The following is a 396,672-nucleotide window of genomic DNA, read 5'->3' on the forward strand; positions in this document are numbered from 1 at the left end:
TTCTGCCAGAAACAACTCGGCGGTCGCGCGACCAATGCCCGAACTTGCGCCAGTTACGATGATTGTCTTCATGTCACTTCCGACTCCAATATCAGCGACGGCGCTGCGACGGCCCGCAGGTCATCTACCCTTAAGGGATGCGTTGGCTTTGACAATCTGTTCCGCACCACCCAGATTAATCGCTCCTGCGCACGGGTGATCGCCACATAGGCAAGACGCTTCCAAAGCGGCTGCCCCGCCTCGGTCCGTCCCATACGCGCGGCGGCATAAATATCCGGCGCAAACACCTGCACGGTGTCCCATTGAGAGCCCTGCGCCTTGTGAATTGTCACCGCAGCACCGTGCAGAAACGTCGCCCCCATCCGCGCGGCAAAGGGAATGAACGGCTCTTCCTCATCAGGCTTTTCGATTTGCACAATTGATGCAGCCGAGACCTGCGGGTCCTCAGCTCCCATAACATGTAAACGCGAAAACCCGGGTTTGCGACCAGGGCCAAGGTAGATAACCTGTGCCCCTTTGATTAGCCCGCGCGCTTCAAGATCCAGCCGTTTCTTACGGTGCTTCAATGGCAATTCAATGCCGTCACAGATCAGCGGTTCACCTTCCAGCAGTTCAGTTTCCGGAGCACCATGCACGCTGCGGAACGCCTGTATCAAACGGATGCGGGTCGCGTTGCGCCAAACCAGAACAGGGCTGCGCGCCATCAGATCAACTTCGACCCGTTGACCCCAGACAACGCGATCATCCTCGCGGGCGGTGTCCTCAATCAGACGCTCAAAACCCTCAAAGCCCATGGCGGGATCGGATAGAGCGTGGGCTAGATCAAGTATTGGGTTATCAGCCGTCTGCCTATGTACACGATGCAAGATCTGCTTACGCGGCTCTGGCAACCCGTCAAAAACCATCGAACCCGATTGATTGACTGGTGCCAACTGCGCCGGATCACCAAACAGCAACAGCGTCGGGAAGATTTCTTTCAGATCTTCAAATTGCCGGTCATCCAGCATCGAGGCTTCGTCCACAAAGCCAATATCGAGGGGTTCATCGCGGCGTTTCCAGCCAGTAATAAAGTCAGATCCACGCAGACCAGCAGCGGCCAGAGCGCCTGGAATGGATTTGTTATTGGCATAAAACGCCGCCGCCCGGTCCAGCGCTTCGTCGGTCAACCCTTCAATCTCGGGTCGTTCGTCATTGCCCGCCAGCCATTCGGCAATCCGCTCATATTCCGGGTCATAAACGGGTGTATAAAGGATACGGTGGATTGTCGTTGCAGGCACTCCACGCAATCTTAAAACACTGGCTGCCTTGTTCGTCGGAGCAAGGATCGCAAGGCTGCGTTTGTCGCGGGACTTGCGGCTTTCAAAATCGCCCGAGATCAGGTTGACTCCAGTTTCGGCCAGAGCCTTGTAAAGTTCCGCCAGCAAAAGGGTTTTACCAGATCCCGCCTTGCCAACCACGGCCATGACACCCGATTTCCCGTTTCCGGGAAGTTTCAACAGAGCGTCATCCTCAAGATCAACTCCGGCCGAGCGCAACATCTCGGCAATGTTGTCGAAAGCGGTGGCTTGATCATCGGAAAAGGTGACTTGAGGCAGAGACATGGCGCGACCCTACAAGGACGCGCCGTGCGCCACCAGAGGCGGAATACGATTTCCGCGCTGTCAGGCAGAGAGAGCGAACCGATGCTGCTTCCCCTTCCCAAATGCGGTATTGAACCACAAGCGCGATAACTCTCTCGGGATGCCAGCACGGGCAGCGACTCGGTTGCAATCCTCTGCGGAATAAGGCCATAGGCCTACCGAAATCTGATCACGACCTTTGCCTCCTGATCCCAGAACCACGGGTGATGACCCAATCATTCGGTAAATCCGGATCATACGGGCATCAAAAACGCCAGCGATATGGGTTAGTCCAAATCCCTCCATAACCTCGCCCCCACTTAGCATGATAGCCCCGGCGGTATGGGCGCTGGCAGTTCGAGAAAGGCAAAAGCGCGTGACCTCCCAAATAAGCGGGCTACTGATCGGGTTGCCCCCGGTGAGATGGCCAAAAACGTCGTTCACCATAACCGGACCGGTCGTCGGCAATATCCGCATTGACCCTCCGTGACTGCCATCCGCTTCTTCCCAGATCACATAGAGCGGATTGAGGTCATCGTATTGATCTCGCTCTTCCCCCCTTTCGTTAACCTTTACATCCCAACCAAGCCGGGTTTTGAATTGATCGGCGCGATCTCTGAACATTCCTTCGGCCAATGCCGGAAATTTATGCAGCTCATCAGCATAAAGATAACGCAACATGATGTATTCCCCTTGTCGTCCATATCTGGAACAAAAGGGGTACAAACACGTGGTTAATTTTAAATGAGGTCACCGTACGGTGGTTAAACCACTATTAATCCTCTGCTGAGCGCGGTGGCGATTGCATGAGTCGTGTTCTGCGCTCCGAGTTTCGAACGCGCACTTTCGATATAGGCCCTGAGCGTATGCTCCGAGATCGAAAGCGAATGTGCCACTTGCGCCCTACTGTAACCCAGCGCCAGCAGTGTCATCGCATCTATCTCGCGAGGTGAAAGCCCGCGCGTCGTTTCCGGTTGTCGATTTTTGGCAAATTCCAGTGCTTTTCGGTTAAGAAAATGCGCCACTAAAATCAGATCGCGACCATGGGCGTCTTTGAACGTCTGCCAGGCCGCATCGTCGCACGTGTTATTCACGGTGAACAATGCGAATTGCCCGCTGGGTCCGCGCAATGGGATCGAGTATCCCTGATTTCCAACACCATGATCCTGCGCGTCTTCCAAGAAAGCTCTGACGGCTTTGCCCGACCAATTCAGTTGTTTCCAATCCACTGCATGGAAGCGCTGAAAACAACCCAGGATAACCGGATCAATCCGGTGGTAGTTTTTATCGCGATACTGCTTGTCCCAGGCATCCGAATATGTCGTAAACCCATATTGGTCACCGGCACCATCGACCCAGTGATAGGTTACATGGTCGATGCGCAGCGTGTCACGCAGCTGGATGAGTATAGTCGCAAGCTCTTCAAGCGTGCTGGTGCTTTCCAAATCCTCGAGGATCTGACTCAAATCGAACTTTGTTCCCATTCGCGGGCGCGCAAGCCTCATCCTTTGAGGACGCAATCTCGGCCGCTGCGATTAGCCTTGTATCATCAAGCTGCTCGGCAAGTGCGCTCAACCCATTTGCCACCGCAAAGGCGTTGAGATCCGACAATACGTCCAATATCCACTCATTCTGCGCCATTAGGGTGTCTCCGAAATAGTTAACGAAGGGTTAACACAACCATAACATGTGTAGTCTATTAGGGCCTATTCACTGCTTTCTACTCCCCAGAAATAGTGGGGACTAGATTTCTAACGTATTGAAAAAATTGATAACCGGGAATCGAAAATCACCCGCAAGGACGTAGCTATGCCTTGCGGGTGATGAAGCTGTTCAAAAAACTGAGACCGTTAGTCGCGGGCGGCTAATACTTCCTCAAGGGTGCGCATACCCGTATACGGAGCCTGAACTAACACCGACATATTGCCCGGCTTGTGTTCATTTCGCATCATCTTCATATGCGCCTCGGGCAGCTCCTTCCAGGTAAACACCTCGGACATGCAAGGATCCAATCGGCGTTCTACCATCAGCTTATTCGCTGCGGCGGCTTGCTTGAGATGAGCGAAGTGCGAGCCCTGCAAACGTTTCTGATGCATCCACATATAGCGCACGTCGAAGGTCAGATTATAGCCAGTGGTCCCGGCACAAATCACGACCATGCCGCCTTTTTTCACCACAAAGGTCGATACCGGGAATGTGCTTTCACCCGGATGCTCGAACACCATGTCGACGTTCACACCTTTGCCGGTGATATCCCAGATGGCCTTGCCGAACTTGCGGGCCTCTTTGAACCATTCGGCATATTCAGGCGTATTGACCGTGGGCAACTGGCCCCAGCAGTTGAAGTCCTTGCGGTTCAGAACGCCTTTGGCACCCAGCCCCATAACAAAGTCACGTTTGCTTTCGTCCGAGATCACGCCGATCGCGTTAGCTCCCGCCGTATTGATCAGCTGGATTGCGTAAGAGCCCAGACCGCCCGACGCGCCCCAGACCAGTACGTTCTGGCCAGGTTTCAGGTCATGCGGTTCGTGACCGAACAGCATCCGATAAGCCGTTGCCAGGGTCAAAGTGTAGCAGGCGCTTTCTTCCCAAGTCAGGTGCTTGGGGCGCGGCATCAGCTGCTGTGCCTGTACATTTGTAAACTGCGCGAATGACCCATCTGGTGTCTCATATCCCCAGATACGCTGGCTGTCCGAGTACATCGGATCGCCGCCGTTACAGTGCTCATCATCACCATCATCCTGGTTGCAATGAATGACCACTTCGTCGCCGACCTTCCAGCGTGTGACCTTCTCACCCACGGCCCAGACGATGCCCGAAGCATCCGAGCCCGCAATATGGTAAGGGGCTTTGTGTCCGTCAAACGGGCTGATGGGCTTGCCAAGCGAGGCCCAGACACCGTTATAGTTCACACCAGCTGCCATCACGAGAACCAGAACTTCGTGGCTGTCCAGCTTGGGGACATCAACCACCTCGAGCTGCATTGCCGTGTCTGGCTCGCCATGACGCTCTTTCCGGATGGCCCAAGCATACATTTGCTTGGGTACAAATCCCATTGGAGGGATTTCACCCATTTCATAGAGGTCCTTTTCCGGTGCCTCATACGACGCGATACCGCTATCGACATCCAAAGCCATGTTGGCCTCCTTTGTTCTTATCTATTGCCGCGCCGCAGAATCGCGGCTTTCCTCAGATGGAATATTGATCCCTGAGTAATATTGCAACCGTTTTTGATGGAATTTTGTAATTTTATGACCCAGCAGTCGCAGAATTATTTTCTGCAACTGCATCATGCCCTGCGCGATCAACAGGTTCGGACGCAGCCGCATAATATGCAAGCAACTCGCCCCGCTCGCCTGAAGGGCGCAGCACTCCATTTTCTCGCCGCAATATCCGGCGCTCAACTAACTGGTTGATCGCATCATCAATTGCCTCACCTTCGCCGTTGGCGACAGCTTTACCACCCATTTCCAGCAATCGAGATTTCAGGCCCTCTTCTGACATCTGCCCTTCGTCCTGCAGCAGCCGACATGCTGCGGGGACCGGCACAAAGGGTATCGCAGCGCCGATTCTACGCATGAGCTCGCGCGCCAAATCAGTCGTCAAATCCCGCTCATGCGAAGCGCGAAATTCCTTTAAGGATATCGGCGTTGCATATTGGACTGATGCAATCCCAAACTTTTTGTAACGCCCAACAAGACGCCGCCAGATTTGCTTTAGTGTCCAGCGCGTGATGACCCCAATACGTGCACGAAACCGGCGTTCACTGTCCTGCGCCGCAGCCGTCAGGACTGTATCTTCCAAAACGCGATCGTAATTCAGGGCGACAGGTACGAATACAACATCCCGCCCCTTCGGATCCACGCCATCGATGATGTATTTGAGCAAACCCAGCTTAGGGCGGCCCAGTTTACCTGTCAGGCTCAACCCGCCCTCTGGGAACATGGCCTGTGTAACACCCGCTTCTGTCGCGTGACGCACATAGCTTGCCAGCACCTGACGATACAAATCGCTGCCCGATTTACGTCGAATGAAGTAGGCCCCCATTGCACGTATCAAACGACTCAGCGGCCAAACACGGGCCCATTCGCCCACAGCATAGGAAAGTGTCGAATGATCCGCCGCCAGATAGGTAACAAGCACATAGTCCATATTGCTGCGGTGGTTCATGACGTAAACGACTGTCGCTTCGGGATCGATATTGTCTAGGGCCGACTTGTCCTCATACCCCAACTGGACCTTGTAGAACGCGTTGCTGAGCATTCGCGCAAATCGAATGGCTATGCTGAAATACGCAACTGTCGAAAAAGACGGGGCGATCTCTCGTGCATAGCGTTGGGCCTGTTCCGAGGCGACGGCATCGGGCACACCCTCCTCTTTGGCATGCTTCTGTACGGCCTTGCTGACTTGAGGGTCATAGATAAGCCTCTGAATCATATCGTGGCGCCCGGCCAGTTTGAACGGCTGGATCGGACGCTGCAGGCGTTTGTTCAGCCGCGCAACAGCACGTTCAAGGCGGCGGCGGAAAAACCACCGCACTGAAGGAAATAAGAAATGCGAGGCAAAGGTGACCGTGGCAAACAGCACAATCAGTACAAACAACCAAATCGGTATTTCCACAGTCTGCATCATTTGGGCACAGTGCCATCAATCGCAAACACCCACAATCTGAAGAAACTTGCGATGCCGCAACGCAGCGAATTGACATATACTGAAAATTACGATTTATGCCTATAGAACGTAATTTTGTTACCCACCGATCCGCGAGGCCCGACCCATGACGCAGTTGCAGAAAGACCGCCCCTGGCTCATCCGTACCTATGCCGGTCACTCGACGGCCAAAGCGTCAAACGCGCTTTATCGTGCAAACCTGGCTAAAGGCCAGACCGGACTATCTGTGGCTTTCGATCTGCCAACCCAAACCGGATATGACAGCGACCATACGTTGGCGCGTGGAGAGGTTGGTAAGGTCGGTGTGCCGATCTGCCATCTGGGGGATATGCGGAATCTGTTCGATCAAATCCCGCTGGAACAGATGAACACCTCGATGACGATCAATGCCACAGCCCCATGGCTTTTGGCGCTTTATATCGCAGTAGCCGAGGAACAGGGTGCTGATGTCTCTAAGCTGCAGGGCACAGTCCAGAACGATCTGATCAAGGAATATCTGAGCCGCGGCACCTATGTATGCCCGCCCAAGCCATCCCTGAAGATGATCGCGGACGTGGCCGAGTATTGCTACAAAAACGTGCCCAAATGGAACCCGATGAACGTGTGTTCCTACCATTTGCAAGAGGCAGGCGCGACACCCGAGCAAGAGCTGGCCTATGCGCTGGCCACCGCCATCGCGGTTCTGGACGAACTGCGCCCGCGCGTTCCAGCGGAAGACTTCCCCGCACTCTGCGGACGGATTTCGTTTTTTGTGAATGCGGGTATCCGGTTTGTCACTGAAATGTGCAAAATGCGCGCATTTGTGGATCTTTGGGATGACATTCTGCAGCGACGCTATGGTGTCGAAGACCCCAAGTTCCGCCGCTTTCGCTACGGCGTTCAGGTGAACTCGCTGGGGTTGACTGAACAGCAGCCGGAAAACAACGTCTATCGCATTCTGATCGAAATGCTGGCGGTCACCCTGTCAAAACGCGCCCGCGCCCGTGCGGTTCAATTGCCCGCCTGGAATGAAGCGCTGGGTCTGCCGCGCCCTTGGGATCAGCAATGGTCAATGCGGATGCAACAGATTCTCGCCTATGAGACCGACCTGCTGGACTATGGCGATCTGTTTGATGGCAACCCGGTAGTCGATGCCAAAGTCGAAGAACTCAAGAATGGTGCGCGGGCCGAATTGGCCAACCTCGAGTCGATGGGTGGCGCTGTTGCGTCGATCGAATACATGAAATCCCGCCTGGTCGAATCCAACGCCGAACGCCTGAACCGGATTGAACGCAACGAGACCGTTGTTGTTGGGGTCAATAAATGGATCGAGGGTGAAGCCTCACCCCTGCAAACTGAAGATGGCGGCATCATGGTTGTCGACCCGGCGGTTGAACAGGAACAGATCGGGCGGCTCAATGACTGGCGGACAGTGCGGGATAACGCTGCGGTTGGCGCCGCGCTGCAGGCCTTACGCGAAGCGGCGCAATCAGGTGCTAATGTGATGGAACCTTCAATCGCCGCGGCCAAGGCCGGGGTTACAACCGGTGAATGGGCGGAAGAGATGCGCAAAGCATACGGCACCTATCGTGGGCCGACAGGTGTTTCCGGTTCGGTTTCGAACAAAACCGAAGGGTTGGAGGATTTGCGCGCCGCCGTTGATGCAGTCAGCGACCGTCTTGGACGCCGCCTGAAGTTCCTTGTCGGCAAGCCCGGTTTGGACGGCCACTCGAACGGAGCTGAACAGATTGCTTTCCGCGCACGCGATTGTGGAATGGATATCAGTTATGAAGGTATTCGCCTGACACCCGAAGAAATTGTGTCAGCCGCCCAGGAAAACGGTGCTCATGTGATCGGATTATCCATCCTCTCGGGCAGCCATCTACCACTGGTCAAGGATGTGATGAACCGCCTGAGCGAGGCGGGCCTCGGCAACATCCCCGTCGTCGTGGGTGGCATCATCCCCGATGAAGATGCCGAGCAATTGCGCTCCATGGGCGTGGCGAATATCTATACACCAAAGAACTTTGAACTGAACACAATCATGGGCGATATCGTGACATTGGTTGACCCAAAGGAAATTGCGGCTGAATAGAAATTTACTTTCAACAATATCTCCATTTCTAATTCCTCTGAAAAAGGAATAGAAAAGCTCAGGTTATTCAATGTCCGCAGCAAATGCGACGGGCGAAACTGGAACTGAGAAGGCAATGGCAACCAGTCTCGAAAGCTTGTCGCGCGAGAAGCTTCTGGAACTACGTGCGAGAATCGTCGCGCCAAAGGCCTGCGCAACGAAATCTGGCCTCAAAATCTAAGCGGAGATATAAGTCCAAATGACGATTCATATTGGCGCTGAAAAAGGCGAAATTGCCGAAACCGTACTTCTACCCGGTGACCCCTATCGCGCCAAATGGGCGGCTGAGACATTTCTGGACGATGTTAAACTGGTCAACGAAGTACGCGGCATGCTGGGATTTACCGGCACCTGGAAGGGAAACCGTGTTACGATTCAAGGCAGCGGCATGGGGATGCCTTCCCTGTCGATCTATGTGAACGAACTAATCCGCGACTATGGTGCAAAAACACTGATCCGGATCGGTTCTTGTGGTGGCATGCAGGAAAGCGTGAATGTGCGTGATGTCATTCTGGCGATGACCTCGACCACGCTCAGCACGCCGTCGCGCGGCATCATGAAAGAGATGAACTTCGCCCCTTGCGCCGATTGGGGATTGCTGCAGGCCGCGGCGCAAGCGGCACAAGCCAAAGGTACACCGACGCATGTGGGCGGTATTTATTCATCCGATGTTTTCTATGACGAGCGTCCAGACCTGAACGAGCAAATGGTTCGCCACGGCATTTTAGGGGTCGAGATGGAAGCGGCTGAGCTTTATATCCTCGCTGCACGTCACAAATGCCGGGCGTTGGCGGTGCTCACAGTTTCAGACCACTTGCTGACCGGCGAAGCCCTGCCCTCCTCGGATCGGGAGAGCAGCTTTGGCGAGATGGTTGAGATTGCGCTTCAAGCAGCGTTTCCAGACGGTTGAACAATACCGGAGCTTAGCGCCCATGCGTGCCATCATATCCGTTGCGCGCAGGGCTGCTCCATCCTTCCAGGGCACCCTCGGTCGGAGCGAATATCTCCACCAACAAGGGATAACACGCCGCCGTATCCGATGAGTGCTCCGACGAGCAATCGCCGCCGGGGCACGCGCTGAGATTTCCAAGCAAGTCGATCTCGGCAAAAAACTCAAGATGATCACCAGGTCGCACGGGTGACGCCTTCATGAAGTATTGACCCGTGTCCCGCGTGAACCCGGTGCACATGAACACATTCAACACATCATGCACGGCGGGCTCAGCTTCGGCCAACGAGATGCCTAAATGATCCGCCAACGCGCGTGTAAGGTTTGAATGACAACAGTGATGGTACTGCGTTCCGGATAGAAGATTGCCGGTGTAGGGGTCGCAACGCGTCCCGATCACATCATGGACCGATCCGCCAAATTCATCGATTCCATACCAGTCCAGCGTATCGGCAATGATGGTCGCCATGGGCCGCATATGTGGAAAGCTCGACCACATTCGCTCACCCGTTGTGAGGTGCGTACCGTGCAGCGCGCGCGTCTTGCCAGAGTAAAACCGTTCCGACAGATCAGTGAGGCTCCACATGTTGAGATCACCTACCTGAGACCCCTCGACAGACGTGATCCGAAAGAAATGTCCGGCAGGCACCTCAAAGCATCGTGCGTCGCGCGGTGGAACCAGAACCTCACCTGTTTTCTGAGCACCTGCGCGGGCATTTTGATAAAGCTCAAGACTAGGTTGGGGCAGCCCTTCATTCGGGTAGCAAATCACTGGTGCAATCGCGCGGCGGGCATCTGCATCAGCGGGAGGTCGGGGAGTGGTCTGGGATTCTGTCATAGGCCGAGACTGGCTCAGTTCATCCAGGCGGGAAACCCCAAACTTTTATCATTGCCCTTTCTGGCATTGTTTCGGTTCGGCATCAGATTGCGAAACCGCGCCGCAAAAGGCACAACGCCAATTGCCCTCGCTTCGGTGCAGCCGCCATCTGCAGTCTCGCGACAGTGAAGACGTGCGGGACCGCCAAAGGAAATAGGCGAACACCCCAGCGGCAAGCAGAAGCAGGAGAATAGGCATGTCTCTGCTTTGCCGATTGCACCAAAGTTTTCAAGCCCGTGTAAGACGGTCAGGCCGCGTTTGCGTACTCAAACAGTTCGGGAGTTTCGTTTTTGATCGGAACGACCGGTTCGGGCGAATAATAGGCCCAAGCCTGTTCCAATAACCTGAGCGCTTCGGCTGCATCGCATTTTTGGGTTTGTTTGCTCATTGGAGTGACCTCTATTCGATTTATCACTCCTCCCTATGCGAAACTTAAATCCGCTCAGCGGCAAACGCATCGCATAGTTTTGCAGAGGCGTCATGCACTTGCCGCAAACCGGCAAGTGCTCTGGTTTGGTGCGCGATCAGACCGCGCGATCGATCATCATCTTCTTGATTTCAGCAATCGCCTTAGCTGGGTTCAAACCCTTCGGGCAGGTCTTGGCACAGTTCATGATGGTGTGGCAGCGATACAGCTTGAAAGGATCTTCCAACTCATCCAGACGCTCACCCGTTGCTTCATCGCGGCTGTCAATGATCCAGCGATAGGCGTGTAGCAGCGCTGCAGGGCCGAGATAGCGGTCACCGTTCCACCAGTAGCTGGGGCACGAGGTCGAGCAGCTGGCGCACATCACACATTCGTAGAGACCATCCAGCTTTTTGCGATCCTCAATCGACTGCTTCCATTCCTTCGCAGGACGGTTGGTTTTGGTTTCCAACCACGGCATGATCGAGGCATGCTGGGCATAGAAATGCGTGAGATCCGGGATCAGATCCTTAACTACCGGCATATGCGGCAGTGGATAGATTTTCACGTCGCCCTTGATCTCATCCATGCCATAGATACAGGCCAGCGTGTTGATACCATCGATATTCATCGCGCAGGAGCCACAGATGCCCTCGCGGCAGGACCGGCGGAAAGTCAGGGTCGGGTCGATCTCGTTCTTGATCTTGATCAGCGCATCCAGAACCATCGGACCGCAAGTGTCCATGTCGACGAAATAGGTATCGACACGCGGGTTCTGGCCATCATCCGGGTTCCAGCGATAAATCTGGAACTTGCGGACATTGGTCGCGCCATCGGGCTTGGGCCATGTCTTGCCGGTGGTGATCCGGGAATTCTTGGGGAGGGTCAATTGTACCATGGGTTCCTCTCCTTAGAACGTCCGCGCTTTGGGCGCGATTTTCTTCAGGCTGATGCCGCCTTCGGCCTCGGTGCTCAGCGGGTCGACGATCACTGGGCGATAACTGAGATCGACCTGCGTTCCGTCGACGCGAGACACCGTGTGAACGCGCCAGTTTTCATCGTCACGCTCTGAAAAGTCTTCGTGTGCGTGGGCTCCACGGCTTTCCTTGCGCGCCTCAGCGCCAACGATAGTGGCCAGAGCGTTGGGCATAAGGTTTGCCAGTTCCAGCGTTTCCATCAGGTCGCTGTTCCAAACCAGCGAACGGTCGGTGACTTGCAGATCATCCATCTTGGCAGCGATCGCAGTCATCTTTTCAACGCCTTCGGCCATCGTCTTCGCGGTGCGGAAAACAGCCGCGTCCGCCTGCATGGTTTTTTGCATCTCAAGCCGCAAATCAGCAGTTGGGATCGCACCGCTGGCGTTACGCGCCGCATCGAAGCGGTCAAACGCCTTGTCGACCGATGCTTGGTTCAGCACCGGGTTCGGAGCCTCTGCATCCACGACCTTACCCGCGCGGATAGCTGCCGCACGACCAAAGACAACGAGGTCGATCAGAGAGTTTGAGCCCAACCGGTTTGCGCCGTGCACCGAGGCACAACCGGCCTCACCCACAGCCATCAGACCCGGCACAACGGCGGTCGGATCATCAGCAGTTGGGTTCAGAACCTCGCCCCAATAGTTCGTCGGGATACCGCCCATGTTGTAGTGCACGGTGGGCAGAACCGGGATCGGCTCTTTGGTGACGTCCACGCCTGCGAAAATCTTGGCCGATTCCGAAATGCCCGGCAGTCGTTCCGCCAAAGCTTCTGCGGGCAAGTGGCTCAGGTTCAGGTGGATGTGATCCCCTTCGCCACCAACGCCGCGCCCTTCGCGGATTTCCATGGTCATCGAACGGCTGACATAGTCGCGCGGTGCAAGGTCTTTGTACTGGGGCGCATAGCGCTCCATGAACCGCTCGCCTTCCGAGTTGGTCAGATAACCGCCCTCGCCGCGCGCACCTTCGGTGATCAGGCAACCCGAACCATAAATACCGGTCGGGTGAAACTGCACAAACTCCATATCCTGAAGCGCCAGCCCTGCGCGGGCCACCATGCCCCCGCCGTCGCCAGTGCAGGTGTGTGCCGAGGTCGCGCTGAAATATGCTCGACCATAACCACCGGTCGCCAGCACCACCATCTTGGCGTTGAACACGTGCATGGTGCCATCGTCCAGCTTCCAGCAGACGACGCCCTGACATTGACCGTCTTCGGACATGATCAAGTCGATTGCGAAATACTCGATGTAGAACTCGGCATTGTTCTTTAGCGACTGACCATAAAGCGTATGCAGGATCGCATGGCCTGTCCGGTCGGCGGCAGCACAAGTCCGTTGCACGGCGGGGCCTTCGCCAAATTCGGTGGTGTGGCCACCAAATGGGCGCTGATAGATCTTGCCTTCTTCGGTCCGGCTGAATGGCACACCATAATGTTCCAGCTCATAGACGGCCTTTGGAGCCTCGCGCGCGAGATATTCCATCGCATCCGTATCGCCCAGCCAATCCGAGCCTTTGACGGTGTCATACATATGCCACTGCCAATGGTCTGGCCCCATATTCGACAAGGACGCCGCGATGCCGCCCTGCGCCGCCACGGTGTGTGAACGGGTCGGGAATACCTTCGTCACACAAGCGGTGCGCAGACCCTGTTCCGCCATGCCCAAAGTCGCGCGCAAACCCGCGCCGCCGGCACCAACAACAACCACGTCATATTCGTGGGTTTCGTATTCATATGCTGCTGTCATTGTTCTTGTTCCTTACTGCGCATAACCGAGGGCAAGCCGTGCGAGAGCAAAAAGACCCGCAGCAATCAGTGTGTAGGCAAACGCCCGTGCGGCCATCAGCGCCAGCTTTTCTGCAACGCCGTGCACGTAGTCCTCAATCGCCTCCTGCGCTTCGCGCAGCAGATGCGGGACGACAACAACCAATGTCAGACCCATGACAATCGCCGGGAATGGTCGGCTGTAATACGCCAGAGCTTCTTCGTAGGTGCCACCCAACGCGCGCCCGAAGGTGAATACAAACAGCGGAACAAGAATGACCAGCGCCGCTGAGCTGAGCATCATCTGCCAATGATGATGTGTACCTGCGCGTCCGGCTCCCATGCCCTGTGCGCGTTTACGGTCTGTTAGAAACTGCATACCAGCCTCCCTCTAAAGCGCCACGGCTGTGATCAAGGCGAGAACCGTCGCCAGAACAAACATGCCAATGCCCATCTTCTCGGACACTTCGACATTCACGCAATATCCGAGATCCCAGATGACATGCCGCAAACGGCCCAGCATGTGATAGAAAATTGCCCACGCTGCGCCGAACATGACCAGATCACCCAGGAAACTGGTCATCAGACCATTGATCAGGTCATAGGCGCCTGCCGATGTGGCTGCCGCCAGCAACCACCAAACGACCAACAAAGCCAAACCAAAGGACGCTAGACCCGTGATGCGCACCATAATCGAAGAAATGGACGTCATCTGCGGACGATAGATCGTCAAATGCGGAGAGAGCGGGCGGTTGCCCCGATTTACATCGGCCATGTTGGCTCCTTTTCGGTTGGCTACCGAACGTTTTACTGTTTTTTACGACTCTGTCACGCGCTGCAGGTGCAAAATCCAGTAAATTTGACGCAAAATCGCTTATAAGCAGTATTTGTGATCACACAAAATAATCTCGTGATCACAAAATACATTCGATACCACCAATGTTAGCGTTTTCAACAGAAAAGCAATGTGATCACGAATCTATGGCTGAGTTTGAGACAGCCCTGCAGTCTGCTGTGTCACCTCGCGCAAAAGCTTTTTGCGAATACGCTCAGGGTAATCAGCAAAGCCCGCGGCAGAGACGACAAAGGCCCCTTCACCCACGATAACATTCTCGAAGAAATAGGCTGTCAGGTCCGGTTCGCTTTCTTCTATAGCAATCGCGTTCACTGTGATTCCACTCTCACGCATTTTGGCGTGGATCGTCGAAGGTTCGATACCTTCATTCGAAATTCCGTCACCTGAAAGATCGATCAGATGTCTTTTGCAATCACGCACTTCGTCGAAGCTTTTCACGGTCATCTCAAGCGCCTCACCGATTGCTGTAGAGAAATTGCGCCAGACACGCGGATCAGCAGCAACCTGTTCGGCAAAATCGTCCAAAGTGGCAAAGCTGTCGATCCGTGTCCATGGGATCGTGATCCTTTGGCGCGAACTGCCAGTCCATTGCACCAGCATCAGCCTGGCCTGCCCACGTACCAACGCCTCGGAAACGATGGGATCACGCAGCCCTGCGGCAAGACCGTCCATCTGGATGCGATATTCCTCGGAATCCACCGAGCCTGACACATCGACGGCCAGAGCAAGAGCAAGATCACAGGCAAATGCTTGCGGTGCCAGAAACAAACTGACCATGAGTGCGCGTAACATCGTCATACGCCGAGCCTAGCACGGAATTCATCGACTGCGATCACTTCAATGTCAGCAAACGGGCAGCCCGACTTACATGGGCATCAAGGCCCAGTAATCCAGATCCAACAGCACGTTGGGCAAATACTTCCCATCCTCATTGCGCAGCTCAAATGGCTCTCCACCCTTGGTCGCCACAAGCCGTAACCGTAATGCACCGATTCCCGGTGTTCCGGTCTCGGCCTTGTCCAGAACCTCTGACCAGACCTTGATCGTGTCGCCCGCAAAACAGGGGTTGGCGTGGGCTCCGCCGTTCAGACCGACGATCATCTGCGCATTCGCCAAACCATTGAACGACAACGCGCGCGCCATCGAGATCACGTGGCCGCCATAGATCAGTCGGCCCTCGGGGCGGAAGGTGAGATCGAAATGCACTTTGGCCGTGTTCTGCCAAAGGCGCGTGGCAAGCATATGCTCGGCCTCTTCGATGGTCACGCCATCGACATGATCTATCGTTTCTCCCGTGTTGTACGCATCCCAGCGGTGGTTTTCGCCGGATTGTACAAAATCGTATTTCGAGAAATCGAGGCCCTGCGGCACGACCAGATCGCCAACATCCAGCACCTTCTTCAGGTCGGGCACAACGGTCTCAGGCGCGGGCGCATCTAGGTTAGATTTGCGCACCATCACCCAGCGCACATATTCGATCACCACTTCGCCGCGCTGGTTCAAACCGCGCGTACGCACCCAAACCACTCCGGTCTTGCCGTTTGAGTTCTGCTTAAGGCCAATCACCTCAGATTCAGCGCGCAGCGTATCGCCGGGATATGCCGGTCGCAGCCAGCGACCCTCGGCATAGCCCAGATTGGCCACGGCGTTCAGCGAGATATCGGGAACCGTCTTGCCGAACACCACATGAAAGGCCGCCAGATCATCAATCGGGCTTTGGGGCAGGCCGCAATTTCGGGCAAACTCATCCGAGGAATAAAGCGCATGGCGAGCTGGATAAAGCGCGTGATAGAGCGCCCGCTCGCCATCCGTCACGGTGCGGGGTACTGCGTGATGCAGCACCTGCCCGATGGAATAATCCTCGAAAAAGTTACCCGGATTGGTTTTTGCCATTATTGCTGTCCCAGTTTCATGTCGGGGGAATAGTCGGCGTCGACTTCTTTCGTCACGGCCTGCGCGCAGCGCATCACGTTGTTGGCTGCGTCAAAGGCGTAAGAGGGATCGCCATACAGCTCCCACCCTTTCGCCAGCGCGTCCGAGACCTTGTGGCAGAAGGCTGACGTGTCTTCCTCGGTCAACAAACGATAAAGTTTCGCCATTGATTTGGTCCCTTAGCCACCGAACGGAGATGGGCCAACCAGCCCGTGAATATAGCCAACAATGCCCAACAGCACGATGGATCCCACAAAAAACATCACGTCTTTGCCATAGGTGCCGGGTTCACCCGGGGTCCAGTCTGGCTCGGAATTGTTGATCACGATGACTTCGACGATCGCCCAGGCCAGCAGGCCACCAAACAGCACGATCGAGGCCAGATCGCCATTTACCAGCAAATGCGCAAAGGCCCAAAGCTTGAAGCCGCCCAGCATCGGGTGGCGCACTCTATTCAGAAGACGGCCTTTCTGTCCTGCCGGGCTCATCAAGTAGAACGCAATCAACACCAGCAGGTTGTTAATGTGGATCAGGAAGGTCGGCGGCGCCCAGACATAGATGAAATCGGTCATGCGATAGCCGAAAATCATCAGAAGGATCGCACCCGCCAAAGCCAGCGCCACGACGCCCTTGCCCGCATCGCCCATGGCGGCACGGCGTTCCGGCATCACGCGCTTGAAGAGATGTGCGGCCCACCACAACGCCACACCAAGAATCAGAAGAACAAAGCCCATGCTGGCTTACCCCGCTTGCAAAGCTAATATCGCCTCTGCTTTTGCCAGAGTTTCGCGGGCAGTTACAACGTGTAGGTTTTCGACAATCTTGCCATCGACAACGGCGACCCCCTGACCTTGTGCCTCGGTCTCTTCAAAGGCTGCGATCTGGCGGCGGGCCAATTCTATCTCGGTGTCCGAAGGCGCAAAGGCAGTATTCGCAATCTCGACCTGCGCGGGGTGGATCAGAGTCTTGCCATCGAAGCCCATATCGCGGCCCTGGGCACATTCGGCTGCCAGACCGTCAGTGTCCTTGAACGCATTATAGACGCCATCCACGATGATCAGCCCTTCGGCCTTTGCGGCCAGCAGGCACAGGCCCAGCGAGGTCATCATCGGCAGCCGGTCGGGGCGGAAACGCGTCTGCAGCTCTTTCGCCAGATCGTTGGTCCCCATGACGAAGCCCGCCATCAGCGGATGTGCGGCAATTTCGGCCGCGTTCAACATGCCGCGCGGGGTTTCCATCATGGCCCAGATCGGCAGATCACCGGTGATCACCGCCAGCGCATCCACATCCGCGGCCGAGTTTACCTTGGGCAGAAGAACGGCGTCCGCATCCATCTCACGCACAGCTTGGGCATCGGCGCGACCCCATTCGGTATCCAAACTGTTGATCCGCACGATCTTGACCCGCGCGCCGTACCCGCCGGCGGCCAACGCTTCCTTGAGCGTTTCGCGCGCGTTCTCTTTCTCATCAGCTGCAACCGCGTCTTCAAGATCAAAGATGATGGCATCCACCGGCAGCATGCGCGCTTTATCCAGCGCCCGATCACGCGAGCCGGGGATATAAAGAACGGAACGATAAGGGCGTTGGCGCGGATCCACGGGACTCTCCCATTGAAATAATGTTGCGCGGAATGGGGCATTTTTTGACGGAAAGTTCAAGCACAAAATCGCCGCAGCGCAGCATTCTGGCATCGTGACGCAACGCTCGTTGCCTTAACGCAATTTCTTTCAGCCTGCAGCACGCTGTTTTCAAGAAGGAATCGAAAGGGGTGACCGATGAAGTCGATATTGCTGAAATTGACGATCGGGTTGGGCATCATGGTGTTGGCTGCGCAACAGGTCAGCGCTCAGAACTGCGCGCCGCGCGAGGATGTGATCAAGCGTTTGGCAAAGACCTATGGCGAAACCCGGCGCGGCATCGGGATTGCGCGTCAAGGGGCGGTAATGGAAGTTTTTGCCTCGGATCGAACCGGCAGTTGGACCATTGTTGTGACCTTGCCCGAGGGAGTGACCTGCCTGATCGCCTCGGGCCAATCCTTTGAGGTGCTAGCTGAGGCATTGCCGCCCAACGCTTAGACCAATGCGTCCCAGATCAATTTACTGCCAGTCAGTGTTAGCAGGACATAGGCGATGCCAAAGAACAGGCGTTCGGACAGCATGAAATGTGCCCGGACGCCGAGCCAGGCCCCGAGGATCGCAAACGGGGTTAGCAACAGATCGGCTAGTGCCGTGTGCCATGTGAATAGACCCAGATAGGCGAACGGTACGAATTTCACGGCATTGATCACCCAGAAGACCAGCACGGTGGAGGCCTGGAATTCGGTTTTTGTCAGACGTTGGGACAGCAGATAGACGGCGGCGGGCGGACCGCCTGCATGGCTGACAAAGCTGGTGAACCCGGCAACCAGCCCGGCAAACAATCCTGCCGAAGGCGGCAGGCGGTTGGCAAAGCCGCGTACCCAGCCCCTTGTCTGGGCAACATGCCAGATCACAAAGCCGACCGATATCCCACCAATCAGCAGGCGCAGCAAATCGTCATCGGTGACACGATAGAGCCACGCGCCCAACGCAATGCCGGGCACTGCACCCAGAATCAGCAGACGCGAATCCGGCCAGCTCCAGCGTTTCCAGTAGGGCTTTAACGTGGCGACATCGATCACCATGAGGATCGGAAGCATCAACGCCAACGCCTGCCCAGGCGTCAGGATCAGCGCCAGAATCGACGAGGACGCAAAGGCCACGCCCGAGCCGAACCCACCTTTCGAGATACCCGCGAAGATCACCGCCGGGATCGCCACGGCAAAAAACATCAGGTTCATCTCGAACATCTGGCGCCCCGGAAATATGCATGAGTCACAGGCGGTTTAGCGCAATCAGCACATGACATGCAAACGGTATGCGGTGGCATGCCGCGCCGCAGGAGACTTGCGCGACGCCGCATTTACGACTAGCAAAACCGCGATTTCAAAACCCATCGGAGATATTCCAAATGGCCAGACCCAAGATCGCGCTGATCGGCGCAGGTCAGATCGGCGGCACGCTCGCCCACCTCGCTGCAATGAAGGAACTCGGTGACGTTGTCCTGTTCGACATCGCCGAAGGCACCCCGGAAGGCAAGGCGCTGGATATCGCCGAATCCGGCCCTTCCGAAGGGTTCGACGCCAAGCTGAAAGGCACCCAATCCTACGAGGATATCGCGGGCGCCGACGTCTGCATCGTCACCGCTGGCGTGCCGCGCAAGCCGGGCATGAGCCGCGATGATCTGCTGGGCATCAACCTGAAAGTCATGAAATCGGTTGGCGAAGGCATCGCCGCCAATGCGCCTGAAGCGTTCGTCATCTGCATCACCAACCCGCTGGACGCGATGGTCTGGGCCTTACGTGAATTCTCGGGCCTGCCGCATAACAAGGTTTGCGGCATGGCGGGCGTTCTGGATTCGGGCCGTTTTGCACACTTCCTGTCGGAAGAGTTTAACGTCTCGATGCGCGACGTCACAGCGTTTGTTCTGGGTGGCCACGGCGACACCATGGTGCCGTCGGTTCGTTACTCGACCGTCGCCGGTATCCCGCTGCCTGATCTGGTTGAGATGGGCTGGACCACACAAGAAAAACTGGACGCCATCGTTCAGCGCACCCGTGACGGCGGTGCTGAAATCGTTGGCCTGTTGAAAACCGGGTCGGCCTTCTACGCGCCCGCCACTTCGGCGATTGAAATGGCCGAGGCCTATCTGAAAGACCAGAAACGTGTTCTGCCTTGCGCCGCTTATTGCGATGGCGAGCTTGGAGTAGAAGGCATGTATGTCGGCGTTCCTACCGTGATCGGCGCCGGTGGCGTCGAACGGGTCGTCAACATCAAGCTGAACGAAGAAGAGCAGGCCGGTTTCGACAACTCGGTGAATGCTGTGAAGGGTCTGATCGAAGCTTGCAAAGGCATCGATAGCTCGCTGGTCTAATCGTCAGCAGTGAAGAATTTGAAACCGGCCCTTGGTGGGCCGGTTTTCTTTTATGCCATACATCATGAGTCAGAGATGTTGGCGCAAACGCCGAAAGTCACGTGTATGAATGTGTTTTCTTCGCGCGAACCTGCATCATCGAATCAAGCTCACGCTTTGCTCAAACTTTGTGATCACACCCCAAAAACCTGTGATCACAAATCCTGAAAATCTTCGACAATTTCCCGTGACACGTCAAAAAACTCTTTAATTTTGGCGCTTAGACACGCCTATAACAGGGTAATCGTAGTCAGACGGGACAATTTCGATGAACATTCACGAATATCAGGCCAAAGCTCTTTTGCGCAGCTATGGCGCTCCGGTCTCCGACGGTCGCGCGGTTTTGCGCGCCGAGGAAGCCAAAACCGCAGCCGGTGAACTGGATGGCCCTTTATGGGTTGTAAAAGCACAAATCCACGCAGGTGGGCGCGGTAAAGGCAGCTTCAAAGAAGCCGACGCCGGTGAAAAGGGCGGTGTCCGTCTGACCAAGTCGGTGGAAGAGGCCGCCGAAGAAGCCAAGAAGATGCTAGGCCGCACGCTGGTCACACATCAGACCGGCCCCGCAGGCAAACAAGTCAACCGCATCTATATCGAAGCCGGGTCCGGCATCGAACGCGAGCTGTATCTGGCCCTGCTGGTGGATCGCCAGACTAGCCGCATCTCGTTTGTCTGCTCGACCGAAGGCGGCATGGACATCGAAGAAGTGGCCGCTGCCACGCCAGAGAAAATCCTGTCCTTCTCGGTGGATCCTGCGACCGGCTATCAGGCTTATCACGGCCGCCGCATCGCCTTTTCGCTGGGTCTGCAAGGGGTGCAGGTCAAGCAATGCGTCAAGCTGATGAACCAGCTCTATAACGCCTTCGTCGAGAAGGACATGGAGATGTTGGAGATCAACCCACTGATCGTTTCCGACAGTGGCGACCTGAAAGTGCTGGACGCGAAAGTCGGCTTTGATGGCAACGCGGTCTACCGCCACCCGGATATCGCCGAACTGCGTGACACGACCGAGGAAGACCCCAAGGAACTGGAAGCGTCGAAATACGACCTGAACTACATCGCCCTGGATGGTGAGATCGGCTGCATGGTTAACGGTGCTGGTCTGGCGATGGCGACGATGGATATCATCAAGCTTTATGGGGCCGAGCCTGCCAACTTCCTTGATGTGGGCGGCGGTGCCACCAAAGAGAAAGTTACCGAGGCGTTCAAGATCATCACCAGCGACCCGCAGGTCAAAGGCATCCTGGTCAACATCTTCGGCGGCATCATGCGCTGTGACGTCATCGCCGAAGGCGTAGTCGCAGCGGTGAAAGAGGTCGGCCTGCAGGTGCCGCTAGTCGTGCGTCTGGAAGGCACAAACGTTGAGAAAGGCAAAGAGATCATCAACACCTCTGGCCTGGACGTGATCGCGGCGGACAACCTGAAAGACGGTGCCGAGAAGATCGTGAAGGCCGTCAAAGGCTGAGTGTCATCCCGTAGGGTGGGCATCAGCCCACCTTTCCCAAGATTTTGGCGGGCTGAAGACCGCCCTACAAAGGAGAACGCCAGATGGCAGTCCTCATCGACGAAAATACCAAAGTGATCTGTCAGGGCTTTACCGGCTCGCAGGGCACATTCCACTCTGAACAAGCCATTGCTTATGGCACCAAGATGGTAGGCGGCGTGACGCCCGGCAAAGGCGGGATGACACATCTTGACCTGCCCGTGTTCAACTCGGTCCACGAGGCCAAGCATGTGACCGAAGCCAACGCCTCAGTGATCTATGTTCCGCCGCCGTTTGCGGCTGACTCGATCCTTGAGGCGATTGATGCCGAGATGGAGGTGATCGTCTGCATCACCGAAGGCATCCCGGTTCTGGACATGATGAAGGTAAAGCGCGCGCTGGAAGGCTCGAACTCGCGCCTGATCGGCCCGAACTGCCCCGGTGTAATCACGCCGGATGCCTGCAAGATCGGTATTATGCCCGGCCACATTCACAAGCGCGGCTCGGTCGGAGTTGTGTCGCGTTCGGGCACCCTGACCTATGAGGCCGTCAAGCAAACCACCGATGTGGGTCTGGGCCAGTCCACCTGCGTGGGCATCGGCGGCGACCCGATCAAAGGGACCGAGCATATCGACGTGCTGGAGTGGTTCTTGGCCGATGACGAAACCCACTCGATCATTATGATCGGTGAGATCGGTGGCTCGGCTGAGGAAGAAGCCGCGCAGTTCCTGGCGGATGAGGCCAAGAAGGGCCGCAAAAAACCGACCGCCGGGTTCATCGCAGGCCGCACAGCCCCTCCGGGCCGCCGCATGGGCCACGCGGGCGCGATTGTCGCCGGCGGCAAAGGTGGCGCCGAAGACAAGATCGAAGCCATGCGCTCGGCCGGTATTGTCGTGGCCGAAAGCCCGGCGCAGCTGGGTGAGGCTGTGCTGGAAGCCATCGGTTGACCAGAATTTGACTGCTTTGGGAGGAGCGGTAAACATGACTTTCGGCGAAGCCATTAAAACCTGTTTCTCCAAGTTTTTCAGCTTTTCGGGCCGTGCCTCGCGGCCCGAATACTGGTTTTTTTTCCTGTTCATTGTGATCTGGAGCATTATTGCCGGGATCATTGACTGGCAGTTCTTCACTCAGGTCGCAGTGACCGAAACGGAGACTACCAAATCCGTCACGGCCACTTCGACAGGCCCGGTCCAAAGCATCGTCAGCCTTATTGTCTTCTTCCCGCATCTGGCTGTCGCGTGGCGGCGGATGCATGATACTGGACGCAGCGGGCTTTATGCCTTGTTGCCGATCTTGCTGATCCTCGGTGCGCTGGCTGTTCTGATCTTTGGCATCGGCCTTGCCAGCCAATTCCATGGCGGCACGTTGGATATCCTGTTCACCCGCGCAACTCTTCTTATCGTCATACCGACACTTCTTGTCCTATTTGTGTCGCCCCTCCTGGTTCTGTGGTGGCTGACCCGCCCCAGCGAACCAGGCACCAACCAATACGGTCCCAACCCATATGAGGTAGCCCAATGACCGAACACTCGCCCAACTCAGCCTTTCATGCCTCCAGCTTCATGCAGGGGCATAATGCCGAATATCTGGAGCAGCTTTATGCCCAGTACACCAAGAACCCCGGCGCGGTAGACGCCGCCTGGGTCGAATTTTTCAAGGCCATGGGCGATGACGCGCCGGATGTGCAGCGCGAGGCCGAGGGGCCAACGTGGGCGCGCAGTGATTGGCCTCCGATGCCAGCGGATGATCTGACGGGTGCGTTGACTGGGGAATGGGCCGAGATCGATGCCAAGGCGGCGGGCAAGAAGATCAAGGACAAGGCCGCGGCCAAGGGCGTTGAGGTCAGCGAAGACCAGATCAAGCGCGCGGTGCTGGACAGTTTGCGGGCGCTGATGCTGATCCGGGCCTATCGCATCCGGGGCCACCTGGCTGCGGATCTGGATCCGCTGGGGATGCGCGCCGCAAGTACCCATCCTGAACTGGATCCAAAGACCTACGGCTTCACCGATGCGGATATGGACCGCCCGATCTTTATCGACAACGTCCTGGGCCTGCAGATGGCCAGCATGCGCCAGATCGTTGAGATTGTGAAACGGACTTACTGTGGCACCTTCGCGCTGCAATATATGCACATCTCGAACCCGGAAGAGGCCGCTTGGCTGAAGGAAAGGATCGAAGGGTACGGCAAGGAAATCGCCTTCACCAAAGAGGGCCGCAAGGCGATCCTGAATAAGATGGTCCAGGCCGAGGGCTTCGAGAAATTTCTGCATGTCAAGTACATGGGCACCAAGCGGTTCGGTTTAGACGGTGGCGAAAGCCTGATCCCTGCAATGGAACAGATTATCAAGCGCGGCGGTGCGTTGGGATTGCAGGACATCGTCATCGGGATGCCGCACCGGGGGCGTCTGAATATTTTGGCCAATGTGATGGGCAAGCCCTATCGCGCCATATTCAACGAATTCCAGGGCGGCAGCTTCAAGCCTGAGGATGTGGATGGATCGGGTGACGTGAAGTATCACCTCGGTGCATCCAGTGACCGGGAGTTTGACGGCAACTCAGTGCACTTATCGCTGACCGCCAACCCCTCGCACCTTGAGGCGGTGAACCCGGTGGTTCTGGGCAAGGTTCGCGCCAAGCAGGATCAGTTGAACGACGAAGACCGCACCAAGGTTATGGGCATTCTGCTGCACGGCGATGCGGCCTTTGCCGGACAAGGTGTGGTGGCTGAAGGGTTCGGCCTGTCGGGTCTGAAAGGGCACAAGACCGGCGGCACCATGCATATCGTGGTGAACAACCAGATCGGCTTTACCACCGCACCGCATTTCTCGCGCTCCAGCCCTTATCCGACGGATATCGCGCTGATGGTTGAAGCGCCGATCTTCCATGTGAACGGTGACGACCCCGAGGCGGTGGTGCATGCCGCCAAGGTGGCGACCGAATTCCGTCAGAAGTTCCACAAAGACGTGGTGCTTGATATCTTCTGCTACCGCCGGTTTGGTCATAACGAGGGCGATGAGCCCATGTTCACCAACCCGATCATGTACAAGAAAATCAAGACGCATAAGACTACGCTGTCGCTATACACGGAACGTCTGGTCAAAGACGGCCTGATCCCCGAAGGCGAAATCGAGGATATGAAGGCCGCCTTTCAGGCCCATCTGAACGAAGAGTTCGACGCCGGGAGAGACTATAAGCCCAACAAAGCCGATTGGCTGGATGGGCGCTGGTCGCATCTGGACAAGAACAAAGAAGAATACATGCGCGGCGAAACCGCGATCTCAGCGGATACGCTGGCCGAGATCGGGACCGCCCTGACCACAGCACCCGAAGGTTTTGCGATGCATAAAACCGTCGGACGATTGCTGGAACACAAGAAACAGATGTTCGAAAACGGGACCGGCTTTGACTGGGCAACTGGCGAGGCTCTGGCGTTTGGCTCGCTGCTGACCGAGGGCTACCCAGTGCGACTGGCCGGACAGGACGCGACGCGAGGTACATTCAGCCAACGCCATTCCGGATTTGTCCATCAGGAAACCGAAGAGCGCTACTACCCGCTGAACAACATCCGCAAGGGCCAATCTCATTATGACGTGATTGACTCGATGCTCAGCGAATATGCGGTCTTGGGATTCGAATACGGATATTCTCTGGCCGAGCCTAACGCTCTGGTCCTTTGGGAAGCACAGTTCGGTGATTTCGCCAACGGCGCGCAGATCATGTTCGACCAGTTCATCAGCTCGGGTGAAAGCAAGTGGCTGCGGATGTCCGGTCTGGTCACGTTGCTGCCGCACGGGTTCGAAGGGCAAGGCCCGGAACACTCATCCGCGCGCCTGGAAAGGTTCCTGCAGATGTGCGGTCAGGACAACTGGATCGTGGCGAACTGTACGACGCCCGCGAACTATTTCCACATCCTGCGCCGTCAGTTGCACCGGACTTTCCGCAAACCTCTGATCCTGGTGACGCCAAAGTCGCTGCTGCGTCATAAACTGGCGGTTAGCACGGCGGATGACTTCACCACAGGCTCCAGCTTCCACCGGGTGCTGTGGGATGACGCGCAGAAGGGCAACTCTGACACCAAGCTGGTGGCAGATGACAAGATCAAGCGCGTGGTGATGTGTTCGGGCAAGGTTTACTTTGACTTGCTGGAAGAACGCGATGCGCGCGGCATCGATGACATCTACCTGATGCGAATCGAGCAATACTATCCCTTCCCTGCGCATTCGCTGATCAACGAACTTGAGCGTTTCAAAGGTGCCGAGATGGTCTGGTGTCAGGAAGAGCCCAAGAACCAGGGGGCCTGGACCTTTATCGAACCCAATATCGAATGGGTTCTGACCCGCATTGGCGCAAAACACACCCGTCCGGTCTATGCCGGTCGCGCAACCTCGGCCTCGCCTGCAACGGGTCTGGCCAGCCAACACAAAGCCCAACAAGAAGCGCTGGTGAACGAAGCGCTGAGCATTGAAGGAAAGTAAACGATGACGATTGAAGTTCGTGTTCCCACGCTGGGCGAGTCTGTCACCGAAGCCACCGTTGCGACATGGTTCAAGAAACCCGGCGACGCCGTGGCAGTTGATGAAATGCTGTGTGAGCTGGAAACTGACAAGGTGACGGTCGAAGTGCCCTCGCCTACCGCAGGTGTGATGGGCGAGATTGTCGCTGCCGAAGGTGAGACAGTGGGTGTCGATGCATTGCTGGCCACCATCACCGCTGGCGAAGGGGCAGCGCCTGCTCCGGCAGCGGCGGCCCCGGCCCCAGCTGCAGCAGCGCCGGCTGCGGCAGGTGGCAGCGTGGACGTCATGGTGCCGACGCTGGGCGAATCCGTGACCGAGGCAACCGTTTCGACATGGTTCAAACAGGTTGGTGACAACGTCGCACAGGATGAGATGCTGTGCGAATTGGAAACCGACAAGGTCTCGGTCGAAGTTCCGGCCCCGGCGGCAGGCGTTCTGGCAGAGATCGTTGCCCCCGAAGGCAGCACGGTCGATGCGTCTGCCAAGCTGGCGGTGATCTCGGGCTCGGCCGCAGGTGTGGCAAGCGCTCCGGTTGCGGCCGCTGTCGCTCCGACTGCTGCCAGCACAGGTAAAGACGTGTCCAACGCACCATCAGCTGAGAAAGCGATGGCCGAAGCCGGTCTGACCGCCGATCAGGTCACCGGCACCGGTCGCGATGGGCGTATCATGAAAGAAGACGTGGCAAAGGCAGTTGCTGCAGCAGCTACAGCCCCAGCGCCTGCGGCGGCTGCCCCCGCTCCCGCGGCGCAAGCTCCACGCGCTCCTGTGGCTGCCGAGGATGAGAGCCGCGAAGAGCGCGTGCGCATGACCCGTCTGCGCCAGACCATCGCCAAGCGCCTGAAGGATGCGCAAAATACAGCGGCCATCCTGACCACCTATAACGAGGTGGACATGACCGAGGTGATGGCCCTGCGTAATCAATACAAAGACCAGTTCGAGAAAAAGCACGGCGTGCGTCTGGGCTTTATGTCCTTCTTCACCAAGGCCTGCTGTCATGCGCTGAAAGAAGTGCCCGAAGTGAATGCCGAGATCGACGGCAATGACATCGTCTACAAGAACTTTGTGCATATGGGCGTCGCCGCTGGTACGCCTCAGGGACTGGTGGTTCCGGTGATCCGCGACGCCGACAGCATGTCCTTCGCAGCGATCGAGAAAGCCATTGCTGAAAAGGGCAAGCGCGCACGCGACGGCAAGCTTTCGATGGCTGAAATGCAGGGCGGTACATTCACGATCTCGAACGGTGGCGTCTATGGCTCGTTGATGTCTTCACCGATCCTGAACCCGCCGCAATCAGGTATTCTGGGAATGCACAAGATTCAGGACCGCCCGATGGTCATCAATGGCGAGATCAAGATCCGCCCGATGATGTATCTGGCTCTGTCCTATGACCACCGTATTGTTGACGGCAAGGGTGCGGTGACCTTCCTGGTTCGCGTGAAAGAAGCGCTTGAAGACCCACGCCGCCTGTTGATGGATCTATAAGATGGCAACACATGTACTCTGGCAGGCCGATGTGGCCGATTTCGACGCCTGGCTAAAAGTGTTCCGCGAGGATATGCCGATGCGTAAGGCCGCGGGTATCCGCGACCTGCATGTCTGGCGTGATCCCGATCAGAAGGACCATGCGATTGCAATGTTCGAGGTCGTGAACCTAGACAAGGCCCGTGCCTTTTTCGGGTCCGAGGAACTGGCGATGCATCACGAGCGTGGTGGGATTGCGCATATCTCGATCAAGCTGCTGGAACCCGTTTGACAAAAGATATTTCTGACCCACGAAATCGGGTCGGGGAAGTGCCGGGCGACCGGTCGATTTAGGAGAATGTAATGGCAAATTATGACGTCATCGTAATCGGCGCCGGGCCCGGCGGCTATGTCTGCGCAATTCGCTGCGCTCAACTGGGTCTAAAGACCGCTGTGGTCGAAGGACGCGAGACGCTGGGCGGGACATGCCTTAACGTGGGCTGCATCCCCTCGAAAGCTTTGCTGCATGCCAGTCACCAGTTGCACGAAGCTGAACATAACTTTGCCAAGATGGGTCTGAAGGGGAAATCGCCTTCGGTCGATTGGAAGCAGATGCAGGCCTATAAGGATGAAGTCATCGATGGCAACACCAAGGGCATCGAGTTCTTGTTCAAGAAGAACAAGATCGATTGGCTGAAAGGTTGGGGCTCGATCCCCGCTGCGGGCAAGGTCAAGGTTGGCGATGAGGTGCATGAGGCCAAGAACATCATCATCGCGTCGGGCTCTGAGCCGTCGGCGCTGCCCGGCGTCGAGGTTGACGAAAAGGTCGTAGTGACTTCGACCGGAGCGCTGTCTCTGGGCAAAGTTCCCAAGAAAATGATTGTGATCGGTGCCGGTGTGATCGGGCTTGAGCTGGGTTCGGTCTACAGCCGTTTGGGCGCCGAGGTGACGGTGATCGAATTCCTCAAGGAAATCACGCCGGGCATGGACCCGGAGGTGCAGAAGACCTTCCAGCGCATCCTGAAGAAACAGGGCTTGAAATTCGTCATGGGCGCTGCCGTGCAAAAGACCGAGGCGACCAAGACCAAGGCCAAGGTGACCTACAAGCTGCTCAAAGACGACAGTGAGCATGTGATCGACGCCGATACCGTGCTGGTGGCAACCGGGCGCAAGCCGTACTCGGATGGTCTGGGGCTGGACGCTCTGGGCATCGAGATCACCCCGCGCGGCCAGATCAAGGTTGGGGCCGATTGGCAGACCAATGTGCCGGGCATCTACGCCATCGGCGACGTGACCGAAGGCCCGATGCTGGCGCACAAGGCTGAAGACGAGGGCATGGCTGCAGCCGAACAGGTCGCTGGCAAACACGGTCACGTAAACTATGGCGTCATTCCGGGGGTCATCTACACCTGGCCCGAGGTGGCCAATGTGGGTGAGACCGAAGCGACACTCAAGGAACAGGGTCGCGCCTACAAGGTCGGCAAGTTCATGTTCATGGGCAATGGCCGAGCCAAGGCGAATTTTGCGGCCGACGGATTCGTCAAGATTCTGGCAGACAAAGATACTGATCGCATTCTGGGCGCACATATCATCGGCCCCGCGGCCGGAGACCTAATCCACGAGGTCTGCGTCGCCATGGAATTCGGCGCCTCAGCCGAAGATCTGGCCCTGACCTGCCATGCGCACCCGACCTATTCCGAAGCCGTGCGTGAGGCGGCGCTCGCCTGTGGTGACGGGCCGATTCATAGCTGAATGACCGACCCTGGCGATTATCTCGCCGGGGTCAACCACGCCTCAAGATAAACCTTAAGCCTTTCGCTGAAGCTTTTTGAGGCATGCAGCGCACAGAACTTTAGCGACATGGCCTGAATTGCAAATGCCTGCACTCCTTCGGCCAAAAGCTCTGAAGGAACGTCGTGGCGAACATCCGCATCTTCGAGCCACATCATCACAACGCGGAAGTATCGTTCAAAGAAATAGGCGATTGGGCCGATTTCGGCGATTGCGGTAGCGCCAGAATACCTTATGAGCAGGTCGAATACATAGCGCTCAACCGTCATGAAACTGTGTACGGGTTCTAGGGCCGCGATGATTTGTGGCACTGATTTTGGGGGCTTTCCGGCCTCTGCCTGATCAAGGCAGGCATTCAGTTTTTCAACCAGCAGGATTTCTATTAGCGCGTCTTTGTCGCGAAAATGCGCAAAGAATGTCCCCTTGGCCACGCCTGCAGCCTGAACCACCTCTTCCACGCGCAGAGCTTCGTACCCGCCCTTCTGAATCACGTCCTTGGCGGCTGAGATCAGGCGTGCTCTGGTTTTAAGAGTTCGTTTTTGAATTGGTCTTTGCATAGTGCTTGCTTGCACATTTTTTGACCATGGTCAAATTTATTATTGACCGCGGTCATTTTCCGCGCTTACAAAGTGACCATGGTCAATTTTTGGAGATTCGCAATGCCAGCTAAGAAGATACTCGTCCTCAATGGGCACCCTGCCGAAAGCAGCCTGTCGCGCACCTTTGCACAAACCTATGCAGACGCAGCCATTGCCAAAGGTCACAAGGTTCGCATGGTGCATCTGAGCGATCTGCAGTTCGATCACGACTTTGGCCAGGGAAGTTATGAGGATTTCAAACCGCTTGAGCCCGTGCTTGAACAGGTATTGCAGGACATCGAGTGGAGCGAGCACCTGGTCCTGACGACACCGATGTGGTGGGGCGGTCTGCCAGCCAAGCTGAAGGGCCTGATCGACCGGACATTCATCCCAGGACGGACGTTCGATACGCGGAACACAACAAAGATCGGTTTGCCAGCACCGATGCTGAGCGGACGCACCGCAAGGGTGATCCTGACGTCAGATACGCCAGGCTGGTTCATGCGTTTAATCTATCGGCAGGCGCTGCTGCGGCAGCTTCGCGATCAGGTTCTGGGCTTTGTTGGGTTCAAGCCTACCCGCTTTACCTATTTTGCCAGCGCAAGCTATCCGAAACCCGGAAGCGTTGAACGTTGGATCGGCAAAGTGGCCAGAATGGGAGCCGCCGCGCTTTGAAGTTACTATGCGGCAAAGCTGCTACCACATAGTCTTTGCGGCGCGGGCACCCCATTCCTGATCATATTGTGCGCCGCCCTCTTCACCCGATGTCATTTCAGACAGAATCTCGCCAACACTCGGAAGGCCATCGGTTTCATCGCGACCGCTCCAGGTTCCGGCTCGGATCAGGGCGCGGGCGCATTGGGTGTAGACCTCGGATAACTCAATCAAAATCACGGTCGCAGGGCGCTTTCCGTTTTTCTCGAAACGGGCGCGCAGGTCGTCGTCATCGGTCAACTGAGCATTCCCATTTACCCGAACCACGTTGTTCGAGCCGGGCACCAAAAACATCAGCGACACTCGGGGATCCTGAACGATGTTTCGCAGTGAATCCAGACGGTTGTTTCCTCGCCAATCCGGCAGGGCCAAAGTGCCCGGATTCAGTTCCAATACGACTGATCCGTCGTCTCCGCGCGGGCTGCCATCGACACCTTCGGGGCCGACGGTGCTAAGAATGCACAGGCGCGAGGCCATGATCCACTTGCGATAGAGCGGGGTAAGTTGCCGCGCCACCTTGCGTATAGATGGCGCACCGGGCGTCCCGTAGAGCGCCTCGAGCGTAGCGATGTCCTTAATGAACTCCATCCGGATCAAATCCCACTTCCTGCATCAATTCGTTCGACCGAGTCTCGATCACGTTTTCCAGCCGCTCAAGAAAGTCATTTCGTGCGACGCCGGGCTCGATTGGATTAAGGAAATCGACAATCGCGTTGCCCGGCTTGCGCATGACACCGGTTCTGGGCCAGAAGACACCCGCATTGGTGGCAACGGGCACGCACGGGAACCCGAGGCCTTCATACAGAACCGCCGTTCCGACCTTGTAGGGCTTGTGCACACCCGGCGCGACGCGCGTTCCCTGCGGGTAGATCACCAACTGTCCGGGTTCGCTGAACTCGCGCGCAACATCTTTGACCATCTTGGCCACCGCCGCCCCTCGTTTGCCGCGATTGACCGGGATACAGCCCAGACGGCGCGCATACATGCCAATGACCGGCGTCCACAAAAGCTCGCGCTTCATGATGAATTTGCCGTGCGGGATGGCGTCGAAGATTATGATGATGTCCAGAAACGACTGGTGCTTGGCGCCGATCACAACCTCACCATGAGGCACCTCTCCGCGCACTTCACAACGAATGCCAACCATCCAGCGGGCCAACCATTTGGTCGTCCGCGCATAGGTCTTACAGGCGCGCAAAGCGCCACTTTTGGCAAACAGCGCATAGGGGGCAAAGATGATCCCGAGGACCAGCATCCAGGCGTAGATAGTGATCATGAAGATCAGCGACCGGACCCATTGAATGGCCATGAACATCACGAAAGCTCCTTTAACTTGCGCTGTGCTGCCGACCATGTGGCCAGAAATGCAACGGCGGCACCCAACACTGGTATCAGCACCGGCAGTAGCCATCCAATCCCTTGAAACCCAAGCCCTGTAAGAAATCCACCAGTATCCGAGGCCTCGGGTAGCAGTAAAACACCAGACATACCTAACAGGGTTCCAACCGCCGCCCCGAAAAGCGCGCGGAAGGTAAAGCGCCGCACAAAAGCTCTGGCGATGAACCGATCCCGCGCGCCGACCTGACGCAGTACCTCGATAATCTGCGCATTGGCGGCAAGTGAGGCGTTGGCGGCTAGGGTGATCATAGCGGCAGTAGCGCCACCAATCAGCAGGATCGAAATCCAGCCCAGACGCCGCAGTGAATTGGCCGCATCAACCAATGGCTCGCGCCAGCGGGTGTGATCATCCAGCACCGCGCCCGGCACTTCTGCCCCCAATCTCAGGCGCAGACCAGCCGCATCCAGGCCGGGCTCCCCTTCGATAATCTCGATCAGCTGCGGGATTGGCAATGTGTCCAGAGGCAAGTCCGGTCCGAACCAGGGCGACAGCAGTGTGGCCTGTTCTTCGCTCGTCAACGCGCGGGCCGAAGCGACCCCCGGCGTCTGTTGGAGAACGTTCAAAGCTGCCTCGGTTTGCGCCGCACGTTGATCCGCAGGGGCATTGATCCGCAATGTCGCAGCCCCTGCCAGTTCCGAGGCCCAGCGATCCGCCACACGGCCCGAGGCCAACGACAGGGCCAGTGCAAATACTGCGAGAAATGCCATCGCGCCCGAGACAAACAGGGTCAGCTGAGCAGTGAAACCAGTGGGCGGCACAACGCGATCAGCACGGGTGTCACGGCGCAGCAGATTGCGGATCGTGCCCTTGCTCATAGATCCGCCCCCGCAAGTTGCACCCGGCGCTGCGCGATGCGCAGAACACGGGCCTGAACTTGGCTTTTCGCGGCGCGGATCAGGCTTAGGTCATGGGTGGCGATCAGCACGGTTTTACCCATCCGGTTCAGTTCGATCAGCAGGCGCAGCAGACGTTGAGACATCTCCCAATCCACGTTGCCGGTAGGCTCATCCGCAAGCACCACGTCAGGCGACAAAATGACCGCGCGGGCCAAGGCGGCACGCTGGCGTTCCCCACCCGACAATTCGGGCGGGTGTGCTTCGAGTCTGCTTCCAAGTCCGACCCAGCTCAGCAGCTCGGTCAGGTCGTCTTGCTGCCCATTCTCAGAGCGCCCAGAGACCATCAGCGGCAGCGCAACATTTTCGGCCAGCGTCATGTGATCCAGAAAGCGGCAATCCTGATGCACCACGCCGATCCGACGGCGCAGCAGCGCCATCTGATCACGATCCATGCTGGCGATATCTTCACCAAAGGCCATCAACCTTCCCGAGGTTGGCAGCAACGCGCCATAGCAGAGTTTCAGCAATGTGGTTTTGCCCGCACCAGATGGGCCGGTCAGAAAGTGGAACGAACCCGGCTGCAACTGCAGCGAAACATCGCTCAGCAATTCGCCGCCGCCGTAGGTATAGCTGATATTGTCCAGCTCGATCACGCCTGCCCCCATTGTTCTGCTCACCTCTTGCCCGAGCGCAGCGCTGGATTCAATGCCTCGGGCGGGGCCAATTGGCGACACTTGGCCCGCGAAACCGAAAACACGCTTTGCTGTTGGGTCTTAACGGAATATCATCCCTGAAAAAACTATTATCAGGCCAGCCTTGAAGGCCAGGAGGCAGAATGCGTTTAACGTGTCCGAATTGCAGCGCCCAGTACGAAGTCCCGGACGAGGTGATCCCAGAAGACGGGCGCGAAGTGCAATGCTCCAATTGCGAAAAGACCTGGTTTCAGGAAAAACACCCTGCCACCGGCGAAACAGAGGTCGAGGCAACGCAGGAAATAGACTCGCCGGATCCTGTGGAGGTCAAAACAGTCGCCGAAGCATCTCATGATGAGAGTGCCAGCAACATAGATCCCGCAGTTTCTAACATCCTAAAAGAAGAAGCCGCGCGCGAGGCTGATCTGCGAGAGCGTGAAGGCAGTAGTCTAGAAAGCCAGCCTGATCTGGCCCTTGACCCACCCGAAGAGCCAAAGGTCAAACCCAATAGACCTTCCGCCACTGAATCAGCAGCCGATGCAGGTCAGCGCGATGAGCTACCTGATGTTGAGGCAATCAATTCGGGCCTGCGCAGCGACCTCAGTTCGGACGAGGCTGAAACAGATGCACCAACTCGCAAATCCGGTGGATTTTTACGTGGCTTCGCGCTGATACTGATCATCGGCGTTATTCTGTTTCTGATCTATGGCAATGCTAGCCAGATCAGCGAAGCGGTACCGCAAGCTGATCCGGTGCTGAAATCTTATGTATCAATGGTCGATCAGGCGCGTTTGTGGTTAGAATCACAGACCGGTGGTGCAGGGCAGAACTAAAACCTTTCGAGCAAGCGCTTGAGGTACTCCAACTCAATCTGAGGCCGATCCTGTTCGCCAGTGCGGCGACGGATTTCGTCCAATAGCTCGCGCGCCCGGCGATAGACATCTTCGCCTTGCAACAGATTATCATCGGTCGAGATCGACCCTGCCGATCCCGGCGCGCGGCCCAGCGGGTCGCGGTTGTTGGCTTGCATATCACCCGCTTCCGTACCCTGCCCCGGCTGGTTTTGCTGGTTCTGCGCCATGGCCTCACCCAGTGATCGCATCCCCTCGCGCAGCGCTTCCATCGCTTCGGACTGCCGGTCGATCGCCTCGGCCAGATCATCGCTGCGCAAGGCGTCTTCGGCCTCGTCCATCGCTCGCCCTGCACGGCCCAGCGCCTCACGTGCGGCATCACCTTCAGGTGTGCCGCCACCCGGCAGGCTTTGTTCCTGCCGTCCCAGTTCATCTCGCAGCGCTTGCTGACGATCCGCCAGAGATCCCTGACCTTGCTGCCCCTCACCTGCCTGATCCTGACCCTGGCCCTGTCCGCCCTGACCTTCGTGGCTTTGTCCACGCCCGAGCCCGCCGCTGCTGCCTTCATTGCCCTGACTTTCGCCGGATTGGGCTCCCGGATTGAACTGTTCCTGAAGATCTCGGAAGGCCTGATCGCTCAACCCTTGCTGTTCCCGCAGAGTTTCCGCCAGCCCCTCCATGGCCTGCTGACCTTCAGATTGGCCACCCTGACCTTGCCCTTGCGTGACGCGCATGTTTTCCATCATCTGCTGGAACTCTTCCAGCGCCTGCTGCGCTTCGGCCATGCGGCCCTGTTCCATCAGCTCCTGAATGCGATCCATCATCCGCTGCAGGTCATCTTGCGTCATCTGCAGTGTTTCGCCGTTCTGGCCTTGTTGGTTCTGACCATCTTCGCCGTTTTCTTGGGCGAGACGCTGAAGCTGTCGCATATAATCCTGCGTTGCTTCGCGCAGCTCTTGCATCAACTCAGCGATTTCCTCATCGCTGGCACCGTTCTGCATTGCTTCGGTCAAACGCTCTTGCGCGCGGCGCATCCGCTCCAAAGCGTCAGCCAGTGTTCCGTCCTCGATCAGAACAGCGAGATCCCATAGCGCCTGCGCGATCTCTTCCTGCTGTTTGAGGTTTAGCGCACCGTGCCGATCAAAGGTTTCCAACCGACGCAAGATCACCCTCAGGCGCAAGTAGGCGGTGTCCGAGCGGAACAAATCTTCGGGCAGATGCGAGACGGCACGCAACAATTGTGCAACGCGCAGTGCATTGTCGCGCGACCAGAGTAAATCGCGCCGTTGTTCAGCGACCGCAGCAGCCAGTGGATCGAAGAAACGCCGGGCAGGCAGATCGGCAAAATAAGGTTCGGCCACCGATTCCTGATCTGCCGCATCAACGGCCAAGAGGGTAATTTTCACCGGCAAATGCGCCCAGGGGTGCTGCGAGAAATCTTCGATCAGGTCTTCGGTAAAATCCGTCCTGTCGCCGGTGATCGGCATCGGAAGCTCAACCGTGATGATCTCGCGCGGCTCCGGTTCAGTTACCAGGCCAAATTCGCGATTCACAGCAGGCAGATTCAACTCGATCCGAGCCGTGCCTGAAATGATGCCATAGTCGTCGGACGCCGCGAACGGTAGTTTCATCTGTCCGCCAGCTTCGGCCTCAGCAGCGCCCGCCACCTCGATCTGTGGTTTTGTGTCCGCGAGTATGTCCAGCGCCCAATCGCGTCCAGCCGGACCTTCGATCCGCAACTGGCCCGAGCGATCGGCGACAAAATCCTGCTCTGGCTCGGTTGCGGCCTCGGTTCCAAGCGGCGTCGTCGTCTCGGTAAGGCTGTGTGCACCAATCTCCCCGTAGAACCGCAGCGTGATGCGGCTGCCTTTGGGCACTGTAAGTGTTGGATCAGTTTGATCAGCAAGGTAAAGCGTCGGCAAGCCCGTGTAACGTGGCGGTTCAACCCAGCCTTCCCAGGTCGGGCCCTGCCCGGCCTGCGCGGTCCCCGGCGTCATATCCGCCACCGAGCCAATCCGCCAGAACGAACCAAACAGAGCTGCAACGACGAGCGCCAACAATGCAGCATAGCGAAGCGCATAGGGATCGCGAGAGGCCAGCCGCAAGTCGGGTTTCACCGGATCGGCATTTGAAGCACGGTCTGCCATGCGCGCCTGGTGTGCTTGCCACAGCCCCACCGAATCCGCATCCATCGCACCGATTGCCTGATCATCCATTAATGCCTGAATCGGGCGACCGGGCAGGGTCTCATCCAGCCGAGCCAACGCCTCAGACCGGGTTGGCAGGTGAAACCGCCTGATCCCCAAGATCGCGGTCGCAATCAACGCTATCAATCCAAAAGCCGCAGAAATCCAAACGGTCTCAATACGCACAAGATCCTGCAGCCCCAGCATCAGGGCGGCCAGCAGCGCCATGAGAATAGAAAAGAGCGGCCAGAAGGCGCGCATCACCTGCTCGGCCAGCATGCCCCCATGCGTCAGCCACAGGGACAGTCTTGGAATCGGCAGGGTATGGTTCTCGCGCAAGGCGGGCCTCCTGATCCGGCCCGCGCGCCTATCGCGTCAGAGCCACTCTGGTATGGTATCGCGGTTTATGATTTCGTCAAAGCTTGGGCGTTCACGAATTACGGCAAATTGATCCCCGTTCACCAGAACTTCAGGGATCAGGGGGCGCGTATTGTACTCGCTGGACATGACCGCGCCATAGGCCCCCGCGCTGCGGAAAGCGATCAGATCACCTGATTTCAGCGGCGGCATGTTGCGCTGCTTGGCAAATGTATCGCCGGATTCGCAAACAGGACCGACAATGTCATAGGGCCTTTGTTCGACCCCTGCAGCAGGTTCGTCGACGGCGACTATATCATGATGCGCTTCATACATAGCGGGGCGGATCAGGTCGTTCATCGCCCCGTCAAGGATCAGGAAATCGCGGTCCTCACCGGATTTGACGTAGATGACCTTGGACACCATCAGACCCGCATTACCCGCAATCAGTCGGCCGGGCTCGATCTCGATCTCACAGCCCAGATGGCCCAGCGTTTTCTTGATCATCGCGCCATATTCAACTGGCAAGGGCGGCGCGTCATTGGAACGCGTATAGGGAATGCCCAATCCACCCCCAAGATCAAGGCGCCGAATATTGTGCCCTTCGAAGCGCAAACGCTCAGTGAGTTCCGCGACCTTGTTATATGCCAACTCGAACGGCTCCAATTCGGTCAGTTGCGAGCCGATATGGACGTCGATCCCGATCACTTCGAGGCCCGGCAGGCTTGCAGCCAACGCATAAACCTCGGAGGCGCGCGAGATCGGGATGCCAAACTTATTCTCGGACTTTCCAGTAGCAATCTTAGCATGGGTCTTGGCGTCCACATCCGGGTTCACCCGAACGGTGATCGGCGCATTCACGCCCAATTCTAGCGCGACTGCATTGATCACCTGCATTTCAGGCTCGGATTCGACGTTGAATTGCCGAATTCCGCCAGTCAATGCCGTGCGAATCTCATCTGCAGTTTTGCCAACGCCCGAGAAGACAATCTTGTCGCCGGGCACGCCTGCAGCCTTGGCACGCAGGTACTCTCCACCAGAAACCACATCCATCCCCGCACCTGCCTGAGCCAGCGTCTTCAGGATGGCCTGATTGCTGGCCGCTTTCATCGCGTAGCAGACAAGGTGGTCGGTGCCCTCAAGCGCGTCATCGAACAGCTTGAAATGCCGCAGCAGAGTAGCCGTCGAATACACATAAAACGGGGTCCCGACCGCTGCAGCGATTTCGGAGATTGGCACATCCTCGGCGAAAAGCGCGCCGTCGCGGTAGAGAAAATGATCCATACCGCGCGCTTAGACCAAAAGAGGCATGTGGATCAAATGATTCCAGCCATCTGCAGAAATCCCATCGCTATCTAGAAGGTCTTCGATGCACCGATCCGCGCATATCCAGATACCGAAATTCCTGTCGAGCGGGCTTCGGGCTCAGGTTTGGGTTGTGGTTTGTATGCCGGGTCGCAAGCTGCAAGAACAACAAGTGCCAAGATCAGGCCAAAGAATTTCATGTCGCCACCTTACGTCCAGATGAGCGGCGTGCAGCCGGTTGTTCTGCTCACACGGGGATGACAAATACGAATGGCAATGCCTCAGAGCCCCAGAAATACGCCCAGACCACCGCGACGCACACCAACCCCGACACCGCCATACGTGCCGCTGCTGCCAACGCCAACACTTGCGCTCATGGTGGGTTGGATAGGTTCGCCGTCAGCGCCGCAGCCAGCCAGAGCCCCTGCAACCGCAATCAACAGCACCACGCGTCGTATATGCATTACACCAGCGCCTTCCATCGCTTGATCTGGGCTCGCACCTGATCCGGTGCGGTGCCTCCATAGGACTGGCGCGAGTTTACCGAATTTTCGACCGTAAGAACAGAATAGACATCATCAGTGATGTCAGCATGAACCGACTGCATGTCCTCAAGCGTCAAGTCAGGCAGGTCGCGGCCTTTACTCTCGGCCAGGGCAACCAGCGAACCGGTTACATGGTGCGCATCGCGGAACGGCAGGCCAAGCACACGGACAAGCCAGTCGGCCAGATCGGTTGCAGTTGAGAAACCGGACCCTGCAGCAACTGCAAGGCTGTCGCGGTTGGCGGTCATGTCCATGACCATCCCTTCCATTGCGGCAAGCGCCAGCATCCAGTTGTCGGCGGCATCAAAGACCTGTTCCTTGTCTTCCTGCATGTCCTTGGAATAGGCCAGCGGCAAGCCCTTCATCACCATCATCAACGCTGTATTGGCGCCGTAAATGCGACCCACTTTGGCGCGGATCAATTCCGCGGCATCGGGGTTCTTTTTCTGCGGCATGATTGACGAGCCGGTCGAGAACCGATCGGACAAAGTGACAAAACGGAATTGGGCCGAAGACCAGATCACCAGTTCCTCGGCGAAGCGCGACAGGTGGACCGCACAGATCGAAGCTGTCGACAGGAACTCCAGCGCGAAATCGCGGTCGCTGACGGCATCCAGCGAGTTGGCTGCGGGGCGATCAAAGCCCAGCGCTTCGGCGGTCATGTGTCGATCAATTGGGAAAGAGGTCCCTGCTAGCGCAGCAGCGCCCAAGGGGGATTCGTTCATCCGTGCACGCGCATCGCGGACGCGGGACAGGTCGCGGCCAAACATCTCGACATAGGCCATCATATGGTGGCCCCAGGTCACTGGCTGCGCGGTTTGAAGATGGGTAAAGCCCGGCATGACCCAATCGGCACCAGCTTCGGCCTGCGCCAAAAGCGCGCGGATCAGGGCCAGCAGGCCAGTTTCCGCTGCGTCCAGTTGGTCACGGACCCACAGTTTGAAATCGGTCGCGACCTGATCATTCCGGCTACGACCCGTGTGTAAACGACCTGCTGGCTCTCCGATCACCTCTTTCAACCGCGCCTCGACATTCATATGAATGTCTTCCAGCGCGGTCGAAAACTGAAACGTACCGTTCTGGATTTCTGACAAAACGGTGAGCAGCCCTTCCCGAATTGCCTGCGCATCACTATCAGTAATAACGCCTGTGGCAGCCAGCATGGCGGCATGGGCGCGCGAGCCTGCGATGTCCTGGGCTGCCATCCGCTGATCGAACCCGATCGAGGCATTGATTGCCTCCATGATCGCGTCTGGACCGGCGGCAAAGCGGCCGCCCCACATCTGGTTCGAGGATTGATCGGTCATGTAAGAAAACCCGGAGTTGATATGCGCCTATTTCGTCTGATCCCCCTTTATATGGCCCTTGCGCTGGGTGCAAACGCCGCTTTGGCAACGGATGCCGAGACTCTGGGCGCGCTGCGCGATGGCACGTTGAAACGGCTGATCCTGCATAAGGAACCAAAACCCGCCAAGACCATCGAGTTTCAGTTGGAAGACGATGGCGGTGTCGGCACGCTAGAAGACTATGCTGGCAAATACGTGTTGGTGAACTTCTGGGCCACATGGTGCGCCCCCTGCCGCAAGGAAATGCCGCAGATTGCCGAGCTTCAGGAAGAATTTGGCGGCGACAAGTTCCAGGTGCTGACCTTGGCCACTGGCCGTAACACGCCTGCCGGGATCAAGAAGTTCTTTGACGAGAACGGCATCGACAACCTGCCACGCCATCAGGACCCCAACTCTGCCGCCGCACGCGAATTCGGTGTCATCGCTCTGCCGATTACCGTCATTCTGAACCCCGAAGGGCAGGAAATTGCGCGCCTGATCGGCGATGCGGAATGGAACTCGGAAAGCGCGAAGTCAATCATATCGACTCTGGTTGAGGCCAATAGCTAAAGCCGCCCGCTTCATTTTGTGTTAGAGTGAAACCGGCCCCGTTGGGCCGGTTTTCGTTTGTGATCAGCGAAATGGAGGCCATATGAAGCCAGTAGTATTACTGATCGGCCGTTTGCCGAATGTAATCGGTGACGTTGCACGGCAGTTGGATCATTTGCCTATCCAATGGCTGGGCGCACATGATCAGAATGAGGTCCGGCGACAACTGGACACCGAACCCCGCATCGCCTGCGCCATCATGGGTGCCGGTCTGGACGACAACATACGCGGTGAAATGGTCGGCATCATTGCCGCGCGCCGCCCCGATATCTGCATCCATCTAAAAGATCGCACATCGGGCCCCGAGGGTTTGGTGCCCTTTGTCGAACGGGTGGTGCAACACGAAGTTCTGGACGGCCTGGAGCACGGCTGACGCCACGCCACCTTTGACAGGCAATTCGACCTCTTGCAGTTTGTCAGCAGGAGGATCGAATGCCGCTGGAAATTCTGTTGGGACTTGTTGTCGGCGGCATTGCCGGGATCGCGCTATTGTTGCATCTGACGGGTAGATCTCGTTTGCGCCTACTGACGCCTGAAACCGCACAAATCCAATGGCTTCGACACTTCCCTGATGACACAGTCATTGATGTCACGGTCGCCCATGACGGTCATGCCGCCCTTGTACGAACCGAGACAGGCGCCGGGTTGCTGTGGTCCTTCGGGGCTGACACCGTAGCCCGGCATCTGCTGGATTTCGACAGGATCGACCATCCCGATGGGTTTGAGGTTCAATTTCACGATTTCAGCACTCCGCGCGTACTCATCCATCTCGACGAAACCGAGTGCCGCCACTGGCGACATCTGATGGAACCCGCATGACTGATCACGTAAGCTTTCCCGACGCGGTGCAATGGGCCGTACCGTTTTTCATCGCCGCCATTCTGGCGGAATTTCTATGGATCGCCGTCAAAGGTCAGGGCGGTCGGTATGAGACGCGCGATGCCGTGACTTCGTTGATCATGGGGGCGGGCAACATTGCCTCAGGCTTTTTGCTGGGCTTCATCGCGTATGCGTTTTTCATGTGGCTGTGGCAAATCACGCCGCTGAACCTGGGCACTTCGATCCCGGTCATCATCCTCTGCTTTGTGCTGGATGATCTGCGCTATTATTGGGTCCACCGGTTCGGGCACCGTATCCGCTGGGTCTGGGCCAGCCACGTGAACCACCACAGCTCGCAACATTACAACCTTACAACAGCGCTGCGGCAAACCTGGACCTATACGTTCACCTTCATGATGGTGGTGCGTGCGCCGTTGATCCTGCTGGGCTTTCATCCCGCAATGGTGCTGTTTGTCGGCGGCTTGAACCTGATCTATCAGTTCTGGATTCACACCGAAGCCATTGGCAAAATGCCCCGCTGGTTCGAGGCCTTGATGAACACCCCCAGCCACCACCGTGCCCATCACGGACGCAATGCACGCTATCTGGATTGCAATTATGCCGGTGTGTTCATCATCTGGGACAGGCTGTTTGGCACATTTGTTCCCGAGCAAGCAGATGACAAGGTCGACTATGGCCTCGTACACAATATCGGCACCTTCAATCCACTGCGCGTGGCGTTTCATGAATGGGTCGGAATTTGGAAGGATGCCACCCAGCCTGGGCTGACATTGCGCCAGCGATTAGCGTATTGTTTTGCTCCTCCGGGCTACAGCCATGATGGTAGCCGAGACAATTCCGAGCAGATCAAGGCCAAACATCTTGTCCGCCATCCGGAAGATAGCGGAACACCGGGGTTTGAGCAATTCGACCCGCAGGCGTCCGCCACCGCGCCAAAGCGGGCCTAAGTCTCAAAAAGACCTTTTCTCTGCTTGATTTTTGGCACAGCTGCTCCATATCCGAGAGGTGATTTAAGTAAGCATTCTCCGGAGACCCGCATGTCAAAATTGCTGAGAATTTCTACCGTTACTGGTTTGCTGGGTCTTGTCATCACCATGGCCGCCGCGCTCAACGGAACTGTCCCGACTATTTTGGGTCTCGGATTTGTTATGGCCGCGCTTGGACTGTTCGGAGCACTGGTTGGCGCGGCGGCTTCGCTGCGGCATGCCCGGCAGTCCACACACTGATCACCGGCCCAACACCTGCAGATAAATACACGCTCATTAACTCCGGTTTTACCTGTCTTGCCTGAAACTGTTGTCCGGACCGTAATCGTCGGGATCAGAGGAATGGTAGAAAATGGGAAACAGGAAGCGCGCGGACCTGCCTGAAGGGTCGGACAACCCGTTGAGCGCCGCCGTCACCTCTCGGGACCAATCCGTCGTTCAGATGGCCACTGAAGCGGTAAAGCACAAGCAATGCAGGCTGGCGTTTCAACCCGTTATTCAGGCTCACCCCCCGCAAGGGATCGCCTTTTACGAAGGGTTCATCCGCGTATTGGATGAAACCGGTCGCGTCATACCCGCACGCGAGTTCATGCCACAGGTAGAAAACACGCCTATCGGTCGTGATCTGGATTGCATAGCGCTCGACATGGGATTGCGCACCCTGATCCGAAATCCCGGCATTCGCTTGTCCATCAACATGTCCGCCCGATCCATCGGTTATTCCAACTGGTCGCGTGTACTGGATAGGTTCCTGAAAAAAGACGCAAGCCTGGGCGAGAGGTTGATTCTGGAAATCTCCGAAGCGTCAGCCATGCAGGTGCCCGAGCTGGTGGTTGACTTCATGGATCAGCAACAAGCCCGCGGGATCGCCTTCGCGCTGGATGACTTCGGAGCCAGCAACTTCAGCTTTCGCCATTTTCGCGAGTTTCTGTTCGACGCCGCCAAGATCGACGGGCAGTTCATACGTGGCGTCAGTAAGAACTCTGACAATCAGGCGCTGGTGCGCGCGCTGATCGCCGTGGCACGTGAATTTGAAATTCTCGTGACCGCCGAATCGGTCGAGATCGCTGAAGATGCTGCTTTTCTGATCGAAAATGGGGTCGATTGCCTGCAGGGCTTCTTGTACGGCGCACCTTCGGTCTCCTCACCTTGGGTCAAAGAAAAATCCTCAAAAACAGGCAGTTGATAGAAAGAAGCCGCGCAAAGATACACCGCAGTCAACTCTGAGACAAGCTGCCCGTTGCTGCAGATGCAGCATTGCGGTATTGCAGAAGGTGCTGGAGCGGGGAACCCGAGGCGCTCTTGTATCCGGAGAAAGCCTCTCCACGACCTGCGCCGTCAGATTTCCCAAAAGACCATGACGGTAAAGGATTGACTGTATGACCAACGTAGTAATCGCATCCGCCGCTCGTACGGGCGTCGGTAGCTTTAGCGGTTCGTTTGCGAACACCCCCGCACATGATCTGGGCGCTGCCGTCCTCGAGGCCGTTGTCGAACGCGCCGGGATCGACAAGGGCGAGGTGAGCGAAACCATCATGGGTCAAGTTCTGACCGCCGCTCAGGGCCAGAACCCCGCCCGTCAGGCGCATATCAACGCGGGTCTGCCGCAGGAAAGCGCCGCCTGGGGCATCAATCAGGTTTGTGGCTCGGGTCTGCGCGCTGTCGCTCTGGGCGCTCAGCACATCCAGTTGGGCGACGCCGAGATCGTGGCTGCAGGTGGACAAGAAAACATGACCCTATCACCCCACGCCGCCGCCCTACGCGCCGGTCACAAGATGGGTGACATGAAATACATCGACACTATGATCCGCGATGGTCTGTGGGATGCCTTCAACGGCTATCACATGGGTCAGACTGCCGAAAACGTGGCCGAGAAATGGCAGATCAGCCGCGACATGCAGGACGAATTCGCTGTTGCTTCGCAGAACAAGGCTGAAGCGGCCCAAAACGCTGGAAAATTCGCCGACGAGATCGTGCCCTTTACCATCAAGACCCGCAAGGGCGAAATCGTGATGGATAAGGACGAATACATCCGTCATGGCGCGACCATGGAGGCGATGGCCAAACTGCGCCCGGCTTTCACCAAGGATGGCTCGGTCACGGCGGCAAATGCTTCGGGCCTGAACGATGGTGCCGCAGCCACCCTGCTGATGTCGGCCGAGAATGCCGAAAAGCGCGGAATTGAGCCTCTGGCCCGTATCGCCTCATACGCGACCGCCGGCCTGGACCCGTCAATCATGGGTGTCGGCCCGATCTACGCTTCGCGCAAAGCGCTGGAAAAAGCGGGCTGGTCGGTTGACGATCTGGATCTGGTCGAGGCCAACGAAGCATTTGCTGCACAGGCCTGCGCCGTGAACAAAGACATGGGCTGGGATCCGTCGATTGTGAACGTCAACGGCGGTGCAATTGCTATCGGTCACCCGATTGGTGCATCCGGCTGTCGGGTTCTGAACACCCTGCTGTTCGAAATGAAGCGCCGCGACGCGAAGAAGGGTCTTGCGACCCTTTGCATTGGTGGTGGCATGGGCGTCGCATTGTGCGTGGAGCGCGACTAATTGCGCTGAAAACTAATTACAAAAGGGCGTCCACAGGGCGCCCTTTTTTGTTACAATCGGATCATATCCCTAAACTGCGACAATATCGCCGGACAGAAAGATTAATTCGATCGCGAAACGATATTGCGCAACCTTAACTCTCAGAGTAACAGAATTACCAAGACGACTAAATTTGGAGGAGTCCTAAATGGCACGTACAGCACTCGTAACCGGCGGTTCCCGCGGCATCGGCGCAGCAATTTCCAAGGCGTTGAAGGCCGAAGGATATAATGTTGCCGCCACTTATGCAGGCAATGACGAAGCCGCCGCAAAGTTCACCGAAGAAACCGGTATCAACACCTATAAATGGAATGTTGCGGATTACGACGAATCCAAAGCGGGCATCGAAAAAGTCGAGGCCGAGGTCGGCCCGATCGACATTGTGGTCGCCAACGCAGGTATCACCCGCGATGCGCCGTTCCACAAGATGACGCCTGAGCAATGGCATCAGGTGATCGACACGAACTTGACGGGTGTCTTCAACACCGTTCACCCGGTATGGCCGGGCATGCGCGAGCGTAAGTTCGGCCGGATCATCGTGATCAGCTCAATCAACGGCCAGAAAGGTCAGTTCGCCCAGGTGAATTATGCCGCAACAAAAGCAGGCGATCTGGGTATTGTAAAATCGCTGGCACAGGAAGGTGCGCGGGCCGGTATCACCGCCAATGCAATCTGCCCCGGCTATATCGCGACCGAAATGGTCATGGCAGTGCCGGAAAAAGTGCGCGAATCGATCATTGGCCAGATTCCCGCAGGTCGCCTGGGTGAGCCGGAAGAGATTGCGCGTTGCGTCGCCTTTCTTGCCTCGGACGATTCGCAGTTCATCAACGGCTCGACCATTTCGGCCAACGGTGCACAGTTCTTCGTCTGAACCAACGGCATTGGAACGAAAACGGGCCGGTCCATCAAGGACCGGCCCTTCTTTTATCCCGTAAGTCCGCGCGCGCTGCGGTCAGCGGGAACCAAAAATCATTCGCCAGATGCTCCTGACCGCTTTACCGCGCTCGCAATGCGCCTTTTGAAAGGCACGCTGAACCGAAGGATGGGTTGTCATCTCAATCATGTTTGCCTCTTTCTCAGATCAGTTTCATTTGACTTGCTCCGATGATGAGGCTTATTTATCGGGCTTACAAACGAGCTTTTTCGTATAGTCAGTTAAGGAAATTTTAACTGGATGAGCGACCGCCTGCCACCATTGACCGCATTGCGTGCCTTTGATGCCGCCGCGCGGCACATGTCTTTTGCCAAGGCCGCGGAAGAGCTACACGTCACCCCCGCTGCACTGTCCTTTCAGATCAAATCGCTTGAGGAGCACCTCGGGCAACCGCTGTTTCGCCGCCTGAACCGCGCCGTTGAACTAACCGAGGCCGGTCGCACATTAGCACCCGGCGCAGCAGAGGGATTTACGACTCTACAGACAGCATGGGCTGCAACACGAAGGTTGCAAAGCAGCGGGACGCTGACTCTCACTGCCGGACCAGCCTTGACCGCGAAGTGGTTGGCCCCCCGCTTGTTCGAGTTTGCACGATTACATCCGGACATCGAACTGCGGCTATCCGCATCACTAAAGGTTGTCGATTTGCGGCGGGATGATGTGGATGCGGCGATCCGATTTGGAATATCTGACGACGCTGACCTAGCTTCCTACGCCGCCAGACCAGATTGGGTGACGCCTATTATGACACCTGAATTGCATGAGAGGTTCCAGACACCGGAATCGCTGCGTGACGCACCGCTGATATTTGATGATTCCCTCTTCAAGGTCGCCCCTGGTTGCGATTGGCCGTCCTGGTTTCGCGCCGTTGGTATGTCGTATTCACCTGCAACGGGCACCCATTTTTCTCAACCTGATCACGCGATAGATGCAGCCTGCGCCGGGTTGGGAGTTGCACTGGGGCGGCGGCCTTTAATCATCAAGGATGTGAGCGAGGGCCGACTTGTCGCCCCGTTCAAAGTGGCGGTGCAGACCGAAGCGCGGTTCCGATTCATTTGCCTGTCCGAAGCCAAAGACCGCCCACAAATAGCAGCTTTCCGAGAATGGTTCTTTGCAGAGATCGAAAAAACCGCGCATATGTGGGACGACTTCGAGATCATCCCAGAAAAGGAACTTGGACGCCCATGACTCGTTCCCGTGCGACCGCAATCGGCTTTGTCGCCGTCTTGCTGTGGTCTCTGCTGGCATTGTTTACCGTGGGCTCAGCCCCCACACCACCTCTGTTGCTGAACGCAATTTGTTTTACGATCGGTGGAACTTTGGGCCTGATCTGGACTATAGCAAATGGAGGCCTGAGGCAGTTGGGCCAGATCGCATGGACCACGTATCTGTTCGGTGCAATTGGGCTTTTCGGATATCACGCTCTGTATTTCTCAGCCCTGCGCATGGCACCCGCCGCTGAGGCGGGGCTGATCGCTTATCTCTGGCCTTTGCTCATTGTTTTGCTGTCCGGCTTGCTCCCCGGCGAACACCTGAAGCCTGGCCACCTGATCGGTGCTAGCCTTGGCTTTGCCGGGGCTGCAGTGATCATTACTGGTGGCAGCAGTGCAGGGTTTCAGGCGCAACATCTGCCCGGTTATGGGCTGGCCCTTTTGTGTGCGCTGACTTGGTCAGGCTATTCGGTTCTGTCGCGAAGGTTGGGCGATGTACCAACAAGTTCGGTTGCGGTGTTCTGCATCATCACAGCAATAGCCTCTTGGGCGCTGCATTTTGCAATTGAAGAAACAGTCTGGCCGAAGGGCGCAATAGGCTGGGCCTCAACGCTCGCCTTGGGTTTGGGCCCGGTCGGGCTGGCGTTCTATGTTTGGGATATCGGAGTTAAACGCGGGGACATTCAAATCCTCGGCACCGCCTCATATGCGGCACCTTTGCTATCGACGCTTGTATTGGTTCTGGCCGGGATCGCCGCCCTGTCGTGGGGATTGGCGATCGCGGCCTTGCTTGTCACCGGTGGCGCTGCAATCGCTGCCCGCGCCAGCCTGAAGGCTTAGGCCGACAGGCGCTCGATCTCTTCTTTCAGCTTCAGTTTCTGCTTCTTGAGCTGTGCAATATGGAGATCGTCAATACCAGGTGAGCGTTGAGCTTCTTCTACTTCAAGACCGAGAATTTCGTGTTTTTTCTTCAACTCCGTCAGATGCGCGCTCACGCTCATGGCGGTCCTCCTTCTCTGGTTTGGTAAGTATGACGTAAGAAGTTGATCACATCATTTCCAGCCTGTCACGCTGCAGACGCACAGAATCTGTAATAAATCCGACAAATTCGGCTGGTCATTGCCGATCTGAAGCGAATCCGGCCAATGCGGCGCCATCGCGCAGCACCGCCGAAACCTCGGGAGTATAGCTTTCACCATCTTTGAGGTGCCGATCCCCCTGATGCATTATCAGCGGAGATTGTAACCGAAAGCTGGCGCGACCTCCCTTACGAGCTCGTAGAATCACCAACTCGGCCGGGCGGCCCAAGCGTGCAGAAAGAGGCAACACTTCGGCCGACCCCAAGCGGCCACTGCATGCAGCCAGTATGTCTGGCAAGCGATCCGCTTTCTGGATCATGTGCAAGTATCCTCGTGGTGCTAACCGCCGGGCCGCGACATCTATCCACGCTGTTAGTGGGGTGTTTTCACCTAAAGCAATCTGCCGTCCCGGATCGGTCGATGGGCTATGTGCACCCGGCCTGTAATAAGGCGGATTAGCGATGACATGATCAAACTGTGCTTTTTTCAGGTCTCTGGGTAGCGCGCTCAGATCAGCCTCGACCACCGACAGGTCCATAGCGTTCTGAGTGGCATTTCGACGCGCCAGTTCCGCATAAGCGGGTTGCAGTTCGATCCCTGTCGCCTGCAATTGTGGAACACGCGCCAACAAACACAAAATAGCGGCTCCCGCGCCACATCCGAGCTCTAACACTGACTGACCCTTGAGGGCAGGAACCGAAGCCGCCAGCAAGACAGGATCAACGCCCGCGCGATACCCAGTCTTTGGTTGCCATAATCGCACACGACCACCCAGAAATTCATTCAGCGTCAACTCATTGTCGGAAAACAAGCTCATCGCCCCAGCGGTATCTCGTTATCACGCATAACGCGCTCGGCGCGGGTCAGATCATCAGCGCGCACCATCAAGCGACGAGGGAAAATTCCTATGCCCCCTTCGAGGATGCTCATATTTACGTCCATCTGAAAGCAGTCTATATCCTCGCCCTCAAGGAGAGCCGTTGCAAAAGCCAGGATTGTCGGATCGGTGCTGCGCAATAGTTCTTTCATGGGGATGGATGTAAGGGCAAGGTGACTGGGATGTCGAGCCTTGTATCAGGAGTGTGATGAGCGTCAGCACGATCTCGAAACCGCATGAGCGTCTGGCTGAGATGTTGGCGGGTGAAATGGCAGCGGTAAATACGCTGATTCGGACCCGAATGGCGTCGGAACATGCCCCACGTATCCCCGAAGTGACTGCACATCTGGTTGAGGCAGGTGGCAAACGCCTGCGCCCAATGCTGACGCTGGCTGCTGCACAGTTATTTGGCTATTCCGGCGACCATCACGTTAAGCTGGCCGCGACTGTCGAATTCATCCACACCGCGACCCTTTTGCACGACGACGTCGTGGACGAAAGCGGACAGCGACGTGGGCGGCCCACCGCAAACTTGCTATGGGACAATAAATCCAGCGTTCTGGTTGGCGACTATCTGTTTTCCCGCAGTTTCCAGCTGATGGTTGAAACAGGCTCGCTACGGGTTCTGGATATTCTGGCTAACGCGTCGGCCACGATCGCGGAAGGTGAAGTGCTGCAGATGACAGCGGCCACCGATCTGGGCACGGATGAGGGTGTCTATCTGCAAGTTGTACGCGGGAAGACTGCTGCGCTTTTCTCGGCTGCAACCGAAGTTGGTGGTGTCATTGCCGGCGCAAACGATGCTCAAGTCAAAGCGCTTTATGATTATGGTGATGCGCTTGGGGTTGCCTTCCAGATCGCTGATGATCTTTTGGATTATCAAGGTGATAGCGCGGTCACCGGCAAGAATGTCGGTGATGACTTCCGCGAGCGAAAGCTAACACTGCCCGTCATCAAAGCTGTGGCGCAAGCCACAGCGGATGAACATGCTTTCTGGGAACGCACGATAGGGCGCGGACGTCAGGAAGAAGGCGATCTGGACTACGCCCTATCGCTGATGGCCAAATACCGCACGCTGGAAGTTACCCGCGCAGATGCGTTCGGCTGGGCAGCCAAGGCGAAGGCGTCATTGGAAGCCGTTCCTGACCACGAAATCCGCACATTGCTAGGCGATCTGGCGGACTATGTTGTTTCGCGCCTCAACTAAGCATTGTCGCGCGGCACCACCAGTTGGGTTGCGCGGCTCCGATCTCGTAGGCGGCGAAATGGGCCGCTTTCAGGGTTGGATAGAGCGCGATACAGGTAGAGCCTGAACCTGACATGCGGGTCAGTAACACGCCGCGTGTATCGCTCAGTGCATCAAGGACAGCTGCAATTCCCGGCGCTACCGTCATCGCTGGCGCTTCAAGGTCATTGCGCTGATCCCGTAGCCACGCCGCGCAATCTTCTGGTGTTTTGAACGTAGGAATTCTCGCTGGCATAGGCGCGTTCTCTCGACTTTGAAGCGCAGAGAACACCGGCCCGGTTGGAACTGCGATCCCCGGATTAACAAGAAGAGCTGGCAATGGCGGCAAATTAATCGGTTCGATCTGCTCACCAATACCTCGCATTCGCGCCGCGGCAGCGTATAGGCATGCCGGGACATCTGCCCCCAGCGACAACGCAATATCATTGGCGTTTTTGAACCCCTGAGCGGTCGCCGTGCGCAGGACCGCGGCTGCGTCCGAAGACCCGCCTCCGATACCGCCGCCATGGGGCAGTTGCTTGTCTAGAACAATGCTGCCGGTCCAGCCAGCCGCCTCCGCAGCCTGCCAGACCAGATTGCTATGGTTGATTGGCACACCGTTCGAGAACTCGCCTTCTACCGACAACGCCAGCTTGGGTCCCGAAGAAAAGCTAAGTCGATCCCCGACATCTGCGAAGGCAACCAATGAATCCAGCATATGATAGCCATCGTCTCGCTGGCCGGTTACATGTAGGGTCAGGTTGATTTTGGCGGGGGCGAATGCCTCAGCCTTCATTGGCGACTTTCAATGGCTCAGCGCCCTCTTCGTGCAAGACAGTATCCAGCCCTACCTCAATCTTACGACGAATACGCTCAGGATCGGCCTCTCCATCGGTGTCTTCGGGGTCGATGAAGGACAGGGCACGTTTCCACTGAAACTCCGCCTCGCGAGCACGACCTACAGCCCAATAAACATCGCCCAGATGATCATTCACCACCGGATCGACAGGCATCAGCTCAACGGCTCGCTCCATGTGATCAACCGCCTCGTCATACCGGCCCAGGCGGAACAACACCCACCCAAGACTGTCGACAATATAGCCGCTGTCCGGCCGCGCAGCGACCGCGCGTTCTATCATCTCCAGCGCTTCATCCAGCTTCTCTTTTCGTTCAACCAACGAATACCCCAAGTAATTCAGCACCTGCGGTTGATCCGGGTTTAACTCAAGCGCGCGTCGGAAATCGGCCTCGGCCATCTCCCAGTTCCTGAGACGTTCATGGGATATCCCGCGTGCATAGTGCAGGAACCAGTTGCTGCCTGCACCTTCCTCAGTCAAAGCAATGGCCTTGTCATATGACGTAACCGCCGCCGCATAATCTTCCTGCTGACGCCGAAGGTCTGCCAAAGCCACATGTACACCCGGCAAATCGGGGCTCTGCGCTGCGAGGTTTTGCAACACTTCAGCGGCCGCATCTTTGCGATCGGAACGGCTGAGCACTTCGGCGCGCCCCAACTCGGCAGCGTGATAGTCGCTGCTTGTCGGCGGCACCTGCCGATAGACATCGACGGCGAGATCATATTGCTCCAGCCCGTCCAGCAGCTCTGCGCTCAACAGGATGGCGTCGATGTGGTCCGAGCGCAGGAACGTCGCGGCCCTAATATAGAGGAGTACATAGTCGGGCGCGGCCTCGGCGCTCAGTGCCGCACCCACTGAATAGAACACTTCGGCCATGCCGTCCTGTGCAGATCGCACATGTGTAAACGGCAACGTTTCGCCGTTAGCCAGGCGACTTACATACCCTTCAATGGTCGGGTCACTTCCTGCAGCGAACACATCATCAAGGAATTGAAGCGCATCTTCGTTGCGGTCGAGTTGCGACAAAACTTCGGTTCGCGACAACGCCGCGCGGCGCGAGAAGCGGGCAACAGCACCATTATCGGCCTCAAAAATCGCTTCGGACCCTTCGAAATCCCCGACCGATGCCAAGGCCATAGCCTTATGGTAGAGCGCAAATTCTTTAAGCCCTTCCTGCGTGGAAACCGCATCAAATTCTTCCATCGCCTTGGACATGGCACCCTGCGCCATGTGTGTCCAGGCGATCAACAGACCATCGACCAAAGGACCAACCCCCTGTGTCTCAGGGTCACGGGCCAGAAATTCATCCAGCTCTCCGCTTGCAAGCAAATTCGCCGAGATCACCATCCGGGCAGCCTGGCTGGGTAAATCTTGTTCTTCGATGGCATTCGCAACCGGCAAGGCACGCTCGATTTCACCCAGAGCCAACCGCGCTACAACAACGTTTTCTAACAGTTTTGCGTTTTTAGGATCTGCTTGAAGCGCCTGCGAATAATAGCGCTCGGCGGCTGGATAGTCGCTTTGATAAATCGCCTGCCGCCCCGCCAGATACGACCCCGACCCGGTATCGGCTGCCGCCGGGAGCGTTATTGCTGAGATGAGAATGACGGCCAATGCCGTACGTCTTACCAGGGAAACCACCGATTGCCTGCCTTACTGTCGTTGACTGAAGGATAAGCTAGGGCTTTGGTGGGCGAAGGGCAATGGCAGAGCCTTCACGACCCTGCCAACGCCCATGTTCTTGCCTACATATTGGGGTAGTTCGGTCCGTCGCCGCCTTGCGGCGTTGTCCAAGTGATGTTCTGGCTGGGATCCTTGATGTCGCAGGTCTTACAGTGAACACAGTTCTGGAAATTGATGACGAATCGCGGACCGTTTTCATCCTCGACCATTTCATAGACGCCTGCGGGGCAATAACGTTGCGCCGGTTCATCAAATTTAGGCAGGTTGACCTTCACCGGTATTTCCGGGTCGGCCAGTTTCAGATGGCAAGGCTGGCTTTCCTCGTGATTGGTGGCCGCAAACGATACATTCGTCAGGCGATCAAAGGAAAGTGTACCGTCTGGTTTCGGATAATCGATCGGTTGATGCTTGCTGGCATCTTCCGTCGATTCCGCGTCGTTCTTACCGTGGCCCAGCGTGCCCAGCAGCGAAAAGCCCAGCGTGTTGGTCCACATGTCCATGCCACCCAGCACCAGGCTGGCAGTCAGGCCATATTTCGACCACAGCGGCTTGACATTCCGCACCTTCTTCAGGTCGGCGCCAATTGCGCCTTCACGAACGTCAGCCTCATAGGCGGTCAACTCATCGCCCGAACGCTCGGCCTTGATGGCGTCATAAGCGGCCTCAGCCGCTGCTTTACCCGACAGCATGGCGTTGTGGTTGCCCTTGATGCGAGGCACGTTGACCATGCCCGCCGAACAGCCCAGCAGCGCCACACCCGGCGCGACCAGCTTCGGCATCGACTGATAACCGCCCTCGGTGATCGCACGTGCGCCATAAGCCACGCGCTTGCCGCCTTTCAGCAGCTCGGCCACCATCGGGTGATGCTTGAAGCGCTGGAATTCCATGTAGGGGTACAGGTGTGGGTTCTTGTAGTTCAGGTGAACCACGAAACCGACATAGACCTGATTGTTTTCAAGGTGATAGATGAACGACCCGCCACCCGCGTTGCTGCCCAGTGGCCAGCCCATGGTGTGCGTGACGCTGCCTTCTTTGTGCTTGGCCGGGTCGATCTCCCAGATCTCTTTCATGCCGACGCCGTATTTCTGCGGCTCTTTACCGGCAGACAGGTCGTATTTGGCGATGACTTCCTTGGACAGTGAACCGCGCACGCCTTCCGACAGGAAGACGTATTTACCGTGCAGCTCCATACCCGGCTCAGTGTTAGGACCGTAAGAACCGTCGGCCTCTAGGCCAAAAACACCGGCCACGACGCCTTTGACTTCACCGTTTTCACCGTAGACCAGCTCGGAACAGGCCATGCCGGGGAATATTTCGACGCCCAGTTCCTCGGCCTGTTCGGCCATCCAGCGGCAGACATTGCCCATCGAGACGATGTAGTTGCCGTGGTTGTTCATCAGCGGCGGCATCGGGAAGTTGGGGATACGGATCTGACCCGCCTCACCCAGCATGTAGAAGTTGTCTTCATGCACAGGCACGTTCAACGGCGCGCCTTTTTCTTTCCAGTCCGGGATCAGCGCATCCAGACCACAAGGGTCCAGCACAGCACCCGAAAGGATATGTGCACCCACTTCCGAGCCCTTCTCCAGAACCACGACATTCAGGTCGGCATCCAGCTGTTTCAGACGGATGGCCGCTGACAGGCCCGCGGGGCCTGCACCCACGATCACCACGTCGTATTCCATCGCTTCGCGTTCAATCTCGGCCATCGCGGGCTCCTTAGCTAACTTTCCGAATTGGCGCTTTCACCGCTTGGTCGGCGCAATATTGTTTCACGGCTGATTACATGGTCGGAAAGACTTTGGTCAATCGAAACACGGCGTAACAATGACGCTATTCGACACATCAAGCCTCTGGCGCATCGCCCATCAGGTATCTGGGACCGCTACCGTGGGATTTTGCCCTGTCATCGGGGTTGTAAAGCTTACATTTAGGCAAGCTGAGACAGCCGCAGCCGATACAGCCGTCCAGATTGTCGCGCAACCGCATCAGTGTATCGATTCGCTGATCCAGCCGGGTGCACAGCCCTTCGCTGATGTTTTTCCAGTCCTGCGGCGTCGGCGTTCGATTACCGGGCAGTTCCAAAAGCACTTCTCGTATTTCTGGCAGGGTCAGGCCGAACTGCTGTGCGATCATCACAAAACTTAGCCGTCGAATATCGGCACGCTGATACCGTCGCTGCCCACCCGCGTTTCGCCACGGAGATATCAAACCCTGCGCCTCATAGTACCGGATAGCCGACACAGCTAACCCCGTCCGTCGAGCCAAAGCACCAATCGCCAATCCTTCGGAAACAGCCATAACATTCTCCAAAAAAAAAATCCCTTGACCTAAAGTTAGGTTTAGAAATTACGGTGAGTCGGGACAACCTTTAAATCAGGAAGGAGATCCTATGATGGCGACTCTGGAACATACCAACTTCACGGTCCGCGACCCAAAGGCATCTGCGGCGTGGATGCAGAAAGTCTTTGACTGGAAAACACGCTGGGAAGGCCCGGCCATTGCCGGTGGCTACACAGTGCATGTGGGCAGCGCTCACACCTATCTGGCACTCTACGCCCCCGATGATCCTAAGCCATTAAGTGAAAGCAGCTATGATATCGTGGGTGGATTGAACCATGTGGGCGTGCTGGTCGAAGATATCGAAGCCACCGAAGAAAAGGTTCGCAAAGCAGGGTTCAAACCTCACAACCACGCTGATTATGAGCCCGGGCGGCGCTTCTATTTCCGCGACGACAACGGCATCGAATTCGAGGTGGTTCAGTATGATTGAGATGTTGTGGCTTGGGCACGATGCCAGCCGTTGGCGACGCGGGGAGCTGTTGGGGCAGCGCCACCGGCGCAATCAACCTCCTAAACGGCGGCGCTAAGTTGCGAGTTTACTGACAACCCGCGCCTCCCCTCTTGCAATTCACGCTCCATTTGGGTCAGGTAATTGCCAACCCATCCTTCGCCCCGACGCTTTTGTGCGGCGGGGCGTAACATTTATGCGTGGACGACAAGACTATGGAAAAGATCCCCATGACGCCTTCGGGCAATGCCGCGCTCGAGGCAGAGCTGAAAAACCTGAAATCCGTCGAGCGCCCGGCGATCATCGAGGCGATTGCCTCAGCCCGCGAACTCGGTGACCTGAAAGAGAACGCGGAATACCATTCCGCTCGTGAAAAGCAGGGCTTTATCGAGGGCCGCATCAAAGAGCTTGAGGGCATCCTGTCGCTTGCCGACGTCATCGATCCCGCCAAGCTGTCGGGTGCGATCAAGTTTGGCGCCAAGGTGACATTGGTTGATGAAGATACCGACGAAGAAAAGACCTGGCAGATCGTCGGTGAGTATGAAGCCAATATTGAAAATGGCCTCCTGAATATCAAATCCCCGATCGCCCGCGCCCTGATCGGCAAAGAAGAAGGCGACAGTGTCGAGGTTCGCACCCCCGGCGGTGTACGCTCTTACGAAGTTCTGAGTATCAAATACGCCTGACCGGAGCATTTATCATGTCAGGGTCTGAGCCCGAGCAAGAACCCGAGAAACCGACCTCGCTGGGAATCTACGATCGGCCCGCGCATCCCTCGATTACCGAGATCGAGATCGCGGCTGTTGTGCTCAGCCTAATCTGGCTGGTGGTGTCAGTAGTATTTCTAGTGCTACCCGGGGCACAGGAAGGCGGATTTATCGTCACATTTCTGGCGGTGTTTATGCCAGTGGCGATGATCTGGGTTGCAGCGTTGGCGATGCGCGCCAGTCGCGTTATGCGCGAAGAAAGCGCGCGTCTGCAAACCGCTATCGACGCAATCCGCAACAGCTATGTGGTGCAACAACAGCGCGCGACCAGCACCTATGAACCGACGGTCGGCAAGAAACTGGATGAAATCGCCGAAAGTGCCAAAAAGACCGAGAGCGCATTAGCCACATTCTCAACCAATCGCAGCGAACCTGCACGCGCCAGCAAGCCTGCATCCGAACCTGCAAATCAAACCACCTTGGAACTTGGCACGCCTGCGGAAGAGATTGCGGCCCCGTTGCCAACCAACATCTTCATCCGCGCCCTGAACTTCCCCGAAACGCAGAGCGACGAGGCGGGTTTCGACGCGCTGCGTCTTGCGTTGAAGGATCGCAAGGCATCGCAACTTGTTCAGGCCTCACAGGATGTTCTGACCCTGCTTAGTCAGGAAGGCATCTATATGGATGACCTGCGCCCCGATATGGCCCGGCCCGAGATCTGGCGGCAGTTTGCGCAAGGCGCCCGCGGGCGTTCGGTGGCTGCGTTGGGCGGTATCCGGGACCGGTCTTCGCTGGCGCTGACGGCGGCGCGGATGAAACAGGATCCGATCTTTCGCGATGCGGCACACCATTTCCTGCGGCGCTTCGATCACATGATCGTTGAGTTCGAACCCGACGCCAGCGACGCCGAACTGAACGCATTGGGTGAGACGCGTACCGCGCGCGCTTTTATGCTGCTGGGACGGGTTGCAGGGACGTTCGACTGACTAGAGCCCAAAGCTTCCGTAGGGGATAAATCGTACTGGATCACCCGGCTGAATATCACGCGCACCGTCCTCGATTTCAACCAGCCCTTCGGCCCAGCTCAGCCCGCTTATCCGGCCGGACCCTTCTGAATGAAACACCTCGGCCCGTCCTTCACGGATGCGGGCGCGCAGATATTCGCGGCGACCCGGTTTCTTGCGCTTTTCAAATGCGGCAGGCACGTCGAACCCTTGCGGTTCCTGCCAACCTGCTCCGGCCATCAAGCTCAGCGCGGGGCGGGCGAATACCAACGTGCAGACCATTGCGGCCACCGGATTGCCGGGCAGGCCGAACACCGGCGTTTGATCCCACATGCCCAACGCCAAAGGCCGACCGGGTTTCAGCGCGATGCGCCATTCCTGCATCGCCCCGGCCTCTTGCAACAGGGCTGAGACGTGATCTTCATCCCCGGCAGAGGCCCCACCGCTGGTCAGGATCACATCCACCCGCCGAGCGGCTTGATCCAGATGATCCTCCAACGCCTCCCGGCTGTCCTCGGCGCTGCCAAGATCAACCGGTTCAAACCCCATTCGTTCGACCAGCGATAACAGCATCGGACGGTTGGCGTCGTAGATTTGCCCTGGTGCGGCAATGTCACCGGGCTCGACCAATTCGTCCCCGGTCGACAGCACCCCGACGCGCAGCACTTTGTACACCGGCACTTCGGCCAACCCTATTGCCGACAAAAGTGCCAAATCAGCGGGTGTCAGCCGTCGCCCTGCAGGCAAGGCCAGCGCACCTTCGACCACGTCTTCGCCAGCCTTTCGTGCGTTTGCACCTTTTTTCAATGGACCTCGGAACGCAATGTGACCCTGATCGAGGGTCACATCCTCTTCCAGAATAACCGTATCAACACCCTCCGGAAGCGCAGCCCCGGTCAACACGCGTACGGCATGGCCCGAGGGAACCTTACCGCCAAACGGAACACCGGCCGCTGCGCGACCTTCAACCAAAGGCAAGACACAAGGGCCATCCGCCACTGGTCCGGCAAATCCGTATCCATCAACAGCGGTGTTGGGCTGTGGTGGGTTTGACCGTTTGGCCTGCACATCTTCTGCCAGAATGCGACCGGCGGCCTGCATCAGCGGTGCGCTTTCGACCCCGGTTACGACGGTCAATCTGTCCCGTAGCAATGCCAGTGCGTCGTCGACCGGCGTCCAATTCACCCCGGCGGGCAAGGCAAAGCAATCATTGCGCAGGGGTGGAGGCGATATGTCCGGCTTGCTCAAAGTCCGACCTCCCCAAGAATGAAATCAGCAATTGCCGCCGTATCGTTCAAATCAAAAACAGGGCGATCCAGCTTCAATGGCGTATCACTGGCAACCGCACGGATCGAGTCATCTTCCGTCGCGATCAGCGGGGTTCCAGGCGCTGTACGAAATGCCTCCACTTTGGGGTGGTGTTCACGCTTGAACCCTTCAATCAGCACCAGATCAACCGGAGACAAGCGTGCCAACAAGATATCCAGTTTTGGCTCTGGTGCTCCGCGCAATTCCTGCATCAGAGCAACACGCTGACCCGATGCCAAAAGCACTTCGGACGCCCCAGCCACGCGATGCCGGTAACTGTCTGTTCCCGGCTGGTCGACATCGACACTGTGGTGGGCATGTTTAATGGTAGAGACGGTAAACCCACGTCCAGTGATTTCGGCCACCAGTCGCTCCACAAGCCCGGTTTTGCCCGCGTTTTTCCAACCGATGACGCCGTAGAGTCTCATGCCAGCTCCAACAGGGTTTCAGCGCGTACCAGATCATCGGGTGTGTTGACGTTGAAGAAGGGATCAAACGGCTGGGCCGAAAACAGCGCTTCTCGCCCGTCATGCTGGTCAGTCCAAAGGACAACCTTGCGCAAACCACCCTCAAGTGCCGCCCGCAGATCATCGCGCAATGCAACAGGCCAGAGACCAAATGTCGGGTGCCTGTTCACTCGCCTGGACCCGCCCGATTTCAAGGCCTCTTCGCCAGTTCGCGGAGTGGTTGCCAGAACAAGAGGGTGCTTTTGCCCTTCGGAAGCCCGCACCAGTTGCGCCACCAGATCTCGCGGAAAGAACGGCGTATCAGCGGCGACTGTCACAATGGACTGGGCACCCTGGTCTGCAGCCCAATCAAGTCCAGCGAGAACACCGGCAAGTGGTCCCGCAAAGCCATCGATCGAATCCGCAATCACAGGCAATCCCAGTTCATTGAATCGCAATGCATCCCCGTTGGCATTCAGAGCCAGAGCCTCGACCTGAGGCGAGAACCTATTGATCACACGATCCAGCAGGCTAACCCCACCGATCTGCAACAACCCCTTGTCGCCTCCCCCCATGCGGGTCGCCAGGCCACCTGCCAGAATAACGCCCAATAGTTTTGGTGTCCGTTCAGCCATTGGCACTTTTCCTACGATGTTTCTTGTCCTCGACAGCCACGGATGTCGGATCAACGTCACGTACCAAACGGTCTTCGCCAGACAAACATACAAACCGCTGCCCGCGCATGCGACCGATCAGCGTCAGGCCGACCTCGCGCGCGATTTCAACGCCCCAGGCGGTGAAACCCGACCGCGAAGCGAGAACCGGGATCCCCATCATTGCCGTTTTGATCACCATCTCCGAGGTCAGGCGACCGGTTGTGTAGAGGATCTTGTCTGCGGCGCCCTCTCCCTCGGACAACATCCAACCCGCGATCTTGTCGACGGCGTTGTGGCGGCCCACATCCTCCATATAGACTAGCGGGCGGCTCTCACGGCACAGCACGGTGCCATGGATCGCCCCGGCCTCAAGATACAGCGACGGCGTGCGATTGATCTTGGCGGCCAGCTCATAGAGCCACGAGGTGCGCACCGAGACCTGCGGCAAAAGCACGTTCTCCAACCCCTCCATCATGTCGCCAAAAACGGTACCTACTGCGCAGCCACTTGTCCGCGTCTTCTTCTTTAGTTTGTCCTCATACGAAGTCTCACGCGCTGTGCGCACGACAACGGTTTCCAGATCATCGTCGTAATCGACCCGCGTGATCTGATCATCGGCCAGCAGCATGCCCTGATTACGCAGAAACCCCAGTGCGAGATATTCGGGGTAGTCTCCGATGGTCATCGCGGTCACGATTTCCTGCGAATTCAGAAAGATCGTCAACGGGCGCTCCTCGACTACCGAGATCTGGCTGACCTCTCCATTCTGATCTACGCCTGCCACCGCGCGGGTCAGTCGCGCCGCACCCGGATCAGGGGCAATAAGGTAGTCTGACAGGTCGAATTCCTTGGCCAATTGCAACCCCTTCCCAAGACGGCTACTGCTGCTCGCAACACCATAGGATTTAGCCATGGCCTCTGCCACAACCAAGTCATACTTCTGGAAAGGTTTTCGCGACGGGGCACCATTCGTCTTCGTCGCCATGCCGTTCGGCCTGCTGTTCGGGGTCTTTGCTACCGAGGCGGGGTTGAACATCATTCAGACCATGGCCTTTTCCGCCACCGTGTTTGCGGGCGCTGCGCAATTCACCGCATTGCAATTGCTGCAGGACAATACACCCACCGTGATCGTCCTGATTTCTGCACTGGCGGTGAATTTGAGGGTTGCAATGTATTCGGCCTCGCTAACGCCCTATCTGGGCGCAGCGCCACTGTGGCAGCGCGCCTGCGCGGCCTATCTGATCGTCGATCAATCCTATGCCTGCTCGATGATCCGATTTGAAAAAGAACCCGATATGACCGTGCCACAGCGCATGATCTATTTCTTTGGCTCGGTCACACCGATTACGCCGCTTTGGGTCTTGGGAACGTATCTGGGCGCGGTTCTGGGAACGCAGATACCAGATAGTTGGGCCTTGGATTTCGCTTTGCCAATCACCTTTCTGGCCATGATCGGACCAATGATGCGCACGTTGGCCCATGTGGTTGCGGCATTGGTTGCGATCGTGGTGGCCTTGCTGACGGTTGCGGTGCCCTTCAATCTAGGCCTTCTAATCGCAGGTGCCGCAGGAATGGTCGCAGGTGCACAGGTCGAACTAATCCTGGAACGGAATAAGTCATGACGCAGATCGATAGCACCACCATCTGGATCATAATCATCGGCCTTGCGATTGGCAGCTACCTTCTAAGATTCACATTTATCGGTCTGGTTGGGGATCGCCCGATGCCGCCCTGGCTGCTGCGCCACCTGCGCTATACGGCAGTGGCGATTATTCCTGCCCTGATTGCGCCACTTGTGGTCTGGCCATCCGCCACCAACGGCCAGCCTGATTTGCCGCGCATGTCAGCTGCTGCTGTTGCGTTAACAGTTGGGTACGTCACAAAGAACGTTCTGGCGGCGATTTTTACGGGCGCCGCCACGCTTTATGGTTTGCTCTACCTAGTTGCTTGAGGCTGCTTCAATCTGGTTCAGGCGCGCGTTATTTTCGGCTAGACCCTGCTGCAGATCGGCCGAGTCATTTTCGCGATACTCCGTCGTGACAACACCCGGTATCTGGCCAAACTGGTCGGACAGTTTCACCGGGTAGAATGTGGTGCTTATCTGCTCGAACCCTGGAACCTGCTGCAAAAGCTGTGCCGTTGAATTCGCGCAGAATGCCCCGGCAACTGGGCCCATCTGTTTGGCCAGTTGAAGCGCAATTTCCGCCTGTTGTGGCGTCACTTGGATAGTTTGGATACGGGCATAATGCGTCTCGCGCGCGTGACTGCTGCGATAGGCACGCTCGACATTTGGCGTAATGCCGTAAAGCACATCATTCTTAATCGGTACTACGTCGGCACGGAAGGATCCCGCAGGATCAAAAATCACCCTCTCGCTACCACTGATCATCAGCGACGTATGCGCCCCCGACCCGGTGCGCGTGCTGATCATTGTATAGAGCGTCAGTGTCGATGGCCCCGGATCACGATAAGACCGGGATACGATTTCAAAGGACTCTGCCTGCGGGCGCTGTGAACCAGCGCACCCAGCAACTGTCACCGCAAGCAGACAGGCTATCAAAATCCTGAACATGGGTGGTACGCCGCAGAAAATGATCAGGCCGCAAATACCGCCAGGAAAATACAAAGGAAGATACATGCCACCACAAACCAGGTGGTGAATTTGATGAACCCGTCGAAGGTTTTGGTTTGAACGGTGATGTCCATCTCGCCGTGCTTATGTTCAGCCATGTTTCAAAGAATCCCAATTCGCGTGTTTGGAATGCTGAATAATGCAAAAATCGGGGCCTGTCACGACGTCATTCGCGCGCAGTTGGACCAAAGATCGTGCAGCCGGGATAACCAAATCCCCAGCGCCAGGGCAGACCGCTGCACGGACCACCACCAAAGCGTACTGCAAGGAACATTGCCTCGGACGTAATCGAATGGACCGAGCGAATCTGATCCGGCGTCATATCATAGCGCTCAGCATAGTCCGCGGCATGGGTATCACCGTGGGCTTCGACGCAAAGGCGCAGTCCTTCATCAGCAGCAAGACGCGCATCAAAACTGACTTCGGCCTGTGATGCACCACCCGCGTTGTGATAGGCGCGATCATGTGTGACGCAGCAATACTCCCACGGAGGATGCTCTTCGTACAGCAAGCTGAACTTGGGGAAGGTCTCAGCGACTAGTCGCCAACTTGATGATAATCCACCCGAGCAGCCATCGGTTTCAAACGGGGTCAACTCAGCGCCTTCCATCGACTCGACTAACGCCCTGTGCGCGGGCATTTCAACGCTGCGCATCAAGTCCTGCGCATTGGCGGGAAGTACGCAGCAGGCCAAAAGGGCGGCGAGTCTATGGGTTTGCATCGCGCATCTCAGAGGTTTCGATCGAAAGGCCAAAGGCCGTTGCCAGCCACAACATCAACCGCTCCCCCGGCCCCATTTCAGCGCGGACGCGCAACACTTCGCGGGCCATCGCGGGACGGTCGGTAATCAGCCCGTCGACCCCCATCGAGGCCATGGCCGACATTTGCAATGGGTCGTTCACCGTCCAGACATAGATATCCTTGCCCGCATCGTGGACCGATCGGATCAGACCCGGCGAAACCGTTGCCGCGTTCACAGCTACAAAATCGCCCTCAAGCCCCGACAAATTGCCAATCGCGGTGGCGGCCAATACTCCTGCGCGCCAATCCGGGCGCAGCGCTTTCATTTTCTGCACCGCAGGATACTTCAGGGACATGGTGGCGATATCGTCCTGCATCTCAAGTTCTTCGACAATCGCAGCGACGCGGTTTTCCAGATCGACGTCATGGCCGTAGTATTTCAGCTCGATAATGACTTTGGACTTACCTTTGGCAGCTTCAAGCACATCATACAGCGTCGGCGTCCGTTCCGAGGCGTATTCCGGGCCGAACCAACTGCCGATATCGATCTCGGCCACATCCTCCATCGTCGCATCCCAGACCTTGAGCGGCACACCGGCCAATTTCATAAAATCACTGTCATGCGCGATGATAACCACACCGTCTGCTGTTTCCTGAACATCAATCTCGACCCAGTCGGCGCCATCTTCGATCGCCTTCAACACCGCAGCCATGGTGTTTTCCGGCCGTATCGCCGCCGCGCCCCGATGCCCGATGACATCGGCATGGTCGGGCGCTTGAATACGCTCGAGCAATTCCTGCCCGGACCATAGGCCGATCAGCAAAGCAATAGTTGCGCCACCCACAACCGCATAGAGCGGCGCGCGTAGGTTGCTCGGCTCCGGGTGGGGAAGCTCGTTGGCTTGCGTTTCGAAGAACCCATCCAACAATACCGCCAGTGCACCCAGCGCAATTGCAGCGAGCACAAGCCCTGCTAATGACCACAAGCCCGCGACAATGAAGCTGAAAATCAGCGCAAAACGCAGGTTCGCGCTTTCTTGCAACGGCACGAGATCAAACAGCACCCCGGCGGCACCCGCGATGAGCGCCGCAATGACCAGACGGATCGCAAGCCAAAGGGCCAGTTCGATCTTAAGGCGGCCGCGTTTGCCCTCCATCCGATCGGTACTAGTCGCGAAGGCTTCGGCAGGTTTGCAATCTTCAAACAACACCAGATGCAGAGCCAGCGCCCAAGCAGAAAGCCTGCGGATCAGAACCCAGGCTAGGCAGAGCACCACAAAGCCGATCAGCACCACTGCAACCCAGAATGAGGGCGGATGGAAGGTGAGGTAATAGTTGATGTCGTATTCCGTCAGCGTCCACCACGCGATCACGCCTGCCACAGCGACGAAAGGCAGCGCCAGAACCAGCACACGCAGAATGAACCGCGCAGCAAATCCGAAAAGCGCAGGTACACGCGTCAAAATCAGGCGAATCGAAGCGCTGCCCGCGCGCCACGGGTCGTTCTCACCCATTCGCAGCGATCCTGCCATGACAGAGAAAACAAAGACTTCAGCAAGCAGGAACAGGCTGAGCACCGCAACCGCCGCGATGAACCCTGCAGGCGACAGCAAAAACATAGCAATGTCCTGGTCTGTCAATGCGGATTGATCCGACAGTGAAACGGCCAGATTGACGGCAATGGCAACGCCGGGGGCGATCAATGCAACCAGCAACAACCGCACAGCAACATAGACAGGCACAAAAACACGCCGCTGGGCCCAAGCGCCGCGATAGGCGGTTGTTACGGCTGAGAAATTGGTCACGCGGCGCCCTCCTGAATGGTGAACTCATTCAAGGCTGCGAAAGCGTGAATTGCAAGGGTGCGCGTTAGCTGTCTTCCAGATCAGCCGCCAGCCGGAATCCGATGCGATTGGCCGGTTTGTCCTCGACCGTCTTGGGCAATGCGCGCAGCATCACATTCAACTGGCTGACATGCTGAACCAGCTGGGTTTTGGCCCCGCCGCCGTCCGAGCCATAAAAGGTGATGATATCGGGATCAAAGTAGCCCATGCCCTCGATCCGCATGACACCCGCGTCGCCCCCGGTAAAGCCCATGGCAACCTCGTGATCGCCATCCAACGTCTTTTCGAAATTCTGGATATACATGATCAGCCGCTCATAGGCCCATTGAGCAGGGCTCTTGGTTTCGACCGGCTTTTGCAACGGCTTAGGCAAATCTTTGTTACCCGATGCCGCATCGGGGTTGGCGTGTACCTCATAGCAACGGGGTAATGCTGCGGATTCGGCGGCTTCCGCCGATGTTTCGATCTTGTCCATTGCGTTACCCTTTGCGCTGATATTCCCACGCCCCGTCCGCGCGGCGCGTCCGGGTGACCGCTCCAATGTGGTAGAGATGGTTCATATGTGCAACCGCCTCGACCAGCGCGAGGCCGTATTCGCCGCCTTTGATCTGACGTTTGAACAGAGGGGCAAAGCACTCGGCTGCGGTCTTGGGCTGATCTAGATCGCTTAGCAAACGTTCGAGCGCGCCGTGATGGTTGTCGATAAGTTGACGCATCCGGATCGGCAACCCGGTGAAGGGTAGCTTGTGCCCGCCCAGAACCAGATGATCGGGTCGGGCCAGAGGCTTCAGGCGTTCGCAGGCTTCCAGCCAATCAGCAACCGGGTCTGCCATCGGCTCAGTCGCATAGACACCCAGATTCGAGCTAATCGAACTGAGAATCTGATCTCCGGTCAACACCAGATTGTCGTCGCGGCTCCAAAAGGTACAGTGTTCAGGTGCGTGGCCGTTGCCCATGTGGACGTCCCAGTCGCGCCCGCCCATGCGGATCACGTCGCCTTGTTTGACACGGGTAAAGCCCAGCGGCATGGGGTAGACGGTGTCGGCAAAGTTGAAGGGACGTTCAGCCATCCGGCCCGCCAGCACATCCGCATCCATCCCGGCGCTGCGGTAGTAATCGAGCGTTTCCTTCGGCCAGTTCTCCTGCACATCCAGCGTCAGCATGCGGGCGAACAACCAAGCGGTGCGGCTGGTCACAAGCTCGGCCCCGTGTTCGGTCTGGAACCAGCCTGCATTGCCGACGTGGTCGGGGTGATGATGGGTGACCACAACCCGGTGTACTGGCTTTCCGGCCAGAGGCCCTTCCATCAGGGTCTGCCAGATGGCACGTGTTTTCTTCGACGAAAGCCCGGTGTCGACTATCGTCCAGCCATCGCCATCATCCAGCGCATATACATTCACATGATCCAGCGCCATGGGCAAAGGCAGCCTGATCCACAGAACACCTTCTGCAACCTCGACCCATTCGCCGGGTGCAGGCGGTTCAGCCCTCGGATAACGCATCACCTGAGGCCCCTCGCCATCCATCAAACCGCCAACTCCTCAGCGCTGAGCGCATAAAGGTCATCAGCCCCGTTCTGCGCCTGCGCCAGCAAGCCTGTATGCTCGGGCAACAGCGCGTTGATGTAGTAGCGCGCCAGTTTTGCGCGCGGTCCATCGGGATCGGCCAGAGCCGCCGACAGGTGGTAATGCCCCCCCAGCACCCGCGCAAAGGCCTTGAGATAGGCTGACGCCCCGGCAAAGCGGTTATTCATGTCTGATTGCGCAACGATCCACTCTGTGGCTTCACGCAGTGACTCAGATGCCTCCCACACTGGGCCGGCAAGCTCGGGCATTGTGGCGCGGGCTTTTTCGGCCTGATCCTCGATCTCATCCAGCAGGTTCGAAGCCGCCTCACCCCCATCCATCATCTTGCGCGCCACAAGATCCATTGCCTGAATGCCGTTGGTGCCCTCATAAATCGCAGTCACACGGACATCGCGGTAATATTGCGCAGCGCCGGTTTCTTCGATGAAGCCCATGCCGCCATGCACCTGCACCCCGGTCTCAGACACGCGCATCCCGGTTTCCGTCCCGAAGGCCTTGCAGATTGGCGTCAGCAAAGCGGCCCGTGCAGCCCAATCGGCCTCACCCGTGGCCTGCGCCATGTCGATCGCAGCTGCATTGGCCAGCATGATTGCTCGCGCGGTAAATACATCCGCACGCATCGACATCAGCATCCGCCGTACATCCGCGTGGTCGATGATCGTGCCCGAGGGCGTCCTGCCTTGCTTGCGTTCCAACGCATAGGCAAGCGCGTGCTGATAGGCCCCTTCGGCCACACCGACGCCCTCACCACCAACGCCCAGACGTGCGTTGTTCATCATGGTGAACATCGCGGCCATCCCGCCATTTTCTTTGCCGACCAGCCAGCCTCTGGCACCGTCATACTGCATCACGCAGGTTGGGGACCCGTGCAGGCCCATCTTGTGTTCCAGCGAGACGACTTTCAAATCGTTGGCAACGCCAGGATTGCCATTTTCATCGGGGATGTATTTCGGCACCAGAAACAGCGAAATCCCCTTGGTCCCCGGCACACCATCTGGCAGACGGGCCAGAACCAGATGGCAGACATTCTCGGCAAAGTCGTTATCGCCCCATGAGATATAGATCTTCTGGCCCGTCACCGAATATGTGCCATCGCCATTATCTTCGGCCTTCGAAGTCAGCGCTCCGACATCCGAGCCAGCCTGTGGCTCGGTCAGGTTCATGGTGCCCGACCATTCACCCGCCATCATCTTCGGCAGATAGAGCGCCTTCAACGCATCGCTTGCGTGATGCTCCAGCGCCTCGATCTGGCCTTGGGTCATCAGCGGGGCCAGTTGCAGCGACAGGCAGGCGGCGCTCATCATCTCATTCACGGCGGTGGTCATGGTCATGGGCAGGCCCATGCCACCATATTCGGGATCGCCGCTCATCCCGATCCATCCGCCTTCGGCAATCGCTTTCCACCCTTCTGCGTAACCCGGAGGCGTACGCAATACGCCGTTCTCCAACCGCGCGGGTTCCAAATCGCCCGGACGTTGAAGCGGGGCCATGATCTCTTCGCACATTCTCCCGGCTTCGGTCAGAATTGCGCTGACAACGTCATCGCTGGCCTCCGAGAATTTCTCGGTCGCGGCGATCTGGTCAAAACCGATCACGTTGCGAAACAGGAATTCATAGTCTGAGATCGGGGCACGATAGGGCATGGTTTCCCTCTGAGTCTGGCAGTTTGTCAACGTGGGGTTGGAATCCTGGCCCCACGCCGGTATTCATCTGGGCTGGCACGATTACCTACCGTGACCTGAACTGCAAGCAACCAAAACGCGGCGTCACGACCTATGACCATTCTCGGCACTCAAGACTTATCAGCAGATGCCGACAGCATCGCTAAGGCCGCCGACCTGTTGCGGCAAGGGCTGCTGGTCGCCTTCCCGACCGAGACTGTCTATGGTCTGGGCGGCGATGCGCGGAATGGCGAGGCTGTGGCTGCGATCTATGAGGCCAAGGGGCGGCCCAGCTTCAACCCGCTGATCGCCCATGTAGCCTCAACCGAAACAGCAAAAAGGTTTGTTGAATGGACCGATCAGGCCGAGCAATTGGCACAAGCCTTCTGGCCCGGTCCACTTACAATGGTTCTCCCCTTGCAGGATGATCACGGGATTTCATCACTCGTCACGGCGGGGCTGGATACTTTGGCTGTTCGGGTGCCTGCCCATCCCACCGCACGCGCCTTGTTGGCCTCATTTGATGGCCCAGTGGCGGCCCCCTCGGCTAACCCGTCTGGGCAGATCAGCCCAACCACAGCGGCCCATGTCCGAACCGGGCTGGAGGGGCGCATCGCTGCCATTCTGGACGATGGGCCCTGCGGGGTTGGGCTTGAATCCACCATTGTCGGTCTGGCCGGAGCCCCTGCTCTGCTGCGGCCAGGTGGTGTGGCGCTGGAACGAATCGAAGAGGTTTTGCAAACGGAGTTGCATCATCACCAGCCGGGTGATCTGCTGACTGCGCCGGGGCAATTGCAATCCCACTACGCGCCGGATGCGCCCGTTCGCCTGAACGCACAAGCCACACAAGGCGCCGAAGTTTTGCTGGGATTCGGAGATGTCACCTGTGATCTGAACCTTTCAGATAGCAGCGATCTTGCTGAAGCCGCCGCCAACCTGTTCGCGGCGCTACACAAGCTGAATGCAACAGGCCGACCGATTGCTGTTTCACCGATCCCAGATCATGGGTTGGGTGCAGCCATCAACGACCGCCTTCGCCGCGCGGCGGCCCCCCGCGATTAGGCGCGGCCTGCGCTGGCAGAGAGCGTCAGAGGATCAACCCCCAGCGTGGCCAAAGCGGCCTCCCATTTCTCGTCATCCGGAACATCGAAAACAAGTTTCGAGGACGCTTCGGTCGTCAACCAGCCATTCATGGCGATCTCATCCTCAAGCTGATCCGGCCCCCAACCAGAATAGCCCAGAGTCAGCATCGAATTCAGCGGCCCCTTGCCTGATGCCAGATCTTCAAGCACATCGAGCGTTGCGGTCATGCTGAAATCTTCCGCAATTTGCATTGAATGCAGATTCGCATCGTAGTCCGCGCTGTGCAGCACAAAGCCACGCGACATCTCGACCGGGCCGCCGAATTGAACCAGACGCTCCCCAATAACCGGAATGCGGCACGGGATGTTGAGCTGTTCCAGCAAGGTCTTGATCCGCAAATCTGAAGGCTTGTTGACAATCAAACCCATCGCGCCATCTTCGCCATGGCTGCAGATATAGACGACCGAATGTTCGAATCGTGGGTCGCCCATGCCGGGCATAGCAATCAACAGTTTTCCCGTAAGGTCCATCAGCAAACTTCTCTTGCGCCATAGGATGACACCAGAATGAACCCGCATGCCGGGGAATGGCAAGGGACCAGCTGGGATTTCTGGGCATTTCACCTAAGTGACCGGAACGTGACTTGGCATTTACGCTCAGAATGCGCATGTTCTGCACATGAAACTGCTTTCGAAATCCGCCGCAGCCGGTCTGACGGCCACTCTTTGCTTTGGCTTGCCTGCGATTGCTCAAGGGGTTGGTAACCTGGTGCAGCTTGAGGTTCTGGACGGTGGCCGGACCGCCAAGGGCACCTATCAAGGCGCTTTGCATCTGACGCTGAAGGAAGGCTGGAAAACCTATTGGCGTGCGCCGGGTGATGCGGGCATTCCGCCGCAGTTCAATTGGACAGGCTCTGGCAACATAGCGGATATCGCGATCACGTGGCCCGCACCGCATGTGTTCGATCAAAATGGGCTGCGCTCGGTCGGGTATGAGGATCAACTGGTACTTCCCGTTGAGATCACACCTAAGAACCCTGCAAAACCCGTTCGTTTGCGCGGTGAGATGGATTTGGGTGTTTGCAAAGATGTCTGTGTACCGGGTAAGCTGGATTTTGACCACACACTGGATGCAAAGGCCGGTCGCCATCCGGCTATCGCAGCAGCCCTTGCCCAGCGCCCGTTTTCCGAGCGTGAGGCTGGTGTAGCGAACGCGACCTGCCACCTGACACCCACTTCGGATGGAATGAGGATCGAAGCGCATATCACCATGCCCTCTGCAGGCGGGTCCGAATTCGCCATAATCGAACCGGGAAACCCGATGCTCTGGGCTTCGCAACCCGAAACACATCGTCAGGGCAAAACCTTAATCACCAGTTCCGAGGTCATCAGCGCCTCGGGTGGGCCGTTTGCGCTGGATCGGTCTGAAGTGCGAATCACTGTGCTCGGGGCGAACCACGCTGTAGACATACAGGGATGCAGCGCAGGCTGATCGGATGAGTCAAACTCCTAAGATTGGCGCGTTGGCCGTAGTTGTTCATGAAAATCAGGTGCTGTTGGTTCAGCGCAACAAGCAACCCGACGCAGGGTTGTGGGGTTTTCCCGGTGGCCATGTGGAATGGGGTGAAACCGTTTTGGCCGCCGCCGCCCGTGAGCTGCGGGAAGAGACGAGTGTGATTGCCGAACCGATGGAGTATCTCGATAATCTGGATTTGCTTCTGCACGACGGCGAAGGGCTGATCCGGGCGCATTATCTGTTGGTTGGTGTCGCGTGTCGATACACGTCGGGTACGCCGGTTGCTGCAGATGACGCGCGGGACGCGCAGTGGTTCCCCGTCGATCAGATCAAAGCCTGTGACCTTCCCATGAGTAGCCGCGTACCCGACCTGCTGCAGCTTGCGGTCTTGCGATCAAGCCTCGGCGCGACCTGACAATCGGGCGTATAACAAGCTCGACAGCAGCACTCCCAACAACAGGATCACCGTCGCTCCGGCGGCAAAGACGCCAAAGCCCAATTGCAACACAATTGGCCCATCCGGGGCTGGGTAGAAGTCTGAAAGCAGCACCATCGGTTCACCCGTAACGGCGGGCCAGATCATTGATAGCCCTAACCAAACCGCCAGCGCTGCGCCTGTTGCGCGAACGGCTGTGCGCACCACTCGATCCGGCGCTCGTAAGGCACGCCGCATCGCAGTCATCGGACGTGAGACATCGTTCAGGATCGCCAGCAGAGCGGGTACCAGCAACAGGATCAGCACCATCCCGAAGCCCAGCCCGTAGACCAGTGTGATCACCGTTGGCTTCAAAAACTGCGCCTGTTGTGAGCTTTCGTACATCAAAGGCGTCAGGCCCAGCACAGTGGTCAAGGTGGTCAGCATCACCGGTCGCAGCCGGTCAGCGGTGCCTTCAACAATCGACGGTACCAGCCCACGTTCCTGTTGATACCCATCGATCGTGGTCACCAACACAATCGAGTCGTTGATGATGATCCCGGTCATACCCAGCAGACCGACAACGGTGAACATGCTCAGCGGCACATCCCAAAGGTAATGCCCCCAAATCGCGCCCACGAGGCCAAAGGGTATGATCGCCATGACCACCAAGGGCCGCGTCCAGCTGGCAAAGACCCATGCCAGAACCAGAAAAATCCCGGTCAGACACAGGATCAGCCCGGTGCGCGCCTCTGAGAGGAACTCATCCTCCTGTTCGCTCAGACCTGCCATGCGCCATTCAACCTGACGTTCGGAGGCAATGTTGGGCAGGATTTCCTCCTGCATCGCACGAGCAATCTCGGCGGCTTGCGCCGGATCATCCTCGGAAATGTCGCCGTTCACCGAGATCACGCGCAGGCCATTTTCGCGCCGGACCGTCGAGAATCCCGACTTTCGCTCGACCGAGACAATATCGGCCAGCGGAACGTAGACACCATCAGGCGTCCGCATCAGCGTGCGTTCCAAAAAATCAGCTGTCAGTTCGCCCTCGGGCAGTTCGATCCGAATCTCGGTGCTGCGCGGTCCATCCGGGAAAGTAGCGGCCTCGATCCCGTTCAGTCGGTTTCGCAATACGCGGCCAAGTGTTTCGATGCGGAAACCCAGCGCCTGGCCCTGTGCCGTCAGATCCAGAATGAACTCTTCCTTGTCATACGCCAGATTATCCTCAAGCGCCGAAACTTCAGTGTATTTCGACAGCTCGGCCTGCAAATCTTCGGACGCGGATTTCAACGTGTTCACATCGGCGCCGTAGAATTGCACGTCAATTGCATCGCCACCGGGGCCCGAGCGCCAGCCGCGGAAACTGAGCAATTCGACCTTCGGATGGCGGGGGACAAAGTCCTGTAGCTCACCCACAAACTCAAAACTGGAATAGGGGCGCAGGTCGGCATCAATCAACTCGATCGAGATACCGCCCAGCAGATCGCTGTCCTTCCCATCCGCCGCACGCAACCCCCATCCGGCCGATCCACCTACTTCTGCCAGAACATAATCGATGGGATTGCGGCCATGACGCTCTTCGTAGATCTGGCCCAGTTCTTCGGTGGCCCGCTGGACCATGTGCATCATTTCAAGCGTCTCCGCACGTGTGGCACCTTCAACCATGATGAAATTGCCAGTGACCGAGCCGCGTTCTGGCGCATTGAAGAAACGCCAGTTCACATCCCCCCGTATGAACAGAGCGATCTGGCTGGCCAGAACGACAACCATCAACGCAACCACCACGTAGCGCGCCCAGATCACCCACGCGACCAGCGGGCGGAACAAATGATCCCGCACCCAGCGGAATCCCCTGTTTACGACCCGGTTTGGCCAGTCATACCAATGTTCCTTGGCCGAATGTGCGATGGCATGGGCCATGTGGTTCGGCAGAATCAGAAAACACTCGATCAATGAGGCAATCAGGACTGCAATGACGGTGAACGGAATGTCGCGGATCAACTCTCCGAACCGGCCACCAATCGCGGTTAGCCCAAAGAATGCGATGACGGTTGTGACGGTTGCGGCAAACACCGGCATCGCCATCCGCCGGGCAGCGCGTTCGGCAGCAACCATCGGTGCTTCGCCCAGCCGGCGAGCACGAAAATCGGCATGTTCGCCCACCACAATGGCGTCATCGACCACGATGCCCAGCGTGATGATGAGACCAAACAGAGACACCATGTTCAGTGACAGCCCGCCCAGATACATCAGAGCAATAGCCGCTGACATCGCAACCGGAATGCCGGCGGCCACCCAAAATGCGATCCTCGCGTTGAGGAACAGGAAGAGCAGGCACACCACCAGTCCCAGACCCAAAAGACCGTTGTCCACCAGAATATCCAGACGGTCGGTGATGGCTTGCGCCCGTGTGCGGATCAGCTCAATCGTGATGCCTTCGGGCAGGCTCGCCTGCATCTGGGCCACTACATCCTCAACATCGCGCTGGATGCCAATGGCGTCGCCAAGATTGGAACGATCTACGCGGATCGACATTGCAGGATTTTCACCCACGAAATAGCTGCGATTGCGCGTAACGCCCTCGACCCTGATTTCAGCCACATCCCCTACAACAAGCTTCGAGCCGTCTGCAAAATTGCGCAGGGCGATGCCCTCAATTTCTTCCGGGGTGCGTTTTTCTACCCCCGTTCGGATGCGCGCATTGGCGCCCGAGACATCGCCTGCAGGGTTAGCCGTGACCTCGGCAGCGATGGCCGCCGCGATATCCGAGAGTGAAATGTCATTGGCGATCAGCTGTACTGTGGGCACCTCGACCACCACGCGCGGTGCGGCCAAGCCGCGGATCGTCGTGCGCGTGACCCCGGCGGCAAAGAGACGGCTGATCAGTTCATCGGTGAACTTAGCTAATTGCTCGGCCTCGATGGGGCCAGTGATGACCACATCTGTGACACGATCACGCCAGGCCCCGCGCCGAATTGTCGGCTCCTCGGCGTCTTCGGGCAGGTTGGTGACACTGTCAACGGCCGTCCGAACCTCTTCGACTGCGCGGGACATATCCCAGTTTGGTTCAAATTCCAGCCGGACCTGTGCCGATCCTTCGCGCGAAGTTGATTCGGTACTGGCCACACCCTCGACAGCCAAAAGCGCAGGTTCGAGCAGTTGGATTATGCCATTGTCGACATCCTCGGGGCCGGCGCCCTCCCATTCGACATTCACATCGACGCGTTCAAGGATCACATCAGGAAAGAACTGCGCCCGCATGTTGGGGATCGCCGCGATGCCCAACACCAACATGACCAGCAGCAACAGATTGGCCGCTGTCCGATGCCTGGTAAAATAACTCAGGATACCGCCTGCCGCGCTGGGAATTTCGCGGATCATGGCGCCTAACCCCCGGCCCGATTGTCATCAAGACGGCGTACAAGAGCGGCAGGTACTTTTACCTCGCTCAGTTGACCCAATACCTGGTCCTTATCCGCCTGTGACATCCCATCGCTGGCCTCGACCTGTGCGACAAGTTGAGCCCGCTTTTCGTCGGAGAGTTCGACCATGCCGGGATCAACTTCGGTGCTGGCTTCAACCCGCAGAGGCCGGACGCGAACGCCCGAACCCAACAGAGGCGTCCGTCCGATCACTACTTCTCGACCCTCCAGACCTTCACCGCGCAGCAATACTTCATCTCCTTGACGACGGATCAGTTGTACCGCCAAAGGCTCCAACCGATCGTCCGGACCAAGCACCAGCACGTTGCCCGCTGCATCCAGAACAGAGGACGGCAGACGCACAACATTCTCCAGCGGTTGTTCCTCAACCGAAACGGTGACGAAATCCCCTGGTTTGAAACCTGGCGCATCATCGAGGCGGGCATAGATCAGACGCCCGGTCTGCCCTTCACCCGCAGCACCGCTGTCGCGGCTGATTTGGCCCTTGGCGATCAGATCGGTCCCAGTGACCTCTAGCGACACGGTAACTGGTGCGGAAATCAAGCCGCCTTGCGCGTCCAACAATCGCACATATTGCGCGGTCGAGACCCGGAACGCGACCTCAAGCGCGTTGGGGTCCACAAGTTCAGCCAGCTTTTCATTGGCCGCGACCAACCGGCCTTCAACCAAAGTGACCTCAGTCAACGTCCCGTCAAAGCCGGCGTGGAGCGTCATGTCTTCCAAATCACGCTCGGCCCCTTCCAGCGCGATGCGGGCGCGGGCAAACAGTGTGGTGGCCTGATCAACCCGAGACTCAGCCTGCGCCAACGCAATCCTGCGCGCCAGAACTGCCTGATGAGCAGATGTTGCAGCCAGTTCCGCCTCTTCAACACTGGCAGCCGCGCCAACGCCTCGTGTCTGTAGGTCTTGTTGACGCTGAAGAGCCCGGTCGCGTAGCTCGGCCTGCGCTTCGGCTGATTTCAATTCATCCTGCGCCAGCAGCAGCGAGCGTTCTGCGTCTCGTTCTTCAAATTGGGCATCCAGAAGATCGGATTTGGCGCGGTCCAAGGCTGACTGCATATCAGCTGGATCCAACTCAACCAGCAACTCACCAGCCGTCACGGTGCCACCGTCTTCAAAGTCATCCGCCAGCGACACAACGCGCCCGCCCAAGGCTGCGCGCAGCTCTAGCCGACGGCGACTTTGGATCTGACCAAATGCCTCCAGATAGGGCGTAACGGTTTCTGGTTCGGCGGCGCGGACACTGACGGCGAAAATGCGTTCCCGCGCCTCGGGGGTCTGATTGTCCCGCGTCAGCACATCCTGCACCGCACCCGAGATCATCTGTACAGCCACGATCAACAGGCCCAGCGTCAGAAACGCCAGGAACACACCTACAAGGCTTTGCCGCAGAAATCGCATCGGTCACTCACCTTTGGTCGCACATGCTGTCTTCCGCAAAGGTAGCCGGGTCGCAAAAAATGCCAAGCCACAAAGCGGTTATGATGCGTTAAACGCAGGACCAGTCTACTTCCGTCGCAGATGTTCGTCCAATCTGGGCATTATTTCCACGAAATTGCAGGGGCGGTGGCGATAATCGAACTGTTTCTCCAAAATCGCATCCCACGCGTCTTTACACGCGCCCGGGCTGCCCGGCAGCGCAAACAGATAGGTTCCGCCCGCCACACCGCCTGTGGCGCGGGACTGCACGGCAGAAGTACCTATCTTTTCCATAGACACGATGGTGAACACGGTGCCAAACGCCTCGATCTCTTTTTCATAAACATCCCGATGTGCCTCGACTGTAACATCGCGACCCGTCAGACCTGTGCCGCCGGTCGAGATCACAACGTCGATCTCAGGATCAGCGATCCAAGCACGCAATTGTTTTGCTATCTCAGCGCGCTCATCTTGTATAATCCTGCGATCCGCCACTGAGTGGCCCGCTTTTTCGATCCGATCCACCAACGTCTGGCCCGAGCGATCCTCGTCCAGAGACCGCGTGTCAGAAACAGTCAGGACAGCGATCCGGACGGGAATGAACTTCTTGCTTTCGTCAATGCGTGACATGCGGTGTCAGGCCCTTTCCATAATAGCAAGCCGGAGGGCCAAAGCGGTGAAGATCCCCCCTGACACCCAACCTAGAATACGCGAGGCACGCGGATTGCCGATTAGAATCCGACCTGCGCCGCCAGCAAAAATGCCGACCAGCCCATTCACTACAAACCCGCCGACACCAAGAATTGCGCCATAGATCAGGAACTGCGCCAATACCGAACCCTTCCCTGGATCGATAAATTGCGGGATGAAAGCGAGCACGAACAGAATGACTTTGGGGTTGGTCAGGTTGACTAGCATCCCGTCCCGAAACGCGTAACGGGTGGGTCTGTTCGGTGCGTCGGCGGCGACTGCACCATTCCTGATCGCACCCCATGCGAGATAAAGCAGATAACCCACCCCGACCCAGCGGATCACGTCGAACAGCCACGGCAGGGTAGCGACCGCTGCGCCAAGGCCGAGACCGGCAATCAGAACGTGCACCATACCGCCTGCAGAGACCCCGGCACTTGCGGCAATCGCAGGGCGCGGACCTGCGCGCAAGCCTTGACCAAAACAGAACATCATATCCGCGCCGGGTGTGAAATTCAGCGCCAGCGCTGCCGGGATAAAAGCCAGCAGCGTTACCGTGTCGATCATAAACTCACCTCGAACCAATGCACTTTGGGCCCCAGATTGGCTATCTGTGTACGGCCGATGGTGCCTCGGTAACCCCAGCTGTCATGGATATGCCCGCAAAAGACGAATTTGGGCTGAAGCCGTTCGACTGCGTCTCGAACGGCGACTGAGCCAACCGATTGGCCTTGCGAGGTAGTATCGCCATGCCCTTTAGGTGGAGAATGCACGATCAGGATATCTGTGGCCTCGCACCGATCCAGCAGTTCTGCGGCCTCAGGCTCGGTCAGGTCGCAGGACCAATCGCCAAAAGGCGTGACCGGCACGCCATAGCCCAGCCCAAACAGGCGCAGACCATCAAGTGTCATGCCTGTCCCGTGCAGAACATGCACACCATCAGGCGCGGCTTCTGTCAGTTCCTCGGCGCTTTCCGCATTGCCCGGCACCAGAACCAGCGGAGCCGCAATGCCCGAAAGCATCTGCATCGCTTCATTCAATCCCCGTCGCGCATTGCAAAAGTCTCCGGCCCCAATGACCAGATCAGCCTCGGCACTGGCGGCCACCAAGTCGGAGGCGCGGTTGCGCGCCATGTGCAGGTCAGAGAACGCCAACACCCTCATGCCCCGCCCCTCAGCCGCGCTTGCAGGTCCAGTAAATCGGCCCAGGCCTGTCGCTTCATCTGCGGTTGACGCAGCAGGTAGGCCGGGTGAAACATCGGGATGACCGGCAGGTTCAGCGCCTGATCCCATTTCCCGCGCAGCCGCGTGATACCGCGTTTGCCCAGCACGGCCTGACAGCTGATATTGCCCATCACCACCAGCACCTCGGGTTTGGCCAAGGCCACATGCCGTTCCAGAAACGGCTTCATCATGCCAATCTCTTCCGGCTTGGGATCACGGTTTTGCGGAGGGCGCCACGGCAGCACGTTGGTAATGTAGACATTCTCGCGACGATCCAGATCAATCGCGGCCAGCATCCGGTCCAGCAATTGCCCAGCGCGTCCGACAAAAGGCTTACCTTCGCGATCCTCATCACGGCCGGGCGCTTCGCCGATGATCATTACCCGTGCGCCGGGGGTGCCGTCGGCAAACACTAACTGCCGCGCGCCGCGTTTGAGGTCGCAAAGATCAAACGCCTCCATCGCCGCACGCAATTCGACGAGCGATCCGGCGGTCTTTGCCGCCTGTTTTGCAACTGCTGCGGCGTCGACGGGTTCTGGTTTTTTTGCAGGTTCGACCGCAGCGGGTTTCTTCGCCTTGGACACCTTGTCCGGCAACGCATAGCGATCCACCGGCGCATCGCCGATCGCCTCAGTTGCGCCCAGCTCGATCTGCCATTCCAGCAGCGCCCGCGCGGTATGATGGTCCAAGCCCGATTCCATAACCCTCAATCTAACCAGCTTTTGACCGAGGGAAAGCGAATAGACCTTGCCATGGCACAGGGTCGCACCGACCATGGCGGGGTCATGCTGTCATTTCTGCGATTCCTTCTGATTGCTCTATTGCTGGCATCCTCTGGCGGTTCGGCGAGCGCACAGCTGTTTGACCGGAATACTCAATGCCGCCCCGGACAGTTGCAATGCGGGCGCGGTTGCTGCCCCGCAGGCCAGCGCTGCAGCTTTGATGGCCGCTGTATCCCGCCCGGGCACACCTACTGTGGAGGCGGGCGCACCTGCGGCCCGTTCGAGCGCTGCGTGGCAGGAGGAACGCGTTGCGCCCCTGCGGGGGTGAACAAGTGCACCTCGCGTCTGGATTGCCCAGGTGGCAGCTTCTGCAACGGGCGCGGGGAATGCGAGCGCAGCAGACCAGATTTGGTCCCAGCTCCATCGACAACCTGCGCGGATGGCCGGTCCTGCGGAGCGGGCTCTTCCTGCTTGCCGGGCGGCGGATGCTCACGCCCCGGCTGGTTTCTGTGTGGGGAAACCGGTTCGCAATGCCGGCCCGGCTTTAAATGCTCGGCTCATCAGGGCTGCGTGCCGATCAAGGCTATCGATTGCGGCTATGGCAAGTGGTGCAAACCTGGCGAACAATGCCTGCCCGAAGGTGGATGCGAGAAACTGCCCGAAGGGTCGGAACCTTAGGTTGCCTTGGCCTGCATGGCTTCCTATAAGCGGTCCGATTGTCAGACAGGAGCCCGCCCATGCGTTTCGCCCATCGTCACCTTCTTGGCATCGAGCATCTGTCGCAATCCGATATCACTGCTATCCTTGATCTGGCCGAAACCTATGTCGATCTGAACCGGCAATCGACTAAGCACTCGGACGTGCTGTCGGGCCTGACTCAGATCAACATGTTCTTTGAAAACTCGACCCGCACGCAGGCCAGTTTTGAACTGGCGGGCAAGCGGTTGGGGGCCGATGTGATGAACATGGCGATGCAGGCCAGTTCGATCAAAAAGGGCGAGACACTGATCGATACGGCAATGACGTTGAACGCGATGCATCCCGATCTGCTGGTGGTACGGCATCCTCATTCCGGCGCGGTGGACCTGCTGGCGCAGAAAGTAAACTGCGCCGTGCTGAATGCGGGTGACGGGCGGCATGAGCACCCGACGCAAGCCCTTCTGGACGCGCTAACCATCCGCCGGGCCAAAGGCCGACTGCACCGGCTGAACATCGCGATCTGCGGAGACGTGGCGCATTCGCGCGTCGCGCGCTCGAACCTGATCCTGCTGGGCAAGATGGAGAACCGCATCCGCCTGATCGGCCCGCCGACGCTGGTACCGTCTCAGTTCGCCGAATTCGGGGCCGAAATCTATGACGACATGAACGAAGGCCTGAAAGACGTCGACGTAGTCATGATGCTGCGCCTTCAGAAAGAACGCATGGACGGCGGTTTCATCCCCTCAGAACGCGAATACTACCACCGCTATGGGCTGGATGCCGCGAAACTCGCGCTGGCAAAGTCCGACGCCATCGTCATGCACCCCGGCCCCATGAACCGAGGGGTCGAGATCGACGGCACTCTGGCCGATGACATCAACCGGTCCGTCATTCAGGAACAGGTCGAGATGGGCGTTGCCGTCCGCATGGCCGCCATGGACCTGCTGGCGCGCAACGTGCGAGAAGCCGCATGAACGATCTGATCATCGCCCCCCATGAGTGCGGCGTGATCCGCCTGTTCTCGCTGGATATGCGCCCGGAAGAGGTGAAATTCCTGCGCGAACCGGGGGCTGTTGAACAGGTACTTGGTGTCGAAGGACTGAACCCCGAACAGATCGACATTTTTCCGGTATCCGACCTCGAAGACCTTGGGCTTTTTGGCTATCTCAGCGAAGGCTGCGGTGTCTCGGTAGACCAGTTAGACCGCACCAAATTGGAGGCCATCGAAGGCTGGGTGATGGTCCTGCGCAGCGCGGCTTTCGGCGATCGATCAGTAACCCTTTCACCCGATCCACGCCTGCATCTGATTGGCCTGTTCACAGAAGAGGCCACGAACTGGACCGGCGACGTGATCGAGACGGAAAGCGCAAAGCCATACTCGGCCCCGCAAAGCCCGCCAGCGGATACCAAACCAAGCCGCATCGGATCAGCAGTCATTGCCTTGCTAATTCTGATCGCCATCGGAGGTGCCTTGTGGCTGATCCTGTGACATTCTCCTCGGACAAGGGCGCTTATGTCCGCACCAATGCATGGCTCGCCGCCTTTGCAATGGCAGCCGCGATGGTTGTGCTATGGTTGATCGGCAATCCCTACGTCTGGACCGGCGCGCCTGCCGGGTTGGCTGCCATCGGGATCCGCGCGTGGTATTTGGCCTCGGAAGAACTGGTCGCCACGTGGGAAATGACAGACATCACCCTCACCGGTCCCGGTTCGCGCAAGGTGGCGCTGAACCAGATTCAGGCGGTCAACACGATTGGCAGCTTTGTCCAGATCGTCACCAAAGGCGGCGACAAACACCTTATCAAATACCAGGCGGACCCCGCCGCCACCAAAGCCGCAATCGAAAGGGCCATGGCATGAGCAATCTGATTTTCACCAATGCCCGCCTGATCAACCCCGAAGCGGACACAGATAGCATCGGCTGGCTGAAGGTTGCCGACGGTCGGATCGCGGCGCTTGGTGAAGGCGCGGCCCCAGACGCTGACGCGCAGGTGGTCGATTGCGGTGGGCAATGCCTTGCCCCCGGCATTGTCGACATTGGCGTCAAGGTGTGCGAGCCCGGTGAACGGCACAAGGAAAGCTATAAATCTGCAGGTCTTGCAGCAGCCGCAGGGGGTGTGACAACCATCGTCACGCGCCCTGATACCCTACCTGCCGTCGACACACCCGAGACGCTGGAGTTTGCCACCCGCCGCGCGCAAGCGGACGCTCCGGTCAACGTCCTGCCGATGGCCGCCCTGACCAAAGGACGCGAAGGGCGTGAGATGACCGAGATCGGGTTCCTGCAGGACGCAGGCGCCGTGGCGTTTACCGATTGCGATCATATCGTGACCAACACCAAGGTGTTTTCTCGTGCTCTGACTTACACTAAATCCTGCGGCGCACTGGTCCTTGCGCATCCGCAGGAGCCGGGGCTCAGCGCTGGGGCTGCAGCCACCAGCGGCAAGTTCGCCGCTCTGCGAGGCTTGCCCGCCGTATCGCCTATGGCTGAGCGGATGGGACTGGATCGTGACATCGCCTTGCTTGAAATGACCGGAGCCGCCTATCACGCCGATCAGATCACCACGGCCCGCGCCCTGCCCGCACTGGAACGCGCCAAGCGCAACGGGCTGGACATCACGGCAGGCACTTCGATCCACCATTTGACACTGAACGAATTGGACGTGTCCGATTATCGCACCTTCTTCAAAATCAAGCCCCCACTGCGATCCGAAGATGACCGGCAAGCCGTGATCGAAGCAGTGCGAACCGGTCTGATAGACACGATCAGCTCCATGCACACCCCGCAGGATGAGGAAAGCAAGCGCCTGCCGTTTGAAGAGGCGGCCTCGGGCGCAGTGGCGCTGGAAACGCTGCTGCCTGCTGCGCTGCGCCTATACCATTCCGAACAGCTGGACTTGCCGACCCTGTTCCGCGCCATGGCCCTGAACCCGGCCAAACGGCTGAGCTTGGAGAGTGGTCGCCTGTCCCAAGGCGCGCCCGCTGATCTGGTCCTGTTCGACCCGGATGTTCCCTTTGTTCTGGACCGCTTTACGCTGAAATCGAAATCGCAGAACACACCGTTTGACGGCCAGCGGATGCAGGGTAAGGTCACCGCAACCTATGTCGCTGGACAAGAAGTGTACCGGAGAGCCTGATGCCCTTGATCGATAGCACAATAACTCAGCTCATCCTGTGGGCCGCGTTAGGATACCTGCTTGGGTCAATCCCGTTTGGCATGATCGTCGCGCGCGTGATGGGTCTGGGAAACCTGCGGCAAATCGGGTCGGGCAATATCGGGGCAACCAACGTCCTGCGCACCGGGAACAAGGCGGCGGCGGCGCTGACGTTGCTGTTTGATGCGGCCAAAGGCGCCGCTGCCGTTTTGTTGGCGCGCGCATTGGCCGGTGAAGACGCTGCGCAAATCGCAGCGCTTGCCGCATTTCTTGGTCATTGCTTCCCGGTCTGGCTGGGCTTCAAAGGCGGCAAAGGCGTAGCAACCTTTCTGGGCCTTTGGCTCGCGCTTGATTGGCGCGTGGGTGTCGCCTGTTGTTTGACATGGCTGGTTGCAGTGCTGATCTGGCGTATTTCATCTGTTGGGGCGCTGGCCGCCGCCGCTCTGTCCACAACTTGGATTATGGTTTTGACAGGTGGCAGTACGTTTTTCCTCGGGATTGCTTTGACCTTACTGGTCTACTGGCGGCACAGCGCCAACCTCGCGCGTATCAAGGCAGGAACCGAGCCAAAAATCGGAAAATCGTGACGGCGTCCAGCGCTTTCCTGAAGGCGATCGATGATCTGCCCATCGGCACATTCACGGGGGCCGCTGGCCCGCGCAGATATTTGGTTTCGCATCAGATCATGGCAGGTGGGAAATCACACAAGCTCGTGGCCTATCAACTGGGCGGACCGGACTATATCAGCTTAAACCTTTATCTCACCCGCAAGAGCGGTGCGCTGCTGCGCCCCTGTGAGATGCCCGCTGAGAAAGTGGTTGCCTTTGTTCTGGCGCTCGTGCCTGACGTGCAGGAATGAACAACAGGTCTTTGTGACCGCACAATCACAATTGATTGCTTTGAACGTGAACAGGCCATTCCCCAACTGGGATTTTGTGACGGCCAATTACCGGCGTCGCGACAATCAAATCCGGTTCGCCCGGGCAAAATTACCGTGCTCTTAAGCGAGCCTATTCACGAAAGGTGAAGTCATGAACAAGTTCAAATCCATAATCAGCGGAGTCGCGCTGTCTGTTGCCATTGCAAGCTCGGCCATGGCCGCAGGTGTTGAAATCAACGCAAGCTCAACCGGCTTGGCAATGCAGGGCTATGACCCGGTTGCCTATTTTACCGTTGGTGAAGCCACCAAAGGCGACTACCGCATTTCCACCCTGCACAACGACGCGCTGTACCGTTTCGCATCGGAAGAGAACAAAGCCGCTTTTGAGGCGAACCCCGAGGCCTACCTGCCTGCTTATGGCGGCTACTGTGCATTTGGCACCGCAATGGGCTTCAAATTCGATGGTGACCCGAACTACTGGAAAATCGTCGACAACAAGCTGTACCTGAACCTGTCGCAGGACATTCAGGAGCGTTGGGAAGGCGACATTCCGGGCTTTGTTGAGCAAGCCAGCGCAAACTGGGAAGACATCGCCGACAAAGACCCGGCTGAACTGCAGCAATAATTCGCTGACAAGACCTTTGTATATCGGCGGCAGATCGTATCTGCCGCCGATCTTCGTTTGAAGGCGCCGTGCCGCGACCTATTTAGAATCAAAGACAAGCGCCCAGATCAAATGGGCCCGCGCCGGGGACACCGGCCAGGCACGAAGATAGTTCGGAATAGACCAAGCATCACTGATCCGGCCCTGCGGTCGGGCCGCAGATTCAAGCACAGTGCTGCGGGCAAACAGGCATCGCAGCAGATTTCGAGCGAAAGGAAACAAACGATGACAGGAAAACTGGCACTGCTTACCTCTGTCGTGGTACTGACGGCAGGATCAGCGATGGCACAATCCTCGGGCAGCTGGACCGGCTTCTACGGCGGGGCACAGATCGGCTATGCGGATATCGACACCAACATCTCAGGCGTAGACGGCGATGGTGCGATTGGCGGTATCATCCTTGGATATGACTATGATCTGGGCGACTGGGTTGTTGGCGGTGGTTTTGATTATGATTGGAGCGACATCGACCTGGGTAGCGCCGCCACGGTCGAGAAGGTCTGGCGCATCAAAGCACGCGCTGGCTACAAGGTGAACCCACAGGGTCTGCTGTACGGAACTGCAGGTTATGCCGATGCGGACACAAACAATCTAGGCAGCGACAATGGCTGGTTTATTGGTGCTGGCTATGAACAGATCGTCGCCCCCAACATCAGCGTAGGCGGCGAACTTTTGTATCATGAGTTTGATGATTTCAATTCATCGGGCGTCGATGTTGATGCCACGACGCTCCAGTTTCGTGTCGCGTACCGGTTCTAAGCAGATACAACAGGCCCGGTAGTCATTACCGGGCCTCTCCTTCTAGGGCTCCAAGATTGTACTGCCAGTGGTCTGACGTGCTTCCAATGCGCGATGTGCATCGGCAACCTGATCCAGTGGAAACTCCTGATCGACGTGGATCTTAACCTCGCGCCCGTCCACTTTGCCAAACAGACGCCGCGCCATTGCCTGACAAGTAGCGTGATCCGAGATATGGGTGAACAGGGTTGGGCGGGTGATCTTCAAAGATCCCCGCTGCGCCAACATTCCCAGATCGACAGGTGGCACTGGCCCCGACGCGTTTCCGAATGAAATCATCATGCCCAAGGGTTTCAGGCAATCCAGCGATCCCTCAAACGTGTCCGCGCCGATGGAGTCCATCACCACATCGACCCCTTTGCCGCCGGTGATCTCAGCGACACGTTCGACAAAGTTCTCGGTTCGGTAGTTGATGCAATGCGACGCGCCGTTGAACTGCGCCAGGCTGCATTTTTCATCCGTTCCCGCTGTTCCGATCAGTTTGATGCCTTCGGATTTGGCCCATTGGCAGGCGATCAGACCAACCCCGCCTGCAGCGGCGTGAAACAAAACGGTGTCCCCGCGCCGCAAAGGCGTTGTGCGGTGAAACAGGTATTCGACCGTCATGCCCTTCAGCATCATCGCCGCTGCGGTGCGGAATGAGATACTCTCGGGCAGCGGACATACCTGCGCGGCAGGCATCACGCGCGCTTCGCAATAAGCCCCGGACGGGCCAGCGGCATAGGCCGCGCGTTGGCCATTGGAAAGGTGCGTGACACCTTCGCCCACAGCCTCAATCACACCCGCTGCCTCCATCCCTAATGCGTGAGGCAATTCAAGCGGATAGAGACCGGTGCGCTGATAAACATCAATGAAATTCAATCCGCAGGCATGGTGGCGAATGCGTACTTCTCCCGGCCCCGGATCCCCAAGCGGACGATCCTCAATCCGCAGGGCTTCCGGCCCGCCGTGTTCGTGAATGACGACAGTGCGCGCTGTTTGCTGCATGATACCCTCCGTTGCCTGTTGAAACAAAGCTAACATGCCTGTTCGACAGGGCAATCTTTGTTATCCCTCAAGCATGTTCGGGCAAGATTTTGCAATATGTGCTATAATGCGGGTGGACGTTGTAAATGGGCAGACGTTGCCGGCTGATCCGGTCACACGAATTTGCCGTACCGGATGCATCCCGCGGCGCACCCACGCCAGAGAAGGGGATGAACATGGACAAGACAATCGGTAACCCAATTACCTGGGTCGCCCGTAATCTGCGGGCGACCAGCGATCATGTGTCGGAATCAGTATCCGAAATCGGCAGCGCGGATGTCCGCACCCTGCCAACAGTGCATACGCTGACCTTTCAAGATCTACGCGAATGCCTGAAAGCCGGATATAACGATTTTCTCGAAACTCGGGCCGATGCGATCTTTATCGTTCTGATCTATCCGATCGCTGGCCTTCTGATGTTCGGTATTGGGCTCAACAAAGACATGGTGCCTTTGCTGGCCCCGCTCGTAATGGGCTTTGCCCTGATTGGGCCTGTTGCCGCCGTTGGGCTTTATGAGATCAGTCGCAAGCGGGAACAAGGCGGAGACGTCCATTGGCTGGATGCGTTTGGCGTGTTCCGTTCGCCTTCCTTCGGAGCCATCCTGGCACTGGGCTTTTATCTGGTCATGCTGTTGCTGATCTGGCTGATGGTCGCACAGGGCATCTATGCGCAGACACTTGGGCCAGAGGCCCCAGCCTCGGCAACAGCCTTTATCACCGAGGTATTCACCACCGGAGCTGGCTGGAGCATGATCATCATCGGCACCGCCATCGGCTTCCTGTTCGCACTGGTCGCGTTGGCGCTGAGCGTGGTCAGCTTTCCATTATTGCTTGATCGCAAAGTGGGCGTTCCAGTGGCCGTGGTGACCTCCGTTCGGGTCTTGCGTCAAAACCCGGGCGTGATCCTGACTTGGGGTGCGATAGTGGCGACGCTTCTGATATTGGGCGCCATACCGATTCTGCTGGGCTTGATCGTAGTGATGCCCATTCTGGGTCACGCCACCTGGCATCTGTATCGCCGGGCGGTCGCCTGACCGTACTGTGCAGCTTAACCAGCGACCTTGAGTACGATCTTGCCGATGTGGCCCGATCCTTCCATCCGCGCATGCGCAGCGGCGGCATCAGCCAAATCGAACTCGGAATCCATCACAGGCGCAACCTTCCCGGCCTCAAGCAAAGGCCAGACGGCTTCACGCAAGTCTTGCGCAATGCGTGCCTTCGCCAGATCGCTTTGCGGACGCAGAGTACTGCCGGTCAGGGTCAGACGCTTGACCATCATCAGCGCAAAGTTCAGTTCGACCACCGGACCTTGCAGGAATGCGATTTGAACCAAACGACCATCTTCGGCCAGCGCTTTGACGTTGCGTGGGATGTAATCGCCGCCCACCATATCGAGGATTAGGTTTGCGCCACCCTCCGCACGCATCGCAGCCACGAAGTCTTCATCGCGATAATTGATCGCCTTCTCAGCACCCAATTCGACACAAGCCGCACATTTCTCAGCCGAGCCGGCGGTTGCAAAGACCCGGGCACCAAACGCATTGGCCAACTGAATTGCCGTCGTGCCGATTCCGCTGGAGCCGCCATGGACCAAAAACCGCTCCCCCGGTTTCAAGCCTCCACGGGTGAAGACATTGGACCAGACGGTAAAGAAAGTCTCAGGCAAGCAGGCGGCTTCTTTCAGTCCCATGCCCGCAGGCACAGGCAGGCAATGAGCGGCGGGTGTGGCGACATATTCGGCATAACCGCCGCCTGGCAACAGGGCGCAAACCTGATCGCCTACGGCCAGACTTTCGACACCTGAACCGATGGCGACGACCTCGCCCGAGGCTTCCAGCCCTGGCAGATCGCTCGCACCCGGAGGCGGATCATAGGCCCCCGCCCGTTGCAGCGCATCAGGACGGTTCACCCCGGCATAGGCTACTTTCAGAACCACCTGACCCTCCGCCGGTTCCGGCATCGGGCGTTCGGTCAATTGCAGAACGTCCGGGCCACCCGCTTCGGTAATCTCAACAGCGCGCATCGTCTGGGTCATGGGCATATCTCCTTTGCCTCTTGCCTAGCAGTCAGTAGCGCAGAGGCCCAGCAACAAGTGGAAACGTTGCGACTATTTCCCCGATGACAGCGAACCGGGCAAGTTGTCTGGCACCTTCACCGGAGCCTTCACCTGACCCGCAAGCCAGTTGGGCACAGCCAGAAACGGCTTCAGCAGCGGATTGTCATTCACCTGCGCCTTGAGCTTTTCGAACTGCATCACGCCCTCGATTCGGCGATCGAGGAATTCCCATGTCGCCTGATAATCTGGGCTGTCATCGCCAAGCCAATACAACAGTGTTGAAGAATAGACGCCCGACAGAGTAGCACGTTTGGTGTACCAGTTCACGTCATCCGAAGTATCGCCAAGCGCTGTCCAGATCTGGTCACAGGTGCCCCAGACCGCCTTGGCCCCATCTGCGGCATAGATCGGCAACGCGAACAGAGTCACACCCCGGCGCACAGCCTCTTTGTCTTCGACTGCCTGCAAACGAAAGCGGACAGCGGCGGTGATCTTGTCACGAAACTTCAGCCCGCTTAGATCCTCAGTCTTGATACGATCCAGCATTGCCGCATCACCGCGCGCATGGAAGGCCAGTGCCAGATCGACAGCGCCGCGCGGGCAGATGGCGCGGGCCAGTCCGGCATCCAGACCGCAATCGGAAATCGCTGCGCGAAAGCTTGTTTCCGACCAACCGTCAAAAGGCACATGGTCGAGAATCGCGTTCAGAAGTTGTTCTTTGGTATCTTCATAGGTAGCGGTCATTTCGGCTCTCCGAGGCTGCGGGTCCAGTACTAGACAAGTTAGGCGCGCTTTGCTATACGGCCACCTCCTGCAATTTCCTTGCAACTCTATCTAGAAAGGTGGTGACAACCACATGCAGGTTAGTGTTCGCGACAATAACGTCGATCAGGCGCTTCGTGCCCTGAAGAAAAAGCTGCAGCGCGAAGGCGTGTTCCGTGAAATGAAGCTGAAGCAACATTTCGAGAAACCGTCCGAGAAAAAAGCGCGCGAGAAAGCTGAAGCGATCCGCCGTGCCCGTAAACTGGCACGTAAGAAAGCACAGCGCGAAGGTTTGCTCTAAGAGCCTACCGCGACTCGTCCAGCTTTGGATGACACTATTTGACGACCCCCGAGGCCCCGCCCGGGGGTTTGTCGTTTTTTAGGGCGGATATTCTCGCCCATTCCCGGCTTTACCCTCGCGGCAACCTGCCGATTTTGATGCAATCGCCTATGTCGGCATTTTACAGCGCAGCGAATCGCCGCTCGGTTGCATTCTGCCGCCGAAAATCGCCCGCCCCCGTACCTACCCTGTTCAGCGTTCTTTGATCGTCTGTAAGTGAGGCCGTCCACTCAGACATAACCAAAAACGGAGGCACTGATGTCGACAGCAAGTACGGTTGAGCGCGAAATGCTGGCGCTGATCAACCAAGAGCGCACATCCCGCGGTCTTGATCCCCTGGAACTTGAACGCAACCTGAATGAATCATCCGAGGACCACAGCACCTGGATGCTGGACACCGACCGGTTCAGCCACACCGGGCAGGGCGGCTCATCTGCAACTCAACGGATGCAAGCCGCAGGATTTGACCTGTCCGGCAGCTGGCGCACCGGAGAAAACATCGCCTGGCAATCCGAGCGCGGCGCACCAGGCATCAGCGATGATGTCGCGCAATTGCACCAGAACCTGATGAACAGCCCCGGCCACCGAGCCAACATTCTGAACCCCGATTTTAAGTATATCGGCATCGGGATCGAAGAAGGCGACATGCAGGGGTTCGATGCAGTCATGGTGACGCAGAACTTTGCCGCGACACAAGGCGAGGTCGATCTTGATAACGGCGGCACCACCCCGCCAGTGGCCCCACCGGCCGAAGAGGTTGTTGAGCCGGAGGAAGAAGAGGTCACCACTCCTACCGAACCTGAAGCGCCGGATACCGACGTCACCGAGACTGAGGAACCAGTTGACGAAACACCGGTGGCGGAAGTTCCTGAAACCGAAGAACCAACGGACGAAACTCCGGACACCGATGTGACAGAGACCGAGGGACCTGCGGACGAAACGCCGGAAACTGACGTCACTGAGACCGACGACCCAGTCGAGGAGACACCGGAAACTGATGTCACCGAAACTGAAGAGCCGGAAACGCCTGATACCGATGTGACTGAAGTTGAAGACCCGGAACCTGAAGTGCCGGATACCGACATCACCGAGGTCGAAGAGCCAGAATTACCTGAGGTTGTCGTTGACAATGGTGCATCGGGTGCGGACTGCTTTGACGTTCAGGCCTTCCTTGCCGGGATCGAAGCGTTTGTTAACGCACTGCAGGCCCATTTTGACCAGTTCGATTGGTCTCCGGTGCAGCAGGCCGATACGACCCCGGAAATGGATGATTTCGATCTTGTGTTCGACACCGACGTCGCTGACGACATGATTGAATCCGTTGAAACCACAGTCGAAGACACGAATGGCGATATGTGCGGCATGTTTGTATTTGAAATGAACTGCGGATTTGATTGGGGCTAATCAAACCGTTCAGGTGCGGGGGATCACTCTCCCGCACCACATGCCTGCCAAATCAGTAAATCTTTGGCACGTGCAGTTCGTCCGGCAGGATGCGCCGTTCGTATTCGGGGTTGTAGCGCCGATCCGGGAGATTGACCTTTTCCTGAGGCACATCCTCGTAGGGGATCTTGGTTAGCAGATGCTCGATACAATTGAGCCGTTCGCGCTTTTTGTCATTACCTTCAACGATATACCACGGCGCCTCAGAAATGTTGGTGCGAAAGAACATATCCTCTTTGGCCTTGGTGTATGCCTCCCAGCGGATGCGAGACTCCAGATCCATGGGTGACAGTTTCCACTGCTTCATCGGATCGTGAATGCGCATCAGGAATCGCAATTGCTGTTCTTCGTCTGTGATCGAAAACCAGTACTTAAGCAGAATAATCCCCGACCGCACCAGCATCCGCTCGAATTCGGGAACGTCCTGAAAAAACTGTTCAACCTGATCTTCGTTGGCAAACCCCATCACGCGTTCCACACCCGCTCGGTTGTACCAGGACCGGTCAAAGAACACGATTTCGCCCGCTGCGGGCAGATGCGGCACATAACGCTGAAAATACCACTGGCTTTGCTCGCGGCGGCTGGGTGCTGGCAGCGCCACCACGCGCGCGACCCGCGGGTTCAAGCGCTGTGTTATGCGTTTGATCACCCCACCCTTGCCAGCACTGTCGCGGCCTTCGAACAGGATGCAAACCTTGGCCCCGGTGTGAACCACCCAATCCTGTACCCTGATAAGTTCGGCCTGCAGACGCAAAAGGTTACGAAAATAGACCTTGCGATCCAGCATATCAGGATGCTGATCCTTGTAGATCTTACGCACCTCGACCGAAAGCATTGGTTCGCTGAATTCGATCTCGAAATCTTCATCCAGCGAATCTTCCAGTTCGGCTTCCAGCCAATCTTTAGGGGTGCTGTCATGTTCGTAAACCAAAGTCTGCTCCTTATCGTCTTCGGGTTCGGACCATACAGGGCCAGTGTAACCATCGGATGTCAGCGCGCATTGCCAATGTTTCACTTATGGTCGGAACTATAGATTTTGAACCGGTCTGAAGGCAGATACAAGCGGTCAGGATGAAACGCGGCCATCGGGTGCGGAAGAGTTCAAACTGGCAGGGCCGTCGTTTTGAAAACAGTGCGCAAAGCAAAAGAGCTTTGCATCTGCGCCACGCCGGGCAAGCGAGACAGGTACTGCCGATGTATGCGCGCGAAATCTTCGGTATTTTCAGCAACCACCTTCAAAATATAATCCGCTGTTCCGGCCATCAGATGACATTCTAGTACATCGGGAATTCGGGCTACTGCCTTTTCGAAGGATTCAAGCACCTCTTCCGCTTGTCCCTGCAAAGTAATCTCGACAAACACAGTTGTCGGAACATTCATCTTCCGCGCATCCAGCAGCGCGACGTAATCCTTGATATAGCCCTCGGCCTCAAGACGCTGAACGCGTCGGTGGCAAGCCGAAGGTGATAAATTTGCCTGCTCGGACAGTTCCGAATTGGACATCCGCCCCTTGCGCTGAAGGGCGGCCAGAATCTTACGATCTGTTGCATCAATCGTCATTGGCGCACACCTATTGCGTCAGTAGCCACGATAATCGAATATTTTCCCGCTTTCTCTGTGTTTGGCAAGTGGGGTTTCACAAAAATTGCGCTGGTTTATGCCCATAATTTAGGCAGTTTATGAATGGAGTCTCACATGAAAATCGGCTGCCCCAAGGAAATCAAACCCCAGGAATTTCGCGTCGGGATGACCCCTAACGCTGCTGGCGAAGCTGTGGCTCGTGGCCACGAAGTCATCATCGAAACCGGTGCCGGGATGGGCTCGGGCTTTGACAATGATGCCTATGTCGCGGCAGGAGCTCGCATCGTCGACACCGCAGAAGAAGTGTTCGCCACTGCCGACATGATCGTCAAGGTCAAAGAGCCCCAGGCGGTCGAGCGTAAAATGCTGCGCGAAGGCCAGTTGCTGTTCACCTATCTGCACCTGGCACCCGACCCAGACCAGACCCATGACCTGCTGGAATCCGGCTGTACCGCGATTGCGTATGAAACTGTCACCGACGCGAACGGCGGCCTGCCTCTGCTGGCCCCGATGTCGGAAGTTGCCGGTCGTTTGGCACCGCAAGTCGGGTCCTGGACTTTGCAGAAGGCCAACGGTGGCCGCGGCGTTCTGATGGGCGGCGTTCCGGGTGTTGGCCCTGCCAAAGTGATCGTCATTGGTGGCGGTGTGGTTGGTACCCATGCTGCCAAGATCGCAGCGGGCATGGGCGCAGATGTCACCGTGCTGGACCGCTCGTTGCCGCGTCTTCGGTATCTGGACGATGTATTCGGCGGAACGTTCAAGAACCAATATTCGACAGCTGGTGCCACCGCTGAACTGATCCAGGATGCCGATCTGGTCATCGGTGCGGTTCTGATCCCGGGTGCAGCAGCTCCGAAGCTGATCTCGCGCGCACAACTGTCGACCATGAAGCCCGGAGCGGCTCTGGTAGACGTTGCGATCGATCAGGGCGGCTGTTTTGAGACCTCGAAAGCCACCACCCACGCCGATCCGGTTTACGAAGTTGACGGCATCATGCACTACTGCGTCGCCAACATGCCCGGCGCGGTTGCCCGGACCTCTACCATCGCACTGGGCAACGCGACCATGCCGTTCATGCTTTCGCTGGCAAGCAAGGGCTGGAAGCAGGCCTGTAGGGACGACGCACACCTGCTGGCAGGTCTGAACGTCCACGCCGGCAAGCTGACTTACGAAGCGGTAGGTACTGCCCTCAACATCGACTCTGTCGATCCGGCAACTCTGCTGAACTAAGAGTACTCCCGCCTCTGAAAGCGTCCCTTTACAAAGGACGCTTTACGGACTTGGGCCTAGCGCCGCGCCAAAAGCGCGGCGCTGTTGTTTTCTGGACCAACGGTCGCGCAAAAAAGGCACCGCGCTTTGGCGCGGTGCCCGGCCCAATCGGAGGAGGGCAATTCAATGCGCGAGCGACGGGCGGGAGGCTTACGCCTCTTTGTGAATCTCCACTGAATGCGGATACGGGATGGATACACCCTTGGCGTCAAACGCTTCCTTGATCGTTTTGGTAAGTTCGAACTTCACATCCCAATAGTCAGCCGCCGCACACCACAGGCGCGCTGTCAGATCAACCGAGCTGTCTCCAAGGTTTGTCACGCGCACCCAAGGCTCAGGATCGCCCAAAATACGGCTGTCAGCTTTGGCCACATCCAGGATGATACCCATCGCCTCATCCGCACTATCGCCGTAGTCGATGCCAAACACTAGATCGACCCGGCGCGTGTCATGGGCGGAATAGTTGGTGATCACCGAACCCCAAGCCTGACCGTTTGGCACGATGATTTGTACGTTATCCGGCGTCACCAGCTCAGTCGTGAACAGATTCAAGTCTTTCACAGTACCTGCTGTGCCACCAATATCGACATACTGGCCCAGCTTATAGGGCCGGAACACGACCAGCATCACGCCTGCGGCTAAATCACTGAGTGTTCCCTGCAGCGCCAAACCGATGGCCAAGGACGCGGCACCCAGAATGGCCACGATGCTGGTTGCCTCGATACCGAAGATGCCCAGAACGGCGACAAAGACTATCGCCAGCAGCACCCATTTCACCAGGCTCGCAACAAAATTCCCCAAAGTCGGGTCGATATGCGGTGTCGCGTTGATCCGCCGCCGCACCAGACCACTTATGGCTCCGGCGACGATCCAACCCAATACCAGAACGATCAGCGCTTTGATCGCGCTCATGATCAGCGGACCAAATGCGCCCACCTGTGTTACGACATCTTCCACACGTTTCTCCTTTGCGCCAACAACAAACCCGCGCCTTTGGCGCGGGAATGCGAAAAAGTCTGGGCTAATTTTGCGCTCAGGTCTAGGTGCGGGATTTCCGAGTTTTCCCCCTGCTGTTCCCCAGCAAACAGTCACTGTCCGGTCCTGCACACTCAAACACCTGACAATCTGCGCTCATGCCACCACATTGAGACCTATAACTCGCAGGAGCATATCATGCTGGACACCACCTCATTCCCGATCATGGCCAAATGGCCACCGCAATTTCCTGATCGCATCCAACTTTATTCCTTTGCAACGCCCAACGGGGTCAAAGCGTCGATCATGCTGGAGGAAACCGGACTACCCTACGAGGCACATCTGGTTACGCTGGCAGATGCGGATGTCAAAAGTCCCGAATTTCTGTCGCTAAATCCCAATAACAAGATCCCGGCTCTCATTGATCCGAACGGGCCCGATGGGGTCCCGATGGGGCTTTTCGAAAGCGGAGCGATCCTGCTGTATTTGGCCGAGAAAAGCGGCATGCTGCTGGGGCAGAGCAAGGCGGACAAACATTTAGTCACCCAATGGCTGATGTTCCAGATGGGCGGCGTTGGGCCGATGTTCGGTCAGTTGGGGTATTTCCACAAGTTCGCTGGCAGCGAGATCGAAGACCCCCGTCCCCGCGAACGCTATGTGAACGAGGGCAAACGCTTGTTGAATGTTTTGGAAACACAGCTGAACGGCCGGGATTGGATCGCCGGAGACTATTCGATCGCGGACATAGCCATCGCACCCTGGCTACGTGGTCTCGACTATTATGGCGTCAAAGAAGTTCTCGGTTGGGACAACTACAGCAATGTAGCGGCCTATCTCGACCGTTTTCTGGAAAGGCCTGCAGTTCAGAAGGGCCTGACCATCCCGCCTCGGGATTAACTTGAACCACAGGGCGGCGGCGCCAAAGTGCCGCACGCCCTTGGGCCATTCAGCCTGGCAATCGGCCTGTCTCGACGTAACGCAGAATCTCGACAACCTGCGCGGGCTCTTCCGCCACCGCAAGCGCGGCCGCGTCCACCTCTTTCAAAGCGTGTTGATGATCGGCTCCATGTAACACGATGATCGATTTGCCCAAGGCCGCCGCGTAGCCGGCATCAAAGGCTGCATTCCATTGCTTGTATTTGTCCCCGAAGCGTACAACGACCACATCAGCGTCTGAAATCCCCTTGCGGGTTCGGATCGCGTTCACCATCGCACCCTTGTGGTCATGCCAATACTTGTTTGGCTCTGCCCCCAAAATCGCGACGCCACAATCATCCGACGCATCATGATCTGTCACTGGGCTGCTAAACTCTATGTCCAGCCCCTCGGCACCTGCGATAATCTGTTCCCGCCAATCCGTGTGAATCTCACCCGAAAGATAAACTTTTAACATGACCTATTCCTCCCGCAAAAAAGGGGCGCGCCCGCCCCTTCGTGATATCATATATGTCCCACCCTGGGTGGAAACATCCTCAGCCGCGCAGCACGCCACCAGTCGCTTTCGCCACTTTCTCGACGATCTTTGCACTGACCTCTTCGATGTCCTTTTCCTTGAGGGTCGAGTCAGATGGCTGCAGCCGAACGGCAATGGCCAGGGATTTCTTCCCTTCACCAAGGCTACCCCCGATGAACTCGTCAAACACCCGAACGTCTTCAATCAGTGCCTTGTCGGCCCCTGCAGCTGCATTCACCAGCGTTAACGCCTCGATATTGGCATCAACGACAAACGCAAAGTCTCGCTCAACCGCCTGCAGGTCACGCAGTTCCAAGGCGGAACGGGTTGCTCCGGATTTACGCGGCATCGGAACTTGATCTGGCCAAATGGTGAACGCCATTGCCGGACCCTTGATGTCCATGGCCTGCAAGACGCGAGGGTGCAACTCACCAAAGACACCCAGAACCTTTTTCGGGCCAAGGCAAATCTTGCCGTGACGACCCGGGTGCCACCAGGCATCGCCATCACGCAGAATTTGTACCTTAGCTGGCGCGCCAATTGCGGCCAGCACCGCCTCGGCGTCAGCCTTCGCATCAAACAGGTCAACCGGGCGGGACGCACCGTGCACATCCTTGGGGCCGCTGCGCCCAACCAACAGGCCGGTGATTTGCGTCTGCTGATCCCCCGGCTCGCCATCGTGGAACACCGGACCGACCTCGAACAGAGCCAGATCTGCGTAACCCCGCGCCTGATTACGCGCCGCCGCCTGCAGCAGACCAGGCAGCAGATCAGGGCGCATATGGCTCATCTCGGACGAGATTGGGTTTTCCAGCATGGTTGCCGCGTCGCCACCGCCAAACAGCGCAGCCGAGGCCTGATCTATGAAGGTGTAGGATACACATTCATTATACCCCAGTGCGGCACAGGTCCGTCGCGCCATCGACTGGCGGCGCTGCGTCGGCGTCATGACCGGTTTGGGGATACCCGCCGTGGTGCGTGGCAGAGGAATACCCTGCAGCTTGGTCAGTGAAGCAATCCGCGCAACCTCTTCCACCAGATCAGCTTCCCCCATGATGTCTGGTCGCCAGCTGGGCACGTGCGCCATCTCTCCATCCAGACGGAAGCCCAAACGGGTCAGGGTTTGCCGCTGCTCGCTTTCCGGGATTTCCATCCCGACCAGAGACTGCACTCGCGCCGCATCCAGCTTGTAGGCCCGCGCGTGGTTCGGCGCTTTGCCCGCCTCAACCACGTTCGAGGCTTCACCGCCGCAGATATCCAGGATCATCTGCGTCGCGTGCTCTAACCCTTCGCGGGTGTATTCCGGGTCGACCCCACGTTCGAAGCGATACCGCGCGTCCGAGTTTATCTTAAGCGCCCGACCCGTCAGGGCGATCTGCACATGATCCCAGAACGCGCTTTCAAGGAAGACGTTCACCGTCTCCTCGGTGCAGCCGGTTTCCTCACCGCCCATGATACCGGCGATTGATTCCGGGCCTTTGTCGTCCGAAATCACCATCATGCCGGGCTGTAGTGTGTATTCCTTCTCATCCAGAGCAACCAACTTCTCGCCACCGTTCGCACGGTGAACGCGTAGGTTACCCTGCACCTTGTCGGCATCGAATACGTGCAGCGGGCGGTTGTGATCGAAGGTCATATAGTTGGTGATATCCACCAGAGCCGAGATCGGACGCAGACCAATCGCCTTCAGCTGATCCTGCAGCCATTGCGGGCTAGGACCGTTCTTAACACCCTTGATAAGCCGACCGGTGAAATGCGGTGCGCCGTCCAGCGTATCCTCGTCGATCGACACCTTGATCGGGCTTTCGAAATCACCTGGCACCGGCACATAGTCGCGCACCTTCAGCGTGCCCAAACCACGAGCAGCCAGATCGCGCGCAATCCCCTCAACACCCAGCGCATCCGGGCGGTTTGGCGTGATCGCAATCTCGATCATCGGGTCAACCTTCGACGGCTCGTTCTCGGCCAGCCAGTCGATAAACTTGTCACCGACCTCGCCCGAAGGCAGCTCGATAATTCCGTCATGCTCGTCCGACAGCTCCAGCTCGCGTTCGGACGCCATCATGCCAAAGCTTTCGACACCTCGAATCTTGCCAACGCTGATGGTGATATCCAGACCGGGGATATACGTGCCCGGCTTACACACGACGACAGTGATGCCTTCGCGCGCGTTGGGTGCGCCACAGATGATCTGCAGGTCGCCCTCGTCGGTCTCAACCGTACAAACTCGAAGCTTGTCGGCGTCGGGGTGTTTCTCGGCATGTTTCACATGGCCCAGCGTAAAGCCCGCCAGCCGGTCCGCCGGATTGAGGATATCTTCGACCTCAAGTCCGAGGTCGGTCAGCGCCTCGGCAATCTCATCCACCGAAGCATCAGTATCGAGGTGGTCTTTCAGCCAGGAAAGAGTGAATTTCATCGGTCGTCATCCGCCAGTAAATCTCGGGTCAGACCGCATGTAGCGGATATTGTACACAGGGGAAAGAGGCCGTTGGCCTAGTCTTCGGCAACCGTGTTCGAAACAGCGTCCGACCCGGCAAATACAGCCAGAATACGCGCGATCCCGCTACCCGTATTCACCCCGGCATGGGTCGAGCGGAAGGCTTCGACAAAGGCATCCCCGGTTCTGTAGACACGCGTACCAGCGTCGCCATAGTCAACGGTGATCTCGCCCTCAAGAACATAGGCCGCCAACGGTGCATCATGACGGTGGTCGCCTGTCTGCTGTCCCGGTTGCATGGTGACGATCGCCATAGTGATTTCAGCCTGCCCTGTCGGATATTCCAGTGGCTCGCCGATGATCGAGGTATCGGTCTGCAACAGCAATTCAACCGGCGGGTATGTATCCTTTGCCTGGGCATTAGTGGCGGCAAGGATCAGTGCACCCAGCAGAAGCGGTTTCACGGGTCATCTCCTGTTTAGTTGTGCGGGCAAGTGATCGCGCTGCGGCAGCGAAGTCAACGGTTATGGATAAGTTGGCGTTCGGCCCAAAAGCTCGTCCAACTGCCAGCCGATCCAGCCGTGAGGAATGAAATGCCCGCCCGGATGCGTATCCAGCGTGACCTGCCCCTGCGCGCAATCGGTCCACTCTATCCGGCTGAGCGTCAGAAACGGCTTCACGCTCCAATCCCCGCGCGGAGTGGCACCGTTGCAGTCGAACTTGGCCTTCCACAGCGCCACCGGATAGGTCGTGTCGCCATCCGGCGCAAAGGGAAAATCCATCACCGTATCGTCCAGCCCATGTACATGGCGCACCTCTCGCGGGGCTTCCGGGCAGTCCTCGGTTTGGCGGATTGATCCCGCAACAGCCAGCAGAGCGGCGATGTCATTGCCCGACTGGCACACAAAGCGCCATGCCATCGCGCCGCCATAGGAATAACCCGAGACATAGATGCGTTCAGGATCAATGGGATAGTGCTTGGCAACATCCTCTAACACCCGATCAGCAAACGGCACGTCTGCGGTATCAGCGGTCCAGAAATTCCAGCTTTTGCCCAACCCGTTCGGAGCCACCAGCAACACATCGCGCAGCTTGGTCGCCCCGGCGATGCGTTCATGGTTCACCACCACATCGCCCTGCCGCGCCCAGCCATGAAAATGCAACAGCACCGGCAGAGGCGTTTCGCCATCCCAGCCACCAGGTTCCAGCACATGGTATGAGCGGTCGCCGATCTCACAGGCGGTATCGCCGTGGCAGTCAGATTTCCACGGGCCCATAGCAAAGGCCGGAGTCGCGGTCAGCAGAAGAAAAAGCAGTCGATAGATCATAAGCCGGAGCCTAGCGACGTCTGCCGCACTGTCACATAACATATTGGTGTAGGGTAGGGTTTCACCCCGCCAACCGCCCCACGGTGGGGTGAAACCCCACCCTACAACGGATCAAATCACAATGCCGCGCTATCGCCAGACCGCGGGATGGCGATCAGAGGTTTGTGTCGAGCACATTAAGTCAGCCAAATCCGCGAAACGTTCAAACGGAGCGCTCACGGAGGCAAATCGCCAGCCCGTGCGGGCGGTCTGGCGATAGCGCGGCGGCCTATCGGCCTTTGCTCCGCGCGAATTATATCGAACTTAAGGGTCAACGCCTTTTTTGAGGATCAGGTCTCTTATACGCTCTCCAACTTCGTCAGAAGAATATTCAGAAGTTAACTCAGTGCCCAAGTGCATATCCTGCCTCATTCTATCAATGCACTGGAGAAACAAGCGTTCCGTTTCTGCGTCGGCTCTGGTGATGCGTTCCTGCTCGTCGGAAGCGTATGCTTCCATAAAATCTATTAGGGATGCCCTGGCATTTGTCGTGACTTCAATTACTTCATCAATGCCCGAAACTAAAATTTTAGCGTAGCTGAGTTCGAACTGCTTAAACGACAATCCGATTTCCAATACTTCTGAATTGAACCGAATTGCTGTTGTCACATCCCTGAACGTAGCAATAGCTTCTTGGTAAACTTCGAGGCGGCGAGCTTTCAGCGCTTCAGACCGGTCAGCCTTGCGCTGCAAGAAAAATAACCAAATCGCGCCGAGAAATGTAATCGCAGGGCCAAAACTGCTTACCCACTCTCCCAACTGGCTAAAGAAGGGAAAATCACGGCACACGTTTTCACACGCCGTGATTACTTCGGCTTCACTCACCGAGACAAACCACCATGCAGGTTCGGCATATCCAGCGCCGCAAACCCGTAGTGACGCAGCCAGCGCAGGTCGGAATCAAAGAACGCCCGCAAATCAGGGATACCGTATTTCAGCATCGCCAGACGGTCGATGCCGATGCCGAAGGCAAAGCCCTGATAGACCTCAGGATCAATCCCACCGGCGGCGATCACCTTGGGGTGGACCATGCCTGAGCCCAGAATCTCCATCCAGTCGTCACCCTCGCCGATCTTCAACTGGCCGTTGTCCCACGAACAGCGGATATCGACCTCGGCCGACGGCTCGGTGAAGGGAAAGTGCGAGGCGCGGAAGCGCAGTTCGACATCGTCGACCTCGAAGAACGCTTTCACGAACTCTTCCAGAACCCATTTCAGGTTCGCCATCGAGATGTCCTTGTCAATGGCCAGCCCCTCGACCTGATGGAACATCGGTGTGTGGGTCTGGTCATAGTCGGCGCGGTAGACGCCGCCCGGGCAGATCACGCGGATCGGCGCGCCCTGCAGTTCCATCGAGCGGATCTGGACCGGCGAAGTATGCGTGCGCAGCACGTGCGGCGGGCGATTATCCCCCTCGGCGCGGTGCATGTAGAACGTGTCCATCTCGGCCCGCGCGGGGTGGTGGCCGGGGATGTTCAGGGCGTCGAAGTTATGCCAGTCGGTCTCGATCCGCGGCCCTTCGGCCACCGAGAAACCCAGTTCGGCAAAGATCGCGGTCAATTCCTCGGTCGCCTGGCTGACCGGGTGGATCGAACCATGGCGGCGCGCGCGAGCCGGCAGGGTGACGTCCAGCCACTCAGTGCGCAGACGCTCATCCAGCGCAGCATCGGCAAGCGCAGCCTTCTTGGCGGAAAGCGCCGAGTTGATTTCATCCTTCAGGGCGTTCAGTGCTGGGCCTGCAACCTGACGCTCTTCGGGGGTCATCTTGCCCAACTCGCGCATCTTCAGCGCGACTTCGCCTTTTTTGCCCACGGCAGCGACTCGGATCGCCTCAAGTGCGTTTTCATCGCCCGCATCGGCGATTTGGCCCAGATATTTTGCCTTAAGATCGTCCATGACGCCCTCTGAATTTGGTCGCCAACCTGCTATCGGCCCCGCCCCGCGAATGCAAGCGGGACGGTGGGGATCAATAGCTGTATTCGGGATAAATCCGGGTCAGATCGCCATTCCAGTCGCCATTGTAGTGATCCAGCAACTCATCTGCGGGCACCTTGCCCGTATCGATGCTGTCCTTGAGCGCGTTGAGGAAATGCGTCTCGTCCTGAACCAGACCACCCGCACCGGGGCGCGCGCGGGACGCAAGTCCTGCCTCTGCGATCGAGACCACTTCGCGCGCCAGATCATGCATATTGATGTTGCCAACCTGCGCTTGCAGACCATCCTTGGCGGCCTCAACCCGCAGCGCTTCGCGCGTCTCGGTATCCCAGCCTTTGACCAGATCCCAAGCGGCATCCAGCGCGGTTTGATCATAGGTCAGACCGACCCAGAAGGCCGGCAGCGCACAGAGCCTGCGCCATGGGCCACCATCGGCGCCGCGCATCTCCATGAATTTCTTGATCCGCGCCTCAGGAAAGGCTGTGGTAAGGTGATCGGCCCAATCGGACAAAGTCGGCGTCTCGCCGGGTAATGCAGGCAGTTTGCCCTGCAGGAAGTCGCGGAAGGACATGCCCAGCGCGTTGACATATTGCCCGTCGCGATAGACGAAATACATTGGCACATCGAGCGCGTATTGAACGTAGCGCTCGAACCCGAATCCTTCTTCGAACACAAATGGCAGCATGCCCGTCCGTGCATCGTCCAGATGCCGCCAGATATAGCTGCGCCAACTTTTCTGGCCGTTCACCTTGCCCTCAAAAAACGGAGAGTTCGCGAACAGCGCAGTGGCTACCGGCTGCAATGCCAGCGCGACACGCAGTTTCTGCACCATGTCTGCCTCGGATCCAAAGTCGATATTGACCTGAACCGTGCAAGTGCGCCGCATCATCGCGCGGCCCATGGTGCCGACTTTTTCCATGTAGTCGTTCATCAGCCGGTAACGGCCCTTGGGCATCAACGGCATTTCGTCATGGGTCCAGATCGGGGCGGCGCCCAGACCGATGAAACCCACTCCGATCTCGTCCGCGATATCCTTCACCTCACGCAGGTGGACGTTCACCTCATCGCAAGTCTCATGGATCGTCTCGAGCGGGGCACCCGACAGCTCCAAAGCGCCACCCGGTTCCAAGCTAACGTTGGCACCGTCCTTTTCAAGCCCGATTAGATGCCCGGCTTCGCGTACCTCGGCCCAACCATGACGGTCGCGCAGGCCTTCCAGCACAGCCACGATGGACCGTTTGCCTTCAAACGGCAGCGGTTTCAGCGTGTCTTTACAATATCCGAACTTCTCATGCTCGGTGCCAATACGCCAATCATCCTTGGGCTTGCAGCCCGATTCCAGATATTCGGCCAGTTGCTCATGGCGTTCGATCGGTCCGCCGCCGGACTGGGGGATGGACATGTTACCCGTGCTCCGATCCTGATATGTCTGTCTTGAAGGTCAGTCCTGAGCGCAAACCGCGCCAGTGTCAATGCAGCCTGAGATGAGCCGGGCGCGAGGGCGTGCGTTCCCAAATCACGACAGGATGCGCTGATCCACCGTTGAGTTCCGACAGCATTTGTTCAGTTTTCAACCCTGGCAGGTTCGAAAACACATCAAACAGAGCCTCAGCCCCTTCGGCGTTCACCGGAATGTGAAGAGTCGGTTGCCCCGGCTGATCCAGAACCCAAAGAGCTGGGCGCGCGGTTGGGTCCAGCGCAAGTCGTTCGATTTCGCGCGCAGCAACGATCCCGCCATCTAAAGGGCCAAGATAAGTGATCTGGCCTTCATCGATGGTCACAACGCCCGGACCACCTGCACCGGTGCGAAAGCGCGCACGCTGTAATCCGATTACGGCAAGAGCAATCGAAACGACCACCAGAATCCAACCCAACCAGCCCAGCAATCCACCCGGTCCGTTGATCCAACTCAGGCCCAGCAGCAGGACAAATCCAGCAACCAGCACTTCGCGCCAGCGCCACATGGCCAGTTTGGCTTCTGGTCGGATGAAACTCATGCTGTGTCCTCCGGGTTTGTGAACAAGATCAGCGAGAAATAGCCCGCTGGTTGGAACCCAATAGCCATATAAGCACGCGCGGCGGAATCGGAAGCGGCAAACAGAACTGAACGTGAAACCCCTGCGCTCCGTGCCTCGGTCAGATGCAAGGCAACAGCGAGACGCGCATAACCTCGGCCACGCAATTCAGGGGGTGTGTAGACCCCTCCGATCTGTACGATCTCGGGCAGGCGCGCATTGAAGCCTGTCATGGCGACGGGCCGATCGTTGATCAGAAGAACCCGGTGGGAATCGCGCGTGCAATAAGCTTCGAAATCTTCGCCTGCCTGTGTTTTTGCCCTGTCGGGAGCAAAATCCATGGCCTCGATCAGATAGTCGCGCCGCCAGTTCTCGGTGATTGCCCTGTCGACTTCATCCAGAGGAACCAGACGGGCGCCTGAAACGTCTGGCATGCGAAGCTGATCCAGCTCCAGCGAAAACCCCGGCTCATCACTGTTAAGCGTCGCGGGTCGGTCTTCCCAGCCGCCAAGTTTCATGAGCCGCCGCGCCTGCGTGGCTTCCGAGGCTATGCCAAACAGAGCGTGCCCTCGGATCAGGCTTATGGCCTCAGAAAGCTCATCATCCGAACAGTTCGGGCATTGTGACAGGATCATACCTTCGTTTGTGATGGCAAAGACAGCGCGAAACGGATCGCCAAGCACCCACGCTTTCAACGACCGGGGATGCGCTTTACGCAGACCGAAATCTCGTAGATTAGCCAAGGGAAACATGGATGTCTGGATGTGCTGGGATAGAAATGCGTCAATATCCGGCAGGTCCGTTTCCTGTGCCGGCCGCCACATCAAGACCAATCCCCCAGTGCCTGCTGCCACATGGTCATCGCAGCAACAGCGGCCGTATCGGCACGCAGGATACGGGGGCCGAGACTGACCACATGAGCATAGGACAACGCCTTCAGTCGCTTGCGTTCTTGGTCGGAAAAACCACCCTCCGGGCCAATGAGGATGGCCCATGGCTGACCTGGTTCGTTTTCGGCCAATCGCAGGGCCGAGCCAACCTCGGCCTCGTCACAGAACATCAACTGACGACCTTCAGGCCATGCATCAAGCACGCGATCCAGTCGCTGCAATTCAGTGACGTCTGGCACGAAGGTCCCGCCACATTGTTCCGCTGCTTCCACCGCATGCGCTTGCAGCCGATCCTGCCGAATTCGCTCGGAATTGGTGAACCCTGTCTGCACCGGCATAATCCGCGCAGCGCCCATTTCAGCTGCTTTTTCAACGATAAAATCGGTCCGCGCCTTTTTAATCGGCGCAAAGAGCAGCCACAGATCGGGCGGCAGTTGCAGCGGCTTCGTTTGCTCTGCACAGGACAGTAGGCCGCCACGTTTGCTCGCCTCGGCGACATCGGCCAGCCACTCGCCATCCTGCCCGTTGAACAGGGCGACCTGCCCGCCAACCGACAAGCGCATGACACCGAACAGGTAATGTGCGTGTTCGCGCGTCAAAGGAACCGATTGCCCCGGACCTAAAGGGTGCTCTACATACAGTCTGATCTTCGCAGTCATGAGACCCTACATATGCAAGGCAATGCCCCAACACCAGACGGTCAGGTCGCTGATGCCGCGACCGGCAACTGGGTCGACACGTACGCACCCACCTTTGCGCGCCCTTACCTGCGGCTCAGCCGGGCTGATCGGCCTATTGGCACATGGTTGTTGCTGATTCCCTGCTGGTGGGGTCTGGCACTGGCCATCCTCAGCGACGGGCAACCACGATGGGAGGATCTTTGGATCGCCCTCGGTTGCGCCATTGGAGCTTTCCTGATGCGCGGCGCGGGCTGTACGTGGAATGACATCACCGATCGGGAGTTCGACGGGAAGGTCGAGCGCACCCGCTCGCGCCCAATACCATCGGGTCAGGTCAGTGTGCGTCAGGCGGTGTTCTGGATGGTGTTGCAATGCTTGTTGGCACTGGCGATTCTTCTGACTTTCAACCAGGCCGCCATAGCAATGGGTGTATTATCGTTGCTTCCCGTCACGATCTATCCATTTGCGAAACGGTTTACTTGGTGGCCACAGATTTTTCTGGGGCTGGCCTTTAACTGGGGCGCATTGCTGGCATGGGCAGCGCATACTGGCACCGTGGGCTGGCCCGCCATCATGCTCTATCTGTCAGGCATTGCCTGGACCCTGTTTTATGACACGATCTATGCCCATCAGGATGCCGAGGACGACGAACTGATCGGAATTAAATCCACTGCGCGGCTGTTCGGAACCGATACCACGCGTTGGCTCAAATATTTTCTGATAGGAACGGTCAGTCTGATGGGACTTGCGATTATCGATGCGGCATTGCCGGTGGCGTCGGTCCTTGCATTGGTCGTTGCGCTTGGCGGGCCTTGGGCGATGGGATGGCACCTTGCCTGGCAATTGAGGGGGTTGGACACGGAAGACAACGCCAAATTGCTGCAACTGTTTCGGGCCAATCGCGACACCGGCTTGATTCCGCTGATCTTCCTCTGCGTCGCCCTTTTGCTCTGATTGCACCTCCGTGATGGGCTCTGTATGAGTCCGGAACCAACCGCCCGAGGAGTTTCGATCCCACCTATGCGCATGCCTTACGCTCTTGCCGTTGCGTTGATCTTTGCGGTGACCGCCGTGCTGTCTCTGGTGGCGGCGAGCTATGCAGTGACAAAGATAGAAGATGCATCGGAGTTTGCAGTACGTCGGGCTTTGAATCTCAAGGGCCATGACTGGGCCGAGGTCCAGTCCGATGGGTTGCGTGTTGTATTGACTGGTACTGCCCCGGATGAAGCTACCCGGTTCAACGCACTGACCGCCGCCGGAACCGAAGTTGATACCTCGCGTGTAATCGATGAGATGGAGGTCGCGCCCACCGCCGACCTGACCCCGCCCCGTTTTTCGGCCGAGATATTGCGCAATGACAGCGGCATAACAATCATCGGCCTCGTGCCCGCGAGCTTGGATCGCGACGACCTGATCGACAGGTTGCAGCGACTTGATCAGAACTCATCCGTTTCTGATCTGATGGAAAGCGCGGACTACGCCGAACCCAAGGGATGGGATCAAGCCATAGATTATGCGATCGAGGCACTTTCTGGCCTGCCCCGTGCCAAGATTTCCGCCAGCCCTGGATTGGTACGTATCACCGCCATCGCCGATAGCCAGCAGGAGAAAAACAGGCTGGAACAAGACCTGAGCCGTGCCGCACCGCCCGGACTGCGAATCGGCCTTTCCATCTCGGCGCCCCGCCCCGTTATCACGCCGTTTACGCTCCGCTACCTGATAGATGAAAACGGCGGACAGTTTGATGCCTGCTCTGCTCAGAGTGAAGACGCGCGGGAGCTGATCGTCGCCACCGCGCGCGAGGCTGGTTTGACCGGGCCATATTCCTGTACAATCGGGCTGGGGGTTCCTTCGCCTCGCTGGTCTAATGCTGCACAGCTAAGCATCTTGGCACTGGCCGAGATTGGACAGGGGTCGGTCACCATGTCGGATGCCGACATCACGTTGGTAGCGGCCCAAGATACCAGCCCCATCTTGTTTGATCGTGTTGTGGGGGAATTGGAAAACGCGCTTCCCGACGTATTCGCCCTTCATGCAGTACTGCCCGAACCCGAGCCCGACGATCCCGCTGGACCGATTGAATTCAACGCCACCCTCAGCCCTGAAGGTCTGGTGCAGTTGCGTGGCCGTGTCAGTGACGAGACCTTACGCGACATGACCGACAGTTTCGCCCGCGCCGCCTTTGGATCAACGCAGGTTTACACCGCCACCCGTGTGGTTCAGGACCTGCCAACCGATTGGCCCGTTCGGGTTCTGGCCGGGCTCGATGCCTTGTCGCATCTACACAACGGAGCATTGACTGTAACGCCAGACGACGTTTCGCTGACAGGGGTCAGCCACGATCCCGATGCAAAGGCGCGGATCGCTGGATTGCTATCGGACAAGCTGGGCGATGCTCAGGATTTCAACCTGTCGATCACCTATGTTGAACCGCCGGCGCCTCAAGATGCGCTGCCAGATCCGGAGGTTTGCGAAGAACAGATCGCCGAAGTTCAAAGCAATAGTAAAATCGCCTTCGAACCAGGGTCGGCGACAGTCGCCTCCGACTCGCGCGATGCGTTGAATCAGATCGCGGACATCCTGCGCGAATGCGGCCCGATACGATTGGAAATACAGGGCCATACCGACAGTCAGGGTCGCGAGGAAATGAACCAGCAACTCAGCCAGGCGCGTGCGCAATCTATCCTGAACGAACTACGTGATCGGCGTGTCCCGACCTCAAGCTTTTCAGCGGTCGGATATGGCGAGACGCAGCCAATTGCGGACAATGACACCGAAGAAGGCCGTGAAATAAACCGCCGCATCAAGTTTCATCTGATCCGGCCTGAACCTGTGCCAGATACTGAGACCGGGCTTGAAGCCGTAGAAGCAGAAACACCGGACGCCGAAGCCCAGGATGCAGGCTCAGAGGACCAATAAAGTGAACAGAATCGAATTCGTTATCGCCACCGCTATCATCCTGTTTGCTGCCTTCTGCATGGGCTGGTTTGCGAACTGGCTGGCACATCGACTGTCGCGCGTCCGTCAAAGCGACGTGGCTGATCTGGACCGCATGAGCCAGGAGTTGCACGAGGCCGAGGAAACGCGCGATCAGGCGATCACATACCTGCAACAGCGCGAGGCCGAATTGACCAACCAACTGACCCAGGCCGAGGCCGAACTGGCCGCCGCCATGGACGGATTGCGCGCCGCAAGGCAAGAGGCTGAAGAGCTGCGTGGTAGGATCAACAACGCAGACTGATCTTGGCAACCTAGAAAGCTAATCCTGTTTCTACGCTTAGATCGGCGTATTTTGGCCGATAGGCGAGCACTGTCTTCATTTCCACAACTTATTCAATAATATGAATTGGTGTGTTTTTGCCTGCGCACTGAACTGTTCACGATCCAAGAAACTGGAGTGTACTATGTTTTTCAATCCAACTTTTAAGACCGCCGCAATCCTTGGGATGTTTGTGACGACCGCTGCAGTCGCCTCAAGCGATGTGATCCCGTCAGAGAATGACACCTTTACAAAATGGGGCGAAGAGTCCGGTTGGACCATCTATGTGGATGAAACCCGTGGGTCCTGCCTGATCGAGCGTGTCGACGGTAACAGCAACGTCGTTCAGATGGGACTGACAAAAGATCAGGAGATGGGTTATCTCGGCGTCTTCACACAAAACGACATCGGCTTGAAAGGCAAAAAGGAGGAAATCATCCTATCGCTGGACGGCAACGTTTACTCGGCCGAAGCGCGCAAGAAGACAAAGCACCTCGCTGAAGGATACACAGGGGGCTACATTCTGGCCAACAATCCGCAATTTGTCGAAGACGTCATGAAGAAATATGAGATGACGGTTTTCCCGGAAAAAGAAACCGGATTCACCGTAAGCCTTGATGGCACTCTGAAGGCGATCGAAGCTGCTCGGACCTGCAACACGGAACAAAGCAGTTAAGTCGATCAACCCAATCTCGGCATCCGGCAACGGGTGCCGGACCCAGTCTTTACCACCGAGTCAGCGCGTCCTCGTCCTCATCCTTGGCCGCGACCCATTCGGCCCCGCCCGAGGTGATTTCTTTTTTCCAGAATGGAGCGCGGGATTTCAGGTAGTCCATCAGGTATTCCGCCGCCTCGAACGCATCCTTGCGGTGCCGTGCAGCGGTGGCCACCATCATGATCCGGTCGCCCGGCGCAAGCCGCCCATGGCGGTGGATCACCAGCACATCCCCCAAAGACCAGCGTTTCTGAGCCTCTTCGGCGATCTTGGTCAAGGCGCGCTCGGTCATTCCGGGGTAGTGCTCGATCTCCATCACGTCCAGATCGCCCGAAGCAAGATCACGGACGACGCCTGTGAAGGTCACGATGGCCCCATTGGCGTCATCTCCGGCGGCAAAAGCACTGGCCTCGGCACCCAGATCGAACTCTTCTTCCTGAACCGAGATGCGCAATTTAACCACCGGTCATGGGTGGGAAAAACGCGACCTCGCGCACTCCCGCCAGTGACGCGTCAAAATCTGACAATTCCTGATCCAGAGCCACCCGCAGCGCGGACAGATCGGCAAAGGCCGCCGCATAGCGATCCTCTCGCGCGCTAAGCTCGGCGACCAGATCAGACACCGTTGCGGCCTGCGTCTCAACCTTTTCTTTCGGCAGACCGATGCGTTCACGCACCCAGGCGAAATACAGCACGTCCATTGCTTAGCTCTCCTTCAGATGGGGCATGGCTTTACGTAGGTAGTCATAGCCGGTGATCAATGTCAGCGTCGCAGCGATCCACAGCAGCCACAGACCAATACGGCCAGACCAGAACATGCCTTCAAGATGCCAGCGCACGTGGCCCAGATCCTCCACCTGCCCGGTCAACACCTGATCGATGGTCGTGGCGTCCATTCCGAACGTGGCCATCACGAAGTGGTGTTCGAATATGCCCTGCGAAAACAGGATCGCGATTGCCACCATCTGTGCCGTCGTTTTCCACTTGGCCAGTTTCGTGACCTTCAACGTCCCAGCCACGTCACCCAGATACTCCCGCAGACCTGAAACAAAGACTTCACGAAACAGGATGACCGTTGCGGGCAGCACCAGCCATGGCGTCCAGTGCTCGGTCGAGTAGCCCACCAGGATCATCAACGCGATCACAACCATAGCCTTATCAGCGATTGGGTCCAGCATGGCCCCGATTTTGGTTTCCTGTTTCCAAGCCCGCGCAAGATAGCCGTCGAACCAATCAGTGATGGCCGCAGTCAGGAACAGGATCAGCGCAAACCAATCCGCATAGGGGCGCGTGAAATACAGAAACATCACGGCAAGACCTGGCGCGGCCACGAGGCGCAGGACGGTCAGAATATTCGGCAGGTTCCATTTCATGGCTTGGACCCTACATCGCCGGCCCGGGACATAAAAGATGAGGTCGCGAAAAACTCACAGTACACAAGCGTTTGGCACATGGCACGTCACAGAGTCGCAACAGTAGAGAAGTCTTCAGATTCATCTTGGCATCGCAAGACATTGAAGTCAGATTGGCGGATGGCCCGACCTGAAAGCACCTGAACCCCACATGACACCGCATATCCAAACCGACCCCCGGTCGAACCTGATCGGTAGCGCCTGGATGATCGCCGCCATGGCTTTGTTCGCGATCGAAGACGCGCTGCTAAAAGGCGCATCGGCTGACTTGCCGATCTGGCAGGTTTTGCTTCTGTTTGGCATGGGCGGATCAATGATTTTTGCCTGCGTCACAACCTTACGCGGCGGGCGGATATTCCATCCCGATGTCTTGTCTCGGCCCATGAAAATTCGCGTCTTTTTCGAGATCCTCGGACGGATGTTCTATTTGCTGGCAATCGCTCTGACGCCACTCTCATCTGCGACAGTGATTTTGCAGGCCACGCCGCTGGTCGTGGTTGCTGGTGCGGCGCTGTTCTTTGGGGAAACCGTCGGCTGGCGACGCTGGAGCGCGATTGCAATTGGTCTGGTCGGTGTCGTCATCATCATCCGACCAACAGGCGATAGTTTTACGATGCTGTCACTTCTGGCGGTGTTCGGGATGTTGGGATTTGCGGGTCGCGATCTGGCGAGCCGCGCCGCGCCCGCGACACTGGGTGCAGACGTGCTGGGGTTCTACGGGTTCCTCTCTGTCGTGGTTGCTGGGATCGCCTATAGATTCTACGAGGGCGCGCCGATGGTAGCCTTGACGGGCAGTACTGGTGCCTACATTGCGACCGCAGTGGTGATTGGGACGATGGCCTATGCGTCACTCATGAAAGCGATGCGGACGGGCGAAGTTTCAGCTGTGACGCCCTTTCGGTACTCCCGACTACTGTTCGGGATCGGGCTGGGTGTATTCTTGTTCAAAGAGCAATTGGATCAAACAATGTGGATTGGCAGCGCCCTGATCGTGGCCTCCGGTCTTTATATTCTCTGGCGCGGGCGAAAAGCCTAACCCTTGTCGTGGAAGAAATCATAGACCTTCTGCGCCAGCCCGGCTGAGATACCTTCGACAGCTTTTAGGTCTGCCAAATTGGCTCGGCTTACAGCTTTGGCGCTGCCAAAATGAGCCAACAGAGCACGTTTGCGTGCGGCTCCGACGCCGGGAATTTCATCCAAGGGCGTAGCACCAACCGCTTTGGCCCGTTTCGCACGGTGCGTCCCGATGGCAAAGCGGTGGGCCTCGTCCCTCAGGCGCTGGATGAAGTACAATACGGGGTCATTGCGTTTCAAGGCAAAGGGGCGTTGGCCGATGCGATGAAACTCTTCTTTGCCATGGTCGCGATCCACGCCTTTGGCGACACCGATCATTGGAATATCTTCGACCCCATGTACCTGCATGATCTCGTGCACAGCACTCACCTGTCCAGCTCCGCCATCTATCAACAGCAGGTCAGGCCATAGTCCCTTATCGCGATCCGGGTCTTCTTTTTGCAGGCGAGTGAAACGGCGGGTCAGGACCTCTTTCATCATGCCGAAATCATCACCCGGGGTCAGATCGTCGCCACGAATGTTGAACTTGCGGTAAGCGTTCTTCATGAACCCTTCAGGACCTGCGACGATCATGCCCCCTACTGCGTTAGTTCCTTGTATGTGAGAGTTATCGTAAACCTCGATCCGGTTCGGCGGTGCGTCCAGATCAAATGCCTCGGCCACACCCCGCAGCAATTTGGCCTGCGTGGCACTTTCTGACATCCGTCGGGCCAGTGATTCACGCGCATTGCGTAAGGCACCAGCCACCAATTCCTGTTTCTCGCCACGCTGGGGCACATTGATTTCAACCTTACGGCCGGCTTTTTCGGTTAGCGCCTGTTGCATCAGATCGGCGTTTTCGATTGCATCAGACAGGATCAACTGACGCGGCGGTTCCTTACTGTCGTAGAATTGCCCCAGGAACGCCTCCATCACCTCTGCCGGAGACACGTCCGCACCAACGCGCGGATAGAAGTCCTTATTGCCCCAGTTTTGATTGGCGCGGATAAAGAACACCTGTACGCAGGCATGCCCGCCGTCCATATACAGGCCGATCACATCCGCCTCAGCCACACCGCGCGGGTTGATGCCCTGGCTGGTCTGCACCTGCGTCAATGCCCGGATTCGGTCGCGCAGACCAGCGGCGCGCTCGAATTCCATCGCCTCGGACGCGGCCATCATCTGATCGGCCAAATCTTCCTGCACCTTGGTGGATCTGCCAGATAGAAACCGTTCGGCGTCCTTTACGCTTTCACGATAGTCCGCATCGGAAATCAGCCCAACACATGGCCCAGAACAACGCTTGATCTGGTAGAGCAAGCAAGGCCGCGTGCGGCTATCAAACATTGAGTCAGAGCAATTCCGCAGCAGGAATGCTTTCTGCAACTGGTTCAGCGTCCGGTTTACGGCTCCAGCACTGGCGAATGGCCCGAAATAGGCGCCTTTTTCCTTCTTGGCCCCGCGATGTTTCTTGATCTGCGGAAAGGCATGATCCTTGGCGACCAAAATATTGGGAAAGCTTTTGTCGTCCCGCAGCAGCACATTGTATTTTGGCTTGAGCTGCTTGATCAGGTTTTGTTCCAGCAGCAGTGCCTCGGTCTCTGTCCGCGTAGTCAGGAACATCATCGAAGCGGTCGCTGCGATCATCTTCTCGATCCGGCCCGAATGCCCGGGTCGCGTATAGTTCGACACCCGTGCCTTCAGGTTGCGCGCTTTGCCCACGTACAGAACACGGCTGTCCGCATCCAGCATCCGGTAAACACCCGGCGAGCTGTCCAGCGTTTTCACATAGCGCTGTATGCAGGCATAGCCGGTGGCTTGTGTTGATGAATCGGGGTCGGTGCTGGCTGTCATGGCTCTGAGATATGATTCTCTGACCATGGCTGCAATCTTGAGCCCATTAGATCAAGAGAAAACAAATCCACGACTTCTGTGGATAAGTATGCAGATAACTTTTGGGGCATCGTGATTTTCCCTTGAATCATTGCCTATTCGTTGATCTGCACAAAAAATAGGCAGTATTTTAACTATTTGTTTTCAAACGATACTTTTTCTGATGTGAGACAAGTGTATGAAAATTAAGACATTTTTGTAACGTGCATGTAACGTAAATGAGAGCGGTGCAAAACTTACCGCAGTTTTACCTATTCTACGCCCAATACATCCGGTGTCTGCCAGCCCAGATGCTGCCCGCCATCCACGCACAAAAGCTGACCGGTGACCGAATGCGCATCCAGAAAATAGCCAAGCGCGGCAGTGATATCTGACGGATTCGCGCCGCGCTTAAGAATCGTGTTCCGGCGTTGAGCGTTAAAGTGCTTTTCGCTTTGTCGATGACCCTGCATCGTCGGTCCCGGGCCGATTGCGTTTACGCGGATCGCAGGTGTCAATGCCTGAGCTGCGGTTTGGGTTAGGGTCCATAGACCCATCTTGGCGATCGTATACGACATGAACTCGGGCGTCAGTTTGCGTACGCGCATGTCCACCATGTTCACGATCAGACCCACTGCCTGGGGCTCACCCTGTTCATCCAATGTCGGCTGCAATCCCTGTGCGGCCATGGCCTGCGTCAGAACAAATGGCGCGCGCAGGTTGCTGTCGAGGTGGCGATCCCAGCTGTTGCGCGTAGCGGTATGAATATTGTCATATTCAAAGATCGAGGCATTGTTGACGAGGCAAGTTATCGGCCCGCCAAGCGCCTCGACCGAGCGGGGCAGCAACGAGCTGACCTGTGCTTCGTCAAGCAGGTCTGCCCGCAAAGCGACTGACTTTCGCCCCAGCGCTTGCACTTCATTCACTGTTTCAAGCGCTTCCCGTTCCGAGCTTGCGTAATGCACAGCCACATCCATCCCGCGCCGCGCCAGGTATAGTGCCATTGAGCGGCCAAGACGTTTTCCCGCTCCGGTCACCAGTGCTTGGGTCATGGGCTCTCTCCCCAGGTCTGATCAGGCCAGAAGGCTAACCACATAGATCACATAAAGTAGCGTCAGGACCAAACCCCAGACCCGCGTGATGTCCTTTTTGAAGAAAACAAACGGGACCAGCAAAAGCGATGCACCCAGCATCACCCAGAGATCAAAGCGTAGAAACTCAGGATCAACCGGGATACGCCCAAACAGAGTTGCGATACCGACAATGGCCAGCAGATTAAACATGTTCGATCCGATAACATTGCCCAGCGCCACATCTGCCTGCCGACGCAATGCCGCCATGACCGTAGTCGCCAGTTCCGGCAAGGATGTGCCAACCGCGATCAAGGTCAGGCCGATCACAGTTTCGCTCACTCCATAGCTCTGGGCGATGATGGTTGCATTGTCGACCAGCAAATGGGCACCCATTGGCAGACCGATCAGGCCCAGGATCAAATAAACTGCTACCTTCCAATAAGGCATGTCGGGGTCTGCTTCCTCCAGACCGTCCAGTTCGTCGTCATCAGCACAGGCTTCACCACAGGCTTTGCGGTGGGCATGCGCCTCGCGAAAGGCATTGGCGAGAACCAGAGCCAAAGCTGCCAGCAAGATCGCCCCACTGAGCAGATTAAAGACCCCGCAAAATGCCAACCCGATAAACAGAACCGAAGCGAGCAGCATGAAGATATAGTTTTTTCTGCTGTCACATTCGCTTGTGTGCAACGTCGCCAAAAGCGCCGGAAGCCCTAGGACCAACAGAATATTCGCCGTGTTCGACCCCACCACATTGCCCAGCGCTATCCCCGGAGCATTTTCTTTGATCGCACTGATCGCGATCAACAATTCAGGTGCCGAGGTGCCAAAGGCAACAATCGTAAGGCTGACTATCAGCGCAGGCACACCCAATCGCAGGCTGAGGTTCACGGCCCCGCGGACCAGCGCATCACCTGCCAACAGCAGGATTAGCAATCCAAGGCCAGAGAACAGCCACGCGCTCATCCACGGCCTCCTGTTTCACAAGGACAGGGGCCTTTACTGATCCGAAACCGCCCACAACGTGGACATTTTGCAGAACTCAACCGTTTCTGACCCGGAAAGCGGAGCTTTCCGAACATCGCCAGAACACCCATGGCAACCAGAAACAGTGTGACTATTTTGATGATCACGTCACAACCCGAAACGCGCGTAGGCAGCACGCTCCTCAAGCCCGGCAAAGGCATCCTGCGCAATCGTCGCCCCAAAACGGGACCAGATCGGTTTGCGCAGGCCGTAACGGCGGAATTTGACCTTATCTCCAAACTTCTCCTGCATTTTGGGCTTCAGATGTGCAATCCCGTCGATCAATCCCAACTCTTGCGCACGCCGCGCCAGCCAAACCTCGCCATTGAACAGATCAGCACTGGTATCCAGCTTGCCGTCTCGGCGAGACTTTACGTGATCAATGAAATTCTCGTGGATATCGCCCAGCAGCACTTTGAGCCGTGCAACGTCGTCTTTCTTTTCGGGGGCAAACGGATCGAGCATCGATTTCGACTGACCCGCTGTGTGCACACGTCTTTCAAAGCCCTGGCGTGCCAGAAAAACGTGCGCGCCGAAGCCAGAAGAGATCACGCCTATCGATCCCAGAACCGAACTGTCATCGGCCCAAATCTCATCTGCCGACGCCGCCAGCCAGTATCCGCCTGAGGCGGCCACATCTTCGACGAAGGCATAGACCGGAATATCAAGCTCTTCCGCCAGCCGCCGGATACGCGCACCAATTAATGAGCTTTGAACAGGCGACCCGCCCGGCGAATTGACCTCAAGCGCGACGGCGGCAGGCTTTCCTTTGCGAAAAGCTTTTTCCAGTACCGGCGCTAGGGAGGTGGCATTCATCGACCCGCGCCCAGCCATTCCGATGGCACCGGACAGGCGAACAACGGCCACCATGGGCTGCTTTTTCAGGAAGGGCAGGCTGAGTTTCATGGAAGCCGATGTAGAGGGCGCCGAGGCTGTAAACAAGAGACCCGAAGCGCCATAAACGCGACGTGAACCAATTTCACACACTTGATGGGCAAAAATGCAACGCCCTAGCTACGGATGCGCCAGCCGGTTTTGAAGATCCAACCAATGATTGCAAGGCAGATTCCGGTGAACGCAAGGATAGCCAGAAGGCTCCAAAAAATGGGTACATCGGCGATTCCGTAGAATGACCAGCGAAAGCCTGAAATCAGATAGACCACAGGGTTGAACAGTGTGATCGTTTGCCAGAGGGGCGGCAGCATCGAGATCGAGTAGAACGTTCCGCCCAGAAAGATCAGGGGCGTTACGACAAGTTGAGGGACCAACGACATCTGCTCAAAATTCCCGGCCCAGATACCCACGATAAAGCCCAGCAACGAAAAGCTGAGACAGGACAGGACTAGGAATGCCGCCATGGCAATGGGGTGTTCTATGCGAATATCGACAAAGAACGTCGCGGTGGCCAGAATGACAAGGCCGACGAAAAGCGCCTTTGTTGCCGCCGCACCCACATATCCAATCACAATCTCAATGAAATTGATCGGCGCCGATAACAGCTCGTAAATCGTGCCCAGAAACTTCGGAAAATATATTCCGAAAGATGCGTTCGAGATCGACAGCATCACCACAGACAACATGATGAGACCCGGCACGATAAAGGCGCCATAGGACACGCCCTCAATCTCTTGAATGCGACTACCGATCGCGGTGCCGAACACCACGAAGTAAAGCGAGGTCGACAGCACTGGCGACAGAAAGCTCTGTGCGAGCGTACGGAAGAACCGGGCCATTTCGAACCGGTAGATGGCGGCGATTGCGGACCAGTTCATGCGGGCTCTCCGGATACAAGATTAACGAATATCTCTTCAAGGCTCGACTGACGGGTCTGAACGTCGCGCAATACCAGACCAGCCTGCGCCACATCATTGAGAAGAGTGGTGATCCCGGTACGATCCGCATGGGTGTCGTAAGTGTAGATCAGCGAGTCTCCGGCCCCATTCAAAATCAGGTTATGCTCGGACAAGCTTTCGGGAATGGTCGATACAGGCTCGGTCAGCATGACCTCGATCTGTTTTTTACCCATCTGCGCCATCAATGTGTCCTTATCCTGGACCAGCAAAAGCTCACCCTTATCGATGACGCCGACACGGTCGGCGATTGCCTCGGCTTCTTCGATATAGTGGGTGGTCAGGATGATGGTGACACCGGCCTGTTTCAACTCGGCCACGATCTCCCACATGTCCTTACGCAGTTCGACATCGACGCCAGCGGTGGGTTCATCCAGAAACAGCACCCGTGGCTCATGCGCCAGAGCCTTGGCAATCAATACGCGGCGCTTCATGCCGCCAGATAACTCCTTGATTGAATTGCGGCGCTTGTCCCAAAGGGACAGCTTGCGCAAAATCTCTTCGATCCGGGCATTGTCAGACCCGTGGCCGAACAGCCCTCGTGAGAAGCGAACAGTATTCCAAACCTTCTCGAACGGCTCCAGCGCGATCTCCTGCGGCACCAGTCCTATCATCTTTCGCGCCGCGCGAAACTCGGTCTGGATGTCATGCCCCCCCACGGTAACCGATCCTGATGTCGGAGTAGTAATGCCGCAAACGGTGGAAATCAGCGTTGTTTTACCAGCACCATTCGGACCCAACAGCGCAAGAATCTCACCTTCTTCAATGTCCAGAGACACGCCTTTCAGCGCCTCAAAACCATCGGCATAGGATTTCCGCAAATCGCGGATGGACAAAATGGTGGTCATGCGTTCCCTCGTTCTGGCCGTGCAACCTATCGCGGAGGACCATCATGGAACAGTCCAATTCCGCACAGGCTCATGCGCATGTATGCAGGGGGCTTAATCTCGCCCTGTCAAACGGCCTAGCCAACCCTTTTTGTTTTCTTCCTCGGCGTCATCGTCTTCCGGCGGTGGCCCTTCAAAGTGCTCTTGCAGATTGGCAAAAAACTGATCCGCCATCTTCTTGGCAAATCCATCAATCAGGCGGCTTCCCAACTGCGCTAGCTTGCCCCCCACTTTGGCCTCGACTTCGTACGTCAAAAGGGTGCCACCAGACTCACTTGGCTCGAAACTTACATTCGCACTGCCCTTAGCAAAGCCTGCGGCCCCACCCTTGCCCTCACCCGCGATGGTCAGACGTTCCGGTTCAACCATGTCAGACATGGTAACGGTGCCTTTGAAGGTCGCCTTCACGGGGCCGACCTTTTGCACCACGGTCGCATGGTATCCTTCAGTCGGATCGCCCGTGATCTCTTGTGCACCGCTGATGCAAGCTTTCAACACTTCAGGATCCAGCAGGGCAGAATAAACTTCGGCGGGTGACGCCTGAATTTCGCGTGTATCGCTTAGCTGCATCTGAGAACCTCTTTCATACCTACGGCAGACCGACATAGACCTAGCCCTGAATTGTCGATGCAAGCAACCCAATTGCAGGTGCAAAACAAACTCTTCGCTTGCATTCGCTGCGCCACGCAGAAACCCTGCGTCGCAGGAGGGACCATGCTGAACGGAATTCGTATCATCGAAGTCGAAGGGCTTGGCCCGGGCCCTTTCGCCGCCATGCTGCTGGCGGATATGGGTGCGGACGTCATCACTATTCACCGCAAGGGATCTGCGATCACACCTGGAATGCCTGAGCGTTCCCTTCTGGACCGAGGCAAGCGATCCATTGCGCTGGACCTCAAGGACCCACAGGAATTAGAGATAGCGAAACGTCTGATCGCAACCGCTGATGCGCTGATCGAAGGCTTTCGCCCTGGCGTGATGGAAAAGCTTGGGCTGGGCCCTGAGGATTGTCATCAGATCAACCCGAAACTGGTCTATGGCCGAATGACTGGTTGGGGCCAGCAAAGCCCTTTGTCCAACACCGCAGGCCATGATCTTAACTATATTGCGCTTTCGGGGGCGTTGTCTTACGCGTCCCCACCTGGCCAACCACCGTTAACGCCTGCAACGCTCGTCGGAGATATCGGCGGTGGCGCACTGTATCTGTCCGCAGGTCTGCTAGCCGGGCTTCTGAATGCCCAATGCACAGGAAAAGGCACGGTGGTGGATGCCGCCATCTACGATGGTTCAGCCCATATGATGAATCTGCTGATGAGCCTGCGCCAGACCGGTAACCTGTCCGACACTCGGGGTGAAAGCCTGCTGGACGGCCCGCATTGGAGCCGCACTTACACGTGCGCAGACGGTGGCTTCATCTCAGTTCAATGTCTGGAGCCAAAGTTTTACGGCTGCTTTCTGGATATCCTCGGGCTTGGCGATGATGCTGAATTCGCTCGGCAATATGACCAAGCTGCGTGGCCGGGCCTGACGGAACGCCTGAGCAAAATATTTGCCGAGAAACCTCGCGATGAATGGGCGGCGCTGTTCCAAGATACAGACGCCTGCGTTGCCCCGGTCCTAAGCCCGCAAGAAGCGCTAGATCACCGCATGAACACGGCTCGCCAAACATGGATCGACCACGACGAAACACGTCAAGCCGCAGCCGCACCAAGATTCTCAACCTACGATTGGCACCCTCGATCCAGCCCAAAACGCGGAGAGCACACAGATGAAATTCTGAACGATCTCCCGCCCGCTTCATCTGGCTAAAAATATCTCGGGGGTGAATTGGCCGAAGGCCAAGAGGGGGCTGGCCCCTTAGCCCGGCTTACCGCCCGCGCACCGTATCGATCATCAGTTGAACATTCTCCGGGTCCGCATCCGGTGTGATCCCATGTCCCAGATTAAAAATATGCGGCCCCTTCGAGAAGGCCTTAACAATTCGACGTGTCTCATCAACCAGCGCCTGACCACCCGTGACCATATGCAATGAGGCCAGATTGCCCTGCACACACCCATCGACTTGTACATTCGCAGCAGCCCATTCGGGCGACACAGAATTGTCCAGTGCGACGCAATCCACTCCGGTGGCTTTGGCGAACCCGATGTAGCCCTGATCCGCTTCGCGCGGGAACCCGATGACGGGTATGCCCGGGTGACGGGCCTTTATGGCTGCGGTAATCACGCGGCAGGGTTCAACAGCGTATTTCTGAAACGCTTCGCCCTTCAATGATCCTGCCCAACTATCAAAGATTTTGACAACCTCGGCCCCGGCCTCGATCTGAGCTGACAGGTATTCAATCGTCGCGGCAGTGATCCGATGCAAAAGCGACTCGAACAGCGCAGTGTTTTCTTCGCGCAGCGTATGGGCTGGCCCCTGATCCGGGGTGCCCCGTCCGGCGATCATATAGGTCGCCACTGTCCAGGGCGCGCCTGCAAATCCGATCAATGTAGTTTCAGAAGGAAGCTCACGCGAAAGAATACGCACGGTCTCATAAACCGGAGACAGAGTTTCATGGATCGCATCAATCGGCTTCAGCGCATCGAATTCCGATTGCTGCGTGATCGTGGACAGACGCGGCCCCTCACCAGTGACAAACCATAAATCCGCGCCCAGCGCCTGTGGCACCAGCAAGATATCGGCAAACAGGATCGCAGCATCAAATCCGTAACGGCGGATGGGTTGAAGGGTAACCTCGGCGGCCAGCTCGGGATTATAGCACAAGGACAGGAAATCACCGGCCTGCGCACGCGTGGCGCGATATTCGGGCAGATACCGCCCGGCCTGCCGCATCATCCAGATCGGTGGAACGTCCTGAACTTCACCCGCCAGCGCCCGCAGTATTTTCTTTGTCTCGGCCATTCGTGCCCCCAGTGTTCCGGTTTGGTGCAACGGGTCGGCCCTCAGTGGCAATTTGTCAAGCTCTGCCCCCATTGTCAGGGCAATGTGACGCGACTAAAGCTGTGCACATGAGTCTGATATTGCCTACCCCCGCATCGCCTCTGAAAATCGGCACCCGTGGATCCCCGCTGGCGCTGGCGCAGGCCTATGAAACCCGTCAGAGGCTTGGTGCCGCTTTCGACCTGCCTGAGGACGCGTTCGAGATCGTGGTGATCAAGACCACCGGCGACAACCGCGCGATGATCGATGCGGACCGACCGCTGAAAGAGATTGGCAACAAGGGTCTGTTCACCAAGGAAATCGAAGAGGCGATGCTAAAAGGCGAGATCGACATCGCCGTGCATTCGACCAAGGACATGCCGGTGGAACAGCCTGACGGGCTGGTGCTGGATACATTCCTGCCACGCGAGGATGTGCGCGATGCGTTTATCTCGCCGTCATTGAGCTCGATTCACGATCTGCCCGAAGGCGCTGTTGTCGGGACGTCTTCGCTGCGCCGCCGGGCGCAATTGCTGAACCGTCGGCCCGATCTGAACGTGGTTGAGTTTCGCGGCAATGTTCAAACCCGGTTGAAGAAACTGGCCGATGGCGTGGCCGATTGTACGTTTCTGGCCATGGCCGGTTTGCGCCGGTTGGACATGAAAGACGTCCCAGCGACCGCCATTTCCACGGTCGACATGCTACCCGCGATTGCTCAGGGCACGATCGGCATTGAAAGACGCAGCGATGACACGCGCGCTGCAGAAATGCTGGCCGCAATTCATCACGTTGAAACCAGCCAGCGGCTCGCCGCCGAGCGCAGCTTGCTGGCCGGGCTGGACGGTTCATGTGAAACTCCGATAGCTGGATTGGCTGAAATCCGAGATGGCCAGTTACATCTGCGCGGCGAAGTTCTGCGCCCGGACGGGTCCGAGGCCATCAACGATGAGGTAACCGCATCGGTCGATGACGGGATCGAACTGGGCCAGTCCATGGCAGCATCTCTTCTGAAACAAGCTGGTCCAGGTTTCTTCGATTGGCGATAAGAAAAAAATTTATACAACTTCAAGGTAATGTGAACTTCTTCACTGTATCTTCTGTTGGATTGTCTAAATATGAGTTTATTCCAATGAGGATGGAAGGTCGGTCTCGAATATATCGAAAGTTTTAGCCCGTTTTTGTTTTAGATAGTATTCGAGGGGGCGAGATTGATCTTTCTGGCGGGGCGCAGTTGAAAATCAGCTGCGCCTCGTTCTTTCTCCAAAGTAATCGGGTGATGATACTATGTCGCGTTTTCGCGCAGGCCATTATGATGACTGAATACCGGTTGGGCATGCACCATCTCTGACCGAAAATCCGCAGCACGGCCGGGTAATGTGCCATAGAATGATGCCAGACCCGGCTCGACTGTCGCAGCGAGCGCTGCGCATTCTTTGCTTAGGTTCGCAACGTCAAACTGTGACGCCCGCGATCGAACGGCTTCCAATAGCCTAAAATGCGCAGCCTCCAATGCTTTAAACTCTGCGCTGCCCATCAGATTCCTGTCACCGACAAGAAGGTAAACTGGTTCTGGTTCACTCTTGCCCTTCAGATCAACAAATCCCGCCTCGAGCAGTGCCAGATCAGATTTTGTGGCCTGCTGTATCGAGTGTGAGACAAGTATGTCGTAATCCACATGTCGGCAATTCTGCTCGATCCGCGCCGCCACATTCACCACATCCCCGATAACCGTATAGTTGAACCGACGCCGCGAACCGATATTGCCGACACAGGCGGCTCCGGTCGCGCACCCGGTGGCGAGGGCAATCGGAGGACGATCGCGCATAATGGAGGAAGAGTTAAAATTCTCTAACGCCACCCGCATTTTCAATGCGGCCAATGCAGCGCGACACGGATGATCATCGACCGGCAGTGGCGCATTCCAGAAGGCCATGACCGCATCGCCGATAAACTTATCGATGGTTCCGCGTTCGACAAGAATCTGGTCCCCGATTTCAGAAAAAAGCGCGTTTAGCAAAGCCACCAAATCTGTGGCGGATACCGACTCGGACAAGGGGGTAAATCCTCGAATATCCGAGAACATCACTGTGATCTCCTGAGATTCTCCACCCAATTGCAGTTGATGCCCATTGGCCTCCATCTCATCAAGAATCTCGGGCGCTACGTAATGCGAAAAGGTTTGACGGATCACCCGCTTTTCCCGTTCGGTTGAGATAAACAGGTAGCCTGCCAACAACCCGAAATTTGCCATTCCTCCGGCCAAAGGGAAGGTCGCATCAAACAAAACCGATTGATTCTGAAATGAAAGCCAGCTGATAAGGATCACCACCATTGCCGCTACGCCGCCTGTGACAAATGATGCAACCGCTCCAAAGTTGGACATCACCACGGTGACAACAATGCCAAGAATCACAAATGCCACCAGTTCCAGCGCGGCGGTCACATCAGATCTGCTGAGCAAATCACCAACTAAAATCTGTTCGATAATCTGCGCGTGAATCGAAACGCCTGGTACGGACTCACCCAACGCTGTCTGGTGCATATCGAACAAACCGGCCGCAGACGTGCCCACCAGTATGATATGGCCCTCGATTTCTGATCGAAGCGCCGGATCATCAGGGTTTTGCATGATTGCATCTGCCGACAGATATAAATCTGGCTGATCTTTTCGATACCTGACCCAAACCTCGCCATCTTCAGTTGTTGGCAGTCGAAAATCTCCGATTTCGACCGCAAGTACGATCCCTTCTTCCTCAGAAGAGCCCTCGACCAGAATGTAAGGCGCATCCAAAGCAACTCTCAAAGCTTCGATGCCCAACCCCGGCAGCGCCCCGTCTGGTCCACCCCACAAGGCTGGAACACGTCGTACGACGCCCATCCCCCCAATCGGTGAGACATTAACGCCGCCAATTCCCGCGGCGCTGCGGTCAAGAGGTGGTGCAATTGGTGTCCAGTAAGGCACCGAGACCAACCCCGCGGTCGGGTTTTCTCCGATCTCGACGATGCCGGCCTTGGAGCTGATCTGACTTCCTTCCTGGGATGTTCGGGCGGCGGTGCCCAGTACGACTGGCCAACGAGCAGCCTCTAGCCCAAACACGACATCGTAGTCGGTTTTTTGCGCATTACTCTCAACGGTCAGAACCCCTGCAAGCGACGGGTCTTTGAGCAATCGCGCGGGGGAATATCTGTCAGGCTCGGCAAACAGCATATCAAATGCTATGGCCGCCGCGCCGTATTCACCTAGATTTTGAACCATCTGCGCCAATAGTGTGCGCGGCCAGGGCCATTGACCCCAGTTAGCCAATGACTGCTCGTCTATATCCAGAACCTTAACCGGTAATTCGGGGTTGTATTCCCTTGGCGAGATGCGCTGAAGCACGTCGAAGTAGATCAGGCGAGACATACGTACGGGGTAGGGGTCTAGAATTCTTATGAAGCAACCCAACAAGATCAGCGCCAAACCAGCCAGGCGAAAACCCAGTCGTCGACTAATTCTGGCTTTGATCTTACCCGCCACATTCGCCTCCTTGGCGCTGGGGGAAAAATAGGCTTGCGATGTCTTCACCTACCTGTTTGCGGCTGCGGACGCGTTGCCTCTATCACCCGGGCTACCACTATTCCCCTTGCCATGCCCGGGACCTTTACCTTTGCCAGGGTTCCCTGTTCCGCCTGAAGGTCCGGTTCGACCAGCAGGATTTGAACCGTCCCCTTGGCCAGAACGATTTGAGCTGACATCTGGTTCAGGTTCTGGCGCTGGGGGTTCCGGTGTCGGAGGTTCAGGCTCAGGTTCCGGTTCAGAAGTTTCAGCTCTGGACACCCTCACAACTTGGGTCTGAATGACCCTTTGAGGTGCCGCGCTTCGTTGAACCGGAATGTCTGATTGCCGAACCGCAAGAGGAACAGATTCCCTAGCGCATCCGCCAAAATCGACCTGAAGCGGACTCAGCAGATCCCTTTGCGACTGAACGAAGGGAAAGCCATTCTTAAGGGCCAACTCATATTGTTCCTGGTCGACGGGGCGACCAACATTCCCACCCAGTGAAGTCGCGAACAGGCTGCACTGGCGCCCGGTCGAGCGGCACCTACCCGATCGACTGCACATGCGGACCTTACCTTCCAATACCAGCATGGCACTTTGCTTACCCGGTACAACCCACATGTCGAAGGTTGTGCCACGTACAGCCATGGTCGCTGTGGGGGTTTGTATGGAATAGGCTCTTTTCTTACTTTTACCCGAAATGAATCGAAAACTGCCACCCAAGGCCTGAACCGCGAAAGATTTTGCTTTCTTTTTTCCGCGCAACATTGAGACATCCAGCACCATTTGTGCATTTGGGCCGATTGCGATCTTGGTATCATCTACGAACAACAACTGTACGACGCCGGATCGGTCGGTAGAAATGGTATCTCCGGAAACAACTTCCATCCCTTCACGCAGACGTATCTTTTTGCCAGCGCGAACTACATCGGCGCCCTGCTTGGCACTCAATACTTTTCCGATAGAGGCCGTGACCGATGCCGGTAATGCAGCCAGAACCATGAAAACAAAAAACAATCTTAACCAGGCCAAACCCAAGTCCCCTTCCCCCAAAAGGTACCCACTGGGATGTTAAATCACCCCTCGCCCGATATCTGTCGCCTCAGAGAGCTAAATCTGATTAGTTATTCAACCCATTAAATCTAGACAAATATGCGCTCAAACCGGTGCATTTGGCAAGCATCGGGGTATTTGCCTGCGTTTCCCGCGTTTTGAAATCTCTTATCCAAGGCTTGGTACAGCCACATCATTGGATTTGATCAACAGTTCTCAGAACAACTTTTCAGGCGCAAATTGTACGGGGTCACGTCTGCGCAGCGGCAAGACATCCCCAAATCGCACAATGCTTGGACCAGACATCCTCGCCCTCGTCATAGAACCGCTGGGCGCGCTTGTTTACGACGATGAAAATCGGCACGCAGTCCAGGCGGTGACGATGCCTCCGGCGAACTTTGGCGCGCGCCAGTCGATGGCAAAGGCGTGTCATTGGCCGGATCTCCTACACTTTCCACGCCTTGACCCAGAAGGTCGGCAATACCACGCCGCAGTTATAAGGCGTTCCCTTGATCAGTAAGCTCTTTGCAGGCTCACCCCATACGCGGATCAACCAGTAGGTATACGCCTGAAAACCGCCCAAAACAGCGATCACTGCTTTTGGCGAAATCCGGCAGGATTCACCTACTTAGGTGTAATCCACCCGTTGGACTTTATCGTCAGTCAGCTCCAAATGCGTGACAGCGGCTTTACACAGAATATCTACCGCCAGACCAACCGCGGTCCGGTAATCTGCATTCTCCAGAGACTTTCCGCCCCCCATGAAGAGCGTGTTGCTCCGGGACAATGATAAGGCTCCAGAGAGCGAAGGTAGGAACCGGACAACCCGCTCCTCCACCTACGACAGGCATTCCTCGGACGCGCGGATCGCCGGGCGGGCCAGATGTTCGTTATTTTTCCCGTCAGCGAACTTGAAAAGATCAAACAGAAATTCGTGCTGTTGTATCCCTCGGTCAGAGGCCTCAGCGGTCCGGAGTGCATGCCGAGAAATTAGAATGTGTAGCGCGTATTGCCACCACGATAGCGTTTCGCTGCTGTCTCGAGGATCAAATTCCCGCCCTTGCCTCGGCGACAGTCATCGCATCGCAGAGAGCTACGTTCCCGCTCTCGACCAAAGCGAAACCGCAAGCTTCGTTTTGAGCGGCCATATCGAGATTACCTACTGGGTTTCGTCTCTCCTGCGGTCGCGTTCCTGCAATGCACGGATGCGCATCCGTTGTGCGGCCTGAATATGCGCACGCATCTCCGTCTCAGCAGCTGCACCGTCGCGAGCATTCAAAGCCGCCATAATGCGCCGATGCTCGGCCACCGCAGCCTCGGCCCTGTCACCCTCCAACAGTTGAGATGGCCCAAGGACCAGCAGAGCCTTTTGCAAGGATAACATCGACTTTGCCAGAAACCGGTTCTTGGCTGCATCCAGCAGTGTCGCATGAAAAATCCGGTTGATCCGCACAGCGTCCGGGCCCGTGCCTGCCTCCGCTAGTCGATCATTCAGAACCTCAAGCTCATCCAGTTCGACACCTGACGCAGCGCGGGCGGCCAAACGGGCAGCTGTCCCCTCAAGCACCGCGCGCATTTCATAGAGCTCCATCACCTCTGCATAATCCAGACTGCGCACGGTTGCGCCCTGCCGTGGAACATGGGTCACCAATCCATCAGCCTCCAATTGACGGATCGCCTCGCGCACCGGGGTGCGGCTAACTCCCAATCGTTCAGACAACTCTATTTCTCGCAGGCGTTCACCGGGCAGAAGATTGCCTTCGCGAATATCGTCCAAAAGACGTTGGTACGCGGAATAGCCTTGCGGGCCGGGCTGTAAGGGGTCGTCCTGTATGGTCACATTAGGCTCACTTGTCATATTGCATCCTGTTGTATACAGTTGAATACACAACGAGTCAATGACGCTGGAAAACGTTCCTTGCCCACGCTGATCAACACAATGCCTCTTCTGACAAAGCGGGCCGTAACACTCGGCCTTGCACTTCTTGGCACCGGAGCTTTCTGGACGTTGAATCTGCCGCTGCCCTTTCTGTTTGGTCCGATGAGCGCCTGTCTGATTGCGGCCCTCGCGCATGCGCCGATGGAAGGGTTCGGGCAGGTGTCAGTGGCAGCGCGCACCATTCTGGGTGTGGCGGTGGGCGCATCAATTACACCTGCCCTATTTGCGGAATTGCCTAAAATGGCCGCGTCGATTGCACTGGTCCCATTTTTCATCCTGTTGATCGCGCTGATCGGCGTACCATTCTTCCGCCGGGTCTGGGGTTTCGATACGACAACCGCATTCTATGCCGCCATGCCCGGCGGCTTGCAGGACATGATCATTTTTGGGACCGAAGCTGGAGCCAACCCGCGCACTTTGTCGCTGATCCATGGCACGCGCGTGCTGATCATCGTGACGCTGGCCCCGCTGTTTCTGACCATGATTTACGGCGCCGAGCTGACAAACCCGATCGGAGAACCCGCACGCGAACTGCCGCTGCACGAGCTGGCCCTGATGGTGCTTGCTGCCTTTATCGGCTGGAAGGGTGGCGAGCGTATTGGCCTGTTCGGCGCATCGATCCTGGGGCCGATGATCCTGACGGCTGCTTTGTCTCTCGAAGACTTCATCCATACACGACCACCGCGCGAGGCCATCCTGGCTGCACAATTCTTCATTGGGTGCGGAATTGGCGTGAAGTTTGTCGGTGTTACCTGGGTGGAGTTGCGCAAGGTCGTGGCCGCGGGCTGCGCTTACGTGGTTGTGCTGGCCGTGCTGGCAGCGGCCTTCACAGCTGTTGTCACCACGTTGGGGTTTGGCAAACCGGTCGAAGCGTTTCTGGCCTTCGCACCCGGCGGGCAAGCCGAAATGACGGTTCTGGCCATCGTCTCAGGCGCGGATCTGGGCTTTGTGATCACTCACCATCTGACAAGGATCGTGTTGGTGATCATCGGTGCGCCCATCGCCGCAAATCTCATTCTGCGCTGGTCCGAACCTCGGGGTTGATCATATGGATCGGCGCACCTTCAGTATAAGCGTTTACCTGATCGAAGATGTCAGCAAACTGCAGGTCAAACTCATCTTCGGTCACAAAACCGATATGCGGCGTCGCGATCAGCTTGGGATGTACCAGCAACGGATCGTTCGGGTCGGTTAGTGGTTCGGTATCGAACACATCAATTGCGGCTCAGCCAGGGCGACCGGCGTTGAGCGCTCCAAGCAAGGCACCTGGAGCGATCAACCCGGCCCGCGACGTGTTAACAAACAGCGCGCCCGGGTGCATCCGTGCTAAATCCGCTGCGGTAATGATCCCTTACGTGTCCGGTTTCAGGCGCACATGGACCGAGAAGATATCGCTGTCGGCAAAAAACGCATTGCGGCTGGGCGCAACCTGCACGCCATCCGCCCGGGCGCACGCCCGGCCGTCCGGAACGATCCCGATCTTCTCTTCCGCAGAATACTGTTTGCGCATCGCGCGGCGGATGTCTCTTACGACCTTCTCACCCTGGCTCTGCTTGGTTCCGGGTTTCTTTCTCATCTCCACTCCTTGGCGGCTACGATGAGCCAAAAACCCTCTCTTATCAAATCAACCTAATCTGTCCCATGGGCGCTGACGTCAGACACGGCGATGCCGAACGGGGATTCGATGTGTTGTGGAGTTTCGAACCTGATGGATGAGTGGTGTGTCGCTGGGAATGGGTTCAGAAAACAAATCCAATTCTTGCCCATAATCCACGTAAGTCGGTGTGTTTTACCGTGATTTCAACGGGTTCACCAATTTTGTCGGAGTAACGCACAAAAAGGAAATTTCGCCTTGTATTCCCGGCGCTTGCAAGGATATACCCGTCGGCGGAGACGTGGCCGAGTGGTCGAAGGCGCTCCCCTGCTAAGGGAGTAGGCGGGAAACCGTCTCGAGGGTTCGAATCCCTTCGTCTCCGCCATATATCATTGAAATTAAATGATATTTTTCGAAAATAATCGCGATACCCGCCAAAGAACCCGCCATCCTAGATACGCTTGGTTGCCACCGCATGCGACGGATGAATCAGTTATGCTCAACTTCATTCCATTGGCCGCTTCATGCATCGTATCTAAATTGCGTATTCCAATGTGACTGCCGCACCTTTCCCCATACCACTGCCGCCCAATCCCAAAAGGATTGTGCAGCCATCACTGCTCGCATGAAGCGAACCTTAGCCGCACGGTTCGTCAAGTTCTGCTGCGCGGACAAACCAACCGATCGGCAGCAAACTCCGAATCTTTGGATTTGCGCATCATTCATAGCGCACTTAACAACTCCAGGTCCCTTGCGGGCATGAGGCAATCTGAGTCATTCACTGCTCACCACAAGAACCGCCGAACTCAAACTTTCTTCATGCCAAGGCGGTAGATTCCGAACAATGTTCACAGATCTGCGCACCTCAATTTGGTGACATGATCATCGTGGTCAACTAAGCTGAGTGGGTCGGGTTAGTGACATGTCTACCGTTTTGTGATCCGCGTTCCGTCGACCAATCCTGCAGATGGGTAGAGCACAACTAAGTCATCCGCGTTCAAACCACTGGAGACGCTGGCTTGCACGCCATTGGTCGCGGCGACTTCGATCGGTTGTTCGAAGATTTTTCCATCCTCGACCAGAAACACAAACCAGCCCTGCTGCGCCCGGAACATTGCACTGGCAGGAATAATCAACGCTGCCGGATCTTCCTGAATGACAATCCGTACTTCTACCCGGTACCCGTGGCCCAATCGGCCGGTGGATACACCGGGTGTTTCCATTGAAATCACAACGTTTACACGCTGTTCCTCGACCCCCAAGGCCGAGAACTTCGTAAATCCAAGCGGATCTATGCGCTCTACCGCTCCGTCAATCGGCATCCCCCCGCCCCATTCGTCAATAATGACACGATCGCCCACGGACACCTGAACAGCATCAGAAGACAAAAGTTCTGCAACGACCTCAAGGTCTCCGTCGATGTCGCCAATTTCCAGGATGGGGGCCCCCGCAGGCAGCGTAATTTCGTTTTGCTGTATCACTTGCAGAACCCGCCCAGTTGCAGGAGCCAGCAGCGGGATCACTTCGTCCGAGTGTGATATAAGTGCCGATGCAATGCCGCGGTCATCAAATCCGATCAGCTGAGCACGCGCATTCGCCAGTTCCGCTGTTCGAACCGAAATGGCAGCCTCGGCACTGTCGACTACGGCCTGTGCGACTCGGCCTTCGCGCTCAGCGCGGGCCAACGCCGCCTCACTGATGCGGCCGTTTTTCATCAGCGACTCCGCGCGTTCCAAATCTTCTTCCGCCAGCGCCAGATCTGCGACCGCTTTGTTTAGATCGGCGCGGGCCACGCGGAGAGCAGCTTCTGCAGCAGTGACCGCCGCGCGGGCCTGTTCGCGCGTCCGTACATCCAGCATGGAGGGATTGGTGGGCAACATGCGTGCGATGACCGTTTGATCCGCAACAACTGGGTCACCCGGTTCCACACCAACGCGGAGCAGTCGTCCGGCAACTGGTGTCGCCACAACATATGAATCGTGCACACGCGTGCGCCCCTCTTCATCAACCGTGACGATTAGGTCCCCAACTTCAACCTGAGCCAGATCCACCGCCACCGCTCGAGGCCAGAACGCTACAAGCAACACGATCGCAATTATCACAATGGTGACAATCGAAAGCACCCACCGTGATTTTTTTTGCGCCATCAGGACTACTCCTTAATTTTCAACGCTTCAACCAGGTCAACCCGGTCCACATCTCGCTTTACAATCCACCCAGAAACTATTGAAGCGGCCAGAACCACCAGCACCGCAGTGCCATACCCGCTGGGATTAAACACGCTTGGGACCTGATAAATGTCGGTGCTAAAACCCGCCGATATCGCAAACGACAAAAAGTAGCCCATGAGTGCTCCGAGAGGCAAAGCAACGAGTACGACAACCGCCAACTCCCCCAAAAGCACATAAGATGCTTCGCCCTTCGTGAACCCGATGACGCGCAGGCTTGCCAGATCACGCATGCTTTCAGCAAATGAAATGCGCGCGGTGTTATAGATGATCCCAAAGGTGATCACAGCCGCGATGAGCGCCATCAGATAACGGGTGGCCCCTGCGCCTTCGTTCATGATCTTTTGCATCGCCTGCTCCGCATCACGCTTGACCGAGATCCCGGCCACCCGCGGCAGTTCTGCAAAGTAAAGCTGCAAGGCCTCAAGCCGATCGGATTCCGCCGACAAATAGACTGCCGAGACACGCCCCGGTTCTTTGAGTATGCGGTTAAGCCCTTCGAGGGACATATACGCAGGAGATCCAAGCAAAGTTTCCGCCACACCCGTAACTTGTACAGTCAAGTTCGGGCGCCGCCCCTCCAGCACGTCAATTTCGATGTTATCACCGATTTCCGCATTCAGGACTTTCGCCAAAGCAGTCGAAAGCACAATACCATTCGTGTGAAGTTCTACCGGTTCCAAGTCTGACTTCAAAGCTCGGTTTAAACGCGCGCCTTCTTGCAACCCGTTTACGGCACCACGATACTGGCGCAATCCATGCCGAAACTCCACAGGCACCACACGAACGGGCTCAACGGCATGAACGCCGTCAAGCGATGCAAGCTCATACTGAACCGTATCGGACAGCGGATGTGTAAAGTTGACCATGGCATCACTGCGGTCAATAACGGAAAACGTCATATCAATAGTCTTGTCGAAGCCGGCCAGAATGCTAACCATGCCAACAGACAGCGCCATTCCGCAGGCAATTCCGACGATCGCGCCAAGGATACGGCCGGGTTGCCTCACAATGCGACGCATCACCATTCGGGTTGGCTGGTCCAATAGTCTTTTCATGCGCGGACCGAAGGCCCCAGTCTTGCTGTAATCCACAGGCGCGGGAGGTCGCATAGCGATCGCGGGTGTCAGACTGAATACCGATCTAAGAACGAGAGTTGCGCCTACGGATGCCGCCAAGACACTGACTGACACTCCAAGAGCATAGGCACCCGCACTGATCTGGAAAACGAGGAACGGAAACTTGTAGTACGTCTGGTAAACACCCGATAAGAGGCGCCCCGACAGGATCCCAAGCGCCCCGCCGAAAACGGCACCACACATTGCGATCACCAAGACAAGCTTGAAATAGTGAACGCCTATTTCAAGGCTGGTGTACCCGAAGGCTTTTAGTATTCCTATTTGTTCTCGATCGGATTGGATCATTCGGGCAATCACGATATTGAGCAGGAACGCCGCGATAGCCAGAAAGATCGACGGCACCACCCCAACTGTTGCGCGAAGACCAGCGATTTCTTCTGTCACGAACCTGTTGGACGCTTGATCTTCCAATCCGTAAGCGCCCAAACCTCCATATTTGTCAAGTAGGCGGTTTGCCCCGGCGATCACCTCCTGCGTATTGGCATATCTTGAGAGCAAGAGCAGCGCCTCGTTGAAAGCCCCCTTCATGTCGAAGGCTGCTGCCATGGCATCCTCCAACATCCACAAGACGGCAAAGCGTGTGTCGTCCGGCACAATTTCTCCCGGAGCGGCGATGTAGATGAACTCCGGGCTTTGCGCCAATCCGACAACAACAAAGGTTCTGCGAGCGCCGTTCATCGTCGCAGACAGACTATCACCAGGTGCCAGACCAACGGCGTCGGCAAAGCTCTGCAACAGCAAGACTTCGTCATTGCGCCCGACACGAGGCGCGCGACCGCTTGTAAGCATGTAGTTGTTGAGGAGCGGACGAGCATCCCGCGGTATTGAAAGTGCCGTGGCGCGCACGGGTCTGCCAGCCTCTTCCAACGTAATCAGAGCCCCGCCAATCACCCGCCCTTCAACCGCTGTAACGCCGGGCAGATTGGCCAAATGCTGCAGCACCGTTTGCGGCGCGCGCGCGGCTGGAGCAAAGACATCCGCAAGGCGGTAGCGTTCGTAATACGTGTTGCGTGTCTCGGAAAGCGTACCAACCAAACCGGTCATCATAACGAGGGTCATTACACCCAATGCGATAATACTGGCTATCGCGACGGCTTGCCCTTTCAAGCGGCGCAAAGTCCGAACTACTTTCTTGTCAATCGGGCTCACCAGTTGATCTCGTCAGGTGTAAGCTTTTCGGAATTGACCTGAACATCTTGGATCATGCCGTCTGCAAACTTTATTACTCGGTCTGCCATATCTGCTGTTGCAGCCGCATGTGTTACAATGAGAACAGTAGTATTCAGTCGTTCATTGACGTCTTTCAGCACCCGAAGCACGGCCCGACCTGTCTGGCTGTCGAGCGCTCCGGTCGGCTCGTCGCAGAACAAAACAGTGGGTGTTTTCGCGATGGCACGCGCGATGGCTACGCGTTGCTGCTCACCCCCTGAAAGCTGCGCTGGAAAGTGATCCTTCCTTGCGTCCAGCCCGACAAGGCCCAGTGCATCCGCGGGTAGCATCGGGTTCTGTGCAATTTCGGTGACCAATTCCACATTCTCTTCGGCTGTAAGGCTGGGCATGAGATTGTAGAACTGAAACACGAATCCGACATGATGGCGCCGGTATCGCGTCAAGTCCCGATCCGAAAGGCTCGTCAGCTCTGTACCTTCAAACCACGCGTGCCCGCCCGATGCACGATCGAGGCCTCCGAGTATATTGAGCAAAGTGGACTTCCCGCTGCCGGATGCACCGAGCAGGACGATCATCTCACCTTTCGGGATTTCAAGGTCGACGCCCCGCAGAGCGTGAACGGCGGCTTGCCCTTCCCCGTACACCTTGGATAGAGCTTCCGTACGAAAGGTATAACCAGGCAGGTGTTTCATAACGATACACTGTAATAGCGGCGGCGACGGGTCAACACGTTCGCAAATATGGCAACATGCCCTTTGGTCCATGCTTTCTATTTATGCCGAACGCTAAATGCCGGGCCTTATCCAAGCTGTTCCAATATTGCCGCGACAACGTCCGGTTACAGAGTTCAGACTTCAGTGGTTGAAAATGGGGTTGTTGCGCCGTGTAGCTTGGATACGAGCCTGTGACGTCGTAAGACCAACCAAAGCTCCCGCGCCGTCGGAAGCTTGCACACTCGCAGCGCGGGAACGCCCGAATTGCAAAGAGGGCTTTGCTCGCCGGGTATTGAGGATACGGACCAACTCATAACCCAGACCAAAAAAAGGCCCGCGTTACTACTTCATGGGACGGTGAGCGCGGGCGGCAGTAGGGGATGAAAGAGATACGTGGCGTGGCGCTGATCGGATTAACGAACCCGCGCTGCTGACAAGGGGAACCTGCTGGAGGTGCAGCGCGGGCCGTCCCAACAGAGGGATAATTAAGAATTAGCGCCAATACCGTGGCCGGGTCTTTGCCAGATGGCCGCAACGGATGCGGACAGCACCGGACATAGAGTGGAACGATAGCCTGCTCCGGGTCGGCCTGTTCAGCAGCAAGAGGTGTTGCAAAAAGGCAGACGAAAGTAATTGGTCGAAACATGTATGGCCGCAAAACTATCAGAACTAGCTATGGACGCTCAGGGTAAATCAAAGCTGTCAAAGGAAACCCAAGAGAACCTTCAACGCACGGAATGTGGAAGAGAGACTGGATCGTATTGACAATGTTATCAAAACCATGGCCAACGGTGAGGAATACGACGGAAGGCCCACAGATGTGTTGCTCTGCTGGCCGTAGGGAATCTGAGAGACGATCTCGGATTGCCACGTCAGGAGAACTGAAATCTACCTTGACCCAAGAGAGAACGGGAATAGAAAATCTGGTCATGAAGAATTGGCCCCGCACCATCCACTACGACCTCAAGCGCAAACTGGAAAGCCTGCGGGAATACCGCAGCGCGCCGTCATTGCAGGACGACTGGGGTGCGGTATTTGAGTAGCTGAACAAGCACGGCATCGAGCCGCCAGACCACATGCTGCCGGTCGAGCCGGAACTTGATGGCCCAGTCGGGCACAGTTGACGGTCGCGCCAGCACCAGATGTTAACTAGTTGGCATTCGTCGCTTCCGACTTTCTGAATACCAGCAGTGTTACAAACAGGCCGCCTATTAGCAGCATATGCGCGGCTGCAGTCACGCCGAATACGAAGTAGCTACCGACCATAAGCGAGAAAATCGCACTCCACATCCAAGCCAACATCTGCATCAGCAAATGGGCCGTGGGTAAAGACTGGTTTTTAAGTGGGTTCTTGGTTTCGTCCATTACCGAAGCCCACGTTGTTTTCGCGTCGAAACTATTGGTCATGATTTTCCTCCCAAATCCAATCACACGCGCGATCTCGGGTCCACTGAGCATAAATGGTCTGTTCGCTGCCAGCGGAGCTACGGGATCAAGAGACAAAGCAATCTGTCTGTGGTTTGTGATACTCCTGATACGTGCAATTCAGACAGCTGGACCGAAAAAACCGCGCGCACGAGGGATGGGTTGTACGCATAGCCACACCTTCAGGGCGCATTCTCATGCTTGCGCAATGGCTCGGTCGACCGGCCAAATGGGCAAGCTGGTCATTAGGGTCAGGACCTGTAATCAGGCACAGACATCAACGGCGGCTCTTGTACGCAGCGGACGTTAAACAAAATCAAGGCAGCGACCGAGTTGCGGGACAAAGCTGACCTTAAATCTTTCAGGGCCCTACTTCTCCTAGCAACTCAAAATGCTCGATGCTGGCCGAGGCAATCAAATCTCGCTCCTCGGGCTCGACCCGCGCTTCGAGCCAGTTGTCGCCTGCGAAAGCTTTTATCGAAGCCAAGTCGCGCCAGAGCATGGTCATGCAGAACGCATTCGGGTCGCCTCTCCAAGGTTTTCCAGCCGCCACCCAGATCAAGCCGTCCTGACTTTTCACCAGAGGCAGTATCTGATCGCGAAAAATCGTCTCAAATTCTTCGGCCTTGCTTTCGTGCACGGTTAATCGGAACTGGCGGAGCAGCATTTCGGTTTCTCCGGATTCTTTGGCCTCAACAATAATAACATATAGAGACGACCGTCTTGGGCTCAAAGCGGGCGTTGGCGGCGGCGTGTCAGAATGGCGATCTTGGACCGTCCGTGCAAGGGAGCGTGGTGCGGGGGAATGGACTTTTACCGCGGGTCTGAACGTATTAGGCAACGTAAAGAGCGCGACAATGGATCGAAGACAAATGTTCTGATAGCGCGACATGCTTCACGACTGTCCTAAGCGGCGCTAGTCTCCCGTCATAGCAACGCTGAAAGGAGCCGCCCAATGTCCCTCTTCTCTAAACTCTTCGGTGGTGGTGAAAAGTCGGAGCTGGAGCCGGTCTCTTACAGAGGGTTCGAAATCTTTCCGGACCTGATGCCCGAAGGTGGCAAATACCGCCTTTTAGCCCGTATCGAAAAGACCATCGACGGAGATCGCAAGACCCATACAGTGATCCGGGCGGATGTATTTGAAACCCGGGATCAGGGCGAAAGCTTCAGCATCGCAAAGGCGAAACAGGTGATTGACGAGCAGGGCGAACGCATTTTCGATTAAGCAAACAGACAGCCTAATGTATTCGATGCAATCGACGGATGTCCCGCAAAGTAGACATCTCCTCGATTTGGCGAACGAACGCTAAGCAGGCCAAGCAGTCATTGGAAGTCTTAGATACCCGATACATGCAGCTGCAATCTGGGTCCCAATTTCGTCTATTTTACAGCCTGTGCTACCCTGTTGCTTTTATAGTATGCAATTGGAGGCTGAAGATATGTGGAACATGGAACAGTTTGTAGCGGACTGCCGGACCGCAGTGGATCAGGACGTGTCTCACAAATCGGTGGCTGAAGTGGTGGACCGGGCGTTGCGCGATCCCGCGGGCGTGACGCAAGCCTTGGGAGAACCGACCGAAAGCGGTATCTTTCCCATTTACAAGTCAAGTGATCTGACAATTGTTAACGTCGTCTGGAAGCCGGGAATGACCATAATGCCCCACAATCACGAAATGTGGGCCGTGATTGGTATTTATGGTGGCCGAGAAGATAACATTTTTTGGCGGCGCGTAGCAGATGACCCTAACGGACGCATTGAAGCGGTGGGGGCTCGAGCATTGTCGACGGGTGAATATGCTCCGCTTGGTAAGGACCTCATTCACTCGGTTACAAACCCTATCCCCAAGTTGACTGGAGCAATCCACGTATACGGCGGGGATTTTTTTGAAGCTGAGCGAAGCGAATGGGATCCTGAAAACCTGACGGAACATGCCTATGACATGTCGAAGGTTCGCGCGTTATTCGAGGACTAGTTTGCAGTTTGACAATCTGCGCTGGCAATGCCTGAGGCATGTTCCGTCTATACGGCAGGCTTCGCCGATTGCCGATTTCTATCTCGTTGAATTGACACGGGGTGATGATCTCGGATTATGGAAAGATGAGCAAATTACAACGCCCCCCAAAGCCTCGGCTGCGCCCATTTCTTCCTAATCCGGACCGCTACGAGCAAATGGTCTATCGCCGTTGTGGACAGTCTGGCATAAAGCTACCCGCGATAAGCCTTGGGCTATGGCACAACTTTGGTGGGGATACCCCGCACCAGACAAAGCGCGATCTCTGCCGCACTGCTTTTGACTTGGGTATAACGCACTTTGATTTAGCAAATAACTATGGCCCACCACCGGGATCGGCGGAAGAAGCATTCGGTGAAATTTTAAAAACTGATTTCGCAGGCTATCGGGACGAACTCATCATATCTACCAAGGCAGGGTACGATATGTGGCCGGGCCCCTATGGGGAGTGGGGATCACGAAAGTATCTTGTGGCCTCTTGTGATCAGTCGCTCAAGCGGATGGGGTTAGAATACGCAGATATCTTTTATTCCCACCGCTATGATCCAGATACCCCTCTGGAAGAAACTATGGGAGCCTTGGACTATATAGTGCGCTCTGGGCGCGCACTTTACGTCGGAATTTCAAGCTACAACTCGCAACGAACGCGCGAAGCGCTGGCCATCTTGAAAGACCTTGGCACGCCGTGCCTGATTCATCAGCCGTCGTATAACCTACTCAACCGTTGGGTTGAGCGGGACGGGCTGTTGGATACGCTTAACGAATTGAACGTGGGATCGATTGCGTTCACGCCACTTGCCCAGGGTATTTTGACATCGAAGTATCTGAACGGCATTCCCGAAGACAGTCGTGCGACCCAAGGCAAGTCTCTATTGGACGGCATGATCAACGAACGTTCATTGAAGAGTGTCAGGGCTCTAAACGACATAGCCGCGTCACGCGGTCAATCATTAGCTCAGATGGCGCTTGCTTGGGTGCTGAGAGGTGACCGGATTACGACAGCCCTAATTGGCGCTTCGCGACCTGAGCAGATCGTGGATTGCGTAGGTGCGGTCCGGAATTTGGAATTTACCGAAGCGGAACTCGCTAAGATTGACGAGGTCAGCTCGGAAGAGGAAATCAATCTCTGGGCGCGATCCTCGGAAATTGAGTAAGATTGTTGACCACTGATTTTTGGTGCGAGCAGGTTTTTCTACGTAATCGCATGGCGTTTCTGCTTTGGGCTCAGGGCAGACGTTCACGAATTTGTCGCGATTGACCGCTTGGCGGGACTAAGCTGCCCTTAACTGCGCGGCGGCACGTTTGCTTTGCTTGAACGACTGCTCAGCGGATAACACGGACACGCCGCGTAAGAAAATATTCGATCGAACAGAGCGCATCGCCGCTCAGATGACAGTTCGGACATATCACGCAATTTTGTGTATGATGCCGCCGAGCCATACGCTCAAACAATTTCGGACAATATTTAATGTGGAGATGATAGATGCAGCATTTGCATACCAAAGCCCGCAATACTTTTGTCGCCTGTATTAGCTCGTTTTTTGTTTTCGTGCCCGCAGTCTCAGCGGAGGCTATTTTCCAGACGACATGCAACCCAAAAGCGGACCAGGCTTTCAACGAAGGTCTGAATCTCATTCACAACATGATGTATATTCAAGCCGAAGAAGCGTTCAATATGGCAGCGGCGGCAGATCCAGCATGTGCTATGGCGCAATGGGGTATCGCGATGTCGAACTTTCATCCTCTTTGGTAAGCACTCAAGTGAAGCCGAAACAGAGAGGGTCTGCTGCAGCCGAAAACTCGCGTCAATGTCCACCGAAAGCGCCCTTGAACAAGCGATGATGGATGCTGCTGCTGCTTTCTACGCCCCGAACCAAGAAGGCTACCGCGCTCAGCTTACTTCTTGGGCAGAGACACAAATCGCTGCTGCGGACCAACATTCGGACGACGTAGACGCTGCGGCTTTCGCATCGCTGGCGCGCCTTGCAACCGCGCCGCGGGGCTCCGACGGAATCAAAGTAAAGTCGCAGGTGGGAGATACGCTCGACGCGCTTCATCAAAGGCACCAGAACATCCCGGTGTCATACACTACGCGATCCACGCCTATGACAATCCGCCACTCAAGGAGCGAGGCAGGCCGTACGCCGAGATATACGATAAAACGGCTCCAAGCGCTCCACATGCGCTGCATATGCCCGCTCATATCTTTACACGAACAGGAGAGTGGGAAAAATCAATTGATCTGAATAGCCGGTCCGCTGAAGCCGCTCTTGAGCAATCAAAAGACGTGGTACAAAGCCACTATGCGCACGCGATCGACTACATGGTTTACGGCCACCTACAACTTGGGAATGCAGACGAAGCTGCAGGGCTGGTCGGCGAAATGCTCGCAATTCAAAATCATCAGGTCAGTTTCGGCAGCGCTTATGCACTGGCGGCTGCGCCTGTTCGGCTGCCTCTTGAGCAGGGACAATGGGACGTCGCGGCGGCACTGTCGCCTGAGATGCATCCGGTCATTCCATGGGAGAAATTTCCACAAACTGTTGCCATGCGGTGGTTCGCGATCGGTATCGGCGCGGCCCGTAGCGGTGATGTCGATACAGCGCAGAGCGCGCTTGCCGAGCTCAAGTCTTTGCACGCTGTGATGAAGGAGCGTGGGCAGGGCTATTGGGCGCAGTTGACCGAAGCACAGATCATGTCGGTGGAAGCCTGGATTGAACTGGCCGGTGGGGGCTCTGAGATCGCAGTTGCTAAGCAGGCAGCCGCGGCTGATCTCGAGGATAAGATTGGCAAAAGCCCGGTTACACCCGGCCACGTCCTTCCGGCACGAGAACTTCTCGGGGACATGCTGATGGAGCTTGGAAAACCCAATGAAGCTGCGGTCGCTTATCAGGCGACGCTGGATCTTTCTCCAAACAGAGCAAGAAGCCTCGTGGCACTTCAATAAGTGGCAACAACACACTTGGTCGGTGCTTTGTAGTTTTTGCAGCAGCATCGATCGCTTTGGGCAAAAGCAACCGCATAGCGATCATGGCTCTAACGACTGCCATGCGGACAAAGCGGCCTTTGGTTCTCCGAACAAATCGGACATTTTTGTTTTTAGACTAGGCGGTTGTGTAGAGTGACAGGATTACTGGTCTTATCTTCCGTAAGCGCAATATCTCAATTTGCACCCTCATTGGATGCTGAGGAGGCCGCTACCAATCGAATTTTCATCATATCTTTAGGTCCAGGCGCGGCTTCCAAAAAGGGCGGAAGAGTTCAATCTTGGGGCATCGGTTCATCACGACTTTAAGGCCCGCCGCTTCGGCGAGTTGCGCTGCTTGGTCGTCGTACACACCGATTTGACCCCAAAGAACTTTTGCCCCGATTGCGATAGCCTTCTCGGCAAAGGCATAAAACTCTTCCTTCGGGCGAAAAACGTCTACCATATCAACATGTTTTTCGATCTCTTCCAGCGAGTGGTAGACCTTGAGCCCTCTAATTTCCGAAATATTCGGGTTAGGATTCACCGGTAGAATATCATAGCCGATTTCACTCAGCTGTCGCAGAACGCCATAGCTGAATTTCGTTTTGTCCGCGCTAGCCCCCACAATTGCAATGGTTTTAACCGACTGCAGGATTTCGGCGAGGTATTTGGGGTCGTAATCGTAGATGCGGTCGATATCTGCTTCGGGCATCGGTTAACCTTCCTTCGGCGTCGCAATGTCAGCCTTGAGTTCGTGGGGTTTGAGAGGGTCGAGAAACGGATTGCGGTACAGCTTGTCATGGCTCTCGACCCCGATCTCAAGCGTGATGTCGGATGTCGGGCGTGCCACGCAAAGGATCACATAGCCGTTCGCGATTTGCCGATTATTCAGCGCAACCTGTCGGCGTTGATCGATCGCGCCGGTCTGTAGTTTTGCCGCGCAGGTAATGCAGCCGCCATACTTGCACCCAAAAGGCAAGTCGACGCCCTGTTCTCTCAGCGTTTCCAGAAGTGGACGCCGCGCATCCACACAGTATTGCGCGCCATCTCTGTTCGCGATCGTCACGGTGTACATAGTCATAGCCAGATGTCGCTTGTGCAATCACCGCCCGGATACCGGCTCTCGTGACAGCGCGATGGACCATTCGGTTCTTTGCCAAAGTCCACAATGAAATCCTCGTTGATCTTCATACCACCGTTTTCAGGGTCACAATCGATCATCACCATAACCCCGCCCTTTTCGCGGATCTCGGGATAGAACTGGTTATCCCAAGTCGAGAACAGCGAGTTCGTGACATAAAGCCTTCGTCCGTCGAGAGAGAGCTGGAACATCTGCGGTCCACCCGCGACCTCGACATCGTTAACGATCGGAGCTTTACCCAAAAGGCCCCCCATAAACACTTGGCCGGTCAGCTTGGGATTATGCGGGTCGGTGATGTCATACTGGCGCATATCTCCATGCAGCCAATTGTTCAGGTACAAGTATTTGTCGTCCATCGAGATCAGGATCGCCGACATAACCCCCGGCAACGGGATCGGCCATTCGGGGTGCATCTCGTTTTCCACGTCGATGATCTTTTCCCACCGCCACTTTTTAGCATCGTCTTGCCACCAATGGATCACATTGGTCGAAAGAGCTGCGCCACAGAACCCATGCGTGCTGTCGGGGTCATGGTGGAACTTGACTTCCAGTGGCAACAGCCCGTCTTCACCCAAATAGAAGCTTTCGACCGGTTCGCGCTTTTCGAAATCCCAAAAATGCAGTTCCCGCCCATATTTCAGATGGCCCACTTCTTCCAGATCGAAGCCCGGCATGAAGGTATTGGGCGCAGCCCATTCGGAACTGACCATCACGTTGTGGCGCGGTTGGTACCAGAAATCGTAGCCAAACTTGATATCGCCCATCGAGGTTTCCCAGCGACCGACGATGTTGAACTCTTTGTCGAGATGCAGATAGCCTCCAGGAGCCTCACCCTTGGCATTTCCAAGGAAGGAAATGATGATTTCCGAGCCCAAACAATGCACCGTATGCGGACCCGACAAATCTGCCTTGGCCTTGATCTCGGCCCCGTTGATGATCTTATGCAACCGCGGCGCACGCGGGTCAGTGGCTGTATCAACGATGTGAAGGTTGTTAGAGCGTACGCCCGGCAGGATCAGGTATTTGCGTGACATCGAGCCGTCGTCGTGACAGGACGAACAGGCGTTCCACCCCATGTGGTGAAGCTCGTCCCCAATCCCCGGCATTTCCAGCCTATGGATTACCTGAGAATAGGTCGGGCTGTCAGGGTCGACATCCACTGTAGCAAGGTAATCAGGTTTCTGGATCCCTGTCCCGGTGTAGATAGCGATCGTGTAGAGTAGCTTTTCTCGGGGGGCTTTAATGGCTTCTTGCGGACTCTTGAAGCCCGGTCCACAGCATTGTCCATCCATCGAGTGCTCCTCCCTTGATTCTCTAAATTGTATCGTATATCGAAAACTTAGTTATCATAAAGTGAGAAAAATGCATCTCGAACGATTAGCGCTGATTTTGGAAATCGTGGGTCAAAAAGGACGTGCGTCCGTAGCGGATATCTGCGCCCAGTCCGATATACCTAAACCGACGGCCTACAGGCTGGTTCAAGACCTTGTTTCATCCGGCCTCCTTGAATCACCAACCCGAGGTGAGTTCGCGATTGGGACCAGGCTAAAGCGTATCACGTTGAGCGATCACTCTGATCCCGCTCTTTTGCAAGTGATTGCGCCTGTCCTATCTGGCGCCGCGAATGACTATGGCGCTGCGTTTTTTTTGTCTCGGCTACGGGGCCATTGGGTTGAGATTATTCATGTGGAGACACCGCAGACGGGCGTGTCTTTTCTTCATCCAGGTATGGGCAAACGACCAATGCATGCGTGCTCTTGCGCCAAGGCAATCGCCGCCGTGTCGCCTGAGCTGCTGTCTCAAGACCGATTGGATGGACAGCTTAAGCGGTACACAGATCGCACGATTACAGACCCTAAGGAACTGGCCGCGGAACTCGATGTCATTCGAGCCAAAGGGTATGCTATGTGTGTTGAAGAGCTCGAGCGCGGGATCAGTTCTGTCGCAACAACACTGACTAAGACAGGTGTTGGTGCGACGCTTTCAATCGGCGCTACGGCGTCTCTTCGGGTGTTTACACCTTCGAAGCGAGAAAAGATTGGCCATACACTTACCACAATGTCACACGAACTTGCACGCGCGCTAGGATGGGGTGAAGCAGATAAAGAAAGGATACCCGCTTAGGTTCATGGGTATCGCAGTGCTGTAGGTTAACGCCTTCCAGCAGGACAGGTGTGTTTTGCGACCTTCGCCGCTTTTAGGTCAATGAAGGAGACAAATATGGACGATGCAATGTTTGGTGGGTTCTTCGTGATCAACGTAAAACCTGAGTATCGGCAGCCCTTTTTGGACGCCAGCATCTTCCAAGCGCAAAATGTTGTCAGTGAAGAACCCGAAGTTTTCCAGTTTCATATTATGGTGGATGAAACAAACCCAAATCGTTTCTATTTCTACGAAGTGTTCAGGAACGAAGCCGCGGTCCAAGATCATTGGGAATCTGAAACCTTCAATAACTGGTTAACCACTGTCCGAAAGATGCTGGATGGTGAGATCGAACTTGTTGCCAGGATGCGCTCGCTTTTTCCGACGCCAAAAGGTTTCGAGGCGCAAAAAGCAAGCCTGCTACTATGGTAAAATTGACCAGCGTTTGAAATTTTCGTCCGTGCGAGAACATTCGGGTTTTGGTGCTGGTCCGCTTTGGACTCGATGCGGTCATTCGCGGATTTCATCTGAATGCCTGCTGTGCGGACAAACCAGACTTTTGCGATTGTACAAGGCATGTCCGCTCAACGCCTGTCTTCGACATTGGCGTCAGGATGTCTGACAGCGCGCTAAACTTAGTTTGAGCTCATGTTTCCCAAGGAGGCTTTGCGCCAATTTCTGCGACTAGAAAGTCCATAAACACCCGCACTTTTGGGGATAGGACGTTGGACTTGGGATAGATCAGCCACAAGACATTGTCTTCGCTGGCCTCAAAGTTTGGAAGAACCCGTACCAAACGGCCTGACTTCAGTTGTTCATGCACGCTCCATCTAGCATTCAAGGAAATACCGGCCCCGGCCAGTGTGGCGCGGACCTGGCTTTGACCGTCATCGATAATCAATTGGCCTTTGGCGGACGTAGGATCGAAAACAGAGTTTTCGCCTGCCGGTCCTATCAGTGACCGTGGTTGGAGGTTTTGGAATGCGATCAGACGGTGGTTTGTCAAATCGGCTGGTGTATCGGGAACGCCGTGCGTATCAAGGTAGTGTGGCGCAGCACAAAGAATACGCTGATCATCAGCCAGTTTGCGGCCCTTCAAGCTGGTGTCGACAAGTGGCGCGTTCCTGAGTGCTAAATCATAGCTTCCTTCGATCAGGTCGAACTGTACATCAGAAAGGCGCAGATCGAGCGTGAGATCTGGGTGCCGTTCAAGGAACCTTGGCAGGATTGGCGCGATGTAGAGCTGTGCAAAACTGCTTGGCGCCGCAAAACGTAATGTCCCCTTGATCGTTGTCGTTTGCTTACCCAATGCAGCAAATGCCGCCTCTTCCTGCGCAATGATCTCACGGGCGAACGGCAGGAAATCCGCACCTTCCACCGACAATGACACTTTGCGTGTCGTGCGGTGCAAAAGCTCAAAACCGAGGTTCTGCTCCAACTTGGCAAGCCTTGCGCTGGAGACCGCTGGGGCCATGCCCAGGTCACGCCCCGCCGCGCTGATGTTCAGCATTTCTGCCGCCCTTATAAACAAGCGAAGCGCGTCTGTATCTAAGCCCATTATATTTATTTTCCGAATTATCAATACATGAATGGGCAGTTTATCTGCAATTTGATCGGCGTTAAATCCCTTTCACAGAGACAGCAACGTTTAGGCAGGAGGCACACATGACACGGACAGCCATAGTCAACTACCATGCTCACAAATCCTACCGGCAAGCCTTTGAGCTTGATGCTGGCGGGGTCGCTGGCAACCTGATTTCTCCTGAACTGGTCGCGACATCCGTTGTGCTAGCGGACATTCGCACAACGACGTCGTCGATTTCATTTGCGCGTGATGCCGTTGAAATCGTGCCCTTTGAAACGCAGGTCCGAGACTTTGCAGGCGGCAGCTGGAAACCGATTTACGATGCGGAGCTCAAGGCCATGCTGCAGGGCAAGCTGGGTGCGAGAGAGGTCGTGGTTTTTGATCACACTGTTCGGGTGGACGATCCCGAAGCAATACGCAAACCGGCGCGCAATGTTCATAGCGACTACAGCAAGGACGGAGCCGAACAACGGCTTATCGACTTGCTGGGCGCCGAGGCCGCGGTGGAATGGGCGCAAGGTCACTACGCTTTTGTCAATGTTTGGCGCCCAGTGGATTATCCAATCAATTCGGCACCTCTGGGCTTTGTTCGCCCGTCGTCGGTTGATTCATCTGACTGGATTCTTTTGGACCTGATTTACCCCGACCGAACAGGGCAAATCATGGGGCTGGTGGGAAACCCCAAACATGAGTGGATCTATCAATCCAAGATGACGCCGGATGAGGTCGCGATCTTCAACATCTATGACAATCAAGGCTTGGCTTCGATTGCTCATAGCGCTCTCGATATGGTCGAGGATCCAAACATCACTACCATTCGCAAAAGCATCGAAAGCCGCACTTTGGTGCGCTATTGAAGGAGGGTCAGGCATGTTGGATAAAACGCAGCCGGCTAAGTTTGAGCAGATCAATTTGGCCTACAACCAGGTGTTCCATCCCGGACGACTGAGCGTTGGCCTTGTGTTGCCTCTTGAAGCCTATCCCATCGGCGCAGAGCCGACTCTGCGGGGGCACTTGGAAGCGGCTCAAAAAGCCGAGGACCTTGGGTTTGCGGCACTTTGGCTGCGGGACGTACCCTTCAATGTTCCAAGCTTCGGTGATCCCGGGCAAGTTTTCGATCCATTTGCTTATCTGGGGGCGTTGGCAACGGCGACGGATCGGATTGCGCTTGGAACGTCGAGCGTGATCCTGCCATTGCGTCACCCCGCTCATGTGGCCAAGGCGGCGGCAACGGCAGATGTGCTCTCGGGCGGGCGGTTGTTGTTGGGTGTCGCGTCCGGTGACCGGCCCGAGGAGTACCCGGCGATGAACCAGAGCTTTGATGACCGGGGGGCACGTTTCCGCGATAGTGTTAACTACATCCGTGCGGTTGGATCGGCTTACCCCAAGCATGAAAATGCACAGGGCAAACTGCGTGGCGGTATTGATCTATTGCCAAAGCCGCATGGAACGCGCCTGCCGATGCTCATTACCGGTGGTAGCCAACAAACACCTGATTGGGTAGCGCAGAACGGAGATGGTTGGATGACATATCCGCGCAATGCGGGGGCTCAGGGTCAAGTCATTGCGGAATATCGAAGACGTGTGACGGCGGCGGGCCAACCGGACAAGCCTGTTATGCAATCGCTATATGTCGATGTTGTTGCCGACCCTGCCGCACCTCCGCGCCCGATCCATCTTGGGTTTCAGTCTGGCACCGACTACCTTCGCAATTATCTGCGCGAGATTGAAACGCTTGGGGTCAATCACGTCGCGCTGAACCTAAGGCTCAATCAAGCGCCTATCGATACGACCCTCGAACATCTGGCGGATACTGTGCTGCCTGACTTTTCCTGAAGGATCAGACTGATGACCAAGACTATTCTCATTACAGGTTCAACCGACGGCATTGGCCTGCTGACAGCACAGAAGCTGGCAGCCAATGGGCACAAGGTGCTCCTCCATGGACGCAGCGCATCCAAATTGGAGAGCGCGGCTGCCGCCGTCGGAGGCGATGTCGAAACCTATGCCGCTGATCTCAGCGATCTATCCGCAGTTCGAAAACTCGCCGAAAGCATAAGGACCAGACATGACAAAGTGGATGTGTTGATCAACAATGCAGGTGTGTTGAAAGCCCCGCAAGCCGTGCTTGAAAATGGTCAGGACATCCGCTTTGTGGTGAACACACTTGCACCGTATCTGCTGACCAAATTGCTGTTGCCGATCATTCCTGCCGACGGACGTGTCGTGAACCTGTCATCGGCGGCACAGGCCCCGGTGAACCTCAAGGCCATGCAGGGCAATGTGCCAATGGCGGATATGGAAGCCTACGCCCAGAGCAAGTTGGCGATCACTATCTGGACCCGCGAATGGGCCAAATCGCTGTCCAATGCGCCCGTGATGGTTGCCGTAAATCCCGGATCTCTTTTGGCATCAAAGATGGTGAAAGAAGGCTTTGGCCTCGCCGGAAACGATATGAACATCGGCGCTGATATCTTGATTGACGCGGCCTTGGGCGCGCGGTTTGCTGACGCGTCAGGAGCCTATTTCGACAATGATAGCGGGGCTTTCGCTGATCCCCATCCCGCAGCGCTTGACGAAAACCACGCTGCCGATGTCATGAACGCCATCAAAGACTTGATCAGCCAGACAGGCTGACCAATCCGGCGCGAAAACGCCGAGCACTTCCACCTTCAACTCGTCTCTACCCCTCACGCATGCCGCGTTGAGGCCCAAGAAAGGACCGCCTGATGAAGTATGAGAACTTCCAAACCTTTGACGTAGCCGTCGAAAACGGCATCGCCACGGTCACCTTCAACTTTGGCTCCGTGAACGTGCAGGGCCAGGAAATGCTGGCCGACCTCAACAGTCTGGCCATGCGGCTAGAGCGGGACCGCGACACCAAGGTCGTTATCTTTCAATCCGCCAATCCGGAAATCTGGGTCTGCCACTACGACACCGACCTGCTCAAGGACATGTCGACTGAGGCCATATCCCGCGAGGACGCACAGCTTTTGGATCTGCAGGCGGTCTGCGAGCGGATCAGCAAGGTGCCACAGGCCACCATCGCAAAGCTGGAAGGGTTTGCACGCGGCGGCGGTCACGAATTGGCGTTGGCGCTCGACATGCGCTTTGCGGCGCGAGGAAAATACAAGTTCATGCAAATGGAGGTTGGCATGGGCATCCTGCCCTGTGGCGGCGGCGCCTCGCGCATGGCGCGCCAGACCGGCCTTGGCAAAGCGCTTGAGATCATCCTGAGTGCGCAAGACTACGATGCGGATGATGCCGAGCGTCTGGGCACAATCAACAAGGCGTTGGAGCCGGATGAAATTGGCCCCTATGTGACCGCTCTGGCTGAACGGATTGCGAAATTCCCGGCAGAGTCGATCAATGCCTGCAAGCAGATGGTCCATGAATCCATCGACAAACCGATTGATGAGGCGCTGAAGGCAGAAGCTTATTGGCTGTATCAGGCCACCAGCAAAACCCCGGCGGTCAAACGGTTCACCATCGCAGATGAGCAAGGCTTGGAACACGAAATCGAAAACCAGCGCAAATGGGGCGATCTGGTGATGCAGGTGCAGGACATCAACTGACCACCCCCAAGACAAAAATCTCGTCAGGCGTGCGCGGTTTCCACGTAGGTCTGACACCATTTCACAAAAGGAAAACCTCAATGAAGGCAATGGTTCTCAACTCTTACGGACCCGATGCGCTATTCGAGCTTGCTGAAATACCCGACCCGGTCGCGACTTTTGGACATGTGGTTGTCAAAGTGGCCGCGACCAGCGTCAACACCGTCGACACAATGATCCGAAGCATGGGCACGGACCTGCCTTTGTCCCCCCAATTGCCCGCCGTGCTTGGCATGGATTTCGCTGGCACGGTCGTTGCAATTGGCAAAGGCGTGACAGGCTTCGCGATAGGTGATGATGTATATGGCTGCGCGGGTGGGTTGATGGATATCCCGGGCGCTATAGCAGAGTACATTAATGCCGATGCCCGCCTGATTGCCCACAAACCCAGGACGCTGAGCATGCGGGAAGCCGCAGCGCTACCTCTCGTCGGCATCACCGCCTACGAAGGGCTGACCCGCGCTGGTGTTCGCGAGGGGCAGACCGTGCTGGTACAAGGCGGCGCCGGTGGCGTTGGTCATATTGCCATCCAAATCGCCCGCCACCTTGGTGCCAAAGTGTCCGCAACGGGTCGCGGCGAGGATCAGTTGGCCCTGATCGAAGAGCTGGGCGCGCACGCGATAGATTTCACAACGCAAAGGGTCCAGGACTACGTGGCTGAGCACACCGACGGTGTGGGCTTCGATATGGTGTTTGATAGCGTTGGCGGTCCGAACATGACGAACTCGTTCGAAGCCGCCAGGCTCAATGGCCATGTCGCCTCAACGGTCGCGATGGTCCAGATTGATTTGACGCCTGTGCATTTCAAAGGTCTGTCTCTGCATGTCGTTTTCATGCTGATCCCGATGATGCACGATGTCGGGCGGCAAACACATGGCGACATCCTGAGGACACTGGCGGAACTGGCGGATGATGGAGCGCTCAAACCGATTGTCGACGAACAGAAGTTTGAGTGGTTTGATGTCGGCTTAGCCTATGCGCACCTGACGAATGGGTCTAAGGTCGGAAAAGTCGTAGTGGAGCTGTGATTAAGTTTCAGCTGAGATTGGTGCCCGCAAAACGACCTTGCGCACCAACTCAGTTTGAGCTGCAATTTATGTCAACTATCAGTGCTTAGCTGACCTCCGTGCAAATTGCAGCATATGCAACTTTGGGCTCAAAGCAGACCTTAAGTTGAGTCAGTCGAAAGGCTGCTTTGCGGACAGAACCGCCGTCTGTCTTTGCCCCCTAAACTTGGGCCACTACTTTGGCCGAGAAGGGGGAACAAGGGATGGCTCGGAAGCGATACTCGGACGAAGATATTCTGAAGCTGCTGCGTGAGATTGAACTGAAGCTGGCAGATGGCGACGATGTTCGGACAGCCTGTCGTGGTGTCGGTGTCAGCGATGCGACCTACTACAATTGGCGGCGTCGGTTCGGTGGCATGGGCAAGTCGCAACTGTCGGAGTTGCGCAGCCTGGAGAAAGAAAATACCCGGCTGAAGAAGATCGTGGCCGAACTGGAACTGGACAAGCTGATCCTCAAAGAAAGTCTGAACTACCTAAAACCGAGGGCCTGACGACGAGCCAACTTCGTCAGGCCGTCATTCATGCTCGCCAGAAGCTCGGCACATCAGAGCGTCGCACCTGCAAGGTGGTCGGCCTTGCACGCAGCTCCATGCAATACCAGGCCGTAGAGAAGAACGATGATGCTCTTCGACTGGCCATGATCCGTCTGGCCAAGAGCTATGGCCGGTATGGCTACCGTAAGGTGGCGCAGCTACTTCGGGTCGAGGGCTGGCGTGTCAATCACAAGAAGGTAGAACGGCTGTGGCGGGAGGAAGGTCTGCAACTCCCGCAGCGGCACAAGAAGAAGCGTCGCCTGTACCACAAGGACAGCTCGATCATTCGACTCCGACCGACGCATCCTAACCATGTCTGGAGCGTCGATTTCGTTCACGACAAGCTGAGCAATGGGCGGAGCTACAAGATGCTCACGGTTTTGGATGAATACACCCGCCAGGCGCTCGCAGTGGAAGTTCGGACCCGCATGGGTTCTGAAGATGTGCTGGAGGTTCTCTACGGGCTGTTCCTGCGCCACAGAAAGCCTGATTTCGTTCGAAGCGATAACGGCCCAGAGTTCTCTTCACGGGCAACCCAGAGTTGGCTCGAGAAGGTCGGTGTGAACCCGATCCGGATCTACCCGGGCTCTCCCTGGGAGAACGGATACAACGAGAGGCTCAATGGAACGCTCCGCCGCGAGGTTCTCAATTCCGAATGGTTCACAACGACCAAGCAGGCACAGATCGTGATCAATTGCTGGCTCAGGCAATACAACCACACCCGACCGCATCAGGCCCTCAACATGCGCCCACCAGTCCCCGAAACTCTAGTCCGAGATGGCCCAGAACACGGGGGCTAGACAGCCCCTGGAGAGGTTCCCAGACCAGCGTTGTAAGCGTGCTTCGCCGCTGCCGAAACAGAGTGGCCTTTTTCAATGCTCGCCTGCATGTGCGCCAGGATCTTTTCCCTCTCCGGTTTTCCTTCGCGGTTTTTTGACTTCCCTCCCGCCGAGGCGCCCTTTGCAATTTTTTGCCCCCGAAGTGCGTGTACTTCAATCTCCTTTCCTGCGGCGGCGAATGCGTGAACGCCGGCAGAAAACGCATTGTGCGCAGCATGTGCGATTACTTCCAAAAGCCACTCACGTTCATCAGGGTCAACTTCGTGGCTCATCCACTCATAATCGAGTTCGATCTGCTTTAAGAAATTTAGAGCTTTGTCAGCGTGAGAGCGGCGCGATAATTCTGGGTCGCCATCCGTAACTTCTTCCAAAGAAGTGAATTTTTCGAGCTGCCCGACCACCTTATCGCGTTCTCTTTGCCACTCCGCACTGGCCGGTTCAGGTTCACCTTCGACCAATGCCTCCAGCTCGCCCAGGTACAGGATCTTTGCCGCACCCTTCCACTCTTCTGGAGCTTCGTCGGGACGTGCGTAATCTGGTTTTTCTTCTATACCGTTTTGACGGATAACTTCTGGTACGTCGCGCTTCAGCCATTCCAACAGCTCTTTTGACTGAGCGGTATCGTCTGAACTGCGCCACCAATTCTCAATGGCAATCCAATCGCGTCGTTGGTAGAGATCGCGCCAATCAATCATTGGATCACCAATCTGGAGACATTGCCATCCACGGCCGTTTCTCCATTTAGGAAATTTGACCACTCAGTCATTAGCTTGCGCCGTTTCTCAACCATGTCGCCGCGGCGATATGAAGCCTCCACAGCGTTCCCTATCTTGTGAGCCAGCGCAATTTCAGCCATGTCGCTGGGAAAATGCGTGCGTTCGGCGACCCAATCACGGAACGTGCTGCGCAGACCATGCGGTACTGCTGGTCGTTTACTGTTCCTATCTATGAAACCGACCCTGCCATTGGCGACCTCGTTTGTGTGTATTCGTTTCATTGTTGCACTCAACGTCATATCTGACATTTCACCTCCACGCGGGGCTGGAAAAACCAAAGAGTTGCCCTCAAACCGGGGCAATGCCTCCAAAAGTGCGGTGGCTTCGTCTGACAGGGGTACACGATGTTCCCGATCCATTTTCATCCGCTCCGCTGGAATGACCCAGAGCTTCGTTTCAAAACTGATTTCTTCCCAGCGTGCGCCACGAACCTCTTGCGAGCGGGCCGCGGTCAATGCCGCAAACTCAAGTGCGCGAGCACCCATTCCATCTCTTTCACGAAGAGCTGCAAACCAATTGGGTGCGTCGTCTATTTTGACAGCGGGTTGGTTGCTCTGTTTTGCAATCTTGGACTTGGCGGGTAGAAGTTCTTTCAGGTTTCCCGCCCAGCGCGCAGGGTTGTCACCAGTACGGTGCCCGGCCACGGTGGCCCAAGATAGAACCGTTTCAATGCGCCCGCGCAGCCGAGAGGCAGTTTCAGTTTTTGTTTGCCAAATTGGCTGGAGAACTCGAAGAACATCCTGCACGGTGATTTCGTCAACGAGTAACTTTCCAAGTTCCGGAATCGCATAGGTGTTGATGGTGTTGCGCCATTGATCGCGGTGTTTTTCGTTTTTGAATGCATCCAGTTTTGCAGAAAGGCATCTCTCGGTTGCTTCAGCAAAAGACAACCCGCGCCTTTGGGCCATGACCAACGCTTTTTTTGCAGACTTTCGTTCTTCCACAGGATCAATCCCTCGTCGGATTTGATCCTTCGCTTCCCGTGCCCGTTCTCTTGCGTGGGCTAGCGAAGCATCAGGATACCCGCCCAAGCCTATTTCTCGCCGTCTACCCGCTACAGAAACCCGTAAAAGCCACGTACGCCCACCATTGGGGGTGATTTGCATCAAGAGCCCTGACACTCCACCCACCGCGAAAGTCGAGTTTCCAGCGCACCCCGGATGCTTCAATCTCTTCACATCAAGGGCTGTTAGTTCTTTCGCTACTTTCGGCATTCCTACCCCGCTATTTACCCGCCAAAACTACTGACAGCAGTTGCGACGAGGTGCAATGGGTTACAGCGCAGTTTTCAGTAAATTTGTTTATTATTAATTGGTTGTGATAGTATTTGACATCCGATGCGTCGGTAAAATGGCTGCCTTCGTCTCCGCCATAATCTACACGACAATCAAGACCCTTTAGGTTTCCGAGAAGTCGTGTGAAATCAGCCGCAAATACACTCAAAGCACTTCGCCAGATAGATGTACGCCAACCAGCGTTCGTATCTCGTCAAACGGCGACCGAGGCCTGCAGCAATTCTTGCGAGTACGGGTGTTCGGGTGTGCCTACACGCAGCGTTTCGGAGGACATGACCTCAACGATCTCACCATTTCGCATAACTGCCAGTTGATCGCACATATGCGCGATAACCGGAAGATCATGGGATACCATCAAATATGTCAGCCCGCGTTGTCTTCGCAAATCCGTCAACAAGTTCAATACTTCTGCCTGAACGCTGACATCCAGAGCTGATGTGGGTTCATCCAGCAGCAGGATGTCCGGCTCGCCTGCCAACGCTCTGGCGATAGCGACCCTCTGACGCTGCCCTCCGGATAACTGATGTGGATACCGAAACCGGAAGCGCTGCCCGAGCCCAACATCGTTCAGCAGACCTTTGACCCTTTGATCGATATTATCTAGTCCGTGCAGATGCAGAGTTTCACTGAGCACCTGATCGACGGTGTGCCGCGGGTGAAGCGAGGCGTATGGATCCTGAAAAACCATCTGCACGGCTCTAAAAAACCTGCGGTCTCGCCTGGCCCCGGACAACGCTTCACCTTCGACTCGGATAGCACCAGACCATTGAGGTGCCAGACCGGTTATCGCGCGGAGGATGGTAGATTTACCCGAGCCACTTTCACCCACGAGACCAAAGCTCTCACCCTGGTTAACACTAAGACAAGCACCCTTGACCGCATCTACGCGGTCATGCGCGTGACCAAACCAGACGTTCAGATCGTTGATTTCCAATGCGGTCATATCAACCCCTCACGCTGGGCGCATCTGACCAGGCGGGATCGCGGGTCAGAACACTCAAATGCGTACATTTCTCGTCAAGACGCGGAAGCGAGTTCAGCAGCCCCTGAGTGTATGGGTGTTTCGCTTGGTGCAGCTTATCTGCTTCGCAGACTTCGACAATCCGTCCCGCGTACATGATGAGGACACGGTCGCAAAACTCGGACACCAGGTTGAGATCATGACTGATGAAGATCAGGCCCATGCCCCGTTCTTTGACCAATCCATCCATGATGTTCAGCACCTGCCGCTGAACGCTGACATCCAACGCCGAGGTCGGCTCATCCGCAATCAGGATCTTAGGGTTCGGGATCAGCATCATCGCAATCATGATGCGTTGCCCCATACCTCCTGACACTTCATGCGGGTATGCCCGCATTACCCGTTCGGGATTGCGGATCGAAACATTCTCCAACATTTCGATCGCCATTTTTTTGGCGCGCGATTTGGAGCCGGAATTGTGCTGAAGATACGCTTCCATCAACTGTTCGCCTACCGTGACCACCGGGTTCAGAGAGAACTTGGGGTCCTGCATCACCATGGAAATCTGCTTTCCGCGTACCTCGCGCATCTCGCGCTCTGTAAGCTTCAGCAAGTCACGTCCTTCAAGATTGATGTGGTTGGCCTCAACGATACCGGGCTTTCGGATCAGGCGCAGGATGGCGCGCCCCGTCATCGACTTGCCGGATCCACTTTCACCCACAATCCCCAATCGTTCGCGCCCCAACGAGAACGAGACACCGCGTACCGCATCAAATACGCCCTGACGGGTTGGGAAGCGAACCCACAGGTCTTCGATGTCGAGTAAGTTCATTGCCCACCGTCCTTTGGATCAAGCGCGTCCCTTAGCCCGTCACCCAACAGGTTGAAGGCCAGCGAAACCGTGAAAATTGCAAGCCCCGGCACCGTGGCAACCCACCAATGATCAAGGATGAACCTACGCCCCTCGGAAATCATGGCACCCCATTCTGGACTTGGAGGTTGTGCCCCCAGGCCCAAGAAACCCAGGCCCGCGGCAGCCAGAATGATCCCGGCCATGTCCAGAGTGACCCGCACAATCAGTGACGAGATACAAAGCGGCCAGATATGCCGGGTGATGATCCGCAGTGGCCCGGCGCCTTGAAGCCGGATCGCATTGATATAGTCGGTTGACCGGATCGTCAGCGTTTCTGCCCGCGCCATGCGCGCGTACGGTGGCCAGGCTGTCAGCGAGATCGCCAGAACCGCGTTTTCAATCCCTGCCCCGAGCGCTGCTACAAAAGCCAATGCCAGAACAAGGCGCGGAAAGGCGAGGAAGATATCGGTGATGCGCATGAGGATCACATCTGCCCATCCCCCGGCATATCCCGCGACGGTTCCTACCAAAAGGCCCGCGACCGGAGCGATAAGCGCCACCAACGCCACAATGTACAGCGTTATCCGCGCGCCATAAATCAAACGTGACAGAATATCCCGCCCCAGACTATCGGTCCCCAGCAAGTGTCCTTCGGCTCCGATCGGGAGCAGTCGGCTGGACAGATCCTGAACAAAAGGATCTTGCGGTGCGATAATAGGGGCAAAAACCGCAGTCAGTACGAGGATTACTAGGATCGCCAACCCAACCATTGCCATCGAGTTTGATCGCAGTGTCAGCCAACCTTTGTACAGGCTGGCCAGTCTGGCGTGGCGTCGGGATGTGGGTTCGTCGGTCAGCAGCCACTGACGCAAAGTCATGTCGCTCATTTCGACCTCGGATCAAAGAAACGGTAGAGAAGGTCGGAGAATATGTTCAGGCAGATAAAGATCAGCCCGACCACGACTGTTCCTCCGAGGACGGCATTCATGTCGGCACTCAGCAAAGCGGTCGTGATGTAGCTGCCGATCCCCGGCCAGCTAAAGATGATCTCGGTCAGAACCGAGCCTTCAAGCAAATTGGCGTAGCTCAGTGCGATGACTGTAATGAGTTGTACGCGAATATTCTTGAAGGCGTGACGCCAGATCACCTGCCGTTCTGACAGGCCTTTGACGCGGGCGGTAATGACATATTCCGCTGACAACTGTTCCAGCATGAAGGATCGCGTCATTCGGCTGATGTAAGCCAGTGAGTAATACCCCAGCAAAGCAGCGGGCAGGATGATGTGAGACAGCGCGTTGCGGAAGACGTCCCAATCCTGGGCGATGGCACTATCCACCAGGATCAAACCGGTACGCGTGGGCACAATATCTTCGTAGAAGATATCCAGCCGGCCCGGCCCACCGACCCAGCCAAGAATTCCATAAAAGACCAGCAACCCCATGAGCCCCAGCCAGAAGATTGGCATAGAGTAGCCAACAAGCGCGACCACACGGGCGATCTGATCGATCCAGGAACCCCGCTTCACGGCGGCAATCACACCCAGCGGAACACCTAAGAAGATGCCGATCAGCACGCCCAAAGTCGCCAATTCCAGCGTGGCAGGGAAAACACGTGCGATGTCTTCGGATACAGGGCGCGCATTCAGCAGCGAGTTGCCAAAGTCTCCGTGCAGGACATCCCAAAGATAGTAACCGAACTGCACCAGCAGCGGCTTATCGAGGCCAAGCTGTTGATAAACTGCATCATAAGTCGATTGCGAGGCGCGCTCACCGACGATCGCCAGCACCGGATCGATCGGCATGACGCGACCAATGATAAAGGTCACAAACAGCAGACCCAGCATCGTGATTGCTATGGTGCCAAGAGTTTTCAGGATACTCTTGATCCAATGGATAAGAGGCGCCGAGCGGCGCCCCTCAGATGGTCTTTCGGCTAGTGCCATTTACTTGGTCACCTGCCAATACGACGCCGATGTGATCGCCTGACCCGTCGAGAAATCCGTTACGTTTTCACGCAATGCCGATTGCTCAATTTGCTGGAACATCACGACAAATGGTGATGTTTCACGGAACTCAGCCTGTATCTCTTTGTACATATCGGCACGTTTCACGGTATCATTCTCAACCACAGCCGCGTCTGTTTTCTCGGTCAAACCACCAGTATCCCATGAATTCCGCCATGCCAGCAGCCCAGTTGCATTGGCCGCATCCGAGTTGTCCGGATTATAGGCAAATGTCCCCGCGTTGGTTTGCGGGTCAGGATAGTCCGGACCCCATGCGCCAAGATAGACGTCGAGCTCCCGTGCACGATACCGCGCCAGAATTTGTTTGGCAGTACCGACAGTAATGTTCATCGTGATACCAACCTGACCCAGTGCATTTTGAAGTGACTGAGCGATCTCAATACGTTCCTGCGCTTCGCGTACACCAACTTCGATCTCCAGCCCACTTACACCGGCTTCATCCAGCAGCGCTTTGGCTTTTTCAACATCGAAGCTGAACGGATTCTCATCCGATGCGCCAAGATAGGTTTGCGGCAAGAAATTCTGGTGAATTGTGTACTGACCTTTCAGGAAGCTGTCGCGCATCCCTTCATAGTCGATCAAGTATTTGAAGGCCTGTCGCACCTGAGGTTTGCTGAGCTCAGGGTGCTTCTGGTTCAGCGAAACATACATCAGACGGCCCTTGAGCTCATCTGCAATCTTGACGCCAGCGACCGATGACACACCTGCAACGTCTTCGGGGTTCAGGTTGCGGGCAACGTCGATATCCCCACGCTCGAGCAATAGGCGCTGGCTGGCGCTTTCCTGAACGTGACGGACAACAACACGCTCCATCGCCGGGGCACCCAGATAGAAATCAGGGTTGGACTTCAGAGTTACGCTTTCATTGGGCTTCCAGCTCACCAAGCTATAGGCACCGGAGCCCGCCGTGTTGGTCTTGAGCCACTCGTTGCCCAGATCACCATCTTTGTCGTGTTCCATCACCGTCTTCTTGTCGACGATGCCACCGATGGTCGCGGTCAGACAGTTCAGAACAAAGGATGTCGCGTAGGGCTTGTCGGTCGTGATCGTCAGAGTGTTGCCATCTGCAACAATCGTTTGTTCGACATTTTCCGGCGTGAACCCGAACTGCGTCAGGATGAAAGCCGGAGTCTTATTCAGAATGATTGCACGGCGCAGCGAAAACTGAACGTCTTCGGCGGTCACCGGATTACCGGAATGAAAGGTCAACCCCTCCCTGATTTTGAAGGTAATCGACTTGCCGTCCTCTGAAACATCCCAGCTTTCCGCGACGTCCGGCTGATATCCTGCATCCAGATCCAGAGGGTCAAAATTGACAAGCTTTTGGTAAACATTGCGGCTGACATCGGACCCGGCGAATTCAAAGCTTTCCGCAGGGTCCAGTGTTGTGATGTCGTCAATACGGTTCGCGATCACCAACATGTTTGGCGGCGTTTCCGCGATTGCCGAAGTCGAGGTCACAGCCAGCGCCAATCCCAGCGCCGCACCGGTAAGCAATCTATTAAATGCGTTCATTTTGTCCTCTCTGTCATCAAGTTATTCACTATCGGTTACGATCCCCAAGTCTTCTCAAGTACACGCAACCAGTTTTCATGGCAGAGCTTCTTAATGAGCTCTTCGCCGTATCCATGGGTTTCCATGGCATCTCTCAATCGGGGCAGCATCGATACGTCGGTCACATCGTCTGGAACCACGGCCCCGTCATAGTCCGACCCAAGCCCGACCCGATCCTCACCCAAGATCCCGATCAGGTGATCTAGGTGCTTCAGAACCTGTGTCAGCGGCACGTCAGAAAGCATTCGCCCATCCTCGCGCAGAAACGCGGCGGCAAAATTCAGTCCGACCATCCCGTCGCTTTCTGCAATTGTGCGAAGCTGATCGTCGGTGAGATTTCGAGCGTGCGGGCAAATGGCGTGCGCATTCGAATGCGTTGCTACCAAAGGCGCATCTGAATATCGCGCAACGTCCCAAAAACCTTTCTCATTGAGATGAGACAAGTCCAGCATGATACCAAGCGCGTTGCAGCGTTGGACAAGTCGCAGACCATAATCGGTCAACCCCGGGCCGGTGTCTGGTCCTGATGGATATCTGAACGGCACACCGTGCCCGAAAATGTTTGGCCTGCTCCAGACCGGACCAAGCGAGCGCAGCCCCGCAGCATGAAAAACGTCGAGCGAATGCAGATCGGCATCAATCGCTTCGGCACCTTCGATATGAAATATCGCTGCCATCCGACCCTGCGCCAGACAATCCCGGATATCTGCGACTGAGCGTGCAACACTCAACGCGCCCAGCCTTTCCAGTTCCAACAATATGGCAATCTGGCTCAGTGCTGCCGGAAAGGCGTCTTCAGCATCTATCTGATCGGGAAGCGGCAGGTCATATCTGGGCTGGACCATCTCTTCCATCTTGGCGTCGACATCCATTGGCGACGGCACCCACACGGCAAAGAACCCGCCGCCAAACCCACCCTCTTTGGATTTGAGCAGATCGATTGCGCCTTCCAGGCCGCTCAGAAATTGACCCGCTTCTGAAACACCACCGGTCGAAGCCAACTTGGACAACACATCATTGTGCCCATCGAAAATGAGGGGGAAGGTGTTCAAAGCCGTATCACCCGAATTAAGTATCAATCCGATACACGCTAACAGACGTTATCGTCATGATTGTAAAAAAATTCAATGAGTTTTACTCATAGAGCTAGTCGGATTCATGAGGGTGCAAGTCGATGAAGAAAACACGCAACTGGCACTCACTACCGGAGTATCAAGCCTTGCGGGCCCTCATGCAGGCAGGAACCACTGCCGCCGCTGCACGACAACTGGGCCTGTCTCAATCAGCCGTCAGCCGATCTGTTGGCAGTCTTGAATCCCGACTTGGGAAAATACTGTTTGAAAGGGACGCGGGCAGACTACGCCCGACGCAAGAGGCCGTGCGATTGAACATGCGTCTCGACCCCTTGTTCGAAGCTCTCGACCGGATCGATGGACCGGGTGAAACCGTCCAGGAAACGTTACGCCTTGTCGCTCCTCCAAGTTATGCCCACCGCTATATCGTCACGCTCATCGCCAGTTTCATACGTGGAAATCCGGGTTTTTTTGTGAACCTGGAGGTGACGACCTCAGACATGGTGACATTGGGCGTATTGGAAAACCGCTTCGACTTGGCGGTAACCGGGATTGAGCAAAGCCGCGCGGGGATCAAACTGATACCGTTCAGGGAATCGCCAGCAGTTTGCGTAATGCGACCCGAACATCCACTTGCCCAACGCAGTGCGCTCGCCCCCGCAGATCTGCATGAACAAGATCTGATTGCATTGACATATCGCCACGGCAGACGCGGGCAGCTTGATCGATTACTGCATCAGGCACGAGCGGAACCCAGAATTGTCGCCGAGGTTTCGACCTCGTTCGCAGCAGCCGATATGGCTCGGGAGGGCCTTGGGTTGGCTGTGATCAATCCCTTTCCGGTGTACATGTATCGATCACCGGACCTGACTTTTGTCCCGTTTGAAGCGCCCATGCGATATCGTGGTCACTTCGTCATTTCGGATCAAAGACCGGTTCCTAGAATCGCCCGCGCATTCATGCGACATCTTCGGCTAAACACGCCATCGGACCCATTCTCCGATAAAAATTTATGAGGCGGTTGGGCTTACGACCCGGTTTGTTAAAACAAAAAAGCCGCTCCCTGTAGGAGCGGCTCTGATTTCACTGTCTCTGAGACGAGGATCAGGCGGCCAGGGCTGCCTGAGCTTTGGCGACGATCGCGCCGAACGCTTCCGGTTCGTGCACGGCCAGGTCAGCCAGAACTTTGCGGTCCACTTCGATACCGGCCAGGTTCAGGCCATTGATGAAGCGGGAATATGTCAGTGCTTCGTCATGCGAACGCACAGCAGCATTGATACGCTGGATCCACAGCGCGCGGAAGTTGCGCTTGCGATTCTTGCGGTCGCGGGTTGCATACTGGTTGGCTTTGTCAACGGCCTGGGACGCAACTTTGAATGTGCTCTTGCGACGACCATAATAACCTTTTGCGGCTTTGATGATCTTCTTGTGACGGGCGTGGGTTACGGTTCCACCTTTAACGCGGGACATCTCTCAAATCTCCTCTTAGCGGTCGTAGGGCATGTAGCCCTTGACGATCTTGGCGTCGGGGGCGGACAGGGTGGTGTTGCCACGGGCATCGCGGATGAACTTCTTGGTCCGCTTGATCATGCCGTGACGTTTGCCGGCCTGGCCAGCAAGGACCTTACCGGTCGCAGTCACCTTAAAGCGCTTTTTGGCGCTCGACTTGGTCTTCATCTTAGGCATTTCCGTCTCCTTTTCCGGGTTCGGTTTCAGACGCGACTCGGCATGCCATCTCGGCCGGTCACGCGATCAGAAGCGCCGTTTACGCAAGTTCGGTCATACTGGCAAGGGGGTTTGGGTCAGAATCTGCGATTTTCACGGGCAGACTGAGTACCGGGGCGACGCGCGCCGCCCCGGTGGTATGGTTTAATGTTCGAATTTGCGGATTTCGCCGCTTTTCAACCGTTCTGCGTAGGACGCCAGCTCCTGACGCACCACTTTCATCAGGAAGTAGAGCGCGAAGACGTTCACAACCGCCATCGCAAAGATCGCCGCATCCGAGAAGTCGATGACCGGACCAAGGTTGGCCGCAGCGCCAATGACAACGAAGATGCAGAAGATGACCTTGAACACCAGTTCCTTCGTGTGGCCCTCACCGAACAGGTAAGTCCAGGCCTTGAGGCCATAGTAGGACCAGCTGATCATGGTGGAGAAAGCAAACAGCACCACGGCAATGGCCAGAATGAACGGGAACCAGCTGAACGCGCTGCCGAAGGCCGCCGAGGTTAGGCTGACACCGGTGTTACCATCAACAGTTGCAATCGCGTTACCCGCTTCGTTCAGCATGTAATTGCCGGTTTCCGGATCAACGATCAATTGCTGGGTGATGATGATCACCAGCGCGGTCATGGTACAGATCACGACCGTATCGATGAACGGCTCAAGCAGAGATACAAAGCCCTCGGTAATCGGCTCTTTGGTCCGAACAGCAGAGTGTGCAATCGCTGCAGACCCGACGCCTGCCTCGTTCGAAAACGCCGCACGACGGAAGCCCTGGATCAGCGCACCCACCATACCGCCTGCCACGCCGAGACCAGTGAAGGCACCCGCGAAGATCTGGCCAAAGGCCCAACCGATCTGATCCGCGTTCATCAGGATGATTACCAGCGCAGCAGCCACATACATCACGCCCATAAAGGGCACGACTTTCTCGGTCACGCGTGCGATAGATTTCAGGCCACCCACGATCACTGCAAACACGATGCCCGCGAACACCAGACCGGTGATCCAACCGGGATAGTCTCCAACGATGCCTGCGATCTGCTGGTGCGCCTGGTTGGCCTGGAACATGTTGCCCCCGCCCAAGGCACCGAGGATACAGAAGATCGAGAAAAGAACCGCAAGGATCTTACCACCCGGCAGGCCCAGTTCGTTGAACCCTTTGGACATGTAATACATCGGACCACCGGAAACGGTGCCATCCTCGTATTCGTTGCGATACTTCACGCCCAGCGTACATTCGGTGAATTTCGACGCCATACCCAACAGACCCGCGACGATCATCCAGAAAGTCGCACCCGGCCCGCCGATGCCAACGGCAACCGCAACACCGGCGATGTTGCCAAGCCCAACCGTACCGGACAAGGCTGTAGCGAGCGCTTGAAAATGGCTGACCTCACCCGCATCGTTCGGGTCAGAGTAGTCGCCTTTCACCAGGCTGATCGCATGGCTGAAAAAGCGCAACTGCACGAAGGCAAAATACAGCGTAAACACAGTCGCAGCTACAACCAGCCATCCCACGATCCAGGGGAAACCTGTCCCGGGGAAAGGTGCAAAAATAAAACTTACAAATGGCCCGGTGAAGTCTGCAAACGCCTGATTGATCTTGTCGTCCAGCCCAACCGCTTCCTGAGCGGCGGCAGGACTCGCAGCCAGAGCGGTGAGCGCAGCCAAACCAAGTTTGTTTTGAATACTCATCATCTACTCTCCCCTCAATTCACGACCGTGACGGGAACGTCGGCATGCATGACAAGGTTCTGCGTGGAGCTGCCAAACAGGCGCTTCTTGAACCCGTCAGCCGAAGCCCGACCAACAACGATCTGTGATCCACCGTTTTCGACCGTGATCGTGTTCAGTGTTTCGGCGACATCTCCGTGACGCACGATACCTTGGGCTTCGAATCCTGCTGCCTTTAGCGCTTCGACCGCTGGCGCGATGATCCGCGATGTAGCCAGCTCTACCTCTTCCTCGCGCCTCTTGTGGCGCATAGCATTTTCTTCCGGTGTCTGGAATGTGAAAGGCGACCATTCGATGACATAAACAACCAGCAGCTCGCATTCTCCGATACGTCCGGCCAAGTCTTTGGCGAAGGCGATCGCGCGTTCTCCGGTTTCTGTCCCGTCCAGTCCAATGACAATTTTCGTTGTCATGTCGTTCCTCCGTTGTGGTTTGTTTGACCGGGGCCCGTGCCCCCGGCAGAGCAGCCGGAACCTGGAACTTGTTTGAGTAGACTGCCCTAGAGGCAAGTATCCCCAAAAACACGGAAAAACAGAGAAGTAATTTTGAAATGCAACCAACAATCGCTCATCTAGTTGAAATTGCTAATTTATTTCCGCCTAAAATTTAGGCAGATTGTAAGGTATCAATATAAATTGTTGATATTGGGTCGCAACTTAACCCGGATCGGTGTTGTAAATCAGCCGTTCATCACACGGAGCGATACGCAAGATGTTGGTCGTTCCAGGGACATTAAACGGCACGCCAGCGGTGACCACGATCTGATCAGTCTCGGCCGCAAAGCCGCCCGAACGAGCCGCGCGAGCCGCACTGACCACCGCGCCCTTAAACCGTTCCTGCTCGGGGGTCAGAACACAATGGCAGCCCCAGCTCAAGCAAAGCCTGCGTGCGGTGCCAGTGGCCGGAGTCATCGCAATTATCGGCACACCGGGACGCTCGCGTGCAGTAAGCAACGCGGTTGTACCACTTTGAGTGAAACAGCAGATGGCCTTGATGTCCGTCTTTTCCGCAATTTCGCGCGCGGCCGCCACGATTCCGTCCGCGATGGTCGTGCCCTTGGCAGTTCGTGAGGCCGCAATGATCTGGTGGTAGGTCGGATCCGCTTCAACCTCGATGGCGACCTTATTCATGGTCTGGACCGCTTCGATCGGATAGGATCCAGCTGCGGATTCAGCGCTAAGCATTATCGCATCGGTGCCTTCATAGATGGCGGTTGCCACGTCCGAAACCTCGGCCCGCGTTGGCATCGGACTTTCGATCATGCTTTCCAACATCTGTGTTGCAACAATCACGGGCTTCGCTGCAGTACGACACTTGCGCACCAGCCGCTTCTGAATCGGCGGCACAGCAGAAACGGGCAACTCAACACCCAGATCACCACGTGCAACCATGATCCCGTCCGAGGCATCAAGGATGTCATCAAAGGCTTCCACTGCGGCAGGCTTTTCGATCTTGGACAGGATCGATGCGCGACCATCTGCCAGCGCACGTGCTTCGAAAACATCCTTGGCGCGCTGCACAAAACTCAGCGCCAGCCAGTCCACGCCCAATTGGCAAACAAATTCCAGATCGTCGCGATCCTTGTCAGACAGCGCCGCCAGCGGCAGAACCACGTCCGGAACATTCACACCTTTTCGGTTTGAGATCGTGCCACCTACTTCAACTGTGCAGTGGGCAAAATCCTGACCGCAATCCTGCACGATCAGACGAATCTTGCCATCATTGACCAGCAGGCGCGCACCCGGCTCCAAAGCAGCAAAAATCTCGGGGTGCGGTAGACAGACCCGGGTGACATCCCCCGCTGCCGGATCAAGGTCCAGACGAAACGCTGCGCCCTCTTCCAGCTCTTCTGCGTCATTGGCAAACACTCCAACGCGCAGCTTCGGTCCTTGAAGATCGGCCAAAATTGCAATCGGGCTGTCCAGATCCTTTTCGATCTGCCGGATGATCCGATGCCGTTCGCGGATTTCATCATGACTGCCATGGCTCATGTTCAGGCGAAACACATCGGCCCCTGCCTCGTGCAGAGCGCGGATGGTGTCATAGTCGTTAGACGCCGGTCCCAGCGTCGCCACGATTTTCACATTTCTCAGGCGTCGCATTGATCAGGCTCTCCTTAAACGCACGAATGTTACCGCAAACATTGCTTGGGCCGCTTATTGCGCAATTCCCTTTCCAACGCAACTGTCCTACACCTGCGACAAACAAGATGACAGGCTCATGACTTATTCTCCGTTTTTTGTTCACGGCGCGGATCGGCCGTCGCGTTGGCTAATTACTTGCGACCATGCAACCAACATGGTCCCACCCGATATCAATGACGGGGACCTGGGACTGCCGCGCGAAGACATGGAACGGCACATCGCTTACGATGTGGGCGCCTACGAGGTGTCGAAGCATCTGGGCGAGATTCTGAACGCCCCAGTTATCGCAGCCAATTTTTCGCGCTTGGTGATCGACCCCAATCGCGGTGAGGATGATCCGACGCTTCTGATGAAGCTCTATGATGGTTCGATCATCCCCGGCAATCGCCACGCCGATACAGTTGAGAAGGAGCGGCGCCTGAACATGTGCTACCGTCCTTATCATGATGCGTTGGCACAGCTTGCAGGCCTGCCTCATGCGGTTATCGTCTCAATGCACTCCTTTACGCGCCAGCTACGCGGTCGCGATCCCCGACCCTGGCATATCGGCGTCCTGCACACTCCGGATGAGCGGTTCTCACGTCCGTTAATCAACCGACTGAATGCCGAGTGTGATCTGTGCGTCGGTGTAAATGAACCCTATACCGGCGTTCTACCCGGTGATGCGATTGACAAACATTGCACAGCATTTGGTCGACCCAATGCACTGATCGAGCTGCGCAACGATCTGATTGCGGATCACGAGGGGCAGCGCCATTGGGCCAACCGTCTGGCCGTTGCACTACAAGACGCGCTCGTCGAAAGCAGACTGTGACACAGTGACGTCGCAAATTGTTTTTTGTTCCTCCTAATGTTGGGAGCGCATTGGCCAATACCCATATATCAGGCGAAAGGAGACGACTATGACGCAGGAATTCCTGACGACTGTCTTCGGTTGGATGACGGTTCTGAACATCGGTGTTTTGATCTTCAGCACCATGATGGTCTTGGCTTTGCAAAACTGGATTGCAGATGTACATGGCAGAATGTTCCAGATGGAACGTGGCGACATAAAACGCGCTTACTTCCGATATCTTGCGAACTACAAGATCCTGACCTTGGTGTTTTGCCTGGTGCCATGGTTGGCACTGAAACTCTCCTAAATACCGGATCGGCCAATTCAAAGGCCTTTGTATTCATTGTATCGAAGCCTGCGGATTGCTAGTTCAGCCTCAGAATGTAAAAACATCTACTCGGAGCCAGAATATGGACAAGCAAACCGAAATCGAACTGCAAGCCGCTGCGTTCCGTCGTTTGCAGAAGCACCTGATGAAAGACCGCACAGACGTCCAGAACATCGACATGATGAATCTGACCGGGTTTTGCCGCAATTGCCTGTCGCGCTGGTATCAGGAAGCCGCCAATGCAAAAGGCATTGAAATGGGCAAGGACGAAGCGCGCGAGATTTTCTATGGCATGTCCATGGATGAATGGAAGGCCAACTATCAGACCGATGCCAGCGCCGAAAAACAGGCCGCATTCAAGGTTGCGTTTGAAGAGAATGTGACGAAGAAGAGCTGACGCTCGACGCCGGAAGAAACCGCCTTCTCTGTGTAAACCTTCCACCGGGGATTTTGCTGATCATTCGAATACGGGTTCATAATCAGTGACACCTCAGTGATCCGTAAAAACCCAACATGACGGTTTGTTCACGGCACCAACATCCTGTGAAACGACAACACCCTCGCAATATTTTGCGAGGGTGCAGGAATAGCGGCAAATTGCGCCGCGCGTCGCATTTGAGTTCATACCATTGCTGGCAACGAGACTAGATATAGCTGCCTCTTCTAGATCGCCGCCTTGCGGCTTTCGTCCAGATAGATCTCGCGCAGACGTTTGGCGATCGGACCCGGTGTGCCATCGCCCAGCGCAACGCCATCGATCTCAACCACGGGCATCACGAACGCGCTGGCCGAAGTGGTGAAGGCCTCATCGGCTTCTTTTGCTTCGTCGATGGTGAACAGGCGCTCTTCGATCTCCATCTGCGCCTCGGCCGCCATGCGCAATACCGCCTTGCGCGTGATGCCGTGCAGAATGTCGTTAGACAGCGGACGGGTGACGATCTTACCGCTCTTGACGAAATAGGCGTTGTTGCTGGTGCCTTCGGTCACATAGCCATCTTCAACCAGCCACGCATCATCGCAACCTGCCTTTTTGGCCATCATCTTGCCCATGGAAGGGTAAAGCAGCTGCACGGTCTTGATGTCACGACGGCCCCAGCGGATATCATCAATCGAGATGATCTTGGCACCCTTCTGCGCTGCCGGACTGTCGGCAAGACCCGGTTTATTCTGGGTAAAGAGAACAAGGCTTGGCTTTGTATCAGCGGCTGGGAAAACAAAATCCCGATCCCCGTCCGAGCCACGAGTGACCTGCAGATAAACCAACCCCTCATCGATTCCGTTCAATTCAACCAATTTGCGGTGGATTTCCAACAATTCGTCCATACTGCAAGGCTGAACGATATCAAGTTCATCCAATGAGCGCTTCAGACGTACGGCGTGGCCTTCAAAGTCGATCAGCTTGCCGTCCAGCACGCTGGTCACCTCGTACACGGCATCCGCAAACAGGAAACCCCGGTCAAAGATCGAAATACTTGCTTCGGATTCAGGCAGGTATTCGCCATTCACATAGACGGTACGGGTCATGTCATTTCCTTTTGTTTCCGGGCTTCGCCCGTTCCTTACCCCCAGAGCGCCGCTTTGGGCGGGTGTACTCCGGCATCGTCAAAAATCAGCGGTGTATCGCGGTCTTCGGCCAACAGAAGCGGCCCGTCAAGGTCTGTGACCATCGCCCCCTGCGCCACCAGTGTTGCCGGGGCCATCGCAAGCGAGCTTCCGACCATGCAGCCAACCATAACATCATAGCCCTCAGCCAATGCGGCCTTGCGCAATTCTAGCGCCTCGGTAAGACCGCCGGTCTTGTCCAGTTTGATGTTCACCACATCATATTTGCCCTTGAGTGCGGGTAGGCTTGCCCGATCGTGACAGGATTCGTCAGCACAAACTGGCACGGGGCGATCCATCCCGATCAGGGCATCATCCTCACCAGCTGGTAAAGGCTGTTCGACCAGAGCCACGCCCAGGCGCACGAGATGCGGGGCAAGATCTGCATAGACTTCGGCAGACCAGCCTTCATTAGCGTCGATGATGATTTTCGACTTTGGCGCCCCAGCCCGGACAGCCTCGAGCCTCGGCATATCATCGGGTGTTCCCAGCTTAATCTTCAGCAAGGGGCGGAAAGCGTTCTCGGCCGCTTGAGCCCGCATCGCTTCGGGCGTGTCCAATGACAGCGTATAGGCTGTTATTTCAGGCCCTGGCGCAGCGATTTCAGCAAGCTCCCATGCCCGTTTACCTGCGCGTTTCGCTTCCAGATCCCACAGTGCACAATCCACCGCATTCCGCGCCGCGCCAGCAGGCAACAGGTCCCTCAGGGAATAGCGCGAAAACACATCGGGTAGCCCGGCTATCTCGGCCTCGACCGACTCCAGTGTTTCGTCATAGCGGGCATAAGGTACACATTCGCCCCAACCATGGTGCACACCGTCCGAGATACGGACAGTCAAAACTTTTGCCTCGGTACGTGAGCCGCGCGAGATGGTGAATACCTGCGCCAATCGAAACACATCGCGAGAAACTTCAATTTGCACGCGCCTGCTCCTCTATTTTTTGATAAATACGCCCGCCGGCGGCGGATTGCTCCGCCTCCAGCGAGAGTGCTTAGATCACAGTGTCGCCAGCGCATCCACTAGTTTACCGGCTCCAAAGCGGTAGGGATCGGTCGCCGGGATGCCCATCTCGGTCTCAACCTTAGTGATATAGGCAAGCGCATCTTCTTCGCTCAGGTGCTGGGTGTTGATCGACACGCCTGCAACCTGACACTCTGGGTTTGCCACGCGCGCCAGCGGCAATGCTGTGTCACGCAACTGCTCCAGCGTCGGCAGTGAATACTCAGGCAGTCCGCGCATATGGGTCCGGGTTGGTTCGTGGCACAGGATCAGCGCATCGGGCTGCCCGCCATGGATCAGCGCCATGGTCACACCCGAATAAGACACGTGGAACAGTGAACCCTGCCCTTCGATGTGATCCCAGTGATCCGGATCATTGTCCGGTGTCAGATACTCGACCGAACCTGCCATGAAATCCGCGATAACGGCATCCAGCGGTACACCCTGCCCCGTGACCAGAATGCCCGTCTGACCTGTAGCACGGAACGTGGATTTCATACCGCGCTTGCGCATTTCGGCATCCATCGACATCGCCGTATACATCTTACCGGCAGAGCAATCGGTTCCAACGGCCAGGCACCGTTTGCCGGTACGCTTGCGGCCGTTTGCAATCGGGTAACCAACAGTCGGCACACGGACGTCGTGCAATGTGCATCCATGGGTCTGCGCAGCCGCAACCAAATCACCTTCGTCACGCAGCAGGTTGTGCAGGCCAGATGCCAGATCATAACCCATTTCCAACGCTTCAATCAGAACTTCTTTCCAAGCTTCGCTGATGATCCCGCCCCGGTTTGCAACACCAATGACGAGTGTCTTGGCACCAGCCGCTTTACCTTCGGCCAGAGTCATTTCCGTCAGACCCAGGTCGGCCTTACAACCTTCCAGCTTGATTTGACCAACAGCATTCTCAGGACGCCAGTCCCGGATGCCAATAGCCACTTTGGCCGCCAACAAGTCGGGCGCATCGCCCAAAAACAATAGGTACGGTGTCTCGATCATCGCGCTGCACTCCTTTGATTCTGGCCTAAGCTAGAGAACCGATTTGACGAGGATTTCTCAAACTCTCCTTACAATCCGCCTTTTGACAGGATAAACTTGCACAATAATTTTAAAACTCGCAAAACTATTCGAAGTTTTCAAACTGATCAATCTTTAAGCATTCTTTTGTCGGTTTAAAATTCGAACATTCTGCACACGCATTGCCGCAGCTGCACAATCAAGCTTGCACAGCGCCACGCAATTTAATATCTCAGGCTCAAGAAAGAACGCAATTTCATTACTCAGACGAGGTTCAGATGAGTTTCCGCATCCAACCCGCCGCTCCGGCGCGCCCCAATCGTTGTCAACTGTTTGGCCCGGGCTCGAATACTAAGCTATTTCCCAAGATGGCCGCGTCGGCAGCGGATGTCATTAACCTGGATCTGGAAGACTCGGTGGCCCCGTCCGACAAGGATACCGCCCGCGCCAATGTCATCGAAGCGCTCAATACGGTCGATTGGGGCAACAAATATATGTCGGTCCGGATCAACGGACTGGATACACCGTATTGGTACCGCGACGTGGTCGATGTGCTGGAACAGGCAGGCGATCGGCTGGATCAGATCATGATCCCCAAGGTCGGGTGTGCGGCGGATGTTTATGCGGTAGACGCGCTGGTTACTGCCATCGAGCGGGCCAAGCGCCGAACCAAACCCATCTCTTTCGAGGTGATCATCGAATCCGCCGCTGGCTTGGCGCATGTCGAAGAGATCGCAGCATCATCTCCGCGTATGCAGGCCATGAGCCTTGGCGCTGCGGATTTTGCAGCCTCGATGGGCATGCAAACAACCGGCATCGGCGGCACACAGGAAAACTATTACATGCTGCGCGAAGGCGAAAAGCACTGGTCCGACCCCTGGCACTGGGCGCAAGCCGCCATCGTCGCCGCCTGCCGAACCCATGGCGTGCTGCCGGTCGATGGCCCGTTCGGCGATTTTTCGGATGATGAGGGATATATCGCGCAAGCCAAACGCTCGGCCACACTGGGCATGGTTGGCAAATGGGCCATCCACCCCAAGCAGATTGCATTGGCTAATCTGGTTTTCACTCCGTCAGATGAGGCGGTGTCTGAAGCGCGCGAAATTCTAGCCGCAATGGAACAGGCAAAGGCCAACGGTGAAGGCGCAACCGTCTACAAAGGACGTTTGGTGGATATCGCTTCGATCAAGCAGGCCGAAGTCATCGTAGCGCAGTCCGAGCTGATCGCGGCAGGTGGCTAACCTACAATGAAGAAAGGCGCTCCATCGAGCGCCTTTTTATTTTATATGATCAGCGGCCGAAGACGTCGTTGGGTGTCCAGGTTATCCTCTCACCCTGTTTACCCCATTTCATCATCAAGCAGGACGTACCGTATTTCTGAAAGTACTTGATGTTGAGAGGATACCAACCAGCTTTCGGTACTTCGACTTCGGTCCGTTGGTTGGCCTCACAGCCTTGGCGACCATTAACATATCCAATTTGCTGGCCACCGACCCACGCATCGATCCCGTCATTTGACCAGGTTTCAAGCTCGTATATCCCGGGTGAATCAAAACGAATATAACCCGTGATTTCCGCGGCAACATTGAAGGCTTCGTTGAAAGTCAGGACAGGATCGCCCTCATTCGTATCACGGTAGTCCAGCCCTCTAAGTGGCGCGCCGGGCTTGGCCTTCCTCAATAGTTGTTTAACTTTGGCGAGGTTTTGGATTTTACGAGGCGGATTACCTTCCCAGCTATACTTTGCATTCAACCCCGCTTTTGGACTGGGTTGAGGATTTGCAGGCGTTAACTTCAAAGGTGCAGCCGTCGCCGCACCCGCAAAAACTGCTAAGACGGCAACAAGCGCTCCGGTCCGGAAAAATTTCATGGTCTTCTCCCTGAATTCGCGCCCGCTTGGGGATCAATCCCTGCCGACGACACTGTTGCAAAGACCTTAGGCTGTGAATTTTTGACCTGCAAGATGGTTAGAATTCACTTTTTTGGCCTTTACGCGCGCATATCCTTAGGCGACCCCATTACCACGTATGAGGTAATCGAGGTTACATGCGGAAGCGTTCCCAAAACCTCAGTATGGAAGGTCTTGTAGGATGCGAGGTCTGCACATTCGACCCGCAAAAGGTACTCGATCGTGCCTGTGATATTGTGACATTCGACCACCTCGGGCGCTTGCTGCAGCGCTTCTTCAAATCCTTCTTGGGCGGCCTTGGTATGCTCACCCAGCCCGACGCCGATATAGGCAACAAAGCCTATGCCCAAGGCTGTCGGGTTTAGAACTGCGCGATAGCCCGATATAACACCCGCGCGCTCCAACTCTTGCACCCGACGCAGACAGGCAGACGGCGACAGGCCAACGCGGTCGGCAAGATCAAGGTTGCTGATGCGACCATCTTGCGACACTTCTCGCAATATATGTTGATTTATTCGATCAATCTTCGCCATTTGTTGTGAATAATATTCTATTGCCGCAAAAAAAAGCAATTTCATTCGCCGAGATCGGCGAGAAAATGCGGTCATGACATACGAGATTCTGATGGCCCTGATCGTGTTCGCCTTTGTGTCCTCGATAACTCCGGGGCCAAACAACCTCATGCTCATGGCGTCAGGCGCGAATTTTGGCTTCCGGCGAACGATACCACATATGTTGGGTATCGGGTTGGGCTTTACCTTCATGGTATTGCTGGTGGGCGCAGGGCTGGTTCAGGTTTTCGACCGTTTCCCGGTTAGTTATACGGTGCTTAAGATCGCATCCGTCATTTACCTGCTGTATCTGGCATGGAAGATCGCGCATGCAGCGCCTGTAAAGGGACAAGCAGCAAGCGGTACGCCGATGACGTTCCTTCAGGCTGCCAGCTTTCAGTGGGTCAATCCAAAGGCCTGGGCCATGGCGCTTACGGCAACTGCAGCATATGCGCCGGGACAAACGCTTGAAGCCATCATACTGGTTGCGCTGGTGTTCGGAGCGATCAATCTGCCATCGGTCAGCGTGTGGACGGTTCTGGGCCAACAAATGGCGCGGGTCCTGACCAACCCGCACCGCTTGCTGATATTTAACTGGACAATGGCCGTACTTCTTGTTGCCTCGCTCTACCCTGTTCTTTGGCCGCACTAAGTCATTTGAGCGGTAGGCAGATTTCGGTCAGCAGGTCCTCGGGCGCAGTTTCGCGCGGATCATTCAGATAGATTTCATAGCAAGGCTGATCCGCAGGCTCTTCGCCAGAATCGGGCAACCAATTTCCGAACAGTGTCTGATAGGCGGCGTGTATGCCGGAATACGGGCCTTTGTAGGTCAGAACCGCCGTCTTGCCGCCAGGGATGCTGAGGTCTTCCATCCCCTCCGGAATATCTTTGCCGCAGAATTGAGCCCCGGCAAAGCTGCGCAATTCATCTTCCTGCACGTCTTCGGGGCTGTCGAGATAGAGCCCGATCATCGGGCCGACCTGTGGCCACAGTTTTCGGGATTCGCATAGGGCACCAAAGGCCTCAAAACTGCGGCCAATCTCGGCATAAGCCCCTTTATGCGGGAGTGCTACGACGCGGCGGGACGGTTCGGTGCGGGTTGTCACAGGATGCATGGGGTATTCTCCGGTTTTGAATTTTGGATGAGCCGGCAGAATCTGCCCCGCCTTGCGAAACACGGTGGGGCTGCTGCCGTAGGCCTCGGAAAAGGCTCGCGCAAAAGATTTCAGGTTCGGATAACCAATATCGGTCGCTATTTGCGCAACAGGCCTTTCCGACTGCACCAACCAACAGGCGGCGCGGTGCAGACGTATCCGGCGGGCAGCCTGCGCGCAGGTCTCGCCGGTGATTGCGCGAAACACGCGATGCCAATGAAATCGTGACATCGCCGCGACGTCGGCCAAGGCATCCAGCGACAAATCCCCGGCGGGATGATCGTGGATATAAGCCAACACGCGCAACACGCGATCTTCATAGCTGACAGCCATCGGTATCCTTCCTAAATCTTCGCCCGCCTGTCGTCGCATATTGTGAAACCACAAATCTTGCTGAGTTGCATCCGGGACAAGCATTAGTCATATAGCAGGGAACTTCCGCGTTGAGAGGCGTCATGACCCAGTATCTGGATTTCGAAAAACCGCTGGCCGAGATCGAAGGCAAAGCTGAAGAGCTGCGCGCGCTGGCCCGCGCAAATGAAGAAATGGATGTGACCGAAGAGGCCGCCGCGCTAGATGCCAAGGCCGCCAAGCTGCTGGACGAGCTTTATGGAGACCTCACGCCGTGGCGGAAATGCCAGGTCGCGCGGCACCCTGAGCGGCCTCATTGCAACGATTACGTGGATGCGTTGTTCACCGAATTCACGCCTCTGGCCGGCGACCGGAACTTTGCCGACGATCTGGCAGTCATTGGCGGTCTGGCGCGGTTCAACGATCAACCGGTGATGGTGATTGGCCATGAAAAAGGCAGCGACACCAAATCGCGGATCGAGCGCAATTTCGGCATGGCCCGCCCCGAAGGCTATCGCAAAGCCGTTCGATTGATGGAGATGGCGGGACGCTTTGGCCTGCCAGTGATCACCCTGATCGATACAGCAGGCGCCTATCCCGGCAAAGGCGCGGAAGAGCGCGGCCAGTCCGAGGCCATCGCGCGTTCAACCGAGATGTGCCTGAAGATTGGAGTACCACTGGTTTCTGTCATCATCGGCGAAGGCGGATCGGGCGGCGCGGTTGCATTTGCGACAGCGAACCGCGTGGCGATGCTGGAGCATTCGGTCTACTCGGTGATTTCGCCCGAGGGCTGCGCCTCGATCCTGTGGAAGGATGCCGAGAAGATGCGTGAAGCCGCCGAAGCGCTCCGTCTGACGGCTCAGGACCTGCACAAACTGGGTATCTGTGACCACATCATTCCAGAACCCAAAGGCGGGGCGCATCGCGACCGCCCTGCAGCGGTTGAATCCGTGCGGACTGCAATTGCTTCGATGCTGAAAGAGCTTGACGGAAAAGATGCGGCAGCCCTGATCAAGGACCGCCGTCAGAAATTCCTGGATATCGGCTCAAAAGGGCTGGCGGCTTAAGCCGTCAGCCTCCCAAACTCTGCAACAACGCCACTGAAGGCTGACCGGTTACGGACAGCCCGTTGGCGCGTTGATATGCGCTGATTGCGGCCTCGGTGTTTTTCCCGATCACTCCATCTGCACCCTGCGTGTCATAGCCCGCAGATGTCAGGCGGCGCTGTAGCTCTTTGCGATCGTCAAGCGTCAACCCGGTTGCGTCCGGCCCGAATGAGGCCTGGAACGGTGCCCCGCCCGCGATCCGATCCGCAAGATGGCCAACACCAATCGCGTAGCTGTCCGAGTTGTTATAGCGCTTGATCACTTGAAAATTGCGGAACACCGCTATGCGTGGACCGGGCGTCTGCGGTTGTAACACAGCCACCGGAGAGCCCGAGACTGTACCGACTTCCCCACCCCAAGGCTGACCCCGCACCCAACCGGCGCGCGACAGATACGCGGCGGTTGAGGCCAACGAATCTGCCGGATCTTCGGACCAAATATCGCGACGTCCATCACCGGTGAAATCAACGGCATAGGCTAGATAAGAGGTAGGGATAAACTGGGTGTGTCCCATCGCTCCGGCCCAGCTGCCGGTCATGTTGGCCGGGGTTGTATCGCCCTCTTGAATGATCTTCAGCGCCGCCACCAGTTGCTTTTCAAAGAACGCCCCGCGCCGCCCATCATAGGCCAGCGTCGAGGTCGCCGAGATCACCGGCACATCACCGCGCCGCGCGCCATAGCGGCTTTCTAGCCCCCACACTGCGACAACGATTTCCTTGTCGACGCCATATTGCGCTTCGATCTGCGACAGAGTCCCTGCGTGCCGCACAAGCATCTGTTTGCCGGTGCTGATCCGTTCGTCCGACGCGGCGATGGCCAGATAATCCTCAAGCGAGCGCTTGAACTCGACCTGATTGCGGTCGCGCTCGATCACGTCGGGCAAATATCCCGCCCCCTGAAAGGCGCGATTCAGGGTAGATTGAGAGATGCCCTGCGACGCTGCCCGGCCTTTGAAACCAGCAACCCACGCATCCCATCCAGCGTTCGGGACAGCACGCATTCGCGACGCTGGAGCACTGGTTGGTGCGCTGCCAGTTGAACAGGCTGCCAACAGCGTCGCCCCAAGCCCGATAGAAAAAGTTCTTCGATTGATCATGATTGAAATCTGCTCTTGTTGTGATTTGCTTTCAGGATAACGCAGCCCGCCCGTTCAGACCAGCAGAGCAGCATCTGAAACCAACCTGTCAATGAGATGGGCAACAAGCCGCTCAGGTTACGAGCAGGCGCAATCCCTGCGTCACGTCCGAGCGCACCGCCAATCTAAGACCTGGCTCATCCCCAGCCTTGAGCGCTGCGATGATCAAACGGTGGTAATGCGGCGGCTCAGTTCGTCGCAGTCGGCCATAAAGTGCCCGCATCGTGGGACCAAGCTGCAGCCAAACGGTCTCGGCCATTGCAAGCATCGCGGGGGCCTGTGCGCGCAGGTAAAGCGTCCGGTGGAATTCCAGATTGGAACGGATATAGCCAACCGCGTCGCGTTTAGTGACCATCTCGGCGACTGCCATGTTGATGCTTTGCAGCCGGTCAATCAGTGCCATGTGCGCGCGCGGCAGGGCGCGACTGGCCAATTCAACCTCAAGCAGCGCACGCAATGCCGCCAACTCCTCGATCCGATCCCTTGTCAGTTCAGGGGTCGACACGCGACCCGAGGTGGACAGTGACAGCGCGCCTTCCGCCGCCAGCCTCCGCACTGCTTCGCGCGCAGGCGTCATCGACACACCGAATTCCTTGCCTATACCGCGCAATGTCAGCGCCTGCCCCGGAGCCATCTCACCATGCATGATCCGAGATCTGAGCGTTCGATATACTCGATCATGGGTGGCGGTGTGGGACTCGGCGGGGCGTGTGGTCAGCATGAGCTTATGTGATCACAAACATTCCCGGCGTCAAGCGGCGGGTTCAAAGCGATAGCGGTGAAGTTCAGCCCCATTGTCGCGCAACCAGCGGCGGGCCTCTTTGTACGGGCCGAATATCCGCTCGACCTGCGCCCAGAAGGCGGGAGAATGGTTCATTTCGATCAGATGCGCCACCTCATGAGCGGCCACGTAGTGCAGCACCTCAGGCGGCGCGAGGATCAGTCGCCATGAAAACATCAACGCACCAGCTGAACTGCAGGATCCCCAACGCGAACGCGTATCACGCAGCGTAATGCTACTATACGGACGACCCAACATTGCGGCATAGTCATCACACGCTCCGGTCAAACGATCGCGGGCAAGTTCTTTGAGAAACCGGACGAGTCTCCGCGCCTCCGCCCCAGCAGGAACACCGATCTCGTCCCCCTTCAGCAGCACCCGCCGACCTGAGATTTGAACGATTCGCCGTGCTTTTCCCTCTATTGATATGGATTGACCGAACTCAACGGTTTCCTGGTCTGGCCTGTCCTGAAGATGACCGCGAATCCAATCCTCTTTCTGATGCGCGAAATTCAAAGCCTCGGCTTCGGCGACACCTTTCGGGTAGGTCAGCGTAACCCGCCCATCCAATTGGGAAATCCGCAAACTGATCCGTCTTGCCTGCGCAGATTTGCGCAATGTCAGCGGCACCGGAGGGGTTCCAGGCAATGCGTGTCGCCCCATGGGCCGATCTCCTTCGCGCAAAGGCTTTGACAGTGCCTGCCGCTTATGGCAGGTGACCTGAATCATTGATGAGATTCACCTGATATCAAGGGGATTTGATATGCCCAAGGAAGAATGGGGCGTAAAGCGTGTTTGCCCGACCACTGGTAAACGCTTTTACGACCTTAACAAGGACCCGATCGTCAGCCCCTATACCGGCGAGATCGTTGAACTGGAAACCGGCAAAAGCCGGATGATCGCGGCAGACGCCGAAGATGCGGCTTCGGTTAAAGCACGTGAAGCTTCGTCGGACGAAGATATCGTGTTGGATGATGACGACAACGTCGATGTCGAACTGGATGACGATCTGCTGGACGATGATGACGACAGCGACAACGTTTCGCTGGACGATATCAAGGACATGTCGTCAGAAGACGAAAACTGATGGGTTTCGAGGCAGCCCCGGCTGCCTCATCCCAGTCCACCGGATTGGTTCGCACTTTTTCACCGAATCCGATTTTTGGACTTGCACTCTACGGCGACGTCTCATAAACGTCCGTCCACCGCTTTGGCGGTACCTGCATGGGGCCTTAGCTCAGTTGGGAGAGCGCTTGCATGGCATGCAAGAGGTCAGGGGTTCGACTCCCCTAGGCTCCACCATTTTTCTCCTCATGATCCAACACCCATAGTTCTTCCTTTTTGGCAAAAGAAATTTCCTTTGGGTTCGCAGCGGACGCTCATTTTTCTTACACATCAGAGTCGCCTAAGCGATGTCGCCAACAACCTGAAAACCGCAAAAATGAATTTTCCTCACAGTTCATAAAGCGATGTGGTGCTCAACACACCACCCCAGATCATGTTTGGCCGGTTGAAAGACTGGAGACGCGTTACCACCTGCTACGACAGATACCTATAGGCCTTCCTTTTTGCTATAGCACTCCAGCAACCGTTATATATTGGCTATGAGGCCTAAGACTACCCTGGAAGTACTACCCCAAACCCATCGCAACCAAGGGCAATAATACACCCGACATGGCTATCGATACACCCATCGGATAGCTGGCTTTTGGTCGCAATGCGAGCCAGCGACATTCCGGAAATCCAATTATCGAGCGGCTTGTGATCACAAACAGCATGCCCACGACCATGGACAGGGTGAAAGTGTAAAAGAACAGCAAAAGAAAGTAGCTGGGCACAAACAATGTCAGCGCGGCGATTGCCTTTACGTCGCCTCCACCCCACAGGCGCAGCGTGAAACCAAGAAAACCAACGACAAATACGCCGACGCCGAAGACCGCGCGGTATACCGTCTCGTGGAAGGATAGAAACACGGGCGCGGAGAGAACAAAAGCTGCGAGCATTATCAGCACCAGCTTATTGGATATCCTGAGGTTCTTCAGGTCATTCCATGCCATTGCAGCCAAAAGCGGAGTAATGACGATCAAAGGGACGAACTGCGCGACTTCAGGCGACATTTTCGCTACCCGCATTCAGCGATTGGCGCTTGACCATCGGGGTCAGCAAATCATGGATCAATTCGGGTTGAGATGACGTTTCTGTTTTGACGTAGATATTGCGAAGATGCGTACGCAGTGTCGAAATTGAAATCGACAGCTCGGACAACAAGGCGTTGTTGTTCAATCCCCGCGCCAATAAGAGGCAAACCCGATATTCCGAGCGACTCAGCCGACAAGGGTTGTCCATAGACAAAATGCTTTTTGGTTCTTTCTTGATAAGCTTTCGGCGCGTGTTTTTCAGCTTCGCTTCGGAAAACCGACCAAGAGATCTTTTCTTCCAGCAATCCGACAGAACAGGGCCCAGAACGCTCAGAATATCTACCACGGCCGAAGAGATGGGGTGGCTGAAATGCAATTCCAGAAAGTCGGCGACACCATTTTGTCGTTCCAGCAGAATGGAAACTGACTCGGAAAACCTGCGGAACGCATAGAACTCTGACAGATGTTCGTATTCGGACAGGTCATCCTGTCCACCGAACCAAGCCGACCCGAGTTTGGCCCGGCTCATGTTGTTTCCGCAAATGGCAGGCGCGATGCAGAAATCGAAACCGCTGAAACTGTCCAGCGTCTTGTGATTGGCGTCGTAGCTCAGCACTTTTGCCGAATTCTGATTGCCGTGCAGGTCCACCCGGCTGATTGAAACGACTTCCGCATCAATTGCGCGAGCTGTTTCGCGCAGTGCATTTAGCAGTGGGACTTTCCCCTGAGTCGCCTGGCAAAGGACAGCTACGACTTTTAGAAGTTCTGACGTTGGTGCCCCTGCACCGGGCGCGAAACGATGCGCCGAAAACAAACTATTCATACCGTTTAACATTGACCGAAACCCGATCAACCCTTTCGACAGACACCCCCACCCGTCGATTGCGTCGCGATTTTTTGTGTGGCCGGACTCCACTTAACTACCTAAAAGCTTACTCTTTTCTCTCTAAACTGGGCAAAATCTGCCGAAACTAGACGCCCGTTTGTCCTCGTTTTGGAAACATGACCCGCCCGAACACGCAATTACGGCGGATACGGGCGGGAATTCTACGCCCCAAAGCCCCGGAAGTATCGAATCATCGAAGGTGCGGCGGTAATGATGATCAGCGTCGGCAGCATCAGCGCGGCCAGAACAGCGGACATCTTTACCGGTAGCTGGTTTGCCAGTTCCTGTGCCCGTGTTTCGCGTGAGTCCCGCATTTCAGACGCATAGGTAGTCAGAGCTTCGGACATACTGGTCCCGTAGCGTATGGATTGCTGGACAACCGTGGCAAAGGACTGGATTTCATCAACCCCTGTACGCCGCGCCATGTCAGACAGCGCAGTTGCGCGGGGTCGTCCGGCCTGAATCTCGTGCTGAGTGTTCAGAAACTCAAACGCTAGGTCAGGGGAGGCCAGCGCCAGTTCGTTCCCGACCCGTGTCATAGCGGCATCAAAGCCCAGCCCAGCATGAAGCGAGATCTGCAGCAGGTCGAGAGCATTTGGGAATGCATCGCGGATACGCTGCTGACGTTCTTTGCGGCGATGCTTCAGCCAGGCCGCGGGAACAAAATATCCGACGGCCGTCAGCAAACCGATAAGCTGAATAGCGTTGGCTTTGCTGATGGATTCAAAAATGCCCGTAATCGCGCTGGGAACGGGGATGCCAGGCGTTCTTGAGGCAACGATGAGCAGACCCACAATCATCGGCACGAAAATCCCAAGCCAAACCCGAGTCAGCGTGTAGATCCGCAGGGCATTTCGACCGGTCAGCCCGGCTTGAATCAGCTGATCCTCGATCTTGCGCCGCTCAGCTTCCCTACTGGGCAGTGCGGCCTTAAAAAGACCTTTAGGGGTGACCAGAGTTTCGCGCAACAGTCCACGGTCATTGCGGGCCTCATACCTTTGGGCGCGCAGATTGGCGATACGGACAGCCGCTGGATGGCGGCGGCTTAACGCCGAGGTTACGGCGACGAACACCAGCAAAACGCCAAGACCAAAGACGGTCAGCAGAATTGTTTCGGCTGGCAGCCCGAAACGAAGCGACATAATTTCCAGAATATTTTCCATGAAATTGCCCTCAGATACGGAAATTGACAAGTTTGTGCAGGATGATGACGTTCGAGACCATCAGAACGACAACCAACACTGCAAGTTTGATGAATGCGGGATCGTCACTGACGTCGGTGTAATATCCAGGCGCGTTGATCGTCATTAACCCCATGATCACCAGCGGAATGATCGACAGAAGAAACCCGGACAGGCGCCCTTCTGCGGAAATGGCCTTGATCCGCGCACGCAATGCAATGCGCCGTCTGACCACGGTGGCCAGAACGGACACGATCCGCTCCAGATCGCCACCAGTGCCGTGTTGGATTGCCATGCTTGCCGCCAGGTACTGTGCATCTTCCGAACCGACCCGGTCAGCAAAGTCCTGAACCGCGTCGGGCAATTCGTCGCCAAAACTGATCTGGTCGAAAATGATGCCGAACTCGGACCCGATAGGGTCTTGCATCTCGTCCGCAACGGCTTTGATCGAGGTGTTGACCGGGTGGCCAATTTTCAGGCCACGCGCCATCAGCTCTAGCGCATCGGGCAACTGACTGGTCAAAGCTTTTTGGCGTTCAGCCTGCCGCGATTTCACCACCAATGCAGGCATAAGCACACCCAGGATGAGTGCGATCGGGGCCGCCTGCCAGGGCGGTAGAAACATCATACCGGCGATTGCGATCGCCAAGGTGCCAAACAGGCAAAGCAGCACAAAATTTTTCGCTGAAACATGCAGCCCCGCCTGAACTAGCGTATCCGGCAAGTTCCCAAAAAACGGGATCTTTGCAAAAAACCCTGTCTGGGTCTCGGGAAGCAGCAAGGCCAGCCGTTCTTCATCGGTAACGCCTTGCCGGACCATGCGCATTCGGCGGTTGCGAGCCTCGGCGTGGTTTTCACCGCGACGGGCAAAGTGGAACACACCGGTAATCAGCATGAAAATTCCGACGAAGACGCAAGCCAGCGTCAGATAGTTAAGAAGTTCGGCTGTGTTAATACTGGTCATGCCTCAGCCTCCTGATACTCGGAAAGTCTCGGGTTCGAGATCGACGCCAGCAGCTGTGAGCAAGTCATAGCATTTCGGACGAATCCCAGTGGGAACAAACTGACCAAGCACTTCGCCGTTTTCCGCGCGTCCCTTTTTCTGGAACACGAAGATGTCCTGCATGGTGATAATCTCACCTTCCATCCCGGTTATTTCCGAAATGCTGGTGACGCGGCGTGATCCATCCGCCAACCGCGACAGATGCACAATAAAGTGCAGCCCCGACGCGATCTGGGATCGAATGGCTGCGGCGGGAAATTCGATACCCGTCATCGTGACCATCTGCTCCAGGCGGCCCAATGAATCGCGCGCCGAGTTCGCATGTACAGTCGTCATCGAACCATCATGGCCCGTGTTCATGGCCTGAAGCATGTCGAAAGTCTCCGCTCCGCGAACCTCACCGACAATGATCCTGTCGGGGCGCATACGCAGCGCGTTGCGCACCAGATCACGCTGAATGACCTGGCCGTCGCCGGACGGAGATGGCGGGCGTGTTTCCAAGCGCACAACATGCTCCTGCTGGAGTTGCAGTTCTGCTGCGTCTTCAATGGTGACGACACGCTCGCCATGGTCGATATACGAAGACAAGGCGTTCAACATCGTTGTCTTACCCGATCCCGTCCCGCCGGCGATCAGAACGTTCAGGCGCGCGTATACCAGCGATTGCAGGAACCGCGCGGCGGCATCGTTCAGAGCGCCATTTGCGACCAGCTTTTCCATCGTCAGCTTCGACTGGGCGAATTTTCGAATTGAAACACTGGGACCATCAATCGAACAGGGGCGGATGATTGCGTTGACACGGCTGCCATCTTCCAGCCGGGCATCCACCCAAGGCTGCCGTTCATCGACACGACGCCCGATCTTGCTGACGATCTTGTCGATAACCCGCAGCAGGTGCTTTTCATCGCGGAACCGCACCGGCACGCGCTCCAGCAGGCCAGAGCGTTCGACATAGACCGTCTGATAACCGTTAACCAGAATGTCGTTGATCGTTGGATCGGCCAGCAATGGCTCCAATGGGCCAAAACCCAGAATTTCGTCCAGAAGTTCTTCGACGATGCGGTTGAAGTCTTCGGTATTCAGCGGCCTGCCGGTTTGGGACAACGCACCGCCAACAACCCCGGCGACTTCGCGCCGCAGCACGTCTTTCTCAACCTTTTCGATCACCGAAAGGTTCAACCGTTCCAGCAAAGCCTCGTGCAAAGTGCTTTTGAGCTCAAGCCAGTCGGCCAGTTCGGTATCTTCTGCTGTGGTCTCAGGCTGAATTTCTTGGGCCAGTTGCTCTGCATGCTGGTTAAGCTGGATTACTTCGGCCTCATTGGTTCGCCCGGCGCGTGTAAACTTTTCAAACATCCCTTAGACTCCAATTAGGCTGCGTTGTTTCTCAGGCCGGTTTTGCCGACCATTGTTTCATTCATGATTTTCCGACCCATCGTGCGGATCGCCTTGGACAAGGCACAGCTGCCTGAGGCTTGCGATAGCAATTGACCCCGATCCAGCGCCTGTTTTGCGCGGCGCGCGTCGCTGGGCAGCCAGAAGCGTAATTCGCGTTCCAGCGCCTTTTGAGCTTCGACATGTTGGCTTGACCGGAATGTCGGTTTCGTTTCCTGGCTGATGACGATCTCAACCGGAGGTTCGAGCCGCTCTTTTGTGAAGAATTCGATCAAACGGCAGGCTTGGCGCACCGAAGAGACCGAGCTGTCACCCACCATCAGCATCCGGTCTGACGCAGCAACAACTGCGCCCAGCCAATCGACCAGCACACGTGGCAGATCGATAACAACAAAGTCGAATTCCAGACGCAAAGTCTCGATCAGCGCGCTGACCTGTTCGCGTGTCAGAACATCCAGAGGAATGAATTCTTCGGGCGCGCTCAGGACTTCCAAACCGGATGCATGTTGCACCAAAGATTGCTGAAGGAAAGTCCGGTCCGGCATTACCCCATCCTGGGCCATTCTCAAAAGCCCCGAGGAAGGCTGCAAATCTAAGGACGTCGCGACCGTGCCAAATTGCAAATCCAGATCTACGACAGCGACCTTGTTTCGCGTCCTTTTCCGGAAGATGCCGGAATAACCCTGCAATTGGTCCGCCAGGTTGATGGACATTGTCGACGCGCCGATGCCTCCACGGGCCGGGCATACGCTGATAATCTGCCCCAGTCGCTGCGGTTGCGGCGCATAAATTGTCGGCAGCAAGGATTTGTCGACCGTCAGACGCTGAATCTGTTCGGCCAGTTCGTCCTGCCCGATGGGATAGGGCAGAATCTCATCTACTCCCGATTTGTTCAGCGCACGCGCTTCGGTCAATGAGATGTCACGGTCGCTAAGTGCCAGCAAGGTGCCGCGCGAACCGGTGCTACGACGAAGATCGCTGACAGTTTCCAGATCCAATTCGCCTGAAAAGCTGAACACCAGCAGGTCATTTTCACCCATCAGATCGCAGGCGCGACCGTTTACCGAAGATAAGGTCCCGAAATGTGTCTCTAGCGAAAGATCGTCGAACCGGTCGACGGCCTGGGCGACTGAATCCTTAATCGCCTCATTATCAGAGATTAGGGCTAATGATTTTTGAGTCATTTTTCAGCTCCCATGATTAGAAATTCAACCGTTGACTCCACTGGCGAGGTCTTCGCCAGGAAGGGTTGCGCTAAAGTCGGAAAATATTTTGAAGCCCGTTGTCGCGGTGGTCAGCGCATCGGTTTCTGGCGTTGAGCCGCCCAGAACCAGCGCTGCTATCGAACCCAACGGAGAGACGAACCGGAACGGAAGTTCTTCGATTGTCACTGTGACCATCGGTACATAAGGGCCACCCAGGAAATTCATTTCCGGGTCGAAGTCGTAAGTGAACGTGATGTTGCTTTCGTCAAAAGTTGCGGTGGGATCGTTGGGAACGGCAAACTGAAGCATGTTCCAGATGTCGGTCACGGTGGTCTGGGCAGCTGCATTCGCGGGGGCCGCACCGGTGCATATGGTGGTGGCCGGTTCGACACAAACGCCGGATGCGAAACTGCAATTGGTTCCGAACCGCGGGCCGGTGATATCGGTATAGGTGCCTCGGCTGTTGGTTGTCGGAACGCCGCCACATGCGGGTGGCATCACTGCAGCCATCCGAGCGGCGACCTGTGCTGTTTTTTCAGCAGCAACATAGTGGAAGGCCAATCTGCCGAAATCTATCAGGCCCAGGAAAATCAAAAGGAACAACGGCAGGACAAAGGCAAGCTCAGTGACCGTCGACCCATCTTCGTGACGGCCAAGTCGCGACATTTCGCGGGTTATCTTGTGAATGCGGCGGGTCATGGTCCAAACACCCGGCTGCGATCTGTGATCGTGGTTTGGATCTGCGCCGTCGCCGAACCTCCGACCAGTTGGAACAGGGGCGTGAACGGCAGATTTGAAATCGTCAGTGACGCGGTCAGGACGGCAACCGGTGTGGGCGAAACGCGGTATTCACCTGCGTTGCCAACGCATTCGAGGGACAGCGAGTCTAGACCAACAGCAATGTCAGTGGTCGAAAGCGATGTCAGAGTGTTTGAGACAGCAGCTTGGAAATCGCCGATTGCAGCGCTTGGCGAGGTGGTGCACAGGTCCGACGGAGCGATCCGGCCAACATAACGAGCAGTGTCCCGAACCCCCGTGATCGCATTTTGATAGGACCAGAAAATCCGCCCCCCTTCGACGATCAGGGCAAATGTCACTAACAGGATTGGCAAAAGGATCGCAAACTCGACCAACGCCGCGCCGGACTGGTCGTTGCGGAACCGGCTAAGGGTATTGCTGATATGATGGGAGGCACCAAACATGATCATTACTCGTAAAGCTGAACTAGATCGTGAACGATGCCGCCGACTCCGGCGCCGCCGATGCCATCCGATACGGTCTGAATGACCTCACCATAGATGACCGCGTTGGCACCGGTGCTTCCGGATTCCGAGGGGCGGATCAGGAACATCTCGATGAAACTGGTGACCGGAATGGCGCCTGACCCGCCGTTCAGCTCATCCTGAAAAGTCGCGCAATCGATACCGGCGACGGTGATGACACGACGCGTGGGATCGGCACGACCGGCAGAGGGGGGTTGGCACGAAGGCATGCTGCTTTCAGCTTTACCACCGGCGGTCAGGATAGCTTCCAGAGCGGCCTGGTTGGTGACCTCTGCATTGTAGATGTCGTACCGGGTGCCACCAGTCGGGAACCAAGGCGGAATGCCGGTTGGGAGAGGGCCGCTGAAATCTGCGCCATAGTTGATGGTAAGATACTCAGTAAGCCCGGTAGTAAAGACGCCATTGCCTATGCGAGGTGTCGGGCAAGTGCCGCTGGCAAAACAATCGTCAAGTGGCAGCCCAACGGTCGCAGCCGGATCAAGGATCCCGTTCGCATCATAAGTGGGCGACAGCTGGCTGGTGCAGTTGTTTCCGTTACCTGCAGTGATCCAACCGTCCAGGACATGCGGGGAAGAGGCGAAATTGTCGACGTCGTAGCGCGAGCCGTTGCTGAACTGCATGGCGCTGGATTCAAATCGGTCGAAACGTGTGTTAAAGCCAGCCACCATGTTGCCCACGCTCAGACCCGGTCTGGTTTCAACGGCTCTTTGGCTGAAGCACATGGATACAGCGCGCGATGCGGCCAGAGCACATGAATCTTCCTGACCGTTTGGTGCAGGTTCGCAGGCGCCGGACGTGTCGATGGCCAAATTCTGATTAGAAGACAAAAAACCAAAGTTTCCAGGACCCCAATGGCCATTGCCGCCCTGACTTACCATCCTAATCAACTGGCCTTCGGTCAGATCAAGGCTAGGTTGCGGCAGGCAGATGAACATGGGGGTGATGTCGCAGGCCATCAGGGTGAAGCCTGCTACGGCATCGGCGTTGACGCTGGAGAAAGGCTGCGCATTGCCCAAAAGAGCCGCCGCTGCCGCCGCCAGCGGAGTGCCGACCTCATGCGTGTCGACGGTCACCCGAACATATGCCGCAATCGGCCCGCTGGCAGGATCGGTCGAATCCAGCAACTGCGCGGGTTGAGCGGGATCGGTTGCAGTGGTCGGCGGGTTTTCGTAAAACCGCAGCTGGTAATCCGTTGCACCGGACAACAGCTGATCCTTGTTGCGAATGCCAAAGCTTTGACGGTCGCGGATCATGTTTGCAGCCGCATTTGTGGCGCGGGTGATTGAATCCGGGCGACCATCAAGTTCCCCCGCAGCCGCAAGGGCAACATTGTCCGCAAAGCTCTGCAATTCCGACTGAGTGGTGGTCACCCGACCAATGTCGAATGCAAGGGCGGCCATTCCGACCATCACCGACAAGGCCACCGCAACAAAGACCAGGATCGCGCCGTCTTCGGAGCTACGGAATTGACGTATGAATTGAGCGAGGGACACGGTCGAAACCTTCGTTGGTCGATTCAGTTGATGATGGATTCTGTCACTTCGGTGCCGCGGCGGACCCGGACTATGGTTTTACGCACCGGTTCTTTGATGTCCTGCGCAACAACCGGCTCATCAATCAGAAGATCGTTAAGTCGCGTCATGGTCAGCGTCTTGTCCTCGGTGTCATCAATGGACCGCAAGGTGAGGCTCAGCCGACCGGCACGTTGCGCCAGAGCAAGGCGCTGGACCTGATCCGGGGTAACGGCAACAGTAACCGTACGTGCAACAACGGGTTGGTCGGTCTGTTCGTCAGATTCCTGATCAACACCAATGACCCTGATGTTTTGCAAAATTGTGACGGCGTGCATGTCTCTTTTTTCGCCAGTGGTCATTACTACATCGACCCGATCACCTGGGGTGACAAAGCCCCCTACGGCGGTTTCGGCATCAACCTCAATGGCCATGGCGCGATGATCTGCGCCCAGCGTCTGAACGATGGTGACCTTTTCACCAAAGTCGGAAACCTTGCTGTTCAGGATCAGTTCACCCTGAGCAATTGCGCGACGAGCGCGACGGGTCGGCATGCTGGCCGCCGCAATCAGGTCGTCGTAGTCTGTAAAGACGCCCACGGGTACAGCACCACGGGGCCAGTCAATGGTTGTCAGCGCGCCGGGCTCGATTTCTTCACCAAACGAAATATCGCGCGATGCAACGACCACGCTCACCATCTCGCTCTGGGCCTCGACATTTGCGGACTGAGCGTCAAATTGAATGTAATCCCGAGCGACGTAAACCGACCCTCCGGCTACGACCAGGCCCGTCAATGCAGTGAAAATGGCAGAGAGTCTCATCTGGTGCTCCTTCAGCTATTTCCTGGCGTTTTTCGAATGAACCGATCTGAACGGTTGCACTTTGCCAGCGGATCAAAAAATTTATCCTGGGCGATAAGCACGCGGAGCTGGGTGCACCGCGTGCTTTGTCTTAATTAAGGAATCAGGGTTTCCGCGTTGGTGAACTGACCGTTAACGTCGGCGCCCAAAGCGGTCAGAGTGGCCACTGCAATCGCCGTGACAATGGTCAGGGCGACGCCGTATTCCACGATGGTCGCGCCGCTTTCGTCGCGTGCCATGGTCTTCATCTTTACATAAAGCTTCAACATTTTACTCTCCTAGTTAACTCACTAGTTACTCATGGATGCCGCCCAAATTCGCGGCGTTCTAACCCCCCCATATGGACGGAGCCTTCCACAAGGTTAGGTCCCGCCATCGGGGCACCGCATCCTCCAAACCACGGAGAAATACACGTCAAGATTGTAAGATTTGGCAGTTTGGCCGGTTCTTTGCCGCAAATTGGCCCGTTTCCTTAACGGAATCTGAATGGCCAGATCTGTGATTCTTTCCCAACTGACGGGCCGCTAATTGCGGTGCCAGGCGGCTTTGCTGCACAAATGGACTGAAGGATTCACCTCATGAATCCAGCATGGTAACCGAGAGACACGACCCGTTGGACCCGGACGAAGTACAAGACCGGGAACTGGCCTTCGTACAATACCGCATTGAAAGAACGAGGATCGCTTTCGATCTGGTTTGATCCTGAGATGGATTGGACACCGCCACCTTCAGCCAGGCGCGGCCGTCACCAGAGTTTCAGCAACGCCGTGATCCAAGCGTGTCTGACCCTGTTCTGTTCGGGATGCGGCTTAGGCAAACCGCAGGCTTCGTGGGCAGTCTCTTGCGGCTGACTGGCTTGTGGACTGAGCCGTGCCTGATTTCAGTGCCCTGTGCCGCCGTAAAAGAACGTTGAACGTGAGCCTTCCGTATCGTGGCGGATGCGGCCCGCTGCATCTGCTGATCGACAGCACCGGCATCAAATCTGAGGGCGAAGGAGAATGAAAGTCCCGCAAGCATGGTAGCCCCAAGCGGCACATTTGGCGTAAAATACACGTAGGCATCTACGAGGAAACACTGGAAGTGCACGCCGTTGAAGTTACCACAAGCAACGCCGGACACGCGCCATTACTTCCCGAGTTGCTTGATCAAAACTACTAGATCAGAACATCGGGTCAGTGACCGCAGACGAGGCATACGACGCGCGCAAATGCTACGGCGCGATTGTCGCCCGCAATGCCCACGCCATCATCCCGCCACGCAAGAACTCCAAGCCATGGAACCCCACATCCGCCTGTGCCATTGCCCGAAATGAGGCGGTCACTGCATCTCGATACCCGGGCCGCGCTATCTGGCAACAGTGGAGCGGGTAGCACCACTTGCAGAACGGCACTGCTGACGCATTCGAGTGGCGTTGCTATTCGCCATCTGCAATTGGTGGCAGCAAGTCCGCACCATTTCTTAGCGGGTCAACTGGAACCCTCGGTGGAGTGTGCCGCGCGCAGCCTATTTATGTAGCGACGTGAGAAACGTCTTTGTCCGGCGAATAAATATCCAAGATGTTCCAATGTCCGGTTGTTGGCGTCGGGTTGTTGATCATCGGGATATCCAAAACCGTTGGCTTGCCACTGGCGATTGCCGCCTCCAATGCGGGCAACAATTCGTCAGCAGCGCTGAGCCTGTGTCCTTCTGCACCATAGGCCCGCGCTATGTCGGCATAGCCCGGCCCGTTTGCGGGCGCCTCGGCTGATCCGGGGAAGGTCGTTCCATAGGTCAGGCCGTAATGCGCTTTTTGCAGTCCTGCGATGGTCCCGAACGCGTTGTTGTTCATCACAAGCCAGATGATGCCCAGATCAAGTTCGACAGCTGTTGCTAGCATTGACGGGTTTTGACCAAACCCACCATCGCCGACCAGGCTAAGCACCACCCGATCAGGTGCCGCCAGTTTCGCACCGATTGCACCCGGAGGTCCAAAACCCATCGTAGCGAAGCCGCCCGGTGTTAGGATCGAGCCGGGAGTCAGGATATCGAACTGTTGCCCTACTCCGTTCTTGTTCCATCCAACGTCAGTGGTGATGATCGCATCTTCAGGCAGTGCCTTGCGGGTATCCGCCAGAATACGCTCAGGCATCATCGGAAAGGCAGATGAGGTCGCCATTTCCAAGTTACGCGCTTTGAAGTCCGTCCGGAAATTCTTGATCTGCTGTTCCAGTGCGGGGCGGTTGAAACCGTCCGGATACATCTCGCGGGCAACGCGGGTCAGAACTCGCAGCGCGGCCCTGGCATCCGCAACAACGCCGATCTCGGTGGGATAGTTCCGGCCGATCTCTTGCGGTTCGATGTCGATGTGAATGACTTTGGATCCGGGAATGTTGAACGTGTAGCCGGGATACCAGCTGGAGCAATCGGCCTCTTTGAACCGGGTACCCACGGCAAAGATATAGTCCGCGTTCAGGCAGGACTGGTTGACCAATTCGGTGCCCCAAAACCCGGTCATGCCTAACACTAGCGGATGGTCGTCCCGCAACGCGCCTTTACCCATCAGTGAATGCGCAACGGGCAGCCCCATATGTTCAACGAACTCGCGCAATTCCTCACTGGCTTGTGCCAGAAGAATACCACCGCCGACATAAGCGACCGGGTTTTCGGCCTGCGCCAGTGCTTCAATGATTTCACGCGCGGTTTCATCGTCAATTGACGGTTTCTTGAGCGCGCGCGTGTTGTCGCGGATACGGTCGAAGCTGTCTGAGGGGATCACTTCCGAGAAGATATCCATGGGCACGTTGACCAGTACCGGTCCAGGCTGGCCGCTTTCGGCAAGATGGAATGCTTTCTCCAGGATTTCGGCCATCAGGTCTGCGCGATCCACCCGCCAGGCGCGTTTGACAAAGGGTCGATAGATCTCCCACTGGGCGGCGTCCGCGTGCAGGTTCACCTCCTGATGCGGATGCTTGCCGTAGTAATGCGTGGGAATGTCACCTGCGATCACGACCATGGGGATACAGTCCAGCGCCGCGTTGGCGACCCCGGTGGCGCAGTTTGTCAAACCTGGGGAGAGGTGAGACAAGACCACCGAGGCCTTGCCCGTCACGCGGGCATAGGAATCCGCCGCGTGGCTAGCGATTTGTTCGTGTCGTACTGTGACGAAATCGATGGGGCTTTCGGCAAGCGCAGCCAGAACCGCGATGTTCGTGTGGCCGCATAGACCGAACACATGCTTGACCTTACGGCGTTCGAGAAAGTCAACGATATGTTCGGCAACGGTTTTGCCTTCCAGTTTCGCTCCGTCCATTACGCGACCTCCTGTCCGTAGAACTCACCGAACAGGTCCGGCTCCGAGGGACGGTCCTCGGGGATCGGACGACTGACCCAGGTGTAGTTCATCATGTGTTTCATGGTGACGTTTTCATTTGTGATGTTGCCGCCCCAGATGCCACAGCCCAGGCTGCTGGTCATGGGCATGCCATTTGTCCAGGCACCTGCGTTGGCTTTGGACTGAGGCTGTCGAACCATCATGCGGCTGACCGGAGCCAGACGCGCCAACCGGTCGATGTGATCGTCATTGTGGCTGTAGATACCGCAGGAATGGCCCTTGCCCCCGGTGTTGTAGATCTGGCTGACCGTTTCCAGCGCGTCATCGAACGTGTCGAAGTGATAAAGCGCCATCAGCGTAGTCAGTTTTTCCTTGGAGAACTTGTGCTGCGGTCCGATTTGCCCATGATTTTCAACCATCAGAAACTTGCGATCTTCGGGGATGCTAAAACCGGCGACCTTGGCCGTTTGCTGCGGCGGGCAGGCGATGGTCGGGAAAGTACGGTTGCCCTTCTCATCCCACATGGCCGCTTCGAGCATCGACTTCTCTGCGTCCGAACACAGGTACCCGCCTTCGGCCTGCAGCGCCTTGACCATTTCGTCGTAGACCGAGCGCTGGATGATGATGTTGCCGTCAGCGGAGCATCCCGACCCGAAGTCCGACGTCTTTGAAATCCGCGTGTTCTGGGCGGCGATATCCAGATCGGCTGTCTCATCGATGACAATGGACGAATTGCCCGCGCCGACGCCATAGGCCGGACGCCCTGAACTATAGGCCGCTTTGACCATCGGCTTGCCGCCCGTCGCCAGCGTCAGGTCACAAATCTCCATCAGATGCTGCGTCAACGGGATCGATGGTTTTCGGATCGACTGGAACAGGTCTTCGGGGGCACCGGCGGCGCGGCATGCTGCGCGCATGACCTCGACCATCTCAAAGGTGGTATGGGCGGTTCGCGGGTGCGGGCTAAAGATGACGGCATTCCTGGCGTTCGCGGCGGACACGCCGGTCACCGGTGGTGTCATCGCAGGATTGGTCATCGGGATCAGGGATGCGATGACGCCAGCAGGCTTGGCATATTTCACCAGTCCTTTTTCCTCATCCACCTCGACGATACCGGTCGATGGCGTGCGCAGGACATCGCGCAGCACCATGTGAATCTTGAACCGCTTTGCTGGACGTCCCGCACGATCTCCGATACCGCTTTCGTCCACGCCTTGCTGGGCCAGGCGGGTGAAGGTTTTCTCGTTTCCTGCGTACCACGCAATGGCCTGAGACAGGCGGTCCAGCCTGTCCTGATCCCAATCCTCGATCTCGGCCATGGCAGCGCGGGCGCGTGCCAGCATATCGGCCGCCATATTGCGGTCGTTTTCAGTGAGCTCTTTGCCCATGATAATCCTCTTGGTGTTTTGGAATTGCTGCATCGGGCATACGGCGCTGTGACCGCGCCTCGCCGAATGTTCGCTTGGCGTGGCTGAGACAGCGACGCGCGTGTTCTTCATACCCCAACTCGGCAACGCGACTTTGGTTGGGCAGTTCAATAGAATAATCGACGGGTGGCATCCGTTCGATGATGCCGGTGAAGTCAATCCAGCCTTCGCCAGGATAGAGCCGCGCATCGCGGGCAAGTTGGATCATGCCCTCGCGCGTATCAGCGATGCCGGGCAGGCAATCAGAGATGTGCAGGAAGTGAAACAGGTCCGAAGGGACGTGCAAAAGCTCTCCGAGATCTACTCGGCTTAGGTGCAGATAAAGCGTATCGACCAGAATACCGCCATTCGGCTGATCAGAGGCGCGGACAATATCCAGTGCTTCATCCAGAGTGCGCAAGCGGGAGAAGCTAGGGAACTCAAGGTCCACAGATATCCCGTAAGCTGCGGCCAGTTCGCAGGTCTCAGAATAGACGTCGATCAGAAAGTCACGATCATCGCGGGTGTTGGTCCACGCACTCATGATCATACGCTTGGCGCCGAGTTCCCCGCCAATTTCCAACGAGGGCTCAAAGCTGCGCGGATCGACATCTTCGGTGATGCGCGCAAGTTCGACATCAAGGACCTTCAAACCGGTAGTAGTCAGAGCCGTTTTGGTTGCCTGCACCAGGGTCCTGTCGATCGGGGATTGGGTGAATTCGCCGGGCACATGCATCGGAATGAACCGAGGGCTGACGGCATCGTAACCGGCCCGCGCGGCGATATAGACCAGCTCGGGCGGCGTACAGCCAATCAGCGTCAGATGCGCCAAGGAATAGAGAGAGGGGCTTGTGCCAGCCTCTTCGGGTTTCACCATGAACGACAGCTCCACGTGTCTGCGAATCTAAAATTCATCACACGTAGTGAAAAATATCTGATATTTTTTAAAATATCAACTTTTAATACTGAGCAGGAAATGAAAATGCCCGGGCAATAGCCCGGGCGTGCTTAACCTTCGTATTGGCAATGCTTTAGATAGTGACCCAGTCGCCTCCTGACTGGTGAGAGCGCACAGAGGCATCAATGAATCGAACACCGTCTGCGCCTTGATCGACACTGGGATAAGAGAGCCAATCGGCCGGAACGGCAACGCCATCCCGACGCGCGGCGACGGCCATCGCAAATTCCGTATAGAGATTGGCCCAGGCTTCAATAATCCCTTCGGGGAAGCCGCGCGCGGTCCGGATCAGGCGTTCCGCGTAGGGGCCGACGCCGTGCCCGTGACCTCGGCTGATGATACGATCCGGCTCACCGAACTGATTGAACTTCAGCTGTTCCGAATTCTCCAAGTCCCACTCGAGGCCTCCTTCGCTACCGAATATCCGCAACCGCAACCCACCCCGATTTCCGGGGGCAAGGCGCGTCGCCATCAGGGTTCCCGGAACTTCATTTTGGTAACGGGTGAACATGAAAACTGTGTCTTCCAAAGGCTTTGGCGCTCCGCAAACATGGAATTCAGCCCGCAGATCGGTCATCGGCAGACCCGAGACAAAACTGGCGAGATGCGCGGCATGGGTGCCGATATCGCCGACACAACTAGTCGGGCCTGAAATCTCTGGGTCCAGCCGCCACTTTACATGAGGCGCATCAGCCACATCGTCGGGCGTCATCCAGTCTTGCATGAACTCAACATGGATTTGGTTGATCTTGCCGATGCCGCCTTCTGCAACGATCTGCCTGGCCTGACGGATCACAGGAAAACACGACATCGCATAGCCGACAGCAAAGACCTGCCCCGTACGCGCAGTGATCTCCTCAAGCCCATCGGCCTCGGCGACTTCGTTGGTCAGGGGTTTGTCGCACAGTACGTCAATGCCCGCCTCCAGAAACGCTTTGGCCGCGCCGAAATGAACGTGGTTTGGGGTCGTGATCATGACGGCATCCACGCCATCAGGGCGCGCCGCCTCGGCCTGTGCCATCTCCTCGAACGACGCATAGCACCGGTCGGCCGGCAAGAACCATTCAGCCCCGCGCACCTTGCTGCGCGCAGCGTCAGAACTGAGCGCGCCTGCTGCGACCTCCCACCGGTCGGTCATCCGCGCAGCCGTCGCTTGCGTGACCGAGATCCGTCCACCGCCAACAACGCCCAACCGCAAACGGCGAGACAAGCGAGGAAAGGGGCCGTCAAAGTTCAGGTCTTGGGGTAAAAGTCTCTCAGCCATTCTGAACCTCCATTCCGGGAACCCACGTGCCTTCGGGCAGAATTTCAACCGCCATGAAGATGCTGGGGGTAATCGTCTCGTATTGATGCCAGGGATAGTTGCCTTCTGCGTCATACATCGGCTTGTGGGTCGTGCCCGGGGCCATGAATTCTTCTAGATAAAGCGTCTCAACGTCCCGTTCTCGGCATTGCTGCATTTTACCGAAGCCAACGATTTGCGTGTGCACTTCGCGGAACCCCGGAACCGGGCAGAACGGATGATCCTTGTGCAATCCAACATTCAGTGGGACCGAGCCGGAATGGTACATGGTCAGGCCGACGTTACCCACGAAGACCTTTGGTGACATGTAGTGGCTAACGCCACGCAGACGCTCCTCTTGGCGGATATCAAAAGCAGATGGCCACGTATCTTTCACCCATGCGAACAGCTCGTTGTCATCGGCATGGGCGTCGAAACCGTAGACAATTACCGCGCGTTCTACGCTGTTAAGCGTGCTGTCTTGCACGATGACAGACGAAAGCGGTGCAACGGTCTGATCCACGACCGAAAGGTCTCGTCCCCCAAGGTTCAAAACAATTGCACGACCCTCGACAGACATTCTGTCTTCATCGGTGATGTGCTGGACGCGAAAAAATGGCTGGGCGAAGTCGAGTGTCTCAATTGGCATGCGCCAACTCCTTCCTCTCATCGTTCAGGAAATCGACCGCCAGAGGTTCCGGTGCTGCGCAACTGCTTTCTATTGTCTGGTAAGCACCAAATTTCGGTGCCCGTTCAATTGCGTCCATGACCTCGAACACATGGTAGGCAAGCGCTCCACTTGCGCGGGGTTGGCGCCCTTCTTGTGCCGCAAGGGCCAGGTCCAAAAGACCGAGGCCACGGCTGTCTTCGTTAAACCCGTGTTTGTTTTCGACCACCTGCCAGTCTTCGCGACCGGCTGGGCGAGGCTGATGAGACCAGCGCGAGGTCTCCCGCGTTTTCAGCCAGGCATCGCCCTGAAAGATATTGGCCCCATGAACCGGGTCAGGGTCAGGGATGCTGATGGTCCCATCTTCACCATAGATCTCGAACCGAGGCGTTTCGCTGTCCCAGACATCAAAACTCATTGTCATTGTCCCGATAGCGCCGGAGGAAAACTGCAGCAGGCTTAGGGAATGCGTGTTGACCTCGACATCCATCCATTCGCCGTTGCGCGGGCCGTTTTCGATCATCCTTTTGTCGAACGTGCGCCGTGCCATTCCGGCGACACGGTCAATTGGTCCAAGACAGCAGATCATCGCGGTCAGATAATATGGCCCAAGGTCCAGCAAAGGCCCACCTCCGGCCATGTAGTAGAAATCCGGGTTGGGATGATGGCGTTCCGTCCCGTGCGTTCCGACATGGGCAAAAACCCCAGTTGGTTTCCCGATAGCACCTTCATCGATCAAGCGCCGAACAGTCTGCCAGCGACCGCCTAGAAACGTGTCGGGCGCGCAACCGACCAGTAGCCCCTTTTCAGTGGCCATATGCAGGATCGCTTTTCCATCCGATCGGTTCATGACCAATGGCTTTTCCGAATAGACGTGCTTGCCCGCCTCCAAAGCGCGCAGGCTGATGTCGGCATGAGCTGCCGGAATAGTCAGGTTCAGAACACAGTCAATTGTCGGATCGTCGAACACCTCATCCGGTGAGCAGGCCTTGACGATGCCATATTGATCCGCCTTGGCGCGGCTTTCTGATGGATCGAGGCTCGCGCAGGCCGCGACCTCGACGTTTGAGAATTTGGATAGTGTTTTTAGATAGATATCACTGATACGACCACAGCCGATAAGGCCGACCCGGAAGGATTTCGATGTCTCACGTATCATCATTCCTGTCTTCGTAGAGGGGTAAGTAAATCGGGGGCATGGGTCCTTTGTTGCGGCCACCCTGGTTCATCTGCTCCCAAGCGTGGGCCAGAATACCAACCGAGCGGGACAGGCAGAACAGGCCCCGCGACAAGGGCGCGGGAAAGCCAAGTTCACAGAAGATCACGGCTGTCGCGCCATCGATATTCATGGCGATGGGTCGACCGCCACGTTGACGGCCGAGTTCGGCCTGAACCTCTTCTCCGATATCGGCAAACCGGCCAGAAACTGTGCCTTCTGTCGCCGCATCACGAACAAGTTGCATCAATCGTGGTGCGCGTGGGTCGACGGGCTTGTGAAAACGGTGGCCAAAGCCCGAGACGATCTTGCCGTACTTCTCGCGCCAGCTGTCCAAGCCGACCCGAACAGCGTCATTCAGCGAAGCTCCCGCATCCATGCGGACCGCGATATCATAGTACAGCTCGGCGCATTGTTCGCCTGCTCCGCCATGCACATCGCCCAGCATGTTCACCGCAGTCGCCATCGCATTATTTAGACCTACCCCACAAGTGGCCGCCATACGCGCAGCCGCGATTGAGGGGGCCTGTGGACCGTGATCCACGCCTGCGACCAGGGCAGCCTCGAACAGGCGTGCCTGCGCATCGCTGGGCAGATCGCCCCGCACCATCAGCCAGATCATCTGAGGGAAGGAAACGTTCCCGATCAGGTCCTCGATGGGATGGCCACGAAACGCGATCTGGCCGGGCTTCATGTCGATGATGGAGGTGCGCCACCATTGGCGCACAGCTTTTTCATCGCTCGTCATTATGTTTGCACCTCTTTCATCGTCTGGGTTTTGCTTTGCGCGGCAAGGCGAATGGGCGCATTGCGCGCGCCATAACCAGCATAGCCCATACGGCGTTCGACGATTTCGAAGAAGAAGCCGTTAAAGATCGGGCGGCTGTAGATCTGAAAATACTCAGCACCCGCTGCCCGGTCGTAGAGAATGTTGCCCTCACGCAGTCGGGCGATCAGATCATCATCCAATCCGAAGGTCGCTTGCAGATCGGCGTAGTAGTTCTCTGGGATCGTCAAACTGGGAAAGCCGGATTTACGCAGCTGATCCGACGTTTCAAAAATATCGTCCGACTGGAAGGCGATGTGCTGAACACCGGCCCCAAACCCATCTTCAAGGAATGACGCTGCCAGAGTTCTGCGCCCAACGGCCCCGTTCAGGTTCAGGCGCACTTCGCCTTCGGGACTTTCGATAGCCTGGCTTTGCACGACACCCGACGGGTCGGCGACGTTCACGATAGGAGACTTTGCCATCTCAAAAGTTGAAATGTAGTAAAGCAGCCAGCTTTGCATCTCATCATGGCGCATTGTCTGTGCCAGATGGTCGATACGGCGCAGACCAGCAGGCTGGGTCGCCTTGGTTTTCGCAACCGGCTCAAACTCGATGTCCCATACCCGATGCAGATCGGATTTCTCGTCGATGAAATGAACGACATTGCCACCGACACCTCGGATGGCTGGGATATCCAACTCTCCGGTCCCCACCGGCTGAGAGAAATCAGGAGCGCCCAGCGCGGTCGCGCGCTGAACCGTCTGATCCGCGTCTTTGACGCGCAATCCCATGTCACAAACCGAGGGACCATGGCCCAGGAACGCCGAATGGGCAAAACCTTCCTTTTCGGTATTCACAACGATGTTTATCGCGCCCTGCCGCCACAGCTCGACGGACTTGGTGACGTGTTTTCGCTCCATTCGAAAACACATTGCTGACAGCATGTCTGCCAGCTGCGCGCCGCTTGTTTCATCCGCTGTAAATTCGACGAACTCAAAGCCTGACGCATAGACGCGTTCCGGTAGATCCGGGATGCCGAAATCGGTTCCCGGCTCGGTCCGGGATACCTCATCCAGAAGGTTCAACAGCGATCTGTAACAGTCACGCGCAAGCGTTTGACCACCGGGTTGCGGCGCTGCTTCGTTGACACGTGCAATGGACCAAGGCCCCGTGTATCCGGCGCGGGACAGCACCCGTACGAAGCCCGCTAGGTTCAGCGATCCAAGCCCCGGCAAGAGCCCGAAATGCCGCTTGAGCCTGCGGATATCCATTTCAAGCCGGGGTGCATCGGACAGTTGCACATGGAACAGGCGCTCTCCGGGAATGTCTCGAAGGCGCGCGGGCTTGGACCCGTCAGCCAGCGAGAAAAAGGAGTTTAAGGCCAACCCGAAATGCGGGCTGTCAATCGCCTCGACAATGCGCAGCGCCTGTGCGTCCGAGTGGATGAGGTCGGACCAGGGCAAGCCCATATAGGCCAGACGTACCCCCATCGCCTTTGCAATCTCGGTCGCTTCCCCGAGGTCCGTGATCACCTGATCTTCGGTGGCGTCGGCGTCCATCTCAAAGGCAGACCCAATGAGCAGCAGTTCTGTGCCCAACTCACCCATCAGATCGAGTTTGTGTTTCAACCGATCAAAAGCGCGCTGTCTACCTCCGCCAGATTGACCTTCAAGGTTATGGAACGGCTGCAGCAGGCAGATTTTCAACCCGAGGTCTGAGGCAATGTCCCGGATTTGCGATGGTGACCTGTCAAAGGCAATCAAATCCGGTTCATGCAGTTCAACCCCGTCAAATCCGGCCCCGGCGATGGCATGCAGTTTCTCTGCCAAATCGCCGGGGATGGATGTTGTCGAAACCGACAGGCACATTACCCCTGGTACCCAAACATGCGCGGCAACCACAGAACCAGATCAGGCATCAGCATCATGATTATCAAGGCGAAGATAAGCACCGCCAGGAAGGCCCAGATTTCCGAGATGATCTCACGCAGCGGAATGTCCGTCACGGCGTTGATCACAAAGAGTAGAATTCCGTAGGGCGGTGTGATCAGGCCAATCATCGAGTTTACGACGACCAATACTCCGAAATGCACCAGATCAATCCCAAGCGCTTCGCAGGTTGGAATGAACAGGGGCACGATCACAAGAATGATCGTCGTCGCATCCAAGACGCAACCCAGCGCGAGGATCAGCAGGTTGACAAGGATCAGGAAGACAATTGGGCTAACATCCGAACCCTCCAGCAAGGCCGAGATCGACTGTGGAATCTGCTCTTGAATGACGATGAAGTTCAGAATGAACGCGCCACCGATGACTACCCCAACGGCTGCCGACGAACGGGCACTGTCAACGAATACCTGATAGAGACCACGGAACGACAGGGCGCGATAGAAGAACGCTGCCAGCAGCAGGGCGTAGAATGCAGCCACGGCGGCGGCCTCGGTCGGTGTGGTGACACCCCCGTAGATACCGTAGAGCAGGATCGCGGGCATCAACAGCGCCGGAAATGCGTTCGCGGTTTTTGCGGGCAATTCGCGCAGAGGAATGGGTTCTTCCAAAGCAAAGTTCCGCTTACCGGCCAGATAGTAGTTCATCGCCATGAGGACAACGCCCATGATCAGGCCCGGCAAAATACCGGCCAAGAACAGCGACCCGATAGAGGCCTTGGAAACGAGCGCATACAAGACCATGGGGATCGAGGGCGGAATGATCGGGCCGATCGTCGCCGACGCCGCAGTGATTGCGGCTGCATAGCCCCGGCTGTAGCGGCCATCCTTGGTCATCATCTCAATAATGATCTTGCCGATCCCGGCGGCATCCGCGACAGCCGAGCCAGACATGCCTGAGAAAATCAACGACGCAACTACGTTGACGTGTCCGAGGCCGCCCTTGAACCGCCCGACCGCAGCGACGCAGAAGTTCAGCAAGCGGTCGGTGATCGACCCCGCGTTCATGATATTGGCGGCGACTATGAACAAAGGCACGGCAAGCAGGATCGTGCTTTTGTAGAAACCTTGCAGGATTTTTTCACCCGCCAGCGCGACGTCAAGACCAGCGACACCCAGATACATCAGTGACGCCAAAAGGATGGAATAGCCGATAGGGGTCCCGATGCCTGCCAGAACAAAAAGGGTTAGCAGGCAGGAAAGAAGTTCAAAACTCATTTGCTTGCGTCCTCGTCGTCTTCCACGTCAACGCGAGGGTGATCGTCGACCACGTTGTATCCCACAACCATTTCAAGTTCGGTTTTTGGTGGGCCGTTGCGCATGATGTCAAAGAACAGCCAAGCATACCGCGCAGCAACGACCAGCATGAACACGGCATAGATCGAAAAAACGGTGCGCAGAGGTATCTTCTCACCCGAGAAGGGATTGCGAACGGTCGCGGTCTTGCGGATTTTCATCCAGTCGATGTAGTCCCAAGTTGGCAGAAAGCTGTAGAGCATCCCGACCACGATTGCCGCGGCTGCCAGCATCGCAAAGACCTGACGGACGCGTCGGGGCACAGACAGATAGATAATGTCGAATTTTACGTGATCCCGCTCGCGCACGATGAAAGCGCAGCTGAAAAAGATTACCCAAACCCAGAGGATGCCGATCAGTTCCAGCGTCCATCCTGCAGGGGTAAAGAAGTACCGCAGCAGGATTTGCAGCAGAAATATCAGGAAGATTGCCGCCAGCATCCCGCCGGCAATCGCTTCGGTCAGTCGGGAGAACCCCTTTATGAAGTCTTTCATTGCGGTTCTCCCTCCCTTGCAATGCAGGCTTAGTTGCCCAGAGCGTTGATCTTATCCAAAACGCCTTCGGGCCACGAACCGGCGAATTCGCTGTCCAGATACATGGATTGTACCTGATCGCGGAACGCTGCGAGATCGGGTTCGTAGATCTCCATGCCCTGCTCTTTCAGGAAGCTTACAAGATCCTCTTCTTTCTGAAGCTGCTTTTGGCGACCCGATTCAGCAGCTGCATCTGCAGCTTCTTGAACTTTAGCTTGCTGTTCCGGGGTCAGGCTGTCCCAAACCTCTTTGCCGATGGCAATATAGTTCAGGTCCACCAGATGCGACGTCAGAACGATCTGGTTGGTCACTTCGTAGAACTTTGCGTCCACAACGGTCGGTAGCGGGTTGTCCTGACCGTCAACAGCACCGGTCGACAACGCAGTGTAGACCTCCGAAAACGCCATTGGTGTCGGAGCCGCACCCAGAGCCTTACCCAGGAACTGCCATGCGTCGGTGCCCGGCATCCGCAGGTTCACACCTTCCAAGTCGGCCGGTGTCGAAACCGTCAATTCATCTTTGGGCTGGCGCAGGTTTACCTGGCGACGACCCAGATACATCACCGACAGCAATTTGACGCCCAGCTCTTCTTCAGCCTTCTGCTTGAAGGCATCCATCAAGGGATCGTTGAAGACAGCAACCTGATGCGCGGCGTCCTGATGGACATAGCCTGCGGTGAAGATCGAAAACTCGGGGAAGAACTGTGCCAGTTCCTGCGCCGACGTGATCGACATTTCCAAGTTACCGCGGCTGATCGCGTCCAACTCGGTACCTTGTGCGAAGATGGTGCCGTTATAGCTGGGCTCATAACTCGCGAAATCGGCGACCATCGGTGCGAAAACTTCGGCCATGGCGACCGAACGCTGATCGGTTTCCGACCCCGAGGTTGCCAGGCGAAGTTGCACTTTATCCTGCGCTAGCGCACCGCTTGTTGCGCTGAACAGAACACCGGTGGCGACCAAGGCTGACACAGCAGCCCGGCGTGTAAGTTTGAAAGTCACTTTTTTCCTCCCTAAGACATCATTGATGCTTCTTTTTTGACGATTCCAAGTTTTGACCTATTTTGGACATTTTGCAAGATTTTTTACAAAATATCTGATATTTTATACAGCCGATACATTTGCGATCGGTGCTTTCTGAAACCTGTCTATCCTGATCGTTTCGCCTGTTCTGCAAGAATTCTGAATGGCCTCAATGACTTGAAGCGTTCTGAAACCTTCCCATCCCGACACAATAGGCTCGGCTTCGTGCCGGGCCACTTCAACAAAATGCCTAAGTTGATTAACCAAAGGGTCTGAGGCGCCCTTCTTGAGCGCTGTGGACGAAATGGGGGTCCACCAGTCTCTTTGCTCACCCCGATAGCTCCAGAGCCGGAGGTCTGGGACTGATAGCGACCCATGAGAGCCTCCGATCATGTAGCTACTTTCAGTGGTTGATGGATAGATTGGATATTCCTGAGACGTCATCTCCCAACTCCATGGCGCGACGATGCTGTCAGACACGCTTATGGTGCCAATGGCTCCGCCTTCGAACGTCAGCAACGCGCCAGCAACATCCTCGTTGTCGTAGCCGCGCTGCGATGCAGCCGATTGCGCCTGAACGGTTACAACCTCTCCGGCCAGATACCGCAGAAGATCAACGTCATGGACAAGATTAACCGAGATGGGTCCCGCGCCAGGTTTCTTTCGCCAGGGCGCAGTGTCAAAATACTCGTCGGGCTTATAGAACCAACAATTCGCATGGATTGCACGAACATCACCGATCTGCCCATCCGAGATCGCCTCCTTGGCCGATTTGATCAGTGGATTGTACCGGCGATGGTGTCCAACCATTAGCGGTACGTCTGCCTTCTCCGCCTCTTGAACAAGCTCTAGTGCCGCAGCAGCTTCTACGGCGATCGGCTTTTCCACGAGTATGGGGCAACCGTGCCGTATGCACGTGAGGCCCTGCTCGACATGAAGTGTCGTTGGGGTCGCCAGCACAGCGCCGTCCGGGGTCTGATTGGCGAACATTTCTTCAAGAGTCTCGTAACACGCGACCCCATGTTCATCAGCATACGCCCGGCCTTCGTCGCTGGGATCGACAAATGCAACAAGATCGACATGACGCAACGCACGTATTGCATCTGCGTGGCGACGCCCAACAAGGCCAATGCCGACGATGGCAATGCGAAAGTTCTGAGGCACTTTGGTTCCTTTCGGAGGATCCAAAAATCTCTGGATCCTAAGTTTGCGACTAGGTTGCAACGCCCAATTTGAACACGACCGTATTGGGGTTTTTCCGATTCCGCAATAATGTATGATATTTTTATTTTTACCATACATCAGTTTGGATTGCTGATGACCTTCAATAATGATAGATGAACGAGGAAACCAAGAATATCGGGTGAAATGTATGGCGAAGCAGCCGTCTACGATAGGTGCAAGCACGTATCAGCGCATCAAACGGGATATCATTTTCGGAGAGTTGCAGCCCGGCTCGAAACTTAAGCTGGACGCTTTGAAAGAGCGGTACTCAGCAAGCCTTTCGACGCTTCGTGAAACGCTGAACAGGCTTGCCAGCGACGGGTTTGTCGAAGCTCCCGAGCAACGGGGTTTCCTGGTTACGCCAGTTTCCCGTGAAGACCTGACCGAGATCGCAGAGCTGCGCGCCCTGTTGGAATGCCACGCATTGGAATTGTCGATTGCAAACGGCGACACGGATTGGGAAGGCAACCTTGTCGCCGCGCACCATAAGCTGCACCTGATGGAACAGCAGCTGCTAAAGGGAGATGACTCTGAGAAAGAAACCTGGAAACGGTATGATTGGGAGTTTCACCAAGCCATGATCGCGGCGTGCAACTCCAGGAACCTTCTGACGCTGCACTCGATCATCTACGATAAATACCTTCGTTATCAAATGCTTGTACTAACCTATCGCGGCGAAGAAGCCGTCGAGGAACATAAAGGCATGTTCAATGCCGCCTTGGCCAGAGACGCAGATACCGCCAAGAAGCTGCTAGTGGATCATATCCGGAACGGCCTCGCACACACGTTAGAGGCCATGTAGCCTGCCATAACTAATTGAATTGCTGTAGATCCACCCGCGAACGACTACGGACGCGTCTAAGAAGCAATGTAGGTGCGTGCTTAACGTTGCATTCCTATCATTGATTTTATTCAGAAAATTTGGGTGTCTTCGCCCATAATTTGCACAGCACTTGCGCATAAGTCTGCACGGTTCACCATACGCGCTCAATTGTCGATTATCGTAACGTGGCTCGGTCGGCCTTCTCGCAGGCAGCCAACTAGTACTTTGGCGACATACAAGTTTTTCAGCAACTCTGCAAAACGCGCAAATACATGGCTCCGTAGTGCGAGCCCACTCTGTTTGGAGGAGCTTGTTTACGGTTAATTTGAAACTGTATCTAGCTCCTGTGGAAAGGGCTTCAGCCGCAGTACTTTCGTACCTCAGTATCCCTAAGCCCGGTGGCCACAAGCATGCATCTGTTTCGCGCCTCATAATAGTACCCACGTGCATACCACATGACCGCTTCGGGCTCGTTTCCATCTGAAACCATCCAAGCTCCGCGCAAGTATTTCACGGCGTATGTCAGGTTGGTCTGAGCGTCCAAGAGGTCGGAAGGCTGTCCGCGAAATCCCATCTGGCGCGCTGTCGCAGGCAGAATCTGCATCAGGCCGAAGTACGGGCCATTTCGAGCATTGGGACGATAATCGCTTTCTCGTTGGATCACACGGTGTACTAGGCTCCTCGGCACACCGTTTGCGTCCGCAGTTTCGTCGATCATCAGACGCAGCTCAGGGGTCTCACCGGGATAAAGTCGGGTAATTGGCTCTGCGGGTTCCTTGCCGCAAGCGGTAATAAATAGCGCAGCAAGAATGACTGTGTATCGCATCAAAATTCTCATCTCATTAACTACAAGATTCATCAGCGCTCAATTACGATTGATATTCAATATCCCAAGGTATTGTTGGGCGGGATTTGGCCTGATTTGATTTGGCACCTAATACCGACGGTGCACTCTCTTTTCAGTAACGACATGCCTCTTTTTTTGACGCTCACGCAAAAAGACAAACAATCCTGACCCCAAGATCAGTGCGATACCGATAGCGACAGGCAGGTTTGGGAGCTCGCCCCAGATGACCCATCCCCAGAAAATGGCCATGGGAAGACCGACATATTCAAACGGTGCCACTGTAGCCGCGTCTGCCATGCGGTAAGCCTGGCCAAGGCAATACCCGATGATTGCAGAATTGAATCCTAAGCCGATAAACAACCAGCGATCAGACCCTTCGGGCCAAACCCAAGCCCGCAGCAAAAAGATCAAGCTTTCGTTCTCGAACTCGTTCGCAAAGCGCCCATCCCCTGCCACTGACCAGAACAACAGGCTGACAACGATAAAGCACGCCTGAATGTAAACAGCCATTGCTGAGGCCTTGGACTTTGCGCCAAGAAAACGGGTTAGCACGTTGTTGAGGGCATAAGTGAAAGCAGCAAGAACCGGCAGGGCATACATCAACAGACCAACTTCACGCTCTCCACCGGCCTCCCATGGGCGAGTCATGATCACTACGCCCAAAAATCCGACAAGCACGGCGCCAATCCGCATCGGCCCAACTTTTTCGCCAAGCAATGGGATACTCAGCAATGTGATCATCAAGGGGGCTACGAAGAAAACAGCGGTGGCTTCTGCCAGCGGCATTACCGCCAGAGCCGTAAAGAATGTCAGATTGGCAATGACAATCAGCAGCCCCCGCAGAAGGTGAAGTCCCGGCTGATCGGTTTTCAGGATGCGCCAACCGCCCTCCATCTGGACAAGGGCAAAGCTGAACCCGATCCCGATCAACGATCTTGTAAACACCATCTGGTGCAAGGGGTAACCGCCAGACAGGAATTTGATCAGCATATCATTGATAGAAATCGCCAATATTCCGATCAGTACGAACGCAATACCAGCTGTCGGGTTATGTAGTTTTTGTTCCGCTGTCATGAAGTGCCCTTTCATTGGGCCACTACCATGGGTCAATGAATAGGTCACGTCGCTTTGCGACACGGCGGTTCGCTCAAATATCCGCGACGCGTATCCGGAGCCGCTTCCATTCTCGCTTTCGAAGCCTCTGTGCCGACGGCCGTGGTCAGCAACCTCCCTCTCCCCACTATCGTCGCGTCGCTTGGAGACAAGATCATCACCGATAATGAGGTAAGTTCATAAGTGCAGCAATGGAGCCTCCGAATGCCGACAAGAAAACGACCGAATGTGATACTGATCCTGGCCGATGATCTGGGTTTTGCAGATTTGGGTGCCACCGGATCGGAAATTCGCACCCCAAATATCGATGGCCTTGCAAGAGATGGTGTGCTGCTTACAGCAATGTATAACTGCGCTCGCTGTTGTCCGACGCGGGCATCTCTTTTGACCGGGTTGTATCCGCACAACGCCGGCGTGGGTCACATGGGGGCCGACCTGGGTACGCCCGCATACCAGGGGTTCTTACGTAATGACAGCGCCACCATAGCGGAACACCTACGTGCAGGTGGCTATCGGACATTGATGTCCGGCAAATGGCATGTCGCCGGTGACTTCATGGCGCGCGAAGTCGACAGCTGGCGGGTCGGAGATGTTGAGCATCCGACGCCGAGACAGCGCGGGTTTGATCGCTTCTACGGGATCGTCGATGGCGTCACCCACTTCTTCTCGCCGCATTACATGCTCGAAGATGACAGCCGTGTCATGACATTCCCGGATGACTTCTATTTCACAGATGCAATCACGGACAAAGCAATTGAAATGATCGAGGAAACACCCGACGGCCAGCCTTTTTTTCTTTATCTCGCGCATACTGCACCACATTGGCCCCTGCATGCCCATCCCGAGGACATCGCTCGCTATGACGGGGTGTATTCAGGCGGCTGGGACACAATCCGTACCGCACGGCACGAAACCATGAACAGCATGAACCTGTTTCATAGAAACTGGGAAATTTCTCCACGTGATGTTGCCGTTCACCCCTGGGAGGCCGAACAGAATACCGATTGGGAGGCACGAAAAATGGCCACCTATGCTGCGATGGTAGACCGGATGGATCAATCTATCGGTAGACTTATCGCTGCGTTAAAGCGTTTGGGGCAGTTTGAAGACACCTTGATTTTGTTTCTGTCCGACAATGGTGGCTGCGCTGAATTCATGGCGGAAGACGGATGGGCAAAATTTTTCCCAGATACCACTAACGACGGCCGATCAATTGAAATGGGAAACCGCCCTGACGTGATGCCGGGCGGTGCCCAGACATACCAGAGCTACGACAAGCCGTGGGCGAATGTCTCGAATGCGCCGTTTCGGTTGTTTAAGCACTACGTTCATGAAGGCGGGATTTCGACACCGCTCATCGCGCATTGGCCCAATGGGTTTGCCTCAGAAGCAAACGCGCACGCCGCCTGTCATGTCGTAGATGTTTTACCCACTATTTTAGAGGCAACAGGATGCCAGTACCAAAGTGAGGTTGGTGGTCACGAAATTCAGCCTCTGCAAGGGCAGTCATTGATGGACCTGTTCCGCGGTAAGGACTGGGCGCGAGAAGAGCCTATCTTTTTCGAACATGAAGGAAATTCCGCGGTGAGGCTGGGTCAGTTCAAACTTGTCAGGCAGCACAGGCAAGACTGGGAACTCTATGACATCGAAGCGGATCGCACGGAGTTAACGGATTTGCGAGGGAGCAACACCGAATTGGAGGCAGACTTGATTGGTCAATACAATAACTGGGCCAAACGGACAGGTGTTATGGATTGGGATATTGCGCTTCCGAGGCTGCTAGCGGCTTGGAAAATTGAAACAGCAGAGGGATAGTTGGCTTAACGCAGGGATCATGACCGTCCATCTCTGTACTCCAAGTAAATGACTGCCCCCAGCCCAAACCGTTCATTCGTCACAAGGCTTTGCAGTTCCGGCTTCGGACTATAAGCCATCAGAGATTGATGGGAGGTGTCGCCACACTGGTTAGCGTCGCCGTTGCAAACAGGATCAGGACAACAGCCAACATCTCCATTGAAATCGACCGCCGGAGAGCAATTTCCGCGCCGCGCTTCTCAGCCCTGAGAGCCGGAACAAATCTCAGCTTGTTCAGCGCCGCGAGGCCAAGAAGGGCAGAAACGATCACGACCTTGATCAAAAGCCCCAATCCATATGCCGTCCCAAACAAGGCGGCTACGGAGCCCGAAAGCAACCACGTGAGCGCTGCGCCCGCAACAATCAGGACGGCGACTCCATAACCAGCGACACTGCCAAAGTGGTGCAGTAGATCGGCCCCTGTGGGAGTGAGAGCTGCTTTGCGCAAGGGCAGGAGAGCACCGACCCAAAACGCGGCAGCCAGCAGATGAAGAACCAGCAAGACCGCGAGAGCCGCTCTAGGCTCTCCGAGCGAGTGCCCCACCTGGGCAAATGAAATCGCAATGGCGAGGCAACCCGCCAAAGCGACCCACTGACCTACACGGGGGAGCAGGATTGCCAATATTGCGAGTTCACCCACCCCTCGCCAAATCGCGGCGGTGCCAAGCGGACTATCCCAAACAAAACCAAGCATCATTGGGTCCGTCGCGCCCTCAAAGCCCATCCCAGATATCCGCGCTGCTCTGATGCCAAAACGTAGAGCAAGTACGGCCAAACCGACAATCGCAGCTCCGACCGCGAGGTGCCGCGCAAGGCGTAAAACAGACTCTTCCGCGCGCTTGGCAAAGAGGGCCGTGAACAGGACGCTACCCATCGCTAGCAACACCGCACCGTAGCCAAGTGCTTTCGCCAGAATGGCCAAGACGACAACACCGTCAATGGGGGCCAGTCCAGTCATTTAGCGACTGTGAAAGAGAAGCTGCCCTGCATCGGGTGACCGTCGGAAGCCATACCGCGCCAGTCGAAGCGGTAGCTTCCGGGTGCAAGCTCTTCCAACGGCACAGCCCGGAATTCTGTAGCGGGGTCCATACCCGTTTCGCGGTCAATTTCGACGTCGCCATCAGGTGAGGTCAGCGTGACCGAGATGATGCGCATCGGATCATCGAACCGCATGGTAAGCTCCGGCACGTCCGTGACAGTCGCGCCGTCAGCCGGCGTCGTTTCTTCGGACTTGGAATGCGCGGCCGCAAGTATTGGAGCCATTGCTACGACCAAGCCGATAAGAGTTGTTTGATCATCTGAGTTTTCCTCTATTCGGAATGGGCATTCAGCTCGTCGTGGTACTCACGAAGGTCATTGGGCCATGTTGACTTGATATAAGAAAGGACCGCTATGATTTCGTCATCGCTGAGCACACCTTCATAGACCGGCATACCGGTTGAGGGCGCATTTTCCATCAGTCCGGCCAGGCCAAATTTGGTCAAGGTGAAGAGCGTTTCATCATCGTGGTGCCACGTATGCCCTGTGGCGTCATGCGGCGGTGCTGGTAGCAAACCATCCTCGCCGCGTTTCCGCCAGTTTGGCTGTCCTTCAAGGTTCTCACCGTGGCAGGCAGCACATTGGTCCGCGTAAATATCTTGGCCAATGGCGACAACTTCCCCGTCATCAGGTGTCAAGAGACCGACCGCTTAAGAGGCTTGGGCCAGAACGAACGCTACGGTGAAACCGGCGAGCGCAAGCCCACCGGTAACCAAGAGTGTTGTGCGCCCTACCATCAGGTGTCGAACGGCTGAGCTGTGCCCGCGCGGTAGTACACCGTTCCGGTCCCGGCCTCTCCCCCAAATGCGATGACGTCGTAGCGGGCGGAAGGATCGTCGCCCATACCAGGAGAGCCCATTGGCATGCCAGGAACAGCTAGCCCTGTGATGTCAGGCCGATCCTTCAACACGGTTTCCAGTGCTTCGAACGGCACATGGCCTTCAAAGACATAACCATCGGCTTCAATAGTGTGACAGGATGCGAGGTTCAGCGGGATACCCCGCGCTGACTTCTGTGCCTCGGGGTCTGTCAGTTCCTCAACGGTTACGGCGTAGCCACGTGCGCGAGCCAAGTCGGCCCATGCGTGACAACATCCGCAACCTGGTGAGCTGAGCACGTGCATTGGAGCGCCTGCACGGACGGGAAGAGCGGTCGCGATGAGAGCAGTTGCGGACAGTGTGGTGAAGTGACGACGTGTGATCATGTCTGTCGGTCCTTTGATGTGAAATTTGAACGGATTGCGGGCGGGCGCCCGTTGCCGTTCAGGCTTTTGGAGGACCGGTGGGGACGCCCATTGCGAGGCCCGAAAAATCGGAATCAGCGTGCATCACACCACCCTCTGAGATCACCAATAGAGCAATCGGCGAAATCCCCGCCGTGGCGACAAGATCACTAAAACAGGATGCTGAACCCATGCCGCTGGTGGTGTCGCAACAATCCGCAACAGCTTTCTCGGCATTAGCCAACGGATCGTCGTCCGCCATTTGAGCATGATGACCAGAATGATCCGATCCATGGATCAAGCCATGCTTCACGGACGCTGCGGATGCGCCAGAGAATGCAACAACAAGAAGTATCGACAGGATCAAGCGAAACATACCAAATATCTACTGGGGGTATGTAGTTTTGACAAGTTACGAGGATGTGTCGAAGCAAACGATCCTAGTTGCATCCATTGAAGTTGCCCCACAACTCTGGATCCGGCCCGTCTAGAGCGGTGGTACATGAATCATCTGAAATTCCGGTAAAACTGAATTTTGACTGACCTGCGCATTAGTCAGCAACGGAAAGGTCAGCAGGTTGGTGTTTAGCCCAGAGTGATGCCGGTGATGAAGGTGTACGAGCTTTCAACCAGATCGATGACGACATCCAGCTCTTCGGGTGTGGTTGGAGTATAGATCATGACAAAGCCGCTCCACCCAGGACGTTGCTTGGCCCAAGGGTGAGCTACGGCCCAGCCAGCCTCAATTGCCCTTCGAGCCATTTCTGGGTCGAGCGAGGCGTGCAAGCTGCCATCAGGATGCATGTGCGCAAACTCAAACCCACCGACGATAGAGTTCGGTTGGGACAACAACATGTCGGGTTCAAGCTGAAAGCCAATCGCGCCAGGAAGCGATATGCGTGTCGGGCCAAGCGTGACCCCTGGTAATTGCGCAACACGCTCCAGCAATAGCTTGGCCAAATCGGCATCAATTTCGACACCAATCTGAGTATGCGGTACTCCGCTTGTCGTTTCAGGGCGGGGTGAGGTGCGCTCCGGCAAGGAGTGCTTTTGTGCGAATGCCAACGGGCACGTCAACGCCACCGCTATCGCAGCAACCGCCAGTAGTCTAAGGAACACATTCATTTTGTTGCCAGCCCGTCAATAGTTGAGAATGAGCGCTCAGCGCAGTATCAGCGCCCTTGCACACATTACTCAGCCTTTAATGCTTCGATATTGATCAAGAGCTCTATTTCGTCGCTCACCGCTGGCGCAAATGCCCCAAGTCCGAATTCAGACCGCACGATAGTCGCCGTGGCAGCCAGCCCCAAGGTCGGCGTGCCCTCTTTCGGACCAAACGGGTATGGCGCTGACTTGTTAAGCGTTGTTTCCAGAACAACAGGTTTGGTGACGCCATTCATGGTCAGGTCGCCAGAAATATCCGCGGTGTTTTCCCCGGTCACTTCAATGCTGGTTGAGGCGAATGTAACCACGTCACCGTCACTCGCGCTAAAAAAGTCATCGGACATGAAGTGTTGCAAACGGGCATCCCAGCCCGTGATCATGGATTTTACAGGCATAGACACTGTGACAGATGACGCAGACGGATCATCTTCGTTGAACTCTATCTCGCCGCTAAAACCTGAGAACATTCCAAACGTTTCTGAGAAACCGATGTGGTCGTAGCTGAACAATACCTGGCTGTGTCCAGGATCCAGCTCGTAGGTACCACTCTCGGACAATGCGGTTGTCGCGCCCATCGTTAAGAGTACCGCCAGCGGGGTTGCTGCCACTTTGAACATTGATACGCTCCTATTTTGACAAGACTGTTCGCGAAATCGAGTATTGAGCTTTAGTTCTTAGCTGGCCATACTTATAGAACAAAATGTTCTGCTGCGCAACAATATGTTCTATAGGAGAGGCGATTGAAAGAAGATCCTAGGCTGATCGCCACACGGCAGGCCGCACTTGATGCGGCGCAAAGGATACTGAGGGATGAGGGCGTACTGCACGTAACTCATGGTGCAGTTTCGAAGGCAACTGGCATTTCGCGCAGCACACTTTACAGGCACTGGCCAGATGCGCGTTGTCTGCGTGATGCAGCGTTCAGGCGCATCGCAACACCGCCGAACATACCGCCCAAAACCGATGGGCCGCTGCGATCTGACCTGCGCTGGTTACTCGGCGTACTGATGGGAGCCTTGAATGACACACCATGGGGCCAAATCGCGCCTCAGGTGGTCGCTGCTGCGTCCACCGACGAAGAAGCGCGGTTGGTGATCACTGAATTCATGAAAGACAGGTTCACAAGTGTTGAAGCAGTATTTGCAGCCGCAATAGACCGCGGTGAGATCGCCGCGGATGTTCCGGTCGAACAGCTTATAGAACTAGCAGTCGCGGCACCTTATTTCCGCAAACTCATACGTCACGAAGCACTGGACGAGGATTGGTTGGATCGACATGTTGATCTGCTTTGCAGTATCGCGAAAACCAGTTCGGGACAGTGACCATCGCCTGACTTTGCAATCAAAGCGACCTGCAACAGGCGCGAGATTTCGGTAGAGCAGCAAATTAGATCAAAAGCATATCCAGTTAGTTCCCAATAGCGGTTGCTCCAAAAGGTCTCGGCAAAGATTCGCAATGATCGTTCTTCAAAGTTTGCAAAGTCCGCTTTCTGCGCATCTCAGACCTTCGCGTGAACCCCAGGTTCCTCCGGGAGGCCCTTTGCGGGATTGAGTAATGCAAAGGGCCATAAACGCGACGACTAGATTGAATTCGTTGCTAATGCAGACAAACGCGTAGCGCAAAACTATGGGCGAACTACGCAAACTTATGATGCGCGCGAAGTGTTATGCGCAATCCTACGCTAGATGTAGGTGCGCGCATAACACTGCATCTCCATCATTGATTTTGTTCAGAAAATCCGGGTGTCTTTGCGCATAATATCGCACAGCATTTGCGCGTAATTTTGCACGTTTTGCCCATAAGTTTGCACCGTTCGCTATACGCCCTCAATTGTCGATTGTCGTAGCATGGCTTGATCAACTTGAACGCACCAAAACTCAATCAAAAGTGCATTCCAATTGGCAAAACTCAACCCACACGGCGCCTAGGCAGCGGAAGTTCCGCAGTGAAGTGGACAAGAGCGGCATCGCAGACCCTGTCATTCCGATAAGCGTACAAGCGGAAAAGACAACCGAGGTGCTATTCACCGCCTACGGTATGGAAGGTATGATGAAGCTGAAGACTAACGTTGCCGACGCTGCCTAATATCAACAGGCCGTTCTGGATTTTCCGGACCTTTCGATCCAACACAGGCTTAGGAGGAGCTTAGCCGATGACACACCCCGCATTCACCTCGGACTCTGTGGCCGTGATTACCGGGGGTGCTTCCGGCATTGGCCTCGCCGCAGCAGTGAAGTTCGCTCAGATGGGCATGCGCATTGTTATTGTTGATCGAGACACCGAGAAACTGGCTACCGCGGCAAACTTGGCGTTAGCCGCTGGCGCGGCCGACATGATGACTTCTGAGACAGATGTCAGTGATCGCGCGCAGTTAGAGACGTTGGAACGGATGGTAGCAGACCGCCACGGCGGGGCAGACATCTTAATGAACAACGCTGGTGTCGGCGGCAAATCATCGACCATTGGGGACGCCACGGCTTGGGATAAGATGCTGGGCGTGAACCTTTGGGGTCCGATCCATGGCACCCAGGTCTTCGCGCCAAACATGATCGCCCGTGGCAGACCAGGCGCAATTATCAATACAGGGTCCAAACAAGGCATAACTACCCCGCCAGGTAACCCGGCTTACAATGTCTCAAAGGCGGCTCTCAAAGCCTTTACCGAGGCACTGTCCCACGAGCTCAGAACGGGTCCAGGTCATCAGATTACCGCGCATCTTCTGGTCCCTGGATTCGTCTATACCGGCATGATCTCCGCGCCCGAGAAGCCTGCCTCTGCCTGGACCGCTGAGCAGACTGTCGACTTCTTTGTTGAAAGCGTGAACCGCGGGGATTTCTACATCCTCTGCCCCGACAATGACGTTTCACGCGATACTGATGAGAAACGCATTGCTTGGAGCTTGGGAGACATCATTGAAAATCGCCCACCTCTCAGCCGATGGCATCCAGACTATAAGGAAGCGTTCGCGGATTTCATGGCGAAGCCTGGCTGATCATCGCCATAGACAATAAATCATGAAAAGTTGACGATTGAAGACTAACGGCAGCTTTACTGGTTGCCGGAACACCGGTTTGGGTGTTGCAGGCTATTTCGCGATAGGTCGTAAGAAGTAGACGTGAAGCGTTTTTGCTATAAGTTTGGTATTGAAGAGGGTTGTTCTAGCACGCAATTGCGGTCGCGACAGACCTGCTGCGCAATACAGCGAAAGGAAGCATTATGACCAAATCACTGAGAGCTTGTTTTTCTTTGTGGTTGGCTGCAATCGCTCCTGCGTATGCGCAAGAACCTCCTCGTCTTGTTTTGCAGCTGACCGTTGACGCGTTGCGGGGCGATCTGCCGACACGTTACTTTGAGAATCTTGGGGAGGGTGGCCTTAAGAATTTACTTGAAAACGGTGTACACTATGTGGACGCCCATCATTGCCATGCCAATACAGAGACTGTTGTCGGGCACGCCACATTGGCGACCGGGGCAACACCGGCAGTGCACGGGATGATCGGAAACATATGGTTCGACAGAACCTTGGACCGCGTTGTTTACAACGTTGAAGACAGCACCGCTCCGCTTCTTGGAGATGGCGCTGGCGTCAATGACGATATTGAAATTGACCCAACACAGGCGGCAGCTGGCACAGATGGGCGGTCACCACGCGCTATGCTTGTTACGACGCTTTCGGACGAATTAAACGCTTCCACTGCTGGAGCGGCCAAGGTCTTTGGAGTTTCAATCAAAGACCGTGGGGCTATTACAATGGCGGGACAAAGCGGCAAAGCCTTCTGGTTCTCGAAAGCCGCAAATCGTTTCGTCACAAGCTCGTATTATTACGACAAATACCCTGATTGGGTTTCTGTCTGGAATGACGCATCGCCGAGTGCCTCCTTTGAAGGAACCTCTTGGGAATTGATGCACCCAAAGGAAGCCTATCTCTTTGGCGACCGTGACAACCAGCCATGGGAGACGGATGTCGCCGGGTTCGGCATAACCTTTCCTCATCGCTATTCTTCGATGCAAAATGGGTTTGACCCGCTAGAAAATCCCTACTTTACGACCTTTTTAACGCTTAGTCCCGCTGGCGACGATCTGACGGCGCAATTTGCCAAACGATTGATTGATGCCGAGGATATCGGGCAAGACGCGGTAACGGATTATCTGGCGATTAGCTTCTCGTCCGTGGATTACGTCAACCATGTGTTTGGCCCCTCCAGTCTTGAAGCCGAGGACACGATATACCGCCTCGATCAGACTCTCATGAATCTCTTCGTGTTTATCGACGAACGGATTGGGCTGGAAAACGTTTTGATCGTTCTATCGGCGGACCACGGCACCACCGATGCGCCGGGCTATTTGGAGAGTGTTGGCATCCAAACTGGCCTTGTTGCTCCGGACACATGGGACCCGACGGAACAGATAGCCAGCCTTAGGGAGCGGTTTGGGATCACCGGGAAATTGCTTGAGGGTTATAATCACCCCTATCTCAATATCGCCCCCGAAGTATTGGCTCGCCGTGATATTGATTTACCCACGCTGGAGTCAGCTATTGCAGAAGAGCTTCTATCCTTTCCCGATGTGGCATTCGCCGTCCCCAGTACGGCTATCGAAGCAAACCTCCTGCCCGATACCGACATCATGCGCCTGATCCGCAACAACTATCATCCGACCCGATCCGGGAACATATACGTAGTCTTCAAACCCGGCTGGTTCATCGCAGACTTCGATGGTCTGTCCGTCACATCCACCCACGGGTCACCGTGGCGCGGTGACACACATGTGCCGATTATCTTCGCTGGACCGAACTTAAAACCGCAACGGGTCGCACGCCGTGTTTGTACGACTGCTCTCGCATCCACACTGTCTGCATTATTGAGCACGGCGCGTCCCAATGGTGCGAGCGGTGAAGTGTTACAAGAAGTCTTGGATTAGACCGCTGTGAAGCGCGAGTCCTGATATTGAAGCAAGCTAGGCCAGACCGCGACGGCATCGTCCACAACGCGATCCTCATATTCGTTGCTTCTTGGCGACTACGGAAACCGCCCAACGCAGCACTCTTTAGCGTACACAAATGCGGAGCAGAACTTCACGGAACATATCGTTCCGGCTTCGGAGACTGAATACTCTCCAAATACTCAGCAATTTCGATAAGTCTGGAAGGAATTTGCGTAACCAAACCGTTGCCCGTATCGAATTCGACAGCAGGGCCGTCATTCAATTCGGTGATTATCGGCATGTCATCGCGAGGTTCTTGTACTTTCAAGTAACCGTCTAAGATCGACATGACCTCCAACATGGGCCACACACCCCCTCTGCGTTCGGAAATCCTTGTTAAATCAGCAGGCACTGTTTTCAAGTCAGCTGCGTCAGGTCCTTTCCCGGATGCATCGTTTCCGTGACATCTGGCGCAATGCTCAACAAAGAGGTCTTTACCAAGGTCCGAAAACTCCTCGGCCGCAGATATCGTTGCAACCGAAGAAATGCCCATGCTTGCAACAATCATGAAGTACCTCATAAGCCGGAGGTCCTTTGCTAAACGAGAGTTCACTACAACAAAAATGGACCGACATCTTCCCCCCGGTCAACGTCGGTCCTTTACCATATAACATCTGCTATCCTGTGGCCCAAAACCGATTGATGGGGACAGGCAGCAACGAGCTCAGAACAGCTTTACCATTTAACATTCGAAATTTAGCATGTGAAAGCGCTCAGCTCTTTGACATAAATCATATGTCGCGTCGCAGTCTGCCAGTGTTGGGTTCGACACCCCAATTCGGTCAAAGGAATTCGAGAGACTGCTTACGCGCTGCAGAACACTGCGCTTCACAGTGTTAGGTCTGCAATAGTCACCGGATCAAAAAAAGGTGTAAGTCCAGAAAACCGGCAAACGGTCAATTGCTGACCTAGCGCCAAGAACACTAATCTACTGTTGGATGCTTTCTAAGAAAAACAATAACCCTGCTAACTCGCGCGGGGTGGGCGTCAAGACACCCTCGATTTCAACCGGAACCAGGTCTTCCGCCATTTCCCCGCCAAATTCCGGCATAACCCGAGCAAGATGGCTGTTTCCCGGGTCGCCATAGATGTAGCTTAGGGCCCGTGCTTGAGGGAAAGTGCCTGCGTTCTTCGCGCTCAATGTTGTCAAATCTGTTGGCTCAACGGAAAGACCGCTGCTTGCCGGGCCACCGCCTCTACCATCCACACCATGACAAGAAGTACAGTTTTCTGAGAAAAAGGCTGCCCCATCAGCGCGAGTGGGCATGACATCGGCGTCAGGATACAAATCTGTACACGACGCTGTGGCTAGAGCGATAGATCCAGCCGATAAAATAACCCACCTTGTAGCGTGCATGCTCTACCCCGTTTTTTATTCAGCCTACGATCCAATTTAGAACATGGCAATGACAGCAACTGGGGTTAAAAATCAGGAAGGGTCAACTTTACAGACTCTTACAAGAACTTGGACATTGCCGCTCACCAAGGGGGGGGTGAAAGTTATTTCTAGACCTTTTATGTCTGCGGGCATTTCACTTTTGAGAATCTAAGCAGAGTATTCAACAATCAGGATTGGGAGATCCAAACATGCTGAAAGCTTCGTCCCGAATTGTTTGGCTCGAAGCGATAGGGGCGATCCTAATGATCCTACTTGGGTCCGGGCTGCACTTTGCATTTGTTTTGCTTGGAAGTTGGACGCCAATGGCGCTTGTGGCAGCTGTCAACGAGTCAATTTGGGAACACTTAAAGCTGGCTTTTTGGCCAGGATTGTTTTGGGCCTGCCTAATGCCGCTTCCACCCCGACTTACAAGAAGGGACGTATTTAGCGCTAAGGGATTTAGCCTTGCAATTACTGCTATTTTGATTGTGACAGTATTCACAGCGTACACAGCGATACTTGAGCGCAACTTTTTGGTTTTTGATATTGGAATATTTGTTGCTGCAATTTGCATCGGCCAGATCGTGTCAATTCTCATGCTTGTTTATGAAGATCGAATGCGTGAACTCATCCAGGTATTCGGCCTGGTTCTCCTTGGGGTTCAAGTCGTCGCCTATAGTACCTTAACATTTTTCCCTCTTAATCATTGGCTGTTCATTGAAACACGTTCTGGCACGATAGGCATTCCTGCCCATTAGATGGACAGTTTGATCAATTGGTGGCGCATGCTTGCATCCCCATGAATTGCAAAGACGATTTTCCCAAGCTTGACGGGCCCTAAACAGGGCGTTTGAGTAGAGGCATGGACCGTTGGATTTCGGATTCGATTGCCAAGATCAATGCAGATGCTCACCGCTCTGCCGATACGCACCTTTTCAAGCTTCCCGTCCGGGGGCTGAAGGGCGTAGACATCTATCTCAAGGATGAAAGTACACATCCCACTGGCAGCCTCAAGCACAGGCTGGCACGCTCGCTTTTCCTTTATGCGCTTGTAAACGGGAAAATAAGGGAAGAGACACGTGTAATAGAAGCCTCGTCTGGCAGCACCGCCGTTTCAGAAGCTTACTTCGCCCGTATGATCGGAGTGCCTTTTACCGCGGTTCTCCCAAAATCTACCGCCAAGAGCAAAATCGACCTAATCCGGTTCCAAGGTGGGGAAATCCACTTCGTCGATGCGGCGCCGGACATGCACCAGGCCTCGGTTGAACTGGCAGCTGAAGTCGGCGGCTACTTCATGGATCAGTTCACTTACGCCGAGCGGGCGACGGATTGGAGAGGCAACAACAACATTGCAGAAAGCCTTTTTCGTCAGATGGAACGAGAGCCACATCCAATTCCATCGGTTATTGTGATGAGCGCGGGCACTGGCGGAACTTCAGCAACTTTGGGGCGGTACATTCGCTACAAGGGCTATAACAGTGAATTGGTTGTCGTGGACCCCGAAAACTCAGTGTTTTTTGATAGCTTTCGAACTGGAGACAGGACCCTGACCCGCCCCTGTTCAAGTCGTATTGAAGGTATCGGACGTCCCAAGGTGGAGAAGTCATTTTTGGCAGATGTAATCGACCGTATGATCCAAGTGCCCGATGCGGCAAGCATTGCGACAATGCTCTGGCTTGAAGATCGGATCAGGCGGCGGGCAGGCCCATCAACAGGCACAAACCTTTGGGGCGCTTTGCAAGTTGCGCAAGAGATGGAGGCTGCCGGACGATCTGGCTCCATTGTCACTATTCTGTGTGACGACGGAAACCGTTATCTCGACACCTACTACGATCCGGAATGGGTGATGGAAAACTTCGGCGAAACCGCCTCTTACGAAGCTACTTTGGCAGGATATCACTGAATTCAAACGATGAGGAAAGCATGAAAAGAGTGAAATCTTTATTTGCAGCGCTTCTGGCATCGATGGTCGCCGCAATGTTTTGCGCCACAACAGTTTTCGCCGCCTCCCAGGAAGCACAACAGATCATCGAAAGAGCAGCCGCTGATTGCAAAGACTTCGAGAATGGAGAGTTCGATCAGGGTGACGCTGTGACCGAGATCGAGCTGCGCTCCCAGTTTGGCACGGTTAAGGCTGAACTCGTAGATGAAAGCCAGTATTCCTGTTCTTCTGCTGCCTCTATGTACTGCGGAACAGGGGGGTGCATGCTCAATCTTATCGTCGACGGTGAGATCATGTCGTGGCAGGCAACGGGTTGGCGTTTTATTGACTGGGGGCCTGACCGTATACTGCTTATTGGACGAGACGGTGGTTGGTGCGGAGGCGCAGGAGCCGAGGTTTGTTATGAGGCTCTGGTTTGGAGCAATGGGAAGATTTTAACCGTTGGTTCGGCGCCAGAGTAAGCCCGCGCAGCGCTAGCGGGTGTTTTACGCGCCTTGCCTAATCGGCCAGAACTTTTGGATCGAGCTTTGTCTAGTCTATCGTGAACAGCTCCTGTCTTTCAGCAACACCGCGCAATCTGTATTGCCCCAGGGAAACAAGACTTGGAATGGAGCCCACCAAGTCGCCCGCCACCTTATCGGAAACCACAATGTTCTGATCAAGCGCGCTGCACATGCCTAAAATGCGCGAAGTTGTATTTACCGCTGGGCCGACCACTGTGAAATCCAAGCGAGACCTACCGCCAATATTACCGTAAAGAACATCGCCTGCGTGCAACGAAAGAGTGAAGCCGGTCGTTGGCAAACCATCAGCTTGCCGTCGTTGGTTGAGCTCCTCAAAGGTATTTCGCAACACCGCGGCCGCGTGAATTGCGACGCGGCGAGCGTCCGGAACTTGATTGATATCGAAGATGGCAAGCATTCCATCTCCCATGAATTTCAGAACGTTACCGCCATTGCGTTCGACTACGTCAACAGCTTCGGCGAAGTAGTCGTTCAGCAATTCTATGATTGAGTCCCCCGGAAGCGCCTCTGACAATTTGGTAAATCCTTGCAGGTCAAAATACCAAATCACCGCTGAAATAGTTTCCGATGAACCTCGGGTGATGTCCCCGGAAAGAACGCGCCTACTGGCGTCTTTGCCCAGATATGCGGCTGTAATATCTTCAGCCATCAATCGGTTCGCCCCACATTTCAGCGTCAGGCAAAGTGGAGATATCAGTTGACGCAAACCATCAAGTTGCTCGCTTGTGAAGCCCCCGCTCGCGTCGGTTGTCAACGAGATTATAGCACCTTCATAGGCCTGCATTGGATCGACTGGCGTAGTATTGTCCTGAATAAGGAAAAACCGTTTAACAGCGAAGTAGTCAGTTGCACCGCGCTCGCGAAATTCGTCGAAGATCGGAAAGTTGAGCGCGGGTTCTTCGACTGTCAGATCTTGTCTGATCTCTTCAACGTTGTTTGCCAAAAGATAGTAAATTGGGCTTAGAACGTATTCCTCAGGTGCATCCGTTCTTCGGACAAAGTTCTCTCGCTCATGACCGCCATCCCTGTGCCAGCGAAAAGCGACAGTCCCAATCTCGGGATGATGAGCGCGAACAGTGATGTTTGCTCTTTGAAGCGGAATTCCTGCCGAAACAAGACGGTTGCAGAATGCTTCAAGCCAGAGCTCCACAGGCGCATTCTCTAAGCCCTGTTGAACCAGCCAATCTGCTATGTCCTGGATGGCGGCGGTCAGTTCCCAGTTTTGGACTAAAGGAGCTGCCATGATGTCCTCTTAATGAGCTATCTGAACAGTTGGATCTTAGTCTAATTCACTTCAAGGACACATCAAATTCAATTCTCCCACAGCTCACATCGCCAGCAATTCCCGATGAATTGCGACCATCGCCCAGGTGTCGCGCGTGCAATACGCCACAAGATCAGAATAGACCTTCTCGCGCGCTGGATCATCCTGTTCCGTCAGTGTTACGTCCTTCCAAAGGCGAGACGCGCTTGCCCCCTCTGTGATGTCCAGATCATCGTATGAAAGTTCTGGCAAAAACGCAGGAAGAACGGCCTTGATAGAGGCGCTTCCCTTGAACGCGGGATCGTTAATCACTTCATCCGCAAACGGCTTCATAAGATCTACAACCCGTGCATTTAGACCTTCCAGAAACTCTGCGTGCTCTGGATAAGTCTCCGCCATCTCCGTATTGCGCGATTTCTCGAACGGCGCATACCAAACCATTACAGAACCGACGTCTCCCATGTCCTCACGAAGTCTTTTAAGCAAGGCTGGCATCGGATTACTGGAGTCACGGTGGAGATACTCCCTGTGCTCGTTTTCTCCGCCAGGCTCATGCTGGATATGCAAGGAGTACTGGAAAGCGACTTGCTGATAGGGACGCGTTCCGTCCCAGGGTGGCAGCAAACTCTGAGACGTCTCGTAGTCAAAATAATAAACCGGATAGACAATCTCGCTCAGAAACCTGCTTAACTCCTGATGATCGATAGTGCGTGCACCGTTTGCCACTGCTCTCAAGTAGCGTTGCGTCGACTTGCCCAACACAGATGGATCACTGATCTCGTCAATCTTTGTGATCCCGTGTGCGATTAGTTCGGAGGCTTTTTCCGCGTTCATGAACGGAAGGCGGTGGATGCTGTCTTGCACGATTGGAGGGTCAAGTTTTTCGCGAATGTCCAACCATTCAGCGTAGGATTTTAATCGCGCACGTACGGGGGACGGATCAGGCATCGTACCACTGGCAACGACGCTCAATGCCTGATCGATACGCGTGCGTGTTTTTTCGAGCTGCTCAGTCACCGCACCAGTGATGTCGGTGATGCTGACAAGCTCTCGCGGATTGATTTCGCCGTTTCTGACGTAATCACGGTTCACATGTGCCACTTCGCAGCGCACAATGGGGAACCCGGCTGCCTCAAGCACGACACGCTGGAATGCGAGATCAAAAGTATGTTCGGGCTTTGCAGATGTCCCGCTCTTGATCTCTGTCAGAACGTACCCATCGCCATTGCGGCTCACGATGTCGGAGATGCAAGTTATGGTTCCATCTTCATAGCGCCCCTGTGCCACGGCGTTCGCACCATCTCTCCAAGCATCCAGAGTGCGCGCGGGCAGAGCTTGGTATTCTGAAAAATCTGAAAAACCGAGGCGAACGAGATCACTAAATAGCTCCTCAGCATAAGGCTCAAACGCGTGCCCCTCGTCAAAACGCGCTTGCAATGAAGGGTCAATCGGCGGCAACAGATGCCTGGCGTGTTTCTTGATCCATAGCCAGGCGGGGTGCCTGAGAAACATCATGTAATCTGATTTGGATAGCATGGTGTAACTTGCATCCCAGAATTGATGAAACCAGTGGAAGACCATCATGGTCAGCTATTGAGAGTAACTTTTCTTTGGTGCAGTCGGCGTCACCACTCTACCAAAGCCTCATGTAAATCGTACTGATAGCTCGGTGTCCATCACGCCACCAAAACCAGCTGACCATTCTTCACCCGGAGACACTGGCCATGCGTCTGTCAAAGTACCGGTTGTAACCAGCTCGCCTCCCTGAAGCTGGTCGGCTTCGGAGAGCAGAGACACAAGATGAGCCAGGACTTCAATTGGGCCTCCAAGCGCGTTTTCCCCCTTGCCGGACTCGATAGCCTCGGTGCCCTTGAACAATGCTAGTGGCACTTCGGCCAAGCCGATCAAAACATCATGCGTCGCCGCGATTTTGTCGCCAAGAACAAGGCAGCCGTGCAGTCCTTGTGCTGCGATTGAGTCTTCGACCGAGAATTTCCATTTGGGATAAATCGATTGAACAATTTCAAATCCCGGAGCGACCCACTCCACGCAACCTGCCAACTGCTCATTGTTCATTTCAGCCGTCGGGACATAGCCAAGGCCTAGTACGATTTCTGGTTCGATTCTCGGTTCTGAATACCTTGCCAAGTTTACCGGCTGATCAGTCGAAAACAGCCCATCTGCGTGGACCTCTCCCCAAATGGGTTGATCCACACCATAAACAGGCCAAATCGTGCGGTTCGTGAAGCCGACTTTTCGGCCGACTCTCTTTTTGCCCTGAAGCTCTCGGACGCGACTTGCAATCGAATATGCGTCATCCAGCGTTAGCCGTTCTGCCTCTGAAGACAGTTTAGATATCTGCTGGGCAGAGCTCAGGGCATCAGCGATTTTCTGAGCGTTAGATTCAATATCTCTTGTCATATTCGCATTATACGCGCCGAACGCCGGATTGCGATGCAAGCGAGGTTTTGAAGAACCGGGATGGTGATCTCCGCCTAAGTCTAGGTTCAGGACCTATGAAGTGTCTCGAACTTAAACGGCAGTTTCTACTATCAGCGGATGTTCGACATAATCGGGGCAACGACTGAGTTGCGGACTTTGCCGCCATTGGCCCGCTTTCACCGAAGGACCGCAGACAGCCTAAACCGGACATTCGCAACAAGACTTTGCAATTTCCGAGATGCGGGACATTGCCGACAAAAAGACAAAACTAAAACTCTGGTTTACGATAGGATAAACCGTTGCTTAGACGGCCAGTTTTTGATTTCAACCTCGTTCAAGCGCTCTTGGTTTTTTGCGCAACCAACTTATTCTTCAGGGATACTTGAACCGAAGAACTCGAACTTTCGAGTGCTACCCACTGTGATCGGTTTCTCGTTGGCAAAAAGACTGCTATCAAATGAGAACGAATTATCGGTTCCGATCATCTGAATGTGAGAATAAATGCGCTTAGCTCTTTTCATTCTCTTTCCGATTATGTTTATCGGGTTGCTTGTTTTTCTGATCTTTGGCTTGAAACCGCCCAACAGTATTAAGCTGGCCGCTGGCATAAGCGGCGGCGGATATTGGCAAGTTGGACAACTCTACAAAGCAGAACTTGCACGTGACGGCATTCAGGTAATTTTAGTTGAAACTGAGGGGTCCGTCGAGAACATTCAGAAACTTGTTTCTGGCGAAGTGGACGCCGCATTTGTTCAGGGTGGCCTGGAATTACCTCAGGACGAAAACTTACAGTCTTTGGGCGCCATTTTTCTTGAACCCATGGTGGTGTTCCGCGGAAAGTCTAGTCCAGTCGGGACCAATGCAGGAGAATGGGGAGACATTCGCTTAGCTGCAGGAACCAAGGCGTCCGGTACTCGCGCCGCCGCTTTAGCGCTAATTGAGGCCGCCGAGTTGCAAAATGTCGGCATAAACCTCGTCGATGTCGGGGGCAATGATGCGATAAAGGCGTTATATGCCAACGAAGCGGATGCGGCGTTGTTTGTCGCTCCACTCGATGCACCTTACCTTATGGATGCAATTTTTGATCCAGAAATCATTTTCGTCCCTATGGCTTTGGTCGATGCCCTTGCATTGAAACTTTCCGGAGCGAATTCGGTAACTGTACCGGCAGGATCAATCACACTTGACCCTCCGAGACCACCAGAGGACGTCAAGATCTTAGCATTGCGAGCTTCACTTATCGCCGCATCCGATCTGCACCCTGCAGTAACCGATAGGTTAGTGAATGCAGCAAAGAACATTCATAGCGAACCTAATATTTTGCAAAGTGCGCGCGAGTATCCGAACACGGCTTCACCGCCTGTACCACTGAACAAAATTGCCACAGAACTCATAAACTCTGGGCCAAACTTTTTGCATGGCGTCTTGCCATATTGGATCGCAGCGCAGTTTGGCAGCGTACTGTTATTGTTGTTGCCTTTGTTGTTCTTAGTACCGTTTTTGCGGATAGTCCCGTCCAGTTACGTGTGGTTTCAAAAGCGCCGGGTCTGGCGTTTTTATCAGCGTATCATGGCGCTTGAGCAGGAACTCAGCAAGGCACAGACTTCAACTGAGGTTGAAGAAGTCGCCAAAAATATCGAAAACGTGGACACCGCCCTTGCAAATCTGAATCTGCCGCTCGCATACCGCCGGGGAGCATATGATGCACGTTTGCACATAGACCTAATTCGACAGGAGATTGCGCGTCGTCAAACTGCAAAAAGTTGATGAAACCTCAACGTTCGCAAGCAAACCACGCTAAAATACCTTTTTAATTTGAGACTTCGATACAGGTGTGTGCTTTAGTTATTACGTGTACGCCGCTTTGGGGTCGCAGCCATCGTTCGCAGAGATTTATTGAGCGGCGGCTGTGCTGAACGAATAGAGTTCAGATTATGCGTCATAGTTACTTGTATTGAGCGTTGTTAGGTTTGAACAAAACATGAGGTTAGGAAATGATCCGTTTAGCATCTATTCTGACTATCGCACTTGCGGCTGGTGCGCACGCTGAGGACGTCCCAAGCACTCAACCTGGCGACAGAGAGTATTCTCCTTACCCACAGCAAGACTTCCCTAATCAGGTCTTTTTCGGTGACACCCATTTGCACACATCGTACTCTGCTGATGCCGGCATGATCGGGAATGTACTTGGCCCTGATGAAGCGTACAGGTTTGCCAAAGGCGAAGTCGTTACATCCAGCACCGGTGTCGAAGCGAGGTTGCGCCGACCATTGGATTTTCTGGTTATTGCCGATCACGCCGAGAACCTTGGTCTTGCGCCGCTGCTCTCAGCCAAAGATGCCACGCTGCTCTCCACGGCGTTTGGCCAGCAACTGAACGCAGCTGTCGAGGCCGGTGATCCCGTTGGCGCATGGTCGATTTGGAGCCAAGCCAAGTCCACTGGCACAGACCCATTGGCGGATTATCAGGAGATTTACCAAACGGCGTGGAGCAACATTACCTCTGCCGCTGAGGCACACAATCAACCGGGTTTGTTTACTGCGCTTATCGGGTTCGAGTGGACCTCAAACCCACAGCGGAACAATCTGCACAGGAATGTCATATTCAACGGTGACAAAGAGGGCGCTGACAAGATCATCCCGTTCTCGAACTTTGATAGCTTCGACCCCGAAGACCTTTGGGCATGGATGGAACAAGCCGAAGAGACAACAGGCCAAAAGCTGCTCGCGATCCCGCACAATGGCAATTTGTCCAACGGGTTGATGTTCGACGAAGTGCGCTTGTCCGGCGAAGCGTTCGATGTTGAGTATTTCAAACAGCGTGCCAAGTGGGAACCGATCTACGAAATCACGCAAATGAAAGGTGACGGCGAAGCACATCCCATGCTGTCACCAGACGATGAATTTGCTGACTTCGAAACGTGGGACAAAGGACAACTTGGACCAGAGCCCAAGACACCGGAGATGCTTCCACGCGAGTATGCGCGGGCAGCATTGCGGCGGGGGCTTGGATACGAGGCGGAAACAGGGACAAACCCTTTCAAATTTGGCGTGATCGGTTCAACCGATGCTCATACATCGATGTCCACGGTCGGCGAGGACAATTTCTTCGGGAAAGTCGCGGCTGTTGAACCTACTGCTGACCCGATCCGATTTGAAGAAGTCGTCGGCGGCATTGGTGGTGACGAGAGTGTTGCCCAATATGCATGGCAGACTTCGGCGTCGGGTTTGGCGGCCGTTTGGGCAAGGGAAAACACCCGCGAGGCCATTTGGGATGCTTTTGCTCGGAAGGAGGTCTATGCGACCACGGGACCGCACATGCGTATTCGCGTTTTTGCCGGATTTGAATTCGACGAAACAGACCTGCCACGTGCGGATTTTGCCGCGTATGGATATGAAAATGGCGTCCCGATGGGGGCGGATTTGCCAGCGGATAGTGACGGTCGGTCTCCGCGCCTTCTCATCCGTGCGCTCCGTGACCCCGATGGGGCCAACCTCGACCGTATTCAGATTGTCAAAGGCTGGCTGAACAGTGACGGCACAACTTCGGAACGTGTTTATGATGTTGCTTGTGGCGGGCGTGAACTTGTAAACGCGGCGTGTGACGGCCCGGTTGGCAATACGGTGGATGTAGAAAACGCGTATTGGACAAATGACATCGGCCAGGCAATTCTCGCCGGATATTGGAAAGACCCGAACTTCGACCCGACGCAAAGCGCGTTTTACTATGTCAGAGTGCTGGCAATACCAACGCCGCGTTGGACGACATACGATGCAAAGGTGTTCGGAACGGAGATCCCAGACGAAGCGCCGCGCTCGATACAGGAGCGGGCCTACACATCACCAATTTGGTACACACCTCAGGGATGAGTGATATTAGGTTAAGACTAAGTATCACTTAGTCTGCTCTGGGCTCAAAGCGGACCTTAGCTGCTCCAGGCCTAAATGACGGCACTGCGGGACAAAACTGACCTTGGAGCCTACACCTTCGCTGACGCAGGATCCACCGCACTGGCAGCAACAGCTTTTTCCTTCAACAGGGAAAATCGCCAAAGCGGCCGTTGCACAGAGGGCTTGGGAGCTCCTTGATCGCTCTTTGACTAGATGGCGCTCTGGCATGGAAACAAAGGGGCCTGGCTCAGCGCATAACCAGAGCTAGCAAATAGGCGTCAGGATCATGAAATTGGGCTTCTTCGCGCAAGGAAAGCGAAGACAGGCAACATTGTTACGATCCAGACCACGCTATATATTGCGGATGGGATGGCATATTCGCTTAACCCATTGGTGTTAGGCAACAGCAAAGTGGCAATTGCGATTCCCAAAGCTCCGTTTTGAACGCCGGTCTCAATTGAAATCGTCTTCGCCTCGATGTCTGTGCATCCGAGCATCCCTGAGCTCATGATGCCAATAAACGTGAGTGACGCACCTACAACAAAAAGTGCGGGTCCAAGCCTAAGGTAGTTATCCGCGACCACCACCCAGTTTGAAATGATCGCGCCTCCGATGACCATCGCAAAAAGTAGCATAGAGACCTTGCTAAAGATTGGTTCGACAGCGGCTACAATTCGCGGCGCCAAGGATCGCGCGATCACCCCGACTAGGATCGGTGAAGCTGTTAAAAAAAACATCGCTATAGCCGTCGACGAAATGTCGATAGCGGGCGCAGTTGCCCCCATGAACATCTGCATCGAAAACCCCAGGATGAGCGGTACGGTAACGACACAAGTCAGACTGAAGACTGCTGTAAGAGTAACGGACAAAGCGACATCCCAATTCGAAAGCTTGGTCACGATGTTACTGATCGCCCCGCCCGGACAGGCCGCTAAAATCATGATGCCAACGGCTGTCTCAGCGGAAATCCCAAAGATAAAAGTCACCATCAAAGCAATGCAAGGCAGCAAAATTATCTGGTTGAGAGCGCCGACGCAAAAGGCCCGTGGACGTCGTCCGATGCGTTGAAAGTCAGCCGCTGTGAGTCCGAGGCCAAGGCAGAACATCATGACAACAACTGCGAGCGGCAGCAGCACAGATATGAAAATTTCGCCCATCTATCATTACCTCGATGACTGCATGCTTCGCGCACGTTCTCGGACGATACCGTTCAGAAAATCTGATGACGAGGTTTATCAGTTTGGCGCATTTATCCTCAAGCGCCCGAAGATCGAGGCTGTCTTTATTTATTATACCTATCACAGGGTTGGACGATCTGGCGTGAAAGAGCTTTCCAGTGCTAATCTCACTGTATGGCAAGTGTAACTTACGCATTCGCCCGCGCGATGGCCAACGCCGCCGGGATGACGCTGAACGACGATGGCGCCCTGATTTTGAATGGCGCTGTCGTGCTGCGTTTACCAGAAGCTCAAGACGGCCAATTGGCGGATGATGCGTATTTCGATCTGATCGATTGGATTCGTGCGCAACAAGCGGACGAGGCCGCGTTGGTTGAGGCCTATGCGAACGCGATTGCGACCGATGATCTCGGCGTACTTGGCTTGGCCGTAAAGACAGCTCCGACCTTGAGGCAATCTTTGCAACGGATCGAGCGTTATTTTCGCCTCGTGACGGACACCGCAGTTTACAGACTTGATGAAACTGGCGATCCGGTCCTTTGGGTTTTTGAAGGACAAACACCACATCGCGCCGCCTTGGAACTGCGCAACGAATGCGCGCTTGCTGCCTTTGCAAGGAACATGCATCGGTTTGTGGGTGATGGGTTGTCGCTCGCATATGTCACATTTCAGCATGCATGCAGACAAGAGCCAGAACGTTACGCCGAATATTTCGGGTGCCCGGTTCGATTTGTGAGCGACCACAACGCCATTGCGATGCGCCCTGCTATGCTCGAATGCGTAAATCGTCTTGGCGATCCGGGCTTGTCAGATTTCATGACGAAACATCTGGATGAGGAATTCAATTCTCTGGATGATGATATTTCACTGAGCAACGTACTTGTTCATCGACTTACGCCAGCCCTGAGTAACGGCGCACCGCAGGCGGCGCATGTCGCCCAAGAGATGGGAATGAGCGAGCGCACTCTTTACCGCAGGTTGGCCGAAGAAGGGCTGACCTATCGCGACGTTCTTGGTCAGGCACAAGTTGCACTCGCTCGTGACCTGCTCCGTGACGGTAAGGCTTCCATAGCCGAGATCGCCTTTATGACCGGGTTTTCGGAACAGAGCACGTTCAGCCGCGCCTTCAAGCGTTGGGTCGGACAGGCTCCCGCTCGTTTCCGACAGCAAGCGACCTCCGACTAGGCGCACACCTCAAGACCACATGGCAGGTTCGGTCAAAACCTTGGCAGGGCCTGCCAATACCTCGGCCAATGTTGTGCCTAACTTCTTCCTTGTCAGATCCACTTGGGGCGCTGCCGAGTAAGGCAAACCGCTTTGCCCCACTCAGACAAAGGAAATTTGCAATGAGCAATCATGACCACAAACATGGAAACGGCTGCGGCTGCGACGTCACGCCGGAACGCGTTGATATGGCGCGCCGCCGCCTCCTGACGCAAGCCGCCGGTGCGGCCGCAGCTGGGACAACAATCGCGGCTGGCGGGCAGGCCCTTGCGGCGACCGATGAGGCCCGCGCCTACTACGCTGACCCGGAAAATCCAGGCCTTCCCCAAATCGACATGACCATCGAACCGGGGCGTACCGCGCTTGTGGTGACCGATCCCCAAATTGATTTTCTGTCAGAGGACGGTGTGACGTGGGGCGTCGTTGGCGAAAGCGTGACCGAACAGGGCACCGTCGACAATATCGAACGGCTTTTCATCGCCGCTAAGGCAGTCGGGATGCCGGTCTTCATCTCGCCCCACTATTACTACCCGCATGATCACAAGTGGGAGTTCGAGGGCACTCTGGAAGCCACGATGCACAGCATCGGTATGTTTGACCGCCTGGGACCGCTCAACCTGGACAATTTCGAGGGCTCAGGTGCCGACTGGATGCCGCAGTACAAAAAGTACATTGAGGATGGCGAAACCATCATTTGTTCGCCCCACAAGGTTTATAGCCCTGCTCAGAACGACCTGAACCTGCAGTTGCGCAAGCGCAAGATCGACAAGGTGATCCTTGCGGGGATGTCGGCGAACCTGTGTACGCAAGCGCATCTCTACGAACTGCTGGAGCTGGGCTACGAAGTTGCTGTCGTTCGCGATGCCACGGCCGGAGCCAAGGTGCCTGAAGGTGACGGGTATCTCGCAGCCATCATCAACTTCCGCATGGTCGCCAACGGCGTCTGGTGGACTGACGACGCGGTTGAGCGCATTGGCCAATCGGCCTGACCCAAACCGATCTTCCAATTTGATCCTAAAATCCTGAAAGGACATATCATGACACGCATCTTTACATTTCCCACACTTACAACAGCGTTGACTCTCGCCTTGGCGGCGGCGGCATTGGCCGACGATGAATACAACGTTTCGAACAGTCTTACCCTGACTGGACACCCCCTCGGCATGCACGGCGTCGATCCTGTGTCGATGTTTGAAGCCGAGAATCCTGAGATGGGCAACGCCACTTACACGTCGCCCCATGATGGTGTGGACTACTATTTTGCGTCGCAAGCGGCGCAAGCTACATTCGAAGCGGATCCGACGGCACATCTGCCTCAATTCGGCGGGTTCTGCGCCTTTGGCGTCTATGTAGGCAAGAAGCTTGATGGCGATGTTCGGTATGCCGATATCGTGGACAACAAGCTCTATCTCTTTGTGAATGAGGACATCTTCAAGAAGTACCTTGAGGACAAAGAGACCGTGATTCAAGGCGCCCATGCCAAGTGGGCAGACATCCACCACACGCCTGTCGGCAGCCTTTGATCGAGGAATTTGGTGGCTTTTGCCGGTCGGAGCCACCGCTGCCTCGCGCCTCCCCAAAAGACCGGTATTTCTCCAAAACGCCACGCTCGCACACAATTCGCGTGCGTCGAAAGCTCAGACCAAAGGAAACCAGACATGACTGATTTTGAGACCTATACAATCGCCTCTGCCCCTGAAGCCGCGAAACCAATCCTGGAAGCATCGCTGAAAGGGTATGGCTTTGTACCCAACCTTTATGCTGCCATGGCCGAAGCTCCCGCAATTCTGGAAGGCTACACGACACTTTCCAGCATCTTCGGAAAGACCAGCCTGTCAGAGACCGAGCGCCAGATAATCCTGATGACCAACAACCGGTTGAACGGGTGCAAGTACTGCATGGCCGCCCATACCACTCTTTCACAGATGGCCGGTGTCCCCGAAGACGTGATCGCGGCATTGCGCGATGGCAGGCCCATTGCCAACCCCAAATTGGAAGCACTGCGCAAATTCGCCATCGTGATCAACGAAAGCCGAGGCTGGCCCAGCGACGCGCAAGTCGAGGCGTTTCTGACGGCTGGTTACACACGCCAATCTATGCTGGAAGTCATCCTTGGCACAGCGTTGAAAACCCTGTCGAACTATACGAACCATGTGGCGGACACCGCGTTGGATGATGCCTTTGTGCCAAATGCATGGATCGCCCCGGTCGCGGTGGTGGCTGAATAGCGCGACGCCCGCCCATATGTTAATCTTGCTTTTGGACCTGTGTTTGGTTCCCGACAAGAAGGGGATCTGATTTGAGACGTCCGACAGCAAAGTCAACAAAAGTGCGCACCTTCGCAGACACGGTTCGTCCCTCTTGATGCACAAGATGGATGGGGACTTCGGGTGGTTCATACGACTTTAGAACAGTCTTGAGCCGCCCATCTGCAATGTAGGGTGCGATTTGATAGGACAGAAGCCGCCCGACACCATGACCTTGCAAGGCCAACTCGATCACAGCGTCATTTGTGTTCATGCTGATGCGTGGGCTCATGCGTTTGGTGACAGTCTTTCTGCCCCGTTGAAAATGCCATTGGGCCGATGCATTCAAGGCAGTTGAATTAATGATTGCATGGCAGGATAAATCGTTGGGCGTATCTGGTTCGCCATATCGGTCAAGATATTTACGGGAAGCAAACACGACCTGCCTCACCGTACCACACCTGACAGCCATCAAACTGGAATCAGCGAGGTTGCCAATTCTGATCCCGACGTCGAGACCCTCATCAATCAGATTGACCACGCGGTCCACATAGAGCGTGCGCGCCGAGAGCTTTGGATACAGATCCAGAAAATCGCCCAAAATTGGAGTGACGAACATACGGCCAAACAGGACTGATGCAGTAACACTAATTTCCCCGGTCGGTTCGGCATAGGAACCGACAGCGGCGCGCTCGGCCTCTTCAAGGTCAGCCAGAATACGTCTGGCATCCTCAAAAAACCTTTGCCCGCTATCAGTCAGCATCACTGAGCGCGTTGTGCGTACAAAAAGACGTAGCCCGAGGCTGTCCTCAAGCATAGAAACCATTCGGGTCACTGTCGGTGGTGACATGTTGAGGTCGCGGGCCGCAGCAGCGAAACCTTTTAGTTCGGCGACCTTCACAAAGACTTTTAACGCGTGAAATCTGTCCAAGACATTATTCCATATTTTTGAATAATATATTGCCAAGTATCCAAATTCCGCAACTTGAAAGCTCCAATTAACTTCACCTCAGTCCCAGGGCATCGCCCAGGCCGAGATGGAGAATTCAATGGCACGACCCTTTGCAGAGATCAGCTTCACGCCCTCCGTTCGCGAAACGCAGGCCAAAAACGGGTCAGCTAACGGCTACGCGAAGTTTCTGGACGGCACGTGTCAGGAGGACTGTATCAGCCCGGTCGAGGCCAGGTTCATCGAGCAAAGAGACGGCTTCTATCAGGCAACAGTCTCGGAAACCGGCTGGCCCTATGTACAATTTCGCGGTGGACCTGCGGGTTTTCTGAAAGTGTTGGATGAACGGACACTTGCCTACGCCGATTTCCGCGGCAACCGGCAATATCTCAGCACCGGGAATCTGCTGGGCAATGACCGAATCTCGCTGATCCTGATGGATTATCCCAATCAGCGACGCCTCAAGATCTGGGGTCGGGCGAAACTCATTGATGCCGATGCCGATCCGGCGCTGATGCAACGCCTGAGTGAGCCGGGCTATCGCGCTCATCCTGAGCGGGCGATTGTGATCAAGCTTGACGCAATGGACTGGAACTGCCCGCAGCACATCCCCCAACGCCTGACCCTTGAAGAATTTGAAGATTACCTCGTCCCGCTTCGCACTGAGCTGGAAGCACTGAAAGCTCGAAACGCAAGGCTCGAAGAGGCACTGGTCAGCAAATCTGACCGATATCAAGCCCCGCGCGTACAAGCACGCACGCCGTAACCTGAAGAAAGGAAACATCCATGTCGCGCAATCTGAAATCCGTCCTGAGCGCCAGCATTCTCGCACTTTCCATTGCTGGGCCATGGGCACCAGTCCCTGCCATTGCCGCAGAGACTGGAATTGAAGCTACGCAAGCCGTCAGCTTCCGCACGGAAGAAATCGGCGACATAGCTATCGCCTATCGTGAAGCCGGAGACTCAAACAGACCTACTGTCCTGCTGCTTCATGGCTTTCCGACCTCATCACATATGTTCCGCAACCTTATCCCTGAACTGGCCAAGCACTACCACGTGATCGCACCCGATTTTCCCGGATTTGGAGCGTCGGACATGCCAAAAGCCGAGAATTTCGAGTATTCCTTTGCGAACATTGCCGAAATTATGACGTCTCTGCTCGACCGGAAGGGTGTCGATCAATATGCGGTCTATCTGATGGATTACGGTGCCCCGGTTGGTTTCCGTATGTTTGCGGAACAGCCCGAGCGGGTAACCGGCTTCATCATTCAAAACGGGAATGCTTACGAGGAAGGGCTGCGCGAGTTCTGGGATCCAATCAAAGCTTATTGGGCCGACCCATCGCAAGAGAACGGCGACCAGCTTCGTGGATTCCTCACTCTGGATGCAACCAAATGGCAGTTCACCCACGGCGTTAAAAAACCGGAACTGATCAGTCCCGACAATTATTGGCATGTCCAATACCTGCTCGACCGCGAAGGTAATCAAGAGGTGCAACTTGAACTCTTCCTAGACTACGGCACCAATGTTGCCGAGTACCCAAAATGGCAAGCGCTGTTTCGGAAGCATCAACCCCCGGCGCTACTGATGTGGGGTAAGAATGATCACATCTTTCCGGTCGAAGGCGCCTATCCCTATGAAAGCGATCTGAATGATCTCGATTTTCATCTGCTCGATACGGGTCACTTCGCGCTGGAAGAATATGGGCCCGAGATTGCGGCGCAAATGACCGCCTTTCTGAATCGCATCACCGCCGCCAGCAACTGACGTAAAACTGGCCGCACCATGCTCAAAGGTGCGGCCGACGCATGGAGAAAACCAATGAATACGCAAGCAAATACTGTCAGAAAGGTAACGGTTGAAATCGTACACGGCTTTGTCGACGGTGGCGCCGGTGGAAATCCCGCAGGCGTCGTCCTGGATGCTGATGAATTGGGCGAACAGGATATGCAAACCGTCGCGGCAAGGGTTGGATTGTCCGAAACGGCCTTTGTGTCGCAGTCCAAGACAGAGGGCTTCAAACTGGATTTCTTCACACCGAACAGGCGCATCGCTCATTGCGGTCATGCAACAATTGCCGCCTTCTCTCACCTTGACGCGCTGGGCCGGATTCCCAATCCCAACACCTCGAAGGAGACAGTTGATGGGCCAAGGCGCATACTAATGAAAGAGGGCGCCGCCTATATGGAACAGCTAGCCCCAAAATACGCGATACCAGAGGAATGGGTGGAAAAAGGTGTAAGCATCGACGATGTACTGAACTCCCTTGGGATCAGCAGCCATCACCTTGATCAGGAAATACCACCGATTTTAGTCAATACGGGTAACAGTTTCATTGTCATCGGCCTCGCTGATGCCGATGGTCTTGCCAATGTGAAACCAGATTTTGCCAAAATCACGCAAATCAGCGAACGACTGGATTTGATCGGCTACTACGTCTTCACAAGAGACCCATCGGCGACCGACCGAGACGCTACAACCCGCATGTTTGCGCCCCGATACGCGATTGAGGAAGAAGCCGCGACGGGGATGGCTGCGGGGCCCTTAGCATGTGTATTGCACGACTTTGTCGGATCATCTCAACGATCATTTCAAATCGAACAAGGGGTTTTTATGAACCCGGCGAGCCCGAGCCTAATAAAAATCGATCTGGAAATCGATAATGGAACAATCTCTGGCCTCTTGGCAGGTGGTTTCGGCAAGGTCATGTGCTCGCGTCGAATTGGTTTCTAGCGTTGCGCTTGCGGCGAATGGCTGGCTTTGCGGGCTGCACCGCAGCAACGACGCCCATTGGGCAACGTCCGAATTGGGCCGTCCGCTGAATTTTGAAAAGTCCGGATTCCTGCGCATCGCTGACCTTACAGTACGGAGAAGCACTTTGTGTTCTCTGCTCAACGCTACACTAGTGTAGGTCTGCGCATAACGCTGCGTTCCAGTAATTGATTTCATTCATGAAATTCAAGTGTGCTCGCCCATAACTTTGCGCGGCGTTTGCGCATAATTTTGCACGATTTTCCCAAAAGTTTGCACACTCCCCCAAGGTGACCGATTACATCCTTCCGAAAGTCTCTTTGAGTTCTGTGACTTGTGCTGCATCCAACATCCGGGTTGGCATGCCCCGCAAGGCCACGAGCAGCTTGGCGGTTTCTTCCAACTCTTCTGCTGCACAGACCGCCGAGAAGAGGTCCTTTCCTGAAACGACGGGGCCGTGATTAGCCAACAGAACCGCACTATACTTACCGTCTAGTTCACTGATCAAATCACCAGATTTCGGGTCACCCGGCTTGACGTATGGAACCAGTTTGACCGTTCCAACGCGCATGACCACGTATGGTGTCAGTGGCGGAATACAGTCATTGGGATCGGTGTCTTCCAAACACGACAGTGCGGTGGCCCAGGTCGAATGTAGATGCACCACTGCACCAGCTTCTGGCCGCGTTTCATAAAAGGCTTGGTGCAGAAAAACCTCCTTGGTCGGCTTGTCGCCGGAGACGTGGTGCCCATCCAAACTAATCTTGGCGATGCGCTCGGGGTCGATATCGCCCAAGGTGGAATTGGTTGGTGTCATGAGGATCCCGTCATGTAAACGCGCGGAGACATTGCCCGCCGTGCCGACGGAAAAACCACGTGCAAACAGCGAGGCGCACAGCTCTGACATCTGCCGTCGCAGTGTCTGTTCTTCAGAACTCATTTACCGGACTCCATCATTCTGAGAGCCTTGGCGAAAAAGTCCGGAGCGCCGAAGTTCCCAGACTTCAAAGCCAGCGCAATCGGTTCAGATTTCCCAACGCTCAGGACTGGCACGCCCGGGTCGATCTCTGGCCCAATTGACATGGCTGGTGACCCCAGTGCCTCAGAGACAGCATTGGCGACAGCTCCCGACGTCTCTCCTCCCGCCACCACCAATCGCTTGTAGCTCTTCTGAACAAGCTCGCGCGCGGTATCTGCAAAGAGATTGTCCAGCCTGTCCGCAACCGCTTCCTGACCATATTTGTTTTGGATCGCTCGCACCTGATCCGGGCTTCCTGATGAGTAAGCGAGAGGGGCCTCACCCAAATGCGTTTCAAAGAATTCCAGAAGCGTCTGCGTGGTCACATCCCCGGACATAACACCTGGCACATCAATGGCGAAGGACGGATGGGATTGCGAATGAACATCAATCTGCCCACGGGTCGCACCCGAGCAAGACCCGGCAAGGATCGCGGCAGGCCCAGCGATACCGGGGAACACTCTGCCAGCACTTTTGGATGAAGTCTCTCTCAGGAAGTTTCTTGGTAGACCCAGCGCTATACCCGATCCCCCAGTAATGAGCTTGGCATCCCTTAGAGCTTCGCCCCAGGCCAGCAAATCTTCATCCGAAATCGCATCACCGATCACAAAGCGTTCGTTTGCGTTCTGCAACGCATCAGCAATCGCCTCTGGTCCTTGCTTCACGGTGTCAACTGACACCAACCCGACCGTTTCTTCGGTCTGATGCTGCAACCATCGCCGGATGTTGGCATCCGTCATCGGAGTGAGAGGGTGGTTTTCCATCCCGGATTCATGCAACAGCTTACCGAGTACAAAGAGATGACCGTAATAGACAGTGCGCCCCGTTGTCGGAAAGGCCGGACAGAAAACCACCTTTTGCGCACCCAGGTCGTTGGCCAGTGATTCCGCAACGGGGCCGATATTTCCTTCCGTCAGGGAATCGAAGGTGGAGCAATACTTGAAGATGAACTGCTTGCATCCTTGATCCTTAAGCCACCGCAGAGCGCGCAAGCTGTCCGCTACCGCTTCCTCAGTCGGTGCGGTGCGGCTCTTGAGTGAGATCACACCCGCTTCGATCTCCTCGTCGGCTGGGGTCGTCGGAATACCTGGAAATTGAGCCGTTCGTAACCCACCTTCCGGCTCAACGCCCTTTGCTAAGGTGTTCGCAATATCACTCGCACCAGTAAAGTCGTCCGCTATGACACCGATTAGCATAGTTCAATGTCCCGGGCCGGCCCTGGATCCAACCTATGGATATGCGGTGCCACGCCCACGGGAAATACCTCACGCACAAGTGGATCATGGCCGGGCACGATAAGCCTAGGATGCGAAGCCAACCTCTCAAGTGTCTCGAAACCATCCATCATGTCTTGCAGGTCGACGACGATGGGAAAGGCTTTGCGCGCCATGAAATTCTCGTAATAGTGCGAGGCATCAGAGGCGAGTACCATCCACCCGGCTGCCGTTCTTACGCGAACGCATTGCAACCCGCGCGAATGCCCTCCGATGCAGTGCACCGTTACCCCATCTGCAATCTCGGCTTCTCCATCGTAGAACACCACCTTGCCTGAATAGAGACGCTTTACGACCTCGCAGACATGGCCAGCCGTGAAAGGCGCACGCAGGTGGTCATGGCACATGCATGGACCTGTGGCGAAGGCCATTTCCGCCGACTGCATGTGCAATTTCGCGTTAGGGAACATATGCAGCCCCCCTGCGTGGTCATAATGAAGGTGGGTCACGATGACCTCAGTCACCGCTTCTGGCGCAATGCCCAGGGGCCGCAGAGCTTCGCGAGGGTCCATCGCGATGGGACGACCACGAGCGGCGGCCTCATCGGAGTCGTAGCCAGTATCGACCAGAATGACTTTGTTGCCGCGTTTGAGCACCCAAACAAAATAGTCCATTGCATGAGGCGCGTCGTGATTGTCATCCAAGATGAAGCTATCGCGTCGAGTGCGGGCATTGCGATCCGCGTATTTGACAGCGTGGATTTCCCAATCGTTCATCGTATGACCTCGGAATATTGGTGAACTGTCTTGGTTGCAATCATATCAACCACTGCCTTATCGAAGGACTGAAAATGCGCGCTTTCTAGGTGGGCAGAGAACGCCACGCTGTCATCATAAACCTCATAGAGAAAAACTGTCTCGGGATCGTCGCCAAGGCAAACGTCAAACTGATGGCATCCGGATTCTTCACGCAAAGAAGTTGAAGCGTTTTCGACCATCAGCGGCAAGAAAGCGTCTCTCTTACCGGGTTTGAGAGTGAAAGTGACAGTGACTACAATCATCAGACAGAAAGTCCTTTCAAACGTGAGAATGCGCGCTTTGCGACGGGCAGTTGGCTGAGGATCAGACCAATGTTGAGCACCAGCAGAATGGCCGCACCGGGTCGTGAAAAGAAGACCGAAAGATCCCCGTCCGACAAGAACAGCGACCGGCGGAAGGTTTCGTCAAACAGGCTGCCCAGAATAACCCCGATCACCAACGGCGCGATTGGGTACTTCATCAGGTTCATGAAATAGGCAACGGCGCCGACGCCGAGCATCAGGTAGAGATCATTGATGCCCCCGCCAACGCTGAAAGACCCAATTGTTGTCAGAACCATAACGACGGGCAAAAAGATGGTCTGCGGGATGGCAAGGATTTTGATAAATACCCGAGCGGTGAAAAGCCCCATCAGGAACATCGTGAGGGAGGCCAGCACCAGGATTGCAACCACGCGCAGAATGATCTCTGGATCTATCGTCGGGCCGGGAATCACGTTGTTGATCTTGAAAGCCCCCATCAAAGCGGCGGCTGGTGGTGAGCCAGGAATGCCCAGCACCAAAAGTGGGATTAGCGCGCCGCCAATACAGGCGTTATTTGCGGTCTCAGAACACAGCAGACCTTCCAATGACCCTTTGCCGAACTTGTTGCCCTCAGTAGATACGGTCTTGCCAACACCGTAGCTGACCCAACCGGCGACATCTTCGCCAACTCCGGGAAGTGCTCCTACCCCTGTCCCGATCACGCCTGACCGGCCAATGGTGGGCAGGTAGCGCCGAATAGAGCGAAGGTTCGGAAGAATGCGGCCTTTCAGGGCCAGAACTTTCCCGGCCTCAACGTGCCTCAAACCGTCAATGATTTGGGGAATGGCAAAGGCCCCCATCAAAACTGGCACGACCTGAAACCCGCTCATCAGGTAAGACCAGCCGAAGGTATAGCGCGGCTCAGACAACAGAGGGTCGAGGCCCACCATGGACATCGCAAGCCCGATCAAACCGGCGATCCATCCCTTAATCACCAGGTCTTCGCTCATCAAAGTACCAGAAAGCAGAATGCCGAACAGGGCCAGCAATGCTTTCTCCGGGCTTGCGATGTTCTTTGAAACCAAAAGCAGCGCCCAGACAAAAATCAAAAGCGTGATGGTTCCGATAACTGTGCCAATGAAACTGGCCGTCGTGGTCAGCCCTAGTGCTTCGCCCCCTCGACCCGCTTTGGCCAAAGGGTAGCCATCCATGGCCGTCGCCGCGCTGGCTGCCGTGCCCGGAATGTTCAGCAAAATAGACGGGTAAGAGCCGCCGTAAATCGCGCCGACATAGGCCCCGAGCAAAGCGATGAGCGAATAGTCGAGCGGGATTTTGTTGCCGAAGAAGCCCGTCAGGATCGTCACGGCCAGGGTTGCCGTAAGGCCGGGCAATGCGCCGAACGTGATGCCCAGGAACACGGATGCAATCAAATACAGATAGGTCAGCGGGTCCACTGCCAGGCCCACGAATGCAGTCCCAAATCCAGCCAGTTGCGAAAGAATAAAGTCCATCCGGTCAGTCTTTCCATAGCGGACGAAGCGTCACGTAGTAGTGGTATTCGATTTGCTTGAAGATCAGCCCGCCGCGCGCGGGCACGTTCTGCCGGAAAACAAAGGCCATCGCACAAACGAGGATGAGCGGGGCAAGTATTGCCACCAATGGAACGAACCGCAAAACGCGTTCGGAAGCCGCTTTGGTCAACACCACTAGTGTTAACGCGACCCACAAGGCCAGTGTGAACCAATCATCACCGTGTGCATTCCAATCCGCCTGAGCAGGGAACACGGCGAACGCAAACAAACCGGTGACGACAACTGCGACACAGGCCACCAAAGCACGCCGCGCGTGACCGCCGTAGTAGCCGTAAGTCAAAGCTGTGATTAGCAAGCCAGAACACAGAATGAAGTCCACTCTTGGAACCAACCCAACGACATATGCAAGAAGGATCAGTCCTATGGTTGAAGCTCGATAGGCTTCAGACTTATCCCACCCGATGCCCAAAGCACTGAGCGCGTGTTGGGCTGCACCGGCACGAATCGAAATAGCCAACAAAACGAAAGACAAAACAAGTAGTCCACCGAAGATGAACAACGGCACAATTGCAGCCGAGTTGTACCAATCCGATCCACTTACACCTGCGCGGTTTTCGCCCCAAAGAGGGATGTCCAACGTCTTCCAAAGGAAAAAGGTGGAAATTGCTATCAGACCAATCGATGCCCAGAAATCGCGCGTCCGCATGATCAGTGTATCGTCAGGTTTGTCCATTGCCTGCCTCTTGTCGGAAAGGGCGCGATCAGGCGCGCCCTTTCAAAAGTGATCGGATTATGGCTTCTCGATACCCAGCGACGCCGGATCGACGGTCGCTGCGCCCAGATCTTGCAAGGTGTAGGCAAATGTCGCCTCAAGGTTCGCAAACAGCTCTTGAGCTTCTTCGCCGTGTTGACCACCGACATCGTAATTGTTTGCCACGGCCCATTCAGCGACGGTGTCGGAGGCAATCGCTTGCTCGAAGGCATCACCAAGTGCGGCCTTTACGTCGTCCCCGGCTGAACTGTGAACTGCAAACCCGATGGCCTGTTTGAGCGGTAAATACTGATCGAGACCGTCATAAATCCCAAAGGCGGAAGGCACCGTTGCCCCTGCAATCTGCGCTTCTTCGGGCGTCAGCATCGCGAGAGGCTTCAATTGACCGCCTTCGATCAACGGGGCCTGTTCAGCTAGAGAAGTCACAACCAACGCAACTTCACCCGCTATCGCTGCTTCCTGCCCTGGCGCGGAGCCTTTGTATGGAACAAACTTGAACTCTGCACCGGACCCTTTTTCGATGGCCAGAAGGTTCAAGTGGTGGATCGAACCTGCGCCGGAAGCCGCCGCTGGAATAGTGCCAGGAGCAGCTTTCGCAGCGTCGACCAGTTCTTCCAGAGTATTGTAAGGGCTACCCGCTGGGACCGAGATCAGATCGGGTGAGCCGCCAACAATAAACGGATACCAAAAGTCGAATTTCTTATCCCAACCACCCTGCACAGCAGCGGTGACGTTCGATTCAGACAGACCAACCAATGTGTAGCCATCGTCTGGTTGGTTCATGACGTAGACCATGCCGTTAGAGCCTGCGACCCCACCTGTTTGATTGATCACATTGATCGAAACCGGAAGGTGTTTTTCCATCTCGGCCATGATCATTCGGTTGATCGTGTCCGTGCCACCACCGGCCCCCCAGACCACAGCTGTGGTGATATCACGATAGGGATAATCCTGCGCAGCAGCAGCCCCAGCAATCCCCGTCGCCATAGCAACCGCGGCCGCCAACCGCCCTAGCTTCAGTTTCATTTCCAAGTCCTCCCAAACATCTTTGCGTTTATTATTGCATTTATTTGCGTATACATTAAAGAATGCGTTGTCAACGGACTGTAGTGAAAGTTGCTATCGCGCTATGAATGCGAAACGGGAAGGAAGCGGGCTAAGATGAAGAAAAGTTATGATGTGGCAGTGTTCCATGGGGACGGAATCGGCCCTGAAATTATGGCCCCTACGCTTGAAATCCTGCGTCAGCTCTCGCACGGCAGTCCTTCCTACAAACTGGTGTTTACAGACGCTCCGGCGGGCGCAGGCCACTACGCCAAAACTGGAGAATCGTTTCCGGCTGGGTCACTCGAAACTGCACGCAACGCTGACGCGATTCTGCTATCTGCAATGGGTTTGCCGGATGTTCGCTACCCTGATGGAACCGAGATTTCACCGCAGATCGATCTGCGAAAGCAACTGGGACTTTTCGCTGGGGTGCGGCCAGTAAAGGTAAGCAACGGGCAAACGACCCCTTTGTCGCTCCCCAGTGGAAAAGAGATCGACTTTGTCTTGATCCGTGAAAGCACCGAAGGATTGTTTTTCACGCAAGGAACGGGAGAAGTCTTAGAAGATGAGGCGCGCGAAACTCTTCTGATCACCCGCGATGTTTCCGAAAAACTATTTCGGTTTGCGTTTGATTTGGCCAAAAACCGGAAAGCATCCGGACGCGGGCCAGGACGGGTTACTTGCGTCGATAAAGCCAATGTATTCAGGGCCTTTGCGTTCTTCAGATCAATGTTTGACGCCGAAGCTGCCAACCATCCGGATTTGCAGGCAGACCATGCATACGTCGATGCTACCGCCCTCTGGATGGTTCAAAAGCCTTGGGAATTTGATGTCTTGGTGACCGAGAACATGTTCGGAGACATTCTCTCCGACCTTGGCGCGGGTCTCATGGGTGGTCTAGGACTGGCGCCATCAGCGGATATCGGGTTGAATCACGCTGTATTCCAACCCTGCCATGGTTCCGCTCCTGACATTGCGGGACAGGGTATTGCCAACCCTTTTGCGATGATCCTGTCCGCAGCAATGATGCTTGAATGGTTGGGGCTGACCCATGATCACCCAGACCTGTCCAACGACAGCGAACGATTGCGCGAAGCCGTGGAAAAGGTGACGACAAGCGGCAACAACCTGACGCGTGACCTTGGTGGCACCGCTGGAACGCAGGCCGCAGCCTCTTCAGTAATGGAAGCATTGCAGGCATGAATACACAACAAGCCATCAGGGTCGCGTGTGTGGGAGCGGGGTATTTCAGTAGGTTCCACTACGAAAGCTGGTCCCGAATGCCCGGAGCGGTTCCGATTGCATCTTGCAACCGTGATATCAACAAGGCGAAGGAAACAGGACTGGCCGCTTACGATGATCTGTCAAAAATGCTGGAGGTGGAAAAACCAGATCTCTTGGACATCATCCTTCCACCTGTGGCGCAGGCCGATGCCATCCGAACGGCACTGCGCTCTGGAATAAAGTGGCTGATCTGCCAAAAACCTTTCTGCATGTCATTAGAAGAAGCTAAGAAGATCGTCTCCGAGGCTGAAGCAGTAGGCGCAACCATTGTCGTGCATGAGAATTTTCGCTTCCAGCCCTGGTATCGTGCGATCAAGGTAGCGATGACCGAGGGTCGAATTGGAACACCTCTACAAGCGACTTTCCGGCTTCGGCCTGGCGACGGACAGGGACCGCACGCCTACCTTGACCGGCAGCCGTACTTTCAGGACATGCCACGTTTTCTGGTGCATGAAACAGCGGTTCACTGGGTAGACACATTCCGATTTTTGTTCGATGCGCCCAGTGCAGTTTATGCGGACTTGCGCCAAGTTAACCCCGTTATCTCGGGCGAGGATGCAGGTTACATCCTGTTTGACCACCCCAACGGTTTGAAAGCTCTGTTCGATGGCAACAGATGCCTTGACCACAGTGCCGAAAACCTGCGCCAAACCATGGGCGAAGCTCTCATCGAAGGAACAGAAGGATCACTGGTTCTTTACGGCGACGGCTCAGTAGAACTCCGCGGTTTTGGAAAACAGGAGCGACAGCAGATTCTACCTCCAAGCGATCATGATGGATTTGGAGGAGACTGCGTCCACGCCTTGCAAAGTCACGTCATTTCGGGCCTTCTACGAGGCACGCCGTTAGAAAACACGGCCCGAGATTATTTGGATGTGATCCGCATCGAAGAGAATATCTATCTCTCGGCTGCGGAAGGACGAAAAATCAACCTGGAGACGCCGTGAAGGATCAGGACGCAAAAACTCTTTCCAATACACAACGCGCTGTAAGAGATTTGCGGCGGATGATCCTGTCCGGCGAACTTGCGGCCGGAACTGACCATCTGGAATCGGAACTCGCCGAAACCCTTGGTATGTCCCGCACCCCGATACGGGAAGCCGCGCTGATGTTGGAAAGTAAGGGGTTGCTGGAAATGCGACCCCGGAAGGGCGTTCGGATACTGCCTGTTTCATCAGATGATATGCGTGAAATCTACGACATATTGACGGAACTCGAGAGCCTCGCAGCACAGCGCGCTGCCGAAGCGGGTTATTCAGAAGATGAACTGGCGGACCTTGCTGGATCAATTGCAAAGATGGACCAAGCCATCGAAGCCGAAGACCTAGAAGCCTGGGCCGAGGCCGACGAGTGGTTTCATCAGGAACTCGTTCGGTTGGGCGGCAACAAACGAGTCGAAGCGATTGTCGCCATGATGAGCGACCAGGTGCGCCGCGCTCGCGCAACGACGTTGTTCATCAGGCCCGTGCCCGTCAAATCCAATGAAGATCATCGGGTTGTTTTCCAAGCGATTAGTGAAGGTCGACCGGATGTTGCCCGTGAACGTCATCGAGAACACAGGCTGCAAGCACAGGCTATGCTTTGCGGGATACTCGAAAAGCATCGGCTCAACAGCCTCTGATCTTCTCGTATCCGGTCGTTAGTCAACTAGAGTAACTGCCTGTTTTCGGCATTGAAGGCGCTCCGAGTTCTTGTCTACCACGGCAACCCGCAGTTGCCTCCGGCTGCGCTGATTTTCTTTTTTTAGTCGCTCAAACAATCACTACATCGATTGGGGTTGAAATGGTACGACTTCGTATTAATTTAGTACGATATCGTACTACTGGAGACTCAAGATGCCAAATCGAAGACGTTTTCTCAAGATTCTAGGCGGAGGCACAATTCTGGCGGCAACGGGCGCGGTTGCGTTCCTCGCTACACGCACGCCGCATGACGCGCTGGCTCCGTGGACGCCAAAACCGTATGACGACCCACGCAAAGCTGCTTTGTCCTACGCAATTCTCGCCCCCAATCCACACAACTTGCAACCTTGGCTCGTTGAGTTGGTTGGGCAAGACAAGGTGCGCATCCATCGTGATCCTGATCGCGAGCTTCCAGAAACCGATCCTTACCACCGCCAGCTTTTTATTGGCCTCGGCGCATTTGTTGAGACTATGATCCTGGCGGCAGGTGCACAGGGATTTGATACCGAGGTCAAACTACTGCCAAATGGAGATGACGGACCTATCGCAGAAGCAGTGTTTGTTCCTGGCGGAGCGCCCGATCCACTCTCAGATCAAATCCTCAACCGACATTCCAACAAGGAACCGTACACTGAACAGCGCCTCTCAGCCGACCAAGTGTCTACGCTTGCCAACTATGCATCTTTGATTGCTGATGAGGATCTAGTGGGCCGTGTTCGAGACCTCACAAAACGCGCTTTCGAAATCGAAATGCGAACACCCCAGACCCTAAAAGAATCCGTCGACCTCATGCGGATCGGGAAAGCAGAAATCAACGCCAACCCGGATGGGATTGAGTTACGCGATCCCATACTGGAAACGCTGCGACTTACCGGCTTATTGGACAATGAGACCCTTATGAATGTTGACCACCCAGGCACTCAGTCTCACATGCGAGGCTACTTCGCTATGCTAGACGCGACGCCTCAATACGCAGTCCTCACGACAGCTACAAATACGCGAAGTGATCAACTCGAAGCCGGACGTCAATTGATGCGTTTCTATCTGAAGACAACCGAAATGGGGCTAGGCGTGCATCCGGTCAGTCAGGCCCTTCAGGAATATCCCGAGATGGCCGATGAATACGCTATTGCGCATGAGCTTCTTGCGTCACCGGGCCACACGGTGCAAATGTTGCTGCGTTTGGGGTATGGACCTGAGCCAATTGCCACACCCCGCTGGCCGCTGGAGACACGAATTCTGAATGAAGCCTGAAGATGAGACCAACGAAGTTTACCGGTTCTTCACCGAGGTCGGGATCATAAATCAACTGATCTCGACCAAGCTGGAAACGTTCTTACCTGGTCGAATGACGGCAACTCAATTTGGAATTTTAGGCCACCTGGTCCGGCGCCCCGAGGGAGAAACGCCACTACAGCTATCGAACGCATTTCAAGTGCCCAAGACGTCGATGACGCACATGCTCGCGAGCCTTGAAAATCTTACCCTGATTACCCTTGAAGCCAACCCCAATGACAAGCGTTCGAAAATCGCCAGGTCCACTCCGCAAGGCGCGGAGTTTTTGAAAGCTTGTACGAAGCGGATGTCGGAAGCCCTGGCTCCAGTATTGTCCGAACTCGGGTCAGGTCCGTTTCATGAGTCTTTGCCTAATCTGGCGCTCATTCGCGAAACTTTGGACAGTGAGCGCGACTAGCGGAAGCCAGCGTCGACCCAAGCAAATAGAAAAGCTCTCAGAACATCACGCAATCCGCGCCCGGCGGCAGCGGCGGCGATCCTTCTGGCAAGGTGGGCGTGTAGTCAAATGTCACAATCTTCGCGCCGCCATCGAATGCCACGAACAGTTGGTTGGATCCCGGCCTAATTGCGATGCCTTCTGGGTCGGTTCCGAACTCCAACAAGCTTTGCTGGGCGAGAAACTGGCCATCTGCCGTGAACTCATACAGGCTGTTTGACCCTTCCCAGTCGTCAACTATTAGCATGTGGCCGGTACGCGGATCAATCGCGATGCCCTGCGCCTCGCTCAAGGGCGGAGAGAGCTTCATGGTATCCAATCTCGCCGCCAGAGTGCCCTCGGTGGTGAACCAGGACAACCGTTCAGGGTCATCCTCGACAGTCACGATCTGTCCCGCGGCGTTGATTGCAATTCCTTCCGTATCCGCGAACCCACCTTCCAATTCGAAAGGCGCTCCCAGGGGTGATCCATCCTTGGTGACACGCTGAAGACTGCCGAGACCATCCCCCAGCAACAAGTGATCCCCTTCAACAGCAATTGCTTTGATCCGAAAGAGATCGCTGGATATTCGGCGCAACTCATCCCCTTGCAATGTAACGAGAATTGCTTCGGGCCCTTCGTTGGCAATCCACAAGCCACAAAACGTTGGATCGTAGTCAAGGCTTGCGGGTTGGTTGAGCTCGTAGCGCCCAGTTTCGCGAAGCTCCAATGCCGTGGCCGGAGAAGCCCCAGCGCAGATCAGTAAGGCTATGGTTCTTGCAAACACTCCGGATGCTCCCGGAAAGGTATGTTGTTTTAGAAAACTATACCTAGATTATTGCGCCCCTTCAGTGAGAAAGAACAGCTCAATGGGTTGAGCAAGGCCACGTATTTCGTGATCCCCACAGCTAAAGAACATGTTCGGTGCAGCACTTGCAACGGCTGACGTCGCCAACACTCTCTGACCAATTGATTTTGTTAAGCTTTCAACTCGGCTTGCGACGTTCACCGCACCGCCCAGAACTGTAAAATCAAGCCTGCCGGGGCTGCCGATGTTACCGTAGCTGACCTGCCCAACGTTGATCCCAATTCCAATATCCAAGGGCGGTTTTTGGAACTCGTCTCGTCTAGTGTTGAGAGCTTTCAAACCACTCAGCACACTCTGCGCTGCAAGAGCCGCCATTCTGCAACGGTCGGCATGGTTTTTTTGAGCTTCAATAGTGAAGATCGACAGAATGCCATCACCCATGAACTTGAGGACGTCTCCACCGTTGTCTTCCACGGCGTTGACCAACAGATCAAAATAGTCGCTGAGCGTGTCGAAGACTTCTTCTTCCGTAGAGGTTTCGGAAAGTGCCGTAAAGCCTCGCAGATCAGAGAACATAACCACGGCATCCAGAGTTGTTCGCTCACCGCGCTTGATGTTGCCGCTCCAGACTGCCTCAGAAGGGCCATCTCCTAAATAGGTTCGAAGTAGACCTTTAGACGATTTTCGCATCGTCACAGGTTCCAAAGCGGAAGAAAGGGCCGGTAAGACCGCTTCAATCAGCCTTAAATGTTCCGGCGAGAATCCATCCGGCGCCTGTGTAACGAACGTACAACCATGCAGCGATCCATCACCGTAATAAAGCAAAGTAGCGTAGTAGTCGGTGCCGCCTTGCTCTGCAAACTCCAAATAGGATGAATGCTCTGTTTCTGAGTCCAGTTGCTGGAGACTTTTGTGAAGCGGCTTTCTATTCGCCAGAATATACTCAAATGAGCTCCCAACATAACCATCGGTCAATGTCGTCTCATGGGTGACATCGTAGCTGTCGGTGCCGTTGGGAGTCCAAACCACACCCCAAGCAATAAGCAATGGATTGGCAAAGCGTTGGCCAATGTTTACTCGCCAAAGCGGAACTCCGGCTTCGACCAAGGAGGAACAAAACTGTGACACCACTTTTACAGGATCGCCAGAGCGACGACCTTCTGTGATCATCCATTCGGTTAGTCGAGTGACTTCTTCCATGGACCCAAGTTAGTCGCATGGAAACGATGAGCAAAGACTATTGGATTGGCAACGTCGCTTGCTTCTTTTGAGTCGCCTGATCTGGCTGGTTCAAAGAAGATTGGAGCGCTGCGCCCAGGCGACCTTCAGTAGAAACCAATCTCGCTGACATCTACGCTGGCCTCATGATCGCGCCCGAAGGCTACAACTCCAACTGAGGTAATTTCGTCAGCAACGGGAATAGCGCGCAATATGGCACCAGAAGCCTTGAAACCTGACAAAGGCAAGTGAACTTCGGTCCATTCGTCAGAAGTTGCGAAAGCGGCCTGATAGTATTGCCACGGAAGCACCGTGCCGCGTGTTCTGAGGTGAACGAAATATTGCTCACCGTTCCCCCGTACCAATAGCCTGACGCCTGATACACCCTCATCTGGTCGATCAGACAACTTGCGCCGGAACTGGATGAAGCCGCCGTTGTTTTCCGTACTGACGGTTCCGGTCAGCCGCGCGAATGCAACATCACCTTCCGAACGAAACTGCACTTGTCCTGAGGAAACTCCTCCCATGACGGTGTCGGCAACGTAGTCCCAACGCGTCTCTGGAGACTTGGAGAAGTCTTCGGTTAATTTTTCATCAGCCTGAGCCATTGTGCATCCGATGATAACAAGACCAGAAACAAGCCCAATGAAGTTGGCACCCATATTGTTCCTTCTCAGTTCAGTATCGCAATGGAAAGGTTCAGCGCCGTGGCAAATGCAACCCATACAAAGTACAGCAGGAAAGAAAGTGCGGAGACGGGGTCTGAATTCCTAACCTGAGTGATGAACATCACGATGACAGCCAACAACGCGACAATGACCAAAAGGGCAACCCACGGCAGTTGCAGTACGAAAAAGGTCGGGGACCACAAAAGGTTCAGCCCCATCTGTGCCCACCACAGCTTCATGGCGGTCGCACTTCGGTCTGTTTCTAACTGGCGCCAACCCGCCATAGCGATCAAGACATAAAGCACCGACCAAACCGGCCCAAAAATCCAATTTGGTGGATTGAAAGCAGGTTTAGAAAGCTGCGCATACCAATCCCCGGGCGCGGTCAATATTCCAATCAGGATGCCGCCTCCCAACACGAGCGCAAGAAATGCTATGCGGACCATCCAATTCGACATTGTGGGATAGCTTTCAGCAATCCTTGGTCGTCACGTTGACAAGCGCTTCGGAAGAGAAGGTCGCAGTACTGATCTCATCGGCATCGGTATATGACACCGTGGCACCTTCGATCTCCGACCCCGTTACAGTGATTTCGCGTTGCCCAATGGTGTCGTCTACATCGATGGTAAAAGCTAACCTGTCCCCGGCTGCGAGGGAGGCGATTTCAAGTTCAATTGTATCTTGCCCATCCACGACCGCTGGAATTTGACGCAGAGCATCCGCACCCTCAACAAATTCGAGAGGTTGGAAGACCTCTACACCCGCGCCTTTTTCGGTAACGTCGAAAATCAGACGCCCGGCAGATTGCGACAAGTCAATTTTGAGAGTCGAGGCTTGTACTTCGCAAGCTCCGACATTTGTCAAAACAAAACGGTCCTTGGGTGCGCCTTCTATAAAGCGAATTTGTACACCAGCTTGAAGCGAAGTAGCTGCAAATAATCCAAGGGTTGCCGCAAGAATACTCTTCGAGAACATATTTATCTCCTAACTAAACGGTTCTTGATAAATACGCGTCGGCGGGTTTCTTGGATCAGACTAATACACTTTGACTATAGTGGTTTAGCAGACAGGAGCTTTCGAAGTTCAATGACTCCGCAGTCAGAACGGCGAAGTCAAAACATGCCATTGCCATTCTCGCTGTTTGCTGGAACTTCCTGAAGAACGTCCCAGTGTTCGACAACCTTCCCGTCGACATCTAGGCGAAAAATATCGATCCCTGCGTACTCTAGACCATCGGGCCAGATTTGATGGCAATGCAGAATAACGTGATCGTCTTCAGCAAAGGCACGTTTGATGTCCACACGCTTTCCCGGGTATTCGGCGGCCATGCGCTCGAAGTACTCGACAAAGGCTTGCTTGCCGTCGCCAACATGCGGGTTGTGCTGCGTATAGGTATCACCAACAAAGGTTGCTATGGCCTCGGCAGGTCGACACTCGTTGAACATCATTTCGTAGAAAGCTATGACGTTTTTCTTGTTTGTTCCGAGGTCCGGCATGCTGATCTCCTAATCGACGTTTGTGCCGCCCAAAAACGTTGGTCCGCGTAATTCTTGGAAGCAACCTGGCAAAGATCTCAATCACTAATCGGCAAGAGGTTACGCGCGTGATTTTGCGTTCAGACTATTTCGAGGGTTTGTCCCTTACTCGACTTCTTCGAAGTCTATATGAATATGATTTCCATCAGGATCGGCAACATGGATTTGGACCATTCGAGCGCCCGGGACGTCAGTTTTGCGGTACTTGATCTGACTCGAGCTTGAGCTTCACTTCGGAGCCGACATTTGGCGTTCCCTCATGACCCACAAGGTGGACCACGGCGTCATCACCCGCGTATAACCAAGCTCCGGGGAACGGAAAATCAGGGCGGGGCCCAGGTATCAAACCCAGGACCTCTTCATACCAAGCAACCATCTCAGGCAACCTGGTCGTCACGATGTTCACATGATCCAGCCGCTCAATTCTCATCTAAAACCCCTCAAGCACGAGCTTTCCTTTGGCCTTGCCGCTTTCGAGGATAGCATGCGCTTTCATTAAGTTTGCAGCATTGATTGTACCAAGTGTATCGGTTGCTGTGGATCTGATCTTTCCGTCATCTATCAACCCGGCGACCTGATTCAGGATTTCGCTTTGACGGTTCATATCTCCAGTCCCAAAAAGCGACCGAGTGTACATGAACTCCCAATGCAATGAGATCGATTTGGGTTTGAACGGCGCGATGTCGAAGGTCTCAGGGTCATCGATCAACCCAAAGCGACCTTGAGGTGTCATCACCTCTCCAGCTTGGGAAGCATAAAGCTGGGAATGGTTTGTCGAATAAATGAAATCCACGCTGTCGATACCGAGAGCCTCGAGTTGTGAGCCAAAAGGTTCCGCATGGTTGATGACATGGTGTGCGCCAAGCTCTCGAACCCAGTCTTGTGTCTCGGGTCGGGACGCAGTGGCAATCACCGTCAAGTCAGTAAGAGCCCGCGCCAATTGAATGGTGATTGACCCGACACCGCCTGCGCCACCAATAACCAGCAACGTATTGGTCCCGCCGGAAACGGCATCTTGAACTCGCAAGCGGTCGAACAGCATCTCAAAGGCAGTAAGTGTCGTTAGCGGCATCGCCGCGGCTGCTTTTGCAGGTATGGATTTTGGCGCTGACCCGACGATACGTTCATCTACCAGATGAAACTCGGCATTGGTTCCCGGTCGGTTTATTGCCCCGGCATACCAAACTGTATCTCCCGGACTGAAAGTCTCAACCGTTTCGCCAACTGCTTCGACGATCCCTACTGCGTCCCACCCCAGAATATCAGGTGCTGGACCTACAGGAGCACGTTTTTGACGAATTTTCGTATCGACTGGGTTCACTGACACGGCCTGCACCTTCACCAACAAGTCGTGCCCTTTCGGCGTAGGTTTGTCGGCCTCGAAGTCGATTAAGGCGTCCGCCCGATCAATCGACCCTGTCTCAGGGTATCCCACGGCTTTCATAACGTGCTCCTTTGTCCGGTTCTCTATCAACCGATGACTGTCATCTCATTCAACGTGAATTCTGCAACGGCGCCCTCTGTTGCTTCCAGATAAGCCGCAAGGTGCTGAGCACCCATGTGGGTTTGCCAAAGCTCTCGGCTTTCCCAGTTTTCGTAGAACACGAAATGAGCCGGGTTGTCGTTGTCCTGGTGCAGGTCGTAGTTAATGCAACCCTCTTCGGATCGGGTTATGTCGATGAGCTTGGTCAGCTCGGCCTTTACGAGGTCAATCTTGTCGGGGTTGGCTTTGATGTTGGCGACGATTGTCAGCTTGGCCATTGGAATAGGTCCCTTGTGTTCTAGAGCGATGTGCCAAGTTTACGCCGCAGTCCTTTCGGGATAAACAGGGCGAGATCGAACATATAATCCGGAAATTCCGTTTAATGTTTTTAGACAATCTTCGCTTGTTTCTCACTATAGCCGAGAAAGGAAGCCTTGTGGCCGCGGCGCGGGAGACAGGGATGTCGAGCACGACAGTGTCCGAGCGGCTCGCGTCTCTCGAGGCACATTACGGAGTGGTTTTATTCAACCGAACCACCCGTTCCATCAGCCTGACTGAAGAAGGCCGGGTACTAGCCGACGGTGCAAAAAGTGTACTCGGTGAGGTTGCGGACTTGGACACACTTGTTCGGCATGGTGCCGAAACTCTATCTGGTCCAATTCGCATAAGCGCGCCTATCGATTTGGGGCGGAGCTTTGTCTCCGAAGTTATTGCCGAATTCACCGAAGAGAACCCAGCCGTCTCAATCGAACTGTCCCTCTCAGACGGCTACGTCGACCTCGTAGGCCAGGGTTTTGACCTCGCAGTTCGCTTCGGCAACATCACGGACAGCTCGCTCAGGTTGCGAAATCTAGGAAGCTACCTACGCTTCGTATGTGCGTCCCCAAGTTACCTGGCCTCATTCGGAACGCCCGAAAAACCAGAAGATCTGTTAAACCACAACTGCTTGGTCATGAGGTTTGGCGACATGATCGACAACGTTTGGGAGTTTGGATCAGGACCAAATGCCCAGCGGGTATCGGTAAAAGGAAACCGAATAGTCAATGATGGTTCACTCATCCGCGATTGGGCGATTGCAGGCCATGGGGTCGTACTGAAGTCCGAGCTGGATGTCGGCGACGATGTTCGATCTGGCAGACTTATTTCTGTCTTGCGCGATTTCCTTCCACCGCCGAAACCTTTGCAAATGATGTTTCCGCCGAGCCGAGCCCAACCACGTCGCATAACGGCCTTAGCTGAGCATTTGCGTCGCAAATTTGGTGTGAGTTAAAGCCGCAGGGGAAGTCACTAATCTGACAGCAGCTGTGTTTGCTCAATGAATTTCAAAGTCGCCTGTGCCAGCTCTGTGCCAGTATCTTCTTGAATGAAATGCCCCGCTTTAGGCACAACGGCATGGTTTTGACCAACTGCCCCAGGGATCGACTTTTGGAACAGTTTGTCTTCCCCCGCCATGACCCTGTCATCTTCTCCAAAAACAGTCAGAAACGGGGTGTTTAGGGTCTTGAGGGTTTCCCATGCGGCTCGGTTGGCTTCAGAAGCTGGATTATCAGCTGTATCGGGCACCAACATTGGAAACTCTCGAGCGCCTGTCAGATAGCGCGCATCCGGAAACGGTGCGTTATAGGCTGCGACCTCTTCATCGGAAATCTTCGATGTTGTACCGCCGAATACAATACGGCCCGAATTAAATTCAGGCACGGATTGTGAATATTCCCGCCATGAAAGAAATGCTTCCCCCAAAGGCACGTCACCGGTGGGCAAGGCCGTGTTCGCCACAACTACACGAGAGAAACGCTCGGGCATACTCGCAACCAGCCGCAAGCCTATTAGACCGCCCCAGTCCTGACAAACCAATGTGATGCCCGTTAGGTCAACTTTCCGCAACCACTCGGACATCCAGTCTACATGGCGTTGGTAGGTGTAATCGAACCGCTCGGTTGGCTTGTCCGACCGTCCAAACCCAATCAAATCAGGAGCCAGAACTCGATGGCCCGCATCTTTGAATAACGGAATCATGTGCCGATACAGGAAGCACCAGGTTGGCTCTCCATGCATCAACAATACGGGCGGTGCCTGTTCCGGTCCCTCGTCCAAATAGTGCATTCGGAGACGACCGCCTTCGGTATCATCCACATCAAGATAATTCGGGCCGAATGCGAAATCTGGCAACCCGTCAAACCGATGGTCAGGTGTTCGAAGGAACTTCATTGTGAACTCTCCAATATGCCGAAGGTATTGGCCAAGCAACAGTGATCGATAAAACAAAGACGGTCCAGTACCAGCGTATGTCGACGTCAGGTTTGCATTTGTTCGCCGCCCTTCTTCTGTTGCTCGCAGCGAAGGTCCATTTGTATAGATCTCGGATCTTCTGCTCCAACAAAAGGATTGGTCTCAAAGACCTCATCTTGCCAGTTCTCCTGAGCTGAAGCAGAGTTCATCAATGCGGATCGCCAAGAAGCGCATCAGAAGAAGAGCGCAAGTCCGCTCATTGAGACAACCAAGAAAAGGAGAGTCATGATTCCACCTGAGCGAACGAAATCGACCACCCGGTAGCCTGCCGGGCCCATGATCAACGCGTTCACTTGGTGTGTTGGGATCAAAAATGAGTTGGACGTTGATATTGCCACCGTGAGAGCAAACACAGCCGGATTGCCACCCGCGGATACGGCAATAGAAACTGCTAGTGGCACCAGCAGGACAGTTGCGCCTACATTGGACATGACCAGCGTGAACGCCGTTGCCAAAACGGCGATCCCTGCTTGCAAAGACCAGATCGGCCACCCCTTCAGAAGGGCCAACACATGCGCTGCAATCCAATCCGCAGTGCCGGTGTTCTGAACCGCCTGACCTAGCGGGATCAGTGAAGCGAGTAGAAAAACAGTACTCCAACTTATCGACTCGTAGGCTTCGTCAATCGAGAGCACACGGCTCAACACCATCCCAATAGCGCCGATCAACAGGCACAATGACAAGCGCAGATCAGAGAATAGAATTAAGCTCAACGCTATTAGGAAGAAGGCGAGCGCCCATCCGACCTTGTGTGGCCGTAACTCTTCCTGGGGAAAATCTGAAGTTACGACGACAAAATCCCTGTCCGACTTCAGTCGTGTCAGACGGTTCCACTGCACATGAACCACACACGTATCACCGGCCTGCAAAGGGACTTGCCCGATATGCGTGGCTGAATGATCCTCGGTCTCAACGTGGCTTAGTGTTTCTTCGCCACGCTGAATGGCCAACAAAGACAAACCATGCGTTTGACGAAGACGCAAATCAATCGGAGTCTGGCCGATCACTGAAGAACCGGGAGGAATAACAACCTCGGCCACTCCCGATTGCGTCGCAGCGAAATCATCCGCAAAGACATCTAGTTGGGGCAGGATCTCCAAGCCGTAGGGCTCAGCGAATTGATGCTCAACCACCCGACGCAGGCCAAGCACTGCGAGCCGCGCCGGGGCTTCGATCTTGGTATCAGCCATCGGCGCGATGACCTTGTGGCCGCGATAGGATGTGCCAAGAATGTACATGTTATGGGCGACCATTAGATCTGCAAGCGTTTGCCCTATGATGATCGAGCCTTCAGGAACACGTATCTCGAACATATCGGCCCTAAGTCCGTATGTGTTTTCGACATAGGCCTGCATGGACCGAGCCGAGCTTGCGTCTTCTCCACGCTCCCGCTGCGCCGGAAGGACCCAACGACCAAAGAGCACAAAGTAAAGCACCCCTGTCAGCACGAGCATCACACCGATAGGCGTGACTGAAAACAACCCAAATGTCTCCATTTGTTGGTCAGCCGGAAGGGATGAGTTTGCTGAAACAATCAGGTCATTCAACAGGATCAGGGGCGATGACCCGACCAATGTAATCGTACCACCCAGTATCGCGCAAAACCCCATAGGCATCAGCAATCTACTCATCGGGATTTCTGTACGTGCTGAGATGCGGCTGACAACAGGCAGAAAAAGCGCAGCAGCTCCGACGTTCTGCATGAAGGAGCTGATGACGCCAACCGTTGTTGAAATGATTGGGATAATCCGGGCCTCAGTCGTGCCTCCATTCTTGAGGATCAAGGCCGCAACCTTTGACATAAGTCCGGTCTTATCAAGCCCAGCCCCAATTACCATAACTGCGATGATGGACATCACAGCGTTCGAGGAAAAACCTTCAAAGAGCCTGGAGACATCGGCAAGATTACCTAGCCCCGGTAGATAGCTCAGTGCGCCAAGCAGCACCATTACAAGAATTGCTGCGACATCGATCCGTATAATCTCGGTAACAAAAAGTAAGACCGTAAAAGACAATAGACTCAATACGGCTATCATTTCGTACGTCAGTGCTGGTAATTCCATATCGCGCTCCCAACCTGACGTTACCTGACAACCTGCAAATACGAAGGACCAACTCTGCGCGGCAGATAAGGCCAAAATCCATCAGACCGCCTCAAGCGGCTCGGTTTCTTGTATATGGTATCTGCTGAATTCTGGAATCAGCCAACTAAAAGAGACGCTGATGACAAACCCATAGGCTTCACTTAGACACCGCAATCCGAAACGAACTTTCAGTATTGCAAGATTATAAACATATTAGTTTGCCGTGTCGTCTTCATTCATATTCAGTCAGTTTTGCTTGCCGAGTCGGGAAGGTTTTATGAAATCCGCAACTAACTGATTGTAGGTGCGCGCATAACGCTGCATACCTAACACTGATTTTATTCAGAAAATCTGGGGGCCTTCGCCCATAATTTTGCGCAGCATTTGCCCATAAGTTTGCACGGTTCACTATACTCGCTCAAACTTCGATTGTCGTAGCGTAATTCGATCAACTTTAACGCATCAAAACTCAATCAAACGTGCATTCTGAATGGTATAATTCAACCCAAAACCGAACAACACAACTCAATTGCGAGGTCGCGGCAGATCCCGTTCAATGTAGCGTGGCTCGGTCGGCCTTGCATGTACACTCACCGTGGCTCAACCAAACAACGGTTCAAAGTTGCATAGACATTTCGTGCCAGGTCATTCCTCCATGATCAGAGGTTGATGGACGAAGATAGTTGTACCCAAATCTCTGATAAAGCGGGACGTGATGCTCTTTGCACATAAGGTAGATCGCGGATTTACCCATTTTCCTCATGCGGCCGACGAATTCAGTCATCAATGCCCGCGATAGGCCTTTTCCTTGATGCTCCGGATCCACGACGACAGACATAATAACGACATTTGGCGCGTCGGGGTCATGCCCAGCAAGTTCTTTGAATTCCTCGTCAGACATTTCGACGTTGTATGCACATCCGCAATTCACAAAGCCGACGATCTCGCCTTCGACCTCAAAAACAAGGAAACCATCGGAATAGACCTCGATTCTCTTTGCTATCTTTTCGAGGGTAGCCGCTTCGTCGCCTTCATAGGCATCAGTCTCGATCTCAAAGCATCGAATTGCATCAGAGGGTTGGGCGTTTCGAATTCGGCTCATGCATTTACACTATGAACGATAGGTCAAGTTGTATAGCCGCCGTCGGTTTTGCTCGCACCATTGTTCAATCTGCGCTCGGCGCAGACTTTCTCTGCACATACCCCTCGCGGCAGCATTGCGGACAATGTTGCCCTAGGCGCGAACACATGCTTTTCATTACACAACGACGCCGCGCACCCTTGACCGTACTCACTAGCACATCTAGTAAAACTGATCTGCCCGCTGGGACGACCCGGCCAAGCAAGGGCGTTTTTTTCAGGACGACCTGGCAAATTAGAGGTCGAACATGACAACTAAAACCAAACAAGCCAGGAAACTGATCGAGGGTAGACCTGCCCTAATCATAATCGACATTCAAAAGAGCACGTTTATTGATGACAGCGAAGTACGCTCCATCGACAACATGCCGGGCTACAAAGAACGCATGATCGCTGCGCGTGATTTGGTTGATGCCGCACATGATTACAATGTTCCAGTCATTTTCATCCAAGAAGTCCATCGTCCCGATAGGATAGACTTCGGCCGTGAACTGGATGGTGACGAAGACATACACTGTCTCGAAGGTGATCCAAGAACGGAAGTTGCAAAAGATGAGATGGGATATCGCGAAGGTGACTACATCGTACCGAAGCGACGGTATTCTGCATTTTTTGGCACCGATTTCGAAATCCTGCTGCGCGGTTTAAAAGTAGACACACTCTTATTGTGCGGCGGTTTGACGGATGTTTGTGTGCACTACACATTTGTCGATGGCCACCAATCAGACTACTTCTGCCGCGTTGTAGAGGACTGCGTTGGCGGGTCATCTGTCCAAGCCCATGAAGCTGCTCTCAAAGCAATGGAATATCTACAAACTGGCGCTGTTCAGAGCCGAGAAGTAGTAATCAGTGCGATTACGTCGCTCTAAGTTGCAATCGAAACGTTTGTGCCCGTTGGGGTGCACAGTTTTTTGGGTGCGGAAACGGGCAGAGGTTTTTGTCGCTTGAACGCCTTGGACTTGCCCATTTGATGCAGAAGGTATCGACACTTTCAATACAAACCTTTGAGTTTGCGACTAAAGCCCTTGAAAACCTCTATTGCATCGCAATCCAGCCGTCAGCGCGAATAATGCGAACAGGACTAGAGATATTGAAGCTAACGCTCAGACAGACGCTGATGCCCTGACTTCTGCCCAGCAGATTTCCAAACTGACTTCAGAGGCAGATCAGCTATCGCTCCAATCTGTTACTGCCAACGGATTAAAGAGCTAGCTGATCTGCGCAAGAGAACGCCGAAAAAGCCGTAGGCTCATTAGTAAGAAAGCGACTCCTAACAACGTCATCCAAACGAATTCCGGCCAGACAGTCTCAATACCAGCGCCTTTGAAAACAATAGCCTGACTTGCTGACATGTAATGGCGTGACGGCAAAACCAAAGTACCTGCCTGCAACCACGCCGGCTGACCTTCAATTGGGGTCTCTCCACCTGACAGCATTAGCATTGGCAGCACAATCAACATGACCAGAAGCGCGAACTGCGCCATAGAGCGTGCAATGGTTGCCAGAAACACCCCAAGCGCCGTCGCAGTAAAAAGAAACAACGCCGTGCCAACCAAAAACAACATCTTGGATCCAGCGATACTGATGCCCAAAGAACCCTGCATCACAAAGGTTAGTGAAAGACCAGCGGCAACCAAAACCACTGCTGCATTCGCCCAAATTTTGGCAATGGCAATGTCAAAAGGAGCAAGCGGCATGGCAAGGAGATGTTCAATAGTCCCGTGCTCTCGTTCTCTGATCATCGCAGCTCCGGTCAAAATAGTTGTGAGCCACATGATCTGGCCAATCAAGGCAACGATACCAGCAAAACGTACGGTGTCTCTGTTTGGGTTGAAGGCGCTTCTTAGAATGACACTGATTGAGGGAGCATCTACTAGATCGATACCAATTGCATAGCGATGTATTTCAGCGCTCAAGATACTGGTGATGTAGTTTGCACCAATACCGGCCTGTTCCATGGCGGTTGCGTCAATAAGAACTTGAATCTCCGGACGGCGCCCTGCGCGCAGATCCTTTTCGAATCCGGGGGGCACAGCCACAACGAAAATAAAGCGCCCAGCATCCATGTACGCAGGTCCTTTTCCGGGTTCGATTTGGACGACCGGTTGGAACTCTGGTGGGAAAAACGCTGTGGCAAGTGCTCGAGAAAGTGGCGAGTCGTCTTCATCCGCAAACGCTATCGAGGCGTTGTTTACAGAGCTTGCCACTCCCGTTGCTTCCATGATCGGGGCCAGCGTAAAAGACCAAACCAACAATGCCATCATCACCCAATCACGGCGCAGGCTCATCACTTCCTTCAAGCCTAGCCAGAATATGCAGTAGAAGCGCTGCATTCACTTCTCCTGCGCCCGAAGACATAGGGCTGCGATCAGTGTCAGAACTGGTCCGAAGCAGGCGAGGGCCAGAATGTCTGGCGCAAGGGCCTCCCAACCCAAACCTTTAGTGAAGGCACCAACGTTCAGGTGTAGGAAATATGAGGAAGGCCAAAGAGAGCCCACCACTTGTGCGCCTCCTTCGAGCGTTGAAACAGGTTGCAACAGACCTGAGAACTGGATTGTTGGGACAACTGAGGCGATGGCAGTTGCAAATGTGGCGGCCACCTGACTGGATGTCATTGTAGCGATCAACAACCCGTAGGAGGTTGTTGCCCAAACGTAAAGAAGGGCACCAACAGCCAAAGGGAAAGGATTTCCTTTTAACGGCACCCCGAAAAGAAAAACGGTCATTCCGGCCAAAAGCAGAAAATTTGCGTAGGCGATCAAAATGTACGGAATTTGTTTGCCAATTAGAAATTCAAGCCGCGTGGTTGGTGTCACGTAGAAATTGACAACTGACCCCAGCTCTCGTTCCCTTGCTACGCTTACGGCAGTCAAAACAGCTGGCAGCATAATCAATAGGATAGCAGGCATTGCCGGAGCCATCGCGGCGATGCTTTCAAAGCTCTGATTATAGCGAAACCGGGGTTCGATCCTGGCGATATCTATCTGGCTTTTGCCGTTGTTAAGGGCATATTCCGCGAGAAATGATTGGTGCAGTCCGGAAACATAGCCTTCAACCGTCTCACCCTTAAATGGGATAGCACCGTCCACAGTCGCAAGTATCTGGGTCGGTTCACCCGTACTCATCTTTCGGTCAAAGTCAGGTGGCAACTCAACAACCAGAGAGACCTCACCTGCTACTAGACGGTCGCGCCCTTCGCTGGCGCTTTGCAGCGGCGATGTGGCTTTAAAATAAGACGATCCGGCGAATTCAGCCGCATAAGCACGACTCTCCGGCCCCTGAGAAAGGTCAAGTACCGCGAATTCAAGTTCATCTATATCCAGCGTTATGCCGAAGCAAAATACTAACATTAGAATAGCGGAACCCAGAAACGCGAAAGCCAAACGCACCGGGTCGCGAGCTACTTCAACGGTTTCGCGCCGCGCATATGCCAATACACGAGAAAACGCTCCTCCCCCGGCGTGGGATTTGGTCCTAAAACCCACCTCTGGCGCGACAACAGAGACTGGTTTTTCTGCTGCTTCCAATATCGAAATGAAGGCGTCTTCAAGGTTTTCCGCCCCTTCAACAGCGATCAGTTCAGCCGGAGTACCTTCCGCTAGAACTCTACCAGCATGCATAAAAGAAACGCGATCACAGCGTTCCGCCTCACCCATGAAATGAGTGGACACAAAGATCGTAACCGACTCATTTCGAGAGAGCTCAATCAGCAAGTCCCAGAAGGAATCGCGCGCCTCTGGATCCACACCGGATGTTGGTTCGTCGAGTATTAGCACTCGCGGACGGTGGATCACGGCTACGGCTAGCGACAGTCGCTGTTTGATCCCCAGGGGCAGTGCCGTCGCCAACGTATGACGGTGCTCCTCGAGCCCAAAGCGCTCAGTGAGTTCCGAAACACGTTGTTCTCGGTCGGCAATTGCAAATATCCGCGCATGCAATTGTAGGTTCTGATGGACCGACAACTCGCCATACAAGGAAAAGGCCTGGCTCATGTAGCCTATTTCACGCCTCATTTTTCGGTCATATGCATCGACAGGGTTGCCAAACAGCAGAGCTTCACCTGAGCTGGAAGGTAACAAGCCAGTCAACATCTTCATTGTCGTGGACTTGCCGCAACCGTTTGATCCTAGAAACCCGAATATCTCTCCGCGATTGATTGTGAAGTCGACGTTGTCTACGGCCGTGAAATCACCAAAGCGTCGTGTAAGTCCACGCGCAACTATCACTGGGCTAGCTTCTATCTGTTCATTCTTCTCTTTTTTCCGCGCCGGTTCGACGGGCAACTCCCGTGCTCTCAGACGCCGATATGCAATTTCGAGGTCGACATCACGCCCTTTCAATTCAGCGGGCTTCCCCTGAAAGATGACTTGACCCGCGTCCATCGCGACAATCCGGTCAAAACCGTCGGCTTCTTCCATGTACGCCGTTGAAACCAATACCGACAATTCAGGGTTTTTTTCTCGGATTGCATCAATCAAAGCCCAGAACTGCCGACGCGACAACGGGTCGACCCCGGTCGTTGGCTCGTCCAAAACCAAAAGTTTGGGGTCATGGATTAACGCACAGCAAAGACCTAGTTTTTGCTTCATCCCACCCGAGAGCTTGCCCATCAGACGGTCTTCAAACTGCGCAAGCCCTGTCGCAGCCAATAGCGCTGCGATACGTTCGTCCCGCTCTGAATGCCCTTGAGCAAAGAGACCTGAGAAGAACTCGAGGTTCTCGCGTACAGACAGCTCCGGATACAGGTTTCGACCCAACCCTTGCGGCATGAAAGCGATGGCTGGGCAAATGCTGTGTCGATGGCCAGAATTGCCAATCGGGCCGCCTAAAACGTCGATATTGCCGGATTGCAGTTTCTTTGCGCCGGTGATCAAACCAAGCAGTGTAGACTTTCCCACCCCATCCGGCCCGATAAAGCCAACAAGCTGGCCGCCTGGTAGTTCCAACGAAACAGAATCCAATGCAACATGCTTGCGATAACGGTGCGTAACACCTGAAATGTGAATATCGCAGGCGTCATCCTCTACTCTCATTCGAACAGCTCTTCTGGGATGCGTTGTTCAAGCGCCTCAGGCCAAGCAGCGGCTGGGTTCAGCCGGATCACCGCGACACCGCGCAGACCGGTTTTGACGTGCTCAATCCGACTTTCGACCAAGTCTATTGGGATACGGACGCGAACGCGAAAAACCAGTTGCTCTCGCTCATCCAAGGTCTCGACCTGTTTAGGGGTGAATTGTGCCTCGGGAGAAACAAAGCTCACGTATGCAGGTATCGCATATTCCGGCAAAGCGTCGAGCACGATGCGAGCCTCAGCTCCAATGGGCAAAAGTCCGGCTTCACGCGCCGGAAGAAAAACTTCCATGTAAACATTCTCAAGGCCAAGAATAGTCAGGATTGGTTCGCCTGCGCCAACGACCTCTCCGGGTTCTGCAAGCCGGTAAAGCACGCGGCCGGGCAAAGGTGCCACTAAAGCGCTGTCTTCAATCTGTGCTTCGATCCTGCGTACTTCCGCCTCAGCGGCAGCAATACGGCTTTCTGCGGTTGCAACTCGGGCTTTGGCGGCGCCCAATACTGCTGTAGCAACCTTATGAGTGGTATCGCGATCTTCAAAAATAGTTTTGGAGATATTTTGACCTGCCAGCAACGCCGTGGCACGATCAAGCTCTTGCTCGGCCCTGCGCTGTTCGCTTTCGCGTTGCACAACGAGCGCTTCTGCTTCGGCCCTTGTCTGATTTGCCAAGGCTACTTCGGCTTTAGCCCGGTCCAGGGCCGCAGATAGCTCGTCTATGTCCATTTCGGCCAGGATTTGACCAGCTGCAACCATACTGCCCTCTGTTGCCGTTACCGTCGCAACCCGACCTGCATTAGTTGGTGCTATTTCGACTTGTTCCGCTTCAACCCGCCCGTTTCCTTTCACAAATCCAACCGGTAATTCATTGCCATCCTCGGCAACAACGACATACAGCAACGCACCAGCAATTACTAAACCAGCCAAAATAAGAAAAACCGATAGGTTTTTGGTCATAGCGTTTCACCTGAAACAGGGTTTCTGGCGCAGAGTTTAGTGTCTCAAAAGACTCAAAGCCTTGTTTTGGATCAAAACCGATCCGGGCACCTCTGTTCCAAGCAATTGTTTGGATGAACACCGGTTTGGGTGTTGCAGGCTATTTCGCGATAGGTCGTAAGAAGTAGACGTGAAGCGTTTTTGCTATAAGTTTGGTATTGAAGAGGGTTGTTCTAGCACGCAATTGCGGTCGCGACAGACCTGCTGCGCAATACAGCGAAAGGAAGCATTATGACCAAATCACTGAGAGCTTGTTTTTCTTTGTGGTTGGCTGCAATCGCTCCTGCGTATGCGCAAGAACCTCCTCGTCTTGTTTTGCAGCTGACCGTTGACGCGTTGCGGGGCGATCTGCCGACACGTTACTTTGAGAATCTTGGGGAGGGTGGCCTTAAGAATTTACTTGAAAACGGTGTACACTATGTGGACGCCCATCATTGCCATGCCAATACAGAGACTGTTGTCGGGCACGCCACATTGGCGACCGGGGCAACACCGGCAGTGCACGGGATGATCGGAAACATATGGTTCGACAGAACCTTGGACCGCGTTGTTTACAACGTTGAAGACAGCACCGCTCCGCTTCTTGGAGATGGCGCTGGCGTCAATGACGATATTGAAATTGACCCAACACAGGCGGCAGCTGGCACAGATGGGCGGTCACCACGCGCTATGCTTGTTACGACGCTTTCGGACGAATTAAACGCTTCCACTGCTGGAGCGGCCAAGGTCTTTGGAGTTTCAATCAAAGACCGTGGGGCTATTACAATGGCGGGACAAAGCGGCAAAGCCTTCTGGTTCTCGAAAGCCGCAAATCGTTTCGTCACAAGCTCGTATTATTACGACAAATACCCTGATTGGGTTTCTGTCTGGAATGACGCATCGCCGAGTGCCTCCTTTGAAGGAACCTCTTGGGAATTGATGCACCCAAAGGAAGCCTATCTCTTTGGCGACCGTGACAACCAGCCATGGGAGACGGATGTCGCCGGGTTCGGCATAACCTTTCCTCATCGCTATTCTTCGATGCAAAATGGGTTTGACCCGCTAGAAAATCCCTACTTTACGACCTTTTTAACGCTTAGTCCCGCTGGCGACGATCTGACGGCGCAATTTGCCAAACGATTGATTGATGCCGAGGATATCGGGCAAGACGCGGTAACGGATTATCTGGCGATTAGCTTCTCGTCCGTGGATTACGTCAACCATGTGTTTGGCCCCTCCAGTCTTGAAGCCGAGGACACGATATACCGCCTCGATCAGACTCTCATGAATCTCTTCGTGTTTATCGACGAACGGATTGGGCTGGAAAACGTTTTGATCGTTCTATCGGCGGACCACGGCACCACCGATGCGCCGGGCTATTTGGAGAGTGTTGGCATCCAAACTGGCCTTGTTGCTCCGGACACATGGGACCCGACGGAACAGATAGCCAGCCTTAGGGAGCGGTTTGGGATCACCGGGAAATTGCTTGAGGTTATAATCACCCCTATCTCAATATCGCCCCCGAAGTATTGGCTCGCCGTGATATTGATTTACCCACGCTGGAGTCAGCTATTGCAGAAGAGCTTCTATCCTTTCCCGATGTGGCATTCGCCGTCCCCAGTACGGCTATCGAAGCAAACCTCCTGCCCGATACCGACATCATGCGCCTGATCCGCAACAACTATCATCCGACCCGATCCGGGAACATATACGTAGTCTTCAAACCCGGCTGGTTCATCGCAGACTTCGATGGTCTGTCCGTCACATCCACCCACGGGTCACCGTGGCGCGGTGACACACATGTGCCGATTATCTTCGCTGGACCGAACTTAAAACCGCAACGGGTCGCACGCCGTGTTTGTACGACTGCTCTCGCATCCACACTGTCTGCATTATTGAGCACGGCGCGTCCCAATGGTGCGAGCGGTGAAGTGTTACAAGAAGTCTTGGATTAGACCGCTGTGAAGCGCGAGTCCTGATATTGAAGCAAGCTAGGCCAGACCACGACGGCATAGGGTTTCTATTGCGTTTTCCTAACAGCGGCTACTCAATTGCTTTTTGAAATGTTGCGGTAAGCCGTTTGTTCAAACCGTGGTGAGGTTCGGCTGAAGAACCGTAGTGCAACTCCGCCAAGGCAGCGATGTCATTGAAAATGACTACGGAGCCGCCCTCTTCATTCGCATAAACCAGTAGTTTTTGGCAAAAGGCATCCAAACCAATTGCTGGAAAGCCCGCCATTGCCACGCCACCGGGTGCTGGTCCGCCGAACAGCAAGAGAACCGTATCCGGTAGCGCCACCCCCAGTTGGGAAGCTTCGGTCGCAAAATCGATTTCTCCAAACCAGACAGTATCGTCCTGCCCCATCACGGCTGTCCTGAGACGTTCGACTGCCTCTGGTACGCTGAGCTGAGATCGCAGCTCGATGATCCCGTAGTCGGTAAACAACCCGTTGGTCGGCGCTGGTGTTGCATCCAAGTCGTTTAGAACTTCGAGCATCTTGCTCTGAAACGCACTCAACGAAGAAGCGTCCGTGAGCCCATGCCGGACTTTGAGAAATTGAGAGTCTGTGTAAGCGATCTGTGGGCTACCATCCTGATCGAAGGAAAGTACGCGAAAAGGAAGGTCCAGACCTGCTCGCACGGTCTCTTCCAGAATTGGCGTGTTTATCTCAGGATCAGAAAAAATGAGTACACGAGACGCTGGCATTTCTACGCCTTCGGCTTTGGCCAGTCGCGAGTGATCTATCGATGCGATTGGAGTAACTCCCGCTTCGGCAACGACAGTCTCAAGCGCTAAGAAGTTTTCGTCCACCGCAGTCTGGACGGATGACGATTGTGCCTGAGCGGATGTTGACACAGATGAAGTCGCAACCAACGAGAGAACGAAGAAAAACCTCAGCATTTTACCACTTCCTGTTTCATCGTACGTTTTTAAGAGAAACCGCCGCCAGAGCTGCAAAAGCTATCTCGGCTGCAAGAAAAAAGAGAAGTATCCCGTTCGGAACTCCATCGATAAGAATGCTTAGTATGCGTCCAACGGCCAGTCCCGACATAAACAAAAATAGAACCCACAGCGCGGGGCGTTGTAATTCTGGTTTCGAAGCGGCCGCCAACCAAAACAACGCGTTTGCCAGGTAAAGACCCATAATCGCTCGGAACACGTGGGTTTGGTTCGTCCCTTCCACCGGAAATGCCAGCAAAACTGGGATCGAACTGCCTGGCATCAGACCGTATGATAACGCAATTGGCACGAGCCCGACGGCAGCAAGCAAAAGGACTAATCTAGCACTCATGGAGGACTCCTTCTGGTAGAGGTTTTGCTTTTTTGCATAATTACCAATCGGTTTTTGGGGCATCCGATGATCCGAGCCGGATGCCCACGCCACTGTCAGAAAAGCATATTGAATGCCTCGCTTCTTCTACTGAGAGATGCCGCCTTCGGTTGATGTTTGTTCCTCAACATGGTCTTGATTGGCGACCGGCTTCCCGCGCGGAGGGAACTCCTCGAAGGTAGCGAGATGTGCCTGCACTAGACGGGCGGCTGGACCGAATGCCCACATTTTCTCGCCCATCCAGCGGACGTACATCCCGCTTTCATCCGCAGCTTTCTCATAAGGATCGCGGCGAAGGTTGAAAAGCAAGGGGGCGACCAACTCTTCCTTCGGGCCTGACCAGCCATGGTTTTGAACGACAAAATGCGCTTTCCAATCGTTGTAGCGTACTGCTTGGAGGTCCGTACCCTGATAGTAAATCAGCTCGCGGCGATTGCTCTCTTTATCCTCACCTGTCAGGTAAGATAGTTGGTTGTAGCCATCGAGATGCACTTTATAGCCTTCATATCCCTCTAGGAGCTTTTCTCTTAGATCTGTCGGACCTCCAGCCGCAGCTACAAATGTTGGCATCCAGTCCATTCCGCTGAAGATGCCGTTCAAGACTTGACCTTCAGGAATTTTGCCCGGCCAGCGAATAATCGCAGGAACTCTAAAGCCACCTTCCCAGGTAGTACCCTTTTCCCCATGAAACGGTGTCGTACCACCATCAGGCCACGTCAGTGTTTCCGGGCCATTGTCGGCGGTGAACATCACTATGGTATTATCGGCAACTCCCAGATCCTCAAGGTGGCTGAGAACGTTACCAACGTTGTTGTCCAACTCCTTCATGACAACATCCTGAAGTCCGCGCCCATTGCCCAACATAGCTTCGTATTCGGGGCTGAGATGGGTCCAGACGTGTGCACGGGCAGGAGCCATCCAGACAAAAAACGGAGTGTCCGACTCTACTGCACGGGAAATGAAGTCCTTCGTGTAAGATGTCACTTCGTCATCCAAAGTCTTTTGGCGCTCCGGAGGCGCAGGCCCGTCATCAATGATGCGCTGCTTCCCGACTTTTCCAAATCGCGGGTCGACCGTTTCGTCTTCTTCTTCTGTTGCAAAAGAATGAATGATGTTGCGAGGCGCAAATTGCGCATTGAACTCTGGGTCGTCTGGCCAATCCGGATCAGACGTATATTCCATAGCATTCAAGTGATACAGCCAGCCCCAATACTCGTCGAAACCTTTTGTAGTCGGTAGGAACTCATTGAGGTCGCCTAGGTGGTTTTTTCCGAACTGCCCCGTCGTATACCCCAACTTTTTCAGGAACATCGGAAGCGTTGGGTCATCTGGGTTTAAACCTATTGGATCGCCCGGAAGCCCTACAGTGTGCATCCCCGTCCTAATGGGCAATTGTCCAGTCATGAAAGCTGATCGACCAGCAGTACAACTTGGCTCGGCATAATAATCTGTGAGACGAGCGCCCTCAGATGAGAGGCGATCCAAGTTCGGCGTCTCGATGCTTTTGACACCTCCGTGGTAAACGCCGACGCTCGCCCAGCCCACGTCGTCTGCCATGATGACAAGAATGTTGGGCGGGGCATGCTCGTCGGCCCAAGCTCCAGTGAAAGCAAAGCAGACCGCACCCGCTACTGAGATAAGCTTGTTCATTAAGACCTCCCGACACGCAATTTCTCACCAACGATAGGAAAAACATCGGCTTGGAGGAACAGTCTAATTTGTTAACTTTTTGGGCACAGCACCTTGGTGCAAGAAATGTCTTCGGCCGCAAAGTCTGCAGTGCGGTCATTAGGGTCAGGACCCATTGATTTCCGCTTGGCTGCGTGATTCACGGTTCGAAAATCGAGCGGTGACCATGTCTGGTCTTTTCTGGCTGACGGATGCGCAGATGGCGCGTCTTGAGCCTTTCTTCCCCAAGTCCCACGGCAAACCACGCATTGATGATCGACGTGTTTTGAGCGGCATTATCTTCATTAATCGCAATGGGTTGAGATGCGCGATGCCCCTTCGGCTTATGGCCCACACAAGACGCTCTATAACCGTTGGAAGCGGTGGAGCGACAAAGGCATCTTCGCCCGGATGATGGCCGGTCTGGCTGCCGAACACGGTGAAGAGAAGACTGTGATGATCGATGCCATCTACCTGAAGGCCCACCGTACCGCAACCAGTTTGGGCGTCAAAAAAGGGGGCGTGGACGCCTGATCGGTCGCACCAAGGGCGGCATGAACACCAAGTTGCATGCCATCTGCGACAGTCGGGGACGTCCGCTCAACCTGTTCATCACCGCCGGTCAGGTCAGCGATTACATTGGTGCGCGGGCACTGCTGAGCAGCCTGCCGGATGTCGATTGGCTGCTCGGGGATCGTGGCTATGACGCCGATTGGTTCTGGGAAACGTTGAAAGACAAAGGGATACGCGCCTGCATCCCTGGCCGGAAGCAGCGGAAGAAACCGGTTAAGTACGACAAGCGTCGTTACAAACGGCGCAACCGGATCGAGATCATGTTCGGCAGGTTGAAGGATTGGCGGCGCGTGGCAACCCGCTACGACAGGTGCCCGAAGGTTTTCCTGTCAGCAATCGCCCTCGCAGCACTCGTTATCTATTGGCTATGAGTCCTGACCCTAAGTCTCACCGTGGCAAAACCAAATTTCATTGGAATTGATGGTGTGTCAGTTTTCCAGACTTTCAAACCAATCAAGCGCTATGGAGCTCCATCCTTTTGGGTAACCGTGCCCTCCGTCGTGCAGAATGATTTCGAGACTACCGTATTCACAGTTCCAGCGTTTGCGCCACAGACCTTCGGTCATTTCGTGGTGTGCAGCATTGGGTGGGCATTTGTTTTCTTGCCGCCACATCGACAGGCCTTGCCAGATATCTGCTTGCGTGATGGTAACGTCAAACTCCTCGCTGTGTATTGCGCGACCTTCAAGCGGAACAACTTTGTCGGCAAACCCGTGGGTATGGAGCAAGTGTACCGGCTTTAGACAATCTTCGGTCGCCGGGAGCCAGAAACCACCGGACGCCGGCGCGTAACCAAGAGCCAAATCCGGTGCATGACAAGCAACTTCCCAGGCCATTGATCCGCCTCTGGAAAACCCTGTCAGCAACACCCGGCCCACATTCACGTTTGCATGAAGGGCAGCGTCAGCCAAAACTTCACGGAGAAACCTTACGTCTGAGCGGGGGTAGGTGTTCCAACCGTCTCGAACAGACCAGTCGGTGGGTTTACCATCCAACCAAGGGAGCGCGGTCGGCGCGATAAATGCGTATCCTCGCTTGGTAAATTCTTCAACAAACGCCGTGTTCCCGACAATATTCTCACCTGTACCCCCATAACCGTGCAGGTGCATCACAGCAGGTCCACCCTGCCAATCGTCCGGAAGGACGATATGATATTCTCCAGTTTCAATTTTGCACGACTTTGTTTTGTCACCACAATCAAGGGCGATTGCCTGCCCTGAACTCACGAGTAAAACAAAAACGGCCATTACTTTGTTGTGCATCATGTCCCCCTCGGGGATTGATGTTAGCACACTTCAACACAGAAATTCCCGAGAGAGCTTACTCGGGCAGTCCCACCAAACGAAGCCCATTCAGGATTGCGTCCCAACGTGTGGGGTCCTGAAAATGGAACCTGCGCACACCACTAACCCGGAAGTCCGGATCTGATGCCAAAAGGGCCTCCCGTGCCCTCGCTCCTTGATCATGTAGACCAGCCTGACCCGCAGCGCTGGCAAGATACAATTGAGCGACCGGCAACCCTGGCGAGTTTTGTAGAGCCCGGTTGGCGTTGGCGATGGCATTCTCAAAATCACCCATAACCAGATAGGTTTGTGCCAAAGCTTGTGGAACACGGTGATATATCCGGTTCTTGGCCAAAGAAAACGAGCCCTTCTTAATGGACTTTAGCGCTAGCTCTGGTTGGCCCATCAGGTTCTGAATCCAGCCCAGTACCATATGTCCCTGGGCAAACTGCGGACTGATTTCGAACCCACGTTCAACACACCGCACCGCCGCATCCAGATCGCCAGTAATACCGTAGTGAAAAATCCCCCGGATCAGGTGCAAGTAGTCGCTTTGATCATTCAACGATACCGCCTTGCTCAACCCGGCGTCGGCCGCTTCGATATCCTCCGGGTGTATCGGACGGTAACCCCATACCAATTCGCCGATCAACGTGTTCGCCTTCATCCCAACGGCCATAAAATTGCGTGGCTGGAGTGTCAGGATCCTGTCCAACAGACGGCCCGCAGCCTCCCATTCTTCAGGCTGCGATCCCATCATGAAGTGCCCCGCAAGATTCAGCATTGCCTCGGAGTCGTTTGTCTCTGTCTCAGCTGCGTGCTCAGCAATTCGTTGCAGAATTCCATATCGGATCGTTGTTGCGATTTCCCCTGACAACAGATCTTCTGCCGCGAAAGGATCGGAAAGATCACCGTTCATCCGTTGGGTCAGGTAGGTTGCCGATGTACTCGTCTCACGCAGCTTGAGTGTGGCGCGGACCTGGTTTCCAGAGGCCTGAAACACCGCCGTAGCGATATGGTCCGGGTCCGCGTTGAGAGCGATCAGATCCAATCCCGTCAGATTGGCAAGCGCCGCCTCAACGGTGTGATTGCAGGCTTCTGCCAGCATCTTGGCATCATCATTGCTGCCAAGGGCTTCGAATGCCGCGAGGGCTATGGTCGGTTTCCTGGATGTACCACCGATGGGTGGTGTGCTGACACTGTCCTGCGCTCCATCTTGGTCCGGGGGCCAAACAAAGGCGCGGATCGGGCGCGAGATGTTTTTTAATGTCAATTCACCGACATCAGCGAACAGCTCGTCCATTACGCCAACGATCTGGTCACGGACGGCAGCGGAGATGCAAATCCCGCCCGTTGGGGCGGCACCTTCTAAGCGAGCGGCAAGATTCACACCGTCGCCATAGATATCACCGTCATCCACAACCACATCGCCTATGTGAAGGCCCATGCGGTAACTGATCTGCCGATCTTGAGGCACGGATTCTTCCTCTGCGCGAACCGCTTCTTGCGCCGCTATCGCGAACCGAACCGCTTCCACAACGCTTGAAAATTCGGCCAGAAATCCGTCGCCTGTCGACTTGATGATCTTACCCCCAGCCTGCTTGATGCCGGGGTCGAACACGGACAGGCGCAGTTCTTTCTGACGCGCCAGTGTGGCTTCCTCGGCAGCTTCCACAAGCCGCGAGAAGCCGACAATGTCGGCAGCCAAGATCGAGGTAAGTTTGCGCTTCACCCTTGGGCTCGCGTGTTCAAGGAAATCCAACCGGTTTTGTCTGGTTCGGGCATAGCGACACCATCCCCTCCGAACGATGTCGGAACCGTCTTCCACTTCGGCAGGCCGTCGGCCATGTCGAAAACACGCTCGCCATAGAAGATGTGAAAGGTTGGCTCAAAGCTCAACGCGGATTCGGCCAGCGACATCGCGTAAACCGCGACGATGTCCTTACCGGGTTTGATATTCATCAATGCACCCCCGCATTTACCACAGGAAACACGATGGCTTTCATCATTCTTGTCCGATTGAACCGTCGGTCCTGACAAAGAGACATTGTCTGCCGACCAAAGACACCATGCATTAACCGGCGCCGAATGCCATTTTCTGCAAGAGTGGCAATGACAATATGCCATGACCATCGGCTTACCGGCAGCAGAAACACTACATGCGCCGCAATAGCAGATTCCTTGGTAGGTTTCAGAATCGCCGCTCATTTTCCCTCTACCCCCCATCGAGCAATGGCTGTTAACGTAAGTTTTCCGCTACGCCTTTTTCTCCAATGCCCTGTCAGTTATACATTCCAATCGCCGGGTCCCAAAGTAGCTTGTTCCCCTCTGAAATTGCATTTTCGAAGGTGCCGATTGTCCTTCCAACTTCGCGCACCCATTCGCGTTGCGGATGTCTAAAGATGCAACGTAATCGCGAGATCGTAGAGTAAAATTTTCAAAATGTTGAGGCCCGGCTCGCCATCTCGACCATTCGCTGTGTAAGTGCATTCAAAAGACGGCGCTGGTTGGAAAGTCAAAGGATAACTGCATCCAAGGACTTTGGATGTTCTGTTATTGCTTCCCAGCCATCTTCGGTGATTATGAAACTGTCGCCGACCTGCGCACGAAATGTATCGACTGATACTGAACCATCAACAGCGAAAACCATCCCTGGCTGCAATACTGTCGTGTCGCCGGTGACCAACTGCGGCTTTTCCAAAAAGCTATAGCCAGTCGCACGGCCACACCGGAACGGGTATTCAAACCCCGCCCCCTGAATAACCTCGGCATAGGCCGCATGGACACTTTCGGCGGTCACACCTGGGCGCAGCTCAGCCAGTGCGGCGGCCTGACTTGCTACAGCAACCTCATAGATATGCTCTTGTTGTTTATCCGCCATCTCACCGATCCAAAAGGTGCGGTCAAAGCCAAGTTTGAAGCGGTGAAAATTGGTCATACCGCAAAAGCACAAAAACACCGGTTCGCCCCGTTTCATAATCCGGGTTGAGGCGCGATGATGGGTTTTGGTGATGGTATCGCCCGACGCCATTATTTGCAAAAAATGAGTGTTGGGCGACATATCCGCGTCATCGTAATGCGCCACTAAAAGCTCCGCGGCCTTTCGTGTTCCGGCCCGGGACGTGGCAAGCGCAACTTCGAACTCCGGCACTCCGTCTGCAATGGCGTTGCGTCCGGCGTCCATCATAGCGCTTGCAACTTGCCCGGCATGCCGGGCCAATTGAAGTTCCTGGGCGGATTTTATCATTCGCATTTCAGCCAATATCGGTGTGGCGCTGACCAGATTTTCCCCCGAGACCAACGTATCCAGATATGTCCGCACAACAGGCGGTATATGATCAGGCTCAATCCCGACGCGCTTTGCAGTCTTGACTGCTTTGGGTAACTCCAGCCGCCACTCTTCACCCATACCGTCATTCCAGGCCGCGATACGATCAACGTGTGCCGCTGAAAGTGCCGTATTCAGGTCTATTGTCGGCGTGATCAGCAGGCTTTCGCCAGACCTGTGCACAACCAGAATGGTTGGGCGTCCGAACTCCATATGGAGGTAGTCATAATAGCCTGTCAGATAATAAACGTTGTCGTCATCGGTGATGAGAGCAACGTCGATTCCGGCTTCTTGCATATGAGTGCGAAAGCTTTTCATCCTCGAGGCAAACATCGTCAGTCTCCATCCTGAAGGTATCAGTTGAGCTTCTCAAATTGAGTTGCGTGATCGAGACCGTAGAACGCGTTTGGTCCACGGTCTATCAAAGCAAAATCAAGCACCTGTCTTGACGCTTCGCCTGCATTTTATCGGAATTACTTCTCTGATCACTGATTTTCCCGTTAAAGCCTATCATCAAGCTTCACGCATACGGTGATACGCCGCCGTAAGTAAAATAGCAGCGCTATCTGCGACCTACCTCCAAAGCCATTTCCCTCAGGTGTCGCATATCAGTACCGCAGCAACCGCCAAACACCCTGATAGACGGGTTTTCCCGCAGGACATCCGCAATTTCTTGGCCGAGCTGCGCGGGATCTCCTTCATCCAAGGTATCGGCCTCATCCAATTCTGCGTGCGAACAACTTGATGCATTGGCAACAACACCTTTGAGCCTTGGATGCGCGTTGAGCGCGTCGGCAAAGTGCGTCGGGTGTGCGCAGTTGACCATGTGGAACAGAGCTGCGCCGTCTGTTTCTGCTTCGATCTGGTCTATGGCATCAACAAGTTTTGTGCCGTCAGCCAAACAGCCATCGGTTTCGACGACCAATGACAAAATGATGGGTAAACCAATATCTCTTGCAGCCAGAACACAGCCAGCAGCCTCGCTTAGGCGGTTGAACGTGTACGCGGTCACCAGATCAACACTGGTTTCTTTCAGAACAGCGAGTTGCACACTGTGGTAGCTGCGCGCCTGTTCAACTGTCATGGGTGGGATGTCAGCGTAAGGATCGTATCTTGGGCCAACGCAGGCGGAAACCAAAACGTCTTCCCGCCCAGAAGCATTGCGCACCTCCTCCATCAGTGCGACACCATCCTTGTTTACCTCACGAAGACGTTCAGCATCGTAGCCCAAAGGTGCAGCACGGTCGGCATTGGCCATCCATGTCGGTGCGTCGAGAATGCACCCAACACCCATATCGCCGGCCAATTGCACGAGCGCTTGCATTTGTCCGGCCAGAACAGCCCGGGTGTCAGGCTTCTCCAGCAAGGGAAACGACGCAAAACCCGGAAGCTCGATACCGTGATTAAAAATCAGGTCCGTACCTGTACCTGCATAAACCAAAAATTTCTTGTCACCCTCGCCTGGAAGTCTCCGCGCCATTTTGCCCCCCTCGAACACCGGCATTACTCCGCATCCACAATAACAATGATCAGATCTTCTGCAAAACTGAGGTGTTTACTTGTCCGTTCGGACGCTTTCTGCATTTGCGGTATCGGCTGGGCATATCTAGGCGCGAACCACCGGAGATTCTGAACAAGCGTGGCTGTACCGTTCTAACCTTGAACATCGAGTATCGAATCGTCTCACTATGTGAGACCTACAGCATGCTGACCAACCCTCCAAATAAGTTGCTTCAGTCATTTGGGCACACGTTAAGCTAGAAGGTTCCCAGAACTACGCGGTGAATCTCGGGCTGCCGCGCGCTCCGACTTGACACAGTGGCCCTAACTGGTTCAGCTTCCGGTCATGACGTATACACGCATCCACTGCCATCGAATATCGGCCTGAGGTCGATAACCCACGCGAAATCCGTGGGAGGCAGTATTGGTATGCGGGCGAGGCTTATATCCTTGTAATTGCTCCAGATTAGAGTGCACGAGTCGGTTCGATTCCGACGCCTCCTACCATCCTCAGGAGGTGTCCGACATGGCGGACGAAGTTACGAACGCGATTGATTTCGACGACATCAAGCAATCGGTCGAGGAGAGCCTCGGACGCACACCCGAAGGCTGGTCCGGCTTGACCACAAAGCTCTTCACAGAGGTTAAGGAATACTGCGAACTGAAGGGTGCCACCTACCCCTTTGTCCTCCAGATCAAGGAGAGGCTGGGAGAGCTCCGCATCTACCACAGGTGTAATGATCGACACATCCAGTCGATGATCTCTGAGACGATTGCGCGTGCAAATCACAGCTGTGAACGATGCGGGAATAGTGCCGAGACCCAACTTCTGGACGGCTGGTACACGACCCTGTGCTGTTGGTGCGCACATGATGTCGCGAGCAAGCGCCATCCGGAACGGCACCGGCTGTTTGGCGTTCGAAAGAAGCCCATTCGAGATCAAATGACGTGCTCGGTCTGTGGCTTTTTCGGTCAGATCGACCGAACGGATGACCGTAATCGGTGCCCCGCGTGCGTGAAGAAGAACTGGTGATGACCGCCGAACAACAAGTGAACTTCGATAAGATTATGGAAGACTATGACGATGAGGACTACGCCCGGAAGCTCATGAATACGGGCTCACTGGCCACCGGTCATGTCCCGCCGATTGCCCTTTGCCATATCCCGGGAGGGGTCTTCCATCTCAACAAGACCAAGTTCTGGAGAATGTGAATGATGGATGATGTCGAAAAGAGCTGGAAGGAATTTCGGGAAAAGGTCCGAGGTGTGATCGAGAACCATGGAGCGCCAGATGATCTCCGCTCATTTGACGCCTGGTACGCCGAAGAGATGCGTTTGGTGATGGCGCACAACTACCCAGCTCCGCACGTCTCTGACGTCACATGGTCGACCGAGGTTCTGCATGTCGAGTGTGATGACCGCGAAGTGGTCGACCGTATGATGACTGCTATGGCGGAGGTTTCACATGATCTAAAAGAGGCGCGGGCCGGGAGGTCAGTGATGAGCAGTGTTGTCGACTGGAACGATATTCATGGAAGCGTCTTCAAGCAGCTTGGTGAGTATCGTGCCGGGTGGGTGGAGCAGCTTACGCTTGCACTTGAGAAAGTGAAAAGGTTGATCGACGAGCAGCCCGACCTGTTTGGTGATGAACACCCGTCCATCGTTCAGATCAAACAGAAATGGGGAGGCTTGCGCGTCTATGAGGGCCCGGACTGCAACCAGGCTGCGAGTGAAGAGATTCAATGGCGTGTCGATCAGATTGAGCAAACCTGTGAAGGTTGTTCTAATTCTGCCCAACGCCAGAACTTCCTTGGGTTTGTGACGACGCTTTGCAGCTGGTGCTACAATGATGCTCTGCGGCGGCGATTTGAGGGCGCTGAAGAATCCTGGCCCGACAGCCTGAGGCTGGACATTGTAGAAAACTATCCAGACCTCGTTTCTCCGGATTGCGCATCTCTTGTTCCTGCTGTCGGAAAGGGCTGGCTCGTCATGATTTCGCAAGCACTCCACAAGCTTTCCTTCAGTCAGGATTTCAGGGCACTGGACCTTGGAACTATTCAGATCTCGGAAATTAGGAAAGGCCGGGATGGCAAGATTTCCATCGATTTCAGTCGATACCACGATCTCATTCAGGAGTACGCTGACTGGATGGAATTTCGATGCGGTGTGACGTGTGAAGAGTGTGGCCACGTTGGTGACATCGTTCGGACAGCCGACGGGTCTCAAGTGCTCTGTTCTCACTGTTACTGTACTCGGGAGAAGTCTGATGGGTGATGACGACGACGTTGAGCTGGATAAACAAACCTTGCGTTTGCTTAGGCTTCGGGAGGCTGAAATTGCGGCCGGTCGAGCGAAACTAACCAAGCCGATCTCAGCGGATGAGATCCGGGCGCGAAAGGTTACTGAGCCGAAAGACAAGACAGATGAGTGACGAACTTTCTAGCGATGACCTGATTACCGAGGTTCGCGCGCGTTTGAAAGCGGATGAAGATTTTTGGCCAGCATTGCTGGAGGTTGTGCAAGAGCACGTGGTGGAAGTCGTGCCAAAGCCTGACGAGGTTCCCGAGTGGACAGACGAGTGGATCGCTGAGAACAAAAGAGGCGAAGTTTGTTCAGTAAAAGAAATCTTCGGACGCCCGTTACAGGATGTTCCTCTGGATGACTTGATCGCAGAGTTGCAAGCTCGTCGCAAAGAGGGTCCGGAGGTCTGGCTTGCATTGCGCAAAATGATTTTCGAGCAAATCGCCGATTTTGCACAGCGTCCGACCGATGCGCCCAAATGGCGGGATGAATGGGTCAAAGAGAACACCTGGGATCTAGTGACGGACACCGATGATGTCGAGATCACTGATGGCAGCGGCAACGTGTTCGACGACCTCGGGATCGAAGACCCAAGGAAGAAGACTTAGTGATGGGGCCTGAGCATTTCAGCTTGATCTTATCCGCAGTGATCATTGTCGCGTTGGCGGTCTACGTCAGACACATCGTCCGCACCGCTGGAAAAGATCGCGAAGTCGATCCAGAGCAAGTGCAAAGGATCATACGAGATCTGGACTACAGCCACCTGGACCGAGTGATGAACTGGCGAAGGAAGAGGTAGCGGGATGTTGAAGGTGGTTGTCTATGTTGGTGATCAAGAGGTCGCCCGAGCTGTGGCTGAGAACGATTCAGAACTAGCGGACGTGTCCGATTACAATATCCGAATGAACGAACGGGCCGCTAAACAGCTGGGCATTCAAGAAAGAGGTCTCGGCGGCCGGATTAAAGGCCACCCTCGAAATCTGACGGTTTGGGCGCTCGTCCGCAAGATCGCAGACCTTTGGCTTGCGGGGATCGGCGCGGGCGAAGAAGGTGTTGAGGCAGAGCTGCTGCCGATGATCCGCAAGTCAATCCGCGAACTAGATGAGAGGGTCGAAAAGGAAACGAACCAAAGCGAAGATTGGAATGCTGTGATCAAGCAGATTTCTGATGACGAGCCGTATTCCCTGGGCTTCTACGCTGACAAATTTGAGTCGTGGACAGCGGACGAGATTGAAACTCTTCGATGTGATTTGGTTGAGACAGCCACAGAGGAAGAACTAATGGCCGAGGTCGAACGCCGGCGAAGAGCCGGTCTACTGCCCAAGGAGGTCTCGAATGATGGCTTCTCAGATCTGGTTGATGATCTCTGGGGCAAACTCGATACAGACCCAGACCGCTAGTAAAGCTTACCTGCCGCCATTACCCAATATTTAACATACGAAGTATTATATGGCGACTGTCGTTGTAGTAGTGCGCGCTTCTTCTAAGCGCCTCTCCTGCTAGGAACCAAAGCGCCCCGGATAAGCACATCCCCAACACTGCTCTGCGGAACCATGTACTATCAGTCTCTGTGATGAGCATGGTTGACCGCAACCAGACCAAACCGGACATTCGCAACAAGACTGTGCAACTGCCGAGATGCGGACGAAGCGGACCCTGATGGTAACAGACTGAACGTCAGCTTCTGGCATTGTTGCGTGAGCTGTTTCTACGGGGCAATTAAAAACTAGCTGTCCGCTTCGAGCAAACTTACAATGCCGCGCAACTTTCTTGTTCTATGTTCTACTTTCCGACAAGAATTGCATGTTCCCGCTCTACAACCTTTTCCCAATCGCCTCGCGCTTTCAGACCTGTCGAAGAGTCTCCCATTAGCGAAGTCACCATCAATCTTCCACGCGATTTCGCATCTTCTTTCGAAAACCCGGCCTGTTCAAACATCCAGGCGGCGAACTGGAATCGTTTGCCAATGGTTCTTTGATAAGCTTCTCTTACCTTCTCATCGGTATTCGCCCACACTGAGACAGCGTGATCTGGCAACGCGGCGTCCTCTTCAATGACCTTTTTCATGAGAAGAAGAATGCGGTCTTCCGGGGGGCCGCCAAATGTCTTTGCATGTGTGATCACTTTGTCAGTCAGTTCCTGCTCCCAATATCTGAGAACCTCATCCAAAAGCTCACGGACATTCTTGAAATGCCAATAAAAGCTACCGCTTGTCAGGTTCATTCGCTTTGCCATTGGCACGACCTTTATCGCGGAAACGCCGCCCTCGTTGAGAACTTTGTAGGCCAGCAATATCCAGTCTTCCTTGGTCGCGGCGTTTTTTGGTGAGTTTCGAGTGATGGATTCTGACATTCAGATTATAGCATTCTTTATTTGACATAGAGCAGTCTATGGCTCTACCGTAGATAAGTCTATGGTGAACGAGAGGTTCACGGTTTCGTGTTCTCTTACGAGGCTTCGCTTTGAAGGGGGGATCAATGAATAACTTAATGAAAACCGCAGCCGGTACATTGATGGCATTAGGCGTGACACTGGCTGGCACTGCCACGGCCCAAAACGCCTTGCCGACGGGTCGGAGTGCCACTGAAATCGAAAACGGTGTATATCCCGCGTCTTACTTTCCCAACACTGAAATCCTCGGCGAGGATGAGATGCGTATCACGGCATTGGGTACGGGGATGCCAAACCAAACCAAGGCAGCCGTTTCGATTTCGTTTTATGTGGAACTTGGGAATGGGGACGTCTTTCTGTTTGACGTAGGAACTGGCGCAACGGGAAACCTGTTTTCGCTGCGACCGGACTTCGCAAAGATCGACAAGGTCTTCTTCAGCCATTTGCATGTTGATCACGTTGGAGACTTCATGGGCCTCCACGTCGGAGGTTGGCTTTCGGGCAGATATACCCCGCTCCGCATCTTCGGCCCGTCCGGATCAGAAGATGAACTGGGCACCAAAGCCTATGTTGAGGGCATGTCCAAAGCTTACGCCTGGGACTTGGCCACGCGAACGGGCGCGCTGCCGGATGATGGCGCCAAGCTTGAAGTCACTGAATTCGATTACATGCAGGAAAACGAGATTGTTTATCAGGAGAACGACGTAACTATCCGTTCCTGGCCTGCGATCCACAGTCTGGATGGCTCGGTAAGCTACTCTCTAGAATGGAATGGGCTGAAATACGTCTTTGGTGGCGATACATACCCGAACAAATGGTATGTAGAATATGCCAAAGGGGCGGACATCGCGTCTCACGAGGCCTTCCTGCCTCCGGATGCGCTAGCCCCTTATTTTGGCTGGGACATGAAACAGGCGACTTATGTAGCTACGCGCGTTCATACGGAACCTGCGGCTTTCGGCAAAGTTATGTCCGCTGTCGAGCCACGCATGGCCCTAGGGTATCACTCTGTTCTTTCACCCGAAAACTATCAGGCAATCCTGGAAGGTGTCCGTTCGACATACGATGGACCGCTCACGCTGGCGCGCGATCTACAGGTGATAAACGTAACTAAGGATCAGATCGTTGTTCGGGAAGCGAGTGTTGACGAATACGCTCTGCCACCAGCTGTGAGCGACGAATACATCAATGCACCGCGCTCAAAAGAAAAAGAGCCTTCTGAAAAAGTTCAAGCCGGCAAATGGGATGGTTACACGCCACCGCCAATGCCGGAAAATTAACGTTCAGGGGTGAACAAAATTCTAATTTGGCGGTATCTCTGCCGACTATTCCTGATGCTGAGTGTGATGGCCTCGAGTGCACTGGCCGTTTCGGCGGATGTCGTTCTGACAAACGGTTCAGAAGTTGCCCCCAATATTGCTGTCCTTCATGTCAAAGAGGATGGGGTCTACGTCGACCTTGAGATCTATGTCGAAGATATTCCGTTCTTTGCGGATATGTTGCCAATAGGATGGTCATCAGATTTCGTCGGGGGTGAGCCGGAGGCTGAACAAGATACCAATCAAGGTTATGCGCAAGCCGAAAGCCGGGCGCTTTCGATTGTTGCAGGCGACGAACGGGCCCTAAACGCTGATATCAGAAAGGTGGAATACCGAACGCGCATAGACCGGGCCTCGCCGCTTGCAGGTCAGCGCGATCCATTCTCGGGGCAAGCTGTTCCCAGCCCGCCAAAAGATCCGCGCGTTTTATTCGCGGAAGTGTTCTTTCCGTTTCAAAACTCAGTTCCCAAGGAGCTGACTTTAGTGCCGCCATCGCGGGATGGTGAACCACTGGCGACTATCGGGATGCAGGTTTTTGACCGCGAGGTTCCGGTCACGGATTTCAGCTTCTTGTCAAAGCCGGCAGAGCTAAAGATTCACTGGCCTGATCCGTGGGATAGCCGCTTTTCTGCTCAAAGCCTGAATCGAAAAGCTCAGGACGGGACATCCACGTTTCTTTACATCGAACCTCGTGAAGTTCGGCATGAAACACTGATCCGCTTGCGTGAACTGGCGCCTTGGATTGGTGAAGCTTTCGAAGTGGGGCAAACGCTTTCGCCACAGCATAGCGCCTTGATCGTAAACCAGGCGGCGTCCTTTTTGACTTCTCGTAACCCCGTGTCAATTGATGGCAAATTAGTGCAACCGTCAAACACTACAGCAAAACTCCTGGAGCTGACATCGCAGGGTTTTCAGGTTGTCGAGCCCGGAAAGCAAGTGTCCGTGAACAATGCATTTATCGGAGCTATCCTGTCTTTCTCATCGGCAGATCTTCCCGATCAGGTGACGGTCACATGGGATATGTTTGACGAGGAAATTTCCCGCGTTGCGACCATTTCAAACGATATCGCCGGGCCATTCTTTGGAGCTGTCACTCCAGCAGACCCTCAGTTTCATTGGCAGAACCACCTGCTCAAATACGAAAGAGCATCTGTTACTCAGATTCCAGTTGAGCAGCAGACACGACAGAACCCGGCAATGACTTTGATCTCCGGGATGATCAGTGCCGCCTCACTTGTTTTTTTCCTGCTGTGCGAGGGCAAAGTTGCAAAGCGTGTCAGTTGCGTAGCCATGATTGCCGCTGCTTCTGCAACTCTGGCATTTTCGGGATATTTGCAGGAATCACCGTGGAGCAAGCCCGAGCCCCCTGAGCTGCAGGTTGCGGAAGATATACTGCGCTCAATGGTCGAGAACTTGAGCACGGTGACTCTGGAAGTTTCGCCGGCCACAAGAAAGTCAGAGCTGGCACAGATTGTAACGGCAGCATCTCTGGGTGACATCGCAACAGAGGTCGAACGTGGTCTCGTAATCCGAACGCCGGGAGGCAGTCTTGCTACAGTTACAGGTATTAGTGCCCTGAAAGTAGAGCGCGTTGACCCGACCCTTAAACCGGGTGGATTTAGCACTCTGGCAAAATGGACAGTGAAAGCCCAAGGCGGTCATTGGGGACACGCCCATATACGCGCGGTCACGTTCCGGGTGCTAGCCGAGGTTGTACCTGATTCAGGGCAATGGAAGCTGGATGGATTAACTGTAATCGAGGCCCGAGATCCAAATGTATGAGCGTTTAAGACCAAAGGTTTTTGCTTTCGGCGCTCTGTTTGTCGGAGTGCTTTTGTCACTGACGCTGTCAGCCTCGGCGCATTTTTTGCTAAACCTTAACGTTCGAATTTCGCATGTCGAGCATTCCGAAGGCGGTCTGCGTGTCTACATCCGTACGCCCATGCCTTATCTGGTTGCAGACAAGGTCGGTGATCAGGATGGTGACGCCTTGCCGAATGCTGCACCATTCACGACTAATGCCTTGAGCGACGGTCAGTTGGCGCACTTTGTCGACTTGCAGGCTGTCATGAGCGATCCCAATGGGCTGGGGCAATTCGCCGAAGGTGGGTTGCATCTGTTGGTCGACAATCAGCGCTTAAGAGGAACAGTTAAGTCCGTTCGCTTGCATCGAGTTGGAAATGAGCCCGGATTTGCAACTTTGGCCGAAGCTCAACAGGCCGTGGACACCGAAACGGCCTTAACGCCACCGCTTTTTGTTGGTGACACAATTGTCGATCTCGTCCTGCATTATGACACTGACGGCCCAGTCCAATCTTACAGCATTACCAACGTGCTGGACCCCGGCTTGCCCGATCAGGACCAAACGGCCAACCTCATTCTCGACTACGCGTCGGACACACCACAGATATTCCGATCTCGGGGCCTGATGACTGAACCATTGGTGGTTCAGCAAGAGGGGTATGGAGGATTCCTGAGTTTTGTCTTGGAAGGTATACGACATATCCTCGAAGGATTGGATCATGTTCTTTTTGTTGTGTGTTTGGTCATTGGAGCGCAGACCCTCAGGGCGCTATTGCTGCGTGCAACCGGTTTTACCGTTGGGCATAGCGTGACGCTGTCTCTGGGGTTTTTCGGGTTTGTACCATCGGGCGCGTGGTTTGTTCCTGCCGTCGAAACCGGAATCGCGCTTTCTATCATATTTGCAGCTGTCGCAGCGTTTATGAGTTTTAAGGACAGCGCGCGCTCTGAGGTCACGATGGTGCTTCTGACGACGCTGATTGGCCTCTTGCACGGGCTTGGGTTTAGCTTTGTGTTGCACAAGATTTTGCAGGTTACATCCCCAAACATCTGGCAAAGCCTGCTTGCATTCAATCTTGGCGTCGAGCTCGGCCAGGTCGCCATTATTCTTGTGCTCTGGCCTGCCTTAATAATGTGTCGGCGCGTGAACTCCAGTTTGTGGATGTCCCTACGAGTGGGCTTAGCCGGTGGATGTGCGGCTATCGCCTGCTATTGGACCTTTCAGCGAGTTGCCGAGGTTTATTCCACGTTGGCTTAAGGTCATTGCGATGGCGCGTGCCGTGATGAATGCGTGTGAAAGAAAGCGAACTTTCTGCTGTTCCGCAACATTAGGCAGAATGGGCTCAAACCGGACAACCGAAGTTCACAATAAGGAGCCAAGGTAGGCTGAACGGGACAAAGCAACCATAGGGCCAGTTCTTTTGGATGTCCGCTTATCTATTTGCATTTTCGAGACATAACTCGACCAACAATCACCAAGTGCGCACGCACGCAACGGGGCTCAATCCATTACACAACGAGTGCTTTCTGTCGGTCTGGCCCAAACAAGTTCCGTCGCGAACCAGCCACCGTTCACTCCTTGGGCAACGGAGGCGGCTGGAAGCCTTCCCAAACGCCGTCCATGATGAAATCGGACATATTCCCATCTACTGCATCGCTTCGCGGGGCTTCCTTGTAGGCCTTTGTGGTTGTTGGAGGCGTAACCCTGTCAGCAAAGACCGCCATTCTGACGGTGATCGAGTCCTTGGTTACGTTCCAAACCATTCGATCCGTTGCCACGGTCAAGGGCCCGTCATATGTCGCACGTATCCCGTCGACCATGCCCTGCTGTATATCCGGGGTCAAAACAGTGTGATACGCGACAGCCATCCGCGGTTCGATTTCCGACATTACCTTTCCAAAGGCTTCCGGCGGGGTGTGAATGTAGGACGAAACGTAAGTCGCCTCTTTGAGTTCCCAATCGTTAAACTTCGCTAGGCCAGCCGGGGTTGGAAAGCATTCGTGGATCGCAAAATCGACCCCTTTGGCGTATTTATTGAACCACTTGTTTGGCCGCGTGTCACCGCCAAAAACAAAGCTCAAGCCGTTCCAATCCAACCGATAGCTTACCGGCCCATCCAAAGTATGGATTGCAGGCCAAGAGCGGATTGTCACGTCGTTATTCTCATAGATGATCTCATTTTCCTTATGGTAATCAAATTCGTGCACCTCGACCCTTCCACCTGCATCAGGGAGCAACCCCGTACGTCCCGATATATCCCAAGCAAGCGCCGCCATGATGCCATCGACCGCGGCTTTTGTTCCAAGTTCTGGGCTTGTGCCGTTTGGTCCGTAGACGTGAAGCGGCGTAAATCTGCCGCTGAGCCAGCTTCCGACGATGAAGGCGTCAAGATCACCAAAATGATCTGTGTGGAGGTGGCTAAGGAAGATCTTGTCGATCCGGGAAAAATCGGGCCGTAAACCGAAAAGGTTCGTCATAGAACCAGTTCCGAGATCGAAAAGAAACACATCTCCATTTCCAAGCTCCACCATCCAGGCGGACGACTTCTGAGCAACGGTGAGCGGTGTAGGCAATCCGGTGCCTAGAGCCGTTATCCGCATTTCCTCGACGCCCAGCATTTCGGTGTTCGGAAGAAACTGGGATGCTGGCCTTTCCTCGGCCAACGCGCCGAGTGGGGCAATTGACATCGCCAGGGCAACAATAAGAACAGCGGCGCTGCGCCCTTTGCTTTTATCAGCAACGCTTTTCATATCACGCTCCTTTCGTCATAGATTGCGGCAGAACCACTTAAACAAAAAACCATCGATCAGTCGACGAATCAGTAATCTGATTGGCAACCGCACTTGATATCCCGTTTGCTCTACTTCGCCATTTAGACGAACAGTAGTGCTCAAAAGCAGACAAGCTTCACGGGGGCCACGACCATAGCATTGGGCCAACCAAAATTTGCACTGTGCGAAATTAGCTTTGAATTCGAAAATCAGTGGGTGGCTATTGCGCCCAAGGCTTTGGGCCAAAGATGCAAATCTTTAGGCGAAATGCAAAACTATGGGCGCCCCTACACTAGATGTAGGGGCGCTCATAACGCTGCATCCCCGCCATTGATTTTACTCACAAAAATTGAAGACATTCGCCCAAAATATTGCGCGCCATTTGCGCATAAGTTTGCACGATTTGCCCATAACAATGCGCTGTTCGAGAATCGCGTTCAATTGATGGTAGTCACCGCACATCTTCTTCAACTAAAACCGGGCGCCTCTCAATCAAAAGTGCATTCTGATTGGAAATATTCAACCCTGATCATAGGGAAGCAGTCCATTCGTAGACTTGTGACAGAACCCCGCTTCAAGAAAGGATATTGCCGTACCCGCGAAGTGAGCGCGTCCAAATCGGCGCGCTCACTCTATTTGTATTGCCTGTCACTACGGAGGCTAGAGCGATGTATTACTCTGCGGCAACCGCTTCCTCTACTAGTGCCGGGTAATCGGTGTACCCTTTTTCATTGCCGCCGTAGAGGGTAGTTGGATCGAGCTCATTCAGAGCGGCGCCTTTCTCCAACCGGTTGACAAGATCAGGGTTGGAAATAAACGGCCGGCCAAAGGCCACCAGATCGACGGCTCCGGTTTCAACCGCTTCAACCGCCATTTCCCGGTCATAAGCGTTGTTGCCCATTTTCGCACCGTCAAACAATTCATAGAGCGCCTTCAGATCGCCACCTTCCGGAATATCGCGCGGGCCGCCGGTCTGTCCCTCCACGAGATGGAGATAGGCCAACCCATAGCCATTCAGCAATTTGACCGCATGGGTGAATGTCGCCTGCGGGTCACTGTCGGAGATGTTGTTGGCGTCCGAGAATGGGCTGAGGCGCACACCAACGCGGTCGGCGCCCCAGACATCGACAACCACGTCCATAACCTCTTTCAGGAACCGTGCTCTATTCTCGACAGGACCGCCGTATTCGTCTTCACGCTTGTTGGATTCGTCTCGCAGGAATTGATCGATAAGGTATCCGTTGGCTGCGTGGACCTCGACACCGTCGAAACCGGCCTCTTTGGCGTTTTCCGCGGCCCTCCGGTAGTCCGCAACGATGCCAGCAATTTCTTCGATGGCCAGAGCCCGCGGTTCAGATGTTTCAACAAACTGCTCACCATCAAACGTCTTGGCCTTAGCTCCAATTGCGGATGGTGCAACAGGGGCGCCACCATCCTGCTGCAAGCTGTAATGCGAAATCCGGCCTACATGCCAAAGCTGGATTACAATCTTCCCGTCCTTGGCATGGACGGCCTCAGTCACTTTTTTCCAGCCGTCGATCTGCGCTTCGGAATAAATGCCGGGCGTCCAGGCATAGCCCTTGCCTTGGGGCGAGATTTGCGAAGCCTCCGTGATGATCAGACCTGCACCCGCCCGCTGGGCGTAGTACTTGGCCTGCAATTCTTGGACACTGTCATCCTCGGCTCTTGCCCGGTTGCGGGTCAATGGCGCCATGACAACGCGGTTTTTCAGCTCGATTGCACCAGCTTTGATGCCGGAGAACAGTTTTTCATCAGCCATTGCTGCTTCCTTCTTTGGTAAACTTCGTTCAGATATTATTGGACCAATCAGTCCAATATTAGGGTCACTGTCTCATGATTGAGTTTGTTTTAGGTTTCATTTCCTTATGGTGGCGGGAGGCCTTATGGCGAAATCACCAACCGGGCTTGTTTCAGGGTTTGCGATATCTGCTCAGCGGGAACGCCCGCCTTGCGCAAGGCTAGTGTTCCGATTGCAAGGGACGCAAAGGCGCGTGCCTTGTCGAGGGCCTGTCCCGGATCCGAAGGCTCAAGCGCTCTCGCAATAATCTCGTCAATATTCTCCAAATGCTGCCGCCCGAGAGCCGCCACTTCATCATCATGAGGAGCAAGTTCCGTCAGGCAGTTGATAAGCATGCAGCCATCACGGCCGCCTTGCGGGTTCGCCAAAGCTTCCATTATCGCACCAACAGGGTCATCTTCGCCTGCATCAGCAACGTCACGCAGCTCTTTCAAACCACGCCTTGAATAGTGGCTGAGGGCTTTGTGAAACAAAGCCTGCTTGTTGCCGAACGCTCCATAGAAGCTGGACCGACTCAAACCCATGGCCTTGGTCAGATCATCCACGGACGCGGTCTCGTAGCCCTTGTGCCAGAATACGCACAAGGCTTTTTCCAATGCCTCAGCTTCGTCAAAGGCACGAGGTCTACCTGGACCTGCGGATGATTTGATGTCGCCATTTGGGAGAGTTTTTTTGCTCATGCGCATGATTTGGAATGATTGGTCCAGAAATTCAAGGTGGCGGTAGGAAATTTTTGGAATGGTCAGTCCGTATTGTGACCAGAGAAAGGAATTTAGGTCGGTAGAAATACAAATCCTCCCCATCCCGCTTGGTGTCACGCTAATCTTAGGATCAGGACTGTTTGTCTTTTTGCGAGAGTGTCAGACGAGGAGGATCGTGATCGTAGAAAAGAGAGCCCGCGCTCGGTACTAGTTTCCAACACTGGACAGAGTGACTGGCGGCTTTGTCCAACGCGCTGATGTTGATCACTCACAAACCAGAGATTGGTTCGGTAGATTCATGGCCAATGCCCTCAGCTTGTGAGGATTACTACTACAATGAGTAACAAAGCCAGGAATTCAGAACTGGTTTTACGAGCATCAGAACGGCGGGTCATCGTAAGCAAACCAACAATAATTTCAGCGCGCTAGGTAAAAAAGCGAGGTTAGCTGAAGTTTAATTTGCCCAATGTGAACTTCATAACTTTGGTTAGAACGGTTTTTTGGCAGTATCGTTTCATGAGTTGTTAGTGAGTTCAGTGAGTAAGTAGATGTATTTGCATAAATTCGAGGGGCATTGTTGCGCGGTCAATGACATCTGGATGGATGATTTTGCGCGTGAGTATCCGTTGCTGGACGATGTAGGCGTGCACGCACGATGGCAGAAGGGCTCCTGGCAGATCACGCGGATAGCCGACATCTGGACACGAACCGGGAAGGTACTTTCTTTGCCTTACAAAGGAGCCAACGCCTATCCATCTTTCCAGTTTGCTCAGGATGGAACCCCGCTTCCTTTGATGGAAAAAGTGTTGAAAGCCCTGCCACGTGAAATGACCCCGTGGCAATGCGCGTTCTGGTTAACCTCACCCAAACTGGAACTCGGAGGGGAAAGCCCGGCAAATCGCATTCAGACCGGCGATGATTGCATAGTCGGTATCGCAGGCGATGCTGGTGGTCTGATGGCAGCTTAGTGTTAGCTTTTGGTCAGTCATACGTCGTACAGCATCTGGCAAATTCATGTCTCCCCTGCTTTTTCTGCCTCCGGCAAGAATAGCGAGATCAGGGCACTTAAATGTCCATTCTCTTCTGAGAATTCAGAGACAATACCAAGCAGCCCATCCATAAATACGAATGGCCAAGAGCGTACTGAAATACGGGTACTAGCTAGGTCTTCGAATATCGATACCCGTTGGAGAAAATCCCACCAACAAGTGCAACTGCTCTGCAAATCTGTTATCTGCCGCTACGCGTAGCGGAAACTCAACAAGCTCGGTTTCTGCAAATTTCTGTCAAACAGACTTCACCGCTCAAATACAGCCATCATCTGCCTGCGCAATCGCGCCAGATCCTCATCCACACTAGCGGTAGGATCGCACGTAAATGTTGGCAAAGCCTCCACACGGATCGTCCCGCTGCGCGGTAAATGTTTGCCGCGTGGAAGTAGACTATCGCTGTCGTGGATGACAATAGGGGTGATCGTGCGGCCGGTTTCTCGGGCTACTAATACAGCACCCGCTTTAAAATCCCCGAGCGATTCTGTTTTGGACCGGGTGCCTTCTGGGAATAGCACAATGGAACAACGGGCAGGCATTTCCCTGACAGCCTTTGTCAGCGTATCCATGGCCGTTGAACCGGAATCCCGGTTGATAGGGACGAGACCCGCTCCATCAAAACCAGTACGCAGGAGTTTGCTGTTCCAGAACTCTGATTTCGCCGCGAAAGTGAACCATTTGGTGTCGGGCACCACATGCATGAGACTGAAGCCATCGAGATGGCTACGGTGGTTAACCACGATGATGCTGTTGGTGTCGGCGGCGAGGGCATTCTTTTCCTCAGGACGCATCTCGACGCGGATGCTGAGGAGCCACAGCAGGCGGGAACATGACCGTTTCACCAGGCGCCAATACCAACCCCGAAACCCTCTGCGCCGAACGCAAAGAAGAGGGGCAAAGGCCACGAAGAGGAAATAAAACAGGCCGACAAGAACCAGTATAGCGCGCTTGATAAGGCGTATTGGCAATGGGTCAATGGCGCGAGTAGCGCGGTCTTGACCGTCAGGTGAAAAGGGCATGACGTCCTCTGATAGGGCCTGTGGCTGGTGCGTGAGCCATGAATAAAGGCCACCGGAGGTCCTCCGGCAGCGCTTTGACATGCGCCACTTGCGAAGGAAGACAGCCACCGCACACCTCTCTATCTGTCGAAGTCAGTACCAGATCAATGAGAAAAGACGACGTAGCGGAATGTATCTTGGTGCTTCAGTCTGACTTGAGTAACAACTGACCGGCCTTGGCATAGAATATCGGTAAGAGCCCAAAGTTACATCATCGGTCGAGAGCATCCGCAATTAGTTTGGCAAAGGTTCGGAGCTCGTTGTTCCCCGGATTCGGGATTGGTTTGAAGGTGATTACTTCTTGCTCGATGTAGCGTCGCGAGGTGACATCGTACTTGTCGAGAAGCGGTATCAGATGCGCATGAGCATGGGCGACATCACCACCCGAGAATTGAAATGCCACACGCTTCCTAGACCCGAAACCAGCACCATACCGGAAGCCAAACATTTCATCTGACGCACTACTTTGGCAGCTGGTTGGAAGGAGATATCAATTGCACTGATCATACCTGTAGTCCCCATATTCCAACCAGTTTGCCGAGCCGTCGCTAAAAATCAGAAACTCGGACCTGTCTTCCCCAAGCAGGGCGACGACAAATCCAGCGGGCGGCTCAGAGTTCCCGAAGTAACTGTAGGCCGTCATGGCTCTGATCGACTCACCGTTGACCGTTACTCTCGCGTCCCACTCCTCCTCTGGATTGTCCAAAATTACGGGTTCGATCACGCGCTCCATCGCCCCGCCACCACAATAGACGATGCCTTCGGGCACTTCGTAGGAGGTCTCTTGGCTAAATTCTGAAACGCACGCAGAACGAAGGGACCGAATTGCCGCGCTGGAACCTTTCAAGTCAAAGATTCCGTAGCTGACATCTTGATCAATCATCGACAAATTAACCGATGCATTGGCCGCAAGCTGGTCCAGCACAAAACCATAGTCCTGCTGGCTATTGAAACTAACCTCGACAGGATAATTGTCGACGATCTGCACGGCAGCGTTTTCTGCGCCAACCTGAAATGCCCCAACTTCGGTGGTGCTATTCTTCAAAAACCGAATGGAAAGCCCTTGCTTCTCTACAATGTCCTGACTGTCCTCGTACCCAGCCGGAGCAAAGCGAATACGGTCACACTGAAGTTCCAGCGTCATGTTTCCTGTCTGAATAAACGCATTGGGGTTGGGCCCGGAGCTGAACGACCACTCCGCTGATGCTGTGGTCGCCACTGCCATCAGTAGCATTCCAATGGAAATGGTTTTGCAGCTCATTTTTTTCTCTCCATTGAGTTACGGTTCGCACTGTGGTTCAGCAGAAGTTCCAGCCAATTGCCCGGACAGCCAGATCAGGAAACAGGTTCGCCGTATTCGTTTGCGCCTTCTTGGGAAGGTCGTGTCAGCCACCAGATCATCAGGATAGACAGAACCAATTGAAGAATTGAGACAACAACAATACCGGTCACGCCCAGTACTGCCGCGGGTCCTCGTAATGCATCGGGGTTTTCGGTCCCTTGCTCCAATACCGAGAAGAACGCCACCCCACCCAGCATAACAAATAGCGTTGTAATGCTGAGCGCCATCGGCAGCAGCAAATACCAGTAAGGTCGTCCTGTATCATGCAGCCTTCGCCAACCGGCGGCCAGCATAGGTATAAGAACAGCCAGCTGGAAAACAGAGGACAGGACCCGAGATCCCTGGCCTGTTTCGGGGTTGGTCCCGAATATGATCGTATCCAGCACAGCTAAGGCAGCACTCACGAGAACCACAAACAAGAAGAACCACCAGTATTCTGAGCGTATAGCCCGACCGGAGAACTGGAAGTATTTCGAGAAACACGTTTTAACTGCTTCGCCAAATCCCATATTTCACTCCATTCTTACTTTCTTTGCGGCCTCAAACGCTTCGCCGCTCTGGAGAACGCACTCGCCCCTAAGGATGCTCCCTCTTACCTTTTTGTTTGAAAGCAGAAGCCTATCGCAGGAGAGCGTAAAGAACTTTACGCGCGGAAAAAATATTGATTTATTAAAAATTAGATTCAAACATGCGAATTTGACGCAACTTTATTTTACCTCCGTTGTTGTCGCTGTCGCCCGATTTGTCGGGCCCTTCCGGCCGCTGGAGTGAGTGTTAGCGGTCGGAAGTCCTCTTACAAGGATCAAGCATTGGGAGGACGCGATGCTGAAACTTATCGTACTCCCCCTCTTTCCAGAGTTTGCTCTAGCTTCTGCCAGTGTCGTCATTCGGCCTTCACACGTTGTTGGCGGCCCCGATAGTCAACGAAATGTTGTTCCGCCGACCAAGCCCCACGCGGCAAGTTTTGGGAAAGGTAGTCACAGGATCGAGGTAAGTTCTATTGGCTGCGCAGACGCGAGAGCTTCAAATAAACGCATCCAATTTCACTAATTTCAACGGACCCAGAGGAGAAGAAAATGACCAACAAGATGGTGATGATTTCAGGCGCAACTTGTTTCGCAATGCTTGCGGCCTGTGACGACACGAGTACATCCAGTGCGTCCGCCGAACTCACACCCGCTCAGCAGGCGTGTTTGCGAGATGTAGCCAACACGACGAACAATTCACAAGTCGTGGTGCTCTCATCGGCATTTAGCGAGGCGGGAACACAGGTCACAGTCGGCGTTGGCGAGGATCGTGCTCCTTGGAATTGCATTGCTTACAGTGATGGCGCGACAGCTGGTATCGAGTTCCTGGGCGACGAAGGCGCATTGTGACCTGTCTGCTGCGTAGCTGAAATCGGCTGCGCAGCACAGGCTTGGTCTTCTGAGGCTCGACTTGGTTTGTAGAACCACCATCATCGTATTCTCGGTCCTCTACCTGTTGGCGTTGGTTGCATTCTTGACGGGCACATTTGGCTGGTTGGGACAGGAACGAGACCCTTTGTCCGGAGCGTTCCTACTGCCGTTGGGACTACCTTGGATACTTGTAGCGGACTTAGTTTCGGAGTCCGCCATGCCATGGTTCGCGGCGATTGCACCGGTGCTCAACATTTTGGCGCTGGTTTTCATTTGCAGGTGGGCTCGCAGTTTACACCAGAAATGAAGGCGGAACTCTGTCTCACCAAAAGGGAGGAAAACATGGGAAAAGTGATCTTGGGAATTGTGATCGGGCTCATCCTTGGCGTGGTTGGGGCTATGACCTTGGGTGGCGGGGCCGCGGTGGGTGTCGGTGTTGCGACAGGCTTGTCCGCCGGTGTCTGCACCACATTGAAAGGAGCACAAGCCGAGAACCTTATCACCGCCGAGCAAGCGGATCAGATCCTCAATCGCGTAAATTCCGAGATGGCATCTCTGCAAGGAATTGAAACGACAGGCGAGATCGTCGGCAGCGCACAGGCATGCGATGAGTTTCTGTCAAAGTTACGAGAAGCTAAATGAGGTTCCGCTTTGTACGGAACAAAACAGTAAGGACAAGCCAACAGGGAACCATCTGATGAAACTCGTTTTACTCAAGCTCCTCACACCCATGTTCGCAATCGCGAGCACAGCTGCTTTTGCAATGTCAGAAGCCGACGACGCTTGTATCGACCATTTGCGGCAGGTTGGTGGACCAGACGGTCAATCCGGAACGATTGAAAGCTCTCAGTTCTCGGAAGCTGGTACGCTCGTCATGCTGCGTGATGCAGGTGGAACACTTTGGCGCTGCATTGCGTACAAGGATGGAAGCATTGGAGAGATGTCGGTTGTCGAGGCGATGGATGATGGCGGTGGAGCCATGGCAGGCGCCGCCGGGTCTACTGGTAGCCAACGTGTCAAATTCGATGCTGGTTCCACCGGCGCCGAACTCGTTGGTGAACTCGCGCCCGGAGCGTCACAGCAATATGTTCTCGGGGCAAAAAACGAACAGTTTCTTTACGTCCGCGTTGCTCCGCGAAATGGCTCCTTAGACTACGTTATTCGTAACCCCGATGGTTCTGAACTGTTGGGATTAATGTCGGCGGACAAGGAGTATCGAGGGCAGCTTTGGCAATCTGGTGATCATGTTGTGGAGGTTATCAATCGCAGCAACTCTTCCGTCGGCTACAACGTAATTTTCGGAATTGAATAGGTGATCGACCAGAAGCCCTTGAACACGTTCCCAAAACAGCCAGGAAAAACACATGAGAACCAATGTCCTAATGGTGATCGGCGCGGTATGTATTTCTGCACTTGCAGCATGCGAAGAGAGTGGCGGATCGGTGGATGCAAGTGCACCAACTGTGGGCAGCTCTAGCGATCTTTCGCCATTTGAAGGGGCAAGAGCGGGCCAAGCTGAAATGGGCATCCAAAGTCTCGGATTTGAACTCATCCGAAGCGAAGGGCTGACCTCGTACTGGTTTAACAAGGATACAGGTGCATGTGCTCAGATCACGACGTCTGAGGGAAGGTACTCAGATGTAGCTATGCTGCCATCTGGTGACTGCTGACAAATTTCCATCAATCCCAAATCCAAGAGAAGGAGCCCAAACTTGCAATTCGACCTGGCACACGCGGCGGTCATCGTTGTCGCCTTAATCATCACTAACCTGGCATTGAAATCGGCTGGCGTGATCAACGAAGAAAACAAGCACCAATGGAACTGGAAAGTTGTTCTAGCCTACTTCGTAGTCGTCGTTATCATCAATCTCGTGTGGCCCATCTAAAGTTTCACAGCGGAAAGCTATTTGCCCACTTGATATGGTTGTCATGAACTAGCCTTTCCGAGAGACTATCAGGTCGCAAGAGTTTGAGCATTAAAGGTTCAAGAATAGAAAGGATTTGGCATGCGGTTTTTGGCGTCCCTCATATTCATTGGTGTTCTCGCAACCGCTGCGAATTCTGACGTGACCAGTCGAAATGGCGGTCCAAGCAACAGTCAAATGCTTTCAAAGGGTGGTGACGGAGGCATTGATGGTGTCGCTTTCTTTCGCCCAGTCTTAAGCGGAGTGTTGTATCGATCCGGTTTCAAGGGCGGCGACAAGGATCGAACTGGCCTAAGTGAAGGTCAACGCGAAACTCTGTGCGGCGAAGGGTTTTCAACCGGGTTTTATGCCGACTTCGGCAAAAACACTGAATACGGTCGCACCAGCTGCGGAAACGGATCCTTTGACTATCAGAGCGCCAGATCCTCTCGACCCGATGCTGTCATGGCGTCCATACACGAGGTGATTAAAAACCCTGGAAAGGGCCCTGTTCTGGTGCACTGCATGTGGGGCGTTCATTCCTCAGGTGCATTGTCGGCGATGGCGCTCGTTCAGTTTTGCGGTTGGACAGAAGAAAGGGCCAAGGAATATTGGAATGATGCCCGAAACGGAGCCCCTTGTTCAGGCGGGTGCGACCAGTGGATTGACTCAAAATTTTCCAACTTCAGTGTCGACCCAAAATTGAAGATCTCCAACGAGCAACAGGCAGCGATTTGCCCCAAATGATATTGGGAGGACTATCCAAATGAAGTTCAATCTTCTGGGGTCATTTGCTTTAATTGCACCCACTGTCTTGTGGGCGAACGACGATGTTCTCGGTGAAGCCACGACATTTGATAGTCCCAACGGCGTTACTGAACGCTGTATTCGGATCGAAAAAGTTCCAGCGGGCGAGTATAAGAAAAGCGATCTTGAGGAAGAAACGGCCTATTGCGAGATCGATTTCTATGCCTCCGAAATTGCTATTTGCCCAAAAACCTGGAGCACCAGCCCAGGAATGGCAGTCTACGATATTTCGGAAGGACCCTACACGGGGAACCGTTCTGAATTCGAGAGAAACGCTTGCAAAGAGGGGAAGGCGGCGAAAGATCTGGCCAAGGACAGGGTCGCTAAATTCAAGTCCACGATGAACCAAAAGGGCACCAGTGGAACGTTTTCCACTTCGTCGCTGCTTTACTATCATTTCTCCAGATATTTCGACGCGACTGTAAAAGTTCCAGTCGCCGTTTGGCGTAGCATGGACGCCCAGGCGCATTTTTCCGAGGTTGCAGAGCCTGGCCTTGCGATTTCTGGTGGCTCTCATGGCGGGCGCATGAACCATGAAGGCTGGCGGGTCTTTGCAGCTGCGGACGCCGATCCGAACTCATACCAACCGACCGATGATCTATTCACCGCAGATCGAACGCAAATATACGGTGTATTGCTTGATAGTCCTGGGCATCGATACGGTTCGGAAATCAACGGCACCCGCAAATCTGGTTGGGGGAAAGGCCAAAACCTCGATTTTCAGGAAACGCCAGCTTTTTTGGCTTTGCGGTCTTCAAAACCAATCTCAGAGGCCATTGCAGAGGGCGTCAAAGAAGGCCGAAAAGACCGGATCATCAACAAGGATCTCGGCCCCGATGTCAGTGACCAACAGATGGCATTTTGGATGCAAGAACTTACCGAAATTGTTCTACTCGACTTCATCTTCAGCCAGCAGGACCGTGTAGGAAACATAGACTTCACACCCTATTGGTATTGGGTCGAAGACGGAAAGCTGAAGCATAAGAAAGCCAAGCACCATGAGCCAAACGATGGAGACGTTCCCGACGACGCATTATTGATCCGTCGCAGCAATCTAAACGACAACGATGCTGGCGGGCGTGTCCAATACGCCAACTTCGCGAAATCTACTCAAATGCTGGAGAAAATTCGCCACTTCTCTCCAAGCACGTATCGGCGCTTGATTGCATTGAATAGTGACCTCCAATCCCAAGGCCCAGTCTATGACTGGCTATCGCAAAGCTTTGGGTTGTCAGACAGTCAGATTGCACAAGTTGTCAAAAATACTGCGCTGGCAACGTCCATTCTCCAGAGCAATTGTTCAAATGGCGATTTGATGTTCGACTTGGATCCTGTCGCATTCTTTTTGAGAAACGGCACCGAGGTAGAGGCTGTGGACTGTAATGACCCATAGGTGTTCCGTCATTGTTACGGTGTTCATTTGGACCGTTCTGCTCGCCTGCAAAGCGGCGGCATTGGATGTGATCGTCACATCGGATCTGAACGGCAGCTACGGCTCGGTAAAGTACGATGCCCGCGTCGACAAAGCGATTGAGCGGATAATCGAGATTGATCCAGATCTGGTTATTTCGACCGGAGATATGGTTGCGGGACAGCGCATTCCCAACTTGTCCGACAAACAGGTCAGGGAGATGTGGAAGGCGTTTCACGAGGCGGTATCAGATCCCTTAGAGGCTGCCGGCATTCCATTTGCGGTCACGCCTGGAAACCATGATGCCTCTGCTTACCGTGGGTTCGAGCGCGAAAGAAAAATATACGCAGAGGAATGGGCTCCGAGAAAACCAGACGTTGATTTCCTAGTTTCAGATGACTACCCGTTCTTCTACGCGTTTGAGATGCAGGGCATTGTGTTTGCGTCTCTGGATGCAACGACCCTGGGTCCGCTATCCGGTGACCAGCAGGACCGGCTACAGGAACTGGGTGCAGACGGGGACCCGATTGTCACTTTCAGTCACCTCCCACTTTGGCCGTTCGCGATCCAGCGCGAACGCGAAATCATCGGTGACCCAACGCTTGAAAAAATTTATCTGGAAAGCGGTGTCGTTCTGCATCTGTCGGGCCACCATCATGCCTTCTATCCTGGTTGGAAAGACGGTGTAGCTTACGTCTCCCAAGCTTGTTTGGGCGGTGGCCCCCGACGGCTTATCGGCTCAAAAGCCAGATCACCTCACAGCTTCACTCATGTTACGTTCCAGCCGAACGGAGAGTTTGGGATAGCAGTATATCGAGGCCCTGACTTCGAAAGGTCGGTAAACTTCAAGTCGCTCCCGAAAGAGATCAGATCCCCGAATGCGGTGTTGAAACGCTTAGACCTTGTGAAATGACTAGAGGTTGAGTTTCAGCTCAACTTTATCAGGGACCAGATCGTTTATCATCTCTTCTATCCGGGCTTCTGTAAGTCCACCCGAGGTGATGAAAAGCAATGAAACCCGAGATTTTCCGGGGACGTGGTGTTTTCTGACCAGCTTCCAGCCAGCTTCTGTGGCCATGGCTTCAATGGCTCCGGTGACTTTCAATGAGTGCTCTTCGTCCGAAGCTTTGAGCGAAATTTCCACACCCTTGTTTCGCCCTCCGAGCCAAATGAAACACCAACAAACAACCGCCACTAGTGTGGCCATCAGCGGCAAACCCAAACCGACCGCAAGACCAAGAACAGTCACGATTATCATTTCGACAGTGTCCACCGGATCATCGAGATTGGAGCGGAACCTGAGCAACGCTCCGATACCAAATATGACAAAACCGATCATTGACCCGTGCTGAACCACCAGGAAACCAACCGCCATGCCGATAAGCGCATACAGGAAGAAAAGCCTTGGCATAACTATGTCGCGGACGCTTCTACGGGCTTTACGTCTCACCGGATGATAGACGATCAAGCCAGCCAGAATGATCGTGACGATCACATCGAGAGTAAAGAAATACAGTTCCTGTTTGCCACGAAACTGCGTCCACCGGCGTTCGATAACTATTTCCGACCCCGAAGCCCCGGCCAGCATCGTCGCAGGGTCGACTTGTGACACCGCAGCACCTGGCAACAGCAGCATCAACAACACGGTCACAAATGTGAGGGTCGTATTCAACTTGTCTTCCTTCCTGCTCACGCCAAAGGCTTACGCTTAACCAAAGGCACATCGTGCCCTATTCAATTCAATCGCAACAGGCGGGATCAGGTAAAGAGATTACAGTGCATTCCTCGGACATCGTATCCGGACTGTGATACGAACGCTGATACAGGAATGTGGTCCAAGCGCGAGAGAATCCAATGACAGAAAACAGAGTGTTTTCGTCAAAAGCTGAAATTTCACGGTGTTTCTGCAAACTTAGACGACTCGCTTTTGCGGCCAGCTTGGTTGCGGCAGCCTTCTTGCCTTGGACCAATTTTGCCTACGCTGAAAGTGCTGGTTTGGTTCTGGTCGATAAATTCAAGGTGGCAGACAAATCAGAGGGATTTTCAGAGCCTTCCGGTTTGGCAATGTCTAACGCTGAAGGCTTTTTGTGGTCTGTAAGTGATGCCGAACCTAAACTGCACCTACTGGGAGTCGACGGGGTATTAGGAAACTCTTTCAAGTTACCAGCATTGGCAGGATCAGATTTGGAGGGTGTTGCACCTCGAAAAGATGGGTCTGTTTTGGTGCTTCAAGAAACTGACCGATCAATCCTAGTCGTTCACCCAACTGACCCCATTCAACTGACGACAATACCTCTCGCATCTCTTAAAGGTTACCAGACCGCCGCTGCATTACTCGTCGGCAACCCTTTGAACAAGGGACCCGAAGGCATCGCCGTTGACCCGGAATCCGGGCGGGTCTTCGTTGGCATTGAGGGACAACCAAGGTTGTTAATGGTGTTATCGCCAGAGCTAGACGAAATTATTGAGATCATTCCTTTAGCCCGCGATGCAGGTTTTATCTCCGAGCGTGTAGATGATGATGAACTGGATTTGAGCGGCCTGGCATGGTCCGGGTCCTCGCGTTCTCTTTGGATTGTGAGTGACAAAAGCCGTCAGATCTTCGTCTACAATCCAGAGTCCAAGTCCGTAAAGTCTATCAGTTTGACGTTCACAGAAGATGGAAAACAAAAAGAAGTTAAACATCCCGAAGGGATCGCGCTCGATGAGACCAGAGGGCTTCTCTATATCCTGACAGACGATGCCAAGAAATCGCGGCTTTATGTTTTTGAGCAACCGGAATTGTGAGGACTGTCCTACTAGTTCTCTACGGCGCGAACACATGCTTTTCATTCCACAACAACGCAGCGCGCTCTTGACCGTACTCACTAGCACATCTAGTAAAACTGATCTGCCCGCTGGGACGACCCGGCCAAGCAAGGGCGTTTTTTTCAGGACGACCTGGCAAATTAGAGGTCGAACATGACAACTAAAACCAAACAAGCCAGGAAACTGATCGAGGGTAGACCTGCCCTAATCGTAATCGACATTCAAAAGAGCACTTTTATTGATGACAGCGAAGTACGCTCCATCGACAACATGCCGGGTTACAAAGAGCGCATGATCGCTGCGCGTGATTTGGTTGATGCCGCACATGATTACAATGTGCCAGTCATTTTCATCCAAGAAGTCCATCGTCCCGATAGGATAGACTTCGGCCGTGAACTGGATGGTGACGAAGACATACACTGTCTCGAAGGTGATCCAAGAACGGAAGTTGCAAAAGATGAGATGGGATATCGCAAAGGTGACTACATCGTACCGAAGCGACGGTACTCTGCGTTTTTTGGCACCGATTTCGAAATCCTGCTGCGCGGTTTAAAGGTAGACACACTTTTGTTATGCGGCGGTTTGACGGATGTTTGTGTGCACTACACATTCGTCGATGGCCACCAATCAGACTACTTCTGCCGCGTTGTAGAGGACTGCGTTGGCGGGTCATCTGTCCAAGCCCATGAAGCTGCTCTCAAAGCAATGGAATATCTACAAACTGGCGCTGTTCAGAGCCGAGAAGTAGTAATCAGTGCGATTACGTCGCTCTAAGTTGCAATCGAAACGTTTGTGCCCGTTGGGGTGCACAGTTTTTTGGGTGCGGAAACGGGCAGAGGTTTTTGTCGCTTGAACGCCTTGGACTTGCCCATTTGATGCAGAAGGTATCGACACTTTCAATACAAACCTTTGAGTTTGCGACTAAAGCCCTTGAAAACCTCTATTGCATCGCAATCCAGCCGTCAGCGCGAATAATGCGAACAGGACTAGAGATATTGAAGCTAACGCTCAGACAGACGCTGATGCCCTTGTCTTTGCCCCCTAAACTTGGGCCACTACTTTGGCCGAGAAGGGGGAACAAGGGATGGCTCGGAAGCGATACTCGGACGAAGATATTCTGAAGCTGCTGCGTGAGATTGAACTGAAGCTGGCAGATGGCGACGATGTTCGGACAGCCTGTCGTGGTGTCGGTGTCAGCGATGCGACCTACTACAATTGGCGGCGTCGGTTCGGTGGCATGGGCAAGTCGCAACTGTCGGAGTTGCGCAGCCTGGAGAAAAAATACCCGGCTGAAGAAGATCGTGGCCGAACTGGAACTGGACAAGCTGATCCTCAAAGAAAGTCTGAACTACCTAAAACCGAGGGCCTGACGACGAGCCAACTTCGTCAGGCCGTCATTCATGCTCGCCAGAAGCTTGGCACATCAGAGCGTCGCACCTGCAAGGTGGTCGGCCTTGCACGCAGCTCCATGCAATACCAGGCCGTAGAGAAGAACGATGATGCTCTTCGACTGGCCATGATCCGTCTGGCCAAGAGCTATGGCCGGTATGGCTACCGTAAGGTGGCGCAGCTACTTCGGGTCGAGGGCTGGCGTGTCAATCACAAGAAGGTAGAACGGCTGTGGCGGGAGGAAGGTCTGCAACTCCCGCAGCGGCACAAGAAGAAGCGTCGCCTGTACCACAAGGACAGCTCGATCATTCGACTCCGACCGACGCATCCTAACCATGTCTGGAGCGTCGATTTCGTTCACGACAAGCTGAGCAATGGGCGGAGCTACAAGATGCTCACGGTTTGGATGAATACACCCGGGCGCTCGCAGTGGAAGTTCGGACCCGCATGGGTTCTGAAGATGTGCTGGAGGTTCTCTACGGGCTGTTCCTGCGCCACAGAAAGCCTGATTTCGTTCGAAGCGATAACGGCCCAGAGTTCTCTTCACGGGCAACCCAGAGTTGGCTCGAGAAGGTCGGTGTGAACCCGATCCGGATCTACCCGGGCTCTCCCTGGGAGAACGGATACAACGAGAGGTTCAATGGAACGCTCCGCCGCGAGGTTCTCAATTCCGAATGGTTCACAACGACCAAGCAGGCACAGATCGTGATCAATTGCTGGCTCAGGCAATACAACCACACCCGACCGCATCAGGCCCTCAACATGCGCCCACCAGTCCCCGAAACTCTAGTCCGAGATGGCCCAGAACACGGGGGCTAGACAGTGAATGTAAGCGCTTGGTTAAAGCAAAATTACCCGGATATCTTTGCCGCGAGACCTCCATGGCTCGGCATGACCCTGGTGATGTTCCTGATGAAAATGAATGAATTGGACCCTTCGGAAGCCAAAAAATCGGCCGCCGAAGTCTTTGCGGGCCATTCCAGTCAGGTTGCGCTCAAGAAAAAGTATGACGAACTACGAAAAAAGAGAAAGCAGGCGCCTAATTCAGTCACCAGCGCTGCGATTTCTGCACCGGAAAGAGCTCAGCAGTTCGAAACCATCGTGACCGACTACTTCGAACGCTTTGGGGCGAAGTTGTTCAACACCAGTCATGTCACCATTCTCTCAGGCAAAGTCATCGAACCGGTCAAACCCGATCTTGTCGTGGACTGTGCAGACGGACGCCGGTTTGCAATCGAAACAAAGTCATATCGTAGTCAAGTCAACCGCCGCGATATTATCGGTATACTGGGGCAATTGGCGTTAATTCAAAAACTTGTGCCCGAAATTCTCATGATTGTGCCCGAAGGAAGCGCATATGACTTGCATAGGATGAACGACCTGCGCGACAAGCTCTCCTTAAAGGGTATTCGCTTTGCGACACTGCCCGAAAAGAGAGCTGAACGAGCTACAGACCTTAGGGTATCCGAATAAAGCTATTTGCTGTCAGCATCATGGGATACAGCATTTGACAAGGGTCTGGTGACTTTCAAGGACGACGGGACACCTAGGTTTTCTAGTAAATTGTCCGCACCGGCAATGAGCTCGTTTTCTGGACATTCCAAGCAGGTCTCTGGTCAAACTGCTGGGCACAAGGGGAACCTGATCTGGTATCGCGATCAGGTGTTCAATCCTTGAGCAACTGAAACCTATCCTTCGACACCCGCATAAGGCGATTTACTTGCTCTCCTCTGCACTATTATCGTGAAACAGTGCAAACTTATGGGCAAATCGTGCAAACTTATGAGGTGCGTGAAGGTTTGTGCGCGTCCCTACACTAGATCAGAAATCCAGATTCTCGACGCTTAGCGCATTCTTCTGAATGAATTCTCGGCGTGGTTCCACAACGTCGCCCATAAGCTTGGTGAACAAGTCATCGGCCTCAACCATATCGTCAACTCGAACCTGCAATAGTGTCCGGGCATCTGGATCGAGTGTGGTTTCCCACAATTGGTCCGGATTCATCTCACCCAGACCCTTGTAGCGTTGCAGCGACAGGCCCTTTTCGCCCTCTTCCAGAATCGCGCGCAGCAAATCCAGCGGGCCGTGGATGATTTGGGACCGATCGCGGCGGATCAAGGTCGCCGGAGTGTTATAAACCTCTTGCAGGCTTTGGGTGAAGCTGCCGGTCTTGCGCGCCTCGCCCGAGCGGAGCATGGGGCCGTCCAGGGTGCGAACCTCTTCCACGCCGCGCAGGATACGGGCCAGGCGGATGCCGTGATCTTGTGTGATCCTGCCTTGCCAGCCGCGTTCATATTCCAGTGCGATCAAATCCAAACGGGCCGCAACCTTGTCGGCCACGCCTTGCAGGTCAGCATCCACCGCACCTGGCACAAAAGCACCGGCGACGGCGGCTTGCTCAAGGATATGACGCGGGTAATGGGTTGGGAACGCATCCAGCACACGTTTCAGTTGACGCGCTTCATCGACGACGCGGGTCAGGTCCTGGCCAACTAATTCTTCACCGGAACCAAGCTTTAGAACCGCACCTTCGACGCCTTGATTAACCAGATATTCATCAAGCGCAGCCTGGTCCTTCAGGTAAACCTCGGATTTACCTCGAGAAACTTTATAGAGTGGCGGTTGCGCGATGTAGAGATACCCCCCTTCGATCAATTCCGGCATCTGCCGATAGAAGAACGTCAGCAGCAGGGTCCGGATGTGCGCACCATCGACATCCGCATCGGTCATAATGACAATTTTGTGGTAGCGCAGCTTTTCGATGTTGAACTCATCGCGACCAATGCCGGTGCCTAGCGCCATCACAAGGTTACCGATCTCCTGTGACGACAGCATTCGGTCAAACCGAGCGCGTTCGACGTTCAGGATTTTCCCGCGCAAAGGAAGAACGGCTTGAGTCAGTCGATCTCGGCCCGTTTGGGCGGAGCCGCCCGCCGAGTCCCCCTCGACCAGAAAAACTTCGGTCTTGGATGGGTCTTTCTCGGAACAGTCTTTCAACTTTCCGGCCAGATAATTCACATCCATCGCCGTCTTGCGGCGGGTCAGTTCGCGCGCCTTACGGGCGGCCTCACGGGCCAAAGCGGCCTCGATGATCTTGCCGACGATGCCCTTTGCCTCGTTCGGGTTTTCTTCGAACCACTCGGACAGCTTTTCGTTCATCAGACCCTCGACCGCTGGGCGCACTTCGGACGACACCAGCTTATCTTTGGTCTGGGATGAGAATTTGGGGTCAGGTACTTTCACCGACAGCACACAGGTCAGGCCTTCACGCGCATCATCGCCGGTAAAGCTGACCTTTTCCTTTTTCGCGATCCCGCTGGACTGAGCGTAGTTGTTGATCGTCCGAGTCAGCGCGCCACGGAAGCCCGCGACATGGGTGCCGCCATCCCGCTGCGGGATGTTGTTGGTGAAGGGCAGAACCGTCTCGTGATAGCTATCATTCCACCACATGGCGATTTCGACGCCGATATCGTCGCGCTCACCCTTGATGTAGATCGGTTCGGGCATCGCAGGGGTCTTGGAGCGGTCCAGGTATTTGACGAACTCTTTGACTCCACCTTCGTAGAACAGCTCGGTTTCCAGTCGCTCTGCCGGGCGTTCGTCGATCAGGATGATCCGCACGCCTGAGTTCAGGAAGGCCAGCTCGCGCAGGCGCTTTTCCAGCGTTTCAAACGAGTATTCGAGGTTCGAGAACGTGTTGGTCGAGGCAAGGAAGCGCACCTCGGTCCCGGTGCGATCCCCACATTCGCCCACGACTTTCAGATGTTCCGCCGTCTCTCCACCTTCAAACCGCGCTACATGTTCCTTGCCAGCGCGCCAGATGCGCAGTTCCAGCCAATCGGACAGCGCGTTGACGACCGAAACACCCACACCGTGCAGACCGCCCGACACCTTATACGAGTTGCTGTCGAATTTGCCGCCTGCGTGCAGCTGAGTCATGATGACCTCGGCAGCCGAGACCCCCTCTTCGGGGTGAATATCCACCGGAATCCCGCGGCCGTTGTCGCTGACCGAAACGCTGGAATCGGCGTGGATTTTCACGGTCACATGGTCGGCATGACCGGCCAACGCCTCGTCAATTCCGTTGTCCACGACCTCGTATACCATGTGGTGCAGACCCGAGCCATCATCCGTGTCCCCGATATACATGCCAGGGCGCTTGCGAACCGCCTCTAAGCCTTTGAGAACTTTAATGGAATCAGCGCCGTATTCCTGGGGTGCCTGTGCGTCTTCGGACATGCCGTTAGTACCTATATTATTTTGGTAACTTATACGTTTTCTGGTGGGGAATGTCACGCGATCCCCCAACATTTTGTGGTTCTGATCCGCTTTATTTGCAGATCAAAGCCGATCGAGGTCTGCTGCAATATCTTCGGCGATCTCTGCTGCATTCACATCGTCGCGTTCGGCCGATAATCGCAGCCCTAAAAGGTCAGATTGATAGCGCGAGGCAAGGCGGTTCGGGTCATGATCAGGGGCGATTTCTCCGGCATCCTGCGCGCGGCGAAACAGGTCTGCAAAACAAGTCTTCATCGAAACCATATGAGTACGTGCCTGAGCGGCCAGATCGTGATCCTTGGCCTGCAACTCGGCAAAAGTTTTCGCCAACATGCAGGCTTTGGTCGGCAGCTCTGATGCCTCGATTACACGACGTGGCTGCGCCTTGAGCGCGCCGAGCGGACCCAGTTCCTCGGCCAAGGTCCTCATGCTGGCAACCCCATCCTGCGCATACCGCTCTAACGCCAGGGCGTAGAGCGCATCTTTCGACCCGAACGCCGCGTAGAAGCTGCCCGGTTTCAGCTTCAGCTCGCGCTCAAGGTCTTTCAGCGACGTTCCAGCCCAGCCGTGACGCCAAAAAATATCACGAGCCTGCGCGATTAGTGCGTCTCGGTCGTATGAGGGCTTGCGGGGCATGGTCTCACCAATACTTGAACGTTCGCTCAAATATATACTTGAGTGATCACTCAAGAAACCCTAAATACGACCCATCTCGCCAGAAACAGGAGTTTGACATGGCCAATTTCCCGTCCCACGACCTCGAAACTGCCCCAGAAGGATCCAAGCCGCTGCTTGAAAAATCACAGGCTGCATTCGGGCGCCTGCCCGGTCTGCACAAAGTAATGGCCGAAAGCCCACAACACCTGGAAGGCTATCAGGTTCTACACGGCCTTTTCCTGCAGACCGACTTCGACAATGACGAAAAGACCGTTGTCTGGCAGACAATCAACGTAGAAAACGAATGCCATTACTGCGTGCCCGCCCACACTGGAATCGCTAAGATGATGAAGGTCTCGGACGAGATCACAGAGGCACTGCGCAACGAAACTCCGCTTCCCTCGGAAAAGCTTGAGGCACTGCGCACTTTCACCCTGCAGGTGATGGAAACCCGTGGCAACCCGACCGAAGAACAACTGCAGGCGTTCTTCGAAGCAGGTTATTCCCACCGCGCGGTTTTGGACGTGGTTCTGGGACTGGCGCAGAAAACCATGTCGAACTACGTGAATCACATGGCAAAAACACCGGTCGACCAGGTTATGCGCGGCTTCCTGTGGGAGCGTAAAGTCAGCGAGCCTGCCTAAGCAGTTACAACCGAGCCTTCGTCGCCCTCGGTTACAACCAATGTTTGGGCCCGGTCGCCCAATTCCGCAAATAGCTCAGGCCCGGTGCCCGTCATCCAGGCCTGAGCGCCCAGCGCACAAATCTCATCGTAAAGCGCGGCGCGACGGTCCGCGTCCAGATGAGCAGCGACCTCATCCAACAGCACAATCGGTGGCGCCCCGACCATGCCCGCCAACGCCCGCGCGTTCGACAGGATCAGCGAAACCAACAGCGCTTTTTGCTCTCCGGTGGAACAGTCTTTGGCGGGCACACCCTTGGCCGCAAACACTCCATAAAGATCTGAACGATGCGGCCCAACCAACGTACGTCCCGCAGCCAAATCCCGAAACCGGCTTTCATTCAACGCTTCGCGCAAATCTTCCGTAGCTTCAGGCATCGCTCCTTCGGTCTGAACAAGTTCCAACTCCGCCGAAGGAAACGCCGTTTCCGCTTGATCCTGAGCCGCGCGCAAATGCTCCAGAGCCGCCCTTCGTGCCGCGTGGATACGGTGCCCCATCTCTGCCATCTGTCCTTCCAGCGCCGCATACCAATGGGCGTCTCGAACCTGCTCTTTCAGCAATCGGTTCCGCTCGCGCATCGCCTTTTCATAGATCAGTGAGGCTTCGGCATGAGACGGATCAAAACTCAGCGCAATCCGGTCCAAAAACCGCCGCCGACCCTCGGCACCCTCAATCCACAAGCGATCCATCGAGGGGATCAACCAAACAACGCGCGCCAACTTGCCCAGATCAATCTGACTGGCCGTCTTGTTATCAATCCGAACCTGCCGTGCTGCGCCACCTTCGGACCACGTTTCAATTTCATACCGCTGGCCCTGAGCTTCAAGCAAACCAGAAAGTTTCCACCCCAACGCCTCAGGTCGCCGCGTCATCTCGGCGGCACTTGCACGCCGCATCCCGCGCCCGGGTGAAAATAACGAGACTGCTTCCAGAATGTTGGTCTTGCCGGCCCCGTTCGGCCCGTGGATTGCCACTGGACGGCCATCCAAAGACAAGCGCGCCAACTTATGAGACCGAAAATGTGAGACCGTAAGCTCGGTCAGGGCCAATCCCATGACCCCTCCCTTTCGTTAGAGATCACCCAGTCGGGGCAATCAGACGCGCATCGGCATTACGACGTAAACAGCGCTTTGGTCGTTGCCTTCGCGCATCAGCGTCGGATCACCAGCGGAATTGAACATGAAGACAGCGTTCTCGCGGTCCACTTGGGAAGCGATCTCGAGCAGGTATTTCGCGTTAAAACCAATTTCGAGACGCTCATCCCCATAGGCGACAGCCAACTCTTCCTCAGCCGCACCACTGTCGGGTGCATTCACTGAAAGAACCAGCTTGTCCGCATCCAATTGCAGTTTCACGGCACGCGAGCGCTCCGAAGACACCGTCGCTACACGATCAACGGCCTGCGCGAATTCGGCAGCGTCAACCTCTAGCTTGCGCGTGTTGCCCTGAGGGATGACGCGCGTGTAGTCCGGGAAGGTCCCATCAATCACTTTCGAGGTGAGCGTGATGTCTGGCGTTGCAAACCGCACCTTGGTTTCGCTGACCGAGACGGCGATGTCCATTTCATCATCATCCAACAGCTTGCGCAGTTCACCCACGGTCTTTCGGGGAACAATTACACCCGGCATATCCGTCGCACCGTCCGGCAAATCCGCATCAATGCGCGCCAGACGGTGGCCATCGGTCGCCACGCAGCGCAGCACCTTGCCGCCCTCGGAGCCATCCGCTACGTGCATGTAAACGCCGTTCAGATAATATCGCGTCTCTTCGGTCGAGATCGCAAATTTCGATTTGTCGAACAACCGCCGCAACAGCGCCGCCGACGCGGTGAAGTTCGATTGGTATTCCGAGGACGCCATGACCGGGAAATCTTCTTTCGGCAGCGTCGCCAGCGAGAAATTCGATCGGCCCGCTTCTACCGTCAGTCGCCCAGCCGCACTGTCGGCAGTCAAGGTCACCAGCGCTCCATCGGGCAGCTTGCGCACAATCTCATGCAGCGTTGTGGCGGCGACTGTTGTCGCTCCAGCTTTCTCGACCTGCGCAGGTGCCTTGTCGACAACCTCAATATCCAGATCAGTTGCTCGGAATAGCGCCTGATCGCCCTCGGCTTCGATCAGCACATTGGCCAGGATCGGGATGGTGTTGCGGCGCTCCACAACGGATTGGGCCTGCGAAACGGCCTTGAGAAGGGTGCCGCGTTCGATGCTGATCTTCATACCCTCAGTTCCTCTGGCTTGAGTGCGCACATGGGCGGGACTGGCAAGTTACCGGTTCCGCCCTGAGGCACAAGGATTTTTTGTGAATTTCTGGGTTGGAATGATTAAACCGTCAAGGCCAACCGGCCATCCCACCGCCAGTTCGCGCGCGATCGTGGATTATTGCGCACATGAAAATGCCCCGGCCGGGTGGCACGGGGCGTTTTTAAAACAGACGTAATTCAGGCTTCCAGTGCCCGACGCAACATCTCGACATCTTCGGCAATCTGGCCATCGGTCAGCTTCAACTCTTCGATGCGCTTGACGCCATGCATGACCGTGGTGTGGTCACGCCCGCCAAACCGGCGACCGATCTCTGGCAACGAGCGACTGGTCAGCTGCTTGCACAGATACATCGCTACCTGACGCGGTCGCGCATAAGACCGCAGCCGTTTGGGGCCAATGATGTCGCTGAGGCGGATATTGTAATAGTCCGAGACTTTGCGCTGGATCTCTTCGACGGTGATCTTGCGCTCGGATGCGCGCAGCACATCGGCCAGACAATCCTGCGTCAACTCCATATCGATCTCACGCCCAACCAGCGAGGCAAAGGCGAAGAGCCGGGTCAGCGCCCCTTCCAGCACGCGCACATTTGTCGAAATGCGGTGTGCAAGGAATTCCAATACACCATCAGCAATGGTCAGATCGGGATAAGTGCTGCTGTATTGCTGCACTTTGTTCTGCAGGATTCCCAGACGCAATTCGTAGTCTGTGGGATGAAGATCGACGACAAGGCCGCATTGCAGGCGCGACTTTACCCGGTCTTCAAGATCCTTGATCTCACCCGGCGCGCGATCGGCCGAAATGATGATCTGCTTGTTCTGGTCCACTAGCGCGTTGAAGGTATGAAAGAATTCTTCCTGCGTCGAATCCTTACCCGCGATGAACTGCACGTCATCAACCATAAGCACGTCAACCGAGCGGAACAGATGCTTGAAATCCATCATCCGGCGCTCACGCAGGGCCTGCACAAAACGGTACATGAACTGTTCTGCCGACAGGTACAGAACGTTTAGTTCGGGATGCTTGGTTTTCAGCTCCCAAGCAATGGCGTGCATCAGGTGCGTCTTACCAAGACCGACACCCCCGTAGAGCACCAGCGGATTGAATGTTACGGGCCCGCCTTCGGAAACGCGGCGCGCGGCGGCGTGAGCCAGCTCATTCGGCTTACCAACAACAAAACTGTCAAAGGTAAAGCGCGCGTCCAGCGGTGCCGCCTGTAACGCCTCAAGCGCATCATGCGAGGCCTCAACAACTGCGGGCTGCGGAACGGCTTGGGGTTTTGGGGTCTCGGCCTGCGCCGGACGGGTCGGAGAATTGGCGGCGGTGCGGAAGGCAAGGCGCTGAACAGGCTCGCCCGCCGTGTTCAGTTCATAGAGAATTAGATCAGCAAAATTTTGACTTACGTAGTTTCCCATGAAGTTGGTCGGCACAGAAAATACTGCGACGCCATCTTGCAATCCCTGAAACTCTAAAGGTTCGATCCAGGTCGTGAAGTTGTTCTTACCAACAGCCTTCATCAACTTGTTCCGCAACTGTCCCCATTTCTCTTGTGTCATTCGGCGCCTCACGCATCCCATTCTTTATTGGCCTGTCAGCCTTATCAAAATAGTCCGGTATACCGGTTTATTGCGTCCACCCACAAGGATACCCATGCGCCAGGCCACAAGGTCTGGCGGGTCATTTTGACGTTCAGCGCAATCCGATACCGCATTGTCCAACGGTCGGCACAACCCCGAAAACGGGGTGGCGCGTCACAATCCAATTTTTCGACAGGGCCAAGATCATCGGAAAACCCGAGACCCAGAGCAGATCGTCCAATCGACCGAAGCCGATTTTCGAACATTCGTTCCGGATTCCTACTGATGCCCGTCAGTCAGATACCCAGAACAGCCTGTCCCCCCAAGCGAGTGAATCGCTGACTCAGTCGTAGCAAGAGCCCATGGGTCCGGGCAACGAAACTCTGATATTGACTCGGGGTTCAGGGCGAAAGAATCTCTCCGCTTCGTGAAGACGCGGCTTTCCGGCAACAATGAAAAAGGCGCCGCTATGCGCGACGCCTTTTTCGCAAATCAACGCTTGACGCGTTTTCCCAAAGAATCAGCCCAGCGCTTTGACGCGAGCCGACAGGCGCGACATTTTGCGAGCTGCGGTGTTCTTGTGGAAGACGCCTTTGGTGACGCCGCGCATCAGCTCGGGCTGAGCGGCGCGCAGGGCAGCGGTAGCCGCGTCCTTGTCACCGGATGCGATTGCTTCTTCAACTTTGCGCAGATGTGTGCGGATGCGCGAACGGCGCGCTTTGTTTACAGCAAAACGCTTTTCGTTCTGACGAGCGCGTTTCTTTGCCTGGGGCGAATTTGCCATGTGTCTCTGACCTTTTGTTCGGTACGGTTATCTAGGGTTGCGCGCCACGGACATATCCGCACCGGATCAGAAATCACGAGTGTGAGTCGGGCCAAGCGGGCCGCACGCGCATGTATGACGGCGGTCTCTACCCAAGTTTAAAGGTTTTGCCAAGCTGATTCTTCGCAAGAGCTTCAGTAGAAAAAAGGCAGGACCAAGCCCGCCTGAATTCACTGAATGTCCGTTATCGTTACTTGTCGCGGAACTGAGCCGCACGTTTTTCCAGAAACGCGGCCATGCCCTCTTTCTGATCTTCAGTTGCAAACATCGAATGGAACACACGGCGCTCAAACAGCATGCCCTCGCTCAGTGGCAGTTCATAGCTGCGGTTCACGGCTTCCTTGGCCGCGATTGCCGTGATCTGCGACTTCTCAGCGATCTTCTGCGCCGCACCGGTTGCTTCTTCGATCAGCTTCTTGGCAGGCACGACGCGGCTGACCAGCCCCGCACGCTCGGCCTCTTCCGCGTCCATGAACCGACCGGTCAAGTTCATATCCATTGATTTGGACTTGCCGACAAATCGTGTCAAACGCTGGCTGCCGCCGAGTCCTGCGATGACGCCCAGATTAATCTCGGGTTGGCCGAACTTGGCCGTATCCGCCGCGATGATGAAATCACACAGCATTGCCAGCTCACAACCTCCGCCCAGCGCATAACCCGCAACAGCGGCAATGATCGGTTTGCGGATCGCCGAAACCCGGTCATTCGCGTCGGCAAAAAGGTTGATGTTGAAGACATCGACATAGCTCATCTCGGACATCTCTTTGATGTCCGCACCAGCCGCAAAGGCTTTGTCCGAACCGGTGATGACGATGCAGCGCACCTTGTCGTTGCTGTCTGCTTCTTCCAGCGCATCACACAACTCACCCAGTAACTGGGTGTTCAGCGCATTCATCGCATCTGGTCTGTTGAGCTTGATTAGGGTGACGTGGTCTTCGATTTCGACGATGATCGTCTCAAAAGCCATGAGGTGTAAGCTTCCGGTTGTTCCGTTCAAGTACGATTCCTTACCACGCGAATTCGCTGGATCAAGTTATCTTTGGCATTGCGCACAGTAGAAGGATGAGCGACCGGACTGGGTGATTCTCTTGATTTCACCACTACATCCATCGGTTCTGCAGGGCCTTCCCTCACGCCCATAAACATCAAAACTATGCTGAAAATATCCAAGTTCTCCATCGGCTTGGCGGAAATCACGTAAGGATGAACCACCCGCTTCAATCGCGTCCTGCAACACCTGGCGGATGATCGGAACCAGTGCTCCAACACGCGACGCAGAAATTTGTCCGGCTTTGCGACGTGGCGACACCTTGCCGCGATAAAGCGCTTCGCAGACGTAGATATTTCCCAATCCGGCAACGATTCCCTGATCCAGCAACGCGGATTTGACCGGGCTATTCTTACCTTTGAACGCCTCAATGAGGTGCTGTTCGTGGAAATCGTTACCCAATGGTTCAGGTCCCAGAACTGACAGCAGCTTGTGATCCTCTGCCGTGACCGTCGGCAGCAGGTCCATGGCTCCGAACCGGCGCGGATCGTTAAAAGTGATACGGGCGCCGTTGGCCATATGAAAGACTACGTGATCATGCTTTTCCGGCATCGGGTGTTTGTGGGCAAATTGCCCTAGAGGATCACCAGATACGGTCATACGCCCGGACATGCCAAGATGGATCAGCAGTGTTTCTCCACTGTTCAGATCGGCCAGAATGTATTTCGATCGTCTACGCAATCGGTCGACGCGCTGCCCAGTCAGTCGTTCAGCCATCCGCTCGGGGAAAGGCCAGCGCAAATCGGGGCGGTTTACGTCCGCCCTTTGGATTACGACGCCTTCCATCGCCGGGGATAGACCGCGTCTTACTGTCTCGACCTCGGGCAATTCAGGCATTAGATGGCTCCTATTCCAAAGGGCCGCATTGTGCCCGCCTCTTATGGCCCTATAACAGAGGCGAAATTCGACGAACGGCAAGGCAAATGTCCAACAACAGCGACAAGACCACTCATTTCGGGTTTGAAACCGTGCGCGAGGCCGACAAGGCCGGGCGCGTACAGGGCGTGTTCAACTCGGTCGCCTCGAAATACGATGTGATGAACGATGTCATGTCGATGGGCATTCACCGGGTCTGGAAAGATGCAATGATGGATTGGCTTGCCCCACGCCCCGGTCAACGATTGCTGGACGTTGCAGGTGGGACCGGAGATATCTCTTTTCGCTTCCTGAGACGCGCGGGCCACGGCCATGCCACGGTTCTGGACCTGACAGAGCCTATGCTGGTCGAAGGCCGCCAGCGCGCCGAGGCCGACCAGATGTCCGACTGCCTGAACTGGGTGGTGGGCGATGCGATGTCCCTGCCGTTCGAGGACAATACGTTCGACGTCTACACAATTTCCTTCGGCATCCGGAATGTCACCCGCCCGCAAGAGGCATTGAACGAGGCCTATCGCGTGCTGAAACCCGGTGGTCGCCTGATGGTGCTTGAATTCAGCCAACTGCCCAATGACGGACTGCAAAAGCTCTATGACCTCTACAGCTTCAACGTCATTCCACGCATGGGCAAACTAATCGCCAATGACTACGACAGCTATCAATACCTGGTGGAATCGATCCGCAAGTTCCCGGATCAGGAGACATTCCTGACCATGGTCCGCGCCGCCGGGTTCGAAAACGCCAAGTACCGCAATCTCAGCATGGGTATCGCGGCACTGCATTCCGGCTGGAAGATCTAGATGCGCGGCCCACACAACATTATCCGCCTGATCCGCACAGGCGCAACGCTCGAGCGCACGGGTGCCATGAACGTGGTATTGGACGCGTTCGAAGCTCCTCGGGCTATCCGCATCCTCGCACATGTTCTGGGCAAACCATTTCAGTGGCTGGGGTACAAAGGGGATCCCCAGATGCCGCCCGCAACTCGCGCCCTAACTGCTCTTGGGCCCGCCTATATCAAGTTCGGACAAGTCCTTTCGACCCGCCCCGACGTGGTCGGAAATGAACTGGCTGAACAACTGCGTGTCTTGCAGGATAAGCTTCCGCCATTCTCCAAGGCCGAAGCCATGGCCGAGGTCGAGAAAGAGCTGGGCCAACCCCTTACAGAAATGTTCAGCGATTTCAGCGAGCCTATCGCCGCAGCCTCGATCGCTCAGGTCCACAAAGCTAAGCTGGCCAGCACGGGTGAAGATGTTGCCGTCAAAGTCCTGCGCCCCGGAATTGAACGCGCCTTCCGTAAAGATGTAGACGCCTTTTATTTCGCCGCCCGAATTGTCGACCTGTTTGCCCCCGGTGCTCGTCGCTTGCGCCCTATGGAGGTGATCGAGCATTTTGACGGAGTTGTCCGCGGCGAGTTGGACCTGCGCCTGGAAAGCGCTGCTGCTTCGGAATACGCCGCCAACACCAAGGATGATTCCGGGTTCTGGCTGCCTCCGGTCGTCTGGTCCTTGTCCGCACGCCGGGTGATGACACTCAGCTGGGCCGATGGAATCCCGCTGGGCGACAATGACGCGCTGGACGCTGCAGGCCACAACCGCAGCGATCTGGCAGAACGTGTGTTGCGCCTTTTCCTGCTGCACGCCCTTCGCGATGGCTATTTCCATGCGGATATGCACCAAGGGAACCTGAAGGTCGCCGCGAATGGAGATATTATTGCCTATGACTACGGCATCATGGGGCATATCGACGAATACACCCGTCGGGTCTATGCCGAAATCCTCTTCGGCTTCATCCGCCGCGACTACAAACGCGTAGCCGAGGTCCATTTCGAGGCCGGCTATGTCCCTGCCAACCAGGATGTCGACGAATTCGCCCGCGCCCTGCGCGCAGTCGGAGAACCCATCTTCGGCATGGACGCGACCCATATCTCAATGGGCCGACTGCTCAGCTATTTGTTTGAGGTCACCGAGCGCTTCGGCATGGAAACACGAACTGAACTGATTCTTCTGCAGCGCACCATGGTCGTGGTCGAAGGCGTTGCCCGATCACTCGACGATCATATGAATATCTGGGAAGTCGCGCGCCCGGTCGTCGAGGATTATATCAAAAGCTCCATCGGCCCCCGGGCCGCCCTGAGAGATTTTGGAAAGACCGCAATGGTGCTGGCCCGATTCGGCCCACGCTTGCCTGCGCTGGTTGAAAACGCCCTGATTGCGCAAACCACGAAAGATGACCAGCAAACTTCCGGCAAGACAACGTTGCTTCTACCTGCCGCCATTGGCGCAGCCGTTGGAATCGCAGCCACACTTGTCGTGATGACATTCGGCTAACAACAACCCGCCTGCTTCATCTGGCCACAAATATCTTCGGGGGGAATCGCGCCACCGGCGCGATGGGGGGCAGACAGCCCCCTCCGCTCGACCTCAATCAGAGCCGCTCGATGGCAATGGCAATCCCCTGCCCACCGCCAATACACATGGTGATAAGCGCCTTGGAACCACCAACACGCTCCAATTCATACAGCGCTTTTAGGGTGATAATCGCGCCAGTTGCCCCCACAGGGTGCCCCAACGCAATCGCACCGCCATTCGGATTGACCTTATCGGCATCCAACCCAAGCTCTTGATTGACGGCCAGGGCCTGTGCGGCAAAAGCTTCGTTACTCTCGATCACATCGAAATCACCCGCCGACAGCCCTGTCTTCTTGAACAAGTTCTGCACTGCAGGAACCGGCCCAATTCCCATTACTTCGGGCCGCACTCCGGCATGCGCATATCCCAATATCCGTGCCTTTGGTTTCAATCCGGCCTTTTCAGCAGCATCTGCCGTCGCCAGAATCATTGCTGCAGCCCCATCGTTGATACCCGATGCATTCCCCGCCGTGACGCGTCCTTCTTTCCTAAATACCGGACGAAGGCCCGCCAGTGCCTCAGCTGTGGTGGCCTTGGGATGCTCATCCACCTTAAAGTCAACTATCTCGCGTTTGACTTTCACCTGCACAGGCGTGATCTGGCTTTCGAAATATCCAGCGTCGATCGCTGTTGCCGCTCGGCTCTGGCTGGTTAAGGCAAACGCATCCATCTGTTCACGACTGATCTGATGTTCGTCGGCCACATTCTCAGCCGTCACACCCATATGACCGGTTCCGAAAGGACAGTTCAGCGCGCCCAACATCATGTCCAGTGAGGTGACGTCGCCCATCTTGGCGCCCCATCTGGCCTGAGGCACGATGTAGGGGCTGCGTGACATGCTCTCCGCTCCACCAGCCACAGCGAAATCGGCATCGCCCAGTATCAGAGACTGTACCGCTGACACAATCGCCTGCGCGCCGGAGCCACACAAACGATTTACGTTCATCGCCGGAGTCCCATTCGGAATGCCCGCCTGCATCGCTGCTACGCGCGACAGGTACATATCGCGGGGTTCAGTGTTGATCACGTGACCGAAAACCACATGCCCGATTTGCCCACCTTCGACACCCGACCGTTCAAGCGCGGCTTCGGTCGCCACGGTCGCCAGATCAATCGGCGCGGTCGAAGCCAACGCACCGCCAAAAGTGCCGATGGCAGTACGTGCGCCATCCAGAATAACAATATCGGTCATGGATCACTCCTCCTGAGTTTGGCCGTAGTATGCACCCGCAGAAACCCTCTGTCGCCTGAGACGTCCCGTCACAGACGGAATTGACATCTATCGATTCAAGGCGCATGAAATTCCGTCATGACGGACAAGACAGACGATATCCTGACACGCCTTCCGACACGCCTGAAGGAGGCGCGCCGGGCCCAGGGCCTTTCCCTCGAAGCGGTCGCGAATCTCAGCGGCGTATCGCGATCCATGGTCAGCCAGATCGAGAGGGGAGAAAGCAGCCCCACAATTTCGACCTTGTGGAACCTGACCCGAGCTCTGCAGGTGGATTTTGCCGGGTTGTTGGAAGACACGAAGACAACCGACCAGATCGAGATTCTCAAAAACTCCGAAGTGCCCAGCATCGATAACATGGGAGAGAACTGCCGCATCCGGATCCTCTCACCGCCAGAAGAGGCCGGCGGTCACGAGGTCTATGACATTCAGCTCGACAAAAACGGCGCCCTGAACAGCCAACCCCATGCGCGCGGTGCACGGGAACAATTGACCGTGTTGGAAGGGTCAGTTCGAGTTACTTCAGGCGCGGCAGTGAGCGAACTCAAGCAGGGTGATACAGCCCGATATGCCGCTGACGTTGCGCATTCCATTTCTGCCGACAGCCCTGCGCGTGTTTTCCTAATCGTAAAGAACGCCTAATTCAGCAATAATCCGCCTTCACGGATATTTTTCCGTAATTTCGTAAATCCCCTATTTGGGATATTCGTCCGTTATGTTAGAAGCGCGACTCAGAGCTAAGGAGATCGCCATGGCAGATGCATTCCTGTCCCACATCACGGACACCCTTAAGCAGATCGAATCCGAAGGTCTGTACAAGCGTGAACGAATGATCACCTCGCCTCAGGGCGGTGAGATTACTGTGGGCGGAAAGCAGGTCATCAACCTGTGCGCCAACAACTATCTGGGCCTGGCCGATCACCCCGCCCTGATCGACGCCGCCAAGCACGCCATGGAACCAAAAGGGTTCGGCATGGCCTCGGTCCGCTTTATCTGCGGCACGCAGGATATTCACCGCGAGCTTGAGCAACGGCTGGCCAAGTTCCTGAACAAAGATGATTCAATTCTGTTCGCTGCCTGTTTCGATGCCAATGGCGGGCTGTTTGAGCCTTTGTTAGGACCTGAAGACGCAATCATCTCGGATAGTCTGAACCATGCGTCAATCATCGATGGCGTAAGGCTCTGCAAGGCCAAACGCTATCGCTATCTAAACAATGACATGAACGACCTCGAAGCCTGGTTGAAACAGGCACGCGAGGACGGGGCGCGGCATATCATGATCGCCACCGACGGCGTTTTTTCGATGGATGGCTATCTGGCCAATCTGCCGAAAATACGCGAGCTGGCCGACAAATACGACGCTATCGTCATGGTCGATGATTGCCACGCCACGGGCTTCATGGGGCCAAACGGTGCGGGCACGCCGGATCACTTCGGCGTTGACGTGGACATTCTGACGGGAACTCTGGGCAAAGCACTTGGGGGGGCAATCGGCGGCTACATCGCCGGGCCGCAGCCAGTGATCGACCTGCTGCGGCAGCGGGCGCGGCCCTATCTGTTCTCAAACTCGCTGCCGCCGTCCATCGTCGCTGCCGGTCTGGAAGCAATCCGTCTGGTTGAAGAGGGTGACATGCTGCGCGCGCAGCTGTTCGGCAACGCCAAATACTGGCGCGCCGGTTTGGAGAAGCTGGGCTTTGATCTGTTGCCCGGTGAGCACCCGATCATCCCGGTGATGTTGGGGGAAGCAACGCTTGCGCAAGACATGGCGTCGCGGTTGTTTGATGAGGGCGTCTATGTCTCGGGCTTCTTCTTCCCCGTCGTTCCGCGCGGTCAGGCCCGGATCAGAACGCAGATGAATGCGGCTCTAACAAAGGATGAATTGGATCGCGCGCTCGCGGCCTTTGGCAAGGCCGGCAAGGAATTGGGGGTGATCTGATGCGACCCAACACGATGAAAGCACTGGAAAAATCCAAGCCTGAGGAAGGTCTTTGGATGGTTCAGGCCCCAGTGCCCGAGATTGGACCGGACGAGGTACTGATCCGCATAAACAAAACCGGCATCTGCGGCACAGATATCCATATCTGGAATTGGGATGACTGGGCCGCAGCCACAGTACCAGTGCCGATGATCACCGGCCACGAATTCGCAGGCGAAATCGTCGAGATTGGTCGCAACGTTACCGGGCTTGAGATCGGCCAGCGCTGCTCGGGCGAAGGGCATCTGATCGGTACCGAAAGTCGCCAAAGCCGTGCAGGCAAGTTTCATCTGGACCCTGGAACTCGAGGCATCGGCGTAAACGAACAAGGTGCCTTTTCCCAGTTTTTGAAACTGCCCGCCTTCAACGTGATTCCTTTGCCAGATGATGTGCCGGATGAGATTGGCGCCATCCTCGACCCGCTGGGCAATGCGGTTCATACCGCGCTGAGCTTCGATCTGCTGGGTGAGGATGTTCTAATAACAGGCGCAGGCCCGATCGGCATAATGGCAGCAGCTGTCGCACGCCATGCAGGTGCGCGAAACGTTGTAATCACCGATATCAATGCAGATCGGCTGAAACTGGCGGAACATGTGGTGCCGTCGATACGTACGGTCGATGTAACCAAAGAAGAGTTGTCCGATGTCATCACCGAACTGGGGATGAAAGAAGGCTTTGACGTGGGTTTGGAGATGTCGGGCTCGCAGGCAGCTTTGGATCAGATGGTCGAAGCGCTGGTCATGGGCGGTAAGATCGCCCTGCTGGGCATCCCGCCGGGCCAATCCCCGGTCGACTGGAGCCGCATTGTCTTTAAAGCCATCACCATCAAGGGCGTCTACGGCCGTGAGATGTTTGAGACATGGTACAAGATGATTGCTATGCTGCAGAACGGTTTGGACGTAAGCCGCGTGATCACCCATCAGTTTGGTGTTGACGATTTTGCCGAAGGTTTCGCAGCAATGAAGTCGGGCCTGTCCGGCAAAGTTGTTCTGGACTGGACCTGACCCTCTGGATAGTTGCAAAACTGGCCCATACACAGGGATCGCGCAACCAACCGGAGGAGCAAGATGGGCAGCACGAAAGATGACCGACTGCTGGAACGAGGAATCGAGGATTCTCTGGTCACCGATTTCGCTGAGACGCATCGCAAAAGCTATGGCGACTTTCTGCAACTCAAAACCCTGTTGAATCTGCAAAAGACCTTTCAGGATCCTGCTCAGCCCGATGAGATGTTATTCATCATCATCCATCAGGTCAGCGAGCTGTGGCTGAAGCTGATGCATCACCAGTTGGTCGAAGTGCGGCGCTTCCTGCAGCAAGATGATTTCGGCCCGGCGATGAAGAATCTCGACCGGATCAAGGCCATCCAGCGGCAGTTGATCACCGCTTGGGAAACGCTGCTGACCATGACGCCCGCCGACTACATGACGTTTCGCGAAGCGTTAGGCAGTTCATCAGGCTTTCAGAGTTACGGTTACCGCCAGATCGAGTTCATATTGGGCAACAAGGATGCTTCGACCCTCAAGGTTCATGAACACGATCCGGAGGTCATGGAGATGCTGAGCGCAGCGCTAACCAAACCGTCCCTTTATGACGAAGTGCTGCACATGCTGGCACGGCAAGGGTTTGACGTACCGCAAGACCTGATCGAACGTGACTATTCACAATCCTATTCCGGCGACCCGCGCGTCGTGAAAATCTGGTGCAAGATTTTCCAGGATACCGGCAAGTATTGGGACCTCTATGCTCTGGCTGAGAAGTTGATGGACGTCGAATCGCTGTTCCAGCGCTGGCGATTCGACCACGCTACGGCAGTCGAACGGGTCATCGGGATGCAACCAGGAACAGGTGGCTCGAGCGGCGTGGCCTTTCTGCGCAAGGCACTGGAATTGCGCTTCTTCCACGACCTCTACGATATGCGCACCGAGCTGATGTATGCGGGAGACTGAGGCATGCTTTATCGCGGGTTCACCCAAGATCAACTTGAACAGGAATACTCCCCCAGCTCGATGATTGGTGGCGATCTGACGCCATATCTGGACAGTTATGTTGCGCTCAGCGCGCAGGCCCGGGCACGGATGGATGTGCGCGAAAACCTTGCTTATGGCGACAGTCCGGCGCAGGTTCTGGATTTCTTCCCCTCCTCAGACGCAAACGCACCTTTGCATGTGTTCATTCACGGAGGGTATTGGCAGGCGCTCAGCCAGCGCGAATCCGCCCCGATGGCACCGGTGCTACACGAAAACGGGCAGGCCTTTGCGACCCTGAATTACACACTCGCCCCTGAAGCTAGGTTAGGGCAGATGGTCGAAGAATGTCGCGATGCCTTGCTGTGGCTTGCATCACAGGCCGAGTTATTGGGCTTCGATCCATCAAATATCACCCTGTCAGGTCATAGCGCAGGTGCGCATCTGGTAGCGATGGTCATGGCGACCTCATCCAGCGCGTTGGCGCAGGCGGGTCTAAGAGTGCGTAACGTAATTCTGATCAGTGGCGTTTACGATTTGGAGCCGATTAGCCTGACTTCGGTAAATGATCCCTTGCAACTGACTAAGGTCGAGATTCACGATCTTTCCCCTTGCCTCAATCTGCCCGCGCCGGGGCCGCGCTACAGGGTAACGGTTGCTGAAAGAGATACACCAGAATTTGTTCGACAAAGCCGTGACTATGCGGACTTGCTACGAAAAGCAGGACATTCGGTCAGTTTCGACCTTCAACAGGGTAAACATCACTTCGACATCATCATGCCCTCGGGCTCGTTTTTGTCGTCGCGCAGCGAATAACCCCAAAAAGAAAACAGCGGCCCAATTGAGCCGCTGTCTTAAATCTCTCGAGGTAAGCCAGATCAGTCGAGCGTCCGGGTCACTTCTTCGCGTTCGAAGATCTCGATCACGTCGCCTGCGCGGATGTCGTCGTAGTTTTCGAACGCCATACCGCATTCCTGACCCGACTGAACTTCGGTCACTTCGTCCTTGAAACGCTTCAGCGTCTTCAGCGTGCCTTCGTGAATCACCACGTTGTCGCGCAGCAGACGAACACCTGCGGAACGACGCGCCACGCCTTCGGTGACCAGACAGCCGGCAACTTTGCCAACGCCGGTGACCTTGAAGACTTCGCGGATCTCGGCGTAACCGATGAACTTCTCGCGGATCTCGGCGCTCAGCAGGCCTGATGCGGCTGCTTTCACGTCATCCACGAGGTCATAGATCACCGAATAATACCGGATCTCGACGCCTTTCTGGTTCGCAGTGTTTCGCGCTGACGCATTTGCACGAACGTTGAAGCCAAAGATCGGAGCGCCCGAGGCTTCGGCCAGGCCGACATCCGTTTCGGTAATCGCGCCAACACCCGAGTGCAGAACGCGTACGCGCACTTCCTCATTGCCGATCTTCTCCATCGCCTGAACGATGGCTTCGGCAGAACCCTGCACGTCAGCTTTCATCAAGATCGGCAGCTCGGTGACGTTCTCGTCTTCTTTGGCCTTCTGCATCAGCTGCTCAAGGGTGGTCGCGGCACCAGCTGCGGCGCGCTTGTCCTTGGCTGCTTGCTCACGATAGGCAGCAATCTCACGGGCCTGCGCTTCGGTCTCGGTCACGTTCAGAACGTCGCCCGCTTCAGGCGTACCGTTCAGACCAAGAACCTCAACGGGAACCGACGGGCCGGCTTCTTTGACGCGGTCGCCTTTGTCGTTGATCAACGCACGGACCTTACCATACTGCTCACCCACGACGAAGATATCACCCTGACGCAGAGTGCCGTTCTGAACCAGAACGGTGGCAACGGGACCACGGCCCACATCAAGCTGCGCCTCGATCACGGCACCTTGGGCGGCGCGGTCGGGGTTGGCTTTCAGTTCCAGAATCTCGGCCTGCAGCGCGATGGCTTCCAGCAGTTCATCGAGACCTTGACCGGTGATGGCGGACACTTCGACGTCCTGAACCTCACCTGACATCTTTTCGACGATGACTTCGTGCTGCAGCAGATCGGTCCGCACCTTGTCCGGGTTCGCATCCGGCTTATCGACCTTGTTGATCGCCACGATCATCGGCACTTCGGCCGCCTTGGCGTGGTTGATCGCCTCGATCGTCTGCGGCATCACCGCATCATCGGCAGCCACAACCAGAACCACGATATCAGTGACCTGAGCACCGCGCGACCGCATTGAAGTAAAGGCCGCGTGGCCCGGCGTATCAAGGAAGGTCAGCGTGGTGCCACCATCGGTTTTCACCTGATAGGCGCCGATATGCTGGGTAATGCCACCGGCTTCGCCCGCCACAACGCGCGCGTCACGAATCGCATCCAGCAATGATGTCTTACCATGGTCAACGTGGCCCATGATGGTGATGACCGGCGGACGCGGCTGCAGATCGTCATCGCTGTCTTCGACTTCTTTGATGACGTCTTCAACATCCGAATCAGAGACGCGGGTCACCTTGTGCCCAAACTCTTCGATGATCAGCTCAGCGGTATCAGCGTCGATGGTCTGGTTCTGCGTGACCATCATGCCCATCTGCATCAGCGATTTGACAACGTCAGCCACGCGCTCGGCCATACGGTTGGCCAGTTCCGAGACCATGATCGCCTCGGGCAACTGAACGTCGCGGATCACCTTTTCCCGCTCGACCGGGCCGCCCATGGCTTTCTGGCGCGCACGCTCCTGCTTGCGCTTCATCGCAGCCATTGAACGCTGACGATTACCTTCACCACCGGTGGCCTGACCCAGTGTCAGCTTGCCCGAACGGCGGTTGTCGTCACGGCCTTTGCCGCGGCCACGCTGCTCGCGCTCGCGGTCTTGCTTGCGGGGTGTAGCCGCTGGCGCCGGTTTGTTGGCCGGACCGCGTGCCGTACGCGGTTGTTCTTCGGGCGCGGGCGCCGCAGCAGCACGCTTGGCGGCTTCTTCCGCCTCTTTGCGCTTACGTTCTTCTTCCTCGGCCTTGGCACGAGCACGCTCTTCAGCCTCACGCTGTTCGCGTTCCTTGGCTTCCTGTTCGGCCCGGCGGCGCGCACGTTCTTCTTCACGCGCCTTCTCTTGTGCCTCGCGGGCAGCGGCCTCTTCAGCCTCACGCGCTTTGGCAGCTTGCAACGCCTTCATTCGGCGCGCCATTTCCGCATCGGAAATACCCGCCGGACGACGCGAAGGATCACCCGAAGGTGCCGCACCACCACTTGGTTTGGTCGCGCCCGGCTTGGGTACGACCACGCGTTTGCGTTTGGTCTCCACCACGACATTCTTGGTACGTCCGTGGCTGAAACTCTGTTTCACATTTCCGGGGCGTGCCCCGCCACGAAGACCCAATGTCTTTTTGCCGTCACTATCGCTCATTAAGCTTCTTACCCTTCCGAGCGGCCCTTGCCGCCGTCATCCTTTTCGCGCAAGCCACGCAGGCGCTGCGCTTCCTCTACAACACGTTTGGCGAGTCCGCCAGAGGCCATGGCCGCATGAATCACGGTTTGGCGCCCAAATGCCGCCCCAAGCTCATCCGCATTCAGCCAGCCGATGTATTTTCCAAAGTGCGGCGTGCTGAGTTTCGACTTACCGCGCCCCGATCCGTCCGAGGCTTGAATCAACACCTGGGCCTCTTCCCGGTCCAGCCACGACTTGACCTTTTCATACCCGGCGACCGCATCTCCGGACTTGCGCGCCAAACTGATCAGCTCGATCACCCGGCGCGCCACCTGTTTTTCGACCTCATCGGTTAGATCCTTGGCCGCACTCACCTGAGCCTTGAACCCACGCGAGAACAGTTTCTTACTCACCGCTTTGTCCAGCGCGGCGCGATCCGCCGCCACATAGACCCCGCGCCCCGGCAATTTAGCCGCAACATCGGGAAAGACCTGACCGTCCGGCCCTACCACAAAGCGGATCAAGCCATATTTAGGCTGAATCTCGCCCGTGGCGATGCACTTGCGTTCAGGGCCTTCCGACCGATCCTTTTGGACGCCACCGCGACCCATGTCAGCCACCCGAGGCCTGAGATCAGGCCTCGACCTCCTCATCGGTTGCTTCGCCGTCTTCTTCGGCCTGCTCCAGCTCGGCCGGATCAACCCAGCCCAGCATGATGCGCGCCGTCATGACCAAGTCCTGAGCCTCTTCCAGCGTCACGCCGAAAGGTTCCAGAACGCCATCATCCTTGATGCGCTCACCATCAACTGTGGTCCAGCCACCGGCCAGTTCCCAGTCGGCACAGGTTGCGAAGTCTTCCAGCGTCTTCACATCGTCCTTGGCCAGCGCCTCTACCATCTGGGGTGTCAGGCCTTCGAATTCAATGAGGCTGTCCTCGGCGCCCAGCGCACGGGCCGCATCCAACGCCGCCTTGGCTTGTGCTTCTAGGAATTCGCGCGCACGGGTCTGCAGTTCTTGCGCGGTGCCTTCGTCAACACCGTCGATGACCAGCAGTTCCTCAATTTCGACATAGGCCACTTCTTCGAGGTTGGTAAATCCTTCCGAAACCAGAAGTTGCGCGAAGAACTCGTCCAAATCCAACGTTTCCATGAACAGCTGTGTACGGGCTTCGAACTCTTTCTGACGGCGGGCCGATTCTTCGGCTTCGGTCATGATGTCGATGTCCAGGTTGGTCAGCTGGCTGGCCAGACGCACGTTCTGACCGCGGCGACCGATGGCCAGCGAAAGCTGCTCTTCGGGTACAACCACTTCGATCTTACCGGCTTCTTCGTCCAGAACCACCTTGGAAACCTCTGCAGGCTGCAGTGCGTTCACCAAGAAGGTCGGCTGATCTTCGTTCCACGGGATGATGTCGATCTTTTCACCCTGCAGCTCGTTCACAACGGCCTGCACGCGGCTGCCGCGCATACCAACGCAGGCACCCACGGGATCAATCGAGCCGTCATACGAGATCACAGCGATCTTGGCGCGCGAGCCGGGGTCACGGGCCACGGCCTTGACCTCAATGATGCCATCATAGATTTCCGGCACTTCCATCTTGAACAGCTCAGCCATGAATTCCGGCGCGGTGCGCGACAGGAAGATCTGGTGACCACGCACCTCGCGGCGGACTTCCTTGATATACGCGCGCACACGGTCATTCGGGCGATAGCTTTCGCGGCCGATCTTGTCATTGCGGCGCAGAACGGCTTCGGCACCGCCCAGATCGACGATGACGTTGCCGAATTCCTCGCGCTTGACCGCACCGTTGATGATGGTGCCCGCGCGATCCTTGAATTCTTCGTACTGACGGTCGCGCTCTGCTTCGCGGACCTTCTGCAAGATCACCTGCTTGGCGGATTGTGCCGCGATACGGCCCATCTCAACCGGCGGAACCTCTTCAACGAAGACATCACCGACCTCAGGGTTTTCCATATATTGTTTGGCCTGCTCAACGGTGAACTCAGCCTGATAGTTCTCAAGTTCTTCATCTTCAACCACGGTACGGACGCGGGTAAAGGTCGCCTTGCCGGTTTTGCGGTCGATCGACACGCGGATATCCATTTCCGCGCCGTAGCGGCTCTTGGCGGCACGGGCGAGCGATTCCTCCATCGCTTCGACAACCAGACCGGGGTCGATCATCTTTTCGCGGGCCACGGCCTCGGCGGTCTGCAGCAGCTCCAGCTGGTTGGCTGAGGTGATTGCCATCAGTTCGTCTCCTCTTCGGACCCTTCGGTCTCTATCTCGTCGAAAGCGTTTTCGTTCAAGGCGCCGGCGTCTTTGCGCTGGCGCAGCATTTCCTTGATCAGTTCATCAGTCAGGACCAGCTTGGCGTCGCTCAGCCAGTCGAATTGCAGACCGATGGTGATTGTCTCATCCCCCTCGGGGATGTTGATCAGAACCTCATCCCCTTCGATCCCGGCCAGTTCACCCTTAAAGCGTCGGCGGCCGTCGATCAGTTCAGCGGTCTCGATCTTGGCCTCGTATCCTTCGAAAGTCTCGAAATCCTTGAGACGGGTCAGAGGGCGGTCGATGCCGGGGCTGGACACTTCAAGCGTATAGGCATCAAGAATCGGGTCCTCGACGTCAAGCGTGGCACTCACTGCGTTCGAAATCTCGGCGCAGTCATCTACTTCGATGCCGCCATCGGGCTTGTCGGCCATAATCTGCATCGTGGTGGTCTTGCCGCTCATCAGGCGGATGCGCACCAGCTCATACCCCAGATCCTCGATCACGGGTGTGATGATCTCGGCCAGTCGCCGGTCAATGGCTGCTTTGGCTATCAGGTCGTTTGTCATTCAGGTTCTCTACCCTGTCATCGGGCACAAAAAAACGGGCGCGCGGCCCGTCGAAATTTCCGGTGGAGCCCCGGACCAGAAGTCCAACGCGCCGCTGTTGCAACTGCATATACGCAGGCTTTTCCGAGTCTGCAACCCCCGGCGAAAATCGTGATCGGATTTAGGCTAGCCACCACCGCTCGGCGATGCGCCCATCGTCCAACGACCCCTTGCCAATCTGACGCGGCATGCCGACATGCGCGGCCACCGCCAGCGCCATGTCGGTCTTACCTGGATGGTACCTTAGGCCGCGTTGATCCTTTAGCTCATCACCTTCGGGCAGGGCAGCAATGTCCACATAGCCATCCCGCAAAGCCTCGGCCCGCACACGCGCATCAGGGATCACAATGATTTCCAACGCATCAGCCCAACCCGCACGGCCATTTTTGTAGTGGCCCGCCACCTTGCGCCCAAGGAAATGGCGAGAATCCTCGGCCCGTTCTACACGATAGCACCCCGTGCCCGTTGCCGTGTTCAATGGGGTAACTCCCTGCCCGTCACGTGTCACGACAAACCGACTGTCGGCAAGCAAGAAGGGCAAACCAGGATTGGGCGCGGCCAGTTCCAACCTAACGCGATCAGGGGCTAGGGCCTCCGCGCGTCCGATGTCTGAAAATACCGCCGCTACATCGCCTGCATGCATGGCGGATCCATCATGGAACATCGCGTCGTCGCGTAGATCAAAGCTCCATACACGCGCGTGTTCTTCAGCCTGCCAAGCTTTTGCCAGTTCGCCGCGCAAGGTCCCATCTGATGCGACTTCGGTCAGGGTGTCGAACACGGCCCCGCGCGCTAATATTTCCAAACTCTCATCGCGCGGAACCGCAAGCCGCAGCTTGCCACCTATCTTTGGTGTATCCGCCAGCGACCCGCCCGTCGCCGCCAGCAAGGCGGCGGCAGCACCCGAGGCAAACAATGCACGACGGTCGATCCTGGTCATGCCGTACCCTCCGCCACGCGGTCCATGATCCGGACCAGCTCAACACTTATACCCGGTTCTGACAAGGCGTGCCCTGCCTGGCGCACCATTTTCAAGTCAACGCCAGGCCATCGTTGCGCCAGATTCCAGGCCGCTTGCGGTGGACAGATCATATCATACCTTCCCTGCACGATATGGCCGGGAATATGTGCGATACGGTCCATCTGGTCTAGGATCTGGCCATCATACTCGAGAAACGCGCCGTTCCTGAAATAATGATTTTCCAGCCGTGCAAAGGTACGGGCGTATTCCCCGGGGCTTTCCCCAACCGATCCGTTGGTGTGGATTGAGGCCAGAGCGTTCTCCCAATGAGACCAAGCGCGCGCAAAGAGGATCTCGGTCGCACGATCGCCCGAAAAGAGGCGCTTGTGATAGGCATTGATCGCGTCAGATTGTTCGGCCTCGGGCAACAGGGATGCAAACTTGGCCCACTGTTCCGGCCAAAACTTGCCCGCACCGCCACCATAAAACCAATCGAGCTCGGCCTGTGTCGCCAGAAACACGCCGCGCAACACCAAACGGTTGACCCGATCCGGGTGTGTCTGCGCGTAAATCAAAGCCAGTGTTGCACCCCAGCTGCCGCCAAAGACAATCCAGTCCTCGATACCAAACAGCGTTCGCAACCGTTCGACATCCGCGACCAGATGCCAGGTCGTATTGTCTTCGACCGAGGCCGTGGGCCTTGAACGGCCACAACCGCGCTGATCAAAGAGAATCACCCGGTAGACCTCTGGATCGAAATAGCGCCGCATCGCGGGGCTGCAACCGCCACCCGGCCCACCATGCAGCACCACGACCGGTATCCCATTGGGATTACCGCATTGTTCCACATAAATACGGTGCCCATCACCCATATCAACGACGCGCTGATCGAACGGATCGATCGGCGGGTAAAGATATTGAACTGCGCGCTTTTGGTCCGGGTACTTATCCATTACGGCCCTATATAGTCCTTAAGCGTAAAAGAGCACACGGAGACAGGAATGCAAGCGCATCCGAACACGGTCGACCCGTCAGAGATCGCAAAATTCGAGGCGATGGCCGCGGAATGGTGGGACCCGCATGGGAAATTCAAACCTTTGCACATGCTGAATCCGTGCCGTCTGGATTATATCACACAGCAGATCGCGGGTGAGTTCGACCGCGATCTCAAGACCTCACATCCCTTTGAGGGGCTGCGCCTGCTGGATATCGGCTGCGGCGGCGGGCTGCTGAGCGAACCGATGGCGCGATTGGGCGCGACGGTCGTGGGCGCCGACGCCGCTGAAGGCAACCTCCCCGTCGCCCGCATCCATGCCGAGCAATCGGGGCTGGATATCGACTATCGCCACACCACCGCCGAGGACATGGCCGCCGCAGGCGAACAGTTCGACGTGGTGCTGAACATGGAAGTGGTCGAACATGTGGCCGATCCGCTTGGTTTCCTGACCGCCTCGCAGCAGTTGTTGAAATCGGGCGGGCTGCTGATCTGCTCGACCATCAACCGCAACCCGAAATCCTATGCCATGGCGATTTTCGGGGCCGAGGTCGTCATGCGCTGGCTGCCACGCGGCACGCATGAGTGGAACAAATTCATCACCCCCGACGAGCTGTTCGACCAGCTGCGCCAGGCCGGGCTGGAGCCGGTGGATCGCAAGGGGTTCGTGTTCAATCCGATCCTGTGGAGCTGGTCGATCTCGGACCGGGATTTGAGCGTGAATTATGTGACGGCGAGTGTGAAGGCGGGATAGGATGGGTGTAAACACCATCCAAATGCTGACAAAAATTAACTCTTCAAAAGCTATTTAGATGGAACTTGAGCGCGGCATCGCTCTTTATCAATCGGGGCGCGATTTACAGGCGAGAGCAGCTTTCAAACGTGCCCTTCAATATTCACACGCAGCCCCACAGAGTTGGGTACAAGGCTCATTGATCGTATGAACACCTTTGAAGATATGGGCGCTGTAGATCTTTGAGAGTCGATTGTCTCGAAAACCAAATAGTTGCGCTCTTCACTCCCCTTCCAACTGCAACCGCAAATCCCGCAGTACCGGCAACGTACTCCGCACCCGCTCCAGCCCCAGCTCTCCGACCACGCGGTTGATCAGCGGGGCAATCGAGGAAATCGCCTGATCGCGCGCGCGGCGGCCGGCGGGGCTGATCGCGACCATTTTGCGGCGGGCGTCGTCCCAGTCGGGGCGTATGTGAATGTATCCAGCCCATTCCAGCTTGGCCAAGGTGTTGGTCATCGCTCCGCGCGTGACGTGGAACGTGTTGGCCAGCTGCGCCGGGCTGCGTTCATCTCCGACAAAGACCAGATGGTTCAGAACTGAGAAATGTGAGATTTCCATGCCCTTGGGCAGCACCCGGCTCAGCCGGTTGCGCAATAGCTGGTCTGCGGTCAGTATTTCGCTGAAAAGCGTGACCGCCAGGGCATTTTTCTCGTCCGTCATAAGCCCGGTTCTGGATCAGGGACCTGTGAAAGGCCGTACATGGGTCAATGAGGGCACGCGTCGGCGCGCCTCGGACACAGAACTATCATGCAATTCGAAAAAGTGAATGCCCGGATCGATGCCTGCGTCGATGACGACCTCTCCCCAAGGGGCCACGACGATGCTGTGGCCATGGGTATATCGGGTCTTGCCGCGCGTCTTTGGATGCGCGCCAGTCTGCGCCGGGGCAAGCACCCAGCAACCTGTTTCAATCGCCCGCGCGCGCAGCAGGGATTCCCAATGTGCAGCACCTGTGACCGGCGAAAACGCTGCCGGGACGGTTAGAATCTGTGCTCCAGCCTGCGCCAGCGCTGCATAAAGATGCGGAAAGCGGATATCATAGCAGATCGTCATACCAACTTTACCGAAATCAGTATCAGCAATCACAGCTATCTCACCGGGGCGATAGTTCTTCGATTCGCGGAACGTCTCGGTCTCACTGACCTGCACATCAAACATGTGGATCTTGTCGTATCGCGCCACGATCTGCCCCTTCGGGTTGATCATGAAGCTACGGTTGGCAAAGCGGCCATCGGCATCGTGAGTCTTGATCCCCAAAGAGCCGATCAGCAGCCAAACACCTAAATCAGCGGCCTGCTTGCTCAGGCCAGCCAGGGTGATGTCAACCTCTTCATGCTGCAGAACTTCGCGCTGCCGCGTAGTGCTGGTCGAGACGCAGTTCGTCACTTCGGGCGTCAGGATAAAGCCAGCGCCTTGCTCTGCCGCCTCGGCCATCATGACGCGCACCATGTCCAGATTCTGGACCGGGTCGTCCGACGAGGTGATTTGCAGCAGAGCGGTCTGCATCAGGCCGCGAGCAGGCGATCCAGCTTGCCCTGACGTTCAAGCTCATAGAGGTCATCGCAACCGCCAACATGAGTTTGGCCGATGAAAATCTGCGGGACAGTGCGTTTCCCACCCGCCCGCTGGATCATCTCGGGTTTGCGTTTGGGATGCATCAGCACGTCGACTTCTGAGAACTTAACGCCTTTCTGCTTCAACAGCCGTTTGGCAGCGTGGCAAAAGCCGCACAGCGGCGAGGTGTAGATTTCTACCGGCTTCATATTCCGTCCCTTTGGGTTTCGCACATTCTTGGGCGAATTAGGCATCCTTGGCAACGCGCGCCAGTACCAACACGAAAATATGATTTGCTCCTGAAGCACGACAGACACGCGCGCAGGCCTCCAGTGTCGCACCCGAGGTCATAACGTCATCGACCAGAAGAATATCGCGGCCCTGTGACATACTTTCTCGTTTCGGATGTACAGCTATGGCGTCGGCGAGTGCTGCGGCACGTTCAACGGCTGTCTTGCCATCCAGGACAGGCGTGCGTCTGGTTCGAACCAAAAGATCAGGGCATACGGCCAGACCCGTTTCCTGACCCAGATGATGCGCAAGCAGTGCGGATTGGTTATATCGCCTGCGGATCATTCGGGACCAATGCAGCGGGACTGGCGTGATCAACATGTTGGGGCGAAGCACCTCGGATCCGGCTCGTGCCATCCAGCGCGCAGCCGGGCGCGCCAATTCCGTACGATCCCCATGTTTCAACGCCAGTATCAGCGATTTGGCACCCCCTTGATACATCAGAGCTGCCCGACCGTCCTGCCAAGCGCGTGGTTTTGTGAGGCAGTCGTCGCATTCGATTCTATGCCCATCCCGTGCGCCGGGGACCGGCACGCCGCAACTTTCGCAAACTGCGCCGCCGATAAATGGTGTGTCTCGCCAGCATGGACCGCAGAGGCCAAAGTCGGATTCAGTCAGCGCACCGCATGAAAGGCAACGCGGGGGATAGATCATCTCGACAACGGTTTGAATCCCCCGACGAATGCGATACTTGCGGCTTATGAAACTGCCGTCCGACACTGCACCCTCTCTGTTTGACCGCGCTGCCCTCGCGCTCCACCGCAGCCGCGCGCAGGATGAGGCGCTGTTTCTGCACCGCGCCGCTGTTGACGAGGTGCAGGATCGTCTATCGATGGTTAATAAAACCTTTAAGGCGCCTGTCGTCGTGACCCCGTTCCCACACATCTGGGAAGGATTATGGACCGAGGCCCGGTTCATCCCGGATGATGAGGTTCTGGACCTGACGCCAAGCGCGCATGACCTGGTTATACACGCGATGGCGCTGCATTGGGCAAACGACCCGGTAGGTCAATTAATCCAATGCCATCGTGCTCTGAAACCTGATGGTTTGCTCTTGGTCATGTGCTTGGGCGGCGAAACCCTACAGGAGTTGCGTTCAGCACTGGGTCAGGCGGAGATTGAGGTTACGGGCGGTCTAAGCCCGCGTATTGTACCGATGGCAGAATTACGTGATCTGGGCGCGTTGCTGCAACGGGCTGGTTTGGCTTTGCCCGTTGCAGACAAGGCAACGTTATCTGCCGAATATCGCGACCTTAACCATCTGATGCATGATTTGCGCGCTATGGGAGAAACCAATGCGCTGCAAGATCGTCTGAAGCAACCGACCCGGCGGGCTGTTTTCGAGAAAGCGCAGGAAATCTATGCCGCTCATTTCGCAACCTCCCAAGGCCGTTTGAGGGGAACTTACGAACTGGTCTGCCTGACAGGCTGGTCCCCTGATGACAGTCAGCCCAAACCTTTGCGTCCGGGATCGGCCCAAATGCGCCTTGCTGATGCGTTGGGCACGGATGAGGGCAAACTGCCCGATTGACGACCGGCCTTTTCCCGTTATCTCAGACCAGACACATAAATTCAGGAAGCTTCACATGTTTGATGCCACTCGTCCTACCCACGCGCCCGCTGAGCATCCCAAGGTTAAAACGGGACGTGTCGGTGTCCTGCTGGCCAACTTGGGCACACCTGATGATTATAGCTATTGGCCCATGCGGCGTTATCTGAACGAATTTTTGTCAGACAAGCGCGTGATCGACTACCCGGCCTGGAAATGGCAGCCCATTCTGCAAAGCATCATCCTGACCAAACGCCCTTTCAGTTCGGGCGAAGCGTACAAGTCGATCTGGAATCACGACAAGGGTGAAAGCCCTTTGATGACGATCACCAAGGACCAGACCGCCAAGATACGCGAGGCGATGCACGAACAGTATGGCGATCAGGTCATGGTCGAATTCTGCATGCGCTACGGGAATCCTTCGACCCCTTCAAAGGTGCGCCAGATGGTGGAAGAAGGCTGTGATCGCATCCTTTTCTTCCCGCTCTACCCGCAATATGCAGGGGCTACGACCGCCACAGCGAACGATCAATTCTTCCGTGCATTGATGAAAGAAACCTGGCAGCCGGCCAGCCGAACTGTGCCGGCCTATTTCGATGAACCCTCTTATATCGACGCACTGGCAAGTTCGGTCGAGCGTGCCTATGCAGTGATGGAGACCAAACCGGATGTCCTCGTCTGCTCGTATCACGGTATGCCGGAACGCTATCTGCAGCAAGGTGATCCCTACCATTGCCAGTGCGTCAAAACCTCAAGACTTCTGAAAGAGCGTTTGGGTTGGTCAGATGACCAGCTTGTCTCAACCTTCCAATCGCGATTTGGGCCGGAAGAGTGGCTGAAACCCTACACCGTCGATCATGTGGCCGATCTTGCTCGGGCAGGTAAGAAAAATATCGCCGTTATCGCGCCTGCGTTCTCTGCCGACTGCATCGAAACGCTGGAAGAGATCAACGAAGAGATCAAGGAAAGCTTCGAACACGCGGGCGGCGAATCGTTCACCTATATCCCGTGCCTCAACGATGATGATTCGCATATCGCGGCACTGAGCAAGGTTATCCAAGACAATTTGCGCGGCTGGTTGGAATGACGGCCCGCTTAACCAAACACACAAAAAAAGGCGGTGGCTTGCACCACCGCCTTCTTAAATTGATAAAGTCTCGTCGACTTAGCTTGCTGCAACAGCTGCGGCAACTACAACCAGCAGGATCAGCGGCAGGATGATGCCCTGCGACGAACCTTGGGTTTCTTCGACAACAACAGGTGCTTCAACAACCGGCTCTTCCAGGTTGCCAGCATATGCGGTCGAAGCAGCAGCAGTCAGAGCAGCAGCGAGAACGAGTTTCTTCATATTAACCTCCAGAATTTGCGCGATTCCCAATAGCGAAACCGCACATCTAAGACTTACCTCGTGAGTTTTTCTAATCAGCTATCCCCATGGATTGCAATTGCAACTTACGTAAATGGCAGGTTCGTGCGCGAAAATGTCGTCAAATTAGCAACACTTGCGTACCGACCTTGGCCATTGAGAACAACTCAGCGATATCTTCGTTGAACAAACCAATGCATCCGTTCGAAGACCGACGGCCGATTTTGCGTGTATCATGGGTGCCGTGAATGCGATAATATTTCCAACTCAGATATAAAGCGTGCGTTCCCAATGGGTTATCAGGTCCCGGCGGGATATAATCAGGCCATTCGGGGTTGCGTTTTTTCATCGATGGCGTCGGTGACCAACTTGGACCCTCGACTTTGCGGATGACACTGGTGCGCCCACGACGGGTCAATTCTTCGGTCAATGGCACTGACGAGGGGTACAGTTTGTATACGGATTGATCATCTGACCAATAATGCAGCGCTCGGGATACCGTATCGACCAGAATGGCGCCGTTTCTGGTATTGGAAAAGTAAGGCTGCCAATCCAGCGCCCTGAATCCGGATACATTGCGTCGTACCTGAGGCTCAGGTTCGGGCGCAGGGCGCAACGGATCACCCGGAATGTATTGGGCTAGCGCAGGCGAAGCCAAACTGGCAGTGGCAGCCGCCAGAAAGCCGCGACGCGTCGGAGACAAAAGAGTTTTCTTGACCATGTTGAGCGGTCCTTTGTTATGAGCAAATGCAATTTCTGTGATATTTTATGGCCAGAATGCTTCAGTCGCAAATCAAACCGGCAGAATCACGCAAGGTTGGGCCTTTGTGCGTTTGCTCTGGGCGCTCAGGCAGGCTATTTCCGTGGTTGACACTAAATTCAGGCCGATCATGACACGTATTCTTTCTCTTCTAGCGATTTGTTTAGTCGCACTTGCCGCATGTACCGATTCGGGTACGACAACTCTTGGTGCTGATGGCAGGCCATTGCCGAGCGTCTATAAAATCCGCGGCAACCCAGAAAAGTTGCAGTTCCGGATGCTGGATTCAGTAAACGCACTACGGCAAGCCTCAGGTCTGCAGCAAGTTCAGTTGAACGCACAGCTGAACGCTGCCGCCGAGACTCACTCTAAGGACATGGCCCGCCAAAATCGGCCCTGGCATTTTGGTTCGGATGGGTCTTCCCCCCTGGATCGGGCTTCGCGGGTCGGATATTATGGCACCTTCCTGGGCGAAGCGATCTCGGAGACCTATGAGACCGAGACGGAAACGCTGGCTGCTTGGATGCAGGAACCCGGACCGCGTGCGGTAATAATGGACCCCAAAGCCACACAGATGGGCTTTGCCTGGCACCAGGAAAAAGGCGGTAAAATCTGGTGGACATTGGAGATGGGCACCGGCGGCTGAGTAATCCGGTCACAGGATCGAACGAACCTTTGACTGTCTATCACCCATGCGAAACGAGCACCCTCGCAGACACTTGCGAGGGTGCTGTCATTTCAGAGAGGCCAATTTGGTAAAAAGTGAGCTCAAACGGCCTACTGCAGCGAACTAATATGTGTGGTGGTGTTGGATAGCAACTTGCATTGGGTTTTAACGCTGCTTACGCGGCATCTGCTAAAGCGTGACATTGTTCACGGTGATATCCATCGTGTTCCTCTAAGCAATCCCAATGCGAATTAAGATACCCAGACAAAACAGAAAATGGATATCGCTGATTTTGTTCGGCGGAATCGCGACATTCCTGATGCTCGGCGGCGAGTTTACAGGTTCGCACGACGCATGTCGCCTAAAGTGCTTTACATTAACAATGCAGGAATGGGTGGATGAAGGACACAAAATCTATGTGATCGCCGGCCTCTACCTAGCCGCCATATTCAGTTTTCTTTGGGATCATCTTTAGTTGGACTGATCAGCCGTGTATTGCCAGCAAAAGGCGGCGCCAAAGATGATTACCTTGCCGTCGTTCAACGGATTCTTCGTTTCTTAGCACCTTACGCCGCTTGCATCGACTGAGCTTCGGTCAGAATAGCATACAGCTTTACCGGATCAGGATTTGCCCGCAACTTCGCGCAGACTGATTGCTCACGCAATGTGCGCGAGACCAGCGCCAGCGCCTTCAGATGCTCAACCCCGGCTTCTTCGGGGGCAAACAGCGAAAACGCCAGATCAACGGGCTGACGGTCGACCGAGCCAAAGTCGATGGGTTTCTCGAGCATGACAAACACACCCGAGACCGATTCCAGTTCCGACAACCGAGCGTGTGGAAGCGCAACACCATGGCCAACGCCAGTCGGGCCAAGGCTCTCCCGCTCAAGCAAGCTTTCAACGATGGCCTGCGCATCCAGCCCAAGCGTCGCAGCGCCTACGTCGCCAATTTCCTGAAACAATCGCTTCTTACTGGACGCAGCGGACAATACACGCACCGCTTCGGGCTTTAGAATACTCGAAAGCTCCATCAATCTGCTCCTAAGCCGTGCCCCCTCTGCGAGGGGGCGTTCCGACTATTCTTGCCTGTTACGGATCAATCCAGCCAATATTGCCGTCCTCACGACGATATACGACATTCAATCCGTCCTTGTTCTCATTCCGGAACACCAGCACCGGGGCACCGGCAAGTTCCATTTGCATAACAGCTTCCCCAACACTGAGCGATGGGATCTTGGTCTCCATCTCAGCCACAATCATTGGCTGCAGCGATTCGGGTTCATCCGCCGTGTTCGATTCGTCAGAGGCGAGGATATAAGAGGACGCGCCAAAGAGTTCAACCGGCTCGGATCGATCCTTATGGTGGTCTTTGAGGCGCCGTTTGTAACGCCGTAGTTGTGTCTCCATCTTGTCACAGCAGCCTTCAAACGCCGCATAAATCTCGGTCGCATGAGCCTTGGCCTGAGCGGTCAGGCCAGTCGACAGATGCACAGTGGTTTCGCATACATATTCATGCGCCGAACGGGAAAAGACGACGTTGGCGTCAGTCGGTCGCTGGGCGTACTTGCCCACGACCTCGCCCAGTTCGGTCTGCACGTGGGTCTGCAGCGCCGCACCGATGTCGATCTGTTTTCCGCTGATTTGGTAACGCATGTGATCTCCTTCACAATTCACACCCATTCTGACGCCGCGTAACGCGACTGACTTGTTTTTATCGGGTGGGGGGTATCGGCATTTTCTGCGGTTGCCGCTGATCCTGCCCTTCCAAGAAGGGACATCGAGATCCTGACTGGAACCGAAGCAATGCCATGTCCCAATTGATGCAAGGGACGACGGGAGAGTCAATCAAAACAGATGTGTTTATGCGAGATTTCCGCCATGCGCCCGGCGCATTTCCGCGTAAACTTATGAAATACGGAAGTTTTCGCCCAGATAGACCCGACGCACATTTTCGTTTTCCACCACCTCGTCTGGGGTGCCGGACATCAGAACCTGACCGTCATGCAGAATGTAGGCGCGATCCACAATTTCCAGCGTTTCCCGGACGTTGTGATCCGTGATCAAAACCCCGATACCCCGTTTCTTCAGATCAGCGACCAAATGTCGAATATCGCCGACACTGATCGGGTCGACCCCTGCAAAGGGCTCGTCCAACAGCAAATAATTCGGATCGGCGGCCAAACAGCGCGCGATCTCAACCCGGCGCCGCTCTCCACCAGAGAGAGCAAGCGCTGGCGCGCGGCGCAGATGTTCGATCGAGAAATCCGATAACAGCTCTTCAAGCCGCTCTTTCCGGCGATGAGCGTGTTTGACCGTGATATCCAGAACCGAGGCAATATTGTCCTCGACACTCATACCGCGGAAAATTGACATTTCCTGTGGCAGATAACCGATACCCAACCGCGCACGGCGATACATTGGCAGAGTCGTGACGTTCTGCCCGTCAATGGTCACGGTACCTGCCTCGGGAAAAACCAGACCTGCGACCGAATAGAACGTGGTGGTCTTGCCCGATCCATTCGGCCCCAGCAGCGCCACGACCTCAGATCGGTTCAGCTCCATAGACACGTCACGGATGACGGTCTTCTTGCGATAAGACTTCCGCAGCTTCTCGATTTTCAGACCGGAAGAGCCTTCAGCGATGGACAATTCGGGACGGTTCATCAGTTGCCACCTTGCTGCAGGATCGTCTTGACGCGCCCCGACATCGTTGCGGTTCCGGACGTCAGATTTGCGATCATCTGATCACCGCTGATAATGCTGGGCCCCTGAGTCAGCAGCACATTGCCCTTCATTTCGATCACACCGGAATCGATGGTGTATTCCGCCCAATCACCTTCGGCAGCGTCAGGTGGACTGACCAGAACGACATTTTCCGTCGCCTCCATCCGATCAATGGCCGAACGTTCTTCGTTATAGATGACAAGAACGCGATCTGCGGTCAGGCGCATTTCACCCTGTATGACGATCACGTTGCCGATAAACTCGGCAGAGCCGTCTTCCTGATTTACGTTCAGAGTCTCGGACGTGACTTCAACCGGCAGGGTCGGGTCCGCGTTCACCGATCCAAATGCAACCTGAGCCTCCTGCGCAAATGCAGGCGCGGCCCCAACTGCTATGGCACAACACAAAACGGCGACACGTAAATCGAACACAAGTTATCTTTCTGCTTTTTGCGGCTCGTATATCAGCTTCACGCCGCCTGTAAAAAGAATATGGACCGGACCGTCCTTTTTTACAGTCCCAAAAATCATTCGCCCTGCGGTAAAGTCGCCAATCGGACCCGTTCCGTCAATCTGACCTGGGCTGTCGCCGCGGATTTCATCCAAAGATGTATTCAAAAGGTCAGTCGTTACCTGAATACCATCCGCCGTCGTGATGACTACGTCACCCACAAATGTCGCGGTGCCCTTGTCCGGCCGGATCATGCCCGTATTCGATTCAAGTGTAATCTCGCCACCGCTGCTCAACTCAAATCGCCCCTGAACCTCAGACGCCGTTGGGGTTTCTAGTTCTCCGCTTTGGCTGGCACGGCGAGCCTCGACCCGAATCCCTTCGCCCTTGCGGGTTACACCTTTGTAGTCAGGGCGGGTAACGACCTGATCTGTCAGTCGCTCTCCAATATCCTGATCACTGAAGGGCACCGACACATTGGTGTCGATGCTGCGGGACAGCAAAAACACAGAGGATAATATAAGAATCGCCGCCAGTGGTAGCAGAACTTTCAGAAACTGCACCCAACGGGAATGGCGATCCACCTCGGCCATTTCCCTAACCCAGCCCTACACGTAGACAATCGTGGATATGCAAAAGCCCCGATGTCGGACCATTTGTCTCGGGATCCACCACAAAAAGAGAAGTGATCTTGCGATCATTCATGATCGAAACCGCCTCTTCTGCCATTGCGTTTGGCGCGATGGTCAGAGGATTTTCGGTCATTACCTCGGTGGTGTTTTTGTTCAGTAGCCCGTCCATGTTCCGACGCAGGTCACCATCCGTGATAATGCCCAGCAAACAGCCGGCCTCATCAGTAACGCCAACGACCCCAAAGCTCTTCTGGCTCATAACCAGCAGTGCCTCGCTCATCGGAGTACCGGCAGTTACCAGAGGCATATCTTTGTGCATCAAATCGCGCACGGTAGATAATTGCGCCCCCAGTTTACCTCCTGGGTGGTAGGCACGAAAATCCTCGGGCCTGAAATCTCGGTATTTCATCAACGCGATTGCCAAAGCGTCACCCATCGCCAACGTCAGAGTGGTCGAGATCGAGGGAACCATACCAAAGCCGCAGGCCTCTCCCATCGATGGAATAAGCAGGTGCACGTCAGCCTGCTTCATCAGCGTGCTTTCGGGTTTGCTGGACAGACCAATCAGCGGAATTCCGAAGCGCCGCGTAAAGGCCAGCAGATTGGCAAGTTCCGGCGCTTCACCTGAGTTCGAGATAGCCAGAACCACATCCCCTTTCGAGACCATGCCCAAATCACCATGGCTGGCCTCGGCCGGGTGGACAAAATAGGCTGGCGTACCGGTACTAGCCAAGGTCGCCGCGATCTTGTGGCCGATATGCCCGGATTTGCCGATACCGCTGATGATGATGCGGCCTGTGGCCTGCAGGATCAGCTGCACAGCTTCGGCAAAATGCTCGTCCAAGCCTTCGGCAAGGACGTCCAAGGCACGGGCCTCATCGGTGATGACCTGGCGTGCAGTTTTCAAAAAGGACTCAGTATCTGTCATGAGTGCGCAAAAATATCGGTTTCGGGCCAGCCTGCGAGGTCAAGCTTCGCACGTGTGGGGAGGAAATCAAAACAGGCCTGTGCCACCTCGGTACGGTCTTCACGGGCAAGCCGACCGTCCAGCGCGTCGCGCAGACGGTGCAGATACAATACATCCGATGCAGCATAGTCCAGCTGAGCATCCGTCAGGGTTTCCGCACCCCAATCGCTCATTTGCTGCTGTTTCGAAATATCGACACCCAGCAGTTCCTGACACAGGTTCTTCAGGCCATGGCGGTCGGTGTAGGTACGCACCAACCGGCTGGCGATCTTGGTGCAATAGACCGGCGCTGCAAGCACACCGAACGCGTGATACATGGCTGCAATATCGAAGCGGCCAAAATGGAACAGCTTCAACACATTTGGGTCCTCAAGCATTGCACAGAGGTTCGGAGCTGATGATTGACCCTTTTCGACCTGAACGATGTGACAATTTCCATCCCCACCCGACATCTGGATGACACACAGCCGGTCCCGATGCGGGTTCAGCCCCATGGTTTCGCAATCGATGGCCACGACCGGGCCCATATCCAACCCTTCGGGCAGATCGTTTTTATAGAGGTAATTCGCCACGCCGACTTCCTTTGTGCGGTCTCGACCCCGAGATAGGAGGTTTCGCAGCCAAACTCAACGTCCTCGGTGCGCGCGTAGTTATAGCATCGCGACTAACTTGACAATAACCCCATGGGGGGGATAAGGATACGTCATGACATCCCATACCCATAATTCTCACCCGCAGATCACCGCGCGCCTGAAACGCGCGCACGGGCATTTGGCCAAGGTGATCACCATGCTCGAAGATGAAGCCCCCTGCGCTGACATCGCTCAGCAGCTTTTTGCGGTGGAGAAAGCTATCACCAACGCCAAGCGCGTGCTGATCCATGATCATGTTGATCACTGCCTGTCTGGTGAAGCGGATCAGACTGCCATCGAAGACTTCAAAACAATAACCAAGTACCTCTGACCAATGCTCAGCGTCCTGACAAATCGTACCTATCGGCATCTGCTGGCTGCCCAGATTGTGGCCCTGACAGGCACCGGTCTGGCGACAGTGGCGCTGGGGCTTTTAGCATTTGATCTGGCCGGAGATTCAGCAGGGTTGGTTCTAGGCACCGCGCTAACCATAAAGATGGTAGCCTATGTCACTGTGGCTCCTCTTGCCGCAGCCTTTGCCGAACGTTTGGACCGGCGTAGAATGCTTGTGGCATTGGACATTGTGCGTGCAATCGTCGCTCTGTGTTTGCCATTCGTCACTGAAATTTGGCAGGTCTATGTGCTGATCTTTGTCCTGCAATCGGCTTCTGCCGGGTTCACTCCGGCCTTTCAGGCGACGATTCCTGACGTTCTGACAGACGAACAGGACTATACCAAAGCCCTGTCTCTGTCGCGTCTGGCATACGATCTGGAAAGTCTTCTAAGCCCGATACTGGCCGCCGCACTCTTATTGATCGTCAGTTTCGACAGTCTGTTCCTGGGCACCAGTATTGGCTTTGTCGCTTCCGCCCTGCTTGTGGTGTCTGCAACACTGCCTTCCCCAAAACCGAAAGAACCACGCGGCATCTATGACCGAACCACCCGTGGTATCAGAATATACCTCAAGACCCCGCGCCTACGTGGCCTGTTGGCTCTGAGCTGGAGCGCAGCGGCCCTTAGTTCGATGGTGATCGTTAATACCGTCGTGATCGTGCGTGGTGATCTCGACCTGTCTGAAAGCGCTGTTGCCATTGCACTGGCCGGTTTTGGTGGTGGTTCGATGTTGGCTGCGTTCGCGCTGCCACGCCTGCTGGATCGGATCCCTGATCGTCGTGTCATGCTGAGTGGTGCCACAATGGCAACCGGAACAATGGCGGTGGCCGCTATTCTGGCCGCAACCATACCGATGACGCTAAGCGTGCTGACTGCGATCTGGATACTGGTTGGCTTTGGATATTCCAGCACACTGACACCATCGGGCCGCCTGCTGACCCGATCTGCACATCCCGAAGATCGCCCGGCAGTCTTCGCCGCTCAATTCACACTGTCTCATGCCTGCTGGTTGGTGCTGTATCCGTTAGCCGGATCGCTGATGACCTGGTTTGGTTCGACGGTCGCCATGGCCGGAATGGCCACCGCTGCCGTTTTGGGCCTTATCTTCGTGATAAGGGTTTGGCCTCGCACCGACGCAAAATCTGTGGTCCACAACCATCCGGAACTGCCGCCGGATCACCCGCATCTCGCTGGACCCAAACCGCATGCCCATCCGATCATCATTGACGAGTTGCACCCTCGCATTCCTCATGAACCTTGAGCTTTGCCCGGCATCTACCTTAAACCCGGACACACCTGCCTCATCCCGGAGACCGCATGGACCAGCTTGACCGACGCATCATCGCCGCTCTCCAACACAACGCGCGCGACTCGACTACGCGCATCGCGGCAATGCTGGGTGTTGCCCGGACAACTGTGCATGAACGCATTAATCGCATGGAAGAGCGGGGTGTTATTGCTGGTTACTCCGTCGTACTGCGAGAAAACGAAGACACTCCGAAGGTACAGATCGTTGTGCTGCTAGAAGTACAGCAAAAGGAAACCACGCGCATCATCAAACGGCTTAAAGCCTATCCCGAGGTGAAGCTGTGCTTGTCGATCAATGGTGAGTTTGACCTGTTGCTGTCGGCCGAAGCCCCACGAATCGAGGACCTTGATATTCTGGTTGACGAGCTCGCGCGCATCCCCGGTGTTTTGCGCACTAACACCAGCGTTGTTTTCGGCCGCAAGATTGATCGAAACTGAGATGCGCTAACCCTCTGTAAACAGATAATTGGCTAGCTTGAGAGGGACTGACCAGAATCCCGGACCGGCAGAATGCCAATTCATAAACTTCTCATTGCTGCGCTTTTGGCGCATGTCTTTCTGGCCCACACCGGACATGCAACATCGACAGCCGCGCTGTGCGATCACGCCGCGCGCCGTGCAGCTCAGGCCGAGGGCGTTCCTCTTGACGTCCTCAGGGCAATTGCTCGGGTCGAAACAGGCCGTACGCTGGACGGTAGACTGGAACCTTGGCCCTGAACCGTCAATCGCGAGGGGCAAGGCTATTGGTTCGCCTCTGAGGTCGAAGCAAAATCTTACGTGTTCGACATCTTCAAATCCGGCACTCGCAATTTTGATGTGGGATGCTTCCAGATTAATTACCGCTGGCACGGCAAGGCCTTTCGCTCGATCGATGCAATGTTCGATCCGGACGAAAACGCCGCTTACGCAGCTCGATTTCTGTCCCAGCTCTATGCGGAGCTTGGATCATGGCCTGCCGCTGCCGGGGCCTACCATTCGCGGACCCGTCGGCACGCAGCGGCGTATTCAGACCGCTTTCAAACTGTATTGGCGCAATTGAACGGATCGCCCCTAGTCAGTCGACGCGATCCATTCACAGCTGCGGCAGCTCCGCTCATACCCGTGAGCGCACATCCGGCCGAACAGAAAGCGCTGGGGTCTCTGGTGCCCGATACCACCACCGCCACCGCCTTCATTACGTTCAACTAGGAGCAGACCGTGCCCCGTATCGATCCCCGCACCTTGTTCTCTCCGACCATTCTGCTGGCACTAGCGTTGATGGCGGCCAACCCAATCCTTTTGCGCGTGGCGAAACAGTCGTCGTTCCGCGAACTTTTGCCGGAATCGAGGAAGAAGAAGGAACTGGACTGGCGGAAATTCCCGAAGCAACCACTCTTTCCGAAGTGGTTGCCGGGTTGAATGCCTTGGGCGTATCGCCACGCGACATGATCGATATTTTGAAAACCATAAAAGCTGCCGGTGCGCTTCATGCTGAGTTCATCGTCAGATGAGCAGTATCGCAAATGCTATCAACAAAGAACCTCTCTGAATTCGACTTAATTGGATTTCCAACTATCCAGCCAGCGGCGTAAACCTTTGCGTTTTTCATCAATCGCATCACTGGCGGCGTAAAGACCATCTTCCATGTTTTCAAAAACCGGGTCGATCTTCTTTTGCCGGAAACGGCGCCACCGGACCCAGATAGCCCATACCAATGCCGCGAATATCGTCAGGAAGATGATATTGAACCAGGGTATGATGCGCACATCAGGTCCATCGACATGGCGAATGAAGATCGCGTTAGGAAAGATCGACATGAACTCATTGCGCCAGCCGTAATGCGTTACGACCACCCAATCGGGGTTTTCCTTGGTCGATTTCGCGTCGTTGGCCTCGGTATAGAGGTTCGCCGTGTCGAACTTGAAATAGGGCGGCCAGCCCCAGCCGGTGTCTTCGTTGCGATAGACAATGGGCTTTCCGTTGGCGCGCACCGCCTGAATGAACTGCACATCGCGGTTTGACAGGCTGGTGGATTGATCCTCGGGTTCAGACCAGAAAATCCGGGTCCAATCCGTCAGGTCCTGACGTTCCTCATAGGTGTTGACGATCCGCACAACGTCGTGCTGCGGCAGGGAATACTGCAGGATCACGGCAATCGTGCCCCAGAAGATGATAATGAACGCCCATTTTACATAGGCCATGCCTTAACCCTCACATGTAATTCACGATGTAGATCAGCGCGCCAATCGCCACCCAAGGCACAATATAGACACCCAAAATCAATTTGCGCCGGAACGAATTGTCGTAGACGTGCAAACCACGCGCGACAAACGCTTCTTTGTTGCCGGTTTTGCCTTTCGCGTCCCACCAGGTTTCCAGCTTCTGCCGCCTGACGCTGCGCGAATAAAAAGAAAGCGCGAAATAGGCGATCGTCTGAACAACCAGCAGGATCAGGAACAGGCGCATTGCTCCGAACATCTCAATCCCTCCCGACTGCGCCCCAGGGGCCAACCCGCGCAATCACCGCTTCGCTGACCCGGTCGCTACCGCTCATGTCCGGCTCATGGCCAAACAAGGCCGCACGGGCACCAGCCTTGTCCACCTGATACTCGCGCGCAAGGAAATCGGCAACATAGGCTTTCTTGGCCTCGGGCCAGTTCGAGTAGGTCTTATAGAACAGCTCCTTGTGGCAGATGAACAGCTGGCGCGGGTCCAGCGGTGCAAGCTCTGCCAGCAGCATGTTCACCAGATCGCGGTTCGGCGTATCGGCTGCGCGCAAGGTATAGAAATAGGCCGGATGGTCCGAAGTGATGCGCGGCCAACGCCCGCCATCCGTCGCCCAGCGCAGCAGTTGCGCAAGGCCGTGATACGCTTCGGGTAGGCGATCCGCGTGATTGCGGGCGAGGCGGCGCATGTCGCTGCGGTCCAGTCCGGTCAGATCGACATCCGCGTCGGCGGCGGCAGCAATGGTCAGAAAATCCATTTTCTGCTGCAGTATCGCAGCAGCATCCACGCCGCGTGCTTTGACAATCGGTTCAACCAGATCGTTGTAGTCCAAAAACTTTGCAATCTGGTTTCGCTGCGATGGGCCAAAGGTGTATTTGATCGGCAGATCGTCAGGCTTGTCACCCATACAGATCGCCGCCGGGTGATCCATATCCGGGAACAGGTAGAGCCCGCCAAAGTGTGCCGTCCAGAAATTACGTTGTTCGAACGCCGTATGGCGCAGGCGGACGGGGTTGCGGGTAACGTCGCCGGTTTCTTTGGCCGTTTCGATCATCTTGGCGATCAGCACGTCGTCGAACCAGGCGTCCTCTTCGGCTTTAAAGCGTTCGACCATGCCCGCTAGCTGCTGGGCCTTGCGTAGGGTGCCGCCTGCGGTATCAGCCTCAATCTCGATCTTGCTTAAGTTCAACAGGTCGCGCGGGGTAGTGAGTTTGATGACCGAATTCACCAGCTCTCCGGCCACCGCATCGGTGGCTGTCAGGGCAAACAACTGTGCCTCGTTCATCTCGATGAATTCGCGCAGAATATCGCGCGAGTTCGAGAATTTGACGTTCAGCAAAGGCGCACGTTTCTGCTCGGTCGTCAGCAGGATGAACTGCCGGTTGACCCCGTTGGGGTTGAGGTAGAGTTCGTCCTCCAGCTCAATCCCCACCTCAGGCGAATAGCCCGAGATATCGACATGGAAATCCGTCAGTTCCGTGGTCTTGCCCGCCAGATGCTGCAACGCGCGATTATACCGCTCGACCAGAGCCGGGCTGGAGATGTGGACGAGGTTGCCAAACATCAGGCCTTTTTCGATGAGGCGGATCACTAAGCGGACCTTCCTTCCTTTGATTTAATACTAAACGCTGGCAAAGAACTTCTCATCTATTGTGACCGACTCAATCATTTCTGTCGCAACCCCAAGGTCATTTTCTTTGAGCAAATCACACAGGCGATCCCCATCAATTAGGTCAATCGCGGTAGCCCCATCCCTTGTAGCTTCGTCCGAAGCTTGCGCGGTGAAATTTCCAGTCGTTATGAACAATCCTTTGTCTGCTCGCCCCATCATCGCCCCCCTAAAGTCGCGAATTTCCGATGACCCAACACTTCCTTTGTAGCGTTTGCACTGAAAGAACACCTGGAACGAAACGAGGTTCACCCGAAGAACGCCGACACCGTCGATTCCACCGTCACCGGATTTTCCACGGACTTCGACTTTGGTAAACCCCGCTTCCCGAAGCAAGCGCTGTGCTAAACGTTCGAAGGCGTATGGGTCCATTTGTTTTAGAGTGGTAAGTAACCTTGATTTCCACGTCTCTGTATCAGGCGTCTCTTCGATATTGCCACTCTGATCAGAAGGTGAAAACAACTCGGGCTCATCCCCGTTTTGTTGTTTCTTCTTCCGGTGCTCGCGAGCTCTAGCTTTTTCTTCTTCGTTAACCTGGTCGATTATTCGCTGAGTATCGTCAATTGTATCTATGGTGCTTCCGAACTCAGTTAACGCCCAAATACCACGAGCGGAATTCTCGAGCGCACCACCCTTCTTCAAAAAGGTTCGAGCCCAAGCCAGATAGTAGTTCAATCGTGGTTGGCCCTGGTTAGTTCCGGTCATCATGAAGGATTGTTCTTCCTCAGAAACGCCTTCAAGTTCCGCAACCTTCTCGTCAAGTTCGTAAATACTTGCAGAGCCCCCTACCTGTTTCATAGCCTCGACGGTTACCAGCATCATGCCAGGCATTTCCGGGTAGCCTTCTGCTTCAATAACAAATCTTCTAGTCAAAGTTCTTTCCTTTTAAATACCGCCGCTTGGCCTCTTCCATCCGGCCCATCTCGCGGACGGCGTTTTCGATGGCGACCTCGTCGCTCTTGTCGGCATAACGGAACTCGCTGTCGGCGTAGCGGTTGATTTCTTGCATCACCATCTCGACCGTGATTGGCTGGCGCAGGTCCGCGATCATGGCCTTCTTGGTGTCGTAATCGCGGAACAGGAACAGGTCGGGGTTCTCCATCCACTCGTCCGGCAGTTCGAAATCCATCGCGCGGACCTTGACCGCGTCGGTAATGTTCTTGATCGCGCGACCGGTAAAGCGCTCATCGGCCTGTTGGATCGCCTTGAGATAGGTGCCCAGTTTGGCAATCGTGCCCATCTGGCCGATCTCGCCGGAGACGCGGTCATAGACCTGCAGCAGAGCATCCTCATGCGGGCGGGAGTGGCTTTCGAAACTGGCGGCGACGGCTTTTTTGATCTCCTGCGCGGCATAGGCTTCGTGCTCGCCCAGCGGAATGTCGTGGTTGCGGCCCATCAGCAGGTGCAGGATGTCGATGTAATCCTCACGCGTCTGCGGCCCGTCCACCAGGAAGCGTGCGCCCGCCCGCTGGCGCAGGGCGTCGTCCACGTTCTCGGGGTAGTTCGAGAACATACCAAAGGTGCAGTTGCCGCGCACGACGGTGTTGGCGCCTGCAAAGCTCTCCATCAGCACGGCGGTGATTTCCAACTGCCCGGCTGACGACTGCCGGTCACCGCGTTTGCCCGCCAACTGGTCGATATCGTCGATAGTGCCGAAGCCGATAACCGAGGGGTCGATGATCGTGTTGATAAAGGCCTTGGCATTCTGACCGGATTTGCCTTGATAGCTGTCGATATTGTCGGTGCTCAGGTTCTGATAGCGGAACGGATAGCCCGCGTTCTGGCAATAGTCGTTGATCAGCCCGGCCATCATCTGGATCAGGGTGGTCTTGCCGGTACCCGGTTTGCCGTCGCCCATGAAGGTGAAGATGAACCCGCCAAGTTCGGCAAACGGGTTCAGGCGGCGGTCGAAGTCATAGGCCATCACCATCTTGGCCAGCTTCATCGCCTGATATTTGGCGATATGGTTGCCAACCACTTCGTTCGGTTTCTTGAACGTCATGGTCAGGGTGGTGGATTTGGCTTTGGATGCGGGTTCAAAGCCCCGGATCGTCAGGTCGTCAGCTTCGATATGCCAGGCGGCGTTTTGGAATGGCGCCAGATGGCCTGCGGACTGGGCGCGCAGGGCGGCTTTCTCCATCAGTTGTTCGGCATAGGCGCTGGTCGCAGCGATCAGATGAGCATCGTCGGGCGCGTGTTTAGCGAGGGTCTGGTCCAACTCCCAAAGCGCGCCGTGCAGAGCGAGTTGGCCGTTGTCTGTCAGAACCTCTTCGATCTCAATGATGTCGACGGTGGTCTCGCCCAGATGAGAGGACATCAGATAGGCCAGCGCGTTGCCGAACGTATGGGAAGTGATCAAAGCCTCTGCCGTCAGTAGCTCCGAGAATTCCGTCTTACGGGCGGCTGGCAAATCCCCGGCAAGGTTCGCGCGTTTCAGATCGGCCAACGGGGTCTGTTCTGCATAGGCCTCGGCCACGGCCAAAGCGATTGCAATCGCGCGCCGGATCGCCTGCTGCGCAGTCGCCTGTGGAGGCGAGACCAGCGTATCGCCGTCATCAGACGCCTCAATCCGCTCGACCAGATGCACCCCGTCAGCGCGCACTGTGCGTCGGGTCACCAGCCCCGGTGTCGTAGACCGGAATCGACGCCCCGTCGAAACACCTGGAGACCGTACTACGGCAGCCTCAGCAGGTTTGGCGATACGCGGCGCATGCTCGAACCCGTTCAACAATGCGGTCGCTGCTGCGTAATGCTTGCGAATATCATCTTCTCGCAATTCCATCTGATCTGACGTCAAACTCATCTTTTTCCTCGCAATGCCGGGCTGAAGCCCGGCCTACTCAAATTCTGTAGGGCGGGCTTCAACCCGCCACTTGTCTCAATACCTCAACACCTGCCCGGCCTTGCTGACCACGAACTTGCGCACATCGGCGAATCCGGGCGGGTTGCGTTCGGCCAGCACCTGAAAGGGGCGCTGGGGTAGAATGATCGAGCGTTGGGTGCGTGTGGCGCCGGTCTCAGCCCCCTGCCCGCCGAACGGGTCCAGCGCAAAAACCTCGCGCTCAACGGTCGAGAACCAGCCGGCACGTTCCTCGATCACCTCTTCGCTTTCCAGCTCTTCAGTGGTCCAGGCCAGCGCCCAGTCCTGACCTTGCGGAGACTGCGCGTCCTCAAGCACCTGCCGCAGCGGGCCGGATTGTTCGGTATAGGCCGAGGAATACATCGGCCCCACATGAACACGGCGCAGATGCTTGGGATGCAGGTCGTCGAAATCCTGATCGAACCCCTTGGCGATGGTCACCAGTTTTAGCCCGCCTAAGGATTGCGCCATCAGATGCGCCTGCACCTCAGGCCAGCGGCGTTGATCTTTGGGTAGGGCAGTTTTGCCACTATCCTCCAACTGCATCAGGTAGATGACCGGCAGGTTGATCTGGCTGTCATAGACCGCCCAATGGATCAGGAAATTGCGCCGGTCGCCCTCATTCCCGATCCAGTGACACTCGGGATCGTTGCGGGCCCAAAACAGCTGACCTTTCAGCAATTCCTCGTAATAGAGTCTTTGGGACAGCGCGAATTGCAGCTTAGTGGGGATTTCCTGATCGCCAATGATCGTCCGCACCATGTCGGTTTTCAGATCATCTTCCGAGGGCATGTTCGCCAGATGCACCTGCGCCTGTTGCGCGTCATTGGCCATGGTCAGCAGCTCGGCCGCCACCGGAAACCCGCTGTCGCGCTTGTCCATGGCGAGGCTGCCAAAAAACCGCCCCGTATCGCGCCCGACCAGCAGGTATTTCATGGACAGTGCGCGGAAGGTGTAGAGCAACCCCGAGAGATACCGCGACACGATCCGCACCTCCTGCTTGCTGATCGCGCCGTCCGCCTCCATCGTCGCGGCCACGCGCAGGAGGTGGACGGTGATCACCTCGAATTTGCGGAAATAGCGACGCGAGGCGAAGGTGTCGGTCAGGCCGACATGGTCTTGGGTGGGGTTAGTCATTTTTTCTTTTTCTAAGGCTTGTGAAACCCACAACGTATAGGTGGGTTTGAGAAAAAGCCGATCCGAGTTTCCCAAAGCCTTTCACGCAAAGCGCCAACAGCCAGATGTTTGCCACCCAATACCGTACGCACAGGTAGGCGAACCCAACAGTCCATAGAGCAGCCAAGAAAAACCAAAGAACGAGGATTGGTCCTTCAGATGAGAATACAGAATTCTCAATGGCCAAGTATGCCAAATATAGTGACACAGCCATTGCCAGCGAAACGCACACAAATCTGACGAGAGGGCTTTTGAGCATTACCCACCATACAAATTCTTATCATGTTTCTCGACAATCGAGGCAAACCGGCGGGCAAAGCGTTCATCCGCCTTGGCCTTTTTCTCCAGCACGTCGCGGGCAAAGACCATGTGATCCTCATGCGCCTCAAGCATGTCGGCCATCTTCTGGTTGGTCGCGGTGCCGATGGCGGCCATGGCGGTTTGCGCCTCCTGGTCGGTCTGCACGCCGATCTCGTTGATGCGGTGGGCGACGTCCTGCTGCTGTGCGGTTTTCAGCGATTTGGTCAGAGCGTCATACAGCACCACGCGCTGCTGCGTGTCTGTCTGCAGCTTGTTGATCAGCACCATCTGCGTCGCCGCCTGGTTCTGCAGGGAATCGACCCAAGTCTTGCCCTTTTCGATATAGCGCTCCAGCGTTTGGCTTTTGGCCAGCTTGACTTGCTCTTCCTGAACCTTGGCGTTGTATTGCTTGTTCAACTCGGCCAGCTCGGTTTCCAGCTGGGTCCGCGCGGCGGCGTCCTGTTCGACGCTGATCTTGTTTTCCAACGTGATGATCGTCGGATCCATACCTTGGATCTCGGCCCGCAAGGCTTCCAGTTCGGCCACCGTCGCCTCGCGGTCATCCAAAGTGACGGTCAGGTTGTCCTCAACCTTCACACGTTGCTCTTCCAGCACCGACAATTGCCCTTCCAGCAGCTTCACGATCACGTCGGATTTGGCGATCAGGTCTTGCAGCTTGTCGTCGATATTGGCGGTGCGCATTCGCTCCTGGCGCATCGACTCGGATTTGGCCTTGGCGAATATGCCAACAAACGACTCCCATCCGGTTTTCGAGCGCATCTCATCGAAATCCTTGGAGAACGCGTTGGTGACATCATCCAAACCCATGATCAGCTCGGCAATATTGGCGTTCATGACCTCGGTATGGGCGTGCACATCCTCGAGCGTGGCATTTTCGATGTCGATATCCGCCTCGGCGGTGCCAATCTTGGCCCGAGCCGCTTCGATCCGCGAAGTCAACCTTTCGATCTGCGACTGACTTTCGCGCACTTTGGCCTGAGTTTCCTGAATCAACGCTTCAAACTGCTGGTTCGACATCTGTCCTATTCCTTTTTTTCTTATCTACCCAATAAGATAGGGGATGTTACACAGATTTACATCCCCACAAGCGGTAAAATCCCGCAGAGTTTCGCAAACTCGGACATTAAAAGATAGGTGGGACAACCCTAAGACGAACGGAAAGCCTAAGGCGCGCTTCTGGTGCAACGCATCAGGGTTGAGACGGGAACAAAAGCAACAATTGTACCCCAGAACGACAACGCCCCGCGTCTGGAGGAACGCGGGGCGTGTATTGCGATAACCCAGAGAGGAGAAGATTATCGCGACGTGATCAAAGGCGTCAGTTCACGGCTTTTGCGTCAACCACATCCTTTTCGATCGCACTAGCTGAAGAGATCTCGATCCGGCGCGGCTTAAGTGCTTCGGGCACTTCGCGCTTCAGGTCGATGTTCAGCATGCCGTTTTCATGGCTCGCACCGGTGACGCGAACGTGGTCGGCCAGGGCGAAGCGGCGCTCGAATGCGCGGGTCGCGATGCCACGATGCAGGTAGCTGCGATCCTTGTCTTCGGCGGATTTTTTGCCAGAGACAACCAACGAGTTTTCTTTTATTTCAACTGACAGATCAGCCTCAGAGAATCCGGCAACAGCGACCGAGATGCGATAGGTGTCGGCATCGGTCTTTTCAATGTTGTAAGGGGGATAGCTGGGCTGAGCCACATCGTTGGTCAGAACCCGGTCCATCATGTCTGCGATCTGATCGAAACCGATAGTGGCGCGGTGAAGCGGTGCAAAGTCAAATGTACGCATGTCGTATCCTCATCATTGAGCGATTTACGAATTTGCCCTCCGGTATGGACGGGCGGTGAGTTTCCCGGACCCCAATCGTGGCGATCCGGTAAAATTCAGATGGGAAGCGGTTGGTTCGGGTTCAAGACCCGCCGGCGCTGATGAATTTGGCACCCGAGCTGGATTTGTCTGATCCGGGCTGCAATCTGCGGATCGTGGCCGTTGGCCGGGGTGCATCACGGCGCAGGATCGCCTTCAATTCTGAAACGATTCCCGACAACTCCATTCCGTAACCGACTTTCTGACCTCCATTCGTTGAAATTGCCGAGGCAACCGACAATATCTGCCAGCGCGGCCCCTTCTTTGCCAGAATGGCCGAGCCAGACGATCCAAATGTGACGTCGCAGTTAAAGACGATCAGGCCCTGTCCACGCTGAAGAATGTGACAGGATCGCTGCCGCAGGATCGCGTCTTCCCTGCCGCGCCCATAAGATGCGACGCTGATTTCATTGTCGGTTACGCGGCCACTGTGAAGGGCAAACGGATCAGCAATAGAGTAGGGAATCGGATCTTCCAGCCGCATTAGAGCCACATCAACCCGAACCCGAGGGGCCGAGACAGGGGCGTTCGCGACAAAATCCGGGTGCGCGGCGATCTGGATAACCTTCCGCTCGGCCAGCGCTTCGCCATCGCTTAGCCCGGCGCGAAATGTCACTTCGCCAGGGGCGTATGGTTTACCAGTCGCCTTGTCCAGCGCGCAGTGGGCGGCCGTCAATACGATATCCTGAGCAATCAAGGTGCCCGTGCAAAAACCCTTATCGCCAAAATCCAGTCGGCCAACCGCTTCCCATCCGTACAGATCATCCCGGTCCGTCAGACGGCGCTTGTTTCCTGTTTGGGCCTGCGATGTGGTTGTAAGAACAGAAAAACATAAAATAATTTTGAATAATAACCGGATCATGGCTTAACGAATTTTGCTCCAAGATGTTTGGTGTTGTTGCCCAGAGACGCGTTCATGCCTCGCCCTTGGGAAAGTTCGGCCTGCAACAATTCCAGAGATTCGTTCATGTCGGTGCCCAGCGCAACGCGTTGACCCTGCATTTCAGCTTTGGCGGCGACGACTGAAACGATGCGAGGGCGTTCACCCTCAAACGAAAAAATCGGCGCACCGGACGCTCCGAAATCCACGTCACAAGACATGATCAGGATGCCCGCCTGACGGCCGATGACTGAACACACCTCTTGAAGAGACGGTGCTTCGGCCCGGTCATGGGCGTAAGAGACAACACCGACCTCTTCACCGCGCGTTGGGCGGTGTCCGGTTTCAAAAGGTATGACCGATGTGTTTCGGATCGGCTGCCAGAGCTCGATCAATGCGATATCGTGACGTACGCGTGTCGCCGATAAATCACCGACATATTTATATTCCGGATGCACCACCGTGCGCCGTGCCGGTCGATAGGCCGACGCATGCCCAAGACGCCAACCCGCCAGAAACTCGATCCGCGCAGGATCAATTCGCTGTTTCGTCACTTTATCGAACAGGCAATGCGCTGCGGTCAGAACCAGCGTTGGAGATATGAGCGATCCGGTGCAGAACCCGGTTCCATCAATATCCAGCCGGCCAACCGCCATCCATTCTCGCCCAGCGTCAGTGGTATCAAGGCTTTTAAGCCCTGAATCCTGCGCCTGCCCGGCCAAAGGCAGCAAGCTAAGCGTAATAGCCGTGATCCAGTTGCGCACACAGGTCTCCGGTCAAGTGGTCCGATCAACAGTCGTATGCTGTGGGTACGGCGAAAATAGGGCAAATGCGGTCCGTCCTGGATTCGCTCTGATCTGATGCCCGCTTGCAGCAATTGGCTAACGTAATTGCGGTATGCCGCTGGTATCACAGTGCAGCGCGCGCGGTTTGGGCCCTCCTGTGGCCCAATCCAGCAGTTCGACGGTATGGACAACGGGCGTGTCGGTTCCGGACCCGATCTGCATCATGCACCCTATGTTTCCTGCTGCGATCACATCGGGATTTCTGGCCTCAAGCGAGTTAACTTTGCGCTGTTTTAGCTGACTGGAAATTTCAGGCTGCATAAGGTTATAGGTTCCGGCGCTGCCGCAGCATAAATGACTATTAGTAGGCTCTAACACAGTGAATCCAGCGGATTTCAACAGATTTTTGGGGTGAGTAGTAACCTTTTGGCCATGCTGCAGTGAACATGCTGCATGGTAGGCAACGACCAGTTCTTTTTTGTCACTGAGTGGCAGCTCCAACTGAACCAACAGTTCGCTGATATCCATCGCCAACGCCGACACCCGCGCGGCATCTGCAGCAAGTGGGTCGTTGCGGAACATGTGACCATAGTCCTTCACCGTAGTCCCACAGCCCGATGTATTGATGACAATCGCATCTAAGCCATCGCCATCCATTTCGTGCGACCAGGCCCGGATGTTGGTGGCGGCAGAAGCGTGGCTTTCGCCCGTTTTGCCCATGTGATGAGTTAACGCTCCACAACACCCTGCCCCTTCGGCAACCACAACTTCACATCCCAAGCGTGTCAGCAGACGAATCGTGGCGTCGTTGATGTCTGTATTCAGCGCTTTTTGCGCGCACCCTGTCATCAACGCCACACGTTTGGTTCTTGAACCTTTTGGTGCAAAACTCTGGGGGTCATCATTGCGACTAACCGGTGGAATATGCTTGGGTGCCATATCCAGCATCGCTTTCAGGCGCGCATCCGGCATCAAAAACCGGAACGGGCGGCCCAGCTTTGCACCAATCAGCGCCCATCGAAAGCGCATAGGATAAGGTAAGATTTTGGCCAGTATCCAACGCAGTGCCTGATCCGAGAATGGACGTTTGTAATTGTCTTCGATGTATTCCCGCGCGTGATCGACCAGATGCATATAGTGCACACCCGAGGGACATGTGGTCATACAGGCGAGGCAGGATAAGCAGCGGTCGATGTGCTTGACGGTCTTTTCGTCCGGGACACGTTCATTCTCCAACATATCCTTGATCAGATAGATGCGTCCGCGAGGACTGTCCAACTCATCACCAAGAACCTGATAAGTGGGGCAAGTTGCAGTACAGAAACCACAATGAACGCAGTTCCGCAGAATTTCATTGGACCGCTCAATCGCGGGGTCCTGCAGCTGCTTTTCGGTAAATGTCGTCTGCATCGCCTACCCCATAAGACCCGGATTGAACACGCTACGCGGATCGAATTTCAGCCGAATTGCCTTTGTTAGAGCCTTTACCTGATGGTTCTCTGGTTGAAACCGACCAAATTCGTCCATCGTATGGGCATCTGCACGTACAAGGCTCGCATGGCCCTCGAAGGCCCCCAAGCGCGCACGCAAATCCGTGCCCTTTGGCACCAGCGCCCATATCAAACCACCACCCCAATCAAGCAAGGTTCTTCCTGGTTCGATCCGGTCCGCAATGACCGGGGCATCGCCGGGTTTCACCGACAAGCGCCAGACATCGCCTTCTAGATCATGGAACGCACGCACATCGCGCAGATCAGCCCACCGCTTGCGCGACTCCTCCAACTCGTCGCATTCGTTGCCAAGGGTTTCGCTCAATCGACTAGCCCGATAAGCGACCGAGTCGGCAAATCCCTCGATCCTCAAAAACGCCTGTCTATTCTGCGGGTCATACGCCGCGCCGCTCACTTCGTATGGGGATCTCAGGGCAGTCGACATAAGATCAACTGCGTTTCCTACATCATTGGCACTGACAGCCAAGGTGGCCTGAGTCTCTGGCTTGGGCAAAACCTTCAGCGAGACTTCTGACAAAACCCCTAATGTGCCCCATGACCCGGCCATCAGTTTCACCAAATCGTAGCCGGTAACATTTTTCATCACCCGTCCACCATTTTTGATGACTTGCCCAAGGCCATCGACATAACGGACGCCGAGCAGGAAATCCCGGCAGGCCCCGGCCTGAATTCTGCGAGACCCCGAGATGTTGGCTGCAACAACGCCACCAATCGTCGGTTCACCAGTCGTGCCCAACAAACCGCGGTGATCCATTGGCTCGAATGCCAATTGCTGACCCTCGCCATCCAGAGCCGCCTCAATTTCAGCAATAGGAGTTCCCGCACGTGCGACCAGAGTCAGCGCTCCGGGTTCATAGAGAGTAATCCCGCTCAGTCCAGCGGTGCTCAGCTCCGGTTCCGCACCGACAACGCCGCGTGTGCCACCGCCCGCAATACATACGGGTCCGTTAAGCCCAGCAACGGTTTCTGCAAGTTCAGCCTCGGTTTCAGGTCTCATTGCGTTCATCTTTTCACAAATTTCTTGAGGGTGAGGGCAAAGCCCCTATTCCGCCGCCATCCTGCGCCCTGCTGACGCCGCCAACGGGAACACTTTGGCTGGATTCAGCAGCCAGTTGGGATCAAACACATCTTTCACAGCCATCTGTGCCTCAAGATCCTGAGCCGCATATTGATGAGTCATCAGATCTCGCTTTTCGATGCCAACCCCATGCTCCCCCGTCAGGCAGCCGCCGGCATCGACGCAAAGCTTCAGGATGTCCGCCCCGAACGCCTCGCATTTCTCAAGATCACCCGGTTTGTTGGCGTCGAAAAGGATCAAAGGGTGCATGTTCCCGTCACCGGCATGAAACACGTTGCCAACAGGTAGGCCGTAGTCCTTGCTCAACTCTCCGATGCGGCGAAGCACAAAGGGCAGCGATGAGACCGGGATCGTCCCATCAAGACACATATAATCGTTGATCTGCCCCATCGCACCAAAGGCCGATTTCCGCCCCAGCCAGATACGCGCGCTTTCATCAGCGGATTTGCTTTCGCGCAGCTCAACGGGATTGTGGCGTTTGGCAATCTCGATGATCTTCGAAAGCTGGCTGTCGATCTCAGCCTCTGACCCTTCAACCTCGACGATCAGCAACGCCTCACAATCGGGATAGCCAGCATGGGCGAAATTCTCGCAGGCTCTGATACACAGGCGGTCCATAAACTCGATTGCGACGGGTAGAATGCCCGATTTGATAATGTCAGAGACACACTGGCCCGCAACTTCATTGTCATCGAACCCCATCAGAACGGGTCGTGCCCCTTCGGGTTTGCGCAAGATCCGCAGCGTTGCTTCAGTCACCACGCCCAGCTGCCCTTCGGATCCGCAAATCACACCCAGCAGGTCCAACCCACCAGCATCCAGATACGCGCCTCCAATTTCGACCACACTGCCATCCATCATCACCATGGTGACGCCCATCAGGTTGTTGGTCGTCACGCCATATTTCAGACAATGTGCTCCGCCCGAATTCATCGCGATATTCCCGGCGATGGCGCAGGCAAGTTGGGACGAAGGATCAGGGGCGTAGAAGAAATCCTCTTCTTCAACGGCTCCGGTCACACTCAAATTGGTTCGGCCGGTCTGCACCTTGATAAACCGATTGTCGTAGTCGACCTCCAACACTTCATTCATCCGAGCAACGCCTAGGATCACGCAATCCGCTGTCGGCAAAGCACCGCCGGCCAACGAGGTCCCCGCACCGCGCGGCACCACGGGCACACTCAGTTCGTGGCAAATGCGCAAAACATCGGAAACCTGCTGTGTTGTCGACGGCAGTACCGCCAACAAGGGCGGACATTTGTAAGCGGTCAACGCATCACACTCATATGCACGTGTTTCGGCCACATCGTGGATGACGGCATCCCCCGGCAGGACCTGCTGCAAACGCGCAACCAAAGCTTGCTTACGCGCCATGACATCCGGATTTGGCTTGGGCATTTCCATCGCTGACCCTCCATTTGGTAAAATTATATTACCAATTTTAGCGGCTGGCAAGTTTCTGAATCCAGCAATAGTGTCGCGGCATGACCTGGATCGACCGCGCATTGCTGTTCTCTCCGTTAGACTACGTTGCCGTACTGCTTCTGTTTGCAGCTTGGCTGGGAATTGGGTGGAGGATCGAGAATCCATCCTCTCAGAAACCGTCGGTATCGTTGATGATGGATGATTTCCGCAAGGTCTGGATGCGAGAGATGGTGACGCGCCAGCCACGTGTGTTCGATGCACAGGTGATCTCGGCCATGCGTCAGGGCAGTACGTTCTTTGCGTCAACGATCATGATTGCAATTGGCGGTGGCTTGGCGCTGCTTGGTAATACCGAGCGCTTGGCCGGAGTTGCCGAAGACCTTGCCATTGGCCGTGCGCCCGCAATGGTGTGGGAAGTCAAAATACTGATTATTCTTCTTTTTCTGTCGAACGCATTTCTGAAATTTGTCTGGTCGCATCGTTTGTTTGGATATTGCGCCATCCTGATGGCCGCGGTTCCAAACGACCCTGATCATCCGCAGGCCTATGCCCGTGCCGCTCAGGCGGGCGATATCTGCATCACGGCGGCGCGCAGTTTCAATCGCGCGTTGCGGGCAACCTACTTTGCGTTGGCATCCATTGCCTGGATTTTGGGACCAATGGCATTAATACTGAGCTCAGCCGTTACATTTGGCGTCCTCTATCGTCGCGAGTTCGCCTCGCATTCGCGAACCGTCATGATGAAAGCGCCACCAAACACAGAGTCGTGATCGCAATGCCGCGCCCGAGCGCATAGTTTGACCCTATGCGATATCTGATTCTCAGCGCCTTACTGGCCAGCCCCGCCTTCGCTGACTCTCCGACGATCGAACAGGTCTCGGCCCGTTCGAACGGTGATACCTGGCGATTCGATGTCACGATCCGTCATCCCGATACCGGATGGGATGATTATGCCGACGGCTGGCGAGTTCTGGATATGCAGGGAAACGAACTGGGGATGCGCGTGCTGCACCACCCTCATGTTGACGAGCAACCCTTTACCCGGTCTTTGGGCGGGGTGATGATCCCGGACGGGACCACGCAGGTGCAAATTCAGGCGCGCGACAATGTCGGTGGTTGGAGCGAAAACACGACAGTGGTCGATCTGAACTGACCTTCAGAACACCCCGAGGCTGAGACCTGCCGCCAGGGCCGCACCAATTTCGCGACAGTTATTCAGTTGGTCTTGAGGAATGATCTTCTCAGCCAGGATTGCCTCGGGCGTTTGCGCATGAGTGCAGATGATCAGAGGCGGTTGCACCTCTTTCAACCGCCACCCCGTTGCGATCCGTGCCATCTGTCGCGCGGCATTTTCACCATCTGATCCGGCGCAGACCATCTGCGCATAGGGTCGACCTTCGATCCTCCCCAGCACCGGATAGTAACAGCGGTCGAAAAACTCTTTCATCAGACCCGAAATCGCAGCCAGGTTCTCGGGCGCGCAGAAGATGTATCCATCAGAGGCCAGCAGGTCGTCTGGCCCGGCCTGATCGGCGGATTTCAGGATGGTGTTCGCCTCGCCTCGCGCTGCATCGGCAGCGGCTTCGGCCATCTGCCGGGCACCGCCGGTGCGCGAATGGTGGACGATCAAAAGCTGCGCCATATCAGACCCTGTGATAAGGACCGCCCGACAGGATGGTTGCGGCCCGGTAGAGTTGCTCAGCCAGCATCACACGGACCAGCATATGGGGCCAGACCATTGACCCAAAGGACAGGGAAAAATCGGCCTCGGCCCGCAGATTAGGGTCTATTCCGTCCGCTCCGCCGATGATCAGCGCCAGATCCTGTCGGCCCGCATCGCGCCATCCACCCAGTTTTTTTGCGAAATCAGGTGAGGATATCACCCGTCCGCGCTCATCCAGCGTACAGATCACCGCGCCCTTGGGCAGAGCTTTCCGCAGCAGCGCGGCCTCGGCCCCCATGCCCGCGTTTTTCTTGTCTTCGACCTCGATCACCCGCACGGGACCAAAACCCAGCGCACGGCCGGTTCGGTCGAAACGAATCAGGTAATCATCAAGCAGGGATTTCTCCGGTCCGGCGCGCAATCGCCCGACCGCAACGATGCTGATACGCATGTCTCTCTCGCCTCCGACCCCTCAATACGGGCCGGGATGGCGCCTCAATTCGCCGAGGCGCTGCCGCCCTGAGGCAGCCACATCTTTTCCAGCTGGTAGAATTCACGCACTTCGGGGCGGAAGATATGAACGACCACGTCGCCCGTATCGATCAGCACCCAGTCGCCGGCATCCTTGCCTTCGACCTTCGAGGTGAAACCGAATTCCTGCTTGATGCGATCCGTCAGCTTTTCCGCCATGGCAGAGACCTGACGGGTGGACCGACCCGAGGCAATCACCATGTGATCCGCGACAGAAGACTTACCTTGCAGGTTGATCTGCACGACGTCTTCGGCCTTGTCATCGGAAAGTGAGGAAAGGATACGTTCAAGCAGCTTATCGCTGATTGACTGAGAGTGGGCCATTACTTTGGCCCCATCATCGGCGGGCAAACCCGCCTGTGTATGTAGAGACAGGACATAGTCCTCCTTTGCAACGCGCCGCCAAATCCCCGGCGCTGGGGTACTAATAAGGTAACAAGGGGATTGCAACATTTCAATGAACGGGCTGCTTCACGCAGTGACATCGGCTCACTCTTTGGCGAGTTGTTGCGCCTCTGCGTCGTCCGGCAGCAGACGAACTTCACGTTGTGGGAAGGGTAGCGAGATGTCTTCAGCCTGGAACGCATCCCACAACGCCAGATAAACATTGCCCCGGATGTTCGTCAGCCCTTTGGTCGGATCACTAATCCAGAACCGCAGCACGTAATCCACGCTGCTGTCGCCAAATCCGGTGATGTGGCAGACGGGTTCATGGGATCCTCCACTCAGCACTCGGCCAACCGATTTGACGGCCCGTATGGCTGTTGCCCTCACCTTGTGAGGGTCGTCGCCATAGCTGGTTCCGAATTCCAGATCCAGCCGAACAAACTTGTCCGAATGCGACCAGTTCACCACCTGATTGGTAATCAAATCCTCGTTTGGGATCAGGTATTCCCGCCCATCGCGCGTGACAACCGAGACATAGCGCGCGCCCAGCGCATTGATCCAACCGAACGTATCGCCCAGCGAGATCACATCGCCCGGCTTGATCGATCGGTCCATTAGAATGATGATGCCCGAAATCAGGTTCGAGACCACTTTTTGCAGCCCGAACCCGATCCCTACACCAATCGCGCCCGACAACAGCGCAATCCCGGTCAGATCAAAGCCAAGCGTGCGGATCGCAGCCATGAACACCGCACCATAGAGCAGCACCTGAATTCCCTTGGCGAGTAACACCTGCATCGATGGCGTGATGTCATCATTGCTCTTAAGCCCGCGTTCAGCCGCGCGGGTCCCGATCCTTGCGAGCGTTAGTAGAATGCCGATCAGCAGGACGGCTTTGATGATCCCCAGCGCCGAGATATGGAGATCACCTATCGAGAGCGCCACACCGTCCAGAAAACCGGCGACATCATCCGTCAGATTCAGCGCGATTAGCGTTGCATAGACCCACATGGACCATTTGAAAATCTGCCGCAGTGTCCGGTTGCGCACCAAGCGCGATACCAACGCAATGGCCAACCAAGCCGCTGCCAGGGTCGCAAATACACCTATGATATAGCTACGCGAAGGCCACGTTGTTTGCTGCATGACCCAGTAGAGCCCCCAAGTCAGCAGTACGAAATAGACCAGCGTCAAACGCCGCATCAGTTGGATCAGAATGCGCAGCCGCCATTTCGGCCAGCCGGTACGCGCGCGCGCCCATATATCCCATCTTTTTTGCGTCAGAAGTTTCAGAAGAAACGCCAACGCCCATAGGAACAGGATGATAACCAATTGATACTGCCGCCAACCGGGCGTGACCATCAGCTCGATCAAATTTTCAATCTGTTCTGAAAAGGCCGCCGTCATATTGCCGTAAAGCTCGGACAGCGTTTCTGGTAACAGATCCTGGTTCATGCCTGTCAGCTTGGCCATCCATTTGAGGGGATGCAAGCCCCTACCCGGATTGAACCTTGATTGACGGCAAACCCCGTTATATCTGGAGCGCATGAGACTCAATGTGGCCCAAGAACAGAATCTGGAAGATCGCGCGCGGTTGCGTGAACGGTTCTTTGGGGCTGCCCGCACGGTCTTGGCCCGCCTATCGGCGGCCTAAGCCAACTCGCCAGCTATTTCTCATTACATACGGGAGAGGACCGATGTCCCCCAAAACACTCTATGACAAGATCTGGGATGCCCATGTCGCGCATGAAGCCGATGATGGCACCTGCCTGCTGTATATCGACCGCCATCTGGTTCACGAAGTGACCAGCCCACAGGCGTTCGAAGGTCTGCGCATGGCGGGCCGCAAAGTGCGCGCCCCGGAAAAAACCATCGCCGTGCCGGACCACAACGTTCCGACCACTCCGGACCGCGTGAACGGGATCGAAAACCCGGAATCACGCATTCAGGTCGAGGCACTGGACAAGAACGCCAAGGATTTTGGTATTCACTACTACCCGGTGAATGATGTTCGTCAGGGCATCGTGCACATCGTTGGCCCGGAACAGGGTTGGACCCTACCCGGTATGACCGTTGTCTGCGGCGACAGTCACACGGCGACTCATGGCGCATTCGGCGCTCTGGCCCACGGTATCGGTACGTCTGAGGTTGAGCACGTTCTGGCCACGCAGACCCTGATCCAGAAGAAATCCAAAAACATGAAGGTCGAGATCACCGGCAAATTGCAGCCGGGCGTGACCGCCAAAGACATCACTCTCGCCGTAATTGGCAAGACTGGTACTGCTGGCGGCACCGGATATGTCATCGAATATTGCGGCGAAGCGATCCGCGATCTGTCGATGGAAGGGCGTATGACCGTCTGCAACATGGCGATCGAAGGCGGCGCGCGCGCTGGCCTGATCGCACCGGATGAAACCACCTTTGAATATGTCAAAGGCCGCCCGCATGCCCCCAAAGGTGCACAGTGGGAAGCCGCGATGGACTGGTGGAAAACGCTTTATACCGACGAGGGCGCGCATTTCGACAAAGTCATCACGCTGCGTGGTGAAGATATCGCACCAGTCGTCACTTGGGGCACCAGCCCCGAGGATGTGCTGCCGATCACTGCATCCGTACCGCATCCCGAAGATTTCGAAGGCGGTAAAGTCGACGCGGCCCGCCGTTCGATCGAGTACATGGGTCTGGAAGCCGGACAAAAGCTGAGCGACGTTGAAATCGACACTGTTTTCATCGGCTCTTGCACCAACGGTCGGATCGAAGACCTGCGCGCTGCGGCGGAAATCCTGAAAGGCAAGAAGATCAAGGACGGCATGCGCGCCATGGTCGTACCAGGCTCGGGTTTAGTGCGTGCACAGGCCGAAGAAGAAGGTTTGGCCGAAATCTTCAAAGATGCCGGGTTCGAATGGCGTCTGGCGGGATGCTCAATGTGTCTGGCGATGAACCCCGACCAGCTGCAGCCGGGTGAGCGTTGTGCAGCGACCTCGAACCGCAACTTTGAAGGCCGTCAGGGCCGTGGTGGACGCACCCATCTGCTGAGCCCGGCAATGGCTGCCGCAGCGGCAATCACTGGACGGCTGACAGACGTCCGTGAAATGATGTAAGACTCTCTCATATCTAGATATTTGATGGAGAGACTAACATGAGTGATTGGGTCAAATGGCTACTGCTGGGACTTTTGTCCATAGCATTCGGTGTGTTCGTATTGGGCGCGCCGGTCGTGGCGTCCGTTGCCGTAACAGTAGTAACCGGTGTGTTGCTGCTGATCGCAGGCGGATTGCAGATCGTTGGTGGCTTCACGGTTGAAGGCACTGGCAACAAGATTCTGTCACTCATCATGGGTGCGGTCATGCTGTTCCTGGGCTGGTCCTTTCTGGATCATCCACTACAGGGCACGCTGACGCTCGCGACTGTGGTGCTGATCCTGTTCATGGCAGGCGGCATCGCGCGGATCATCCTGTCGTTCCAAATGAAGGGAACACAGTTTTTCTGGCCCACGATGATCTCGGGCATCTTGTCGATCATCCTCGCAGGCATCATCTGGAGCTATGTGGGGCAAGAGCCGCAGGCGTTGCTGAGCATACTGGGGATCTTCCTAGGCATTGAGATGCTGTTCAACGGGTTCGGATTGGTCTTCATGGCGTTCTTCGTCAAGAACGCACCCAAGGGCGAAACAACAGAAGCGAAAGAAGCTTAAACGCGGGGCATGGGCGCGGCCCTCTCCCGCAGGAGTGTAGAAATGGAAAAGTTCGAAAAAGTCCACGGGGTGGCCGCCCCAATGCCGTTGATCAATATCGACACCGATATGATCATTCCCAAAGTGCACTTGAAAACCATCAAGCGGTCCGGCCTTGGCGTCGTGCTGTTTGACGAGATGCGTTATCACGACCACGGCGGCGAGAACGAAGAATTCGTGCTGAACAAACCCGCCTATCGCCAAACCGAGATTCTGGTGGCGGGCGATAATTTTGGCTGCGGCTCATCCCGTGAACATGCACCTTGGGCGATCAAGGATTTCGGCATCAAGGTCGTGATCTCGACCAGTTTCGCCGACATCTTCTTCAACAACTGCTTCAAGAACGGCATCCTGCCCATCGTGGTGGAAGAGGAACATCACGCGATTCTGATGGATGACGCGCATAAGGGCGAGAATGCTCGTATGACCGTGCATCTGGAAGATCAGCAGATCACCACATCGGATGGTGTGGTCATCGAATTCGACATCGACCCACACCGCAAACACTGCCTGCTGAACGGTCTGGACGATATTGGTCTGACGATGGAAAAGGACCATCACATCGACAAGTTCGAGGATCACGCAAGCCAAGCCCGTCCCTGGGTATGATTCCGGGGACGAATCTGTTGATACTCAACCTAATGGGGTCGCAAGCGCGGCCCCGTTCGCATTCTTGGGGTTAAATCGCCCCAATCCACTACATCTAGGTATCATTTTGAGATACACGTCGGATTTGCGTCAAAATTGATGCAATCCCGCACCAGTTGCGCCATCATTTTGCCCGAAACTCAGTGTTTTCTGCTCTCTGACTTGAGCGAATTACCGCTTATCAGCCAAGGTGGCACCTAACAGGTTGCCGCCAGTGAACGAGTGGCGCGCGCAAGTTGGACGACAAGTCGACTTAGAATCGACGGCTCCGGTTTGGAAAGGGTTCGGATTGTGATTGCACGCACGACGGGCGCGGCGATACGTGGATTATTGGTGGCACTAATGGTGCTAACCCCCGCGTTATACCTGCCCACATCGACGTCTAACGGGACTGAGATTATCGTCTTTCTGGCGATCCTTGCGTTTATTCTAACATTCTCTGAATATAATTCGGCCTTCCCCAGCTTTATCGAATTCCGTGACGCCCCGCCGGTAAACAGGTTGCGTTTTGTTGGCCTGATGTCGATGGTCACCTTTTTAACGCTGATCTGTAAGAATGCTTATGCCCCCACGGATCTTACGGGCGTATTCTATTCTATTGGCTTGATGGTCGCGAATGTGGTGGACTTTCCCTATTCGCCTGTTCGGCTCGTGGTTCTTGTGCTTCCCGGAAACGCCAGCGCACCACTTATTGAGCTTGTCAGTATATCAGCCAGCATCGCCTATGTCGCGGCTTTGGTCACCATCGCGAGCTTTGCCTACGCCGTAAAACTCAGAGGATGGCCAACAGGAAATGGCGCGTTCAACGTTTGGACCAATCTGCCTTTGTTTGACCCGACCAAGGGTGGAGATGTTGTTGCCCGATTGCAGCGCGATGGGCGGCTGAACATCGCAATTGGGGCGTTGCTGCCCTTCCTCATCCCTGCCCTGATCAAGCTGATGGCTGCATTCATTACTCCGATAGCGCTTGGCAATCCGCAGACGTTGATCTGGACCCTTTGCGCATGGGCCTTCCTACCGGCCAGCATGATCATGCGAGGCATGGCGACCCTGCGCATTGCTGGCCTGATCGTTGAAAAACGCCGCGCATACTCAACTTCCGAGTCTACTCAAATCGCATGATCCGCCTACTGGTTCTGTTGCTGCTGCCGTTTGCGGCACATGCAGAGACGTTGCGCATCGCAAGTTACAATACTGAACTTAGTCGCAAGGGACCTGGCCTGTTACTGCGCGACATCCGGCGGGAAGATCCACAGGTTACGGCGGTTATTGAGGTGTTGGTAACAACCCGCCCAGACATCGTTGCACTGCAAGGGCTCGATTGGGATCTGGACGGGCTTGCGCTCGACGCTCTGGTTGATGCACTGGAAGGCCACGGCTTGAATTATCCCAACAGCTATTTCGAACAACCCAATTCGGGGCTCGAAACCGTTGAAGATCTAGATGGGGACGGAAAAACTGGTGGTCCTGGCGACGCACAGGGATGGGGGCGCTTCACGGGCCAAAGCGGCCTAGCAGTCTTATCCCGCTATCCCATCGCAGCCAGAGAGGTCCAGTCCTATACCGAGATGCTTTGGAACGAACTTCCCGGTGCCCGGTTACCAAAAATAAACGGAAATCCATTTCCCTCGCCTCAGGCACAAGCGATTCAGAGGCTGTCATCCACATCACATTGGGTCGTCCCGATCGACACCCCTGTTGGTCGTATCAATTTGATGACATTTCACGCCAGCCCCCCTGTCTTTGATGGTCCCGAAGATCGCAACGGGTTACGCAACCGGGATGAAGTTCGATTCTGGTCGCTACTGCTGGACGGTAAATTGGGGCCTACTCCTTCAGATCGGTTCGTCATCGCAGGCGATGCCAATCTGGACCCGCACAACGGCGAAGGGCACAAGGCTGCAATCAACGATCTTCTTGCCGACCCTCTGATCCAAGACCCTGTGCCATTGGACCCTGCCGGATCGGCCGCAACAGTTCAGTGGACAGGGGTAGGCGAAATGAGAGTGGATTACGTATTGCCCTCATCCGATTGGCACGTGCACGATGCAGGTATTTACTGGCCTGAGACCGAAGCCCGAGCTTCGGCAGAAGCAGCAAGCCGTCACCGGCTTGTCTGGGTCGATCTCATCAACCAATAGGCGCCTGCGGTCATGATCGCAAAGCTGCACCGGTTCGTTGCGCCGCATCAGAGACTTTAGGTTTTGGGATCGCATTTCTAAGCGCCTCGTTCGGTTCAGTCAGCGAAAATCCCGGCAGCAATTCGTTAAAGAAACTTCCATCCAGACGATGCGGTGTATCCCATAGGTAGCGCATTTCAAGCAGATGTGGGGCTAGACGCCAGAAGGGGCGGGCCAACTGCAACGGCCACCACGCCATCTGCTTAAGCGCAATGTCTTGCCCAGTCATCTGTGACAACATCTGTGCCATTTCATTGCCGGTCAGAGTGTAACCTGCAAAGGGAACATCACAGAATCGCGGCAGCTCGCCGCGTATGTCTGCCAGGGCCACGGCGGATCGGGTCAGATCGGGCAAGTAGGCCCAAGAATGCTGGATGTCGGGATTGCCCGGGTACACAAAGCGACCGCGCTGCAAGTGTTTGATCATGATCTGATCGAACCAGTTGCCCGAGGCCGTGGTGTCGATGAAGTCACCTGCGCGCAACATAATTGTCCGCACGGATGAAGCGCGATATGCCTCTTCCATTTCGATGCGGATGCGCCCCAGCGGATTGCGTGCAAGATGGGGTGTTTCACTGGACCAAGGTCCAGGCGTATCCGCGCCGAAGACATAAACGTTGCCGGGCACAATCACTGTCAAATCATGTTCAGATGCCACATCTATTACCTGTCGATGCAATTCAGGGACTTGCTTCGCCCAATCGGGATACAGCGGGTTCCATGCGTTCACGATAACGTCTGCCCCGCGTGCCGCCGAGTGTAGATTGTCGCTGCGTCGATCAAACCGGCGCACGCCCCAACCCGCGTTGGAAAAAGCCTGTGCAGCATTGCGACCAAAGCGGCCACTGGCCCCGAGAATAAGTGCTGTTTGTGACATCGGTCCCTCCATTCAACACCAATCTATTCATTCATCAGTATTTGGAAATTGCCAAAAACCGCAGATTATGTATTCGTTTTTGAATGGCAAATTCTCTTCAACTTTCTGACTGGTCCTTGATCCAAAGTTTTCTCGCTGTTGCGGAAACGGGCTCATTATCCGCGGCCGCGAAGCGACTTGGGCGCAGCCAGCCAACGCTGGGGCGTCAGGTGCATGCGCTGGAAGAAGAACTGGGCGTGTCGCTGTTTGACCGCCACGCGCGTGGGTTGACGCTCAGCGAGGTGGGGCAGCAGGTGCTGCCGATGGCACAGCAAATGTACAGCGCGGTCAATGCGCTTGGTTTGACGGCGGCCGGGCAGGCGCAGCAGCTGGAGGGCTCGGTCAGGATTACCGCCTCGGTCTTTGTCTCGCACCATTTACTGCCACCGATAATCGCCGCGATTCGTCAAGCTGAACCGGCTATTCAGCTTGATCTGGTCGCCTCGGATGCCAGCGAGAATCTATTGTTTCGCGAAGCCGACATCGCCGTGCGCATGTACCGCCCCAAACAAGTCGACATCGTGGCAAAACATATCGGCGAGGTGCCGTTATGTTTCTGCGCCTCACGGTCCTATCTGGACCGCGCAGGACGGCCAGCAACACCGACAGAGTTGATGCAGCACGACCTTGTGGGGTTTGACACCAACGAAGACATCATCACCGCCATGCGGAACAAGGGCTGGCCCGCCAGCCGGGACAGCTTTGCGACGCGCTGCGATAACCAGACGGCATATTGGGAACTGATCCGCGCAGGATGTGGGATCGGGTTCAGCCAGCTCAGCATCGTGCTGGCTGATCCAGAGGTCGAGGTGTGGGACATTGATGTCGAGATACCGGTGCTGCCGGTCTGGCTGGCCGCCCCTCAGGCGATGCGACAGACCCCGCGCATCCGCAGGGTCTGGGATCTGTTGGCCGAAGGGTTGAAGGCGCGGCTGTAAAGCCGCCTACAGCGCGCCAGTATAGGTGCCGCGCGCAGGATAGTTATTGGCCAAGGTAAATTTCAAACCGCCGACGATGTCGGACATAGTCGGTCGCGCAAAGGGCGTTGTCTGCTGCCAGACGTAATAGAGAGTCTGATCAGGCTTGATATAGAAGTGCCCCGGTTCGGCGAATAACGCTGGCTCGGCACTACCTTCACGAGCCACGGAGATGTTCAGACCCCAGACATCCCGTGCATCCGCCATGGACAGGCCGTACCCAACACGCAGCTTCGAGACCCCGGCTTTCTCAACCGTCTCAACTGCACGTTCACCTGTATCCGTAGTGATCATGATCACCTCGACCCCCAGTTCGGCGAAATCACCCAGCGCAGCTTCGACCTCGCCCATCTGGCGAATGCAGATCGGACAGTGCAGGCCGCGATACTGAATCACCAGCGTTCCATTTTCGCCCGCGTCACGCTCAAGATCAAAGGTGCCATGGCCTACAGTTTCGATTTTTAGCGATGGGGCCGGATTTCCGGGTGTCAGCATGTGGTTTCCTCGTGATTTGACGGGTTCGTCTCATTGACCCGATGCGCCGCAAACGCTAGGGCCTGTGCGACAAAACGCAAGGAGACTGTCGATGTCCAACCCCTCGCTCCTCATCCTGCCCGGAGACGGAATTGGCCCGGAAGTTATGGCCGAAGTGCGCAAAATCATCGATTGGTTCGGTGCCAATCGCGGTCTTCAATTTGACGTGAGCGAGGATCTGGTTGGCGGCGCTGCCTATGACGCACACGGGAAGCCCCTGTCGGATGAGACTATGGCCAAGGCGCAAGAGGTCGATGCCGTTCTGCTGGGTGCTGTTGGTGGCCCTAAGTATGACGATCTGGACTTCAGCCTGAAGCCCGAACGCGGCCTGCTGCGTTTGCGCAAAGAAATGGACTTGTATTCCAACCTGCGCCCCGCTCAATGCTTTGACGCGCTGGCGGATTTCTCGTCGCTGAAGAAAGATGTGGTAGCAGGCCTCGACATCATGATCGTGCGCGAGCTGACCTCGGGCGTTTATTTCGGCGAGCCGCGCGGCATTTTCGAGGAAGGCAATGAACGCGTTGGCATCAACACCCAGCGTTACACCGAATCCGAGATCGAGCGCGCTGCTCGCTCGGCATTCGAGCTGGCGATGCGCCGGAACAAGAAACTGTGCTCGATGGAAAAAGCCAATGTAATGGAGTCGGGCATCCTTTGGCGCGAAGTCGTAACCCGCGTGGGCCAAGAATACCCCGAGGTCGAGCTGTCGCATATGTATGCCGACAACGGCGCGATGCAGCTGGTGCGCGCGCCCAAGCAGTTTGACGTGATCGTCACCGACAACCTGTTCGGCGATGTGCTGTCCGATTGCGCCGCGATGCTGACCGGGTCTTTGGGCATGCTGCCGTCCGCCTCACTTGGCGCACCGATGGCCAATGGTCGCCCCAAGGCGATGTACGAACCGGTACATGGATCCGCCCCCGATATCACGGGTCAGGGCAAAGCCAATCCGATCGCGTGTATCCTCAGCTTCGCCATGGCGCTGCGCTACAGCTTCGATCAGGGCGACGAAGCAGGTCGCCTGGAAGCCGCGATTGAAAAGGTTCTGGCCGATGGAGTTCGCACGGCAGATCTGCTGGCAGAAGAAGGTGTTCAGCCGGTATCGACCAGCGAAATGGGTGATGCAATTTTGGCGGCACTCGACGAAAGCGTCTGATCTTACGATCATTCAGACATCAAAGGCGGTGCCCAGCGCACCGCCTTTTTTGTATTTCAATTTCCGAAAATGTTGTTCAGCAGATTGTTGATCGCCTTATCCAAGCCGGTCTGTTTCTTACGGCGCTGCTGCTGAGGCTGAGCGGTTCTGACCGGTGGGTCCGGCTCCAGCATCGGCAATGGCGTTGGCGTCATTCCTTCCGTGACGCGCAACATCGTCTCTTTCCAAATTTCCGCCGGTAGACCGCCGCCCGTCACACCCGACAAAGGCGTATTGTCATCATACCCCATCCAAACACCCGCAACGTAATCGGCTGTGAACCCGATGAACCACGCATCCCGCGCGGCCTGAGTCGTTCCGGTTTTGCCCGCCACCTGCCAGCCCGGCAGTTTTGCGCGCCCACCAGTGCCTTCCGAGACCACGCGCTCCATCATCCAAGTCAGTTGCTTGGCAGCTTTGTCGTTGATGACGCGTTCACCGATGCCGGTTGTCGTGACCATGACGGGATCGGACTCACCCAGCAGCTTCAGCTCGGTCAGACCATAGGGTTCGACCGCTGAGCCGCCGTTCAGGATACCGGCATAAGCGCCTGTCATCTCGATCAGCGTGCTTTCCGATGCGCCCAGCGCCAGCGCGAGCCCTTCGGCCAGATCACTTGAAAGCCCGAAACCGCTGGCAACGGTGCGGACATTATCAAGCCCAGAAATATCTGCCACCTTGACCGCCGGGATGTTCAATGAGTTCTTCAGCGCATCCGCTAGAGTCACCCGACCATAGAACTTGTGGGTGTAGTTCTTCGGGCACCACTGGCCCGACCCTGCGATATCCCAGCAGGTCGGTTCGTCCATAACCGTATCCAACGGTGAGTACCGCAGCTCCAACGCTGTCGCATAGACAAATGGCTTGAAAGACGACCCCGTCTGACGCAGAGCCTGCGTGGCTCGGTTGAACGCGCCTGATACTCGGGTCTTGCGTCCACCGACCATACCTCGGACCGCACCATCGGCAGACATCACTACTATGGCGGCCTGTGCCTTGGACCCTTCGCGCACTTTTTCTTGGAAGATGAACTTCAGTGCCTCTTCCGCCGAGGTTTGAATGCGCTGATCCAGCGTGGTCCGGATCACCACGTCCTCTGTTGTGTTACGTGTGAAAAACTCAGGCCCACTGGCCATGACCCAATCCGCAAAATAACCACCTGCTCGGGCGGCGGCGGCTTCAGACAACTGCGCCGGGCGACTGCGTGCTTCGCTTGCCTGCGCACTGCTCAGATAGCCTTGAGCCTCCATTAGCCCAACCACCAACCGTGCCCGGTCCTGCGATCGTTGCAGGTTATTCGTGGGCGCATAGCGAGAAGGTGCCACCAGAAGCCCCGCCAACATTGCGGCCTCGGCGGGAGATACTTCGGCTGCCGAAATGCCGAAATAGCGTTGGCTGGCGGCTTCGAAACCGCGCGCTCCTGCACCGAGGAAGGCCCGGTTCAGATAGATCGTCAGAATTTCATCCTTGGAGTATTTGACCTCCATCGCGATTGCATAAACTGCCTCTTTCGCTTTGCGCCAAAGCGAACCCTGACGGCAATCAGCTTCGTATGCGGCCTCTGTTTCCCACGCGCTGGGATCATATGGGACACCGAGGCAAAGCAGCTTCGCTGTCTGCTGTGTGATGGTCGAGCCACCATGGCCAGACAACGGTCCGCGCCCTTCGCTCAGGTTGATGCGCACCGCGCTCGCGACACCGCGCGGGCTGACACCGAAATGGCGGTAGAACCGCTTATCCTCGGTCGCGATCACGGCATTCTTGAGATGCGGCGAAACTGTATCCGCGGTGATCACGCCACCAAACTGATCGCCGCGCCAGGCAAAGACCTTGCCATCACGGTCCAGCAAGGTCACCGAGCCCTTCGCCCGCCCATCTAACAAGGCATCCACATCCGGTAGCGATGTGTAAACGACACCGACGGCCAGCGCCAACAGCAAGCCAGCCACCGCACCAATCCGCCATGTGACGCCCCAGAACAGACGCCAGAGCCAGCGGAACAGGCGGCGGAAAATGCCACCGCCCTTCCCACCAGAACTGCGCCGCGTTTTCTTCCGGGCCGTCTTGCGCGGGGCGGTTTTTCGGGCAGTCGACTTCTTACCAGCAGGTTTTGCAGCCCGCTTGGTCGCCGCAGGTTTTCGACCTTTGGACGGGTACCTTTTATCTGCGACCAGTCGCGGTTTTCGGCGGTTGGACTCAGTCATGCTCAAACTCTGCTCGGTTATACTTTTGGGGCACCATACCCCGCCGGAACGGCCATGTAGAGGTGTGAATTTCTGGTATTTCCGCTCACTTGTTTGCCCATTTTTTCATCATATAACGCTATTCGTGCAAAAAATGTGCAAATTTGCTGATTATTCCCCCTCATTTCCCCTGTGAGAGCGTTCCTTCAGAGCCTCGAATGCGCATTTTTCTGCAGGTGCAAAATACCCGGCCACCCGGGGTAATAGAGGGGAAAGACGTGAAACTGATCATTGCGACAATCAAACCGTTCAAGCTTGAGGAGGTGCGCGAGGCGCTGACCAATGCAGGCGTGCGCGGCATGATGGTAACTGAGATCAAAGGGTTCGGCTCGCAATCGGGTCACACCGAGATTTATCGCGGCGCAGAATACGCCGTGAATTTCGTACCCAAGATCAAGCTTGAGATCGTGGTGCCCGCCACGATGGCCGACCAGATCATTGAAACCATCACCACCACCGCCAAGACCGGCAAGATCGGCGATGGCAAGATTTTCGTCCTCGATGTCGAGCAAGCCCTGCGCGTGCGGACCGGGGAAACCAACGAAGAGGCGCTTTAAGCGCGCACACTCACAATCATTCGAGGACTGACAATGAACCTGATGAAATCTCTCATCCCTGCCGCCGCGATTGTCGCGTTGCCGCAGATGGGTCTTGCGCAAGAGGCCGCTACCGGCGAGCCCGCGCAACACACCCAATACATCTTCACCACGCTGCTGTTCCTGATGGGCGGCTTTCTGGTGTTCTTTATGGCCGCAGGCTTTGCCATGCTCGAAGGTGGGCTGGTGCGGTCCAAGAACGTTGCTATGCAGATGACCAAGAACATCGCCCTGTTTTCCATTGCTGCGATCATGTACTGGCTGATCGGTTTCAACCTGATGTACCCCGGTGATGGCTGGACCATTTCAGGCTGGCTGGGTCCGTTCTTCTCAACAACCGTGCTTGATCCAGTGGGCGTCGGTGCAGATGCTGCAGCACTCGATTATGCCTCGATCGGGTCGGATTTTTTCTTCCAACTGGTCTTTGTCGCCGCAACCGCCTCGATCGTGTCCGGAGCAGTCGCTGAACGGATCAAGCTTTGGCCTTTCCTTGCCTTCGTTGTTGTTCTGACCGGCATCATGTACCCGATATCGGGCTCGTGGCAGTGGGGCGGTGGCTGGTTGTCCGAAGCTGGCTTCTCGGACTTCGCTGGTTCGACCATCGTGCACTCGGTCGGTGGCTGGGCAGCTCTGGCAGGTGCCCTCATCCTTGGGCCGCGCATTGGCAAGTACAAGGACGGCAAAGTGCACCCGATGCCCGGTTCGAACCTGGCGCTTGCTACCTTGGGTACCTTCATCCTTTGGCTGGGTTGGTTCGGCTTCAACGGTGGCTCGCAGCTGGCTATGGGCACCGTAGGAGATGTCTCGGACGTATCGCGCATCTTTGCCAACACCAACATGGCTGCTGCATCCGGCGCGGTTGCTGCCTTGATCCTGACGCAGCTGCTGTACAAAAAGCCTGACCTTACCATGGTGCTGAACGGCGCGCTGGCCGGTTTGGTTTCGATCACCGCTGAACCCCTGGCCCCAACCCTGTTCGGCGCCCTATGGATCGGTGCCGTTGGTGGTATCATCGTAGTCTTCGCGGTTCCGATGCTGGACAAGTTCAAGATCGACGATGTTGTGGGCGCTATCCCGGTTCATCTGTTCGCTGGCATCTGGGGCACGATCGCCGTGATCTTCTATGGCGAGGCCAGCCTGATCACGCAGCTGATTGGTATCATCGCCTACGGTGTATTCACCTTTGTCGCCGCTCTGATCCTGTGGACCTTACTGAAAGCCACTGTCGGTATCCGCGTCAGCGAAGAAGATGAGATCAACGGTCTCGACATGGCTGAGCTTGGTATGGAGGCCTATCCGGAGTTCTCCAAAGGTTAATAGCCAACCCCATACAAACAAAAAACCCGGGCGTTCGCGCCCGGGTTTTCCATTTTCAAAGACGCGGTTCAGACGCCAACATCAATAATCGCCTGAGCCAGAATCGGCACGGTCGTCGCATTCAATCCCGCGATATTCAGACGGCTGTCACCGACCATGTAGATTCCATGATCCGCGCGCAGTTTCTCAACCAGTTCGGGCGCGGCACCCAGCCGCGAAAACATACCCCGGTGTTGCGCGATAAACCCGAACCGATCCGATCCGCTGAGGCGCTGCAACTCGTCCGCCAGTTGTTGACGCAGGCCCAGCATCGACAAGCGAACTTCTTCCAACTCGGCGGCCCAATCGGCGCGCAGAGCTTCATCATTCAGGATCGTGGTCACAACGCGCGCGCCATGATCGGGTGGGAAAGAGTAGTTTTGGCGATTCAGAAACGCCAGAGAGGATTGGTTCAACGCAGTCTGAGCCGGATCATCACTGATCGCCATCAGCAGACCAGTACGTTCGCGATAGACGCCAAAGTTCTTCGAGCAGGACGCCGCGATGAGGCAGCGTTTCACGGAAGAAGCCACCAGACGCGTCGCCTGCGCATCCTCCTCAAGACCATCGCCAAAGCCTTGATAGGCGATGTCGATCATCGCCACGAGGCTGCGTTCGTTGATCAGGTTCACGACTTCCTGCCACTGCACCATGTTCAGGTTGGCGCCCGTTGGGTTGTGGCAACAGCCATGCAACAGAACCACGTCGCCCGCATTGGCGGTTTTCAGATCTTCGATCATGCCATCGAAATCAACACCACGGGTTTCGCTGTCAAAATAGCGGTATTCGGCGGTTTCAATCCCCAGATAACGCAGGATCGACGGATGGTTCGGCCATGTGGGGTTCGACAGGAAGACACGGGCCGACGGATTAGCCATGCGGATCAGTTCAAACGCCTGACGACAAGCCCCGGTTCCGCCGGGGGTCGCCACGGCAGCAATATTGCCACGTGGCACGGCGTCCCCAAGGATCAGCCCGATCATCGCGTCTGCGTAAGCCGGATCGCCCGCCAACCCGGTATAAGCCTTGCTTTCTTGCTCTTCGAGAATTCGCTTTTCGGCAGCCTTCACTGCACGCATCACCGGTGTGACACCTTCGGCGTTCTTGTACACACCGACACCCAGATCGATCTTTTGATCACGTGGGTCTTCGCGGTACATCTGCATCAGCGCCAGAATCTTGTCAGAGGGTTGCGGTTTGAGGTTCTCGAACATCAGTTCTCTCCGGTTGCGACGGGCAGGGTCGGGAAGGCACCCCATTCAGCCCAGGAGCCGTCATAAAGCGAGTGGTCTTTCTTGCCCATGCGCTCGAGCGCAAGGCTGAGGATCGCTGCGGTCACGCCCGACCCACAGGACGTGATCGCGGGTTTCGACAGGTCCACACCTGCAGCTTCGAATATTGCACGACAGTCTTCGGGTGACTTCATCGTGCCGTTTTTGTTCAGCAGCATTCCAAATGGCACATTGCGAGAACCGGGGATATGGCCCGAACGCAACCCTTCGCGTGGCTCAGCCTCGGCACCAGCGAAACGAGATGCCGAACGGGCATCGATTATCTCGTGATCATGCAGTTTGGCAGCCGCAGAAACCTGCGTGACATCGCGGATCAGATGGTTCTGCACCCGCACGGTCATGTGACGGTCGCGAATAACCGGAGGCAGGTCCTCAATCTCTCGACCTTCGGCCTGCCATTTGGGCAACCCACCATCCAGAACGGCGATGTTTTCCTGCCCCATCAGACGGAACAGCCACCAGACCCGTGCTGCCGACATCAGACCAGCGCCATCATAAACCACTACCTGATGGCCATCGCCCACTCCCATTGCCCGCAAGCGCGACATGAATTTCTCGACCGGAGGTGCCATGTGCGGCAGATCCGAACGATGATCGGAAATCTCATCAATATCGAAAAAACGTGCACCGGGAATGTGGCCCGCGTCATACTCTGCCTTGGCGTCGCGGGCTTGCTGCGGCAGGTACCACGACCCATCCAGTATCCGTAGATCCGGATCTTTGATATGAGCGGCAAGCCATTCGGTAGAAACGAGTGTTTTTGGATCGTCCTGCATCAAAGCCTCCCCTAAGCGAGCTTGGGTTTTCCCTATACTCGGCGCGATGCGGGTTCAAGGCTGGATAGCGCTAGCGCTTCGGTAGCATTGGATTTAACCCGCCCGACGCAGGCGAAAGTACTGAATGATCCCGATCACACTGATGATGATCCAGAAGCCTTCGATCAGCATCGATGCCAGATTGAAGTTCTGCATCAGCGAAAACACGATCAGAACCGAACCGATCAGGTTCACCACCGGAAAGGCCAGATCGTCCGAATTCATCATGCGCATCTGGGTGGCAAAATAAGCTACAACCACGATCAATGCCCCGAAGGAGCCGATCGCATCGACGAATGTCAGGCTGTCAAAGAACGCAGTCACGGTGGTTCGATCCTACTCTAGATTTTCGACCAATTGGGAATAGTGGTGCATGTTCAGGAACGCCGCCCCCTGATCACCAGCGCGGTATCCATGCGGCAAATCAGCAGCGAAGCGCAATCCCTGCCCAGCTTGCAGCGGAATCCACTTGTCCGCGCGCAGAATTTCCAAAACTCCGCTGAGCACAAAGACCTCTTCGGTCACCCCCGCCGCATGGGCTGGCGACTCATGGCTTTGGTTCGGGGACAGCTCAACATGAAATGTCTCGGCTCCCAATGCCGGATCAAAGGGAAAGACAATCTTGACCTCGATACTTCCCGGGAATGTCACGGTACTGAACACATCGGTATCTGCCGTGTCGCGCATTGCGGCGGTGCCAATCAAAGCGCTCAGCGGCAATTGGAAGCCTTTCGCGATTTTCCACAAGGTCGCGATGGTCGGGCTTGATTCGCCGCGCTCGATCTGACCCAACATGGCTTTACTAACCCCGGTCAGTTCGGCCACTTTAGACAGGCTTAACCCCGATGCAGCGCGAACATCCCTTAGTTTCAGCGTTAACTCATCTGATTCCATACCCAAGCCTTGCGATTTGCCTTGTGCGTTATAACGTACATATGATACGTGCGCTATAACGTACACACCCAATATCGCAGCTTGGGCAATAGGGAAACAGCATCATGCCAATGTACCGATCCAGAACCTCCACCCATGGCCGCAACATGGCCGGCGCCCGTGGCCTATGGCGCGCCACCGGGATGGGCGACGACGATTTTGGCAAGCCAATCATAGCGATCGTCAACTCGTTCACTCAATTTGTACCTGGCCACGTGCACCTGAAGGATCTGGGCCAGATGGTTGCTCGCGAGGTTGAGGCCGCAGGCGGCGTCGCTAAAGAGTTCAACACCATCGCGGTGGATGACGGGATCGCCATGGGCCATGACGGGATGCTGTATTCCCTGCCCTCGCGCGAGGTGATCGCGGATTCGGTCGAATACATGGTTAACGCCCATTGCGCGGATGCGATGGTCTGCATCTCGAACTGCGACAAGATCACACCCGGAATGCTGATGGCTGCCATGCGTCTGAACATCCCGGCAATCTTCGTCTCTGGTGGTCCGATGGAAGCCGGCAAAATCGACATCGCCGACCTAGACGCCAAGAAGATCGACCTTGTGGATGCGATGGTCGCTGCTGCTGACGACAAGTTCACTGACGAACAGGTCCAGCATATCGAAGAGAACGCCTGCCCGACCTGCGGTTCGTGCTCGGGTATGTTCACCGCAAACTCGATGAACTGTCTGGCCGAAGCGCTGGGGCTGGCCCTGCCGGGCAACGGCTCGACGCTTGCTACGCACGCGGACCGCAAAGAGCTGTTTCTCGAGGCTGGTCGCCGGATCGTCGAGATCACCAAACGACACTATGATTTGGACGAAAAAGGCTTCTTGCCGCGCGAGATTGCGACGTTTGATGCCTTTGAAAATGCCATGAGCCTCGACATCGCAATGGGTGGCTCGACCAATACCGTGCTGCACCTGCTGGCCATCGCGCATGAGGGTGAAGTTCACTTCACCATGTCCGACATGGATCGGCTCAGCCGCCAAGTGCCCTGTCTGTGCAAGGTCGCGCCAAATATCGAAAATGTGCATATGGAAGACGTCCACCGTGCCGGTGGTATCTTCTCTATCCTCGGCGAACTCAGCCGCGCGGGTCTGTTGCACGAGCACTGCCATACAGTGCATTCGGGTACGATGGGTGAAGCGATTGCCAACTGGGATATCAAGATCGCCAACAACCCGAAGGCGCAGGAACTGTTCAAGGCCGCGCCCGGAGGCGTGCGCACCACGCAGGCCTTCAGCCAATCAAACCGGTTCAAAGAGCTTGATACCGATCGTGAAGGCGGCGTTGTCCGCTCGAAAGAACACGCGTTCAGTCAGGATGGCGGTCTGGCTGTGTTGTTTGGGAATATCGCGCGCGACGGCTGCATCGTTAAGACGGCAGGTGTTGATGAGAATATCCTGAAATTCACCGGCTCTGCTTATGTTTGCGAAAGCCAGGATCAGGCAGTGAACGATATTCTGACCGGTAAGGTCAATGAGGGGGACGTGGTGGTTATCCGTTACGAAGGTCCACGCGGAGGTCCGGGCATGCAAGAAATGCTGTATCCGACTTCGTACCTGAAATCCAAAGGTCTGGGTAAAGCCTGTGCCTTGCTTACCGATGGGCGTTTCTCGGGTGGAACATCGGGGCTGTCGATCGGCCATGTCTCGCCAGAAGCCGCTGAAGGTGGCGAAATCGGTCTGGTACATACCGGCGACAAGATCGAAATAGACATCCCCAACCGCACAATTCATTTGGCAGTCTCTGACGAGGAGCTTGCGGCCCGGCGCGAGGTACAGGACGAAAAAGGCTGGCACCCCGCCAACCCACGCAAACGCAAGGTCTCAACCGCCCTCAAAGCCTATGCAAAACTGGCAACCAGTGCCGCAAAAGGCGCAGTGCGCCAGGTTTGACCTATTTCAAACGTAAGTGCTTCCGCGCCCGCAGCGGAGCATCGGCTGCACCGATAGCCCTTGCGGACTTGGGCCCGGCGCCGCGCCATGCGCGGCGCCGGGCTCAACCAGAGGAAACGTCTCGTGAGAGACGTTGACGATGGGCGGTAGCCTTCTGATTTAGCTCAGTCACCCAGTTTTGCGTGAATCTCGTCCAGATCGATCTCAGCGATCGGCATCTTGTTCGCGGGATTCTCGAAATCGTATTTGAACAGCTCGAAATCCTGCTTGTAGATTTCATAGACCAAGTGCATGGACAGGTCGTCAAAATAGTCTTCGACCGGATGCGCACGCTTTGGCCCATGGCCTTCAGATTCATTGAAGCGTGGAATTTCGGACAGAGTCACCCTATGCGCTGTGTCCAGGTGATCCAGAACATCCTGCATTCCATCATTGAACTTCTCGGTCCAGAAAATGCGATCATATCGGCCACCATTAGCGATCAACGTTGAGACATGACCGGACATGGCGGACCAATGAATGTCTGGATCCATCGGGCGTCGCCAGCGGATCGTATCGCGCGCAAACAGCAGAAACCTGCGGAAACTGGCGATTTGGTCAAACTCACCTTTGCCGTCCTCACCGCCAACCTCAATCCCGTAGTTGTAAATCAACGTCGGCACCAGATTTCCGCGATAGCGTTTACCGTTCCGCTGTATACCGCAGATCTTGTCGAAGAACGAACTTAGGATGCGCGTATATGGATTGCGCACACAGGTAAAAGTGTATGACCCATGCGACTGAACATTCCGCGCAATTGGGTCCTGACTGGCATTAAAAGCCCACTTATGCATCCCATCATTGGCGTCGTGAATATCGCCATCAAAAAACCGGCCATGATCCGAGAAATACATTATCTGCCCAATGGTCGAGCAAGCACATTTTGGCACGACACGATAGACCATGCTCTGACTTTCGGTCATCCATGTACCGGGAAAACCCATCCGCTGTGCCTCCTTAGCCAGTTATCGTATTGATACTCCGGCATATTGGCTCAAAGAACCAAAAATATTCTGTTTATTCAATCGCTCATCCTCAGTATCACGGTTGCAAACGGCAGAAACGGGGAAATACGAATATAGAATGGCAAAGATTGCCTTTATCTTGCTGTGTCACAAAGATCCGGACGCGATCATCGCGCAGGCCGGTCAGCTGACGGCTGCCGGTGATTGCATGGCGATCCATTTTGATGCCCGTGCCAGCGACACAGATTATGCGCGAATCCGCGAGGCCCTAAGCGACAACCCTAATGTCACCTTTTCGAAGAAGCGCATTAAATGCGGATGGGGTGAATGGTCCCTGGTACAGGCTACGCTGCATGCGCTTCAGTCGGCTGTAGAGCAGTTCCCCAGGGCCACCCATTTCTACATGCTGTCTGGCGATTGCATGGCCATCAAGACCGCTGAATATGTGCACGGTTTCCTTGATGATCGCGATGTGGATTTCATCGAGAGCCACGATTTTTTCGCAAGCAACTGGATCAAGACCGGGATGAAAGAAGACCGGCTGATCTATCGCCATTACTTTAACGAACGTAATCAACCGCGCCTCTTCTACACCGCTTACGAGATGCAAAAACGGTTTGGCCTCACTCGCGACATACCGTCAGACCTTCAGATCATGATTGGCAGTCAATGGTGGTGTCTTCGCCGTCGTACTGTCGAGATGATTCTCGAATTCCTGCAACAACGCCTGGACGTGCTTCGGTTCTTCAAGACAACGTGGATTCCGGATGAGACGTTCTTTCAAACTCTCGTTCGCCATCTGATATCAAAGCTCGAGATCGAGAACCGAACGCTGACATTTCTAATGTTCTCCGACTACGGCATGCCCGTTAGTTTCTACAACGATCACTATGACATGCTGCTGGGTCAGGATTACCTCTTCGCACGCAAGATCAGCCCAGAAGCCCATGAGCTGAAGGAACGGTTGGGGCAGTTATATGCCAGCGAAGGGGTCGCGTTTGGTATTTCTGGGGAAGGGCGCAAACTGTATCAATTTTTGACCAGCCGTGGGCGCGTCGGACGACGGTACACACAACGGTTCTGGGAAGCGGGAAACACCCTGGGAACCGATCGCGAAATATACTTGATTGTCTGCAAAAAATGGCACGTTGCCAAACGATTGGTTGATCAGATTGCCTCGGAAACCAGCATTCCCTGCATTGAATACATATACGATGAGCAAGACACTCCGCTTCCCGATCTAGGTGGCATCGAGACGACATTGACCAAACGCTCCCGACATCGTCGCGCAGTCGCGAAATTGCTGTTCGAACATTTCGACGGCGACAAACTGATCTTATGCGTTGATCCTGCGAACTTAGACGTCATTCAGGACTTTGGTGGGGATCAAGTCCAGACGCGTGTTCTGGAAATCGAATGCGATTATTCCGACGAATACCTTGCTGGTCACGCCTTGCGTGTCGGGTTGGCTGGTCAGAACAGCTCGGCCGAGTCAATGGCGCGATTGCTTCCGACGTTGCGGAACGCACTTGCCTATGAATCTGAGCAGATCCGCTACTCCAAAAACGATGGTTTGTTTCATTTGCGCGAAACTGCTGATCGCTTGGTCAACGAAGAGGCAATAGCCGAGTTTCTGAACCTAACGGAGGCCCAGGCCAAATCGATTATGCATTTGGATTACCTTTTCGCGGATTGATTTCCGGCGGCGTATATTAACACCGCCGGAAATACTTAAGATCAAGACCCGCCAATCAGATGTCGAATTTGACACCCTGCGCCAACGGCAACTCGGCTGAATAGTTCACCGTGTTGGTCTGACGGCGCATATAGGCTTTCCAGGCATCCGAACCGCTTTCGCGCCCACCACCAGTTTCCTTTTCACCGCCAAACGCGCCTCCGATCTCGGCACCGGACGGGCCGATATTGACGTTTGCAATGCCACAATCCGAGCCAGCTGCGGTCAGGAACTGTTCTGCCTCACGCATGTTTAACGTGAAGACACAGGATGACAGGCCTTGGGGCACATCGTTTTGGATCTCGATCGCCTCGGCGAAATCATCATAACCCATGACATACAGGATCGGAGCGAAGGTTTCTGTCTTTACAGTTGCTGTCTGGCTGGGCATTTCAACAATGGCGGGTTCCATGTAGACGCCACTGGGCATTCCCTCGGTTACTCGCTTGCCACCAAAGACCGTTCCACCCTCGGCTTCCGCCCTCCTAAGCGCTCCGGTCATTGCGTCGCCGGAGGCTTCATCGACAAGCGGACCTATCAATATACCTTCCGCCAGCGGGTCGCCAATTGGCAGGCCCGAGTAAGCTTTCTTGAGGCGCGCAACAAGCTCTTCACGGATCGAGTTGTGCACGATCAGACGGCGTAGCGTGGTGCAGCGTTGACCCGCCGTCCCGACGGCTGAAAACACGATCGCCCGGACCGCCATTTCCAGATCGGCCGAGGGACCGACGATCATCGCATTGTTGCCACCGAGCTCCAGAATGCATTTACCAAAGCGCTGCGCCACGATCGGAGCAACCGCACGGCCCATTCGGGTGGAGCCGGTGGCCGAGATTACCGGCACATCCTCGCTCGCGACCAGAGCTTCACCCAGCGCGGCACCTCCGATCAAGGTTTGCAGCAGGCCGTCAGGCGCATCCCCGAAGCGGGCCAATGCGCGCTCGAAGATTTTCTGACAGGCCATCGCGGTCAGAGGCGTTTTCTCCGAGGGCTTCCAGATCACGGGATCGCCACACACCAGCGCCAACGCCGCATTCCATGACCAGACCGCAACCGGGAAGTTGAAGGCCGAGATCACACCCACTGGTCCTGCAGGATGCCAAGTTTCCATCATCCGATGGCCTGATCGTTCCGATGCAATCGTAAGACCGTAGAGCTGTCGGGACAGACCAACGGCAAAGTCGCAGATATCGATCATCTCCTGCACTTCGCCCAATCCTTCCGAGGTGATCTTACCGGCCTCCCAGCTAACCAGCGCGCCCAGATCATCTTTGGCCGCACGCAACTCTTCGCCCAGAAGGCGGATCAGTTCTCCGCGGCGCGGGGCAGGCACAACCCGCCATGCTTTGAACGCTTCCTTCGAGCGCGCAAATACGGAGTTCATCTCGGACAGAGGCGTTTCGTGCACTTCAGCCAGCACACTTCCATCTATTGGAGAAGTCACGCGCAGCGATCCACCAGTCAGCTCTGCCGCCGTCAGGTCCAGTTTCGCAAGAGTAGCTTCAGCAGTCATTACAACATCTTTCATATCTCAGGCCGCCTTGTTCTGTTCGGTGACATCGCCGGCGCGATAGAGCCGACCAAATTCTGTGTTCAGGAAATCGGCAAGCTTTACCTGCTCCTGCCGGACAAAACCCTTGGACGGCAAAGCACCCGTCCGCATCAGATCGACGACACCCAGCACACCTGCTGCGGTGGTGATCTGAATCGCACTCCAGATTTGCCCATTAATGGTGCGGGCAAAGGATTTGTTGATCAGGGACTTCTCGCGCAGGGAACCATCAATCATTCCCTTGGCAGTGCAATAGACCAGCACTACATCCTGATCGGTGCGCGGCAGAGCGGTTTCAAAGATCTCTTTCAACAGATCGCGCCGACGCTCTAATCCCAAATCACTTAGCAACAATCGAAGAATATCCCGATGTCCCGGATATCGGATCGACCGATAGGACACAGCCCGCGCTTTACCTTCAAGCGTTTCGGGCAGCGTGCCCAGCCCACCGGACGTGTTGAAGCATTCATACTCCACACCATCATGGCCGATCAGTTCATAATCTTCGAGTGGCGCTGTCTTAACCCGCTCGCCGTTCACAATGGCATCGCAAGGGTTACAATACTCATTTATCAATCCGTCAGTGGACCACGTCAGGTTATATTTCAATGCATTGGTCGGAAACAGCGGCAGTGCCCCAACCCGCATATGTAAGCTTTCCAACTCATCGAATTCCGAAGCCAGCGCGGCGCCAGCGATACCGACAAATCCGGGTGCCAATCCGCATTGCGGCATGAATGCTGTGTCACTGTTCTGCGAAAGTTGGCGTACCGCATTGGTCGCTTCAACATCTTCTGTCAGATCAAAGTAATGGGCTCCGACTGCTTTTGCTGCACCGGCAATTGCTGGCGTCAGGAAAAACGGAGCTGCCGAAATAATAGCATCAAACCCCCTGAGCCCCCGCTCTAGGCTTGCACTGTCACGGGCATCGATCTGCCGCGTTAATATCCCGCGCTTGTTGAATACAGACAATGCCGAGAGATCATGATCGGCAACAGTTACCGAGTAATGCGCCGAGGATTTCAACAAGGTCGCGATCATCTGACCGATCTTCCCCGCCCCGACTACGCAAATATTCCAGCTCAAAACGCGCCTCCATACTGTATTTCTTTCGATTATGAGGGGCGAATTGTTCGGAATGCAGATCATGTCTTGACGAAATGAGGCAGATACCCGTCATATCGTCATATGTTATGTCAATTTGCTGGGCTACATCTTCAAATTCGCACTCAAATATTGTCGAATTCACAATCGTTTCAGCGATCCTTTGAAGTGAGAGTGCTATCAGGTATGAGAGGACCATTGTCGGCTACACAACGCAGACAAACGCGGTTCGCCCAAGCATATAGGTGCCCTTCAATGAGATCTCTCCGTGTCCTGCTTACCTGTTTCGCATGCCTGCTCTCATGCGGAGCTCTGGCGCAATCCGCTGAGGCACCTGCCGCTGAGATTTCTCTGGAGCTCAATGCCTTGGGAGACGTTAGTGGTGCCTGTAGATTAACTTTCCTGGTGACCAACCAATCCGGAACCAGCATTGATGAGGCAATATTTGAGACGGTGATATTCGACAATGAAGGGAGTGTTGTAACCCTTTCACTTTTTGATTTTCGAGACTTACCCTTGGATCGCCCGCGTGTCCGTCAGTTTGACCTGCCAGGGATGTCTTGCACGTCTGTTGGGCGAGCATTGATCAATGGCGCGAGTTCATGCGTGATAAACGGATCTCAGAGCGACGTCTGTCAATCGACCCTAACGCTCAGCAGCCGAGTTGAAGTGGAGTTACTTGGATGAATATTCTCTCTTCTCTTCGGGAAATCCTAGCCCTTGGCGGGCCCGTAGTGGCTATCCTTATTGTCATGTCGATCCTGACCGTCGCGGTCAGTATATACAAGCTGTGGCAGTTTGCAGCCTGTGGCGTGGGACGGCACAAGGTGCTGTCCCAAGCACTGCAAGCCTGGGATGCTGGGGATCGGGCCACTGCACGCACACGCCTCGCACAAAGCAGCAGCTATCTTGCACCGCTTGTCGAAGCCGCAATGGACGCGCCGGACACTCCCGATCTGGACGCCCGGTTGGATGCCGAAGCCGGGTTGGCACTTGCCGGGCTTGAGCGGGGGTTTCGACTTTTAGACACGGTTGCCCAGCTTGCCCCGCTGCTTGGGTTGTTCGGGACAGTTTTGGGAATGATCAATGCGTTCCAAAGCCTTCAGTCGGCCGGGTCTTCTGTCGATCCCTCATTGCTGGCAGGCGGCATCTGGGTTGCCCTGGTAACCACAGCTGTTGGCCTTGCGGTGGCGATGCCAACCTCGATGGTCTTGTCCTGGTTTGAAAGCCGAACTGCCCGGGAACGGGTGTTTGCGGACAAAGCACTGCGCACGGTTCTGGTCCCAAACCATTCGAACCGGCCCGCCACTAGGGCGACCGAGACTCTGAACGCTGAACATGCGTAACACGGCACCCTTTGTCAGACGACCGATGTCGATGACGCCGCTCATCGATGTCATCTTCTTGCTGTTGCTGTTCTTCATGTTGTCTTCAACTTTCTCAAAGTTCGCGGAAATCGAAATCAGCAGCGCAACCTCAGGAGCATCGGCCTCGGCTGAGCCAGTGGAGAGAATTTTCATCCAGATCGGTGCAGAGCGCGTGACTTTGAACGGCGAAACGCTGACGCTGGATGACCTGTCTGCAAGGATCGGGACAGGTCAGGCTCTGGTAAGCCTTGATGCCGATACGTCCGCGCAACGACTTGTGGATTTGCTGGTTATTTTGCGTGGCCGCGATGGCTTGACCGTCACGGTGTTGGAGTAGACCGATGATCCGCTTTGGTCGCCCAAGCAGCAAACGAGACTCGACCATCCCTCTGATCAACGTCGTCTTTCTGATGCTGATCTTCTTTCTGATTGCAGGCACCCTGGCACCACCGCTTGATCCCGAACTTCAGCTTGTCGACACATCGGAACTCGAAGGCCGCGATCCTCCCGATGCGCTTGTCTTAAACGCTGATGGCATCCTCAGCTTTCGCGGAGTGCAAACCGACCCTGAGGCTTTCATGGCCAGCCATGATGACGGACCGGTCAGGATTGTCCCCGACCGCAATGTTTCAGGCCAACGGTTGATGGAGTTAACCGGTGCCCTTCGACGGTATGGCGCGCCGTCTGTGTTCCTCGTGACCCAGCAGGCGTTAAAATGATCCGGAAGTCAGCAGCCGTCGCTGCGTTGGCGGGTGCGCTTTCGCTTGTCCTGCACATCCTCGGTATCAGTTTCTACGGACCCAGTTTGCCACAACTGCGATCCAAGGAGGAATCGGTCAGCTTGATCGAGCTTGGCAACACATTCGAAGAATTCACCGAAGACACAACGGACCCGGTGCAACCGGAATCTGCTGAACCACCCGAGCCTCCGGTTGAAGATACTATTAGGCCCGATACTGCCGACATCCCGATCAGCGAAACACTCGTCGCCTCCCCCGATCCTCAGCAGGTATCTTCACCCGATGTCGGAGCGCCCGTCGCCCCACAATCAGAATTGCAGGAAGGGGTGCCGACCGAACCGGTCGCCCCGTCCAGCGCCGAACCAGCCGCAGACGCGGTGACTACCGCAACACCCCCGGCGCCCGAGCGCTTGGCAGCGCTACCACCCACAGACGCCCCAACTGCTCCGGTCCCTCCACTGGAGAGTGCGGCAGTCGAACCGGAAATCCCAAGTTCCGTCGATGAGCCAACAACAGAGCTGCCGGAAGAACAAACCGGGGCTTCCGATCAGGCTGTATCTGTCTCCAAGCGTCCCCGCCTTCCGGACAGAAGGCCCGCAACGGATACTCCAAGATCGCTCGATGGATTCAGTAACTTCGACAATTTGCGCAACCCTTCGCGGACAGTAGAGTCGCCCTTAAGCCTGTATCAAAAAGAAGGGGCTGACCCGTTCCGAACCAGCAGTGGCAGAAATCAATCCTCAGGCCGCGGCGCAGGAAACTCCGACACTACGAACTATGCCGGACAGATTTTGGTCCATCTAAATCAGACACCCGTCGTCTATGTCCCAGTCCGAGGATTTGCGCAGGTATTCTTCGAAATTAATCCTGATGGATCACTGGCTTGGGTCGACATCGTCGACAGCTCAGGCTCACCCGAGATCGAACGCGCCGCCAGAGATCAAGTCATCCGCGCCGCCCCATTTCCTCGCCCACCAAGCGGTTCAAGCCGCAGGCTATCATTCTATTACCAGAATAGTTGAGATCAGAGACAGCGGCTCAGTTGCATAGCTATTCGTTAACTCCAAGAGACTTATAGCTTGGAGTGCTTTAAACTATTGAACCGTGTGATGAAAAATAGTCTGAGCGGGTTGTTTGGAATTTGGTTTCGGGAGTAGGATTTGAACCTCTGACCTTCAGGTTATGAGATAGCTTACGCCCACCTGCACCAGCTACGCTTGAAAACGCTGCTTTACCCTATCTTATTGGAATCGTTTCTTTATCATTGACGACCGGCACGCTCCATTCCTACCTCTTACGCCATGAACCGCTTCCAGTTGCTTCCACAATGCTTCCATGGCAACTTCGTCCCATTTGCTTCCACAGTGCTTCCAGTTGTGATGGCATAAATGCAAGAAGCCTCGCGAGTTGCGAGGCTAAGTGCTTGATATCTGACGCTTTAGTTTGGTTGCGGGAGTAGGATTTGAACCTACGACCTTCAGGTTATGAGCCTGACGAGCTACCGGGCTGCTCCATCCCGCGTCAGAGTCAGATTTGTATCATCGTGTTAGAGAGAAGGGGGATTTTACTAGGTTTGGCGGTGACCTACTCTCCCGGGGCTTAAGCCCAAGTACCATTGGCGCGGCAGTGCTTAACTTCCGGGTTCGGGATGGGACCGGGTGTTTCACTTGCGCTATGACCACCAAACCGAGGAAAATCCCCATCGCTCTTTTTGCAGTGCAAAAAGGCGACGCGCGGCAGGCAGCGTATTCGCGAAGCGAATGCGCGTTGCCGCACGGTTGTTATGTCACCCCTTACGGGGTTTCACATCAATCAACGTTGTCCAACTCAAGGTCGGTGTATGCTTCTGGTTTGATTTTGTCTTTCCATTACTGGATCAAATCAAGCCTATCGGGCGATTAGTACCGGTCAACTGAACGCATTACTGCGCTTACATCTCCGGCCTATTGACGTGGTGGTCTTCCACGGCCCTCAGGGAGACCTTGTTTTGAGGGGGGCTTCCCGCTTAGATGCCTTCAGCGGTTATCCTGTCCGATCATAGCTACCCAGCACTGCCGTTGGCACGACAACTGGTCCACCAGTGGATCGTTCACCCCGGTCCTCTCGTACTAGGGGCAACTCCTCTCAAGTCTCCTACACCCACGGCAGATAGGGACCGAACTGTCTCACGACGTTCTAAACCCAGCTCACGTACCTCTTTAAACGGCGAACAGCCGTACCCTTGGGACCTGCTCCAGCCCCAGGATGAGATGAGCCGACATCGAGGTGCCAAACACTGCCGTCGATATGGACTCTTGGGCAGTATCAGCCTGTTATCCCCGGCGTACCTTTTATCCGTTGAGCGATGGCCCTTCCACTCGGGACCACCGGATCACTATGGCCGTCTTTCGACTCTGCTCGACTTGTCAGTCTTGCAGTCAGGCTGGCTTCTGCCATTGCACTCAACGAGCGATTTCCGACCGCTCTGAGCCAACCTTCGCGCGCCTCCGTTACGCTTTAGGAGGCGACCGCCCCAGTCAAACTACCCGCCACGCAGGGTCCCGGATCCGGATAACGGACCGCGGTTAGACATCAAGAGTGCGAAGGGTGGTATCTCAAGGGAGGCTCCACGGATACTTGCGTTTCCGCTTCAAAGCCTACCACCTATCCTGCACATCACAATCCTGATGCCAGTGCGAAGCTGTAGTAAAGGTGCACGGGGTCTTTCCGTCTAACCGCGGGAAGCCTGCATCTTGACAGGCAATTCAATTTCGCTGAGTCGATGTTGGAGACAGCGGGGAAGTCGTTACGCCATTCGTGCAGGTCGGAACTTACCCGACAAGGAATTTCGCTACCTTAGGACCGTTATAGTTACGGCCGCCGTTTACCCGGCTTCAATTCAAGGCTCTCACCTCTCCTTTTAACCTTCAGGCACCGGGCAGGCGTCAGACCCTATACGTCGTCTTGCGACTTCGCAGAGCCCTGTGTTTTTAATAAACAGTCGCCACCCCCTGGTTTGTGCCCCCAGCCCCTAGTTGCCTAGGAACCGGGCCTCCTTCTCGCGAACTTACGGAGGTATTTTGCCGAGTTCCTTCAACATCGTTCTCTCAAGCGCCTTGGTATGCTCTACCAGTCCACCTGTGTCGGTTTAGGGTACGGTCTGATGGAGGGCTATTTCCGGGAACCACTCAGCAGCCCAATCAATCCGATAAGATTGAACTACACCTGTGATCCGTCACATCCTCCTGGCCTAGGAATATTAACCTAGTTCCCATCGCCTACGCCTTTCGGCCTCGGCTTAGGGGCCGGCTTACCCTGCTCAGATTAGCTTTAAGCAGGAACCCTTGGACTTTCGGCGAGTGTCTCTCACACTCTTTGTCGCTACTCATGTCATCATTCTCACTAGTGATCTCTCCACCGGATGGCTCACGCCCCGGCTTCATCGAAAGAACCTATGTCTGCGCTACCGCCTATTCGGCTACTTGAGCGCGATTACTCGCGCCGCATAACCGGCGGCAATATAGACAAGGTTCTATGTCACACTACGCTCTGCTACCGATGCTTACGCATCCCTAGACTTCGGCTCATGGCTTGAGCCCCGTTACATCTTCGCCGCAGGACAACTTATTTAGACCAGTGAGCTGTTACGCTATCTTTAAAGGATGGCTGCTTCTAAGCCAACCTCCTGGTTGTTTTGGTCGTCCCACCTGCTTTCCCACTTAGCCATGAATTGGGGGCCTTAGTCGTAGGTCAGGGTTGTTTCCCTCTCCACTACGGACGTTAGCATCCGCAGTGTGTCTGCCATCTAGTACTCCCGGGTATTCGGAGTTTGGTTAGGATCAGTAAGCCTGTGGGGCCCCATTACCCATCCAGTGCTCTACCCCGGGGTATTCGGATGACGCTCTACCTAAATAGATTTCGCAGAGAACCAGCTATCTCCGAGTTTGATTGGCCTTTCACCCCTAGGCACAGCTCATCCCGATCCTTTTCAACGGATGTGGGTTCGGTCCTCCAGTAAGTGTTACCTTACCTTCAACCTGGCCATGCCTAGATCACTCGGTTTCGGGTCTGATCCCACGAACTCATTCGCCCTATTAAGACTCGCTTTCGCTACGCCTACACCTAACGGCTTAAGCTTGCTCGTGAGACCAAGTCGATGACCCATTATACAAAAGGTACGCCGTCAGCTCGCAAGGAGCCTCCGACTGATTGTAGGCGTTCGGTTTCAGGTACTGTTTCACTCCCCTCGTCGGGGTGCTTTTCACCTTTCCCTCACGGTACTGGTTCGCTATCGGTCAGCAAGGAGTACTTAGCCTTCGAAGGTGGTCCTCCGATCTTCAGACAGAATTTCACGTGTTCCGCCCTACTTAATACGTCCATCAAAGCTTCCTATACGGGGCTGTCACCCGCTATGGCCACGCTTCCCAACGTGTTCTAGTCACTTATCTGGCTCGGCTGGTCCCCGTTCGCTCGCCGCTACTAGGGAGTATCAATTGATTTCCTTTCCTCCGGGTACTTAGATGTTTCAGTTCCCCGGGTTTGCTCTTAAAACCCTATGTATTCAGGTCTTAAGTACCTGTTTAAACCCCATATTGAGTATCAAAGATAACAATATGAAGCTTTCAGGTGGGTTGCCCCATTCAGAGATCCATGGATCAAAGCTTATTCTCAGCTCCCCATGGCTTATCGCAGAGTATCACGTCTTTCATCGCCTCTTGCTGCCAAGGCATTCACCAAACGCCCTTCTCGCGCTTGATTTGATCCAGAAGAGAAAGACTTAATCTTTGCGCTACCGCCTATTCGGCTACTTGAGCGCATGAACTCTTTCGGCCTTCGGCCTTCACAGTTCGATTAGATCGATCGTGATCACCCAGCTGGTAACTAAAGGTGATCGTTCTTCTGAACCAAAACATACATTTCCC

General features: G+C 55.5%; 407 protein-coding genes, 4 tRNA genes, 2 rRNA genes and 5 pseudogenes (1 of these 418 running past the window's edge). 164 read left to right on the forward strand and 254 right to left on the reverse strand.

Annotated features, from left to right (window positions below; translation table 11 throughout):
• The 6 genes from ACR3EJ_RS01350 to ACR3EJ_RS01375 all read right to left on the reverse strand — a co-directional run.
• On the reverse strand, window positions 1–72 hold the 5' end (the start) of the coding sequence (locus tag ACR3EJ_RS01350) for an SDR family oxidoreductase (protein WP_170544564.1). 657 nt of this gene lie to the left of the window's left edge; the window shows 72 of its 729 coding nt (coding positions 1–72); it begins with the start codon at window positions 70–72; the stop codon falls past the left edge of the window.
• On the reverse strand, window positions 69–1,601 hold the full coding sequence (locus tag ACR3EJ_RS01355) for an ATP-dependent DNA helicase (RefSeq protein WP_170544567.1): 1,533 nt from the start codon (window positions 1,599–1,601) through the stop codon (window positions 69–71). The genes ACR3EJ_RS01350 and ACR3EJ_RS01355 overlap by 4 nt, the downstream gene beginning before the upstream one ends.
• A 60-nt stretch (window positions 1,602–1,661) precedes the next feature.
• On the reverse strand, window positions 1,662–2,300 hold the full coding sequence (locus ACR3EJ_RS01360; RefSeq protein ID WP_170544570.1) for an acyl-homoserine-lactone synthase: 639 nt from the start codon (window positions 2,298–2,300) through the stop codon (window positions 1,662–1,664).
• An 83-nt stretch (window positions 2,301–2,383) separates the two neighbouring features.
• Window positions 2,384–3,103 carry a helix-turn-helix transcriptional regulator gene (locus tag ACR3EJ_RS01365; RefSeq protein WP_170544573.1) on the reverse strand — a complete coding sequence of 240 codons (720 nt, stop codon included), beginning with the start codon at window positions 3,101–3,103 and terminating at the stop codon, window positions 2,384–2,386.
• Window positions 3,104–3,469: 366 nt separating this feature from the next.
• Complete coding sequence (gene ccrA / locus ACR3EJ_RS01370) at window positions 3,470–4,756, reverse strand: crotonyl-CoA carboxylase/reductase (protein ID WP_170474288.1); 1,287 nt, start codon at window positions 4,754–4,756, stop codon at window positions 3,470–3,472.
• Between the two features lie 112 nt (window positions 4,757–4,868).
• Complete coding sequence (locus tag ACR3EJ_RS01375) at window positions 4,869–6,251, reverse strand: 1-acyl-sn-glycerol-3-phosphate acyltransferase (protein WP_170544576.1); 1,383 nt, start codon at window positions 6,249–6,251, stop codon at window positions 4,869–4,871.
• A gap of 145 nt (window positions 6,252–6,396) precedes the next feature.
• Between ACR3EJ_RS01375 and ACR3EJ_RS01380 the strand changes: the two genes are divergently transcribed.
• Window positions 6,397–8,364 carry a protein meaA gene (locus ACR3EJ_RS01380; RefSeq protein WP_170544580.1) on the forward strand — a complete coding sequence of 656 codons (1,968 nt, stop codon included), beginning with the start codon at window positions 6,397–6,399 and terminating at the stop codon, window positions 8,362–8,364.
• A 238-nt stretch (window positions 8,365–8,602) separates the two neighbouring features.
• A complete protein-coding gene (deoD, locus tag ACR3EJ_RS01385) occupies window positions 8,603–9,313 on the forward strand; it encodes a purine-nucleoside phosphorylase (RefSeq protein ID WP_170544583.1) in 711 nt (236 codons plus the stop codon).
• A gap of 13 nt (window positions 9,314–9,326) precedes the next feature.
• Here deoD and ACR3EJ_RS01390 read toward each other — a convergent pair whose 3' ends face one another.
• The 11 genes from ACR3EJ_RS01390 to ACR3EJ_RS01440 all read right to left on the reverse strand — a co-directional run bounded on the left by ACR3EJ_RS01390 (window position 9,327) and on the right by ACR3EJ_RS01440 (window position 17,757).
• Window positions 9,327–10,190 (reverse strand): urea carboxylase-associated family protein, encoded by an 864-nt coding sequence (locus ACR3EJ_RS01390; RefSeq protein WP_170544586.1) that lies wholly within the window; start codon window positions 10,188–10,190, stop codon window positions 9,327–9,329.
• A gap of 286 nt (window positions 10,191–10,476) precedes the next feature.
• Window positions 10,477–10,617, reverse strand: coding sequence for a hypothetical protein (locus tag ACR3EJ_RS01395; protein ID WP_010442839.1), 141 nt, complete (start codon window positions 10,615–10,617; stop codon window positions 10,477–10,479).
• Between the two features lie 136 nt (window positions 10,618–10,753).
• Entirely contained in the window at window positions 10,754–11,533 is a 780-nt protein-coding gene (locus ACR3EJ_RS01400) for a succinate dehydrogenase iron-sulfur subunit (protein ID WP_010442838.1), read from the reverse strand.
• 12 nt (window positions 11,534–11,545) lie between these two features.
• Window positions 11,546–13,354, reverse strand: a complete 1,809-nt coding sequence (gene sdhA, locus ACR3EJ_RS01405) for a succinate dehydrogenase flavoprotein subunit (RefSeq protein WP_170544589.1) — start codon at window positions 13,352–13,354, stop codon at window positions 11,546–11,548.
• Between the two features lie 12 nt (window positions 13,355–13,366).
• Window positions 13,367–13,750, reverse strand: coding sequence for a succinate dehydrogenase, hydrophobic membrane anchor protein (locus ACR3EJ_RS01410; protein ID WP_170474256.1), 384 nt, complete (start codon window positions 13,748–13,750; stop codon window positions 13,367–13,369).
• A gap of 12 nt (window positions 13,751–13,762) precedes the next feature.
• Window positions 13,763–14,146, reverse strand: a complete 384-nt coding sequence (sdhC, locus tag ACR3EJ_RS01415) for a succinate dehydrogenase, cytochrome b556 subunit (protein ID WP_010442835.1) — start codon at window positions 14,144–14,146, stop codon at window positions 13,763–13,765.
• Between the two features lie 204 nt (window positions 14,147–14,350).
• Complete coding sequence (locus ACR3EJ_RS01420) at window positions 14,351–15,025, reverse strand: DUF1194 domain-containing protein (protein WP_170544592.1); 675 nt, start codon at window positions 15,023–15,025, stop codon at window positions 14,351–14,353.
• Between the two features lie 66 nt (window positions 15,026–15,091).
• The gene (locus tag ACR3EJ_RS01425; protein ID WP_170544595.1) at window positions 15,092–16,120 is read right to left on the reverse strand and encodes a MaoC family dehydratase; all 1,029 of its coding nucleotides are present in this window, start codon (window positions 16,118–16,120) and stop codon (window positions 15,092–15,094) included.
• Window positions 16,120–16,326: a DUF1737 domain-containing protein gene (locus tag ACR3EJ_RS01430; RefSeq protein ID WP_010442832.1), complete on the reverse strand. Its 207-nt coding sequence runs from the start codon at window positions 16,324–16,326 to the stop codon at window positions 16,120–16,122. Before ACR3EJ_RS01430 ends, ACR3EJ_RS01425 begins: the two co-directional genes overlap by 1 nt.
• Before the next feature lie 12 nt (window positions 16,327–16,338).
• Entirely contained in the window at window positions 16,339–16,893 is a 555-nt protein-coding gene (locus tag ACR3EJ_RS01435; protein WP_170544598.1) for an NnrU family protein, read from the reverse strand.
• Between the two features lie 6 nt (window positions 16,894–16,899).
• Complete coding sequence (locus tag ACR3EJ_RS01440) at window positions 16,900–17,757, reverse strand: HpcH/HpaI aldolase/citrate lyase family protein (protein WP_170544601.1); 858 nt, start codon at window positions 17,755–17,757, stop codon at window positions 16,900–16,902.
• A 177-nt stretch (window positions 17,758–17,934) separates the two neighbouring features.
• Between ACR3EJ_RS01440 and ACR3EJ_RS01445 the strand changes: the two genes are divergently transcribed.
• Window positions 17,935–18,234, forward strand: coding sequence for a hypothetical protein (locus tag ACR3EJ_RS01445; RefSeq protein WP_170544604.1), 300 nt, complete (start codon window positions 17,935–17,937; stop codon window positions 18,232–18,234).
• Here the strand turns inward: ACR3EJ_RS01445 and ACR3EJ_RS01450 are convergent.
• The gene (locus tag ACR3EJ_RS01450; protein ID WP_170544607.1) at window positions 18,231–18,986 is read right to left on the reverse strand and encodes a sulfite exporter TauE/SafE family protein; all 756 of its coding nucleotides are present in this window, start codon (window positions 18,984–18,986) and stop codon (window positions 18,231–18,233) included. The genes ACR3EJ_RS01445 and ACR3EJ_RS01450 overlap by 4 nt on opposite strands.
• 161 nt (window positions 18,987–19,147) lie before the next feature.
• Here ACR3EJ_RS01450 and mdh point away from each other — a divergent pair, with 161 nt between their 5' ends.
• The 8 genes from mdh (at window position 19,148) to lpdA (ending at window position 29,356) form a co-directional block, all read left to right on the forward strand.
• On the forward strand, window positions 19,148–20,110 hold the full coding sequence (gene mdh, locus ACR3EJ_RS01455) for a malate dehydrogenase (RefSeq protein WP_170544610.1): 963 nt from the start codon (window positions 19,148–19,150) through the stop codon (window positions 20,108–20,110).
• A 307-nt stretch (window positions 20,111–20,417) separates the two neighbouring features.
• Window positions 20,418–21,611, forward strand: coding sequence for an ADP-forming succinate--CoA ligase subunit beta (sucC, locus tag ACR3EJ_RS01460; RefSeq protein ID WP_170544613.1), 1,194 nt, complete (start codon window positions 20,418–20,420; stop codon window positions 21,609–21,611).
• Window positions 21,612–21,694: 83 nt separating this feature from the next.
• Complete coding sequence (gene sucD / locus ACR3EJ_RS01465; RefSeq protein WP_170544616.1) at window positions 21,695–22,576, forward strand: succinate--CoA ligase subunit alpha; 882 nt, start codon at window positions 21,695–21,697, stop codon at window positions 22,574–22,576.
• A 34-nt stretch (window positions 22,577–22,610) separates the two neighbouring features.
• On the forward strand, window positions 22,611–23,150 hold the full coding sequence (locus ACR3EJ_RS01470; protein ID WP_170544619.1) for a DUF805 domain-containing protein: 540 nt from the start codon (window positions 22,611–22,613) through the stop codon (window positions 23,148–23,150).
• Window positions 23,147–26,104, forward strand: coding sequence for a 2-oxoglutarate dehydrogenase E1 component (locus tag ACR3EJ_RS01475; RefSeq protein ID WP_170544622.1), 2,958 nt, complete (start codon window positions 23,147–23,149; stop codon window positions 26,102–26,104). Before ACR3EJ_RS01470 ends, ACR3EJ_RS01475 begins: the two co-directional genes overlap by 4 nt.
• A 3-nt stretch (window positions 26,105–26,107) precedes the next feature.
• Window positions 26,108–27,625, forward strand: a complete 1,518-nt coding sequence (gene odhB / locus ACR3EJ_RS01480) for a 2-oxoglutarate dehydrogenase complex dihydrolipoyllysine-residue succinyltransferase (protein WP_170544624.1) — start codon at window positions 26,108–26,110, stop codon at window positions 27,623–27,625.
• 1 nt (window position 27,626) lies between these two features.
• Complete coding sequence (locus ACR3EJ_RS01485; RefSeq protein ID WP_010443693.1) at window positions 27,627–27,896, forward strand: hypothetical protein; 270 nt, start codon at window positions 27,627–27,629, stop codon at window positions 27,894–27,896.
• A 71-nt stretch (window positions 27,897–27,967) separates the two neighbouring features.
• Complete coding sequence (gene lpdA, locus ACR3EJ_RS01490) at window positions 27,968–29,356, forward strand: dihydrolipoyl dehydrogenase (protein ID WP_170544627.1); 1,389 nt, start codon at window positions 27,968–27,970, stop codon at window positions 29,354–29,356.
• Between the two features lie 17 nt (window positions 29,357–29,373).
• On the opposite strand, the gene ACR3EJ_RS01495 is transcribed toward lpdA, so the two are convergent.
• Complete coding sequence (locus ACR3EJ_RS01495) at window positions 29,374–29,952, reverse strand: TetR/AcrR family transcriptional regulator (protein ID WP_170544630.1); 579 nt, start codon at window positions 29,950–29,952, stop codon at window positions 29,374–29,376.
• A 102-nt stretch (window positions 29,953–30,054) separates the two neighbouring features.
• Between ACR3EJ_RS01495 and ACR3EJ_RS01500 the strand changes: the two genes are divergently transcribed.
• Window positions 30,055–30,648, forward strand: coding sequence for an NAD(P)H-dependent oxidoreductase (locus ACR3EJ_RS01500; protein ID WP_170544633.1), 594 nt, complete (start codon window positions 30,055–30,057; stop codon window positions 30,646–30,648).
• A 21-nt stretch (window positions 30,649–30,669) separates the two neighbouring features.
• Here the strand turns inward: ACR3EJ_RS01500 and ACR3EJ_RS01505 are convergent, their stop codons facing one another.
• Genes ACR3EJ_RS01505 through ACR3EJ_RS01520 form a run of 4 tightly spaced genes read right to left on the reverse strand, consistent with a single transcriptional unit; the run spans window position 30,670 to window position 33,575 of the window.
• A complete protein-coding gene (locus ACR3EJ_RS01505; protein ID WP_170544636.1) occupies window positions 30,670–31,275 on the reverse strand; it encodes a pyridoxamine 5'-phosphate oxidase family protein in 606 nt (201 codons plus the stop codon).
• Complete coding sequence (locus ACR3EJ_RS01510; protein WP_010443682.1) at window positions 31,262–32,002, reverse strand: lysophospholipid acyltransferase family protein; 741 nt, start codon at window positions 32,000–32,002, stop codon at window positions 31,262–31,264. The genes ACR3EJ_RS01505 and ACR3EJ_RS01510 overlap by 14 nt, the downstream gene beginning before the upstream one ends.
• A complete protein-coding gene (locus tag ACR3EJ_RS01515; RefSeq protein WP_170544639.1) occupies window positions 32,002–32,901 on the reverse strand; it encodes a cell division protein FtsX in 900 nt (299 codons plus the stop codon). The genes ACR3EJ_RS01510 and ACR3EJ_RS01515 overlap by 1 nt, the downstream gene beginning before the upstream one ends.
• Entirely contained in the window at window positions 32,898–33,575 is a 678-nt protein-coding gene (locus tag ACR3EJ_RS01520; RefSeq protein ID WP_170544904.1) for a cell division ATP-binding protein FtsE, read from the reverse strand. Before ACR3EJ_RS01520 ends, ACR3EJ_RS01515 begins: the two co-directional genes overlap by 4 nt.
• 182 nt (window positions 33,576–33,757) lie before the next feature.
• Between ACR3EJ_RS01520 and ACR3EJ_RS01525 the strand changes: the two genes are divergently transcribed.
• Entirely contained in the window at window positions 33,758–34,447 is a 690-nt protein-coding gene (locus ACR3EJ_RS01525; RefSeq protein WP_170544642.1) for a zinc-ribbon domain-containing protein, read from the forward strand.
• On the opposite strand, the gene ACR3EJ_RS01530 is transcribed toward ACR3EJ_RS01525, so the two are convergent.
• The 5 genes from ACR3EJ_RS01530 to argH all read right to left on the reverse strand — a co-directional run bounded on the left by ACR3EJ_RS01530 (window position 34,444) and on the right by argH (window position 40,165).
• The gene (locus ACR3EJ_RS01530) at window positions 34,444–36,990 is read right to left on the reverse strand and encodes a TIGR02302 family protein (RefSeq protein ID WP_170544645.1); all 2,547 of its coding nucleotides are present in this window, start codon (window positions 36,988–36,990) and stop codon (window positions 34,444–34,446) included. The two genes, ACR3EJ_RS01525 and ACR3EJ_RS01530, sit on opposite strands and share 4 nt — an antisense overlap.
• Before the next feature lie 36 nt (window positions 36,991–37,026).
• Window positions 37,027–38,292 (reverse strand): diaminopimelate decarboxylase, encoded by a 1,266-nt coding sequence (lysA, locus tag ACR3EJ_RS01535; RefSeq protein WP_170544648.1) that lies wholly within the window; start codon window positions 38,290–38,292, stop codon window positions 37,027–37,029.
• A gap of 71 nt (window positions 38,293–38,363) precedes the next feature.
• Window positions 38,364–38,513 (reverse strand): hypothetical protein, encoded by a 150-nt coding sequence (locus ACR3EJ_RS01540; RefSeq protein WP_010443671.1) that lies wholly within the window; start codon window positions 38,511–38,513, stop codon window positions 38,364–38,366.
• 81 nt (window positions 38,514–38,594) lie between these two features.
• Window positions 38,595–38,777, reverse strand: coding sequence for an argininosuccinate lyase (locus ACR3EJ_RS01545; protein WP_170544654.1), 183 nt, complete (start codon window positions 38,775–38,777; stop codon window positions 38,595–38,597).
• A complete protein-coding gene (gene argH / locus ACR3EJ_RS01550; RefSeq protein ID WP_170544656.1) occupies window positions 38,777–40,165 on the reverse strand; it encodes an argininosuccinate lyase in 1,389 nt (462 codons plus the stop codon). The genes ACR3EJ_RS01545 and argH overlap by 1 nt, the downstream gene beginning before the upstream one ends.
• Before the next feature lie 21 nt (window positions 40,166–40,186).
• Between argH and ACR3EJ_RS01555 the strand changes: the two genes are divergently transcribed.
• The 10 genes from ACR3EJ_RS01555 to yddG all read left to right on the forward strand — a co-directional run bounded on the left by ACR3EJ_RS01555 (window position 40,187) and on the right by yddG (window position 48,197).
• Entirely contained in the window at window positions 40,187–40,753 is a 567-nt protein-coding gene (locus tag ACR3EJ_RS01555) for a TlpA disulfide reductase family protein (protein ID WP_170474186.1), read from the forward strand.
• An 82-nt stretch (window positions 40,754–40,835) separates the two neighbouring features.
• Window positions 40,836–41,165, forward strand: a complete 330-nt coding sequence (locus tag ACR3EJ_RS01560; RefSeq protein WP_170474183.1) for a hypothetical protein — start codon at window positions 40,836–40,838, stop codon at window positions 41,163–41,165.
• Between the two features lie 59 nt (window positions 41,166–41,224).
• Complete coding sequence (locus tag ACR3EJ_RS01565; protein WP_170474180.1) at window positions 41,225–41,611, forward strand: hypothetical protein; 387 nt, start codon at window positions 41,225–41,227, stop codon at window positions 41,609–41,611.
• A complete protein-coding gene (locus ACR3EJ_RS01570; protein WP_170544659.1) occupies window positions 41,608–42,579 on the forward strand; it encodes a sterol desaturase family protein in 972 nt (323 codons plus the stop codon). The genes ACR3EJ_RS01565 and ACR3EJ_RS01570 overlap by 4 nt, the downstream gene beginning before the upstream one ends.
• 90 nt (window positions 42,580–42,669) lie before the next feature.
• Complete coding sequence (locus ACR3EJ_RS01575; protein WP_170544662.1) at window positions 42,670–42,858, forward strand: hypothetical protein; 189 nt, start codon at window positions 42,670–42,672, stop codon at window positions 42,856–42,858.
• Between the two features lie 112 nt (window positions 42,859–42,970).
• Window positions 42,971–43,804 carry an EAL domain-containing protein gene (locus ACR3EJ_RS01580; protein ID WP_170544665.1) on the forward strand — a complete coding sequence of 278 codons (834 nt, stop codon included), beginning with the start codon at window positions 42,971–42,973 and terminating at the stop codon, window positions 43,802–43,804.
• Window positions 43,805–43,997: 193 nt separating this feature from the next.
• A complete protein-coding gene (locus ACR3EJ_RS01585) occupies window positions 43,998–45,173 on the forward strand; it encodes an acetyl-CoA C-acetyltransferase (protein ID WP_170544668.1) in 1,176 nt (391 codons plus the stop codon).
• A 187-nt stretch (window positions 45,174–45,360) separates the two neighbouring features.
• Window positions 45,361–46,083 (forward strand): acetoacetyl-CoA reductase, encoded by a 723-nt coding sequence (phbB, locus tag ACR3EJ_RS01590; protein WP_010443651.1) that lies wholly within the window; start codon window positions 45,361–45,363, stop codon window positions 46,081–46,083.
• A 303-nt stretch (window positions 46,084–46,386) separates the two neighbouring features.
• Window positions 46,387–47,334: a transcriptional regulator GcvA gene (locus tag ACR3EJ_RS01595; RefSeq protein ID WP_170544671.1), complete on the forward strand. Its 948-nt coding sequence runs from the start codon at window positions 46,387–46,389 to the stop codon at window positions 47,332–47,334.
• Window positions 47,331–48,197, forward strand: coding sequence for an aromatic amino acid exporter YddG (yddG, locus tag ACR3EJ_RS01600; protein ID WP_170544674.1), 867 nt, complete (start codon window positions 47,331–47,333; stop codon window positions 48,195–48,197). Before ACR3EJ_RS01595 ends, yddG begins: the two co-directional genes overlap by 4 nt.
• Here yddG and ACR3EJ_RS01605 read toward each other — a convergent pair.
• The 3 genes from ACR3EJ_RS01605 to ACR3EJ_RS01615 all read right to left on the reverse strand — a co-directional run bounded on the left by ACR3EJ_RS01605 (window position 48,194) and on the right by ACR3EJ_RS01615 (window position 49,465).
• Window positions 48,194–48,358, reverse strand: a complete 165-nt coding sequence (locus ACR3EJ_RS01605; protein WP_010443648.1) for a YdcH family protein — start codon at window positions 48,356–48,358, stop codon at window positions 48,194–48,196. The two genes, yddG and ACR3EJ_RS01605, sit on opposite strands and share 4 nt — an antisense overlap.
• A gap of 115 nt (window positions 48,359–48,473) precedes the next feature.
• Window positions 48,474–49,253 (reverse strand): methyltransferase, encoded by a 780-nt coding sequence (locus ACR3EJ_RS01610; protein ID WP_170544677.1) that lies wholly within the window; start codon window positions 49,251–49,253, stop codon window positions 48,474–48,476.
• Complete coding sequence (locus ACR3EJ_RS01615) at window positions 49,250–49,465, reverse strand: putative signal transducing protein (RefSeq protein ID WP_008755664.1); 216 nt, start codon at window positions 49,463–49,465, stop codon at window positions 49,250–49,252. The genes ACR3EJ_RS01610 and ACR3EJ_RS01615 overlap by 4 nt, the downstream gene beginning before the upstream one ends.
• A gap of 56 nt (window positions 49,466–49,521) precedes the next feature.
• Here ACR3EJ_RS01615 and ACR3EJ_RS01620 point away from each other — a divergent pair, with 56 nt between their 5' ends.
• Entirely contained in the window at window positions 49,522–50,520 is a 999-nt protein-coding gene (locus ACR3EJ_RS01620; protein ID WP_170544680.1) for a polyprenyl synthetase family protein, read from the forward strand.
• On the opposite strand, the gene ACR3EJ_RS01625 is transcribed toward ACR3EJ_RS01620, so the two are convergent.
• From ACR3EJ_RS01625 to soxR, 4 genes are all read right to left on the reverse strand, one after another.
• A complete protein-coding gene (locus ACR3EJ_RS01625) occupies window positions 50,513–51,334 on the reverse strand; it encodes a 4-(cytidine 5'-diphospho)-2-C-methyl-D-erythritol kinase (protein ID WP_170544683.1) in 822 nt (273 codons plus the stop codon). The two genes, ACR3EJ_RS01620 and ACR3EJ_RS01625, sit on opposite strands and share 8 nt — an antisense overlap.
• A complete protein-coding gene (locus ACR3EJ_RS01630; RefSeq protein WP_170703462.1) occupies window positions 51,324–53,036 on the reverse strand; it encodes a tetratricopeptide repeat protein in 1,713 nt (570 codons plus the stop codon). Before ACR3EJ_RS01630 ends, ACR3EJ_RS01625 begins: the two co-directional genes overlap by 11 nt.
• A 104-nt stretch (window positions 53,037–53,140) precedes the next feature.
• Window positions 53,141–54,787 carry an electron transfer flavoprotein-ubiquinone oxidoreductase gene (locus ACR3EJ_RS01635; RefSeq protein WP_170544690.1) on the reverse strand — a complete coding sequence of 549 codons (1,647 nt, stop codon included), beginning with the start codon at window positions 54,785–54,787 and terminating at the stop codon, window positions 53,141–53,143.
• Window positions 54,788–54,923: 136 nt separating this feature from the next.
• Window positions 54,924–55,379 (reverse strand): redox-sensitive transcriptional activator SoxR, encoded by a 456-nt coding sequence (soxR, locus tag ACR3EJ_RS01640; RefSeq protein WP_170544692.1) that lies wholly within the window; start codon window positions 55,377–55,379, stop codon window positions 54,924–54,926.
• 91 nt (window positions 55,380–55,470) lie between these two features.
• Between soxR and ACR3EJ_RS01645 the strand changes: the two genes are divergently transcribed.
• The 3 genes from ACR3EJ_RS01645 to ACR3EJ_RS01655 all read left to right on the forward strand — a co-directional run bounded on the left by ACR3EJ_RS01645 (window position 55,471) and on the right by ACR3EJ_RS01655 (window position 57,562).
• Window positions 55,471–55,851, forward strand: coding sequence for a VOC family protein (locus ACR3EJ_RS01645; protein WP_170474136.1), 381 nt, complete (start codon window positions 55,471–55,473; stop codon window positions 55,849–55,851).
• Window positions 55,852–56,084: 233 nt separating this feature from the next.
• Window positions 56,085–56,555: a transcription elongation factor GreA gene (gene greA, locus ACR3EJ_RS01650; RefSeq protein ID WP_170544695.1), complete on the forward strand. Its 471-nt coding sequence runs from the start codon at window positions 56,085–56,087 to the stop codon at window positions 56,553–56,555.
• A gap of 14 nt (window positions 56,556–56,569) precedes the next feature.
• The gene (locus tag ACR3EJ_RS01655; RefSeq protein WP_170474133.1) at window positions 56,570–57,562 is read left to right on the forward strand and encodes a hypothetical protein; all 993 of its coding nucleotides are present in this window, start codon (window positions 56,570–56,572) and stop codon (window positions 57,560–57,562) included.
• On the opposite strand, the gene ACR3EJ_RS01660 is transcribed toward ACR3EJ_RS01655, so the two are convergent.
• The 4 genes from ACR3EJ_RS01660 to ACR3EJ_RS01675 are packed head-to-tail and all read right to left on the reverse strand — an operon-like array spanning window position 57,563 to window position 60,903.
• On the reverse strand, window positions 57,563–58,828 hold the full coding sequence (locus tag ACR3EJ_RS01660) for a molybdopterin-binding protein (protein WP_170544699.1): 1,266 nt from the start codon (window positions 58,826–58,828) through the stop codon (window positions 57,563–57,565).
• Entirely contained in the window at window positions 58,825–59,316 is a 492-nt protein-coding gene (mobB, locus tag ACR3EJ_RS01665) for a molybdopterin-guanine dinucleotide biosynthesis protein B (RefSeq protein WP_170544702.1), read from the reverse strand. The genes ACR3EJ_RS01660 and mobB overlap by 4 nt, the downstream gene beginning before the upstream one ends.
• A complete protein-coding gene (mobA, locus tag ACR3EJ_RS01670; protein WP_170544705.1) occupies window positions 59,313–59,969 on the reverse strand; it encodes a molybdenum cofactor guanylyltransferase MobA in 657 nt (218 codons plus the stop codon). Before mobA ends, mobB begins: the two co-directional genes overlap by 4 nt.
• Window positions 59,962–60,903: a formate dehydrogenase accessory sulfurtransferase FdhD gene (locus ACR3EJ_RS01675; RefSeq protein WP_480422519.1), complete on the reverse strand. Its 942-nt coding sequence runs from the start codon at window positions 60,901–60,903 to the stop codon at window positions 59,962–59,964. The genes mobA and ACR3EJ_RS01675 overlap by 8 nt, the downstream gene beginning before the upstream one ends.
• Between ACR3EJ_RS01675 and ACR3EJ_RS01680 the strand changes: the two genes are divergently transcribed.
• Both ACR3EJ_RS01680 and ACR3EJ_RS01685 read left to right on the forward strand, forming a co-directional pair.
• A complete protein-coding gene (locus ACR3EJ_RS01680; RefSeq protein ID WP_170544708.1) occupies window positions 60,902–61,612 on the forward strand; it encodes an AzlC family ABC transporter permease in 711 nt (236 codons plus the stop codon). The genes ACR3EJ_RS01675 and ACR3EJ_RS01680 overlap by 2 nt on opposite strands.
• The gene (locus ACR3EJ_RS01685) at window positions 61,609–61,941 is read left to right on the forward strand and encodes an AzlD domain-containing protein (protein WP_170544712.1); all 333 of its coding nucleotides are present in this window, start codon (window positions 61,609–61,611) and stop codon (window positions 61,939–61,941) included. The genes ACR3EJ_RS01680 and ACR3EJ_RS01685 overlap by 4 nt, the downstream gene beginning before the upstream one ends.
• On the opposite strand, the gene ACR3EJ_RS01690 is transcribed toward ACR3EJ_RS01685, so the two are convergent.
• From ACR3EJ_RS01690 to ACR3EJ_RS01720, 7 genes are all read right to left on the reverse strand, one after another.
• Complete coding sequence (locus ACR3EJ_RS01690) at window positions 61,930–62,562, reverse strand: hypothetical protein (protein WP_010443631.1); 633 nt, start codon at window positions 62,560–62,562, stop codon at window positions 61,930–61,932. The two genes, ACR3EJ_RS01685 and ACR3EJ_RS01690, sit on opposite strands and share 12 nt — an antisense overlap.
• A gap of 23 nt (window positions 62,563–62,585) precedes the next feature.
• On the reverse strand, window positions 62,586–62,720 hold the full coding sequence (locus ACR3EJ_RS01695; RefSeq protein ID WP_010443630.1) for an aa3-type cytochrome c oxidase subunit IV: 135 nt from the start codon (window positions 62,718–62,720) through the stop codon (window positions 62,586–62,588).
• Window positions 62,721–62,788: 68 nt separating this feature from the next.
• Complete coding sequence (locus tag ACR3EJ_RS01700; RefSeq protein WP_170544715.1) at window positions 62,789–63,343, reverse strand: hypothetical protein; 555 nt, start codon at window positions 63,341–63,343, stop codon at window positions 62,789–62,791.
• Window positions 63,330–65,168 carry a glycerophosphodiester phosphodiesterase gene (locus ACR3EJ_RS01705; RefSeq protein ID WP_170544718.1) on the reverse strand — a complete coding sequence of 613 codons (1,839 nt, stop codon included), beginning with the start codon at window positions 65,166–65,168 and terminating at the stop codon, window positions 63,330–63,332. Before ACR3EJ_RS01705 ends, ACR3EJ_RS01700 begins: the two co-directional genes overlap by 14 nt.
• 64 nt (window positions 65,169–65,232) lie before the next feature.
• Complete coding sequence (locus ACR3EJ_RS01710) at window positions 65,233–65,682, reverse strand: DUF6173 family protein (RefSeq protein WP_170544721.1); 450 nt, start codon at window positions 65,680–65,682, stop codon at window positions 65,233–65,235.
• 4 nt (window positions 65,683–65,686) lie between these two features.
• Window positions 65,687–66,733, reverse strand: coding sequence for an MBL fold metallo-hydrolase (locus tag ACR3EJ_RS01715; RefSeq protein WP_170544910.1), 1,047 nt, complete (start codon window positions 66,731–66,733; stop codon window positions 65,687–65,689).
• Window positions 66,733–68,436: an acyl-CoA dehydrogenase family protein gene (locus ACR3EJ_RS01720; RefSeq protein WP_170544723.1), complete on the reverse strand. Its 1,704-nt coding sequence runs from the start codon at window positions 68,434–68,436 to the stop codon at window positions 66,733–66,735. Before ACR3EJ_RS01720 ends, ACR3EJ_RS01715 begins: the two co-directional genes overlap by 1 nt.
• A 132-nt stretch (window positions 68,437–68,568) precedes the next feature.
• On the opposite strand from ACR3EJ_RS01720, the gene ACR3EJ_RS01725 reads away from it, so the two are divergent.
• The gene (locus tag ACR3EJ_RS01725; RefSeq protein WP_170544726.1) at window positions 68,569–69,516 is read left to right on the forward strand and encodes an L-threonylcarbamoyladenylate synthase; all 948 of its coding nucleotides are present in this window, start codon (window positions 68,569–68,571) and stop codon (window positions 69,514–69,516) included.
• Here the strand turns inward: ACR3EJ_RS01725 and ACR3EJ_RS01730 are convergent.
• Complete coding sequence (locus ACR3EJ_RS01730) at window positions 69,513–70,067, reverse strand: YqgE/AlgH family protein (RefSeq protein WP_010443623.1); 555 nt, start codon at window positions 70,065–70,067, stop codon at window positions 69,513–69,515. The genes ACR3EJ_RS01725 and ACR3EJ_RS01730 overlap by 4 nt on opposite strands.
• A 148-nt stretch (window positions 70,068–70,215) precedes the next feature.
• On the opposite strand from ACR3EJ_RS01730, the gene ACR3EJ_RS01735 reads away from it, so the two are divergent.
• Together ACR3EJ_RS01735 and ACR3EJ_RS01740 are read left to right on the forward strand one after the other, a co-directional pair.
• On the forward strand, window positions 70,216–71,028 hold the full coding sequence (locus tag ACR3EJ_RS01735) for a protein-disulfide reductase DsbD domain-containing protein (RefSeq protein ID WP_170544729.1): 813 nt from the start codon (window positions 70,216–70,218) through the stop codon (window positions 71,026–71,028).
• Window positions 71,029–71,032: 4 nt separating this feature from the next.
• Window positions 71,033–71,467, forward strand: coding sequence for an NUDIX hydrolase (locus ACR3EJ_RS01740; protein ID WP_170544732.1), 435 nt, complete (start codon window positions 71,033–71,035; stop codon window positions 71,465–71,467).
• Here the strand turns inward: ACR3EJ_RS01740 and ACR3EJ_RS01745 are convergent.
• From ACR3EJ_RS01745 to ACR3EJ_RS01770, 6 genes are all read right to left on the reverse strand, one after another.
• Complete coding sequence (locus ACR3EJ_RS01745) at window positions 71,447–74,848, reverse strand: efflux RND transporter permease subunit (protein WP_170544735.1); 3,402 nt, start codon at window positions 74,846–74,848, stop codon at window positions 71,447–71,449. The genes ACR3EJ_RS01740 and ACR3EJ_RS01745 overlap by 21 nt on opposite strands.
• A gap of 5 nt (window positions 74,849–74,853) precedes the next feature.
• Complete coding sequence (locus tag ACR3EJ_RS01750) at window positions 74,854–76,311, reverse strand: RND family efflux transporter (RefSeq protein ID WP_170544738.1); 1,458 nt, start codon at window positions 76,309–76,311, stop codon at window positions 74,854–74,856.
• Between the two features lie 105 nt (window positions 76,312–76,416).
• Window positions 76,417–76,959 carry a molybdenum cofactor biosynthesis protein B gene (gene moaB, locus ACR3EJ_RS01755; RefSeq protein ID WP_010443618.1) on the reverse strand — a complete coding sequence of 181 codons (543 nt, stop codon included), beginning with the start codon at window positions 76,957–76,959 and terminating at the stop codon, window positions 76,417–76,419.
• Between the two features lie 6 nt (window positions 76,960–76,965).
• On the reverse strand, window positions 76,966–77,586 hold the full coding sequence (locus ACR3EJ_RS01760; RefSeq protein ID WP_170544741.1) for a LysE family translocator: 621 nt from the start codon (window positions 77,584–77,586) through the stop codon (window positions 76,966–76,968).
• Window positions 77,583–78,182 carry a metallophosphoesterase gene (locus ACR3EJ_RS01765; protein ID WP_170544743.1) on the reverse strand — a complete coding sequence of 200 codons (600 nt, stop codon included), beginning with the start codon at window positions 78,180–78,182 and terminating at the stop codon, window positions 77,583–77,585. Before ACR3EJ_RS01765 ends, ACR3EJ_RS01760 begins: the two co-directional genes overlap by 4 nt.
• Window positions 78,179–78,943 carry a uracil-DNA glycosylase gene (locus ACR3EJ_RS01770; RefSeq protein WP_170544913.1) on the reverse strand — a complete coding sequence of 255 codons (765 nt, stop codon included), beginning with the start codon at window positions 78,941–78,943 and terminating at the stop codon, window positions 78,179–78,181. The genes ACR3EJ_RS01765 and ACR3EJ_RS01770 overlap by 4 nt, the downstream gene beginning before the upstream one ends.
• 758 nt (window positions 78,944–79,701) lie before the next feature.
• On the opposite strand from ACR3EJ_RS01770, the gene ACR3EJ_RS01775 reads away from it, so the two are divergent.
• The 8 genes from ACR3EJ_RS01775 to ACR3EJ_RS01810 all read left to right on the forward strand — a co-directional run bounded on the left by ACR3EJ_RS01775 (window position 79,702) and on the right by ACR3EJ_RS01810 (window position 85,121).
• Entirely contained in the window at window positions 79,702–80,637 is a 936-nt protein-coding gene (locus tag ACR3EJ_RS01775) for an aspartate carbamoyltransferase catalytic subunit (RefSeq protein ID WP_010443613.1), read from the forward strand.
• On the forward strand, window positions 80,634–81,152 hold the full coding sequence (locus ACR3EJ_RS01780) for a hypothetical protein (protein ID WP_170544746.1): 519 nt from the start codon (window positions 80,634–80,636) through the stop codon (window positions 81,150–81,152). The genes ACR3EJ_RS01775 and ACR3EJ_RS01780 overlap by 4 nt, the downstream gene beginning before the upstream one ends.
• Window positions 81,137–81,523, forward strand: a complete 387-nt coding sequence (locus ACR3EJ_RS01785) for a hypothetical protein (protein ID WP_260023968.1) — start codon at window positions 81,137–81,139, stop codon at window positions 81,521–81,523. Before ACR3EJ_RS01780 ends, ACR3EJ_RS01785 begins: the two co-directional genes overlap by 16 nt.
• Window positions 81,520–82,800: a dihydroorotase gene (pyrC, locus tag ACR3EJ_RS01790; RefSeq protein WP_170544748.1), complete on the forward strand. Its 1,281-nt coding sequence runs from the start codon at window positions 81,520–81,522 to the stop codon at window positions 82,798–82,800. Before ACR3EJ_RS01785 ends, pyrC begins: the two co-directional genes overlap by 4 nt.
• Window positions 82,800–83,405, forward strand: a complete 606-nt coding sequence (gene plsY, locus ACR3EJ_RS01795) for a glycerol-3-phosphate 1-O-acyltransferase PlsY (protein ID WP_170544751.1) — start codon at window positions 82,800–82,802, stop codon at window positions 83,403–83,405. Before pyrC ends, plsY begins: the two co-directional genes overlap by 1 nt.
• Window positions 83,402–83,677 carry a hypothetical protein gene (locus tag ACR3EJ_RS01800; RefSeq protein WP_170544754.1) on the forward strand — a complete coding sequence of 92 codons (276 nt, stop codon included), beginning with the start codon at window positions 83,402–83,404 and terminating at the stop codon, window positions 83,675–83,677. The genes plsY and ACR3EJ_RS01800 overlap by 4 nt, the downstream gene beginning before the upstream one ends.
• Window positions 83,678–83,849: 172 nt before the next feature.
• A complete protein-coding gene (locus tag ACR3EJ_RS01805) occupies window positions 83,850–84,323 on the forward strand; it encodes a YHS domain-containing (seleno)protein (RefSeq protein ID WP_010443607.1) in 474 nt (157 codons plus the stop codon).
• A 264-nt stretch (window positions 84,324–84,587) separates the two neighbouring features.
• A complete protein-coding gene (locus ACR3EJ_RS01810) occupies window positions 84,588–85,121 on the forward strand; it encodes an outer membrane protein (RefSeq protein WP_170544757.1) in 534 nt (177 codons plus the stop codon).
• Between the two features lie 42 nt (window positions 85,122–85,163).
• On the opposite strand, the gene ACR3EJ_RS01815 is transcribed toward ACR3EJ_RS01810, so the two are convergent.
• Window positions 85,164–86,147, reverse strand: coding sequence for a quinone oxidoreductase family protein (locus ACR3EJ_RS01815; protein ID WP_170544761.1), 984 nt, complete (start codon window positions 86,145–86,147; stop codon window positions 85,164–85,166).
• 215 nt (window positions 86,148–86,362) lie between these two features.
• On the opposite strand from ACR3EJ_RS01815, the gene ACR3EJ_RS01820 reads away from it, so the two are divergent.
• Complete coding sequence (locus ACR3EJ_RS01820) at window positions 86,363–87,220, forward strand: DUF2189 domain-containing protein (RefSeq protein ID WP_170544919.1); 858 nt, start codon at window positions 86,363–86,365, stop codon at window positions 87,218–87,220.
• Window positions 87,221–87,234: 14 nt separating this feature from the next.
• On the opposite strand, the gene ACR3EJ_RS01825 is transcribed toward ACR3EJ_RS01820, so the two are convergent.
• Both ACR3EJ_RS01825 and ACR3EJ_RS01830 read right to left on the reverse strand, forming a co-directional pair.
• Window positions 87,235–88,221 carry an NAD(P)H-quinone oxidoreductase gene (locus tag ACR3EJ_RS01825; RefSeq protein ID WP_170544764.1) on the reverse strand — a complete coding sequence of 329 codons (987 nt, stop codon included), beginning with the start codon at window positions 88,219–88,221 and terminating at the stop codon, window positions 87,235–87,237.
• A gap of 72 nt (window positions 88,222–88,293) precedes the next feature.
• A complete protein-coding gene (locus ACR3EJ_RS01830) occupies window positions 88,294–88,986 on the reverse strand; it encodes a COQ9 family protein (RefSeq protein ID WP_170544767.1) in 693 nt (230 codons plus the stop codon).
• A 112-nt stretch (window positions 88,987–89,098) separates the two neighbouring features.
• Between ACR3EJ_RS01830 and rpsU the strand changes: the two genes are divergently transcribed.
• Window positions 89,099–89,305 carry a 30S ribosomal protein S21 gene (gene rpsU, locus ACR3EJ_RS01835; RefSeq protein WP_005614280.1) on the forward strand — a complete coding sequence of 69 codons (207 nt, stop codon included), beginning with the start codon at window positions 89,099–89,101 and terminating at the stop codon, window positions 89,303–89,305.
• A 297-nt stretch (window positions 89,306–89,602) separates the two neighbouring features.
• Entirely contained in the window at window positions 89,603–90,748 is a 1,146-nt protein-coding gene (locus ACR3EJ_RS01840; protein ID WP_170544770.1) for a CAP domain-containing protein, read from the forward strand.
• A gap of 52 nt (window positions 90,749–90,800) precedes the next feature.
• On the opposite strand, the gene ppk2 is transcribed toward ACR3EJ_RS01840, so the two are convergent.
• Window positions 90,801–91,718: a polyphosphate kinase 2 gene (ppk2, locus tag ACR3EJ_RS01845; RefSeq protein WP_029622264.1), complete on the reverse strand. Its 918-nt coding sequence runs from the start codon at window positions 91,716–91,718 to the stop codon at window positions 90,801–90,803.
• A 170-nt stretch (window positions 91,719–91,888) separates the two neighbouring features.
• Window positions 91,889–92,347, reverse strand: a complete 459-nt coding sequence (locus ACR3EJ_RS01850) for an Lrp/AsnC family transcriptional regulator (RefSeq protein ID WP_170544771.1) — start codon at window positions 92,345–92,347, stop codon at window positions 91,889–91,891.
• Window positions 92,348–92,482: 135 nt separating this feature from the next.
• On the opposite strand from ACR3EJ_RS01850, the gene ald reads away from it, so the two are divergent.
• Window positions 92,483–93,598 (forward strand): alanine dehydrogenase, encoded by a 1,116-nt coding sequence (ald, locus tag ACR3EJ_RS01855; protein WP_170544774.1) that lies wholly within the window; start codon window positions 92,483–92,485, stop codon window positions 93,596–93,598.
• 189 nt (window positions 93,599–93,787) lie between these two features.
• On the opposite strand, the gene ACR3EJ_RS01860 is transcribed toward ald, so the two are convergent.
• The gene (locus tag ACR3EJ_RS01860) at window positions 93,788–94,594 is read right to left on the reverse strand and encodes a mechanosensitive ion channel family protein (RefSeq protein ID WP_170544777.1); all 807 of its coding nucleotides are present in this window, start codon (window positions 94,592–94,594) and stop codon (window positions 93,788–93,790) included.
• A 216-nt stretch (window positions 94,595–94,810) separates the two neighbouring features.
• On the opposite strand from ACR3EJ_RS01860, the gene ACR3EJ_RS01865 reads away from it, so the two are divergent.
• Window positions 94,811–95,509, forward strand: coding sequence for a glutathione S-transferase N-terminal domain-containing protein (locus ACR3EJ_RS01865; RefSeq protein WP_170544780.1), 699 nt, complete (start codon window positions 94,811–94,813; stop codon window positions 95,507–95,509).
• A 49-nt stretch (window positions 95,510–95,558) separates the two neighbouring features.
• On the opposite strand, the gene ACR3EJ_RS01870 is transcribed toward ACR3EJ_RS01865, so the two are convergent.
• From ACR3EJ_RS01870 to ACR3EJ_RS01915, 10 genes are all read right to left on the reverse strand, one after another.
• Window positions 95,559–96,005, reverse strand: coding sequence for a YtoQ family protein (locus ACR3EJ_RS01870; protein WP_170544783.1), 447 nt, complete (start codon window positions 96,003–96,005; stop codon window positions 95,559–95,561).
• Between the two features lie 79 nt (window positions 96,006–96,084).
• Window positions 96,085–98,481, reverse strand: coding sequence for a phenylalanine--tRNA ligase subunit beta (pheT, locus tag ACR3EJ_RS01875; RefSeq protein ID WP_170544786.1), 2,397 nt, complete (start codon window positions 98,479–98,481; stop codon window positions 96,085–96,087).
• A 77-nt stretch (window positions 98,482–98,558) separates the two neighbouring features.
• The gene (locus ACR3EJ_RS01880) at window positions 98,559–98,966 is read right to left on the reverse strand and encodes a cupin domain-containing protein (RefSeq protein ID WP_170544789.1); all 408 of its coding nucleotides are present in this window, start codon (window positions 98,964–98,966) and stop codon (window positions 98,559–98,561) included.
• Window positions 98,967–99,026: 60 nt separating this feature from the next.
• Entirely contained in the window at window positions 99,027–99,830 is an 804-nt protein-coding gene (locus ACR3EJ_RS01885) for a prolyl oligopeptidase family serine peptidase (protein ID WP_170544792.1), read from the reverse strand.
• Between the two features lie 303 nt (window positions 99,831–100,133).
• The gene (locus tag ACR3EJ_RS01890; RefSeq protein WP_170544795.1) at window positions 100,134–100,694 is read right to left on the reverse strand and encodes a U3 small nucleolar RNA-associated family 6 protein; all 561 of its coding nucleotides are present in this window, start codon (window positions 100,692–100,694) and stop codon (window positions 100,134–100,136) included.
• Entirely contained in the window at window positions 100,691–101,764 is a 1,074-nt protein-coding gene (pheS, locus tag ACR3EJ_RS01895; RefSeq protein WP_170544798.1) for a phenylalanine--tRNA ligase subunit alpha, read from the reverse strand. The genes ACR3EJ_RS01890 and pheS overlap by 4 nt, the downstream gene beginning before the upstream one ends.
• A gap of 70 nt (window positions 101,765–101,834) precedes the next feature.
• Window positions 101,835–103,205 (reverse strand): glutamate--cysteine ligase, encoded by a 1,371-nt coding sequence (locus tag ACR3EJ_RS01900; protein ID WP_170544801.1) that lies wholly within the window; start codon window positions 103,203–103,205, stop codon window positions 101,835–101,837.
• Window positions 103,206–103,272: 67 nt separating this feature from the next.
• Window positions 103,273–103,800, reverse strand: coding sequence for a hypothetical protein (locus tag ACR3EJ_RS01905; protein WP_010443589.1), 528 nt, complete (start codon window positions 103,798–103,800; stop codon window positions 103,273–103,275).
• On the reverse strand, window positions 103,797–104,642 hold the full coding sequence (locus tag ACR3EJ_RS01910) for a GNAT family N-acetyltransferase (protein ID WP_170544804.1): 846 nt from the start codon (window positions 104,640–104,642) through the stop codon (window positions 103,797–103,799). The genes ACR3EJ_RS01905 and ACR3EJ_RS01910 overlap by 4 nt, the downstream gene beginning before the upstream one ends.
• Window positions 104,642–105,367, reverse strand: coding sequence for a 16S rRNA (uracil(1498)-N(3))-methyltransferase (locus ACR3EJ_RS01915; protein WP_170544807.1), 726 nt, complete (start codon window positions 105,365–105,367; stop codon window positions 104,642–104,644). Before ACR3EJ_RS01915 ends, ACR3EJ_RS01910 begins: the two co-directional genes overlap by 1 nt.
• A 12-nt stretch (window positions 105,368–105,379) precedes the next feature.
• On the opposite strand from ACR3EJ_RS01915, the gene ubiA reads away from it, so the two are divergent.
• The 4 genes from ubiA (at window position 105,380) to ACR3EJ_RS01935 (ending at window position 109,323) form a co-directional block, all read left to right on the forward strand.
• Entirely contained in the window at window positions 105,380–106,342 is a 963-nt protein-coding gene (ubiA, locus tag ACR3EJ_RS01920) for a 4-hydroxybenzoate octaprenyltransferase (protein WP_170544810.1), read from the forward strand.
• A gap of 66 nt (window positions 106,343–106,408) precedes the next feature.
• Window positions 106,409–108,307, forward strand: coding sequence for an OmpA family protein (locus ACR3EJ_RS01925; protein WP_170544922.1), 1,899 nt, complete (start codon window positions 106,409–106,411; stop codon window positions 108,305–108,307).
• Between the two features lies 1 nt (window position 108,308).
• On the forward strand, window positions 108,309–108,629 hold the full coding sequence (locus tag ACR3EJ_RS01930) for a hypothetical protein (RefSeq protein ID WP_170544813.1): 321 nt from the start codon (window positions 108,309–108,311) through the stop codon (window positions 108,627–108,629).
• A gap of 163 nt (window positions 108,630–108,792) precedes the next feature.
• Window positions 108,793–109,323 carry a hypothetical protein gene (locus tag ACR3EJ_RS01935; RefSeq protein ID WP_170544816.1) on the forward strand — a complete coding sequence of 177 codons (531 nt, stop codon included), beginning with the start codon at window positions 108,793–108,795 and terminating at the stop codon, window positions 109,321–109,323.
• A 49-nt stretch (window positions 109,324–109,372) separates the two neighbouring features.
• Here the strand turns inward: ACR3EJ_RS01935 and ACR3EJ_RS01940 are convergent, their stop codons facing one another.
• From ACR3EJ_RS01940 to pgsA, 3 genes are read right to left on the reverse strand one after another with little or no spacing between them, the layout of a single operon-like run.
• Window positions 109,373–109,816 carry a molybdopterin synthase catalytic subunit gene (locus ACR3EJ_RS01940; RefSeq protein WP_170544819.1) on the reverse strand — a complete coding sequence of 148 codons (444 nt, stop codon included), beginning with the start codon at window positions 109,814–109,816 and terminating at the stop codon, window positions 109,373–109,375.
• Window position 109,817: 1 nt separating this feature from the next.
• Window positions 109,818–110,063: a molybdopterin converting factor subunit 1 gene (gene moaD / locus ACR3EJ_RS01945; RefSeq protein WP_010443581.1), complete on the reverse strand. Its 246-nt coding sequence runs from the start codon at window positions 110,061–110,063 to the stop codon at window positions 109,818–109,820.
• A gap of 3 nt (window positions 110,064–110,066) precedes the next feature.
• Entirely contained in the window at window positions 110,067–110,735 is a 669-nt protein-coding gene (pgsA, locus tag ACR3EJ_RS01950) for a CDP-diacylglycerol--glycerol-3-phosphate 3-phosphatidyltransferase (RefSeq protein WP_170544821.1), read from the reverse strand.
• A 190-nt stretch (window positions 110,736–110,925) separates the two neighbouring features.
• Here pgsA and ACR3EJ_RS01955 point away from each other — a divergent pair, with 190 nt between their 5' ends.
• A complete protein-coding gene (locus tag ACR3EJ_RS01955; protein WP_170544824.1) occupies window positions 110,926–111,810 on the forward strand; it encodes a DMT family transporter in 885 nt (294 codons plus the stop codon).
• Here the strand turns inward: ACR3EJ_RS01955 and uvrC are convergent.
• From uvrC to ACR3EJ_RS01990, 7 genes are all read right to left on the reverse strand, one after another.
• Window positions 111,807–113,681 carry an excinuclease ABC subunit UvrC gene (gene uvrC / locus ACR3EJ_RS01960; protein ID WP_170544925.1) on the reverse strand — a complete coding sequence of 625 codons (1,875 nt, stop codon included), beginning with the start codon at window positions 113,679–113,681 and terminating at the stop codon, window positions 111,807–111,809. The two genes, ACR3EJ_RS01955 and uvrC, sit on opposite strands and share 4 nt — an antisense overlap.
• Window positions 113,682–113,971: 290 nt before the next feature.
• Window positions 113,972–114,751, reverse strand: coding sequence for an SDR family oxidoreductase (locus ACR3EJ_RS01965; protein ID WP_170544828.1), 780 nt, complete (start codon window positions 114,749–114,751; stop codon window positions 113,972–113,974).
• 21 nt (window positions 114,752–114,772) lie between these two features.
• A complete protein-coding gene (locus ACR3EJ_RS01970; protein WP_010443576.1) occupies window positions 114,773–115,735 on the reverse strand; it encodes a calcium/sodium antiporter in 963 nt (320 codons plus the stop codon).
• Window positions 115,736–115,903: 168 nt separating this feature from the next.
• Window positions 115,904–116,701 (reverse strand): S49 family peptidase, encoded by a 798-nt coding sequence (locus ACR3EJ_RS01975; RefSeq protein ID WP_170544831.1) that lies wholly within the window; start codon window positions 116,699–116,701, stop codon window positions 115,904–115,906.
• A 104-nt stretch (window positions 116,702–116,805) separates the two neighbouring features.
• Window positions 116,806–117,567, reverse strand: coding sequence for an ABC transporter permease (locus ACR3EJ_RS01980; RefSeq protein WP_170544834.1), 762 nt, complete (start codon window positions 117,565–117,567; stop codon window positions 116,806–116,808).
• Entirely contained in the window at window positions 117,564–118,493 is a 930-nt protein-coding gene (locus ACR3EJ_RS01985) for an ABC transporter ATP-binding protein (RefSeq protein WP_170544838.1), read from the reverse strand. Before ACR3EJ_RS01985 ends, ACR3EJ_RS01980 begins: the two co-directional genes overlap by 4 nt.
• Before the next feature lie 93 nt (window positions 118,494–118,586).
• Window positions 118,587–119,102 (reverse strand): SRPBCC family protein, encoded by a 516-nt coding sequence (locus ACR3EJ_RS01990; protein WP_170544841.1) that lies wholly within the window; start codon window positions 119,100–119,102, stop codon window positions 118,587–118,589.
• 144 nt (window positions 119,103–119,246) lie between these two features.
• Here ACR3EJ_RS01990 and ACR3EJ_RS01995 point away from each other — a divergent pair, with 144 nt between their 5' ends.
• Window positions 119,247–120,341, forward strand: a complete 1,095-nt coding sequence (locus tag ACR3EJ_RS01995; RefSeq protein WP_170544845.1) for a CaiB/BaiF CoA transferase family protein — start codon at window positions 119,247–119,249, stop codon at window positions 120,339–120,341.
• Between the two features lie 58 nt (window positions 120,342–120,399).
• On the opposite strand, the gene hemE is transcribed toward ACR3EJ_RS01995, so the two are convergent.
• Complete coding sequence (gene hemE / locus ACR3EJ_RS02000; RefSeq protein WP_170544847.1) at window positions 120,400–121,434, reverse strand: uroporphyrinogen decarboxylase; 1,035 nt, start codon at window positions 121,432–121,434, stop codon at window positions 120,400–120,402.
• Between the two features lie 107 nt (window positions 121,435–121,541).
• On the opposite strand from hemE, the gene hemC reads away from it, so the two are divergent.
• Window positions 121,542–122,498: a hydroxymethylbilane synthase gene (hemC, locus tag ACR3EJ_RS02005; protein ID WP_170544851.1), complete on the forward strand. Its 957-nt coding sequence runs from the start codon at window positions 121,542–121,544 to the stop codon at window positions 122,496–122,498.
• A gap of 236 nt (window positions 122,499–122,734) precedes the next feature.
• Here the strand turns inward: hemC and ACR3EJ_RS02010 are convergent, their stop codons facing one another.
• The 5 genes from ACR3EJ_RS02010 to ACR3EJ_RS02030 all read right to left on the reverse strand — a co-directional run bounded on the left by ACR3EJ_RS02010 (window position 122,735) and on the right by ACR3EJ_RS02030 (window position 127,901).
• Window positions 122,735–124,969, reverse strand: a complete 2,235-nt coding sequence (locus tag ACR3EJ_RS02010; RefSeq protein WP_480422538.1) for a CHASE2 domain-containing protein — start codon at window positions 124,967–124,969, stop codon at window positions 122,735–122,737.
• Between the two features lie 48 nt (window positions 124,970–125,017).
• Window positions 125,018–126,022 (reverse strand): FecR family protein, encoded by a 1,005-nt coding sequence (locus tag ACR3EJ_RS02015; RefSeq protein ID WP_480422540.1) that lies wholly within the window; start codon window positions 126,020–126,022, stop codon window positions 125,018–125,020.
• 271 nt (window positions 126,023–126,293) lie between these two features.
• Complete coding sequence (locus ACR3EJ_RS02020) at window positions 126,294–126,476, reverse strand: hypothetical protein (protein ID WP_170544856.1); 183 nt, start codon at window positions 126,474–126,476, stop codon at window positions 126,294–126,296.
• A gap of 195 nt (window positions 126,477–126,671) precedes the next feature.
• Window positions 126,672–126,830: a hypothetical protein gene (locus ACR3EJ_RS02025; RefSeq protein WP_170544859.1), complete on the reverse strand. Its 159-nt coding sequence runs from the start codon at window positions 126,828–126,830 to the stop codon at window positions 126,672–126,674.
• A 372-nt stretch (window positions 126,831–127,202) separates the two neighbouring features.
• The gene (locus tag ACR3EJ_RS02030) at window positions 127,203–127,901 is read right to left on the reverse strand and encodes a GntR family transcriptional regulator (RefSeq protein ID WP_170544862.1); all 699 of its coding nucleotides are present in this window, start codon (window positions 127,899–127,901) and stop codon (window positions 127,203–127,205) included.
• 81 nt (window positions 127,902–127,982) lie between these two features.
• Here ACR3EJ_RS02030 and ACR3EJ_RS02035 point away from each other — a divergent pair, with 81 nt between their 5' ends.
• Window positions 127,983–129,026 (forward strand): AbrB family transcriptional regulator, encoded by a 1,044-nt coding sequence (locus ACR3EJ_RS02035; protein ID WP_170544865.1) that lies wholly within the window; start codon window positions 127,983–127,985, stop codon window positions 129,024–129,026.
• Here ACR3EJ_RS02035 and ACR3EJ_RS02040 read toward each other — a convergent pair.
• Genes ACR3EJ_RS02040 through ACR3EJ_RS02050 form a run of 3 tightly spaced genes read right to left on the reverse strand, consistent with a single transcriptional unit; the run spans window position 128,995 to window position 129,558 of the window.
• Window positions 128,995–129,195 (reverse strand): hypothetical protein, encoded by a 201-nt coding sequence (locus ACR3EJ_RS02040; protein ID WP_480422543.1) that lies wholly within the window; start codon window positions 129,193–129,195, stop codon window positions 128,995–128,997. The genes ACR3EJ_RS02035 and ACR3EJ_RS02040 overlap by 32 nt on opposite strands.
• A 12-nt stretch (window positions 129,196–129,207) precedes the next feature.
• On the reverse strand, window positions 129,208–129,330 hold the full coding sequence (locus ACR3EJ_RS02045; RefSeq protein WP_480423308.1) for an NAD(P)-dependent oxidoreductase: 123 nt from the start codon (window positions 129,328–129,330) through the stop codon (window positions 129,208–129,210).
• 3 nt (window positions 129,331–129,333) lie between these two features.
• A complete protein-coding gene (locus ACR3EJ_RS02050; protein ID WP_311201774.1) occupies window positions 129,334–129,558 on the reverse strand; it encodes a hypothetical protein in 225 nt (74 codons plus the stop codon).
• Window positions 129,559–129,871: 313 nt separating this feature from the next.
• Here ACR3EJ_RS02050 and ACR3EJ_RS02055 point away from each other — a divergent pair.
• A tRNA-Ser gene (locus ACR3EJ_RS02055) sits at window positions 129,872–129,961 on the forward strand.
• A 541-nt stretch (window positions 129,962–130,502) separates the two neighbouring features.
• On the opposite strand, the gene ACR3EJ_RS02060 is transcribed toward ACR3EJ_RS02055, so the two are convergent.
• The 5 genes from ACR3EJ_RS02060 to ACR3EJ_RS02080 form a co-directional block, all read right to left on the reverse strand.
• Window positions 130,503–131,723, reverse strand: a complete 1,221-nt coding sequence (locus tag ACR3EJ_RS02060) for a permuted SH3 domain-containing protein (protein ID WP_170544869.1) — start codon at window positions 131,721–131,723, stop codon at window positions 130,503–130,505.
• A 5-nt stretch (window positions 131,724–131,728) separates the two neighbouring features.
• Complete coding sequence (locus ACR3EJ_RS02065; protein ID WP_480422546.1) at window positions 131,729–134,092, reverse strand: ABC transporter permease; 2,364 nt, start codon at window positions 134,090–134,092, stop codon at window positions 131,729–131,731.
• The gene (locus ACR3EJ_RS02070; protein ID WP_170544875.1) at window positions 134,089–134,805 is read right to left on the reverse strand and encodes an ABC transporter ATP-binding protein; all 717 of its coding nucleotides are present in this window, start codon (window positions 134,803–134,805) and stop codon (window positions 134,089–134,091) included. The genes ACR3EJ_RS02065 and ACR3EJ_RS02070 overlap by 4 nt, the downstream gene beginning before the upstream one ends.
• A gap of 1,170 nt (window positions 134,806–135,975) precedes the next feature.
• Window positions 135,976–136,233 carry a hypothetical protein gene (locus ACR3EJ_RS02075; RefSeq protein ID WP_170544878.1) on the reverse strand — a complete coding sequence of 86 codons (258 nt, stop codon included), beginning with the start codon at window positions 136,231–136,233 and terminating at the stop codon, window positions 135,976–135,978.
• A gap of 379 nt (window positions 136,234–136,612) precedes the next feature.
• Window positions 136,613–136,918, reverse strand: coding sequence for an antibiotic biosynthesis monooxygenase (locus tag ACR3EJ_RS02080; RefSeq protein WP_170544881.1), 306 nt, complete (start codon window positions 136,916–136,918; stop codon window positions 136,613–136,615).
• A gap of 288 nt (window positions 136,919–137,206) precedes the next feature.
• Here ACR3EJ_RS02080 and ACR3EJ_RS02085 point away from each other — a divergent pair, with 288 nt between their 5' ends.
• The 5 genes from ACR3EJ_RS02085 to ACR3EJ_RS02105 all read left to right on the forward strand — a co-directional run bounded on the left by ACR3EJ_RS02085 (window position 137,207) and on the right by ACR3EJ_RS02105 (window position 141,210).
• Complete coding sequence (locus ACR3EJ_RS02085) at window positions 137,207–137,476, forward strand: HlyU family transcriptional regulator (protein ID WP_170544884.1); 270 nt, start codon at window positions 137,207–137,209, stop codon at window positions 137,474–137,476.
• A gap of 223 nt (window positions 137,477–137,699) precedes the next feature.
• Entirely contained in the window at window positions 137,700–138,224 is a 525-nt protein-coding gene (locus ACR3EJ_RS02090) for a cysteine dioxygenase family protein (protein WP_480422549.1), read from the forward strand.
• A 125-nt stretch (window positions 138,225–138,349) separates the two neighbouring features.
• Window positions 138,350–139,417: an L-glyceraldehyde 3-phosphate reductase gene (gene mgrA / locus ACR3EJ_RS02095; protein WP_170544931.1), complete on the forward strand. Its 1,068-nt coding sequence runs from the start codon at window positions 138,350–138,352 to the stop codon at window positions 139,415–139,417.
• Between the two features lie 329 nt (window positions 139,418–139,746).
• Window positions 139,747–140,016: a hypothetical protein gene (locus ACR3EJ_RS02100; protein WP_480422551.1), complete on the forward strand. Its 270-nt coding sequence runs from the start codon at window positions 139,747–139,749 to the stop codon at window positions 140,014–140,016.
• Window positions 140,017–140,454: 438 nt separating this feature from the next.
• Window positions 140,455–141,210, forward strand: coding sequence for a hypothetical protein (locus ACR3EJ_RS02105; protein WP_480422553.1), 756 nt, complete (start codon window positions 140,455–140,457; stop codon window positions 141,208–141,210).
• Window positions 141,211–141,478: 268 nt separating this feature from the next.
• Here ACR3EJ_RS02105 and ACR3EJ_RS02110 read toward each other — a convergent pair whose 3' ends face one another.
• The 3 genes from ACR3EJ_RS02110 to ACR3EJ_RS02120 are packed head-to-tail and all read right to left on the reverse strand — an operon-like array spanning window position 141,479 to window position 143,664.
• A complete protein-coding gene (locus tag ACR3EJ_RS02110) occupies window positions 141,479–141,943 on the reverse strand; it encodes a CoA-binding protein (RefSeq protein WP_170547286.1) in 465 nt (154 codons plus the stop codon).
• 3 nt (window positions 141,944–141,946) lie between these two features.
• Window positions 141,947–142,312, reverse strand: a complete 366-nt coding sequence (locus ACR3EJ_RS02115) for a 2Fe-2S iron-sulfur cluster-binding protein (protein ID WP_010437915.1) — start codon at window positions 142,310–142,312, stop codon at window positions 141,947–141,949.
• Complete coding sequence (locus ACR3EJ_RS02120; RefSeq protein ID WP_170547282.1) at window positions 142,309–143,664, reverse strand: selenium-binding family protein; 1,356 nt, start codon at window positions 143,662–143,664, stop codon at window positions 142,309–142,311. The genes ACR3EJ_RS02115 and ACR3EJ_RS02120 overlap by 4 nt, the downstream gene beginning before the upstream one ends.
• 70 nt (window positions 143,665–143,734) lie before the next feature.
• On the opposite strand from ACR3EJ_RS02120, the gene ACR3EJ_RS02125 reads away from it, so the two are divergent.
• Both ACR3EJ_RS02125 and ACR3EJ_RS02130 read left to right on the forward strand, forming a co-directional pair.
• Window positions 143,735–144,496 carry an IclR family transcriptional regulator domain-containing protein gene (locus tag ACR3EJ_RS02125; protein ID WP_170547279.1) on the forward strand — a complete coding sequence of 254 codons (762 nt, stop codon included), beginning with the start codon at window positions 143,735–143,737 and terminating at the stop codon, window positions 144,494–144,496.
• Between the two features lie 96 nt (window positions 144,497–144,592).
• Entirely contained in the window at window positions 144,593–144,946 is a 354-nt protein-coding gene (locus ACR3EJ_RS02130; protein ID WP_170547276.1) for an antibiotic biosynthesis monooxygenase, read from the forward strand.
• Between the two features lie 214 nt (window positions 144,947–145,160).
• Here ACR3EJ_RS02130 and ACR3EJ_RS02135 read toward each other — a convergent pair whose 3' ends face one another.
• The gene (locus ACR3EJ_RS02135) at window positions 145,161–146,072 is read right to left on the reverse strand and encodes a LysR family transcriptional regulator (RefSeq protein WP_170542213.1); all 912 of its coding nucleotides are present in this window, start codon (window positions 146,070–146,072) and stop codon (window positions 145,161–145,163) included.
• Window positions 146,073–146,179: 107 nt separating this feature from the next.
• Here ACR3EJ_RS02135 and ACR3EJ_RS02140 point away from each other — a divergent pair, with 107 nt between their 5' ends.
• The 7 genes from ACR3EJ_RS02140 (at window position 146,180) to ACR3EJ_RS02170 (ending at window position 152,113) form a co-directional block, all read left to right on the forward strand.
• Window positions 146,180–146,956 carry a CmcJ/NvfI family oxidoreductase gene (locus ACR3EJ_RS02140; protein WP_170542215.1) on the forward strand — a complete coding sequence of 259 codons (777 nt, stop codon included), beginning with the start codon at window positions 146,180–146,182 and terminating at the stop codon, window positions 146,954–146,956.
• Between the two features lie 13 nt (window positions 146,957–146,969).
• Window positions 146,970–147,935, forward strand: a complete 966-nt coding sequence (locus tag ACR3EJ_RS02145; protein ID WP_170542217.1) for an LLM class oxidoreductase — start codon at window positions 146,970–146,972, stop codon at window positions 147,933–147,935.
• Window positions 147,936–147,947: 12 nt separating this feature from the next.
• Window positions 147,948–148,736, forward strand: coding sequence for an SDR family NAD(P)-dependent oxidoreductase (locus tag ACR3EJ_RS02150; RefSeq protein ID WP_170542218.1), 789 nt, complete (start codon window positions 147,948–147,950; stop codon window positions 148,734–148,736).
• Between the two features lie 92 nt (window positions 148,737–148,828).
• Window positions 148,829–149,674: an enoyl-CoA hydratase/isomerase family protein gene (locus ACR3EJ_RS02155; RefSeq protein ID WP_170542220.1), complete on the forward strand. Its 846-nt coding sequence runs from the start codon at window positions 148,829–148,831 to the stop codon at window positions 149,672–149,674.
• 80 nt (window positions 149,675–149,754) lie between these two features.
• Window positions 149,755–150,741 carry a zinc-dependent alcohol dehydrogenase family protein gene (locus ACR3EJ_RS02160; RefSeq protein WP_170542222.1) on the forward strand — a complete coding sequence of 329 codons (987 nt, stop codon included), beginning with the start codon at window positions 149,755–149,757 and terminating at the stop codon, window positions 150,739–150,741.
• Window positions 150,742–150,983: 242 nt separating this feature from the next.
• A complete protein-coding gene (locus ACR3EJ_RS02165) occupies window positions 150,984–151,271 on the forward strand; it encodes a transposase (protein WP_170703282.1) in 288 nt (95 codons plus the stop codon).
• Between the two features lie 26 nt (window positions 151,272–151,297).
• Window positions 151,298–152,113, forward strand: coding sequence for an IS3 family transposase (locus tag ACR3EJ_RS02170; RefSeq protein ID WP_480423310.1), 816 nt, complete (start codon window positions 151,298–151,300; stop codon window positions 152,111–152,113).
• Here ACR3EJ_RS02170 and ACR3EJ_RS02175 read toward each other — a convergent pair.
• From ACR3EJ_RS02175 to ACR3EJ_RS02210, 8 genes are all read right to left on the reverse strand, one after another.
• Window positions 152,110–152,847, reverse strand: coding sequence for a hypothetical protein (locus ACR3EJ_RS02175; RefSeq protein ID WP_170703701.1), 738 nt, complete (start codon window positions 152,845–152,847; stop codon window positions 152,110–152,112). The two genes, ACR3EJ_RS02170 and ACR3EJ_RS02175, sit on opposite strands and share 4 nt — an antisense overlap.
• Entirely contained in the window at window positions 152,844–154,142 is a 1,299-nt protein-coding gene (locus tag ACR3EJ_RS02180) for a phage integrase central domain-containing protein (RefSeq protein WP_170547265.1), read from the reverse strand. Before ACR3EJ_RS02180 ends, ACR3EJ_RS02175 begins: the two co-directional genes overlap by 4 nt.
• Before the next feature lie 274 nt (window positions 154,143–154,416).
• Window positions 154,417–155,166 (reverse strand): ABC transporter ATP-binding protein, encoded by a 750-nt coding sequence (locus tag ACR3EJ_RS02185; RefSeq protein WP_170547262.1) that lies wholly within the window; start codon window positions 155,164–155,166, stop codon window positions 154,417–154,419.
• Between the two features lies 1 nt (window position 155,167).
• Window positions 155,168–156,016, reverse strand: a complete 849-nt coding sequence (locus tag ACR3EJ_RS02190) for an ABC transporter ATP-binding protein (RefSeq protein ID WP_170547258.1) — start codon at window positions 156,014–156,016, stop codon at window positions 155,168–155,170.
• Window positions 156,013–156,924: an ABC transporter permease gene (locus tag ACR3EJ_RS02195; RefSeq protein ID WP_010443558.1), complete on the reverse strand. Its 912-nt coding sequence runs from the start codon at window positions 156,922–156,924 to the stop codon at window positions 156,013–156,015. Before ACR3EJ_RS02195 ends, ACR3EJ_RS02190 begins: the two co-directional genes overlap by 4 nt.
• Window positions 156,921–157,979 (reverse strand): ABC transporter permease, encoded by a 1,059-nt coding sequence (locus ACR3EJ_RS02200; protein WP_170547255.1) that lies wholly within the window; start codon window positions 157,977–157,979, stop codon window positions 156,921–156,923. The genes ACR3EJ_RS02195 and ACR3EJ_RS02200 overlap by 4 nt, the downstream gene beginning before the upstream one ends.
• On the reverse strand, window positions 157,980–159,575 hold the full coding sequence (locus tag ACR3EJ_RS02205; protein WP_170547252.1) for an ABC transporter substrate-binding protein: 1,596 nt from the start codon (window positions 159,573–159,575) through the stop codon (window positions 157,980–157,982).
• A 35-nt stretch (window positions 159,576–159,610) separates the two neighbouring features.
• The gene (locus tag ACR3EJ_RS02210) at window positions 159,611–160,666 is read right to left on the reverse strand and encodes a dipeptidase (RefSeq protein WP_170547249.1); all 1,056 of its coding nucleotides are present in this window, start codon (window positions 160,664–160,666) and stop codon (window positions 159,611–159,613) included.
• Window positions 160,667–160,788: 122 nt separating this feature from the next.
• On the opposite strand from ACR3EJ_RS02210, the gene ACR3EJ_RS02215 reads away from it, so the two are divergent.
• Entirely contained in the window at window positions 160,789–161,703 is a 915-nt protein-coding gene (locus tag ACR3EJ_RS02215; protein ID WP_170547246.1) for a LysR family transcriptional regulator, read from the forward strand.
• An 88-nt stretch (window positions 161,704–161,791) separates the two neighbouring features.
• Here ACR3EJ_RS02215 and rplT read toward each other — a convergent pair whose 3' ends face one another.
• The 5 genes from rplT to pyk all read right to left on the reverse strand — a co-directional run bounded on the left by rplT (window position 161,792) and on the right by pyk (window position 166,248).
• Entirely contained in the window at window positions 161,792–162,157 is a 366-nt protein-coding gene (gene rplT / locus ACR3EJ_RS02220) for a 50S ribosomal protein L20 (protein ID WP_010443553.1), read from the reverse strand.
• A gap of 15 nt (window positions 162,158–162,172) precedes the next feature.
• Entirely contained in the window at window positions 162,173–162,373 is a 201-nt protein-coding gene (gene rpmI / locus ACR3EJ_RS02225; protein ID WP_010443552.1) for a 50S ribosomal protein L35, read from the reverse strand.
• A gap of 183 nt (window positions 162,374–162,556) precedes the next feature.
• Window positions 162,557–164,107 (reverse strand): alanine/glycine:cation symporter family protein, encoded by a 1,551-nt coding sequence (locus tag ACR3EJ_RS02230; RefSeq protein ID WP_411353638.1) that lies wholly within the window; start codon window positions 164,105–164,107, stop codon window positions 162,557–162,559.
• 14 nt (window positions 164,108–164,121) lie between these two features.
• Complete coding sequence (locus ACR3EJ_RS02235) at window positions 164,122–164,559, reverse strand: universal stress protein (protein WP_010443550.1); 438 nt, start codon at window positions 164,557–164,559, stop codon at window positions 164,122–164,124.
• A gap of 243 nt (window positions 164,560–164,802) precedes the next feature.
• Window positions 164,803–166,248 (reverse strand): pyruvate kinase, encoded by a 1,446-nt coding sequence (gene pyk, locus ACR3EJ_RS02240; protein WP_170547240.1) that lies wholly within the window; start codon window positions 166,246–166,248, stop codon window positions 164,803–164,805.
• 118 nt (window positions 166,249–166,366) lie between these two features.
• Here pyk and ACR3EJ_RS02245 point away from each other — a divergent pair, with 118 nt between their 5' ends.
• The 3 genes from ACR3EJ_RS02245 (at window position 166,367) to ACR3EJ_RS02255 (ending at window position 167,850) form a co-directional block, all read left to right on the forward strand.
• Window positions 166,367–167,104: an N-formylglutamate amidohydrolase gene (locus ACR3EJ_RS02245; RefSeq protein ID WP_170547237.1), complete on the forward strand. Its 738-nt coding sequence runs from the start codon at window positions 166,367–166,369 to the stop codon at window positions 167,102–167,104.
• A gap of 88 nt (window positions 167,105–167,192) precedes the next feature.
• A complete protein-coding gene (locus tag ACR3EJ_RS02250) occupies window positions 167,193–167,432 on the forward strand; it encodes a DUF6868 family protein (protein WP_170547234.1) in 240 nt (79 codons plus the stop codon).
• A 103-nt stretch (window positions 167,433–167,535) separates the two neighbouring features.
• Entirely contained in the window at window positions 167,536–167,850 is a 315-nt protein-coding gene (locus tag ACR3EJ_RS02255) for a DUF1244 domain-containing protein (protein WP_170547231.1), read from the forward strand.
• 266 nt (window positions 167,851–168,116) lie between these two features.
• Here the strand turns inward: ACR3EJ_RS02255 and ACR3EJ_RS02260 are convergent, their stop codons facing one another.
• From ACR3EJ_RS02260 to dgcN, 3 genes are all read right to left on the reverse strand, one after another.
• Window positions 168,117–168,977: a D-amino-acid transaminase gene (locus tag ACR3EJ_RS02260; protein ID WP_170547228.1), complete on the reverse strand. Its 861-nt coding sequence runs from the start codon at window positions 168,975–168,977 to the stop codon at window positions 168,117–168,119.
• Window positions 168,978–169,012: 35 nt separating this feature from the next.
• Entirely contained in the window at window positions 169,013–169,978 is a 966-nt protein-coding gene (gene dgcA, locus ACR3EJ_RS02265; protein ID WP_170473938.1) for an N-acetyl-D-Glu racemase DgcA, read from the reverse strand.
• A 75-nt stretch (window positions 169,979–170,053) separates the two neighbouring features.
• The gene (dgcN, locus tag ACR3EJ_RS02270) at window positions 170,054–171,055 is read right to left on the reverse strand and encodes an N-acetyltransferase DgcN (RefSeq protein WP_170547225.1); all 1,002 of its coding nucleotides are present in this window, start codon (window positions 171,053–171,055) and stop codon (window positions 170,054–170,056) included.
• A gap of 296 nt (window positions 171,056–171,351) precedes the next feature.
• Here dgcN and ACR3EJ_RS02275 point away from each other — a divergent pair, with 296 nt between their 5' ends.
• On the forward strand, window positions 171,352–172,314 hold the full coding sequence (locus ACR3EJ_RS02275) for an L-malyl-CoA/beta-methylmalyl-CoA lyase (RefSeq protein WP_170547222.1): 963 nt from the start codon (window positions 171,352–171,354) through the stop codon (window positions 172,312–172,314).
• A 49-nt stretch (window positions 172,315–172,363) separates the two neighbouring features.
• Here the strand turns inward: ACR3EJ_RS02275 and ACR3EJ_RS02280 are convergent, their stop codons facing one another.
• Window positions 172,364–172,942, reverse strand: a complete 579-nt coding sequence (locus tag ACR3EJ_RS02280) for a PA14 domain-containing protein (protein ID WP_170547219.1) — start codon at window positions 172,940–172,942, stop codon at window positions 172,364–172,366.
• 119 nt (window positions 172,943–173,061) lie between these two features.
• Window positions 173,062–173,514, reverse strand: a complete 453-nt coding sequence (locus ACR3EJ_RS02285) for an Lrp/AsnC family transcriptional regulator (RefSeq protein ID WP_170547216.1) — start codon at window positions 173,512–173,514, stop codon at window positions 173,062–173,064.
• A 73-nt stretch (window positions 173,515–173,587) separates the two neighbouring features.
• Here ACR3EJ_RS02285 and ACR3EJ_RS02290 point away from each other — a divergent pair, with 73 nt between their 5' ends.
• The gene (locus ACR3EJ_RS02290) at window positions 173,588–174,184 is read left to right on the forward strand and encodes a LysE family translocator (protein ID WP_170547213.1); all 597 of its coding nucleotides are present in this window, start codon (window positions 173,588–173,590) and stop codon (window positions 174,182–174,184) included.
• Window position 174,185: 1 nt separating this feature from the next.
• Here the strand turns inward: ACR3EJ_RS02290 and ACR3EJ_RS02295 are convergent, their stop codons facing one another.
• A complete protein-coding gene (locus ACR3EJ_RS02295; protein WP_170547210.1) occupies window positions 174,186–175,019 on the reverse strand; it encodes an AraC family transcriptional regulator in 834 nt (277 codons plus the stop codon).
• 122 nt (window positions 175,020–175,141) lie between these two features.
• Between ACR3EJ_RS02295 and ACR3EJ_RS02300 the strand changes: the two genes are divergently transcribed.
• A complete protein-coding gene (locus ACR3EJ_RS02300) occupies window positions 175,142–176,104 on the forward strand; it encodes an acetyl-CoA carboxylase carboxyltransferase subunit alpha (RefSeq protein ID WP_170473917.1) in 963 nt (320 codons plus the stop codon).
• A gap of 4 nt (window positions 176,105–176,108) precedes the next feature.
• On the opposite strand, the gene ACR3EJ_RS02305 is transcribed toward ACR3EJ_RS02300, so the two are convergent.
• The 3 genes from ACR3EJ_RS02305 to ACR3EJ_RS02315 all read right to left on the reverse strand — a co-directional run bounded on the left by ACR3EJ_RS02305 (window position 176,109) and on the right by ACR3EJ_RS02315 (window position 178,722).
• Window positions 176,109–177,239, reverse strand: a complete 1,131-nt coding sequence (locus tag ACR3EJ_RS02305; protein WP_170547207.1) for a lytic murein transglycosylase — start codon at window positions 177,237–177,239, stop codon at window positions 176,109–176,111.
• 112 nt (window positions 177,240–177,351) lie between these two features.
• Window positions 177,352–177,999: a GntR family transcriptional regulator gene (locus ACR3EJ_RS02310; RefSeq protein WP_170547205.1), complete on the reverse strand. Its 648-nt coding sequence runs from the start codon at window positions 177,997–177,999 to the stop codon at window positions 177,352–177,354.
• A gap of 30 nt (window positions 178,000–178,029) precedes the next feature.
• Window positions 178,030–178,722, reverse strand: coding sequence for a M48 family metallopeptidase (locus tag ACR3EJ_RS02315; RefSeq protein WP_260023888.1), 693 nt, complete (start codon window positions 178,720–178,722; stop codon window positions 178,030–178,032).
• Window positions 178,723–178,822: 100 nt separating this feature from the next.
• Here ACR3EJ_RS02315 and ACR3EJ_RS02320 point away from each other — a divergent pair, with 100 nt between their 5' ends.
• Together ACR3EJ_RS02320 and ACR3EJ_RS02325 are read left to right on the forward strand one after the other, a co-directional pair.
• Window positions 178,823–179,146 carry a TIGR02300 family protein gene (locus ACR3EJ_RS02320; protein WP_010443532.1) on the forward strand — a complete coding sequence of 108 codons (324 nt, stop codon included), beginning with the start codon at window positions 178,823–178,825 and terminating at the stop codon, window positions 179,144–179,146.
• 139 nt (window positions 179,147–179,285) lie between these two features.
• Window positions 179,286–179,361: transfer RNA gene (locus ACR3EJ_RS02325), tRNA-Ala, on the forward strand.
• Window positions 179,362–179,690: 329 nt separating this feature from the next.
• On the opposite strand, the gene ACR3EJ_RS02330 is transcribed toward ACR3EJ_RS02325, so the two are convergent.
• From ACR3EJ_RS02330 to ACR3EJ_RS02380, 11 genes are all read right to left on the reverse strand, one after another.
• Window positions 179,691–180,176: a prepilin peptidase gene (locus tag ACR3EJ_RS02330; protein WP_170547199.1), complete on the reverse strand. Its 486-nt coding sequence runs from the start codon at window positions 180,174–180,176 to the stop codon at window positions 179,691–179,693.
• Window positions 180,166–181,020, reverse strand: a complete 855-nt coding sequence (locus ACR3EJ_RS02335) for a LuxR family transcriptional regulator (RefSeq protein ID WP_170547196.1) — start codon at window positions 181,018–181,020, stop codon at window positions 180,166–180,168. Before ACR3EJ_RS02335 ends, ACR3EJ_RS02330 begins: the two co-directional genes overlap by 11 nt.
• Before the next feature lie 224 nt (window positions 181,021–181,244).
• Window positions 181,245–182,246 (reverse strand): type II secretion system F family protein, encoded by a 1,002-nt coding sequence (locus ACR3EJ_RS02340; protein WP_010443529.1) that lies wholly within the window; start codon window positions 182,244–182,246, stop codon window positions 181,245–181,247.
• A gap of 10 nt (window positions 182,247–182,256) precedes the next feature.
• A complete protein-coding gene (locus ACR3EJ_RS02345) occupies window positions 182,257–183,228 on the reverse strand; it encodes a type II secretion system F family protein (RefSeq protein WP_170547193.1) in 972 nt (323 codons plus the stop codon).
• Window positions 183,229–183,231: 3 nt separating this feature from the next.
• Window positions 183,232–184,620 carry a TadA family conjugal transfer-associated ATPase gene (locus ACR3EJ_RS02350; RefSeq protein WP_170547190.1) on the reverse strand — a complete coding sequence of 463 codons (1,389 nt, stop codon included), beginning with the start codon at window positions 184,618–184,620 and terminating at the stop codon, window positions 183,232–183,234.
• A 14-nt stretch (window positions 184,621–184,634) separates the two neighbouring features.
• Window positions 184,635–185,843, reverse strand: a complete 1,209-nt coding sequence (locus ACR3EJ_RS02355; protein ID WP_170547187.1) for an AAA family ATPase — start codon at window positions 185,841–185,843, stop codon at window positions 184,635–184,637.
• A 24-nt stretch (window positions 185,844–185,867) separates the two neighbouring features.
• Window positions 185,868–186,563: a TadE/TadG family type IV pilus assembly protein gene (locus ACR3EJ_RS02360; protein ID WP_170473873.1), complete on the reverse strand. Its 696-nt coding sequence runs from the start codon at window positions 186,561–186,563 to the stop codon at window positions 185,868–185,870.
• Window positions 186,560–187,066: a TadE family protein gene (locus tag ACR3EJ_RS02365; RefSeq protein WP_170547183.1), complete on the reverse strand. Its 507-nt coding sequence runs from the start codon at window positions 187,064–187,066 to the stop codon at window positions 186,560–186,562. Before ACR3EJ_RS02365 ends, ACR3EJ_RS02360 begins: the two co-directional genes overlap by 4 nt.
• A 5-nt stretch (window positions 187,067–187,071) precedes the next feature.
• Window positions 187,072–188,640: a Tad domain-containing protein gene (locus ACR3EJ_RS02370; protein ID WP_170547181.1), complete on the reverse strand. Its 1,569-nt coding sequence runs from the start codon at window positions 188,638–188,640 to the stop codon at window positions 187,072–187,074.
• Window positions 188,641–188,663: 23 nt separating this feature from the next.
• On the reverse strand, window positions 188,664–189,479 hold the full coding sequence (gene cpaB / locus ACR3EJ_RS02375) for a Flp pilus assembly protein CpaB (RefSeq protein ID WP_170547178.1): 816 nt from the start codon (window positions 189,477–189,479) through the stop codon (window positions 188,664–188,666).
• 134 nt (window positions 189,480–189,613) lie between these two features.
• On the reverse strand, window positions 189,614–189,787 hold the full coding sequence (locus ACR3EJ_RS02380) for a Flp family type IVb pilin (protein ID WP_010443521.1): 174 nt from the start codon (window positions 189,785–189,787) through the stop codon (window positions 189,614–189,616).
• A 396-nt stretch (window positions 189,788–190,183) separates the two neighbouring features.
• Here ACR3EJ_RS02380 and ACR3EJ_RS02385 point away from each other — a divergent pair.
• A pseudogene (locus ACR3EJ_RS02385) lies at window positions 190,184–190,885 on the forward strand (IS5 family transposase); the annotation flags it as partial.
• 140 nt (window positions 190,886–191,025) lie between these two features.
• Here the strand turns inward: ACR3EJ_RS02385 and ACR3EJ_RS02390 are convergent.
• From ACR3EJ_RS02390 to ACR3EJ_RS02445, 12 genes are all read right to left on the reverse strand, one after another.
• Window positions 191,026–192,807 carry a thiamine pyrophosphate-binding protein gene (locus ACR3EJ_RS02390; protein ID WP_170547175.1) on the reverse strand — a complete coding sequence of 594 codons (1,782 nt, stop codon included), beginning with the start codon at window positions 192,805–192,807 and terminating at the stop codon, window positions 191,026–191,028.
• Entirely contained in the window at window positions 192,807–194,216 is a 1,410-nt protein-coding gene (locus ACR3EJ_RS02395) for an aldehyde dehydrogenase family protein (protein ID WP_170547172.1), read from the reverse strand. Before ACR3EJ_RS02395 ends, ACR3EJ_RS02390 begins: the two co-directional genes overlap by 1 nt.
• On the reverse strand, window positions 194,197–195,111 hold the full coding sequence (locus tag ACR3EJ_RS02400) for a sugar phosphate isomerase/epimerase family protein (RefSeq protein ID WP_170547169.1): 915 nt from the start codon (window positions 195,109–195,111) through the stop codon (window positions 194,197–194,199). The genes ACR3EJ_RS02395 and ACR3EJ_RS02400 overlap by 20 nt, the downstream gene beginning before the upstream one ends.
• 154 nt (window positions 195,112–195,265) lie before the next feature.
• A complete protein-coding gene (locus ACR3EJ_RS02405; protein ID WP_170547167.1) occupies window positions 195,266–196,456 on the reverse strand; it encodes a Gfo/Idh/MocA family protein in 1,191 nt (396 codons plus the stop codon).
• Window positions 196,449–197,123, reverse strand: coding sequence for a hypothetical protein (locus tag ACR3EJ_RS02410; RefSeq protein WP_170547165.1), 675 nt, complete (start codon window positions 197,121–197,123; stop codon window positions 196,449–196,451). Before ACR3EJ_RS02410 ends, ACR3EJ_RS02405 begins: the two co-directional genes overlap by 8 nt.
• Entirely contained in the window at window positions 197,113–198,303 is a 1,191-nt protein-coding gene (locus ACR3EJ_RS02415) for a Gfo/Idh/MocA family protein (RefSeq protein WP_170547162.1), read from the reverse strand. Before ACR3EJ_RS02415 ends, ACR3EJ_RS02410 begins: the two co-directional genes overlap by 11 nt.
• Window positions 198,290–199,105, reverse strand: coding sequence for a citryl-CoA lyase (locus tag ACR3EJ_RS02420; RefSeq protein ID WP_170547158.1), 816 nt, complete (start codon window positions 199,103–199,105; stop codon window positions 198,290–198,292). Before ACR3EJ_RS02420 ends, ACR3EJ_RS02415 begins: the two co-directional genes overlap by 14 nt.
• Entirely contained in the window at window positions 199,105–200,994 is a 1,890-nt protein-coding gene (locus ACR3EJ_RS02425; RefSeq protein ID WP_170547156.1) for a TIM barrel protein, read from the reverse strand. The genes ACR3EJ_RS02420 and ACR3EJ_RS02425 overlap by 1 nt, the downstream gene beginning before the upstream one ends.
• The gene (locus ACR3EJ_RS02430; RefSeq protein ID WP_170473842.1) at window positions 200,994–202,289 is read right to left on the reverse strand and encodes a TRAP transporter large permease; all 1,296 of its coding nucleotides are present in this window, start codon (window positions 202,287–202,289) and stop codon (window positions 200,994–200,996) included. The genes ACR3EJ_RS02425 and ACR3EJ_RS02430 overlap by 1 nt, the downstream gene beginning before the upstream one ends.
• Complete coding sequence (locus ACR3EJ_RS02435; protein ID WP_170473839.1) at window positions 202,286–202,861, reverse strand: TRAP transporter small permease; 576 nt, start codon at window positions 202,859–202,861, stop codon at window positions 202,286–202,288. The genes ACR3EJ_RS02430 and ACR3EJ_RS02435 overlap by 4 nt, the downstream gene beginning before the upstream one ends.
• Before the next feature lie 29 nt (window positions 202,862–202,890).
• Complete coding sequence (locus ACR3EJ_RS02440) at window positions 202,891–203,901, reverse strand: sialic acid TRAP transporter substrate-binding protein SiaP (protein WP_170547153.1); 1,011 nt, start codon at window positions 203,899–203,901, stop codon at window positions 202,891–202,893.
• 102 nt (window positions 203,902–204,003) lie between these two features.
• Window positions 204,004–205,086, reverse strand: coding sequence for a Gfo/Idh/MocA family protein (locus ACR3EJ_RS02445; protein ID WP_170547150.1), 1,083 nt, complete (start codon window positions 205,084–205,086; stop codon window positions 204,004–204,006).
• A gap of 208 nt (window positions 205,087–205,294) precedes the next feature.
• Between ACR3EJ_RS02445 and ACR3EJ_RS02450 the strand changes: the two genes are divergently transcribed.
• Window positions 205,295–205,948, forward strand: coding sequence for a GntR family transcriptional regulator (locus tag ACR3EJ_RS02450; RefSeq protein WP_010443508.1), 654 nt, complete (start codon window positions 205,295–205,297; stop codon window positions 205,946–205,948).
• Window positions 205,949–206,327: 379 nt separating this feature from the next.
• Here the strand turns inward: ACR3EJ_RS02450 and ACR3EJ_RS02455 are convergent, their stop codons facing one another.
• Both ACR3EJ_RS02455 and ACR3EJ_RS02460 read right to left on the reverse strand, forming a co-directional pair.
• Entirely contained in the window at window positions 206,328–206,795 is a 468-nt protein-coding gene (locus ACR3EJ_RS02455) for a lytic transglycosylase domain-containing protein (RefSeq protein WP_319546022.1), read from the reverse strand.
• 108 nt (window positions 206,796–206,903) lie between these two features.
• Window positions 206,904–207,890: a DMT family transporter gene (locus ACR3EJ_RS02460; RefSeq protein ID WP_170547144.1), complete on the reverse strand. Its 987-nt coding sequence runs from the start codon at window positions 207,888–207,890 to the stop codon at window positions 206,904–206,906.
• Between the two features lie 243 nt (window positions 207,891–208,133).
• Between ACR3EJ_RS02460 and ACR3EJ_RS02465 the strand changes: the two genes are divergently transcribed.
• The gene (locus tag ACR3EJ_RS02465; RefSeq protein ID WP_170547141.1) at window positions 208,134–209,744 is read left to right on the forward strand and encodes an arylsulfatase; all 1,611 of its coding nucleotides are present in this window, start codon (window positions 208,134–208,136) and stop codon (window positions 209,742–209,744) included.
• 118 nt (window positions 209,745–209,862) lie between these two features.
• Here ACR3EJ_RS02465 and ACR3EJ_RS02470 read toward each other — a convergent pair whose 3' ends face one another.
• The 7 genes from ACR3EJ_RS02470 to ACR3EJ_RS02500 all read right to left on the reverse strand — a co-directional run bounded on the left by ACR3EJ_RS02470 (window position 209,863) and on the right by ACR3EJ_RS02500 (window position 213,824).
• Complete coding sequence (locus tag ACR3EJ_RS02470) at window positions 209,863–210,741, reverse strand: CopD family protein (RefSeq protein WP_170547138.1); 879 nt, start codon at window positions 210,739–210,741, stop codon at window positions 209,863–209,865.
• Window positions 210,738–211,046: a copper resistance CopC family protein gene (locus tag ACR3EJ_RS02475; RefSeq protein ID WP_170547136.1), complete on the reverse strand. Its 309-nt coding sequence runs from the start codon at window positions 211,044–211,046 to the stop codon at window positions 210,738–210,740. The genes ACR3EJ_RS02470 and ACR3EJ_RS02475 overlap by 4 nt, the downstream gene beginning before the upstream one ends.
• A 47-nt stretch (window positions 211,047–211,093) precedes the next feature.
• On the reverse strand, window positions 211,094–211,459 hold the full coding sequence (locus tag ACR3EJ_RS02480) for a c-type cytochrome (RefSeq protein ID WP_170547133.1): 366 nt from the start codon (window positions 211,457–211,459) through the stop codon (window positions 211,094–211,096).
• Between the two features lie 98 nt (window positions 211,460–211,557).
• Complete coding sequence (locus ACR3EJ_RS02485) at window positions 211,558–212,025, reverse strand: DUF411 domain-containing protein (RefSeq protein WP_170547129.1); 468 nt, start codon at window positions 212,023–212,025, stop codon at window positions 211,558–211,560.
• 58 nt (window positions 212,026–212,083) lie between these two features.
• Entirely contained in the window at window positions 212,084–212,419 is a 336-nt protein-coding gene (locus tag ACR3EJ_RS02490; RefSeq protein ID WP_170547126.1) for a hypothetical protein, read from the reverse strand.
• Window positions 212,420–212,628: 209 nt separating this feature from the next.
• Window positions 212,629–213,168 (reverse strand): luciferase domain-containing protein, encoded by a 540-nt coding sequence (locus ACR3EJ_RS02495; RefSeq protein WP_170547123.1) that lies wholly within the window; start codon window positions 213,166–213,168, stop codon window positions 212,629–212,631.
• Between the two features lie 65 nt (window positions 213,169–213,233).
• Window positions 213,234–213,824 (reverse strand): YceI family protein, encoded by a 591-nt coding sequence (locus ACR3EJ_RS02500; protein WP_170547120.1) that lies wholly within the window; start codon window positions 213,822–213,824, stop codon window positions 213,234–213,236.
• Between the two features lie 123 nt (window positions 213,825–213,947).
• Between ACR3EJ_RS02500 and ACR3EJ_RS02505 the strand changes: the two genes are divergently transcribed.
• The 3 genes from ACR3EJ_RS02505 to ACR3EJ_RS02515 all read left to right on the forward strand — a co-directional run bounded on the left by ACR3EJ_RS02505 (window position 213,948) and on the right by ACR3EJ_RS02515 (window position 218,127).
• A complete protein-coding gene (locus ACR3EJ_RS02505; protein WP_170547117.1) occupies window positions 213,948–214,529 on the forward strand; it encodes a TetR/AcrR family transcriptional regulator in 582 nt (193 codons plus the stop codon).
• Window positions 214,530–215,359: 830 nt separating this feature from the next.
• Window positions 215,360–216,199, forward strand: a complete 840-nt coding sequence (locus tag ACR3EJ_RS02510) for an SDR family NAD(P)-dependent oxidoreductase (RefSeq protein WP_480422578.1) — start codon at window positions 215,360–215,362, stop codon at window positions 216,197–216,199.
• Window positions 216,200–216,423: 224 nt separating this feature from the next.
• On the forward strand, window positions 216,424–218,127 hold the full coding sequence (locus tag ACR3EJ_RS02515) for an alkaline phosphatase family protein (RefSeq protein WP_480422580.1): 1,704 nt from the start codon (window positions 216,424–216,426) through the stop codon (window positions 218,125–218,127).
• Window positions 218,128–218,281: 154 nt separating this feature from the next.
• Here the strand turns inward: ACR3EJ_RS02515 and ACR3EJ_RS02520 are convergent, their stop codons facing one another.
• Both ACR3EJ_RS02520 and ACR3EJ_RS02525 read right to left on the reverse strand, forming a co-directional pair.
• Window positions 218,282–218,698, reverse strand: coding sequence for a c-type cytochrome (locus tag ACR3EJ_RS02520; protein WP_170547476.1), 417 nt, complete (start codon window positions 218,696–218,698; stop codon window positions 218,282–218,284).
• A 420-nt stretch (window positions 218,699–219,118) separates the two neighbouring features.
• On the reverse strand, window positions 219,119–219,547 hold the full coding sequence (locus ACR3EJ_RS02525) for a c-type cytochrome (protein WP_480422583.1): 429 nt from the start codon (window positions 219,545–219,547) through the stop codon (window positions 219,119–219,121).
• Window positions 219,548–219,777: 230 nt separating this feature from the next.
• Here ACR3EJ_RS02525 and ACR3EJ_RS02530 point away from each other — a divergent pair, with 230 nt between their 5' ends.
• The 3 genes from ACR3EJ_RS02530 (at window position 219,778) to ACR3EJ_RS02540 (ending at window position 221,971) form a co-directional block, all read left to right on the forward strand.
• Entirely contained in the window at window positions 219,778–220,326 is a 549-nt protein-coding gene (locus ACR3EJ_RS02530) for a DUF6512 family protein (RefSeq protein WP_170547474.1), read from the forward strand.
• Between the two features lie 104 nt (window positions 220,327–220,430).
• Entirely contained in the window at window positions 220,431–221,471 is a 1,041-nt protein-coding gene (locus tag ACR3EJ_RS02535) for a PLP-dependent cysteine synthase family protein (protein ID WP_170547472.1), read from the forward strand.
• 20 nt (window positions 221,472–221,491) lie between these two features.
• Window positions 221,492–221,971, forward strand: coding sequence for a hypothetical protein (locus ACR3EJ_RS02540; RefSeq protein WP_170547470.1), 480 nt, complete (start codon window positions 221,492–221,494; stop codon window positions 221,969–221,971).
• 70 nt (window positions 221,972–222,041) lie between these two features.
• Here the strand turns inward: ACR3EJ_RS02540 and ACR3EJ_RS02545 are convergent, their stop codons facing one another.
• The 3 genes from ACR3EJ_RS02545 to ACR3EJ_RS02555 all read right to left on the reverse strand — a co-directional run bounded on the left by ACR3EJ_RS02545 (window position 222,042) and on the right by ACR3EJ_RS02555 (window position 225,719).
• Window positions 222,042–223,277, reverse strand: coding sequence for an adenylate/guanylate cyclase domain-containing protein (locus ACR3EJ_RS02545; protein ID WP_170703723.1), 1,236 nt, complete (start codon window positions 223,275–223,277; stop codon window positions 222,042–222,044).
• 84 nt (window positions 223,278–223,361) lie between these two features.
• On the reverse strand, window positions 223,362–224,834 hold the full coding sequence (locus tag ACR3EJ_RS02550; protein WP_170547466.1) for a DUF2779 domain-containing protein: 1,473 nt from the start codon (window positions 224,832–224,834) through the stop codon (window positions 223,362–223,364).
• 108 nt (window positions 224,835–224,942) lie between these two features.
• A complete protein-coding gene (locus ACR3EJ_RS02555) occupies window positions 224,943–225,719 on the reverse strand; it encodes a 2-keto-4-pentenoate hydratase (RefSeq protein ID WP_170547464.1) in 777 nt (258 codons plus the stop codon).
• A 522-nt stretch (window positions 225,720–226,241) separates the two neighbouring features.
• On the opposite strand from ACR3EJ_RS02555, the gene ACR3EJ_RS02560 reads away from it, so the two are divergent.
• Together ACR3EJ_RS02560 and ACR3EJ_RS02565 are read left to right on the forward strand one after the other, a co-directional pair.
• Window positions 226,242–227,507: a TAXI family TRAP transporter solute-binding subunit gene (locus ACR3EJ_RS02560; protein WP_170547610.1), complete on the forward strand. Its 1,266-nt coding sequence runs from the start codon at window positions 226,242–226,244 to the stop codon at window positions 227,505–227,507.
• 227 nt (window positions 227,508–227,734) lie between these two features.
• Window positions 227,735–229,609: a DUF3604 domain-containing protein gene (locus tag ACR3EJ_RS02565; RefSeq protein ID WP_170547608.1), complete on the forward strand. Its 1,875-nt coding sequence runs from the start codon at window positions 227,735–227,737 to the stop codon at window positions 229,607–229,609.
• 305 nt (window positions 229,610–229,914) lie between these two features.
• On the opposite strand, the gene ACR3EJ_RS02570 is transcribed toward ACR3EJ_RS02565, so the two are convergent.
• Window positions 229,915–230,787, reverse strand: coding sequence for a bile acid:sodium symporter family protein (locus ACR3EJ_RS02570; RefSeq protein ID WP_170547460.1), 873 nt, complete (start codon window positions 230,785–230,787; stop codon window positions 229,915–229,917).
• A 195-nt stretch (window positions 230,788–230,982) separates the two neighbouring features.
• Here ACR3EJ_RS02570 and ACR3EJ_RS02575 point away from each other — a divergent pair, with 195 nt between their 5' ends.
• From ACR3EJ_RS02575 to ACR3EJ_RS02590, 4 genes are all read left to right on the forward strand, one after another.
• On the forward strand, window positions 230,983–231,993 hold the full coding sequence (locus ACR3EJ_RS02575) for an AraC family transcriptional regulator (RefSeq protein ID WP_170547458.1): 1,011 nt from the start codon (window positions 230,983–230,985) through the stop codon (window positions 231,991–231,993).
• A 161-nt stretch (window positions 231,994–232,154) separates the two neighbouring features.
• Complete coding sequence (locus tag ACR3EJ_RS02580; RefSeq protein ID WP_170547456.1) at window positions 232,155–233,021, forward strand: cysteine hydrolase family protein; 867 nt, start codon at window positions 232,155–232,157, stop codon at window positions 233,019–233,021.
• A 48-nt stretch (window positions 233,022–233,069) separates the two neighbouring features.
• Complete coding sequence (locus ACR3EJ_RS02585) at window positions 233,070–233,555, forward strand: YHS domain-containing (seleno)protein (RefSeq protein WP_170547454.1); 486 nt, start codon at window positions 233,070–233,072, stop codon at window positions 233,553–233,555.
• Between the two features lie 135 nt (window positions 233,556–233,690).
• A complete protein-coding gene (locus tag ACR3EJ_RS02590) occupies window positions 233,691–234,260 on the forward strand; it encodes a carboxymuconolactone decarboxylase family protein (RefSeq protein WP_170547453.1) in 570 nt (189 codons plus the stop codon).
• Window positions 234,261–234,279: 19 nt separating this feature from the next.
• Here ACR3EJ_RS02590 and ACR3EJ_RS02595 read toward each other — a convergent pair whose 3' ends face one another.
• Window positions 234,280–235,209, reverse strand: a complete 930-nt coding sequence (locus ACR3EJ_RS02595; protein ID WP_170547451.1) for a LysR family transcriptional regulator — start codon at window positions 235,207–235,209, stop codon at window positions 234,280–234,282.
• Between the two features lie 118 nt (window positions 235,210–235,327).
• Here ACR3EJ_RS02595 and ACR3EJ_RS02600 point away from each other — a divergent pair, with 118 nt between their 5' ends.
• The 3 genes from ACR3EJ_RS02600 to ACR3EJ_RS02610 are packed head-to-tail and all read left to right on the forward strand — an operon-like array spanning window position 235,328 to window position 237,960.
• The gene (locus tag ACR3EJ_RS02600) at window positions 235,328–235,993 is read left to right on the forward strand and encodes a pyridoxamine 5'-phosphate oxidase family protein (RefSeq protein ID WP_170547449.1); all 666 of its coding nucleotides are present in this window, start codon (window positions 235,328–235,330) and stop codon (window positions 235,991–235,993) included.
• Window positions 235,994–236,013: 20 nt separating this feature from the next.
• Entirely contained in the window at window positions 236,014–236,994 is a 981-nt protein-coding gene (locus ACR3EJ_RS02605) for an alpha/beta hydrolase (RefSeq protein ID WP_170547447.1), read from the forward strand.
• Window positions 236,995–237,048: 54 nt separating this feature from the next.
• Window positions 237,049–237,960: a PhzF family phenazine biosynthesis protein gene (locus ACR3EJ_RS02610; RefSeq protein WP_170547445.1), complete on the forward strand. Its 912-nt coding sequence runs from the start codon at window positions 237,049–237,051 to the stop codon at window positions 237,958–237,960.
• Between the two features lie 316 nt (window positions 237,961–238,276).
• Here the strand turns inward: ACR3EJ_RS02610 and otnC are convergent, their stop codons facing one another.
• From otnC to ACR3EJ_RS02645, 7 genes are read right to left on the reverse strand one after another with little or no spacing between them, the layout of a single operon-like run.
• Window positions 238,277–238,918: a 3-oxo-tetronate 4-phosphate decarboxylase gene (otnC, locus tag ACR3EJ_RS02615; protein WP_170547443.1), complete on the reverse strand. Its 642-nt coding sequence runs from the start codon at window positions 238,916–238,918 to the stop codon at window positions 238,277–238,279.
• Window positions 238,915–240,192 (reverse strand): 3-oxo-tetronate kinase, encoded by a 1,278-nt coding sequence (gene otnK / locus ACR3EJ_RS02620; RefSeq protein ID WP_170547441.1) that lies wholly within the window; start codon window positions 240,190–240,192, stop codon window positions 238,915–238,917. The genes otnC and otnK overlap by 4 nt, the downstream gene beginning before the upstream one ends.
• Window positions 240,186–240,986, reverse strand: coding sequence for an N-acyl homoserine lactonase family protein (locus tag ACR3EJ_RS02625; RefSeq protein ID WP_170547439.1), 801 nt, complete (start codon window positions 240,984–240,986; stop codon window positions 240,186–240,188). Before ACR3EJ_RS02625 ends, otnK begins: the two co-directional genes overlap by 7 nt.
• A complete protein-coding gene (locus tag ACR3EJ_RS02630; RefSeq protein ID WP_170547437.1) occupies window positions 240,983–241,270 on the reverse strand; it encodes a putative quinol monooxygenase in 288 nt (95 codons plus the stop codon). Before ACR3EJ_RS02630 ends, ACR3EJ_RS02625 begins: the two co-directional genes overlap by 4 nt.
• Complete coding sequence (locus ACR3EJ_RS02635) at window positions 241,270–242,781, reverse strand: tripartite tricarboxylate transporter permease (RefSeq protein WP_170547435.1); 1,512 nt, start codon at window positions 242,779–242,781, stop codon at window positions 241,270–241,272. Before ACR3EJ_RS02635 ends, ACR3EJ_RS02630 begins: the two co-directional genes overlap by 1 nt.
• A gap of 4 nt (window positions 242,782–242,785) precedes the next feature.
• Complete coding sequence (locus ACR3EJ_RS02640; protein WP_170547432.1) at window positions 242,786–243,535, reverse strand: hypothetical protein; 750 nt, start codon at window positions 243,533–243,535, stop codon at window positions 242,786–242,788.
• Between the two features lie 57 nt (window positions 243,536–243,592).
• Complete coding sequence (locus ACR3EJ_RS02645; RefSeq protein WP_170547430.1) at window positions 243,593–244,600, reverse strand: tripartite tricarboxylate transporter substrate binding protein; 1,008 nt, start codon at window positions 244,598–244,600, stop codon at window positions 243,593–243,595.
• 135 nt (window positions 244,601–244,735) lie between these two features.
• Between ACR3EJ_RS02645 and ACR3EJ_RS02650 the strand changes: the two genes are divergently transcribed.
• From ACR3EJ_RS02650 to ACR3EJ_RS02670, 5 genes are all read left to right on the forward strand, one after another.
• Window positions 244,736–245,824, forward strand: coding sequence for an isocitrate/isopropylmalate family dehydrogenase (locus ACR3EJ_RS02650; RefSeq protein ID WP_170547428.1), 1,089 nt, complete (start codon window positions 244,736–244,738; stop codon window positions 245,822–245,824).
• Window positions 245,821–246,852, forward strand: a complete 1,032-nt coding sequence (locus ACR3EJ_RS02655; protein WP_170547426.1) for a Gfo/Idh/MocA family protein — start codon at window positions 245,821–245,823, stop codon at window positions 246,850–246,852. The genes ACR3EJ_RS02650 and ACR3EJ_RS02655 overlap by 4 nt, the downstream gene beginning before the upstream one ends.
• Complete coding sequence (locus tag ACR3EJ_RS02660) at window positions 246,849–247,526, forward strand: GntR family transcriptional regulator (RefSeq protein ID WP_170547424.1); 678 nt, start codon at window positions 246,849–246,851, stop codon at window positions 247,524–247,526. Before ACR3EJ_RS02655 ends, ACR3EJ_RS02660 begins: the two co-directional genes overlap by 4 nt.
• Window positions 247,527–247,740: 214 nt before the next feature.
• A complete protein-coding gene (locus tag ACR3EJ_RS02665; RefSeq protein WP_170547422.1) occupies window positions 247,741–248,841 on the forward strand; it encodes an Acg family FMN-binding oxidoreductase in 1,101 nt (366 codons plus the stop codon).
• Window positions 248,831–249,280: a MarR family transcriptional regulator gene (locus tag ACR3EJ_RS02670; RefSeq protein WP_170547420.1), complete on the forward strand. Its 450-nt coding sequence runs from the start codon at window positions 248,831–248,833 to the stop codon at window positions 249,278–249,280. The genes ACR3EJ_RS02665 and ACR3EJ_RS02670 overlap by 11 nt, the downstream gene beginning before the upstream one ends.
• A gap of 37 nt (window positions 249,281–249,317) precedes the next feature.
• Here the strand turns inward: ACR3EJ_RS02670 and ACR3EJ_RS02675 are convergent, their stop codons facing one another.
• The 9 genes from ACR3EJ_RS02675 to ACR3EJ_RS02715 all read right to left on the reverse strand — a co-directional run bounded on the left by ACR3EJ_RS02675 (window position 249,318) and on the right by ACR3EJ_RS02715 (window position 255,288).
• Complete coding sequence (locus ACR3EJ_RS02675) at window positions 249,318–250,085, reverse strand: SdiA-regulated/phytase-like domain-containing protein (RefSeq protein ID WP_480422593.1); 768 nt, start codon at window positions 250,083–250,085, stop codon at window positions 249,318–249,320.
• A gap of 48 nt (window positions 250,086–250,133) precedes the next feature.
• The gene (locus ACR3EJ_RS02680) at window positions 250,134–251,306 is read right to left on the reverse strand and encodes an adenylate/guanylate cyclase domain-containing protein (RefSeq protein ID WP_170547418.1); all 1,173 of its coding nucleotides are present in this window, start codon (window positions 251,304–251,306) and stop codon (window positions 250,134–250,136) included.
• 125 nt (window positions 251,307–251,431) lie between these two features.
• On the reverse strand, window positions 251,432–251,932 hold the full coding sequence (locus tag ACR3EJ_RS02685; protein WP_480422596.1) for a CIA30 family protein: 501 nt from the start codon (window positions 251,930–251,932) through the stop codon (window positions 251,432–251,434).
• A 65-nt stretch (window positions 251,933–251,997) separates the two neighbouring features.
• Window positions 251,998–252,450 (reverse strand): TspO/MBR family protein, encoded by a 453-nt coding sequence (locus ACR3EJ_RS02690; RefSeq protein ID WP_170547414.1) that lies wholly within the window; start codon window positions 252,448–252,450, stop codon window positions 251,998–252,000.
• A gap of 13 nt (window positions 252,451–252,463) precedes the next feature.
• Window positions 252,464–252,967 carry an aggregation factor core gene (locus ACR3EJ_RS02695; protein WP_170547411.1) on the reverse strand — a complete coding sequence of 168 codons (504 nt, stop codon included), beginning with the start codon at window positions 252,965–252,967 and terminating at the stop codon, window positions 252,464–252,466.
• A gap of 137 nt (window positions 252,968–253,104) precedes the next feature.
• Window positions 253,105–253,488 (reverse strand): nuclear transport factor 2 family protein, encoded by a 384-nt coding sequence (locus tag ACR3EJ_RS02700; protein WP_170547409.1) that lies wholly within the window; start codon window positions 253,486–253,488, stop codon window positions 253,105–253,107.
• Between the two features lie 229 nt (window positions 253,489–253,717).
• Entirely contained in the window at window positions 253,718–253,957 is a 240-nt protein-coding gene (locus ACR3EJ_RS02705; protein WP_480422599.1) for a VOC family protein, read from the reverse strand.
• Window positions 253,958–254,971 carry a zinc-binding alcohol dehydrogenase family protein gene (locus ACR3EJ_RS02710; protein ID WP_170547407.1) on the reverse strand — a complete coding sequence of 338 codons (1,014 nt, stop codon included), beginning with the start codon at window positions 254,969–254,971 and terminating at the stop codon, window positions 253,958–253,960.
• A 26-nt stretch (window positions 254,972–254,997) separates the two neighbouring features.
• Window positions 254,998–255,288, reverse strand: coding sequence for a putative quinol monooxygenase (locus tag ACR3EJ_RS02715; RefSeq protein WP_170547405.1), 291 nt, complete (start codon window positions 255,286–255,288; stop codon window positions 254,998–255,000).
• A 104-nt stretch (window positions 255,289–255,392) separates the two neighbouring features.
• On the opposite strand from ACR3EJ_RS02715, the gene ACR3EJ_RS02720 reads away from it, so the two are divergent.
• Complete coding sequence (locus ACR3EJ_RS02720) at window positions 255,393–256,280, forward strand: LysR family transcriptional regulator (RefSeq protein ID WP_170547403.1); 888 nt, start codon at window positions 255,393–255,395, stop codon at window positions 256,278–256,280.
• A 17-nt stretch (window positions 256,281–256,297) separates the two neighbouring features.
• Here the strand turns inward: ACR3EJ_RS02720 and ACR3EJ_RS02725 are convergent, their stop codons facing one another.
• The 3 genes from ACR3EJ_RS02725 to ACR3EJ_RS02735 form a co-directional block, all read right to left on the reverse strand.
• Entirely contained in the window at window positions 256,298–257,218 is a 921-nt protein-coding gene (locus ACR3EJ_RS02725; RefSeq protein ID WP_170547401.1) for a haloalkane dehalogenase, read from the reverse strand.
• 254 nt (window positions 257,219–257,472) lie between these two features.
• A complete protein-coding gene (locus tag ACR3EJ_RS02730; protein ID WP_170547399.1) occupies window positions 257,473–259,362 on the reverse strand; it encodes an SLC13 family permease in 1,890 nt (629 codons plus the stop codon).
• 637 nt (window positions 259,363–259,999) lie between these two features.
• On the reverse strand, window positions 260,000–260,485 hold the full coding sequence (locus ACR3EJ_RS02735; RefSeq protein WP_170547397.1) for a GNAT family N-acetyltransferase: 486 nt from the start codon (window positions 260,483–260,485) through the stop codon (window positions 260,000–260,002).
• A 286-nt stretch (window positions 260,486–260,771) separates the two neighbouring features.
• On the opposite strand from ACR3EJ_RS02735, the gene ACR3EJ_RS02740 reads away from it, so the two are divergent.
• The gene (locus ACR3EJ_RS02740) at window positions 260,772–261,392 is read left to right on the forward strand and encodes a cysteine hydrolase family protein (protein WP_480422602.1); all 621 of its coding nucleotides are present in this window, start codon (window positions 260,772–260,774) and stop codon (window positions 261,390–261,392) included.
• A gap of 339 nt (window positions 261,393–261,731) precedes the next feature.
• Here the strand turns inward: ACR3EJ_RS02740 and ACR3EJ_RS02745 are convergent, their stop codons facing one another.
• From ACR3EJ_RS02745 to ACR3EJ_RS02755, 3 genes are read right to left on the reverse strand one after another with little or no spacing between them, the layout of a single operon-like run.
• On the reverse strand, window positions 261,732–262,856 hold the full coding sequence (locus tag ACR3EJ_RS02745) for an ABC transporter permease (protein WP_170547651.1): 1,125 nt from the start codon (window positions 262,854–262,856) through the stop codon (window positions 261,732–261,734).
• Entirely contained in the window at window positions 262,857–265,556 is a 2,700-nt protein-coding gene (gene rbbA / locus ACR3EJ_RS02750) for a ribosome-associated ATPase/putative transporter RbbA (RefSeq protein WP_170547648.1), read from the reverse strand.
• Entirely contained in the window at window positions 265,553–266,548 is a 996-nt protein-coding gene (locus tag ACR3EJ_RS02755; RefSeq protein WP_170547646.1) for an HlyD family secretion protein, read from the reverse strand. The genes rbbA and ACR3EJ_RS02755 overlap by 4 nt, the downstream gene beginning before the upstream one ends.
• A gap of 270 nt (window positions 266,549–266,818) precedes the next feature.
• On the opposite strand from ACR3EJ_RS02755, the gene ACR3EJ_RS02760 reads away from it, so the two are divergent.
• Window positions 266,819–268,237, forward strand: coding sequence for an alkaline phosphatase family protein (locus ACR3EJ_RS02760; RefSeq protein WP_480422605.1), 1,419 nt, complete (start codon window positions 266,819–266,821; stop codon window positions 268,235–268,237).
• A gap of 372 nt (window positions 268,238–268,609) precedes the next feature.
• On the opposite strand, the gene ACR3EJ_RS02765 is transcribed toward ACR3EJ_RS02760, so the two are convergent.
• From ACR3EJ_RS02765 to ACR3EJ_RS02775, 3 genes are all read right to left on the reverse strand, one after another.
• Window positions 268,610–269,524, reverse strand: a complete 915-nt coding sequence (locus tag ACR3EJ_RS02765) for a DUF302 domain-containing protein (protein WP_480422607.1) — start codon at window positions 269,522–269,524, stop codon at window positions 268,610–268,612.
• A complete protein-coding gene (locus ACR3EJ_RS02770; RefSeq protein ID WP_480422609.1) occupies window positions 269,484–269,921 on the reverse strand; it encodes a DUF4345 domain-containing protein in 438 nt (145 codons plus the stop codon). The genes ACR3EJ_RS02765 and ACR3EJ_RS02770 overlap by 41 nt, the downstream gene beginning before the upstream one ends.
• Before the next feature lie 63 nt (window positions 269,922–269,984).
• Window positions 269,985–271,547 (reverse strand): arylsulfatase, encoded by a 1,563-nt coding sequence (locus tag ACR3EJ_RS02775; protein ID WP_170547521.1) that lies wholly within the window; start codon window positions 271,545–271,547, stop codon window positions 269,985–269,987.
• A gap of 205 nt (window positions 271,548–271,752) precedes the next feature.
• On the opposite strand from ACR3EJ_RS02775, the pseudogene ACR3EJ_RS02780 reads away from it, so the two are divergent.
• A pseudogene (locus ACR3EJ_RS02780) lies at window positions 271,753–272,509 on the forward strand (IS5 family transposase).
• A gap of 57 nt (window positions 272,510–272,566) precedes the next feature.
• On the opposite strand, the gene ACR3EJ_RS02785 reads toward ACR3EJ_RS02780, so the two are convergent.
• The 5 genes from ACR3EJ_RS02785 to ACR3EJ_RS02805 form a co-directional block, all read right to left on the reverse strand.
• Complete coding sequence (locus tag ACR3EJ_RS02785) at window positions 272,567–273,400, reverse strand: alpha/beta hydrolase family protein (protein ID WP_170547519.1); 834 nt, start codon at window positions 273,398–273,400, stop codon at window positions 272,567–272,569.
• A gap of 58 nt (window positions 273,401–273,458) precedes the next feature.
• Window positions 273,459–275,153: an adenylate/guanylate cyclase domain-containing protein gene (locus ACR3EJ_RS02790; protein WP_170547517.1), complete on the reverse strand. Its 1,695-nt coding sequence runs from the start codon at window positions 275,151–275,153 to the stop codon at window positions 273,459–273,461.
• The gene (locus ACR3EJ_RS02795) at window positions 275,150–275,647 is read right to left on the reverse strand and encodes a GFA family protein (protein WP_480422612.1); all 498 of its coding nucleotides are present in this window, start codon (window positions 275,645–275,647) and stop codon (window positions 275,150–275,152) included. The genes ACR3EJ_RS02790 and ACR3EJ_RS02795 overlap by 4 nt, the downstream gene beginning before the upstream one ends.
• Window positions 275,648–275,936: 289 nt before the next feature.
• The gene (locus ACR3EJ_RS02800; protein ID WP_170547513.1) at window positions 275,937–277,082 is read right to left on the reverse strand and encodes a M24 family metallopeptidase; all 1,146 of its coding nucleotides are present in this window, start codon (window positions 277,080–277,082) and stop codon (window positions 275,937–275,939) included.
• Window positions 277,083–277,311: 229 nt separating this feature from the next.
• The gene (locus ACR3EJ_RS02805; RefSeq protein WP_480422615.1) at window positions 277,312–278,229 is read right to left on the reverse strand and encodes a homocysteine S-methyltransferase family protein; all 918 of its coding nucleotides are present in this window, start codon (window positions 278,227–278,229) and stop codon (window positions 277,312–277,314) included.
• 433 nt (window positions 278,230–278,662) lie between these two features.
• On the opposite strand from ACR3EJ_RS02805, the gene ACR3EJ_RS02810 reads away from it, so the two are divergent.
• The 7 genes from ACR3EJ_RS02810 (at window position 278,663) to ACR3EJ_RS02840 (ending at window position 281,950) form a co-directional block, all read left to right on the forward strand.
• A tRNA-OTHER gene (locus tag ACR3EJ_RS02810) sits at window positions 278,663–278,756 on the forward strand.
• Window positions 278,757–278,775: 19 nt separating this feature from the next.
• On the forward strand, window positions 278,776–279,282 hold the full coding sequence (locus tag ACR3EJ_RS02815; RefSeq protein ID WP_170547509.1) for a hypothetical protein: 507 nt from the start codon (window positions 278,776–278,778) through the stop codon (window positions 279,280–279,282).
• Window positions 279,261–279,461, forward strand: a complete 201-nt coding sequence (locus ACR3EJ_RS02820; RefSeq protein WP_170547506.1) for a hypothetical protein — start codon at window positions 279,261–279,263, stop codon at window positions 279,459–279,461. Before ACR3EJ_RS02815 ends, ACR3EJ_RS02820 begins: the two co-directional genes overlap by 22 nt.
• A complete protein-coding gene (locus ACR3EJ_RS02825; RefSeq protein WP_170547504.1) occupies window positions 279,462–280,523 on the forward strand; it encodes a hypothetical protein in 1,062 nt (353 codons plus the stop codon).
• Entirely contained in the window at window positions 280,516–280,680 is a 165-nt protein-coding gene (locus tag ACR3EJ_RS02830) for a hypothetical protein (protein WP_170547502.1), read from the forward strand. Before ACR3EJ_RS02825 ends, ACR3EJ_RS02830 begins: the two co-directional genes overlap by 8 nt.
• Window positions 280,673–281,158: a hypothetical protein gene (locus tag ACR3EJ_RS02835; protein ID WP_170547500.1), complete on the forward strand. Its 486-nt coding sequence runs from the start codon at window positions 280,673–280,675 to the stop codon at window positions 281,156–281,158. The genes ACR3EJ_RS02830 and ACR3EJ_RS02835 overlap by 8 nt, the downstream gene beginning before the upstream one ends.
• A 195-nt stretch (window positions 281,159–281,353) precedes the next feature.
• The gene (locus ACR3EJ_RS02840; RefSeq protein WP_170547498.1) at window positions 281,354–281,950 is read left to right on the forward strand and encodes a hypothetical protein; all 597 of its coding nucleotides are present in this window, start codon (window positions 281,354–281,356) and stop codon (window positions 281,948–281,950) included.
• A gap of 382 nt (window positions 281,951–282,332) precedes the next feature.
• Here ACR3EJ_RS02840 and ACR3EJ_RS02845 read toward each other — a convergent pair whose 3' ends face one another.
• Window positions 282,333–282,902 carry a TetR/AcrR family transcriptional regulator gene (locus ACR3EJ_RS02845; RefSeq protein WP_170547496.1) on the reverse strand — a complete coding sequence of 190 codons (570 nt, stop codon included), beginning with the start codon at window positions 282,900–282,902 and terminating at the stop codon, window positions 282,333–282,335.
• A 125-nt stretch (window positions 282,903–283,027) separates the two neighbouring features.
• On the opposite strand from ACR3EJ_RS02845, the gene gntH (ACR3EJ_RS02850) reads away from it, so the two are divergent.
• The 3 genes from gntH (ACR3EJ_RS02850) to ACR3EJ_RS02860 all read left to right on the forward strand — a co-directional run bounded on the left by gntH (ACR3EJ_RS02850) (window position 283,028) and on the right by ACR3EJ_RS02860 (window position 287,318).
• The gene (gntH, locus tag ACR3EJ_RS02850) at window positions 283,028–284,221 is read left to right on the forward strand and encodes a guanitoxin biosynthesis MBL fold metallo-hydrolase GntH (RefSeq protein WP_170547495.1); all 1,194 of its coding nucleotides are present in this window, start codon (window positions 283,028–283,030) and stop codon (window positions 284,219–284,221) included.
• Window positions 284,222–284,287: 66 nt separating this feature from the next.
• Window positions 284,288–286,042 carry a hypothetical protein gene (locus ACR3EJ_RS02855; RefSeq protein WP_170547493.1) on the forward strand — a complete coding sequence of 585 codons (1,755 nt, stop codon included), beginning with the start codon at window positions 284,288–284,290 and terminating at the stop codon, window positions 286,040–286,042.
• Window positions 286,035–287,318: a HupE/UreJ family protein gene (locus tag ACR3EJ_RS02860; RefSeq protein ID WP_170547491.1), complete on the forward strand. Its 1,284-nt coding sequence runs from the start codon at window positions 286,035–286,037 to the stop codon at window positions 287,316–287,318. Before ACR3EJ_RS02855 ends, ACR3EJ_RS02860 begins: the two co-directional genes overlap by 8 nt.
• Before the next feature lie 314 nt (window positions 287,319–287,632).
• On the opposite strand, the gene gntH (ACR3EJ_RS02865) is transcribed toward ACR3EJ_RS02860, so the two are convergent.
• The 3 genes from gntH (ACR3EJ_RS02865) to ACR3EJ_RS02875 form a co-directional block, all read right to left on the reverse strand.
• Window positions 287,633–288,811: a guanitoxin biosynthesis MBL fold metallo-hydrolase GntH gene (gene gntH, locus ACR3EJ_RS02865; RefSeq protein ID WP_170547489.1), complete on the reverse strand. Its 1,179-nt coding sequence runs from the start codon at window positions 288,809–288,811 to the stop codon at window positions 287,633–287,635.
• A gap of 694 nt (window positions 288,812–289,505) precedes the next feature.
• The gene (locus ACR3EJ_RS02870; RefSeq protein WP_170547487.1) at window positions 289,506–290,612 is read right to left on the reverse strand and encodes an alkene reductase; all 1,107 of its coding nucleotides are present in this window, start codon (window positions 290,610–290,612) and stop codon (window positions 289,506–289,508) included.
• 122 nt (window positions 290,613–290,734) lie between these two features.
• On the reverse strand, window positions 290,735–291,331 hold the full coding sequence (locus tag ACR3EJ_RS02875; protein ID WP_170547485.1) for a TetR/AcrR family transcriptional regulator: 597 nt from the start codon (window positions 291,329–291,331) through the stop codon (window positions 290,735–290,737).
• Between the two features lie 569 nt (window positions 291,332–291,900).
• Here ACR3EJ_RS02875 and ACR3EJ_RS02880 point away from each other — a divergent pair.
• Window positions 291,901–292,320: a hypothetical protein gene (locus ACR3EJ_RS02880; RefSeq protein WP_170547482.1), complete on the forward strand. Its 420-nt coding sequence runs from the start codon at window positions 291,901–291,903 to the stop codon at window positions 292,318–292,320.
• Between the two features lie 329 nt (window positions 292,321–292,649).
• On the opposite strand, the gene ACR3EJ_RS02885 is transcribed toward ACR3EJ_RS02880, so the two are convergent.
• The 3 genes from ACR3EJ_RS02885 to ACR3EJ_RS02895 all read right to left on the reverse strand — a co-directional run bounded on the left by ACR3EJ_RS02885 (window position 292,650) and on the right by ACR3EJ_RS02895 (window position 295,310).
• Entirely contained in the window at window positions 292,650–293,420 is a 771-nt protein-coding gene (locus ACR3EJ_RS02885) for a lysophospholipid acyltransferase family protein (protein WP_159090148.1), read from the reverse strand.
• A gap of 529 nt (window positions 293,421–293,949) precedes the next feature.
• Window positions 293,950–294,720, reverse strand: coding sequence for a hypothetical protein (locus tag ACR3EJ_RS02890; protein ID WP_480422621.1), 771 nt, complete (start codon window positions 294,718–294,720; stop codon window positions 293,950–293,952).
• 74 nt (window positions 294,721–294,794) lie between these two features.
• Entirely contained in the window at window positions 294,795–295,310 is a 516-nt protein-coding gene (locus ACR3EJ_RS02895) for a DUF805 domain-containing protein (protein WP_480422623.1), read from the reverse strand.
• Between the two features lie 567 nt (window positions 295,311–295,877).
• On the opposite strand from ACR3EJ_RS02895, the gene ACR3EJ_RS02900 reads away from it, so the two are divergent.
• The 7 genes from ACR3EJ_RS02900 (at window position 295,878) to ACR3EJ_RS02930 (ending at window position 301,233) form a co-directional block, all read left to right on the forward strand.
• Window positions 295,878–296,177, forward strand: a complete 300-nt coding sequence (locus ACR3EJ_RS02900; protein ID WP_170513675.1) for a hypothetical protein — start codon at window positions 295,878–295,880, stop codon at window positions 296,175–296,177.
• Between the two features lie 363 nt (window positions 296,178–296,540).
• Window positions 296,541–296,840, forward strand: a complete 300-nt coding sequence (locus ACR3EJ_RS02905) for a hypothetical protein (RefSeq protein ID WP_170547635.1) — start codon at window positions 296,541–296,543, stop codon at window positions 296,838–296,840.
• Between the two features lie 55 nt (window positions 296,841–296,895).
• The gene (locus tag ACR3EJ_RS02910) at window positions 296,896–297,510 is read left to right on the forward strand and encodes a hypothetical protein (protein ID WP_170547637.1); all 615 of its coding nucleotides are present in this window, start codon (window positions 296,896–296,898) and stop codon (window positions 297,508–297,510) included.
• A gap of 52 nt (window positions 297,511–297,562) precedes the next feature.
• Window positions 297,563–297,868, forward strand: coding sequence for a hypothetical protein (locus tag ACR3EJ_RS02915; RefSeq protein ID WP_170418736.1), 306 nt, complete (start codon window positions 297,563–297,565; stop codon window positions 297,866–297,868).
• Window positions 297,869–297,910: 42 nt separating this feature from the next.
• Complete coding sequence (locus ACR3EJ_RS02920; protein WP_157054209.1) at window positions 297,911–298,084, forward strand: hypothetical protein; 174 nt, start codon at window positions 297,911–297,913, stop codon at window positions 298,082–298,084.
• Window positions 298,085–298,868: 784 nt separating this feature from the next.
• Window positions 298,869–300,302, forward strand: a complete 1,434-nt coding sequence (locus tag ACR3EJ_RS02925; protein ID WP_170547639.1) for a hypothetical protein — start codon at window positions 298,869–298,871, stop codon at window positions 300,300–300,302.
• A complete protein-coding gene (locus ACR3EJ_RS02930) occupies window positions 300,292–301,233 on the forward strand; it encodes a metallophosphoesterase (protein ID WP_170547641.1) in 942 nt (313 codons plus the stop codon). The genes ACR3EJ_RS02925 and ACR3EJ_RS02930 overlap by 11 nt, the downstream gene beginning before the upstream one ends.
• Here ACR3EJ_RS02930 and ACR3EJ_RS02935 read toward each other — a convergent pair whose 3' ends face one another.
• Window positions 301,234–301,992 carry a DUF4956 domain-containing protein gene (locus ACR3EJ_RS02935; RefSeq protein WP_170547643.1) on the reverse strand — a complete coding sequence of 253 codons (759 nt, stop codon included), beginning with the start codon at window positions 301,990–301,992 and terminating at the stop codon, window positions 301,234–301,236.
• Between the two features lie 182 nt (window positions 301,993–302,174).
• Between ACR3EJ_RS02935 and ACR3EJ_RS02940 the strand changes: the two genes are divergently transcribed.
• From ACR3EJ_RS02940 to ACR3EJ_RS02965, 6 genes and pseudogenes are all read left to right on the forward strand, one after another.
• Window positions 302,175–303,107, forward strand: coding sequence for an SdiA-regulated domain-containing protein (locus tag ACR3EJ_RS02940; RefSeq protein WP_170547645.1), 933 nt, complete (start codon window positions 302,175–302,177; stop codon window positions 303,105–303,107).
• 174 nt (window positions 303,108–303,281) lie between these two features.
• Window positions 303,282–303,902, forward strand: coding sequence for a cysteine hydrolase family protein (locus ACR3EJ_RS02945; protein ID WP_480422627.1), 621 nt, complete (start codon window positions 303,282–303,284; stop codon window positions 303,900–303,902).
• Between the two features lie 310 nt (window positions 303,903–304,212).
• Window positions 304,213–304,779 (forward strand): annotated as a pseudogene (locus ACR3EJ_RS02950) (IS3 family transposase); the annotation flags it as partial.
• Window positions 304,780–304,964: 185 nt separating this feature from the next.
• Window positions 304,965–305,069: pseudogene (locus ACR3EJ_RS02955) on the forward strand (hypothetical protein); the annotation flags it as partial.
• Window positions 305,070–305,096: 27 nt separating this feature from the next.
• Window positions 305,097–305,336 (forward strand): integrase core domain-containing protein, encoded by a 240-nt coding sequence (locus ACR3EJ_RS02960; RefSeq protein WP_480423312.1) that lies wholly within the window; start codon window positions 305,097–305,099, stop codon window positions 305,334–305,336.
• A 3-nt stretch (window positions 305,337–305,339) separates the two neighbouring features.
• Window positions 305,340–305,990 (forward strand): hypothetical protein, encoded by a 651-nt coding sequence (locus ACR3EJ_RS02965; protein ID WP_480422629.1) that lies wholly within the window; start codon window positions 305,340–305,342, stop codon window positions 305,988–305,990.
• 348 nt (window positions 305,991–306,338) lie between these two features.
• Here the strand turns inward: ACR3EJ_RS02965 and gyrB are convergent, their stop codons facing one another.
• Window positions 306,339–308,756 carry a DNA topoisomerase (ATP-hydrolyzing) subunit B gene (gene gyrB, locus ACR3EJ_RS02970; protein ID WP_170546683.1) on the reverse strand — a complete coding sequence of 806 codons (2,418 nt, stop codon included), beginning with the start codon at window positions 308,754–308,756 and terminating at the stop codon, window positions 306,339–306,341.
• A 102-nt stretch (window positions 308,757–308,858) separates the two neighbouring features.
• A complete protein-coding gene (locus ACR3EJ_RS02975; protein WP_170546687.1) occupies window positions 308,859–309,431 on the reverse strand; it encodes a TetR/AcrR family transcriptional regulator in 573 nt (190 codons plus the stop codon).
• A gap of 98 nt (window positions 309,432–309,529) precedes the next feature.
• Here ACR3EJ_RS02975 and ACR3EJ_RS02980 point away from each other — a divergent pair, with 98 nt between their 5' ends.
• Window positions 309,530–310,096, forward strand: coding sequence for a carboxymuconolactone decarboxylase family protein (locus ACR3EJ_RS02980; RefSeq protein WP_170546690.1), 567 nt, complete (start codon window positions 309,530–309,532; stop codon window positions 310,094–310,096).
• Here the strand turns inward: ACR3EJ_RS02980 and recF are convergent.
• The 6 genes from recF to mutM all read right to left on the reverse strand — a co-directional run bounded on the left by recF (window position 310,093) and on the right by mutM (window position 316,678).
• Window positions 310,093–311,190: a DNA replication/repair protein RecF gene (gene recF / locus ACR3EJ_RS02985; protein WP_170546693.1), complete on the reverse strand. Its 1,098-nt coding sequence runs from the start codon at window positions 311,188–311,190 to the stop codon at window positions 310,093–310,095. The two genes, ACR3EJ_RS02980 and recF, sit on opposite strands and share 4 nt — an antisense overlap.
• A gap of 39 nt (window positions 311,191–311,229) precedes the next feature.
• Window positions 311,230–312,351 carry a DNA polymerase III subunit beta gene (gene dnaN, locus ACR3EJ_RS02990; RefSeq protein WP_170473666.1) on the reverse strand — a complete coding sequence of 374 codons (1,122 nt, stop codon included), beginning with the start codon at window positions 312,349–312,351 and terminating at the stop codon, window positions 311,230–311,232.
• 221 nt (window positions 312,352–312,572) lie between these two features.
• Window positions 312,573–313,949: a chromosomal replication initiator protein DnaA gene (dnaA, locus tag ACR3EJ_RS02995; protein ID WP_170473663.1), complete on the reverse strand. Its 1,377-nt coding sequence runs from the start codon at window positions 313,947–313,949 to the stop codon at window positions 312,573–312,575.
• 541 nt (window positions 313,950–314,490) lie between these two features.
• A complete protein-coding gene (gene rpsT, locus ACR3EJ_RS03000; protein ID WP_010442545.1) occupies window positions 314,491–314,754 on the reverse strand; it encodes a 30S ribosomal protein S20 in 264 nt (87 codons plus the stop codon).
• A gap of 229 nt (window positions 314,755–314,983) precedes the next feature.
• A complete protein-coding gene (locus ACR3EJ_RS03005; protein ID WP_170546697.1) occupies window positions 314,984–315,760 on the reverse strand; it encodes an enoyl-CoA hydratase in 777 nt (258 codons plus the stop codon).
• 66 nt (window positions 315,761–315,826) lie between these two features.
• Window positions 315,827–316,678: a bifunctional DNA-formamidopyrimidine glycosylase/DNA-(apurinic or apyrimidinic site) lyase gene (mutM, locus tag ACR3EJ_RS03010; RefSeq protein WP_170546700.1), complete on the reverse strand. Its 852-nt coding sequence runs from the start codon at window positions 316,676–316,678 to the stop codon at window positions 315,827–315,829.
• An 86-nt stretch (window positions 316,679–316,764) separates the two neighbouring features.
• On the opposite strand from mutM, the gene ubiE reads away from it, so the two are divergent.
• Both ubiE and ubiB read left to right on the forward strand, forming a co-directional pair.
• Window positions 316,765–317,517: a bifunctional demethylmenaquinone methyltransferase/2-methoxy-6-polyprenyl-1,4-benzoquinol methylase UbiE gene (gene ubiE, locus ACR3EJ_RS03015; protein WP_170546702.1), complete on the forward strand. Its 753-nt coding sequence runs from the start codon at window positions 316,765–316,767 to the stop codon at window positions 317,515–317,517.
• Window positions 317,518–319,047 (forward strand): 2-polyprenylphenol 6-hydroxylase, encoded by a 1,530-nt coding sequence (gene ubiB, locus ACR3EJ_RS03020; RefSeq protein WP_170546705.1) that lies wholly within the window; start codon window positions 317,518–317,520, stop codon window positions 319,045–319,047.
• A gap of 97 nt (window positions 319,048–319,144) precedes the next feature.
• On the opposite strand, the gene ACR3EJ_RS03025 is transcribed toward ubiB, so the two are convergent.
• Window positions 319,145–320,320, reverse strand: coding sequence for an acetyl-CoA C-acyltransferase family protein (locus tag ACR3EJ_RS03025; RefSeq protein WP_170546708.1), 1,176 nt, complete (start codon window positions 320,318–320,320; stop codon window positions 319,145–319,147).
• Between the two features lie 117 nt (window positions 320,321–320,437).
• Here ACR3EJ_RS03025 and ACR3EJ_RS03030 point away from each other — a divergent pair, with 117 nt between their 5' ends.
• From ACR3EJ_RS03030 to ACR3EJ_RS03050, 5 genes are all read left to right on the forward strand, one after another.
• Entirely contained in the window at window positions 320,438–321,001 is a 564-nt protein-coding gene (locus tag ACR3EJ_RS03030) for a helix-turn-helix domain-containing protein (RefSeq protein WP_170546711.1), read from the forward strand.
• 109 nt (window positions 321,002–321,110) lie between these two features.
• Window positions 321,111–322,295 (forward strand): glycine C-acetyltransferase, encoded by a 1,185-nt coding sequence (locus tag ACR3EJ_RS03035; protein WP_170546715.1) that lies wholly within the window; start codon window positions 321,111–321,113, stop codon window positions 322,293–322,295.
• Between the two features lie 14 nt (window positions 322,296–322,309).
• A complete protein-coding gene (gene tdh / locus ACR3EJ_RS03040; protein WP_170546878.1) occupies window positions 322,310–323,338 on the forward strand; it encodes an L-threonine 3-dehydrogenase in 1,029 nt (342 codons plus the stop codon).
• A 63-nt stretch (window positions 323,339–323,401) separates the two neighbouring features.
• Window positions 323,402–324,283: a tryptophan 2,3-dioxygenase gene (locus ACR3EJ_RS03045; protein ID WP_170546718.1), complete on the forward strand. Its 882-nt coding sequence runs from the start codon at window positions 323,402–323,404 to the stop codon at window positions 324,281–324,283.
• Window positions 324,284–324,286: 3 nt separating this feature from the next.
• Window positions 324,287–325,117 (forward strand): alpha/beta hydrolase, encoded by an 831-nt coding sequence (locus tag ACR3EJ_RS03050; protein ID WP_170546721.1) that lies wholly within the window; start codon window positions 324,287–324,289, stop codon window positions 325,115–325,117.
• A 62-nt stretch (window positions 325,118–325,179) separates the two neighbouring features.
• On the opposite strand, the gene infB is transcribed toward ACR3EJ_RS03050, so the two are convergent.
• The 6 genes from infB to pip all read right to left on the reverse strand — a co-directional run bounded on the left by infB (window position 325,180) and on the right by pip (window position 332,468).
• Entirely contained in the window at window positions 325,180–327,657 is a 2,478-nt protein-coding gene (gene infB, locus ACR3EJ_RS03055; protein ID WP_010442534.1) for a translation initiation factor IF-2, read from the reverse strand.
• A gap of 8 nt (window positions 327,658–327,665) precedes the next feature.
• The gene (locus ACR3EJ_RS03060) at window positions 327,666–328,289 is read right to left on the reverse strand and encodes an RNA-binding protein (protein WP_170546724.1); all 624 of its coding nucleotides are present in this window, start codon (window positions 328,287–328,289) and stop codon (window positions 327,666–327,668) included.
• A 22-nt stretch (window positions 328,290–328,311) separates the two neighbouring features.
• Window positions 328,312–329,925, reverse strand: a complete 1,614-nt coding sequence (gene nusA, locus ACR3EJ_RS03065; protein ID WP_010442532.1) for a transcription termination factor NusA — start codon at window positions 329,923–329,925, stop codon at window positions 328,312–328,314.
• A complete protein-coding gene (rimP, locus tag ACR3EJ_RS03070) occupies window positions 329,925–330,515 on the reverse strand; it encodes a ribosome maturation factor RimP (protein WP_170473629.1) in 591 nt (196 codons plus the stop codon). Before rimP ends, nusA begins: the two co-directional genes overlap by 1 nt.
• A gap of 160 nt (window positions 330,516–330,675) precedes the next feature.
• Window positions 330,676–331,494 carry an ABC transporter substrate-binding protein gene (locus ACR3EJ_RS03075; protein WP_170546726.1) on the reverse strand — a complete coding sequence of 273 codons (819 nt, stop codon included), beginning with the start codon at window positions 331,492–331,494 and terminating at the stop codon, window positions 330,676–330,678.
• On the reverse strand, window positions 331,491–332,468 hold the full coding sequence (pip, locus tag ACR3EJ_RS03080; protein WP_170546729.1) for a prolyl aminopeptidase: 978 nt from the start codon (window positions 332,466–332,468) through the stop codon (window positions 331,491–331,493). The genes ACR3EJ_RS03075 and pip overlap by 4 nt, the downstream gene beginning before the upstream one ends.
• A gap of 48 nt (window positions 332,469–332,516) precedes the next feature.
• On the opposite strand from pip, the gene ubiG reads away from it, so the two are divergent.
• Complete coding sequence (gene ubiG / locus ACR3EJ_RS03085; protein ID WP_170546732.1) at window positions 332,517–333,263, forward strand: bifunctional 2-polyprenyl-6-hydroxyphenol methylase/3-demethylubiquinol 3-O-methyltransferase UbiG; 747 nt, start codon at window positions 332,517–332,519, stop codon at window positions 333,261–333,263.
• A gap of 261 nt (window positions 333,264–333,524) precedes the next feature.
• Here the strand turns inward: ubiG and ACR3EJ_RS03090 are convergent, their stop codons facing one another.
• From ACR3EJ_RS03090 to ACR3EJ_RS03105, 4 genes are read right to left on the reverse strand one after another with little or no spacing between them, the layout of a single operon-like run.
• The gene (locus tag ACR3EJ_RS03090) at window positions 333,525–333,965 is read right to left on the reverse strand and encodes a MarR family winged helix-turn-helix transcriptional regulator (RefSeq protein ID WP_010442526.1); all 441 of its coding nucleotides are present in this window, start codon (window positions 333,963–333,965) and stop codon (window positions 333,525–333,527) included.
• A gap of 15 nt (window positions 333,966–333,980) precedes the next feature.
• Window positions 333,981–334,811: a carbon-nitrogen hydrolase family protein gene (locus tag ACR3EJ_RS03095; RefSeq protein WP_170546735.1), complete on the reverse strand. Its 831-nt coding sequence runs from the start codon at window positions 334,809–334,811 to the stop codon at window positions 333,981–333,983.
• On the reverse strand, window positions 334,811–335,068 hold the full coding sequence (gene grxC / locus ACR3EJ_RS03100) for a glutaredoxin 3 (RefSeq protein WP_010442524.1): 258 nt from the start codon (window positions 335,066–335,068) through the stop codon (window positions 334,811–334,813). The genes ACR3EJ_RS03095 and grxC overlap by 1 nt, the downstream gene beginning before the upstream one ends.
• 37 nt (window positions 335,069–335,105) lie before the next feature.
• Window positions 335,106–335,870: a ComF family protein gene (locus tag ACR3EJ_RS03105; RefSeq protein WP_260023701.1), complete on the reverse strand. Its 765-nt coding sequence runs from the start codon at window positions 335,868–335,870 to the stop codon at window positions 335,106–335,108.
• Between ACR3EJ_RS03105 and ACR3EJ_RS03110 the strand changes: the two genes are divergently transcribed.
• Both ACR3EJ_RS03110 and hemH read left to right on the forward strand, forming a co-directional pair.
• Window positions 335,851–336,681, forward strand: a complete 831-nt coding sequence (locus ACR3EJ_RS03110) for a methyltransferase domain-containing protein (protein ID WP_170473613.1) — start codon at window positions 335,851–335,853, stop codon at window positions 336,679–336,681. The genes ACR3EJ_RS03105 and ACR3EJ_RS03110 overlap by 20 nt on opposite strands.
• Before the next feature lie 55 nt (window positions 336,682–336,736).
• Window positions 336,737–337,786, forward strand: a complete 1,050-nt coding sequence (hemH, locus tag ACR3EJ_RS03115) for a ferrochelatase (protein WP_170546738.1) — start codon at window positions 336,737–336,739, stop codon at window positions 337,784–337,786.
• A 78-nt stretch (window positions 337,787–337,864) separates the two neighbouring features.
• Here the strand turns inward: hemH and ACR3EJ_RS03120 are convergent, their stop codons facing one another.
• Together ACR3EJ_RS03120 and ACR3EJ_RS03125 are read right to left on the reverse strand one after the other, a co-directional pair.
• Window positions 337,865–338,047, reverse strand: a complete 183-nt coding sequence (locus tag ACR3EJ_RS03120) for a hypothetical protein (protein ID WP_010442520.1) — start codon at window positions 338,045–338,047, stop codon at window positions 337,865–337,867.
• A 139-nt stretch (window positions 338,048–338,186) separates the two neighbouring features.
• Window positions 338,187–338,786 carry a L,D-transpeptidase gene (locus tag ACR3EJ_RS03125; RefSeq protein WP_010442519.1) on the reverse strand — a complete coding sequence of 200 codons (600 nt, stop codon included), beginning with the start codon at window positions 338,784–338,786 and terminating at the stop codon, window positions 338,187–338,189.
• A gap of 169 nt (window positions 338,787–338,955) precedes the next feature.
• Between ACR3EJ_RS03125 and dalA the strand changes: the two genes are divergently transcribed.
• A complete protein-coding gene (gene dalA, locus ACR3EJ_RS03130; RefSeq protein ID WP_170473605.1) occupies window positions 338,956–339,471 on the forward strand; it encodes a divisome-associated lipoprotein DalA in 516 nt (171 codons plus the stop codon).
• A 587-nt stretch (window positions 339,472–340,058) separates the two neighbouring features.
• On the opposite strand, the gene ACR3EJ_RS03135 is transcribed toward dalA, so the two are convergent.
• The 7 genes from ACR3EJ_RS03135 to ACR3EJ_RS03165 form a co-directional block, all read right to left on the reverse strand.
• The gene (locus ACR3EJ_RS03135; protein WP_170473601.1) at window positions 340,059–340,523 is read right to left on the reverse strand and encodes a PTS sugar transporter subunit IIA; all 465 of its coding nucleotides are present in this window, start codon (window positions 340,521–340,523) and stop codon (window positions 340,059–340,061) included.
• Between the two features lie 58 nt (window positions 340,524–340,581).
• Entirely contained in the window at window positions 340,582–341,145 is a 564-nt protein-coding gene (gene hpf, locus ACR3EJ_RS03140) for a ribosome hibernation-promoting factor, HPF/YfiA family (RefSeq protein ID WP_010442515.1), read from the reverse strand.
• 252 nt (window positions 341,146–341,397) lie between these two features.
• Window positions 341,398–342,156 (reverse strand): LPS export ABC transporter ATP-binding protein, encoded by a 759-nt coding sequence (gene lptB, locus ACR3EJ_RS03145; protein ID WP_170473598.1) that lies wholly within the window; start codon window positions 342,154–342,156, stop codon window positions 341,398–341,400.
• Complete coding sequence (locus ACR3EJ_RS03150) at window positions 342,156–342,647, reverse strand: LptA/OstA family protein (RefSeq protein WP_260023698.1); 492 nt, start codon at window positions 342,645–342,647, stop codon at window positions 342,156–342,158. Before ACR3EJ_RS03150 ends, lptB begins: the two co-directional genes overlap by 1 nt.
• Window positions 342,648–342,650: 3 nt before the next feature.
• On the reverse strand, window positions 342,651–343,259 hold the full coding sequence (locus tag ACR3EJ_RS03155; RefSeq protein ID WP_170546741.1) for an LPS export ABC transporter periplasmic protein LptC: 609 nt from the start codon (window positions 343,257–343,259) through the stop codon (window positions 342,651–342,653).
• A 4-nt stretch (window positions 343,260–343,263) separates the two neighbouring features.
• Window positions 343,264–344,226, reverse strand: coding sequence for a KpsF/GutQ family sugar-phosphate isomerase (locus ACR3EJ_RS03160; protein ID WP_010442511.1), 963 nt, complete (start codon window positions 344,224–344,226; stop codon window positions 343,264–343,266).
• Window positions 344,223–344,837 carry a ribonuclease D gene (locus ACR3EJ_RS03165; protein WP_170546744.1) on the reverse strand — a complete coding sequence of 205 codons (615 nt, stop codon included), beginning with the start codon at window positions 344,835–344,837 and terminating at the stop codon, window positions 344,223–344,225. Before ACR3EJ_RS03165 ends, ACR3EJ_RS03160 begins: the two co-directional genes overlap by 4 nt.
• A gap of 133 nt (window positions 344,838–344,970) precedes the next feature.
• On the opposite strand from ACR3EJ_RS03165, the gene ACR3EJ_RS03170 reads away from it, so the two are divergent.
• The 6 genes and pseudogenes from ACR3EJ_RS03170 to ACR3EJ_RS03195 all read left to right on the forward strand — a co-directional run.
• Entirely contained in the window at window positions 344,971–345,228 is a 258-nt protein-coding gene (locus tag ACR3EJ_RS03170) for a metal-sensing transcriptional repressor (protein ID WP_170546747.1), read from the forward strand.
• Window positions 345,229–345,231: 3 nt separating this feature from the next.
• Window positions 345,232–346,551 (forward strand): MFS transporter, encoded by a 1,320-nt coding sequence (locus ACR3EJ_RS03175; protein WP_170546751.1) that lies wholly within the window; start codon window positions 345,232–345,234, stop codon window positions 346,549–346,551.
• A gap of 56 nt (window positions 346,552–346,607) precedes the next feature.
• Entirely contained in the window at window positions 346,608–347,036 is a 429-nt protein-coding gene (locus ACR3EJ_RS03180) for an Lrp/AsnC family transcriptional regulator (RefSeq protein ID WP_170546754.1), read from the forward strand.
• Between the two features lie 72 nt (window positions 347,037–347,108).
• On the forward strand, window positions 347,109–347,315 hold the full coding sequence (locus ACR3EJ_RS03185; RefSeq protein WP_480422643.1) for a hypothetical protein: 207 nt from the start codon (window positions 347,109–347,111) through the stop codon (window positions 347,313–347,315).
• Window positions 347,316–347,375: 60 nt separating this feature from the next.
• A complete protein-coding gene (locus ACR3EJ_RS03190) occupies window positions 347,376–347,786 on the forward strand; it encodes a transglycosylase SLT domain-containing protein (protein ID WP_480422645.1) in 411 nt (136 codons plus the stop codon).
• A 77-nt stretch (window positions 347,787–347,863) separates the two neighbouring features.
• Window positions 347,864–348,088: pseudogene (locus ACR3EJ_RS03195) on the forward strand (flagellar basal body P-ring protein FlgI); the annotation flags it as partial.
• A 45-nt stretch (window positions 348,089–348,133) separates the two neighbouring features.
• Here ACR3EJ_RS03195 and ACR3EJ_RS03200 read toward each other — a convergent pair.
• The 13 genes from ACR3EJ_RS03200 to ACR3EJ_RS03260 form a co-directional block, all read right to left on the reverse strand.
• Window positions 348,134–348,778: a DUF1523 family protein gene (locus tag ACR3EJ_RS03200; RefSeq protein WP_170546762.1), complete on the reverse strand. Its 645-nt coding sequence runs from the start codon at window positions 348,776–348,778 to the stop codon at window positions 348,134–348,136.
• A gap of 10 nt (window positions 348,779–348,788) precedes the next feature.
• A complete protein-coding gene (locus ACR3EJ_RS03205; protein WP_170473543.1) occupies window positions 348,789–349,055 on the reverse strand; it encodes a hypothetical protein in 267 nt (88 codons plus the stop codon).
• A 1-nt stretch (window position 349,056) separates the two neighbouring features.
• Complete coding sequence (locus ACR3EJ_RS03210; protein WP_170546765.1) at window positions 349,057–350,394, reverse strand: DUF6638 family protein; 1,338 nt, start codon at window positions 350,392–350,394, stop codon at window positions 349,057–349,059.
• Window positions 350,395–350,424: 30 nt separating this feature from the next.
• The gene (locus tag ACR3EJ_RS03215) at window positions 350,425–351,345 is read right to left on the reverse strand and encodes a restriction endonuclease (RefSeq protein WP_480422647.1); all 921 of its coding nucleotides are present in this window, start codon (window positions 351,343–351,345) and stop codon (window positions 350,425–350,427) included.
• Window positions 351,338–353,275, reverse strand: a complete 1,938-nt coding sequence (locus tag ACR3EJ_RS03220) for an ATP-binding protein (protein WP_170546768.1) — start codon at window positions 353,273–353,275, stop codon at window positions 351,338–351,340. Before ACR3EJ_RS03220 ends, ACR3EJ_RS03215 begins: the two co-directional genes overlap by 8 nt.
• Before the next feature lie 75 nt (window positions 353,276–353,350).
• The gene (locus ACR3EJ_RS03225; RefSeq protein WP_170546772.1) at window positions 353,351–354,469 is read right to left on the reverse strand and encodes a hypothetical protein; all 1,119 of its coding nucleotides are present in this window, start codon (window positions 354,467–354,469) and stop codon (window positions 353,351–353,353) included.
• 297 nt (window positions 354,470–354,766) lie between these two features.
• A complete protein-coding gene (locus tag ACR3EJ_RS03230; RefSeq protein ID WP_170546775.1) occupies window positions 354,767–355,846 on the reverse strand; it encodes a coiled-coil domain-containing protein in 1,080 nt (359 codons plus the stop codon).
• A gap of 301 nt (window positions 355,847–356,147) precedes the next feature.
• Window positions 356,148–356,615 carry an Hsp20 family protein gene (locus ACR3EJ_RS03235; RefSeq protein WP_170546777.1) on the reverse strand — a complete coding sequence of 156 codons (468 nt, stop codon included), beginning with the start codon at window positions 356,613–356,615 and terminating at the stop codon, window positions 356,148–356,150.
• 121 nt (window positions 356,616–356,736) lie between these two features.
• Entirely contained in the window at window positions 356,737–357,555 is an 819-nt protein-coding gene (locus tag ACR3EJ_RS03240; protein WP_170546780.1) for a trypsin-like serine protease, read from the reverse strand.
• Complete coding sequence (locus tag ACR3EJ_RS03245) at window positions 357,552–358,337, reverse strand: trypsin-like peptidase domain-containing protein (protein ID WP_170546783.1); 786 nt, start codon at window positions 358,335–358,337, stop codon at window positions 357,552–357,554. The genes ACR3EJ_RS03240 and ACR3EJ_RS03245 overlap by 4 nt, the downstream gene beginning before the upstream one ends.
• 117 nt (window positions 358,338–358,454) lie before the next feature.
• Window positions 358,455–359,768 (reverse strand): glycolate oxidase subunit GlcF, encoded by a 1,314-nt coding sequence (glcF, locus tag ACR3EJ_RS03250; RefSeq protein WP_170546788.1) that lies wholly within the window; start codon window positions 359,766–359,768, stop codon window positions 358,455–358,457.
• Window positions 359,769–359,771: 3 nt separating this feature from the next.
• Complete coding sequence (locus ACR3EJ_RS03255; RefSeq protein WP_170546791.1) at window positions 359,772–360,866, reverse strand: FAD-binding protein; 1,095 nt, start codon at window positions 360,864–360,866, stop codon at window positions 359,772–359,774.
• Between the two features lie 45 nt (window positions 360,867–360,911).
• Window positions 360,912–362,351: an FAD-linked oxidase C-terminal domain-containing protein gene (locus ACR3EJ_RS03260; protein WP_170546794.1), complete on the reverse strand. Its 1,440-nt coding sequence runs from the start codon at window positions 362,349–362,351 to the stop codon at window positions 360,912–360,914.
• A gap of 80 nt (window positions 362,352–362,431) precedes the next feature.
• Between ACR3EJ_RS03260 and ACR3EJ_RS03265 the strand changes: the two genes are divergently transcribed.
• A complete protein-coding gene (locus ACR3EJ_RS03265; RefSeq protein ID WP_170546798.1) occupies window positions 362,432–363,142 on the forward strand; it encodes a DUF599 domain-containing protein in 711 nt (236 codons plus the stop codon).
• 35 nt (window positions 363,143–363,177) lie between these two features.
• Complete coding sequence (locus tag ACR3EJ_RS03270) at window positions 363,178–363,525, forward strand: hypothetical protein (protein ID WP_170546801.1); 348 nt, start codon at window positions 363,178–363,180, stop codon at window positions 363,523–363,525.
• 3 nt (window positions 363,526–363,528) lie between these two features.
• Here ACR3EJ_RS03270 and ACR3EJ_RS03275 read toward each other — a convergent pair whose 3' ends face one another.
• From ACR3EJ_RS03275 to ACR3EJ_RS03290, 4 genes are all read right to left on the reverse strand, one after another.
• A complete protein-coding gene (locus ACR3EJ_RS03275) occupies window positions 363,529–364,014 on the reverse strand; it encodes a flavodoxin family protein (RefSeq protein ID WP_170546805.1) in 486 nt (161 codons plus the stop codon).
• Between the two features lies 1 nt (window position 364,015).
• Window positions 364,016–364,486 carry a 23S rRNA (pseudouridine(1915)-N(3))-methyltransferase RlmH gene (rlmH, locus tag ACR3EJ_RS03280; RefSeq protein WP_170546808.1) on the reverse strand — a complete coding sequence of 157 codons (471 nt, stop codon included), beginning with the start codon at window positions 364,484–364,486 and terminating at the stop codon, window positions 364,016–364,018.
• Between the two features lie 44 nt (window positions 364,487–364,530).
• A complete protein-coding gene (gene rsfS / locus ACR3EJ_RS03285) occupies window positions 364,531–364,890 on the reverse strand; it encodes a ribosome silencing factor (RefSeq protein ID WP_039541351.1) in 360 nt (119 codons plus the stop codon).
• Between the two features lie 165 nt (window positions 364,891–365,055).
• Complete coding sequence (locus tag ACR3EJ_RS03290; protein ID WP_375543895.1) at window positions 365,056–366,408, reverse strand: mechanosensitive ion channel family protein; 1,353 nt, start codon at window positions 366,406–366,408, stop codon at window positions 365,056–365,058.
• 103 nt (window positions 366,409–366,511) lie between these two features.
• On the opposite strand from ACR3EJ_RS03290, the gene ACR3EJ_RS03295 reads away from it, so the two are divergent.
• From ACR3EJ_RS03295 to ACR3EJ_RS03320, 6 genes are all read left to right on the forward strand, one after another.
• Window positions 366,512–366,607, forward strand: a complete 96-nt coding sequence (locus tag ACR3EJ_RS03295; RefSeq protein WP_260023663.1) for an isopropylmalate isomerase — start codon at window positions 366,512–366,514, stop codon at window positions 366,605–366,607.
• 43 nt (window positions 366,608–366,650) lie between these two features.
• Window positions 366,651–368,054 carry a 3-isopropylmalate dehydratase large subunit gene (leuC, locus tag ACR3EJ_RS03300; protein WP_170546810.1) on the forward strand — a complete coding sequence of 468 codons (1,404 nt, stop codon included), beginning with the start codon at window positions 366,651–366,653 and terminating at the stop codon, window positions 368,052–368,054.
• Between the two features lie 38 nt (window positions 368,055–368,092).
• The gene (locus ACR3EJ_RS03305; protein ID WP_170546813.1) at window positions 368,093–368,647 is read left to right on the forward strand and encodes an HdeD family acid-resistance protein; all 555 of its coding nucleotides are present in this window, start codon (window positions 368,093–368,095) and stop codon (window positions 368,645–368,647) included.
• 42 nt (window positions 368,648–368,689) lie between these two features.
• Window positions 368,690–369,295: a 3-isopropylmalate dehydratase small subunit gene (leuD, locus tag ACR3EJ_RS03310; protein WP_010438759.1), complete on the forward strand. Its 606-nt coding sequence runs from the start codon at window positions 368,690–368,692 to the stop codon at window positions 369,293–369,295.
• Between the two features lie 381 nt (window positions 369,296–369,676).
• The gene (locus ACR3EJ_RS03315) at window positions 369,677–370,456 is read left to right on the forward strand and encodes a hypothetical protein (RefSeq protein WP_480422654.1); all 780 of its coding nucleotides are present in this window, start codon (window positions 369,677–369,679) and stop codon (window positions 370,454–370,456) included.
• Entirely contained in the window at window positions 370,453–371,475 is a 1,023-nt protein-coding gene (locus ACR3EJ_RS03320) for an endonuclease/exonuclease/phosphatase family protein (protein WP_170546819.1), read from the forward strand. Before ACR3EJ_RS03315 ends, ACR3EJ_RS03320 begins: the two co-directional genes overlap by 4 nt.
• Window positions 371,476–371,485: 10 nt before the next feature.
• Here ACR3EJ_RS03320 and ACR3EJ_RS03325 read toward each other — a convergent pair whose 3' ends face one another.
• A complete protein-coding gene (locus tag ACR3EJ_RS03325) occupies window positions 371,486–372,391 on the reverse strand; it encodes a Rossmann-fold NAD(P)-binding domain-containing protein (protein ID WP_170546822.1) in 906 nt (301 codons plus the stop codon).
• Between the two features lie 83 nt (window positions 372,392–372,474).
• Between ACR3EJ_RS03325 and ACR3EJ_RS03330 the strand changes: the two genes are divergently transcribed.
• A complete protein-coding gene (locus tag ACR3EJ_RS03330; protein WP_170546826.1) occupies window positions 372,475–373,368 on the forward strand; it encodes a LysR family transcriptional regulator in 894 nt (297 codons plus the stop codon).
• 6 nt (window positions 373,369–373,374) lie between these two features.
• On the opposite strand, the gene ACR3EJ_RS03335 is transcribed toward ACR3EJ_RS03330, so the two are convergent.
• Window positions 373,375–373,902 carry a redoxin domain-containing protein gene (locus ACR3EJ_RS03335; RefSeq protein ID WP_170546829.1) on the reverse strand — a complete coding sequence of 176 codons (528 nt, stop codon included), beginning with the start codon at window positions 373,900–373,902 and terminating at the stop codon, window positions 373,375–373,377.
• A gap of 91 nt (window positions 373,903–373,993) precedes the next feature.
• Here ACR3EJ_RS03335 and leuB point away from each other — a divergent pair, with 91 nt between their 5' ends.
• Window positions 373,994–375,097 (forward strand): 3-isopropylmalate dehydrogenase, encoded by a 1,104-nt coding sequence (gene leuB / locus ACR3EJ_RS03340; protein ID WP_010438745.1) that lies wholly within the window; start codon window positions 373,994–373,996, stop codon window positions 375,095–375,097.
• A gap of 56 nt (window positions 375,098–375,153) precedes the next feature.
• Here the strand turns inward: leuB and ACR3EJ_RS03345 are convergent, their stop codons facing one another.
• Window positions 375,154–377,340: a PBP1A family penicillin-binding protein gene (locus tag ACR3EJ_RS03345; RefSeq protein WP_170546830.1), complete on the reverse strand. Its 2,187-nt coding sequence runs from the start codon at window positions 377,338–377,340 to the stop codon at window positions 375,154–375,156.
• A 257-nt stretch (window positions 377,341–377,597) separates the two neighbouring features.
• Here ACR3EJ_RS03345 and ACR3EJ_RS03350 point away from each other — a divergent pair, with 257 nt between their 5' ends.
• Together ACR3EJ_RS03350 and ACR3EJ_RS03355 are read left to right on the forward strand one after the other, a co-directional pair.
• Window positions 377,598–377,936, forward strand: coding sequence for a P-II family nitrogen regulator (locus tag ACR3EJ_RS03350; protein ID WP_010438740.1), 339 nt, complete (start codon window positions 377,598–377,600; stop codon window positions 377,934–377,936).
• 33 nt (window positions 377,937–377,969) lie between these two features.
• On the forward strand, window positions 377,970–379,292 hold the full coding sequence (locus tag ACR3EJ_RS03355; protein WP_170546835.1) for an ammonium transporter: 1,323 nt from the start codon (window positions 377,970–377,972) through the stop codon (window positions 379,290–379,292).
• Window positions 379,293–379,360: 68 nt separating this feature from the next.
• Here the strand turns inward: ACR3EJ_RS03355 and ACR3EJ_RS03360 are convergent, their stop codons facing one another.
• The 4 genes from ACR3EJ_RS03360 to ACR3EJ_RS03375 all read right to left on the reverse strand — a co-directional run bounded on the left by ACR3EJ_RS03360 (window position 379,361) and on the right by ACR3EJ_RS03375 (window position 382,332).
• Complete coding sequence (locus tag ACR3EJ_RS03360) at window positions 379,361–380,545, reverse strand: amino acid aminotransferase (RefSeq protein ID WP_170546838.1); 1,185 nt, start codon at window positions 380,543–380,545, stop codon at window positions 379,361–379,363.
• Window positions 380,545–381,399 carry a 3-mercaptopyruvate sulfurtransferase gene (gene sseA / locus ACR3EJ_RS03365; RefSeq protein WP_170546841.1) on the reverse strand — a complete coding sequence of 285 codons (855 nt, stop codon included), beginning with the start codon at window positions 381,397–381,399 and terminating at the stop codon, window positions 380,545–380,547. Before sseA ends, ACR3EJ_RS03360 begins: the two co-directional genes overlap by 1 nt.
• A gap of 93 nt (window positions 381,400–381,492) precedes the next feature.
• On the reverse strand, window positions 381,493–381,762 hold the full coding sequence (locus tag ACR3EJ_RS03370; RefSeq protein WP_170546844.1) for a CBU_0592 family membrane protein: 270 nt from the start codon (window positions 381,760–381,762) through the stop codon (window positions 381,493–381,495).
• A 12-nt stretch (window positions 381,763–381,774) separates the two neighbouring features.
• Window positions 381,775–382,332, reverse strand: coding sequence for a helix-turn-helix domain-containing protein (locus ACR3EJ_RS03375; protein ID WP_170546847.1), 558 nt, complete (start codon window positions 382,330–382,332; stop codon window positions 381,775–381,777).
• 104 nt (window positions 382,333–382,436) lie between these two features.
• Between ACR3EJ_RS03375 and ilvD the strand changes: the two genes are divergently transcribed.
• Complete coding sequence (ilvD, locus tag ACR3EJ_RS03380; protein ID WP_170546850.1) at window positions 382,437–384,269, forward strand: dihydroxy-acid dehydratase; 1,833 nt, start codon at window positions 382,437–382,439, stop codon at window positions 384,267–384,269.
• Between the two features lie 164 nt (window positions 384,270–384,433).
• On the opposite strand, the gene ACR3EJ_RS03385 is transcribed toward ilvD, so the two are convergent.
• A complete protein-coding gene (locus tag ACR3EJ_RS03385; protein WP_170546853.1) occupies window positions 384,434–385,252 on the reverse strand; it encodes a sulfotransferase family protein in 819 nt (272 codons plus the stop codon).
• Between the two features lie 139 nt (window positions 385,253–385,391).
• On the opposite strand from ACR3EJ_RS03385, the gene ACR3EJ_RS03390 reads away from it, so the two are divergent.
• Window positions 385,392–386,969 (forward strand): DUF5928 domain-containing protein, encoded by a 1,578-nt coding sequence (locus ACR3EJ_RS03390; protein WP_170546856.1) that lies wholly within the window; start codon window positions 385,392–385,394, stop codon window positions 386,967–386,969.
• 55 nt (window positions 386,970–387,024) lie between these two features.
• Here ACR3EJ_RS03390 and amaB read toward each other — a convergent pair whose 3' ends face one another.
• Entirely contained in the window at window positions 387,025–388,521 is a 1,497-nt protein-coding gene (gene amaB / locus ACR3EJ_RS03395; RefSeq protein ID WP_170546860.1) for an L-piperidine-6-carboxylate dehydrogenase, read from the reverse strand.
• An 18-nt stretch (window positions 388,522–388,539) separates the two neighbouring features.
• Complete coding sequence (locus ACR3EJ_RS03400) at window positions 388,540–389,646, reverse strand: saccharopine dehydrogenase NADP-binding domain-containing protein (RefSeq protein WP_170546865.1); 1,107 nt, start codon at window positions 389,644–389,646, stop codon at window positions 388,540–388,542.
• Window positions 389,647–390,347: 701 nt separating this feature from the next.
• Between ACR3EJ_RS03400 and ACR3EJ_RS03405 the strand changes: the two genes are divergently transcribed.
• Genes ACR3EJ_RS03405 through ACR3EJ_RS03420 form a run of 4 tightly spaced genes read left to right on the forward strand, consistent with a single transcriptional unit; the run spans window position 390,348 to window position 392,793 of the window.
• Window positions 390,348–391,010, forward strand: coding sequence for a MotA/TolQ/ExbB proton channel family protein (locus tag ACR3EJ_RS03405; RefSeq protein ID WP_170546868.1), 663 nt, complete (start codon window positions 390,348–390,350; stop codon window positions 391,008–391,010).
• A gap of 31 nt (window positions 391,011–391,041) precedes the next feature.
• A complete protein-coding gene (locus tag ACR3EJ_RS03410; RefSeq protein WP_029621714.1) occupies window positions 391,042–391,368 on the forward strand; it encodes a biopolymer transporter ExbD in 327 nt (108 codons plus the stop codon).
• A gap of 4 nt (window positions 391,369–391,372) precedes the next feature.
• Complete coding sequence (locus tag ACR3EJ_RS03415) at window positions 391,373–391,750, forward strand: ExbD/TolR family protein (RefSeq protein WP_170546871.1); 378 nt, start codon at window positions 391,373–391,375, stop codon at window positions 391,748–391,750.
• Entirely contained in the window at window positions 391,747–392,793 is a 1,047-nt protein-coding gene (locus ACR3EJ_RS03420; RefSeq protein ID WP_170546875.1) for an energy transducer TonB family protein, read from the forward strand. The genes ACR3EJ_RS03415 and ACR3EJ_RS03420 overlap by 4 nt, the downstream gene beginning before the upstream one ends.
• A 422-nt stretch (window positions 392,794–393,215) precedes the next feature.
• Here ACR3EJ_RS03420 and ACR3EJ_RS03425 read toward each other — a convergent pair.
• From ACR3EJ_RS03425 to ACR3EJ_RS03435, 3 genes are all read right to left on the reverse strand, one after another.
• Window positions 393,216–393,292, reverse strand: a tRNA-Met gene (locus tag ACR3EJ_RS03425).
• A gap of 50 nt (window positions 393,293–393,342) precedes the next feature.
• Window positions 393,343–393,457: ribosomal RNA gene (gene rrf, locus ACR3EJ_RS03430) — 5S ribosomal RNA — on the reverse strand.
• Window positions 393,458–393,648: 191 nt separating this feature from the next.
• A 23S ribosomal RNA gene (locus ACR3EJ_RS03435) occupies window positions 393,649–396,508 on the reverse strand.
• Between the last annotated feature and the right edge of the window lie 164 nt (window positions 396,509–396,672).

The organism is Ruegeria sp. AB11, assembly GCF_056536325.1.

What these genes read in the sequence shown, in the direction of transcription:
- ACR3EJ_RS01355 (WP_170544567.1), bottom strand. Translation starts at nt 1,601, where the DNA reads ATGTCTCTGCCTCAAGTCACCTTTTCCGATGATCAAGCCACCGCTTTC.
- ACR3EJ_RS01360 (WP_170544570.1), bottom strand. Translation starts at nt 2,300, where the DNA reads ATGTTGCGTTATCTTTATGCTGATGAGCTGCATAAATTTCCGGCATTG.
- ACR3EJ_RS01365 (WP_170544573.1), bottom strand. Translation starts at nt 3,103, where the DNA reads ATGGGAACAAAGTTCGATTTGAGTCAGATCCTCGAGGATTTGGAAAGC.
- ccrA (WP_170474288.1), bottom strand. Translation starts at nt 4,756, where the DNA reads ATGGCTTTGGATGTCGATAGCGGTATCGCGTCGTATGAGGCACCGGAA.
- ACR3EJ_RS01375 (WP_170544576.1), bottom strand. Translation starts at nt 6,251, where the DNA reads ATGATGCAGACTGTGGAAATACCGATTTGGTTGTTTGTACTGATTGTG.
- ACR3EJ_RS01380 (WP_170544580.1), top strand. Translation starts at nt 6,397, where the DNA reads ATGACGCAGTTGCAGAAAGACCGCCCCTGGCTCATCCGTACCTATGCC.
- deoD (WP_170544583.1), top strand. Translation starts at nt 8,603, where the DNA reads ATGACGATTCATATTGGCGCTGAAAAAGGCGAAATTGCCGAAACCGTA.
- ACR3EJ_RS01390 (WP_170544586.1), bottom strand. Translation starts at nt 10,190, where the DNA reads ATGACAGAATCCCAGACCACTCCCCGACCTCCCGCTGATGCAGATGCC.
- ACR3EJ_RS01395 (WP_010442839.1), bottom strand. Translation starts at nt 10,617, where the DNA reads ATGAGCAAACAAACCCAAAAATGCGATGCAGCCGAAGCGCTCAGGTTA.
- ACR3EJ_RS01400 (WP_010442838.1), bottom strand. Translation starts at nt 11,533, where the DNA reads ATGGTACAATTGACCCTCCCCAAGAATTCCCGGATCACCACCGGCAAG.
- sdhA (WP_170544589.1), bottom strand. Translation starts at nt 13,354, where the DNA reads ATGACAGCAGCATATGAATACGAAACCCACGAATATGACGTGGTTGTT.
- ACR3EJ_RS01410 (WP_170474256.1), bottom strand. Translation starts at nt 13,750, where the DNA reads ATGCAGTTTCTAACAGACCGTAAACGCGCACAGGGCATGGGAGCCGGA.
- sdhC (WP_010442835.1), bottom strand. Translation starts at nt 14,146, where the DNA reads ATGGCCGATGTAAATCGGGGCAACCGCCCGCTCTCTCCGCATTTGACG.
- ACR3EJ_RS01420 (WP_170544592.1), bottom strand. Translation starts at nt 15,025, where the DNA reads ATGACGATGTTACGCGCACTCATGGTCAGTTTGTTTCTGGCACCGCAA.
- ACR3EJ_RS01425 (WP_170544595.1), bottom strand. Translation starts at nt 16,120, where the DNA reads ATGGCAAAAACCAATCCGGGTAACTTTTTCGAGGATTATTCCATCGGG.
- ACR3EJ_RS01430 (WP_010442832.1), bottom strand. Translation starts at nt 16,326, where the DNA reads ATGGCGAAACTTTATCGTTTGTTGACCGAGGAAGACACGTCAGCCTTC.
- ACR3EJ_RS01435 (WP_170544598.1), bottom strand. Translation starts at nt 16,893, where the DNA reads ATGGGCTTTGTTCTTCTGATTCTTGGTGTGGCGTTGTGGTGGGCCGCA.
- ACR3EJ_RS01445 (WP_170544604.1), top strand. Translation starts at nt 17,935, where the DNA reads ATGAAGTCGATATTGCTGAAATTGACGATCGGGTTGGGCATCATGGTG.
- ACR3EJ_RS01450 (WP_170544607.1), bottom strand. Translation starts at nt 18,986, where the DNA reads ATGTTCGAGATGAACCTGATGTTTTTTGCCGTGGCGATCCCGGCGGTG.
- mdh (WP_170544610.1), top strand. Translation starts at nt 19,148, where the DNA reads ATGGCCAGACCCAAGATCGCGCTGATCGGCGCAGGTCAGATCGGCGGC.
- sucC (WP_170544613.1), top strand. Translation starts at nt 20,418, where the DNA reads ATGAACATTCACGAATATCAGGCCAAAGCTCTTTTGCGCAGCTATGGC.
- sucD (WP_170544616.1), top strand. Translation starts at nt 21,695, where the DNA reads ATGGCAGTCCTCATCGACGAAAATACCAAAGTGATCTGTCAGGGCTTT.
- ACR3EJ_RS01470 (WP_170544619.1), top strand. Translation starts at nt 22,611, where the DNA reads ATGACTTTCGGCGAAGCCATTAAAACCTGTTTCTCCAAGTTTTTCAGC.
- ACR3EJ_RS01475 (WP_170544622.1), top strand. Translation starts at nt 23,147, where the DNA reads ATGACCGAACACTCGCCCAACTCAGCCTTTCATGCCTCCAGCTTCATG.
- odhB (WP_170544624.1), top strand. Translation starts at nt 26,108, where the DNA reads ATGACGATTGAAGTTCGTGTTCCCACGCTGGGCGAGTCTGTCACCGAA.
- ACR3EJ_RS01485 (WP_010443693.1), top strand. Translation starts at nt 27,627, where the DNA reads ATGGCAACACATGTACTCTGGCAGGCCGATGTGGCCGATTTCGACGCC.
- lpdA (WP_170544627.1), top strand. Translation starts at nt 27,968, where the DNA reads ATGGCAAATTATGACGTCATCGTAATCGGCGCCGGGCCCGGCGGCTAT.
- ACR3EJ_RS01495 (WP_170544630.1), bottom strand. Translation starts at nt 29,952, where the DNA reads ATGCAAAGACCAATTCAAAAACGAACTCTTAAAACCAGAGCACGCCTG.
- ACR3EJ_RS01500 (WP_170544633.1), top strand. Translation starts at nt 30,055, where the DNA reads ATGCCAGCTAAGAAGATACTCGTCCTCAATGGGCACCCTGCCGAAAGC.
- ACR3EJ_RS01505 (WP_170544636.1), bottom strand. Translation starts at nt 31,275, where the DNA reads ATGGAGTTCATTAAGGACATCGCTACGCTCGAGGCGCTCTACGGGACG.
- ACR3EJ_RS01510 (WP_010443682.1), bottom strand. Translation starts at nt 32,002, where the DNA reads ATGTTCATGGCCATTCAATGGGTCCGGTCGCTGATCTTCATGATCACT.
- ACR3EJ_RS01515 (WP_170544639.1), bottom strand. Translation starts at nt 32,901, where the DNA reads ATGAGCAAGGGCACGATCCGCAATCTGCTGCGCCGTGACACCCGTGCT.
- ACR3EJ_RS01525 (WP_170544642.1), top strand. Translation starts at nt 33,758, where the DNA reads ATGCGTTTAACGTGTCCGAATTGCAGCGCCCAGTACGAAGTCCCGGAC.
- lysA (WP_170544648.1), bottom strand. Translation starts at nt 38,292, where the DNA reads ATGGATCATTTTCTCTACCGCGACGGCGCGCTTTTCGCCGAGGATGTG.
- ACR3EJ_RS01540 (WP_010443671.1), bottom strand. Translation starts at nt 38,513, where the DNA reads ATGAAATTCTTTGGCCTGATCTTGGCACTTGTTGTTCTTGCAGCTTGC.
- ACR3EJ_RS01545 (WP_170544654.1), bottom strand. Translation starts at nt 38,777, where the DNA reads ATGCATATACGACGCGTGGTGCTGTTGATTGCGGTTGCAGGGGCTCTG.
- argH (WP_170544656.1), bottom strand. Translation starts at nt 40,165, where the DNA reads ATGACCGATCAATCCTCGAACCAGATGTGGGGCGGCCGCTTTGCCGCC.
- ACR3EJ_RS01555 (WP_170474186.1), top strand. Translation starts at nt 40,187, where the DNA reads ATGCGCCTATTTCGTCTGATCCCCCTTTATATGGCCCTTGCGCTGGGT.
- ACR3EJ_RS01560 (WP_170474183.1), top strand. Translation starts at nt 40,836, where the DNA reads ATGAAGCCAGTAGTATTACTGATCGGCCGTTTGCCGAATGTAATCGGT.
- ACR3EJ_RS01565 (WP_170474180.1), top strand. Translation starts at nt 41,225, where the DNA reads ATGCCGCTGGAAATTCTGTTGGGACTTGTTGTCGGCGGCATTGCCGGG.
- ACR3EJ_RS01570 (WP_170544659.1), top strand. Translation starts at nt 41,608, where the DNA reads ATGACTGATCACGTAAGCTTTCCCGACGCGGTGCAATGGGCCGTACCG.
- ACR3EJ_RS01575 (WP_170544662.1), top strand. Translation starts at nt 42,670, where the DNA reads ATGTCAAAATTGCTGAGAATTTCTACCGTTACTGGTTTGCTGGGTCTT.
- ACR3EJ_RS01580 (WP_170544665.1), top strand. Translation starts at nt 42,971, where the DNA reads ATGGGAAACAGGAAGCGCGCGGACCTGCCTGAAGGGTCGGACAACCCG.
- ACR3EJ_RS01585 (WP_170544668.1), top strand. Translation starts at nt 43,998, where the DNA reads ATGACCAACGTAGTAATCGCATCCGCCGCTCGTACGGGCGTCGGTAGC.
- phbB (WP_010443651.1), top strand. Translation starts at nt 45,361, where the DNA reads ATGGCACGTACAGCACTCGTAACCGGCGGTTCCCGCGGCATCGGCGCA.
- ACR3EJ_RS01595 (WP_170544671.1), top strand. Translation starts at nt 46,387, where the DNA reads ATGAGCGACCGCCTGCCACCATTGACCGCATTGCGTGCCTTTGATGCC.
- yddG (WP_170544674.1), top strand. Translation starts at nt 47,331, where the DNA reads ATGACTCGTTCCCGTGCGACCGCAATCGGCTTTGTCGCCGTCTTGCTG.
- ACR3EJ_RS01605 (WP_010443648.1), bottom strand. Translation starts at nt 48,358, where the DNA reads ATGAGCGTGAGCGCGCATCTGACGGAGTTGAAGAAAAAACACGAAATT.
- ACR3EJ_RS01610 (WP_170544677.1), bottom strand. Translation starts at nt 49,253, where the DNA reads ATGAGCTTGTTTTCCGACAATGAGTTGACGCTGAATGAATTTCTGGGT.
- ACR3EJ_RS01615 (WP_008755664.1), bottom strand. Translation starts at nt 49,465, where the DNA reads ATGAAAGAACTATTGCGCAGCACCGATCCGACAATCCTGGCTTTTGCA.
- ACR3EJ_RS01620 (WP_170544680.1), top strand. Translation starts at nt 49,522, where the DNA reads ATGAGCGTCAGCACGATCTCGAAACCGCATGAGCGTCTGGCTGAGATG.
- ACR3EJ_RS01625 (WP_170544683.1), bottom strand. Translation starts at nt 51,334, where the DNA reads ATGAAGGCTGAGGCATTCGCCCCCGCCAAAATCAACCTGACCCTACAT.
- ACR3EJ_RS01635 (WP_170544690.1), bottom strand. Translation starts at nt 54,787, where the DNA reads ATGGCCGAGATTGAACGCGAAGCGATGGAATACGACGTGGTGATCGTG.
- soxR (WP_170544692.1), bottom strand. Translation starts at nt 55,379, where the DNA reads ATGGCTGTTTCCGAAGGATTGGCGATTGGTGCTTTGGCTCGACGGACG.
- ACR3EJ_RS01645 (WP_170474136.1), top strand. Translation starts at nt 55,471, where the DNA reads ATGATGGCGACTCTGGAACATACCAACTTCACGGTCCGCGACCCAAAG.
- greA (WP_170544695.1), top strand. Translation starts at nt 56,085, where the DNA reads ATGGAAAAGATCCCCATGACGCCTTCGGGCAATGCCGCGCTCGAGGCA.
- ACR3EJ_RS01655 (WP_170474133.1), top strand. Translation starts at nt 56,570, where the DNA reads ATGTCAGGGTCTGAGCCCGAGCAAGAACCCGAGAAACCGACCTCGCTG.
- mobB (WP_170544702.1), bottom strand. Translation starts at nt 59,316, where the DNA reads ATGAGACTCTACGGCGTCATCGGTTGGAAAAACGCGGGCAAAACCGGG.
- mobA (WP_170544705.1), bottom strand. Translation starts at nt 59,969, where the DNA reads ATGGCTGAACGGACACCAAAACTATTGGGCGTTATTCTGGCAGGTGGC.
- ACR3EJ_RS01680 (WP_170544708.1), top strand. Translation starts at nt 60,902, where the DNA reads ATGGCCTCTGCCACAACCAAGTCATACTTCTGGAAAGGTTTTCGCGAC.
- ACR3EJ_RS01675 (WP_480422519.1), bottom strand. Translation starts at nt 60,903, where the DNA reads ATGGCTAAATCCTATGGTGTTGCGAGCAGCAGTAGCCGTCTTGGGAAG.
- ACR3EJ_RS01685 (WP_170544712.1), top strand. Translation starts at nt 61,609, where the DNA reads ATGACGCAGATCGATAGCACCACCATCTGGATCATAATCATCGGCCTT.
- ACR3EJ_RS01690 (WP_010443631.1), bottom strand. Translation starts at nt 62,562, where the DNA reads ATGTTCAGGATTTTGATAGCCTGTCTGCTTGCGGTGACAGTTGCTGGG.
- ACR3EJ_RS01695 (WP_010443630.1), bottom strand. Translation starts at nt 62,720, where the DNA reads ATGGCTGAACATAAGCACGGCGAGATGGACATCACCGTTCAAACCAAA.
- ACR3EJ_RS01700 (WP_170544715.1), bottom strand. Translation starts at nt 63,343, where the DNA reads ATGCAAACCCATAGACTCGCCGCCCTTTTGGCCTGCTGCGTACTTCCC.
- ACR3EJ_RS01710 (WP_170544721.1), bottom strand. Translation starts at nt 65,682, where the DNA reads ATGGACAAGATCGAAACATCGGCGGAAGCCGCCGAATCCGCAGCATTA.
- ACR3EJ_RS01715 (WP_170544910.1), bottom strand. Translation starts at nt 66,733, where the DNA reads ATGGATGGCGAGGGGCCTCAGGTGATGCGTTATCCGAGGGCTGAACCG.
- ACR3EJ_RS01720 (WP_170544723.1), bottom strand. Translation starts at nt 68,436, where the DNA reads ATGCCCTATCGTGCCCCGATCTCAGACTATGAATTCCTGTTTCGCAAC.
- ACR3EJ_RS01725 (WP_170544726.1), top strand. Translation starts at nt 68,569, where the DNA reads ATGACCATTCTCGGCACTCAAGACTTATCAGCAGATGCCGACAGCATC.
- ACR3EJ_RS01730 (WP_010443623.1), bottom strand. Translation starts at nt 70,067, where the DNA reads ATGGACCTTACGGGAAAACTGTTGATTGCTATGCCCGGCATGGGCGAC.
- ACR3EJ_RS01735 (WP_170544729.1), top strand. Translation starts at nt 70,216, where the DNA reads ATGAAACTGCTTTCGAAATCCGCCGCAGCCGGTCTGACGGCCACTCTT.
- ACR3EJ_RS01740 (WP_170544732.1), top strand. Translation starts at nt 71,033, where the DNA reads ATGAGTCAAACTCCTAAGATTGGCGCGTTGGCCGTAGTTGTTCATGAA.
- ACR3EJ_RS01745 (WP_170544735.1), bottom strand. Translation starts at nt 74,848, where the DNA reads ATGATCCGCGAAATTCCCAGCGCGGCAGGCGGTATCCTGAGTTATTTT.
- ACR3EJ_RS01750 (WP_170544738.1), bottom strand. Translation starts at nt 76,311, where the DNA reads ATGCGATTTCTGCGGCAAAGCCTTGTAGGTGTGTTCCTGGCGTTTCTG.
- moaB (WP_010443618.1), bottom strand. Translation starts at nt 76,959, where the DNA reads ATGTCACGCATTGACGAAAGCAAGAAGTTCATTCCCGTCCGGATCGCT.
- ACR3EJ_RS01760 (WP_170544741.1), bottom strand. Translation starts at nt 77,586, where the DNA reads ATGATCGACACGGTAACGCTGCTGGCTTTTATCCCGGCAGCGCTGGCG.
- ACR3EJ_RS01765 (WP_170544743.1), bottom strand. Translation starts at nt 78,182, where the DNA reads ATGAGGGTGTTGGCGTTCTCTGACCTGCACATGGCGCGCAACCGCGCC.
- ACR3EJ_RS01770 (WP_170544913.1), bottom strand. Translation starts at nt 78,943, where the DNA reads ATGGAATCGGGCTTGGACCATCATACCGCGCGGGCGCTGCTGGAATGG.
- ACR3EJ_RS01775 (WP_010443613.1), top strand. Translation starts at nt 79,702, where the DNA reads ATGCGTTTCGCCCATCGTCACCTTCTTGGCATCGAGCATCTGTCGCAA.
- ACR3EJ_RS01780 (WP_170544746.1), top strand. Translation starts at nt 80,634, where the DNA reads ATGAACGATCTGATCATCGCCCCCCATGAGTGCGGCGTGATCCGCCTG.
- pyrC (WP_170544748.1), top strand. Translation starts at nt 81,520, where the DNA reads ATGAGCAATCTGATTTTCACCAATGCCCGCCTGATCAACCCCGAAGCG.
- plsY (WP_170544751.1), top strand. Translation starts at nt 82,800, where the DNA reads ATGCCCTTGATCGATAGCACAATAACTCAGCTCATCCTGTGGGCCGCG.
- ACR3EJ_RS01805 (WP_010443607.1), top strand. Translation starts at nt 83,850, where the DNA reads ATGAACAAGTTCAAATCCATAATCAGCGGAGTCGCGCTGTCTGTTGCC.
- ACR3EJ_RS01810 (WP_170544757.1), top strand. Translation starts at nt 84,588, where the DNA reads ATGACAGGAAAACTGGCACTGCTTACCTCTGTCGTGGTACTGACGGCA.
- ACR3EJ_RS01815 (WP_170544761.1), bottom strand. Translation starts at nt 86,147, where the DNA reads ATGCAGCAAACAGCGCGCACTGTCGTCATTCACGAACACGGCGGGCCG.
- ACR3EJ_RS01820 (WP_170544919.1), top strand. Translation starts at nt 86,363, where the DNA reads ATGGACAAGACAATCGGTAACCCAATTACCTGGGTCGCCCGTAATCTG.
- ACR3EJ_RS01825 (WP_170544764.1), bottom strand. Translation starts at nt 88,221, where the DNA reads ATGACCCAGACGATGCGCGCTGTTGAGATTACCGAAGCGGGTGGCCCG.
- ACR3EJ_RS01830 (WP_170544767.1), bottom strand. Translation starts at nt 88,986, where the DNA reads ATGACCGCTACCTATGAAGATACCAAAGAACAACTTCTGAACGCGATT.
- rpsU (WP_005614280.1), top strand. Translation starts at nt 89,099, where the DNA reads ATGCAGGTTAGTGTTCGCGACAATAACGTCGATCAGGCGCTTCGTGCC.
- ACR3EJ_RS01840 (WP_170544770.1), top strand. Translation starts at nt 89,603, where the DNA reads ATGTCGACAGCAAGTACGGTTGAGCGCGAAATGCTGGCGCTGATCAAC.
- ACR3EJ_RS01850 (WP_170544771.1), bottom strand. Translation starts at nt 92,347, where the DNA reads ATGACGATTGATGCAACAGATCGTAAGATTCTGGCCGCCCTTCAGCGC.
- ald (WP_170544774.1), top strand. Translation starts at nt 92,483, where the DNA reads ATGAAAATCGGCTGCCCCAAGGAAATCAAACCCCAGGAATTTCGCGTC.
- ACR3EJ_RS01865 (WP_170544780.1), top strand. Translation starts at nt 94,811, where the DNA reads ATGCTGGACACCACCTCATTCCCGATCATGGCCAAATGGCCACCGCAA.
- ACR3EJ_RS01870 (WP_170544783.1), bottom strand. Translation starts at nt 96,005, where the DNA reads ATGTTAAAAGTTTATCTTTCGGGTGAGATTCACACGGATTGGCGGGAA.
- pheT (WP_170544786.1), bottom strand. Translation starts at nt 98,481, where the DNA reads ATGAAATTCACTCTTTCCTGGCTGAAAGACCACCTCGATACTGATGCT.
- ACR3EJ_RS01885 (WP_170544792.1), bottom strand. Translation starts at nt 99,830, where the DNA reads ATGATCTATCGACTGCTTTTTCTTCTGCTGACCGCGACTCCGGCCTTT.
- pheS (WP_170544798.1), bottom strand. Translation starts at nt 101,764, where the DNA reads ATGGACGATCTTAAGGCAAAATATCTGGGCCAAATCGCCGATGCGGGC.
- ACR3EJ_RS01900 (WP_170544801.1), bottom strand. Translation starts at nt 103,205, where the DNA reads ATGTCCATCCCCCAGTCCGGCGGCGGACCGATCGAACGCCATGAGCAA.
- ACR3EJ_RS01905 (WP_010443589.1), bottom strand. Translation starts at nt 103,800, where the DNA reads ATGAGTTTCATCCGACCAGAAGCCAAACTGGCCATGTGGCGCTGGCGC.
- ACR3EJ_RS01910 (WP_170544804.1), bottom strand. Translation starts at nt 104,642, where the DNA reads ATGTGGCGGCCGGCACAGGAAACGGACCTGCCGGATATTGACGCATTT.
- ACR3EJ_RS01915 (WP_170544807.1), bottom strand. Translation starts at nt 105,367, where the DNA reads ATGACTGCGAAGATCAGACTGTATGTAGAGCACCCTTTAGGTCCGGGG.
- ubiA (WP_170544810.1), top strand. Translation starts at nt 105,380, where the DNA reads ATGCAAGGCAATGCCCCAACACCAGACGGTCAGGTCGCTGATGCCGCG.
- ACR3EJ_RS01925 (WP_170544922.1), top strand. Translation starts at nt 106,409, where the DNA reads ATGCGCATGCCTTACGCTCTTGCCGTTGCGTTGATCTTTGCGGTGACC.
- ACR3EJ_RS01935 (WP_170544816.1), top strand. Translation starts at nt 108,793, where the DNA reads ATGTTTTTCAATCCAACTTTTAAGACCGCCGCAATCCTTGGGATGTTT.
- moaD (WP_010443581.1), bottom strand. Translation starts at nt 110,063, where the DNA reads ATGGACGTGCTGTATTTCGCCTGGGTGCGTGAACGCATCGGTCTGCCG.
- pgsA (WP_170544821.1), bottom strand. Translation starts at nt 110,735, where the DNA reads ATGAAATGGAACCTGCCGAATATTCTGACCGTCCTGCGCCTCGTGGCC.
- ACR3EJ_RS01955 (WP_170544824.1), top strand. Translation starts at nt 110,926, where the DNA reads ATGACACCGCATATCCAAACCGACCCCCGGTCGAACCTGATCGGTAGC.
- uvrC (WP_170544925.1), bottom strand. Translation starts at nt 113,681, where the DNA reads ATGACAGCCAGCACCGACCCCGATTCATCAACACAAGCCACCGGCTAT.
- ACR3EJ_RS01965 (WP_170544828.1), bottom strand. Translation starts at nt 114,751, where the DNA reads ATGACCCAAGCACTGGTGACCGGAGCGGGAAAACGTCTTGGCCGCTCA.
- ACR3EJ_RS01970 (WP_010443576.1), bottom strand. Translation starts at nt 115,735, where the DNA reads ATGAGCGCGTGGCTGTTCTCTGGCCTTGGATTGCTAATCCTGCTGTTG.
- ACR3EJ_RS01975 (WP_170544831.1), bottom strand. Translation starts at nt 116,701, where the DNA reads ATGAAACTCAGCCTGCCCTTCCTGAAAAAGCAGCCCATGGTGGCCGTT.
- ACR3EJ_RS01980 (WP_170544834.1), bottom strand. Translation starts at nt 117,567, where the DNA reads ATGAACTGGTCCGCAATCGCCGCCATCTACCGGTTCGAAATGGCCCGG.
- ACR3EJ_RS01985 (WP_170544838.1), bottom strand. Translation starts at nt 118,493, where the DNA reads ATGACCACCATTTTGTCCATCCGCGATTTGCGGAAATCCTATGCCGAT.
- ACR3EJ_RS01990 (WP_170544841.1), bottom strand. Translation starts at nt 119,102, where the DNA reads ATGCAGCTAAGCGATACACGCGAAATTCAGGCGTCACCCGCCGAAGTT.
- ACR3EJ_RS01995 (WP_170544845.1), top strand. Translation starts at nt 119,247, where the DNA reads ATGCTGAACGGAATTCGTATCATCGAAGTCGAAGGGCTTGGCCCGGGC.
- hemE (WP_170544847.1), bottom strand. Translation starts at nt 121,434, where the DNA reads ATGGCCGAGACAAAGAAAATACTGCGGGCGCTGGCGGGTGAAGTTCAG.
- hemC (WP_170544851.1), top strand. Translation starts at nt 121,542, where the DNA reads ATGAGTCTGATATTGCCTACCCCCGCATCGCCTCTGAAAATCGGCACC.
- ACR3EJ_RS02020 (WP_170544856.1), bottom strand. Translation starts at nt 126,476, where the DNA reads ATGACACGCCTTTGCCATCGACTGGCGCGCGCCAAAGTTCGCCGGAGG.
- ACR3EJ_RS02030 (WP_170544862.1), bottom strand. Translation starts at nt 127,901, where the DNA reads ATGACAAGTGAGCCTAATGTGACCATACAGGACGACCCCTTACAGCCC.
- ACR3EJ_RS02035 (WP_170544865.1), top strand. Translation starts at nt 127,983, where the DNA reads ATGCCTCTTCTGACAAAGCGGGCCGTAACACTCGGCCTTGCACTTCTT.
- ACR3EJ_RS02050 (WP_311201774.1), bottom strand. Translation starts at nt 129,558, where the DNA reads ATGAGAAAGAAACCCGGAACCAAGCAGAGCCAGGGTGAGAAGGTCGTA.
- ACR3EJ_RS02060 (WP_170544869.1), bottom strand. Translation starts at nt 131,723, where the DNA reads ATGGCGCAAAAAAAATCACGGTGGGTGCTTTCGATTGTCACCATTGTG.
- ACR3EJ_RS02070 (WP_170544875.1), bottom strand. Translation starts at nt 134,805, where the DNA reads ATGAAACACCTGCCTGGTTATACCTTTCGTACGGAAGCTCTATCCAAG.
- ACR3EJ_RS02075 (WP_170544878.1), bottom strand. Translation starts at nt 136,233, where the DNA reads ATGACCAATAGTTTCGACGCGAAAACAACGTGGGCTTCGGTAATGGAC.
- ACR3EJ_RS02080 (WP_170544881.1), bottom strand. Translation starts at nt 136,918, where the DNA reads ATGCTGCTCCGCCAGTTCCGATTAACCGTGCACGAAAGCAAGGCCGAA.
- ACR3EJ_RS02085 (WP_170544884.1), top strand. Translation starts at nt 137,207, where the DNA reads ATGTCCCTCTTCTCTAAACTCTTCGGTGGTGGTGAAAAGTCGGAGCTG.
- ACR3EJ_RS02090 (WP_480422549.1), top strand. Translation starts at nt 137,700, where the DNA reads ATGGAACAGTTTGTAGCGGACTGCCGGACCGCAGTGGATCAGGACGTG.
- mgrA (WP_170544931.1), top strand. Translation starts at nt 138,350, where the DNA reads ATGAGCAAATTACAACGCCCCCCAAAGCCTCGGCTGCGCCCATTTCTT.
- ACR3EJ_RS02100 (WP_480422551.1), top strand. Translation starts at nt 139,747, where the DNA reads ATGCAGCATTTGCATACCAAAGCCCGCAATACTTTTGTCGCCTGTATT.
- ACR3EJ_RS02105 (WP_480422553.1), top strand. Translation starts at nt 140,455, where the DNA reads ATGCCCGCTCATATCTTTACACGAACAGGAGAGTGGGAAAAATCAATT.
- ACR3EJ_RS02110 (WP_170547286.1), bottom strand. Translation starts at nt 141,943, where the DNA reads ATGCCCGAAGCAGATATCGACCGCATCTACGATTACGACCCCAAATAC.
- ACR3EJ_RS02115 (WP_010437915.1), bottom strand. Translation starts at nt 142,312, where the DNA reads ATGACTATGTACACCGTGACGATCGCGAACAGAGATGGCGCGCAATAC.
- ACR3EJ_RS02120 (WP_170547282.1), bottom strand. Translation starts at nt 143,664, where the DNA reads ATGGATGGACAATGCTGTGGACCGGGCTTCAAGAGTCCGCAAGAAGCC.
- ACR3EJ_RS02125 (WP_170547279.1), top strand. Translation starts at nt 143,735, where the DNA reads ATGCATCTCGAACGATTAGCGCTGATTTTGGAAATCGTGGGTCAAAAA.
- ACR3EJ_RS02130 (WP_170547276.1), top strand. Translation starts at nt 144,593, where the DNA reads ATGGACGATGCAATGTTTGGTGGGTTCTTCGTGATCAACGTAAAACCT.
- ACR3EJ_RS02135 (WP_170542213.1), bottom strand. Translation starts at nt 146,072, where the DNA reads ATGGGCTTAGATACAGACGCGCTTCGCTTGTTTATAAGGGCGGCAGAA.
- ACR3EJ_RS02140 (WP_170542215.1), top strand. Translation starts at nt 146,180, where the DNA reads ATGACACGGACAGCCATAGTCAACTACCATGCTCACAAATCCTACCGG.
- ACR3EJ_RS02145 (WP_170542217.1), top strand. Translation starts at nt 146,970, where the DNA reads ATGTTGGATAAAACGCAGCCGGCTAAGTTTGAGCAGATCAATTTGGCC.
- ACR3EJ_RS02150 (WP_170542218.1), top strand. Translation starts at nt 147,948, where the DNA reads ATGACCAAGACTATTCTCATTACAGGTTCAACCGACGGCATTGGCCTG.
- ACR3EJ_RS02155 (WP_170542220.1), top strand. Translation starts at nt 148,829, where the DNA reads ATGAAGTATGAGAACTTCCAAACCTTTGACGTAGCCGTCGAAAACGGC.
- ACR3EJ_RS02160 (WP_170542222.1), top strand. Translation starts at nt 149,755, where the DNA reads ATGAAGGCAATGGTTCTCAACTCTTACGGACCCGATGCGCTATTCGAG.
- ACR3EJ_RS02165 (WP_170703282.1), top strand. Translation starts at nt 150,984, where the DNA reads ATGGCTCGGAAGCGATACTCGGACGAAGATATTCTGAAGCTGCTGCGT.
- ACR3EJ_RS02175 (WP_170703701.1), bottom strand. Translation starts at nt 152,847, where the DNA reads ATGATTGATTGGCGCGATCTCTACCAACGACGCGATTGGATTGCCATT.
- ACR3EJ_RS02180 (WP_170547265.1), bottom strand. Translation starts at nt 154,142, where the DNA reads ATGCCGAAAGTAGCGAAAGAACTAACAGCCCTTGATGTGAAGAGATTG.
- ACR3EJ_RS02185 (WP_170547262.1), bottom strand. Translation starts at nt 155,166, where the DNA reads ATGACCGCATTGGAAATCAACGATCTGAACGTCTGGTTTGGTCACGCG.
- ACR3EJ_RS02190 (WP_170547258.1), bottom strand. Translation starts at nt 156,016, where the DNA reads ATGAACTTACTCGACATCGAAGACCTGTGGGTTCGCTTCCCAACCCGT.
- ACR3EJ_RS02195 (WP_010443558.1), bottom strand. Translation starts at nt 156,924, where the DNA reads ATGAGCGACATGACTTTGCGTCAGTGGCTGCTGACCGACGAACCCACA.
- ACR3EJ_RS02200 (WP_170547255.1), bottom strand. Translation starts at nt 157,979, where the DNA reads ATGGCACTAGCCGAAAGACCATCTGAGGGGCGCCGCTCGGCGCCTCTT.
- ACR3EJ_RS02205 (WP_170547252.1), bottom strand. Translation starts at nt 159,575, where the DNA reads ATGAACGCATTTAATAGATTGCTTACCGGTGCGGCGCTGGGATTGGCG.
- ACR3EJ_RS02215 (WP_170547246.1), top strand. Translation starts at nt 160,789, where the DNA reads ATGAAGAAAACACGCAACTGGCACTCACTACCGGAGTATCAAGCCTTG.
- rplT (WP_010443553.1), bottom strand. Translation starts at nt 162,157, where the DNA reads ATGTCCCGCGTTAAAGGTGGAACCGTAACCCACGCCCGTCACAAGAAG.
- rpmI (WP_010443552.1), bottom strand. Translation starts at nt 162,373, where the DNA reads ATGCCTAAGATGAAGACCAAGTCGAGCGCCAAAAAGCGCTTTAAGGTG.
- ACR3EJ_RS02230 (WP_411353638.1), bottom strand. Translation starts at nt 164,107, where the DNA reads ATGAGTATTCAAAACAAACTTGGTTTGGCTGCGCTCACCGCTCTGGCT.
- ACR3EJ_RS02235 (WP_010443550.1), bottom strand. Translation starts at nt 164,559, where the DNA reads ATGACAACGAAAATTGTCATTGGACTGGACGGGACAGAAACCGGAGAA.
- pyk (WP_170547240.1), bottom strand. Translation starts at nt 166,248, where the DNA reads ATGCGACGCCTGAGAAATGTGAAAATCGTGGCGACGCTGGGACCGGCG.
- ACR3EJ_RS02245 (WP_170547237.1), top strand. Translation starts at nt 166,367, where the DNA reads ATGACTTATTCTCCGTTTTTTGTTCACGGCGCGGATCGGCCGTCGCGT.
- ACR3EJ_RS02250 (WP_170547234.1), top strand. Translation starts at nt 167,193, where the DNA reads ATGACGCAGGAATTCCTGACGACTGTCTTCGGTTGGATGACGGTTCTG.
- ACR3EJ_RS02255 (WP_170547231.1), top strand. Translation starts at nt 167,536, where the DNA reads ATGGACAAGCAAACCGAAATCGAACTGCAAGCCGCTGCGTTCCGTCGT.
- ACR3EJ_RS02260 (WP_170547228.1), bottom strand. Translation starts at nt 168,977, where the DNA reads ATGACCCGTACCGTCTATGTGAATGGCGAATACCTGCCTGAATCCGAA.
- dgcN (WP_170547225.1), bottom strand. Translation starts at nt 171,055, where the DNA reads ATGATCGAGACACCGTACCTATTGTTTTTGGGCGATGCGCCCGACTTG.
- ACR3EJ_RS02275 (WP_170547222.1), top strand. Translation starts at nt 171,352, where the DNA reads ATGAGTTTCCGCATCCAACCCGCCGCTCCGGCGCGCCCCAATCGTTGT.
- ACR3EJ_RS02280 (WP_170547219.1), bottom strand. Translation starts at nt 172,942, where the DNA reads ATGAAATTTTTCCGGACCGGAGCGCTTGTTGCCGTCTTAGCAGTTTTT.
- ACR3EJ_RS02285 (WP_170547216.1), bottom strand. Translation starts at nt 173,514, where the DNA reads ATGGCGAAGATTGATCGAATAAATCAACATATATTGCGAGAAGTGTCG.
- ACR3EJ_RS02290 (WP_170547213.1), top strand. Translation starts at nt 173,588, where the DNA reads ATGACATACGAGATTCTGATGGCCCTGATCGTGTTCGCCTTTGTGTCC.
- ACR3EJ_RS02295 (WP_170547210.1), bottom strand. Translation starts at nt 175,019, where the DNA reads ATGGCTGTCAGCTATGAAGATCGCGTGTTGCGCGTGTTGGCTTATATC.
- ACR3EJ_RS02300 (WP_170473917.1), top strand. Translation starts at nt 175,142, where the DNA reads ATGACCCAGTATCTGGATTTCGAAAAACCGCTGGCCGAGATCGAAGGC.
- ACR3EJ_RS02305 (WP_170547207.1), bottom strand. Translation starts at nt 177,239, where the DNA reads ATGATCAATCGAAGAACTTTTTCTATCGGGCTTGGGGCGACGCTGTTG.
- ACR3EJ_RS02310 (WP_170547205.1), bottom strand. Translation starts at nt 177,999, where the DNA reads ATGCTGACCACACGCCCCGCCGAGTCCCACACCGCCACCCATGATCGA.
- ACR3EJ_RS02315 (WP_260023888.1), bottom strand. Translation starts at nt 178,722, where the DNA reads ATGGGGCGACACGCATTGCCTGGAACCCCTCCGGTGCCGCTGACATTG.
- ACR3EJ_RS02320 (WP_010443532.1), top strand. Translation starts at nt 178,823, where the DNA reads ATGCCCAAGGAAGAATGGGGCGTAAAGCGTGTTTGCCCGACCACTGGT.
- ACR3EJ_RS02330 (WP_170547199.1), bottom strand. Translation starts at nt 180,176, where the DNA reads ATGTCGCCTGAAGTCGCGCAGTTCGTCCCTTTGATCGTCATTACTCCG.
- ACR3EJ_RS02335 (WP_170547196.1), bottom strand. Translation starts at nt 181,020, where the DNA reads ATGAATAGTTTGTTTTCGGCGCATCGTTTCGCGCCCGGTGCAGGGGCA.
- ACR3EJ_RS02340 (WP_010443529.1), bottom strand. Translation starts at nt 182,246, where the DNA reads ATGGAAAATATTCTGGAAATTATGTCGCTTCGTTTCGGGCTGCCAGCC.
- ACR3EJ_RS02345 (WP_170547193.1), bottom strand. Translation starts at nt 183,228, where the DNA reads ATGACCAGTATTAACACAGCCGAACTTCTTAACTATCTGACGCTGGCT.
- ACR3EJ_RS02350 (WP_170547190.1), bottom strand. Translation starts at nt 184,620, where the DNA reads ATGTTTGAAAAGTTTACACGCGCCGGGCGAACCAATGAGGCCGAAGTA.
- ACR3EJ_RS02355 (WP_170547187.1), bottom strand. Translation starts at nt 185,843, where the DNA reads ATGACTCAAAAATCATTAGCCCTAATCTCTGATAATGAGGCGATTAAG.
- ACR3EJ_RS02360 (WP_170473873.1), bottom strand. Translation starts at nt 186,563, where the DNA reads ATGACCCGCCGCATTCACAAGATAACCCGCGAAATGTCGCGACTTGGC.
- ACR3EJ_RS02365 (WP_170547183.1), bottom strand. Translation starts at nt 187,066, where the DNA reads ATGTTTGGTGCCTCCCATCATATCAGCAATACCCTTAGCCGGTTCCGC.
- cpaB (WP_170547178.1), bottom strand. Translation starts at nt 189,479, where the DNA reads ATGAGACTCTCTGCCATTTTCACTGCATTGACGGGCCTGGTCGTAGCC.
- ACR3EJ_RS02380 (WP_010443521.1), bottom strand. Translation starts at nt 189,787, where the DNA reads ATGTTGAAGCTTTATGTAAAGATGAAGACCATGGCACGCGACGAAAGC.
- ACR3EJ_RS02390 (WP_170547175.1), bottom strand. Translation starts at nt 192,807, where the DNA reads ATGGACGGAGCGAAACTGGAAGGCAAAACCGTTGCCGAACATATCGTT.
- ACR3EJ_RS02395 (WP_170547172.1), bottom strand. Translation starts at nt 194,216, where the DNA reads ATGGGCAAAGAGCTCACTGAAAACGACCGCAATATGGCGGCCGATATG.
- ACR3EJ_RS02400 (WP_170547169.1), bottom strand. Translation starts at nt 195,111, where the DNA reads ATGGTGAAACCCGAAGAGGCTGGCACAAGCCCCTCTCTCTATTCCTTG.
- ACR3EJ_RS02405 (WP_170547167.1), bottom strand. Translation starts at nt 196,456, where the DNA reads ATGGCTGAGAGACTTTTACCCCAAGACCTGAACTTTGACGGCCCCTTT.
- ACR3EJ_RS02410 (WP_170547165.1), bottom strand. Translation starts at nt 197,123, where the DNA reads ATGCCAATTGAGACACTCGACTTCGCCCAGCCATTTTTTCGCGTCCAG.
- ACR3EJ_RS02415 (WP_170547162.1), bottom strand. Translation starts at nt 198,303, where the DNA reads ATGATGATACGTGAGACATCGAAATCCTTCCGGGTCGGCCTTATCGGC.
- ACR3EJ_RS02420 (WP_170547158.1), bottom strand. Translation starts at nt 199,105, where the DNA reads ATGACGAGCGATGAAAAAGCTGTGCGCCAATGGTGGCGCACCTCCATC.
- ACR3EJ_RS02425 (WP_170547156.1), bottom strand. Translation starts at nt 200,994, where the DNA reads ATGTGCCTGTCGGTTTCGACAACATCCATCCCCGGCGATTTGGCAGAG.
- ACR3EJ_RS02430 (WP_170473842.1), bottom strand. Translation starts at nt 202,289, where the DNA reads ATGAGTTTTGAACTTCTTTCCTGCCTGCTAACCCTTTTTGTTCTGGCA.
- ACR3EJ_RS02435 (WP_170473839.1), bottom strand. Translation starts at nt 202,861, where the DNA reads ATGAAAGACTTCATAAAGGGGTTCTCCCGACTGACCGAAGCGATTGCC.
- ACR3EJ_RS02450 (WP_010443508.1), top strand. Translation starts at nt 205,295, where the DNA reads ATGGCGAAGCAGCCGTCTACGATAGGTGCAAGCACGTATCAGCGCATC.
- ACR3EJ_RS02455 (WP_319546022.1), bottom strand. Translation starts at nt 206,795, where the DNA reads ATGCGATACACAGTCATTCTTGCTGCGCTATTTATTACCGCTTGCGGC.
- ACR3EJ_RS02460 (WP_170547144.1), bottom strand. Translation starts at nt 207,890, where the DNA reads ATGACAGCGGAACAAAAACTACATAACCCGACAGCTGGTATTGCGTTC.
- ACR3EJ_RS02465 (WP_170547141.1), top strand. Translation starts at nt 208,134, where the DNA reads ATGCCGACAAGAAAACGACCGAATGTGATACTGATCCTGGCCGATGAT.
- ACR3EJ_RS02470 (WP_170547138.1), bottom strand. Translation starts at nt 210,741, where the DNA reads ATGACTGGACTGGCCCCCATTGACGGTGTTGTCGTCTTGGCCATTCTG.
- ACR3EJ_RS02475 (WP_170547136.1), bottom strand. Translation starts at nt 211,046, where the DNA reads ATGGCTCCAATACTTGCGGCCGCGCATTCCAAGTCCGAAGAAACGACG.
- ACR3EJ_RS02485 (WP_170547129.1), bottom strand. Translation starts at nt 212,025, where the DNA reads ATGATCACACGTCGTCACTTCACCACACTGTCCGCAACTGCTCTCATC.
- ACR3EJ_RS02490 (WP_170547126.1), bottom strand. Translation starts at nt 212,419, where the DNA reads ATGTTTCGCTTGATCCTGTCGATACTTCTTGTTGTTGCATTCTCTGGC.
- ACR3EJ_RS02495 (WP_170547123.1), bottom strand. Translation starts at nt 213,168, where the DNA reads ATGAATGTGTTCCTTAGACTACTGGCGGTTGCTGCGATAGCGGTGGCG.
- ACR3EJ_RS02500 (WP_170547120.1), bottom strand. Translation starts at nt 213,824, where the DNA reads ATGTTCAAAGTGGCAGCAACCCCGCTGGCGGTACTCTTAACGATGGGC.
- ACR3EJ_RS02510 (WP_480422578.1), top strand. Translation starts at nt 215,360, where the DNA reads ATGACACACCCCGCATTCACCTCGGACTCTGTGGCCGTGATTACCGGG.
- ACR3EJ_RS02515 (WP_480422580.1), top strand. Translation starts at nt 216,424, where the DNA reads ATGACCAAATCACTGAGAGCTTGTTTTTCTTTGTGGTTGGCTGCAATC.
- ACR3EJ_RS02520 (WP_170547476.1), bottom strand. Translation starts at nt 218,698, where the DNA reads ATGATTGTTGCAAGCATGGGCATTTCTTCGGTTGCAACGATATCTGCG.
- ACR3EJ_RS02525 (WP_480422583.1), bottom strand. Translation starts at nt 219,547, where the DNA reads ATGCACGCTACAAGGTGGGTTATTTTATCGGCTGGATCTATCGCTCTA.
- ACR3EJ_RS02530 (WP_170547474.1), top strand. Translation starts at nt 219,778, where the DNA reads ATGCTGAAAGCTTCGTCCCGAATTGTTTGGCTCGAAGCGATAGGGGCG.
- ACR3EJ_RS02535 (WP_170547472.1), top strand. Translation starts at nt 220,431, where the DNA reads ATGGACCGTTGGATTTCGGATTCGATTGCCAAGATCAATGCAGATGCT.
- ACR3EJ_RS02540 (WP_170547470.1), top strand. Translation starts at nt 221,492, where the DNA reads ATGAAAAGAGTGAAATCTTTATTTGCAGCGCTTCTGGCATCGATGGTC.
- ACR3EJ_RS02545 (WP_170703723.1), bottom strand. Translation starts at nt 223,277, where the DNA reads ATGGCAGCTCCTTTAGTCCAAAACTGGGAACTGACCGCCGCCATCCAG.
- ACR3EJ_RS02550 (WP_170547466.1), bottom strand. Translation starts at nt 224,834, where the DNA reads ATGCTATCCAAATCAGATTACATGATGTTTCTCAGGCACCCCGCCTGG.
- ACR3EJ_RS02555 (WP_170547464.1), bottom strand. Translation starts at nt 225,719, where the DNA reads ATGACAAGAGATATTGAATCTAACGCTCAGAAAATCGCTGATGCCCTG.
- ACR3EJ_RS02560 (WP_170547610.1), top strand. Translation starts at nt 226,242, where the DNA reads ATGCGCTTAGCTCTTTTCATTCTCTTTCCGATTATGTTTATCGGGTTG.
- ACR3EJ_RS02565 (WP_170547608.1), top strand. Translation starts at nt 227,735, where the DNA reads ATGATCCGTTTAGCATCTATTCTGACTATCGCACTTGCGGCTGGTGCG.
- ACR3EJ_RS02570 (WP_170547460.1), bottom strand. Translation starts at nt 230,787, where the DNA reads ATGGGCGAAATTTTCATATCTGTGCTGCTGCCGCTCGCAGTTGTTGTC.
- ACR3EJ_RS02575 (WP_170547458.1), top strand. Translation starts at nt 230,983, where the DNA reads ATGGCAAGTGTAACTTACGCATTCGCCCGCGCGATGGCCAACGCCGCC.
- ACR3EJ_RS02580 (WP_170547456.1), top strand. Translation starts at nt 232,155, where the DNA reads ATGAGCAATCATGACCACAAACATGGAAACGGCTGCGGCTGCGACGTC.
- ACR3EJ_RS02585 (WP_170547454.1), top strand. Translation starts at nt 233,070, where the DNA reads ATGACACGCATCTTTACATTTCCCACACTTACAACAGCGTTGACTCTC.
- ACR3EJ_RS02590 (WP_170547453.1), top strand. Translation starts at nt 233,691, where the DNA reads ATGACTGATTTTGAGACCTATACAATCGCCTCTGCCCCTGAAGCCGCG.
- ACR3EJ_RS02600 (WP_170547449.1), top strand. Translation starts at nt 235,328, where the DNA reads ATGGCACGACCCTTTGCAGAGATCAGCTTCACGCCCTCCGTTCGCGAA.
- ACR3EJ_RS02605 (WP_170547447.1), top strand. Translation starts at nt 236,014, where the DNA reads ATGTCGCGCAATCTGAAATCCGTCCTGAGCGCCAGCATTCTCGCACTT.
- ACR3EJ_RS02610 (WP_170547445.1), top strand. Translation starts at nt 237,049, where the DNA reads ATGAATACGCAAGCAAATACTGTCAGAAAGGTAACGGTTGAAATCGTA.
- otnC (WP_170547443.1), bottom strand. Translation starts at nt 238,918, where the DNA reads ATGAGTTCTGAAGAACAGACACTGCGACGGCAGATGTCAGAGCTGTGC.
- otnK (WP_170547441.1), bottom strand. Translation starts at nt 240,192, where the DNA reads ATGCTAATCGGTGTCATAGCGGACGACTTTACTGGTGCGAGTGATATT.
- ACR3EJ_RS02625 (WP_170547439.1), bottom strand. Translation starts at nt 240,986, where the DNA reads ATGAACGATTGGGAAATCCACGCTGTCAAATACGCGGATCGCAATGCC.
- ACR3EJ_RS02630 (WP_170547437.1), bottom strand. Translation starts at nt 241,270, where the DNA reads ATGATTGTAGTCACTGTCACTTTCACTCTCAAACCCGGTAAGAGAGAC.
- ACR3EJ_RS02635 (WP_170547435.1), bottom strand. Translation starts at nt 242,781, where the DNA reads ATGGACTTTATTCTTTCGCAACTGGCTGGATTTGGGACTGCATTCGTG.
- ACR3EJ_RS02640 (WP_170547432.1), bottom strand. Translation starts at nt 243,535, where the DNA reads ATGGACAAACCTGACGATACACTGATCATGCGGACGCGCGATTTCTGG.
- ACR3EJ_RS02645 (WP_170547430.1), bottom strand. Translation starts at nt 244,600, where the DNA reads ATGAAACTGAAGCTAGGGCGGTTGGCGGCCGCGGTTGCTATGGCGACG.
- ACR3EJ_RS02650 (WP_170547428.1), top strand. Translation starts at nt 244,736, where the DNA reads ATGAAGAAAAGTTATGATGTGGCAGTGTTCCATGGGGACGGAATCGGC.
- ACR3EJ_RS02655 (WP_170547426.1), top strand. Translation starts at nt 245,821, where the DNA reads ATGAATACACAACAAGCCATCAGGGTCGCGTGTGTGGGAGCGGGGTAT.
- ACR3EJ_RS02665 (WP_170547422.1), top strand. Translation starts at nt 247,741, where the DNA reads ATGCCAAATCGAAGACGTTTTCTCAAGATTCTAGGCGGAGGCACAATT.
- ACR3EJ_RS02670 (WP_170547420.1), top strand. Translation starts at nt 248,831, where the DNA reads ATGAAGCCTGAAGATGAGACCAACGAAGTTTACCGGTTCTTCACCGAG.
- ACR3EJ_RS02680 (WP_170547418.1), bottom strand. Translation starts at nt 251,306, where the DNA reads ATGGAAGAAGTCACTCGACTAACCGAATGGATGATCACAGAAGGTCGT.
- ACR3EJ_RS02685 (WP_480422596.1), bottom strand. Translation starts at nt 251,932, where the DNA reads ATGGCTCAGGCTGATGAAAAATTAACCGAAGACTTCTCCAAGTCTCCA.
- ACR3EJ_RS02690 (WP_170547414.1), bottom strand. Translation starts at nt 252,450, where the DNA reads ATGTCGAATTGGATGGTCCGCATAGCATTTCTTGCGCTCGTGTTGGGA.
- ACR3EJ_RS02695 (WP_170547411.1), bottom strand. Translation starts at nt 252,967, where the DNA reads ATGTTCTCGAAGAGTATTCTTGCGGCAACCCTTGGATTATTTGCAGCT.
- ACR3EJ_RS02700 (WP_170547409.1), bottom strand. Translation starts at nt 253,488, where the DNA reads ATGCCGGACCTCGGAACAAACAAGAAAAACGTCATAGCTTTCTACGAA.
- ACR3EJ_RS02705 (WP_480422599.1), bottom strand. Translation starts at nt 253,957, where the DNA reads ATGAGAATTGAGCGGCTGGATCATGTGAACATCGTGACGACCAGGTTG.
- ACR3EJ_RS02710 (WP_170547407.1), bottom strand. Translation starts at nt 254,971, where the DNA reads ATGAAAGCCGTGGGATACCCTGAGACAGGGTCGATTGATCGGGCGGAC.
- ACR3EJ_RS02715 (WP_170547405.1), bottom strand. Translation starts at nt 255,288, where the DNA reads ATGGCCAAGCTGACAATCGTCGCCAACATCAAAGCCAACCCCGACAAG.
- ACR3EJ_RS02720 (WP_170547403.1), top strand. Translation starts at nt 255,393, where the DNA reads ATGTTTTTAGACAATCTTCGCTTGTTTCTCACTATAGCCGAGAAAGGA.
- ACR3EJ_RS02725 (WP_170547401.1), bottom strand. Translation starts at nt 257,218, where the DNA reads ATGAAGTTCCTTCGAACACCTGACCATCGGTTTGACGGGTTGCCAGAT.
- ACR3EJ_RS02730 (WP_170547399.1), bottom strand. Translation starts at nt 259,362, where the DNA reads ATGGAATTACCAGCACTGACGTACGAAATGATAGCCGTATTGAGTCTA.
- ACR3EJ_RS02735 (WP_170547397.1), bottom strand. Translation starts at nt 260,485, where the DNA reads ATGAGCCGAATTCGAAACGCCCAACCCTCTGATGCAATTCGATGCTTT.
- ACR3EJ_RS02740 (WP_480422602.1), top strand. Translation starts at nt 260,772, where the DNA reads ATGACAACTAAAACCAAACAAGCCAGGAAACTGATCGAGGGTAGACCT.
- ACR3EJ_RS02745 (WP_170547651.1), bottom strand. Translation starts at nt 262,856, where the DNA reads ATGCAGCGCTTCTACTGCATATTCTGGCTAGGCTTGAAGGAAGTGATG.
- rbbA (WP_170547648.1), bottom strand. Translation starts at nt 265,556, where the DNA reads ATGAGAGTAGAGGATGACGCCTGCGATATTCACATTTCAGGTGTTACG.
- ACR3EJ_RS02755 (WP_170547646.1), bottom strand. Translation starts at nt 266,548, where the DNA reads ATGACCAAAAACCTATCGGTTTTTCTTATTTTGGCTGGTTTAGTAATT.
- ACR3EJ_RS02760 (WP_480422605.1), top strand. Translation starts at nt 266,819, where the DNA reads ATGACCAAATCACTGAGAGCTTGTTTTTCTTTGTGGTTGGCTGCAATC.
- ACR3EJ_RS02770 (WP_480422609.1), bottom strand. Translation starts at nt 269,921, where the DNA reads ATGCCCCAAAAACCGATTGGTAATTATGCAAAAAAGCAAAACCTCTAC.
- ACR3EJ_RS02775 (WP_170547521.1), bottom strand. Translation starts at nt 271,547, where the DNA reads ATGAACAAGCTTATCTCAGTAGCGGGTGCGGTCTGCTTTGCTTTCACT.
- ACR3EJ_RS02785 (WP_170547519.1), bottom strand. Translation starts at nt 273,400, where the DNA reads ATGCACAACAAAGTAATGGCCGTTTTTGTTTTACTCGTGAGTTCAGGG.
- ACR3EJ_RS02795 (WP_480422612.1), bottom strand. Translation starts at nt 275,647, where the DNA reads ATGGGGGGTAGAGGGAAAATGAGCGGCGATTCTGAAACCTACCAAGGA.
- ACR3EJ_RS02800 (WP_170547513.1), bottom strand. Translation starts at nt 277,082, where the DNA reads ATGTTTGCCTCGAGGATGAAAAGCTTTCGCACTCATATGCAAGAAGCC.
- ACR3EJ_RS02805 (WP_480422615.1), bottom strand. Translation starts at nt 278,229, where the DNA reads ATGGCGCGGAGACTTCCAGGCGAGGGTGACAAGAAATTTTTGGTTTAT.
- ACR3EJ_RS02815 (WP_170547509.1), top strand. Translation starts at nt 278,776, where the DNA reads ATGGCGGACGAAGTTACGAACGCGATTGATTTCGACGACATCAAGCAA.
- ACR3EJ_RS02825 (WP_170547504.1), top strand. Translation starts at nt 279,462, where the DNA reads ATGATGGATGATGTCGAAAAGAGCTGGAAGGAATTTCGGGAAAAGGTC.
- ACR3EJ_RS02830 (WP_170547502.1), top strand. Translation starts at nt 280,516, where the DNA reads ATGGGTGATGACGACGACGTTGAGCTGGATAAACAAACCTTGCGTTTG.
- ACR3EJ_RS02835 (WP_170547500.1), top strand. Translation starts at nt 280,673, where the DNA reads ATGAGTGACGAACTTTCTAGCGATGACCTGATTACCGAGGTTCGCGCG.
- ACR3EJ_RS02840 (WP_170547498.1), top strand. Translation starts at nt 281,354, where the DNA reads ATGTTGAAGGTGGTTGTCTATGTTGGTGATCAAGAGGTCGCCCGAGCT.
- ACR3EJ_RS02845 (WP_170547496.1), bottom strand. Translation starts at nt 282,902, where the DNA reads ATGTCAGAATCCATCACTCGAAACTCACCAAAAAACGCCGCGACCAAG.
- gntH (WP_170547495.1), top strand. Translation starts at nt 283,028, where the DNA reads ATGAATAACTTAATGAAAACCGCAGCCGGTACATTGATGGCATTAGGC.
- ACR3EJ_RS02855 (WP_170547493.1), top strand. Translation starts at nt 284,288, where the DNA reads ATGGCCTCGAGTGCACTGGCCGTTTCGGCGGATGTCGTTCTGACAAAC.
- ACR3EJ_RS02860 (WP_170547491.1), top strand. Translation starts at nt 286,035, where the DNA reads ATGTATGAGCGTTTAAGACCAAAGGTTTTTGCTTTCGGCGCTCTGTTT.
- gntH (WP_170547489.1), bottom strand. Translation starts at nt 288,811, where the DNA reads ATGAAAAGCGTTGCTGATAAAAGCAAAGGGCGCAGCGCCGCTGTTCTT.
- ACR3EJ_RS02870 (WP_170547487.1), bottom strand. Translation starts at nt 290,612, where the DNA reads ATGGCTGATGAAAAACTGTTCTCCGGCATCAAAGCTGGTGCAATCGAG.
- ACR3EJ_RS02875 (WP_170547485.1), bottom strand. Translation starts at nt 291,331, where the DNA reads ATGAGCAAAAAAACTCTCCCAAATGGCGACATCAAATCATCCGCAGGT.
- ACR3EJ_RS02880 (WP_170547482.1), top strand. Translation starts at nt 291,901, where the DNA reads ATGTATTTGCATAAATTCGAGGGGCATTGTTGCGCGGTCAATGACATC.
- ACR3EJ_RS02885 (WP_159090148.1), bottom strand. Translation starts at nt 293,420, where the DNA reads ATGCCCTTTTCACCTGACGGTCAAGACCGCGCTACTCGCGCCATTGAC.
- ACR3EJ_RS02890 (WP_480422621.1), bottom strand. Translation starts at nt 294,720, where the DNA reads ATGAGCTGCAAAACCATTTCCATTGGAATGCTACTGATGGCAGTGGCG.
- ACR3EJ_RS02895 (WP_480422623.1), bottom strand. Translation starts at nt 295,310, where the DNA reads ATGGGATTTGGCGAAGCAGTTAAAACGTGTTTCTCGAAATACTTCCAG.
- ACR3EJ_RS02900 (WP_170513675.1), top strand. Translation starts at nt 295,878, where the DNA reads ATGACCAACAAGATGGTGATGATTTCAGGCGCAACTTGTTTCGCAATG.
- ACR3EJ_RS02905 (WP_170547635.1), top strand. Translation starts at nt 296,541, where the DNA reads ATGGGAAAAGTGATCTTGGGAATTGTGATCGGGCTCATCCTTGGCGTG.
- ACR3EJ_RS02910 (WP_170547637.1), top strand. Translation starts at nt 296,896, where the DNA reads ATGAAACTCGTTTTACTCAAGCTCCTCACACCCATGTTCGCAATCGCG.
- ACR3EJ_RS02915 (WP_170418736.1), top strand. Translation starts at nt 297,563, where the DNA reads ATGAGAACCAATGTCCTAATGGTGATCGGCGCGGTATGTATTTCTGCA.
- ACR3EJ_RS02925 (WP_170547639.1), top strand. Translation starts at nt 298,869, where the DNA reads ATGAAGTTCAATCTTCTGGGGTCATTTGCTTTAATTGCACCCACTGTC.
- ACR3EJ_RS02930 (WP_170547641.1), top strand. Translation starts at nt 300,292, where the DNA reads ATGACCCATAGGTGTTCCGTCATTGTTACGGTGTTCATTTGGACCGTT.
- ACR3EJ_RS02940 (WP_170547645.1), top strand. Translation starts at nt 302,175, where the DNA reads ATGACAGAAAACAGAGTGTTTTCGTCAAAAGCTGAAATTTCACGGTGT.
- ACR3EJ_RS02945 (WP_480422627.1), top strand. Translation starts at nt 303,282, where the DNA reads ATGACAACTAAAACCAAACAAGCCAGGAAACTGATCGAGGGTAGACCT.
- gyrB (WP_170546683.1), bottom strand. Translation starts at nt 308,756, where the DNA reads ATGTCCGAAGACGCACAGGCACCCCAGGAATACGGCGCTGATTCCATT.
- ACR3EJ_RS02975 (WP_170546687.1), bottom strand. Translation starts at nt 309,431, where the DNA reads ATGCCCCGCAAGCCCTCATACGACCGAGACGCACTAATCGCGCAGGCT.
- ACR3EJ_RS02980 (WP_170546690.1), top strand. Translation starts at nt 309,530, where the DNA reads ATGGCCAATTTCCCGTCCCACGACCTCGAAACTGCCCCAGAAGGATCC.
- recF (WP_170546693.1), bottom strand. Translation starts at nt 311,190, where the DNA reads ATGGGATTGGCCCTGACCGAGCTTACGGTCTCACATTTTCGGTCTCAT.
- dnaN (WP_170473666.1), bottom strand. Translation starts at nt 312,351, where the DNA reads ATGAAGATCAGCATCGAACGCGGCACCCTTCTCAAGGCCGTTTCGCAG.
- dnaA (WP_170473663.1), bottom strand. Translation starts at nt 313,949, where the DNA reads ATGACACAAGAGAAATGGGGACAGTTGCGGAACAAGTTGATGAAGGCT.
- rpsT (WP_010442545.1), bottom strand. Translation starts at nt 314,754, where the DNA reads ATGGCAAATTCGCCCCAGGCAAAGAAACGCGCTCGTCAGAACGAAAAG.
- ACR3EJ_RS03005 (WP_170546697.1), bottom strand. Translation starts at nt 315,760, where the DNA reads ATGGCTTTTGAGACGATCATCGTCGAAATCGAAGACCACGTCACCCTA.
- mutM (WP_170546700.1), bottom strand. Translation starts at nt 316,678, where the DNA reads ATGCCTGAATTGCCCGAGGTCGAGACAGTAAGACGCGGTCTATCCCCG.
- ubiE (WP_170546702.1), top strand. Translation starts at nt 316,765, where the DNA reads ATGTCCAACAACAGCGACAAGACCACTCATTTCGGGTTTGAAACCGTG.
- ubiB (WP_170546705.1), top strand. Translation starts at nt 317,518, where the DNA reads ATGCGCGGCCCACACAACATTATCCGCCTGATCCGCACAGGCGCAACG.
- ACR3EJ_RS03025 (WP_170546708.1), bottom strand. Translation starts at nt 320,320, where the DNA reads ATGACCGATATTGTTATTCTGGATGGCGCACGTACTGCCATCGGCACT.
- ACR3EJ_RS03030 (WP_170546711.1), top strand. Translation starts at nt 320,438, where the DNA reads ATGACGGACAAGACAGACGATATCCTGACACGCCTTCCGACACGCCTG.
- ACR3EJ_RS03035 (WP_170546715.1), top strand. Translation starts at nt 321,111, where the DNA reads ATGGCAGATGCATTCCTGTCCCACATCACGGACACCCTTAAGCAGATC.
- tdh (WP_170546878.1), top strand. Translation starts at nt 322,310, where the DNA reads ATGAAAGCACTGGAAAAATCCAAGCCTGAGGAAGGTCTTTGGATGGTT.
- ACR3EJ_RS03045 (WP_170546718.1), top strand. Translation starts at nt 323,402, where the DNA reads ATGGGCAGCACGAAAGATGACCGACTGCTGGAACGAGGAATCGAGGAT.
- ACR3EJ_RS03050 (WP_170546721.1), top strand. Translation starts at nt 324,287, where the DNA reads ATGCTTTATCGCGGGTTCACCCAAGATCAACTTGAACAGGAATACTCC.
- infB (WP_010442534.1), bottom strand. Translation starts at nt 327,657, where the DNA reads ATGAGCGATAGTGACGGCAAAAAGACATTGGGTCTTCGTGGCGGGGCA.
- ACR3EJ_RS03060 (WP_170546724.1), bottom strand. Translation starts at nt 328,289, where the DNA reads ATGGGTCGCGGTGGCGTCCAAAAGGATCGGTCGGAAGGCCCTGAACGC.
- nusA (WP_010442532.1), bottom strand. Translation starts at nt 329,925, where the DNA reads ATGGCAATCACCTCAGCCAACCAGCTGGAGCTGCTGCAGACCGCCGAG.
- rimP (WP_170473629.1), bottom strand. Translation starts at nt 330,515, where the DNA reads ATGACAAACGACCTGATAGCCAAAGCAGCCATTGACCGGCGACTGGCC.
- ACR3EJ_RS03075 (WP_170546726.1), bottom strand. Translation starts at nt 331,494, where the DNA reads ATGACCAGGATCGACCGTCGTGCATTGTTTGCCTCGGGTGCTGCCGCC.
- pip (WP_170546729.1), bottom strand. Translation starts at nt 332,468, where the DNA reads ATGGATAAGTACCCGGACCAAAAGCGCGCAGTTCAATATCTTTACCCG.
- ubiG (WP_170546732.1), top strand. Translation starts at nt 332,517, where the DNA reads ATGCAAGCGCATCCGAACACGGTCGACCCGTCAGAGATCGCAAAATTC.
- ACR3EJ_RS03090 (WP_010442526.1), bottom strand. Translation starts at nt 333,965, where the DNA reads ATGACGGACGAGAAAAATGCCCTGGCGGTCACGCTTTTCAGCGAAATA.
- ACR3EJ_RS03095 (WP_170546735.1), bottom strand. Translation starts at nt 334,811, where the DNA reads ATGCAGACCGCTCTGCTGCAAATCACCTCGTCGGACGACCCGGTCCAG.
- grxC (WP_010442524.1), bottom strand. Translation starts at nt 335,068, where the DNA reads ATGAAGCCGGTAGAAATCTACACCTCGCCGCTGTGCGGCTTTTGCCAC.
- ACR3EJ_RS03110 (WP_170473613.1), top strand. Translation starts at nt 335,851, where the DNA reads ATGAAACTGCCGTCCGACACTGCACCCTCTCTGTTTGACCGCGCTGCC.
- hemH (WP_170546738.1), top strand. Translation starts at nt 336,737, where the DNA reads ATGTTTGATGCCACTCGTCCTACCCACGCGCCCGCTGAGCATCCCAAG.
- ACR3EJ_RS03120 (WP_010442520.1), bottom strand. Translation starts at nt 338,047, where the DNA reads ATGAAGAAACTCGTTCTCGCTGCTGCTCTGACTGCTGCTGCTTCGACC.
- ACR3EJ_RS03125 (WP_010442519.1), bottom strand. Translation starts at nt 338,786, where the DNA reads ATGGTCAAGAAAACTCTTTTGTCTCCGACGCGTCGCGGCTTTCTGGCG.
- dalA (WP_170473605.1), top strand. Translation starts at nt 338,956, where the DNA reads ATGACACGTATTCTTTCTCTTCTAGCGATTTGTTTAGTCGCACTTGCC.
- ACR3EJ_RS03135 (WP_170473601.1), bottom strand. Translation starts at nt 340,523, where the DNA reads ATGGAGCTTTCGAGTATTCTAAAGCCCGAAGCGGTGCGTGTATTGTCC.
- hpf (WP_010442515.1), bottom strand. Translation starts at nt 341,145, where the DNA reads ATGCGTTACCAAATCAGCGGAAAACAGATCGACATCGGTGCGGCGCTG.
- lptB (WP_170473598.1), bottom strand. Translation starts at nt 342,156, where the DNA reads ATGAACCGTCCCGAATTGTCCATCGCTGAAGGCTCTTCCGGTCTGAAA.
- ACR3EJ_RS03155 (WP_170546741.1), bottom strand. Translation starts at nt 343,259, where the DNA reads ATGGCCGAGGTGGATCGCCATTCCCGTTGGGTGCAGTTTCTGAAAGTT.
- ACR3EJ_RS03160 (WP_010442511.1), bottom strand. Translation starts at nt 344,226, where the DNA reads ATGACAGATACTGAGTCCTTTTTGAAAACTGCACGCCAGGTCATCACC.
- ACR3EJ_RS03170 (WP_170546747.1), top strand. Translation starts at nt 344,971, where the DNA reads ATGACATCCCATACCCATAATTCTCACCCGCAGATCACCGCGCGCCTG.
- ACR3EJ_RS03175 (WP_170546751.1), top strand. Translation starts at nt 345,232, where the DNA reads ATGCTCAGCGTCCTGACAAATCGTACCTATCGGCATCTGCTGGCTGCC.
- ACR3EJ_RS03180 (WP_170546754.1), top strand. Translation starts at nt 346,608, where the DNA reads ATGGACCAGCTTGACCGACGCATCATCGCCGCTCTCCAACACAACGCG.
- ACR3EJ_RS03185 (WP_480422643.1), top strand. Translation starts at nt 347,109, where the DNA reads ATGCCAATTCATAAACTTCTCATTGCTGCGCTTTTGGCGCATGTCTTT.
- ACR3EJ_RS03200 (WP_170546762.1), bottom strand. Translation starts at nt 348,778, where the DNA reads ATGGCCTATGTAAAATGGGCGTTCATTATCATCTTCTGGGGCACGATT.
- ACR3EJ_RS03205 (WP_170473543.1), bottom strand. Translation starts at nt 349,055, where the DNA reads ATGTTCGGAGCAATGCGCCTGTTCCTGATCCTGCTGGTTGTTCAGACG.
- ACR3EJ_RS03220 (WP_170546768.1), bottom strand. Translation starts at nt 353,275, where the DNA reads ATGAGTTTGACGTCAGATCAGATGGAATTGCGAGAAGATGATATTCGC.
- ACR3EJ_RS03225 (WP_170546772.1), bottom strand. Translation starts at nt 354,469, where the DNA reads ATGACTAACCCCACCCAAGACCATGTCGGCCTGACCGACACCTTCGCC.
- ACR3EJ_RS03230 (WP_170546775.1), bottom strand. Translation starts at nt 355,846, where the DNA reads ATGTCGAACCAGCAGTTTGAAGCGTTGATTCAGGAAACTCAGGCCAAA.
- ACR3EJ_RS03235 (WP_170546777.1), bottom strand. Translation starts at nt 356,615, where the DNA reads ATGCGTACATTTGACTTTGCACCGCTTCACCGCGCCACTATCGGTTTC.
- ACR3EJ_RS03240 (WP_170546780.1), bottom strand. Translation starts at nt 357,555, where the DNA reads ATGATCCGGTTATTATTCAAAATTATTTTATGTTTTTCTGTTCTTACA.
- glcF (WP_170546788.1), bottom strand. Translation starts at nt 359,768, where the DNA reads ATGCAGACGACATTTACCGAAAAGCAGCTGCAGGACCCCGCGATTGAG.
- ACR3EJ_RS03255 (WP_170546791.1), bottom strand. Translation starts at nt 360,866, where the DNA reads ATGAGACCTGAAACCGAGGCTGAACTTGCAGAAACCGTTGCTGGGCTT.
- ACR3EJ_RS03260 (WP_170546794.1), bottom strand. Translation starts at nt 362,351, where the DNA reads ATGGAAATGCCCAAGCCAAATCCGGATGTCATGGCGCGTAAGCAAGCT.
- ACR3EJ_RS03265 (WP_170546798.1), top strand. Translation starts at nt 362,432, where the DNA reads ATGACCTGGATCGACCGCGCATTGCTGTTCTCTCCGTTAGACTACGTT.
- ACR3EJ_RS03270 (WP_170546801.1), top strand. Translation starts at nt 363,178, where the DNA reads ATGCGATATCTGATTCTCAGCGCCTTACTGGCCAGCCCCGCCTTCGCT.
- ACR3EJ_RS03275 (WP_170546805.1), bottom strand. Translation starts at nt 364,014, where the DNA reads ATGGCGCAGCTTTTGATCGTCCACCATTCGCGCACCGGCGGTGCCCGG.
- rlmH (WP_170546808.1), bottom strand. Translation starts at nt 364,486, where the DNA reads ATGCGTATCAGCATCGTTGCGGTCGGGCGATTGCGCGCCGGACCGGAG.
- rsfS (WP_039541351.1), bottom strand. Translation starts at nt 364,890, where the DNA reads ATGGCCCACTCTCAGTCAATCAGCGATAAGCTGCTTGAACGTATCCTT.
- ACR3EJ_RS03290 (WP_375543895.1), bottom strand. Translation starts at nt 366,408, where the DNA reads ATGAACCAGGATCTGTTACCAGAAACGCTGTCCGAGCTTTACGGCAAT.
- leuC (WP_170546810.1), top strand. Translation starts at nt 366,651, where the DNA reads ATGTCCCCCAAAACACTCTATGACAAGATCTGGGATGCCCATGTCGCG.
- ACR3EJ_RS03305 (WP_170546813.1), top strand. Translation starts at nt 368,093, where the DNA reads ATGAGTGATTGGGTCAAATGGCTACTGCTGGGACTTTTGTCCATAGCA.
- leuD (WP_010438759.1), top strand. Translation starts at nt 368,690, where the DNA reads ATGGAAAAGTTCGAAAAAGTCCACGGGGTGGCCGCCCCAATGCCGTTG.
- ACR3EJ_RS03315 (WP_480422654.1), top strand. Translation starts at nt 369,677, where the DNA reads ATGGTGCTAACCCCCGCGTTATACCTGCCCACATCGACGTCTAACGGG.
- ACR3EJ_RS03320 (WP_170546819.1), top strand. Translation starts at nt 370,453, where the DNA reads ATGATCCGCCTACTGGTTCTGTTGCTGCTGCCGTTTGCGGCACATGCA.
- ACR3EJ_RS03325 (WP_170546822.1), bottom strand. Translation starts at nt 372,391, where the DNA reads ATGTCACAAACAGCACTTATTCTCGGGGCCAGTGGCCGCTTTGGTCGC.
- ACR3EJ_RS03330 (WP_170546826.1), top strand. Translation starts at nt 372,475, where the DNA reads ATGGCAAATTCTCTTCAACTTTCTGACTGGTCCTTGATCCAAAGTTTT.
- ACR3EJ_RS03335 (WP_170546829.1), bottom strand. Translation starts at nt 373,902, where the DNA reads ATGCTGACACCCGGAAATCCGGCCCCATCGCTAAAAATCGAAACTGTA.
- leuB (WP_010438745.1), top strand. Translation starts at nt 373,994, where the DNA reads ATGTCCAACCCCTCGCTCCTCATCCTGCCCGGAGACGGAATTGGCCCG.
- ACR3EJ_RS03345 (WP_170546830.1), bottom strand. Translation starts at nt 377,340, where the DNA reads ATGACTGAGTCCAACCGCCGAAAACCGCGACTGGTCGCAGATAAAAGG.
- ACR3EJ_RS03355 (WP_170546835.1), top strand. Translation starts at nt 377,970, where the DNA reads ATGAACCTGATGAAATCTCTCATCCCTGCCGCCGCGATTGTCGCGTTG.
- ACR3EJ_RS03360 (WP_170546838.1), bottom strand. Translation starts at nt 380,545, where the DNA reads ATGTTCGAGAACCTCAAACCGCAACCCTCTGACAAGATTCTGGCGCTG.
- sseA (WP_170546841.1), bottom strand. Translation starts at nt 381,399, where the DNA reads ATGCAGGACGATCCAAAAACACTCGTTTCTACCGAATGGCTTGCCGCT.
- ACR3EJ_RS03375 (WP_170546847.1), bottom strand. Translation starts at nt 382,332, where the DNA reads ATGGAATCAGATGAGTTAACGCTGAAACTAAGGGATGTTCGCGCTGCA.
- ilvD (WP_170546850.1), top strand. Translation starts at nt 382,437, where the DNA reads ATGCCAATGTACCGATCCAGAACCTCCACCCATGGCCGCAACATGGCC.
- ACR3EJ_RS03385 (WP_170546853.1), bottom strand. Translation starts at nt 385,252, where the DNA reads ATGGGTTTTCCCGGTACATGGATGACCGAAAGTCAGAGCATGGTCTAT.
- ACR3EJ_RS03390 (WP_170546856.1), top strand. Translation starts at nt 385,392, where the DNA reads ATGGCAAAGATTGCCTTTATCTTGCTGTGTCACAAAGATCCGGACGCG.
- amaB (WP_170546860.1), bottom strand. Translation starts at nt 388,521, where the DNA reads ATGACTGCTGAAGCTACTCTTGCGAAACTGGACCTGACGGCGGCAGAG.
- ACR3EJ_RS03405 (WP_170546868.1), top strand. Translation starts at nt 390,348, where the DNA reads ATGAATATTCTCTCTTCTCTTCGGGAAATCCTAGCCCTTGGCGGGCCC.
- ACR3EJ_RS03410 (WP_029621714.1), top strand. Translation starts at nt 391,042, where the DNA reads ATGACGCCGCTCATCGATGTCATCTTCTTGCTGTTGCTGTTCTTCATG.
- ACR3EJ_RS03415 (WP_170546871.1), top strand. Translation starts at nt 391,373, where the DNA reads ATGATCCGCTTTGGTCGCCCAAGCAGCAAACGAGACTCGACCATCCCT.
- ACR3EJ_RS03420 (WP_170546875.1), top strand. Translation starts at nt 391,747, where the DNA reads ATGATCCGGAAGTCAGCAGCCGTCGCTGCGTTGGCGGGTGCGCTTTCG.